396 protein-coding genes, 22 pseudogenes and 2 riboswitches (2 of these 420 cut by a window edge) are annotated in these 461,373 nt (G+C 60.1%); of the genes and pseudogenes, 178 read left to right on the top strand and 240 right to left on the bottom strand.

From position 1 onward, the window contains the following. Both MJ8_RS08555 and MJ8_RS08550 read right to left on the bottom strand, forming a co-directional pair. Positions 1–392: the 5' portion of a diguanylate cyclase gene (locus tag MJ8_RS08555; RefSeq protein ID WP_201413976.1), read on the bottom strand. 211 nt of this gene lie to the left of the window's left edge; only the first 392 of its 603 coding nucleotides appear in the window; its start codon is at positions 390–392; the stop codon falls past the left edge of the window. A 16-nt stretch (positions 393–408) separates the two neighbouring features. Further along, entirely contained in the window at positions 409–603 is a 195-nt protein-coding gene (locus MJ8_RS08550) for a hypothetical protein (protein WP_201413975.1), read from the bottom strand. 60 nt (positions 604–663) lie between these two features. On the opposite strand from MJ8_RS08550, the gene MJ8_RS08545 reads away from it, so the two are divergent. Further along, a complete protein-coding gene (locus MJ8_RS08545; RefSeq protein ID WP_201413974.1) occupies positions 664–867 on the top strand; it encodes a hypothetical protein in 204 nt (67 codons plus the stop codon). Further along, on the top strand, positions 864–1,436 hold the full coding sequence (locus tag MJ8_RS08540) for a response regulator (protein ID WP_225248194.1): 573 nt from the start codon (positions 864–866) through the stop codon (positions 1,434–1,436). Before MJ8_RS08545 ends, MJ8_RS08540 begins: the two co-directional genes overlap by 4 nt. A gap of 53 nt (positions 1,437–1,489) precedes the next feature. On the opposite strand, the gene MJ8_RS08535 is transcribed toward MJ8_RS08540, so the two are convergent. Continuing rightward, entirely contained in the window at positions 1,490–1,921 is a 432-nt protein-coding gene (locus MJ8_RS08535) for a hypothetical protein (RefSeq protein ID WP_201413972.1), read from the bottom strand. Positions 1,922–2,555: 634 nt separating this feature from the next. Between MJ8_RS08535 and MJ8_RS08530 the strand changes: the two genes are divergently transcribed. From MJ8_RS08530 to MJ8_RS08520, 3 genes are read left to right on the top strand one after another with little or no spacing between them, the layout of a single operon-like run. Further along, positions 2,556–3,611 carry a chemotaxis protein CheB gene (locus MJ8_RS08530; protein WP_201413971.1) on the top strand — a complete coding sequence of 352 codons (1,056 nt, stop codon included), beginning with the start codon at positions 2,556–2,558 and terminating at the stop codon, positions 3,609–3,611. Then, a complete protein-coding gene (locus MJ8_RS08525; RefSeq protein WP_201413970.1) occupies positions 3,565–7,137 on the top strand; it encodes a CheR family methyltransferase in 3,573 nt (1,190 codons plus the stop codon). The genes MJ8_RS08530 and MJ8_RS08525 overlap by 47 nt, the downstream gene beginning before the upstream one ends. A gap of 42 nt (positions 7,138–7,179) precedes the next feature. Continuing rightward, a complete protein-coding gene (locus MJ8_RS08520; RefSeq protein ID WP_225248193.1) occupies positions 7,180–7,551 on the top strand; it encodes a response regulator in 372 nt (123 codons plus the stop codon). Positions 7,552–7,580: 29 nt separating this feature from the next. On the opposite strand, the gene MJ8_RS08515 is transcribed toward MJ8_RS08520, so the two are convergent. Further along, positions 7,581–7,943 carry a response regulator gene (locus tag MJ8_RS08515; RefSeq protein WP_201413968.1) on the bottom strand — a complete coding sequence of 121 codons (363 nt, stop codon included), beginning with the start codon at positions 7,941–7,943 and terminating at the stop codon, positions 7,581–7,583. 301 nt (positions 7,944–8,244) lie between these two features. Beyond that, positions 8,245–8,739 (bottom strand): DUF6894 family protein, encoded by a 495-nt coding sequence (locus MJ8_RS08510; protein ID WP_201413967.1) that lies wholly within the window; start codon positions 8,737–8,739, stop codon positions 8,245–8,247. Between the two features lie 137 nt (positions 8,740–8,876). On the opposite strand from MJ8_RS08510, the gene MJ8_RS08505 reads away from it, so the two are divergent. Then, a complete protein-coding gene (locus tag MJ8_RS08505) occupies positions 8,877–9,194 on the top strand; it encodes a hypothetical protein (protein ID WP_201413966.1) in 318 nt (105 codons plus the stop codon). 241 nt (positions 9,195–9,435) lie between these two features. On the opposite strand, the gene MJ8_RS08500 is transcribed toward MJ8_RS08505, so the two are convergent. Further along, positions 9,436–9,642 carry a hypothetical protein gene (locus MJ8_RS08500; RefSeq protein WP_201413965.1) on the bottom strand — a complete coding sequence of 69 codons (207 nt, stop codon included), beginning with the start codon at positions 9,640–9,642 and terminating at the stop codon, positions 9,436–9,438. Between the two features lie 160 nt (positions 9,643–9,802). On the opposite strand from MJ8_RS08500, the gene MJ8_RS08495 reads away from it, so the two are divergent. The 3 genes from MJ8_RS08495 to MJ8_RS08485 all read left to right on the top strand — a co-directional run bounded on the left by MJ8_RS08495 (position 9,803) and on the right by MJ8_RS08485 (position 12,146). Beyond that, on the top strand, positions 9,803–10,588 hold the full coding sequence (locus tag MJ8_RS08495; protein ID WP_201413964.1) for an SDR family NAD(P)-dependent oxidoreductase: 786 nt from the start codon (positions 9,803–9,805) through the stop codon (positions 10,586–10,588). Positions 10,589–10,665: 77 nt separating this feature from the next. Then, positions 10,666–11,844, top strand: a complete 1,179-nt coding sequence (locus MJ8_RS08490; protein WP_201413963.1) for a zinc-dependent alcohol dehydrogenase — start codon at positions 10,666–10,668, stop codon at positions 11,842–11,844. A gap of 62 nt (positions 11,845–11,906) precedes the next feature. Then, positions 11,907–12,146, top strand: coding sequence for a hypothetical protein (locus tag MJ8_RS08485; protein ID WP_201413962.1), 240 nt, complete (start codon positions 11,907–11,909; stop codon positions 12,144–12,146). A 95-nt stretch (positions 12,147–12,241) separates the two neighbouring features. On the opposite strand, the gene MJ8_RS08480 is transcribed toward MJ8_RS08485, so the two are convergent. Continuing rightward, entirely contained in the window at positions 12,242–12,514 is a 273-nt protein-coding gene (locus MJ8_RS08480; protein ID WP_201413961.1) for a hypothetical protein, read from the bottom strand. Positions 12,515–12,702: 188 nt separating this feature from the next. On the opposite strand from MJ8_RS08480, the gene MJ8_RS08475 reads away from it, so the two are divergent. The 9 genes from MJ8_RS08475 to MJ8_RS08435 are packed head-to-tail and all read left to right on the top strand — an operon-like array spanning position 12,703 to position 21,904. After that, on the top strand, positions 12,703–13,809 hold the full coding sequence (locus MJ8_RS08475; protein WP_201413960.1) for an NAD-dependent epimerase/dehydratase family protein: 1,107 nt from the start codon (positions 12,703–12,705) through the stop codon (positions 13,807–13,809). Further along, on the top strand, positions 13,806–14,879 hold the full coding sequence (locus MJ8_RS08470; protein ID WP_201413959.1) for an NAD-dependent epimerase/dehydratase family protein: 1,074 nt from the start codon (positions 13,806–13,808) through the stop codon (positions 14,877–14,879). The genes MJ8_RS08475 and MJ8_RS08470 overlap by 4 nt, the downstream gene beginning before the upstream one ends. Further along, positions 14,876–16,168 (top strand): TIGR04295 family B12-binding domain-containing radical SAM protein, encoded by a 1,293-nt coding sequence (locus MJ8_RS08465; RefSeq protein ID WP_201413958.1) that lies wholly within the window; start codon positions 14,876–14,878, stop codon positions 16,166–16,168. Before MJ8_RS08470 ends, MJ8_RS08465 begins: the two co-directional genes overlap by 4 nt. After that, positions 16,153–17,253, top strand: coding sequence for a glycosyltransferase family 4 protein (locus tag MJ8_RS08460; protein ID WP_201413957.1), 1,101 nt, complete (start codon positions 16,153–16,155; stop codon positions 17,251–17,253). Before MJ8_RS08465 ends, MJ8_RS08460 begins: the two co-directional genes overlap by 16 nt. A gap of 2 nt (positions 17,254–17,255) precedes the next feature. Then, the gene (locus MJ8_RS08455) at positions 17,256–18,383 is read left to right on the top strand and encodes a glycosyltransferase (RefSeq protein ID WP_201413956.1); all 1,128 of its coding nucleotides are present in this window, start codon (positions 17,256–17,258) and stop codon (positions 18,381–18,383) included. Next, positions 18,380–19,474: a glycosyltransferase gene (locus MJ8_RS08450; RefSeq protein WP_201413955.1), complete on the top strand. Its 1,095-nt coding sequence runs from the start codon at positions 18,380–18,382 to the stop codon at positions 19,472–19,474. Before MJ8_RS08455 ends, MJ8_RS08450 begins: the two co-directional genes overlap by 4 nt. After that, positions 19,471–20,580: a glycosyltransferase gene (locus tag MJ8_RS08445; RefSeq protein WP_201413954.1), complete on the top strand. Its 1,110-nt coding sequence runs from the start codon at positions 19,471–19,473 to the stop codon at positions 20,578–20,580. Before MJ8_RS08450 ends, MJ8_RS08445 begins: the two co-directional genes overlap by 4 nt. 23 nt (positions 20,581–20,603) lie before the next feature. Continuing rightward, positions 20,604–21,638 carry a UDP-glucuronic acid decarboxylase family protein gene (locus tag MJ8_RS08440; RefSeq protein ID WP_201415358.1) on the top strand — a complete coding sequence of 345 codons (1,035 nt, stop codon included), beginning with the start codon at positions 20,604–20,606 and terminating at the stop codon, positions 21,636–21,638. Then, positions 21,635–21,904: a hypothetical protein gene (locus tag MJ8_RS08435; protein ID WP_225248192.1), complete on the top strand. Its 270-nt coding sequence runs from the start codon at positions 21,635–21,637 to the stop codon at positions 21,902–21,904. The genes MJ8_RS08440 and MJ8_RS08435 overlap by 4 nt, the downstream gene beginning before the upstream one ends. On the opposite strand, the gene MJ8_RS08430 is transcribed toward MJ8_RS08435, so the two are convergent. Beyond that, positions 21,905–23,653 carry a hypothetical protein gene (locus MJ8_RS08430; protein ID WP_201413953.1) on the bottom strand — a complete coding sequence of 583 codons (1,749 nt, stop codon included), beginning with the start codon at positions 23,651–23,653 and terminating at the stop codon, positions 21,905–21,907. It abuts the gene before it with no gap. 157 nt (positions 23,654–23,810) lie between these two features. Between MJ8_RS08430 and MJ8_RS08425 the strand changes: the two genes are divergently transcribed. From MJ8_RS08425 to MJ8_RS08375, 11 genes are all read left to right on the top strand, one after another. Then, the gene (locus MJ8_RS08425; RefSeq protein WP_201413952.1) at positions 23,811–24,914 is read left to right on the top strand and encodes an inositol-3-phosphate synthase; all 1,104 of its coding nucleotides are present in this window, start codon (positions 23,811–23,813) and stop codon (positions 24,912–24,914) included. Continuing rightward, the gene (locus tag MJ8_RS08420; protein WP_201413951.1) at positions 24,911–25,507 is read left to right on the top strand and encodes a histidine phosphatase family protein; all 597 of its coding nucleotides are present in this window, start codon (positions 24,911–24,913) and stop codon (positions 25,505–25,507) included. The genes MJ8_RS08425 and MJ8_RS08420 overlap by 4 nt, the downstream gene beginning before the upstream one ends. 15 nt (positions 25,508–25,522) lie before the next feature. Then, positions 25,523–26,623, top strand: a complete 1,101-nt coding sequence (locus tag MJ8_RS08415) for a glycosyltransferase (RefSeq protein ID WP_201413950.1) — start codon at positions 25,523–25,525, stop codon at positions 26,621–26,623. Then, positions 26,623–27,426 carry a sugar phosphate nucleotidyltransferase gene (locus tag MJ8_RS08410; protein ID WP_201413949.1) on the top strand — a complete coding sequence of 268 codons (804 nt, stop codon included), beginning with the start codon at positions 26,623–26,625 and terminating at the stop codon, positions 27,424–27,426. Before MJ8_RS08415 ends, MJ8_RS08410 begins: the two co-directional genes overlap by 1 nt. Before the next feature lie 2 nt (positions 27,427–27,428). Continuing rightward, positions 27,429–28,190 carry a TIGR04290 family methyltransferase gene (locus tag MJ8_RS08405; protein ID WP_140833371.1) on the top strand — a complete coding sequence of 254 codons (762 nt, stop codon included), beginning with the start codon at positions 27,429–27,431 and terminating at the stop codon, positions 28,188–28,190. After that, positions 28,183–29,118 (top strand): beta-xylosidase, encoded by a 936-nt coding sequence (locus MJ8_RS08400; protein ID WP_201413948.1) that lies wholly within the window; start codon positions 28,183–28,185, stop codon positions 29,116–29,118. Before MJ8_RS08405 ends, MJ8_RS08400 begins: the two co-directional genes overlap by 8 nt. 18 nt (positions 29,119–29,136) lie before the next feature. Next, the gene (locus MJ8_RS08395; RefSeq protein ID WP_201413947.1) at positions 29,137–30,198 is read left to right on the top strand and encodes a glycosyltransferase; all 1,062 of its coding nucleotides are present in this window, start codon (positions 29,137–29,139) and stop codon (positions 30,196–30,198) included. Between the two features lie 197 nt (positions 30,199–30,395). Beyond that, a complete protein-coding gene (locus tag MJ8_RS08390) occupies positions 30,396–31,190 on the top strand; it encodes a GNAT family N-acetyltransferase (RefSeq protein WP_225248191.1) in 795 nt (264 codons plus the stop codon). 2 nt (positions 31,191–31,192) lie between these two features. Next, a complete protein-coding gene (locus tag MJ8_RS08385; protein WP_201413945.1) occupies positions 31,193–32,098 on the top strand; it encodes a class I SAM-dependent methyltransferase in 906 nt (301 codons plus the stop codon). Positions 32,099–32,158: 60 nt separating this feature from the next. Next, complete coding sequence (locus MJ8_RS08380; protein ID WP_140833379.1) at positions 32,159–32,377, top strand: hypothetical protein; 219 nt, start codon at positions 32,159–32,161, stop codon at positions 32,375–32,377. A gap of 143 nt (positions 32,378–32,520) precedes the next feature. Further along, positions 32,521–32,706: a hypothetical protein gene (locus MJ8_RS08375; protein WP_201413944.1), complete on the top strand. Its 186-nt coding sequence runs from the start codon at positions 32,521–32,523 to the stop codon at positions 32,704–32,706. A gap of 104 nt (positions 32,707–32,810) precedes the next feature. On the opposite strand, the gene MJ8_RS08370 is transcribed toward MJ8_RS08375, so the two are convergent. Both MJ8_RS08370 and MJ8_RS08365 read right to left on the bottom strand, forming a co-directional pair. Then, a complete protein-coding gene (locus MJ8_RS08370; protein ID WP_140833383.1) occupies positions 32,811–33,371 on the bottom strand; it encodes a sigma-70 family RNA polymerase sigma factor in 561 nt (186 codons plus the stop codon). A gap of 156 nt (positions 33,372–33,527) precedes the next feature. Further along, positions 33,528–35,453 carry an APC family permease gene (locus MJ8_RS08365; protein WP_201413943.1) on the bottom strand — a complete coding sequence of 642 codons (1,926 nt, stop codon included), beginning with the start codon at positions 35,451–35,453 and terminating at the stop codon, positions 33,528–33,530. Positions 35,454–35,596: 143 nt separating this feature from the next. Here MJ8_RS08365 and MJ8_RS32255 point away from each other — a divergent pair. Beyond that, positions 35,597–35,957 (top strand): annotated as a pseudogene (locus tag MJ8_RS32255) (tyrosine-type recombinase/integrase); the annotation flags it as partial. 240 nt (positions 35,958–36,197) lie between these two features. On the opposite strand, the gene MJ8_RS08355 reads toward MJ8_RS32255, so the two are convergent. Then, positions 36,198–37,217 carry an NAD-dependent epimerase gene (locus MJ8_RS08355; RefSeq protein WP_201413942.1) on the bottom strand — a complete coding sequence of 340 codons (1,020 nt, stop codon included), beginning with the start codon at positions 37,215–37,217 and terminating at the stop codon, positions 36,198–36,200. Between the two features lie 309 nt (positions 37,218–37,526). Here MJ8_RS08355 and MJ8_RS08350 point away from each other — a divergent pair, with 309 nt between their 5' ends. From MJ8_RS08350 to MJ8_RS08330, 5 genes are all read left to right on the top strand, one after another. Beyond that, positions 37,527–40,100: an AMP-binding protein gene (locus MJ8_RS08350; protein ID WP_318528208.1), complete on the top strand. Its 2,574-nt coding sequence runs from the start codon at positions 37,527–37,529 to the stop codon at positions 40,098–40,100. A 68-nt stretch (positions 40,101–40,168) separates the two neighbouring features. Continuing rightward, positions 40,169–41,080 carry an NAD(+) synthase gene (gene nadE, locus MJ8_RS08345; protein WP_263649700.1) on the top strand — a complete coding sequence of 304 codons (912 nt, stop codon included), beginning with the start codon at positions 40,169–40,171 and terminating at the stop codon, positions 41,078–41,080. A gap of 5 nt (positions 41,081–41,085) precedes the next feature. Then, positions 41,086–43,107 carry an asparagine synthase (glutamine-hydrolyzing) gene (asnB, locus tag MJ8_RS08340; RefSeq protein ID WP_201413940.1) on the top strand — a complete coding sequence of 674 codons (2,022 nt, stop codon included), beginning with the start codon at positions 41,086–41,088 and terminating at the stop codon, positions 43,105–43,107. After that, positions 43,104–44,657, top strand: coding sequence for a class I adenylate-forming enzyme family protein (locus MJ8_RS08335; RefSeq protein ID WP_201413939.1), 1,554 nt, complete (start codon positions 43,104–43,106; stop codon positions 44,655–44,657). Before asnB (MJ8_RS08340) ends, MJ8_RS08335 begins: the two co-directional genes overlap by 4 nt. Before the next feature lie 50 nt (positions 44,658–44,707). Then, positions 44,708–44,983: an acyl carrier protein gene (locus MJ8_RS08330; protein ID WP_201413938.1), complete on the top strand. Its 276-nt coding sequence runs from the start codon at positions 44,708–44,710 to the stop codon at positions 44,981–44,983. An 18-nt stretch (positions 44,984–45,001) separates the two neighbouring features. Here MJ8_RS08330 and MJ8_RS08325 read toward each other — a convergent pair whose 3' ends face one another. The 7 genes from MJ8_RS08325 to MJ8_RS08295 all read right to left on the bottom strand — a co-directional run bounded on the left by MJ8_RS08325 (position 45,002) and on the right by MJ8_RS08295 (position 51,896). Then, the gene (locus MJ8_RS08325; protein WP_201413937.1) at positions 45,002–45,694 is read right to left on the bottom strand and encodes a N5-glutamine methyltransferase family protein; all 693 of its coding nucleotides are present in this window, start codon (positions 45,692–45,694) and stop codon (positions 45,002–45,004) included. A 55-nt stretch (positions 45,695–45,749) separates the two neighbouring features. Continuing rightward, on the bottom strand, positions 45,750–47,009 hold the full coding sequence (locus MJ8_RS08320) for a polysaccharide biosynthesis/export family protein (RefSeq protein ID WP_201413936.1): 1,260 nt from the start codon (positions 47,007–47,009) through the stop codon (positions 45,750–45,752). Next, on the bottom strand, positions 46,996–48,264 hold the full coding sequence (locus MJ8_RS08315; protein WP_201413935.1) for a hypothetical protein: 1,269 nt from the start codon (positions 48,262–48,264) through the stop codon (positions 46,996–46,998). Before MJ8_RS08315 ends, MJ8_RS08320 begins: the two co-directional genes overlap by 14 nt. Then, the gene (locus MJ8_RS08310; RefSeq protein ID WP_201413934.1) at positions 48,261–49,265 is read right to left on the bottom strand and encodes an SDR family NAD(P)-dependent oxidoreductase; all 1,005 of its coding nucleotides are present in this window, start codon (positions 49,263–49,265) and stop codon (positions 48,261–48,263) included. The genes MJ8_RS08315 and MJ8_RS08310 overlap by 4 nt, the downstream gene beginning before the upstream one ends. Before the next feature lie 63 nt (positions 49,266–49,328). Continuing rightward, complete coding sequence (locus MJ8_RS08305) at positions 49,329–50,003, bottom strand: sugar transferase (protein WP_201413933.1); 675 nt, start codon at positions 50,001–50,003, stop codon at positions 49,329–49,331. Further along, complete coding sequence (locus MJ8_RS08300) at positions 50,000–51,136, bottom strand: DegT/DnrJ/EryC1/StrS family aminotransferase (protein WP_201413932.1); 1,137 nt, start codon at positions 51,134–51,136, stop codon at positions 50,000–50,002. The genes MJ8_RS08305 and MJ8_RS08300 overlap by 4 nt, the downstream gene beginning before the upstream one ends. A 37-nt stretch (positions 51,137–51,173) precedes the next feature. Next, positions 51,174–51,896, bottom strand: coding sequence for a nucleotidyltransferase family protein (locus MJ8_RS08295; protein ID WP_201413931.1), 723 nt, complete (start codon positions 51,894–51,896; stop codon positions 51,174–51,176). A gap of 421 nt (positions 51,897–52,317) precedes the next feature. Between MJ8_RS08295 and MJ8_RS08290 the strand changes: the two genes are divergently transcribed. Further along, on the top strand, positions 52,318–52,974 hold the full coding sequence (locus tag MJ8_RS08290) for a LuxR C-terminal-related transcriptional regulator (RefSeq protein ID WP_201413930.1): 657 nt from the start codon (positions 52,318–52,320) through the stop codon (positions 52,972–52,974). A 99-nt stretch (positions 52,975–53,073) separates the two neighbouring features. On the opposite strand, the gene MJ8_RS08285 is transcribed toward MJ8_RS08290, so the two are convergent. Beyond that, the gene (locus MJ8_RS08285) at positions 53,074–54,735 is read right to left on the bottom strand and encodes a sensor histidine kinase (RefSeq protein ID WP_225248189.1); all 1,662 of its coding nucleotides are present in this window, start codon (positions 54,733–54,735) and stop codon (positions 53,074–53,076) included. A 455-nt stretch (positions 54,736–55,190) separates the two neighbouring features. Here MJ8_RS08285 and MJ8_RS08280 point away from each other — a divergent pair, with 455 nt between their 5' ends. Further along, on the top strand, positions 55,191–55,664 hold the full coding sequence (locus MJ8_RS08280; RefSeq protein ID WP_225248188.1) for a helix-turn-helix transcriptional regulator: 474 nt from the start codon (positions 55,191–55,193) through the stop codon (positions 55,662–55,664). Positions 55,665–55,908: 244 nt separating this feature from the next. On the opposite strand, the gene MJ8_RS08275 is transcribed toward MJ8_RS08280, so the two are convergent. From MJ8_RS08275 to MJ8_RS08235, 9 genes are all read right to left on the bottom strand, one after another. Then, complete coding sequence (locus tag MJ8_RS08275; protein WP_201413928.1) at positions 55,909–57,015, bottom strand: glycosyltransferase family 2 protein; 1,107 nt, start codon at positions 57,013–57,015, stop codon at positions 55,909–55,911. Then, entirely contained in the window at positions 56,996–58,354 is a 1,359-nt protein-coding gene (locus MJ8_RS08270; RefSeq protein ID WP_201413927.1) for a lipopolysaccharide biosynthesis protein, read from the bottom strand. The genes MJ8_RS08275 and MJ8_RS08270 overlap by 20 nt, the downstream gene beginning before the upstream one ends. Positions 58,355–58,593: 239 nt before the next feature. Then, the gene (locus MJ8_RS08265) at positions 58,594–59,388 is read right to left on the bottom strand and encodes an AAA family ATPase (RefSeq protein ID WP_201413926.1); all 795 of its coding nucleotides are present in this window, start codon (positions 59,386–59,388) and stop codon (positions 58,594–58,596) included. Positions 59,389–59,418: 30 nt separating this feature from the next. Beyond that, positions 59,419–61,620 (bottom strand): GumC family protein, encoded by a 2,202-nt coding sequence (locus MJ8_RS08260; RefSeq protein ID WP_201413925.1) that lies wholly within the window; start codon positions 61,618–61,620, stop codon positions 59,419–59,421. A 1-nt stretch (position 61,621) separates the two neighbouring features. After that, entirely contained in the window at positions 61,622–63,604 is a 1,983-nt protein-coding gene (asnB, locus tag MJ8_RS08255) for an asparagine synthase (glutamine-hydrolyzing) (RefSeq protein WP_201413924.1), read from the bottom strand. Continuing rightward, a complete protein-coding gene (locus MJ8_RS08250; RefSeq protein WP_225248187.1) occupies positions 63,604–64,869 on the bottom strand; it encodes an O-antigen ligase family protein in 1,266 nt (421 codons plus the stop codon). The genes asnB (MJ8_RS08255) and MJ8_RS08250 overlap by 1 nt, the downstream gene beginning before the upstream one ends. Continuing rightward, on the bottom strand, positions 64,869–66,080 hold the full coding sequence (locus MJ8_RS08245) for a glycosyltransferase family 4 protein (protein WP_201413922.1): 1,212 nt from the start codon (positions 66,078–66,080) through the stop codon (positions 64,869–64,871). The genes MJ8_RS08250 and MJ8_RS08245 overlap by 1 nt, the downstream gene beginning before the upstream one ends. A 341-nt stretch (positions 66,081–66,421) precedes the next feature. Continuing rightward, a complete protein-coding gene (locus MJ8_RS08240) occupies positions 66,422–66,652 on the bottom strand; it encodes a hypothetical protein (RefSeq protein WP_201413921.1) in 231 nt (76 codons plus the stop codon). A 277-nt stretch (positions 66,653–66,929) separates the two neighbouring features. Continuing rightward, entirely contained in the window at positions 66,930–68,381 is a 1,452-nt protein-coding gene (locus MJ8_RS08235; RefSeq protein WP_201413920.1) for a calcium-binding protein, read from the bottom strand. Between the two features lie 421 nt (positions 68,382–68,802). On the opposite strand from MJ8_RS08235, the gene MJ8_RS08230 reads away from it, so the two are divergent. From MJ8_RS08230 to MJ8_RS08220, 3 genes are all read left to right on the top strand, one after another. Continuing rightward, a complete protein-coding gene (locus MJ8_RS08230; RefSeq protein WP_201413919.1) occupies positions 68,803–70,551 on the top strand; it encodes a type I secretion system permease/ATPase in 1,749 nt (582 codons plus the stop codon). Further along, positions 70,544–71,917: an HlyD family type I secretion periplasmic adaptor subunit gene (locus MJ8_RS08225; protein ID WP_201413918.1), complete on the top strand. Its 1,374-nt coding sequence runs from the start codon at positions 70,544–70,546 to the stop codon at positions 71,915–71,917. Before MJ8_RS08230 ends, MJ8_RS08225 begins: the two co-directional genes overlap by 8 nt. A 1,046-nt stretch (positions 71,918–72,963) precedes the next feature. Further along, positions 72,964–73,182: a hypothetical protein gene (locus MJ8_RS08220; protein WP_263649647.1), complete on the top strand. Its 219-nt coding sequence runs from the start codon at positions 72,964–72,966 to the stop codon at positions 73,180–73,182. Between the two features lie 16 nt (positions 73,183–73,198). Here MJ8_RS08220 and MJ8_RS08215 read toward each other — a convergent pair whose 3' ends face one another. Beyond that, on the bottom strand, positions 73,199–74,242 hold the full coding sequence (locus MJ8_RS08215) for a hypothetical protein (RefSeq protein ID WP_201413916.1): 1,044 nt from the start codon (positions 74,240–74,242) through the stop codon (positions 73,199–73,201). Positions 74,243–74,634: 392 nt separating this feature from the next. Here MJ8_RS08215 and MJ8_RS08210 point away from each other — a divergent pair, with 392 nt between their 5' ends. The 10 genes from MJ8_RS08210 to MJ8_RS08165 all read left to right on the top strand — a co-directional run bounded on the left by MJ8_RS08210 (position 74,635) and on the right by MJ8_RS08165 (position 83,805). Beyond that, positions 74,635–75,357 (top strand): heme-binding protein, encoded by a 723-nt coding sequence (locus MJ8_RS08210; protein WP_201413915.1) that lies wholly within the window; start codon positions 74,635–74,637, stop codon positions 75,355–75,357. A 92-nt stretch (positions 75,358–75,449) separates the two neighbouring features. Continuing rightward, the gene (locus MJ8_RS08205; RefSeq protein ID WP_412177111.1) at positions 75,450–77,228 is read left to right on the top strand and encodes a methanol/ethanol family PQQ-dependent dehydrogenase; all 1,779 of its coding nucleotides are present in this window, start codon (positions 75,450–75,452) and stop codon (positions 77,226–77,228) included. Beyond that, positions 77,209–78,078 carry a substrate-binding domain-containing protein gene (locus MJ8_RS08200; RefSeq protein WP_201413913.1) on the top strand — a complete coding sequence of 290 codons (870 nt, stop codon included), beginning with the start codon at positions 77,209–77,211 and terminating at the stop codon, positions 78,076–78,078. The genes MJ8_RS08205 and MJ8_RS08200 overlap by 20 nt, the downstream gene beginning before the upstream one ends. Then, the gene (locus MJ8_RS08195) at positions 78,075–78,605 is read left to right on the top strand and encodes a c-type cytochrome (RefSeq protein WP_201413912.1); all 531 of its coding nucleotides are present in this window, start codon (positions 78,075–78,077) and stop codon (positions 78,603–78,605) included. Before MJ8_RS08200 ends, MJ8_RS08195 begins: the two co-directional genes overlap by 4 nt. After that, entirely contained in the window at positions 78,602–79,615 is a 1,014-nt protein-coding gene (gene coxB, locus MJ8_RS08190; protein WP_201413911.1) for a cytochrome c oxidase subunit II, read from the top strand. The genes MJ8_RS08195 and coxB overlap by 4 nt, the downstream gene beginning before the upstream one ends. Then, complete coding sequence (ctaD, locus tag MJ8_RS08185; RefSeq protein ID WP_201413910.1) at positions 79,612–81,588, top strand: cytochrome c oxidase subunit I; 1,977 nt, start codon at positions 79,612–79,614, stop codon at positions 81,586–81,588. The genes coxB and ctaD overlap by 4 nt, the downstream gene beginning before the upstream one ends. Beyond that, on the top strand, positions 81,585–82,190 hold the full coding sequence (locus MJ8_RS08180) for a heme-copper oxidase subunit III (RefSeq protein ID WP_201413909.1): 606 nt from the start codon (positions 81,585–81,587) through the stop codon (positions 82,188–82,190). The genes ctaD and MJ8_RS08180 overlap by 4 nt, the downstream gene beginning before the upstream one ends. A gap of 1 nt (position 82,191) precedes the next feature. After that, a complete protein-coding gene (locus tag MJ8_RS08175; RefSeq protein WP_201413908.1) occupies positions 82,192–82,533 on the top strand; it encodes a hypothetical protein in 342 nt (113 codons plus the stop codon). Continuing rightward, positions 82,530–83,408, top strand: coding sequence for a cytochrome c oxidase assembly protein (locus MJ8_RS08170; protein WP_201413907.1), 879 nt, complete (start codon positions 82,530–82,532; stop codon positions 83,406–83,408). The genes MJ8_RS08175 and MJ8_RS08170 overlap by 4 nt, the downstream gene beginning before the upstream one ends. Next, positions 83,389–83,805 (top strand): c-type cytochrome, encoded by a 417-nt coding sequence (locus MJ8_RS08165; RefSeq protein WP_201413906.1) that lies wholly within the window; start codon positions 83,389–83,391, stop codon positions 83,803–83,805. Before MJ8_RS08170 ends, MJ8_RS08165 begins: the two co-directional genes overlap by 20 nt. A gap of 224 nt (positions 83,806–84,029) precedes the next feature. Here MJ8_RS08165 and MJ8_RS08160 read toward each other — a convergent pair whose 3' ends face one another. The 8 genes from MJ8_RS08160 to MJ8_RS08125 form a co-directional block, all read right to left on the bottom strand. Further along, positions 84,030–84,539, bottom strand: a complete 510-nt coding sequence (locus tag MJ8_RS08160) for a ferritin-like domain-containing protein (protein ID WP_201413905.1) — start codon at positions 84,537–84,539, stop codon at positions 84,030–84,032. Between the two features lie 73 nt (positions 84,540–84,612). Continuing rightward, positions 84,613–85,479 carry a DUF3618 domain-containing protein gene (locus MJ8_RS08155; RefSeq protein WP_201413904.1) on the bottom strand — a complete coding sequence of 289 codons (867 nt, stop codon included), beginning with the start codon at positions 85,477–85,479 and terminating at the stop codon, positions 84,613–84,615. Beyond that, positions 85,476–85,868, bottom strand: coding sequence for a phage holin family protein (locus MJ8_RS08150; RefSeq protein ID WP_040990438.1), 393 nt, complete (start codon positions 85,866–85,868; stop codon positions 85,476–85,478). Before MJ8_RS08150 ends, MJ8_RS08155 begins: the two co-directional genes overlap by 4 nt. Continuing rightward, a complete protein-coding gene (locus MJ8_RS08145; protein WP_201413903.1) occupies positions 85,865–86,620 on the bottom strand; it encodes a hypothetical protein in 756 nt (251 codons plus the stop codon). The genes MJ8_RS08150 and MJ8_RS08145 overlap by 4 nt, the downstream gene beginning before the upstream one ends. Positions 86,621–86,641: 21 nt before the next feature. Further along, complete coding sequence (locus MJ8_RS08140; protein ID WP_201413902.1) at positions 86,642–86,971, bottom strand: PRC-barrel domain-containing protein; 330 nt, start codon at positions 86,969–86,971, stop codon at positions 86,642–86,644. 2 nt (positions 86,972–86,973) lie between these two features. After that, positions 86,974–87,333, bottom strand: coding sequence for a hypothetical protein (locus tag MJ8_RS08135; protein ID WP_201413901.1), 360 nt, complete (start codon positions 87,331–87,333; stop codon positions 86,974–86,976). After that, the gene (locus MJ8_RS08130) at positions 87,333–88,553 is read right to left on the bottom strand and encodes an NRAMP family divalent metal transporter (RefSeq protein WP_201413900.1); all 1,221 of its coding nucleotides are present in this window, start codon (positions 88,551–88,553) and stop codon (positions 87,333–87,335) included. The genes MJ8_RS08135 and MJ8_RS08130 overlap by 1 nt, the downstream gene beginning before the upstream one ends. Then, entirely contained in the window at positions 88,550–88,984 is a 435-nt protein-coding gene (locus tag MJ8_RS08125) for a hypothetical protein (protein ID WP_201413899.1), read from the bottom strand. The genes MJ8_RS08130 and MJ8_RS08125 overlap by 4 nt, the downstream gene beginning before the upstream one ends. 149 nt (positions 88,985–89,133) lie before the next feature. Here MJ8_RS08125 and MJ8_RS08120 point away from each other — a divergent pair, with 149 nt between their 5' ends. Further along, on the top strand, positions 89,134–90,807 hold the full coding sequence (locus tag MJ8_RS08120) for a M20/M25/M40 family metallo-hydrolase (protein ID WP_201413898.1): 1,674 nt from the start codon (positions 89,134–89,136) through the stop codon (positions 90,805–90,807). On the opposite strand, the gene MJ8_RS08115 is transcribed toward MJ8_RS08120, so the two are convergent. Continuing rightward, entirely contained in the window at positions 90,804–91,796 is a 993-nt protein-coding gene (locus MJ8_RS08115; RefSeq protein WP_201413897.1) for an alpha/beta fold hydrolase, read from the bottom strand. The two genes, MJ8_RS08120 and MJ8_RS08115, sit on opposite strands and share 4 nt — an antisense overlap. A gap of 381 nt (positions 91,797–92,177) precedes the next feature. Beyond that, complete coding sequence (locus MJ8_RS08110; RefSeq protein WP_201413896.1) at positions 92,178–92,501, bottom strand: DUF768 domain-containing protein; 324 nt, start codon at positions 92,499–92,501, stop codon at positions 92,178–92,180. Between the two features lie 331 nt (positions 92,502–92,832). Here MJ8_RS08110 and MJ8_RS08105 point away from each other — a divergent pair, with 331 nt between their 5' ends. The 5 genes from MJ8_RS08105 to MJ8_RS08085 all read left to right on the top strand — a co-directional run bounded on the left by MJ8_RS08105 (position 92,833) and on the right by MJ8_RS08085 (position 98,494). Beyond that, positions 92,833–93,366 (top strand): DUF4142 domain-containing protein, encoded by a 534-nt coding sequence (locus tag MJ8_RS08105; RefSeq protein WP_201413895.1) that lies wholly within the window; start codon positions 92,833–92,835, stop codon positions 93,364–93,366. A gap of 94 nt (positions 93,367–93,460) precedes the next feature. Beyond that, positions 93,461–93,787: a low affinity iron permease family protein gene (locus tag MJ8_RS08100; protein WP_201413894.1), complete on the top strand. Its 327-nt coding sequence runs from the start codon at positions 93,461–93,463 to the stop codon at positions 93,785–93,787. Between the two features lie 1,030 nt (positions 93,788–94,817). Further along, a complete protein-coding gene (locus tag MJ8_RS08095) occupies positions 94,818–95,831 on the top strand; it encodes a hypothetical protein (protein ID WP_201413893.1) in 1,014 nt (337 codons plus the stop codon). 58 nt (positions 95,832–95,889) lie between these two features. Continuing rightward, positions 95,890–97,389, top strand: coding sequence for a hypothetical protein (locus MJ8_RS08090; RefSeq protein ID WP_201413892.1), 1,500 nt, complete (start codon positions 95,890–95,892; stop codon positions 97,387–97,389). Positions 97,390–97,555: 166 nt separating this feature from the next. Next, positions 97,556–98,494, top strand: coding sequence for a hypothetical protein (locus tag MJ8_RS08085; protein WP_201413891.1), 939 nt, complete (start codon positions 97,556–97,558; stop codon positions 98,492–98,494). A gap of 531 nt (positions 98,495–99,025) precedes the next feature. Here the strand turns inward: MJ8_RS08085 and MJ8_RS08080 are convergent. The 12 genes from MJ8_RS08080 to MJ8_RS08025 all read right to left on the bottom strand — a co-directional run bounded on the left by MJ8_RS08080 (position 99,026) and on the right by MJ8_RS08025 (position 110,920). Further along, on the bottom strand, positions 99,026–99,280 hold the full coding sequence (locus tag MJ8_RS08080) for a DUF2274 domain-containing protein (protein ID WP_201413890.1): 255 nt from the start codon (positions 99,278–99,280) through the stop codon (positions 99,026–99,028). A 14-nt stretch (positions 99,281–99,294) separates the two neighbouring features. Next, positions 99,295–100,512, bottom strand: coding sequence for a TrbI/VirB10 family protein (locus tag MJ8_RS08075; RefSeq protein WP_201413889.1), 1,218 nt, complete (start codon positions 100,510–100,512; stop codon positions 99,295–99,297). Positions 100,513–100,522: 10 nt separating this feature from the next. Further along, positions 100,523–101,551, bottom strand: a complete 1,029-nt coding sequence (trbG, locus tag MJ8_RS08070) for a P-type conjugative transfer protein TrbG (RefSeq protein WP_201413888.1) — start codon at positions 101,549–101,551, stop codon at positions 100,523–100,525. After that, positions 101,541–102,272, bottom strand: coding sequence for a conjugal transfer protein TrbF (gene trbF / locus MJ8_RS08065; RefSeq protein ID WP_201413887.1), 732 nt, complete (start codon positions 102,270–102,272; stop codon positions 101,541–101,543). The genes trbG and trbF overlap by 11 nt, the downstream gene beginning before the upstream one ends. After that, positions 102,273–103,595: a P-type conjugative transfer protein TrbL gene (trbL, locus tag MJ8_RS08060; protein ID WP_201413886.1), complete on the bottom strand. Its 1,323-nt coding sequence runs from the start codon at positions 103,593–103,595 to the stop codon at positions 102,273–102,275. It abuts the gene before it with no gap. A 36-nt stretch (positions 103,596–103,631) separates the two neighbouring features. Next, positions 103,632–104,357: a P-type conjugative transfer protein TrbJ gene (gene trbJ / locus MJ8_RS08055; RefSeq protein ID WP_201413885.1), complete on the bottom strand. Its 726-nt coding sequence runs from the start codon at positions 104,355–104,357 to the stop codon at positions 103,632–103,634. Between the two features lie 5 nt (positions 104,358–104,362). Next, positions 104,363–106,804 (bottom strand): conjugal transfer protein TrbE, encoded by a 2,442-nt coding sequence (gene trbE / locus MJ8_RS08050; protein WP_201413884.1) that lies wholly within the window; start codon positions 106,802–106,804, stop codon positions 104,363–104,365. Continuing rightward, positions 106,798–107,070, bottom strand: coding sequence for a VirB3 family type IV secretion system protein (locus MJ8_RS08045; RefSeq protein WP_201413883.1), 273 nt, complete (start codon positions 107,068–107,070; stop codon positions 106,798–106,800). Before MJ8_RS08045 ends, trbE begins: the two co-directional genes overlap by 7 nt. After that, a complete protein-coding gene (locus MJ8_RS08040; RefSeq protein ID WP_201413882.1) occupies positions 107,067–107,378 on the bottom strand; it encodes a TrbC/VirB2 family protein in 312 nt (103 codons plus the stop codon). Before MJ8_RS08040 ends, MJ8_RS08045 begins: the two co-directional genes overlap by 4 nt. Positions 107,379–107,390: 12 nt before the next feature. After that, positions 107,391–108,359: a P-type conjugative transfer ATPase TrbB gene (gene trbB, locus MJ8_RS08035; protein WP_201413881.1), complete on the bottom strand. Its 969-nt coding sequence runs from the start codon at positions 108,357–108,359 to the stop codon at positions 107,391–107,393. Further along, a complete protein-coding gene (locus MJ8_RS08030) occupies positions 108,356–108,769 on the bottom strand; it encodes a CopG family transcriptional regulator (RefSeq protein ID WP_201413880.1) in 414 nt (137 codons plus the stop codon). Before MJ8_RS08030 ends, trbB begins: the two co-directional genes overlap by 4 nt. 120 nt (positions 108,770–108,889) lie before the next feature. Beyond that, a complete protein-coding gene (locus MJ8_RS08025) occupies positions 108,890–110,920 on the bottom strand; it encodes a conjugal transfer protein TraG (RefSeq protein ID WP_201413879.1) in 2,031 nt (676 codons plus the stop codon). Positions 110,921–111,240: 320 nt separating this feature from the next. Here MJ8_RS08025 and MJ8_RS08020 point away from each other — a divergent pair, with 320 nt between their 5' ends. The 5 genes from MJ8_RS08020 (at position 111,241) to MJ8_RS08000 (ending at position 117,237) form a co-directional block, all read left to right on the top strand. After that, on the top strand, positions 111,241–112,581 hold the full coding sequence (locus tag MJ8_RS08020) for an anti-phage deoxyguanosine triphosphatase (RefSeq protein ID WP_201413878.1): 1,341 nt from the start codon (positions 111,241–111,243) through the stop codon (positions 112,579–112,581). A gap of 102 nt (positions 112,582–112,683) precedes the next feature. Then, positions 112,684–113,868 carry a cysteine desulfurase family protein gene (locus MJ8_RS08015; RefSeq protein ID WP_201413877.1) on the top strand — a complete coding sequence of 395 codons (1,185 nt, stop codon included), beginning with the start codon at positions 112,684–112,686 and terminating at the stop codon, positions 113,866–113,868. 11 nt (positions 113,869–113,879) lie between these two features. Further along, positions 113,880–115,004: a DNA phosphorothioation system sulfurtransferase DndC gene (gene dndC / locus MJ8_RS08010; RefSeq protein ID WP_201415355.1), complete on the top strand. Its 1,125-nt coding sequence runs from the start codon at positions 113,880–113,882 to the stop codon at positions 115,002–115,004. Continuing rightward, positions 115,001–115,201, top strand: a complete 201-nt coding sequence (locus MJ8_RS08005; protein WP_201413876.1) for a hypothetical protein — start codon at positions 115,001–115,003, stop codon at positions 115,199–115,201. Before dndC ends, MJ8_RS08005 begins: the two co-directional genes overlap by 4 nt. Then, entirely contained in the window at positions 115,198–117,237 is a 2,040-nt protein-coding gene (locus MJ8_RS08000) for an AAA family ATPase (protein ID WP_201413875.1), read from the top strand. The genes MJ8_RS08005 and MJ8_RS08000 overlap by 4 nt, the downstream gene beginning before the upstream one ends. A 634-nt stretch (positions 117,238–117,871) precedes the next feature. Here MJ8_RS08000 and MJ8_RS07995 read toward each other — a convergent pair. The 8 genes from MJ8_RS07995 to rlxS all read right to left on the bottom strand — a co-directional run bounded on the left by MJ8_RS07995 (position 117,872) and on the right by rlxS (position 127,801). Next, a complete protein-coding gene (locus tag MJ8_RS07995) occupies positions 117,872–118,759 on the bottom strand; it encodes a hypothetical protein (protein ID WP_201413874.1) in 888 nt (295 codons plus the stop codon). Further along, positions 118,759–119,817 carry an AAA family ATPase gene (locus tag MJ8_RS07990; RefSeq protein WP_201413873.1) on the bottom strand — a complete coding sequence of 353 codons (1,059 nt, stop codon included), beginning with the start codon at positions 119,815–119,817 and terminating at the stop codon, positions 118,759–118,761. The genes MJ8_RS07995 and MJ8_RS07990 overlap by 1 nt, the downstream gene beginning before the upstream one ends. A 77-nt stretch (positions 119,818–119,894) precedes the next feature. Next, positions 119,895–121,388 (bottom strand): FtsK/SpoIIIE domain-containing protein, encoded by a 1,494-nt coding sequence (locus tag MJ8_RS07985; RefSeq protein WP_201413872.1) that lies wholly within the window; start codon positions 121,386–121,388, stop codon positions 119,895–119,897. Continuing rightward, positions 121,388–123,397: an AAA family ATPase gene (locus MJ8_RS07980; protein ID WP_201413871.1), complete on the bottom strand. Its 2,010-nt coding sequence runs from the start codon at positions 123,395–123,397 to the stop codon at positions 121,388–121,390. The genes MJ8_RS07985 and MJ8_RS07980 overlap by 1 nt, the downstream gene beginning before the upstream one ends. Positions 123,398–123,423: 26 nt before the next feature. Beyond that, positions 123,424–123,609 (bottom strand): DNA modification system-associated small protein, encoded by a 186-nt coding sequence (locus MJ8_RS07975; protein ID WP_201413870.1) that lies wholly within the window; start codon positions 123,607–123,609, stop codon positions 123,424–123,426. 255 nt (positions 123,610–123,864) lie between these two features. Continuing rightward, positions 123,865–125,181, bottom strand: coding sequence for a hypothetical protein (locus MJ8_RS07970; RefSeq protein ID WP_201413869.1), 1,317 nt, complete (start codon positions 125,179–125,181; stop codon positions 123,865–123,867). Further along, positions 125,172–125,546 (bottom strand): hypothetical protein, encoded by a 375-nt coding sequence (locus MJ8_RS07965; RefSeq protein WP_225248185.1) that lies wholly within the window; start codon positions 125,544–125,546, stop codon positions 125,172–125,174. The genes MJ8_RS07970 and MJ8_RS07965 overlap by 10 nt, the downstream gene beginning before the upstream one ends. Before the next feature lie 284 nt (positions 125,547–125,830). After that, positions 125,831–127,801 carry a relaxase/mobilization nuclease RlxS gene (gene rlxS / locus MJ8_RS07960; protein WP_201413867.1) on the bottom strand — a complete coding sequence of 657 codons (1,971 nt, stop codon included), beginning with the start codon at positions 127,799–127,801 and terminating at the stop codon, positions 125,831–125,833. Positions 127,802–128,059: 258 nt separating this feature from the next. Here rlxS and tnpA point away from each other — a divergent pair, with 258 nt between their 5' ends. From tnpA to tnpC, 3 genes are all read left to right on the top strand, one after another. Then, positions 128,060–128,965: an IS66-like element accessory protein TnpA gene (gene tnpA, locus MJ8_RS32250; protein WP_225248184.1), complete on the top strand. Its 906-nt coding sequence runs from the start codon at positions 128,060–128,062 to the stop codon at positions 128,963–128,965. Then, the gene (tnpB, locus tag MJ8_RS07950; RefSeq protein ID WP_023767057.1) at positions 128,962–129,315 is read left to right on the top strand and encodes an IS66 family insertion sequence element accessory protein TnpB; all 354 of its coding nucleotides are present in this window, start codon (positions 128,962–128,964) and stop codon (positions 129,313–129,315) included. The genes tnpA and tnpB (MJ8_RS07950) overlap by 4 nt, the downstream gene beginning before the upstream one ends. 72 nt (positions 129,316–129,387) lie before the next feature. Continuing rightward, positions 129,388–130,917 (top strand): IS66 family transposase, encoded by a 1,530-nt coding sequence (gene tnpC / locus MJ8_RS07945; protein ID WP_201413866.1) that lies wholly within the window; start codon positions 129,388–129,390, stop codon positions 130,915–130,917. A 47-nt stretch (positions 130,918–130,964) separates the two neighbouring features. Here tnpC and MJ8_RS07940 read toward each other — a convergent pair whose 3' ends face one another. The 10 genes from MJ8_RS07940 to MJ8_RS07895 all read right to left on the bottom strand — a co-directional run bounded on the left by MJ8_RS07940 (position 130,965) and on the right by MJ8_RS07895 (position 138,769). Further along, positions 130,965–131,651 (bottom strand): lytic transglycosylase domain-containing protein, encoded by a 687-nt coding sequence (locus MJ8_RS07940; RefSeq protein WP_201415353.1) that lies wholly within the window; start codon positions 131,649–131,651, stop codon positions 130,965–130,967. Beyond that, on the bottom strand, positions 131,639–132,187 hold the full coding sequence (locus MJ8_RS07935; RefSeq protein ID WP_201413865.1) for a S26 family signal peptidase: 549 nt from the start codon (positions 132,185–132,187) through the stop codon (positions 131,639–131,641). The genes MJ8_RS07940 and MJ8_RS07935 overlap by 13 nt, the downstream gene beginning before the upstream one ends. Next, on the bottom strand, positions 132,184–132,432 hold the full coding sequence (locus tag MJ8_RS07930; RefSeq protein ID WP_201413864.1) for a helix-turn-helix transcriptional regulator: 249 nt from the start codon (positions 132,430–132,432) through the stop codon (positions 132,184–132,186). Before MJ8_RS07930 ends, MJ8_RS07935 begins: the two co-directional genes overlap by 4 nt. Positions 132,433–132,599: 167 nt before the next feature. Continuing rightward, positions 132,600–132,923, bottom strand: a complete 324-nt coding sequence (locus MJ8_RS07925; protein ID WP_201413863.1) for a DUF736 domain-containing protein — start codon at positions 132,921–132,923, stop codon at positions 132,600–132,602. A 536-nt stretch (positions 132,924–133,459) separates the two neighbouring features. Then, the gene (locus MJ8_RS07920; protein WP_201413862.1) at positions 133,460–135,190 is read right to left on the bottom strand and encodes a ParB/RepB/Spo0J family partition protein; all 1,731 of its coding nucleotides are present in this window, start codon (positions 135,188–135,190) and stop codon (positions 133,460–133,462) included. An 89-nt stretch (positions 135,191–135,279) separates the two neighbouring features. Beyond that, positions 135,280–135,687: a DUF2958 domain-containing protein gene (locus tag MJ8_RS07915; RefSeq protein ID WP_201413861.1), complete on the bottom strand. Its 408-nt coding sequence runs from the start codon at positions 135,685–135,687 to the stop codon at positions 135,280–135,282. A 35-nt stretch (positions 135,688–135,722) separates the two neighbouring features. Beyond that, on the bottom strand, positions 135,723–135,926 hold the full coding sequence (locus MJ8_RS07910; protein WP_201413860.1) for a hypothetical protein: 204 nt from the start codon (positions 135,924–135,926) through the stop codon (positions 135,723–135,725). Further along, positions 135,923–136,885: an ArdC family protein gene (locus MJ8_RS07905; protein WP_201413859.1), complete on the bottom strand. Its 963-nt coding sequence runs from the start codon at positions 136,883–136,885 to the stop codon at positions 135,923–135,925. Before MJ8_RS07905 ends, MJ8_RS07910 begins: the two co-directional genes overlap by 4 nt. 778 nt (positions 136,886–137,663) lie before the next feature. Then, on the bottom strand, positions 137,664–138,140 hold the full coding sequence (locus tag MJ8_RS07900; RefSeq protein WP_201413858.1) for a hypothetical protein: 477 nt from the start codon (positions 138,138–138,140) through the stop codon (positions 137,664–137,666). A gap of 452 nt (positions 138,141–138,592) precedes the next feature. After that, on the bottom strand, positions 138,593–138,769 hold the full coding sequence (locus MJ8_RS07895) for a hypothetical protein (RefSeq protein ID WP_201413857.1): 177 nt from the start codon (positions 138,767–138,769) through the stop codon (positions 138,593–138,595). Between the two features lie 772 nt (positions 138,770–139,541). Between MJ8_RS07895 and MJ8_RS32770 the strand changes: the two genes are divergently transcribed. From MJ8_RS32770 to MJ8_RS07865, 6 genes are all read left to right on the top strand, one after another. Further along, positions 139,542–139,805: an Lrp/AsnC ligand binding domain-containing protein gene (locus MJ8_RS32770; RefSeq protein ID WP_201413856.1), complete on the top strand. Its 264-nt coding sequence runs from the start codon at positions 139,542–139,544 to the stop codon at positions 139,803–139,805. A 163-nt stretch (positions 139,806–139,968) separates the two neighbouring features. After that, on the top strand, positions 139,969–140,892 hold the full coding sequence (gcvA, locus tag MJ8_RS07885) for a transcriptional regulator GcvA (protein ID WP_201413855.1): 924 nt from the start codon (positions 139,969–139,971) through the stop codon (positions 140,890–140,892). 213 nt (positions 140,893–141,105) lie between these two features. Further along, positions 141,106–141,375 carry a hypothetical protein gene (locus tag MJ8_RS07880; RefSeq protein WP_225248183.1) on the top strand — a complete coding sequence of 90 codons (270 nt, stop codon included), beginning with the start codon at positions 141,106–141,108 and terminating at the stop codon, positions 141,373–141,375. Between the two features lie 54 nt (positions 141,376–141,429). Beyond that, entirely contained in the window at positions 141,430–142,581 is a 1,152-nt protein-coding gene (locus tag MJ8_RS07875; RefSeq protein ID WP_201413853.1) for a flavin monoamine oxidase family protein, read from the top strand. After that, positions 142,578–143,615 (top strand): alcohol dehydrogenase catalytic domain-containing protein, encoded by a 1,038-nt coding sequence (locus MJ8_RS07870; protein WP_201413852.1) that lies wholly within the window; start codon positions 142,578–142,580, stop codon positions 143,613–143,615. The genes MJ8_RS07875 and MJ8_RS07870 overlap by 4 nt, the downstream gene beginning before the upstream one ends. Further along, positions 143,602–144,282 carry a cupin domain-containing protein gene (locus MJ8_RS07865; RefSeq protein ID WP_201413851.1) on the top strand — a complete coding sequence of 227 codons (681 nt, stop codon included), beginning with the start codon at positions 143,602–143,604 and terminating at the stop codon, positions 144,280–144,282. The genes MJ8_RS07870 and MJ8_RS07865 overlap by 14 nt, the downstream gene beginning before the upstream one ends. 964 nt (positions 144,283–145,246) lie before the next feature. On the opposite strand, the gene MJ8_RS32655 is transcribed toward MJ8_RS07865, so the two are convergent. Continuing rightward, positions 145,247–145,381, bottom strand: a complete 135-nt coding sequence (locus tag MJ8_RS32655; protein ID WP_318528217.1) for a hypothetical protein — start codon at positions 145,379–145,381, stop codon at positions 145,247–145,249. A gap of 213 nt (positions 145,382–145,594) precedes the next feature. Here MJ8_RS32655 and MJ8_RS07855 point away from each other — a divergent pair, with 213 nt between their 5' ends. Together MJ8_RS07855 and MJ8_RS07850 are read left to right on the top strand one after the other, a co-directional pair. Then, positions 145,595–145,876 carry a DNA -binding domain-containing protein gene (locus MJ8_RS07855; RefSeq protein WP_201413849.1) on the top strand — a complete coding sequence of 94 codons (282 nt, stop codon included), beginning with the start codon at positions 145,595–145,597 and terminating at the stop codon, positions 145,874–145,876. A 561-nt stretch (positions 145,877–146,437) separates the two neighbouring features. After that, positions 146,438–146,764 (top strand): hypothetical protein, encoded by a 327-nt coding sequence (locus tag MJ8_RS07850; protein WP_201413848.1) that lies wholly within the window; start codon positions 146,438–146,440, stop codon positions 146,762–146,764. 561 nt (positions 146,765–147,325) lie between these two features. Here the strand turns inward: MJ8_RS07850 and MJ8_RS07845 are convergent. From MJ8_RS07845 to MJ8_RS07790, 12 genes and pseudogenes are all read right to left on the bottom strand, one after another. Beyond that, on the bottom strand, positions 147,326–148,441 hold the full coding sequence (locus tag MJ8_RS07845; RefSeq protein ID WP_225248182.1) for an omptin family outer membrane protease: 1,116 nt from the start codon (positions 148,439–148,441) through the stop codon (positions 147,326–147,328). 703 nt (positions 148,442–149,144) lie between these two features. Beyond that, entirely contained in the window at positions 149,145–150,326 is a 1,182-nt protein-coding gene (gene ubiM, locus MJ8_RS07840; protein WP_201413847.1) for a 5-demethoxyubiquinol-8 5-hydroxylase UbiM, read from the bottom strand. Continuing rightward, the gene (locus MJ8_RS07835; protein WP_201413846.1) at positions 150,326–150,709 is read right to left on the bottom strand and encodes a hypothetical protein; all 384 of its coding nucleotides are present in this window, start codon (positions 150,707–150,709) and stop codon (positions 150,326–150,328) included. Before MJ8_RS07835 ends, ubiM begins: the two co-directional genes overlap by 1 nt. Next, on the bottom strand, positions 150,703–150,858 hold the full coding sequence (gene ccoS, locus MJ8_RS07830; RefSeq protein WP_201413845.1) for a cbb3-type cytochrome oxidase assembly protein CcoS: 156 nt from the start codon (positions 150,856–150,858) through the stop codon (positions 150,703–150,705). Before ccoS ends, MJ8_RS07835 begins: the two co-directional genes overlap by 7 nt. Continuing rightward, positions 150,855–153,128 (bottom strand): cation-translocating P-type ATPase, encoded by a 2,274-nt coding sequence (locus MJ8_RS07825; RefSeq protein ID WP_201413844.1) that lies wholly within the window; start codon positions 153,126–153,128, stop codon positions 150,855–150,857. Before MJ8_RS07825 ends, ccoS begins: the two co-directional genes overlap by 4 nt. Continuing rightward, positions 153,125–153,577, bottom strand: a complete 453-nt coding sequence (locus MJ8_RS07820; protein WP_412177110.1) for a FixH family protein — start codon at positions 153,575–153,577, stop codon at positions 153,125–153,127. Before MJ8_RS07820 ends, MJ8_RS07825 begins: the two co-directional genes overlap by 4 nt. Before the next feature lie 41 nt (positions 153,578–153,618). Next, positions 153,619–155,178: a cytochrome c oxidase accessory protein CcoG gene (gene ccoG, locus MJ8_RS07815; protein ID WP_201413842.1), complete on the bottom strand. Its 1,560-nt coding sequence runs from the start codon at positions 155,176–155,178 to the stop codon at positions 153,619–153,621. Between the two features lie 203 nt (positions 155,179–155,381). Next, positions 155,382–156,245, bottom strand: a complete 864-nt coding sequence (gene ccoP / locus MJ8_RS07810; protein WP_201413841.1) for a cytochrome-c oxidase, cbb3-type subunit III — start codon at positions 156,243–156,245, stop codon at positions 155,382–155,384. Between the two features lie 2 nt (positions 156,246–156,247). Continuing rightward, entirely contained in the window at positions 156,248–156,397 is a 150-nt protein-coding gene (locus MJ8_RS07805; protein ID WP_201413840.1) for a cbb3-type cytochrome oxidase subunit 3, read from the bottom strand. Positions 156,398–156,408: 11 nt separating this feature from the next. Next, entirely contained in the window at positions 156,409–157,140 is a 732-nt protein-coding gene (gene ccoO, locus MJ8_RS07800) for a cytochrome-c oxidase, cbb3-type subunit II (protein WP_201413839.1), read from the bottom strand. After that, positions 157,131–158,762 (bottom strand): cytochrome-c oxidase, cbb3-type subunit I, encoded by a 1,632-nt coding sequence (gene ccoN / locus MJ8_RS07795; protein WP_201413838.1) that lies wholly within the window; start codon positions 158,760–158,762, stop codon positions 157,131–157,133. Before ccoN ends, ccoO begins: the two co-directional genes overlap by 10 nt. A gap of 307 nt (positions 158,763–159,069) precedes the next feature. Continuing rightward, positions 159,070–159,394: pseudogene (locus MJ8_RS07790) on the bottom strand (acetyl-coenzyme A synthetase); the annotation flags it as partial. A gap of 401 nt (positions 159,395–159,795) precedes the next feature. Here MJ8_RS07790 and MJ8_RS07780 point away from each other — a divergent pair. After that, positions 159,796–161,271 (top strand): NAD-dependent succinate-semialdehyde dehydrogenase, encoded by a 1,476-nt coding sequence (locus tag MJ8_RS07780; RefSeq protein WP_201413837.1) that lies wholly within the window; start codon positions 159,796–159,798, stop codon positions 161,269–161,271. Between the two features lie 336 nt (positions 161,272–161,607). On the opposite strand, the gene MJ8_RS07775 is transcribed toward MJ8_RS07780, so the two are convergent. After that, positions 161,608–162,372, bottom strand: a complete 765-nt coding sequence (locus MJ8_RS07775; protein ID WP_201413836.1) for a Crp/Fnr family transcriptional regulator — start codon at positions 162,370–162,372, stop codon at positions 161,608–161,610. A gap of 167 nt (positions 162,373–162,539) precedes the next feature. Between MJ8_RS07775 and hemN (MJ8_RS07770) the strand changes: the two genes are divergently transcribed. Then, positions 162,540–163,889, top strand: a complete 1,350-nt coding sequence (gene hemN, locus MJ8_RS07770; protein ID WP_201413835.1) for an oxygen-independent coproporphyrinogen III oxidase — start codon at positions 162,540–162,542, stop codon at positions 163,887–163,889. 223 nt (positions 163,890–164,112) lie between these two features. On the opposite strand, the gene queE is transcribed toward hemN (MJ8_RS07770), so the two are convergent. The 3 genes from queE to queC are packed head-to-tail and all read right to left on the bottom strand — an operon-like array spanning position 164,113 to position 165,898. Next, positions 164,113–164,847, bottom strand: coding sequence for a 7-carboxy-7-deazaguanine synthase QueE (gene queE, locus MJ8_RS07765; RefSeq protein WP_201413834.1), 735 nt, complete (start codon positions 164,845–164,847; stop codon positions 164,113–164,115). Then, positions 164,844–165,200, bottom strand: coding sequence for a 6-carboxytetrahydropterin synthase QueD (gene queD / locus MJ8_RS07760; RefSeq protein ID WP_201413833.1), 357 nt, complete (start codon positions 165,198–165,200; stop codon positions 164,844–164,846). The genes queE and queD overlap by 4 nt, the downstream gene beginning before the upstream one ends. Further along, on the bottom strand, positions 165,200–165,898 hold the full coding sequence (queC, locus tag MJ8_RS07755) for a 7-cyano-7-deazaguanine synthase QueC (RefSeq protein WP_201413832.1): 699 nt from the start codon (positions 165,896–165,898) through the stop codon (positions 165,200–165,202). Before queC ends, queD begins: the two co-directional genes overlap by 1 nt. A gap of 483 nt (positions 165,899–166,381) precedes the next feature. Between queC and MJ8_RS07750 the strand changes: the two genes are divergently transcribed. Then, positions 166,382–166,771, top strand: coding sequence for a hypothetical protein (locus tag MJ8_RS07750; RefSeq protein ID WP_201415351.1), 390 nt, complete (start codon positions 166,382–166,384; stop codon positions 166,769–166,771). Positions 166,772–167,818: 1,047 nt separating this feature from the next. Here the strand turns inward: MJ8_RS07750 and MJ8_RS07745 are convergent. From MJ8_RS07745 to panB, 7 genes are all read right to left on the bottom strand, one after another. After that, positions 167,819–168,790, bottom strand: a complete 972-nt coding sequence (locus tag MJ8_RS07745) for a hypothetical protein (RefSeq protein ID WP_201413831.1) — start codon at positions 168,788–168,790, stop codon at positions 167,819–167,821. Between the two features lie 197 nt (positions 168,791–168,987). Beyond that, complete coding sequence (locus MJ8_RS07740) at positions 168,988–169,554, bottom strand: DUF2285 domain-containing protein (RefSeq protein WP_225248180.1); 567 nt, start codon at positions 169,552–169,554, stop codon at positions 168,988–168,990. Then, on the bottom strand, positions 169,475–169,828 hold the full coding sequence (locus tag MJ8_RS32765; protein WP_225248179.1) for a transcriptional regulator domain-containing protein: 354 nt from the start codon (positions 169,826–169,828) through the stop codon (positions 169,475–169,477). Before MJ8_RS32765 ends, MJ8_RS07740 begins: the two co-directional genes overlap by 80 nt. Before the next feature lie 22 nt (positions 169,829–169,850). Then, positions 169,851–170,483 (bottom strand): acyl-homoserine-lactone synthase, encoded by a 633-nt coding sequence (locus MJ8_RS07735; protein ID WP_201413830.1) that lies wholly within the window; start codon positions 170,481–170,483, stop codon positions 169,851–169,853. A gap of 95 nt (positions 170,484–170,578) precedes the next feature. Further along, positions 170,579–171,304, bottom strand: coding sequence for a LuxR family transcriptional regulator (locus tag MJ8_RS07730; RefSeq protein ID WP_201413829.1), 726 nt, complete (start codon positions 171,302–171,304; stop codon positions 170,579–170,581). Between the two features lie 175 nt (positions 171,305–171,479). Then, positions 171,480–172,343: a pantoate--beta-alanine ligase gene (panC, locus tag MJ8_RS07725; RefSeq protein WP_201413828.1), complete on the bottom strand. Its 864-nt coding sequence runs from the start codon at positions 172,341–172,343 to the stop codon at positions 171,480–171,482. Beyond that, entirely contained in the window at positions 172,340–173,200 is an 861-nt protein-coding gene (gene panB, locus MJ8_RS07720; protein WP_201413827.1) for a 3-methyl-2-oxobutanoate hydroxymethyltransferase, read from the bottom strand. Before panB ends, panC begins: the two co-directional genes overlap by 4 nt. Positions 173,201–173,372: 172 nt before the next feature. On the opposite strand from panB, the gene MJ8_RS07715 reads away from it, so the two are divergent. The 11 genes and pseudogenes from MJ8_RS07715 to MJ8_RS32235 form a co-directional block, all read left to right on the top strand. Continuing rightward, positions 173,373–174,341 carry an NUDIX hydrolase gene (locus tag MJ8_RS07715; RefSeq protein ID WP_201415349.1) on the top strand — a complete coding sequence of 323 codons (969 nt, stop codon included), beginning with the start codon at positions 173,373–173,375 and terminating at the stop codon, positions 174,339–174,341. 66 nt (positions 174,342–174,407) lie between these two features. Then, entirely contained in the window at positions 174,408–175,382 is a 975-nt protein-coding gene (nadA, locus tag MJ8_RS07710; protein WP_201413826.1) for a quinolinate synthase NadA, read from the top strand. Then, a complete protein-coding gene (locus MJ8_RS07705; RefSeq protein WP_201413825.1) occupies positions 175,379–176,920 on the top strand; it encodes an L-aspartate oxidase in 1,542 nt (513 codons plus the stop codon). The genes nadA and MJ8_RS07705 overlap by 4 nt, the downstream gene beginning before the upstream one ends. Beyond that, complete coding sequence (gene nadC / locus MJ8_RS07700; RefSeq protein WP_201413824.1) at positions 176,920–177,771, top strand: carboxylating nicotinate-nucleotide diphosphorylase; 852 nt, start codon at positions 176,920–176,922, stop codon at positions 177,769–177,771. The genes MJ8_RS07705 and nadC overlap by 1 nt, the downstream gene beginning before the upstream one ends. A 149-nt stretch (positions 177,772–177,920) precedes the next feature. Further along, the gene (gene bioB / locus MJ8_RS07695; RefSeq protein WP_225248178.1) at positions 177,921–178,862 is read left to right on the top strand and encodes a biotin synthase BioB; all 942 of its coding nucleotides are present in this window, start codon (positions 177,921–177,923) and stop codon (positions 178,860–178,862) included. Further along, positions 178,859–180,013 (top strand): 8-amino-7-oxononanoate synthase, encoded by a 1,155-nt coding sequence (locus MJ8_RS07690; RefSeq protein ID WP_201413822.1) that lies wholly within the window; start codon positions 178,859–178,861, stop codon positions 180,011–180,013. Before bioB ends, MJ8_RS07690 begins: the two co-directional genes overlap by 4 nt. A gap of 10 nt (positions 180,014–180,023) precedes the next feature. Next, positions 180,024–180,659 (top strand): dethiobiotin synthase, encoded by a 636-nt coding sequence (gene bioD / locus MJ8_RS07685; RefSeq protein WP_201413821.1) that lies wholly within the window; start codon positions 180,024–180,026, stop codon positions 180,657–180,659. Next, on the top strand, positions 180,659–181,924 hold the full coding sequence (locus MJ8_RS07680) for an adenosylmethionine--8-amino-7-oxononanoate transaminase (RefSeq protein ID WP_201413820.1): 1,266 nt from the start codon (positions 180,659–180,661) through the stop codon (positions 181,922–181,924). Before bioD ends, MJ8_RS07680 begins: the two co-directional genes overlap by 1 nt. Next, positions 181,921–182,904, top strand: a complete 984-nt coding sequence (locus MJ8_RS07675; RefSeq protein WP_201413819.1) for a beta-ketoacyl-ACP synthase III — start codon at positions 181,921–181,923, stop codon at positions 182,902–182,904. The genes MJ8_RS07680 and MJ8_RS07675 overlap by 4 nt, the downstream gene beginning before the upstream one ends. A gap of 60 nt (positions 182,905–182,964) precedes the next feature. Then, a complete protein-coding gene (panD, locus tag MJ8_RS07670; RefSeq protein WP_201413818.1) occupies positions 182,965–183,417 on the top strand; it encodes an aspartate 1-decarboxylase in 453 nt (150 codons plus the stop codon). Between the two features lie 102 nt (positions 183,418–183,519). Beyond that, positions 183,520–183,642 (top strand): annotated as a pseudogene (locus MJ8_RS32235) (rhodanese-like domain-containing protein); the annotation flags it as partial. 35 nt (positions 183,643–183,677) lie between these two features. On the opposite strand, the gene groL reads toward MJ8_RS32235, so the two are convergent. Beyond that, complete coding sequence (gene groL, locus MJ8_RS07665; protein ID WP_201413817.1) at positions 183,678–185,309, bottom strand: chaperonin GroEL; 1,632 nt, start codon at positions 185,307–185,309, stop codon at positions 183,678–183,680. A gap of 57 nt (positions 185,310–185,366) precedes the next feature. Beyond that, positions 185,367–185,681, bottom strand: coding sequence for a co-chaperone GroES (gene groES, locus MJ8_RS07660; RefSeq protein WP_201413816.1), 315 nt, complete (start codon positions 185,679–185,681; stop codon positions 185,367–185,369). Between the two features lie 1,433 nt (positions 185,682–187,114). Between groES and MJ8_RS07655 the strand changes: the two genes are divergently transcribed. After that, the gene (locus tag MJ8_RS07655; RefSeq protein WP_201413815.1) at positions 187,115–188,062 is read left to right on the top strand and encodes an omptin family outer membrane protease; all 948 of its coding nucleotides are present in this window, start codon (positions 187,115–187,117) and stop codon (positions 188,060–188,062) included. Between the two features lie 283 nt (positions 188,063–188,345). Here the strand turns inward: MJ8_RS07655 and hemN (MJ8_RS07650) are convergent, their stop codons facing one another. Beyond that, positions 188,346–189,680, bottom strand: coding sequence for an oxygen-independent coproporphyrinogen III oxidase (gene hemN, locus MJ8_RS07650; RefSeq protein ID WP_201413814.1), 1,335 nt, complete (start codon positions 189,678–189,680; stop codon positions 188,346–188,348). A gap of 1,117 nt (positions 189,681–190,797) precedes the next feature. Here hemN (MJ8_RS07650) and MJ8_RS07645 point away from each other — a divergent pair. The 13 genes from MJ8_RS07645 to metE all read left to right on the top strand — a co-directional run bounded on the left by MJ8_RS07645 (position 190,798) and on the right by metE (position 209,156). Then, complete coding sequence (locus MJ8_RS07645) at positions 190,798–191,961, top strand: porin (protein ID WP_201413813.1); 1,164 nt, start codon at positions 190,798–190,800, stop codon at positions 191,959–191,961. A gap of 621 nt (positions 191,962–192,582) precedes the next feature. Further along, a riboswitch (TPP riboswitch) is annotated at positions 192,583–192,699 on the top strand. 104 nt (positions 192,700–192,803) lie between these two features. Continuing rightward, positions 192,804–194,663, top strand: a complete 1,860-nt coding sequence (gene thiC, locus MJ8_RS07640) for a phosphomethylpyrimidine synthase ThiC (protein WP_201413812.1) — start codon at positions 192,804–192,806, stop codon at positions 194,661–194,663. A 3-nt stretch (positions 194,664–194,666) separates the two neighbouring features. Beyond that, complete coding sequence (thiO, locus tag MJ8_RS07635; RefSeq protein WP_201413811.1) at positions 194,667–195,674, top strand: glycine oxidase ThiO; 1,008 nt, start codon at positions 194,667–194,669, stop codon at positions 195,672–195,674. Continuing rightward, a complete protein-coding gene (thiS, locus tag MJ8_RS07630; RefSeq protein ID WP_201413810.1) occupies positions 195,643–195,840 on the top strand; it encodes a sulfur carrier protein ThiS in 198 nt (65 codons plus the stop codon). The genes thiO and thiS overlap by 32 nt, the downstream gene beginning before the upstream one ends. A gap of 3 nt (positions 195,841–195,843) precedes the next feature. Further along, on the top strand, positions 195,844–196,617 hold the full coding sequence (locus tag MJ8_RS07625) for a thiazole synthase (RefSeq protein WP_201413809.1): 774 nt from the start codon (positions 195,844–195,846) through the stop codon (positions 196,615–196,617). Further along, on the top strand, positions 196,614–197,219 hold the full coding sequence (locus tag MJ8_RS07620) for a thiamine phosphate synthase (RefSeq protein ID WP_201413808.1): 606 nt from the start codon (positions 196,614–196,616) through the stop codon (positions 197,217–197,219). Before MJ8_RS07625 ends, MJ8_RS07620 begins: the two co-directional genes overlap by 4 nt. Then, a complete protein-coding gene (locus MJ8_RS07615; protein ID WP_201413807.1) occupies positions 197,210–197,977 on the top strand; it encodes a hydroxymethylpyrimidine/phosphomethylpyrimidine kinase in 768 nt (255 codons plus the stop codon). Before MJ8_RS07620 ends, MJ8_RS07615 begins: the two co-directional genes overlap by 10 nt. Before the next feature lie 877 nt (positions 197,978–198,854). Continuing rightward, positions 198,855–199,211 carry a hypothetical protein gene (locus MJ8_RS07610; RefSeq protein ID WP_201413806.1) on the top strand — a complete coding sequence of 119 codons (357 nt, stop codon included), beginning with the start codon at positions 198,855–198,857 and terminating at the stop codon, positions 199,209–199,211. A 949-nt stretch (positions 199,212–200,160) separates the two neighbouring features. Next, entirely contained in the window at positions 200,161–201,498 is a 1,338-nt protein-coding gene (gene glyA, locus MJ8_RS07605) for a serine hydroxymethyltransferase (RefSeq protein ID WP_201413805.1), read from the top strand. A 52-nt stretch (positions 201,499–201,550) separates the two neighbouring features. Then, positions 201,551–202,747, top strand: a complete 1,197-nt coding sequence (gene metK, locus MJ8_RS07600; protein ID WP_201413804.1) for a methionine adenosyltransferase — start codon at positions 201,551–201,553, stop codon at positions 202,745–202,747. 607 nt (positions 202,748–203,354) lie between these two features. Continuing rightward, the gene (locus MJ8_RS07595) at positions 203,355–204,209 is read left to right on the top strand and encodes a sterol desaturase family protein (protein ID WP_201413803.1); all 855 of its coding nucleotides are present in this window, start codon (positions 203,355–203,357) and stop codon (positions 204,207–204,209) included. Between the two features lie 779 nt (positions 204,210–204,988). Continuing rightward, the gene (locus tag MJ8_RS07590) at positions 204,989–205,999 is read left to right on the top strand and encodes an adenosine kinase (RefSeq protein WP_201415348.1); all 1,011 of its coding nucleotides are present in this window, start codon (positions 204,989–204,991) and stop codon (positions 205,997–205,999) included. 513 nt (positions 206,000–206,512) lie between these two features. After that, a riboswitch (cobalamin riboswitch) is annotated at positions 206,513–206,712 on the top strand. A 95-nt stretch (positions 206,713–206,807) separates the two neighbouring features. Then, positions 206,808–209,156: a 5-methyltetrahydropteroyltriglutamate--homocysteine S-methyltransferase gene (gene metE / locus MJ8_RS07585; RefSeq protein WP_201413802.1), complete on the top strand. Its 2,349-nt coding sequence runs from the start codon at positions 206,808–206,810 to the stop codon at positions 209,154–209,156. 63 nt (positions 209,157–209,219) lie between these two features. On the opposite strand, the gene MJ8_RS07580 is transcribed toward metE, so the two are convergent. The 3 genes from MJ8_RS07580 to MJ8_RS07570 form a co-directional block, all read right to left on the bottom strand. Next, positions 209,220–209,570, bottom strand: a complete 351-nt coding sequence (locus MJ8_RS07580) for a SemiSWEET family sugar transporter (RefSeq protein WP_201413801.1) — start codon at positions 209,568–209,570, stop codon at positions 209,220–209,222. Positions 209,571–209,810: 240 nt separating this feature from the next. Next, a complete protein-coding gene (locus MJ8_RS07575; RefSeq protein WP_201413800.1) occupies positions 209,811–209,993 on the bottom strand; it encodes a tautomerase family protein in 183 nt (60 codons plus the stop codon). Positions 209,994–210,048: 55 nt separating this feature from the next. Beyond that, entirely contained in the window at positions 210,049–211,152 is a 1,104-nt protein-coding gene (locus tag MJ8_RS07570) for a mandelate racemase/muconate lactonizing enzyme family protein (protein ID WP_201413799.1), read from the bottom strand. An 838-nt stretch (positions 211,153–211,990) separates the two neighbouring features. On the opposite strand from MJ8_RS07570, the gene MJ8_RS07565 reads away from it, so the two are divergent. From MJ8_RS07565 to MJ8_RS07545, 5 genes are all read left to right on the top strand, one after another. After that, positions 211,991–213,115 (top strand): SDR family NAD(P)-dependent oxidoreductase, encoded by a 1,125-nt coding sequence (locus MJ8_RS07565; RefSeq protein WP_225248177.1) that lies wholly within the window; start codon positions 211,991–211,993, stop codon positions 213,113–213,115. A gap of 10 nt (positions 213,116–213,125) precedes the next feature. Next, entirely contained in the window at positions 213,126–213,935 is an 810-nt protein-coding gene (locus MJ8_RS07560) for an SDR family NAD(P)-dependent oxidoreductase (RefSeq protein ID WP_201413798.1), read from the top strand. Between the two features lie 402 nt (positions 213,936–214,337). Next, positions 214,338–214,985, top strand: a complete 648-nt coding sequence (locus MJ8_RS32760) for a transposase (RefSeq protein ID WP_225248176.1) — start codon at positions 214,338–214,340, stop codon at positions 214,983–214,985. A gap of 267 nt (positions 214,986–215,252) precedes the next feature. Further along, the gene (locus tag MJ8_RS07550; RefSeq protein ID WP_201413796.1) at positions 215,253–216,476 is read left to right on the top strand and encodes an ATP-grasp domain-containing protein; all 1,224 of its coding nucleotides are present in this window, start codon (positions 215,253–215,255) and stop codon (positions 216,474–216,476) included. A 303-nt stretch (positions 216,477–216,779) separates the two neighbouring features. Next, a complete protein-coding gene (locus tag MJ8_RS07545; RefSeq protein WP_201413795.1) occupies positions 216,780–217,025 on the top strand; it encodes a hypothetical protein in 246 nt (81 codons plus the stop codon). A gap of 814 nt (positions 217,026–217,839) precedes the next feature. Here the strand turns inward: MJ8_RS07545 and MJ8_RS07540 are convergent. The 11 genes from MJ8_RS07540 to MJ8_RS07490 all read right to left on the bottom strand — a co-directional run bounded on the left by MJ8_RS07540 (position 217,840) and on the right by MJ8_RS07490 (position 233,716). Beyond that, on the bottom strand, positions 217,840–220,002 hold the full coding sequence (locus MJ8_RS07540) for a CocE/NonD family hydrolase (protein WP_201413794.1): 2,163 nt from the start codon (positions 220,000–220,002) through the stop codon (positions 217,840–217,842). Positions 220,003–220,441: 439 nt separating this feature from the next. After that, positions 220,442–221,374 carry an ABC transporter ATP-binding protein gene (locus MJ8_RS07535; protein WP_263649645.1) on the bottom strand — a complete coding sequence of 311 codons (933 nt, stop codon included), beginning with the start codon at positions 221,372–221,374 and terminating at the stop codon, positions 220,442–220,444. A 110-nt stretch (positions 221,375–221,484) separates the two neighbouring features. Beyond that, positions 221,485–222,501, bottom strand: a complete 1,017-nt coding sequence (locus MJ8_RS07530; RefSeq protein WP_201413792.1) for an ABC transporter ATP-binding protein — start codon at positions 222,499–222,501, stop codon at positions 221,485–221,487. Beyond that, the gene (locus MJ8_RS07525; protein ID WP_201413791.1) at positions 222,498–223,391 is read right to left on the bottom strand and encodes an ABC transporter permease; all 894 of its coding nucleotides are present in this window, start codon (positions 223,389–223,391) and stop codon (positions 222,498–222,500) included. Before MJ8_RS07525 ends, MJ8_RS07530 begins: the two co-directional genes overlap by 4 nt. 1 nt (position 223,392) lies before the next feature. After that, positions 223,393–224,331, bottom strand: a complete 939-nt coding sequence (locus MJ8_RS07520) for an ABC transporter permease (RefSeq protein WP_201413790.1) — start codon at positions 224,329–224,331, stop codon at positions 223,393–223,395. A 13-nt stretch (positions 224,332–224,344) separates the two neighbouring features. Then, the gene (locus MJ8_RS07515) at positions 224,345–225,928 is read right to left on the bottom strand and encodes an ABC transporter substrate-binding protein (RefSeq protein WP_201413789.1); all 1,584 of its coding nucleotides are present in this window, start codon (positions 225,926–225,928) and stop codon (positions 224,345–224,347) included. A gap of 1,042 nt (positions 225,929–226,970) precedes the next feature. Continuing rightward, positions 226,971–227,945, bottom strand: coding sequence for a GlxA family transcriptional regulator (locus MJ8_RS07510; RefSeq protein ID WP_201413788.1), 975 nt, complete (start codon positions 227,943–227,945; stop codon positions 226,971–226,973). 250 nt (positions 227,946–228,195) lie between these two features. After that, complete coding sequence (locus MJ8_RS07505) at positions 228,196–229,716, bottom strand: trimethylamine methyltransferase family protein (RefSeq protein WP_201413787.1); 1,521 nt, start codon at positions 229,714–229,716, stop codon at positions 228,196–228,198. 494 nt (positions 229,717–230,210) lie between these two features. After that, positions 230,211–231,263 carry a quaternary amine ABC transporter ATP-binding protein gene (locus MJ8_RS07500; RefSeq protein WP_201413786.1) on the bottom strand — a complete coding sequence of 351 codons (1,053 nt, stop codon included), beginning with the start codon at positions 231,261–231,263 and terminating at the stop codon, positions 230,211–230,213. A gap of 161 nt (positions 231,264–231,424) precedes the next feature. Continuing rightward, positions 231,425–232,423 carry an ABC transporter permease gene (locus MJ8_RS07495; protein WP_201413785.1) on the bottom strand — a complete coding sequence of 333 codons (999 nt, stop codon included), beginning with the start codon at positions 232,421–232,423 and terminating at the stop codon, positions 231,425–231,427. 279 nt (positions 232,424–232,702) lie between these two features. Further along, positions 232,703–233,716, bottom strand: a complete 1,014-nt coding sequence (locus MJ8_RS07490) for a LysR substrate-binding domain-containing protein (RefSeq protein WP_201413784.1) — start codon at positions 233,714–233,716, stop codon at positions 232,703–232,705. Between the two features lie 396 nt (positions 233,717–234,112). Here MJ8_RS07490 and MJ8_RS07485 point away from each other — a divergent pair, with 396 nt between their 5' ends. Continuing rightward, positions 234,113–234,805 (top strand): corrinoid protein, encoded by a 693-nt coding sequence (locus MJ8_RS07485; protein WP_201413783.1) that lies wholly within the window; start codon positions 234,113–234,115, stop codon positions 234,803–234,805. Between the two features lie 68 nt (positions 234,806–234,873). Beyond that, a complete protein-coding gene (locus MJ8_RS07480) occupies positions 234,874–235,908 on the top strand; it encodes a GlxA family transcriptional regulator (RefSeq protein ID WP_201413782.1) in 1,035 nt (344 codons plus the stop codon). A 136-nt stretch (positions 235,909–236,044) separates the two neighbouring features. Here the strand turns inward: MJ8_RS07480 and MJ8_RS07475 are convergent, their stop codons facing one another. Further along, positions 236,045–236,833 (bottom strand): DMT family transporter, encoded by a 789-nt coding sequence (locus MJ8_RS07475; RefSeq protein ID WP_263649644.1) that lies wholly within the window; start codon positions 236,831–236,833, stop codon positions 236,045–236,047. Positions 236,834–237,227: 394 nt separating this feature from the next. On the opposite strand from MJ8_RS07475, the pseudogene MJ8_RS32230 reads away from it, so the two are divergent. Beyond that, positions 237,228–237,437 (top strand): annotated as a pseudogene (locus MJ8_RS32230) (IS66 family transposase); the annotation flags it as partial. Positions 237,438–238,088: 651 nt separating this feature from the next. Here MJ8_RS32230 and MJ8_RS07470 read toward each other — a convergent pair. The 4 genes from MJ8_RS07470 to MJ8_RS07455 all read right to left on the bottom strand — a co-directional run bounded on the left by MJ8_RS07470 (position 238,089) and on the right by MJ8_RS07455 (position 242,073). After that, positions 238,089–238,850 (bottom strand): SDR family NAD(P)-dependent oxidoreductase, encoded by a 762-nt coding sequence (locus MJ8_RS07470; RefSeq protein ID WP_201413780.1) that lies wholly within the window; start codon positions 238,848–238,850, stop codon positions 238,089–238,091. Positions 238,851–238,969: 119 nt separating this feature from the next. Next, on the bottom strand, positions 238,970–239,971 hold the full coding sequence (locus tag MJ8_RS07465; protein ID WP_225248173.1) for an alpha-ketoacid dehydrogenase subunit beta: 1,002 nt from the start codon (positions 239,969–239,971) through the stop codon (positions 238,970–238,972). After that, the gene (locus MJ8_RS07460; RefSeq protein WP_201413779.1) at positions 239,961–240,989 is read right to left on the bottom strand and encodes a thiamine pyrophosphate-dependent dehydrogenase E1 component subunit alpha; all 1,029 of its coding nucleotides are present in this window, start codon (positions 240,987–240,989) and stop codon (positions 239,961–239,963) included. Before MJ8_RS07460 ends, MJ8_RS07465 begins: the two co-directional genes overlap by 11 nt. A 382-nt stretch (positions 240,990–241,371) precedes the next feature. Further along, complete coding sequence (locus tag MJ8_RS07455) at positions 241,372–242,073, bottom strand: class I SAM-dependent DNA methyltransferase (RefSeq protein ID WP_201413778.1); 702 nt, start codon at positions 242,071–242,073, stop codon at positions 241,372–241,374. Positions 242,074–242,712: 639 nt separating this feature from the next. On the opposite strand from MJ8_RS07455, the gene MJ8_RS07450 reads away from it, so the two are divergent. From MJ8_RS07450 to MJ8_RS07420, 7 genes are all read left to right on the top strand, one after another. Then, positions 242,713–243,516 carry an SDR family oxidoreductase gene (locus MJ8_RS07450; RefSeq protein WP_318528216.1) on the top strand — a complete coding sequence of 268 codons (804 nt, stop codon included), beginning with the start codon at positions 242,713–242,715 and terminating at the stop codon, positions 243,514–243,516. 211 nt (positions 243,517–243,727) lie between these two features. Then, a complete protein-coding gene (locus MJ8_RS07445) occupies positions 243,728–244,534 on the top strand; it encodes an SDR family NAD(P)-dependent oxidoreductase (RefSeq protein ID WP_201413776.1) in 807 nt (268 codons plus the stop codon). Positions 244,535–244,573: 39 nt separating this feature from the next. Further along, a complete protein-coding gene (locus MJ8_RS07440) occupies positions 244,574–245,596 on the top strand; it encodes a hypothetical protein (protein ID WP_225248172.1) in 1,023 nt (340 codons plus the stop codon). Positions 245,597–245,943: 347 nt separating this feature from the next. After that, positions 245,944–246,870, top strand: a complete 927-nt coding sequence (locus tag MJ8_RS07435) for a phosphoserine aminotransferase (protein WP_225248171.1) — start codon at positions 245,944–245,946, stop codon at positions 246,868–246,870. Continuing rightward, positions 246,867–247,802: an HAD-IIA family hydrolase gene (locus tag MJ8_RS07430; protein ID WP_201413774.1), complete on the top strand. Its 936-nt coding sequence runs from the start codon at positions 246,867–246,869 to the stop codon at positions 247,800–247,802. Before MJ8_RS07435 ends, MJ8_RS07430 begins: the two co-directional genes overlap by 4 nt. Before the next feature lie 597 nt (positions 247,803–248,399). Beyond that, a complete protein-coding gene (locus MJ8_RS32650) occupies positions 248,400–248,735 on the top strand; it encodes a LysR family transcriptional regulator (protein WP_201413773.1) in 336 nt (111 codons plus the stop codon). Between the two features lie 311 nt (positions 248,736–249,046). Then, entirely contained in the window at positions 249,047–249,847 is an 801-nt protein-coding gene (locus MJ8_RS07420) for an NAD(P)H-binding protein (RefSeq protein ID WP_201413772.1), read from the top strand. A gap of 81 nt (positions 249,848–249,928) precedes the next feature. On the opposite strand, the gene MJ8_RS07415 is transcribed toward MJ8_RS07420, so the two are convergent. The 6 genes from MJ8_RS07415 to proX all read right to left on the bottom strand — a co-directional run bounded on the left by MJ8_RS07415 (position 249,929) and on the right by proX (position 255,309). After that, positions 249,929–250,648 carry an SDR family NAD(P)-dependent oxidoreductase gene (locus MJ8_RS07415; protein ID WP_225248170.1) on the bottom strand — a complete coding sequence of 240 codons (720 nt, stop codon included), beginning with the start codon at positions 250,646–250,648 and terminating at the stop codon, positions 249,929–249,931. A 246-nt stretch (positions 250,649–250,894) separates the two neighbouring features. After that, positions 250,895–251,131 (bottom strand): biotin/lipoyl-containing protein, encoded by a 237-nt coding sequence (locus MJ8_RS07410; protein ID WP_201413770.1) that lies wholly within the window; start codon positions 251,129–251,131, stop codon positions 250,895–250,897. Continuing rightward, complete coding sequence (locus tag MJ8_RS07405) at positions 251,128–252,111, bottom strand: alpha-ketoacid dehydrogenase subunit beta (protein ID WP_201413769.1); 984 nt, start codon at positions 252,109–252,111, stop codon at positions 251,128–251,130. The genes MJ8_RS07410 and MJ8_RS07405 overlap by 4 nt, the downstream gene beginning before the upstream one ends. Further along, the gene (locus MJ8_RS07400; RefSeq protein WP_201413768.1) at positions 252,108–253,118 is read right to left on the bottom strand and encodes a thiamine pyrophosphate-dependent dehydrogenase E1 component subunit alpha; all 1,011 of its coding nucleotides are present in this window, start codon (positions 253,116–253,118) and stop codon (positions 252,108–252,110) included. The genes MJ8_RS07405 and MJ8_RS07400 overlap by 4 nt, the downstream gene beginning before the upstream one ends. 229 nt (positions 253,119–253,347) lie before the next feature. Further along, positions 253,348–254,121: an SDR family NAD(P)-dependent oxidoreductase gene (locus tag MJ8_RS07395; protein ID WP_201413767.1), complete on the bottom strand. Its 774-nt coding sequence runs from the start codon at positions 254,119–254,121 to the stop codon at positions 253,348–253,350. A 210-nt stretch (positions 254,122–254,331) separates the two neighbouring features. After that, the gene (proX, locus tag MJ8_RS07390) at positions 254,332–255,309 is read right to left on the bottom strand and encodes a glycine betaine/L-proline ABC transporter substrate-binding protein ProX (protein ID WP_201413766.1); all 978 of its coding nucleotides are present in this window, start codon (positions 255,307–255,309) and stop codon (positions 254,332–254,334) included. A 923-nt stretch (positions 255,310–256,232) separates the two neighbouring features. Between proX and MJ8_RS07385 the strand changes: the two genes are divergently transcribed. The 3 genes from MJ8_RS07385 to MJ8_RS07375 are packed head-to-tail and all read left to right on the top strand — an operon-like array spanning position 256,233 to position 259,946. Next, the gene (locus MJ8_RS07385; protein WP_201413765.1) at positions 256,233–257,717 is read left to right on the top strand and encodes an aldehyde dehydrogenase; all 1,485 of its coding nucleotides are present in this window, start codon (positions 256,233–256,235) and stop codon (positions 257,715–257,717) included. 1 nt (position 257,718) lies between these two features. Next, positions 257,719–258,606, top strand: a complete 888-nt coding sequence (locus MJ8_RS07380; protein WP_201413764.1) for a dihydrodipicolinate synthase family protein — start codon at positions 257,719–257,721, stop codon at positions 258,604–258,606. A gap of 2 nt (positions 258,607–258,608) precedes the next feature. Continuing rightward, the gene (locus MJ8_RS07375; RefSeq protein ID WP_201413763.1) at positions 258,609–259,946 is read left to right on the top strand and encodes an NAD(P)/FAD-dependent oxidoreductase; all 1,338 of its coding nucleotides are present in this window, start codon (positions 258,609–258,611) and stop codon (positions 259,944–259,946) included. 470 nt (positions 259,947–260,416) lie between these two features. Here MJ8_RS07375 and MJ8_RS07370 read toward each other — a convergent pair whose 3' ends face one another. Together MJ8_RS07370 and MJ8_RS07365 are read right to left on the bottom strand one after the other, a co-directional pair. Next, positions 260,417–260,632: a helix-turn-helix domain-containing protein gene (locus MJ8_RS07370; RefSeq protein ID WP_201413762.1), complete on the bottom strand. Its 216-nt coding sequence runs from the start codon at positions 260,630–260,632 to the stop codon at positions 260,417–260,419. 297 nt (positions 260,633–260,929) lie between these two features. After that, positions 260,930–261,145, bottom strand: a complete 216-nt coding sequence (locus MJ8_RS07365) for a helix-turn-helix domain-containing protein (RefSeq protein WP_201413761.1) — start codon at positions 261,143–261,145, stop codon at positions 260,930–260,932. A 139-nt stretch (positions 261,146–261,284) separates the two neighbouring features. Between MJ8_RS07365 and MJ8_RS07360 the strand changes: the two genes are divergently transcribed. Beyond that, entirely contained in the window at positions 261,285–261,536 is a 252-nt protein-coding gene (locus MJ8_RS07360) for a DNA -binding domain-containing protein (RefSeq protein WP_201413760.1), read from the top strand. 23 nt (positions 261,537–261,559) lie between these two features. Here MJ8_RS07360 and MJ8_RS07355 read toward each other — a convergent pair whose 3' ends face one another. From MJ8_RS07355 to MJ8_RS07265, 20 genes are all read right to left on the bottom strand, one after another. Next, positions 261,560–262,015: a DNA -binding domain-containing protein gene (locus tag MJ8_RS07355; RefSeq protein WP_201415344.1), complete on the bottom strand. Its 456-nt coding sequence runs from the start codon at positions 262,013–262,015 to the stop codon at positions 261,560–261,562. Next, positions 261,975–262,376: a transcriptional regulator domain-containing protein gene (locus MJ8_RS32755; RefSeq protein WP_225248296.1), complete on the bottom strand. Its 402-nt coding sequence runs from the start codon at positions 262,374–262,376 to the stop codon at positions 261,975–261,977. The genes MJ8_RS07355 and MJ8_RS32755 overlap by 41 nt, the downstream gene beginning before the upstream one ends. An 11-nt stretch (positions 262,377–262,387) precedes the next feature. After that, positions 262,388–263,020: an acyl-homoserine-lactone synthase gene (locus MJ8_RS07350; protein ID WP_201415343.1), complete on the bottom strand. Its 633-nt coding sequence runs from the start codon at positions 263,018–263,020 to the stop codon at positions 262,388–262,390. Between the two features lie 397 nt (positions 263,021–263,417). Beyond that, the gene (locus tag MJ8_RS07345; RefSeq protein ID WP_201413759.1) at positions 263,418–264,143 is read right to left on the bottom strand and encodes a helix-turn-helix transcriptional regulator; all 726 of its coding nucleotides are present in this window, start codon (positions 264,141–264,143) and stop codon (positions 263,418–263,420) included. A gap of 289 nt (positions 264,144–264,432) precedes the next feature. Next, positions 264,433–265,839 (bottom strand): aminotransferase, encoded by a 1,407-nt coding sequence (locus MJ8_RS07340; RefSeq protein ID WP_201415342.1) that lies wholly within the window; start codon positions 265,837–265,839, stop codon positions 264,433–264,435. Positions 265,840–266,771: 932 nt separating this feature from the next. Continuing rightward, positions 266,772–267,266: a Mov34/MPN/PAD-1 family protein gene (locus MJ8_RS07335; protein WP_201413758.1), complete on the bottom strand. Its 495-nt coding sequence runs from the start codon at positions 267,264–267,266 to the stop codon at positions 266,772–266,774. After that, positions 267,266–269,068 (bottom strand): ThiF family adenylyltransferase, encoded by a 1,803-nt coding sequence (locus MJ8_RS07330; RefSeq protein ID WP_201413757.1) that lies wholly within the window; start codon positions 269,066–269,068, stop codon positions 267,266–267,268. The genes MJ8_RS07335 and MJ8_RS07330 overlap by 1 nt, the downstream gene beginning before the upstream one ends. 432 nt (positions 269,069–269,500) lie before the next feature. Beyond that, on the bottom strand, positions 269,501–270,001 hold the full coding sequence (locus MJ8_RS07325) for an Lrp/AsnC family transcriptional regulator (RefSeq protein ID WP_201413756.1): 501 nt from the start codon (positions 269,999–270,001) through the stop codon (positions 269,501–269,503). A 471-nt stretch (positions 270,002–270,472) separates the two neighbouring features. Then, positions 270,473–272,017: a fumarate hydratase gene (locus MJ8_RS07320; protein ID WP_201413755.1), complete on the bottom strand. Its 1,545-nt coding sequence runs from the start codon at positions 272,015–272,017 to the stop codon at positions 270,473–270,475. 6 nt (positions 272,018–272,023) lie between these two features. Further along, entirely contained in the window at positions 272,024–273,457 is a 1,434-nt protein-coding gene (locus tag MJ8_RS07315) for an NAD-dependent succinate-semialdehyde dehydrogenase (RefSeq protein ID WP_201413754.1), read from the bottom strand. Positions 273,458–273,651: 194 nt separating this feature from the next. Further along, complete coding sequence (locus MJ8_RS07310; RefSeq protein WP_201413753.1) at positions 273,652–274,578, bottom strand: LysR family transcriptional regulator; 927 nt, start codon at positions 274,576–274,578, stop codon at positions 273,652–273,654. A 128-nt stretch (positions 274,579–274,706) separates the two neighbouring features. Further along, a complete protein-coding gene (locus tag MJ8_RS07305; protein ID WP_225248169.1) occupies positions 274,707–275,609 on the bottom strand; it encodes an HpcH/HpaI aldolase/citrate lyase family protein in 903 nt (300 codons plus the stop codon). Between the two features lie 133 nt (positions 275,610–275,742). Further along, positions 275,743–276,894: a CaiB/BaiF CoA transferase family protein gene (locus MJ8_RS07300; RefSeq protein WP_201415340.1), complete on the bottom strand. Its 1,152-nt coding sequence runs from the start codon at positions 276,892–276,894 to the stop codon at positions 275,743–275,745. A gap of 19 nt (positions 276,895–276,913) precedes the next feature. Beyond that, positions 276,914–278,161 (bottom strand): methylaspartate ammonia-lyase, encoded by a 1,248-nt coding sequence (locus tag MJ8_RS07295; RefSeq protein ID WP_201413752.1) that lies wholly within the window; start codon positions 278,159–278,161, stop codon positions 276,914–276,916. A 593-nt stretch (positions 278,162–278,754) separates the two neighbouring features. Continuing rightward, on the bottom strand, positions 278,755–279,018 hold the full coding sequence (locus tag MJ8_RS07290; RefSeq protein WP_201413751.1) for a transposase: 264 nt from the start codon (positions 279,016–279,018) through the stop codon (positions 278,755–278,757). Positions 279,019–279,196: 178 nt separating this feature from the next. After that, the gene (locus tag MJ8_RS07285; RefSeq protein ID WP_201413750.1) at positions 279,197–281,314 is read right to left on the bottom strand and encodes a prolyl oligopeptidase family serine peptidase; all 2,118 of its coding nucleotides are present in this window, start codon (positions 281,312–281,314) and stop codon (positions 279,197–279,199) included. Positions 281,315–281,797: 483 nt separating this feature from the next. Next, positions 281,798–283,246 carry a M20/M25/M40 family metallo-hydrolase gene (locus tag MJ8_RS07280; RefSeq protein WP_225248167.1) on the bottom strand — a complete coding sequence of 483 codons (1,449 nt, stop codon included), beginning with the start codon at positions 283,244–283,246 and terminating at the stop codon, positions 281,798–281,800. A 35-nt stretch (positions 283,247–283,281) separates the two neighbouring features. Next, on the bottom strand, positions 283,282–284,025 hold the full coding sequence (locus tag MJ8_RS07275) for an amino acid ABC transporter ATP-binding protein (protein ID WP_225248295.1): 744 nt from the start codon (positions 284,023–284,025) through the stop codon (positions 283,282–283,284). Positions 284,026–284,141: 116 nt separating this feature from the next. After that, positions 284,142–285,116, bottom strand: a complete 975-nt coding sequence (locus tag MJ8_RS07270) for an amino acid ABC transporter permease (RefSeq protein ID WP_201413747.1) — start codon at positions 285,114–285,116, stop codon at positions 284,142–284,144. 50 nt (positions 285,117–285,166) lie between these two features. After that, positions 285,167–285,997, bottom strand: a complete 831-nt coding sequence (locus MJ8_RS07265) for a transporter substrate-binding domain-containing protein (RefSeq protein WP_201413746.1) — start codon at positions 285,995–285,997, stop codon at positions 285,167–285,169. A gap of 353 nt (positions 285,998–286,350) precedes the next feature. On the opposite strand from MJ8_RS07265, the gene MJ8_RS07260 reads away from it, so the two are divergent. Beyond that, positions 286,351–286,725: a transposase gene (locus MJ8_RS07260; protein WP_201413745.1), complete on the top strand. Its 375-nt coding sequence runs from the start codon at positions 286,351–286,353 to the stop codon at positions 286,723–286,725. 65 nt (positions 286,726–286,790) lie between these two features. Beyond that, complete coding sequence (locus MJ8_RS07255; protein WP_201415339.1) at positions 286,791–287,882, top strand: IS110 family transposase; 1,092 nt, start codon at positions 286,791–286,793, stop codon at positions 287,880–287,882. A gap of 1,229 nt (positions 287,883–289,111) precedes the next feature. Here MJ8_RS07255 and MJ8_RS32215 read toward each other — a convergent pair. Continuing rightward, positions 289,112–289,635 (bottom strand): annotated as a pseudogene (locus MJ8_RS32215) (transposase); the annotation flags it as partial. A 287-nt stretch (positions 289,636–289,922) separates the two neighbouring features. On the opposite strand from MJ8_RS32215, the pseudogene MJ8_RS07245 reads away from it, so the two are divergent. After that, positions 289,923–291,074, top strand: a pseudogene (locus tag MJ8_RS07245) (IS256 family transposase). A gap of 72 nt (positions 291,075–291,146) precedes the next feature. On the opposite strand, the gene panD (MJ8_RS07240) reads toward MJ8_RS07245, so the two are convergent. Then, on the bottom strand, positions 291,147–291,575 hold the full coding sequence (panD, locus tag MJ8_RS07240) for an aspartate 1-decarboxylase (RefSeq protein WP_201413743.1): 429 nt from the start codon (positions 291,573–291,575) through the stop codon (positions 291,147–291,149). Between the two features lie 657 nt (positions 291,576–292,232). Here panD (MJ8_RS07240) and MJ8_RS32210 point away from each other — a divergent pair. After that, a pseudogene (locus MJ8_RS32210) lies at positions 292,233–292,690 on the top strand (IS110 family transposase); the annotation flags it as partial. Positions 292,691–292,936: 246 nt separating this feature from the next. Here the strand turns inward: MJ8_RS32210 and MJ8_RS07235 are convergent. The 8 genes and pseudogenes from MJ8_RS07235 to MJ8_RS07200 all read right to left on the bottom strand — a co-directional run bounded on the left by MJ8_RS07235 (position 292,937) and on the right by MJ8_RS07200 (position 300,181). Next, positions 292,937–293,739 (bottom strand): annotated as a pseudogene (locus MJ8_RS07235) (LLM class flavin-dependent oxidoreductase). A 313-nt stretch (positions 293,740–294,052) separates the two neighbouring features. After that, positions 294,053–294,863, bottom strand: a pseudogene (locus MJ8_RS07230) (IS5 family transposase). 63 nt (positions 294,864–294,926) lie between these two features. Continuing rightward, complete coding sequence (locus MJ8_RS07225; RefSeq protein WP_201413741.1) at positions 294,927–295,250, bottom strand: hypothetical protein; 324 nt, start codon at positions 295,248–295,250, stop codon at positions 294,927–294,929. A gap of 460 nt (positions 295,251–295,710) precedes the next feature. Next, complete coding sequence (gene tnpB, locus MJ8_RS32205; RefSeq protein ID WP_225248165.1) at positions 295,711–296,094, bottom strand: IS66 family insertion sequence element accessory protein TnpB; 384 nt, start codon at positions 296,092–296,094, stop codon at positions 295,711–295,713. A 58-nt stretch (positions 296,095–296,152) separates the two neighbouring features. Next, positions 296,153–296,290, bottom strand: a pseudogene (locus MJ8_RS32200) (IS66 family insertion sequence element accessory protein TnpB); the annotation flags it as partial. Between the two features lie 756 nt (positions 296,291–297,046). Beyond that, positions 297,047–298,228 carry a M24 family metallopeptidase gene (locus tag MJ8_RS07210; RefSeq protein ID WP_201413739.1) on the bottom strand — a complete coding sequence of 394 codons (1,182 nt, stop codon included), beginning with the start codon at positions 298,226–298,228 and terminating at the stop codon, positions 297,047–297,049. A 91-nt stretch (positions 298,229–298,319) separates the two neighbouring features. After that, positions 298,320–298,784, bottom strand: a pseudogene (locus tag MJ8_RS32195) (amino acid ABC transporter ATP-binding protein); the annotation flags it as partial. A 377-nt stretch (positions 298,785–299,161) separates the two neighbouring features. Continuing rightward, on the bottom strand, positions 299,162–300,181 hold the full coding sequence (locus MJ8_RS07200; protein ID WP_201413738.1) for a phosphotriesterase: 1,020 nt from the start codon (positions 300,179–300,181) through the stop codon (positions 299,162–299,164). 985 nt (positions 300,182–301,166) lie between these two features. On the opposite strand from MJ8_RS07200, the gene MJ8_RS07195 reads away from it, so the two are divergent. Next, positions 301,167–302,195 carry an ATP-grasp domain-containing protein gene (locus tag MJ8_RS07195; RefSeq protein WP_201413737.1) on the top strand — a complete coding sequence of 343 codons (1,029 nt, stop codon included), beginning with the start codon at positions 301,167–301,169 and terminating at the stop codon, positions 302,193–302,195. Between the two features lie 854 nt (positions 302,196–303,049). On the opposite strand, the gene MJ8_RS07190 is transcribed toward MJ8_RS07195, so the two are convergent. Both MJ8_RS07190 and MJ8_RS07185 read right to left on the bottom strand, forming a co-directional pair. Next, entirely contained in the window at positions 303,050–303,382 is a 333-nt protein-coding gene (locus MJ8_RS07190) for a hypothetical protein (RefSeq protein WP_201413736.1), read from the bottom strand. A 174-nt stretch (positions 303,383–303,556) separates the two neighbouring features. Next, positions 303,557–304,891, bottom strand: a complete 1,335-nt coding sequence (locus MJ8_RS07185; protein WP_201413735.1) for an aspartate aminotransferase family protein — start codon at positions 304,889–304,891, stop codon at positions 303,557–303,559. 346 nt (positions 304,892–305,237) lie between these two features. On the opposite strand from MJ8_RS07185, the gene MJ8_RS07180 reads away from it, so the two are divergent. Both MJ8_RS07180 and MJ8_RS07175 read left to right on the top strand, forming a co-directional pair. Next, entirely contained in the window at positions 305,238–306,071 is an 834-nt protein-coding gene (locus MJ8_RS07180; protein WP_201415337.1) for a 3-keto-5-aminohexanoate cleavage protein, read from the top strand. Between the two features lie 111 nt (positions 306,072–306,182). Beyond that, complete coding sequence (locus MJ8_RS07175; RefSeq protein ID WP_201413734.1) at positions 306,183–307,145, top strand: MurR/RpiR family transcriptional regulator; 963 nt, start codon at positions 306,183–306,185, stop codon at positions 307,143–307,145. Between the two features lie 131 nt (positions 307,146–307,276). Here the strand turns inward: MJ8_RS07175 and MJ8_RS07170 are convergent, their stop codons facing one another. Continuing rightward, on the bottom strand, positions 307,277–307,468 hold the full coding sequence (locus MJ8_RS07170; RefSeq protein ID WP_201413733.1) for a hypothetical protein: 192 nt from the start codon (positions 307,466–307,468) through the stop codon (positions 307,277–307,279). A 534-nt stretch (positions 307,469–308,002) separates the two neighbouring features. On the opposite strand from MJ8_RS07170, the gene MJ8_RS07165 reads away from it, so the two are divergent. Next, positions 308,003–309,331, top strand: a complete 1,329-nt coding sequence (locus MJ8_RS07165; protein WP_201413732.1) for an aspartate aminotransferase family protein — start codon at positions 308,003–308,005, stop codon at positions 309,329–309,331. Positions 309,332–309,343: 12 nt separating this feature from the next. Beyond that, entirely contained in the window at positions 309,344–310,423 is a 1,080-nt protein-coding gene (locus MJ8_RS07160; RefSeq protein ID WP_201413731.1) for a phosphotransferase enzyme family protein, read from the top strand. A 2,224-nt stretch (positions 310,424–312,647) separates the two neighbouring features. Here the strand turns inward: MJ8_RS07160 and MJ8_RS07155 are convergent. Beyond that, positions 312,648–313,342, bottom strand: a pseudogene (locus tag MJ8_RS07155) (IS5 family transposase); the annotation flags it as partial. Positions 313,343–313,840: 498 nt separating this feature from the next. Beyond that, the gene (locus MJ8_RS07150; protein WP_201413730.1) at positions 313,841–315,124 is read right to left on the bottom strand and encodes an ATP-grasp domain-containing protein; all 1,284 of its coding nucleotides are present in this window, start codon (positions 315,122–315,124) and stop codon (positions 313,841–313,843) included. A gap of 1,055 nt (positions 315,125–316,179) precedes the next feature. On the opposite strand from MJ8_RS07150, the gene MJ8_RS07145 reads away from it, so the two are divergent. The 4 genes and pseudogenes from MJ8_RS07145 to MJ8_RS32750 all read left to right on the top strand — a co-directional run. After that, positions 316,180–317,232 carry a KamA family radical SAM protein gene (locus MJ8_RS07145; RefSeq protein ID WP_201413729.1) on the top strand — a complete coding sequence of 351 codons (1,053 nt, stop codon included), beginning with the start codon at positions 316,180–316,182 and terminating at the stop codon, positions 317,230–317,232. A gap of 708 nt (positions 317,233–317,940) precedes the next feature. Then, entirely contained in the window at positions 317,941–318,075 is a 135-nt protein-coding gene (locus tag MJ8_RS07140) for a transposase (protein WP_201413728.1), read from the top strand. A 675-nt stretch (positions 318,076–318,750) separates the two neighbouring features. Further along, the gene (locus tag MJ8_RS07135) at positions 318,751–319,239 is read left to right on the top strand and encodes a GNAT family N-acetyltransferase (protein WP_263649642.1); all 489 of its coding nucleotides are present in this window, start codon (positions 318,751–318,753) and stop codon (positions 319,237–319,239) included. Positions 319,240–319,664: 425 nt separating this feature from the next. After that, positions 319,665–319,913: pseudogene (locus tag MJ8_RS32750) on the top strand (IS110 family transposase); the annotation flags it as partial. 67 nt (positions 319,914–319,980) lie between these two features. Here the strand turns inward: MJ8_RS32750 and MJ8_RS07120 are convergent. Next, a pseudogene (locus tag MJ8_RS07120) lies at positions 319,981–321,132 on the bottom strand (IS256 family transposase). A gap of 158 nt (positions 321,133–321,290) precedes the next feature. Here MJ8_RS07120 and MJ8_RS07115 point away from each other — a divergent pair. Beyond that, positions 321,291–322,082: pseudogene (locus tag MJ8_RS07115) on the top strand (IS3 family transposase); the annotation flags it as partial. Between the two features lie 107 nt (positions 322,083–322,189). Here the strand turns inward: MJ8_RS07115 and MJ8_RS32745 are convergent. Together MJ8_RS32745 and MJ8_RS07105 are read right to left on the bottom strand one after the other, a co-directional pair. Next, on the bottom strand, positions 322,190–322,435 hold the full coding sequence (locus MJ8_RS32745; RefSeq protein WP_412177109.1) for a M24 family metallopeptidase: 246 nt from the start codon (positions 322,433–322,435) through the stop codon (positions 322,190–322,192). A gap of 485 nt (positions 322,436–322,920) precedes the next feature. Next, a complete protein-coding gene (locus MJ8_RS07105) occupies positions 322,921–323,847 on the bottom strand; it encodes a TauD/TfdA dioxygenase family protein (RefSeq protein WP_201413725.1) in 927 nt (308 codons plus the stop codon). 1,254 nt (positions 323,848–325,101) lie between these two features. Between MJ8_RS07105 and MJ8_RS32740 the strand changes: the two are divergent. Further along, a pseudogene (locus MJ8_RS32740) lies at positions 325,102–325,320 on the top strand (IS66 family transposase); the annotation flags it as partial. Positions 325,321–325,338: 18 nt separating this feature from the next. Here the strand turns inward: MJ8_RS32740 and MJ8_RS32180 are convergent. The 6 genes and pseudogenes from MJ8_RS32180 to MJ8_RS07055 form a co-directional block, all read right to left on the bottom strand. Then, a pseudogene (locus MJ8_RS32180) lies at positions 325,339–326,654 on the bottom strand (zinc ribbon domain-containing protein); the annotation flags it as partial. Positions 326,655–327,393: 739 nt separating this feature from the next. Next, a complete protein-coding gene (locus MJ8_RS07075) occupies positions 327,394–328,233 on the bottom strand; it encodes a LuxR family transcriptional regulator (RefSeq protein WP_201413721.1) in 840 nt (279 codons plus the stop codon). A 1,253-nt stretch (positions 328,234–329,486) separates the two neighbouring features. Next, positions 329,487–329,768 (bottom strand): hypothetical protein, encoded by a 282-nt coding sequence (locus MJ8_RS07070; RefSeq protein WP_201413720.1) that lies wholly within the window; start codon positions 329,766–329,768, stop codon positions 329,487–329,489. A gap of 285 nt (positions 329,769–330,053) precedes the next feature. After that, the gene (locus MJ8_RS07065) at positions 330,054–330,896 is read right to left on the bottom strand and encodes a hypothetical protein (RefSeq protein WP_201413719.1); all 843 of its coding nucleotides are present in this window, start codon (positions 330,894–330,896) and stop codon (positions 330,054–330,056) included. Continuing rightward, positions 330,886–332,145, bottom strand: a complete 1,260-nt coding sequence (ectB, locus tag MJ8_RS07060) for a diaminobutyrate--2-oxoglutarate transaminase (protein WP_201413718.1) — start codon at positions 332,143–332,145, stop codon at positions 330,886–330,888. Before ectB ends, MJ8_RS07065 begins: the two co-directional genes overlap by 11 nt. Positions 332,146–332,291: 146 nt before the next feature. Further along, positions 332,292–332,981, bottom strand: a complete 690-nt coding sequence (locus tag MJ8_RS07055) for an OmpW/AlkL family protein (protein ID WP_201415336.1) — start codon at positions 332,979–332,981, stop codon at positions 332,292–332,294. A gap of 1,530 nt (positions 332,982–334,511) precedes the next feature. On the opposite strand from MJ8_RS07055, the gene MJ8_RS32735 reads away from it, so the two are divergent. Beyond that, positions 334,512–335,174 carry an SAM-dependent methyltransferase gene (locus MJ8_RS32735; protein ID WP_412177097.1) on the top strand — a complete coding sequence of 221 codons (663 nt, stop codon included), beginning with the start codon at positions 334,512–334,514 and terminating at the stop codon, positions 335,172–335,174. Beyond that, a complete protein-coding gene (locus tag MJ8_RS07045) occupies positions 335,089–335,574 on the top strand; it encodes an exopolysaccharide production repressor protein (protein WP_225248163.1) in 486 nt (161 codons plus the stop codon). The genes MJ8_RS32735 and MJ8_RS07045 overlap by 86 nt, the downstream gene beginning before the upstream one ends. A 1,171-nt stretch (positions 335,575–336,745) precedes the next feature. Here the strand turns inward: MJ8_RS07045 and MJ8_RS07040 are convergent. The 18 genes from MJ8_RS07040 to MJ8_RS06955 form a co-directional block, all read right to left on the bottom strand. After that, positions 336,746–337,759: a 1-aminocyclopropane-1-carboxylate deaminase gene (locus MJ8_RS07040; protein ID WP_201413715.1), complete on the bottom strand. Its 1,014-nt coding sequence runs from the start codon at positions 337,757–337,759 to the stop codon at positions 336,746–336,748. Between the two features lie 341 nt (positions 337,760–338,100). Beyond that, on the bottom strand, positions 338,101–338,367 hold the full coding sequence (locus tag MJ8_RS07035; RefSeq protein ID WP_225248292.1) for an exopolysaccharide production repressor protein: 267 nt from the start codon (positions 338,365–338,367) through the stop codon (positions 338,101–338,103). Positions 338,368–338,448: 81 nt separating this feature from the next. Beyond that, a complete protein-coding gene (fdxB, locus tag MJ8_RS07030) occupies positions 338,449–338,766 on the bottom strand; it encodes a ferredoxin III, nif-specific (protein WP_201413713.1) in 318 nt (105 codons plus the stop codon). Then, on the bottom strand, positions 338,763–338,966 hold the full coding sequence (locus MJ8_RS07025; RefSeq protein WP_201415335.1) for a CCE_0567 family metalloprotein: 204 nt from the start codon (positions 338,964–338,966) through the stop codon (positions 338,763–338,765). Before MJ8_RS07025 ends, fdxB begins: the two co-directional genes overlap by 4 nt. Positions 338,967–338,992: 26 nt before the next feature. Beyond that, positions 338,993–339,382 carry a DUF269 domain-containing protein gene (locus MJ8_RS32730; RefSeq protein ID WP_412177096.1) on the bottom strand — a complete coding sequence of 130 codons (390 nt, stop codon included), beginning with the start codon at positions 339,380–339,382 and terminating at the stop codon, positions 338,993–338,995. Between the two features lie 263 nt (positions 339,383–339,645). Further along, the gene (locus MJ8_RS07015; protein ID WP_225248162.1) at positions 339,646–340,872 is read right to left on the bottom strand and encodes a TlpA disulfide reductase family protein; all 1,227 of its coding nucleotides are present in this window, start codon (positions 340,870–340,872) and stop codon (positions 339,646–339,648) included. A gap of 615 nt (positions 340,873–341,487) precedes the next feature. Then, the gene (locus tag MJ8_RS07010) at positions 341,488–342,354 is read right to left on the bottom strand and encodes a universal stress protein (protein ID WP_201413712.1); all 867 of its coding nucleotides are present in this window, start codon (positions 342,352–342,354) and stop codon (positions 341,488–341,490) included. 101 nt (positions 342,355–342,455) lie between these two features. Further along, on the bottom strand, positions 342,456–343,241 hold the full coding sequence (locus MJ8_RS07005; RefSeq protein ID WP_201413711.1) for a response regulator transcription factor: 786 nt from the start codon (positions 343,239–343,241) through the stop codon (positions 342,456–342,458). Between the two features lie 27 nt (positions 343,242–343,268). Further along, the gene (locus tag MJ8_RS07000; RefSeq protein WP_201413710.1) at positions 343,269–343,748 is read right to left on the bottom strand and encodes a NifX-associated nitrogen fixation protein; all 480 of its coding nucleotides are present in this window, start codon (positions 343,746–343,748) and stop codon (positions 343,269–343,271) included. 18 nt (positions 343,749–343,766) lie between these two features. After that, positions 343,767–344,264 carry a nitrogen fixation protein NifX gene (gene nifX, locus MJ8_RS06995; RefSeq protein WP_201415334.1) on the bottom strand — a complete coding sequence of 166 codons (498 nt, stop codon included), beginning with the start codon at positions 344,262–344,264 and terminating at the stop codon, positions 343,767–343,769. Continuing rightward, complete coding sequence (gene nifN / locus MJ8_RS06990; protein WP_201413709.1) at positions 344,230–345,612, bottom strand: nitrogenase iron-molybdenum cofactor biosynthesis protein NifN; 1,383 nt, start codon at positions 345,610–345,612, stop codon at positions 344,230–344,232. Before nifN ends, nifX begins: the two co-directional genes overlap by 35 nt. 8 nt (positions 345,613–345,620) lie before the next feature. Continuing rightward, positions 345,621–347,111 carry a nitrogenase iron-molybdenum cofactor biosynthesis protein NifE gene (gene nifE / locus MJ8_RS06985; protein WP_201413708.1) on the bottom strand — a complete coding sequence of 497 codons (1,491 nt, stop codon included), beginning with the start codon at positions 347,109–347,111 and terminating at the stop codon, positions 345,621–345,623. A 165-nt stretch (positions 347,112–347,276) separates the two neighbouring features. Next, complete coding sequence (gene nifK, locus MJ8_RS06980; RefSeq protein ID WP_201415333.1) at positions 347,277–348,818, bottom strand: nitrogenase molybdenum-iron protein subunit beta; 1,542 nt, start codon at positions 348,816–348,818, stop codon at positions 347,277–347,279. Between the two features lie 131 nt (positions 348,819–348,949). Beyond that, the gene (gene nifD / locus MJ8_RS06975) at positions 348,950–350,452 is read right to left on the bottom strand and encodes a nitrogenase molybdenum-iron protein alpha chain (RefSeq protein ID WP_201413707.1); all 1,503 of its coding nucleotides are present in this window, start codon (positions 350,450–350,452) and stop codon (positions 348,950–348,952) included. Positions 350,453–350,548: 96 nt separating this feature from the next. Further along, positions 350,549–351,442, bottom strand: a complete 894-nt coding sequence (nifH, locus tag MJ8_RS06970) for a nitrogenase iron protein (RefSeq protein ID WP_201413706.1) — start codon at positions 351,440–351,442, stop codon at positions 350,549–350,551. Positions 351,443–352,263: 821 nt separating this feature from the next. Then, on the bottom strand, positions 352,264–353,325 hold the full coding sequence (locus MJ8_RS06965) for a helix-turn-helix domain-containing protein (protein ID WP_201413705.1): 1,062 nt from the start codon (positions 353,323–353,325) through the stop codon (positions 352,264–352,266). Next, positions 353,301–354,473, bottom strand: a complete 1,173-nt coding sequence (locus tag MJ8_RS06960; RefSeq protein ID WP_201413704.1) for a type II toxin-antitoxin system HipA family toxin — start codon at positions 354,471–354,473, stop codon at positions 353,301–353,303. The genes MJ8_RS06965 and MJ8_RS06960 overlap by 25 nt, the downstream gene beginning before the upstream one ends. A gap of 373 nt (positions 354,474–354,846) precedes the next feature. Next, positions 354,847–355,791, bottom strand: a complete 945-nt coding sequence (locus MJ8_RS06955) for an aldo/keto reductase (RefSeq protein WP_201413703.1) — start codon at positions 355,789–355,791, stop codon at positions 354,847–354,849. A 134-nt stretch (positions 355,792–355,925) separates the two neighbouring features. On the opposite strand from MJ8_RS06955, the gene MJ8_RS06950 reads away from it, so the two are divergent. After that, positions 355,926–356,807 (top strand): AraC family transcriptional regulator, encoded by an 882-nt coding sequence (locus MJ8_RS06950; RefSeq protein ID WP_201413702.1) that lies wholly within the window; start codon positions 355,926–355,928, stop codon positions 356,805–356,807. On the opposite strand, the gene MJ8_RS06945 is transcribed toward MJ8_RS06950, so the two are convergent. Then, complete coding sequence (locus tag MJ8_RS06945) at positions 356,702–357,103, bottom strand: winged helix-turn-helix transcriptional regulator (protein ID WP_225248160.1); 402 nt, start codon at positions 357,101–357,103, stop codon at positions 356,702–356,704. The genes MJ8_RS06950 and MJ8_RS06945 overlap by 106 nt on opposite strands. 6 nt (positions 357,104–357,109) lie before the next feature. On the opposite strand from MJ8_RS06945, the pseudogene MJ8_RS06940 reads away from it, so the two are divergent. After that, positions 357,110–357,455, top strand: a pseudogene (locus MJ8_RS06940) (aldehyde dehydrogenase family protein); the annotation flags it as partial. Positions 357,456–357,672: 217 nt separating this feature from the next. Here the strand turns inward: MJ8_RS06940 and MJ8_RS06935 are convergent. Then, positions 357,673–358,833, bottom strand: coding sequence for a DUF2235 domain-containing protein (locus MJ8_RS06935; RefSeq protein WP_201413700.1), 1,161 nt, complete (start codon positions 358,831–358,833; stop codon positions 357,673–357,675). A gap of 434 nt (positions 358,834–359,267) precedes the next feature. Between MJ8_RS06935 and MJ8_RS06930 the strand changes: the two genes are divergently transcribed. The 4 genes from MJ8_RS06930 to rpoN all read left to right on the top strand — a co-directional run bounded on the left by MJ8_RS06930 (position 359,268) and on the right by rpoN (position 363,697). Next, positions 359,268–359,723: a MucR family transcriptional regulator gene (locus MJ8_RS06930; protein ID WP_201413699.1), complete on the top strand. Its 456-nt coding sequence runs from the start codon at positions 359,268–359,270 to the stop codon at positions 359,721–359,723. 632 nt (positions 359,724–360,355) lie between these two features. After that, entirely contained in the window at positions 360,356–360,823 is a 468-nt protein-coding gene (locus MJ8_RS06925) for a hypothetical protein (RefSeq protein ID WP_201413698.1), read from the top strand. 784 nt (positions 360,824–361,607) lie between these two features. After that, complete coding sequence (locus MJ8_RS06920; RefSeq protein WP_201413697.1) at positions 361,608–362,141, top strand: peroxiredoxin; 534 nt, start codon at positions 361,608–361,610, stop codon at positions 362,139–362,141. Positions 362,142–362,209: 68 nt separating this feature from the next. Next, positions 362,210–363,697 carry an RNA polymerase factor sigma-54 gene (gene rpoN / locus MJ8_RS06915; RefSeq protein WP_201413696.1) on the top strand — a complete coding sequence of 496 codons (1,488 nt, stop codon included), beginning with the start codon at positions 362,210–362,212 and terminating at the stop codon, positions 363,695–363,697. A gap of 515 nt (positions 363,698–364,212) precedes the next feature. Here the strand turns inward: rpoN and MJ8_RS06910 are convergent. The 8 genes from MJ8_RS06910 to MJ8_RS06875 all read right to left on the bottom strand — a co-directional run bounded on the left by MJ8_RS06910 (position 364,213) and on the right by MJ8_RS06875 (position 372,972). Then, positions 364,213–364,764, bottom strand: coding sequence for a hypothetical protein (locus tag MJ8_RS06910; RefSeq protein ID WP_201413695.1), 552 nt, complete (start codon positions 364,762–364,764; stop codon positions 364,213–364,215). Positions 364,765–365,617: 853 nt separating this feature from the next. Then, positions 365,618–366,271, bottom strand: coding sequence for a nitrogen fixation protein NifQ (locus MJ8_RS06905; RefSeq protein ID WP_201413694.1), 654 nt, complete (start codon positions 366,269–366,271; stop codon positions 365,618–365,620). Between the two features lie 25 nt (positions 366,272–366,296). Continuing rightward, the gene (locus tag MJ8_RS06900) at positions 366,297–367,349 is read right to left on the bottom strand and encodes an LLM class flavin-dependent oxidoreductase (RefSeq protein ID WP_201413693.1); all 1,053 of its coding nucleotides are present in this window, start codon (positions 367,347–367,349) and stop codon (positions 366,297–366,299) included. Positions 367,350–367,663: 314 nt separating this feature from the next. Next, positions 367,664–369,265, bottom strand: a complete 1,602-nt coding sequence (locus MJ8_RS06895) for an SDR family oxidoreductase (RefSeq protein ID WP_201413692.1) — start codon at positions 369,263–369,265, stop codon at positions 367,664–367,666. A gap of 211 nt (positions 369,266–369,476) precedes the next feature. Beyond that, on the bottom strand, positions 369,477–370,064 hold the full coding sequence (locus MJ8_RS06890) for a nuclear transport factor 2 family protein (RefSeq protein ID WP_201413691.1): 588 nt from the start codon (positions 370,062–370,064) through the stop codon (positions 369,477–369,479). Between the two features lie 216 nt (positions 370,065–370,280). Further along, positions 370,281–370,490 (bottom strand): ferredoxin, encoded by a 210-nt coding sequence (locus tag MJ8_RS06885; RefSeq protein ID WP_201413690.1) that lies wholly within the window; start codon positions 370,488–370,490, stop codon positions 370,281–370,283. Positions 370,491–370,536: 46 nt separating this feature from the next. Further along, entirely contained in the window at positions 370,537–371,754 is a 1,218-nt protein-coding gene (locus tag MJ8_RS06880) for a cytochrome P450 (RefSeq protein ID WP_201413689.1), read from the bottom strand. Positions 371,755–371,910: 156 nt separating this feature from the next. After that, positions 371,911–372,972, bottom strand: a complete 1,062-nt coding sequence (locus MJ8_RS06875) for a hemin-degrading factor (RefSeq protein ID WP_201413688.1) — start codon at positions 372,970–372,972, stop codon at positions 371,911–371,913. A gap of 596 nt (positions 372,973–373,568) precedes the next feature. On the opposite strand from MJ8_RS06875, the gene MJ8_RS06870 reads away from it, so the two are divergent. The 18 genes and pseudogenes from MJ8_RS06870 to MJ8_RS32725 all read left to right on the top strand — a co-directional run. Then, positions 373,569–373,889 carry a HesB/IscA family protein gene (locus MJ8_RS06870; RefSeq protein ID WP_201413687.1) on the top strand — a complete coding sequence of 107 codons (321 nt, stop codon included), beginning with the start codon at positions 373,569–373,571 and terminating at the stop codon, positions 373,887–373,889. 15 nt (positions 373,890–373,904) lie between these two features. Next, the gene (gene nifS / locus MJ8_RS06865) at positions 373,905–375,122 is read left to right on the top strand and encodes a cysteine desulfurase NifS (RefSeq protein ID WP_201413686.1); all 1,218 of its coding nucleotides are present in this window, start codon (positions 373,905–373,907) and stop codon (positions 375,120–375,122) included. After that, positions 375,119–376,327 carry a homocitrate synthase gene (gene nifV / locus MJ8_RS06860; protein ID WP_201413685.1) on the top strand — a complete coding sequence of 403 codons (1,209 nt, stop codon included), beginning with the start codon at positions 375,119–375,121 and terminating at the stop codon, positions 376,325–376,327. The genes nifS and nifV overlap by 4 nt, the downstream gene beginning before the upstream one ends. Continuing rightward, on the top strand, positions 376,324–376,704 hold the full coding sequence (gene nifW / locus MJ8_RS06855; RefSeq protein ID WP_201413684.1) for a nitrogenase stabilizing/protective protein NifW: 381 nt from the start codon (positions 376,324–376,326) through the stop codon (positions 376,702–376,704). The genes nifV and nifW overlap by 4 nt, the downstream gene beginning before the upstream one ends. 185 nt (positions 376,705–376,889) lie before the next feature. Continuing rightward, a complete protein-coding gene (locus MJ8_RS06850; RefSeq protein WP_201413683.1) occupies positions 376,890–377,741 on the top strand; it encodes an electron transfer flavoprotein subunit beta/FixA family protein in 852 nt (283 codons plus the stop codon). Between the two features lie 15 nt (positions 377,742–377,756). Further along, a complete protein-coding gene (locus MJ8_RS06845) occupies positions 377,757–378,866 on the top strand; it encodes an electron transfer flavoprotein subunit alpha/FixB family protein (protein WP_201413682.1) in 1,110 nt (369 codons plus the stop codon). Positions 378,867–378,876: 10 nt separating this feature from the next. Next, the gene (locus MJ8_RS06840) at positions 378,877–380,184 is read left to right on the top strand and encodes an FAD-binding protein (RefSeq protein ID WP_201413681.1); all 1,308 of its coding nucleotides are present in this window, start codon (positions 378,877–378,879) and stop codon (positions 380,182–380,184) included. A 12-nt stretch (positions 380,185–380,196) separates the two neighbouring features. After that, complete coding sequence (locus tag MJ8_RS06835) at positions 380,197–380,490, top strand: ferredoxin family protein (protein ID WP_201413680.1); 294 nt, start codon at positions 380,197–380,199, stop codon at positions 380,488–380,490. 168 nt (positions 380,491–380,658) lie between these two features. Continuing rightward, positions 380,659–382,416 (top strand): nif-specific transcriptional activator NifA, encoded by a 1,758-nt coding sequence (gene nifA / locus MJ8_RS06830; protein ID WP_201413679.1) that lies wholly within the window; start codon positions 380,659–380,661, stop codon positions 382,414–382,416. Between the two features lie 227 nt (positions 382,417–382,643). Next, the gene (gene nifB / locus MJ8_RS06825) at positions 382,644–384,125 is read left to right on the top strand and encodes a nitrogenase cofactor biosynthesis protein NifB (protein ID WP_201413678.1); all 1,482 of its coding nucleotides are present in this window, start codon (positions 382,644–382,646) and stop codon (positions 384,123–384,125) included. A gap of 33 nt (positions 384,126–384,158) precedes the next feature. Next, entirely contained in the window at positions 384,159–384,353 is a 195-nt protein-coding gene (locus MJ8_RS06820; protein ID WP_201413677.1) for a 4Fe-4S dicluster domain-containing protein, read from the top strand. A gap of 99 nt (positions 384,354–384,452) precedes the next feature. Continuing rightward, the gene (locus MJ8_RS06815) at positions 384,453–384,779 is read left to right on the top strand and encodes a nitrogen fixation protein NifZ (RefSeq protein ID WP_201415332.1); all 327 of its coding nucleotides are present in this window, start codon (positions 384,453–384,455) and stop codon (positions 384,777–384,779) included. Beyond that, on the top strand, positions 384,776–384,988 hold the full coding sequence (nifT, locus tag MJ8_RS06810; protein WP_201413676.1) for a putative nitrogen fixation protein NifT: 213 nt from the start codon (positions 384,776–384,778) through the stop codon (positions 384,986–384,988). Before MJ8_RS06815 ends, nifT begins: the two co-directional genes overlap by 4 nt. A 39-nt stretch (positions 384,989–385,027) precedes the next feature. Further along, a complete protein-coding gene (locus MJ8_RS06805; RefSeq protein WP_201413675.1) occupies positions 385,028–385,912 on the top strand; it encodes an SIR2 family protein in 885 nt (294 codons plus the stop codon). Positions 385,913–386,032: 120 nt separating this feature from the next. Then, positions 386,033–387,874 carry an ABC transporter ATP-binding protein gene (locus MJ8_RS06800; RefSeq protein WP_201413674.1) on the top strand — a complete coding sequence of 614 codons (1,842 nt, stop codon included), beginning with the start codon at positions 386,033–386,035 and terminating at the stop codon, positions 387,872–387,874. Beyond that, the gene (locus MJ8_RS06795) at positions 387,874–389,781 is read left to right on the top strand and encodes an ABC transporter ATP-binding protein (protein WP_201413673.1); all 1,908 of its coding nucleotides are present in this window, start codon (positions 387,874–387,876) and stop codon (positions 389,779–389,781) included. Before MJ8_RS06800 ends, MJ8_RS06795 begins: the two co-directional genes overlap by 1 nt. Positions 389,782–390,099: 318 nt before the next feature. After that, a complete protein-coding gene (locus tag MJ8_RS32645) occupies positions 390,100–390,690 on the top strand; it encodes a cold-shock protein (RefSeq protein ID WP_201413672.1) in 591 nt (196 codons plus the stop codon). Positions 390,691–390,703: 13 nt separating this feature from the next. Further along, a pseudogene (locus MJ8_RS32725) lies at positions 390,704–390,829 on the top strand (IS1 family transposase); the annotation flags it as partial. A gap of 379 nt (positions 390,830–391,208) precedes the next feature. Here MJ8_RS32725 and MJ8_RS06785 read toward each other — a convergent pair. Beyond that, positions 391,209–392,837: an MFS transporter gene (locus MJ8_RS06785; protein ID WP_201413671.1), complete on the bottom strand. Its 1,629-nt coding sequence runs from the start codon at positions 392,835–392,837 to the stop codon at positions 391,209–391,211. 515 nt (positions 392,838–393,352) lie between these two features. On the opposite strand from MJ8_RS06785, the gene MJ8_RS06780 reads away from it, so the two are divergent. The 4 genes from MJ8_RS06780 to MJ8_RS06765 all read left to right on the top strand — a co-directional run bounded on the left by MJ8_RS06780 (position 393,353) and on the right by MJ8_RS06765 (position 396,613). Beyond that, positions 393,353–394,039 (top strand): transposase, encoded by a 687-nt coding sequence (locus MJ8_RS06780; RefSeq protein WP_201413670.1) that lies wholly within the window; start codon positions 393,353–393,355, stop codon positions 394,037–394,039. Positions 394,040–394,363: 324 nt separating this feature from the next. After that, positions 394,364–394,660 carry a DUF982 domain-containing protein gene (locus MJ8_RS06775; RefSeq protein ID WP_201413669.1) on the top strand — a complete coding sequence of 99 codons (297 nt, stop codon included), beginning with the start codon at positions 394,364–394,366 and terminating at the stop codon, positions 394,658–394,660. 250 nt (positions 394,661–394,910) lie between these two features. Further along, positions 394,911–395,159 (top strand): DUF982 domain-containing protein, encoded by a 249-nt coding sequence (locus MJ8_RS06770; RefSeq protein ID WP_201413668.1) that lies wholly within the window; start codon positions 394,911–394,913, stop codon positions 395,157–395,159. A gap of 647 nt (positions 395,160–395,806) precedes the next feature. Then, positions 395,807–396,613, top strand: coding sequence for a GGDEF domain-containing protein (locus MJ8_RS06765; protein WP_201413667.1), 807 nt, complete (start codon positions 395,807–395,809; stop codon positions 396,611–396,613). 245 nt (positions 396,614–396,858) lie between these two features. On the opposite strand, the gene MJ8_RS06760 is transcribed toward MJ8_RS06765, so the two are convergent. From MJ8_RS06760 to MJ8_RS06750, 3 genes are all read right to left on the bottom strand, one after another. After that, entirely contained in the window at positions 396,859–397,887 is a 1,029-nt protein-coding gene (locus MJ8_RS06760; RefSeq protein WP_201413666.1) for an LLM class flavin-dependent oxidoreductase, read from the bottom strand. Between the two features lie 115 nt (positions 397,888–398,002). Then, positions 398,003–399,121: a histidinol-phosphate transaminase gene (gene hisC / locus MJ8_RS06755; protein WP_201413665.1), complete on the bottom strand. Its 1,119-nt coding sequence runs from the start codon at positions 399,119–399,121 to the stop codon at positions 398,003–398,005. A gap of 504 nt (positions 399,122–399,625) precedes the next feature. Beyond that, entirely contained in the window at positions 399,626–401,056 is a 1,431-nt protein-coding gene (locus MJ8_RS06750) for a dicarboxylate/amino acid:cation symporter (RefSeq protein WP_201413664.1), read from the bottom strand. Between the two features lie 290 nt (positions 401,057–401,346). Here MJ8_RS06750 and MJ8_RS06745 point away from each other — a divergent pair, with 290 nt between their 5' ends. The 5 genes from MJ8_RS06745 to MJ8_RS06730 all read left to right on the top strand — a co-directional run bounded on the left by MJ8_RS06745 (position 401,347) and on the right by MJ8_RS06730 (position 407,529). Next, on the top strand, positions 401,347–403,170 hold the full coding sequence (locus tag MJ8_RS06745) for an ATP-binding protein (RefSeq protein ID WP_201415331.1): 1,824 nt from the start codon (positions 401,347–401,349) through the stop codon (positions 403,168–403,170). Next, on the top strand, positions 403,167–404,525 hold the full coding sequence (locus MJ8_RS06740; RefSeq protein WP_201413663.1) for a sigma-54-dependent transcriptional regulator: 1,359 nt from the start codon (positions 403,167–403,169) through the stop codon (positions 404,523–404,525). Before MJ8_RS06745 ends, MJ8_RS06740 begins: the two co-directional genes overlap by 4 nt. Positions 404,526–404,838: 313 nt before the next feature. Continuing rightward, complete coding sequence (locus MJ8_RS06735; RefSeq protein ID WP_201413662.1) at positions 404,839–405,867, top strand: LacI family DNA-binding transcriptional regulator; 1,029 nt, start codon at positions 404,839–404,841, stop codon at positions 405,865–405,867. 553 nt (positions 405,868–406,420) lie between these two features. Next, a complete protein-coding gene (locus MJ8_RS32160; RefSeq protein WP_263649696.1) occupies positions 406,421–406,603 on the top strand; it encodes a hypothetical protein in 183 nt (60 codons plus the stop codon). 176 nt (positions 406,604–406,779) lie between these two features. Continuing rightward, positions 406,780–407,529: a carbonic anhydrase gene (locus MJ8_RS06730; RefSeq protein WP_201413661.1), complete on the top strand. Its 750-nt coding sequence runs from the start codon at positions 406,780–406,782 to the stop codon at positions 407,527–407,529. 865 nt (positions 407,530–408,394) lie between these two features. Here the strand turns inward: MJ8_RS06730 and tdh are convergent. Further along, complete coding sequence (tdh, locus tag MJ8_RS06725; RefSeq protein ID WP_201413660.1) at positions 408,395–409,429, bottom strand: L-threonine 3-dehydrogenase; 1,035 nt, start codon at positions 409,427–409,429, stop codon at positions 408,395–408,397. A gap of 1,291 nt (positions 409,430–410,720) precedes the next feature. Between tdh and MJ8_RS06720 the strand changes: the two genes are divergently transcribed. The 4 genes from MJ8_RS06720 to MJ8_RS06705 are packed head-to-tail and all read left to right on the top strand — an operon-like array spanning position 410,721 to position 416,417. Beyond that, entirely contained in the window at positions 410,721–411,884 is a 1,164-nt protein-coding gene (locus tag MJ8_RS06720) for an MFS transporter (RefSeq protein WP_201413659.1), read from the top strand. A 3-nt stretch (positions 411,885–411,887) separates the two neighbouring features. Next, positions 411,888–413,171, top strand: coding sequence for a saccharopine dehydrogenase C-terminal domain-containing protein (locus MJ8_RS32720; protein ID WP_201413658.1), 1,284 nt, complete (start codon positions 411,888–411,890; stop codon positions 413,169–413,171). Further along, a complete protein-coding gene (locus MJ8_RS06710; RefSeq protein WP_201413657.1) occupies positions 413,062–414,396 on the top strand; it encodes a SidA/IucD/PvdA family monooxygenase in 1,335 nt (444 codons plus the stop codon). Before MJ8_RS32720 ends, MJ8_RS06710 begins: the two co-directional genes overlap by 110 nt. A 20-nt stretch (positions 414,397–414,416) precedes the next feature. Beyond that, a complete protein-coding gene (locus MJ8_RS06705) occupies positions 414,417–416,417 on the top strand; it encodes a class I tRNA ligase family protein (RefSeq protein WP_201413656.1) in 2,001 nt (666 codons plus the stop codon). A gap of 487 nt (positions 416,418–416,904) precedes the next feature. Here MJ8_RS06705 and MJ8_RS06700 read toward each other — a convergent pair whose 3' ends face one another. The 3 genes and pseudogenes from MJ8_RS06700 to MJ8_RS32640 form a co-directional block, all read right to left on the bottom strand. Then, a complete protein-coding gene (locus tag MJ8_RS06700; RefSeq protein WP_201413655.1) occupies positions 416,905–418,224 on the bottom strand; it encodes a tetratricopeptide repeat protein in 1,320 nt (439 codons plus the stop codon). Positions 418,225–418,912: 688 nt separating this feature from the next. Continuing rightward, positions 418,913–421,021 carry a prolyl oligopeptidase family serine peptidase gene (locus MJ8_RS06695; RefSeq protein ID WP_201413654.1) on the bottom strand — a complete coding sequence of 703 codons (2,109 nt, stop codon included), beginning with the start codon at positions 421,019–421,021 and terminating at the stop codon, positions 418,913–418,915. Between the two features lie 32 nt (positions 421,022–421,053). Further along, positions 421,054–421,352, bottom strand: a pseudogene (locus MJ8_RS32640) (hypothetical protein); the annotation flags it as partial. Between the two features lie 484 nt (positions 421,353–421,836). Here MJ8_RS32640 and MJ8_RS06690 point away from each other — a divergent pair. After that, positions 421,837–422,289, top strand: a complete 453-nt coding sequence (locus MJ8_RS06690) for a MarR family winged helix-turn-helix transcriptional regulator (RefSeq protein ID WP_201413653.1) — start codon at positions 421,837–421,839, stop codon at positions 422,287–422,289. A 7-nt stretch (positions 422,290–422,296) separates the two neighbouring features. Here MJ8_RS06690 and MJ8_RS06685 read toward each other — a convergent pair whose 3' ends face one another. The 11 genes and pseudogenes from MJ8_RS06685 to MJ8_RS06635 form a co-directional block, all read right to left on the bottom strand. Next, complete coding sequence (locus MJ8_RS06685; protein WP_225248159.1) at positions 422,297–422,545, bottom strand: dihydrofolate reductase family protein; 249 nt, start codon at positions 422,543–422,545, stop codon at positions 422,297–422,299. 346 nt (positions 422,546–422,891) lie between these two features. Beyond that, positions 422,892–424,715 (bottom strand): glutamine--fructose-6-phosphate transaminase (isomerizing), encoded by a 1,824-nt coding sequence (gene glmS, locus MJ8_RS06680; RefSeq protein ID WP_201413652.1) that lies wholly within the window; start codon positions 424,713–424,715, stop codon positions 422,892–422,894. Positions 424,716–424,813: 98 nt separating this feature from the next. Then, on the bottom strand, positions 424,814–425,629 hold the full coding sequence (locus MJ8_RS06675) for a sulfotransferase (RefSeq protein ID WP_201413651.1): 816 nt from the start codon (positions 425,627–425,629) through the stop codon (positions 424,814–424,816). Further along, entirely contained in the window at positions 425,622–425,801 is a 180-nt protein-coding gene (locus tag MJ8_RS06670; protein WP_263649695.1) for an aldo/keto reductase, read from the bottom strand. The genes MJ8_RS06675 and MJ8_RS06670 overlap by 8 nt, the downstream gene beginning before the upstream one ends. Before the next feature lie 120 nt (positions 425,802–425,921). Further along, entirely contained in the window at positions 425,922–426,710 is a 789-nt protein-coding gene (locus tag MJ8_RS06665) for an ABC transporter permease (protein ID WP_201413649.1), read from the bottom strand. A 3-nt stretch (positions 426,711–426,713) separates the two neighbouring features. After that, positions 426,714–427,622, bottom strand: a complete 909-nt coding sequence (gene nodI / locus MJ8_RS06660) for a nodulation factor ABC transporter ATP-binding protein NodI (RefSeq protein ID WP_201413648.1) — start codon at positions 427,620–427,622, stop codon at positions 426,714–426,716. A gap of 10 nt (positions 427,623–427,632) precedes the next feature. Further along, positions 427,633–429,345, bottom strand: a complete 1,713-nt coding sequence (nodU, locus tag MJ8_RS06655) for a nodulation protein NodU (RefSeq protein ID WP_201413647.1) — start codon at positions 429,343–429,345, stop codon at positions 427,633–427,635. 13 nt (positions 429,346–429,358) lie between these two features. Then, positions 429,359–430,005, bottom strand: a pseudogene (nodS, locus tag MJ8_RS06650) (nodulation methyltransferase NodS). Positions 430,006–430,015: 10 nt separating this feature from the next. Then, complete coding sequence (gene nodC / locus MJ8_RS06645; protein WP_201413645.1) at positions 430,016–431,353, bottom strand: chitooligosaccharide synthase NodC; 1,338 nt, start codon at positions 431,351–431,353, stop codon at positions 430,016–430,018. A gap of 16 nt (positions 431,354–431,369) precedes the next feature. Further along, on the bottom strand, positions 431,370–432,029 hold the full coding sequence (gene nodB / locus MJ8_RS06640; RefSeq protein ID WP_201413644.1) for a chitooligosaccharide deacetylase NodB: 660 nt from the start codon (positions 432,027–432,029) through the stop codon (positions 431,370–431,372). Beyond that, positions 432,026–432,616: a NodA family N-acyltransferase gene (locus MJ8_RS06635; RefSeq protein ID WP_201413643.1), complete on the bottom strand. Its 591-nt coding sequence runs from the start codon at positions 432,614–432,616 to the stop codon at positions 432,026–432,028. The genes nodB (MJ8_RS06640) and MJ8_RS06635 overlap by 4 nt, the downstream gene beginning before the upstream one ends. Before the next feature lie 442 nt (positions 432,617–433,058). On the opposite strand from MJ8_RS06635, the gene MJ8_RS06630 reads away from it, so the two are divergent. Further along, positions 433,059–434,258 (top strand): IS256 family transposase, encoded by a 1,200-nt coding sequence (locus tag MJ8_RS06630; RefSeq protein ID WP_201413642.1) that lies wholly within the window; start codon positions 433,059–433,061, stop codon positions 434,256–434,258. A gap of 992 nt (positions 434,259–435,250) precedes the next feature. On the opposite strand, the gene MJ8_RS06625 is transcribed toward MJ8_RS06630, so the two are convergent. From MJ8_RS06625 to MJ8_RS06615, 3 genes are all read right to left on the bottom strand, one after another. After that, a complete protein-coding gene (locus tag MJ8_RS06625) occupies positions 435,251–436,252 on the bottom strand; it encodes a LysR family transcriptional regulator (RefSeq protein ID WP_201413641.1) in 1,002 nt (333 codons plus the stop codon). A 6-nt stretch (positions 436,253–436,258) separates the two neighbouring features. Next, complete coding sequence (locus MJ8_RS06620; protein WP_201413640.1) at positions 436,259–436,408, bottom strand: hypothetical protein; 150 nt, start codon at positions 436,406–436,408, stop codon at positions 436,259–436,261. Between the two features lie 455 nt (positions 436,409–436,863). Beyond that, positions 436,864–438,084 carry an MFS transporter gene (locus tag MJ8_RS06615; protein WP_201413639.1) on the bottom strand — a complete coding sequence of 407 codons (1,221 nt, stop codon included), beginning with the start codon at positions 438,082–438,084 and terminating at the stop codon, positions 436,864–436,866. 164 nt (positions 438,085–438,248) lie between these two features. Between MJ8_RS06615 and MJ8_RS06610 the strand changes: the two genes are divergently transcribed. Next, entirely contained in the window at positions 438,249–439,079 is an 831-nt protein-coding gene (locus MJ8_RS06610) for an AraC family transcriptional regulator (RefSeq protein WP_201413638.1), read from the top strand. A 693-nt stretch (positions 439,080–439,772) separates the two neighbouring features. On the opposite strand, the gene MJ8_RS06605 is transcribed toward MJ8_RS06610, so the two are convergent. The 3 genes from MJ8_RS06605 to MJ8_RS06595 form a co-directional block, all read right to left on the bottom strand. Continuing rightward, the gene (locus MJ8_RS06605; RefSeq protein ID WP_201413637.1) at positions 439,773–440,363 is read right to left on the bottom strand and encodes a NodA family N-acyltransferase; all 591 of its coding nucleotides are present in this window, start codon (positions 440,361–440,363) and stop codon (positions 439,773–439,775) included. Between the two features lie 170 nt (positions 440,364–440,533). Further along, positions 440,534–441,742 carry a beta-ketoacyl-[acyl-carrier-protein] synthase family protein gene (locus MJ8_RS06600; protein WP_201413636.1) on the bottom strand — a complete coding sequence of 403 codons (1,209 nt, stop codon included), beginning with the start codon at positions 441,740–441,742 and terminating at the stop codon, positions 440,534–440,536. After that, positions 441,743–442,024, bottom strand: coding sequence for an acyl carrier protein (locus MJ8_RS06595; protein WP_201413635.1), 282 nt, complete (start codon positions 442,022–442,024; stop codon positions 441,743–441,745). A 1,153-nt stretch (positions 442,025–443,177) separates the two neighbouring features. Here MJ8_RS06595 and nodB (MJ8_RS06590) point away from each other — a divergent pair. Together nodB (MJ8_RS06590) and MJ8_RS06585 are read left to right on the top strand one after the other, a co-directional pair. After that, positions 443,178–443,837 carry a chitooligosaccharide deacetylase NodB gene (nodB, locus tag MJ8_RS06590; protein WP_201413634.1) on the top strand — a complete coding sequence of 220 codons (660 nt, stop codon included), beginning with the start codon at positions 443,178–443,180 and terminating at the stop codon, positions 443,835–443,837. Between the two features lie 441 nt (positions 443,838–444,278). Beyond that, positions 444,279–445,208, top strand: coding sequence for a LysR family transcriptional regulator (locus tag MJ8_RS06585; protein WP_201413633.1), 930 nt, complete (start codon positions 444,279–444,281; stop codon positions 445,206–445,208). Between the two features lie 323 nt (positions 445,209–445,531). Here MJ8_RS06585 and MJ8_RS06580 read toward each other — a convergent pair whose 3' ends face one another. From MJ8_RS06580 to MJ8_RS06490, 20 genes and pseudogenes are all read right to left on the bottom strand, one after another. Further along, complete coding sequence (locus MJ8_RS06580; RefSeq protein WP_225248157.1) at positions 445,532–446,674, bottom strand: cytochrome-c peroxidase; 1,143 nt, start codon at positions 446,672–446,674, stop codon at positions 445,532–445,534. Between the two features lie 432 nt (positions 446,675–447,106). Then, a complete protein-coding gene (gene hypF / locus MJ8_RS06575; protein WP_225248156.1) occupies positions 447,107–449,446 on the bottom strand; it encodes a carbamoyltransferase HypF in 2,340 nt (779 codons plus the stop codon). 9 nt (positions 449,447–449,455) lie between these two features. Further along, positions 449,456–449,650, bottom strand: a complete 195-nt coding sequence (locus MJ8_RS06570; RefSeq protein ID WP_201413632.1) for a hypothetical protein — start codon at positions 449,648–449,650, stop codon at positions 449,456–449,458. A gap of 78 nt (positions 449,651–449,728) precedes the next feature. After that, positions 449,729–450,778, bottom strand: a complete 1,050-nt coding sequence (gene hypE, locus MJ8_RS06565; RefSeq protein WP_201413631.1) for a hydrogenase expression/formation protein HypE — start codon at positions 450,776–450,778, stop codon at positions 449,729–449,731. Beyond that, the gene (gene hypD, locus MJ8_RS06560) at positions 450,775–451,926 is read right to left on the bottom strand and encodes a hydrogenase formation protein HypD (protein WP_201413630.1); all 1,152 of its coding nucleotides are present in this window, start codon (positions 451,924–451,926) and stop codon (positions 450,775–450,777) included. The genes hypE and hypD overlap by 4 nt, the downstream gene beginning before the upstream one ends. Further along, positions 451,923–452,168 carry a HypC/HybG/HupF family hydrogenase formation chaperone gene (locus MJ8_RS06555; protein ID WP_201413629.1) on the bottom strand — a complete coding sequence of 82 codons (246 nt, stop codon included), beginning with the start codon at positions 452,166–452,168 and terminating at the stop codon, positions 451,923–451,925. Before MJ8_RS06555 ends, hypD begins: the two co-directional genes overlap by 4 nt. After that, positions 452,168–453,085 (bottom strand): hydrogenase nickel incorporation protein HypB, encoded by a 918-nt coding sequence (gene hypB / locus MJ8_RS06550; RefSeq protein ID WP_201413628.1) that lies wholly within the window; start codon positions 453,083–453,085, stop codon positions 452,168–452,170. The genes MJ8_RS06555 and hypB overlap by 1 nt, the downstream gene beginning before the upstream one ends. After that, positions 453,085–453,426 (bottom strand): hydrogenase maturation nickel metallochaperone HypA, encoded by a 342-nt coding sequence (hypA, locus tag MJ8_RS06545; RefSeq protein ID WP_201413627.1) that lies wholly within the window; start codon positions 453,424–453,426, stop codon positions 453,085–453,087. Before hypA ends, hypB begins: the two co-directional genes overlap by 1 nt. After that, a complete protein-coding gene (locus tag MJ8_RS06540) occupies positions 453,426–454,598 on the bottom strand; it encodes a hypothetical protein (protein WP_201413626.1) in 1,173 nt (390 codons plus the stop codon). Before MJ8_RS06540 ends, hypA begins: the two co-directional genes overlap by 1 nt. After that, positions 454,595–455,095 (bottom strand): [NiFe]-hydrogenase assembly chaperone HybE, encoded by a 501-nt coding sequence (gene hybE, locus MJ8_RS06535; protein WP_263649641.1) that lies wholly within the window; start codon positions 455,093–455,095, stop codon positions 454,595–454,597. Before hybE ends, MJ8_RS06540 begins: the two co-directional genes overlap by 4 nt. A gap of 67 nt (positions 455,096–455,162) precedes the next feature. Continuing rightward, positions 455,163–455,387, bottom strand: a complete 225-nt coding sequence (locus tag MJ8_RS06530) for a rubredoxin (RefSeq protein WP_201413624.1) — start codon at positions 455,385–455,387, stop codon at positions 455,163–455,165. Further along, complete coding sequence (locus tag MJ8_RS06525) at positions 455,384–456,229, bottom strand: hydrogenase expression/formation protein (protein WP_201413623.1); 846 nt, start codon at positions 456,227–456,229, stop codon at positions 455,384–455,386. Before MJ8_RS06525 ends, MJ8_RS06530 begins: the two co-directional genes overlap by 4 nt. 24 nt (positions 456,230–456,253) lie before the next feature. Next, entirely contained in the window at positions 456,254–456,697 is a 444-nt protein-coding gene (locus MJ8_RS06520) for a hydrogenase-1 expression HyaE (protein WP_201413622.1), read from the bottom strand. 4 nt (positions 456,698–456,701) lie between these two features. Then, positions 456,702–457,028 (bottom strand): HypC/HybG/HupF family hydrogenase formation chaperone, encoded by a 327-nt coding sequence (locus tag MJ8_RS06515; protein WP_201413621.1) that lies wholly within the window; start codon positions 457,026–457,028, stop codon positions 456,702–456,704. Further along, positions 457,028–457,717 (bottom strand): HyaD/HybD family hydrogenase maturation endopeptidase, encoded by a 690-nt coding sequence (locus tag MJ8_RS06510; protein ID WP_201413620.1) that lies wholly within the window; start codon positions 457,715–457,717, stop codon positions 457,028–457,030. The genes MJ8_RS06515 and MJ8_RS06510 overlap by 1 nt, the downstream gene beginning before the upstream one ends. Positions 457,718–458,016: 299 nt before the next feature. After that, on the bottom strand, positions 458,017–458,721 hold the full coding sequence (gene cybH, locus MJ8_RS06505) for a Ni/Fe-hydrogenase, b-type cytochrome subunit (protein ID WP_201413619.1): 705 nt from the start codon (positions 458,719–458,721) through the stop codon (positions 458,017–458,019). After that, positions 458,718–458,951, bottom strand: coding sequence for a HupE/UreJ family protein (locus MJ8_RS32715; protein WP_412177108.1), 234 nt, complete (start codon positions 458,949–458,951; stop codon positions 458,718–458,720). Before MJ8_RS32715 ends, cybH begins: the two co-directional genes overlap by 4 nt. 70 nt (positions 458,952–459,021) lie before the next feature. Continuing rightward, positions 459,022–459,309: pseudogene (locus MJ8_RS32710) on the bottom strand (HupE/UreJ family protein); the annotation flags it as partial. A 12-nt stretch (positions 459,310–459,321) separates the two neighbouring features. Beyond that, complete coding sequence (locus tag MJ8_RS06495) at positions 459,322–461,118, bottom strand: nickel-dependent hydrogenase large subunit (protein ID WP_201413617.1); 1,797 nt, start codon at positions 461,116–461,118, stop codon at positions 459,322–459,324. After that, on the bottom strand, positions 461,118–461,373 hold the end of the coding sequence (locus MJ8_RS06490) for a hydrogenase small subunit (protein ID WP_201413616.1). It continues 821 nt past the right edge of the window; the window shows 256 of its 1,077 coding nt (coding positions 822–1,077); its start codon lies beyond the right edge, outside the window; its stop codon occupies positions 461,118–461,120. The genes MJ8_RS06495 and MJ8_RS06490 overlap by 1 nt, the downstream gene beginning before the upstream one ends.

The following is a 461,373-nucleotide window of genomic DNA, read 5'->3' as shown; positions in this document are numbered from 1 at the left end:
AACAGCGCCAGAAACTGCCCCCAATGCAAAGACACGACACTGACCAGGCCCATCAGCGGGATCATTTCCAGGAAGCTGTGGATATGCTGCTCGATGGGGCCGACCGTGCGCGCCGTGGTCGCGTAGCGCACATCCCACATCGCCGTCGCTTCATGGACGAAGAAAGCGACGATCATAACAGCGATGACCAGGGCGTTCACCTCGAGGAACATGGCGGCAAGCAATGGAATGCCGACCTCGACGAACATCAGGAGGTGGATCAGCGATTCCTTCGCGCCGGTCGTGGATTCGATATGGGTCGCACGATGACAGAGCCAGTCGGCAAAGCCCGCGATCAGCCAAACCGGCAGGACAAAATACATCAGGATGAGGACCATCGGGTCGGCCAGCACGAGGCAGCTCCTGCTCCTATCTGCCGGCGTTCTCCGCATCGCGCTTCAGCTTTGCCGCCTCGCGATCGAGCACCTCCGGATCGTTGCCGTATTTCAGGATCAGCGCCAGCGCCAATCCGCTTGGAATTCCTGCTCTTTCCGCGAGGTCGCGGACACGTTCGGCATTCTCGTGCTCGTTGTCGTCCCTGGAAGCTTCGCCGTGCGATGTCATGATCATGTTCCTGGTCGAGCTCCCGCCCCGTGCCGAACCGCAGGCCGGCGGAATGGTTCCATGCGTGTCGGATGGATCGAAGCGCATGCGGCGAACGGCCGGAACAGTTCACCTGCCGCCGCGTTCTACATCTGGCTTCCCTGCGACCTCATTGTCATGCGCGCCGCTGTCGGCAGGGCACGATTCTACGACTGCGGTCTCACCACGTCGGAACGCGAACTGAAGGAACTCGTGTGCGAAACCTCAGGGGACTTCACCTCTTGATCGCGGAAGACGAGTGGCTGCTCGCTAGCGATCTCGCGGCCTTCTTCGCCGACTTGGGGGCCATCATCCTCGGGCCGGCGGCGACGGTGGAGCAGGCCGAGCAGCATGCAAAGACAGCTGAGGCCGCGATCCTGGACATCGACCTGCACGGCCGTAAGGTTTTCCCGATTGCGGACGAACTGATGCTGCGCAACGTGCCTTTCGTCTTCTTCAGCGGATATGACGAGATCGCCATCCCCGAGCATTTGCGTTTTGCAAGTAGCCTGAGCAAGTCGTCGAGCCCCGCCGCCGTCGTCGATGCGCTGTTCCAGGAACCCTCCACAGAGCCAGTGACTATTGCGCAGCCGGCATCCCCGATGGAGGACGTCGTCGCGCTGCTGCCCAAGCTCCGGCTCACCGCGCGCCTGTTGCTGGACGATGCCGGCGCTTCCGATCGTCTTGTGGAGCATACTTTGGAACAGGCGCTTGAGGATTTGGACAAGAGGCCGGAGGGCTCGTCCATCGCCGACTGGCTGAACACCATCATGCGCAGGATAGCGCAGCTGCGCGGAGCCTCCTTGCTGCATTGATCATAGGCAACAGAGCCGCCGGCGACCTGCGCTCGCCGGACGACCAGTCTTCCTCAATGCGTAAAGCGGCTTCTGAGCCAGGCGAGAATTCGGCTGCCATCTACGATCCGGCGAACCCGCGCAGCAGCCCAACTGGCCTGCATCGTCGCGCCGGCATGGCAGCTGCAGACCACGTCATGCAATTGCCAATCGGAAAGTTCGAAGAAGCGCTTCGCCTCGCCATAGGTGTCCGATTGCAACCCGGCCGCGCGCAGCAGCGGGTCATCGAACGCAACCGCGAGCGGCGATCCGTCCGCCCGCACCCGTTCACGGACCTCAGGATCGACATATTCGGTGCCCGTCAGCGCAGACAGGCAGCGCAGGGGATTGCGTTCCAGCAGTTCCGCCCACCGCTCGATCCGCTGCCTTCTCGTTGCAAGGGGGATCAATCCAAGCCGGTCGACGACCGCTACCGATTGCAGTTCGTATGACGTCTGATGCTTCATTGCTGTCTCCTGTGTTCTTGCGGTGCATCCCGCACCGTGGCGCGGCAAATCTGCCGTGACCGAAGCCCACGCCTGCGAGGGACAGGCGCGGGCCGACGAGGTGTTGCCCACCCGTCTTCACCAGACGCCTGCAACGGCGTCTGAAGCGAACCCCAACTGCCAGCGATCTCCTATGTTCCAGCCATTCCCCATCAAGGGATTCGAGCGACGAGGTCCAGGCCATCGGGAAGATCGTTCTTCGAGCAGCCGCGCCCAGCGGAGTGTGGGTTCGCATCGCTCGCTATCAAGCCGATAAGATCGCGCGCGTAGCTCGTCACCGTGGGTTTACACGACGCAAAGAAGACCCGTCGCCGTGGGAGGAAAACGGCAACGGGTCTTCGCACCGGACACCAAGAGCGGACATGACCGCGACGCCCTAAGCGCTGATGCCGATGTTTGTTCCAGCGAAAGAAAAACCCGTCGGCACTTTGGAACAGCCGGCGAATGGTCGCCGCAGCAGCGATTCAAGTGGGGCAGCAGCAAATGGAACATCGCGCAGATTGCATTGTTAAACAGCTGACCGGTCGCTGAACCGCGATGGCGCCATAACCGCAACGGAACGGTTCTTACAGCCAATCTGGAGGCTCGTGGCGGAATGGCCCCTATCAAAGGCCCAGCGAAAAATCACAACGTCATCGTCATCGGCGCTTCGGCGGGCGGGATCGAACCGTTGAGGCAGATTGTCAGCGATCTGCCGGCCGATTTGCCGGCCGCCGTGTTCGTCGTGGTGCATGTCGGCCAGGTAAGCTACCTGCCTGAGATTTTGGACAGGGCGGGCACGCTTAAAGCGCAGCCCGTCAAAAACGGCGAAGCGTTCAGGACCGGCTGCATCTATGTGGCCCCGCCCGGCTTCCACCTTCTTCTTCATGACGACCATATGATGCTGCGGCGGGGCCCACGCGAAAACCTTGCCCGGCCGGCCATCGACCCCTTGTTCCGCTCGGCGGCACTGAGCTACGGCGCTCGCGTCGTCGGCGTGCTGCTGTCGGGTGCACTTTCGGACGGCACCGCCGGGTTGAGGGCCATCAAGGCGGTCGGCGGCCTGGCGGTGGTCCAGCATCCCGAAGACGCCCTGGTGCCTTCCATGGTGGAAAGCGCGTTGCGTTATGTCGAGATCGACCACTGCCTACCCGCTGCGGATATCGGTGCTTTGCTGGCAAAGTTGGCCGTCGAGCCGGCCGGCGAAACCTTCTCGGCCCCGCCGGCTGTCAGATTGGAGGCGGCGATTGCCGCGCAGGAGCATTCAACCATGAAAGAAGTGGATCGACTTGGCGAATTGTCGGTGTTTACATGCCCGGAATGCCACGGGCCGCTGTGGGAGATCGAAGACGGTGACATGCTGCGCTATCGGTGCCATACCGGGCACGCCTTCACCGCCGACGCGGTGATGGAAGCGCAGGCGATCGAGGCGGACGAGATCCTGTGGAGCTTGCTGCGCTCGCATCAGCAACGGGCGGAATTTGCCCGGCGAATGGCCGAGCGCGAAAAGACGCGGCGTCGCTCCGAACTTGCCAATAAGTTCGGCGAGCGTGCGAAGGAATATGAAGCGGATGCGGCCGTCATCGAGCGCATCCTGGAGAGCAGGCAGGCGCGGGTGGCGGGCAATGGCGAAGGCGGCAAGAAAGGCAAGCACAAGGAAGGCAAGGAATAGCTCGCCTGAAGGCGCGGGAGAGCCCGCGCCGCTTCCCATCATCGGCATCGGAGCATCGGCGGGCGGCATAGCGGCACTGCAGAAGTTCTTCCCCGAAGTGCCGGCCGACAGCGGCTTTGCCTATGTCGTTATCCAGCATCTCGACGCCGAGCACGAAAGCGTGCTCGCCAGTATCATCCAGCGCTCAACGACGATCGAAACGCAAACCGCCTCCGAGGGCATGGAAGTCGAGTCTGACAAAATCTACGTCGTCCCGCCCGGCGCCTCCGTGACCGTGCTCGGGCAGCGTTTTCGCGTTGCCAAATTGGCCCCCACGCGCGCCAAGCGGATGCCGATCGACGACTTCTTCACGTCGTTGGCCCAAGAACAGTCGGAGCATGCGGCAGGCATCATCCTTTCCGGAACGGGCAGCGACGGCACTATCGGGCTGAGAGCCATCAAGGAGCATGGTGGGCTAACGCTGGCGCAGGAGAGCGCCGAATATGACGGCATGATGCGCAGCGCCGTGCGGACCGGCCTGGTCGACATGGTGCTGCCCGCCGAAGAAATGGCGGCGAAGCTGATCAGCTATTTTCGTCACGCCAACCGCGACGAAAGCGAGCGCGACCGCCGCAAGCGTGACGTGGCCGAACAGCTTTCGCGCATCGCGGCGCTGCTTCGCATGCGCACCGGCCACGATTTCAGCGGCTACAAGGACAACACCATCCTTCGCCGCATCCAGCGCCGCATGCAGGTGCTGCAGATCGACGATCCGACCGTCTTCTACGAGCGGTTGCGCGACGAGCCGCAGCAGGTGGATCTCCTGTTCCAGGATCTGCTCATCGGCGTTACCAGCTTCTTCCGCGACGAGCACGCCTTTGAGGTCCTTGAGAAGATGGTCATTCCCCGGCTGCTTGAGGACCGCCGGCCGGACGAAACGATAAGGGTCTGGGTGCCTGGCTGCGCGACGGGCGAAGAAGCCTATTCGATCGCCATGCTGATGAAGGAGAACGCGCCGCGCGGCGCTGCCTCGCCCAATCTGCAGATCTTCGCAACCGACATCGACGAGCGCGCCCTGGAGGTGGCAAGAGCGGGGCGTTATCCGGCGACGATCGCGACCGATATCACGCCGAAGCGGCTCAAGGAGTTCTTCTCGCGCGAGGACGGCACTTACCGCGTTTCGTCCGATCTTCGCGAAGTCTGTCTGTTCTCGGCGCATAATCTGCTGCGTGATCCGCCTTTCTCCAGGCTCGACCTGATCGCCTGCCGCAACCTTCTGATCTACATGGGTTCGGAGCTGCAGGAAAAGATCGTCCCGATCTTCCACTACGCGCTGCGCAACAACGGCTATCTCTTTCTCGGTTCGTCCGAAAATGTCACGCGCCACGGACGCCTGTTCGCTACGGTCGATAAGGCAAGCCGCATATTCCAGAAGCGCAGCGGGGTTGCCGCGCAACGTCTCCCCGAATTCCCGCTCGCGGCCGCGGCAAGGCAGGCGGTTCCGAGCGCGCGCCCCCGTGCAACGACCGGCACCCTGCAGGAAGTCGCGGAACGTTTGCTGGTCGAGCGCTATTCACCGGCTTATGTGGTCGTCAACGCCGCCGGCGAGTTGATGCACAGTTCCGGCGGCACCGGTAAATATCTCGAGCTGGCCGCCGGCGCCCCCGACCACAACGTCTTCTCCATGGCAAGGCGCGGCCTGCGCATGGATCTCAGGGCAGCGCTGCACAAGGCGGTCAGTACAGGACACGTAGCGGTCCAGAACAAGATCGCCGTCGGCACCAATGGCGGACGCCAGACCATCAGCCTCGCCGTGCAGCCGCTGCCGGTCGAGGGTGGAGCGGAGCCGCTCTACATGCTGGTCTTCCGCGATGTCGGCGGCATCAAGCCGGAAATCGAGGACGAGCCGGTACACACAACCGATGACGTCGAGAGCGCGAATGTCAGCCAGCTCGAAAGGGAGCTGAGGGAGACCAAGGACAGGCTGCAAGTGACGACGGAGGAACTCGAATCCTCCAATGAGGAGCTGAAATCCTCGAATGAGGAGCTGTCCTCGATCAATGAGGAGCTGCAGTCGTCCAACGAGGAACTGGAAACCTCCAAGGAAGAGCTGCAGTCGATCAACGAGGAACTGCAGACGGTCAATGCCGAGCTCAACATCCGCGTCGACGAGCTCACCCGCGCCAACAACGACATGTCGAACCTTTTGGAAAGCACGCAGATCGCGACCGTGTTCCTCGACCGCGATCTCTGCATCAAGAGCTTCACGCCGACGGCGCGCGACCTGTTCCGGCTGGTCGAAAGCGATGTCGGCCGGCCGCTTGCCCATGTGCGCCCCCGCTTCCCTGCCGATGGCTTGCAGGCTGACATGGAGCAGGTGTTACGCCGGCTGGGCACGATCGAGCGGCAGATCGAGGGCGCAGAGAGCGGCAGCAGCTACATCATGCGCGTCCTGCCTTACCGTACGGTCGACAATGTCATAGCCGGCGTTGTCGTCACCTTCGTCGACGTCACCCAGATTGTGCGGGCGGAGGAAAGGATTGGCATCCTCACCCATGACTTGCGCAACCGACTGGAAAGCCTGGAGACGGTGCTGGATCTCGTGCCGGTGGGCATCTTCATCGCCGAGGACGGCGAGGGCGAGGTGATCCGCGCCAATCGTCGCGCGGCGGAACTCGCCGGCCGCGGTATCACGGACGGCAAGCTGACGGCAGTCCCGGCAGAACTGCCGTTGCTGATCGAGGGCGTCCCGGTGAGGACCAATGACCAGCCTTTGCACACGGCAATGCGGACGGGCAAGGCCGTTCCCGGCTATGAAGCTCGCATAGCGCGGACGGACGGCTCGATCACCGACGTGATGATGTCGGCCAATCCGCTGTTCGACGAATCCGGTAGGGTGCGCGGCGCGATCGCGGCCCTTGTCGACATATCGCACCATAAGGAGGCGGAGCGCAGCCAGGACAGGCTGCTGCATGAGTTGCAGCATCGCGTGAAAAACATCCTGGCCACGGTCAACGCGCTGGCGTCGCGCATGGTGCGCACATCGGACTCGATAGGCGATTTTTCCACTTCGTTCCAGGAGCGACTGCAAGCATTGGGCCGAACGCACGAAGTGCTGTCTTCCTACAACTGGACAGATACCGATCTAGAGCAATTGCTGAGAGCGGTCCTGTCGCCCTACAGTAGCAACCTGCGCAAAAATATCGTTATCCATGGAAGATCGTTGCGGCTCGGCTCAAGCGCGGCCGCGACGCTCGGCATGGTGTTCTTCGAGTTGGCCAGCAATGCAGCGAAATACGGCGCGCTCTCGACGGAGGAAGGCCGCGTCGACGTGACATGGAACACCAACAAAACCGGCGTTCTGTCGATCCACTGGAAGGAAATCGGCGGGCCTGTCGTCGAGGAGCCGCCGCGGCGGAATTTCGGAACAAGCTTCATCCAGCAAAGTTTAGAGTATGAGTTGGGGGGAAAGGTGGAGCTAAGGTTTAAGCGCTCTGGAGTTGAATGCGACATAGATATTCCGCTGGCGCCAAGTGGGGGCCAGTAGCATTCTCGCTGTGTTGGCAAGGAAATGAATACAAACAGCCTTTTGTCGGGCCTCAATGTCCTCGTGGTCGAGGATGTGTTTATGCTCGCACAAGACCTCGCCGATCAGTTGACCGGTGCCGGATGTGCCGTGGTCGGACCGGCGCCGACGATTCAGCAGGCGCTGGATAATATCGACGGCATCGCGCTGGATGGCGCGGTGCTGGATGTGAATCTCCGAGGCGAGCGAAGCTTCCCTTTGGCCGACCATTTGGCGCGTGGCGGTGTCCCTTTCGTTTTCCTCACCGGCTATGACAGCGTCACCGTTTTTCCCGACAGGTTTCGCGACACGCCGAAGCTCACCAAGCCAGTCGACTACGAGGCGTTGATCGAGGCGGTGTCGCGATTTCGCGATGGTCGCGCCGCGCAAGGCTGACATCGGCTGAGTTCGCTGAATGGGCTCGTCTATGGTTCGGCGCGCTCGCCTATCAGTTGGCTCGCCAATTCGACCAAATGCGGGATCGGTGCCGGCTTGGGCATATAAGGCGCGCCGTGAAAGATCGGCGACTGGAACTCGGGATCGTAACCCGAATGGACGACGAAAGGCACGCCGGCTTCCTTGAGGCGGGCGGCGGCGACGCCCCGCTGGCCGTCGAGCAGTTGGATATCGATGATAGCCAGATCCGGCTTATGGTCGTCCAGCCAAGCCGTCGCTGCCCGCTCGGACGCCACGCAGGCCACCTCGAAACCGCGCTCCTTCAAGCCATTCGCCACATCCGACGCGATTAGATACTCGTCTTCGACGATCAGTGCCAAGGGCGCACGCATCTCCGCCTCCTTCAGGGTACGATGACCCTTCCCGGATTCGGCTCGCAACCATTCCCGTTATGCCTGCGGGGAAAACGCAAGATATGTTTCTGCGGCTTGGTTGCGGCGCTGCCGATGGGGTTAGGACCTGCCTGCTCCATGTCGAAACGGAGTTCTACAACGTCGGGGCCTAACAAGGCAGCCCGCGCCTCGAACAGGCGAAGAAACTCCGGTCTGAGCCCGTCGCCTCGTGACCGCGCAAGCGCATGCAGCGACATGAGGGAATTCATCATCATTACCTTTCACAGATGCGGCCGCTCCCTCACATTGCGGCCATTGCCTTTTCCTGCCTTGCTTCTTCGAAATCGACTGACACGACGACGGCGCCGTCGCCGCCGCGAACCCGAACCGCCCAGCCGTCTTGATGAGGCTCAGCCGCATCGTCGAGCAGATCGATCGCCGAGCGAAGCGCTTCATGGCGAACAGCTTCGAGGTCCGGCAACTCGACGCCCTCGAGCCGCCTCACACTGCCGCCCTCGCGATATTCGAATGTGTACGGACTCTGGCCTCTATCGCTTGACCCGTCGATCTCAGGCCGGCCTGCGTTCACCGTCCCGCCCGGCCCGTCCCGTTCCGTGGCGCCGCCGAACGCGGCACACTGAAGCATCATCTCTCTGGCGCGATCGATAAGCGCGGCGTCGCCGAGCAATGGGTCGGACACAACCATGGTGACAGCGATGTTTTCCCCGCCCTCGCCAAGAAACTCGACCGTCGCGCCTTTGGGATTTGCATGTACGGTTGTGTCGAGAACTTGCATTCCTGCCTCCGTGTCCTGCTACCGAAGATAAAAAGCTTCCCCGATCCGAAAGTTCCGCCCGAGCGGTGAACGCGCAGAACTTGGCTGGATTGGAACAGCGAGGCCGGATGCCGGTTTTGGGAAAAAGGAAGCGCCGAATGTCACCCAAGCAACGCACATCCGCCGAGGCTCACGGCGAAATCCAGGCCGGCAGGACACAGGACAAGACGCCCGGATTCGATCCGGCAGCAGCGCCGCTGGAAGCGGACGCCGAGGCCGGCGCTGCCCCGGCTTCCTCTGCTCCGGCCGAGCCGCGCAAGCCGAACTTCACCAACCAGGCGAGTTTCGCCAATGCGATGCGGCCGCCGGAGAACGCGCCCGGCCTGGAGCCGCGCAGGAACGGCCCGGTCCTGGTCATCGTAGCGCTGGTTATCCTGGCCGCAATCGCCTTTCTGTTCGCCGCAACCTTGCGCTAGGCATGGAAGGAACCACATTCGCCGCCCGAGGTTTGATAGCGCAAGGAGGTTGTTGCGATGCCAAGCTTGAGAAGTTTGTTTCGCCATCTGTGGCGCTGGAAAGCACAGCCGACAACGCACCCCTCTCCAGTGGACGCCATTGTGCGGGTGCTCCGCGAAGCCGAAAAGCAGCGCGGATCCGGACGTTCGGGGTGACAGAGCCCGGCGGGGTAGTGCCTCCGGGATCATGCGATCGCCGGAGTCACTCCTCGTCGAAGATATGCTCGTGGATGATGCCGAGGATCTGCAGCCTCACCGTTTCCCGCGCTTCGGGCTTCACGAAGGGCATCAGCAGATCGACCGTTTCCTCTACCCGCCGCGGCAGGTCGGCGCTCGGATCGCTCAGATAGCTTCCATGGGCATAGAGGTTTTCGGTCAGCTTCTTATTCAGGTCGGTAAAGAGTCCCATAGCCATTGCTCCTTGCTGATCCAATAGCCGAAGTGTCCTCGCGGTTCCCTCGGCCAACAGCATTGCAATCGACCGCGCAAATCCTCCTTGGCCGAAATCCTCCCGCCCGAGGAACATTCGGTCAAACCGGATGTTCGGCCGAACCACCCAGGAGGATCGAATGGGAAACAAGCAATTGGCGGTCGTCACCGGCGCCTCGAGCGGCATCGGCAAGGAGCTCGCGAAACTCTGCGCCAAGGACGGCTACGATCTCGTCATTGTTGCCGATGAGCCTGCCATCGAGCAGGCCGCCGAGGCGCTCCAGTCACATGGCGTCTCGGTCGACGCAGTGGAGGCCGACCTTGCAAGCGAGGACGGCGCCGACAGATTGATCGCCAAAATCGGCGATCGCGACATCGATCTTCTTTTCCTCAATGCGGGGCGCGGCCTGGGCCGAGGCTTTGTCGACCAAGACTGGAGCAAGGCACGCCGCGTCATCGACACCAACATCACCGGCACCGTCTATCTCGCCCATAAGCTCGGGCGCAAAATGGTGGAGCGCGGCCGAGGCCGGATCCTGTTCACCGGCTCCATTGCCGGCTTCATGCCTGGTACGTTCCAGGCCGTCTACAACGGCACCAAGGCCTTCATCGATTCCTTCGCCATCGCGATGCGCCACGAGCTGAAAGACAGCGGCGTGAGCGTGACCGTCCTGATGCCGGGAGCCACGCAGACACGCTTCTTCGAGCGCGCCGACATGATGGACACCGAGGTCGGGACGCAGGAGAAGGACAACCCCGCGGATGTGGCGAAAGCCGGCTACGATGCCTTGATGGCCGGCGAAGAACAGGTCGTCAGCGGCTGGAAGAACAAGATGCAGGTCGCCGCCGCCCATGTCACGCCGGCCGGCACGCTGGCCGAACAGCACCGCGAGATGGCCGAGCCGGGCTCGGCAAAAGAGGGCTGAAAATGATCTGGGAACATTCCCGCTCAGCGTCAGTTCCGCCGCATCAATAAGACCCACAATTCATAGGGACAATTCCGATGAAAGCCCTGACATGGCATGGCAAAGGCGACATTCGTTGCGATCAGGTCGCCGATCCGGCGATCGAAAACGACCGCGATATCATCATCAAGGTCACCTGCTGCGCCATATGCGGCTCGGACCTGCATCTGATGGACGGGTACATGCCGACGATGAAATCAGGCGACGTGCTGGGCCACGAAACCATGGGCGAAGTGGTGGAGGTCGGCCGCGCCCACACGAGGTTCAAGAAAGGCGATCGTGTCGTCGTGCCCTTCAACATCTCGTGCGGCGAGTGCTGGTTCTGCCAGAACGGCCTGTTCTCGCTCTGCGACCGGTCGAACCCTAACGCCGAGCAGGCTGCCAAGGTCATGGGCCAGTCGCCCGCGGGCCTGTTCGGCTATTCGCATCTGGTCGGCGGCTATTGGGGAGGCCAGGCCGAGTATCTGCGCGTTCCGTTTGCCGATGTCGGCCCCATCAAGGTGCCCGACGGCATCGATGACGAGCAGGTGCTTTTCCTCTCCGATATCTTTCCGACCGGCTACATGGCGGCCGAGAACGCCGGCATCCAGGAAGGCGACACCGTCGCCATCTGGGGGTGCGGACCGGTCGGCCAGTTTGCCATCCAGAGCGCGTGGATGCTCGGCGCGGGCCGCGTCATCGCAATCGACAAGGTGCCGGAACGGCTCGCCATGGCGCGCGACTACGGCAAGGCGGAAACGCTCGATTTCAGCAATTCCGATATTTACGATGCCCTGATGGCCATGACCGACGGTCGCGGCCCCGACAGTTGCATCGACTGCGTCGGCACCGAGGCCGATGCCACCGCAACATCCGATTCCATGCTCGACAAGGCCAAGGCCACCGTCTATCTCGGCACCGACCGGCCGCATGTGCTGCGCGAGGTGATCTATTGCTGCCGCAAGGGCGGCACCATCTCGGTGCCCGGCGTCTATATCGGCCTGGTAGATCACCTTCCCTTCGGTGCGGCGATGAACAAGGGGCTGACCTTCCGCATGGGCCAGACCCACACCCAGCGCTATCTCGAGCCGCTCCTTCACAAGGTCGAGAGCGGGGAGATCGACCCGTCCTTCGTCATCACCCACCGCGCCGGCCTTGAAGACGGACCCAGCCTCTACAAGACATTCCGCGACAAGCAGGACGGCTGCATCAAAGTGGTTATGCGCCCGCACGGATGATGCAGCGTGCATCTCGGGCGCCGCTGTAGTGTCGTCGTCAACCCAAACCAGGGAGGTTCGCAATGACTGAACCGAAAGGCACCTCCAAGCCCGCAGTGAATTCGCCGGATCCCGAAGGGCTTCCGCATCCACGTCGCGATGCGCAGAACAGCGATGCGGGCGCGAGACCAACTGCGCCAAAGACCGCCGGTGCACGGCAGCCCTCGTCCTCGCCGCTCGACAACCGGGTTGCCAACCGCAACGCCGGCCGGCGCCGCGAGGCCAGGCCGACGCCCAGGCCGACGGACAAGCCGCTCGATTGAGCGGGACGAAGAAATGCCGCAGCCTGGCCGGTTGTCGCGGCGCCGTTGCATGGTCTCCTCTCCCTGCAACGAAGCCCTGACGCTATCCCCGGCCGTCAGCTCTTCCGGCTCCGCTCGACGAATTTGTTGAAGCGGCTCGTTCCGCCGCCGCCGGCTTCATCCTGGTGCAGGAAGGCGAGATCATTCTCGTCGAAAATGCGGAAGAATTCGTCCCACTCGATCGCCTCGAACGCGTCTTCCGGCTCGCCGAAATCGATGCGCAGGATGCCGCCCTCGCCTTTCGTGCGGACGACGGCCGGGCGGCCCTTCCGTTCTTCCACCCATTTCCGGATCTCGTCATGATCGGTGGTCGTCTTGGCCTCGGACATGGATTTCCCTTTCTCGCAGCGAGGGTTGGTGAGCGGTCCTAACAGCAACCGGCAGGCAATGTTCCAGCGGGTGCAGAGCCCTTGTCCGAGCTGCCTAAGCTCCCGCGGCGGGAACTTTGTTGAAGCAGGGAACAAACCTTTTAGCGCGCAGTTCGGGGCGCCGAAGCAAAATCCGCAAGGGAGTCATCGTGGAACGCGTATTGGTTACGGGAGGTTGCGGCTTCATCGGCCGCCACGTCGCCCAGGAACTCACCGAACATGGCTATCAGGTGCGCCTGCTGGATGCGCTTGTGGACCAGGTGCACGGCGCCGAAGCCATCAGTCTTCCGACTGGAGCCGAATTGATAAAGGGCGACGTGCGCGACCGCGATGCGGTCGTCGAGGCGGTATCGGGCGTCGACGCGGTCATCCACCTGGCGGCCGAGGTTGGCGTCGGCCAGTCCATGTACGAGATCGCCCGCTATGTCGGCGCGAACGATCTCGGCACCGCGGTGCTGCTTGAGGCATTGATCAAGCATCCGGTCGAACGCATCGTGGTGGCGTCCTCCATGAGCATCTACGGCGAAGGCCTTTACCGGACTCCGGACGGGCAGCGGATTGACAATGCGCGCCGCAAGCCTGCCGAGATCAGGGACGGTCTGTGGAACCTCAAATCCGCGTCGGGCGAGGTGCTGTTGCCGATTCCCACCGACGAGGAGAAACGGCCCGATCTCGCCTCGATCTATGCGCTGACAAAATATGCTCAGGAGCGGGCCGTGCTGATCTTCGGGCAGGCCTATGGCATCGACGCGGTGGCGTTGCGCCTCTTCAACGTCTTCGGCGCCGGACAGGCGCTCTCCAATCCCTATACCGGCGTTCTCGCGAACTTCGCCTCGCGCCTCGCCAACGGCAAGCGGCCGACGATCTTCGAGGATGGCGAGCAGAAGCGTGACTTCGTCCATGTGCGCGATGTCGCCACCGCGTTTCGGCTGGCGCTGGAGCAACGCCAGGCAGCCGGACATGCCATCAACATCGGCAGCGGCCACGCCTATTCGATCAGCGAAGTAGCCCGTCTTCTTGCCAAGGCGATGGGCATCCCCAAGCGCCCGCCCGAAATCCTCGGCAAGGCGCGCTCCGGCGATATCCGCAACTGCTTCGCCGATATTGCCAAGGCGCGCGAACTGCTCGGCTTCGAGCCAAAGCATCGACTGGAAAATTCGCTTGGCGAGTTCGCGGCCTGGGTTCGCAACAGCGTCGTCATCGACCGGGGCGCCGACATGCGGCGCGAATTGGAAGAGCGAGGATTGGTCTCATGACCCGAGTGCATCGCCACCCTCGCAAGGAGCCGATAGCCGTCATCGGCGGCAGCGGCTTCATCGGCTCCAATCTCGCCGACAGCCTGCTTTCCGACGGGGAAACGGTGCTGGTCGTCGACAATCTCAGCCGTGCAGGCGTCAAGCAGAATCTCGACTGGCTGGCGCAACAGCATGGCGAGCGGCTGATCGCCGAAATCGTCGACATACGCGACCTCAGCGCATTGGCCACGGCACTGGCGCCGGCAAAGGCGATTTTCCATCTCGCCGCTCAAACAGCCGTGACGACCAGTCTCGCCGATCCCGCGCAAGACTTCGACATCAATCTCAAGGGCACGTTCAACGTGCTGGAAGTTGCCCGCGATACCGGAATTCCCGTGGTCTTCGCCAGCACCAACAAGGTCTATGGCAGCCTGCCCCAGATCACGGTGCGAGAAGCCGACGATCGCTATGAACCGCTTGACGAGGCGGTGCGTAGGAGCGGTGTCGATGAGAAGGTCGGCCTCGATTTCTGCACCCCCTATGGCTGCTCGAAGGGCGCGGCCGATCAGTATGTGCTCGACTATTCCAAATCCTACGGACTGCCGACAGCGGTTCTGCGCATGAGCTGCATCTACGGGCCGCGCCAGTTCGGCACCGAGGACCAGGGCTGGGTCGCACATTTTCTTTTGAGCGCCTTGTCCGGCCAGCCGATTACCATTTACGGCGATGGCCGGCAGGTGCGCGACATCCTGCACGTATCCGATGCCGTGGCTGCCTATCGCGGCGTGCTTGCCGGGATCGAGGACCTCAAGGGCCAGGCATTCAATCTGGGCGGCGGCCCGCGCAACGCGGTCAGCCTGCGCGTGCTGCTGGCGGAAATCGCCGATATGACCGGCAGCGAAATCGCGATCCGCTATGACCGCGAGCGCATCGGCGATCAGCCCTTCTTCATCGCGGACACCCGCAAGCTGCAAGCCGCCATCGGCTGGCAGGCGCATATTCCATGGCGCGAAGGCGTCCGCGATCTCGCCAGCTGGTTGCTGCGGCATCGGCTCCAATCGCGTCCCGAAGCCACGAGGTACGTCGCATGAAAGTCGCCTTGGTCAACCCACATTGGACATACGAGCACAGCATCTATTTCGGCTGCCGTCAGCCGCATCTGCCGCTGGAGCTCGGCTATTCAAAGGCAATGCTTGAGGCCGAAGGGCACGATGTGCTGATGCTGGACGGTTTGCTGCAGGGGTTCGACAACGAGGCTCTTGCCGAAAGCGTCGCGGCTTTCCGGCCCGACATGACCGTCGTGACCACCGCGCCGACCTACCTGTTCTGGCGCTGCGCGCCGCCGGAATTGCGCGTGCCGGCGGAGTTCCTCAACCATCTCGCCGGACGCGGCGGACGCACGGTGGCGGTCGGACCGCATGGCTCGGCGACCCCGGGCCCTACCTTGCGCAAGCTGGGCGCCGATCTCGTCGTGCGCGGCGAATGCGAGGAGGTGGTGGCGGAGCTCGCGCGGCAAGACGACTGGGGCGGGGTTGCGCACACGGCCCGCCTGGAAGGCGACGTACCCGCCTGCAATGGCGGCGTTCATGCCAGCACGTTCGTCGATCACCCGGCGCTCGCCTGGCCGTCCGACTGGATCGCGGCGCATGGCCATCATCATCACAGATTCGATCCCGTCCAGAGAGGCGCCGGCGCCGAGGTAGAGGCCTCGCGGGGCTGCCCTTACAATTGCAGCTTTTGCGCCAAGATCGATTTTCGCGATGCCTACCGGCGCCGAAATCACGACGCCGTCGTCGCCGAGATCGACGGGCTAATCGCGCAAGGCGTCGGCTACATCTACTTTATCGACGAGATTTTCCTGCCGCAGAAGGCGCTGCTGGAAGCGCTGGTGGATCGCGACGTCCAATTCGGCATCCAGACACGCATCGACCTGTGGAAGCCGGAACTGCTCCGGCTGCTCGGCGAAGCCGGCTGCGTCTCGATTGAGGCCGGCCTTGAAAGCCTGACCGTCGAGGGTCGCGCGATGCTCGCCAAGCGCTGCCGGCTGGACACCGAGGATCTGGCCGCGCTTCTGGTCGACGCCCGTCGCCACGTGCCTTTCGTCCAGGCCAATCTGATCGGCGTGGTCGAGGACGATCCGGCGCTGGTGGATTATTGGCGCAAGCACCTCATCGACCACGGCGTCTGGGCGAACGAGCCCGTGCCGCTCTATCCCTATCCGAGCTCTCCCAGCTACCGCGAACTCTGGGGCGAACCCGACGACCTCGCCTGGGAACGCGCGCATGAGCACTACCTCGCCTCCTTCCGCTCCTTCAGCGACATCCAGGACCAGCGCCCGCATGCGCTGGCTGAGTTGGAATCCTCATGCTGCAGTCACTGATCCATCGTCCACGGCGCATCCTGATGACGACAGACGCCGTCGGCGGCGTCTGGCGCTACTGCCTCGATCTAGCGCGCGAGCTGGCGGCCGGAGGCGACAGCATCGTGCTCGCCGGGCTGGGGCCGGAACCTTCTCCGGAGCAGGCGCGGGAGGCGCGGTCTTTCGCCACGCTGGTTTGGCTCAAATGCCCGCCGGACTGGATGACGCGCGACGAAAAAGATCTCGACAGCTTGCGGGGCGAACTGCAAACCCTCGTCCAGACCTATGCGATCGACCTCATCCATCTCAATGCACCGGCGCAAGCGGCCGGGCTCGATCTGGCCTGTCCCGTCGTCGCGGTCTCGCATTCATGCGTGGCGACATGGTTGCACGCGGTGCGTGGGCAGGCGCCGGCGGACGATTGGTCCTGGCAGCGAGATCGCAACCGGGCTGGACTCGATCGCGCCGACGTGGTTGTCGCTCCGAGCCGAAGCCATGCCGAGATGCTCCAAACCTGCTACGGCGCGATCGAAGGGTTGGGCGTCGTCCATAATGGCGCCCTGCCCGGCCCGAGGCCGGGGCGGCGCGAGCCTTTCGTCTTCGCCGCTGCGCGCTGGTGGGACGAGGGCAAGAATGCGGCATCGCTCGACGCCGCCGCCGCGCTCTGCAACTGGCCCATTCAGGTCGCCGGTCCGCTCGCCGGGCCTGACGGACAGTGCGCCCGTTTCGGTAACTGCATCTCGTTCGGGCCGATGGATCACGGCAAAGTTCGTCGGCTGATGAGGCGAGCCGGCATCTTCGTTTCGAGCTCCATCTACGAGCCTTTCGGTCTGGCCGCCCTTGAGGCTGCGCTGTCGGCCACGCCGCTGGTGCTCGCCGATATCGCGACCTACCGTGAAATCTGGGACGGCGCGGCCATGTTCTTCAATGCGCGCGATCCACATGCGCTGGCCGGCTGCATCGAGAACCTGTCCCACGATGAAAGCTTGCGGCGCAAGCTGGGCAGGCGCGCCGCGCGGCAGGCACGCAAATTCTCGCTGGGCAAACAGGTGAGGGCGATGCGCGACGTCTACGACCGAGCGGCGCTGACCGCAACGGGGCGTTGACCATGCGTTTTCTATTTTACACCCATTCGGCAGTTTCGGACTGGAATCACGGCAACGCGCATTTTCAGCGCGGCATCATGCGCGAGCTTGCCGCGCGCGGCCATGAGGTGGTCGCGCTCGAGCCCATCGACGGCTGGAGCCGATCGAACCTGCTCGCCGAGCAAGGCCCCTTTGCGATCGAGCGCTTCCGCAAGGATTTTCCGGAACTGAGAGTAGTGGCCTATGCCCCTGGCTTCGAGCACGAAGCTTGGCTGGCAGGCGCGGATGTCGTGATCGTCCACGAATGGACGGACAAGGATCTTGTCGCGCGCATCGGACAGGCGCGTGTGCTGAGCAATTTCACGCTACTGTTCCACGACACTCATCATCGCGCCGTATCGGCGACACAGGCGATAGCGGCGCTCGAGCTCGAGCACTATGACGGGGTGCTGGTCTTCGGCGAAGTGCTGCGGGAGAGCTATCTTCGCGCCGGCTGGGGCAAGCGGGTGTTCACCTGGCATGAGGCCGCGGACGACCGGCTGTTCAAGCCTTGCCCGGATATCGAGCCAGTCTCCGATCTCGTCTGGATCGGCAATTGGGGCGACGATGAACGCAGCGCCGAGATCGCCGAGTTCCTGATCGAGCCGGCAAGAGCGCATGGACTATCGGGAACTGTGCACGGCGTGCGCTATCCGTCGGATGCAATCACCGCGCTCGCGGATACTGGCCTGCGCTATGAAGGCTGGATTGCCAATGCCGATGTGCCGAAGGCCTTCGCTCGCCATAGCGTCACCATGCACATCCCCCGCAGGCCTTACCGGGAGACCTTGCCTGGCATTCCCACCATTCGCATGTTCGAAGCACTGGCCTGCGGAATTCCGCTGATCTCGGCGCCGTGGTCGGATGTCGAAGGGCTGTTCCGCGCCGGCACCGATTTCCTGTTCGCCCGCAACGGGGCCGAGATGCGAGGACACCTCCGCGATGTGCTGAACGATCGTCAGCGTGCAGAAGCGTTGGCCGCATCTGGCCTGGAAACCATCCTGGCGCGGCACACCTGCCGGCACCGCGCCGACGAGCTGTTCGACATCCTGGCCGCATGCGGCAATCGCGCGGCGGCCGAAATCAAGCCTGCAAGGGAGGCCGCGGCATGAAGATAGCCTTTTACGGATCGAGCCTTCTGTCATCCTACTGGAATGGCGCAGCCACCTACTACCGCGGCTTGCTCAAGGCACTGTCGCAACGCGGCTACGACATCGTCTTCTATGAGCCCGACGTCTACGATCGGCAAAAGCATCGCGACATCGAGGCGCCTGACTGGTGCAGCGTCGTGGTCTACGAGCCGACCTCGCATGCGCTGATGCAGGTCGCCTCGCGCGCCGCGCAGGCGGACGTCGTGGTCAAGGCTAGCGGCGTCGGCTTCGAAGACGATGCGCTGCTGCGTGCGGTTCTCGACAATGCCCGCCCCGACGCGCTGACAGTCTTCTGGGATGTCGACGCACCGGCGACCCTAAGCGAGTTGCGCAACGACGGCGAACACCCGTTGCACCAGGCGTTGAAGAGGATCGGCATCGTGCTGACCTATGGCGGCGGTGACCCGGTGGTCTGGGACTATCGAGCGCTGGGCGCGGCGGAATGCGTGCCGATCTACAACGCGCTCGATCCTGAGACGCATCATCCGGTCGCCGCAAATCCGCGCTTTGCCTGCGACTTGGCTTTCCTCGGCAATCGGCTGCCCGACCGTGAGGCGCGTGTCGACACATTCTTCCTCGATCCGGCCCGCGGGCTCGGCAGCCAGCGCTTTCTGCTTGGCGGCTCCGGTTGGGGCGACAAGCCCTTGCCCGCAAATGTGTCGTGGCTCGGCCATGTCGGCACGCGCGATCACAACGCCTTCAACGTGACGCCGAAGGCGGTGCTCAACATCAGCCGCGACAGCATGGCGGCCAACGGCTTTTCGCCCGCGACGCGCGTCTTCGAAGCGGCCGGCGCGGGTGCATGCCTAATCACCGACGCGTGGCTCGGCGTCGAGATGTTCCTGACGCCCGGCGAAGAGATCCTGGTCGCGCGGGACGGCACCGATGTCGCAGAGATCATGCGCACGCTGACGCCGAAACGGGCAAAGGCGGTCGGCACGGCAGCACTGCGGCGCGTTCTGGCCGAGCATACCTACACGCTGAGAGCCCAGCTGGTGGACGACATCTTCAAGGCGCATTTCGAGCGCCGCGCAATGGAGGCTGCGGAATGACGAGACCGCTCGACATCGTTTTCCTCGGGCTTTCGTTGTCCTCATCCTGGGGCAACGGCCACGCGACGACTTTCCGAGGACTGCTGCGCGCGCTCAGCGAGCTCGGCCATCGCGTCACGTTCCTCGAACGCGACGTGCCCTGGTACGCGCATCACAGGGACCTGCGCGACCCTGATTTCTGCGACTTGCACTACTACGAGACGACCTCGGAGTTGCTGCGCAATTACCAGCGGCAGCTGCAGCGAGCCGACGCGGTGGTGGTAGGCTCCTTCGTACCGGAAGGCAGGGCGATCATCGACGGCCTTGCTTCGGTGTGCACCGGACAGTTCTGCTTCTACGACATCGACACGCCAGTGACGCTGGCGCGGGTTGCCGAGGATGATTGCGACTATCTGGCCCGCAGGCAAATCTCCTATTTTGACATCTACTTCTCGTTCACGGGCGGACCGACGCTGGAGCGCCTCAAGTCGGAGTTCGGCGCCCGCCGGACGGAGCCGCTCTACTGCGCCGTCGATCCGAAGCGTCACCATCGGACCAGCAACGCGATCGAATGGGACCTTGGGTATCTTGGCACCTACAGCGCGGACCGGCAGCCCGCCCTCGACGCGCTGCTGCTGGAGCCTGCGCGGCGCCTGCCGGACCGCCGCTTCGTCGTTGCCGGCTCGCAATATCCGTCCGACATCGCCTGGCCGGGAAATGTCGAGCGGATCGAGCACCTGCCGCCCTCCGAGCATGCCGCCTTCTACAGCCGCCAGCGTTATACGCTGAATCTTACCCGGGCATCGATGATTGCCGCCGGATGGTCGCCCAGCGTGCGGCTCTTCGAGGCCGCTGCTTGCGGCACGCCGATCATCAGCGACCGCTGGCCCGGGCTCGATGATTTCTTCCCGGAATCGGCGATCGAGACGGCGGCAAGCACCGCAGATGTCGAGGAGATCCTAAGCGCCAAATCCGAGCGGGCAAGGCTCGATTTGGCCAGGGCAGCGCGGGAGGCGGTGCTTTCAAGACATACCGCCATGGCGCGGGCACGTGAATTCATTTCGGCGCTGACGCCGTTTGTTGGAACGCGTCCGGCGATCGATCTGGACGTCGAAAGTGCAGCATGAGTGACAGACAGGAGACCATCGAGATGCGGCGATCAAAAAGGGCTGAAAAAACACGGACGGCGCTTGTTGCCGGCGGTGCCGGTTTCCTCGGTTCGCATTTGTGCGAGGCGCTGCTGCATGACGGCTATCGCGTGATCTGCGTCGACAATTTTCTCACTGGCAGAATGGAAAACATCGGTTCGCTGGTTGGCCTGGCGCGCTTTAGGTTGATCGAACAGGATGTTTGCACACCGCTGGAGCTCGGCGAACCTGTCGATCGCGTTTTCAATCTGGCCTGCGCGGCATCGCCGCCTCGTTATCAGGCCGACCCGATCCACACGACACGCACCTGTGTGATCGGGACCCTAAATCTTCTGGAGCTCGCCGCCAGCAACGGTGCCCGCTTCCTGCAGGCGTCGACCAGCGAAGTCTATGGCGATCCGGAACAGCATCCGCAGCGCGAGGACTATGTCGGCCATGTCAACTGCACGGGACCGCGAGCCTGCTATGACGAGGGCAAGCGCGCCGCCGAAACGCTCTGCTTCGATTATCTGCGAGCCGCTATGGCCGATATTCGCGTGGCCCGCATCTTCAACACATATGGGCCAAGGATGGACCCTGCCGACGGCCGCATCGTCTCGAACCTGGTCATGCAAGCGATCGAGAAGCGGCCGCTGACGATATTCGGGGATGGCCGACAGACCCGCTCCTTCTGCTATGTCACGGATCTGGTCGAGGGACTGCGCCGCCTGATGGATGTCGATCCAAATCCGCGCGAACCGGTTAATCTCGGCAATCCCGGAGAGTTTTCGATCCTCGAGCTGGCAAGATTGGTGCGCGAACTGACCGGCACCAGATCGCCCGTGAAGTACCTGCCTTTGCCGCAGGACGACCCGCGCCGCCGACGCCCCGACATAGGCCGCGCAAAGGCGCTCCTCGGCTGGTCGCCCGAGGTGCCCCTAAAGCAAGGCCTGCTGCAGACGATCGCCTACTTTTCAAATATCGACGATCTGGCGATCGAGCCCGTGGTTGCGATCGACAGAGCGGGTGGAGGAAAGCTGCAGAACCTGCAGCTTTGAAGCAGCGGCATCTTTTCACCGGGGCGGAACAACCAACCGACATCGCGGTTGGGCATGACAACCGCGATGGAGGAAGAACTGTGCAGTCGAAGCGATCAGTCAAGGACATAGAGCAGATGGCGGCGGTGGAGACGGCCGCATTCCTGCGGAGGGCTTCCATTACCTATCTCGAGTGCTGCGTCAGCCTGATGATGACGCATCTGCAACGCGAGGAAGTGGCAACCATCCTGGAACAGGAAGCCGACATGCTGCGCAGGCTGGACTGATCAAGTCTTCAAGCGCTCGGTGAACCGCGAAAGCCTGATCCGGTAACGGTCAGCGGCCTGAATGGCCTTCACCCGATCATGGCCCTCCGCAGACTGTGCGGCTATCGTCCACAGGCCAAGCTGCAACGCGAGATAGCAGGGCTCCATGCGCTCGACCAGGGAACGATCGACGGCACGCGTCATTTCTGCCTCGATGCCTTTGATGAGCCGCGTAAGCTCGGCTTCGCAAAGCTCATATTCAACCCTCGCGCCTGCAATGTCCCACGCTATATCCTGACAGCCGACGATGTCGTGCGAGCGGCAGTGGTCAACGGCATCCGTCTTGAGCACGGTCCCGTCCTGGCGAACCAGAAACTCCCATGGATGAAGGCGCGCGTCGATCTCGATCCTCCCCAGCACGGGCTGTGGCGGGTAGCGGGCGAACCAACCCGCCAATGCTTGGGCCTGACCTTCCCCCAAAGCTTCCCTGCAGTTTTGTACGGCCATGTCGACAAGCTTTTCCGGCGACGCGCCGGCCTCGTCGGTCGGCAGCTTGGCGGCGCGCCAGCCGAGATAGCGGCCGAGCCAGTCGATCAGCATATCTCTGGGCAGCCCTGCCCGGTCCAGCCTGCCGGCATCGATCCAGCGCTCGACCAGGAAACCGTGGCTGATACCGGCAGGCTGAGCGCCAAAGCCCGCTTCGTGGAGTGCCTTGGCCGTACGCAGCTTGCGCTGGCCGGCGTCGCCGAAACCTGCGAACTTGACCAGCCAGCGCTCGCCGCCGGTCAACGCCATGAATTTGCGCCGCTCGAATGCCGGGAATATCGGGGGCCAAGCGGTGGTCGGCACTGAAAGAACTTCGCGCCATGCGCCGCCTGAAATTTCATGAAGCTCGACGTCGGCCTTGCCGAGCAACTGTCCTATCCAGTCCCGCAGCCCGGGGCTGACCGCGCCATCAAAGACGTCTTCGAAATCCGCGACATGACTTTGGCACTGCGACAAGGCAGCGACAGTTTCGGCAGTAGCTTGCGCGCCCGGCCCGCCGCGGTGGCTCGGGAACAGATGAATGCGCTCATAGCCGATGCCGTGCCGGCGAAGCCAGGCAATGACAGCATGAAAGGAACTGCCGGAGAGGCCCGGACCTTCATCGACGATGGCAAATTTGGCCTGCGGTCTGTCGAGCCAAGAGCGCAGGAGTTCGGATGCGGCGCTTATGTGCCGGGAAAACGGATGGCCGATCGGTCGAAGGCTGATAGGCGGCGGCGCATTCAGGGCGGCGGCGACCACCGCCGCTAGGCCGAGACCGATGCTGCGGATGCCGATGACGCATGTGTTCGCGTCGAGTCCCGACCCCAGCGCCGCAAGCAGATAGGTTTCCGGGTAGAGGGCGTAGAGCGCATAGCCCTCAGCCGGTCCGGTGGTTATTGCGCTGCCACAGTCGATGGCGGCAAGCTTTGCAAGCAGCGCCTCATCCAGCGCTCCGCTTCGAGCAAATTTTTGTTGCCAGGACCGCAGCACTTCCTGCGACAACTCGACGAGAATTTCCGACCCCAGCTTCTGCCTCGACGAACTGCTGTCGAGGCCTGTTATGTCGAATTCCGCATCGGCGAGGCCCTGGAGAAGTTCAGAGGCGGTGACGAATAGATCGACCACAGCAGCGTGACGTTCGAGGCCGGCAGGCAGATCGCCAATAGCTCCAGCCGCGGCCAAGACAGCCTTCCGGAGCTGTTCTGCGCTATGCGTTCGCTTGTGGTCGCCGAAGACGATCATACGGCTCCTGCCTAGCTGTCTGGCCGCCAACGCGAAACGGCGCCTGTTTGATCCGCAATCAGGCTCACCAATTTTTCGCGGCGCGAAGGAACATTCGAGGCCGCTCCCGGTTCGGCGGCGAGGAACTTACCTCCAACTTAAAAGAGGCAGTGGTTTCGTGACGTCGAAGAAAGTTCGTATCGGCATTGTCGGCGTAGGCAACTGCGCATCATCCCTTGTGCAAGGTCTCTCCTACTATCGCCACGCCAATGGCAACGAGCCGATCCCCGGACTGATGCATGCCGATCTCGGGGGCTACCATGTCGATGATGTCGAGGTGGTCTGCGCCTTCGATGTTGCGAAAAACAAGGTTGGGCGCGATGTGGCGGAAGCGATCTACACCGCGCCCAACAACACCTTCCGTTTCGCCGATGTCGCTCCGATCGGGGTGCGCGTTGAGCGCGGCCCGACGATGGACGGAATCGGCAAATATCTGCGCGATGAGATCGAAGAGTCGGGTGAACCGGTCGCGGACGTGAGCGCACGGCTCAAGGAAAGCGGGACCGAGGTGCTCATATGCTACCTTCCGGTCGGCTCCGAAGAGGCTGCGCACTTCTATGCCGAATGCGCACTGGACGCCGGCTGCGCCTTCGTCAATTGCATTCCTGTGTTCATTGCTTCACGACCGGAATGGCGTAAGCGCTTCGAGGACCGCGGCCTTCCCTTGGTCGGCGACGACATCAAGAGCCAGGTCGGTGCAACCATCGTGCACCGGCTGCTCGCCAATCTCTTCCGCGAACGCGGCGTGCGCATCGATCGCACCTATCAGCTCAACTTCGGCGGCAACACCGACTTCCTCAACATGCTCGAGCGCGAGCGGCTGGAATCGAAGAAAATCTCGAAGACGCAGTCCGTCACCAGCCAGCTCGATGTCCCGCTTGAGGCCGGCAACATCCATGTCGGACCCAGCGACCACGTCCCCTGGCTGACCGATCGCAAATGGGCCTATATCCGGGTCGAGGGCACCACCTTCGGCGGGGTGCCGCTCAACGCCGAGCTCAAGCTGGAGGTTTGGGATTCGCCCAACTCGGCAGGCGTGGTCATCGACGCTGTCCGCTGCGCGAAGCTCGCCCTCGACCGCGGCATCGCCGGCGCGCTCACCGGCCCTAGCAGCTACTTCATGAAGTCGCCGCCGGAGCAGTTCACCGACGCAGAGGCGCGCCTGCGCACGCTCGCCTTCATCGCCGGCAATGACGAGCCGATGCTGGACGCCGCCGAATGACCACCACGTTCTTTCTCATCCGCCATGCGGCGCACGATCACGTCGGCTCGTACCTGGCCGGGCGGCTCGAAGGCGTTCGCCTCGGCGAAGCCGGCCAGGCGCAGGCGCTCCAGCTCGCGCGGCGGATGGCGCGAGAGCCGCTCGCCGCGATCTTCAGCAGTCCGCGCGAGCGCACGCTCGAAACGGCGAAGCCGATCGCCATCGCTTGCGAGATTGAGAAGATCGCGATCTGCAAGGAACTCGACGAGATCGACTTCGGCGAGTGGTCCGGCAAGACCTTCGAAGAGCTGAACGGCGATGCAAGCTGGCGACTTTGGAACGACCAACGCCAGAGCGCCCGCACGCCGAGCGGCGAGACCATGCTGGATGTCCAGCACAGGATGATCGGCCTGATGGACGCATTGCGCGAGAATGGACAGGGCCAGTGCATCGCGCTTGTCAGCCATGCCGATGTGATCAAGGCGGCTGTCTGCGCGATCCTTGGCCTGCAACTCGGCGATTGCTTTCGCTTCGATATCGCGCCGGCCTCCATCACAACGGTCGTCCACGGCGACTGGGGTTCCAAGCTGATTCGTTTAAACGAAATCGCCTGACGGGAGCGGTAACCGATGCGCATGGTTATTTTCGGTCTCGCCGTCACCTCCTCATGGGGCAACGGACATGCCACGCTCTGGCGCGGACTGATTGGCGCGCTGGCGCCGCTTGGCTGGTCGATCACCTTTTTCGAGCGCGACACACCCTACTATGCCGGCGCCAGGGACATCGACCGATTGAACGGCGGCGATGTCGTTCTCTACCCGGCTTGGGAGGATATCCGCCAAGCGGCCGAGACGGCGATACGGCAGGCCGCCGTCGTCATCGTCACCTCCTATTGCCCAGACGCTATCGAGGCCTCGCGGCTCGCCAACGATATCTGTCGCGGGCTGAAAGTGTTCTATGACCTCGATACACCGGTGACGCTGGCGAGCATCGAGCGAGGTGATCATCCAGCCTATTTCGAGCCGGACAGCTTGTCCGATTTCGACTTGATCCTGAGCTATACCGGGGGGCCGGCCATCGATGCGCTGAGGTCCATCCTGGGCGTGCGCCATGTCCTGCCGCTCTACGGCCATGTCGACCCAGACCGGCACCGGCCGGCGCAGCCAAGGTCCGAATTTGCCGGCGACCTGTCGTATCTCGGTACCTATGCCGAGGACCGGCAGAAAGCCGTGGAAACACTGCTCGTCGCTGCCGCCGCCCGGCTTCCGGACCGCCGTTTCATCATCGGCGGGGCGCAGTACCCGCAGGACTTCCCATGGAGCAGCAATATCTTTTTCGTCAGGCATCTGCCGCCCGCCGATCACCCTGCCTTCTTTTCCTCCTCGCGCCTGACGCTGAACGTCACCCGCGAGTCGATGGCGCGAAAGGGCTGGTGCCCGTCAGGCCGTCTGTTCGAGGCAGCCGCCTGCGGCGCCGCGATCATTTCCGACAACTGGGCAGGCCTCGACAGCTTCTTCACGCCGGGCAGCGATATCCTTCTGGCGCACAGCACCGGCGATGTCGTTGCTGCGCTTGGCCTGTCCGACAATGAGATCGCGACGCTCGGCCGCCGCGCCAGGGAGCGCGTCCTCGACGAGCACACATCCGCGCATCGTGCCGCCGAACTCGACCGAATCCTGAACGACGCTTTCGCGTCCAAGGCGAGAGGGACAATGGAGGAAGTCGTCTGATGTTGGGCATCGTGCCTGCCGCCGGTCGCGGCAGCCGCATTCAGCCGCTGGGCTTTTCCAAGGAGCTGCTGCCGGTCGGCAGCCGGCTCGACGGGCAGACCGAGCGCCCATGCGCAGTGAGCGAATATCTGGTGCGGCGGATGGTGCGCAACGGCGTCGACCGCATCTGCTTCATCATCGGTTCCGGCAAGTCGGACATCCTTGAATATTACGCCGCCGGCTATGGCGATGCCGCGGCAATCTTCGTGGCGCAGCCGTCTCCGGTTGGACTGTGCGACGCTATCTTCCGCGCCGCGCCGCTCGTAACGCCGGAAGAAACGGTCTTGATAGGCCTGCCCGACACGATCTGGTTTCCTGAAGACGGCTTCTGCCATCTGGCCGACGACCGGCTGTCCTTCCTGATGTTTCCGGTCGATCGCCCGGAACTGTTCGACGCCGTCGTGCTCGATGGCAACGGGCGGGTCGAGCAGATCCAGGTCAAGCAAGCAGACGCCGCGACAAACTGGGTCTGGGGCGCCTTCAAGATGCCAGGTCGTATCTTCCATCAGCTTGCTGCGCTTTGGCGCCAGCGCGACGGCGTCGACGAGTATTTCGGCACTCTGGTCAACGCCTATCTCGACGGCGGAGGCGAAGCCTACGGTGTCAAGGCCGGGACTGCCTATGTCGATGTCGGTACTTTCAACGGCTACCGCACGGCGCTCAGGCTGCTCGAAAGCAATGATGCCGTCGATGATCTGACCCTGACGATATTCGCATCGCAGGACCGTTCGGCAGTGCCAACCGTTCCAGGCGAAGGAGCTTAGCCATGCTGCATTCCAGCACGGAAATACGTCGCCGCATCGACGCATTAGGGCCGTGGTTTCACAATATGGAACTGGCGGGCGTGGAGACCGCTCCCGATCATTTCCTTGGCAACTACCCGCTGATCAAATGGCGCAAATTCGCGGATGCCATTCCGACTGACCTCTCGGGCAAGTCGGTGCTCGATATCGGCTGCAACGCAGGCTTCTACTCGATCGAAATGAAGAAACGTGGGGCCGATCGCGTGCTCGGAATCGACTTCGACGAAGCATATCTCGCCCAGGCGCGCTTCGCCGCCGAGATCGCCGACTGCGACATCGAGTTCAGGGAATTGTCGGTCTACGACGTCGCATCGCTCGGCGAGCGCTTCGATATCGTGCTGTTCATGGGCGTGCTTTACCACCTGCGCCACCCGCTGCTGGCGCTCGACCTGATCCGCGCGCATGTCGCGAGCGACCTGATGATCTTCCAGTCGATGCAGCGCGGCAGCGGCAAGGTCCTCCCGCTTGAGCAGAACTACCATTTCTGGACACGCGACCTCTTCGATCAGCACGAATTTCCGAAACTGCACTTCATCGAGCATCGCTATGCGGACGACCCCACCAACTGGTGGATCCCGAATCGCGCCTGCACCGAAGCGATGCTGCGCAGCGCCGGCTTCGAGATCGTGCTTCACCCTGAAGACGAGGTCTATTTCTGCCGCGCGGCCGGCAAGCCGGCGGACGGCGCCGCCGTCTATCCAGCGAAAGGAGAGGCCGATGATTGAAGCTGCCATGCTCTGGAACGAACCGAACAACAAATCGCATTGGGATCCCGAGCTCGATCCGGACTGGAGCCGTTTCGCCGCAATGGCAACCCTGGCGGCCGATGCGATCTATCGGGAGAATCCCGCCCTCACAAAGGTGCTGGGCGGCATTTCGCCGATCGATGCCGGCTTCATGACGCGCATGAAGGATTTCGGCGTGCTCGACCATGTCGACGCTGTCGCGGTGCATGGCTTCCCGCTCGATTGGAACCTTTGGCAGATTCATGAATGGCCGCAGAAGCTTGGCGAGATTGCCGCTGTCACCGATCTGCCGATCTGGGTCAGCGAAGTCGGCGTCTCGACTTTCGGCGCCGAGGAGATCCAGCTCTGGGGCCTGCGCCGCACCGCCGAGCTGCTGCTCGATATCGCGCCGCGGGTGCAGTGGTACAGCCTCTATGATCTTCCGCGTTCGTGGGAGGCGACAACGCGCCATCGGGAAGCGGAAGGTTCGTCTTATTACAGGCATTTCTACATGGGCCTGCTTCGCGAGGACGGCACGCCCAAGCCGGCGCTCGAGGAATTCGTGCGCCATACCCCGCAAATGGGCCTGGTCCAGTGGTTTCATTACGAGGACCATCGGCTGGACGACGCCGTGGCCTGGATGGAACGGCTGGGTGTCACCCATCTGCGCACCGGCCTGTCCTGGGCCGACAGTTTTCGGCCGAATGCGCTGGACTGGTTCGACAGACAGATGGAAGCGCTCGCCGACTTCAACGTCACGGTCACCTTCTGCTTCACGCCGGAACATCGCGGGCTTCAGCCTCATCACACCAGCCCGCCCCAGATCCCCGAGGAATTCGCCGAGTTCTGCGCGGCGATGATCCGACGCTACGCTCCCGCGATTGGCGACGACATGGCAGAAATGCAACGTGTGTCGGCGGCATGGTGAGGCCCGGCTCGACCAGCGATGACACTGACAGTCCTCAACGTCGCCTACCCTCTCGCGCCCGTCGGGCCGGATGCGGTCGGCGGGGCCGAGCAGGTGTTGTCGGCGCTGGATCGGGCGCTCGTTGAGAAAGGCCACCGTTCGATTGTCGTCGCCTGCCAAGGGTCAAGCACGGCCGGCGTCCTGGTGGAAACACCAGCCGAAACAGGCGTGCTCGACGAGGCGGCGAAGAAGCGTGCCCATCAAGCGCATCGTGATGCGATAGCAGCCGCCCGGGCGCGCTGGCCGATCGACGTCGTTCACCTCCACGGGATCGATTTCGATGCCTATCTGCCTGGCGATGGTCCTACCCTGGTGACACTGCACCTGCCACTCGGCTGGTACCCGCCCGAGGTGCTTGCGCCATCGCGCGAGGACTTGTGGGTGCACGCGGTCTCGCAGGCGCAGCACAGGACGGCTCCGGCAGGGTCGAGACTGGCGGAGCCTATTCCAAACGGCGTTGACATCGCTGCACTGAACCAGCCCCGGTCGCGGCGCAATTTCGCGCTGGTGCTCAGCCGCATCTGCCCGGAGAAGGGCGTCCATCTCGCGATCGAGGCAGCCAAGCGCGCGGGCGTCTCCCTGGCAATCGCCGGCCAAGTCTATCCTTATGAGACCCATCTGCGCTATTTCGCCGATGAGGTCCGTCCTCGGCTCGATCGGCAGCGGCGTTTTCTTGGGCCACTCGGGTTTTGCGCCAAGCGGCGCTTGCTCAACGCCGCCCGCTGCCTGGTCATTCCCAGCCTTGCCCCGGAGACAAGCTCGCTTGTCGCGATGGAGGCGCTTGCCTGCGGCACGCCGGTCGTCGCGTTCCCGAACGGCGCCCTTCCCGATGTCGTCCAGCATGGCAGGACCGGATTCCTGGTCAATGACATCGAGGAAATGGCGAAGGCCATCATCGCTTCCGGAGCCTTGGACCACGAGGCATGCCGGGCCGAAGCGCGCCGCCGCTTCTCGCTTGAGCGCATGATCACATCCTACATGGATGCTTACGAAGCACTGGCGAAGCTTGGCACCCGTCGCGCCTTGCTGGGAACCGCTTGATGAGCGGTCTGCGCACCGAGATCATCCGTGATGCGAGAGCGTTCGTGGATCTGGAGCCGCATTGGTGGCAGCTCTGGCGGCTGAGCATCTCGGCTACGCCGTTCCAGTCTCCCGCCTGGCTCATTCCCTGGTGGCAGACATTCGCGCCCGGCGACCTTGCGGCCATTGCAGTGTGGAGCGGAGACGCCCTCGCCGGCTTGGCGCCGCTCTATGTCGAAAGGCATGATCGCGGTCAGCGCCTGCTTCCCATCGGGATTTCGCTGAGCGACTACCTCGATATCCTGTGCGTGCCGGAGCTGGAGGCGAAGGCTGGCGCCGCCATTGCCGACGCGGTGCTCTCGCTTGAATGGTCGCAATGGATCCAGCCTGACCTCTCGGCCGATGCCCTATCGATGTGGCTCGAATTGCCGAATACCGAAGAAAGCCGAGCGATGGCGCACGCCGCCTGTCCCGTGCTCCTGCTCGACGGCGATCGAACTCTGGCCCGTTCGGTTCCGGCGAGACGAAGACGCCAGTTGCGCCGCGCCGAGCGAGCCGCCCGGCGTAGAGGCGCCGTTGTCGTCAGCCGGAACGAGTCCGATCCGCAGATATTTCTCGATGAGCTGGTCCGACTGCATGGCGCACGCTGGGTCGGTCATGGTGGGGGCGTGCTGTCCGACATGGCTGTGGAATTTCACCGTAAGGCCCTGCCACGACTTGCCGATAGCGGCCTGGCCCGATGCCTGACGATCCAGATCGGCGATGCCATCGTCGGCGCCTATTACGGATTTCATCATCGCAATCGAGCCTATGCTTATCTCGGCGGTTTCGATCCGGCCTATGCCGACGAAAGCCCCGGCGCGATTCTGATCGGCCATGCCATAGCGGGAGCCGCCCACGAAGGCGCGCGCGAGTTCGATTTCCTGCGCGGCCGGGAAAGCTACAAATACGGTTGGGGCGCAAAAGACCGCTGGACGGCGCAGAAGGTCTGGACCCGGAGCGCGCCGCAGTGAACATGGCGAGGCAAACCGGCGCGATTGCCAGACGCCTGCTGCAGGATTGCATGGCCGACGGCCTCTCCGTCGACAACGCGCTGGCCAGATTGGCCGTCTATGTGGATAAGTCGACCAGCGCGGCGCAATTGGCGAATATCGCCCTCGACATGCGCCCGAGCCAGGCTCCCGAGCGATGCTGGCTGGAACATTTGGCCACGAGACTTCGGGACAGGCCCTCGGCCTTCGACGACGTGCGCAGGACCGCTGCCTGCGTGTCTCATGACCGTGCCAACGACGAAACGGCCGCCATGACCATCGAGCGGCTGGCCGGCGGCTTCGATCGGGCGGCGGCCATCTCCCCGGCAGCCAGCGTGCAACTGTCGTCGCTTGGCGACGAGGACAGGCTTTCGGCCACGACCGGCGAGATTGCCTCGTGGCTGGAACGGCACGGCATCCTCGGCATCCGCAAGCACATACTGGACATCGGCTGCGGCATCGGACGCCTCGAACATGCGCTTGGCGGCATGGCGGAACGTATCGTCGGCATCGATATCTCACCCAGGATGATCGCCATCGCGCGTCGGCGATGCGCCGGCGTCGCCAACGTGGAATTCCGCCTGACCTCGGGCATGGATCTCGGCGACTTCGCCGATCAAAGCTTCGACGACGTGCTGGCTCTCGACAGTTTTCCTTACCTGGTGCTTGCCGGTGTTGCCGAGCGGCATTTCGGCGAGATCGCGCGTGTGCTGCGGCCAGGAGGAATGGCGGCAGTCCTCAACTATTCCTATCGGACATCGGACATCGATTCCCGCGATATCAAACGTCTTGCCCGTGCATATCGCATGGAAGTCTTGGTTGACGGCGAAATGCCTTTCGGCAGTTGGGACGGCACGGCCTTCCTTATCCGCCGTGACGGCGGAACATAACGCGCGAGCAGCAGTTTGGTCGCCGGACAGTTTCACGCAGGCAGACCAGGGAGAAGAACAATGGCGTCCGGCGGTAAGAAGCATATGGGCCGCGGCAGCCAGGGCAAGAGCTCCGGAACCGGAGCGAAGACAACGCTCGCAAAGGACATGGTCGGCGAGAACGACATCTTGTCGAATCGGGACAAGAAGCAGCATACCGAGCAACGCGGTCTGGACGGCAACCGGGTCAAATCCGATCAGTACCAGGACCACGCAGCGAACCGTCTCCCGAAGGATTGAGCGCATGCTCGCGGATCGCCTCTTGCCACGAAATCCGAAGGCAGCGATCCGGAAACCCACAGCTTGCGGCGAACGCCTTGCAAAGGACGGTCGAGTATGACTCAGTGAGTTCTGAAGGGGCCCTCTATTGTTAAGAGAATGCAATGTCTCGCAGGAGCCAGCGCGATCTGTGCGCCCAGGCAATCCAGAGCTTGGACCAGGAGATCGCATCCCTGTTGATCGCCATCGAGCGGGAGAAGGTCCCTGACCGGCTGACCAGGCTTGCACTCGAACTGCAGAACGCGCTGATCGAAAAGCGCAAAGGCGATATTACGGCTGAGCGCGGCTGAAGACGTCGCCGGCAAGGATGCTGCACTGTTTCATGCCGAAACGCCCTATCTCTTTGTTTTTACGCAATTCCGGACGGAAAACCGCTCATACTCTCGGCGCTGCTCTAGCGTCTTGCGGCTTCGGTATCCCAATGGTCGTCCGAAAATTGACGTCGTCGCTCGATCAGCGCCCGCGGCGAGCTTTCCCCGAGGAACTCAAGAACACCGGCACGAGCACGATTGAGACGGCTTTTGACGGTGCCGACCGCGCAACCGCATATCTCAGCAGTTTCTTCGTAGCTTACGCCCAGCACACCGATCAGCACCAGAACCTCACGCTGATGGGACGGCAGTTTCTGGATGGCTTGATGCACTTCCTTGCTTTGGACGGACCAATCCTGCGACGGTTCCGAAATCGGCCGGCTGGAGGCGCAGTCAAGCAACCCAGGAGCCTCCCTGGCGGCGGCTTTGATGCGCGTGTAATGGGTGTTGCGCATGATCGTGAAGAGCCAGGACTTCAGGCGCGTGCCCGGCTCGAACTTGTCCAGGTTGGCAAGTCCCTTGGCCAATGTCTCCTGCACGAGATCGTCGGCATCGTCGGGCGCCCGACAGAACGTTCGCGCAAAGGCCCGCAAGGCAGGAATAAGATCGACGACGGAGATCTCACCGCCGTCAGGGTTCGACAAATTATGCTCTCTAGATGACAATTTTCCGGACCCAGCAAACAGGAGTGGATGAGATGCAGACTAGGGAAAATGCCTGAGAAAAAGGAACGTTCCTGTTTCCATCGTTCGGCCGAAACTTTTGGCCAAGGGGGCTCCATCGATGGGAGCGGCAACATTTCAATGGGTCGCTTCGATCCTCGGTTCCTCGACATACCAAGGCATGGAAATGATCGCGATGTCCGATCCGCCGAACTCGAGCAGTTTGGCGTGCAGTCGGCGGGCGCGATGGGTATGCAGGATGTACTGCCACCAATTGGGCGGCACAACCTCGGGAAGCAGCACCGCAACCGTGCGGCCACCGAACTCCTCTCGCAGCACCCCGATCTCCTTCAGCAGTGGCTCGTACATCAGCCGGTAGTCGGCATTCAGGAGAACGAGGCGGGGCGGGCGCAGGCCAGCCGCCTTCGCCGGCGCTTCCACATCATTCGACCACCTCCCACGAATTGCGCGCTCTTCGTCGCTCTCTCCACCCGACAGACGCGCCACATGGACGGCAATGACATCTTTCGACACCTGAAAGGCAAAGGAGAGCGCCTTGTCCGCCATCCTGTTCCATCGCTGAGTCACGACGAGAACCACAGGCGGCTGAGTGTTGCCGAGATTGAGCTTTCCGGGCTCGCGCAAAGCGGCCTCAAGATGGTCGTAATAGCGCCGCACCAGCCGCAGGAGCAGGATAACCAGAGGAATAACGATCACCGTTATCCAGGCTCCCTCCCTGAATTTGGCGATGACGATCACGGCGAGCGCCACGGCGGTGATGGCGCCGCCGAGCGCATTGATCGCCAGATGCATGCGATCGCCAGCGCGCTTCGGACCCCTCTCCGTCCGCAACGCCCTCACCCAATGCAGCACCATGCCGGTCTGCGACAGCGTGAAGGTCAGAAAGGCGCCGATGGCGAAGAGCGGGATCAGATGGTCGGTGATGCCGCCAAACACCACCAGCAGCAGCCCCGTGGTCAGTCCGAGGTAGAGTATGCCGACAGAGAAAACCAGCCGGCGACCGACCATTGCGAAGGGCCTGGTAAGATACCCGTCTTCAGCCACCATGCGGCAAAGGCGGGGAAAGTCGACGAAGCTGGTGTTGGCCGAAAGCGCCAGCACGCAGAGCAGGCTGCCGATGGCGATGTAATAGAAAATACCGTCGCCAACCACGGCATGCGCAAGCTGCGAAAGAACGCTTTGATAGCCGTCCTTCTCCTGGTCCATCGCGCCGATGCGATAGCGTGCCGACAGGAAGGCGATACCGCCGAGCAGGAGCCCCAGGATCAGGCAGATCGCCGCCAATGTGCGGCGGCCGTGCCTGACGGGTGGATCCTTAAAGGCGGTCATGCCGTTGCTGACCGCCTCGACACCGGTCATCGCCGTGCAGCCGCTGGCGAAGGCGTGCATCAAGAGCAGCAGGCTCACGCTCCCGGTCTGCTGCGGTAGCGGCGGCGGCGGAATCACCGGCGACGGCTGACCGCCCGATAGGCTCGTCTTCCAGACACCTATCGCAAGGATCGCCAGAAAGCTCGCCACAAAGAGATAGGTGGGCAACGCAAACAGCCTCCCGGCATCCAGCGTGCCGCGCAGGTTGACGATCGTCACTAGAAGCAGGATGCCAAGGCAAAGCCACAGCGTGTAGGAGTGCAGCGAGGGTAGCGCCGAAACCAGCGCGCCGACGCCTGCGGAGATGCCGACGGCAACGTTGAGCACGTAGTCGACCATCAGCGCAGAAGCAGCGAGCAGGCTGGCATTGCGGCCAAGGTTTTCGCGCGAAACGATGTAGGCGCCGCCATTGCTGGGATAGGCCGCAATGGTCTGGCGGTAAGAAAGATAAAGGACGGCGAGCAGGCCGACTATAGCGCCCATGATCGGGCCGATATAGCCGAGGCCGGCCGCGCCGAGCGGGATCAGGATGGTGAGTGCCGCTTCCGGACCATAGGCCGAGGAACCCAGCCCATCGAGGCCCATGGCCGGCACGCCTTCGAAAACGCCGATCTTGCGCTGCGACCATTCCTGATTGGCCAGCCGGCGGCCAAGAATCCATCCAAGTATCGACATGTCACGATCCCGAGAAACGTCTCCCGAAGAGTGCGGAGGGAAGAATGTTCCTCGACGACCGAGCGCGCGACTGGAGGCGCTTGGCACTTCGGCGAAGAAATCGAGCGCCACTTCGACGGGTTTGATATCGTCAGGCCAAGAACAAAGGACGAATAGGCGGCAAACGACTTTTCGTGCCGAGCACACCGATGCTGTCCGAGATCCGAATGCTGTCGAGAGGCGCGGCGAGACCGTTCTGGGCAACGGCTAAGGTGAGCCGTTCTCCGCCAAGTCGCTGACTGGAATGATGGCGCATTGGTGCAAGCTTGCGGGTCTTCCGAAGGGGCCTGACCCTGCATGGATTGCGGAACTCGCTCGGCGTTTATCTGGCGGAGGCCGAGGCCTCAAACAGGCAGCTCATGAATGTATTCGGGCACGACGGTATCGATCATGCGGGAACTCTATTCGCGCAAGGCATCGCAGGTGCGGCTGGCGGTGCACGGGATGGACCGAGTCGTGCGTCTGGTGACGCGCAAGCCGATGCTTGACGAACCTGTTGGCGAACTACCCTACAAAGTATTGATAAATAACGACAATGGCAGACCCGGCGGACATATTGAGGCGATTGATTTCATTGTGTTTTCCGTGGGACAACTCAAGCCTTCCCGTTGTTCCGCATGATCTTGCCACGTTGGACGGTTGCGGAGGCTTATCTCGGTCGGTGTCGCCAACTGCGACTGCATCGGGCTACAGGAGCTGTCCGGATCATGCCCGATAAAATTCCCGATACCATTCCACGAAACGCCGAACCCCGATCTCAATCGGAACCTTCGGCCGGAAGCCGGTCGCTTGCTCAAGTGAGCTGACGTCCGCACAGGTCGCGGGCACGTCACCTGGCTGGAGCGGCATGCCGTTGCGTTTCGCCTTTTTGCCCAGCGCGTCCTCGAGCAGTTCGATCAGGTGGTTCAGCTCGACCGGCGAGCTGCCGCCAATGTTGTGGATCCTGAAGGGCGCATTGCTGGTCGCGGGGTCAGGCGCGGCGCTGTTCCATTCCACATTTGCTGTCGCAGGCAGCTGCATAATACGGACCACGCCCTCGACGATGTCGTCGATATAGGTGAAATCGCGCTGCATGTTGCCATGGTTGAAGACCTCGATCGGCTCGCCCGCGAGTATGGCCCTGGTGAAGATGAACAGGGCCATATCCGGCCGCCCCCATGGTCCGTAAACGGTGAAGAACCGCAGCCCGGTCGTCGGCAGTCGCAGCAGATGGCTGTAGCTATGCGCCATCAGCTCGTTGGCCTTCTTGCTGGCGGCGTAGAGGCTGAGCGGGTGATCGGCGGAATCGTGAACGGAGAACGGCATTCGCGTGCTGCCGCCATAGATCGAGCTCGAGGATGCATAGACCAGGTGGCCGACCGCGGCCTGCCGGCACCCTTCCAGGACATTGAGAAATCCGCTCAGATTGCTTTCGCCATAGGCGTAGGGATTGGTGAGCGAATGACGAACGCCGGCCTGGGCTGCGAGATTGACGACGATTTCCGGATCAACCGAGGCAAAGAGTGCCGAGACGCGGTCCCGGTCGGCGAGATCGGCATGTTCGAACCGGAAATGCGGAAATTCTTCCAGCTGATCGAGTCGAGCCTGCTTCAGGTTGACGTCGTAGTATTCACTCATGGAATCGAGCCCGACAACTTGCCAACCGTCGCAAAGCAGTCTCCGGCACAGATGAAAGCCGATGAAACCCGCTGCGCCGGTGACAAGAACAGGCCTGTTTGATGCCACGGCATATCCCTAACGTTAAGCTGTGACCCGATTCACACCCGTATCTACCCTCGCCTCTCTTTGTCACCGGAAGCATCATCAGAATGATCGATGAAACATCTCTTGCGCAGAGCCATAACCGGACGTCATCTCTAGTTCAGGCAAGCCATGCTCCCGGCATATGTGAATGCACAAGCAGCGGACCAGGACCTTGATGAGGCTTCTCTTCCGCCGGGGCCGCCAAGGTGGGCAGAGGTGCGCGATTATGCCCTGGACCGGGGCGGACCTGTCCTGCGGCCATATCTACCTTTGCCAGCCGGGTTTGCGGACATGGGGATCGGTCCCCGGCTGGAAACCCTCGCCCGGCAACATCCGCGCAAGATCGCCATCAATGACGGCGCGGACGAACTCTCCTATTCGGCGCTCGGCGCCGCGGTCGAAATTCTATCCCGCCGCGTCGCGAATGCCGTTGCCGAAGGCAAGCCGGTCGGAATCTGCCAGCCATGCTCGGTCTGGAGCGTTGTCGCCATGCTCGCCACGATGGCAGCCGGCCGGATTTCGGTTCCGCTCAATGCGAGAGATCCCGGTCCCCGTATCAGAGAGATTGTGGCGGCAGCCCAGCTTTCGGCCATGCTGGGTATCGGCGATAGGCCAAGCGATCTGCCTGCGGACATTCAATGGATCGACATGGGCGCGAGTTCAGCGTCTGAGCGGGAGCTATTGGCAACGCCCCTTCCCCAGCCTTCGGTCGATGCACCGGCCATCATTCTCTATACCTCAGGCAGCACCGGGCGCCCCAAGGGGATTGTCAACAGCCAGCGCAGCTTGCTGTGGCGCGTGCAGCAATATGTCGAAGCGTGCCACATCAATTCGGACGATGTTTTTCTCCCCTTGGCAGGCCTCGCGACGATAGCCGGCTGCAGAGAGATTCTGGCGGCCGTCCTCACCGGGGCCACCTTGCAGCTCGCTGAACTGGAGGCAGTCGGGCTGCGCGGCGTCCGCGCGCGGATGCACGACCAGGGCACGACCGTCACATACGTCGTACCCGCCTTGCTTCGAACGCTGATGGCGGATGCCTGCGCGGAGACGTTCAAATCGCTACGGGTCGTCCGAGTCGGCGGTGAGAAAGTGCTGTGGTCCGACATCGCCCTTCTGCGCAAAGCCGTCCCGCCGCAGTGCCTCGTCCAGATCGGCTATTCGTCCACGGAAACGACGGGATCGCAGTGGTTCGTGCCATCGGCCTCCCAGAACACCGAGCCCGACGTGCCGGTCGGGCGGCTTTTGCCAGGAATCGCGTTCTCGATTGTCGATGACGAGGGACGGGTCGTCCCGCCCGGAGAAACCGGAGAGCTCGTGATCAAGAGCCCCTATGTCCTGCTGGGGCATTGGGAGAATGGCGCCGTCATCCCTGTCGATTCGGACCCCGACAATCCGCGCGAGCGTATTTTTCCGACCGGTGATCTCGTACGATTGGACAATGATGGTTTGCTGAGGATCGTTGGCCGAAAGGGGCGGCAGATAAAGGTCAACGGGCGACGCATCGAGCCGGCCGAACTCGAAAGAGTTCTGCGATCCGCTGCATCGGTTCAGGACGCTGTGGCGATCGTAACGGAGGCATCTGAACTGGTCGCATTCGCCGTTCCGGGCGACGAGGCCGGTCCGGATTTCGTGGAGGACCTGCGCCGGCTGATTGCCGAGACGCTCCCTCCAGCGCTGCGGCCCGTGCGGCTGCACCGCGTGAACGAGATTCCCTGCCTCGACGGCGGCAAGATCGACCTCGTCAAACTTGGTAAAATGGACATCCTCGCCAGGAGGCCGGTCACCGCCGCCGATCCCGCCGGTTCGTATGCCGATTCCGCGGTCGCCAAGGTGGTACAGAAAGCATGGGGCAAGGTTCTCAACACGCCGGTGGTTGTAGGCAGGTGGGACGAGGCAGGAGGAGACTCGCTGAAGCTGCTGCACTACGTGATGGAGATCGAGAATCTCATCGGCCAGGAACTCGGTCTTGAGAGTTTCACCGTCGAGATGAGCGCGAGCGACATGGTGAAGGCCGTCGTCGCGGCGCAGGCAGTTGCATCCGGCAAAGCCGCTCCCGAGCATAACCCGCCGCTGCTTTTCCTGTTTCCCGGATCTGTCGGCTACGGTCCGAGCCTTGCCGCCTTTGCCTCCGCCATGGGAAAAACCGCGAAGGTGATACCAGTCAGATATCCCGGCCTCGCTCTCATCCTTCGCGGACAGAGCGACCTTGCCAGCATGGCGGACGCCGCGGTCCAGCAAATCAACCGCGCCCAGCCATCCGGAGATATCAGGCTCCTCGGCCACTCGCTCGGAGGCGCGGTCGCCTTGGAGGTCGCCGTGCGCCTGCTCCAAGCCGGGCGGTCGGTCAAGTTCATCGGCATCCTCGACACAAGCCTTGAAGGCGAGCGCAGCCGCCTATGGGACACCATCACCCGTACAGTGCGCCGGCTGCGGTCCAACCGCATATCGTTCCAGCGCGTCGCCTGCCGTGCCCTGGCGAAGATTGCGGTCAGATTGGGTTACGAAAGCCATCTCGCGCGCGCCATCGACCGTTACACCGAAGGCCAGTTCAATGGGGCGTGCTTCCGGATCAAGCTGGAATTGCAGGAAGTGTTGCGGGCGCAGGCGTTTTTCCGCTGGTTGGAAAAGCCCAAGACCATGCTTCCGATCCAAGGGACCCTGTTTCGCTGCGCACGTCCGGGCATGTCCCGCGCCATCGGATGGGATCAAGTGTTTCGCGACCTGCAGGTGATCCCGATCGTGGGCACTCACATCGATCTCGTGGTGGAGCCTCACGTCGCGACCAACCGTCCGCTGATCGAAAAGGCGGTCCTGCAAACATATACGCGGGCCGAGTCCCTGCAATTGGAGGGCCAAGCAGCGTGATCTCGGGATTCACCAGGGAAGTGCTGGCGTTGGACGCGGCAGCGGAGGCTGACCGCATCGTGTCTTCGATGCGCGAGCAGGTTCTGGGCACGCTTCGGCGGCGCGGCGTGGTGGTCGGGCTGTCGGGCGGCATCGACAGTTCCGTCGTCGCATCCTTGTGCGTGCGCGCCTTCGGGAAGGACAAGGTTCTGGGGCTCTTCATGCCGGAGCGGGACTCCTCGGAAGATTCGCTAAGGCTCGGACGCGTCGTCGCCGCCCAGCTCGGCATCGATACCGTGGTCGAAGACATCGCCCCGGCGCTCGATGCTATCGGTGCGTATCGCCGGCAGATCGAGGCCATCCGCGCCGTCGTTCCAGAGTATGATGAAGGATGGAAATGCAAGCTGGTGCTGACCTCGGTTCTGGAGAGCCAGGGGCTGAACATCACCCGTCTTACGGTCCAGGATCCGGCGGGCAAGGTCAACACGGTTCGGCTGCCCCTCACGGCCTATCTGCAGATCGTCGCCGCGACCAACTACAAGCAGCGCATCCGCAAGATGACCGAATATTATCATGCGGATCGCCTCGGCTACGCTGTTGCCGGAACGCCGAACCGGCTCGAATACGACCAGGGCTTCTTCGTCAAGCAAGGCGACGGTATCGCCGATGTCATGCCAATCGTGCACCTGTACAAAACACAGGTCTACCAATTGGCTGAATATCTCGGGGTGGACGAGGAAATCCGCCGCAGGCCGCCGACCACCGACACGTTCTCCATGGCGCAAAGCCAGGAGGAATTCTACTTCGCGCTGCCTTACCACCTGACGGATCTATGCCTCTACGGCGTCAACCATGGGTTATGCGCCGACGAGGTAGCGGCCGCCGCGGGCCTCACCGGGGATCAGGTCGAGAAGGTCTTCAAGGACATCGAAGCGAAGCGCCGGGCAGCCCGATATCTGCATGCCCGGCCTTTGCCGTCCGTGCCGATGGATGTGGATTGAGGCCGATGTGCGGGATCGCCGGAATACTGGCGCTGAACGACGCCGCCGAACCGCCTTCGCGCGAAGCGCTGCTGCGCATGGCTGGCGCGCTTGCCCACCGCGGTCCCGACGAACAGGGGCTCTATCGCGACAGACGCGCCGGGCTGGCGCATGCCCGCTTGTCGGTCGTCGATCTTCGGCACGGGCAGCAGCCCCTTGCCGACGTCGATGGCCCTGCGTGGATCGTCTTCAACGGCGAGATTTTCAATTATCTTGAGCTGCGCGACCGGCTGTTCGCCCTCGGGCATCGGTTCCGCACCCGCAGTGATACCGAAGTCGTCCTGCACGCCTATCGGGAGTGGGGCCAGGCAGCCTTCGAGCGTATGAATGGCCAATGGGCGCTGGCGATCTGGGATCCGGTTATAGGCCGGCTGGTGCTGTCGCGCGATCGCTACGGCATTTGCCCGCTGCATTATTGCGAGCATGGCGGCCGCCTGTTCTTTGCCAGCGAAGTCAAAGCCATTTTCGCGGCCGAGATCGCTATCTCGCGTGCGTTCGATCCGGCTGGCATCGATCAGACCTTCACCCTATGGACGGCTGTTGCTCCGCAGAACGTGTTCCAGGGCATCCGGGAACTCCCGCCCGGACACGTGCGCCTCTATGAGAAGGGCGCGGCGCGAGAACACCCATTCTGGCAACCGCGCTTTCCGGAAATCCAGGACCGGGACGAGGAGCGATCTGGCGGCTCTCTGGACGAGGCGGTGGAGGAAGTGCGGCTGATGCTGGAAGGCGCCACGGCCTTGCGGATCGTGCAGGCGGACGTGCCGGTTGGCTGCTATCTGTCAGGCGGGCTCGACAGCTCCCTTGTCGCCACCCTCGGAAGGCGCTTCGCGGGCGAGCGTTTCCAGACCTTCTCGTTGCGTTTTGCGGATGCCGAATATGACGAGACCGAATTCCAGCGACTCGTCGCAGACGCGACGGGCAGCGAGCACCACGAAATGGTCGTTTCCCGCAGCGACATAGCCGCAGTCTTTCCCGAGGTGATCCGCCACACCGAGCGCCCAATCCTCAGAACCGCGCCGGCGCCGCTCTTCCTGCTGTCAAGGCTCGTGCGGGAATGCGGCATCAAAGTCGTCCTGACCGGCGAAGGCGCCGACGAGATGTTTGCGGGTTACGACCTGTTCCGCGAAGGCAAGGTACGCCGCTTCTGGGGACGCCAGCCGGCCTCGACAAGGCGCGCCCGCTTGCTCGAGCGGCTTTATCCTTACCTCTCGCGCTCGCCGGTTCATCAGCAGGCACTGGCTCGCCAGTTCTTCGGCCGCAATATTGAGGCCCACGCCACGGCCGGATTTGCGCATGACACGCGCTGGCGCACGACCGCTGCCATCAAGCGCCTGTTCTGCGCCGATATGCGGGCTGCCTCCGAAAGCCGCGATGCCGTGAGCGAACTGATCTCGACGCTGCCGGCCGAATTTCTGCGCTGGAGTCCCCTCGCCCAGGACCAATATATAGAGATCCGAACCCTGATGTCGGGTTACCTGCTCTCCTCGCAGGGCGACAGGATGCTGATGGCCCATTCCATCGAGGGCCGCTTTCCCTTCCTCGACGACAATGTCGTTACCTTGGCGAATGCGCTTCCGGATTCCTACAAGCTGCGCGGCCTCGACGAGAAGCACGTGCTGAAGCGCGTTGCGGCGCCGATCCTGCCGCCGCAGGTTGTCGCCCGGAAGAAGCAGCCCTACCGGGCGCCCAATGCGATGAGTTTCTTTGCCCACGGTGCGCCGGCCTATATTGGTGAGGCCCTGTCCGAGACGGCAGTGCGGGCGGCCGGCGTCTTTGATCCCCAGTCGGTGAGCCGGCTGGTCGGAAAGTGCCGGGCTCGAACCGGCGAGGGCGACATGTCGAATTCCGACAACATGGCCCTGGTCGGTGTGCTCTCGACGCAGCTTCTGCACCAGCAATTTGTCGCAAGCCGTCCTGCCGGCGCGACAAGGCCGGATCTCAGCATAGATGTCGATTACGAGCATCGCGAAAGGGAGCTGGCATGATCCACGGCGCCGTACCGCTCCTGCATGATTACCTGATCCACTCGGCCGGCCGGCTCGGCGACAAGGTGGCGCTGGTCTGCAACAGGCGGCGCGTCACCTACGCCGAAATCGACGAGCGTTCCAACGGGGTCGCACAATCTCTGGCAGCAGCCGGCGTGCAACGCGGCGATCGGGTGGTGATCTTCGCCGACAACACGGTCGAGACGGTTGTCAGCTTCTGGGCGGTGCTGAAGGCAAACGCAGTCGTGAGCATCGTCAACCCGCTCACAAAAAGCGAGAAGCTCGACTACCTGCTGAATGATTGCCGGCCGGCGGCGCTGATCACCGACCAGCATCTGCGCTCTGTGTTCAACGAGCCGGCGCGAAATTGTCACTCGTTGCGCCAAGTGATCGTGTCCGGGCCGATCGGGGACGACGAACTCAGCCAGCTGCCGCATGCGGTACGCTGGGAAATGGCGGCCGCGAGGAGTCCCGCGGCACCGACGCGCAGATCGATCGACATCGATCTCGCCGCCATCATCTACACGTCCGGATCCACGGGCGAGCCAAAAGGCGTGATGCTGACACACCGCAACATGACGGCCGCATGCACGTCGATTGCTTCTTATCTGGAGCTTCGCGAAGACGAGGTCATTCTCAACGTCTTACCCCTCGCGTTCGATTACGGCCTTTATCAGATGCTGATGGCGTTTCGCACCGGTGCCCGGCTGGTTCTCGAACGCTCCTTCGCCTTTCCGGCGCAGATCCTTCAGGTCATCAAGGACGAGAAGATCACCGGCTTCCCCGGCGTGCCCACGATCTTCGCCTCGCTGGCGGAGCTCAAGTCGCTGAAGGATCACGATTTCTCGAGCATCCGCTATGTCACCAACACCGCCGCCGCCCTGCCGCTCAAGCACATCACCATGCTCAGGGACCTGTTTAAGGGCGCCCGGATCTATTCGATGTACGGGCTCACCGAGTGCAAGCGCTGCACCTATCTGCCGCCGGAAGACCTGGCTAGGAAGCCTCTGAGCGTCGGGATCGCGATCCCGAACACCGAGATGTGGATCGTCGACGACAACGACCAACGGGTCGAGCCTGGGACCGTCGGCCAGCTTGTCATCCGCGGCGCGACGGTGATGAAGGGCTACTGGGACAAACCGGAAGCAACCGCCAGGAAGCTCAGGCCCGGCCCCTTGCCTGGCGAGCAGGTGCTCTACACCGGCGACTACTGCCGGATGGATGAGGAGGGCTACCTCTATTTCATCGGCCGCGGCGACGAGATCATCAAATCGCGGGGCGAGAAGGTTGCGCCGAAGGAAGTCGAAAACGTGCTGGTGAACATCCCGGGCGTCAAGGAGGCTGCCGTAGTTGGCGTGCCTGACGAGCTTCTCGGCCAGGCCGTGAAGGCTTTCGTCGTGATCGAGCAAGGTCACATTGTCGGCGAGCGGCAGCTTCAGATGGAATGCCAGAAGCGGCTTGAAAACTTCATGGTCCCAAAGTCCATCGTCATCGTGCCCAGCCTGCCGAGGACGGATACAGGGAAACTCAAGAAGGTGGCTCTTTCGTAAGCGCCTGTTGAACGGCACGGACAGTATTTAGCTTTATCGGAGGGTGGGTTATGGATAATTTTTTGGCCACGAAGCCTGCGGGCGACATTTACACCAGGCAGATCCGCGATTTCCTGGCTTCGAACTTCTACATCGCCGACGTGAAATCGCTCAGCGCCACGGAATCGCTGCTCGATCAGGGCATCGTCGATTCCACCGGCGTGCTCGAAATCATCGGTTTCATCGAAGAGACTTTTGGCATCGCCGTGGAAGACAGCGAGCTGCTCCCGGAAAACCTCGATTCCATCGAGGGCATAGCGCAGTTCATCGCGCGCAAGAGGGGATGAGCTCCATCTGCGAGGCGCTCAAGGCTGCGGCTTGGCGTATCCAAGCACCACACGCGCCTCGCCGGCGCAGTTGGTGACGGCGCGAATTCTCTCATAGCTCCTGCTGCGCTCCAGCAGGCTGCCGACCTGGCGGTCCTGGCCGAGGCCAACCTCGAACAGGAGGACGCCGCCGGGCCGCAGATACAGCAAAGCGTCCTTCACCACGCGCATGTGGATGGCGATGCCGTAAGGCCCGGCCGCAAACGCCTCGCGCGGCTCGAGAGCGACCAGGTGAGAGCGGTCGCTCTCAAGCCGTTTCTCAGAGATGTAGGGCGGATTGCAAACGACGACGTCGATCGAACCCTGAGGCACCAGCGTGGAGATAGCTTCGAACAGATCGCCCTGGTGAACCGACACCCGATCGGCCAGCCCATGATGGGCGACATTCCGGCGCGCCACCGCGACACATCCATCGGTAAGATCGCTTGCCCAAACCCGCGCCGCGGGAACCTGATGGGCAATCGCACAGGCGAGATTGCCGGCCCCGCAACACATGTCGATCACGCGCGGCGCCGGCAGGTTCATCTGACGCAACAGGTCGACGGCTGTCGAGCCTAACAACTCCGTCTCCGGTCTTGGAACAAGCGCACCGGACGCGACAAGCATCTCCATTCCCATGAAGACCGCGCTGCCTCTGCTATAGGCGTCCGCGACATCGATGTCCTGGCTCAAGACTTGCCTCCACAACCGGATCCAGCGCTCGCCGAATGGTGCAGAAGCGCCGGCGTTATTGTGCCGCCGCGCTCTCCAATTCGTTGCTGAACCTGACCTCGATCGTATCTCCCGGCGCCACCTCGGCATCCTCGTCCGCAGCCTGCTTGCGCCACTGCCCATCGACATTGCGAACGATCGTCATCTGGGCCCGAACCGTTTCGCCGGCAATCGACAGAGGCGCGGCGGTCGCGCCCACGGGCTGCAACTTCTGGCTCGCGGCGCGAAGCCTTGTGCCGATGTCGGCCAGGCGAACCTCGGTGTCCCGCAATTCGTTCAGCAGACCGATGCGCCTTTGGTTCTCGTTGCGCTCGAGCTGCCGGGCAAAGTCTTCCCGCTGACGCTGTGTCCGCATCAGCTCGACTGATGTTTCCAGCGCCCGGCTGGACGACAGCAGGACGGCGCGCCGGACGTCGGCGAGCCTATTGTTCGTCAGGTTGCCGGCCTTGAACGCCTTGGTGACCTGCTCCAGATCCTCTTCATCGGCCTTGACGCCATCCGCTTCATCCTGCGCGCGCTTCATCAGCGTCTCGATCTGCGCTGCGGCATCCTTGGCGCCCTTTTCGACAAAGCTTTGCTCTTGCTGAAAATTATCCAGGGAGAGCTTGAGCGCTTCCGCTTCAGCCTTCGCTATGCCCGCCGCGAGCGATGGCGAAAGCGGCGATCCTTGCGGGGGCTGCGTGTCGAAGCTTTCCTGCTTGTCGAGCTCGGCCCGCAGGCGCGCGCTGTGGAAGTAATCCTTGGTGTATTCTCCCCAGATCATCTCGTAATCGCGCCGCAGATCCGTCGGATCGGGGCCTGGCTGGTTGGTCCGCGCCCGCAGAAGGCTGAAGCCGCCGGCCACGGCGATCGCCTGGCGCACGGTCATCAGTGGACGGTAGGCCTGCTGTCCGGGGGTGAGAACATCGCCGGTCACGTAAATCGGGCGGTACTCTGCGATGATCGCCGTCACGTCGCTCGGCCTTACGACGGCCATCTGTTCGCGGCCGTCGGGCATGCGGATATGGAAGATCTTGGTCGGCAGGATCGTTTGCATACGGCTCTGCAATTCGGGTGGCGTCAGACCGCCGACGGAGACCGTGCCGGCTTCGGGCAGCACGATCGTGCCATCCATCTGAACAACGGCACGCTGCGTCCGGTCGGGAATGGACGTTATTCCGATCTCGACCGTATCGCCGGGCGAAATCCGGTAGGTCGATGTCTCGGCCGCCACGGCCATGGACGTCATGGCACAGACTGCAAGAAGCGCGAAGGAGAACCGGCTAAGGCTGGTCATTGGCAACAACCTCCTTGGGGTTTTGGCGTTCGCTCCAATCGAGCCGCGAGACGAACTCATAGACCGGGCCGCCCGGCACGCCCCAGTTACTCGACCAGATCACCTGGGAGCCGTCCGGAGAGGGCGAGGCATGCGTTTCGCTCCAGTAGTCGGAAGGGGGGTTCCGCGTCTGCACGACACGACGGACGGCGCCGCTGCCGTCGATGCGAAGGGCGATGACCTCGCGCGCATAGGGAGCCCAGCCGGGATTGGCCGATACCTCGTGCGGGTCACCGCCATAGCTCAGGAAAACCCACTCACCCCGGGCGATGGCCCTCGTCGATGCATGCTCCGCCTCGCCGTACGCGGTCAGGGAGGTCACCTTCCCGTCCGACAGCCTGCGCTTGATGACCTGGAACTTGTCCGGGTCGGATTTGCTTATGCCGACATAGACTTCGCTGCCGTCCGCGTCGACCGTCAGATCGCCATGGCCTGGACGATGATTGTCGGTCCATCGCTGATGCAAGGTGCCGTCGACGGTGAAGATGGCGCGCTGTTCTGTCCCATCCGGTAGATTTTCGAAGCACAGGATATATGTTCCGAGCGGCGAGATCGTGCAGGAACTGGCCGTCCCGGGCACCTGAGCAAGGTCGATGTCCGGAAATTTCTGCCGCTGGTTCAGATCATAGGCAAAAACGACATCCGCGCCGTCCTTGCGGACAGCGCGGACCGCGATGCGGCTACCGTCCCGGCTGGGATTGCCCTTCGATGGACCGAATTGCAGATCGTGATAGTCGGGCGATGTGAAAAGGATATCTTCGTGATTGGTCCGGGGCGCCCAGGTGGAGACCGCGCGGTCCTGAACGCAGATCATCAATTCGGCGTTTCGGGGATGCCACTCGCACTCGCCCCCTTTCTTGCGCCAAAACAGGGCCTTATAGGTGTGCCCGTCGAGGAAGCACATTCCGTTGCAGCCATTGTCGAGGAGAAGCAATGTCTGGTCCGCGTTCCAGGCTTGAGCGCTCGAATAGCGGTGGCTGCAATATTTGGGTCCGCAAAAGACTCCATTTCCGAGAGCACCAGGCTTGGTGATGCGAACGATGCTCGTGCCGAATGCGGGATCGGTGGCTGGACGAAGATATCCCGGCAAATCCATCGGCACCGGCGCTATGAAGCCGACAGAGTCGTTGCTTCCATGACCGCCGGCTGTCCGCAGGCCAAGCAGCGCGGCAACGCAAACCAGCAGCAATGCGGCGGAAAGCGCGGGAAACCTCATGTCATGTAGCTCATCTCATGACGTACTCGGCCCTCGGTCAGGCGCGCCCGCCACCACGCGACGGTTCGTCTGAGGCCTTCTCGCAAGTCGGTTTGGGCCCTCCATCCTGTTGCGCTCTCAAGCCGGGATGAATCCGCCAGCAGTGCCCGGACTTCGGAATTTTGCGGGCGCAGCCGGCTCTCGTCACGATGGACCGGCTTGCTGGAGCCGCTCAACTCCAGCACAAGATCCAGCACGTCGGAAATGGTCACGGCACGCTGGCTTCCGGCATTATAGGCATGGCCGAATTCGAGCTCGGCGGAGCCTGCGCTGAGAAACGCTGCGGCCGTGTCTTCGACGAAGGTAAGGTCGCGAACCGGACTCGTATCCCCCACCATGATGGCCTGGCACTTGGGGTCGACGGCCTGCCTGATGAGGGTCGGAACAATCGCCCGTTCGCTTTGCCGTGGCCCGAATGTGTTGAATGGACGAAGCACCACGACCGGAACATCGAACGAGCGGGCATAGGACTCCGCCATCATGTCGGCTCCGATCTTTGAGGCTGAGTAGGGCGACTGGCCCTGCAGAGGGTGGGTTTCGTTGATCGGCATGGTCAAAGCCGTGCCATACACCTCGCTGGTCGAGGTGTGCACAATGCGCTCGGTGTCCCACTGGCGGGCGGCTTCAAGCACATTCACAGTACCCAGGACGTTGGTTTCCACATAGGACTGGGCGGCTGCGTAGGAGTATGGAATGGCGATCAAGGCCGCGAGATGAAACACGATGGCTTGGCCGCGTACGATCCGGTTCAGGAAGGCACAGTCGCGGATGTCGCCACGGACAAGCTTGAGTTGGCTTCGGATCTCGTCAGGCAGATCATCCAGCCACCCGTGGCTGTCGAACGAATTGTAGAGAGCCAATGCCGTCACATCGGCCCCGCCGCGCACCAGAGCTTCAGTCAGATGCGATCCTATGAATCCATCCGCCCCGGTGACCAAAACCCTCTTTCCCTGGTAGGTCATTTCCTGACAGCCCTCGCTCCCTGGCCTTAACCCGGCGAATGCTGCGGCGACCCTTCGAACGGCTCAAGCGCCGGTCGAACGGTCCGCAGTCATGCCGAGAACGATGAAAACACCTCGAATGATGAGCGCCGCATCCGAGAGGATTGTCCGGCGGCCATAATAAGAAAGATCGATCCTCGCCTTTGCCGGAAACAGGACCTCTTTGTAGAAGACGGTTGGCTCGATATCTCGAGGATAGAAATGAGCCTCATGGCGAAACATGATCTGAGCAGGACCGAACAGGCCCGGTTTGTATTGCAACACAGCTTCGTAGCCGTCCCTGAAGCACTCGGCGAAAGACAGGCTTTCCGGGCGCGGGCCGACCAGCGCCATTTCACCCTTCAGGACGTTCCACAACTGCGGCAATTCATCCAATTTGCTGAAAGCGAGGAACCTGCCTACCCTCGTCATCCGGGCGTCGTTCGCAAGCGTCAGCGCGAGTCCCGTGGCGCCGCACTGCGGATGGAATTTTCGAAATTTGTACATGCGGAAGAGTCGACCGCCGGCGCCGATGCGAGGCTGAACAAAAAGCACTGGGCTGCCTCCTTCGACCAACAGCGCCACTGCGATAAGCAGCATTAGCGGTGACAGGACGACGAGGCCAAGCGATGCGGCAATGATGTCGATGGCGCGCCGGCAAAATCCATGGCTCACGCAGCGCATTGCAAGCCGGCCAATGGGCATGTCGAATGCGTTCATGCCGCTGCCCCCGGCCGGACGCAGCTGTTGAGGGCGGATGCCAGGGCATCCACGACTGCTTCCGCCACGGGAGATGTTATCTGCGGATGCAGCGGAATGGTCAGTTCGCGGTCGGCGAAGTCCTCAGTGCGCGGCAGGTGAACGCCGGGGAAGCGCTCGCGGTAGAGCGTCATTTGATGCACAGGCGGATAGTGAATTGTCGTCTGTATCCCCTGGGTGCGCAGCTCGTCGATGACCTCTTGTCTGTTGACATAGCGGGGCAACAGGATCGGCATGATGTGATAGGCAGAGCTGCGCGGTTCGGCGAACGGCATCGATACGGCGGGACAGCGCATGGCGATGAGGCGTCGATACAGTGTGACGAGGACGCGCCTGACCTCATTCCATTCCTGCAGATTGCGAAGCTGAACCAAGCCGATGGCGGCCCGCATCTCGTCCATGCGATAGTTGAAGCCAAGCATGGTCACATCATATTGCGGCGTACGGCTGTTCAGCCTCTGCCGCGTGCCGGTGGTCATCCCGTGGCCACGCGCCTGGCGAATTTTCTCCCGCAGGTCGGGGTCACGCGTGATGACCACGCCGCCTTCGGCGGTGGTCATGTTCTTGTTGCCGTAGAAGCTGAATGCCGCTCCCGCACCGAAGGTCCCAACCTCCTTCAGGCCAGGAGCATGCGCTGCGTCCTCGATAATGTAGAGCCCTCGCACGCTTGCGAATGTCTGCCACTTCTCTTTGTCTGCCAGATAGCCTGCGAAATGGACGAGGATAACCGCCCTGGTGCGGGAAGTGCAGCTTGCCTCCGCATCCTCGATCGACATCAGAGGCACGTCCTCGGACTCTATGTCGACGAAGACCGGCTTGGCGCCCACGTACAAGACTGCGTTCGCGGTCGCCACGAATGTCAACGAAGGGACCAGAACCTCGTCGCCGGGTCCGATCCCAAGTCCATGGAGAATAAGGTGAAGGGCCGCGGTGCAGGAACTGACGGCCACACAATCGTCGGCGCCGTGCACTGCGGCGAAGGCTTCTTCGAATGCCCTGACGCGTTCGCCCATCGTCAGCCAGCCGCTGTCGATTACTTTCGACAAGGCAGCCTTCTCCGGCACACCCAACAAGGGAGCACTAACCAAGAGCATCCCAACCTCCCGGTGACTCTCGCAACTGGAAATCGGCTCAGGCTGCGGCCGCGGCGACCTCTATCGAAGCCGACTGCTCCTCCCAGGAAATCGTCTGCGCCTTCTGGAAGTCTTCGACGCGGCCGATGTCCAGCCAAAGCCCCTCGTGCTTGTAGACGTGCACGACCTGCCCATCCTGGAGCATTTGCAACATGAGATCGTCGAAGCCGAAGGGGATGCCCGATGGAATGAACTGGAGGACCGCCGGGTTCATGCAGTAGATTCCCATGCTCACCAGATGCGTGAGCGCAGGCTTTTCGCGAAACACCTGGACGGTGTCATTGACCTCGTCGATGACGCCAAAGTCCATTTTGGTGACGCGCGCCGCCGTCGCGATCGTAACCAGATCTTTGTGCGCCCGATGCGCCGCCACGAAACGGCTGAGGCTCAGATCGGTAAGCACATCGCCGTTCAGGACCAGAAATGGTTCGTCCAGTTCGTCCCTGATCAGAGAGAGCGGGCCGATGGTCCCGAGCGGTTCCATTTCCTGCGTATAGCGTATCTTGAGGTTCCATTGCGAACCGTCGCCGCACACGCTGCGGATCAGATGACCCAGGTAGCCAGTCGTGACGTAGACGTTCTCGATGCCGTTGCGCCGCAACCATTTGAGCAGCAATTCAAGCACCGGCCGGGCACCGATAGGCATCAGAGGCTTTGGCAGAACCGATGTGAATGGGCGCAGACGCATCCCCATTCCACCGCATTGGATAACCGCTTTCATAGGACACTCACTCCCTGCGCACACGGCCGACACAGGCCAACAACCGAATCCCAGCGTCCGGAAACCTCCATCGTGCGGCTCCTGCCACCCGACCTGCCGGACTTACTCCGAAATTGAGCGAGAGATACCCTTAGCCTGCCGGCCTGTCGTCGTGCGTTCGAATGGCGCATTCAGTTGAGCGACGATGGCACGCAGACTGGCTGGAGCGTGCGCCAGGCGTGAACGCCGCTATCGTCAGGGACCAAGGTCCGACTTTGCATTATGGTAAACGCAGAGTAACTTTTCGATCGGAAGAGGCGCATCTCTGTTGGGTTCCGGTTTGGCGGACAGGTCCCGCATCGTCACAGAATTGGTCCTATAGGCAAAACGTTCTGGACGCGTGCCCTAGTCCCCGGGCCGAAAGTATGTGCGTTGGGGTACAATGTACAAAATTGTCATCGCCGATGATCACGGTCTCTATAGGCGTGGCTTACGGTCGGCGCTGACTGCTGGCATTGAGGACGTCGAGATATTTGAGGCCGCGTGCTTCGATGCCGTGGTCGGCCTCCTTGCCGAACACGAGTGCGTCAGCCTCGCAATGCTCGATCTGAACATGCCGGGGCTTTTCACTCAGGAAGTGCTCGGCGATGTCCTGGTGGCCTACCCGGATACGCGGTTTGCGATTGTTTCCGGGAACGATTCCCGCTCCGAAATCCTGACCGCTCTCAATGTGGGGCTGCACGGCTATATCGTGAAATCCCAAAGCGACGACGAGGTCGTGCTGGCTGTCAAGGAAATCCTGGCAGGCCGCATCTACGTACCGGCGCTCCTGTCCCGACATTTGGGAGCACACGATCAGGTGCTCGAGGTCCGTCACGGCAGCAGCGCCGGCGCCGGCGCTCTCGAAAGGCTCACATCCCGGCAAAAGGATGTCCTAAGGCTGATGGCGGAAGGTTATTCCAACAAAGAGATAGCGCGAGATCTCGATATCGCAGAGGCTACGACGAAGATCCATGCTGCGGCAATCATGCGGGAATTGGGAGTTCGAAACCGAACGGAAGCGGCAGTTCTGATAAAGACCTGGCTGGGGACCGTGTGAGCTAGAGCAATTCAAGGAAAATGTGAGCGGTTTTCCGTCTGGAATTGCGTAAAAACAAAGAGATAGAGCGGTTCGCCGTTTCCGTGAAACGGTGACGCTCTAGGCTTGAATCTCTTTTGGCGACAGCCGAAGCGAATATCGAAATCCATCCTCCCTGACTTCGAACTGCGAGGAATGACCGACAAGGGGCGTTCCGTCGACCCCAAGGACCATCGACCCGAAACCGTGGCGCTTGATCGGAGCCGCACGTCGGCGGCCCGTTTCTATCCAGTCAAATACGATCACCTCGGCTGTCCCGCCTGAAGCGAAAGCCCAACGTGCCTCGACCCTACCCTCAGCGTCGCCTAGCACGCCATGCTTGACTGAATTGGTGGTGAGTTCGTGGATGATCATCGCAAAGCTCTCCGCCGTTCCGCCTGAAATCTTGATGTCGGGCCCCGTGATTGTCGTCTTGCCGTCATTCGAAAAGGGCTGGAGTTCCTGAACGACCAGCTCGCGAATGCTGGATGATCCATCCGCACCGCGCGTGAGCAGCATGTGCGTCGCCTCGAGCGTGCGAATTCGCTCGACCAGGGTTTCTTTGAATTTCACGATGTTGCCTTCCGGCGCATCCTGCATCTTCACGATCGCGGTGATGACAGGGAACAGGTTGCTGAACCTGTGGCGGAGTTCAAGCATCAGGGTTTCCTGCTTTCTTACCGCCGCGCGCAGCAGCGTCGTTTGACGCCGCTCGGTCAAATCCGCGGCGATGCCAATGCGCTGGTCTCGGCCGTCCTCGCGTCCTCGCAGGGCTATCCAACGGACTGGACCGTCGGGGCGCTTAAGGCGAATCTCCACGTCGTAATTGGCTGCCCGCAGGTTCGTTCCTGGCGGCGTTGCGAGCTTATCCCAGTCCGCTGGATGAACGATTGAGGACAGATCGGAAAGAGGGCGGAATGCCATCGGAGGCAACCCAAGAATCTCCCAAAACTGCCGCGAGCCCGAAATGGCATCCTGGCCATAGTCTATTCTCCAGGTGCCTAACCGGCCGGCGGACAATGCGAGATCGAGCCATTCGTTTTGGGCTACGAGTGCTTCGCGGGCGGCTCTCCGCTCGGTGATGTCATCCACCACCACAAAAAGACTGTCCGACGGCACCGTATCCGACGCAGAAAGAGAAAGCGTCAACCAAGCCCAGAGCGTGCTGCCGTCCTTTCGGATCAGGCGCACTTCCGAGCTGAACCACGGCACTTCGGACGTCAATGCGGCGAGCGAACTCTTGAGCAGCGCCTGGTCACCGTGATGGACAAGCTCGTCTATGCGCCGCCCGACAAGATCGTCTTCGGGATAACCAAGCAACACGCTGAGGCGTTTGTTCAGCCACAGCAATTTTCCTCTGTCGTCCGCCGTCGCAAAGCCCAGCGCAGCGCGTTCGAAAGCTCGGCGGTAACGCGACCCTGCAGCTTCGACAGCAGCGAGCTTGACGTCCAGTGCGGCTTGTAGGCTTCGCCTGGACCGATCAAAAAGGAAGGCGATCATCCCCCCGGCAAGCCCAAGCAGGATGGCCCGCACCCACTCATCGGCTGGGGACTGGCCGCCCACAATTACCCTGGCGCCCAACCCGGCGGCCGCCATCAAAAGCGTTGATCCGATCGCAACCAGCCGGTTTTCCAGGAAAGCGACGACAACGATCGCCGGAACAAATTCGAGGAAGGCTGGGTCCGTGCCGCCCGTGAGGAAGATAGCCACCTCAAAGAGCAGCGTAGCGACCAGGACAGCCATCGAGGCCAAGTGTGTTGGGGGCAGGTTAGATCTCCTCCACAACCTCATCCGACCTAACTACTACCTTAGGTCTAGCTCGTTGAGGTTACGCCGTCGAGCGCGCAGCTAGTACGTCTGCTTACTTTTCAGACCGCCAAAAACCAAGGTCTTATGCTGCCTACACCCGATCGTCTGGCTGTCGGCCGTCAAGCGCCGACAGCCGAGATATAGAGAACAAGGATAGATATTCCATGAATCTGGTCAGCGGGCGAAATGAAACGAGGCCGATGGCAAGGCTCGGCATGGGAGCGGCCGGAGCCGGCAGCAGAACAACGACTACCTTCGCGCGAAGCGCCTCTCGTACAGCCACCAGGCCAATCGCAGCTGGTACATGCGTGCGGCCGTGCCTTAATTCCATAACCGGTATGCTCGAGCGCATTGGCTGCGGGTGGCTTGTGCTGGGTGAGGCAAAGAGAGTGCTTGAATGGAATGCGGCCGCCGAAACCATCCTCGGGGCCTGTGCGGATTCCCTGGATTCACCCGGCGATCTATCTGCGGCGCTGAGGAATCTGATAGCTGGCGTGCCGGCCCATTTTGCTGCTGGATCGTTGTCCTGGATCGTTATCCGCAACGCCGGCGACCGGCCGGTTATCATGACGGAAGAAGGCGTTGTCACCCCCGATGGGTCGGTCATCGTCGCGCTTCTTGATCGCCAGCCGAGAACCGGGCCCAATCCGGAGACCCTGCGGAAAATGTTCGGATTGACCGGCGCCGAAACGCAATTGGCGTTGCGTTTGGCGAGTGGCGATGCCCCTTTGGAAATTGCCGAGCGCAGCCGGCTCAGCCGAACCACAATCCGCACCCAGCTCGCCTCGCTGTTTGCCAAGACAGAGACAAGGCGTCAGGCGGAATTGGTCGCTCTTCTCGGGCGCATCTCGGTGCTGCCGTAGAACCAGAACCTTATGGCGCGCCTGGGTTTTCCGAGGGCGCGCACCACTTGCTGCACGGTCTGCCCCGAACGGTTCATGGACCCGCGGACGGCTCCATTCTCTTGCCGCCTTTGTTCCTACGGCATCAGCCAAATGAGGTCTCGACGCCAATGACGCCTAACGGCTCGCGCAGGGTGGCGGTGTCGAGCTGGCCCGCGGGTACGAACGCAATTCCTCGCCCAGGCCTCGGCACCTAACGAGCATATCAGCGTTTACGGGTGCGCAGCGCGCCGAGTTTCGGTCGGATCCTGAACAGGTATTCCAGGGCATACTGGTTCGCGATCTTCATCACGGATGGCCGAAGGATCTGCACGGCGTCTCGCATTGTCGTGCGCCAGGACTGATGTCGGAACCTGGCCGGGATGCGAGCGACCCGCAGCGCACGCAAAAGCGGCTCCGGTTTCGGGAGACCTCTTCTATCCTCGATCAGTTGCCAATTGAGCTGTTTGACGGCAAGAGTGACCTCATCCACGTCTTCGTAGCTCTTCGAGGTCGTTATGCTCGGATGGTGTGTCGCATCATAGAAGATCAGCCCTTCGTTGATTGCCACCATCTCGCCGTAACGGGCCAGATCGACAAAGAACAATTGATCGACGCCGGCCGGGATGGATTTGTGTGCGCGCATCTGGCATCCGGCGTGGATCACGGCGGCGTTGATCAGCAACGTCGAAGGGATGATGCCAAGGCTCCTGGTCACTCGTACCAGATAGAGGTCTCTCAGACACTGCTGGCTCGAATAGAGCGACACCCGGTTTTGCTCCGGCGGATCCGACCGCATTACGATCCGGTTTTCCTCGACCACATGCGCCGCGCAGGTCATGAACGCAGCCGACGGATACTTTAACGAGATCTCGGCAAACCTCTTCAGAGCTCCCGGGGCCAACCAGTCGTCGTCATGCAGCAATTTTATCCACTTGCCTGTGCAGGCAAGCATGGCGTTATTGGTGTTCTCCACCTGCCCCTGGCCCCTCATGTTTTCGACGATGCGGATGCGCGGGTCGCATCGCGCATACTCTTCCAAGATAGGCCAACTCGACCCCTTTGATCCTTCGTCGTCGCTGACGACAAGTTCCCAGCTGGAAAAGTCCTGCCCGACGACACTGTCGATCGTGCGCCTGATGGTGTCCGGCCGGCGAAACGTCGGAACGGCAACCGAAATGAATGGGCGCGCGGGTGATGCGTCGGCAGCATGAGCGACATTGGCCACGGGGCCAATCGCCGACAGATTTGTCTCTTTTTTGCCGCCGGCTATCGGCTCTAGCGGCGGCACAGATCCCTCAGGACGCGCGTCGCTACTCAACTGGAGCTTCATCGTGCTGTTTCCTCGCGATTGGATACGGACTGGACAATGTTGCCTGTGCCGGTTCGATGTCCCGCTTCAGAAGGTACAGTGAGGCCGCGGTTTTGATGGCAAATCCGACCATCCCGCCGATGGCCATGAGGTAGATGACGTCGATAGGTTCCCACCCCGCCTTGGCGCCGGCGAGCAGCGGACCGAAGACAAGCACCATCCGCGTTGCGTCGACGACCAGCCGCACCTCCTGCCGCCGCAACAGGGCAGGAACTTCACTGAGCGGTGTCGACAAGGCCTGCACCGCGCCCATGAATGCCAGAGCAGTCATGATTTGTGCCGTCGGCAGCCAGGCCTCACCCAGGAGCGGGACGACGAGGTACGGGGCAGCCAGGCCAAGCGCCAATATCGGCAGCGCGGTAAGGCCCGTGACAAGGATGAGGAGGCCACGCGCGACGCCGAGCATATGCCTGCGATCGCTGCTCTTGTTCGCCTCGGCGACGAAAACATTGCTCAGCGGAGTGGCTATCAGCACGATGGGTCCTGTCACCAGCCGTGTCGCGACGCCGAGGTAACCGGCGAAAGCCGCTCCAAACAAGGAACCCACCAGTATTGCCGGCAGATTGTTGATGGCATAGCTGCCGAGGGTCGCGGGGATATCGAACAGGGGAAACTTGTATTCCCTGACTGCCTTCTCGAGGGCGCTTCTCCATGGCGCTCGATAAATCCCACACAGGTCGTCCCAACTCAGAATCCGACGGCCCAGAAAGACGAGAAAGATGAATTGGCTGAGGACATGGGCATGCACCATGGATTCGCCTCCGAGATGGGCGAAGCCAAAAGCCAACTGCAGCAGCGCCATGGTGGCCGGCAGGATCAGCCGGCCGAGAGCGAAATCGCGCAATAGTCCCGCCCGCAAGGCCCAGCAATTCATCGTTTCGACGAGCGCGGCGCCGCTCATGCCGATCGGAACGAGCCAGAACAGATGTCTGAGCTGGGCGGGCGCCAGACCCAAAAGCATCTGCCCGACCGCAAAGGCAAGGACACCGGTCGTCAATACCGCCAGCACGATGAGCTTTACGGTGACGTAGGTCTGCTCGGTTTCCTTGACCCCATAGAGCGAGGGCTCGAAGCGCAGCGCTGCGACGGCACCGAGTATGTTCACCGTTGAGAGATAGATCGTGAAGACGCCGAAATCGGCAGGTGAATAGAGGCGGGCCAATATCGGAATGGTGGCGACGAGGGTGAGTTGCCCCGCAATCGCCATTGCTGAAACGCCGCCCGCCGCGCGGACGATCTTGCCGATCGGGCTTGCTGTTATCCGCCCCTCCCTAGATCTCAGAAAGTCGCTGTAGGACATTGCTTCGCGATTCCGAGAAACGGCTGACGACTGGAAGGGAGCCTATGGGGGCCGTCGTACCTCGCCATCATTCACCTGAATGATGGCGCGCATCCAAACGCCGGTTCGATCCATGGCGGGGAAATGAAACGTGGATGGCGGATGTCGCAAAGCCCGGTTGGCGGGCAACGGCCCTGCCAGCGTATCAGCTGCATTTTCCGGAGTTGGATCATCAGGTTGGAAGGCAATACTATGGCGGCCTACGGCCCGTAGAGTCCCAGTGTTTCGGATGGCTGCTCGACCCGCCGGTGCTCACCATCCGTTGTGCCCAGAATGTATCTGGCAATGATCGCCCGCTCGACGACTTGCGTGCTTTTCATTGTGGAACGTTGGCTTGAAGTCTTGGCGCAAACGACGTCTCGCCCTGACATGGCAAGTATATCGCTTATCGTCTTGAAGACGCTCAAGGAACGCATATTAACTTCGAAATCGGCCTCGAAGAGCCGCTCCGCCGGAGGCTCACGCTCCATGCGCTGGCGAAGACGAGCCGCGACAGTCGCTCGCGGCGCCAGAACCCTGATCGTGAGATCCGCCACCGGCACATCGCCCAGCATCGTTTCGAGAACGGTCTTGTCCGCATTCCCGTTGAGCAATGCGAGGGATCCCACCGCCTGAACGTAACCCTCATCGAAGATGAGGATATCATGGGTCAGCTTAGCTCGTTCCCAGGCGTGCGACAGCTTCAGTATTTGTTGCCAAATCCGGGCACGCCAGATCGGCTTTTTCGGCGGCATCGCTCTGAGCATCAGCAGGGACTTCGATAAAATGGATCCGCTGTTCCGTCGGGACAAAATCACCTTAGCCGTGGAGACGGTCGCCGAAACGATCCTCGATACGAACAGGAGGACGCCCAGATCAAGCGTTCCGGATCTGATCGCTGGTCGGTAGCTGCGGACAACCTCGGCACGGTATCCGTCTTCGCGCAACCGGCTGGCAAGAACGTGGGCTAAGGTTGTCTTGCCCGAACCTGGCGGACCGAAGAGCTCGACGATCACGGTTCAACACTCGACATAGCGCGACTGGACTCACGGTATCCGCGCAAGCAACAAGTCCCCGCTGTCACCGAACCGATATTTGGCATGTCGTTTCAGATTGACTCGGGTCAGGACGCTCCCAATCGGAATCGAGCTCGCGCCGTCCCTTTGAAGCAACTCCAAAACGCCGCGGGCGATGTCGCGCGGCGTCCTGTTCCATCGGATGGCAAGAAGGATCGCGTCCGCCCAACTCGTCAGGAACCTTGTTTCCGGGCCGGCAAGGCCGGATGGCCCGTTGATAATGACCAGGCTGTATGCAGCCTGGAGTTCATCCCTGCATTCAAGACTGTCTGCACGTGCCAGAAGCTCGAGCAAATCTTCGGCCGGCGCAACGGTCATCAGGTCGACGCCCGCACCAGGCACACTCACGATCGCATCCTCCAGAGCACAGCGGTTGCGGATAAAATCGCCGAACGACCGGTGAGCCTTCGGCCCGCCGCCCTGGCGGACGAATTCTTGCGTGAGTTGATGGTCCGTAGGTTCCAGATCGATCAAAAGAACCGGGCCACCCAACCGAGTAGCGGCCAACGCCAAACTCCAGGCGAGTTCATTCGCACCGTCATGGCGCAGGCTGGACGTGACCAAGATGGCATGTGGGGAACGCAACCTGGCCTGGTTTGGTGCCGCGCTAACCAGAAGCGACGTGATGGCACGACTGTAAGTGGATCTGGGTTGATCCAGAATCAATTGCCGCAGCTGCCTCATGACGATCTTGCCGGGTTCAGGAATGAGGCCGATGCAAGGAATTCTGAGCGCTGCTTCGGTCTCGGCCTCGCCGCGCAGGGCGCGATTGAACCTGTTGCGGAACAGCACGAAGGCTGCGCCGAATATGGCGAAAGCGATCATCCCCGGAGGCACCAGGAAGATCGGCGGCAAGGTCTGCGGTTTGGCGGGCGGCCATGCCGGGGAAAGGATCGAGACGCCTGCTGAGGGAGCGGCGATGCGCCGCGTCAGATCCTGCTGCCGACTAAGGAGGTCGTTGTATCTTTGGGTTAGCAGGTTGACCTGGGGTTCGAGCGCGCGCAAGCCGGAAAGCCGGCTCGCCGTGTCGGCCACGACGACATCGAGAACATCCTTGCGATCTTCCAGCGCCTTGACCTGGGCGCGGTAGGTGTTCACCTGCGTCTCGACGCTCGCCAGGCCCTGCTGGATCTCGGTGTCGATCCTCGCGCTCAGCTCCTTGTCCGCCGGCGTCTTGGCTTGGCGGGCCGCAAGGTCGACAAGCTCCGGTGCGCCCATGGCTTCGGCCAGGGAGGCGATTGGCGCACCCTGTTTGCGAAGATCCTGGATATGTTTAAGGCGCGCCTCCATCGCCGTGAGATCGGCGTTGGACATCGATATCTGCTGGCTGAGATCAGCCCTTTCCCTGGCTGCATTGTCAGCCGCGCCTTGATCAACGGCGCCATGGCTCAGCCTGTATTTCTCCAGCCGATCGGTCGCCGAAACGAGGTCGCCTTGCACGGCGGGCAGACTGGCGACCACTGTATCGAGTTCCAGCCTGTCTTCGGCCTGCCGCCTTTTCGCGAGTTCGTCGATATAGACTTTGGAAAATGTATTGGCGACCCTGGCGGCTCGTTCCGGATCTTCGTCCGCGAAGGCAACGGAGATCACCCTCGATCGCAGTTCCTGCCCAATTCGTATTCTGTTTCTCAAAAGCTTCAGGTCGGGATCGATCGCGTCCTGCCCACTGTCCGGCCAAAGTCGCTTGATGATCTCTGCAGCACGCGACCCTATCGAGGCAGGAGTTGAATTAGGCTCGGACGTTCCGGTTGACGAACCTTGCGCCCCCGTGGCGCCTTCCATGTCGTGCAATGCCGCCGCGACGCGGCGCAGATGGCCCTGAGACGAAAGCATGGTGATGTGATCATCGATGCTGGAATCGATAAGGTCCTGCGCCGACGACCCGCCTGGAGCAACGGAACTGCGCGCCGGCGGGTCGATTATCAACTGGCTGGTCGCCTCGAACATCACCGGTCGGGCCAAGCCGGCTAGAGCCGCGAGCACCCCACCGACAAGCGCAAAGGCAAGGATCAACCATTTTCTTCTTGCCAGGGCCGCCAGCAGTTCGTGCGTGGGCGTAGGTGGGTCGTATTCGCGCCGCGGCCGGATGCGATCCCTGTGCTCGACAACTGTTGGAGCAGGCTGGGAAACGGTTTGCGGAAGTTTCATTCGGCTGACGGCGGAACCTGCCATTTCATACTCCTGCCATGTCGAGTTCGCGCGACGACGTCGCGATTGGCGCACGCGTTGCCTCATGGCGCCATGCCTGGAACATCAAGGCGGGCCACAATTCGCGCGAGCGATCCTGCCCCCGCATGTGATCGCGCCAGCAATCGTCCACTTTGGCGCCGTCCAGCACGTCGCCATCATGCCGTATCTCTGTGAGAAGATCGGTCGCCCAGCTCCGCAGGGGACCTCTCAGCCATGCGCCGACCGGAACGTCGAACCCTTGCTTCGGCCTGTCGATCAGCCGGTCCGGAAGATACCGACGCAGGAGATTGCGAAGGATCCACTTGCCTTTGCCGTTGCGCACTTTTGCATCCGACGGCAGGCGCCAGGCGAACTCGACAACCCTGTGATCAAGCAACGGACACCGGCCTTCAAGTCCGTTGGCCATGGTCGCGCGATCCAGCTTCACCAGTATGTCGCCGGGCAAATAGCCAGCCATGTCGTGGTAGAGGACGCGCGGTAGCAGTCCGTCGAGTTTCGGCGCGGCGATCGACGAAGGCTGATCATGTCGCGTGAGGCTCGCGGTCGGTGACGTTACCAACCGCTGATACAATTCATCTTCATGCCTTGCGCCGAGCAGGCCGGCGAACCGGTTGAGCCGGTCGCTGCGCAGCGCGTGGCGCACATTTGCCGCGAGCGGGAGCCTGTCCAGAATATCCTGGCGTGCTGCGCGGGCCAGCAAATCCAGGCCCGTGGCTACCGTGCGCCGCACTGCGAGCGGAACACTTTGCTGGCGCTTCAGCCGATCCGCCATGAAGTGGCGACCATAGCCGGCGAAGCATTCATCGCCACCGTCGCCCGACAGAGCGACCGTCACATGCTGGCGGGCGAGCCGCGCCACCAGCAGAGTCGGTATCTGGGACTCGTCGGCGAATGGCTCGTCCCATATCCGGGGCAACTCGGGGATGACCTGGCGTGCCGCCTCAGGCGAAAGGTGAAGCTCCGTATGATCCGTGCCCAGATGTTTTGCCACATCGGCCGCATAGCCGCTTTCGTCAAATCCTCCCTCCGAGAACGCGATGGTGAAAGTGCGCACCGCGCTTCGGGATTGAGCCTGCATCAGAGCCACAACCGTCGAACTGTCGATCCCGCCGGACAGGAAGGCGCCCAGAGGCACATCGGCGATCATCCGCTCACGAACCGCGAGCCGAAGCAGTTCGTCGAGCTGATTGGTGACATCGTCGTCACTGCCCTCAATGGGGTCCTCGCGGCCCTTCGTGGCAATTTCGGCCAGCGACCACCAGTGCTCGACACGTTGGCAAAGCGATGCGGCGCTGCCCACCTGTGCGAGATCCGTGGACGTGATCGAGAGCACGGAACCGGGCGGCAATTTGAACGCATTCCGCCAGATGCATGCATGCTCCGGCACCCAGCCCTTCGAAAGCATTGCTCCGGCGGCGCCTAGATCGAGTTCGGGAGAGAAGGCCGGATAGCATCTGATTGCCTTGAGCTCCGACGCAAAAACCAAGGCATGCCCGGCTAGGGCGACGTAGAGTGGTTTTTTGCCGATCCGGTCCCGGGCAAGGTGAAGGGTCTTGGTCTTCAAATCCCATAGCGCAAAGGCAAACATGCCCGCGCAGCGCCCCAAGGCAGACTCAAGACCCCATGTCTCGATGGCGCACAACAGGACTTCGGTATCGCCGGTTCCACGGAACTGTTGGCCCCGGGCTTCCAGTTCGCGCCGAAGGTCGCGGAAATTATAGATCTCGCCATTGAAGGTGATCACGTAGCGGCCGCTGGCGGAGCGCATCGGCTGTTGCCCTGCGCTCGACAGGTCGACGATGGCAAGCCGCCGGTGGCCGAAGGCAATCCCGGCGTCGCGATCCACCCACAGCCCCTGGCCATCCGGTCCGCGGTGCCGAAGCGAACTTGTCATAGGCCCAATCGCCTCAAGCGACTTCGGGTCCATTTGCCCCGGCGGGACCAGAATTCCAGTAATCCCACACATCACGCTACCCTTACGCTTGCATGCTGAGGCCGCAACCGGACCTCGGGACGCATCCCCGCAACAAGGCAGAACGTCAGCGCGAACCACACGATCGGATGGCGGATGATCAGATGCGGCATGCTGAAGACGACCACAGACGCGAGAAGCACCGAAAGCGCGTCGAACCTGCTGCGCCAAGCGGACATGGCGGCCGATCCGACGATCCAAATCAAGGCGAGGACCGCTACCAGACCGCCCTGGAGGTAGAGATCGAGAATTGTGTTGTGGGCTTCGAACGGTCGCTCCAGGAACTGCCTGTCCGCGACCGGCGGGCGTTCCAGGTGCGGGCCTGGACCAAGGCCGAGCGACCACGACTCCAGCCCCTTCTCGATCGCCTCGCCCCACAGAAAGACCCGCAAGTCAAATGTCTCCGCGGTCGCTTCGCCGCCTCCATCCTTGGTAAGGCTCTTGGCGAACTGCGCCACGCTGCTCTCCTCGGCAACGGCATAGGGCGCAACCGCGACCGCCAACGGAATGGCGCCGACAATCAGCAAAAGCGCAATCTGCCGGGCAAGCGTGGCTCCGTTTGCACCGGATGCGAACCACGCGCGGAGCCGCAATCCAAGAAAGACGAGGCCGCTCAGAACGGTCGTGTAGAGATAGGTGTCGCTCTTGGTCAGCCGTCCGACATAGAAGATCGGGATAAGGCTTGAGAGCGCGAAGAGCCGGGCCCAGCGGTTGTTGGTGGTCACCGCAAGGTGCAGAGCCAGAGGGCCGAAGACCGCGCAATAAAGCGCAAGTTGGTTGGGGTTTTCCGACCAGCCGCGCAAGCGATCCCAATACCAGGGATCTATCCCCGATTGATGGATCCAACCCCAGGCAAGTCCGAGTTGGACCATGAAGGCGCCGAAAGCGATTGCGATCACCCACCAGGCGCTGCGCCGAAGCCGGGACTCGGCATCGGGCTCCAGCACGGCGAGACAGGTGACGCTCGCCAATAGCGCATAGGCCATCGCATCGTGCGACAGCCCTGTGAGGTAGAGCACCGTGGTGGAGTAGCCGACGACGGTGCCGATCGCCAAAGTCAGCGACAGAAGCAACCAGAACTTCGCCAGTTTTAGAAAGGCCGGGGTCGCTTCGATCGGGCCGCCTGCCAGTATCCGGCCGACCGACAGCAGGATCCAGAACACCAGGAAAAGCTCGCCGTAACCGAATGGCAAGCCCGGCACGGATATCTGCGAGGCGAAGGACAAGGCCACGCCCGCAGCGAGCAATACATCTCTCATCATCGGCGCGCCTCGCCCAATCGGCGCTTGGCGATACGGCTCGCCGACGCGGAATGTGCAAGACCGCCTCTGGCCTGAGCCGCCAGGACGCTCCCGTAGAGGTCGCAATACTGCTCGACCACTCCCGGAAGGGCAAAACGCTCTCTGACGAGCGCACTGCTACGAGCACCCATTGTCTTCGCGCGCTCGCGATCCGAGAGCAGGTCGATGATGCGATCCGCCAATGCGTCGGGATCGCGCGGCGCAACCAGATAGCCGTTCCATCCATCCTGGACGACATCGGTGCAGCCTGGCATTCTCGAGGCTACGATGGGCACGCCCGCAAGCCCCGCCTCCAGCAACACGCGCGGAATCCCCTCGCGGTATTCGGTTGGAAAGGCAAAGACGTCGGCCATACCCAGAAGGGCGGGAACGTCCTGACGTTTTCCCAACACGACGACATCTGCGCCAAGCCGCCGAATTTCCGATTCTTCGACGGCGAAGGGTCCTTCGGATTGCCAAGGCCCAATCAACACAAAGCGCGCATTCGGCCTTTTGGCGAGAACTCTCGGTGCGGCCTTGAGAAGGGTCGGGATGCCCTTCTGACGGGTCAATCGGCCGACAAACATCACGACTTCGGCCGATTGAAGCCCTAGTTCCTGGCGCATCGTCGCGGGCGTCGGCCCAAGGTGCCTCGCAGCCGCGAATGCGCCAATGTCGATGCCGGACCCGGCGATGATACGCTTTTCGCCATGCCCGAGCAGCCGATACCTTTCGAAGAACGTCCGATCGTCGTGGTTTTGGAACACCGTCGCGGCCGTCCAGAACGACGCCAGCCACTGCAGGCCGCAGAAAATCGGCCGAAGCATCAACGCGCGCGGCGAAAGCGATGAGAACGTCCAACCCAAACCGTTGATCGTGCGGACAACCGGCACCTGCCCTCGCACCGCGAGCGGGGTCAAGAGATTGGGCTTGGTGTCGAAACTCTGCACGATGTCGGGGCGCAACTCGGCCATCAATTTACGCAACGTGCTGATCGTGCCCACTTTCCCGCTGCCATTGCTGAAGCGGTCGAAGCCATAGCGCTCGTGCGCTATGCCATGTCTTAGGAATGAGGCGCCGTCGCAGGTCGAAACGGCAGTGATCTGGAAGCCCCTCTCACGCACCTCCATGAGAAATGGAATTCGCAGCGCGTGATCTTCGCCGCCGACGCAGACGAGGTGCGGCTTCATTTAGCCACTCCCCAAAAGCTGCGGTCTACCAGCTGCCCAACATGGCTGGAACTTGGATAGTCTTTCATGGCCCGCTGTCTTTGCGAGGAATGCGTCAGTCGACCATCAAAGCTAGGGACGGCCCCTGGACTTGTCCTCGTCCGTTCGAATGAGGGAACCAAGCGGTTCGGTGCCGTTGTCAGTGTAACTGGTATTGAAAACGAATGCGGGTCCGACGAGCATCGTCCAAGCGGTTTACTGCCGACCGAACGAGCGGTGTTTTGCTATCGAATGCAGAAAATGGAGCCACGGCATGGCTCCTCCGAGAAACCTGGCCCTAACGCAATGCCGATGCCGAGTCTTTATGATGGCCCAGCGCGCGATACGAACTGCGGTCGCTCGATGACGGTGTATTCATACGCCCGGTGCCGCCTGTCTTCTTCAAAGACCCGGATCCATCGAACCTCGGAATTTCGCAGGGTAACGTCCCGATTGGTTGCGAGCTTTGCAGCTCGGAAGGGCGTGGGCGCGACGATCTTGTGCGAGACAATCACCTTTCCGGCGAAAATCTCCTCGACCTCGTAGCTTGGCATGCCGTCCTCCCGCGTCCTTGTCCCAGCCAGTGAAAACCTCGATCGCGGGAAAATGTTCCGCAGATTCGAGAAAAGGGTGGGAGCCAGGCAAGCGGCACACGCGAGAGTTGACTGAGTTGGGAAGCAGATCGGTCCTGGGGAGCGGTAATTGAAGACCGCAGAGGAGAGGCCAACGGGCCGGGCCGTGTTGGTTTTGCGAGTTCCAGGAATGGCATGGAGGACCGGTTTCCCGGCCAGGCCGATAGGAGCGCGGGCGCTCCTATCGGTGGGGCCTTTGTCAGGTCACAAGAAAGGAGTTTTCGCCCAGGTACAAATGTGGGGAGAGGCTAGCAAACTGGACTTGCGCATGGCCGCCAAGGCCATCGCTGTCGAAGGAGAGCGCACCTGTCGTGCTGTTGTAGATGATGTGGTCATTCGCATCATGTGCGCTATGACCGGCGTGGAAACTGCCGGCTGCAAGCACTCCCTTCTGAAGCCCTGCGAACACGGTGTGGTCCAGATAGATCTTGTCTCGCGAAACGTTGAAGTCGGCGATCCTGTCGATATTGTTCGGGCCGAGCACCGTGTTGAACACGAAGGCATCGTGACCGCCATAGCCCTTCAACAGGTCCGACCCACCGCCGCCATTTATCTTGTTGTCGCCGTTGTTGCCGGCGATCGTCTGGCCGAACTCGTTGCCTGTCAGATTGATGGCGGTTTTGCCACCTGTCCTGGAGGTGGTGAGTTGCTCGATATGCGAGCCGGCCGACAGAGCATAACTGACCGAGGCCATCACCTTGTCGAAGCCGCCGCCGTTGGCTTCCATGACTTTGTCGTGCGCATTGTTGACGTGATAAGTGTCATTGCCCTTGCCACCTTGGATCACGTGATCGTTGTGGGAGGGATCTGTGCTCGTTGTCGGCGGCGTCGGGTTTGACGTTGGCGGGGTAGACGCGGAGGTCGGCGGCGGGGTCGGCTCAGTGGTCGCCGGCGGCGCCGACGAGGTCGAGCTGGCATTGTGCTGCCGGAACAACGCCTGCAGTTCCGGTGAATTCTCAAGCGCGGTGTCGCCATTCTGCGAACCCCACGCATAGGCGTAGTCGAATGCCGGCGACGGCACGAGCTTGGCCCAGTGGTCCATCATCGTCTGCATTTGCGACGTGGTGGGCATGACGTGCTTTCCGCCCGTGTCGGTTTCCCAGCCGCCCCCACCGAATGTCTGGTAGACGGGAATGATCTTGTCGATCGGGATGCCGGACTTCACGGCCGCGGCCACGGCCCTGTCGATCATGTTGTAGTCGACGGTGGTTGTGCCGGTGCGCACCGGATAGGGATCAAGACCGTAATAGTCGATGCCGGTGTTTGCCGGATTGTAGGTGTTGGTGAAATCCGGATTGGTGGAAGACCCCATGTTCATCATCGTGATGAAGGTCTTCGCGCCCGGAAAATGTGAGTGGATCCAGTCCGATTCCGCCTTCAGATTTGCAGCGCTGGCATAAGTCCCCCATTTTCCGGTTGGATCCGGTTCGTCCATCAGGAAGAATCCAAAAACCTTCGGATTGTTGAGGAAAGGGGTTACCTTGTCGATGAACGATTGGGTGACGCCGTCATGGGCGCTGAGATAGACCAGTCCCTTCATTCCGTCGGGAAGCGCATTCACCTGGGAAAGATACTGAACGTCTGCGAGATTGAATCCAGCGGTCGCAACTTCGGCGGCCGAACCGCCGGACGCATAGTGAAGAGTTGCCATGGTTGTCCCTTCTTGTCGGCAACGCCCCCAACAGCGCCTGCCTAGACGAAAGGTAGATTAGACAGAAATCACATACAGATTTCGCCGGTCAAAATAATTGATCCGCTTGCGTGATCGACGAACATCGCGTGGAAGAAAATTCCACATTTTCAGCAAGATGGTTCGAGAAAAGCCGGACCTCCAACCAGGTCGTTTCCCTAAGGTTATCCCCGGATTTCACCATTTTTGCGCGCTGGCGAGCACGCAAGTCGTCACGATTTTGCTTCATTTTGATTAAAGTTCGAATACCTTAGCAGCGTCTCATGTTCGGGTCTTCGCGGGAATTCAGCCCGGGCGTGACATCATTCCAACAGCAGGGGTTTCCAATATTGGCCCAAGCCAAGAAAGCCACGCGGCACGTCCGCGTGAAGAACGAGAGGCCATGAAGACCAAGCAAGAATTGTCTTCCCTTTTGCGTAGCGCGCTGTCGGACTGCGCGACGGGATTATCCGGAGTCGGGCTCTTCTCCGCAGTGACGAACCTTCTGGCGTTGACGGGGTCTCTCTATATGCTCCAGGTCTACGATCGGGTGCTGCCGTCCCAGAGCGTTCCGACTCTCGTCGGGTTGACGATTGGAATGCTTGGCCTTTACGCGGCTTACGGGCTGCTCGATTTCATACGGCTTCGCCTGTTGGTCCGTATTGCCAGCCGGCTCTACCGAAATCTTCACCAAAGGGCATTCGCGATATCGGTGCTTTTGCCGCTCAAGGCAGGTCGGGAAGCAGACCGGCTCGATCCGTTGCGGGATCTCGACCATCTGCGTGGTTTCCTTTCGGGATCCGGGCCGACAGTCATTTTCGATGCGCCCTGGATCCCGTTCTACCTGCTGATCATCTACATGCTGCACCCGTTGCTCGGCGTGCTGGCCACGATCGGCGCTCTTGCGGTGGTTGCGCTGACCGCGGTCGCGGAGATATTCGGCCGCAGGCCTGCCAGGCTGACATCCGAAGCCATGATCTCGCAGCGCGCCCTTGCCGAGTCCGGCCGCCGCAATGCGGAGGTCGTCCACGCGATGGGCCTCTCCTCCAGACTGGCCGGGCGCTGGGGCGACATCGTTCATGGCTACCTGGCGCACCAGGAGAGGCTCTCCGACATCATAGGAGGGACGAGCTCGTTGTCGAAAGCGCTGCGGATGGCGCTGCAGTCTTCGGTCCTCGGCCTCGGCGCCTACCTGGTCATCGGCGGCGAAGCGTCGCCTGGGGTGATCATTGCGTCATCGATACTGCTGGGCCGCGCGCTGGCGCCGGTCGATGCGGCGATTGCAAACTGGAAGAGCTTCCTGGCGACCCGGCATAGCTATTTCCAGCTCAGGGCAACGTTCGAGACCTTCGAGGACCCGGCCGAACCCATGGAGTTGCCCCGGCCGCAAACGCGGCTGACGGTCGAGAGGTTGACGGTGGCGCCGCCCGGCATGCCAAAGCCGACCGTGCTCGACGTAAGTTTCCAACTGTCCAGCGGCGCGGGCATGGCCATTGTGGGTCCGAGCGGTTCCGGGAAGACGACGCTGGTGCGGGCATTGGTCGGGGCCTGGAAGCCGCTGAACGGCAAAGTAAGGCTGGATGGGGCACCTCTCGATCAGTGGGACCCGCATTCGCTCGGCGCTCATATCGGCTATCTGCCGCAAGATGTTGAGCTTTTCGATGGAACGGTCGCGGACAACATCTCGAGGTTCGGCGGCAAGAGCGACCCCAAGGGCGTGGTCGCAGCCGCGAGGGCCGCGGGCGTCTACTCGATGATCATGCATCTGCCGGAGGGTTTTCAAACCCGCATCGGCGAAGGAGGCAGGGCCTTGTCGGCAGGCCAGAGACAATTGATCGGCCTGGCCAGGGCGCTCTATGGCGAGCCATTCCTCGTTGTTCTGGACGAGCCTAACTCGAACCTCGATGTCGAAGGTGACGCCGCGCTCGCCGGGGCGATTCTGGCCGTGCGTCAACGCGGCGGCATCGTAATCGTTGTCGCACATCGCCCGTCCGCGCTCACCAACATCGATCAGGTCTTGGTGCTGGCCAACGGCATGGTCCGCTCGTTTGGCTCCCGCGAGGAGGTGTTGGCAACCATGGCGCGACCGCCCGCTCCCGCTACCAATCGTCCGATCATTCCGACCCAAAGAGGCGTGAGCGGACATGCGTGACGTCCTGCCTCGCGTTTTTGCCTTCCTGCCATCCTTCGCCTGGTTCGATGCCGGTCCGCGCTCGGCAGGTACGAAGGCAGTGGCATCCCCAGGCAACCTCGGCCCGAGCCTGGCTCTTGGCCTGGCGGTGACTTGCCTGCTGGTGGTAGGCGGAGGGCTGTGGCTCGGCTTGACCCAGATCGCCGGTGCCGTGATTGCCCCCGCGACCGTGGTGGTCGAAAGCAACACCAAGAAGGTGCAGCACCAGGCCGGCGGCACGATCAGCGGCATCTTCGCGCAGGATGGCGATCATGTTCGGGCAGGCGAGGTGTTGGTCAGGCTGGATGACACGCTGGCACGCGCAAACCTTCAGATCATCAGCGAGGATTTCGACCGCGCCACAGCGCGGCTTGCCCGTCTGGAGGCGGAGCGTCAGGGGCTGACGACAATGCAGCTTCCAGCCGCTCTTCAGGCGGAGATGAACAAGCCAAGCGTGGTGGCACTGGTCGACGGCGAGCGCGCCTTGCTCCAGACGCGGGCTTCGGAATTGGCGGGCCAAAAAACGCTTCTTCGCAGCCAGACCGAGCAAATCCAGCGACAGCTCGAAGGCCTGAAGGCACAGCAGGCCGCGATGGACGAATCCGCTGCATTGCTAGGCCGCGATCTCACCGATGTGGATGCGCTCTACTCCAAGAAACTGGTTTCGAAGGAGAGGCTCAGCAACGTCAGATTGGACGCGACACGGGCCAAAGGCGAGTCTGGACGACTGGCGGCGGCTGTTGCGGAAGCTCAGGTCAAGATCACCGAAACCGAGTTGCAGGTTCTGCAGCTTGACGAGCAAAGGCGCAGCGAAGTGACAAAGGAGCTGCGCGAAACGGAGGCTAAACGGACCGAGCTCGACGAACGCAGGATCGTGGCTCAGGACGAGCTCACCAAAACTGAAATCCGCGCCCCGCAATCGGGAACAATACAGCAATCCACCGTCCACACGATCGGCGGTGTAATCGCTCCCGGGGAACTGCTGATGACGATTGTCCCCGATGCGGACGATCTTGTCGTCGACGCGCTCATTCCCCCTGCGCGGGTAGATGACATTCAGCCAGGTCAACCGGTCTCGATCCGTTTCCCGGCCTTTGATGCCGGCACGACGCCCGCCTGCCAGGGCGCGGTGAAGTGGATTTCCGCGGACCTGATCAAGGACCCGCAGCGCCAACTCTCCTATTTCTCGGCGCGCATCAGCGTCGAGAACAAGGCCGGTTGCCTGAGGGATGCGAAGGTCCTCAAGCCCGGCATGCCGGCCGAGGTTCATATAAGCACAGGCCAACGCAGTGTCTGGTCCTATCTGCTGAAGCCGCTCACCGACCAGATGTCACGCGCTTTCCGGTAGGCGGGTCCAGGAGGCAATCGGCGCTTCCGAACGCGCGGCCAACGGTACCGGGTCGGGCGCATAATCCCCGTTGTGAATCCCGAACCCGCTTGCATGAATGGCCCTGCCCGAAATGCGAGAGCGCCCGACGGGCGCCACATTGCCTGGATTGGCGCTGACGGTCAGGAACATTAGCTTGCCCTAAGGGTTCTCTCAGCAAGTATCTTACACACCCAGGTGGAACCATGGCCGAGTTGGCATTTGCGTTCGTGTATTGTTCGGGACTAACCGGCCACGACATGGTGGGCGCCGTCGTGTCTTTGATGGCGGGGCTGCTTCTCTACAACGTTGTGCGCGAAGACCGCCAAAACCGATAACCAGTCCGGATCGATAACCAGCCGATCGGAAAGCGGCCCGGCTCGAAAGCGGGGGGTGCCCACGAGCCGGGCCTGACCGGCGGGGGCACGGACTAGATACAGGGCGCCGGCTGATCTGTTATATCGGCTGGTGCTAAAGTAATCGCCCTCCGAACGAAGGACGTTTTGAAGCGGACGGCAGCGGGATGCCAGGGCATGCCAGCTCGCGCAGTTCTGCTTTCCGAAACGCCGCCTCGGCTAGAAGGACACGAAGCAAGGCGCGCCGTGGCAGATGCAGTGCCACTGATGGCCACGGCCAAATGAAGTCACCGTGTTGGCGTTCGACGGGCCGGGCTTGTGATCGCACCACGGTACGCAGTCACATACAGTGGCAAACCCTCACAAGGAAAAACACGCCCACCCCGTAGGGGATGACGAGAAGTCCGAGGGCAATCCAATAACCCGGCTGCGCCATTGCCGCGAAATCTGAAAGAAGCTGTTTCATCCCCCCGAACGGTAGGTGATCGTCGTTGTTCCAAGGGGCTGCGGCCCGATAAGCATTTTGCTGGGGAACATGTTCTTGAACTTTCAGTTCGAGGCAGGATCCAGAAGCAGCGGAGACGTTTCGTGACTCCTCTAACGCCAGAGCAGGTAAAAGCAGCCAGGGCCCTGTTGAATTGGCCGCGGGTGCGGCTTGGAGCGAAATGTGATTTGAGCGAGGCGAGCATTCGCGAATTCGAGCGCGGGGGCCGGATGCCGCCGGCGGAAAGACTACTTGCCATGCGCCAGGTATTGCAGGGGGCGGGGATCGCATTCTTTGGACAGGACGGCTCCGGCAAGCCTGTCGTTCGATTGCTCGCTTCGAAAGCTTCGCACGTCACCAATCTCGCCGAGGGCGAGGCCGGGATAATTGGCAACAGCGAAATGTGAGTGAACGTCGAGGAAGCTACGCCGGGTCGTCACGTGGCAAACTGCGGTCGTTCGGCAGAAGCGGCGCGGGCGGACTGCCCAGATGACGCGACAAAGATTCCGCAGTTGGGGCATAGCGTTCCCTTAGCGAGGCCAGTCGCTCCAAGCCATCCCGGTTTGGAGTTCCATACCCCGCCCTTGCAGCACGTTCCAGGACCTGCTGCAACACCTCGTTGTCGGTTTCCGGGCGATCGATGTCGAGCCGAAGCAATTTGCTAAGCTCGTCCGCCAGGTGAGTGCCTTCCTCCCGCAGCAGAATAGCCTTGCCGCGCAGTTTGGGCTCATCGATCGCCTCAATAATGGCGGCAAGGTCCAACAACGCGGCGAGAGTGGCAGGCCACCCCGCACCCGTTTCCACGGATCGGAAATAGATCAGGAAGGGGTGCGATGCATGGCTCTGCAGCACCTCGGCGCACCAGTCCCTGCCTTTTACGAGAACCTGTTCCAGCTCATCCTTGCAACCGAGTGAAGCATAGCGTTCCAGCAGCGCTACCGCGGATGGCGGATCGCCTGACGCAGTGGTGATCTTTAGGATGCCGGAGTCACGCCTGCCGATGCTGGTCTGCACCTGAAGCAGGTAAGTGACGGCCATGGTCATGACCGACAGGCCGCAGAATCCCGCCGCGATGTTGACCCATCGGGCAGGACCTGTGGCGTCCGTCTCAATGAGGCCGACAGTGACCAAGCTGCTTCCCGCGACGAACACTGCCTGGGAGAAAGTCGGGACCGCGGGCCGATACCAACCACTCAAGGCATCCACCATCAGCCCGAAACCGAAAATGAGAAGCAGCATCCAGCCGGTGAAGGACGCTACCAGCACGAAAGGCGCGAAGGCTGCCGGAATGGCGGCGCCGGGCCTGCGCGTATGGCGCAGCCCGAACAAACCGGCGAATACCATCCGGCTTGCAAGACGCAGGGACGCCCGGCTCTCGCCGGGCACAACGACGGTGTCAAAGACGTCGCGAAGCGTGAACCAGACCAGAAGGGTTCCGCCGACGAACTGCAGGACATCGACGAGCATCTTCCTGTAACGGCCAGATCGGTCTTGTGTTCAGAATCCTAGCCCCGATGCATCGGAGTCGCAGGGAACGGATAGCGCAAGCTCTCCAAGCCGCCGATCGTTCATCTGGGTCCCGGAACCGGCAAGATCGCAAACCGGCGGCAGTTACAAACGGGCGTGCGTATCAAACAGCCGTGATGGACGAAGCGATCTGCTGCCGGTTCGGCTTCGTCCGATTCCTCCCGCGATCCAGTTGCCTCGGCCAGCCAACCTCGTCGGTGCAAACCTTCCCGATATCGAGGAACAAAGCGACCGATTGTCAGTTCGGTAACATCAACAAACGTTTTCAGGTCATGGCTCATCGTCGGTTTTTGTCACTAGCTCTGGGCCTCCTTGTCCTGGCGTTTGGCTCCATGCAGCAAGGCACTGCCCGCGCGCAAGCGCCCTGTCCGGCCGATCACGACAAGCTGCTCTCGGCTTTGAAAGCCAATGTCAAGGCGAGCGGCGGGCCGGCGAATGGCGGGTTCGAAACCAATGAATGGGCGGCGATCGTCGCTCGTGACGGCACCGTCTGCGCGGTTGCCTTCAGTGGACCGACGGTTGACGCGCAATGGCCCGGCAGCCGGCTGATCGCGGCCGAGAAGGCCAACACGGCCAATGGGCTCAGCCTGGCCAACATGGCGCTTTCGACAGCCAATCTCTATGCTGGGGTCCAGCCGGGCGGGCCGCTGTTCGGCCTGCCAGCCACCAATCCGGTCAATCAGGCAGCGGCTTACGCCGGCGACCCCAAGACGTTTGGCAGCGCCAACGACCCGCTGATTGGCAAGCCGATCGGAGGCGTCGTCGTGTTCGGCGGCGGCCTGGCCCTCTATGACGGCAAGGCGATCGTCGGCGGCCTCGGCGTCAGCGGCGATTCCTCCTGCGCCGATCACAATGTCGCCTGGCGCGTTCGCGCAGCCCTCGGCTTCGACAAGGTCCCGGCGGGCGTCAATCCCAACCGCAAGGACGCCATCATCTACGATCTCGATCCCGGTGGGAAAAGCGCCTCCGGCTGGGGTCACCCGCTCTGTGCCGGCCACGAAGCCGACATTGCGGCGGAGATCGGTTCCGGCGTCGGAGGTTCGACGCCGAAATGAAGCAAGCAGCGCAACCGGCACGATCCAGCGGCGACGCTCCGCTGACCAGGCAATCGTCGGCGTCCCGAAAACATCTCGGCGTCTTTGCAGCCATGCTGCTGGCCTGCGTTCCTTTGCTGACAGCCGCTTCGGAACCGCCGCCGGCACCTGCGATCTCACCGCCTGCCGCGGCCGCGCCGCCCGATGACGGGCAATGGACGATGCCGGCCAAGAACTACGCCTCGACCCGCTACAGCGAGCTCGCGGAGATCAATGAAGGCAACGTCAAGAACCTGCAGGTCGCCTTCACCTTCTCGACCGGGGTGAACAAGGGCCAGGAAGCCGCGCCGCTGGTGGTCGGCGGCACGATGTACATCGTGAGCCCGTTTCCCAACATCGTCTACGCGCTCGACCTTTCCAAGCCCGGCGCGCCGATCAAGTGGAAATACGAGCCCAATCCGGAGCCCGCCGCGCAAGGGGTTGCTTGCTGCGACGTCGTCAACCGCGGCGCGGCCTTCGCGGACGGGCGCATCTTCTTCAACACGCTCGACGGCCACACCATCGCGCTCGATGCGAATACCGGTCAGCCGATCTGGAACGCCCATATCGGCAACATCAACATCGGCGAAACCATCACCATGGCGCCGCTTGCGGTGAAGGGCAAAGTGCTGGTCGGCAATTCTGGCGGCGAGATGGGCGTACGCGGCTGGGTCAAGGCGCTCGACGCCGGCGACGGTCATGTCGTGTGGACGGCTTACAACACCGGACCCGACAAGGACGTGCTGATCGGCCCGGATTTCAAGCCCCATTACGACATGGACAAGGGCAAGGACCTCGGCGTCACGACATGGCCGCCGGAAGCCTGGAAGATCGGCGGCGGCAATATGTGGGGCTGGATTTCCTATGATCCGGATCTCAACCTTATCTTCCACGGCACCGGCAATCCCGGCCCCTGGAATCCGGACCTGCGGCCCGGTGACAACAAATGGACGTCAGGCATCTTTGCCCGCGACCCGGACACCGGGGCCGCGAAGTGGTTCTATCAGTGGAGCCCGCACGACCTGCACGACTATGACGGCATCAACGAGCAGGTCCTGCTCGACATGAACTGGCAGGGCAAGCCGCGCAAGGTGCTGGTCCGGCCGGAACGCAACGGCTACCTCTACGTCCTCGACCGGACCACCGGCGAGGTCCTGTCCGCAAAACCCTATGGTCCCGTCAATTCCAGCAAGGGCGTCGACCTCAAGACCGGCCGCCTGATCGAAAACCCGGACAAGCAGACGGGAACCGGCAAGGTCGTCCGCGACATCTGCCCGACCGCATCGGGCCTCAAGGATTGGCAGCCTTCCGCCTTCTCGCCAAAGACCGGTCTGCTCTACATCCCCCACAACAATCTTTGCATGGACGAAGAAGGCGTCGAGGTGAATTACATCGCCGGCACGCCCTATGTCGGGATGAACGTGCGCATGATCCCCGGGCCGGGCGGCAATCGCGGCGCCTTCACGGCCTGGGATATCGCGGCGGAAAAACCAGCCTGGAGCCTCAAGGAGAACTTTCCGGTTTGGAGTGGCGCGGTGGTGACCGCCGGCGACGTTGTCTTCTATGGAACGATGGAAGGCTGGTTCAAGGCGGTGAGCGCCAAGACCGGCGAGTTGCTTTGGCAGTTCAAGACCTCGTCGGGCATTATCGGCCAGCCCATCACCTATCGCGGCCCTGACGGACACCAATATGTGGCGATCCTGTCCGGCGTCGGCGGTTGGGCCGGCGCCATCGTTTCGGGCGACCTCGACCCGCGCGATGCGACCGCCGCGCTCGGTTTCGTCAACGCGATGAAGGACCTGAAAAACGCGACCACGGCGGGAGGCACGCTTTATGTGTTCCGTCTCCCCTGATGTGCTCTGCTTGATCCACGGCGTAGCACGGAAATTCTTCCCGCGGATCGCGCTCGGCATCGCTGCGCTCGCCTTGCTGCTCTTGCCGGCGACCGCCGGCGCTCGTGAACTCAGGGTCTGCGCCGACCCGAACAATCTGCCCTTTTCCAATGCGGCCGGTCAGGGCTTCGAGAACAGGATCGCGCAAATCATTGCCGACGATCTCGGGGCCAGGCTGACCTACACCTGGTGGGCGCAGCGCCGCGGCTTCGTGCGCAACACGCTGAAGGCGGGACTTTGCGATCTCGTGCCCGGCACGCCTGCCAATCTCGAAATGCTGCGCACCACCCGGCCCTATTACCGGTCGTCCTACGTCTTCGTGACGCGCCAGGAGGGTCCGGACGTGACCTCCTTCAACGACCCGCGGTTGCGCGAGTTGCGTATCGGCGTTCAGCTCATTGGCGACGACGGCGCCAACTCGCCTCCTGTCCAGGCGCTTGGCCGCCGCGGTGTCGTCGGGCATCTCATCGGCTACCCCGTCTATGGCGATTACTCCGCTCCCAATCCTCCAGCGCGCATCGTCGAAGCGGTGGCGAGCGGCGAGATCGATCTAGCGGTGGTCTGGGGTCCGCTCGCCGGCTATTTCGCAAATAAGCAGAAGGTGCCGCTCCGGATAACGCCGGTTACGCCTCGCATCGACGGCCCCCAATTGCCGCTGATGTACGACATCTCCATGGGCGTTCGGCGCGAGGACGATGCGCTGCGCAGCGAAGTGAACAGCGCGCTCGCCCGGCACAAGGCCGAGATCGACGCGGTTCTGACGCAATATGGCGTGCCGCTTCTCGACATGGCCGGGAGCCCGTTGCGATGAAACCCGCGGCCATGCTTCTCCTGGCGATTTTAGCGGTGGCGGCCTGCCAGCGCGAGGAGCGGGACACGCGCCCGCAATCGGCGCTCGGCTCCGGCGAGCAGCCGACACCGGTGACAACTCTGGAACCCGGCGGGCAGCGGCCCTCCCCGACAGACAACAAGGCGGCGAGCTTCGAGGCCAATGCCTTTCATCTGAGCGAAGGCAAGCGCCTGTTTGGCTGGTTCAACTGCTCAGGATGCCATGCCAATGGCGGCGGCGGCATGGGCCCTGCGCTGATGGACGAAAAGTGGATCTATGGCAGCTCGATGGAAAGCATCCATGCCACGATCCGCGACGGCCGTCCGAACGGCATGCCTAGCTTCCGCGACAAGATCCCGGACGACCAGATCTGGGAGCTTGCGGCCTTCGTTCGCTCGCTGAGCGGCAACGCGCCTTCGTCCGCCGCGCCGTCGCGCAATGACGACATGATGGTTCATCCCTCGGAAAACCGCATGCCGGATGCCGCCACGCTGGGGAAGTCGCCGTGAAACGCTTGGCCTCGATTGCGTTCGCCGCGGCAATCGCCCTGTTTCTTCAGGGATGCGCAGGCTGGCAATCGGCGCTCGACCCGAAGGGCCCGGCAGCAAGCGAGCTGGCATGGCTGATCTGGTTCTTCACCGGGCTCTGCGCAGTGGTGTGGGTGCTGGTAATGGCCGCCCTTGCCGTGCCGCTGATGATGCGATCGAGAGAACGCCTGGAGCCGCTGGTGCTTGACGCCGGCGCGGACAATCGGAAGCTGCGCGTGGTGATGACCGCCGTCGGGCTGACCGCCGTGATCCTGGTCGGGCTGACCTTGCTTAGCTTCTTCGCCAATAGAACGCTTGCCGCGATCGGCTCCGACGCAGCGCTGACCATTCGCGTCACCGGCCATCAATGGTGGTGGGAAGTGCGCTACGAGGATGCCACGCCGAGCCGCATCCTGACCACGGCCAACGAGATCCATATTCCCGCCGGCGAGCCGGTGCGGCTTCTTCTCACCTCCACGGATGTGATCCACTCCTTCTGGGTCCCGAGCCTGTCCGGCAAGCTCGACCTGATCCCCGGCCATATGAATGTGCTCGATATCAAGGCCGACAAGCCCGGCGTCTACCGGGGCCAATGCGCCGAGTTCTGCGGCGCCCAGCACGCGAACATGGGCACCTTCATCATCGCCGAGCCGCGCGCAGAATTCGAGGCCTGGTGGAACGACCAGTTGCAGCCGGCCGCCGCGCCCACAAGCGACGAGGCCAAGACCGGTGAGGATCTCTTCCTGAAACGCCCCTGCGTGATGTGTCACAAGATCGGCGGCACGCCCGCGGGCGGAACCGTCGCGCCCGATCTCACCCATGTTGCCAGCAGGCAGACGCTCGCGGCCGGAACATTGACGATGAGCCGCGGCAATCTCGCTGCCTGGATAGCCGACCCGCAGGGCGTGAAGCCCGGCTCGCATATGCCGGTGGTCGATCTCAGCGGCGACGAGCTCAACGCCATCGTCGCCTATCTCGAGGGGCTGAAATGAGCAGCGCGGATCTCACAAGCGAACGCGATCTGCCACCGGAGCGCGAGGCGTCCGCCAAAGGCGATGTCGCGCCAGAGCGCGACGGACCGCGCGACACCGGCATGGATGACGCCAGCCTGCATCGCTGGCTGACGCGGACGTGGCGCACGCCCCCCGGCATCATCGGCGCGCTGTCGAGCGTCGACCATAAGGTCATCGCACGGCGCTACCTGATCACCGCCTTCCTGTTCCTGTGTCTGGGCGGGCTCAACGCCGTCGTCATGCGCATCCAGCTCTCGGGCCCGCAGCGCGGCCTGATCGGCCCGGATCTTTATAACCAGCTGTTCACGATGCACGGCGTCACCATGATGTTCCTGTTCGCCGTCCCCATCGTCCAGGCGACCGGCATCTATCTGGTGCCGTTGATGGTCGGCACCCGCAACATCGCCTTCCCCCGCCTCAATGCCTTCAGCTACTGGGTCTATGTCTCAGGAGGCCTTTTCGCCTGGGTGTCCTTCGCCCTCTCGATGGCGCCGGATGTCGGCTGGTTCGCTTATGTGCCGCTGTCCGGGCCGGAATACGGGCCCGGCAAGCGCGCCGATGTCTGGGCGCAGATGATCACCTATACCGAGGTGTCCTCGCTCGCGGTCGCCGTCGCGACCATCGTCACCATATTCAAGCAGCGTGCGCCCGGCATGTCGCTCGACAAGATCCCGCTCTACGTCTGGTCGCTGCTGGTCACGTCCTTCGTCGTCGTCTTCGCCATGCCGGCCGTGATGATCACCTCGACCTTCCTGATCCTCGACCGGCTCGTCGGCACGCACATCTTCAACCCGGCCGAAGGCGGCGACGCACTGCTGTTCCAGCACCTGTTCTGGTTCTTCGGCCATCCCGAAGTCTACATCATCTTCCTGCCGGCAACGGGCATGGTCTCCGCCATCATCCCGGCCTTCGCCCGGCGCCCGGTGTTCGGCCATCTCGGTCTGGTCCTGTCGCTGATCGCCGTCGGTTTCCTGTCGTTCGGCCTCTGGGTTCACCACATGTTCGCGACCGGGCTGCCCAAGCTCGGCGCCAGCTTCTTCACCGCGTCCAGCATGATGATCGCCATCCCCAACGGCGTTCAAATCTTCTGCTGGCTGGCGACTCTCTGGGACGGCAGGCCGGTGATCCGCACGCCGCTGCTGTTCGTCTTCGGCTTCTTCTTCATCTTCGTCATCGGCGGCCTCACCGGGGTCATGCTGGCCTCGGTGCCGCTCGACCTGCAGGTGCACGACACTTATTTCGTCGTCGCTCACTTCCACTACGTGCTGATCGGCGGCGCGGTCTTTCCGCTGCTTGGCGCGGCTTATTTCTGGTTCCCCAAGATCACGGGCCGCATGATGAGTGAGCGCCTCGGGCGCTGGCATTTCTGGCTCGCCCTGATCGGCTTCAACGCGGCTTTCTTCCCCATGCACATCGTCGGTCTCTGGGGGATGCCGCGCAGGGTCTACACCTATCCGGCCGAGCTTGGCTGGGGGAACATCAATCTCTTCATCAGCGCTGGCGCGGTGCTCTTTTTCCTGAGTTTCGTGCTGTTTGCCTTCAACCTCGTCCACAGCGCGTTGAAGGGCGCGCCGGCCGGCGACAATCCCTGGGACGCCGGCACGCTGGAATGGGCGACGTCCTCGCCGCCGCCCAGCTATAATTTCGCGCGCATTCCGGTCGTGACGAATGTCGAGCCGCTCTGGGCCGAGCGCGAGGCGCTTCCCGTTGCGACCGGCCTTCGCGTCGATGCTCGCGAACTGATCATCTCGACAGTGGCGGAGGCCCATCCCGACATCCGCGAAAAATCGGCGACGCCGTCCATCTGGCCGCTGCTGGCGGCAATCGCCGTGGGCGGCACCTTCCTCTACTCGATCTTCACGCCCTGGGCGATCGTCTGGGGCGCCGCGCCGATCGCCGTTACCCTGATCGGCTGGTTCTGGCCGAAAGGCGATCCGGAGGACGAGGAATGAACCAGCGTCCCGCCGTCGATCTTTCCGGCCTCCCGACCTTCGGACATGGTCCGCGCAGCCCGACCTGGTGGGGCACGCTTGGCTTCATGGCACTGGAAGGCACCGGCTTTGCACTGGCCGCTGGGGCCTATCTCTATCTCGCGACGCTGTGGCCTAACTGGCGTCTGAGCGCTCCGCAGCCCAACCATTGGCCGGGAACGATCGTGACGCTGCTTCTCATCATAAGCCTGGTGCCGAACCATATGCTCAACCGCTACGCCAAGGAATGCGCGATCGGGCCCGTGCGGATCGGCATGGTGGTGATGTCGCTGCTCGGCGTCGCGCCGCTCATCGTGCGCTGGTTCGAGTTTCCGGCGCTGAACGTCTATTGGGACACGAACGCCTACGGCTCGATGCTCTGGGTGCTGCTCGGTCTCCACACCACGCATCTGATCACCGATGTCGGCGACACAATCGTTCTGATGGTGCTGATGTTTACGCACCATGGCTATAGCGGCCGGCGGTTCGGCGATGTCGGCGACAATGTTTTCTACTGGGATTTCGTGGTCCTCACCTGGATCCCGATCTACCTGCTCATTTACTGGCTACCGAGGTTAGGCTGAGATGCGCGCGCTGCGGCTGGGCACGTCCTGGGGTGGTTTGTTGTCGGGGCCACTGGCCTGGGCAATCTCCACGCAGCTGAACTACGCGCTGGTGCACTGGCAGTGCAATCGCCAGGTGCAGGTCGTGCTACCGGTGGCACTGTTGCTTGCGATATTTTCGCTGCTCGGCGGCGCGCTGTCATGGCGGGCGAATCAGCAGGGCGGCGCCGCCTTCAAGCCGGAGCGCACCCGCAGCACCGAGCGTTTCGTCGCCGATCTCGGCATGCTCGCGGCGCTGCTGTTCGCCCTCGTGATCGTCATGCAGGGCAGCGCCGCGCTCATCCTCGACGAGTGCTTGCGATGAGCCTCGAAGCGTTCTTCTCGACCTCGATCTGCTATGGCGCCGGTGCGCCGGAGGCCGGATGGACATTGGCGTTTCCCATCACGCTTCCCTTGGCAGCGCTCGCGCTTATTTATGCGCTCGGCGCAAGCCGGCTATGGCGCCGCAGCGGTCGGGGCCGGCCCGAGCGGATACGCCAGGCTCTGTTGTTCGCGGCCGGCTGGGGCGTCTTGACGGGAGCGCTGGTCAGCCCGATTCATGCGCTCGGCGAACGTGTGTTCTCAGCCCATATGATCGAGCACGAGTTGCTGATGGCCGTGGCGGCGCCACTTCTTGTCGCCGCTTGCCCCGGCGCGGCTTTGATATGGGCATTGCCGGCCACCATTCGCCGACGGATCGGGAAACTGACGCACAGCAAGGTGCTGCAGGCGGTCTGGGCGTTTGCGGCTCGCCCGCTCAGCGCGACGGTGCTTCATGGAGTAGCGATCTGGGTCTGGCATATCCCCGCGCTGTTCGAGGCAGCGCTGCAGCAGGGCGTGCTGCATTATGCGCAACATGCGAGCTTCCTCGGCACTGCCTTGCTGTTCTGGTGGGCGCTTCTGCCGCGCTCTGGCCGACAGGAAACCTATGGCAGCTCCGTCATGCATCTTTTCTTCACATCGCTGCATACCGGCCTGCTCGGCGTGCTGCTGCTGGTATCGCCCAAACTCTGGTATCCGGCGAATGCGTCCGGCGCCGCGCTCTGGGGCCTGAGCCCCATCGAGGACCAGCAGCTCGCCGGGCTGGTGATGTGGGTTCCGGCCGGGCTCATCTATGGCGGAGCAGCCTTGCTGCTCGCCGGCCTCTGGATAAGCAACAGCGGAACCAGGGAGGAAACGCATGCGCTCCGACCTGGCTAGGCTTATCGGCGGCGCCCTTGCCGCGATCCTGCTGCTCGCCGCGGTCGGCACCGCGGCGGCCCTCTGGACCGACCGGCGCGATCGCGTCCGGCACGAGTCGGATGTGGCGACCGGGGGCGTGAGCGCGCGGGCCATTCCGATCATGACCGCCAATGGCTGTTCTGGCTGCCATACCATTCCCGGCGTGCCGGGCGCGCAAGGCCAGGTCGGGCCGCGCCTCGACGGCAGCCTCGCCGGCCGCGTCTATATCGGCGGCGTGCTGGCCAACAATCCGGAAAACCTGATCCGCTGGATCCGCTCGGCAAGGGAAATCAACCCCCACACCGCCATGCCGTCGACGAGGATCACCGAGCAGCAGGCGCGCGATATTGCGGCCTACCTATACGGGCTGAGATGATCGGCAGAGACCGAGGTCGCAAGCCGCGTGCAAGATCACCGCGGTTCCAGGATGAGAATGACGAATAGGCAGAGCAGGCAAGCCGCTCGTCCGCGGTTCCGTCCCGCAACTAAGTCAAAACAAGAAGATGAGGCGGTTTGCCGAACCGCTCTGGAACTCGTTGTTTTAGGCAATTCCGGGCGGAAAACGCTCACACTTCTCCTGGAACCGCTCTAATCGTCGTCTCAGCGCTTGGCGCTGTCGCTGTCTGCCTCCGCACGCGTCAGGAACGTCTGGGTGACCTGCGGAAGGTGGTCCTTCAGCCACTCGGCCATGGCTTCCTCTTCGCGCAGGTTCTGTTCGCACACGCGGGCAATCTCGGCTTCGCCCACCGCATTGGCCGCGGCGATGAGGATCGTGTAGGACGCGATTTCCATATGCTCGAACGTGTAGCTCGCGAGAGAGCCCTTCATGACCTCGTCGCCGGCGAAGACGCCGCTGATCGACTGCGCGGTTGCGGTCAGCTTGCCGCCTGCGTCCTTCAGCATGGAGGACCCTTCGTCAAGACCATCCAGGCAGGTCTTCAGCCGCCTGGCCTGCTCTTTCGTCTCTTCCAGATGGCTGCGAATTCGCTCGCTGAGTTCCGGGTAACTGTCTATCCGACTCAATTGGCCCGACAGCATCGTCTCGGCCTGTTCCTCCATCGCATGAGCGTCCCTCAACCATTGAACAAGCCATTCGCGCGATTCAGCCATTGCGGTATCTCCATCAGTTTGGCGCTCGAACCGAGGGTGGCGCGCATTGTTCCTTGAACGTATTGAAAGACGTCTACGATTTCCGGGACGACGACGGGTCGGAACCGGAGAGTTTCTCCCGCACCGATTCGTCGGTCCTGTCGGCTGCGGCTTTGACGACGCCGCCGACCTTGTCGGCCAGCGTGCCCTCGCTCGAGGCCTGCCGCCCGGCTTCGTCGCTCGCCGTCTGGTAAGCTTCGGCCGCGACTTGCTTTGCAGCGTCGAGGCCTTCTTTCAAAGTCTCTTCGGCACTCTCCCGAAGCCTCTCGCGATAAGCACCCAATCGCTCGTCCTCGAGTTCCGTATGGGGCAGCATGGCGCCGATCGCAGCTCCTATAGCGAGGCCGACGGCGGCCGCAGCGAGAGGCTGATCCTGAAGCAGATTATGCGCCGAACGGCCGGCGCTCGCCGCCAAATCGGCCGTAGCCGCCGCCGAATTGGCGAGTTTGTCTGCCGCACTGGTCGCCATGTCCGACACCGTGCCAGCTGCTTCGCTTGCCATTTCCGAAACGGTTCCGGCCGCTCCGCTGGCGGCTTCGGCAACAGAGCCTGCCGCATCCGATGCGCTCGAAGCCATTCCAGCGCCGAACGCTCCATGGCCGAAGCCAGGACCGCGCCGGGTCACACCATCGGTACCAGCCGAGGTGGCGGAAGTGCCGCTGCCCAACATCAGCCAGGCCAGGCCCGCGCCGATCACCGTCAGCGGCAACGGATTATCCCGCACCTGGGTCTTGAGGTTGTGAAGCATGTCGGAGGCCACGCCGCCTCTGAAAAGCCCGGTGAACTCGTCGAAGAGCTGCCCGGGGGTCATCTTGTCGCGAATGGAGTCGGCGGTCGCCACCACTCTTGCGCGCGTCGCTTCGGCCTCGCGTTCGAGCTCGGCTGCGGATCTCTCTGTCATCTCGCTTGTTCCTTGATCACGTTCACGTCACGCTTGAGCTGTTCCTGTGTACGGTCCGGCGCGAGCTCGGAAGGCGCCATGCTCGCCATGCCGGTCCGCAACAGGATCACGCCAAGCACGGCCACGACCACACCCACGAGCAAGGCGGACCACCCGGCGCCCAGACCAAGGCGGGCCAGGGCGATGACGAGCGCCTGCAGCAAAACCAGCAGCGCCGCGAGCAGGCATATCGCGCCGCCCAACACCTCGACGGCGCCGGCGCCGGCCTTGGTCGCGTTCTCCGAGATTTCCGCCCTTAGGAGCCTCGCCTCCGTTTGCACGAGCGTGCTCACCTGTTGCGCCAGATCGGCGACCAATGTGCCGAGACTTGGATTGTCCTGAGTGCTCATTTCTTCAGCTCCGCTGCCTTGCCCGGTATGCCGCCGTCGGAACCCCAGTTGGCTTGAGATTGATCCCGGCCGGCGCTCGTTCCCATTCCGGTTTGGCTGGGATATTCAGGCCTGGCCGCGCTCTGCGTCGGGTGGCGCGTTCCGGGCGGCGAAGCTTTTATGAATCGGCCGAGTGCCAATCCCGCCAGAACCGAGCCGGCAAGGAGCGTTCCAGGATTCTGGCGGCCGAAGGCCTGAACGTCTTCAAGCACCTGTCCGAACGGCTTCTCCTTCAACGAGGAGGACAGCCGTTCAAGCCCACTCGCGGCATCCTGCATGAATTTCGAGGCCGCGCCTTGGTCGCTGCCAGCCAGGTGATCGCTCGCGGCACGCAGGGCGCCGCCGAAGGCGGACAGGCTCGATCCGATGTCGCGCTGCGTCTGCTCGGCCCTTTCGGCGACGGCCTGCTGGGCTTCGGCGGCATAGGCTCCGGCCCTGCTTGCAACGTCGTCGCGGGCATCGTGGAGCGCTTCGCCGGCGCTTTTGGTTTCTTGCTGGATCCGGTCGGAAACTTCGTCCTTTGCCTTGGCAAAGTCGGCGGGCTCGCGGCCCCGATCATTCTCGCGCTGCATGGTGCCTCCTAGTGAAAGCCGAGGAAGGAAAGCACCGCGAGCACGACGACGATTAGACCGATGAGATAAATGACACTGTTCATGGCGCAGCCTCCTCGATGCCAGTCCGAACTTCGCGCCGGCTGCGATGTTCCCCTGCACGAGCAGCTTTTTAGCAAATTGTCATTTGCCCTCGGGCTGCGCCTTCAAGGCGGCAAGCTCCTCGTCGGGGCAGAGCAGCCTGGGGCGCGTCGGATCGGAAATATCGAGCTTGTCCCAGGGAATGCGATAAAGGCCTTCACGCCGCCGCAACGCGAAAAAGTCGAGCAGTGCAGTGCCGATGGTCGAAGCGGACAAGCGCTCGAACGCGGCGAAGATCCCGACATGGAATTCGGTGACGACGAGATCGCCGCCGTCCTGCTCGGCGATAATCTCCTCGATATAGCCGATGCTCCTGCCCTGCTCGGAAAACACGCGCCTGCCGGCAAGGTGATCGAGATGCACGGCCGCCATCCTCAAGCTCCCGGAATTCGGCCGACGACATGTTGGCGCAGCCAGTCCTGCCAGGCGAAGATCCTGGTGCGGCGCACGTCAATGTCGAATTCGATGTCGACGCCGATGTCGCGCACCTTGTTCCACACGATCCGGTGCGGCCGTGCCTGCCGCCTGCCGCTCAGTCTCGCCGCGAGTTTCGCCATCCATCGTCCCGGCGCCGGACCAAGCCGCCGCGCCAGCGCAATCGAGCCAAGTTCAACGGCGATGACCCTTGGTGGCTTGCCCGGCCTCAGCTCGGCGACGATGCTGTCCACCTTACCGATCTTGACCTGTTCGCGATCGACAACCTGCTTGTCCAGAATATCGCGCAGCAGCTGCATCAGGTGCCTCCGAATATCTGCAGCGGAATGGTCACCACGGCCAGCACGAAGCCGAGCGCGATGACGAAGATCACGGCCGCATTGGAGACCACGCCGTTACGGTGCTCGCCGACATAGCGGTCGTCATTCAGCAGGAAAAGAAATGGCACGACGGTCAGCGGCAGGCTGGCCGCTGTCAGCGCCATCGAGAAGATGGTGAGCTTCAACGGATCGAGACCGAGCGCAATCGGAACGGCTGCGAGGAAGAGCGTCAGCGTGTAGACCAGACTAAAACCGGGATCGTCGCGAGGCCTGAGATCCTCTCCCCAGGTCCAGCCGAACCCTTGTGCGACGAGATAGGCCTGCTGCAAAGCCACTTCCAGCGCGGCGCCAAAGCAGGCGATGGCCAGCGAAGCCACGAAAAGGACGAAGCCCCAGAAGCCGAATATCGGGATCAGCATCAATGGCAGCTGGTTATAGTCGTCCACTTCGGTGACGCCATGGGCGCCAAGCACGAGCGCGGCCACGATCAGAACGCCCACGGAGATCGTGCCACCAAAACTCATGCCGAGCCCGGCAATCGCCCGATTGGTGCCGAGATAGCTCTTGTCCCACTGATCCTCGATCGCGCCCGAGGAATAGAACATGAAGAGGTAAGGCGAGATCGAGGCGCCGAGAATGCTGACGGCCATGAACCAGTATTTTGCCGTGTCATGGTGCGGCAGACTGGGCACGGTGCCAACTGCCACCTCTTTCCATTCGGGCCGGAGCATCACGGCAGCGACGACGAAGCAGAGGGTGACGAGACCAAGCATCGACACCCCCTTCTCGATGAGACCGAACGTGCCTTTCCACAGCAGCAGCCACGCCAGGAATGCGACCGGCAAGGCCCACCATCGGAAGCTGATCCCCGTTGCAAGCTCGGCGGCAACGGCAACACCGCCGATCTCGGCGGAAAGCACCAGGAAGTTGACCAGCAGGGTCGCGAGCAGCGGCCAGATGAACGCGTTGAAGCCGAACCGTTCGCGGATGCCGTCAGCGATGGTGTGATGGCTGACCGCAGCGAAGCGGCCCGCCATTTCGACCAGAAAGATGATGCAGATCGTGCCGAGCACCACCGCCCAGATGAGCTGGAAACCGAACAGCGCGCCGGCCTGTGCCGCCGTCGCCATCGACCCGACCTCAAGGAAGCCGCCCACGCTGGTGACGACACCGAGCGAGATCTCGAGCAGCTTCTTCATCGGCCCGGCGAGAAATATTGTCGATAGGCTGTAGCGAGGTCGGCTTGCGCGACGCGAAGCTCCTGTTGCGCCTGGCCGGCCTGGGCATGCTGTTCGGCCTCGACCGCGCTCTTGGCCCGCTTTGCCGCGTCCGACAATCGGCTGAGAGCCTCCGCCACCGCGTCCCGCCTTGCCTTGTCGGACGGCGACGCCGATTCCACCTGCCGGCCGGCGTCGGCGAGCGTCTCGGCAAAGGATTGCAAGGCGGAGGATGCGTAGCGTGAGGGCGCGGCGCCGGCGAGCCAGGCATCATTCACCAGCACTGCCGCCTGGGCCGTCGAGGCAGCAAGCTTCGATTGCTGCTCCACGGTTTCGGACGAGGAGCAGGAGGCGACCGCCAACGCCAGCAGGGCCAGAAAGGCCCGGCTCGGCCGGACAACGGTGCGCAACATCTTCCCCTCGTTGCAATCGCTTGAAATCACGATGATAAAGCTCGCAGCAACGGGAAAGTTCCTCGGTACTCGGGATCCGGAGCATCGAAGCTGGCCGGTTTCCGTTCCCGGACATGGCTTCGCGAGCTTTCAACTTTGTCGGGACGATCATGAACCGCGAGCTTGCCAAGACATTGCCTGAGCGCGCCAGAAGCTGGGCAATCGCGCTCACCGAACAGAAGAGCGTCACCGGCACGCAGGGCGAAGCTTCGTTCGGTCCATGGCTGGCGGCGCAGCTGCGGGAAGATCCCGCCTTCCGCCGTGCCGATATCTGGACGATCGAGGTCGAGCCTGGAGACGGCCGGCATTGCGTGGCGATGCTGCTGCGCGGGACTGGCCGCTCGACCGTGCTTTTGACCGGTCACTACGACACGGTGGCCACGCGCGACTATGGAGAGCTGGAAGAGCTGGCCACGCGGCCTGAAGCCTTGACGCGCGCCTTGCGCAATTCCTTGGCGGACACCGATACGCCGGCCGCCCGCCTGGCCCGCGCTGATCTGGAAAGCGGCGAGTATCTGGCCGGGCGCGGCTTGCTGGACATGAAGGCCGGTCTCGCCGCCGGGTTGGCGGTATGCGCGGATTTCGCTGAAACCGCCAATGCCGCGGGCAACCTGTTGTTCATCGCGGTGCCGGATGAAGAGAACAATTCAGCCGGCGCCCGCAAGGCGGCCCAGGCGCTGCCCGGCATCTATGAGCAGCACGGCCTCGATCTTGTCGCGGCAGTCAATCTCGACGCGATTGCCGATGACGGCGACGGCTCGAAAGGGCGTATCATCGCGCTCGGGACAGTCGGCAAACTGCTTCCGACCGCTTATGTGGCTGGCGTTCCGACACATAGCGGTTTCCCGCTGAACGGCATCAACGCGGCGGCACTCGCCTCTTCCATCGCCGCGCATGTCGAATGGGCAACCGAGCTGACCGACCATTGCGGCTCCTTGCCCGGTACCCCGCCCAGCCTGCTCGGCATTCGCGACGGAAAGGCCGGCTATGACGTCACGACGCCCGCAACCGCTTTCGCCACGTTCAATGTGCTGAGTTATCACCGCACACCGGATGAAGTACTCGACCGCTTCGACCGGCTCTGTGCGGAAGCCGTATCGAACCTACTGGGCGAACTCAAACGCCGAAGCCAGGCTCAGGGCGGTATCGAAAATCTCGCAAATGCCGTCCCGCTCTACCGGTTCGAGACGCTTGTCAGGCGTCTTGGCGCAGGGGATAAGGACAGGCTCGATGCGTACTCCGCCTCGATCGCTGACGGCGATCTTCCACTGCCGGAGAAATGCCGGCTGATCACTGAGGAAGCCTGGGGGCTGAGCCGCCTCCCCGGTCCGGCGATCGTCACCGGTTTTGGCTCGATACCCTATCTTCCAACGAATCTTTCCGGCACGCCGGCGGCTGCGCGACTAAAAACGGTGGCCATGCAAATTGCGCGCGACTCGGCCGAGCGGTATGGCACCACCATCGCTTGCGCCGATTATTTCGCCGGAATCTCGGACATGAGCTTTTTCGGCGAGGCAGCCGAGTCCTCGCTCGATATCGTTGCCCGCAACACGCCTGCCTGGAACCACAGCGTACGCTGGCCGATGCGACAGGGTCTCGCCAACGTGCCGACGATCAATATCGGTCCATGGGGACGCGATTACCACACGCCGCTTGAAAGATTGCATTTGGGCTACGCGTTCGAGGTCCTGCCACAAGCCATCCGGGACTTATGCGCTGGCCTGCTGCGGCCGTCCGGTTCCCGGCCGGATGGCTCGTTGCAAGGAGACGCCGGCGTGTCTTAGGGACCGGAGAGTCGAATAGAAGTCTCAGAAACCGGGGCGGCAACGCTCGCGAGAGCGTCAATCTTGTCGATCATCGCCATAACCGCCTGCGGTTTGCTTTGATGCACCATATGTCCGGCGTCCCGGACGATATCGACCAGCGAGTGGTCTATCTCGGCGTGCAGCCGTAGCGCCTCGGCCTTGGCATCGAACAACTGATCGCCGGCGCCGGCAACTATCCCGACAGGAATGGCGATGTCGGCATATCGACGATTTGGCAACAGTGCCGAGGCAAGCATCAGGAACGACTCCGCAGAGATGGACCGCAGCTGCGAGGGGCGGCTCGCCAACCCCCTTGTCATTGACGCAAAAGGCGTCGCGACAACTGCCGGGTGGAATATCTTCTCCATCGCCCAGCGCCAGTTCAGCCTGACCAACGAAGGCAGTATGGCGTGACGCAAAACCATCCCGACCAGCGGGATAGCCGGCAGCGCCGCGATGGCAAGCGCCAGCCTTGGCGGCGGATAATGATAGCCAGCGACAACGACGACACCGGCGACGGATCGGGGATACCGACGCGCCATCTCGAGAGCAACGGCGGCTCCCCATGAGTGCCCGACAACCAAATAGGGCTCGATGCCGAGTTTCGCGGCCGCGTCGTGGATGAGGTCGGCCTGAGCACCGGCGGCCCAAGGTCGTATGCGGGCGGGGCGTGGGCTCAGGCCGAAGCCGGGCCTGTCGAAGGAAAGCACGCGATATCTGGCGGCGGCTCTCCCGAAGATGCCGCTTGTCGTAAAGTCTTCCGCCGAAGCGCCGTTGCCGTGCAGGAGCAGCAATGGTTGCCCACGGCCCGCTTCCAGGAAATGGAGCTTCGTCCCGCGGACGTGGACAAAGCGCCCGGGCGGGCGCGCAGCCAACGCCCGCCTCGCAAGAAGATTGTTGTAGAGCGCCAGCACGATTGTTGCGGCCGCTAGCAGCAGAAGCAGGTTTCGACCGGGCTTTGCTGTCATGGTAAGGAGCGGTGATGGAAACAGGCGGCATTTCCAGCGGTGGCAGCGCGGCTCGCTATCAGGCCGATCCTTTCTGAGGCAGTTCCGTCTCTTCCTCGACCTGATCGCGCAACGCCTGTCGCCCGCACTTTCGATCTTCGGCATCAGGCGAGCGCTTTTGCCGATTCAACTCGCGATCCACCGTCTTGCGCGATCCTTCCGCGGGGTCCTGGTCCGGCAATGTCTCTGTTTGCCGCTTCGCCTGACCGCTTGATCCGGACGCGGCAGGATCACTCTTTCCGGGGGACTTTGTCATCGTATCCTCTGTTCGATCGCATGGCTGCCGTGGATGAATCGGGAGCCAAACCTTTGGCGTCAGCCTTTGTTCCGTGCGGCTGACCCTCACCGCAGACGCTCGGCCTCGTCCGGCGTCTCATTCTCTGGCTCGGAATCCTCCAGGGCGTCGATAACCGGTGCCAGCGAATTCTCCTCATCGGAATTCGGGGCCGTCTCCCCATTCTCTTTCCCGGTTCTATCAAGGGCGCGTTGGATGGCGTCTTCGATGTTGCCGACCTCCTGCTCCCGCACTTCGCGGCCGTAGCCGGCGGCGTCGGCGTCCTGCTCGAACTGCTGCGCCAGCATCGGAACGCTGATTTCGGTGTCGGCAGGCAAATTGCCGACATTCTCCTCCAGCCAACTGCGCAGGAATTCCTTCGTCGCATTCATGGGCATCTCCTTGCAGCGAGATAACCGGGCCCTGGCGCCGACGTTCCCGCTAATCCGAGACCGCGAAGAACGAGCGGATCGATGGATGGTTGGAGCCCGAACATCCCGCGAGATTGAGGGAGCCGGTCGATGGCAGATCGCTCAGCGCGGGCGAGCTTTACCGGCGGGCGACGCAAAATCGCTACACCCACGCTCCCGAAGCACTCAACCACGGAGACGGCGTTCTGCGTAGATCAGGAGACGTGGAACATTCCCTGGGGTTATAGGCCTGTTTGGTGCAGGGAACAAACCAGCTTGTCTTCGGTTGGGAAGCCACAACGGAGACAAATCGATGAAAACGTTCGCTCTGACGGCCGCAGCGGTTATGCTTGCATTGCCGGCCATGGCCCAATCGACTTCGACCACGGAAAAGACCGGCGTGAATTCAGTTCTGGGCGTTGCCCCGTCGACGCAGGATTTCGTTACCGAAGCAGCCACCAGCGACATGTTCGAGATCGAGTCCAGCAAGCTGGCGCTCGAACGGTCCGACGATGCGACGAAGGCGTTTGCCAAGCAGATGGTTGCCGACCACGAGAAGACCACGGCCGATCTCAAGGGCCTCGTGACCAGCGGAAAGGTGAAGGCCACGCTTCCGACGGCCATGACCGACAAGCAGCAGTCGACACTCAACGATCTGAAGGCGCTGCAGGGCAATGACTTCACCAAGCAGTACCACTCCGATCAGGTCGATGCGCACAAGGATGCGGTCGATCTCTTCAAGCGCTACAGCGAGGGTGGGGAACAGGCCGATCTGAAGGCATGGGCAGGGACGACATTGCCGCATCTGCAGCACCATCTGGACATGGCCAACGGACTTAACAAGTAAGCCTACCCTGGCTCGGCGGCGCGCAGGGAGGCATCGCACCTCGCGTCGCCAACCGCCTGGCGGGAACCCGCATTGCTCTCAGCCGTTCGCAGGCATGGCGACATTGCAGCTCCGAGAAACACTGACCAAGGTCGGCACGTTGACGTCCCGGCCAGCGGCCTTTTTGATTCTGGGCGGCTACACTGTTTGTTGGCTTGTCCTTGAACGGGAAACGCTTGACTGGCACGGCGCCGCGACGCTGATCACCTGGGCAATGACGCTGCTTATCCAAAGGGCCGAGCATCGCGACACTCAAGCCCTCCAGGCGAAACTCGATGAGCTGATCAAGGCGAACGATAAGGCTCGCAACGAGATCGCCGAAGTGGACGACAAAGAGCCGGAAGAAATCGAGGAAATGCGAGGCTCCGGAGAACGAAGCTGACGGACCGCGCAGGCACCCTGCCGAGCCCGGTCCCTTCCTGGAACAGCGGCCATGTGTCCAGACGATCCCAGGCCTGACGCTCGAAACGGTTTATCAGCGATGAGCCAAAATCATTCCCACTCGATGATCAACTCAATCCATACGACGTTGATTCTGTTGTGATTCCTATACGTACCTACAGCTTCATGCCGTCATAAATACCGTCAGGCTGCCAAGCAGTTGAAATGGGTTGAACAATGTGGCCGCTGTCGCCGTATGCACATTCTTGACAACATCGTTTCAGACGACCACCCTCGGAAGCCCTTCCTTTGGCGCCGAAATTGCCGATAAGCCGGACGGATCCAAACGGCGCCCTTTTAACGAAGCACCGACATCACATCTCGCGTGGCGCGTTGGGCAAAGTAAAGTGCGATCTGGGACTTCACTCATAATGTGCTAGTGGAGTGAGCGAGGCCGATTGCTGTTTTAGTCTAGGACCGAAACAGCACCGTAACGTGCACCATCAGGCGCCCATCGGAAAGCTCGATGCAGACGCGGTTGCTAACTACCAGGGCAGGTGGGACTCACCCGAGGTTGCTCGCTCACGGCAGGGCAGACAACGAGGTGCTTCCACAGCCCGCGTCAAACATAAACATTGGATCCGTCTAAGAGGGCGAGGCTGAGTTTCCTAAAAGCTAATCTGACGTAGTATCAGGACGGAGCTTTGTCGCCTGGTCCAGCCCATTCCGGATACCCAAGGGCCGTGCGCCTCAAGTAGCGCAGTGATACCCGTCACGGACACTGAAGTCTCAGGTTTCCAGCTTCCACAATGACCTTAGGGCCGCGATCAGACAGAGTTCGCCCCGCCTTGGACTCCGGGGCCACCAATGTCCGAATCGTCATTTCATCGCCAATGGCCAAAGCTCCTCGCCCCCCAAGTCTTGGGGTCCAAGCCAGATTCACGCTTGACTCACGAGATAGTATTAATGATATATTTCTCGGAGCTAAAATTTGCGCCCCCTCACGTTCCACTGGTGGAATGGGGATTGCTATGGCAATGCGATTTCCTGGTCTTACCCTTTCCGCCGCCATAACATTAATGTTGTGTGGCGCGGCGCTTGTTTCTTCAAGCTTAATTAGCTCTTCGTCCACCTTCGCAGACGACTTAGCTACCCGTGATACATTCTGGCGTAATAACGCATTCTTGTGTGCGGGCTCCTCTATTCTTTTCCCTTCTAAGGAAGTTAAGGGACATCCACAAGATTGCGACGACGGCGACATGACGTTGTTTAACGGATTGCTGTGCTCGGCGGGCGAAGCTGCAGGGTGCGATGCCGTTGCTCTTTCACAAAGTGCAGATGGGCGTTGGTGGCGTTCACCTCGTCGCATCGGCATGGAGGCTACACGGTACGACGTATCGTTTTCCCCGGATCAATCATTGGGCGTGCTTCTATACGTCCTTCGCACCGGTGACAAAGTGAGATTTTCGCACTGGCTTAGTTGGATCGAATCGCATCGCCCCTGCCTCACCAAAATCGGAGGCAAGTGCTTCCAGTATGGCTGGCTCCGTTTCTGCTCTGACGACGTCGACAAGCGCTGCACACTTCGCCCGGCCGACTGTGTTCGGCTTGAGGCGGTAGCACAGACAATAGGCGTCGATGGCTCTCTTTGCCGACGAACGATGCGAGAATTGGGGCTTCCTACCGATATTTTGCGACCTCTTGGTGATTTTCTATTGGGAGCGGCAGCGGTAAACGACCCGGGGTATCCACAACATCTCGTTGGAGTGGACATTCTTTTAGCGAGAAAACTTGGGGTTGATCCTAGCAAAGTAAACCAGGCTGCGGCCATTCTAACCGCTAGAACCAACGATAATCCCTTTTTCCAGTATTTGAACGTCGGAGCAACAGCCGGCGTGAGAGCGGCCGTACTCTCGACGTGCCCCGCACCGGAACGCCCCTCCGGCAACCGTTTCCAATGGACTTGGGAACGGGTGGCAAGACCCGACGCATGGGTCGACAGCATGTATTGGGAATGCATTTTTCTTGGCGATCTCCTACGGTGACCTCGGTCAATTGGCCACGGAACTGCAACAACTTTAACGCACCAGCGAGGACTTAACGATGAAACTTCCGCGTAGACAGGTATTGGGCCTCGCAGGTGGCGCTGCCGCACTGCCCTTTTTGTCTCATGTAAGTGACGCGCAAACTTCGTCAGCTGATGATCAAACTGTGAAGGCGTTTAAAGACAGCATCGATCTGCAAAACGCTCGCTTGCAAGCGATCTTAAACGCCGATGTTGAACAACAACGCTCCCTATCGATATCTCCATTGCTGGATTTGCCAGGCTCTGGCGAGCTAATCGATCGATCCTGGCAGGTTTACGCCGAAGCCATACGGGCAAAATTCACAGGAAGTGAAAAATGGGCGAACCTTCAACTAGTGACGATCCCGGAGCCCGTCCGGTGGGATGATCCAGATTATTCCGACTACTACTTGTATGCAGCTGGAAACGATATGCCGCTAATTGGCGTCTCCCGCCGACCGTCGGCCGCGAGCTTTGCCGATTCGTATTCGGCCTTTATACGAGATATAGCGGCGCCCGTCGTTGACGAAGGTGCAGCCAAAAAGGCGCGAGATGCGCTAGAAGCGGCAGATTCGGCCCAGCAGGCGCACTTCAAATTGCTGCAAAGGTATTCAAACCGCTGGGACGTCTACGACGCTTGGCAGAAAAGGCACTTTCCAAATAATCCCAGCAAATGGCTCACCATGGATGAGTGGTACGCCAAGTACGCCAATGCGGCGTTGGACGCTGACACAGGAGTAATAAATACCAGTTACGCTCAGGCCTATTATTGGCTTCAGAAGGCTTATGCTGGCCAAGAAACGTTAATTAAAGATATTCTATTGAGGTTTAACGCCTTCGCAAAGAAAAGGATCAAGACGCCGAAAGCGTCGGATGCCTTGCCTGATCAGATGAAAGAAATATACCCATATGAGATAAATGCCAGTTTTCCAGATTGGCTGCGGGATGCGAAGGCCAACAAACTGGCAAATACAACTTTTGAGATTACAGCTAAATCAGATACGTACGACTATAGCAAAACGGAGATTGCTGGCGCTGTTGGAATTGGATTTGGATTCTTTGGCATTATAGCGGGTGGCCAACGCATCACAATACACATTGACACCACTCATGAGGCATATTTCCTTGGGTTCGATGCCCAAGTAGCGATGTTCGAATTCTCGCCTGGAGACTGGTTTAATCCAATAGCCTTGAAAAATTATCGGCAAGGACCATTTGCATCAGGCTCTCAGATGGAAAGGCTTTCCAAAACGACCGGTATTTTTGGACCTGACGGCGTCCTTAACTTCCGGGCCGCTCGATACATAGTGGCCTATAAGCCTAGAGTGACAGTGAGGTTTCAACAGAGTGACTATCATTATTTCTATGAACAGACTCGTGGTGCCGCAGGATTTTTCATAGGTCCGTTTGTAGTAGGAGTTGGTGGTTATTATAAAGAGGAAACCCACATCAAATGGGACAGCAACGACGCTTCCCTCACAATATACGATGGCCCAGACATACCTCAACTTCTCGCGGTTGATTGCGATGTGCTCTGAGGTTGCCGGGTACGAGCCCCGGGCCGTCCGATCGTGATATTCGAGATAAAGGCTCTGTAGTTCACTTTGCGCGCGTCAAAGCCGATCTGCATATCGGCTGCTCAACAGTTAGTTTCGCGGCCGCAAACATGAAGCAAGGGCACCGCGTGGCATTCAGGAGGAGAGCGTGAGATCCATTCGTTCGGCCTGGATTCTCATAATTCTCGGCGTAATGATCACGAGCACTCCTGCAGTTGTTTTTTGCGCCGGGCGCGAAGTGCTGAAGATCACAACAGCGCCGAAAGTGTTAGACGCTCTTCAACTTGACGCTGAGGCTGGGTCAGACCGGCAAGAACATGTGGCTCCCAATGGCCGGACCGTTACAACTATAGTGCGTAGCGATTGGGCGGACGAAGAGGAAAATGGTGCATTTGGTCTTGAAGCGGTTCTGCCTGCTGCATGCACGCCGGTGCCACGCGACAACGACGGCGAAACCTTTCACGGAACGAGTAGGGAGGTTGCCAAGACGCGCATCGCGGAGGCGCCAATTGAAGAGGACAATCTTACAGTTAAGTCATATCAGGCTTCGCATCCAACCGACGCTGAGATGCAGGCCGGATTGATCTCCAAGAAATGCGATCAAGTTCGGGTGGACGCTGAAAACCGGAATGTAACGGTCGCTGCATATCTCGTCGCAGCGAAGAAGGAGGATGACAACGATTACCATTTCATCCTTCAGGATAGCGGGTGCATTAAGCCGGAATGCCGTCTAACCGTCGAAATCAGCGGCGTCCCGCGACTGGGCCAAAGTGAGCAAAAACTTAAGGTCACCCGTGCGTATTTCGAGCAGCAGTGGCCACTTTATTCTGGGCATAATGAAGTACCCGGATCGGGGAGATATCTGTTTTTTGTAACGCCCGTCCTAGTAAGAGTAACGGGGTCAGCATTTTACGACAGCGATCATCCCGTGGATCTTAGTTCCGGCACTGGGCCGGTCGGACCCGAGGAACTGAAACCAGGGTCCGCGTGGGAAATTCATCCCGTGACGAATTTCGAATTTGATCCGCGTACCGAACTTTCACTGTTCGCACTGCTTAATCGTCTCCCTGCAAGCGACAGTAAATAAGGGATCCATTCTGTCTAACGCGCTGGTTCATGGGAGGCCCCAACTCCTGAGAAGGTGAAGCCATGACAAGCAGACGACAAACCTAGGGGATTCGTTAGTTGTTGCCTAACAAGTTGTGAATAGGCGGCCTTATCGGGATGGAGCTATTTGCGCAACGGCGTTGCGCGGGCGCTGAGCAGTTCGGATCGCTGGAGGGCAAGGGACGATCACAGTATCCCTCTCGTCTGCGATCACGCGCCTTGGTTGTTCGGTAAGCTGCCGCTTTGGGGCCGAAGAACAAACCCACTGCGCGGGATGGGCGCCAGTAATATCGAGCAGCGGCTCAATCGGCGCGTATCCCGAAAGGTCAGACACGACGCACCGTCCGCATGTCCACATGATCTTGTCGGGCGGTGGCATCGTACCGGCTGACGCCGGTGGAGTTCGCATCGGGAATGATGCTGACCATTGCCGCCCGCCGGCGACACGGAAATTGGTCTCCTGGCCGGTTAATTTCCGAGGCGCGTTTGATCCACGTTATTCGTCTCATGGTCACGACTTACTTAGACCCGCGGTGGGCGTTTCGCTCTTCCAACCTCCTTTCCTGGCCTTCGCAAACGTCCGGTCGCTCTCCAGGAATTCCATCAGCATGAATGGGATGAGCTCAGCCACTGTTTCCGTCTCGCCATAAGTTTCACGGTAAAGCGCCGCGTAGTCCTGGAGCGCTTGGCTTAGCTCTGCGTTGACAGTGATTGTAATCTTGGAAGGCGTCCGGTCGGGAAGCTTCCCTAATTTCAGGTTTGCCATGACGCTACTCCGATTCAGCCCTGATACGGCCGCAGCATGATATCCTTGTGCACGATCACGCGAAGCGGCCAGCCGGGACGGATGGTGATGGTGGGCTGAATATTCAAGTTCTTCTCTGTCATGCGTTGGCCGGCTCGGCTGACGTTCTGCTGAGTGGATTCCCGGATAGCCTTGACCAGATCGGTTTCGTTTTCCCCGAAGCTCAGCTCGGTGCCGACGCCCAGCAACGTGGCCAGCGCGACGCCCTTGATCAACTGCCAGGTGTGGAAATCCACCTTGTCCTCAAGACCTGCATAACTGGCAGTGTCCGTCGCGGGCAGATTGTCGATTTCGATTGACGAACCGTCGGGCATGACAATGCGTTGCCAGACCAGTAGTGCGCGCCTTTGTCCGAAGGCCACAACGCTGTCATAGGTGCCAATCAGACGAGAGCCCTGTGGGATGAGCAAGATGCTCCCGGTTACCGTGTCATGCACATTCTCTGTGACCTGGGCGACAACCAGACCCGGCAAGTCGGAATTTATGCCGGTGATAAGACTTGCGGCGATCAGGCTGCCGGCCATCAGCTGATAAGGCGAAGCTGGCGTTTGTAGCGCATGTGGATTGTAGATCCCGCTTGTCCTTCGCTGGCTGACAAAGTCGAGTTTGCGCTGTTGGTTGTTCTGATCGCCTTCGGCCGGCGCTACGGACGCCGGCGCGCGTGCGGCATCGGATTGCGGCGGCGTTCCATCGAATGGCGGACGCGCTTCTTGCCCATTGTCGGTAGCAGCTGTTTCCCCGAGCCGGTTTTCGATCCGGAATAGGACTTGCGACTCGCGCGCCTCAATCGCCTGCTGGGCAAGCCGCTGCTCTTCGGCGGATACCTCCTGGCCGGGCGCGATGCCAAGCTGTCGCTGGTGCTCGAGGATCGGACGGCCAAGATCGCCGGGCAGCGGCGGCCCAAGGACAGGGATCTTCGGTTTGATCCCGGAATAGTCTTTGGGCAGCGCCTCGAGCCCCTCGGCCATTGGCTTGCGGTCGGAGTTGTAAAGCTCTTCGGCCTGCTGCTTCAGACGCAGCGCCGGTCCTTGCAGCGCCATCATGGTGACACCGAGAATGATGCCGGAGCCAACAGCCGCGATCGCGACGATTATGCCGCGCCTAAAGCGCACAGCGCGACGGGGCGAGGCCCGCAGTTGCAGCTGCTCAGGATCAAGTTTCGGCGAAGTATTAGGATGAGAGGTGTCGATCATGAGCCTCCCCTCACCTGCTGAACCGCGAAAACAGCGAAACCCGCCGCGGCGGTTGCCGGCCATCGCTCCTGGTGATGCGCACCACTTGCTGCTGCTTGGCGCCGAGGCGGAGCTCGGCGGCGGCGAATAGGCGGTCGACGATGTAGTAGTTGGCGTGCATGCGGTAGTTGACGAGCTGGTTGTCGCCGTCGGCACCGATGATGAAGAGCGGGGGCGCCTCGCCCTGATCGATACGACGCGGGAATTCGATATAGACCTTGCTGCCGTCGTCGAAGGCGCGCGTCGGCCTCCAGGGCGGTGTGTCGCCGCTGATCGAATAGCGGAAGCGAATGTTTTCGAGGGCTACGTTCGATGCCACCGGCGTCACCGCCTCGGCCTGAGCGTTGCGGCGCAGCAGCGCGATGATCTGATCCTCGCTGTAGGTCCAGGAGATCGCCGCCATCGCGGTCTTCTCCGTGCTTTGAAGCTGCAGATGGTAGCTTCGCCGATCCGTCGTGATCACCAGATTGGTGGTAAGCCACGACGCGAAGGGTTTTACCAGCACATGGATGCGCTGATCGTCACCAGAGCCGCTGGTCGTATCGCCAATCACCCAGCGCACGGTGTCGCCGGCCGACACCGAAGTCAGCTTCTCGCCTGGCTGCAGGGCGATATCGCTGACGCGTTCCGGCGCGGCATAAAGCTGGTAGAGCGCGCCATCGGCAAAGGGGTAGACCTGCACCGCGTTGACGTAGCCAAACTTGGTGGGCTGCTGCGTCGCCGCTCTATTGGCATCAGCGACCCGATCTTCAGGGGAGCTCTTATCTTCGACGGCCTTGCCGGGCGCAGGCTGCAACTGGCCGGGCAGCGGCAGGGGCTTTGGCACCTCGACGACCTTGACCGGCTTATCCGGCGCCTTCTCGATCGCCGCCGCTTTGAAGTCAGCCGCGTCATAGAAAATCTGCGGCGGCGGCACCGGCTTCGAAGCGCAGGCGGAAAGAACCGCGGCCGACATAGTCAGGACCAGCACGGCACGGAGCGATTGGGTTCTATTTGTCATTGGCGGGCTCCTTTGGGAAAACGGATGTGGGTGCGGCGCTGTCGAGTTCACGCGACCAGTCGATGGCGTTGATGAAGACGCCGAGCGGATTCTTGAGTAGTTGATCGGTGTTCGTTGGCGGGCGGAGCACGATGGTGAGAATCCCGGTCCATCGCGTCGAGGTGGCGAGGCTGCCGCGCTCGAAGACCTGTTCGGTCCATTTGACCTGGAACGAGTTGTCCGAAGCCCTGACGACGCTGGTCACCTGCACCGACACGCTGCGCGTGCCGATCTGAGCGAACGGGTCGTTCGCCTTGGCGTATTCGTTCAGGAACAGGGCAGCGCGGTCGGTGGCAAAGTCGTAGGCCGACAGCCAATTCTGCCGCACCAGAACTGGATCGGTGGAGATAGAGCGGACATTCTGGATGAAACGCCCGAGATGCCAAGCGATCTGCGCATCGTCGGGTTGGTAGTTTTGGATCGCCGGCGCGACGGCGCGCGTCTCGCCAAAGCGGTCGACCTCGACGACGTAAGGGACAACGCGACCCTGCATCGACTGCCACAAGATGCCGCCGGAGAGCCCGGTCGCCAGAGCCAGACAGCCAAACGCCATCAGGCGCCAGCTCCTCGCCTGGACGCGCGCCGTGCCGATGCGCTCGTCCCAGATCTGGCCGGCCTTTTGGTAAGGTGTTAGGGGCTCGGGCGTTTTTCCATAACGCTGAACGGGTCGCTTGAAGAGCATCTAGTCTTCCTTGTCATTGAGAGAGGGATTGGCGCCGCTTCCGCCGCGATCTCCGTCGCGCACGGCCTGCGTGGCGGCATGGCGGTGGGCACGCGCGGTCTGTTCGGAACGCAGACGCCTTGCCCAGGCCGGCGCGGCGGCGGGGACCCCAGTGGCAGGGCTTCCAGACATCGAGCTGGTCGGCGTGCCGCCGGTTGCGGCCCAAGCAGCATCGCGACCGGCATCGGCGCTGCGCCGGACGCTTTCCGCAGCGGATCGCATTCTCTGCATCGCCGCGCCGCCGGCGGCACCGGCAACGCCTTGCAGGCCGGCAGCTACGCCGGAGGGGCCTGACTCGGACGAAGTTGCACGCCCCAACTGCCAAGCCGTGGAGGCAGCCGATCCCATGGCTGTGCCGGCACGGACGGCGGCGAGACTGCCGCCTGTCGCCATGCGCGCGCCGGCAAACGCAGCACCTCCGGCGACGAGCGCGGAACCGGCGGCCGCCGCGGCAGTCCCGAGCGCCGCACCTGCGCCAAGCTGCGGCGCGCCGGAAACAAGACCCGAAGCGATCCCCGGCCCAAAAATACCGAGTCCAAGCAGCGCCAGCGCGCCCAGCACCTGCGACATGGCAGCGGCCAGGTCCGGCTCCTTGCCCTGCAATGCAGAAGCAAACTCGCCGAAAAGCGTCGAACCAATGCCGATGATGACGGCAAGCACCATAACTTTGATGCCCGACGAGATGACATTGCCGAGCACACGCTCGGCCAGAAACGCCGAACGGTTCCACAGCGCGAAGGGCACCAGGACGAAGCCGGCCAGCGTTGTGAGCTTGAACTCCAGGATCGTAATGAAGAGCTGGATAGAAAGAATGAAGAACGCGATCAGGACCAGGAACCAGGCGAGAAGCAACACGAAAATGGTGAGCGCATTGCCGAAGATTTCGGGGAAACCCAGAAGCTGGCTCGCCTGATCGAGCAGCGGCCAGGCACCCTCGAAACCGGTCGCGGCTATACGGCCGGGGCGCAGGAGAGCGTCGGCGGACAGATTGCCGGCCGAAGCGTTGATGCCGAGACCGGCAAAGGATCGATAGATAATGTCGGCGAGGTTCTTGAAATTGTTCAGGATGAAGGCGAAGGCGCCGACATAGAGCACCTTGCGGAGAAGCCGGCCAAGGATGTTGGGCTCGCCACCGAACGCCCAGACCAGGCCGGCAAGCGTGATGTCGATGCCGATCAGAATGGTGGTGAGAAAGGCGACGTCGCCCGAAAGCAGACCGAACCCGCTGTCGATGTAGCGGGTAAAAGTCTCCATGAAGCGATCGATGACGCCCAGGTCATTCATGTTGCCGCCTTCCTCGTTGTCGTGAAGAACTGCTGATCAGTTGCCGCGATAGGCGGTGCCGCTGCCGAGGAAGCGTTTGGTCATCTCGCGGGCGGCTTCCTCGGACTGCGCCTTGCGCGCCGCATCCTCGGCCTCGGCCCGGAACTGCGTCGCAAGTAGCGTCTGGATCTGCAACTGCTGCTTGGTCGACAGCGCGATCAGCTGGTTGGTGGCCTGGCTTGCCTCAAGCGCACCGGCCGCACCCTGGCTGCGATTAACAAGATCGGTAAGCAGGTCGCCGTCGGCGCGAACGTTCTCAACGATCTGCGACTGAGCGCTCATGGTCTGGCGAAATGCTTGCATGGCACTCTGCCAGCGCTCGCGCGCGGCGCTCGCCACATCGCTGACCTTGATGGTGGCGTCGTAGCTTTCCGGATATTGCTGGCGCCACTGGTCCTGGAGCTTGTCGAGATCAAAGCTCAGGCCGCTCGCTTGCCTCATCAGACCGTCGATCCGTTGGAGCGAGCCGGTAAGCTGGCCGACGGACGAGAAATCCAGACGCTGAAGATTGCGCGCCATGTTCTGCAGCATAGTCGCCTGGTTCTGCAGCGATTGGATCTGGTTGTTGATTTGCTCCAATGCGCGTGCCGCCGACAGCACATTCTGTATGTAGTTAGACGGGTCGAACACGATAAGGGCATGGGCCGGTTGGATGTAGTCGGCCATCGGTTTGGCCATCAGGGAAATGGTGATCAGGCTGGTGAAAAAGCGGCGTCCCATCATGACGATTACTCCGTGTCTGGTTGAGGGAATTGCTGGAGAAGCTCGGCAGCCCAGGCGAGGCCGCGCGCTTTGAGGAAGCGGGTGACAAAACTGCCCTGCCCGTCTTCGGACAGGACGGTGTTGATGAGGGTCTGCGAGGTCGGATCGGACGCGCCGCAAAGAGCGATGGTGATGAGACCCATGCCCAGCTCGAAGAGCCGGTTGCCGCGGCGCGACTGCAGATAGTAGTGCCGCTTCGGGGTGGCGCGGGCGATCAATTCGATCTGCCGCTCGTTCAAACCGAAGCGCTCATAGGCGGGCCGCGCCTGTGGTTCGACCGCACGATCATTGGGAAGAAAAATGCGCTGGGGGCAGCTCTCGATGATCGCGGGCGCAATAGAAGAACCAGCGATGTCGGCAAGCGACTGGGTGGCGAAGATGACCGACACGTTCTTCTTGCGCAGCACCTTCAACCATTCGCGGATGCGGGCTGCAAAGAGCGGGTTGTCGAGATAGACCCAGGCTTCATCTAGCATGAGCAGCGTCGGCCGCCCGTCGAACCTCTCCTCGAGACGATGGAACAAATAGGTGAGCACCGGCAGTACGGCGCCCTGGTTGTGCATCAGCTCCTCGGTCTCGAAGCACTGCACATCCGAGATGGCCAGCCGATCGTCATCGGCATCGAGCAGCCGGCCGAAGGGGCCGTCGAGCGTATAGGGCATCAAGGCGGACTTCAGCGCATTGGACTGAAGCAGGACCGACAGGCCGGTCAGCGTGCGTTCCTGCGCCGGCGCGGTGGCAAGGCTGGTGAGCGCGGACCAGATCGCCTCCTTCACCTCCGGGGTGACGGTGACGTTCTCATGGGCAATGAGGCCGATGATCCATTCAGCCGCCCAGCTGCGGGTTGCCTGATCGTCGATGTTGCGCAGCGGCTGGAAGGCAAGCGCGCCGTCCGCGCCGAGCGCATGGTGTTCGCCGCCCATGGCAAGCGTTGCCGCACGAGCCGAATTGCCCTTGTCGAAGATGTAGACCTGAGCGCCGGCATAACGCCGGAACTGCAAAGCGATCAGAGCAAGCAGAACCGACTTGCCGGCGCCAGTCGGGCCGACGACCAGCATGTGACCGACATCTCCGATATGAGTGGAAAGCCGGAATGGAGTAGAGCCGCTGGTCTCGGCGAAAAGAAGCGGCGGCGCGTGATCACTGGTGACCTCGGCAAGATGCTCGTTGTCCGCTGGACCGGCCCACACGGACGACAGCGGCATCAGGTGGACAAGGTTCAACGTGTGAACGAGCGGCTGACGCACGTTGGCATAGACTTGCCCAGGCAGCGAGCCGAGCCACGCCTCGACCGCATTGATGCTCTCACGGATCGTGGTGAAACCCAGGCCATTAACGATCCGCTCCACGGCGCGAATTTTTTCCGCGGCGGCTTCACGGCTCTGATCCCACACCGTCACCGTCGTGGTGAGATAGCCAAAGCCGACATGATCGCCGCCCAATGCCTGCAGTGCTGCGTCGGCATCGAGCGCCTTGTTATCGGCATCGCTGTCGACGAGAGGCACCGGTTCGTTGCTCACGACCTCGCGCAGGATGGCAACAATCGATTTGCGCTTGGCAAACCATTGCCTGCGCAACCGCGTCAGCGTCTTTGTGGCTTCCGTCTTGTCGAGCGGGATGAAGCGTGTCACCCAGCGATAGGCGAAATCCTGGTGATTAAGCGTGTCGAGGATCGCGGGTCGCGTGACGTTCGGAAAGCCGAGGATAGTGAGGGTTCGCAGATGCTGTTCGCCCAGCATCGGCTCGAAGCCGCCTGTGAGCGGCGTATCGACCAAGACAGCGTCGAGATACATTGGTGTTTCTGGCACGGCGACCGGATGACGACGGGTCGAGATCGTGCCGTGCAGGTAAGTCAGCGTCTCAGCATCATCGAGCGCGCGCACCTCGGGCATGAAGCCCGACAGCAGATCTAGAACGCGATCAGTCTCATCACGAAACCACGCCAGTTCCGCGCGCCAGTCTCTTGTACTTCCCGAATTATGGGAGTCGACGAGCGCGCTTTCCGCCCGCGCCTGTCTATCCGGCGGCGGCAGGAATACCAAGGTCAAGTGATAGAGGCTTTCGAAATGCGCGACCTTGCCCTCGAAAGCCGCGCGCCGTTCCTCGTCAATCAGCCATGACGCGGCATCGGGGAAACGCGAATAAGGGTATCCTAACGCCTCGCTCCGTTCGGCCTCGAAGAACAAAGCCCAACCGGAGCCGAGCCGTCTCAGCGCATTGTTCGCCCGCGCGCAGATGCCAATGAGTTCGGCTTCCGTCGCGCTTTCGAGATCGGGCCCACGGAACCGCAACGTCCGCTGGAAGCTGCCGTCCTTATTGAGCACAATTCCGGGCGCGACCAATGCGGCCCATGGCAAATGATCGGCAAGTCGGTCGGCCTTGCCGCGGTATTCGGAAAGCTTCAGCATGCAAGCCAACCCTTGTGACGAAGATGACGGACAAGCACGCTGGCAAAATCCGGATCGCGCCTCGCGGCTAAGACCGCGAGCGTCTGTCCGGCTATCCAGAGCACCAGTCCGGCAATCCATTGCTGCAAGCCAAGGCCGACGGCCGCGGCCACCGTCCCATTGAGGATCGCTACGGCTCGGGGCGCGCCGCCGAGCAGGATCGGTTCGGCGAGCGCCCGATGGACCAGAACCTCGAAGCCTTCGATATGCTGCTCTCCGCTGCTCATCCGACGAGTGCCCCGCCACCGAAGGAGAAGAAGGAAAGGAAGAAGCTTGATGCCGCGAAGGCGATTGATAGGCCGAAGACGATCTGGATCAATCGGCGGAAACCGCCGGCGGTGTCGCCGAAGGCAAGGGTAAGGCCAGTGGTGATGATGATGATCACGGCAACGATCTTGGCGACCGGCCCCTGCACCGACTCCAGTATCTGCTGCAGCGGCTGTTCCCACGGCATGCCTGAACCGGCCGCGTAGGCCGGGGCCGTAAGCAGAAACGCATACGAGGTGGACGAAAGAAAGCGAAGCTTCTTGCGCATTAAGGAGACCTTTCAAAGCTGCTGGAGTTGCGGAAGCGTGAGTTGGGTGACGGCGTAATCGCCGCTGCCATCGAGGCCGTTGACCTCGGCTATCGTTTCGATCCGGCGCGATGATCCGCGACCGGCGATGAACACGATCAGGTCGACGGAATCGGCGATGAGCCGGCGGGGAACGGTGACGACGGCTTCCTGGGCAAGCTGCTCAATGCGATAAAGAGCCGAGCGCGCCGAATTGGCGTGGACCGTTGCGATGCCGCCGGGATGCCCTGTGTTCCATGCCTTCAGCATGTCGAGGGCTTCCGCGCCCCTCACTTCGCCCACGATGATGCGATCGGGCCGGAGCCTCAGTGTCGAGCGAACGAGATCGGCAAGCGTGACCGAACCCCGCCTCGTCCTCAAGGCAACGCAGTCCTTCGCGGAGCATTGCAGTTCGCGCGTGTCCTCAATCAGAATCACCCGCTCGTCGCATTCGGCGACTTCCGCAAGGAGCGCATTGGCAAGCGTTGTCTTCCCCGACGAAGTGCCGCCTGCAACCAGGATGTTGCGCCGCTCGCGGACCGCCTTTTTCAGCGCATCGGCCTGCGGCGGCAGCATGAAGCGGTCGGCGACATAGTTGGCCAGGGTGTAGAGTTTTGCGGCCGGCTTGCGGATGGCAAGGCATGGCGCCAGCACAACAGGCGGGAGCAGGCCTTCGAAGCGCTCGCCCGACGGCAGCTCAGCACTGACAATCGGATTGTCCGCATGCGCCTCGGCGCGCACATGGGAAGCGACCAGGCGGATGATCCGCTCCGCCTCGGAAGGATGCATATGCACACCGGTTTCGACCCGGCCTTCGCCTAACCGGTCGAGTCGCAGCGCCCCGTCGGGATTGACCATCACCTCGATAACTAATGGATCGGCAAGTGCCTCGGTGATCGCCGGCCCCATGGCCGTGCGCAGCATGGCGCGGCGGCGAAGGTCGGCCTCCGGATGGGAACTCATCCTTCCCCTCCCTTGCGGTCGTCGTTGCGAAACGAGCGTTTGCCGGACGCGATCTGCCGACCGACTTGTTCGACGAACTTGTCGAAGCGCTCCTGCGCAACCGCCTGCGTTGCCTTATCGGGCACAGGCGTGTGCGCATGAAGGGTGATGGAAAAGCGGATGAAGAGCGCCAAGCTCTCCAGGATCATTTCGACATCGCGCCTGACATGATCGAGGTCGCGTGAAAGATGGTCGAGTCGCTTGCCATAGCGCTGGTCGAGCTCGTTCTCGCCACGTAGCTCGATGAAGGCCTCGACCGCTTTCGCCACGATCGCCGATTTGGTGGTCGAGGGATTGCGGCTGAGTCTATCCAGCTTCTCGCTCAACGCAGGCTCAAGCAGAAACTGGTGACGAATTCGGTGAAGCTTCATGCGGCGCGTTCCGTGTTACCCGCGCTGATGCGCCGGCGGCGGGAACGAACATCGTCGAGATTACCGAAATCGTTTATGGGCGTTATCTACGCCTTGATACGCTGGAGCGGCAGAGTTCATTCAGAAGCCGGGCACGATGTGCTTGTCGTCGCCCCTTCCTTCGTTGATGCCATAGGCGCGGGCCGCAGTCGAAATCCGATCCATGACTCGCTTGTCAGCTGGCGCCTCACTGTCATCGTCGGCGGACTTGAAGAGTTCGTCCTGGTCCGCCTCTTTAGCCTCCACCGTGTGTTCTTCGAGCAGGCCTGGATGACGTTGCTGCTGGACGCCGCCCTCGTCTTCGAGTGGGGCGCCAGCAGTCTCGTCCTCGGCGGCAAGCCGACGATCCAACCCCCGCACCTGTCCGCCCCAGTCATCGGCGCGTGGCGCAGGACAGTCCGCGTAGGGACCGTCGCGCAGCACCGGCGCAGACAGCACCCGCTCGGTGAAATTCTGGTCCTCGTAGTAGCGAAGCTTTTGAGCGCGGATCGGCGGCAACCCCGAAACCAACACCAGTTCGGCGGAGCTTGGTAGCTGCATCACCTCGCCCGGCGTCAACAGCGGTCGGGCAGTTTCCTGGCGGCTCACCATGACGTGCGAAAGCCAAGGGGCCAGGCGATGGCCCGCATAGTTGCGCATGGACCTCAGTTCCGTCGCGGTGCCGAGGGCGTCCGAAATGCGTTTGGCTGTACGGTCATCGTTGGAGGAAAAGGCAATGCGCACATGGCAGTTGTCGAGGATGGCGTTGTTTTCTCCATAGGCTTTGGAGATCTGGTTCAAGGACTGCGCGATGAGATATGCCCGGATGCCGTACCCCGCCATGAAGGCTAGCGCTGTTTCAAAGAAGTCGAGCCTTCCAAGTGCGGGGAACTCGTCCAGCATCATGAGCAGTTGATGCTTTCGGCTCTTCTTCGGGTCGCCCTCGAGCCGTTCTGTCAGCCGCCTGCCGATCTGGTTGAGGACCAGGCGCACCAGCGGCTTGGTCCGAGAAATGTCCGATGGCGGCACCACCAGATAGAGCGACACCGGCCGTTCAGCATCCATGAGGTCGGCGATGCGCCAATCGCACTCTGATGTTGCCGCGGCCACGGTTGGATCCCGATACAGTCCGAGAAACGACATCGCCGTCGAGAGAACGCCTGAACGCTCGTTCTCAGATTTGTTGAGGACCTCGCGCGCCGCCGAGGCCACGACCGGATGTACCAGAGGCTTTTCCGCAGAGCCGAGATGGTTGGTGGTCATCATCCGCTGCAGCGTCGCGGCAAATGAGCGTTGCGGGTCCGACAGGAAGGTGGCGACGCGGGCGAGCGTCTTTTCCTCTTCGGCATAGAGCACGTGCAGGATGGCACCAACCAGGAGTGAGTGGCTGGTCTTCTCCCAATGATTGCGCCGCTCCAACGCACCTTCCGGGTCGACGAGGACGTCGGCGATGTTTTGGACATCGCGGACCTCATTCGAGCCTTTGCGTACCTCCAGTAGCGGGTTGTACTGCGCCGACCTCGGATCGGTTGGATTGAACAAAAGGCAATACGAGAACTTCGACCGCCAACCGGCGGTCAGTTGCCAGTTTTCGCCTTTGATGTCGTGAATGACAGCCGAGCCAGTCCAGGAAAGAAGCGTCGGAACGACCAGCCCAACGCCCTTACCCGAACGTGTCGGGGCGAAGGCCATGACGTGTTCCGGCCCGTCATGGCGCAGATAGCGGTCCTTGAGCTTGCCGAGGAAAACGCCGGCAGGCCGAAATAACCCTGCCTTGTCCATCTCCCGGGCCGCTGCCCATCGCGAGGAGCCATAGGTGGTGACCAAACCGCGCTGCCGGGCGCGCCAAAGCGAGCCTGCAATAGCAGCGGCACAGCCCATGAACCCGGTGGCGCCGGCGAGTGCGCCCGCCTTGTCAAAGACCTCAGGCGCATAGGCGTCGAAATGGAACCACCATTCGAATAGTTTCCACGGCTTGTAGATCCGCCAGTCAGCCACCGCAAACCAGGGGCCGCCGAGTGGAGGCTGATGGCCAAGCATATGGGCGCACCATTGTGTTGCCGCCCAGACGCCTAGGATGACGATTGCAAACACCACAGCGATCTGCCCGATCAGCAGCTTGGTGGGCGTCATGGGCTGGCTCCGCTGTTCTGAACAAGCTTGCGAATGTCGCTCTGCGCGGTGGGAAATGGTATCCATCCTACATACCACTGAGTGCGATGGACGGACCGAGTGCTCAAATCGCGAACGGCGCAGATGCGCGGCAGGCGTATCTCTGCATGTCATAGACTTTCACTCGGAACTGCACGGCGGCTCCGTTAAGGTTTGGTGACCACTATCTGATATGGAATCCAGTCGGGGGCTAAAGCCAAAAGTTGCGGCTGAGCAGTTGCGGCAGCTGGCAAGGCTTTTTGTTGGCCTTCGAGGTCTCATGGGGTAAATAGCGAGCGCTTATGGTGTGGAATGAACGTCGCAGCGGATGGAAATTGCATGACGGGGATGCCCGCAGCGAGGCCGACGCAGATTATGCACGCGTCGTGCATTCAGGATCGTTCCGGAGACTTCAGGGCAAAACCCAGATCCTTAACCTTGGTGACAGCGATTTCTATCGGACACGGCTGACGCATTCGCTCGAGGTCGCACAACTCGCCGCGAGCATCACTAGGCAGCTGCGACACGACAATGATGGTCATGCGGCCACGAGATACCTTCCTGACCTGGCCATGATTCAGGCAGTTGGTTTCACTCACGATCTCGGACATCCACCGTTTGGCCACGGCGGCGAAGTCGCACTTAATTATTGCATGCGAATGCAGGGTGGCTTTGAAGGCAATGGACAGACCCTGCGGATACTTACCAAGCTGGAAAAATTCTCAAAAACACACGGAGCGGACCTGACGCGTCGCACTTTGCTCGGTGCGCTGAAGTATCCAGCACCATTCAGCCGAACCGCCAATCCGCAACTTGCCCCGGACGTTCGTCCCGGAACCTCGACGATCACACTAATCGATCGCAAGCGGTCAAAACCCCCAAAGTGCTATATGGACGGTGAGCAGGACGCGGTGGAGTGGATCTTGGAGCCACTCACAGAAACTGACCGTGAGCTATTTACGTCGGTACAACAGGTTGCAGGCAAGCACGGTCAACCCCTTCACAAGTCATTTGACTGCAGCATTATGGATTTGGCCGACGACATCGCGTTTGGGGTTCACGATCTCGAGGATGCTCTGGCTCTCAAACTGGTGAGCGAGAACGAGTTCCGACAATACGTGCCGGAAGAAGCTTGCGCATCTCATCTCGATCGACTGAAGCGAACGTATCCAACCGAATTTGCAAACGACGTCTATGGCGGGTTCGTCGATATGCTTTTCGGAGATGGTAGAAACCGAAAACATGCAATCAGTCGAATCGTCGGATATTTCATAGCAAATTGCCTTATCGACACGGTCGACGGACTCGAGGAGCCGATGGTCCGCTACCGTGCGGCCATGGCAGCGGCGGCAATGAAATTTCTCGAAGCACTGAAAAAGGTCGTATACAACGTGGTAATCCTCAGCCCTGCCGTGCAACACCTGGAATTCAAAGGCCAGCGAATGGTGGTCTCGGTCTTCGAGGTTCTTCAGTCCGAACCGGAAGCTTTCCTGCCTAAAGACACGCTTGATCTTTACCGTGCGAGTGCCGACCCCATAAGGGTGATCTGCGACCACGTGTCTGGAATGACAGACAGCTTCCTTCTAAGGACTTACGACCGCCTTTTCAGCCCCCGCATGGGTTCGGTCTTCGATAAATTATGACCCGAGTCCGGCTAATGCCCCGGATCAACGCTGCCCACAGAAAGATTCTGACGGTGGCCAGAAAGCGCGCGCCAGCGCGGGCCAGCGTGCTAGGATGTAGCGATGCAAAGCGAAGCGCCTATCTACCTTGATTTTCAAGCGACCACACCGGTCGACCCACGTGTTCTCGTGGAGATGCTGCCGTATTTCAGCGAGCGGTGGGGAAACCCCCACGCCACCAATCACGCATTCGGGCGGAGCGCCGCCAATGCGATTGCTGCGGCCAGAAGTGAGGTTGCGGCGCTTATCGGCGCAGACCCGCGCGAAATGATCTTCACCTCTGGCGCAACTGAAGCGAACAACTTGCTGCTGAAGGGAGCTGCCGCGCTCATGGCTGCGGCGGGACGGCCGCGGATTGTGACCTGTGCCACCGAGCACAAGGCGGTTATCGAGGTTGCCCAGCGTCTTCAACGCGATGGCTTTTCCGTTACCGTTCTTGGAGTTCCGTCGTCGGGCATTCTCGACCTCGCGAGCATCGAGCGATCGCTTGGCCCGGATGTTGGGCTAGTATCAATCATGGCAGTCAACAACGAAATCGGTGTCGAACAACCGATTGAAGGCATTGGCCGTCTGTGCCGTCAGCATGGTGCGCTCTTCCACACTGATGCGGCGCAAGCCGGTGGCAAAATACCGCTCAACGTAGCTAGAATGAATATCGACTTGCTCAGCTTATCTGCGCACAAGCTCTACGGGCCGCAGGGTATTGGCGCAGCATTTATCCGCCGGTCGCTCCGGCATCAATTCACGCCGTTAGTCGACGGCGGCGGCCAGGAGGGGGGGCTGCGCGCGGGCACAGTGCCCACCGCATTGTGCGTCGCATTCGGCGCGGCCGCCCGGCTCGCGCGCCAAGAAATGGAAAGCGAACGCAGCCGGCTGCGAAGCCTTCGCGATCGCCTCCTTACTTTGCTTGGTGATGCCAGGCTCGGTTTCGTGGTCAATGGGGAGCTTGAACGACGTTGGCCCGGAAATCTGAACCTTAGCTTTCGCGACGTCGATGCCGAAGCCCTGCTGATGACAGTAGGCGAGAGGCTGGCATTGTCCTCGGGTTCGGCCTGCACGACACGATCAATTGAGCCCTCTCATGTGATCTCAGCGCTGACAAACGACCAGGACCGTATCGAAGGCGCAGTGCGGATCGGATTTGGGCGCTCGACGACGCCCGCGGAGATTGATAAGGCGGCAGAAATATTGATCGCTGCAGTGCAACGACTCTGTTCCGTTCGCCACACAGCAATGGAGGATCTGTAGTGGTTACAATGATGGCCACCATCGAAGACAGCCTCAGCGACAAGCTCGAGGCGGCCCGTCGTGACATTCTCGACGAGTATCGAGCAGAGCATAACTATCCGTGGATCATCGGCTTTTCGGGCGGCAAGGACAGTACCCTTGTCGCGCAGCTGGTGTTTGAGATGCTGCTGGAACTGCCGCCGAGCGAACGGAGCCGCCCTGTTCACATCGTTGCCAATGATACTCTCGTCGAGGCCCCACTGATCGCCAACCATCTCAGCGCCATTCTCGACCGCATGCGTAGCGTCATCCCGGGCCTGCGCCTTCCTCTGACAGTCAGAAAAACAACGCCCAAGCAGGACCAGACGTTCTGGGTGAACCTAATAGGGCGCGGGTATCCGTCCCCGACCAGATCGTTCCGTTGGTGTACCGACCGAATGAAGATCCAACCAACTTCGGAATACATCCGCTCTGTGGTGGACGAAAATGGTCAGGCCATTTTGCTGCTGGGGGTGCGGCGACAAGAATCCGCCACCAGGGCCATGAGCGTCGCTCGCTACTCAAACGGCGAGCGCCTGAACGCTCACAACACGCTATCTGGTTGCCTGGTATTTCGTCCGATAGTCGATTTCACCACCGATGAAGTCTGGCAGCTCTTGTTGCAGCGGCGCCCGCCATGGGGTGGCACTCATCGCCAGCTTGTTACTCTGTATCGCAACGCGCAGGGGGGTGAGTGCCCGCTTGTGCTCGACAAGGATGATGCCCCATCCTGCGGTACTTCTTCGTCTCGTTTCGGCTGCTGGACCTGCACGGTAGTGGTTAAGGATCACAGCATGGAAGGTTTTGTCGAATCTGGAAATGCTCATCTTGAGCCATTGATGGATTTTCGCGATCGCTTGGCGTCGCTCCGCACAGACCCGGATATGCGCATGGCCCGGCGCAGATCGGGTGTCGCATCCCATCTCGCCGACGGATCGCTCATTCCAGGCCCGTTCACCTTTGAAGCCCGACGTCTCATCCTTGCAGAGTTGCTTGAGGTGCAGGCGAAAGTCGGAGAGCCGCTCATCAGTGATCAGGAGATTATCGAAATCAAAAGAATCTGGGCAGAGGACGCGACCCGAGCAGTTTCCAACCAACCATCGGCAGCGGACGCATGATTCGAGACGTAGGGCTGTTCACAGCGCCAGGAGCCGAGGCGATCGTGCGCGAGGCATGCTCCGCCGAAGCTATTGATCCGGCGTTGCTCGACAGACTGATCGTCATTGAACAAGAGTTCGCTGGTATGTTGCGTCGCCGTGGCATCTTCGAAGCGATCGATGCCGCTTTTAGCGATTGGCCGGACGAATCACAGTGAGATTAACGCATATCCAGCTGCGGAACTGGAAGGCATTTCCCTCTCTAGACTTAAACCTCGAGCGGCCGTCGGCTCACCGTAACGTCGTGATAATCGAAGGTAGTAATGGGTACGGCAAGACCAGCCTCCTAGAAGCTATCATCCTTTGCCTGTACGGCCGCGAGGGCGTTGGCTTGGTTGGCCGCGCATCGAGTGGCGGGCGTCCGGATGTCGGATATGACGCATTTCTTGAACGGGCTCTATATCAAGGGGTTCGCGGTAGGGATAGCAATGCCTCTGTCGAGCTGACTTTTGATGATGACGGTGACGTGCGCTTTGCGATCCAGCGGATTTGGTATTTTACCAGCACTGGCCGTCATCGTCGGGCAGATGAAGAAGTTCGCATCTGGGAAGGCCCCAATGAAGATCTGGTGCCGCTGCCCCACGGCGATGAGTTGGCATCCGAGGTCCGCGACCTTGTAGCACGTAGGTTGTTACCGGCTCGTCTGGCGCCATTTTTCCTTTTTGATGGCGAACATCTTGATCGCCTCGCAGGAGTTGACCTCGATCAACAGGTGCGCTTGGCTCTGCAATATGCGCTTGGCATCCCCATTCTTCGGAAACTTAGCGACGACCTCAAATCGTACGCCCGTGACAGCCGCAGACAGTTAAAAGGCGGTACTGGAAACCAACTCGATGAGCTCACCCGCCTGGTAGCCGATCTCAATCAACAATCAAGGGACCATACAACCAAGCTAGATGCAATCGCACAGGCGCTCACCCCGCTTCGCGCCGAGCGGGACGAAACGGTCGCACGGATCGGTTCGCTGCACGGTGATAGCTATGCAAGTTTCAAACGGTTGTTCGAAGAACGCGAACAGCGAGGGCGCGTCCGAGATGCGTTACAAGATCGCCTGCGACAAACATTGTCATTTGATCTGGCGCTTGCCCTGGCGGGGCCAGATCTGCGACAAGCGGCTCGCGAGCAGATCGCCCGAGATGCTTCGGTCGAGCAGCGGGAATTTACCCGTTCTGTGAGTGACAGCCACTATCGCGATATAGTGGCGAGGTTGGGTCAGCGACACGAGCTCGAGCGTGCCGGACTGAAGCCGGCGCAATGGGCCATGTTCGAGCAGCGATTGCGTGCGATTTGGTCTGAAGTTTGGTCAAATGAAGATACCGCTGGTTCTGAGCGTCTCCATACCCACTTAGGCGAAGCTGACCGACACCTGGTCGACGAGCGATTGCGCACAATCGAAACCCTCGGTGCGGAAGCGATTGCCCAGATGGCCCAAGAAGCAGAGCGGGCGGATGCAGCGGTAGCGGCAGTCGATCGTCAGATAGCCGATCAGCGCGGGACAGATGAGGCATCGCAGCGGCTCGCGGATCGGCTTCGCGAGATCCAAGCTGTGATTGGTTCGCTCGAGGAAGAATCCCGCTCCCTCGCACGCTCGCTCGATGCGGTTTGCGCTGAACTCGCCTCGAAAGATCGAGAACTCGCGAAAACCCGGTCAAACTTGGATGCCGATGCGCCGTTGTTGCTGCGCGCCGACCGTGCGGATGCGGTCAGCCGCATAATTGCGACCCTGATTGAGCGGTTGTTCCCCCTCAATCTTGATGTGCTATCTGCTGAAATCACCCGCGGATATCGCGCTATGGCACATAAGGGCGTAGTTTCCGAGATTCGGATCGGCGTGGATGGAAAAGTTTCAATGCTCGACGATGTCGGTCGAGATTTGCGTGAGCTTGACCCAAGTGCCGGTGAAAGTCAGATTTTCGCATTCGCGCTTATGGCGGCGATTGCGACCATTGGTGCGCCTTTTCCAATCATCCTCGACACTCCGCTAGCACGGCTTGATCATGACCACCGCGAGCGCGTTTTGCGCTATTTCGCAAGCCTTGAGCGACAAATCGTTTTCCTTTCTCAGCCCGCTGAACTGTCTTCTCGATATCTGGACCTTTTGCGGCCTAGGCTAGGAGCTGTCATTCAGCTAACTCACGAGGGCGGGCGCTCCGCTCATCACCCGGCTTCGCGTCAGCAAGGAGCCTCGGCATGAGCTTGAGTCTCATCGAGCTAGTCCGCACGGAGTTCCGCACCGGCAAGCCTGCCGACGAACTAAACAGCCGGTTCCAGCGATTACTCGGTCTCCCTCACCGATATGGACCGGCTAGACTAGCAATTGGCCGTTCGCTTGGGATCGCTCCAGTCCCGAAGCTGGAAACCAGCTTTACCGGCTTTGGCAAGCCGATCAGGGGAGAGAACCTATTTGGAACTGGCACTGATCTTGCGTGTTGGATCACACTTATCGTTCAGCACGCAGTACCAGACGCAGTCGATAAGGCCCAACTGCAACATCTCGTTGCAGCACATTGGAATCGGGGTATCTACCTGCTTTGGGACGACTGGAAAGCGAGTCTGAGTGACTTCGATACGTTCGTTGCCCGTCAAGCTGACCGGGCGACATCCCGCAAAGCTGTCGCATCACCGCGCCCGGCTCGGAGGTTTTAATCGCTTACCTGGCGAGGCCGCGTGGAAGTTCGTACGTTCCATGACGGTGCCGTAAGCAGCCGTCCGCGAGAACATGCCAGAATGCCAGCCACCTGTGTTTCGTGAAAACCCAGTGTGAGTTCGTCAACCGCGAGGCGAGAGCACTTTCGTTCTTCTTGCTTGGCTACGATCGTACCGACTTGTCAGATAGCCTCCAGACGCCGGACGAGCAGCTCTAAATGACGCGCGAACTCCGCCGGTTCTTCGGCCTTTTGATGCATGAACGCTGCTAGCACGTTGTGGTTATCTCGACTTGGGTGAAGGCGAAGCGCGGCCCGCAGTCTGTCGAGCAGGCGCTTGGTGTCGATGAATTTGAGATAATAGCGTAACCGTAACGCCGCATTGTCTGGGGCCTCATCCCGGACTGCGTTCACAAGTTGGGCTACTAACCTTGCTTGTTCCTTTGCCGGATCGCTTAACCGTTCGATCCTATTCGCACAAATCTCGCGCACCTGTTCGAGAGGAAGCTCGCCAAACGTCTCCTTGGCGGCCTTCCCATCGAAATGCATGGCGGCCAGATAAGGCGCCGCCTCAAACAGCACCTCACACTCGTCGAGACTGCGGCCCACCGCTTGGGTGGCCAAATGCCCAAATTCGATAGGATCGCGACTGCAGCCTATGACCCAGCCCTGGAGCATCTCCGGTAGAATGAGATGCGCCTCGATCTCCCAGAACTCAGACACGAATAGCTTGTCATCAGCCTCAAACGCGCGAAATCTCGTCTCTTCACGTTCGTAGAGCGCATCCCACTTCTTGCGGCGAAAATAGACATCACGATCCAGGATGCCGAACGCCGGAATGTTCTCGTGCCAACTTTTTTCCACCGCCAATGGTACCGCGGTGCAGCCTTCCGCCTCCATCAACCGATTTGCGGTCATGAACTCGAACTTCGCCAGGTAGTTGGTAAACCAAACGTCTCGAAACAGCCACAGGTCCGTCGGTCCTTCTAAGATGACTCGTGGCAGGCCGCGGCTGTGGGCGTCGATTTGAAGATCATTTTCGAACTCGTCGAAGGAAGCAACGTTACTCATCACTTCGGCGCCTTGAACCGAGGCCTTACCAGACAGCCAAATTTGCGCAAGCCTTCCTCAGGCACCTTTGGCGCTACGATGCGCAGAGAATCCGTCTGATGCGACGTTAGATAGAAGTTAAGCCCAGGATACTCCTTCGCCCAGTTCTTAATCAGAGTGATCAGGCGCCGGCGCATCACCAGATGAAGATGTTGCTCAGTCTCATCGATCAAAACGATTGTCGCTGCCGTCATATGACTGGCAATGCGCACCAACAGCTGCACCAGCTGGCGCTCGCCACTGCTCAGCTGATCGAGCCCATGTTCGATCGTCCCGTCGATCGAAACCGGCGCACGCAGACGCTCACGATCGACCTCTAGAAGGGCCTTGCTGCCGTCGCGAAATACGTACCGATTGACGATCTCCCGACAGAGCTCTTCTCGACCGTCACCCAGCCAAGCAAACCAGACAAAAAGGTTGTCGAGTGAGCTTGCCCAGGTGGTGCCGTCGACGCCGAAAGTGTGGACCGGCGCGTAGCTCAGTTGGTCCGGTCGTGTGATCACCCGTCCGTCATGGTTGCTGCGAGCAATACCGCGATCTGATGGGAAATAGAGCACTGTCGGAAACGCTGCTCCACTTCCGAATAGGCTTCTGGTGGGCTCTCCCACCTCAGCCATTACCGCGTCAGCGAAGGCGATTGCCTGCGGAGTTGAATCCGCCATCCGCTCGACTATGCTGGCACCTGGCCTGATGCCATAGCGCAAGACAAGCTGAGCGGAGGCATTCACCGCTTGGAGATCCGGTTCCTTCCAGTTCTTCAGCAATCCGGGGGCGCCAAGCACGATTGAGACGATAAACGTTTCTCCGGTTCGTCCATCATCAAGGTGGACGAGTGCATCAAGCTGAACCCCACCTTGCCCTTCATCGAGCGCGATCATGCCATAGCGCTGATGGGAGATGCTCCCAAGCATGGACATGGCGGATGCAATGGCCTCCAGCAGTGTGGTCTTACCACCACCATTTGGCCCCATAACTAGGTAGATATTCGCCGGCTCCTGCTCGGCTGTGAGAAAGCTCAAAGAAGTGGTGCCCCTAAGTGGGCCGACGTCTAACAAGGTCAGGCCGGCAAGCGCGAAATGCGTCGGTCGCAATGGTGTCACAGCTTCAACCCTGCTTGTTGTACGGCGCGTAAAATGTCGTCGCGCGCAACGCGAACGCCATGAACGCGGCGAGTATCGCGACCGGCGATTCGGATGAGCATATCGCCGCGCATGAGTAGGTTCTCAGCACCGGCTTCATCGAGAATAATCCGCGAGTCCGATGCCTTTTGTACCGTTAACGCGATCCGACTGGGGATGTTTGAGCGCAAGAGCCCTGGAAAAGTCGCTGCCTCTGGCCGCTGGGTGGCCAGGACAAGGTGGATCCCACTCGCTCGCGCCTTCTGCGCTAGCCGGATAAGCGGATCCTGGGCACCACTCTTGCCGATGAGGAAATCTGCTAGTTCGTCCACGAATATGACGATTCGGTCGAGGGCGGCGCCGGCGGCCTGCGCTTCTGCGATGTTACGGGCCTTGTATTGCCGTAGAATCGCTGATCGACTTTCCATCTCTTCGACCATGGCATTCAGGACCCGCACCCCCTCGTCCATGTTAGTTATGACGCGGGCATCCCAGAGACCTGGGCAGCCATCATAATCAGCGAAATCGAGGCCTTTAGGGTCGATCATCACCAGTGTCGGGGGTCGCTTCGACGCAAGCAGCGACAGGATGAGCGCGTTTAGGCAGACGCTTTTGCCACTGCCGGTCGCTCCGGCGACAAAGAGATGTGGTGCCTCAGCCAAATCGAACAGAAACGGGACTCCCAAGACGTCGACGCCTGGGCAAACTGGCAGGGCCTCCGGTCTGCCCTCGAGGTAGGGAACGACGTCCTCCCAACTGACATCATGCCAAGTTGCACTTGGTCTAGGGATCTCAATGGTGACGCGCCGTTCACCGGTCTCGCGCACCAGGGTAACGCTGGCCGAACCAAGGCCGAGCGTGAAGGAGAGATCTTCCAGACCGCGCCGCAGCCGATCAAAATCTTCGACCCCTCCGAGCGTAAGCGGGAAACGGGTGAGTCGTGGTCCACTCACTGGCGGGCCTGCAGGCGCCGCTTTCACACCGATTGCCGTCAAACCCTGATTCAGCATGTCTTCACTGGGTGCAGCCATGATCTGATCATCTGAGGGCCCCGTGGCGCTATCGGCGTTGAAGTACAATTCATCGAGCAGATAGTCGTGGAAATCACGGCCCGGCTGCCACGCGCGCATCATTGCTTCTAGGCCACGCCTGAAATGGCGCTGCGCCAGCTCGACATATTCGGACTGGCTTTTGAACAAGTCGGTATGATGCTTGATGGACAACATCAAGCGTACCGCGTCGTCATAGTCCTTGTCAGTGCCGCGACCGGTCAGCTGTTGAAGATGAAGCTCGCTTCGACCTGAGCCTTTAGCCCTGCTGTAACGTTCATCAGGCATTCCGTCCATGCGCAGCGACAGTGCAAGTGCGAACCGCAAGACCGACCAATAATAGCCCTGTGGCTGCAAGAGGCCCTTTGCAAGGACCGCATCGAAAAAGTCTCTCTCCTCGGGGCTGAAAAAGATGTCGTCCATCAGAGCACCCGCGTGACGGGTTGCTCGACGATCGTTGCCGTGCGCCCGCCCTGATTCTGAATTTCATAGCGCTTCGAAATGTGTGGGGCGAGCTGATCGAAGCCGTGCTCACCAAATTCGGTGTTGGTTGGCAATAGAACCAAAGGATAGCCTGCCTCTGGAAAATAGTCGCTCATGAGGAGGTTACGATTTTCCCGGTCGATGCGGCCGAGAGGCGTATCGATCATTACCGGCAAAGGACGGTTGGCTTCTTCTTTGAGCGCCCACAACATTGCCATGGCAACCAGCTGCCGCATACCTGCTGAGATCGATTGACGCGCTACGTCTTCGCCCTCTTCGTCTTGATATGTCATGATGAAATTGTCGGTAAGTGAAGCCGATTTGATCAGCTGGCTTGGAGCCAGCAGTATTGCAATCTTTTCGCGGAGTCGGTCCTCAACAGATGAGCGAATGGCCGCACGCCGTCGTTCCCGATAAGCATGAAGAGCCAAGCGCACTGCGCGCGAGGTGACATAGGCTTTGTTCTCACGAAGCACATCCGCGTGCTCTTCATATGCAGCGCGAATCTGATCAGCCAGCGCGGCCACCGCGCGAGATGCCCTGCTCTCATCCTGCTCATGGACAACGATTTCCTGCAAACGGCGACGTATCTCGCCTTCCGCGGCGTCTATCTCGTTCGAGAGTTGCTCAAAGCGACGTTTAGATTCCTCCGAAACGACGTCAGCCTCATCCAGCTCACGTTGCGCTTGACGCTGTTGCGAGTTGAGGGCGCGCATCTGTCGCAGCAGATCTGCGTGGGCGGCTACTGTATCTCGACCTCCTTGCTGCCATGTCAAAAAACGATCTCGCAATTGCTGTCGGAGTGCTGGTGCTACCGATGCAAAAAGCGGATGTTCAAAGGAATCCGCCGGCACACCCATGTCCGTCAAAAGCTGCGTAACGCCTTCCTTCAAGGCCTGAGATTGAGCGGCACTCAAGGTAACTCGTGGCGTTAGGTCGTGAAGAATGGTGATCGTACCGACCGGCAAATTTTGATGCAGCCGATTTGCCAAGCCCGCCGCAGCGCCAGACTTAAGCTGGTCATCTATCGTGCGAAAGGCCTGATCAACTAACGGCAGATTTGTTAGAAAGGGAGCCTCCACAGGGAGCTTGCTCGCGATCTCAGCCGCCAAGCTTTCACGTTGACGACTGAAATTGGCAATCCGCACCTCCATCTTACGGCGCTCGTCTTCGGATAGTCCACTGCGAAGCTTGTTGCGGGCTTCTTCGGCGCGAGCCTTCGCAGCTTCGATATCTGCAATCTCCTCTTCGAGAGCCACCCGCAGGCGGCGCGCGCTCTCTGCACGGGCTTCCTCGCTCTTCTGTTCGCCCTCTAACGCGATGATGCGGGATCGAACCATTTCGGGCAGCCCTGCACGACGCCGTTCGCGAACGTAGACCTCCAATTGACGGTCAATGTCATTGAGAAAGGACAACCCTAGCAATCGCTCAATCTCGACGCTTTCTCGGCCCACATCTGCATCCGCTAATGACTGAATCTGTTCGCCGTCAAAGAAGAAGAATGGAACCACCTCGTTCGGCAACAAGGTCTCAAGGCGAGCTTCGGCATCCTCCTCACCAAAGAAGCGTCCGTTGCGGGCTACCAGCAACCTTTCGCTGAAGTCGTTTCTGCCGCGCGCTAGCGTAAACTGGCGTTCTGCCGAATAGGATGCGCCACCTTCCTCCCAATAGAGCGCGACCCGCGCTAAAGCGCCATCTCGACGCTCGTCATACGGAAACACGCCATACCACCGCCCAGGGACGCCGAGCATGAACTGCTTGGGATTGAGCGGTGCATCGCCTACCCGGATTCGCCGCATGACCTCCGATCGAGTGCCAAGGAACAGAAGCTTAATTGCGTTGAGCAGGCTGGTTTTTCCGGCTCCGTTGCGCCCGGAGACGACGACGATGTTCTTCTCGGGAGTGCATTCGGCAAAATCGATCCGGTTGCAATTGCGGTAGGCGAACATATCCTGGACTTCGAGGCGCAAGAATCTCACGAGTTCTGCGCCTCGACCGCTGCCTCAATGATCTCCGTCACGCGCCTTAGAAGGCGTGCCTTTGCACCCCATGCAGCCATGTCAGGAAATTCAGCTGAAAGCTCAAGTAGCGCGGCGAGGACGTCGGGGCTCACGCTGTGTTGTGCCGCAGCCTGATCGATAAGTGCTCGATCCAACTTCATAACGTTCCCCACCAGTCCCCTCTGAATCATAGGGGTACCCGCTTCTGTAGGCAGAATGCAAGTAATGTCCGTGCATAAAAACGAGTTCGGCCGTTTTGCCAACAAGCTTGCTTAAAATTTGCTTCGAGATCGGGCGACACATGGAGTAGACGATGGGTCCATGCGCAAGATCGAGCCAAGCCGGTCGGGTCTAGATAGGGCGTCCCCAGAGAGGCGCAGACGGAACCAATTGGCCTACTCACACGTCCGCATGATTCATGCGGCGGCCAGATCGAAGTCCTCACTTAAGTCCGCCGATGGAATACGGTTATGCGTGACTAGCAGAGTCCTGATCATGAGAGGCGACACTCCAAAGTGCTCTGCCGCGTCACGCTGCCCCTCCGACGAGTAGTCGCCTTGCAGGATCGTTTCAACTTCGTCAAACGGACTCAAAAATTCGGCGGCGAAGGCGCGCTGCATTTTCTGCCTGTAAGTGTAGGCACGCGTCGCGGGAAATAGACGGTTGGAGCGCGGTGCCAGTAACCTATCGCCTAGCAATCGGGCAAGCTCAAAACGCCTTCCCTCATGCCATTTTGATCGAAGCACCAGATGGCCGGCTTCCTTCTGATCCTCGACGAGGAATGAAAAATCAGCAAGGCGCCCCTGACGAGGCTCCAGGGCATCAATTGACGTTCCTGCGAGTGCCGCGAGTTCTTTGTCCGGGATTGGACGACCGTCCAGTCGCTCCTGCTCGCGAAGAGCGCGTGCCGCCTGCGTGCCAATGAGCCAGGCGGGAGTACTGCCTGAAGGAACAAGACCTGCATGGTCGCGCAGCCGAACCGCGTCCCTAGACCAAGCTTCGTAGCCGTTCCTCTGCGCCAGTGCCTTCAGTTCTCTCACGGTTGGCGCCACGCCTGTGTTTGCATGGCCAGCCGCCAACTCCTGAATAGCTTCGGGACTTACTTCTTCCGAGTCCGCAAGCAATTGCTTAAGCACCACAGGATCGGCTTCGTCAGGCTCGACGCCAAGAAGCGCTTCGAGCTTTCGCCGGGCCGCGAGTTGCGGGGTCGATCTCTCCTCTTGGAGACTTTTGAAGATCGTATGAAAATTCGATCCAGTTACCTGCTCTGCGTCAAGGCGCTCCAATATCTGGGAAAAGAACTCATCAAGGGAAGCCACAAACTGACCTGCTGGAAGGACTGCAAAGTGATTGGAGATATAGCGGAATGGCGTGTCGGAGCGTTCAGGAGATGGCGTCGAAACAAGGGCCGTGCGCTCTCCGTCGGAGAAGATGGTTATGTTCGGCCAAATGTAGCCCTGGCCAATGGATGACATCTGATGCGTCTGCCCCCACTCATGGGAAGCAGCACGAGGCTCCCACCGCAGTCTCCACCAATTCCATGCAAACCATTCAGCAAGATGGTAGCTGGAGAGATAAGGCTTGGTCCGCAGGCGATTGGCAAGATAATCGTGACCTTCGGTAAGCCACACATTGTTAACAGATATTCCGACGGCCCCAAAGCAAGCCTGCTCCTCTGCCGAGGCTCCCTGCAACGACTCCCATTCGACTTCGATGCGCCAATTTACTGGCATCGCCGCTTCCATTCGCTCAATATGTAGTCCCGCACGTCTTTGTCATGGTCGAGCGGATATCCGTGGTAACGGCCAGGCGCGTTGCGATCGCACTTAGCTTCGTAGACGATGCCGGCGTCATCCACCATCCAGATATATTTGGGAAAGCCTTCACCGTAGTTACTGACCATACCGGCGCGAATGCCCCTCTCCATCAGTTGCTCTGCTTCGGCGAGTACGATGGGCCGCAACATGTCGCACAAAGATTTGGTGGGAATTGGGTTCGTGCGTTCAAAGCCGTAGTCCAGGGGATAGCGTTTATGGTGGCCACTTCCAACATACACCGCAGCATCGGCCAGAGCGCAAATTTGCTGCGGCGAGAGCATTCCGTGCTCGACTACGCGTCGCTTCGGATTATTTCCTTGCCGCGCCATTGATCACGACCCCTCGCTTCCTGCCTAATTGGATCCACACCGAAAACGCCCTCCGGAGGGGGTGCGTTCCTTGCTACCTGGCGATTGAATGCCTCCGCATAGCGTACATTTGCAGTCGATGGACGAGCCGGTTGAGGCTCGGCGCCATCTTCAACCCGCGAAATTCCTACCTACGATCTGGCCTGACGTAAAGGGCGGCGTCCTTTCGCACCTCACGGACGGGCCGCAACTGAAAGCTACGATACACTAGGTCCGCTCCTCTGTCTGCCTACCGTCCAGGAAATCCCCTCTCCGCGCACGGTACCGGAGATCTCTTTACCGACATGTCGTTCAAGCACGGGCCGCCATGGCACGAGCGTGAACTCACGCGACTTCTCGATGACAGCGTACTTGCCGCTGGCGAGCTCGACGGATCGGCGCAGCGTCCCTTCTACCCGAGCTCCAGGCTTCGCTTCGGAATACGACAATCCAAGTTCATCCGACAGCTGGCCGGCGACGCGGTTCAGCTCGCGCTGGCGCAGGATCGAAATCGTGTTGGCGCGATAGACGACCCGGTCTTGCTCCTCCTGCGCCAAGCCCTGCGCGATCAGCCACTGCCGCCGGCTGCTTTGCGCCTCCCTTACGTCGCGGCCGAAGCCGGAGTTGCGTAGGGTTTCCGGCGTATCGGAAACCAACTCGCGATCGATCCAGGTGGCGCCGTCGAAACCGGCCTGCCGCTCCAGCGGCATTGACGAGAGCTTGTCGACCACAACCGGCTCGGCCCTGGCCCGCTGACGCTCGTAATCGGCGACGCGTTCGAGATGGTCTGGCGCAATGACCCATGTCCCGTCCGGCTCGCGCTCGACGCCGCCGGTGGTGCGGCGGATTGCCTCCAGCCGCCGCACATGGGTTTCGGCGAAACGTTCGGTAGCGGACGGATCATGCTTGAGGTGAATGTCGACACTATAGCGGCCCTGACGGGCTGCGGCGATCTCGGCGATCGCTCGGTCGACCTGTCGCGGCTCGGTGTTCCTCGGCGAGACCCGGACGATGCAGCCTTCGGGTGTTGGCTCGATGGCTTCGCCCCTGCCGATATCGATGTAGTGGCTTTTGCCGTCGACGCCGTCGACGATCAGGAAATGGCGGTCGTTGATTTCGTCGGCCAGCCCACGCGCGACGACGCGGCCAACAACAGGCTGGGGCGGCATTTCAGATCGGTCATGGACCACATAGTCGGCAGCACTGCGGGCGAGCCCTTTGCCAGTCAGCTCGCGATGCATGGTCTTGATGATATCGCCGCGCTCGCCGATACGGCGCAGCGTCTCTTCTAGCTCCCCGTCGAGACGCCAGCGGCCAGAGCCCAGCTCCTCGGCCAGGCCCATGCGCTCCAGCTTGCGAAGGCGGCCCTGGTGCAGCGTCTGGCGAAAGGCGTCGCGGCCGTCCGGCGAGACATGTCCGTCGTCGTCGCGCATGCGCAGCAGCTGCCGGTCGATGCTGGTGAAGCGTTCCTGCTCCATTTCCTGGCGCAGGCGCTGTTCGATTTCATGATCGGTGCGGGGACCGAGGTCGAGACTGACCAGTTCGGCCGCGCGCTCGCGCAGGCCAGACGAGATGTAGTCGCGCGCGATGACAAGATTCTCGCCGCGATCGTCCTTGCCGCGGACGATGATGTGGGTATGGGGATGACCGGTGTTGAAATGGTCGACGGCAACCCAGTCGAGCTTCGTGCCGAGGTCCTCTTCCATCTGCGTCATGAGGCGCCGGGTCAGGGGCTTGAGGTCGTCATACTCGATGCCGTCTTCGGGCGCGACGATGAAGCGGAACTGATGCCGGTCGCCGTCGGCACGATCAAGGAACGCCTTACCATCGACGCGGTCGCTGTCGGAGCCATAAAGCGCACCGGGCTCACCTTCGCGGGTGACGCCGTCGCGCTGCAGATATCGGAGATGCGCACGCGCTCCGTCAACGCCCTTGCCGGCCAGCTTGACGAAGCGTGCCTTGACCATCACTCGCCGCTGGCGGAAGGCGGCATGACGATCGCGCGCTCTCAGCACCGCGGCAGCCGCCCCGCCACGCCCTGTGCGGCTGCCGGTGAATCGGCCGCCACGGCCAGTCCTGCCCCCGGCGCGGTTGATGGCTGCCCGAACCTGGCCGGCGAAGCGCTTGCCCGCCTTAGAACCGCGCGAGCCGATTTTCCCCAGCCTCGGCTTGAATTCGTCATCTTGCACTGCAGCCTCCCGCTATTCATGAATCACATCAACGGCTTGCGCTGATCAGCTCTCCTAACGCCGGAGGGTGCCTCCCGGAAAAACGATGTGCAGACAAACACTTACCCGCCTCGCGGAGGCGGTGTCTTTATCTTGCCTTCGCCACCCCGCTTCCCGGCCGGCCTCCCGACCGAGAGTAACCGTCCGGTCCCTGCACATATTTGAAGTAGTGCAATCTCGCGTCATGTCGGGTTCCTTCGGTTTGTGGAGGATATTCGGATGGCGCCTCGCCGCTCCTGGGCCAAGGCCAACAGTCCCTACTGGTCGTCGCAGGTCGCGAGCTGGCTCGGCAGCAATCTCAGTGCACAGGAATTCTGCCGCCAGCGCGATCTCTCGATCAGGTCTTTCGATCTGTGGATGCACCATCTGGTGAGCAGCGACGACCTGCGCAAACGTGCGGAAAAGCTGCAGAATTTGCGCCGGAAGAAGACCGGACGCCAGCGCAAGACGCCGCAGGAGAAGCGTCCCCAAAGGCGGCCGCGCTATCGCTACGGCAAGCGCACGGACAGCGGTCCGATCGCGCTTCGGGCGTTCTGGAGCATGCATGTCGAGGCGCTGAACTGGAGTGGCATGGGTCATGCCGAGTACGCCGCCGCGCTCGGGCTGTCGCGACATGCGCTGCGAATCTGGCGCGATCGCCTGGAGGAATCCGGCAACGAAATGGACTGGCGATCGCTTCTTCATCCGAGTGCCCGGGCCCAATTAAGCAGCGCTGCTAATTGCGCGCGACGCGCATATCGCTTGACACCGGAACCGGTGGATGGGCGATCGCACCGGCGGAGCTTCAGCGACGAACAGAAGCAGGCGATCGTGCAGGAGACGGAGAAGCCCGGCGTCGCCGTGGCGCAGGTTTGCCGCCGGCATGGGATTGCCACCAGCATGGTGTTCCGCTGGCGCGAGGAGTTCGGCCTGACCGCCCGCAAGGCGCCGCGACTAGCAACGGTGGTGCTTACCGACGGCGCAGACAATGAGCTGCCGACGCTAGCAGCATTGCGCGATCTCGTGCGACCGCCGGACGGCATGGTGGCGATCGAACTGGACGATGGGCGGCGCGTGTTCGCACCGGCGGGCACCACCTCGGCTGCGGTCAAGCGGCATCTGGCCGGCAAGGAGAAGGCATCATGATCGTCGTTCCGGCGGGCGTGAAAGTGCATCTTGCATTGGGTCACACCGACATGCGCAAAGGGCTCGATGGGCTCGCCACGCTGATCCAGGAGCATCTGAAGAAGGATCCGTTCTCGGGCCATCTGTTCGTCTTCCGCGGCAAGAATGCCTCGCTCCTGAAGATCCTTTTTTGGGATGGAACGGGACTGTGCCTGTTCACCAAGCGGATGGACCACGGACAGTTCATGTGGCCGCGCCTGGCTGAGCCTGGTGGCTCGGTGGCGCTGTCGCCGGCACAACTCGCGATGCTCATCGAGGGTATCGACTGGCGCGCGCCGGAGCGCTTCTGGCGACCGATGCTGGCGGGCTGAAAGCGGCACTTCTATTGTCGTAAAGAAGCCCGGAATCCTTGGGTTCCGGTGCTGTTTGTGATAGAATCGATCATGTTGGTCGATCTCGAAAACCTGCCATCCGATCCAGCTCTTCTTCAACGTCTCGTGCGCGACATGGCGGCTGCCGTCGAGAGCCGCGACGGCGAGATCGAACGGCTTCAGTCGATCATCAAAAAGCTCCAGCGGACGCAGTTCGGCCGCAGCTCCGAGCGCCTCGATCCCGATCAGCTTGCGCTCGCGTTGGAAGAACTCGACGCCGATATCGCCCGCATTCAGGAGAGCCGCCCGTTCGTAGGCAAGCCATCGGCCGAGCGGCCGTCGCATCGCAAGCCACTGCCCGATCATCTGCCGCGCGAGGACGTTCTGGTGGATGTCGACAACATGATCTGCGCGTGCTGCGGCGGCACACTGCATGCCATCGGCGAAAGTGTCAGCGAGATGCTGGACTGGGTACCAGCACAGCTTCGCGTGATCAGGACGACGCGGCCAAAATATGCGTGTCGCGTGTGCGAGACCGTGGTGCAAGCGCCTGCTCCGGAGCGGCCGATCGCCGGCGGATTGGCGACGCCGGCGCTGCTCGCCCAGGTCCTGGTCAGCAAATATTGCGATCACACGCCGCTCTATCGGCAGTCGCAGATCTTCGCCCGCAATGGCGTCGAGCTTCCGCGTTCGACACTCGCCGGCTGGGTCGGCGGCGCCTGCTGGTGGCTGGAAGCCCTGCACGAGCGGCTCGCCAAAAGCGTCTTCGCCTCGAACCATCTTTTTGCCGATGACACACCGGTCCCGGTGCTCGATCCAGGGCGCGGCCGCACCAAGACGGGAAGGCTTTGGGTCTACGCCCGCGAGCAGAGGCCATGGAGCGGACCGGAGCCACCGGCCGCGGTCTACCTGTTTGCGCCGGATCGCAAAGCCGAGCGTCCCGTCTCTCATCTCGAGCACTTCAAGGGCGTTCTGCATGTCGATGGCTATGCCGGGTTCGAGCGCCTTACCGGTAAGGGAGATATCGTTCTGGCCGCCTGCTGGAGTCACACGCGGCGCAAGTTCTACGACGTGGCGCAGGCCACCAGCGCGCCGATCGCCGTGGAAGCCTTGCGACGGATCGGCGAACTCTATGCCGTCGAAGCCGATGTTCGAGGCCAATCGCCGGGGCATCGGCTTGCAGCCAGGCGCAGTCGCTCCAAACCAATCGTCGACGCCATGCGGGTCTGGCTCGAGGCACAGCTGCCGCTGTTGCCAGGTCGCAGCACGCTCGCCGAAGCCACCCGCTACGCGCTCTCGCGCTGGGATGGCCTGACCCGCTTCCTGCACGACGGCCGCATCGAGCTCGACACCAATCCGGTCGAGCGCGCGATCCGCCCGATCAGTCTGGGGCGCAAGAACCATCTCTTCGCGGGCAGCGACGGCGGTGGTCATCGCTGGGCAGTGCTGTGCTCGTTGATCGAAACCTGCAAGCTCAACGACGTCGAGCCGTATGCCTGGTTGCGCGATGTGCTCATCCGCATGGTCGACGGTCACCCGGTAAACCGGCTCGATGAACTCCTGCCCTGGGCTTGGGAAGTCGGAAACTCTGTCAAGAGTTGAGCGACGTGCAACGACCGGACGCTTACGACCGAGAAGCACCCTCACCCTCACCTGCCATCCGGCCGCGCCGATCCCGTCCGCCCCGACCCAAGCGGCACCAAAATCCCGCCGCTCGAACTGCTTGGAGAAACGCCGTCCCGCAGGAAAAACAACCCTCGCCCGGAGCGGATTTTCGGCGCGTTCTGGCGATGGATTTTGCCTCGGAATCCATCCATATCGTCGGCCGAAAGCCCTGCCGCCTCGAGCTGTTTGAGATACAAAACCGTCTCTTTCGGCAGCGGCCGGCGGCGCTTGACATGCGCCTCGTAGCGCTCCGGTCCAGCATTGTAGGCGGCGAAAAGGCCCGGAAAACCGAAGCGGTCATACATGGCGCGCAGATAGGCGGTGCCGGCCAAGATGTTGTCGCGCGGGTCGTGCGGATCAACACCGAGACCAAGCGCGGCGCGCAGCTCGGCATAGGTGCCAGGCATCACCTGCATGAGGCCAATGGCGCCCGCGCGCGACGTGGTCGGCCGGCCGTATAAAGTCGTCCGGCCACGGCTTTCGGTATCCATGACGGCATAAATCCAGCTCTCGGGAATGCCGAAACGCCGGCTTGCCTCGGTCACGTGCGGCTGCCATCTTGCCAGCTGCGGACCTTGGGAGAGAACGGCCGGCTGCGCACCGATTGCGGCGGAACAGGCGCATGGTGCAATCGACACCATGCCCAAAATCAGGAGGGTTACTCGGTCCATAGCGGCACGAGCCTCCCGATGACGTTTTGGGTCGGAACCGGTCCGAAATATCGGCTGTCGAAAGAGCCGGCAGCCTCGCCATTGATCAGGAAGACCTCGTCGCGACGAAGCGGGCGGCATTCGTTCCACCACGGCAAAGTCCGGCTTTGCGGGTCAGTTGGCACGCGGCGCGCGACGATCTCGCCGCCGGTGATGATGACGTCATTGAAGGCGCAGACATGCTGGCCAGGCAGTGCCGCGATGCGCTTCACCAGCGGCACGTTGCGAGGCAGATAGCCGCGTTGGTCGGCAAGTGCGGCGACCATTTTGGGCAAGCGGACAGCCACGAAATCGCCGCTGTGAACCGCGCCGAGGCCGAGGCCATAGAGCCCGATTGGCGCGCTGGCCGATGCGTTCCACACCAGCAAGGGCGTCGGGCTGGCCAAGGCCGAAAAGCCGATCAAGCCAAGGCCGGCAACCATGGCGGCAACCGTCTTGCGGGCGCGGCTGCGCCGCAAACGGCTGCCCATCAGATGAAGAGAAGGCCGCGCCATCATGACCGGCCTCCGTCACGATCCTTTGCGGATTCAGAGGCTTGCGGCAGGCCTTTCGACCAGGTGTCGAGATCGTCGATGTGGTAGCGCACGAAGCGGCCGTGCTTCCTGAATTGAGGGCCGCCGCCCTTGAGCCGCATCTTTTCCAGCGTGCGCTGCGACAGCCCGACATAGAAGGCAGCCTGCGCGGTGTTGAGGAACGGGCTGCCTTTCTTGGCGCGGGCGGCGCGCTCGTTTTCGTCGTCCATGATGATCCTCGCATCGGTTCAGGAGAGGACGCGAGGATCGGTGAGTGGGGACGTTTGCGGGACCGGCGAAGAGTGGGTCGTGAGTTTTCGCCGCCCCTCAAGGCGGGCTGGATGGCCTTGAAGAGGCCCCGCGCCGGTGGCGGCGCGGGGGCTTTGGCGGCGGCCGATCAGTCGGCCGGGTTCCAGATGATGGCGTAGGTGTCGTCGTCATCCTGGCCGGCGGCGCGACCGAGATTGGCGTAGAGTTTTCTCGGGCCGAACTCCGGGGCAGCGATCGACAGGCTCACATAGTCCTTGCCGGAGGCCTCGCCGGTCCTGATCCAGCCGGCACCGACCTCGACGCCCTGCGTCAGCACCCGGAAGTCGGGATGGGTGTCGGCGCTCTTTGCCTGATTGGGCACGATGGCGATGTCGGCGCGGACGCTGAGCGTCTTCAGCTGGCCCTTGTAGCCGCCGTTGTCCTGCTTGGTGACGTATCCGATCGCGGTCATTTCGAAGTCTCCTTTTGCTCTCGCCGGGGACCATTCCCCTGCGATGGCGGACCGTGATGGGCGCGTCCGGCCCGCCCGAACCTTCAGGCCGAAGCGGCAGCGGAGGACCCGAGCAGGCAGTTTTTTTGAAGCGAAGCGGCGCGAGGAGCCGCCGCAGGCGGCGGGGAAAAAAGCTGACGGCCGAGGGTTTCGGGCGGGCCGGATCCGCCCATAGGTCACCAAGCCAGCGGCAGGGGAATGGTCTTGGCGTGAGCAAACGAGACAGGCTGAAGACGCGGTCGCTCACAGCCAAGCAGTCGGGATGGCGAGGACGGGAATGAAGATGTTTGGCGGTGCCGTGCAATCGCAATCGTGCGCAGTCAGCAGGCGCCGACTTACGACCTTGGCCGGGTGCCTTGAGAGGTCCGTCGTGGTGCGCGCAGCCGAGAACCGGGGCGGCAAAGGCTTCGGCGCTGGACTTTGCCGAGCTGTCGATACAGCCCCGGCAGGCGGACCGAGCGGCGGCGTTCCAATCGCCGCCGCCTGCCGTTACAGGATCACTCAGACACGAACAGCGGCTGGACCTTCGCCCACTGATCGGCGGTGCGGAAACCGCCGCGATCCGTGTAGCCGGAGGCCGGGAAAGCCAGCCAGCGCGGCAGCCAGCCGTCGACTTTTTGCCTGCCGTTTTCGCCGGAAAGGAAGTCGCGGATGATCTTCTTTTGCGTCTTCACCTTCTCCGATGAATTGCCTTCGGCGACGTGGCTGCCGCCGACATCGGCGAGCAATCGATTGGCGATTTCCTTGTCGCGCAACAGCTCGAAGAAAGCATCGTCCGGCTGCCAATAGCCGCGCATGTCGAGGCCAAGATGATTGCCGAGCGCCTCGACGATGGCGCTGCCGGCGCAAAGCGTCTCGGCCATGACCAGCGCCAGAACGCGAAGCACATCGTCGTCGGACAGCGCCAGCAGCCGGGCGAAAACACTGGCGAGGGAAAAGTCGTCGCCGTGGCCGCCGGCGACGGTGCCGTCCTCATCAATCGAGCCGAGCAGCGCCAGAACTTCGCGGCGTTTGGCGGCGAAGGCAGCCTCGGCGCTGCTTGCCGCAACGCTTTCGGCAATCGCCGCGTTGGCAGCGCGCTGATCCTCGACCCGCACCGTCCAGAGCGGGGAACCGGCAATGGCATGGGCCACCATCAGGCGCAACGCGACGCTCGCGTGGTCGAGCAAGGCGGTGCGCACGGCGGCATGACGATGCAGGTCGACATAGTTCTGCATCGGGCCGCTGAGTTCCGGGCGCGACGGCTTTGCCGGCGTTTCGGCTGCCTCGCCGGCCTCGCCGCCTGCGCGGGCGCGGCGCGCTTCCTTGCGCGACAGATAGCCTTCGTGGCACTCGACCTCGCCGCGTTGCGAGACGGTGACGACGACCTTGCCGCCCTTCTTCTTTGGCGTCTTTTCGTAGTCCCATGCGTGGAAATACTGGCCGGGTTCGAGGACCACGACTTCCGCCCAGCCCGCCTCAAGATAGGCGTCGCGCTTGGCGGCAATCGCCTCGTTCTGCTTTTGCCAGAAGAGGTCCGCATCGGCGAAATAGCTCTCCTCGCCGAACAGGTCCGACACGATCAGGCCGCCATAATTCTCGATTGGAAACAGCGCCACCTTGGTCGAGATCGACTGGCCGCCGAACAGCCACTGCTTTAACTGCCAGCCGCGCGGTGCGTGCTGGTTCGGATCAGCGAAGAGTGTGAGCCAGTCCTTCTGCTGCACCTTTGAGGCCATGGTGAGATGCCGCACGGTCTCGGTGTCGATCTCCTCGCGGCGATAAGCCTCGCGGATTTTGGGCAGCAGATCGCCGAGCGCCAGGACGCGCTTCACCTGAGGCTCGGTGAGGCCGAAGGTGGCGGCGATATCGGCAACCGCCCGCCCCTCCTTGATGAGGCGGGTGAATGTTTCCCATTGCGAGACCTCGTCGGGATCGAGCCGGGCGATGTTTTCGATCAGCGAAGCCTCCAACGCGTCGGCGTCGTCGCCGTCCTCCATGATGGCGCAGGGCAAGGGGTCGGCCTCGCCGCGCTCGTCGGCGACCGTTTTGGCGGCGAAATAGCGCCGCCGTCCGGCGACGATTTCGAAGGTGTCTGGCGATCCGTTAGGCCGGATCAGCAGCGGCACCAGCACGCCGCGCGCGCGGACCGAAGGCAGGATATCGGAAATGTCGGGGGCGCGCTTTGAGTGGCGCATGTTGATCGCGGAAACGCTCAACTGCTCGATGGAAACGTGGGCAAGCTGCATGGTTCTTCTCCTTTGTCTGGGCTTGAAAAGCCCCACCGCGAGGCCGGAGGCCGAGCGGCGGCGGGGTGGTTTTGCGCACTACGGCGCGGTCATTCCGCCCGGTCGGGCGGAAGCTCGGGAAGGGAAATCGACAGCGCGGCGGCGGCCTGCCGCAAAAGCGGCTCGGCCTCGGTGATGTGGCCGGACAGCCGCGCGGCCTCGGCATAGACCGACAGCGGAAAGTGCGCATGAAAATAGAGATCGCGCTCGATGCCGAGGCCGAGGGGACCCTTGACGCTTTGAAGTTCGGCAAGGCTGACGCTGCCGAGTTCAGGAAAGCCGAAGCCGAGATCGCAAAGGCCGAACAGCGTGTCGCCGTCGGCGTCGAGCTCGGTCAAAAGCCAAGTCGCCGAGCCTGTCGGATTGAACAGTTTGACGACCGGAACATGGTCGGTTTCGACCTCTGCCGCGCCGTTAGCGAGTAGTCGGGCGCGCAATTCGTCGGTGATCAGGATCATGGCAAACTTCCTTGTGAGAAACTGGTCGATCTGTGTCAGAACAGGTCGAGCTGGTTGCGTTTGGCCTCATCGAAGAGGCCGATATCGAGCGGCTTTTGCGGCGCGCGCGGGCGCATTGGCGCAGCAAAAGCGAGCTCAAGCCGGTCGCGCGTGGTGACCGGGCGAACGCCGGGGATGAGCATTTGCTCGCCTTCCGGGGTCGGCTCTGTCGCGGGCTTGCTAGGATCGCGCGCCGTCATGCCGCGATCCCCTCATGCGGCGCGGCGTTCGCCTCGGCCTGAAACGCCAACAGGAAATCGGCGGCTTTCGAGGCAAAGCTGGCGGCGCGGAAAATGGCGCGGTCGTCCTCACGCAAAACCTTGAGCCACGAGGCGATGTAGTCGGCATGGCGCACGGTCGGCTCGATGCCGAGCGACGAGCAGACAAAGGCTGCGCTGATCTCGGCGGTGAGTTCCTCGCGGGCGTAAGGTTTGGTGCCGAACGAGCCGGACAAATCGCGCGCGAGCCGGCTCGGGTGCCCGGTCCAGTGGCCAAGCTCATGCAGAGCAGTGCGATAATAGTTGACCTGTTCGAAAAACGCCGGCTGCGGCGGCAGCTGCACGTAATCCGCGCTCGGCATGTAGAAGGCGCGATCGCCGCCGATGCGGATGTCGGCACCGCTGGCCCGAATAAGCGCCTCGGCTTGGGGAATGATTTCGCGTTCGGGCAGCGGCTCGGGCTGGCTGTAAAGCTCGTCGGGCAGGCCCTCGCACTGCGCGACGTTGAAGACGGTGAAGCGCTTGAGGAAAGGCACCGCCTGGGGCTCGGTGTCCTCGGCCTTGGCGCGTTCCTTCTCGGTCTTCGGGATGAAGCGGTCGGCATGCACGATGGTCGTGCCGTGCTCGCCTTTCTTCACATTGCCGCCAAGGGAAAGGGCCTGCCGGAAGGTGAGCCAGTGCTGGCCGGGATAGCAGTGCTCGATCACCGCGCCCCAAAGGATCAGAATGTTGATGCCGGAATAGGTGCGGCCGGTGGCGGCATTCTTCGGCAGCCCAAGGGCTGCCTTGGCGCTCCCCCAAGGCTTGACCCAAGGCACGCAACCGCGCTCCAGATCGGCGATGATGCGCTCGGTGATCTCGGAATAAAGGCTCGCCCTTTGCGCCTCGCCTTGATTGCCGCCAACTTCTCCGCTAGCGCTGCGTTTGCCGGTCTTGCGCATGATTTTGTCTCCGCTCGCCAATCTTCGCCGCGCCCATCCCCGCAAGCGGGGTGGGCGGCGAAAACGACCGGAAAGGCCGGCCGTCAGAGGTGGCCGGCATCCGCAGGACCGCAACGCCAGTGGAGGACCCTGAGCGGAACGCGAAGGGTTGCGGGCCGCCGCGGCGGGCCTAGAAGGGAGAGCCGCCCACTCCGCGCCGACGGGAAGGCCAACCAAAAAAGACAGCGCCGTCCCGAAGGGCGGCGACCGTCACAGCCCGCAAGGGCTGCCGCGCCAGGGGGCGAAGCCGAATGGCCGAGACCGCCTGAGCCAAGCGAAGAAAAAGCGGGCTCGGTTCACGAGCACCCGGCGCGCGCCTTCGGGCGCGCGGGCGCCGAGCAATTGCTTAGGCGCTTGAGACCCGGTTATCGGAACGAAACAGATCCCATGTGGCTGACGCCAGGCGCCAATGCCAGTGCATAGGTGGTGACGATCATTGCGGCGGACGTTCTCCAGCCCACTGACACAGTGGTGACTGAAGCCGGAAAACCTCGCCAAGCTGCATTTGCGCCAGAAGCGTCTTCTGCCTGGGACTCAGCAAATTCCGTCCGGCCACCCGGTGCAGAAACATACGCGCAAGGTCAGCGCATCCGGCCTCTTGAGCCAGCCGTCCTTAAAGAGCTCAGCGACGGTGGACAGCATGTGCGGTGAGCTCCTCGGCCCCGATGGCCGAAATCCGGCGCGGCATTGCTCCTATGGAGGACGGCCTCCGCCCTCGTGCACTCTCCTGACATTGAAGCTACCGCTTACTTAGCCAACCCTTGAATTCATCCAATAGGAAGATCGAGACCCACCAGGTGTAGCAACACATGAAGAAGCCCATAGCGATGCCTTCCAGCCTCAGGGACTGTAGCAAGTGGTCCTTCGTCGCCACCAGCAAGAGCAGCCACAGCCCGAACACGCCGCTAAACAGCGACAGCGTGAGAAGGGTCATGAAAATGCAGGCAGACCAGACAAGCGACATGGCGCGCTGGAAACGGTTGGGGGGTCCAGGCGGATACCTGGAAACATCTAGCCTCCTTATTTCGTCGAGCAGAATACGCAGGCCTTTCACTATCATCAGAACGAATTGTTGCACCCGCTCGTCCGTGCAAACGCGTGCTATCAGGAACAAAGTACTGGCCATCATCCACAAAAAGAGTGCTGCCGCTGCCATCCACTTGGTCGAGTCCGGCAGATGTTGGAACATCTGACCAAAAATTGCTGCGATATCCATCCCGTTTCTCCGTTCTGAAAACTAGCGTTCGGCGTTGTATAGTGTCCTCGGAGCGCCATTTCAGTACCGAGCTGCGAAGGCCGAGTGCCGCGTGCCTGCGCGGCGTCGGCGTGCCCGAGGTCGGATCGCCGACGCAGAACATACGACGATCCTGGCCCCAAGATCGTGCAGCCGGCAATATTTTCGCCATGGCGTCGCGCGGGCCACAGCATGGCGCCCATCGGGCTGGGCCGGAAGGAGATCGCCAGCCACCGTGGTGCCGATATAGGACAAGAGGCGGCGGATGCCGCCTCTCGTCTCGACTTTAGTCGCGGTCCTGATCCCGAAGCACCCGGATCACCGCTTTGACCTGATAGTCGCCGATCTTGGTACGACGTTGCGCGACAGGATGCCGACAGCCGTCTCGTTCGCCTCGATCGCCCGGATCGCGTTCTCCGTGTCGAAATACGGCCTCAGGTTTTCGATGGGGATGACGTCGCCGTTGTCGTCATAGCCGCCGTGGACATCGGCGCCCGCTCCAGGCGCGAAAGCGCCCACTCCGCCTCGCGGATGAGACGGAAGCCCTGCTTGCGCTGCCGCCAGTATTCTGAGCTGCCGCCATCCATGGTGACGATGTTGCGATGTGTCATGGAAATCTCCTTTCGTTCTCTGACGGAAGGAGCCCGCACCGGCGCATCGAGGGGTCAAGGATCGCTTTAGCGACCGCAACGCGGCGTGCGGGGCCGATTTTGTTGGCGGGCGCTTCAGCGTCCGGCGGCAAAATTGGGGGGACCGCTCGTCCTTAACGCCGCAGAGGCGGTGCCACAATGGGCAGTCAGAGAGAGATAGCCCACGGCCCCGACCGGGGCCGTGTCCGCATCCGGCGAGCAGCCGGTCCTGCCCTCACCAACCTCAAACGGCTGCCATTCCGCACTGGCGGCGCAGTGCCGCGAGAGGATCGTCACGCCGATGCACCCAAACCCCGTAGCGAAAGCGCCCATTGGAGCGAGTTCAACGGGGGGCTATAGCGTAAACCGTGAGTTCTCATCATCACCGGTCATGGCGCGCGCCAGAAAGGCCAGGAGTTACCCAGTTGAACATCGCCCCGGGGCCAAGGTCGTCGATGTGAATTCGCGCGGATTGTGGCTGATCCGCTGGCGGCTGAGCGCGAAGGTCAGCGCGTGGTCGGGTAGGGCGACTTGCAAGCCAGGTGGGCCTGGCTATACGAGAGGGTCTCACAACTTTGACAGGAGGTGGACGGCTGGAAAGCGTGAACGTAATTATTGGGCCGGCAGTTTGGAATCGATAAAGACGCTTGGGTACTCCTTAAGCCGTCACAGCGGTTGTCTGACCGCGGCTCGATCCCACTGAAACGGCGGGGGCTCCGTAAGGTGTTCAAGTTGGAAAAACGGGGAGAAAAATTTGACAACCGGTAGCAAAATCCCGGTCCGGATCGAGTTGGAAGCCGTAAGCTCACTCACGGTCGAGCGCTTCGAAGATTCTCTTCGAAAACATCCTGAAATCGAAGAATGCTACGCGGTGAGCGGCAAGACCGATTACCTTCTATTTGTCTCCGTGAAAGACATTCGGGGCTATGAAGAGATCCACCGGGAAGTCCTTTCCAGGCTACCCGGGGTAAGAAAAATTAGGGCGGACATCCCTCTACGTCGCGTCGTTCCATTTTGAACCGCCACCGCACGCTGACGTGGACATTCGACCCAATCTGCATCGCCTTCTCCTCTTGGCAACACCGGCGCCTGGCCTCTGCTGAGAGAAGTCTGGTCGGTGACGGTGGTCGGCGAAAGCAGCGGTGCTGTCAGCAGAAGCGCAAAGTGGATGAGAAGCTCGCGTGAAGACAAGATCAGCTGTCTACCTTAACGCGCTCCGCGCTTTCGAAGCCAGCGCGCGTCACGGGAGCTTTTCAAGGGCCGGCGAAGAGCTCAATGTGACCGCGGCTGCCGTTGGTCAGATGGTTCGCGGACTCGAGGACTGGCTCGGCATGCCGCTGTTTCATCGCAGCGTCACCGGAAAGGCGAGACTCACCCTGACCGAAGGTGCAGAGCGCGCGCTTCCGGACATCCGTGCCGGACTCGATCGCCTCGGGGTCGGCCTGGAACGGCTTCGCGAGTCTACGACCAGCGGCATCCTCAACGTCACAGTCAGCCCGGCCTTCGCTGCCAAATGGCTGCTTCCGCGCATCGATCGATTTCAGGCCAAATGCCCACAAACCGACATCCGGCTAGAGACGAGCTTGAAGCTTCTCGACTATAGGGCGCTTGGAATCGACATAGGCGTCCGATACGGAGACGGAAATTGGCCAGGGCTGGTTGCCGAGAAACTGATGGATGAAGAGGTCTTTCCGGTCTGCTCACCCGGTTTCCCTGACAGGGAAGCTTTGATCGAACCTTCCGATCTCACGCGAACCACGCTCATCCACGACCTCTCCGTCGATCCGGCAATCGGCTTCGTCACCTGGGACATGTGGTTGCGGGCAGCCGGTGTGCTCGAGGGCCAGCCGCAGAGGGGCATGAGGATCGACAATTCCGCTGCCGTGCTCCAGGCCGCGGTCGAAGGGCGAGGCGTGGCTCTGGCGCGCAGCATCCTGGCACACGACGATCTCGCGGCTGGACGACTGCAGCGCCTTTTTCCTGCCGTCAAAGTCCCTTCGAAGCTGGCTTACTATGTGGTCTATCGTTCGGAATATGCTTCGCTGCCTAAACTGCAAGCGTTCCGTCGCTGGCTGATAGAGGAAGCAAACCCGGTCGATCCCTGATCAGGTTCAGCCACTTCCCTTGCCTTCATACCGATCACTGTGCCGTCCGGCAAAGCTTTTCTTTGTCGCCAGCAAGAAACTCTCATTTGTCAGGGCGGCCGTTCAGCGGCAATCAGACGTAGGAGGCACCGTCCTCGGTCGCTTGAGAATGCTCCTTGGATGCTGGGTATCGACAAACCAGCTGATCGCTGCAGACATCATTAGAGGGTGATCATGGCTTACCTTGAAATCACGTTGCGGATCGCTCCCGACAACCGCCCCGCTGCCGCCGGCGTCCATCAGAAATATGAGCAGCCGTTCCTGTCGCGGATTGCGGGTGCGGTATCCGAGGATCTCCTCGTACGCGACGAGGACGTCCAGGTGCTCCACCAATTCACCAATGTCGAGCACGCCACGGCCTATCTCGAAAGCACAATGTTCAACGACGATGTCGTCATGGGGCTGATGCCGCTGCTCGCGGCTTTGCCGGAAATCCGTATCTAACGCTGTGGCGTGACGCGAAAAAGAAGGACCGGTTCTACACGCTCGGCTGCTGCGATGAATCATTCGACATCACAAACCATTCTGATCGTCGGCGCTGGGCTCGCCGGCTTGACGGCTGCCTATCGCCTTCATCGCGCCGGCTGCGATTTTGCCGTGATCGAGGCGCGGGATCGTCTGGGCGGTCGCATCTTCACGGCCGATCCAGAAGGTGAGGCTTCGGTCGACGGCTTTGATCTTGGCCCCTCTTGGTTCTGGCCCGATATGCATCCCGCTATCAGCCAGCTCGCGCGCGAATTGGAGCTTGAGTTCTTTCCCCAGCATACCGACGGCGCCATGCTGTTTCAGCGTTCTCGCGAAACTGAACCCGAGCGTTATCGGACGATGCGCCAGGAACCGCCATCCATGCGGCTCGTTGGCGGCAGCGGCTCGATCATTTGTGCGCTGGCAGCGCGTTTGCCGCAGGGCCGCATCCGCCTCGGAATGAAAGTGACCCGCGTGGAGCGAACCGGCGGGGGCGTGAAAGTCCGGTTCAACCTTGCCAACGGTACATTCGAGGAGATAGAGGCCGGCCATGTAATCTTCGCGCTGCCGCCGCGACTGCTGGCGGAGACGGTTGAATTCGATCCCGCGCCGGACGGGTCATTCCAGAGGCTGTGGCGCGACACGCCGACCTGGATGGCCCCGCATGCCAAGTTCTTCGCTCTCTATAACACGCCCTTCTGGCGTGCTGCAGGGTTTTCAGGGGCGGCGCAGAGCCTGGCTGGCCCGCTCGTCGAAATCCATGATGCCACCACCGCGTCAGGCAAGGCTGCCCTCTTCGGTTTCATCGGCGTCCCTGCGCCGTACAGAAGGCAGGCTGGCCGCGACGCCGTCATCGGGGCTGCGGTCGCGCAACTTGGGCAGTTGTTCGGCCCGGGCGCACTGAAGCCGACGGCGACGCTCTACAAGGATTGGGCTGCCGATCCACTGACGGCGACATCTTTGGATCAGGCAGCCAGCGGCCATCCAACTGGCGGACGGCGAGAGTGGGTGGATGGCGATTGGAGAGAGTGGATCACGCTGGCGGGCAGCGAAACCGCCGCCCGCGACCCCGGTTATCTGGCTGGCGCCGTCGAGGCGGGGGAACGAGCCGCCGACAGCCTGGTCAACCGACAGAAGGGAAAAGTTTCATTCCCGCTATTGAATGAAGGAGCACAAACGCCATGAGAGCAGCCTATAAGGCGATGCAGATCGCATCGGGAAGCCTCGAACTGGTGGAGCGGCAAACGCCTGCGCCAAAGGCGAATGAAGTGCTGATCGCCGTCGAAGCTTGCGGCGTCTGCGGCGCAGACCCCAGCGACATCGACAGGGCCGATCCGACGCTGAAGCCGCCTCGCGTTCCCGGTCACGAGGTGGTCGGCCGCATCGTGGCTCTCGGCGAAAACACACCTTCGATCTGGAAAATCGGACAGCGTGTCGGCGTCGGCCGGCTCGGCGGCCATTGCAACGAGTGTGGCGAATGCCGCCGCGGCCGTTTCAACCTTTGCCGAAACCAGCCCACAGTCGGCTCCACCTGCGACGGCGGCTATGCCGAAATGATGATCGCGCGCGCTACAGGCCTCATTTCCATCCCCGACGAATTATCGTCGCAAGAAGCAGCACCCATCCTGTGCGCGGGCATTGCCACGTTTAACGCGCTGAAGAAGTCGGGCGCCGAGGCGGGCGATACTGTCGCAATTTTGGGCATTGGCGGCCTCGGCCACATGGCGCTGCAATATGCCCGCAAGATGGGATTGCGGGTGGTGGCGGTGGGACGCGGCGAAGACATTGCAGCGGAAGCGATGACACTGGGCGCCCATCGCTACATCGACGCGAACAAGGAAGACGCAGCCGGTGTTCTGAACACCATGGGCGGCGCGAAAGCCATCCTGACGACGACCGCCGATTCAGCGGCCGTCGCCGCGATCATGCCTGCCCTTGCGCCGGAGGGCCGTCTTGTCGTGCTCGGCGTCGGCAAGGATCCTCTGCCGGTCTCGACAGGATATCTGGTAGGGGCCGAACGTGGCATCATCGGCTCCATTACGGGATCGCCGTTCGAAAACGAGAAGACGCTGGATTTCAGCGTGCTGACAGGAGTGCGGCCGATGATCGAGACCATGCCGCTGGAGCTGGCTGCGGAAGCGGTCCAGAAAATGAGATCTGGCGATGTGAAGTTCCGAATAGTCCTGACAATGGGAGACCAGCCCAATGCGCATCAATGAAGACCTCACGAAACCTGTGATCGTCCACGCGGCCAGGCTCGACTGGGTACCGAGTCCCGCCGCGGGCGTCGATCGCCGCATGCTCTATCGCATTGGGGGCGAGGTCGCCCGCGCGACCTCGATCGTGCGCTACGCGCCGGGCAGCGCCTTTCCCCGCCACGTCCATGCCGGCGGCGAGGAAATTCTCGTGCTTGAGGGGACGTTCCAGGACGAGCATGGGGACTATCCGGCGGGAAGCTATTTCCGTAACCCGCCCGGCACTTCCCACGTGCCGGCATCCCAAGACGGGTGCACGATCTTCGTGCGTCTTTGGCAGTTCCGTAAGGGCGATGATGTGCAAATCGTCCGTCAGCCTGGCGAGGGTGAAGCAGCACCGTTGCGCAAGGGGGTCGGAAAAGCACGTGTCCTGTTCAACGAAGACAAGGAACGTGTTTCGATCGAGGACTGGCAGGCCAACTCCTCCGTAACGGTCAAAAATCGCCGTGGCCTCGAGTTTCTTGTGCTGTCCGGCAACCTCGCTGTCGGAGATGAGAAACTGGAGCCGCAGAGTTGGGGAAGGTTGCCGGCAGGCGAACCGCTTCAAGCAATGACAGGCCCGCAGGGCGCCCGGATCTGGATCAAGGACGCTCCTCTTCAGCATGCCGACGTGTTGCCAATGCCGGATTGAAGCCCGGCGGTAAGAGATTCGTGCGTCCGCCGAGCAGCTACCACTTGCTCGGGCATGATGCCGCCGACATCGGGCATCCCGGGGCACCGTTTGGCAAGGGCGAGTGTCCAGTTCTCGGGCAAGCTTCAGGAAGCCGTCGATAGAGGAGGTCGTCTCCTCGCCGCGCCCTACACCGAGATTGATGCTCTTCTGAAGCCGGTATCACCCAGCCGCAGTGCGCGTATCGGCAGTCCGGAAGCGTCCTCGTTGAGCAGCCAATCGGGAAGAAAGTCACGCCCCTGCCCGCGCAGACCAGTTGCAGCATCAGGTCGATGGTTTCGGCTGTGCGATGCTGACGGGGCCAGCAGTGCGCCGGAACAAGGAATCGCATGTAAACGTCCGGGCGCTCCAAAGGGACAGGCACGGAAATCAGTTCTTCGTCCAGGAGATCTTGCGGCCCCACGCATGAGCGGCCATGCACCATGAGGACAACCTCGTAGTCAAACACCTGCGTGAACAGTAGTTCCGCGGTCTCCGCAGGGTCCGCATTATCAGCAGGCCGATCTCGTAACCCAGGAGTGCCTTGACGCCGTCGAACCGGAAGGCCGTACGCACGATCATCAGGTCGGCGAGCAAGTATTTTGGTTTGAAAGCCGAGGAGGGAGCGAAGGGCTACATCACCATCGAATTCTGACACTCAGACCTCAATCGAAGCCGAGTTTGATGTCTGGACCGATGGTTCCCCCAAGCTTGTTCATGGTCGCCTAAATTGTCTTCGAGCGCGAGATTCGCGAGAGCGAATTCAAGCAACTCCGTGTCACCTTCAATGCCCGTCTGGCGCAAGGCCTGCTCAATAGAGCATGGCTCAAGCGTTCTGTGATCCGCTCGTTCTTAGGCCGATCAGGCCGTTGCGAAGGCAGCATGAAGCGTCTGCCGAACGACAGACTTCTGCCCGCCCGGCATGTCGTCAGGCTTTGCGTGCCGGCTAGGACCGCAGGCTGGACAGAATCTTGCAGGGGTCAGCGTCAAGCGCCGCAGCTACGTCGAGAAACTCAATGACATCCAGACGCCGTTCTCCTCCTTCATACTTGGCCACAAAGGATTGTGGACGACCAAGCATCTCAGCCACCTGCGCCTGGGTTAGACCTTTGGCCGCACGCAGCGAAACCAGTTGAGCCAGGAACCGCTGGTGGCGGGGCGATCGAAGGGATTTGGGCATGTAGGCGAACCGGTCGGGTAAAGACCGGCTGAGCGAGTAATCCCGGTTTCGGATAATCCCATTTTGGGATATGTTATTGGATCCACCGCTCAACAGGCGAGGTTCGCAGCAGGCATGAATCGATCGACGGGAAAAGATGAGACCGCGAGCTCAACCCTGAGCGATGAGGTCCCCTGGTCTGACACCGTCACGGCCTACGACAGACAGCACTTCACGATTTACCTGAGGATTCTGGATGCTTGCGCCGACAATGCCAGCGAAGAGGAGATGGCCGAGCTCATTCTTGGCATCGACCCGGTCCTTGAACCGGTACGCGCCCGCAAGGTCCTTCGCAGTCATCTCGACCGCGCGAACTGGATGGTGACGAGCGGCTACAAGGAACTATTTGCTAGCTGACGCACGGCATCGACCGTGACGCTTTTCAAACGAGGAAATCACGATACCGTCATTCACAGCCGCGGCCGCGAGAGACTGCGCGGCGGGTCACAACTGCCTCATTCGGAGCACAAGGTCCGGGCGGCAGGATTAACTGAAAGATTGTCTCAGGCGCTCGGCATGCAAATTTGCAGGCGGCGTTCGAACTGGGCACTCTTGGTTCTGATGCGTTTGCATGAGGATTAGCGACGCCCCTCACGTTGAAGCAAGGTTCGGATTGGACCAGCGCCGCGACGGGCGGTTCGACCCGAGGGAGAGATGTCGGGGGGCGAACATACCCGAATTCAATTCAGCAATTCGGCTCTCGCAATCGGTCGGAAGCTTCCGCGCCGGAAACATGATAACCGGGCAATTTCTGTTTTCCCCACGCTTCATCCATAGGATGGCATGCTTCGCTATGCGACGAGAACATCGATAGGCTGACGGATAGATGGTGCGACCGAGCGCACCCACAAAATCTTCATATGGTGCAGTTAAGGCAGGGGAGCATATAGCCATGCCGACAGGCAGGCTGGCATCCTGATGACTGATACGAGAGGAAGAAACGTGCTGAGAATGACGCGTGCCGAGCTTCATGAGTTGGTCTGGTCGAAACCGATGACCGAGATCGCAAGGCTGTATGGCGTCAGAGATCAACATGTCGCGCAGGCCTGCGATGCTCACGAGATCGCTCGGCCGCGTCCCGGCCATTGGCAAAAGGTAGAACACGGCAAGTCGGTGGAGACTGCCGCGCTCGACAACAAGAACCATTCTCCAGAGGCGATCATCATTATCGAACCGGCGGTCGGGAGGCCCGGCCGGCTCCAGTGGGGCGACGAGGATGACGCAGCTAAGAGACGTGCAGCATGATCCATTAAAGGCTTGCCAGGGAATTGCCGCCCGAAAATGGCGTCTTGGACGAGGACTCGAGCCCCCATCTCGAGTGTTTCGAAGATCTGGCGGCTTCGCTGTCCTGAGTTCGCCCAGCGAAGCGCGCTGCCGATGAAGATCCGGGCGGGTTATGTCCGCGCCGCATATTACGGCAAATCCGAACTTTGCAGCGCCCCGGAACCGCGGGGCCTCGCAATGAAGTGCGGTTTGTTGCTGTGGGCCACCTTATCGGCCCGCCAGACACCATCCCCGATTGCAGCCGGAGCTATGTGAAGCGTGGCCGCAATTCAACAGCCTCTTGTGAACGATCCTGCTGTCATCGAATGTCGGCAGCGGGCTTTGGCAACGCCGTCGGCGCTGGCGCGATCATGGATAAACACCGCCCGACAATCAACGGCGTAACCGCGCCGGCGCCCAGAGATCGCGCACACGTCGCTCGGCGAGCGTGCCGCTTCGGCTCAGGCATTGGCTGGAAGCAATCGAGTGCCCATGGCAGTCTCGGCTCTTCCGGCGCTTCGGCAAGGGTGCATCTCAGCATACTCAAAAGGTGGCCTTCAAACCAAAGGAGACGGACATGGCTTGGAACGTCGCCCCGACAGCATCTTTGAACCTACCTTCGATCTGCCCCTTGGCAGTGTCGAAGCTTTGTCCGTCGCCGCCGGTGTGAAACACCCGATCGAAGGACCCGCGCAGATAGAGCGAGGCACATGGCGTTACTGCGTAACTGACGGCGATATCGGCTCCCATCGTCGGCGCTGTGTACAGATCGTCGGAAAAGCGATGTTCTCCCCAGTGGTCGTCTATGCCCTCGAAGCCGATGCTCAGGCCAGCTCGAACGCCGCCACTGATGCTAAGGTCGCCGAGGACTTGTTCGCCGCTCAGGCTCACGAAACCAACCGGAATTTTTTGCCGATTGGTGATGACTTTATGGTCCCCCGCCCAGATCGGGTGGAGGTCGCGAAAGAGCGGATCGCCGCTCGATTCGGTGCCGTATCCCCCATAGGCTGTCCACTTGACGTCGGTATAGCGCATGCCGGCACCGAGCGCGAGACTGCCTGTGTCATTGCTGGCGACGATCCGGTCAACCTCGATCGAACCGGCGAAATAGTGATCGAGGTCGGTGTCGGGCAGAACCGCGCGGCCGCTCCAGCTGTCATGGAGCTTGCTGGCCCAATCGCGATCGAGCAGGTGCCCGTCGCCGCCAATACCGACATCAAATCTGCTCTTTAAACTCCATTCCTTATCGATACGTGCGTTCACCCCAAACGTCAGCAGAGTAACCTCTATGCTCTTCCAATCCAGCTGGCTGACCTTGTGATGGTGCCAGTCGTCGTGGTTCCAGTAGACAAATTTCTGGGCTCTGATATCGGCCAGACCGATTTCGCCGAAAGCCGCGATGTTCCCGTTGTCGAAATAAAATGGGCCTCTCCCGTCCGCAGCGAACGATGGCGCCGACAACAAGACACAAGAAGTGGTGAGGGCCTTGAAGGTGACGCGCCTTGCACGATCACGGGCTTTTTCATCCGGCACATCGATACGGGAGCTTGACTTCATCGCCCCTGAACCGCGGGCCGCTGCTGTTGTCCGATTGGGTGCGCCTCGCCGTTGCGAAAAAGCCCGTGTTCCACCACTCACGGGCTCTTGAGAAAGCAGCATGTCGTTGTCCTTCGTTTCACAAAAATATGGGATCGTGAACGCCGTGCATGGGCGCGATGCGAGTATGCCTGGCATCGGCCAACCGGTTTGCGGTCACGGCGAGCGCAGGGAATAGTCCTCTTTTCGGCCAGGTGAGCGACGATCTGGCAGGCACGGCTCAACAGAGATGTCGGAGGACCGCAGACCTTGCCGCGGATGCGGTAGAAATATTGGCCGGATGGACGCGCCGCCGTAGTTTGGATTGACTGGCGAGGCTGTCATGCGCTCCTGCTCGTGCGTGCCCACATAGGTTGCTTTTGTCCAAGCAATTGCCGGACCAAACGGGAAACCAGCCAAGAACCTGTTCAATCACCAGCGGCGTTGCACATGCTTGTCAGAAGGCTGACAAACGGCGTGTCGGAGAGGCAACGGACTCTGTCCGAATTGCGTAGACCGAGGTGAAAATGCAAAGCCGAACCGAGGTTGAAGCGTCGTGTCTCACCGCTGCGGTAGCGGGGAACCGGTGGGGGCAACTCGAGTCGGGGGCTCACGATGGTGACGTCCAGAAACCTGGTGCGGCTCGATAGGGCGGTGGTGTTCGGTAGCGACCTCCGCTGCAGTGGCGCTCGCTTCAGCGCCGTTAAGGGCTCGGCTCGCGGGCGGCTTCGTCACCGCCGAGCGGCGGGAAATGATCCCGAAGGCGTCGTGCTCGTGATGAGCTGTTTCACCGCCTAAGCATGGCCGAGATGCCATAGCGGACAAAGGGGAAATGTTGAGCAAATCGAAGCCCCACATGCCTTGCAAGCCGTGCCGCTGCGTGCTCGCCTGAATAGAGTCCGACGATTAGGTTTGTAGCATGATAGAGCGGTGCCGCTGACAGCCTGAGGCAGCCTTCGTATCTGCGGAGGAGTTCGGGATCGGCAATGTCGCGACAGTCGCGATGCGCGGTCAGGATTCTGCGGGCGAGTCGATTCTGGCCGCTGAGGCCGATGTTGAAGCCATGCGCAGTTACCGGGTGCATGCCAATGGCAGCGTCGCCGATGAGTGCGGCGCTCGGGGCCCAAAACCTGTGCGCCCAGGTCGTCACCAGCGGATAGGCATGGCGGGTGCTTGCCAGGGTCATTTTTCCGAGCCGCTTTCGACACCTATCCGTCAATTCCATCAGGAACAGATCGTCTTCGAAAGCGAGAAGTCTATTGGCCTCGTTTGCGCGCAATGTGAGAAGCAGCGACGACACGCCTTCCATCAACGGCAACATAGCTATCGTCTGATGGTGATCGAACCATTCGATTGCGACCTGGTGATGCGCGCGCTCGTGCCTCACCCGGCAAATCAACATCGAGCTGCCAAGCCGATTGATATCGGCCGCGATACCTAGCAGGTCGCGCGTGCGCGATAGCCGCGAATCCGCTGCAACGAGAAGCCGAGCGCCCAACCGCCTGCCGTCGGAAAGCTCTATGACCACTCCTTTGTGGCTGTTGGTTACACCAACGACCGAGTGGCCGCATAGCAGCTGGGCACGGTCGTTCAAGCGGACGATCTTGAACAGGGCGTCGCGGATCCGACAATTTGGGACCAGATATCCGAGCGGTTCTGCAGATCCTCTTGGAGGATCGAAACACAGAGCGAAAGGGCTCGATCCGTTGAGCACGCGCGCGCCATGTAGGGGTGATTTGTGACAAGCGGAGATGGCGTCCCAGGCGCCGAGCTCGCGAAGGATCCTGATCGAGGCATAGGTCAGCGCGATCTCGCGACCATCAAAAGGCGGATTCGCCAGCGCTTCTAAAGTCTGCTGTTCAACCACCGCGACTTTGAGATCGCTCTTTGCAAGCGTTGCAGCGAAGGAAAGTCCGACCGGACCGGCTCCTGCGACAATGATGTCGAAACTATCGTCGCAGTCGGCCATCAGCGCGCCGCCATCGCGTCGGCCATCTGCGTGAGATGCTGGTTGAATTGAGCCACAAGCCGTGGAGCGATCACCCTTGCCACCAGTACGCGCCGTATCGCCTCAAGCCGCTGGGCATGAAAATCCGCAGAAATCCGCAACGAGGGATGCAGCCGGGAACGCAGCCGATAGGGCGAGCCCTTGTCTGCGCCAATCCGGCCAGCCAGCCAGCAAGCAAGCGGGCTTCTCATCCCGGCGGTTCGCTGACGATGCCGACCAAACTGTGCGTTAGACATGCTTTCTCCCTTGAGACATTGGTGGAGGTAACTTGCCGGTGAGCAGATAGCCTTGATCTGGATCAGCCAGAGCAAAGCCGGCAGGCGCGGGCGGGATCGAGTCAGCATTCCGGATCGTCGTCGCAGTCGATGAGGATCCGCTCAGCTGCCCCTTGAAGATCCTCATATTGACCACTGCTCAAAGCCCACAGAAAGCCGGACAGCCCAAGCGCGCCAAGGAACAGAGCTGCCGGTATCAGGTAGGCGAGCATCGTCATGACGGCTGCACTGGTGCGCGAATGCCTGAGCCCGTTGACGAAACAGTCGTCGTGACCTCGCTACCTGCAAAGCCTTGCAGGCGTAGCGCATTTCCAATGACAAGCAACGACGAGGCGGACATGGCGATGGACGCGATCAGCGGAGTGACCTGTCCAAGGATGGCGATCGGCACGGCTATGGCGTTGTAGACGGTTGCGATAGCGATGTTCTGGCGGACCAATTGCCGGGCCTTCCGCGAGACGTCCAAGGCAAGGGGTACCGCCTGCAGGCTCTCGCGAAGGAATACGAAATCCGCGGCATTGCGGCCAATGTCGGCGGCGGTGGCCGGGGCGATCGAGACATGTGCCGCGCCCAGGGCGGGCGTGTCGTTCAGACCATCGCCGACCATGAGGACCCGGTGACCGTCATTGGTCAGCCGCATGATCCGCTCGACCTTTCCTGACGGAACGAGAGCGGGGCTAAAACGGTCAAGCTGTAGCGCGCCGGCGACCTCGGCGCATGCCACGGCCGTATCGCCGGACAACATTTCCACCGTCAACCCGGCATGTTTCAACTGCGCAATGGCCGTGTCCGCATCCGCCCGCAAGGCGTCCTCGAATTCAAAGGATGCGACGATCCTTTCGTTTCGGGTCAGCACTGTTGCGCCTGCTTTGCCTTCGGCGCCGGTCTGACCCTTGCACCCGGCCCATCCCCGCCGGCCCAGGCGCCAGGTGTTGCCCGCGGCTGTCGCTTCGATGCCGAAACCCGGATGCTCTCTCACGTCATTGAATGTCGGTAGTCCGGCCGGGCTCGCCAGGCCGCTGATTGCCTGCGAAAGCGGATGACGGGAATGCGCGCCTATCGCGGCGGCGATGGCCAGCATAGCCGGATCGATGGATGACCTGTTGACGAGCCGGGGCTTTCCCAGCGTCAGAGTGCCCGTCTTGTCGAACACAGCCGTGTCGACCGCCGCCAAGCGCTCAAGAGCCGACCCATCCTTGACCATGATGCCGTTGTCGAACAGTCTTCGCGCGGCGACGACCTGGACGATCGGCACCGCAAGCCCAAGCGCGCAGGGACAGGTGATGATCAGCACGGCGATGGCGATCGTCATCGTCCTGTGCCAGTCCCCGCTTGCGGCCATCCAACCAAGAAACGTCGCGAACGCCGTCAGGTGTACCACTGGCGCATAAAGCGCGGCGACGCGGTCGGCGATCTGGCGGTAGTGGGCGCGGCCGCCCTCGGCGGCCTCCAGCAGACGGACCATTTCCGCCAGGAAGGAATCCTTGGCGGCTGCAGTCGCCTCGACGGTCAGCGGGCCGGTCAGGTTGAGCATACCGGCCTGGACCATCTCTCCCGCCTCGGCATTTCGTGGTGTGCTCTCGCCCGAGACCAGTGAGCAATCGAGATCCGATGAGCCCCGGACGACCGTGCCGTCGAGGGGTATCCGTTGGCCAGCGGCGACCAACACACGCATGCCCGGTTCGATCTCGTCGACCGGCAGATAGTCGCGTGCACCGTCCTCGCGCAGCACCGTGGCGCCGCGGGCAGCAAGCCGCGACAGGCCCTTGACCGCGGTTCGGGCCCGCTCGCGCATCACGTGGTCCAGCGTCCGGCCGATCAGCAGAAAGAACAGCAACGATACCGACGCGTCGAAATAGGCGTGCTCGCCATGATTGACTGTCTCGTAAAGGCTCATCGCGTAAGCGAGCGAAACTCCGACGGCGATCGGGACGTCCATGTTCATGCGACCATGTCGCAGCGCATTCCAGCCCGGCTGGAAGAAGATGCCGCCGGCGAATGCAAGCGCCGGGATGGCGATCAGCGCAGAGACCCAGTGGAACAGATCGCGGGTTGCCCCTTCAGCGCCCGACCAGACAGAGACCGAGAGCAGCATGATATTGCCCGCCGCGAAGCCTGCGACCGCGACTGCTCGGACCAGTTGCAACAGTGTCCCGTCCTTTTCGTCGCCGTCGGGGTCGAACAGATGCGCCGCATAGCCCAGTCCTTCGAGCGTGGCTACGATCGGCGGCGCCTCGCCTTCGCGCCATCGCACCGACACCCGTTTCGTCGATAGGTTGACGCGGGCCGTCTCGACGCGGTCGAGATCTGCAAGTGCCGTCTCGATCGCCCGGATGCAGGCACCGCAGTGGACCGTCGGGACCGTCAGGTCAGTCTGAATGATGCCGTTGCCAAGACGGCGGCTCGCCAGCCTGATTTCCTGATCTGAGGGCAGGTCTGGCTTCACTCTGCCAGTATCCATCTCGGCGCCGGGTGCACAGCAACTCATTGCAAGGCCCCATTGGAAATGATGACACGGCGAACTTCCCGATAGGGCTTCGCGAGATCTGCGTCCGCGTCCACCTCAATGATCCAGACGCCATTGCGGGGCGTATGTCGGGCCACATATTCCTGGCCGGAGGCAAGAGCCAAGGTAATGGACCGGTCTTCAGCTTCGTAGGCGGGATGACGAAAGAGCACCTTGACGCCATGCAATGCGATGGGCCTGCCAGCCGCATCGGCGAGGCTGTAGCGCACCTCGCCACCGGCAATGGTCAAGCGGCTCTTCCAGCCAAGTGCCGCCTGAGCCCGGCCCTCCTCCGCGTTCTTGTTGAATTCCTGGCTCGCCACATAGGTGTTTTCGGCGACGAGGCCGGTCCAGCTTGTATTGGCAAGCATCGCCATCAGCGCATCGACGCTGACGACCACGCCGAAAAAGGCCAAGACGATGAAAAACATGTGCCGGCCGGTGAATGCGCGAGGTCGTTCTGTTTTTGCGCTCACTTGGTCGTCTCCGGCGTGTTGAAGGTGGCGAGGTATCGGTCCGACTCCGAACCGGCCTTGTCGTTTGCGATGAATGTGAAGGTCTGCGTCTGGTCCTGGATCTGACTGAGGGGCTGGCGGACGAAGATTTTCAACGTTTTCAGGCGGTCGGGCTCGACCGGGACAGCGAAGGAACGACCTGCAGGCAGGTCAGAGCCAACGAGGCTCATTTGCGCGCCTTCCAGGCCCTGCATCGTGACGACGATGGTTCGCGGCTCAGGGGTCATGTTGAGCAGCTTCACGGTGTAGCCGTTGCGGATGGATCCATCGGAGAGCGTCACGAATTGCGGGTTGCGGTCGTGAAGCACGTTCACCTCGAGCCGGTTGCGGGTCATCAGCGAATAGAGCAGTCCGATGCCGACCAGTGACCACAAGCCCATGTAGACGAAGGTGCGCGGCCGAAAGATCTTGCCGGGATGGAAATGCGCCAATTTGTCGGACAGAGCGCCGCCGGCAGTCCGAACGAGTGCGGGATCGATCGGGCGGGTACCGCCTGCCATCGCTGTGGCCATGTTGGCGTTGTAGTCGGAAAGCGTCGCATAGGAGATCAGCCCGCGCTCCTTGCCGAGCTTGTCCATGACGCCGTCGCAGGCGTCCGCGCAGAGCGCGCAGGTGATGCATTCCAGCTGCTGGCCGTCGCGAATGTCGATCCCCATAGGGCAGACGGCGACGCAGGCCTTGCAATCGACGCAGTCGCCGACCGATTGTCCGGCGGCCGAGGCCTTTTTGGGATGGCGTGAACGCGGCTCGCCGCGCCAGTCGTTATAGGTCACGGTCAACGAATTTTCGTCGAGCATGGCGGCCTGGATGCGCGGCCACGGGCACATGTACGTACAGACCTGCTCGCGCATCAGTCCGCCGAACACATAAGTGGTGCCGGTGAGCACGGCGATCGTGGCGTAGGCGACGGGCGCCGCCGTGCCGGTCACGACTTCGCCAAGCAGTGTCGGCGCGTCAGCGAAATAGAAAATCCAGGCGCCGCCGGTTGCCACCGCGATGACCAGCCAGATGGCGTGCTTGGATGCACGCAGGACCAGCTTGCGTGCGGTCCATGGTTCGACGTCGAGTTTCATACGGGCGTTGCGATCGCCTTCGACGGCGCGCTCGACGACAAGGAACAGGTCGACCCAGACCGTCTGCAGGCAGGTATAGCCGCACCAGGCTCGCCCGACCGTCGACGTGACCAGGAAAAGGCCGACGCCGGCCATGACCAGCAGGCCGGCCACATAGTAGAATTCTTGCGGCCATATCTCGATGAAGAAGAAGTAGAAGCGGCGGTTGGCAAGATCGAGCAGCACGGCCTGGTCGGGGGCAAACGACCCGCGATCCCAGCGCAGCCAGGGCGCCAAGTAGTAAATGCCGAGCGTGAGCGCCATCACCAGCCATTTGAACCGACGGAAGCGGCCGAAGGCGCGCTTGGGGAAAATCTTCTTGCGCGCGGCATAGAGCGGCTGTCGTATCCTGGCGGAGTTGACCGCTTCGGCTTCGAGCCGTTCTATCGGCTTTTTATCAAGCACGAGAAGCTCCGGTCACCAGCGACGATTTTCGCGGCCGACGCCCGACCATCGGATCTGGCCGACGGTTGAGCAAGCTTTGCGGCATGGCGAGCGGCGTCGCGTTGATGAAGGTCAATCGCGGGATGCCGTAATATGGTCGAGGCCCGGCTCTCGCCGGGCCTCGTCGCTTGGCGGGGGGGAGGGCCGAGAATAGGCCGCCGTTCCTATTCTCCAGCGCCAAGCGAATGGACATAGACTGCAAGTTCCTTGACCTTGATCTCGCCGAGACGCCCGATCCAGGCCGGCATCACGCCTTGTTTCGGCGCGCGGACCTGGGCGGCGATGGCCGTCTCGCCCGGCCCATAGAGCCAGATCGCATCAGTCAGATCGGGTGCGCCGAATTCTCTGTTGCCCTTTGCGTTCTCACCGTGACAAGCGACGCAGTTTTCCGCGAAGACCTTGGCACCGGGCTCGATCAGGCTGGCGTTTCTGACGGGTCCCGACAAGCTGGCGACGTAGGCGCTGACCTGGGCGATCTGCTCAGGCGTGATGACGTCGCCAAAAGCGGGCATTTCCGACACACGCGTGTCGGGGTCTGAGGTAAAGCGGACGCCGTGGGTGATCGTCTGCTGGATTTCATCGGCGTTGCCGCCCCACAGCCAATCGTCGTCATTGAGGTTCGGAAATCCTCTCGACCCTTGCGCGCCGGAGCCGTGGCACTGCACGCAATTGACCCTGAACGCCGCAAAGCCGGCTGCGACCGCGAACTCGCGCAATGGGTCGTCGGCGACAATCTCCGACACGGTTTTCGATTTCACAGCCGCGACATACTTGGCCTTGGCAGCCTCTGCCGCCGCCAACTCCTTCTTGACTTCGTTGCGGCTCGAATAGCCGAGCGCGCCGTTTGTTGCCGAGCTCAGCATCGGCCATGCCGGATAGGCGATGGTGTAGCCGAGCGCCCAGGCGATGGTGATGTAGAGAATGACCACCCACCAGCGAGGAAGCGGGTTGTCGAGTTCCTTGATACCGTCCCACTCATGACCGGTCGTCGAGACACCCGACAATTCATCGATATACTGTGTGCTCATGATCAGTCGTCTTTGAGGGGAATTCGGGCGGCTTCATCAGCCTGGCCGCGACCGCCCGGTCGGAGCGCGATGGCAACGCATCCAGCAAAGAAGAGCACCATGGCGAGCAGGCCCCAGCTGTCGACAAACTCCCGCATCAAATTGTAGTCCATCGTGGTTCTCCTTAGCGGTAGCCGGCGGCGTCGTCGTAGTTGTTGAAGTCGACGAGTGTGCCGAGCATCTGCAGATAGGCGACCAGGGCATCCATTTCGGTCACCTGTTGCGGGTCGCCGTCAAAGTCGCCGATCCTGGCTTTCGGGTAGCGGGCCTCAAGGCCTGATGTGTCGACGTTGGGATCAGCCTGCGCCATCAGATCGGCGTTCGCGTGCGAGACCATGTCGTCGGTGTAGGGGACACCGACGCGCCGGTTGGCGACGAGCTGCGTGGAGAAATCCTTCACCTCGATCGGCCTCTCTTTCAGGAAGGCGTAGGTCGGCATGATGGATTCCGGCACCACCGAACGCGGATCGGTGAGATGCTGGACGTGCCAACTGTTCGAGTAGCGATCGCCGACGCGCGCCAGGTCAGGTCCTGTGCGCTTGGAGCCCCACTGGAACGGGTGGTCGTACATCGACTCGGCCGCCAGGCTGTAGTGGCCATAGCGCTCGACCTCGTCGCGGAAGGGCCTGATCATCTGGCTGTGGCAGAGATAGCATCCCTCGCGCACATAGATGTTGCGTCCGGCGAGCTCGAGCGGCGAGTAGGGGCGCATGCCCTCGACTTTCTCGATCGTGTTGTCGAGATAGAAGAGCGGGGCGATCTCGACGATGCCACCGACGGTCACCACGAGCAGGGACCCGACGAGCAGCAGCGTGGCGTTCCTCTCAATGGCCGCGTGTCTGTCCATCAAGCCCATTTTCTGGCTCCTGATCGCACGGGCTTCAGGGCGGAGATGGAGCCGGGCATCGAATCCTCCTCACGTTGGTAGCCAAAGATGGTCTTGGTGATGTTCCAGGCCATGATCAGCATGCCGGACAGATACATTGCGCCGCCGACCGCGCGCATGATGTAGTAGGGATGCACAGCGGCAACGGTTTCGGCGAAGGAGTAGACCAGGAAGCCTTGCTCGTCGTATTCGCGCCACATCAGCCCCTGCATGATGCCGGACACCCACATGGCCGCGGCGTAGACGACGATCCCGAGCGTCGCCAGCCAGAAGTGCCAGGTGACGAGGCGCAGCGAATAGAGGCGCTCGCGATTCCAGAGCCTCGGTACCATGTAGTAGATCGCGCCGAACGAGATCATGCCGACCCAGCCGAGCGCGCCGGAGTGGACATGGCCGATGGTCCAGTCGGTGTAATGCGACAGCGAGTTGACCGTCTTGATCGACATGATGGGACCTTCGAAGGTCGACATGCCGTAGAAGGCGATGGCAGTTACCATCATGCGGATGATCGGGTCGGTGCGCAGCTTGTCCCAGGCGCCGGAGAGGGTCATCAGGCCGTTGATCATGCCGCCCCAGGAAGGCATCCACAGCATGATCGAGAACGCCATGCCGAGCGTCTGCGCCCAATCTGGAAGGGCGGTATAATGGAGGTGATGCGGTCCGGCCCAGATATAGAGGAAGATCAGCGCCCAGAAGTGGATGATCGACAGCCGGTATGAATAGACCGGCCGGTTCGCCTGCTTTGGCACGAAATAATACATCATGCCGAGGAAGCCCGCCGTCAGGAAGAACCCGACCGCATTATGGCCGTACCACCACTGCGTCAGCGCGTCCTGAACACCCGAGAAAGCGGAGTAGCTCTTCGAGCCGAGGAACGAGACCGGCATCGACAGATTGTTGACGACATGCAGCATCGCAATGGTGACGATGAAGGACAGGTAGAACCAGTTGGCGACGTAGATATGCGGTTCCTTGCGCTTCAGAATGGTGCCGAGGAAAAGGATCAGATACGCGACCCAGACGATCGTCAGCCAGAGGTCGACATACCATTCCGGCTCGGCATATTCGCGGCCTTCGGTGATGCCCAGCAGATAGCCGGTGGCGGCCATGACGATGAAGAGCTGGTAGCCCCAGAAGACGAACCAGGCGAGCTTGCCGCCGAACAGCCGGGCGCGGCAGCTGCGCTGGACGACGTAGAGCGACGTGGAAATCAGCGCATTGCCGCCGAAAGCGAAGATGACGCCGGAAGTGTGCAGCGGCCGCAAGCGGCCAAAATTGAACCAGGGCCCGACGTTGAGATTCGGGTAGGCAAGCTGAAGCGCGATGACAACGCCCACCAGCATGCCGACAACGCCCCAGAATACCGTGGCGATGGCTCCGTAGCGGATTGGTCCATCCATGTAAGCTGCGGGGTCGATCGGAACCGCCGGCTTGAACTCGGTGTTGCGCATCAGCATCGCATTGAATCCAGCCAAGGCGAAGAACAGGACCCACATGTGCTGGCGAAAAGGCTCATCCACGCCGAAGCCGGCAGCCACCACGGCTGCGAAAGCAAACAGGCTTAGAAGGACGATCTCGGTGCCGAATTTCATTGCCAGTCCCGATCTGGAAATTCCGGCGGACGCCAAATCCGCAGCGCATAAATTGCGCAGTCGCGGCCTGTTTGCCCTGATCCATGTCAGAGCAGCGCGATTTTTGCTTCAGGTGCGATCAGACGGTGGCAGTTGAACGAGGAAACGCAGCAGGTTGATGTGCGTCACGTTTTGCAAAAAGGGCAGCATGGAGCTGGTCATCTAGCGCTTGGCTTCCATCCAGTTCTCGTGGGTTTCGACGGCGAGCGCCCCTGACCAGGCGCGGGCAGCGGCGAAGATGCGCACGACATAGGTGCGACGGCGGATCATCTTGCGCCTTCATCTTTGCCGGTGGGCACTCGGCCTTACCGTGGCGATCTCCTGGTGCTACCAGAGATCCGGGCCCGGCGCCCCGCCGGTCTTGCCGCCGGTGCGTCGCCCCAGTACCTTGCTGATATTGACCTGCTGGCAGGCGGAGATGTGGCAGCGGCACCGGCTTGTCACGGCGCACGCCTCGTCGCATGTGATGACGAAGGTCGACTGGCAGTCGATGATGCGGCCGGCGAGCGCTTCCGGCGAGAAGCCGCCGAAGACGGCCGAAGGGACGGCGCCGATCTGGCGCAGGCCGGCATCGCATATGCCGCTTCCGGGACGCGCAGCAGCCTTAGGATACTGCGGCCGAATTGTCTAAAGCGGTCATCGAAGAATGCTTCAAATCGTGAAATATCATGCGGATCTGTTCTCGTCCTTGCTCGTTTCGAGCACAGATTCGTGAGCTTGGTCAGCGGTTATTTCGTGTGTTTTGCGCCGTCCAGAGGCCGGAAGATGACCAGCACCTTTTCGGCTCCCAGCCCGGCCTGCTACGAGGTCAAGGCCTTGCCGAAGGGGGCCAAGATCGAGATCGGAGCCGTTATCGCGGTCGACTGATCCGCGCAGGTCACCTATCACGCTCCATAACCGGAACGATCCTTGCAAGGATCGCTTCGGTGCTGGCGTTTTCAGGACGACCGGCTAGAGATTGCGGCAAGCTTCAAAGCCATTAGGAGGATCACCCTTGACGCTGACGCAGCGACTGACCGGGCATCTCAAGAACCCCGCGCTCTTCTTCGATCTGGCATCCGTCCCCCACCTCAGCGCCACAAGTGGCGCCGGGCGCTTTGCGGTTCACAACCCCTCCACCGGTGAGCTTCTGGCAGAGCTTCCCGACATGGAGACGGCGGATGTCGCCGTGGCGATCGATCGGGCGGACGCCGCGAGAGCATGTTGGGCGGGTCTCACCGCGCGCGAGCGCTCCGATGCCCTGTGGCAATGGCACCAGCTGATCCTCGAACACAGCGATGATCTCGCGGCGATCCTGACGGCCGAGATGGGCAAGCCGCTTGCCGAGGCGAAATCCGAAATTGCCCATGCCGCGGCCTATCTGCAATGGTATGCCGAGGAAGCAAACCGAATCTATGGCGAGACCATTTCAGCGCCATCCAAGGATCGTCGGATGCTGGTGATCAAGCAGCCGATCGGAGTTGTGGGTGCGATCACACCCTGGAACTTTCCCGCTTCGATGGTGGCGCGCAAGATCTCTCCGGCGCTTGCCGCCGGCTGCACAGTCGTCCTGAAACCCGCCGAGCAAACGCCGCTCGTTGCCGGCGCCATGTTCGCGCTCGCCCGACTGGCCGGCTTCCCGGACGGCGTACTCAACCTGGTCTATGCGTCGGAAGGCGACGGAGTCGGACGCGAACTCTGCGCCAATCCGAAGGTCCGCAAGATCAGTTTCACCGGGTCGACGGAGGTCGGCCGGCTCTTAATGCGGCAATGCTCCGGACAAATCAAGAAAGTCAGCTTCGAGCTTGGCGGCAACGCACCCTTTATCGTCTTCGATGATGCGGATGTCGATGCCGCCGTCGAGGGCGCAATCCAAGCGAAGTTTCGAAATGCCGGCCAGACCTGCGTTTCGGCAAACCGGCTTTACGTCCATTCCAGTGTGCATGATGTGTTTGCCGAAAAGTTCGCCGAGCTGGTGCAGGCCTTGCGTGTTGGTGACGGCTTCGAAGCGGACGTGGCGATCGGTCCGCTGATCGACATCCATGCGCTCCGGAAAATCGAAGCTCATGTCAGCGACGCTGTGTTGAAAGGGGCTACGATCCGTTGCGGCGGCAACCGGATCGGTCAGTCCGGGACATTTTTCGAGCCCACGGTGATCACCGGTGTGATCAGTACGATGCAGATCGCCCAAGAGGAGACTTTCGGACCGCTGGCGCCAATCATCCGCTTTGATGATCCCGACGAGGTGGTACGCGCGGCGAACGACACCATCTACGGGCTTGCCGCCTATTTCTATGCTTCCAATCTCAAGCGGGTCTGGCGCGTGGCCGAAGCCCTCGAATATGGCATGGTCGGTATCAACACCGGACGAATGTCATCTGAGGCGGCGCCGTTTGGCGGTTTGAAGCAATCGGGCATCGGACGTGAGGGGTCACGCCACGGGCTCGAGGATTATCTTGAGATGAAATATCTCTGCATGGGTGGTCTTTAGTCTGCTGTACCCGTGTGAACTGCGGTGTCATGCGCCAAATGGTATGAGTGGGATCGGCGGTGCATCCTGCGTGTGATCAAGGACATCGGAAGTGTATCGGTCAGATCGACGCAAATCGTTCGTCAAACATGGGCGCTTTCGGTTCACCGACGTGATCTACGGGCCGGAGTCGTCCATGGCCGCCGAGACGACAGAAGTTGCGCCGCAGGTTGATGAACAAGACCTGTCGACACATCGTTGAAGGGACAACAACAAGCCGGCGGCCAACGGTAGAGTTGCGGCCCAGGCGAAATCCCGCAAGTCCCGGGCCACGGTAAGCGAGGCAGGATCAGCCGCTCAGATCTTGTTGACGTGGCGGTTGCGCCTCGGCCCGCGCCCACCGCAACGCTGTTCCAGCCGGCTCATGTTGTCTACCGTGACATGGCGGTTGTTCTCGATCCGGATCACCCCGTCCATTCTCAGTCGGGTCAGCTGGCGGCTCACCGTCTCGTTTGTAATTCCAAGGAAATCAGAGATGTCGGCACGCGTCAGCGGCAGATCGAAGCACGTCGATGTGGCCGTCGGGCCAACACTGGAGCCAATATTGCGGGCGATCATAAGAAGAAAGCTCGCTACCTTCTCAGGCGCGGTCTTGCAGCCCAGAGTCACCATCCATTCGCGTGCCTCGTCCAGTTCGTACAGCGTCTGCTTAAGCAGACGATGCTCGAGCTCCGGTGATTGCTTGATCATCTGTTCGATTGCCGCCTTCGGAAACGAACACAGCGAGACAGTCGTTGCCGCTTCTGCATGGGTTGCGCTTTTCACCTTGAAGGGCTGTCCCAGAAAATCCGGCGCGAACTGGAGGCCGACGATTTGCTGGCGGCCATCGGAAAGGCTCTTCGTCAGCTTCACCACGCCCGAGAGCACGTTTGAATAGCTGTTTACGGCCTCGGTATCGCCGATCAGCTGGACGCCCGCTTCGACCCTGTGCCGCGACGAAGTCTTGGCGAGCTTGGCCAAGCGATCTGCATCGAGCGCGCTGCAGAGGCCGCGTTGCCGAGCCTGGCAAGACAAGCAATAAACGGGGATGCCGGAATGGTGAATGTCGTGCCGTACTGTCATTTGATCGCTCTCCCGATCTGCTCGCCCGGCCCAACCGCCGGCACGATAACAATCGACGGTAGAAAAATCCTTGCGGCAGTTTGTCGTGCTGGAGACTGACCGAAATCAGGGTTCTGCCTCGCCTGTGAGTCCACAGTCCACGGCAACGCAAACAGGTGGACCACGACATGCGACCGGAACTTGCTGCCAGACTGGGCGAGAACGTCCCGCGCTATACCAGCTACCCGAGCGCGCCGCATTTCCATGCGGGTATCGATGCTGTCGTTTACCGCGGCTGGCTAGAGGCGCTCGAAGGCGGCGGCGAGATATCGCTTTACCTGCATATTCCCTATTGCGACAGGCTCTGCTGGTTCTGCGCGTGCCACACTAAACACACGCGGCACTATGAGCCGGTGGCCGCATATCTGCGTTCGCTGCATGCGGAGTTCGCGACGGTTGGCCGCCTTGTCAGCGGCAGGGGCCGAGTTCGCGCGGTTCATTTGGGAGGCGGTTCGCCGACGATGCTGAGGCCGCAGCATATGGTGATATTGGGAAAGGCGCTGCGGGACAATTTCGACTTTGTTCACGATGCCAAGATCAGCGTCGAGATCGATCCGAACGATATGGACGGAGCCCGCCTCGACGCGCTTGCCCAAATCGGCATGACGCGGGCGAGCCTCGGCGTGCAGGATTTCGATCCGAAAGTACAAAAGGCGATCAACCGCGAGCAAAGCTTTTTGCAGACCAAGGCAGTCGTCGACGGGCTTCGTTCCCGGGGAGTGGATTCCGTGAATCTTGATCTGCTCTATGGCCTGCCGCATCAAAGCAGCGAGAGCGTGCGTTCCACCGTGGAGCAGGCGCTGACCCTGGAACCGGACAGGATGGCGCTGTTCGGCTATGCTCACGTGCCTTGGTTCAAAAAACATCAGACGATGATCGATGAGGCATGGCTCCCCGGTCCTTCGGAGCGGTTTGCTCAATCGCGACTTGCCGCGCGAACGATCGAGGATAAGGGCTACGAATCAATCGGGCTCGACCACTTCGCAAAGCCGGGCGATGCATTGGCGATAGCGGCCCGTGCGGGGGCGTTGCATCGCAATTTTCAAGGCTACACCGAGGATCGCTGCGAGACGATAATTGGACTTGGCTCTTCATCCATCGGCCGGTTTCGCCAGGGCTACGTGCAGAATATGACCTCGACCGGCGATTATCGGCGCAGGGTGGAAGATGGGGAGTTGGCCGCCGTCCGTGGCATAGCATTTTCGGAAGACGATCGCGTGAGGGGCTGGATCATCGAGCGACTGATGTGCGACTTCGCTTTCTCGGCGATCGACCTGGTGGAGAGCTTCGGTAAAGCCGGCCAAAGGCTCCTTCGTCAGGCAAGCTCCATCGCCCTTGAGGATCCTGCTCGACTGCTTGAACTCCAAGGAGACAGTTTCGTCGTGCCGGCGGAAAACCGTCCCTTCGTGAGGAGCATTGCGGTCAAGTTCGATAAATATTTCGAAAGCGGAACGGCCAGGCACTCAGCTGCAGTCTGAGCATTTTGAGCGTAAACCGAGCCATCGCGTTTGATCCGATTGCCCTGCAGTTCCGTGGCACAGGAGTTGTGGGCTTATGGTGATTCGACGCGGACACCCGCTGGCGGTTCCTCTATGACGGCTTTTCCGCCCTGCCCCAGTCCCTGAGCGGGCTTCACGCGATCTGCTCAGCCGCGACCGCCGTTCGCCACGCGGGGCGAGCCGTCGCCCCAGTCGGCGCTGGTTAGACGCCTCTTTTGTTACCCCAGAGCATAACGTGCAGCTGTGGCAACACGCGGGCTTCGAACCATCTGTCACGGGTCACGCTATCAACCAGCCACTCCATACGTTTTGTTATTCCGTCAAGGTCGACAGGCGCGTCTTCATTTCCGGGACGTGGCGGCGTATGATTGCCCGGTTGCAGATAGATCGGAAGTCGCGGAAATCTCGCGGCGGCCTCTTTCGCGTAGGCGTAGTCACTTTCGTTGAAAACAACGAGCTTGAGCACGATTTCCGGCTTGTCCCGTGCCGCCTGGAGGCACGCCTCGACAGCTTCCCAATCGGTGGTCATTTCGCTTGACGGCGGCTTTGGACTGAGGACCAGCACGTCGAGGTCGGCAAACCATTCCCTGGCCACGGAACCTTGGGTTTCGAGCGCAAATCGGTAGCCTTCATTATGGCCTCGCTTGATGAGCGCACCGAAAGGCTGGATAGCCGGATTGCCGCCTGACAGCGAGACCATCAACGGGCGGCCGCCGGAAAGCGCGACCACGTTTTGCCACACCGCGTCGGAGGACATCATCTCCCATTCATGGCGGAATTGGTTGTCCACCGCATGCAGGCTGTCGCACCAGGAACAGCGATAGTCACACCCGCCGGTTCTTACGAAGACCGTCGGCAGACCGATGAGCACGCCCTCGCCCTGGATCGTCGGCCCGAAAATCTCACTCACGCGGATTGCGGGATGCGTATCGGTCATGGCCGGCATTCCGCCCATGTTTTCGGCGTTTCGCTCACCCGCACGGCCGAGGTTTCGGGCAGGCGTGCCTTGCACCATTCATAAAAATGTCTGGCCAGACATTCCGCCGTGACCTGCTCATGTCCCAGTACGTCGTTGAGATGACGGTGGTCGAAGTTATCGTCGATATAGCGTTTGAGGGGCGCCAAATCGTGATAGTCGCGCACAAAGCCGTGCTCGTTCAGTTCCTTTGCCGAAAGCTCCACTTCGACGATGTAGTTATGCCCGTGCAGGCGGGCGCACTGGTGATCAGGCGGCAAGGACGTGAGCTGATGGGAGGCCGAGAAGTGGAATTCCTTGGTGATGCGAAACATTACACGCCCCTCCTGCGCAACGCGCCGAGCCAGAAGTCGGCGTCGTCGTAATCGGTGGGGTCTGCCTGGCCAGAGAGATCAAACGCCTCGCGCCGCTCGACACATGTCCCGCATCGCCCACAGTGGCGCTCGCCGCCCTTGTAGCAGGACCAGGTCTGCGCAAATGGCGTGCCGTGTCGAGCTCCATCCTCGACTATGTCCGCCTTCGTGAGATTCACATAAGGCGCATAAAGACGAACGTTGCCGTAGCCGTCGAGCGCTCGGTCTTGCATCACCTGGAAAGCGTCGATGAAGGCTGGCCGACAGTCCGGATAGATGAAACGATCACCACCATGCACGGCCATCGCCACCGCGTCAGCGCTGCGCGCGGCGGCGAAGCCGAAGGCGATGGCTAACATGATGGCGTTTCGGTTCGGCACCACCGTGACCTTCATCGTGTCTTCGGCGTAATGGCCCTCGGGCACGTCGATATTGTCGGTCAACGCGGAGCCGGAAAGGCCGCTGCCGATTTCGCGAACGTCGATGATTCGGTGTGGAACCCTCAGTCGCTCCGCGCAAAGGGCAGCGAAGCCCAATTCCTTTCTGTGCCGTTGGCCGTAATCGAACGATAGGAGGCCGGCGAGTTCTTGCTCCGCTGCCACCTTGTGAGCAAGGGAAACGGAGTCCAATCCGCCGGAGCAGACGACGAGAGTCTTCATGGTGGGGTTTCCTGTTTTGACCGGGTAGGCTGCGACCGGAGATTTCTCTGCGCTCCCACTACCCTACGGAGTCTCGTTTGTGAACCGGGACGAAGTTGATGCGCTGACGCACCGCTGTGCTCAGGCCGGCCAGCCTGCAAGAAACACTAAGCTGCGAACCGGCCCAATTCACCGCATTTCGAAGCCGTGCCAAAATAGGCTCTGAGGCAGGCCAGGACCTTCGGAACCAAGATTCTCGACGCTTCGATCAAGCGCCAAGTAGTGCCTAGCTTGGACGATGGAAGCGAACGGAGTTCGTAGCCGCCGAGCCGATGCCAACGCTAACACCCCGCGTCTTCCATCTCAGGATCGGTTCGAATCGGAGCACGCCGTCGATCGATGGCCGATCGTCAACCAAACCAAATGATCGGCCGTGGGCCGACATCTGTGAACAAGCCGTTTGGGTCGGTTGCAATCACTCCTGTGTTGCGGGCAATTACCCCCATGGCTGCGCATGAACTGGATTCGCTGGTTTTCCAGATGGCGGTCGAAAGCGCCCGCTCACTCTCTTTAAGCTTCACTGAAAAAGCTGCGGCGATAGCCGCCAGGAGCCGCGGTATCCTGCTTTTCGACGTGCGGGTCGACGGTGACGCGGCGGTGCAGCGGATCGCGGCCATACGATATCCAAGCGACCGGACCGGCGTGCTGGCTTTGGACAGACAAGGCTCTGTTATCCGCCATTGCATTGTCGGTGGAATTTTCTCGGGTTTCATTGCGCCATTGGAGAATTGGACCAGCATGCCCCTCTCGATGCAGGCCAAGATTAATGTCGACGGCCATGCCACTCTCTTCCTGGACGCGTTGCGAAAGGCCGGACATATGCTGGTCAGCTAGCGTTTTGCTGAAATGCATCTTGTGACTTTTTGTGGCATCCGGTGCCGACATTGTCGGCGTGACTGTTGTGTTCGAAACGGCTGCGGTGATCGCGCCAAAGCGATGGCGGCGAGCAACTAGGCGAATGCGCGCCAATATCGTTGCTGGATCGTTTAGATCAAGTCTCTAGCTGGCTTCGAGCAAGTCTACAGGCGGTTCGCAAGCGCAAGTCTGACTGCGTCCTAGCTCCCCGGGATGGAGCTTACCGCGCTGAGTTGTTTGGCGTGAGTATCGAGCTCAATCGCCTCCTCTTGTCGGAAGTCGAGCGTCCCGACGCGGGGCAAAACTCGAACGAAGCAAAAAAGGAGCCGACAAAAGGGCACCAAGCCGGCCTGCCCTTTTTCGATCAACAGGAGCTTCCACTTTTAACTCGGCGACGTGGACACGAGATCGCAGACGGCAGGTGGACAAACACCAAACTGACGCACTCATGGTGATCGGCTTTCCTCGCTTGAGGAAGCGCAAGGATTAGTTCGCCAGTAGAGCCGCATGCGACGGTTACACCGATTGAGAATCCGATCAAGCATAGTCGGACAAGGTGCCTTGGGCGCGGTCTCCTCGACATTCCTAGAAGCGCGCCGGCGGTCTGGCGGGGGGCTTGGGGGGTTTAGACCGCCGGCGCACGCCACTCACGAAGAGCGCGTCCCTTTTCGCGGTTCCGACACCCATAGTCAACCCAACAGCGTCCCGGTGCCCTTCGTATTGCCGTAATAGCGGTGCGCGAATGCAAGGCCGTGTCGGCAGCCAAACCCGGGTACACAAGAGCCAATTTCTGGACAAGTTTGTCAGCTCACAAAGCGCAGAAACCGGAGCTTTATCAGTCGATTGGGTTTCGTTGCGCCGGCGTCCTAGGGGGGTCTTCGCGAGGTGGACTGCCTAGGCATGAAAAATAGTTGCAACGGCACCATGCGGCGGAAACGGGATTTTTCCGGGATGGGGCCGTTGCTTATTTGCCCGCGAGATACTGGTCTTCGGTCTGGGAAAAGCTGTCTCGGGACTTCTTCGAAATCAGCGAATAACGGGCTCGCCGTGGAAGCGTCGGCGCGAGGGCGGCGAAACGCCGAAGCCCACTTCCATCATCAGCCGCGGCGTGTGCGCCGGGACGGTGCCCATGTGAAAGCCGAAAGGATCCTCAACGAAGCCAAGCCCCGCCTCTCCGGTAAGAGTCACGGGGCTTTGCTCGCCATAGACGTCGAGAACCTCTTCCGCGGGGTGGCCGACGAGAAGCGTCAGCTGGTGCTTGAGCGCGCGGCGCTTGTGGCTGCCGCGGACGTAGACATGCGGACCGGTGCCCTCGTCGACCGGCAGCAGGTAGAAGAAGAACTTCAACATTCGCCAGTCGTCGAGGTCAAAGTGGTATTTTCCTAGCGATGCCAGGTTCTTGTCGGCGTCGGAAGCCTGCCCTGTGGGGAAGCTCCACCAAACACGCGTTGTGATCAGTTTCGCCTGGCCGCCGAGATAGTGTGCAGCGATATCCGTGAGCAGCGGGTCGTTTTGGATGGCAAGTGCCGCCTTGCAGGCGAGAATGCGCTCGAAATAGTGGCCGCTGAGCAACGGAACGCCGAACCGAGCCTCAGCCTGCTCATGCTCCGTCGGCATGAATTCGAGACGGCGATCGAAATTGCCAAAGCAAGGTGTGCACCGGACGAAAGCTGCGATTTCCTCATGGATAAATTTCGGCAAGACGAGACCGGAAAAAAGTCCATCCGACTGCAGCGCGTCCACAACGTCCTGGCGATTGACGCCGGCAAACATCGTGTCCTGGACCTTCTTCGCTCGAACGGGCTTTGCACCACGCCAGTGCAGTCTGCGTGCCGGCATGGTCCGGGCGAGCACGAACATCGGCAGCCACGCTGGGTTCTCGCGAATATCCGACAGATAGGTCGGAATACGTACCGCGATGCGACGTAGAATACTGCCATTTCGCGCGATCGCCTCGAGGCTTGCAGCATCGGCTTTGTCGGGTTTCGTAACTGTCATCAGGATCCTCAGCGTATGAATGCACTATCGACGAAGCATTGGTCCTGACTGCTTCGTCCCGTATTACCCAAGCCCGATTCCCGCAGCGGTAGAACGCTAGCCGCGCGTCAACTTTTGTGCAACGCACAATTACCTCACCGGCAATGCACACGTCACTGCGCGCCTGTCGAACAAGCCTTACGAGGCGATCACAGTGGCTACGTCAGAAAATGCCTGTAACCCCCGCCCATCAGGTATCGGCCACGCTGGATGGCGCGCCGCACTCGATCGCGAAGATGGCCGCCCGGATGAGCCCAGTCTTCTTCGACACGTCCTCGCCCGAACAGCGCAATGGCGATCTCCTGATGGGATGCTGCCGCAAGCGAACCATCCAAAGCCTGGAGCACGATACGCAGGCGTCCGCCGCGGGGTTCCGGCGGAAAGCAAGCGGCTGCCGGGCGGCCGCTACACTTGATGTCGTTGAGGAACTGAAGGGCAGCGACATGGAACTTCAAGTGCCGCGGCGGCACGATTGCGTCTACGTATAGCCGCAACGGGCGCAGAACGGAGGCGCCGGAAACGGCGATCTGCAGAGCCCGGCAGTCCTGTCTCAGCAAAACTTGCTGGACATCGGCCGGCGTCAGCAGGATGTCCTTGCCGCATGCGAGCGAGGCAAGATCAAGCGGTTCAAAATCGTGATCGAGATCAGCCGGCTCGGCGGCCGCTCGCAGGACGCGGGCGCAGTAGCGCGGGTCCCAGAAGACCCTTGCCGACGTGGCGTCCAATTTTGGCTCGTCGGCGAAAAAGGAGGCTCCATTGGCTGAGGAAAAGTGATCCCGTCGTCAGCTCGATTACATTCGTACCGCCGGCCCCGACAGTGGAGGCGGGCGCTGCCATTTTGGCGTGATCGCGCTGGAACTGCGGATTGCGCCGAAGAAATTCCCAGGCCCAGCCCGTACGCGGCAATCGTCTCGTGTAGTGGTAAGTTTCGTGACGACGCCAGTCCGGCCAGAATGCGCGAGCGGCCGTGGCGTCCTGGAGCAGGCGTGCATTCGTCACGGCTCAGGCGCCCGCAATCGCGCTATATCGAAACGCCTAGAACCGGTTTCCACAGGACCGGTCCGCTCAGACGTCCCCTGTCGCGGATGCGCAAAAGGCTCGATTGGGAAATCTCGAGAAATCCGGCCACCGCCTGCGTGTTGCCGACGGGCCTGGGTTGTCCGATGCGTGACAATGGCCACGTTGCGAGGCGAAGGATCCGTTCCATGCGCGTATCGGTCACCGTGACGATCCGGGTGAGATCATTGGCCAAGCCGAACTCGATCATGCCGGCAAAGAGCTCGTAGGTTGCTTGCGCCAACCCGCCGGCTGCCTTGGGCGCGGAGGAAGGAAGATCGAGCGCGAAACGACTGCTCTCCCATATGTCAGGCGTCGAGGGCACAATGTCAGCACCCAGCAGCACAGGGAACGTATCGCGCAACATTGTGGGTCCGGTGCTGGGCAAAAGACGCACACAACCGCAAGTTCGCCAATCGGATCCCTTGAGAAGCAGATAGACAGGCATGTAGCCATCAAACGCGTCCGCTTCCATTTGGTCCTTGGAGTCAACTTCCCAATCTAGTCTTTCCTTGAAGACTCGATATCTGAGCCCGTGCATCTCCTTGAGCTCGCTTGCGAACTCGCCGTAAAAGGCCGGTGTTATCAGCTGCATCATGGTCGCGCCTCCGTGCGGGATGTGTTGCCGTCATCGGAGGGCAAAGGCGACAGCAATGCAGCCTGTAGACGTTTACAGCTATCGTGGCAGAAGAATTAGGATCTCGCCCGCCCTGAGGCAGCTAGCCGCGCAACGGCCTGATTGGTCGTTCGAACGCCAAGCTTTGCTTTGGCGTTTTCCTGGTGGAAGGTCACGGTGCGCTTCGAGAGCCCGAGTAGCTGGCTGATATCCCAAGCCGACTTGCCGCGCGCCGCCCATTTCAGACACTCGAACTCCCGCGGGGTGAGCGTTACACCGTCCACCACGCGATCGTCGGCGAGCCTGTGCCTGACATGGATGTGAAAGTTGATAGCCATCAACTGCAGTGCTTTTTCGTAACGTGCCAATGACTGCAAAAGAGCCGGACGTGACTCGTCGGAAGCAAAGGTCAGGGCAGCAAAACGGCCGCGATGATCGTGCATGGATATCGTCAATCCGCCGCGGATGCCAAGCTCAGCCGCACTCTCCAGAATTTGCTGCTGCGAAGTCGGCAGATACTGTCGACCGAGCTCCACGCCCCAATCAAAGGTATCCCAGCCCTGCAGCCCACGCAGGATGACCGGATCAAGATCGTGGTAGCGCTGTTGCAGGTAAAGTGATGTCCAGGATGAGGGGTAATTTGAGATCAATCGCGGGGCGTCGCCGGATACCGACGGATAACTGAAATAGGCAAAGAGCGGGAAGTCGAAGCCGGCGGCGACGCACGCCATGGCCTCATGCAGATCGACAGTATCTACACTTGCAGACAGTTGCTCGACGAAGTTTTCAAATACGCGATGCATTTGCGCTTTGCGTGACCTCCGCGAATCTCGCTTCGATACCAAGTCATAGCCTTGGACTAAACGACCCCGCGCCGATGCAATGCGCGCGACGTTTTCACAGTCATCACCGCCGTTGTGTCCAGCCTTACCTTGAAGAAGCCTCTTTCAAGACTGCTATGCAACGCGGAGAACCTCGTTAATCCGTTGAACCAACCGGTGATACTGCGACGTTGTCGATAAGCCTAGTGCCGCCAAGCCAGGCCGCGACAAGCAAGCGTGCCGGTCGCTCAAGGAGTGTCGTGGGTCGCAGCTCTGCCTCGTCACAGAGTTCCAGGTATTCGACCTCGCGATAGCCTGCAGCCAGAATTGCTTCGCGCGCTGCGGCAAGCGTTGACAGGACGGGTGAGCCGCGGGCAAGCAGCTCGGCCGTCTCACTCAAGACCGATGGCAGCTTGGGAGCAACAGCGCGCTCGGCTGGCGAAAGCCGGACATTGCGCGATGACAGTGCAAGACCGTCGGCTTCGCGGACAGTCGGACAGGCAACGACGGTAATTGGAATATCCAGATCCCGTACCATGCGCCTGACGAGCTGAAGCTGCTGAAAGTCCTTTTCGCCAAAGAAGCCGAAGTCGGCGCCTGTCTGCAGGAAGAGTTTGGCCACCACAGTCGCCACGCCCTCGAAATGACCCGGCCGAAAAGCACCGCACAGGCCCTCGCTAACGCCGGACACCGAAACCGTCGTGGCAAAGCCTGCCGGATACATCTCCTCGCCATGCGGCGCATAGAGCAGATGCGCTCCCAGCGGCACGAGCTTTGCGGCATCCTCGTTTTCCGTGCGAGGATAGGCGGCAAGGTCGGCGGCACTGTTGAACTGCTTCGGATTGACGAACAGCGTCACGATCACACGATCAGCGGTCTGGAGCGCGGCACGTACGAGGCTCAAATGCCCTTCATGCAAGGCGCCCATGGTCGGCACGACGGCAACGCTGGCGCCGTTTCGGCGCCACCCGGCGAGTATTTGGCGAAGTCCGGCAACGGTCCTGGCAATCGGCACGCTCACGCCGCTCCTCCGATTCCTGCCGGACCTACGTCGGCCCCCTTGGCCGCGTCGGCAAAGACGTGCTCGGCGGCGGGGAAGCGCCTGCTGCGCACTTCGTCCGCATAGGCCGCGATCGCGGCGCTGGCCTGATCGCCGAGCTCTGCGTAGCGCTTGACGAATTTCGGCCTGAACGCGGAGAACAGGCCGAGCATGTCGTCACTCACCAGGATCTGGCCGTCGCAGGCCGGTGAGGCGCCGATGCCGATAGTGGGGATTTCGATCTCGCCAGTGATCCGCCGCGCGAGGTGCTCTGGCATCTTTTCAAGCACGACCGAAAAGGCGCCGGCTTGCGCGACCGACAGCGCATCGCGCCTGATCCGTGCGGCGTCCTCTCCCCTGCCCTGCACGCGGTAACCACCCAAGGCGTTGACTGCCTGCGGCGTCAAGCCGACATGGGCCATGACAGGAATGCCACGAGCGGCGAGGAATTGGATAGTAGCGGCCATCGCCTCGCCGCCCTCCAGCTTGACAGCCGCGCAACCGGTCTCCGCCATCAGTCGAGCCGCGTTGCGGAACGCCTGCTCGGGACTTGCCTCGTAGGAACCGAACGGCAAGTCAATGACGAACAGCGCCTGCTCCAGGCCACGCCGCACCGCCTTGCCGTGCAGAATCATCATGTCGAGCGTGACGCCGAGCGTCGACGGCAGGCCGTGCAGCACCATGCCGACGCTGTCGCCGACAAGAACGATGTCGCAATGTCGATCGACCAGCTTTGCAATCGGCGTCGTATAGGCCGTGAGGCAGACGAGCGGGACGCCGCCCTTACGCGCCCGAATATCGGTCGGTGTAATCGCCTTTGAATCGCCAGTTATGCTCAAGGCATTCTTCCTTCCGCAGCGTTACCCACCGCAGGTGTCGCGTTTGGCATGTTTTTGTGCAAGTGCGAAGAGCTAAAAATTGGCCGTGCAGCTGCGCGCTGTTGACGTGCAGACAGCCGTGCTTAAACTAAATCGATTAAGGCGCCGAGCGCCTGCAAACCACTTCGCGAACATGGACAATCAGGCAAAAGGAACAAGGAAACACAGAACCGCCGTCACGGCGGACGAAGCCAAAGTTGACCTGATCGCCTTTGTCGTCGCCGTATCCGGCAATGAACCCTGTGTCCTCACAATCGGGCAGGCGGACACATTGCCTTCCGGACCATTTGCGCTTGAGCACCGATCGCTGCAATCCGGTTTGAGAGGGTGGGTCGAGCAGCAGACCGGCCATCCGCTGGGCTACATCGAACAACTCTACACCTTCGCAGATCGAGACCGCATCGGCGGCGAGCGCCGGCAGCGCGCCATCTCCATCAGCTATCTGGCACTGACGCGCAAGGAACAGGGTGCGGACTCGTCCAAGTGCGGCTGGCGAAGCTGGTACGAATATTTTCCATGGGAGGATCACCGCTCCGGCGCACCGCCGGTGGTGCTGGACGTATTGCGGCCCCGCTTGATTGAATGGGCAGATAGTGCCGGCGACGCGGCCATGCGACGCGAACGTCGGCAGCGGGCGGCGAAGGCCTTCGGCTTCGACGACCGCCATTGGAACGAGGAACTTACGCTTCAGCGCTATGAGTTGGTCTACGAAGCAGGGCTGGTCCAAGAGGCGGCAAGCGGACGCGATGCGACGCGGCCATCGCTGGTGCCCAGCAAGTCCATGGTTGCCGATCATCGCCGCATCGTGGCGACGGGCATCGCGCGACTGCGCTCCAAGATCAAATATCGGCCGGTCGTCTTTGAGCTGATGCCGCAATCTTTTACGCTGTTACAGCTGCAACGAACCGTCGAGGCGCTCGCCGGCAGGCTGATCAACAAGCCCAATTTTCGTCGCCTCATAGAGCAGCAGGAGCTGGTCGAGGAGACCGGTGAGACTTCCGTCGACACGGGCGGGCGACCGGCAAGGCTCTATCGTTTCCGCCATGCGGTCCTCGACGAAACGGCGATGGTCGGCACAAAATTGCCGGTCGCGCGGGGTTGACAGGCTTGTAGTCAACCTAGATATATACTCCTTATAGTCAAATGGATTATAAATGGGGAGGCGCCGATGAGCGGGGCGTTACCTTCGGCCGCCTCTCTGTATCGACGCGTCTGGCGCGTCATCCCGCCGGGGGAATGGGCGGCTTTCAGCGATGATATCGAGGCCATTCTGGCGCTGAAGCGCGAGCGCAATGCCGTCGTCCTGGCCCACAACTATCAAACCCCCGAGATCTTCCACTGTGTGGCCGACATCGTCGGCGACAGCTTGGCGCTCGCCCGCAAGGCTATGACGGTCGAGGCGCAGGTCATCGTGCTGGCCGGCGTGCACTTCATGGCCGAAACGGCCAAGCTCCTTAATCCGGACAAGACGGTCCTCATACCCGATCTCTGGGCTGGTTGCTCGCTAGCTGACTCGATCACGGCACAAGATGTCCGCTTGATGCGCCAGCGATATCCCGGCGTGCCGATCGTAACCTATGTCAACACGTCGGCCGAAGTGAAAGCCGAGTCGGATATCTGCTGTACGTCGGGCAACGCCAGGAAGGTCGTCGAATCCCTTGGTACCCCCAGGGTCATTATGTTGCCGGATGAATATCTGGCCCACAATATCGCCGCCCAGACCGACGTCGAGATCATCGCCTGGAAAGGCCATTGCGAGGTGCATGAGCGCTTCACGCCGGCCGATATCCGCGAGTTGCGCGAAAGCCATCCCGGCGTGAGCGTGCTGGCCCATCCCGAATGCCCGCCCGAGGTCGTGGCCGAGGCCGATTTTTCCGGTTCGACGGCAGCCATGTGCGACTATGTCGAAAAGCAAAAGCCGCCACGTGTGGTGCTGATGACGGAATGCTCGATGAGCGACAACGTCGCGTTAGCGCATCCAGATGTCGAGTTCATCCGGCCCTGCAATTTGTGCCCGCACATGAAGCGGATCACGCTTGCCAACATCCGCGCGGCGCTTGAGCAAAACCGCCATGTCGTAACCATCGAGCCGGGAATAGCCGGACGCGCGCGGCTTGCGGTCGAACGGATGCTGGCAATTTGAGCGCCAATATCCGCAGCTTCTCCGGGCGGCCCATCATCATCGGCGGCGGAATAGCCGGGCTGATGACCGCGCTTCAATTGGCGCCGGAGCCGGTGCTTCTTTTGTCCAGGACGCTCTTGGGAGCAGACACATCGAGCACCTCGGCACAGGGGGGGCTGGCTGCGAGTTTCGGTCAAGACGACGATCCGCAATTGCACTTGGCCGACACGCTCGCCGCGGGAGACGGTCTGTGTGACACAGACATGGCGAGCCGCATCCTCCAAGCCGCGCCAGGGGCGATCGAAGGGCTTGCGCGCTTTGGGGTTCCCTTCGACCGTACGCCGAAAGGACCACTGTGCCTCGGATTGGAGGCCGCGCACAGCCGGCGTCGCATCGTTCATGCGCATGGCGACGGCAGTGGGCGTGAGATCATGCGTGCACTGATTGGGGCCGTGCGCTCCACACCCTCGATCGTTGTCGTAGAGGGCGTGGAAGCGCGCCGACTGGCGGTCAAGGAGAATGCCATCCGAGGCGTCTGGGCGAGCTGCGCGCTGGGACCTGTCTTCTTCGGCTCACGGCGGGTCGTCCTTGCCACCGGTGGGATCGGCGGGCTCTTTCTCGATACGACCAATCCTTCGGGCAGTTGCGGACAGGGCCTGGCACTTGCGGCCCGCGCGGGAGCTGTCCTTGCCGACCTCGAGTTCATCCAGTTCCACCCGACCGCGCTTGAGTGCCGGCGACGCCCCATGGCTCTGGTCAGCGAGGCTGTTCGAGGCGAAGGTGCTGTCCTAGTCGACGAGACGGGTCGGCGCTTCCTTGATGGCGTGCCGGGCGCCGAACTTGCGCCACGCGACGTCGTTGCCCGCGCAGTCTGGAGCCATCTGGCTGGCGGCCATCAGGTTTTCCTCGACGCGCGCAAACGCCCTGGCCCGGAATTTCAACGACGCTTCCCCACAATCGCGTCTGCCTGTCGTAAATTCGGCATCAATCCCGCGCGCGCTCTCATTCCCATTCGTCCTGCCCAGCACTATCACATGGGTGGTGTTGCTGTGGACGGCTCCGGTAGGACGTCGGTCAAGGGGTTGTGGGCCTGTGGTGAAGTTGCCTCGACTGGACTGCATGGCGCCAACAGGCTCGCCAGCAATTCCTTGACCGAGGCCGTCGTGTGCGCGCGCTGGGTCGCTGAAAGCGTGGCCGGAACGCCTGCTCGCAGAACAAAGCCAATGTTTGCGGGCGCTTATCCATCGCCAGATCCGATACGTGTGCGTCCTTCCCTGTCGCGCGCGCTCGGCATCGTGCGCAATGGCGAAGCTTTAAAAGCAGCCGCTCAGGAGTTGTTGCCGCTCGCCGAATGCGAGGCCGCGGCATCCGATCCGGCGGCTGTCGGTCTGATGATTGCTATTTCCGCCTTGCGGCGCCGAGAGAGCCGCGGCGCTCATTACCGCGAGGACTTTCCCCATCATGCGGCTGTTGCGCGACGGTCCGAAATCACTCTCGAAGCCGCCTTGGCCGCAGCGCGGGAACTGGCACACTCGCCAACGCTGGAAAGCACCACCTGATGAACCTGTCACCGCTTCCCGCAATTATGCTCGAGCCGCTGGTACGGTCAGCCCTTCTCGAAGACCTGGGCAGAGCCGGTGACGTCACCACCGAGGCGACCGTAGCGAAGTATCACCACGCCACGACAGTGCTTGCCGCACGCCAGCCCGGGGTTGTCGCCGGGCTCGATCTGGTGAGCCTCGCATTCAGGTTGATCGACCAAAATATCAAGATGGACGTAAACCGGGCGGACGGCAGCAAAGTCGCGGAAGGGGAGATAATTGCATCGGTAAGTGGTCCGACCCGGGCCATTCTCACCGCTGAACGCACGGCGCTGAATTTCTTATGTCATCTCAGTGGCATTGCCACGGCAACCGCTTCGATTGTCGCAGCGATTTGCGAGCACCGCGCCAAGGTCACCTGCACCCGTAAGACGACCCCCGGGTTGCGGACTGTCGAAAAATACGCCGTACGCGCCGGCGGGGGCGCCAATCACCGCTTCGGCCTCGATGACGCCGTGCTGATCAAGGACAACCACATTGCGGTTGCCGGCGGCATCCGCTCCGCCATCAAGCGCGCGCGAGAGAGCGTCGGCCATCTCGTCAAGATCGAAGTCGAGGTCGACACGCTGACCCAGTTGGAAGAAGCCCTCTCGCTCGCCCCAGATGCCGTCCTGCTCGACAACATGTCGCTCGATAAGCTTCGGCAGGCGGTGATCATTGTTGCCGGCCGGGCGATCACTGAGGCGTCGGGCAGGATCACAGCCACGACGGCGCCAGCCATCGCGGCCACCGGCATCGACCTTATGTCCGTCGGCTGGCTGACCCATAGTGCGCCAATTCTCGATATCGGACTGGACTATTACACATGATCCGCAGCGAAACGGTCGGGGATCGACAATCAAACCGGCATGAATCAGACGAAGAGTCACGGCAAGCAAAGAAGCTGAGAAGCAGGACGGATATGCACGACACCGATCCGACTGAGACGATGCCACGGACGCAATGCGCTGATGGCGGGATGTGGACCCTGGAGAAGGCTCGGGCCCTTCACGACGCACCTTTCAACAATCTGCTCTTCCTGGCACATACCGTTCACCGTCAGAATTTCGATCCCAACAAGGTCCAGCTCAGCCGGCTTCTCAGCATCAAGACCGGCGGCTGCCCGGAGGATTGCGGCTATTGTAGCCAGTCGGCGCATCACGAAACGGGGCTGAAGGCCTCGAAGCTGATGGAAGTCAACCGCGTCATCGCCGAGGCGATCAAGGCGCGGGACGCCGGCGCCACCCGCTATTGCATGGGTGCGGCCTGGCGCAATCCCAAGCCGCGCGACATGGATGCGGTGGTCGCCATGGTCGAAGGCGTCAAGGCGCTCGGCATGGAGACCTGCATGACGCTCGGCATGCTCGACCTCGACCAGGCAGCGCGGCTGAAGCAGGCGGGGCTCGACTACTACAACCACAACATCGACACGTCGGAACGCTACTACAGCGAGATCGTCAGCACGCGCAGCTTTGCCGATCGGCTCGAGACGCTGGAGAACGTTCGCCAATCGGGCATCAAGGTCTGCTGCGGCGGCATTGTCGGCATGGGCGAGGAGAAGGTGGACCGGATCGACATGCTGGTGACGCTGGCCAATCTGCCTGAGCATCCAGAAAGCGTTCCGATCAACATGCTCATCCCGGTCGCCGGCACGCCGCTTGCCGAAGCCACGCCGATCGAGCCGATAGAGTTCGTGCGCGTGATCGCACTGGCGCGCATCATGATGCCGAAATCGCGTGTCCGGCTTTCGGCCGGCCGCACCGCCATGACCGACGAGATGCAGGCGTTGTGCTTTTTTGCCGGCGCCAATTCGATCTTCGTCGGCGACACGCTGCTGACGGCGGAAAATCCCGGCGAGGACAAGGACACGCTTCTGTTCCGGCGTCTTGGCATCGAGCCGATGGAACTCGAGGCGCAATGAACGGGCCTCCCCTCGCCCGGTATGAGGCGACCTTGCAGGGGCTGGCGCGCAAGGACCGGCTACGGCGGCTTGCTCCGCGCTCCGGTCTCGACTTCTCGTCGAACGACTATCTCGGGCTTGCCAGCTGCGGGAGGCTTGGCAACGCGGTTGCGGCGGCCATTGCCCGCGGAACCCCGGTGGGGGCCACAGGGTCGCGGCTGCTGCGCGGCAACGCACCGGAGCATGAGGAACTGGAGGCCGACGCGGCTGCGTTCTTCGGCGCCGAGCGCGCGCTCTTCTTCGGCGGCGGCTACATCGCCAATTTCGCACTGCTGACCGCCCTGCCTCAGAAGGGCGACCTGCTGGTTCTCGACGAGCTTGCCCATGCCAGCATGCATGAAGGTGCGCGCGCCGGGCGCGCGGAGTTCGTGCCGGTCGTGCACAACGACGCCGACGCCCTCGAGGATGCAATCAGGCGCTGGCGCGCCAGTGGCGGCATGGGGCGGATCTGGATCGCTGTCGAAAGCCTCTACAGCATGGATGGCGACCGCGCGCCGTTGGAGAGCCTGATCGCGCTCGCCGATCGGAACGAGGCGTTCATCGTCGTCGACGAGGCTCACGCTACCGGCATCTGGGGGCCGGATGGCCGGGGGTTGGCTGCCGCTTTCAAAGGCCGCGACAATATTGTTGCGCTCCACACATGCGGCAAAGCGCTCGGCGCGTCTGGCGCGCTCGTCACCGGACCGAGGACGCTGTGCGACTATCTCGTCAATCGCTCCCGGCCATTCATCTACGCCACCGCGCCATCGCCGCTGATGGCCGTGGCCGCGCGTGAAGCGCTCGCAGTGCTCGTCGACGAGCCGATGCGCCGCGTTGATCTGCATGAGCGCGTAGCTTTCGCTGGCCGTCAATTTGCGGAGCGCTGCGGGGTAAGGGCCAGCGGGACGCAGATCCAGCCAGTTGTCATCGGCGACGTCAGGCGGACCATGGCGGTGGCGGCGGAACTGCAAGCACACGGCTTCGACATTCGCGGCATTCGGCCGCCGACGGTGCCGGAGGGAACATCGCGCCTGCGCATATCGCTGACGCTCAATGTCGATGAAGCCGCCACCTCGGCAATGATGGATGCGCTTGTCGATGCTTTGGCCGAAACCCGAAGAATGGCGACATGACCAGAGCACCATGACCGCAGGCATTGTCATCACCGGGACGGACACCGGCATCGGCAAGACGGTGTTTTCAGCGGGCCTCGCCGGCGTGCTCGACGGCTTCTACTGGAAGCCGGTACAATCGGGCCTCGACGAGGAGACGGACAGCGAGGTCGTTGCCCGCCTTTCCGGGCTACCGGCCGGGCGCGTGCTGCCGGAAGTTTATCGCTTGAGGGCGCCGCTTTCGCCGCACCGTTCCGCCGAAATCGACGACGTCGCGATCGAGGCGGCAAAGCTCTCGCTTCCACACTTGCCTGGTCCGCTCATCATCGAAGGTGCTGGGGGGCTGATGGTGCCGCTCAATCGGCAGACAAAATTCATCGACGTTTTCCGGGAATGGCAACTGCCCGTCATCTTGTGCGCGCGCACCGCGCTCGGCACCATCAATCACACACTGTTGTCGATCGAGGCGCTGCGAGCGCGCTCCATCCCGCTCCTCGGCATAGTCTTCATTGGCAAGGAGATGGCGGACAACCAAAGGACGATCACGGAATTCAGCGGCGTGCCGCAACTCGGCAGATTGCCCTTCCTCAATCCGCTAACGGATGAAACACTGAAGGACGCGATGATTGCCAACTTCGATCTCGCGCCGGTTGCAGGGGATCAGTGATGTCCCGGTCCCGTGTGTGGCACCCTTTCACCCAGCACGCCCTCGAGCCGGCGATCCCGGAGATCGTCAGGGCGGAGGGTGCCTACCTCCACAAGGCTGATGGCACGAGCATCCTCGACGCCATTTCGTCCTGGTGGGTCGTCACCCATGGCCACCGTCATCCGCGCATCGTCAGGGCCATCGAGACGACTGCTGCGAGCCTCGATCAGATCATCTTCGCCGGCTTCACGCACGAGCCGGCCGAGCGCCTCGCCAGCGCGCTTGTCGACCTTGCGCCGCCGCGGCTCGACTGGGTGTTTTATTCCGACAGCGGCTCGACCTCGGTCGAGGTGGCGCTCAAGATGGCGCTTGGCTATTTCCGCAATATCGGCGCGCCGCGTTCGCGCATCGTCGTCATGGAGCACAGCTACCATGGCGACACCATCGGCACGATGAGCGTTGGCGCGCGCGGCGTGTTCAACGCCGCCTACGAGCCGCTGCTGTTCGAGGTCGACACCATCCCCTTCCCGGCTCCCGGCCGCGAGCAGGAAACGCTCGATCGGTTCGAGGCTGTCGCGCGCGACAAGCGGGCAGCCGCGCTGATCGTCGAGCCGCTGGTGCTCGGCGCCGGCGGCATGCTGATGTATCCGGCCTGGGTTTTGACCGAATTGAAGAGGATCGCCGAAACCTTCGGCACGCTGCTGATCGCCGACGAAGTGATGACCGGCTGGGGACGCACCGGAACCATGTTCGCCTGCGCGCAGGCGAACATCTCGCCCGACATATTGTGCACCTCGAAGGGCTTGACCGGCGGCACCATCCCGCTCGCCGCGACGCTGGCGACCGATGCCATCTTCCAGGCCCACTATTCGCTCGACCGGAAGAAGACCTTTTTCCACTCGAGCTCCTACACGGCCAACCCGATTGCCTGCGCGGCAGCACTCGCCAATGTCGAGATCTGGAACGACGAGCCCGTCGCCGAGCGGATCGCCGCCTTGAGCGCGCTGCAGGCCGCGGCACTTCGCCGCTTTCGCGACAATCCCTGCTTCATCGACTGCCGGCTTACCGGCACGATAGCGGCGCTCGATCTGCGTACCGGGTCATCTGGTTATCTTGCCGAGATCGGTCCGAAGCTGCGCGCCTTCTTCCTCGAGCGGGGACTGCTGGTGCGTCCTCTCGGCAATGTCCTCTATTTGCTGCCGCCCTATTGCATCACCGGCGACGAGCTCGACCGGCTCTATGACGCCATCGCGGAGGCCGGCGAACGGTTCGGCTCGAAGCCATGAGCAGGTCGTCCCGCATCCTCGGGCTTGGCCATCATGCGCCTGGGCGCAAGGTCGCCAATGCCGAGATCGAGAACAATCTCGGCCTCGAGCCGGGCTGGATCGAGCGGCGCACCGGGATCCGCTCACGCTTCTGGGCGACCGATGAAGACACGCTGTCTGGCCTCGCCGCGCAGGCCGGCGACATGGCGCTGGCGAATGCCGGCATCGACCGCGCCGATGTCGGCCTGCTGCTGCTTGCCACCTCGACCCCCGACCACCTGCTACCGCCCAGCGCGCCGCTGGTCGCGCACAGGCTCGGCCTTAGCCGTTCCGGGGCGATCGACCTGACCGGCGCCTGCGCCGGCTTCATCTATGCGCTGATGTTCGCCGACGGGTTCACACGCCTGCATGGCAGGCCGGCGCTTGTCATTGCCGCCAACATCCTCAGCCGCCGCATCAATCCGGCCGAGCGCGCCAGTGCCGTGCTGTTCGCAGATGCCGCTGGCGCGGTGGTGATCGGTCCGTGCGAGGATGACGATCGCGGCATTCTAGGCGCCTCGGTGGACTCGGACGGTTCGCGCTACGGCCTGATCCAGATCCCCGCAGGCGGCAGCAACAGACCGTTCCACGATGGTCTCGATATCGAGCAGACCCGGATGACGATCACCGACGGCCGTGAAGTGTTCAGCAAGGCCGTCGAGATGATGACCGCTTGCTCGCAGGAGGCGCTGGGCGCGGCCCTATTGAAGCCGCAAGAGATCAACCGCTTCGTCCCGCATCAGGCCAATGCCCGCATCTTCGACGCGGTCGGCAGAAACCTCGGCATTGCCGATCATGCGATCGTTAAGTCGATCGCCGAATACGGCAACTCGTCCGCCGCGACGATTCCGCTCTCCCTGTCGCTCGCCAACCAGAACGAGCCATTCCGGGCCGGCGAGAAAATACTCCTGGCGGCGGCAGGTGCTGGATTGAGCGGCGGCGCGCTGGTGGTTGGAATTTAGCCAAGCGGCCGTTGCCGACAAGACATCAAGTCATGCGAGACGGATGAGGACAACAGACCAATGCGAAAAATAGTCGCCGGCAAGCTTCACGGCATCCACGTCACCGAAGCAAACCTCAACTACCATGGTTCGATAACGCTCGATCCTGATCACTGCGAGGCAGCCGGGATCCTGCCGATGGAATTCGTGGAAATTTGGAACAAGAATTCCGGCGCGCGGATTTCGACCTATGTCATTCTCGGCGAGCGTGGATCACGATGCTGCATTCTCAATGGTGCTGCCGCCCGCACCTGCCAGCCTGGCGACCCGATCATCGTCTGCAGCTCCATCTACCTGAACGAAGCGCATATCACGTCGCTGAAGCCGCGGATCATCACGTTCGACCAAGACAACCACATACGCGACCGCCTGAGCTACTCGGTCGATCTTGACGCATATGGCCGTTACAGTTTCTCAATCCATGATGGGGCCAATGAGGCTTTGGAAATACCTGCGCTCGTTTCCCGGGCGTGACTTTCCCTAACGCAAGCGTGACCCAATGCGCTTGTTTCCCGTCGCCATATTGGTCCACGCGGTAGCATCTTGATCCGCCCAATCGGTCATTTGCTTGCGGCAGCCTTCGGCGAGCGTTCGGCCATGGCGGTTCAGGCCGCCCAGGATCAGGGCCTCACGTCAGCCTGCCACATCGAGGGCGGAATCGACGCTTGGAAGAGGGCGAATGGACCATTGGTAAGGTAGCTCCGCCCTCTCCCACAGAAAAAAGGTGAGCCTCGTCAGAAATCCATGCCGCCGCCGCCCGGCATCGGCGGGGCGGGAGTGTCCTTCTTAGGCTTCTCGGCCACCATCGCTTCGGTGGTGACGAGCAGGCCGGCCACGGAAGCGGCGTCCTGCAGCGCGGTGCGTACGACCTTGGCAGGGTCGATCACGCCTTGGCTGAAGAGATCGCCAAATTCGTTGGTCTGGGCGTTCCAGCCATAGCCGAACTCAGGCTTCTCGCGAACCCTACCCACGATAATGGAGCCCTCCGCCCCGCTATTTTCGGCAATCTGGCGGGCGGGAGCCTCGATGGCGCGCCGCACGATCTCGACGCCAGTCCTCTGGTCGGGGTTGTCGACAGCGACATTGTCGAGCGCCCCTGCTGCCCTGAGTAGTGCCACGCCGCCGCCCGGCAAGACACCTTCCTCGACCGCCGCGCGGGTGGCATGCAGCGCGTCGTCGACGCGGTCCTTGCGCTCCTTGACCTCCACTTCGGTCGAGCCTCCGACGCGGATCACTGCGACGCCGCCGGCAAGCTTGGCCAAGCGCTCCTGCAGCTTCTCGCGGTCATAGTCGGAAGTGGTCTCCTCGATCTGCACCCTAATTTGAGCAACGCGGCCGTTGATTTCGTCCTTGTGGCCGGCACCGTCGACAATGGTGGTGTTCTCCTTCTCGATCTCCACCTTGCGCGCGCGGCCGAGCATTTCCAGCGTCACATTCTCGAGCTTGACGCCGAGGTCCTCGCTGATCGCCGTGCCGCCGGTCAGGATGGCAATATCCTCCAGCATCGCCTTGCGGCGGTCGCCGAAGCCCGGCGCCTTGACGGCGGCCACCTTCAGTCCGCCGCGCAGCTTGTTGACCACCAGTGTCGCCAGCGCTTCGCCCTCGACGTCCTCGGCGATGATCAGCAGCGGCTTGCCGGACTGAACCACGGCCTCCAGCAACGGTAGCAAGGCTTGCAGATTGGCGAGCTTCTTCTCGTGGATCAGCACATAGGGCTCTTCGAGCTCGACGCGCATCTTATCCTGGTTGGTGATGAAATAGGGTGACAGGTAGCCGCGATCGAACTGCATGCCTTCGACGATTTCGAGCTCCGTCTCGGCGGTCTTGGCTTCCTCGACGGTGATGACGCCTTCGTTGCCGACCTTTTCCATGGCCTCGGCGAGAAAGCGGCCGATCTCTTCGTCGCCATTGGCCGAAATCGTGCCCACCTGAGCGATCTCGTCGTTCTTCGTCACCTCGCGGGCCTTGGCCTTTAGATCGGCGACGATGGTTTCCACCGCCTTGTCGATGCCGCGCTTCAAATCCATCGGGTTCATGCCGGCCGCGACTGCCTTGGCGCCCTCGGTTACGATCGATTGCGCCAGCACTGTAGCGGTGGTCGTGCCGTCGCCGGCGATGTCGCTGGTCTTGGAGGCGACCTCGCGCACCATCTGTGCGCCCATGTTCTCGAACTTGTCCTCGAGCTCGATCTCCTTCGCGACGGTGACACCGTCCTTGGTGATACGCGGTGCGCCGAAACTCTTGTCGATCACCACATTGCGGCCTTTGGGACCGAGCGTCACTTTCACCGCATTGGCGAGGATGTCTACACCGCGCAGCATGCGCTCGCGGGCATCAGAATGAAATTTCACTTCCTTGGCAGCCATTGGTTCACTCCTGCGAATAGGCAGCTCTTGTTGATTGTTTGTGTCGCGCGATTTCGGTCACGCGGCTTGCCTGGCCGGCGCCGAAACGTCAATCACACCCAGGATGTCGCTTTCCTTCATGATGAGCAGGTCCTCGCCATTGAGCTTGATGTCGGTGCCGGACCACTTGCCGAACAGGATGCGGTCGTCGACCTTCACATCGAGGGGCACGAGCTTCCCGCTTTCGTCGCGGGCGCCTGGGCCGACAGCGATGACTTCGCCCTCCTGCGGCTTTTCCTTGGCGGTGTCGGGGATGATGATGCCTCCGGCCGTCTTCTCCTCGGCCTCAATGCGGCGGACCAGGATACGGTCATGCAATGGACGGAACGTCATTTCGTTCTCCTTTAGAACAGACAGATTGCGAGAGCCTCCCCCGATTCAGGCTGTCGGGACCAGAATGGGGTTCGCGAGACTATTGCGGCATCGCGTGCGCATGCCGAACTGATTTTGTTCCTTTCATGTTTCAAGAGGTGGACTGACTCAGGAGAATTTTCGAAGGTCATGCCTCCTGTGATTGTGCAATGGGACGCTTGAAGCTCGTCGCGGAAGGGCAGACCAAGGTTCGGTCCGGCACCACGCTAAGCACTGCCAAATAGATGTTTGACGCCTATTGGGTCTGGCATTCATAGTTGTTAGACGCACGTCACATCAGGCAGGACGGATTCAACTTACGGCAACGATATGAAACGAAAGAAGCATCCACTGTCTCCTTTGACAGAGGGGACGTGCGCATTTTTGCGGCTGCCACGGATGCGTGCTGATGTGCCCAGCAATGCAGGCTCCGCAAACTGTTGGCTTCTTTTGTTTCCAATGCGAAAGTCAATGTCGAAACCATAAGGAAGATCGTTGCCGCCATAGTACATGTCATTGTCTTGCTCCATTCCGGATTGTTTCGCGCCTTTAAATAAATTAGACCGCGCACGCGTTATAGTCATATAACGCATGTTAAACTGCAGAGAGCAAAAGTCGCGCCAGATGCATTGATACTTGAATTTCAATCAGTTACCAACTCTTGCGCGGCTTGCGGCGCAAGCGTGTCGCTATTTTGTCGAATTCCTTGCAGAATTTTGAAGGAAACCCGTCGAGGGTTCTTTCATATCTGCCCGGGACGCCGAAGACGCGAGATGCCTCGTTGACGTTCGCGAGCGGGAAGTCACGGTTTGGAGACGCGAGCGGCAACAATCATGCTCTAGAATGGTGGCAGACGTGGACTGCTGTAAATCAAAGCCAACAGGCGATCCTGGCGCGCTCGAATAATCGGCACCCAGAACCTGTCCCGGCAGACACAGCACCAGTCAGATACAGCCGGCGCCGCTGGTCGCACCGAGCGGGCGTGTCATGGCGGGGAAGCCCGGATCCAAGCGAGGGGCTTCCGCGGCATGGCTCCTCAACCTTCTCACCGGGAATTTGCGACAGGATCCTTTGGCATTGTCCGAGGTGCGACAAATGTCGGACATGCCGCAATCGAGTTCCCATGCATTTAAAGAGTTCCGGTCTTTGGCACGCATGTTGCTTCGGGTGTCGCTAAACGCCTCACGCGGAGGGTGTCGCAATGTGGACGATGTTGTCTCCCGGGATCAGGGTAGCAGACCTCTGATGGAGCAGCGGCAGCATTGCAAAACCGCAGCCGGGCCAAGCGCCTGCCCGGCACTTTCTGAGCATGATGCTCTTGCCTGGAGACCAACTCTGCAGTCTGACCGACCTGGTCAATTTCTGCATGTCCCGCGACAGGACCGGAAAATCAACACAAAAGGAGAAATTTGCCGATGCGGCGAGTGGTTTTGACATATATCGCGTTCTGCTGTCTGTCCGTCGGTGCCGCCGCTGCCGACGCTCCGGCGGTCACCGAACCGGCGGCAGTCGCCGGCGCTCAGTCCCCGGTCTTTTCATTCGAGGGCGGGCTGCGCTACTGGTACAGCAGCGGCAAAGCATCGAAGGACCTCTACGGCACCCACGGCGCTGTTCTGGTCTCGCGGCTCACATACAACGATCTGGATGCGCGTTCTGGCGAAGTCTTCTTCAACGCGACCCACAATCCGACTAACATCTTCATCAAGGGTTTTCTCGGTGCGGGCGGAATCGCCCAGGGCTCCCTTACCGACGAGGATTTCCAGCTTAAAAATCACATCTATTCGAACACGTTGTCCGATCAACAAAGCGGCCGCATTTCCTATTTCACCGCCGATCTCGGATACAATTTCTGGGACACGCCGCGCTACCGCATCGGTGCTCTTGTCGGCTACAATTTCTGGAACGAGAGCTACCACGCCGCCGGTTGCGAGCAGCAGGCGGCCAACCCGGAGGTTTGCGTGCCAGCCATTGCGACCAATACGGTCGGCATCAGCCAGGATAACGATTGGCATTCGCTGCGACTCGGGCTGACCGGGCAGACGCAACTCACCGAACGGCTCAGTCTTTCTGGTGACGTTGCGGTGCTGTTCACGCGGCTTGACGGCAAAGATCAGCACCATTTGCGCCCCGAGATCAATCCCCAACCCGAAGACGGCACCGGGCATGGCGTCCAGCTCGAGGCAATGTTGAATTACAAGGTCACGGATTTGTTCAATATCGGCATCGGCACCCGCTATTGGCGCGCGACATCGACTGGCGCCGCTCATTTCGAGGAAACGGCGGGTGGTGGCAGACCGCAGCGCCTGCATTGGGAGGCTGAGCGCTACGGCGTGTTCGCGCAGGCGAGCATCAAATTCAACTGAAAAAGCACCGCCAGCGCCAGTCGCATAGTCCTGAAAGAAGCGGCATAATCGAATTCGGCCTCAACTGCCACAAATGGCTGAGTCTCGTGGATGGAGCGGCAACCAAGAGGCTCGCGGGCAACGCATGCTCCCTCAACCCCAGTCAACGAAGTCGGACGAAGGTCACATCGCTGCGCCCAGCAGCATGCCACGCCCTGCCAAGTCAAAGGTGGTCGGCACGTGGGCGGCGCTCGGTCTCGGCCGTTCACAGTTGCGCTGTTTACCCTCGCACTCGCGCCTCTCGTTAAGGAGCAGCCCGGTCGAGAAAAGCATCGAATGCGGCAGCAACCGCGCGAAGTACAAAGCGATGCTGCCGCCTTACGCGAATACGACCATTTTCGACGTCTACTATCCCGTCCTCGGCCAAAATCGCCAAGCGTTCAGTTGAATCGAGAAAACGGATCGGATCAGATCCATGAGCGGCACAAATTGACGGCACATCGGCCTCGAGATCGCACATTAGTCGCTCGATGATTGCAGCTCTCACCCGGTCGTCGTCGGTTAGGCGCCAGCCCTTTGACGTCGCCAGACGACCAACTGCGATACGCTGCATGTAGGCATCCCGTGTAACTTCGTTCTGGATGTATCCTTCGCCGACACGGCCAATAGCCGCCGCGCCAAAACCGACTAGAGTTTTGCAGGTGTCGGCCGAGTAACCGAGGGAGTTGCGCCGCAGGCGCCCGGTTTTCTGACCAAGCGCGAGCTCGTCGTCCGGCAACGCGAAATGGTCGAGCCCGATCTCGCGATAGCCGGCGGCAATCAGGGTCACGGCCACGGCTGCATCCTGTTCGGCGCGAGCTTCGCTATCCGGAAGAGATGCTTCCTCGATGAGGCGCTGGTTCTCTATAAGGGCCGGAATGTGCGAGTAGCAGAACACCGCAAGCCGGTTGGGCCGCATGGCGACTGCCGCCCTCGCGGTCTCGACGCAGGATTGCACCGTTTGATGCGGGAGACTGAACATAAGGTCGAAGTTAATGCGGCTTACTCCGTGCCGGCGCAGCATTTCGACGGCAGCCGCCGTCTGCTCCACGCTCTGGACCCGGTTGATCGCCTTTTGAACGATGGGATCGAAGGTCTGGACGCCGAGGCTCGCGCGAGTCACGCCAGCTTCTCCTAAAGCTTCGGCCATCTCCCCCGTGAATGTGCGTGGATCGATCTCGACGGCGATCGTAGCTGTCTTATCGAGAGCGAAGCGGCGTCGCAGGAATTTCATCAAAGCGAGGAACTCGGCTGACCCAATGAGTGTCGGCGTTCCGCCGCCGAAATGCACGTCTTTCACGGGTAGCGCCTGTGGCGCCTGCTCCGAGACCAAACGGATCTCCTCACGCAGCATCGCCAGATAATTGAGGATCGGCGCATTATGGCGGGCGATGGCGGTAGGGAAGCCACAATACCAGCACCTGGATCGGCAGAACGGAACGTGGAGATAGAGTGACACCGGATCGTCAGCCGGCAGTTTCCTGAGCCATTCCTTATAAGCCTCGGCGCCGACCGCCTCAGAGAAGTCCGGAACTGTCGGATAGATGGTGTACCAAGGCAGGCGGGCCTGGCGATATCTTGTCAGTGTTGAGGTCTGCAACAGTTACCGTCCTATGCTGATAACTGCCATCCTTACCGCTGCGCGTTCCTCCGTCCTTGCGCTATGTCAGTCCGTTCGACGATGTTACGCCAACCGCCGCTTATTCGTCGGCAACTTCGGCGCCTTTGAGGACCACCACGGACGAACGACACGTCGATTGCAGGGTCGACCCCGCTGATAGCTGAGCCATTCGATTTGCCGGAACCGGTTCCTGGATAGTCCATCGAGCAAAACCACCGGTGGTTAAAGGCTCGGATGCAGCTATTGCTCGCTTTCACGTCGTCGGTTGCTTCAAGGCGGGTCCGACATCGAAATGGTTCACGTGATGCGCGAGGGTCGGCGTGGGTTGCTTTCATCCCTAATTCTTCGATCGCCGAGCAGTTCGAAATCCCCGCAGTTGCTTGATCCGACACCGTCGCTGCCGATCTCGTCGTTCCCCATCGAAAGATTGCAACGGAAGCTGACCAGCTTCGCCTCGCCGACGGTGGTCTCCGGCCTAACGATGACGCTCGCCGCCCGGGCCAAGCTGCAAGGATAGCATGCCCGGTCTCGCTCGTGACTATTATGTCGGCGTCGTGCGCACCCGGCCCGATATACCGAGCGGTGCGGCCGCATGGTCTCTCGATGTCGAGGCGCTCAGCAAACAAATGCTGTCGCCATTGAACGAAACCTGTCGCGTATCGAACACACGAACCATATCGAAAACATTTCCTTTTCTTGCTCGGCTCGATCTCCAGGGCAAACAGGAAGGGAGCGCAAACCAAGGTCCGCCAGCACATTGAGCGTCAAATCGCAGCTGCGTCGCCTAGATGGCACGTCATTTGCGCAGTCAGCTCTGGAAGCCGTTGTGAGGTTGCCCACAACTGGCGGAAATGACTGTGGCGATTGGCTCTGAAATGCTGAATTTCTCATGCGGTATTGCAGAAAGTAACATAGGCACAGCGGCTTATTATTTCAGAATATGACTTAGTCACCATCGCCTTTGTTCTTGGACCATCTCGTGCCGGGCTCGTCAGACCGGAAGAGGCGCAGCGCCGTGCTCGTCGTTGTTAGTCCGGGGGGGCCAGGTTCGCTTTTGGCGTCCTGCCATTTTTTTGCCTTTGAACGGAGATCAAGAATGAACACAATGGGCCTTCTTCTCGGCTCAGCTGCGACCCTGCTCGCAGTTTCCGACGCCCGCGCCGTCGACGCGATCATCGTCGCCGAGCCAGACGCGGGAGAATACGTCAAGATCTGCGACGTCTATGGCGCAGGCTATTTTTATATCCCAGGCACCGAAACATGCCTGCGCGTCGGCGGTTACATCCGCTACGACATCGGCTTAGGTGACGTCGGCTCTTTGGAAGGCGCAAAGGCAACCGACCACGACGACGGCAGCACCAACGCTACTTGGCAAAAGAATGCCCGCTTCGCGCTGAAGACCTGGACCAATCAGGAAACCGAGCTCGGCACGTTGAAGACCTATACCGAGACGCATATGGACTTTGGAAACCGCAATGCTTATCCGGGTCCGGACAGTCAAAACTATGCCATCAACAAAGACCTCAGCTTGACATTCGCCTGGATTCAGCTTGGTGACTTCCGAGTTGGCAAGGACTGGTCGGCATTCGATATGTTTATCGGCTATCCTGGCAACGTGCTCAATCAGCTGCTCGTTCCCTATGGTGAGTTCGAAACCAACGTCGTCCAGTACTACTTCGATGCCGCTAACGGATTTTCAGCCGTGGTCTCGCTTGAAGAAGGCAAAGGCGCGGCCGGCACAATCGACAGCTACGTTCCACACGTAGTCGGCGGTGTGAAATACACACAACACTGGGGCGCGATCACCGGGGTTGTTGCTTATGATAGCAATTACAAAGCGGTAGCCAGTAAGGTCCGCGTCGACCTTAATGTCACCGACGATCTGTCCCTATTCGGAATGTTGGGTTTCGGCTCCATTGGCAAGCTCAATGATGATTCCGCTAACGCAATCGACGCTCATGGTCGCGGCTTCTATAAAATTTGGGGCGGCAACTGGGCTTTCTGGGCTGGCGCCACTTACAAGTTCAACGAGACGACTTCGTTCAATCTTCAGGTCTCGGGTGATCAGCTCAAGAACTATGGCGTCGCTATGAATGTCGCCTATACGCTCGTTCCAGATTTCACGGTTACAGCCGAAGTCGACTATGACCGCTGCGGCGACTTCGGCGTCGGCATGGCGGACCCTTCCAAGGTTAACTGGACTAAGGCGGACAAAAAGAACAGCGTCGGCGGCATACTGCGTTTCCAACGCTCGTTCTAGCGGATGAAAAAAGTTGCATCTCAGCGGCCCGATTGTGCGAAACCGAGGCCATGAGCGACTGCCCACACAAAGCACCGCCTTCGTAGCGCCAGATCCTTGAGCCGATAGCCGTTCATCCCGCCGGTCCGGGCTGGTCGCGAAGAGACTGGTGGTCGGGGTGAGGATTTCCGCATCGCGCAGCGCAGGTCGTTCGCGCCGATAAGCGGGGCCATTATATAACATGCGGTGCCCGCCGCATTTGTATCTGAAGTGGTTTTCTTGAATCGATAGCGGAATGCTTTGCGATCGACATTCCAGCGTGCTTGAGTATCCGATTTCGGAAGCGTGTCCGGCCAGAATCAATTTTCAGGCAGCAGGACCATTTTTCATACTTTTTGGTCGGCCGAATGCGGCGCAGCCCACCGATGTGATGTGAAAACCTTTGGTGCCGATTGACGGGGTGATCATCATGCGATCGAGCTTCTTTCCGACGGTCTGGCAATTTCGTTATCCCTGCGGTTTGTGCCGGGAGTGATTTGTCGCCGTCACTTGGGCGCGTTTTTCCACTGACGTTTAAATCGATCGCGCCGGTCGCCGCCGGCATATGCGCTTGACAACAGGAGGACAGCCCGTTCAACTTGAAGCATTCACCAGGGGAGTCCCGGCAAGGGGCTGAGATACTGCTGGCTTTCGCGGCGCAGTGACCCGTTGAACCTGATCCAGTTCATACTGGCGTAGGGACGGTGCAAGCGCTTTGCGGGACTACATGCCCGAAGACCTGTGTCGAGCAGGCAGACCAAAGCGTCCTACATCCTTCCGGCACAGAACTGGGTCTCCAATGCAGCTGAGCAAAGGAGCCTCAAATGAATGCCTTGACCCCCACCGTTTCGACGGGATCGCTGCCCGCCTCGCGGAAGATCCACAAGACCGGCACTATCCATCCGCAGATCAGGGTGCCGATGCGCGAGATCAGCGTGCACCCGACAGCCGGCGAGCCGCCGGTGACGGTCTATGACCCGTCGGGCCCGTACACCGATCCCGCGATCGAAACGAACATTGAAAAGGGACTTGCCCGGCTTCGCCGGGACTGGACCGCCGCGCGCGGCGATATCGAAGCCTATGACGGCCGCCACGTCAGGCCGGAGGACAACGGATTTGCGACAGGCGAACGGCTGACGCCGGAATTTCCTGTCCGCAACCGTCCGCTGCGGGCCAAGGCCGGCAAGGCGGTGACGCAGCTTGCCTATGCGCGCGCCGGGATCATCACGCCCGAGATGGAATTCGTCGCCATCCGCGAAAACCTCGGCCGCGAGATCTTGCGCGGCAGGCTGCAACAGGACGGCGAGGCGTTCGGCGCATCGATCCCGGATTTCGTCACGCCGGAATTCGTGCGCGACGAGGTGGCGCGGGGCCGCGCGATCATCCCCGCCAACATCAATCATCCCGAGAGCGAGCCGATGATCATCGGCCGCAATTTCCTGGTGAAGATCAACGCCAATATCGGCAACTCCGCCGTCACCTCGTCGATGGCCGAAGAGGTCGAAAAGATGGTCTGGGCGATCCGCTGGGGCGCCGATACGGTCATGGACCTGTCGACCGGCCGCAACATCCACAACATCCGCGAATGGATCGTGCGCAATTCCCCGGTGCCGATCGGCACCGTGCCGCTCTACCAGGCGCTGGAGAAGGTCGGAGGCATCGCCGAGGACCTCAGCTGGGAGGTTTACCGCGACACGCTGATCGAGCAGGCCGAGCAGGGCGTGGACTATTTCACCATCCATGCCGGCGTGCGGCTGCACTACATCCCGCTGACCGTTGACCGGGTCACGGGCATCGTCTCGCGCGGCGGGTCGATCATGGCCAAATGGTGCCTGCACCATCACCGGGAGAGCTTCCTTTACGAGCATTTCGAGGAAATCTGCGACATCGCCAGAGCCTATGACGTCTCCTTCTCGCTCGGCGACGGCCTTCGCCCCGGCTCGATCGCGGATGCCAACGACAAAGCGCAATTCGCCGAGCTGGAAACGCTTGGCGAACTGACGAAGATCGCCTGGGCAAAGGACTGCCAGGTGATGATCGAGGGCCCCGGCCATGTGCCCATGCACAAGATCAAACAGAATATGGACAAGCAGCTTGCCGTCTGCGGCGAGGCGCCGTTTTACACCCTCGGCCCGCTGACCACGGACATCGCGCCGGGCTACGATCACATCACGTCCGGCATCGGCGCCGCCATGATCGGCTGGTTCGGCACGGCCATGCTCTGCTACGTGACGCCGAAGGAACATCTCGGCCTGCCAGACCGCAACGACGTCAAGACCGGTGTCATCACCTATAAGATCGCCGCTCATGCCGCAGACCTCGCCAAGGGGCATCCGGCGGCAAAGGCCCGCGACGACGCGCTGTCGCGGGCGCGGTTCGAGTTCCGCTGGGAGGATCAGTTCAACCTGTCGCTCGATCCAGAAACGGCGCGCGAGTTCCACGACGAGACCCTGCCCAAGGAAGCGCACAAGGTGGCGCATTTCTGCTCCATGTGCGGACCGAAATTCTGCTCCATGCGCATCTCCCATGACATCCGGGCCGAGGCGCAGAAAGAGGGGATGGCGGCGATGGCGGAGAAATACCGCGCCGGCGGCGATCTCTACATGCCGGTCGAAACGCCCGGGGCGGAGAAACAGGCCCTATCGCACGAAGACCGGGCGAAGGAAGATCGGGGGGCGCGCTGAGCCATGCGCCGCATTCTTGTTAAAGGTGCCGGTGTGGCAGGTCTCACCGTCGCCCATGAATTGGCCGCGCGGGGTGCGTCCGTCACGGTTGCCGAAATCCGGAGCCAGATCGGCGGCAATGCCTCCTGGCTGGCTGGCGGCATGCTCGCCCCTTGGTGCGAACGCGAAAGCGCGGAGGAGGCGGTTGTCACCCTCGGCAAAACCTCGGCCGACTGGTGGGAAAGGACACTGCCCGGGCTGGTGACAAGGGCAGGCACTCTCGTCGTTGCCCATGCGCGCGACGCCTTCGAGCTTGCCCGCTTTGCGGCTCGAACGCGTGCCTATGAGTCCGTCAACGAGGAAACGATTGCCGCCCTCGAACCCGACCTTGCCGGCCGCTTTCGCCAGGGCCTGTTCTTTGTCGGCGAAGCCCACCTCGATCCCCGCCGGGCGCTCGAGGCCCTCGCCGGCGAACTGCGAGCGATGGGCGTCGTCTTTCTTTTCGAGGCGGGCGAGGCTGCGCTTTCCGGCTTTGATCAGGTGATCGACTGCACGGGCATCGCGCGAACCGACGACGATTTACGCGGGGTGCGCGGTGAAATGCTGCTCCTCCACACGTGCGAGGTCTCGCTGGCCCGGCCAGTGCGTCTCCTCCATCCGCGCCACCCGATCTATATCGTGCCGCGGGCCGATCATCACTTCATGGTCGGCGCGACCATGATCGAAAGCGACCACGACGGACCGATCACCGCCCGTTCGCTGATGGAACTCCTCAATGCGGCCTACGCGGTCCATCCGGCGTTCGGCGAGGCCGAAATCGTCGAGACAGGGGTGGGCGTACGTCCTGCCTATCCCGACAATCTGCCGCGCGTGATGCGTCGGAAGGATGGCACGATCACGGTCAACGGTCTCTACCGGCACGGTTTCCTGCTTTCACCGGCCATGGCCGATCAGGCTGCCAGCCTTCTCTTCAATTCATCTGCCAATCTGGAGTCTGACAATGAAGCTGATCGTCAACGGCGAAGCGCTTGAGGCCAAGGCTACGACGCTCGACGCCCTTTTGAGGGAGCTCGACTATGAGGGCGGCTGGCTCGCCACCGCGCTGAACGGCGACGTGGTGCCTGCGGCCGAACGGGCGGAATTCCGGCTGAATGACGGTGATCGGATCGAAATCCTGTCGCCCATGCAGGGAGGTTAGCCGATGTTCGATCTTCTCGGGACAAAGCTTGCCTCGCGCCTGCTACTGGGCACCGCCCAATACCCTTCGCCGGCGATCCTTGCCGATGCGGTCAAGTCGTCTGGCACTTCGGTGGTCACCGTCTCGCTGCGCCGGGAAATGGCTGGCGGCAGGGCCGGCGAACAATTCTGGTCGCTGATCCGCTCGCTCGGAGTGAGGGTGCTGCCCAACACCGCCGGCTGCCATTCGGTCAAGGAAGCCGTGACGACCGCGAAGATGGCGCGCGAGGTCTTCGGCACGTCCTGGATCAAGCTCGAAGTGATCGGCAACCACGACACGCTGCAGCCCGATGTGTTCGGCCTAGTCGAGGCGGCACGCATCCTGTGCGAAGACGGCTTCAGCGTATTCCCCTATACCACCGACGACCTCGTCGTCGCGGAGCGGCTGCTCGAGGCGGGCTGCAAGGTGCTGATGCCGTGGTGCGCGCCGATCGGTTCGGCGCTCGGACCGGTCAACATCATGGCGCTGCGCTCGTTGCGCGGGCGTTTCCCCGGCGTTCCGCTGATCGTGGATGCGGGGCTCGGGCGGCCGTCGCACGCGGCAACCGTCATGGAGCTCGGTTTTGACGCCGTGCTCCTCAACACGGCGGTCGCCAAGGCTGCCGATCCAGTGGGCATGGCGCGGGCTTTCAGCAAGGCGGTCGATGCCGGTCGGGAAGCGTATGGTTCGGGACTGCTCGAGCCGCGCGACGTCGCCGTGCCATCGACGCCTACAATCGGCAGGGCGGTTTTTTCATGAAGCTCGATCCCTTCTACCTGATCGTCGACAGCGCGGCCTGGATCGAGCGGCTGGTGCCGCTCGGCGTCAGGTTGGTGCAGCTTCGCATCAAGGACAAGGACGAGGACAGGCTGCGCGCGGAAATCCGCAAGGCAAAGGCCTTGTGCGCAAGACACGACTGCCAGCTCATCGTCAACGATCATTGGCGGCTGGCGATCGAGGAGCGCTGCAACTTCGTCCATCTCGGCCAGGAGGATCTGCAGGCCGCCAACCTCCCGGAGATACGGGCGTCCGGCATCAGGCTCGGACTGAGCACCCACGATCATGCCGAACTGGCAACCGCCCTGGCAGCCAGGCCCGACTACGTCGCGCTGGGTCCCGTCTATCCGACCATCCTGAAGAAGATGAAATGGGCGCCGCAGGGGCTCGAAAGGGTTCGCGCGTGGAAGGACGCTGTCGCACCCATTCCGCTGGTCGCCATCGGCGGCCTCAATCCCGAGCGGCTCGACGGCGTCTTCGAGGCCGGCGCCGACAGCGCCGCGGTGGTGACGGACATAACGCTGAACCCGGATCCCGAGGCGCGCACCAGGGACTGGATCGGAAAGACGGCGCGATGGCGCTGAACCGAGACCCGCATGTGCTTGTCGTCGGCGGATCGGATTCCAGCGGAGGCGCCGGGATCGCGCGCGACATCGAGACGATTTCCTCGATCGGCCTGCGGACCTGTCTTGCCGTTACCGCCGTGACGGTGCAGACACACCAATCAGTCACGGCAGTCCACCATATGCAGCCCGGCCTGGTCGCCGATCAGATGCGCGCGGCGCTGCGGGCCAACAGCGTGTCGGCGATAAAGATCGGCATGCTTTCGACGGGACGTGTCATCGCGGCGGTTGCCGCCGTACTGCGCGAAAATCCGCGGATACCGGCAGTCCTCGATCCGGTGCTGGCTTCCTCGTCGGGCAGGCAACTGCTGGAACCGGGGGCGGTCGGAGTCTTGAAGCGCGATCTCATGCCGCTTTGCCGTCTTGTCACGCCAAATCTCGTCGAGCTGGCGATCCTGACCGACTCGGATCTGGCCGTGGACGACGATGATGCGCTGCGGCAGGGAGAACGATTGCTTGCGGCCGGGCCGCAGGCGCTGCTCATCAAGGGCGGCCATACGACGGGACCCAGATCAACGGACGTCCTGTTGAGCTCCGGACAGGAGTCCATCCGCTTCGACGTGCCCAGGCTTGCAGGATCGATGCGCGGGACGGGCTGCATGCTGGCGAGCGCGATAGCCGCGCATCTGGCCGGTGAGAAGTCGCTCGAGGAGAGCGTGAGCGAAGGCAAGCGGCTTATTTTCGAGAAGATTTCGAAAGCTGGATCGGACTCGCGATAGTCGCCCGTGCTTCGCCTTGAGGATCATGTTCGCGGCCGGTGCCTCGTGACGAAAGCATCTGGATCCTGACCGCTTTTGTGGCGCTGGCTGGTATTCGGTGAATGATCCTCGGTTAAGCGGACAATAATCGGCAGGAGCCAAGCACCCTATGGCTGGAGATAAAGGTCGTCGCTCTCGGCTAAAGGCCGCTGCAGGCTGGTCGCGAGCTGTTCACTTACAGCACGCAAGCCTCCAGCGTCGCCTGGTCATCGGGGAAATGGCGGTGAAACCTTGGTTCAAGGAGAGCTTGGCCAAGCGCGCTGCCGAAGGATTCAACCGGAGGCTCCTGCACCGGGTTTGCGGGCAAGGGTCTGGCGCCACCGGGGGCGCCATTTCGCAATCCGGCCAAGTAGTAGTCCCACCTCTCTTTATCTGGAACTCAGGTTTCCTGAACCGCTTCGCTTCGCCGAGAATGAGGGCTGGCGGATAAGGATCAGCGGGGCAGGCGCGCGCACACTGAACCTCGGAAGACCGCGCCTCTGTCAGAGCTCGGGGCAAAGCCCCTCACCTTCCGCCAAGGCATTGTGACCCCGTACTGAGGCACCGAGTCTCAGGCGATAATTCAAAATTCCGCTGCTATCGATGAGTTAGAGAAACCCGCCCTATGGATCTTGCGAGCAGGCTGACCAGCCTTTCACGTAAGACAGGCAAACGCTGCGGCGTCAGCATCGCGCGTCCATGCCGACTTAGTTTTGCTTCTTTCTCGTATCAAGAGATGGGCTCACGGATGAATCCGATGACGCCACTAGCCTGAAGTCGGCAAACTCCAGTCTTCGGAGGATCCATAGATCAGTTCACATGCTGTGTGATGACTGCGCAGACCTGCAGAGAGAGGCGATTGGACGAGCATAATCCCAAGGAAGAACCGATCGAGACCGTCTTCCGAAACGGCACAATCACCGTCGTCGGCATATTGCTGGCGTTTTCACTGGGTTTCGTCACACATTGGGCGGCAAACCCGGTGCCGTGGCAATTTTACGACCTGTTCGCAGTGATCCCGATCCTGGTCGGGATAGCATCGCAGTTGCGGGCGCTATGGATGTTGCTCGACATGAGTTCGCTGCGACGCCGCGCCTACGTGCGCGCCAACCGCACTTTCATGGCAGGCCTCATCGTGACCGCCTGCGGCGTCGGGGTGGCAATTCTGCTCGACCTATTCGAAGTGGCATCGACGGGCACTTTGCCTGGAGCCTAGCCAAGGATACCAAGCGCTCTCATACCCTAAGAGCACATCTCAGCGCTGTCGCGACGGCTGGCCTCGATCCTGTCGAGCAGGTCTTCTAAGCTCACGCCATCAATGGCGCAGGCCGCGTCACCCCAGCCGGTGCACTTCGACCCAAGGATGTCTGGCATCCTTCGAATCCCCACCATGCCGCCCCGTTGGCTTGAAACCATGCGGCTCGACCCATCTTGACCGGCATCTCGGCGAGCAGTTGCAACAGTTTCTTCAAAGAAGTTCATAGACACTTAGCAACCAGAAATCGCTGTGGGTGATAGCATATCTCAACGTCTGAGGTCAGTGAGAGGATTCAATACCGCGGTTCCCCTGATCTCCGACCGCCGAACTGGACCCAATCTATGGCTACAGGCCATGGCAACAAGAGCGCTCGTCCTAATTATACGTCTGCTTGCGTGCACCGAGAGTGTCCAGTTGTGGAACAATTTGGTTTGAAAGCTGCTGCATCTGCGGAGAGCGCCAGATGGCAAATTCAATGCAAAGAGTATCCAGTCTTTCCATATGGCTCGATGATGCTGAACAATGATGACACTGGTCAGTCGCTTACGGACGGCAGCGCATCTTGATCGCCTTCGAATCCTGGGCCTTTGCGCGCATGCAGACCTAACTGTCTGCGAGCTGGCAGACATTTTGGATCTACGTCGCGATCGCGTTGTGCGACATGTCCGGCTACTCGCCAGAGCGGACTTTCTTTGTTGCAACGAACAACGTCCGTGGCGCTCCTATCAACTCAAAGCACGAGGCAAGGACGGCGGTCTGATCCAATTACTAGTCGATCTCCTGCCCCACTGCGATGGCCATCATGAACGAGACCTACAACGACTCGAAGCGATACGAGACGAGCAGCCGAAGGGGGCAGCCTGCCTAATCGCGAAATAGATTGATCCAATTGGAGCGCGAACCCACGATGGACAACTCCGCCGATCTCGCCATCGAGCAGCCCGACACTTGCGAGCGCTCTTCCTTAGCCGCGGTTGATAGCCGTGTTCACGAACTGCTTCTGAGACAAGAGCGACAGGAGCGCACGACGCTCAAACTAATCGCTTCTGAAAACTTTGCCTCATCGGCAGTTCTGGAAGCGACCGGGTCGATTTTCACAAACAAGTATGCCGAGGGGTACCCCGGTGCGCGCTACTACGCGGGAAACGAGATCGTCGATGAGCTTGAGAACCTCGCCATTGAGCGCTTGAAGGAACTATTTGGCAGCGAACACGCCAACGTCCAGCCTTATTCCGGCTCGCCGGCCAATCAGGCTGTGTACCGCGCGCTTTTGAAGCCCTGCGACAAAGTCATGGGCTTGCCCATTCCGGAAGGGGGGCATCTGACCCATGGTTGGGCCATCAACTTTTCCGGAACTGACTATCGACGAGTCCCCTACGGGCTGCACGAAACAACGCAGCAAATTGACTATGACCGCTTGCGCGAGACAGCCAAGCGGGAACGGCCGCGGCTCATTTGGGTGGGCGGAACTGCTTATCCGCGTCTCTTTGACTATGCGGCAATGGCAGAAATCGCTGTGGAGGCGGACTCCTACCTTGTAGCCGACATTGCGCACATCAGCGGCCTGATTGCTGCAGAAGTACACCCGAACCCCGTGCGCCATTGCGACGTCGTCAGCAGCACCTCGCACAAATCGATCCGCGGCCCCCGCGGTGGCTTCATTTTGTCCAAGAAGGAAGATCGCTATCAGGCTCTGTATCATCCGAAGAGCAAACACAATCTAGCCAGGCGGATAGATCGCGCGGTCTTCCCTCACCTGCAAGGCGGGCCGCATATGAATGTTATCGCTGCGCTAGCGGTCGCCTTACAAGAAGCCGCGACCCCGTCCTTCCGTAGCTACGGCCAACAGATCGTCAAGAATGCCAAGACCCTGGCCCAGGCGTTGCTAGAGCGAGGCTATGACCTGGTCACCGGCGGGACCGACAATCACATGCTCATCCTTGATCTGCGCGATCGACCACTGTCCGGCAAGGCCTATGCCGAGCGATTAGCAAGGGCGGGCATCATTGCGAACTTTAACATGGTGCCGGGCGATCCGCGCGACCCGGCGGTTACGAGCGGAATTCGCTTGGGATCGCCGGCAGTGACGTCAATGGGCATGCGCGAGGGGGAAATGGTGCAAATTGCCGGCTTCATTGACTCCGTTCTCCGGCGGCCAGACGACGAAGATCTTCATGCCGGCGTGCGAAGAAACGTTGCCGAGTTGTGCGCGGCGTTCGAGGTGCCAGGCATCACCGACAGGTAAGGCAGCTCGAGCACGCGCCCACGCAACTCTAACATCCGACGCGAGGCATTTCATGGCTAGGCAGTTCGTATTCTCTTCCGAATCGGTAGGCGCGGGACACCCGGATAAGCTGGCCGACAACATCTCGGATGCTATCCTCGATGCGGTGCTCCGCTTCGATCCGAAGGCGCGCGTCGCTTGTGAAACCCTGGTGAAGACATGTGAAGCCTTGGTGAAGACAGGGACAGTCGTTCTGGCCGGCGAGATTACCAGCGACGCAAATGTCGACTACAGCCAGGTTGCCCGCGATACGATCATTGATGTTGGATACGACGATGAGGCCGTTGGCTTTGATGGCCGGCATTGCTCAGTCGTTCATGCCCTCACCGAGCAGTCGCCCGACATTAGCCAAGGCGTTGACGAAGGTCGGGGGCAGGACCTCGAACAGGGAGCGGGAGATCAGGGCCTCATGTTCGGCTATGCATGCCGCGAGACCGACACGCTGATGCCTTTGCCAATCCAGCTCGCCCACCGTTTGACGAAAAGGCAGGCGGATGTCCGCAAGGCAGGAGAGCTTAGCTGGTTGCGTCCTGACGTGAAGTCGCAAGTGTCGGTGCGCTATGAGGGTTTGCGCCCTATCGCCCTGGACACCATCGTCGTGTCGACGCAGCACGATGAGCAGGTTTCGCAGGAGACGGTCCGCGAGGGCGTCATTGAGGAAATCATAAAGCCGGTTCTGCCGCCCGACCTGGACGCGGAAGGCATCAGAATTCTGGTCAACCCAACGGGTCGGTTCGTAGTCGGTGGGCCGCGCGGCGACTGCGGCCTCACTGGACGCAAGATCATCGTCGATTCCTATGGTGGAATGGGGCGCCACGGCGGCGGCGCCTTTTCGGGCAAGGACCCGTCCAAGGTTGACCGCTCGGCAGCCTATGCCGCCCGGTATGTCGCCAAGAATATCGTGGCGAGCGGCCTTGCGGACGTCTGCGAGGTGCAGGTTGCTTACGCGATCGGCGTGGCAAGTCCGGTGTCTGTCATGGTCAACACTTTCGGCACCGCAAGGATTGAGGAAAGAACGATCGAGCGGCTCGTTCTTGAGCTGTTCGATCTCAGACCGAAGGGCATTATCAAGATGCTTGATCTCTTACGCCCGATTTACCGCAAGACCGCGACCTATGGGCATTTCGGCCGTGAAGAGCCTGAGTTCACCTGGGAGAGGACTGACAGAGCCGACGACTTGCGGCGCGAGGCAGGGCTCGCCGCCCCTTGAGAGCCAACGCAAAATGGAAGCGGAACACCATGTCATGACCAGACCTCGCGCAGCCGGCATGGCAGAAGGCCGGGAGGTCTGTTGCGGAGACGTTGATGCGCTTTTCATCGGCAATGCCATCGCCGAAATCATCGCCTCAGTAAGGGCGCGATGAACCTCAACAACGCCCGACCCGCCGAGCTGCTGGTTCACAAAGTTCTTTTGCCATAGCGGGTCGCCGCCGCAACACAATGGCGCATAGCTTGCAACCTCAGGCGGACAATCCACGTCGCTCCTCTGCTTCTCCGACTCATTTGGGAAATGGATACGGCTTATCCAAACAATCAATTTTACCAATCCGGGAGAACCTCGCATAGTCCGCTCCCGCGGTGCCCCGCCGTGCCGGCGGAATAATCACCGTTTGGATGCGCAGCGAAACGCAAGTTGCATGGCCGACCACCGTGCAATTCATACGTTCTGCGCGGGTATAGATTCGGCTGCCGAGCTCGAATTTGTCGGGCGGCGCTGGAGATTCATAACTATTGGATTCGCCCTGATGACGAAGATGACCGCCTCGAAGATCCGACCTGAAGCTGGCGCATTTTGAACGATTCGCCGGAGCAAACAAATGCAAATTCTCGATTTTAATCAGATAACCCAGATTTTCGTGAAATCGCTCGAGTTGGTTGTGGTCTTCGCTACCATTTGCGCCGCGCTGGAACTCACCTTTCCGGCTTATCGATACAGTCTTGCCTCATATGTTCGCGGCGTGCGGAATTGGCTTATTCGGCTCGGACTCGGCGCGTTTGTTTGGCACTTCTTCGCTGTTGGCCTGGCTTGGATAGGAATAAAGCCGCTCGTAACGATCAATTTCGGAATGCTTCACTCCGACAATGCGATCGTCAACAGTGGATTGGCGGTTCTTTCGGGAGTTTTAGTCGCGATTGCAGGCGACTTCTTCTACTATTGGATGCACCGCGCTCAGCATGCTGTTCCATTCCTCTGGCGCCTGCACGCGACTCACCACTCGATCCGCGAATTGACGGCATGGAATTGCAATCATCACATCACCGAGCCACTCGTTTACGCAGCCTTGGTCGCACTACCACTCGCTCTGATCCATTTTGAATCTGGCGTAGTGCCCATTGTGGCCATGACGCTGATCACCTTTCAGGCCCATCTTTCGCACTCCAGTACCCGCATCAATCTTGGGCCGCTTCGATACATCATTGGCGACAACAAATTCCACCGCATTCACCACTCGATGGAAGCGCATCACCGGCATCGAAACTATGGCTTCTTTACAACGATTTGGGACACGATTTTTCTAACTGCATACTGGCCAAAAAAGAATGAGTGGCCGGAGGTTGGCATGCGAAACCAACCCGAGCCGCTCACCGTGCGCGACTACATTATGTTCCCGTTCGATCGACGTCGCTGGCGTAGAGCTAAAGTAGGAGATGCTGTAGAGGCTCGGGATTAAACCAGTGGAGATCTTACGCTTCGAATCTGGAGCCACAAAAAGCTTAGAAAAAAGCGTCTGTCTGGAATAGCCTTTCCCAACGCCCGGACAGGCTTGCATCTAAGAAGAATCAGGTGGGCACTGAGCGCCAGCAGCGGAAGCGATTCCCACAGCCCTGCTGCTTGAAGTGAGATAGACGAACACGGTCGCACTGGTCGGGTGTGTCGGCCTTGCCAGCCGCATTGTGACGTGAGGGCAAACATTCTCGGCCTCGCGCTTTGTCTCTGCCGGGATAAGACGGATACGACCACCTGCCTTAAGCGTGCTTGATCCAATCACGGCTAGCATAGGCGGAGCGCAAACCGGTCAAACAGGCGCTTGATACCGCACGCTCGCGTGGCACTGTCAGCCGACTCCCTCGGATTCTCCGGCCGAACGGTATGTTGGTCCACTGCCTGCTCGCACGTGGCCAATCCCATGCGTTTTCGACAGAGCCTTGCAACAGACCCTTCAAACAAATTTGCAGAGTCTTAGCAGTTCCAAGTCGCTGTGAATGGTAGGCCTATGTTCACGATCTGGTTGAAATCAAAGTCGCTAGGGGGCCGCTTGTTCTCCTACCGCGATCTATCGGAACCTCGGCCGTGACGAGCCTGAATTCACCTGGGAGAGGACCGGCGGAGCCAACGACTTGCGGCGCGACGCAGGAGTCGCAGCCCGGAGGGACTCCACGCCAGATAATCTGCGCTCGAAACGCCCACACCAGCCGGCCGAACCCGCGCCCGTTCGTGCCAGAGATCTTGCTGCCGGAATATGACGTGCTCTGCATCGGCAATGCCATTGTCGATATCATCGCCCAATGCGACGAAGCCTTCCTGGAGGCCAATGGCATCGTTAAGGGCGCGATGAACCTCATCGACACAAGCCGCGCCGAGCTGCTCTACAGCCGCATGGGGCCCGCCATCGAGGCTTCGGGCGGCAGTGCCGGCAACACGGCGGCGGGCGTGGCGAGCTTCGGTGGCCGCGCCGCCTTCTGCGGCAAGGTTTCGAACGATGCGCTCGGCGACATCTATACCCACGACATCCACGCCCAGGGCGTGGCCTTCGACACCAGGCCGCTCCAGGGCGAACCGCCGACGGCGCGCTCGATGATCTTCGTCACGCCGGACGGCGAGCGCTCGATGAACACCTATCTCGGCGCCTGCGTCGAGCTCGGACCGGAGGATGTTGAGGCAGACAAGGCCGCCGGCGCCAAGGTCACCTATTTCGAGGGCTATCTGTGGGATCCGCCACGCGCCAAGAAAGCAATCCGGCAGACCGCGCGGCTGGCACATGCGGCCGGGCGCGAAGTCTCCATGACGCTGTCGGATTCCTTCTGTGTCGACCGCTATCGCGATGAATTCCTGGAGCTGATGCGTTCGGGCAAGGTCGACATCGTTTTCGCCAACAGCCACGAGATCAAGTCGCTCTACCAGACCTCCTCCTTCGAGAACGCGCTGGCGGCGATACGCAAAGATTGTAGAATAGCCGCCGTGACCCGTTCGGAAAAGGGTTCGGTGATCGTGCGCGGCGACGAGACGGTTACCATCCAGGCCATGGAGACCAGGGGACTGGTCGACACAACCGGCGCCGGTGACCTCTATGCCGCGGGCTTCCTCTACGGCTACACGACCGGGCGCAGCCTTAAAGATTGCGGTGATCTCGGCTCGCTGGCGGCCGGCCTGGTGATCCAGCAAATCGGTCCGCGGCCGCGCCAGAATCTGCGCCGCGAAGCCGAGCAGGCTGGACTGCTTCAGGGGCGTGCCAAGAAATAGCTGCCCTGCTCCCGGTAAAAGCTGCCTTACCGAAGACAGGCAAATCGAAATGTCCCATTTCCCATCTCCTTTCGTAGAGTGCGGTTTCCCCCTGGCGCTTTTAATTGCAGGAACTCAGAGATGAGCTGGCGCCATTTGACAGGGCAGTTCAGGCAATCTTGATATCAGTCGGCGTGCCGATGCCCACATTCGCGTCCTGCAGTATGCGATTAGCCACGCAATTGTGCTGGCGGCGCCCTGCCCTCACGCCCGATAGGTCCAACCAAAACCGGCTCGGTCCGGCACACCTCCGAACAGCGCCCATTTGCTGATTTGGCCAGTCACCGGCAGCGGCAAGCAATGGCTTCATCTAGCCAGTCTGCCCTACCGAGTGCCGAAATGAACATGTTGACGATCAAACCCTTCCTTTGTTGCTCCTGCACGACTCTCCGAAAATAGCCCATCATTACAAGCGACATTCGCATAATGACATAAACATTTCTTTATGCGGCGTTGACAGACAGCACCCCTTGTGATTGTCTGGGTCACCGTGGTTCTCCGTACGGCGTTGCCGCAGCGGAGCTAAGAGGGAAGCCGGTGCGATGCCGGCGCTGCCCCCGCAACTGTTAGCGGCGAGCCAATCCCACTCATGTCACTGAGGCGAACGCCTCGGGAAGACGGGTAAAGGCTATGACCCGCGAGCCAGGAGACCTGCCACGGCGAACCATTGTCCACGGGCGGGGTGTCTCGGTGGGCCGCGGCAGCTTGGCGTTTCGGGTCGGGCTATTGGCGCCCTCCTTGTCCCACGCCCCAACTATCGGGGTATGGCATGACTGTCTCTCAGCAAATTCCTGTAGCAACGCTCGGTGTCCCACGAATCGGTCGTCGGCGAGAATTGAAATTCGCGCTTGAAAGTTATTGGTCCGGAAAATCTTGTGGCGCCGAGCTTCTCACGATGGCGAAGGCGCTCCGTGCCGCTAGCTGGGAGGAGCAGCATGATCGCGGCGTTTCGAAAATCCCGTCCAACGACTTCTCGCTCTACGACCATGTACTCGACACCGCAGCCATGGTCGGCGCCGTGCCGTCCCGATATGCTTGGAACGGGGGCGAGGTCCCACTCGATACCTATTTCGCCATGGCCCGCGGCGGCCAAGCTCAGACGGAGCATTGTGGATGCGCTCGTCACCAGCATGCTGATGGACACAGCTTAACCGCGATGGAAATGACCAAATGGTTTGATACCAATTATCACTACATCGTGCCGGAACTCGAGGATAATCAGACGTTTACCCTCTCGTCGACGAAACCCATTGATCACTTCCTCGAGGCTAAGGCGTTGGGCATTCACACACGCCCAGTCATCCTTGGACCGGTCACTTTTCTCAAGCTGGCGAAGTCACGTGCCGAAGGATTCAACACCATCGCGCTCCTGCCACGGCTTTTGCCCGTCTACGAGGAACTCCTGCGGACGTTGAAGCTCGCGGGAGCCGATTGGCTACAGATCGACGAGCCGGCGCTTGTGCTGGATCTAAACCCGAACGAACGAGCTGCGTTTGAATTTGCCTATGGGCAGCTGTCGACGGTGGCGCCCGAGCTGAAGATCATGCTGGCTACCTATTTCGGGCCGTTGGGAGATAATCTCGAGACCGCGATTTCTCTGCCGATAGCCGGGCTGCATCTAGACCTCGTGCGCGCTCCCGAGCAGTTGGAAACGGTTGGTCGCCTCGCACCTAAGGATCTGGTGCTTTCGCTTGGCCTGATCGACGGCCGCAATGTCTGGCGCGCGAACCTCACTGCCATTCTCGACCGAATCAAGCCGGTCGTCGCCGGCTGGCCCCTGGCCCGCGTCGAGATAGCGCCTTCCTGCTCGATGCTGCATGTGCCGATCGATCTGCGCATGGAGACAGCACTCGATGCGGACCTCAGATCGTGGCTCGCCTTCGCGGCCCAAAAGACCGACGAGCTGGTGATCCTGGCTCGGGCCTTGTCCCAAGGGAGGGGCGCGGTGGCCGACGAGTTGAAAGCTTCTGCTGATGCCGCCGCGGCTCGCGCAACATCTTCGAAGATCCACGACCCGCTTGTAGAAGGGCGAACCGCCGGCATCAACGGCGCCATGAAGCAACGAACGAGCGCATTTGCCGAGCGTTCCAGGGTTCAGGCTCGCGCGCTCGGCCTGCCGCGGTTTCCAACGACGACCATTGGATCCTTCCCGCAGACGGCTGAGGTGCGCAAGGCGCGTGCCGCGCATGGGAGGGGCCAGCTCAGCTATGTCGATTACGAAACCTTTCTGAAGAAGGAGACCGAGGCTGCTATTCGCTGGCAGGAGGAGATTGGGCTGGATGTGCTGGTGCATGGTGAGTTCGAACGAAACGACATGGTCCAGTATTTCGCCGAGCAACTTTCCGGCTTCGCCTTCACCGAACATGCCTGGGTGCAGAGCTATGGGTCGCGCTACGTGCGTCCCCCTATCATCTTCGGCGACGTGTCGCGCCCAAATCCGATGACGGTGCGGTGGTGGGAGTTCGCTCAGTCGCTTACGCAAAAGCCGGTGAAGGGAATGCTGACGGGCCCAGTGACCATTCTTAACTGGTCTTTTGTTCGCGACGACCTATCCCGCGCTGAGGTCTGTCGCCAGATCGCGCTCGCCATTCGCGATGAAGTGACGGACCTCGAAAAATCTGGCGCAAAGATGATCCAGATCGACGAGGCGGCGTTTCGCGAAGGCCTGCCGCTGCGCAAATGCGGCCGGCAATTCTATCTCGACTGGGCAGTCGAATGCTTTCGGCTCGCTTCAACCGGTGTACAGGACGCGACTCAAATCCACACTCATATGTGCTACTCGGAATTCAATGAGATCATCGGCGTGATCGCTGAGCTGGACGCGGATGTAATCTCCATTGAGACATCGCGCTCGGCGATGGAACTGCTGGACGCCTTCACGAGTTCCAAATATCCGAATGAAATCGGTCCCGGAGTCTATGACATCCACTCGCCGCGTGTTCCGGAAGTCGCCGAGATTTCGGCCCTCCTTTCGCTTGCCCGCGAACGCTTGTCTGACGCGCAACTGTGGGTAAACCCTGACTGTGGCCTCAAAACACGCAATTGGGAGGAGGTCCGCCCTTCCCTCGTCAACATGGTCACTGCAGCACGTGCGCTTCGCGAGAGAATGCAGGCCTGACGATTTGCCCAATTCGCAGAAGGACCTGTCAACCGACCAGAGCCTCCAAACCAGGTCAGGTTATCACCTGGTTTCGGAATCACCCGAAGGCGTCCCCTCCTCGGACCGATGTGTGCGGGGAATAGCTGGATCAATTACGTCGGCCACAGCATCCTTTTTCGCGCGTGGAAGAAGCGTCATTAGGAGAATGAGGCTTGAAAGTAACAGGATCAGAGCGTTGGTGACGATGAGGGACCATTCATTCTTCAGTATCCCGAAGGTGAGCCACAACGCAAATCCCACGACGTTGATGACGTACATCGGGGCTGAGATGCCATCGGTATCCCGCGTCCTGATAATTTTCCAGACTTGCGGGGTATATGACGTCACGGAGCATAGAGCCGCGAGGTAACCAATAATCGATTCACAATTCATGGCTTGGCTTGCCGGTGACGCGAGCGGCTATCAAGGCTGTGTCGACTGAAACTGCTTGGCAGCCATGCATAATCCGGGTGCGCGGCTCCTGACCGATGGCATACCGTGCCAACCTGCAGAGGTAATCACAAGATGAGCCGCGCTACGCGATGCCAAGGCCAAGACTTGTCCAAATAGGCCCCCTCAACTGCAACGACGGAAGGAGGCTTCAAATTTCTGCACAGTAAATGCTGTAGCGTATCACATCCTCGACCAGAGCTTGCCAGCTGTAGCCCAGTTGCTTGGCTCGTATTCATCAAACACCACGTGGACCTGCTCCGGCCTCAAGTTCATCTTGTCGCAGAACAGCTTTGTGATTTCATAGGCCAGGTTCTCCTTCTTGTCGTCATCCGTCTTGAATGTCTCGACGTGAATTACGGGCATGTTTAACTCCTTGGCCGTTATGCCGCTGGATCGTGCGTTTGAAACGTGGCTACGCTCAAAATTCTGCAATTGGTGTACCAACCATGGACTCGTCGACTTCCAGTCCCAGGCCCGGGCCGGTCGGGAGCAAAACGTGACCGTCCGTAACGGAAATTGGGTGAATTGGGTCGTAGTGACTTTCCTCGGAGATTTTGTTGACCCAGCTGCAGCCCTCGAACAAATTCGGCCTCACCGTGGAGCCAATATGAACGCAAGCCGCCCCTGTGATATCTCCTCCCCAGCTGTCATCACTGGTATGCGGCAGCGAACGAGCTTCGCAGATATCTCGGAACGCAGCCATCGGCTTTAACCCGCCAATCCGAGTCACCTTCATTCCGAAGCCATCGCACAGGCCATTGCCGGCTGCCTGGACGACAGTGCTCAGGTCAAGGCCACTTTCATCGATGTAGATTGGATGCTGCAAAGCCGGTCGTATCGCGGCGATCTCGTCCAGCGTGTTGCAGGGTTGCTCAAGAACGAATGGAATATCCCTGCATTGCTGGCTGAGCAAAATTGCGTCGCGCATGGTCAGGTTTCTGTTGCCATCGACAGCCCAGCGCATGCCCTTTTTCAAGACCTCCGCGACCTTTCGGATCACCTCGATATCCTGATCGACAGGACGGCCGCCGATCTTTGTTTGAATGCGAACGTATCCCGAGGCCTGGGCCTCCTTGACGGACCGGACCACTTCATCAGCATCGCCAACGCCGATAAAGAAGTAGAATGGAACACGCTCAGTCGTGGCGCCTCCCAGCAGGTCCGCTACCCGCATTCCCGTATGCTTGCCAATTAAATCGTGCGCGGCAATATCAAAGGCGGCCTTCGCATAAGAATGCCCGTTAAGCAGTGAGTTCATCTTGCGATGCAGCAGTCCCGGGTTGATGGAGGCTCCTATAAGACCAGGACTCATTTCCATTATTGCGGCGCGGGCCCCAAGGGCATGGCTCTGAGCGTAAGTCGGACCAATCGGACAAGTTTCGCCCCAGCCGACCACGCCTGAATCGGATATGATCTGGATGATGGTGGAATCGAGGGCTGCAAGCGTTGCCTGTCCTACTGTGACCTTCCCTCCGGGAACCGGTAGACTCTTCATGAATACCCGGATGCGCCTTATCTTCATGCTGTCCTATCCCCTGCCTTGCGTGCTTCAGCGCTCCAGAGATCCCTTGACTTTTGCCCTTCCATTCCAACGAACCGGCTGGAGCCTGCCCTAAGTTTCTGGCTTGAGTTAACGCTGACGGGCTGCGCCCTTCAAATGAGTATTAGTCGCCGGCCGATAACCAGGGGTCATGACCGCCCGGAAACTCCTGAAAAGCCCTTCAGGTCTTGGGGCATTCGGCTGGTGTCTTCAGGAAAGTCGGCGGTTCGCCACTTCCGCAATCACGTGGAGTGTTTGCCCTTGGAGGCCTTGAGGTGGTTGGCAACTCTATGCGGCAGCTAGGGCCAGGCATTGCTTTTAGGCCTTTTGAAAACTCCGAGCGCCTTCGACAATGTCAACAGCTCCAATCCGCGCAGGAGGGGTGGATCTAGGCTCAGATTGACGTATTCAATCGCAACTTTGCGGCGGGTGGCGCCCGTGAAGCACCCATGCGCCATCGCAGACAGTCTTCCCTCTCGGCCAGCTCGTTGCTGGCCTCAAAGGAATATCAGCTTGCCTAAAGCAGCTGATGGAAGAGGGGGGGGCTAGTCGTGCCTTGTGAGAGGCGTGAACGGGTCCGTCGAGTAGCCAGAACCCGAAAGTGAAAACAACGTGGGACTGAAACCGCGAAGGTCCGCGGCATCAACGGATCGCTATCGGCCTCACAAGGAACACCATTAGCGACACGGCCCAGCGCAATCCCAATCTCAGCCGACCTGCGATATCCGCCAAGCAGCTTTTGAAGTCAATTGTTCGAGTTGGCCTAGACCTTGCGTGCGTCAATCCGTCTACCGCGCGAAGTGGAAATAGATCAGGACCAATGAAAGGGATTGTCTTCGCTTTGGACTTCTTGCCTCTGCCCGAACGCTTGGTATCCCGTTCCCTCGTGAAGGCGGCCAACCCTATTTCGAGCGCGCGGGTGCACCTCAAGGGTCTGCAGCAAAATGGGAATTCAAGATGGCGAGCGAATTCCGCATATTGCGTTATTGCTGGAGACTATCCGGTGATCGGCAGATCCGATGACCGCTGGTTTGAACCGGCTTGGAACACGGCGATAACTTTAGCTTGTTCGCCGCATGATTTTTTGGACGCTTGCGAGAGGGAAGGCCCAGGCGCTATGCCGACTCAATCGGAAGGTGGGCCGACGAAAACACGCCGGGCCCCATTACTTGGCTGGGCATTCATGACGCTTTCAAATAGGGCAGTTATCGTCACGGGCGCGACATCGGGGATCGGGGCGGCGGTAGCAGAAGCCTTCGCCGCGACAGGTGCAGCGCTAATGCTGGTCGGCCGCGACCGAGTGCGGGGCCAGAAGGTACTTCAATCGGTCCAGAAGCACGATTGCCAAGCTGAATTGATGCTGGGTGATGTGGCCGACTCGGCGTTTGCCGATCAGGTGATTGAGTCCACCGTGAAGAGGTTCGGAAAAGTTAGTGTCCTGGTGAATGGCGCGGGCATTATCCGGCGTGGAAACGCCGTCGAGACATCGGATGGCGAGTGGCGCCAGACTTTCGAGGCTAATGTCAGCGGCGTTTTTTATTTCAGCCGCGCTGCGGTCCGGGCCATGAGGACATCCGGTGGGGGCAGCATAGTCAACATCGCCTCGAACGTCGGATTGGTTGGCTGTCCAGGGCTTGTCGCATATTGCGCGTCGAAGGGCGCAGTCGTTTCACTGACGCAAGCCATGGCCCTGGATCACGCCAAAGAGCACATCAGCATTAATGCCGTTTGCCCGGGCGCCGTTGACACGCCCATGCTTGTGTCAGCCCACAGGACTCCGGTCACTGCAGCTGGGGTCCTGCAACGGAATATTGATTCCAACCCTCAGGGTCGCGTGGCGACCCCGAAGGAAATCGCGAGCCTGACCGTCTTCCTCGCAAGCGACGACGCAAGACACATCACAGGCGTCGCGGTGCCAATCGACGGCGGCTTCACAGCTGGATAGGAGAGAATTCATGGGTAATCGGCTAGCGGGCAAAGTTGCCGTCGTCACCGGTGGCAATCAGGGGATTGGACGTGCAATCGCTGAAAGGCTGGCGGAGGAAGGTTGTGTGGTCGCCGTCGGTGACCTGCTTCAGGGACGCGCTGATACCACAAACGCAGGAAAACTCTCGTTTCTTGTTTTGGACGTTACAGATGAGGCATCCATTCTTGCCTTCGTAGACCGGGTGCTCGACAGGTTCGGCAGGATTGACATCCTGGTCAACAATGCAGGCATGGTCATGCACAAGTCGATTGATGACCAGACCGCCGAAGATTGGGACAGGATTATGGCGGTCAATCTCCGTGGACCATTTCTCATGGCCAAGTATGTTGTCCCTGAGATGCGGCGCGCCGGCTCTGGTGCGATCGTTAATATCGGGTCGGTGGAGGGCTACATGGTCAACCCCTGGCATACTGCCTACGCGGCCACCAAGGCTGGTGTACACGGTTTGACGCTTGGGCTGGCAGTCGATCTCGGACCGGACGGCATCCGCTGCAACACCGTGTGCCCCGGCTGGATCGACACCGACCTCAATCGGGCCTATGTCGAGATGCATCCGGACCGAAAACTGATCGAGCGTGAGCTGGGGTATCTTCATCCGGCCGGTAGAATTGGCGCCCCAATGGAAATCGCTAACGCCGTGCTCTGGCTGGTCAGCCAAGAATCGAGTTTCGTCAGCGGTGAGATGATCTCCGTCGACGGCGCGCGAACCAAGAAGATTCCCTTGCCCGCCATCTTGGATGAGGAATATAGGTCCAAGCTTACCGAGACGGAGGCATAGCTGGGGTGTACCTGCGACGCGATTGCCGGCATCCGCAAAGAATTTCTTGGAGCCGCTGACGGACTTCGCCAGCAGGCTGCGGTTGCAAGACATGGGTTTGGTGTTAGGGTCAGAAAGTCGCGGCGGCTAGGTGATTAACGCCGATTGCGGAGTGTTGGCGTGCCGGTTCGCGATTGGGTAAGCGCGCTGCTTGAGGATCTCCGAAATTGACGCCGCAGGTGGTGCCTGTGTCGATGCATTGATCGGGTTGATCGACCACGCCGACCGAGATGAGCCGGCGAAAGAATTGCTCGGTCTTCGGATGCCAATGGAGCCCAAGAGCGCGGGGGCCGTTCACGGCAGTCGGGGCGCTGCCGTGGGTGGTCAAGCATCAGTCCCTGCTGCATTTCGTGGACAGGCGCTGTGGTCGGATGCCGCCTTGCTGGCGCGGGTTCGCGCCTGAGTACCTCCACGGATCGAGCAGCATGGACTGATCCGCACGTTGACCGTCGACGACGCGAACATTCCCAGGAAGGCGAGCACTCAGTGGCGTCGCATCAATATTGCGGCCAGTTGGGCAATCATAACAACAGTCAGATTGCGCTCAGCCTACCATCGTCAATGACGCACCTTCCCATCGCCCACCCAATTGTACCTCCGCCACCTGGGCGGAGAATCCGGACCAACGCACGAAGGCTACGACCCCGGCAGAAATCACGTTCCAGGCCAAGCCGCAGGGAGCGCTTCGCTGATCAAGAGCCAGAGCCGAGGCGTTGTGCGCCTGGCGTAGTTCTGTCGGACGCTGGATATGGCGCCGACAGCGATCTCCGCGCGGGACTGTCCGAACTCGATTTCACCTATCTGGTTCAACGTCCAGCCCACACTCAGCGCCTGACGCCCAGGCGAGAGCCCCATTCAAGGCCGGCCGTCGTCTCGGGACGGCCGAACCGACGGTCACAAACCAAGACCGTGGCCGAACGATTCGACGTCGGGCCGGGGGTGCCTTGCGGTACTCTTCCACGATCCGGGTCATCCAAACACACGGGCGCTGCTTCTAGGCCGCAATTGTGACCGAGAAGAGGTCATTGACACTCCGCATGGATTAGCTGGGTCCTTTTGCAGGTCGAAATAATTCTCCAAATTCCCTTGGTACGCCGGCGCCCCACCGCCGGTGATCAACGCGGCCACAACGGGCACTTCAATAACTTCACAGAATCTTTGCACCTGCAGGCCGCCAACGATGGTACTCCTTTCATGGCCTGGGGTTGGCCGGGACCAAGAAGACTGTTCCGATCTACGCAAGGGGCGCAGCAAGCACGCGACGCGGAGTGAAAAGCAGTGGGAAAAAGAGTTCTCATACTGATAGAAGGCGCAAGCAACATGCGGTTGTACGTCCAGGCGGCCCGACGACTTGGCCTTCATCCAATTATCCTCTCGGCTAATCCTGGTCAGTACGACCATCTTGCGGCGGAAGCCATCGAGGCAATCCGTGTCGACACAGAAAATCTCGATGCGCTGATCGCCGAATGTTCTCGGCTGCGTACGACCTATGACATTTCTGGCATCACGTCTGCTGTGGAGAGCACCTATACGACAGTTGGCAAGCTATGCCGCCATTTCGGTCTACCGGGACCGAACCCAGGATCTATTGAACGGTGTTGCAATAAATTCGAGCAACGGGAGTTTCTAGCAAAGGCCGGTGTTCCAGTGCCCTCTTATCGCTTGGCAGAGAATGCGGCGGAGGTTGAAAGCTCTGCCGCGGAGATCGGACTACCGGTGGTTGTGAAGCCCGCCGTAGGAAGCGGCAGCGTTGGTGTCCGTTTGTGCTGCACTGCGGATGAGATAGCGCAACACCTGACCTACCTATTGGGCGGAATGCATATGTGGAGAACGTCGCCCAGGATACTCGTCGAAGAATTCGTACAGGGACAGCAATATACTGCTCAAATAATGGGAGACGAGATTATTGGGATCGAAGCTGCTCACCTTCACCCGCCACCACGTTTTGTGTTTCGCCAGTGGGTCTTTCCGGCCCCGGTGACTAGCAACCAGCGTGAGCACATCGCTGAGGTTTCGCAAAAATGTTTGCGTGCTCTTGACCTCGGCTGGGGGCCAACGAATATTGAACTCCGGTGGACTAGGCGTGGCCCGGTTGTCGTCGAAGTCAATCCTCGTATGCCAGGTTGGCCGGATCCGCAACTGGTTCAGCAGGCTTACGGTGTCGATCTCGTCGCCGAACACATTAAGCTCGTCATCGGTGACCAATGGGATTTGCGTAGCAGGCATTCGAAGGTTGCGGCTGCGCGAAACTTAGTTCCCGATAGCGATGGCATCCTCGATTGGATCACTGGCGGCAGTCAAGCGGCTGCTGTGCCAGGTGTCACTGAGGTCAAATTGTATGGTGAGCCCAAGATGCCAATCGTCAGGAAAGGCGACTACCGGGACTGTCTCGGATATGTCATCGCCGCTACGCTCAGCCTTCCTGAGACCGAGGCCGCACTCCAGCGTGCCGTCAAAATGATCGATTGGTCTATAGTACCCCTTCAAATTGAAAGAGAATGAGCACTGCGCCGGGTGGAGAGCGACCACTGCCAAGCGTCGCAATTCGAAGATGCGGCGGAGATGGCAGCGTGATCGTCCTCCGGTCGGGACGGATTCGCGTAAGCCGCCGTCGTGCAGCGCTTTGCTCGAAATCTGACTGACTGGCGAACGCGCAGTACCCCCATCGAGGAGATCGAACTCCTTCTCGAAGGCGCAACTTCCCCGGTGCACAGCAATGCCACCAAACGCGAAGCAAGGCCGCTCCATCGCAGGCGGAGCTGCCGAGATCGTCATCGATGACTTCGATCTCGCGGAAACCCAGCTTTGAGCGACGCGGACGAGCTCATACTGGCGTCGCTGACCTTCAAGGTGCTCAACCTGGGTGTGAGTGGGCAGCCGAACATACACGACCGCCTTGCGCTTCAAACACCGCGGCTGACAGGTGATCAGGCGCTCGTCATCGTCACGCTCCTCGGCCGCGACGCTGGCGGGCGCGGCGACAATCAAGGTGAGATTCGTCTCATCCTGATCGCCGCGCCATACTGGCGGCCTCCAACACCAGACCGGTAAACGCGGGCGACTGCTATCCGGCGATGCGAGGTGCTAATTTCTCTGGAGTTCTCGGGAGTCGAACGGAATCCCGGGTTGGCGTGGCGCGGTAGCGGCAATGATGGCGGGCTTCGCATTTTGCTCACTGGACGCTGTTCAAATCGCCCGGAGCGCTTCGCCTACTTCTCTGATCAATCAGCAGCTGATGCAACTCGGCCAGCGCCGTTATGGATATGCGCGCCCAAGCGCCATTCCGGCGCAGATAGCGGAACGGGCGGCCACGTGGCCACGACGACGACCTCGCCGGGCGCCGCTTCGGCGAGAACGACCTCTCCGCCGACGCGCAGCTCCGTGGCTCGCGGCGACATGGCGCGCCCATAAAGTGCGTGCCAGCTGCAACAAAAATTCAACTTTCTGCCCGACATAGAGGAAGACCGCAGGTTCCTCTGGTAGAAGGTTCTAAATTAGCTGTTCTCCGGTTCGATCGCTGCGGACAAAGCGCTGCCGTTCTCTACAGCCTGATCGCCAGCGCCAAGTTGAATGATTCGCCCCCAGGGCTGACTATCCTCCTGCTGAGCGATCGGTGAGACACTCAACCGCGTCACGCGCGAGTGCTCAAACTGGTTCGCAAACGTAGGATATGACCGGTAGTCTCATCCGGCTCTAGAGCTGCAACTCGTGGGGCAGCGCTCGAGCCGAGCGGGCAGCGCCGATGACATGCACACACTCGGCAGAGTCATAGGCCTTGGCACCTGCCCTTCAAGAGGTACTTCCAGCGCCGCGTCCAAGAGGTTCAGTCACTTCTGCGATCCTCCTGCGTCATCCATGATGGATGTCACACTAGCATACGTGGAATTGTTCGATCCCAGGTCTTGGCGAACACTTCGGTATCGTTTTCGAAGGCTTTAATCTCACCTACGAACATAAAATTGCGCTTGGTCGAGCTAAAAGCTAGGCGGCTCTCGATGCGGCACTCCCAATCGCCGCGTTTATAGGATGTGTTGAATTGTGCGTCGCTCTTGGCACTAGTTGGATCGTGATCAAGTATTTCCTTTATCTCGCTTTCTGTCGACCACAACTCAGTGCCGATCGAATCAATCCTGTATTTCCCGCTGCCGCTCGCGTAACGTATCGTAAGTTTGCCCGTTGCGGCATCCCATTCAGCGTCTCTGGTTCGCTTCGGCGCTTCTTCTAAAATGGTCCGTCCGGACGTCGGTTCTGGTACAAAGGCCGGTCCGAAAGGCTTCAATTCCCGGTCTTCCGCTCTTGGTGGTCGTACCGGTAGGTCGAGCTCGGACCGACCGGCGAACAACGTCAGGGTCACGGGCTCCGGCGAAGGCCAGTAGGCCGGCCAATGAGAAGTCGCCACGCTAACACGAATGCGCTTGCCCGCTTCGAAAACGTGGGCGCAGTCCTGCAGAGCCAAGCGTATGCGATAGCGTTTATGCGGCACTAGCGGTTGGGGGAATTCGTCACTGTCCCGGTGAGTCAAATTCAAGACGTTATAAGCCACTCGCTTTGAACGACCCGTCTGATCGACTTCGTTGAGTTTAACCGCCAGGAACGCAACCGGCTTGTCGACGGTCAGATCAAGTGTGACCACGGGTCCGCCGAGAATTTCAATACTGCGGTCGAGCGGCTCGGAATCGAACGTCAGGGATCGAGCGTCATCAATTTGCTGATCCGCAGGAGCTTCCTCGGCGCTCCTCCACCACCAGCCGGGCGCGGTTATGCCGACCGTCTGCAAAGGGGCGAGAACACGTACCGTTTCAGCATCGGCATTGTTCTCCAACCCATTTCGGGTGAGGTAGAATTTGCGCGTTTCGATGCGTGAGGAAGGCCAGTTCTCCTCGGCCACCCATCGGCCCGGAACCTCCCATTGCTCAGGAGGCTGGTGCGTGCCACGCATTGCCGGTTCCTGCTGCATCCAAACCCGGTACATCGGCTCGTCCATGATGCCGGTGTCGATACCCTTCAGCCAATAATCCCACCAGCGCAACGACTCGGATAGCCAATCTATCGCCGGCCCCGGCCCAGGACCGTCTGCATTCGGATACTGGTGACCCCAGGGACCGACAAGTCCCTTGCGCGGACATTTGAGGTTGGCCAGCATGCGCGGAACCGTACGTCGGTATGCATCGAACCAGCCGGTTACCGCATAGACGGGACACTGAATGGCACCATAGTCCTCACTAATCGACCCCTGCTTCCAGAAATCATCGCGGTGCTGGTGGGTAAGCCAATTCGCTGTATAGAAGTCGAGGTTGTTGAGGCGATCCATCCACATTTCGCGCCAACGGTCGCCAACGATTTCCGGATCCGGAGGCCGTGCACAAGAAGCGGGGTAGAAGAGACCCCATGGAGTTCCGATCGCATCCTCCATTATCATGCCACCGGTATAGGGGGTGTCGTCAGTATAGCGGTCGTCTGTTGAGCAAACCGTTATGATGGCTTTAAGTTCAGGTGGACGGCGAGCAGCCACCTGCAGAGCGCTGAACCCGCCCCAGGAAATCCCAAAGAGCCCGACCTTGCCCGAACTCCAGGGCTGCTTAGCAAGCCAGGCAATGATTTCGACGCCGTCGTCCTGTTCCTGCTTAACCCACTCGTCCATCGGCAGACCTTCGGAATCCCCAGACCCACGAATGTCCGGTCGCACACAAGCATATCCAAACGAGGCCAGGTATGGATGGAAGGTCTCTTCATGAAGTCGCCTGCTGTCGCGCTTGCGATAGGGAATGTACTCCATGAGCACTGGCACCGGATTACGCTCGGCATCGTCCGGCAGCCACACGCGCGCGGCGATCTTGATGCCATCTGACATCGGAATCCAAATGTTCTCGATCTCACGCACCTTGCTTGGACCTGTGGGCGCCTTCGCCGACGAGGCGCTGGCATCAGCCACCGCAGGCATAGTTCCACGCTCAGGAAGCACTGAGCTATCCTCCCCATCGACCGCGAATAGAGTCTTCGAAATATATTTTTTCTCCATATTGCTCATGCAACCTCCCTACTCTCAACTCTCAACGACTGAAGGTATAAGAACGCTGATCCCAAGTATAACCATTACCGTGATCCCACAGTTTCCCGAGAGCGGACATTCGCTCGAGCCATGGTCTTTAAGTGAGGCTAACGACTTGAAAAACAAGAAACAACAGACGAAAAAGTTATGTGCTGACGTACTAAAGATTATCTGGTCGTGGCCGAGTAGAGGGCATGAGAAACGCGGCCGATTTGCCAGAAGCGAGTTTTTGTACAACAAGGCTCGCGTTACCATCGCCAGCGTCGCGAACTTTAGCCCGCGAGGCGACAGCACGTTGCGCGGCACCCCTCCCTACTAGTCTATAATTCACGCGAGGGCCTGGACCAACCTTGCCGCTTCCGCTTCATCAAGCTTGGCCTAAACCTCACGTCGCGGCCAAGCAGGACCGGTCCAAGCTTTACAAGCATTTGGTTTTGGTCGAGATAGGGTGCGAACGAAATAGGCCAGAACTGATTTCACGCTTGAGCGGGAAATGGCATCTGAAGCTGTGCTCCGCGTCATCCGGACTTGTTGAAGATTCGGGGGACACGCGGCAGCAAATATCCTGTGCGTAGCGACAACGGGTGTGAAACTCGCAGCCGGATGGCCGCCGCAGTAGGCTGGGTACCTCCCCCTTGAGCTCGATCCGATTAAGAACCGCGTCCGGATCAGGCTCTGGATTGGCGGCAAGCAATGCTTCGGTGTAGGGATGTCGCGGATGCTCGAAAATACGCTCGGTCGAACCGACTTCTATGAAGCGGCCGAGATACATGATAGCCATTCGATCGGTCATATGGCGGACGACGTTGAGATTGTGCGTTATAATCAGGATCGCGATGCCGAGTTCGTACTGAAGTCGCGCGAGAAGATTGAGCACCTCGCCTTGCACTGAGACGTCGAGGCCTGCGGTTGGCTCATCGGCGATGATCAAGTCGGGACTCAAAGCAAGTGCACGAGCGATGCCTACGCGCCGGGCCTGACCGCCGGAAAGTTGGTGTGGATAGCGACGAGCCAAGTCGAACGGCAAGCCGACCATGCGCAGGAGGCGCTCGACTTCATTTCCGGCTTCTCGACCTTTCAGTCCGTGGATGCGAAAGGGCTCCGTCAGGAGCGATTTAACATTCAGCCTTGGCGAGAGTGAGCCGACCGGATCCTGGAACATCATCGCCATGCGGCGCAGGTATGGCTTCCGTTCAGCCCCGGTGAGTTCCTCAATTTCCCGCCCGTCGAATTTGATGCTGCCGCCTACAGCCCTCTGCAGGCCGATTAGGGTGCGGGCAATGGTGGATTTGCCTGAGCCGCTTTCACCGACAAGGGCGAGAGTCTCGCCCTTGCGGATTTCGAAAGACACTCCACATACTGCGTCTATGAAGGGGGCTGGCGTCTTGGTTGCAAGTGCCTTCAGCGGACCCATGGTGCGGAACCGTACGCGTAGGTCTTCGACTCGAAGAAGAGGCGCGCTCATGCCAATGCCAACCGCTCTTTGTCGAGGAGGTGGCACCGCGAGAGCTGGTCAACGCCAGCGCGGTGCTCGGCCGGGCTTTCTTGCGCACACCGATTGAAGGCATGGGAGCACCGGGTGCGAAAGATGCATCCCACCTTGGCGCCGAGCAGACTAGGCACCTCGCCAGGAATGGTGGGCAAAGTGCGCGTGCTTTTCTTCATTCGCCCGGGATCGCAGTCCAGCAACGCACGCGTGTAGGGGTGAGCAGGATTGTGGAATATATCTCGGACAGCACCCTCCTCCATAACTTCGCCCGCATACATAACTGCAACCCTGTCGCACAACTCAGCCACCGCGCCGAGATGGTGGGAGACGAAGAGAATTGAGCAACCAATCTCAGCTTGCAGATCCTTCAGCAAATGAATGATCTGCACTTCCAGCGTTGCATCAAGCGCAGTGGTTGGCTCGTCGGCGACGAGGAGCGCAGGTTTCACAAGCAGTGCCATGGCGATGCAAACACGCTGACGCATGCCGCCAGAAAAATGATGAGGATACGCGCCTATCCGGCTTTGCGGGTCGGGGATTCCGACCCGGCGGAGCATCTTGAGGGCACGATCGCGCTTTTCGCTTCGGTCCCCTCGATATTTGTGCTGGATGTCGATCATCTGGCTTTCGATGGTCCGAACCGGATTAAGCGCAGTCATCGGATCTTGAAAAATCATCGAGAGACGATCGCCTAGCAGAATCCGGCGCTCGCGGACGGGCATTTGGAGTAGGTCTTTACCTTCGAAGAGGATGCTGCCAGCTTTCACGTCTGCATTTTCAGACAGGAGGCCCATCACTGCGTACGCGAGCGTTGACTTTCCGGACCCGCTCTCGCCGACTAGGCCAACTACCTGTGTGGCCGGGACGCGGAGCGAAACATTGCGAAGGGCATGAACACGCCCGCGCGGCGTGGCGAAATCCAGACTTAAGCCACGGATCTCAAGAAGTGGCGGAGCGGACGTTTGCTGTACCAGATCGTCGCTGCTCATAGCTCTTTCCGCAGTTTGGGATCAAAAATGTCTCGTAGGGCTTCGCCGAGAAATGTGAAGCCGAGCGTTGCGAGGACAATCGGAATGCCGCTAGCGACCACCAGCCATGGGGTTTGGCTTATATAACTGTAACCATCGTTGAGGACCGCTCCCCAGTCAGGTGTCGGTGGCCGGACTCCCATCCCGAGAAAGCTGAGCCCTGCTTCCCAAGCGATGACGGCAGGTACATCCATGCTCACCAGTATAAGAAGCGGTCCGATCGCATTAGGTAAAACATGGAGCCCAAGGATGCGGGTCGTGCCTGCGCCCATGCTGCGCTCTGCAGCTATGTACTCACTGCTCAGAAGCGCCTGGGCCTGCGTGCGCAGGACGCGCGCGTAGATCGGGACCGACGTTATTGCGATGACAAAAATGATGCTGACCAAGCTTGAGCCCAGCAAAGCGATAACCGCGAGCGCGAAGATGATGCCCGGAAACGAACGAATCGTGTCGAAGATAAGCAGGAGCAGATTGTCCAGCCAACGTGGCCCAAAGGCCGCAATGAGACCAAGCACGATGCCAGTCGCCAACGCACTGCCAAGAGAGGCAAAAGCGACAATGAGCGGGATGCGGCCGCCCATGATGACGCGCGAGAACGTGTCGCGGCCCAACTGGTCCGTGCCCAGCAGGAAATCCAATGACGGAGGCGCCAGACGAGGTCCAGCCATAATTCTAATCGGATCATGCGTGATAATCAGGGGAGCGAAGAACGCGCTCGCGAAGACGAGCACAACGAGGGCGGCTCCTAGCACGCCTAGGCGATTCTTGAGGAATTGCCGCAAAAATGTGTCAAAGCTGCCTGTCGCCGCCGCATCGTTGGGTTCGGGCCGGGTAATCTCGAGACCTACCATATCAGAGCTTTTCCCGCGTTCGCGGATCGAGGAATGCGTTGACAAGATCGGAGAGCGTCGTGGCTGCAACGATAAGGAACGTGGTAACGAGCACGACCCCCATAACAATCGGATAGTTGCGGGTGTTGACTGCATCCACGATCAACTTGCCGATGCCCGGCCGAGCGAACACCACCTCGATAAAGACGGCGGACGAAAGTAGCCATGCGATACCGACGCCGAGGATGGTGACCGTCGGCAGAATAGCAAGCGGTAGTGCGTAGCGGGCAACGATGCGCCATTCCGAGATCCCGAAGGAGCGAGCCATCCGCACGTGATTTTCTCCCAGGACCTCAAGCATGGATGCACGTACCAATCGGGAGATATAGCCGACCCAGCCGAGACCTACGGCGAAGGCCGGGAGGATGAGATAGATGAGGCCATCCTTGAATCCACCGCCGGCTCCGATCGCTGGCAACCAGCGCAAGGTCACCGCGAAAAACAGCAGCGCGTAGACCGCCACAACGAAGGAAGGAATTGCGATCGCTGCGACCGTCACGATGCCGGTTACTTGATCGACTATGGAGTTACGCCTTATGGCAGAGTAGCAGCCAAGTGGCACGGCGATCATGACTGCCCACAAGATGGAGACGAAGATCAGTTCGATCGTATAGGGCAATTGCTCGAAAACTATATCCCTAACAGGCCTTTGGCTGAACGCGTCGAAACCGAGATCGCCATGGAACACCCGGCCAAAAAAGAGAGCGAGCTGGACAGCAAGAGGTTTGTCGAGGCCCAATTGGCGATGTATCTGAGCAATCATCTCTGCAGATGCCCTTGGGCCGAGCAAAGTTATTGCTGGATCGCCGGGCACGGCGTGGATCATTAAAAACACAAGCGTCATCGCGGTAGCAACGATTGCGACCGCGAGGACGGTGCGCTTGAGGAGATAGAGCCACATCCTACCGCAGGGCCTAGGCTGGCTGGAAATCGTAAAATAGCGGGGCCCCGTCCGGCCGCGTTGAGGCCAGCATCTCCGTGGTACGATACATAATCGGATTGGCCCCATTGGTCAGGAACCGGTAGCATCCGGAGTCCTCCATCAGGTCCTGCATCTCCTGGTAAAGTTTCCCGCGGGCATCCGGGTCCTCCACCGTATTTGCCTTGGCTGCAAGCTCATCGTAACGGGCGCTACGGAAGCGCTCCCAGTTCCAGATGCCCACTTGATTTTGCAGGAATGGGTTAGTGTTGTAGTTCGGGTCCGGAAGGCCGATGAACCCATTTACGATAAGCTGCAGGTCCTTCCAGCGCTCGCCCTGCGATTCCGATCCAAGCGTCCAGAATGTGCTGTTATCTCGGGCATTGACCTCGATCGTAATCCCGATCTGGGACAATTGTGCCTGTACCGTCTGGGCTATAGTTGTGTTCGTGCTGTCGTTTGTACAATCGATACTCAGGCTCAGATTGTTCACGCCGGCCTTTTCCAGAAACTCCTTTGCCTTTGCCAGATCGCCCTCAGGCGGAACGAGCGCCTTGGGGCGGTGCCCGACCAGTCCCGGAGCAATTGTGCCTGTCGCCACATTGACCTGGCCCGCAAATGCCGCATCCAGAATTTGCGGCACATTGATAGCCCACTGAATCGCCTTGCGGACATTGACATCCTTCAGCTTCGGATGGTCCATGTTCATGCCGATCCAGTAGTACCAAAGGGAGGGCCATTCCTCGACCTTGGTGTTGGGCGGTGGATTGCTCTTAAAGCCGGCAAGCGAATCGAGACTGATAGAGGTGAAATCCACATCGCCTGCTAGATAGGCGCGTTCTCGGGCTTTGAGGTCGTCGACCGGCACAACGCGGATTTCATCAAAGCCCGGCTTCGGCCCCGACCATTCCGGGTTGCGCGTCAAAACTATGTATTGGCTGGGCTTCCAGTCGGCGAGCACGTAAGGGCCGGAAAACGCCGGCGGCTTGAGGCCGAAATCGCCACCGTCTTTGGTTGCCTTCATTACCGCGTCTTCGGAAAGGACGTGACCGGTAGCGTCGGTCAGCGAAAGGAGCCAAACTGGTACAAACGGCGTCTTGAATACCAAGACGCCAGTATAGTCGTCCTCCAACTCAACACGATCTAGCGAGCCCCATTGAGGTGCAAGAAAGGACTTTTGTTTGAATATGCGTTCAAATGAAAACTTCACGTCCTTCGCGGTCATTTCGCCATAACCGCCAGTGAATTTGATACCTTTTTTTATTCGGAAGCGGATATGTGTCGGATCGACCTGCTCGATGTGTTCTGCGGCGTCCAGTTCCCAACCCCACTCGGAACCCGGCTTGTACCGTATGAGCTTCGAATAGATGCAGCTCATAACGTCCACTTCCACCTGGCGGTTGTAGAAGGCGGGATCAAGTTTGGTGATGTCGCCATCTGAACACGCCCTGAGCACCTTGCCCTCGGCTGCCCATATGACCTGCGACAACGGCAGACCGCCCGCGACGATCCCGCCGCCAATCGCGGCGCCAGTCTTGAGAAGGGACCGGCGGCTAACATTGTCCACGGTGTGTTTCATGATCGCTCCCATTGATTTTTATCTAGTCAGCATTCGGTCAGAGACTTACGTCAAATTCAGTTTGTGTATAGAGATCATCCGGTTTGGAGATGAAGCGGCGCTGGCGTAGGCCGTAATCCTAGTCCGGGCCGCTTTGCCTAGGGACACTAGCGACGCGGGCGCGGACCCCGGGCCTATTGCTGCAATATTGGGTGATCCCGGATACCGCGGTTAAGCGAGAGGACCTCCAAGTGTTTCATAGTGGCTGATTACAAGTCGTAGACCAGATCCAATTTCCGCTGTCGGCAACTTCCGGCGCACAACCACCGCCGCCTCCATATCCACTTCGTCCACCTGAAAGATAGCTACGAGTGGCGACCGTCCACGTTGTCAGATCGGCTTCCTGCCAAAGTGATTACCTAACGCAAAGCTATCTGACCGGCAAAAACCAGCAACCGGATAAAAAGTTATGTATCACAGTACTAAATGTTATCTGACTAAGCTCTGTGGTTAATCTCATCGGGGTTCCCAGGTATTCGAATTGCGTCCCATTTCGACCGACAGTCGGCCGGAGCAGAAGGGCTGAGGGAACAAGCTTGAGGATATGTCTATCGACGGATCGAAGTGATCATTGACGACGTCCTCGCACTTTTTGCGTCTTTACCGAGACGCTTTCCCCGCGCAAAACCTGCGCAACGAGCATCACTGAGCGCGCGTTCTGACGGGCTTGGTCGCAAGACCCAGCTTAAGCCGCGGTGAAAGGCCAGGTCCCGCAAAGTGCGCTGACGTTGCATCGAGGCCGTGAGCTTCTGATCCGACGCGGACCATGCTGGTCAACACACACTGCTGGGCCATCTGCCCGGGGCCGGGATTTGACGGGCCAGGGCATAACGCCCGGAATAAATGAATGAGGCAACGCTCGGTCCTCAGGGAGTATCGTTAACGTGAGGCAGAACAGTGTCCGCATCCAGATCGACGCGCTAGAGGCGGCATGCTTCGATCTCGCCGACCTCCCGCTTGCGGAACGCATCTGCTATTCAATTCGAGGTGCACTATTACGAGTCTAGCCGAGGCCACGCCCCACCCAAGCCGGAACCATTGCGCGGCACTTTTGAGGCGTGATGCCATTGAACATTCTGAAGCACTTCGCGAAATGCGACGGTGAAATGAAGCCACATGCGATCGCGACGTCAGTGATGGGCAAGCGTGTGCCCTCGATCAGACGTTTGGCGTGATCGACGCGAATGCGCAGATATTGACGCACCGGCGGCATGCCGACATGCGTGGAGAACAAGCGTTCCAGTTGCCGCCGCGAGACGCCAGCCCGTCGTGCCACCTCAGACATGGCGAGCGGGGACTCGATGTTTTCCTCCATGATCCTCATGGCCATCAGAAGTTTTTCGCTCACGCCTGCAAATGCGACACCGGATGGTCCTGTTTGGCGGTTTGATCCGGATCGCTGGCCATCGACAATGGCGTGGCGGCAAACCTCCTGCGCGATGAAGGCGCCGGCGTGGCTGGCAATGAGATCGATGGCCAGATCAAAGGCTGCCAATTCACCGGCGCAGGTCGAGAACTGACCGTCCCTGATGAAGAGAGTGTCCCGGATTCGCGGCTGGGTGAACACCTCGGAGAAGGCAGCAAGCCGGGACCAATGGATCGTGCATCGCGTGCCCGCCAGAAGACCGGTCTGGGCGAGCAGCCACGTCGCTGTTCCGACGGCGGTCACCGGTACACCGTGTCGTGCAGCCGTGCGCAAGTAGCTGTTGAGTTGTGGCGTGAACTGGTGTTCCACCTGTTCACCGGCAACGACCGCCAGACAATCCGGCTTAGGTTGCGAAGCTTGCTGGTTGCCGATTGCCGTGTCCACGGCGATCGAGATGCCGTTGGCACCCTGGACGGCACGGGTATCGAGCCCTGCCACCCGCCAATGGAACAGCTCCGATCTCGACACCGTATTGGCTATGCGGAATGGTTCGAGGAAGGCGTGCAGCGCAAGATGCGAGAACCCTGGCAAAACCAGAACCAGCAACTCCATCGAGCAGCCGCCAGTCGGACCGTCAAGCCGGACCGGTGAGGTGATAGCGGTTATGTTTGGTGGTGCGTTCATCGGCTTTCGTCATTCGATGGGCGGGCCTGATCCCGCCTGTATCACCGGGGCCCGAGGCCGTCCGGGCCAGTACCTAAGAAAATTTCCATTCCAGACGGGCACCCTGCGGCTTCCTCCTCGCAATCCCCGAATAATCGATCACGTCGCCGCGGCGGGCACCGGGGCATCGCCGACCGCGCTAGAGCACGGCATCGCCGATTTCGTTCTCCCTACGCTTTATGAAGTCCAGAAGCGCCTCGTCGATCGCTTCGTCGATGGGCGGTGCCTCATATTCCTTGAGCGCCCGAACAGCCGCTTCGAGTCCCCGGGTGTTGGCATCCTTGGAACCGTTGAAGGACCATTGCTCAAAGCTGTCATGGTTCATCAATTCGGGGACGAAAAAGGCATGCTCGAAATTCTTCAGCGTGTGCTCCGTTCCCAGATAGTGAGACCCAGGCTCGCTCTGCCGGATCGCATCCATCGCTTCGTCAATCTCGCGCAAGGCGATACCCTGTCCCAGCTTGTAGAACATCACCATCTGCTCGGCGTCGAGCATGAACTTGCTGTAGCTTTGGGTCAAAGCCGCCTCGAGATAACCGGTCGTGGAAAGCACAAAGTTCGCGCCGGCGATAAGCGCGCCGTACATGTTGCGCGCGGCCTCATAACCGGCCTGGGCATCCACGAGCTTCGAGCTCGTGTTGCTGCCGCTGCAGCGCCAGGGCAGCTTGTAGTGCCTGGCCAATTGACCGACCAGCAAGTTCATGTGGCAGATTTCGGGCGTGCCGGCCATCGGCGCGCCGCTCTTCATCGACACCGTCGCCAGCCACTGGCCGTAGATGCAAGGCGCGCCGGGCCGCACCAGCTGCGCAAAGGCGATGCCGGCAAGAGCCTCCGCGTTGAGCTGCGCAACCGCCGCTACGGTGCTCGCCGCGGTGCTGGCGCCGCCCAGAACGAACGGAGCGAATATCATGGCCTGGTTGTTGGCGGAATAGACCTTGACTGCATCGAGCATGGTTGCGTCCCAAACCAGCGGGGAATTGCAATTAGCAAGCGATATGAGGACCGTGTTGTCCTGGAGGAATTCATCGCCGAAGACGATCTTGGCCATGGCGATCGTGTCTTCCGCCCTCTCACGCGAGGTCACCGCACCCATGAACGGCTTGTCGGAATAGCGTATCAGGCTGTAGTTCATATGCAGGTGGCGCTTGGGGACCGCAACGTCCATCGGCTCGCACAGTACACCGCCTGTCATGTGGATTGCTGGCGCCTGATAGGCGAGCTTCGCGAAATTGACGAAATCCGCGATTGTCGAGTTCCGCCTCCTGCCCTCCAGATCGAGCACGTTCGGCGATCCGTAGGCCGGAACGAAGATGCTCCTCCTGCCGCCCAGGCTGATCGTCTTGGCCGGATTTCTGGCAACGACGGTGAATGCTTCGGGAGCTTTAGCAACAAGCTCCAGGAGCTGATTTCGGTCGATCCTCACGCGCTGGCCGTTGACGTCGGCGCCAGCCGCGCGCCAAAGCGCGACCGCCTCGTCATCACGGAATTCGATCCCTATTTCTTCCAGAATCTGCATGGATATATTATGAAGCCGAAGCAAGTCTTCTTGGCTCAGCAAATCCATATAAGGCAATCCGCGGTCAAGCGGCGGCAGGAAAGTAACCGTTCTGTCAGAACGCAATTTTTGCCGAGCGCCTCGGCCGCCTGATCTCGACGACATTTTTTGATCCCTAATTATAAATCGGCAATATACGGCCCGGTGATCACGCGAACCACCAATAAAAAATAATGTAACTTATGAACTGAGGTTATGAGCGTACCCGACCCACATCATCCCTCACGCAAGATCCCGGCCTTAAAAACGCCAAGCCTGTGCCGGCGGCGCATCGGTTGGCGCCCAGCTCTCATGCAAGTTTCAGAACCTTAGCGCCCAAAAAAGGCGGCGTGCAGACCAGGCTGCTGGACGGCCCACCGAGCTCCAGTGTGGTGCGGGCAACGAAACGAAAGGCTTCCGAGCTCAGGAACCAGACTGGTATGTCTTCAAAGCCGTGCGAGAGCTTCGACCTGAAGAGTTCTACGATCGCTGTTGCGGGGGTCGAAGCCGAACGAACGAGGAACTCCTAGTCCCTCCCGCGGGCGGATCCGGCGCCTGCATTGCCCCTTGCCGATCATTGGCAACAGCGACGGCAAACAGTGGAGCCGACAGCGACTCTATTAAAGACGCTCATGCACGCCGCGCAGGATCGACGATGCGGTGATCACACCAACATCGAGCCCGCTACCGTCGACCACGACCATGGGAGTGTTGCCATTTCGATTGGACAGACCAAGCAGTTCCTCGATCGGCGTATCCAGTCTTAGCCGCGGAGCATCGGCTAAGGGCTGGCCCTGCCCGACCGTCTTGAACTCTTCGAGGGGCAACATCACCGTCTCGGCCTTAAGAAGCTTCAACCGACTGCTTCCCTGGACGAATTTTTCGACATAGGGGTCATTCGGGCTGCCGAGTATCTCGTCGGCCGAACCGATCTGAAGCATCTTGCCGTCTTTCATGACGCCAATATGGTGTCCGAGCCGGACCGCCTCATCGAGGTCATGAGTGATGAACAGCGTGGTCTTTCCCAATTTCGTCGACAGCGCCTTGAACTGATCCTGCAATTCCCGCCGAATGAGCGGATCAAGGGCCGAGAAGGGTTCGTCCATCAACAAAATCGCTGGATCGGCCGCCAGCGCTCGCGCAAGACCAACCCTTTGCTTCATTCCGCCGGAAAGCTGATCGGGGTAACGGTCACCCCAGCCGGCAAGCTGGACGAGCTCGAGCTTTTCCTCCGCGATTTCACGGCGCTGCCGCACGCTTGCCTTTCGCAGTTCCAGGCTGAGAGCGACGTTGTCGCGAACGGTGCGATGGGGAAGCAGCGCGACGTTCTGAAAGACCATCCCCATGGTACGCGCGCGCAGCTCGCGCATCTCGTTTTCGGATTTCTGGTTAATGTCTTCGCCGCCGACGATGATCTGGCCGGAGCTGGGTTTGATCAGACGGTTCACGTGACGGACCAGCGTCGACTTGCCGCTTCCAGACAGCCCCATAACGCAGAAGATCTCACTTGCCTCGACCTTGAAGGAGACACCGGCAACAGCTGCGACACAGCCATATTTTTCAAGGAGCGCAGCCTTGGAAAGATCGTTGCGCTGGACGCTCGCGAGATCGAGTTTGGAGCCCGTCCCGAAGACCTTCCAGACGTCTTTGAATTCAACGGAATGCGCTTTCAAAGGTAAGCTCCACTATTGAGAAGTTTCGCCCGGCCGAACAACGGCTGATGGCGGGCGAACCAGCGTGCTTTTGTTTCGCCTTGGCAGCCAGTTTCCCGTTGATAGAAGTGGCCTTTGCGGGGCCAGGCGCAGCGACAGAGGTTCCACGTTAAGCGGGCCGTTCATAGTCGCTCCCCTTTGTTTGTAGAGAGGAGTTCGGCGCCGGTCGCTTTCCAGTCTTGCGTGGCGGGGGATCTATAAGGTCTGAGCATCATCGTAAACACGGATGCTGGTCCCCGCCTGTACCAGGCGACATGGCCGAACTGTCTGCGTCGCGACATCGCGGCTTGCGTCAGGCGATCAAGGATGACGGCAAGGATAACGATGCCGATCCCGCCGGTCGCGGCGAGGCCCACATCCAGCCGACCGATTCCGCGCAGGACCATCTGGCCAAGTCCGCCGACGGCGATCATCGACGCAACGACGACCATTGAAAGCGACATCATCAACGTCTGATTGACGCCCGCAAGGATGCTCGGCAGCGCCAGCGGCAACTGAGCCTTGAACAGAAGCTGGTTGTTGGTGGCTCCAAAGGCGCGCATGGCTTCCACGACTTCTTCAGGGACCTGCCGGATGCCCAGAGCGGTGAGCCTGATGACGGGTGGAAGTGCAAAGATGATCGTCACGATCACGCCTGGCACATTGCCAATCCCGAACAGCATGACGACGGGCACGAGATACACGAACGAGGGGATCGTTTGCATTGTGTCGAGGATCGGCCGATAGATCGCCGCCGCGCGCTCGCTGCGACCGGCAATCACCCCGAGCGGTATCCCGACGATCATGCAGAAGACCACTGCCGTGAAGACGAGAGATAGTGTCGTCATCGTTTCACCCCAAATGCCGAGGAGACCGACAACCACCAACAGGCCCGCCACCTGGAGCGCCAGACGCCAGCCGGCGATCTGCCAGGCAATCAGGCCGACGAACACGATGGTGACAAGCGGCGGTATGCCGTTTAGCCCGACACTAAAAGCCGTGAGCAACTTGTCGAAAGGCCATTTCAAGGTCTGGAACAGCGGGCGATAATTGGTGACCACCCAGGTCAACACGTCCTGAACCCACTGACTGAAGGGCAAGTGCCAGCTCTTGAATGGATCTAAGATATCGGCCAGACTCAACGAAAGCTCCTTTCGACCAGAAACGACTATCGAGCGCTTTCTGGATACCGCCTATTGGATGGCGCCACGCCGCCTTGATTTCTCCAAAAGCAGACGGATTGGCTGCAGGCGCAGCACTGCTGCCCAACAGCTAGAACAGTCGCTGCATGCGTCGCATTGGTCCGCTCACTCCCGCCAGGGGTCCACATCGCGAGTTGTGGCCCTGTCACTTCAAGGAACGCTAGTCACGCGGGCGCGACAAAACAACCGAAGAAATAGTTATACGCGGCCGACTAAATGTTATCCTGCGGGCGCCTTCGAATTTGCGGCTGGCGCTTCGTGATCCAGCGCGCGCGCGGCGCCGACGAACTCCGCACTTGGCGCAGGCGCGGCAGGCTTGAGGTCCTTAACCTCGGCGATCAGCCAGTCTCGAAAGATCTGGACATCTTCGCGTCCGGCCGCTGTGTCCGGAATCACCAGATGATGCTTTCTGCCGGTGAGATAGCTTTCCCCGAGAGGTCTGACCAGCGTGCCTTCATTGACATAGTCACTCACCAGATGACGCCACCCCAGGCCGATGCCGTAGCCTCTGATTACCGACTGCATCATGGTTGGATAGTTGTTGAAGGTGATGGTGCGCTTGAACGAAGGCGAGACCCCGAACTGCTCCAGCCAATGCACCCAATCGAAGGGCGACCACGGATAGGCGGACCAGTGCTGGTCGTCCATCACCAGGAGCACCTCGTTAACCAGATCAGCCGGGGTCAGGATTTGCGGCGAGTGGGGCTCGTAGGCTTTGCTGCAAACAGGAAAGACCTCCTCGCTGAAGAGTTCGGTCGCGGTGAAGCCAGGGCGCGGCAGATGTCCCATGACCACTGAAACGTCAAAACCGTCTGTGGCCGGCGCCGGACTGCGCTCGAGCGAGACCAGGTGGAGATCGACCTTGGGATTTGCGGCGACGAAGTCGCCGATGCGGCGGCTCATGAACAGGGTCGCGAAAGACATTGGCATACCGACGGTAAGGGGCTGCGCCTTCTGTCTCCTTCGCACGCTGTCGAAGGCCGCCGCCATATGCCCGAGGCTCAGCGTCACGGCCTCGAACAGCTCCTCTCCGGGAGCCGACAGCGAGACCTTCTGGTTGCCGCGGTTGAACAGCTGGACTTGCAGATGGTCTTCCAGCGTCAGAATGTGGCGGCTGACTGCGGCCTGGGTAACCGAAAGCTCGTTGGCAGCCTTGGTAAAGCTTAAATGCCGTGCCGCGGCCTCAAATGCCCGAAGGGCGCTCAATGGAAGCCTGCGATAGTCCTTCGACATGACAAATTGTTATACCGGTCCCGACAAAAAGTAAATTGCGCCTCTTCCTTTTCTCTATAGCATGGCAGCGATCGATATCAATGATCTCAATCAGGCAGGCCGATGGGGGTATAGTTCGAGCCATAGGTTGAGCGTGTTGGAGCGTATCTGGTCACACAAATAAAAGTCATTGCCTGGGAGCGCATTCCGGACGGCAGGCATCTTCGCGCCGGTAGGCTGCTCGACACAAGCGGAAGAGACAGCACGACAAAGAGGCAACAAGGTCAAGCACTGTAAAAAGATCTGCTTCGGTGGCGTGAGTCAATCAACTCCCAAGGCTTCGCCGGAAGCCTGGTCGGTACCCCAGCGAATGGGGTACCGACCTTCTTGTTCGACCAACGATGAGGCAAGCCCGACATGGCCGACGACGAGATCATCCTTTCCGAGCTTTCCGACGAGGAGCTTGTGCAGCAGATGCACGACGACCTCTATGACGGACTGAAGGAAGAAATCGAGGAAGGCACCAACATCCTTCTGGAGCGCGGCTGGCAGCCCTACACGGTGCTGACCGAAGCGCTGGTCGAAGGCATGCGCATCGTCGGCGAGGATTTTCGTGATGGCATCCTGTTCGTGCCGGAAGTGCTGCTCTCCGCCAACGCCATGAAGGCCGGCATGGCCATCCTGCGTCCGCTGCTGGCCGCCACTGGCGCGCCGAAGCAGGGCAAGATGGTGATCGGCACCGTCAAGGGCGACATCCACGACATCGGCAAGAACCTCGTCGGCATGATGATGGAGGGCGCCGGCTTCGACGTCATCGACCTCGGCATCAACAATGCGGTCGAGAAATATCTCGACGCCATCGAGCAGCACCAGCCCGACATCATCGGCATGTCGGCGCTGCTCACCACCACCATGCCCTACATGAAGGTCGTCATCGACACGATGAAGGAAAAGGGCATCCGCGACGATTATGTCGTGCTGGTCGGCGGCGCGCCGCTCAACGAGGAATTCGGCAAGGCCGTCGGGGCCGACGCCTATTGCCGCGACGCCGCGGTGGCGGTCGAGACCGCCAAGGATTTCATGAAGCGCCGGCATAACGCACGGGGCTAGCCGACGGTCAAAGCGTCGGCGTTCCGCGAGCCGAGCCACTGATCGCCATCAAGAGGACCTGTGATCTGATGAATGCGCCCTTTTTAGCAGGGGATGTTTCGCGCGTCGTGGGGTGGCACGCTGGTCGACCGCAGATCGACGGTCGTGACGAAGTGTTTCGGGTCAGCATCCTTGCGCTTCCGGGCTTTTCCCAACTCAGCCTATCTTCTTTCATAGAGCCGCTGCGCCTTGCAAATGTGGTCGCCGAACGCCGGTTCTTCGAATGGACGGTTGTAAGTCCTGACGGAGGATCGGTTGAATGCGCCAGCGGGTTAAACCTTGCGGTTGCCGGCGATTTTGCAGGAATTGCCGAAAGCATCCAGGCCTGCAAGGGGCCCAGCATGGTCATCGTTTGTGCCGGCGAGCGCGTCGAGCGTCAGGCCTCGGCATGCTTGAGCAAAGTACTTCGTCTGTGCAAGCGATACGGGACGCCGCTAGTGGCGCTGGGCACGGCGACATGGTTGCTGGCTGAATGCGGGGTGCTCGATGACAGCGCCTGTACAATTCACTGGGACAAGCGGGCGGCCCTTGCCGAGACATTTGCGCGCCTCCTGGTAACTGACCGCCTGTTCGTACGCGAAGCCCAATTGGCCACTTGCGCCGGCGAGTTTGCCTCCTTCGATCTGGTGATGGACATGATCAGCGAGCAGCTCGGCAAGGATGTAGCACTAGCGGTCTGCAGACATACGACGGCCGGGCACTGGCGCTCGGCATCCGACCGGCAATGGACGATAACCGCCAGCCAGACGGTCATCTCAAAGGCACTTGCCGATATAATCCGCATCATGGAGGAGCATGTGGAGGATCCACTTCCCCTGCATGACATTGCCCGATGCGTCGGACGCTCGCGCCGTCAGATCGAGCGGCTGTTCGCGCGCTGCGTTTCATCCTCCCCCATGCGCTATTATATGACCTTGAGGCTTGCCCGCGCAAAGCGTCTGATCCAGCAGACAGACTTGCCGATCGTCGAGATAGCCATTGCCTGTGGTTTTGCCTCGGCCTCGCATTTTTCAAAATGCTTCCGTCAGATCTACGGCTGTAATCCGTCAGCCTGTCGGGGCTGATCAGGTGCTTATTGCGCTCGCGCGTTGGCAAGTCCCGGCGCGTATCGCGGGTGCCAAACAGGCCATAGAGAAGCCTGAGCCCTTCTTCGTTTAACTGCCGGCTCGATTGGTGAGCCGAGCACGCCAGCAAGCGTGGCTAGAAGCTTCTAACTTGGCGCGAAGAGGCGAGTCCCCCGCCGACGATCAAGGTTGCGCCAACGAGAATACTTGCCGTGAGCTGGGCACGACCGAACGCGGCGAGGATCAAAATGCTGACCAGTGGAGTAGCGTAAGCGCAGACCGCAAGAACAACCTTGTCACCCCGGCGCAACCCATAGTCCCAGCAGAGGTTGCCGACCGCCAGCGGGAAGATGCCGGTGAAGATCACGCCGAAAAGGCTCAGGGATGTCGGCAGAGTCGTCGTCTCGATCATGAAATGTATAATGATGGCCGTTATGGACGAGACGGTCAGCCCGGCGATTAGAGCGTCTGGTGCGTCGGGGCCCTGCCATATTCGATAAACGCAGAAGATGGCCCAAGAGAACCCGCTTCCAAAGGCCAAGGCTACCCCTATCCACGATCCAGTCGCGAGATCAGGTCCGATGACCAGCACTGCGCCGGTCAGAGCCAGCAGCACGGACATGATGTGCCTTGGGGAAAACGCCATCAGCCCCAACGCAGTGGCAAGTACGACAAGGATAACCGGCCAGAGGTAGACGATGACGTTCGATTGGGCGGGCGCAATGAACTTCAGCGAGTAAAGGAAAAGGACATTTCCAACCAAGAGCCCCAGGGCCACCATTAAGATGGATACCAGTTGCTGATTGATCATCCGTGCCTTGGATGCCCGACGTCTCGAAAGCACATACAACGTCAAGGCGGCTACCGCATAGTTGATTGCCGAAAATTGAAATGTCGGGAGGCTATCGCTCGCAATTACCGCCATCAGAGGCCACAGAGCCCATAGCGGTACCGCCAGCAAGCCTATGATAGTCCAGAACCCCTTTCGTCGCGGTATCGACACATGCTCACTCCCTGATTGCCTGATACGCAAAACGCTGTGCGACCCCTCGCCTCCACGGGTGAAAGCGGGCTCGCCCCCTGGGAACCCGCAACCCAAGGGTTCATCTACATCGCAGCTTGGATGAGGTGTGCCTCACATTCTTGAGCAAGGCTTTGCTGGCGGCGGAGGTGCCAGATAATCTGCTAAGCTTCAGGTCTTCAAATGAGTATTTCTGGGGCCTCCGATAACCGCTTGTTATCGGGCCCGCCTGAACGCCGCCCCACCAGTTTAAATTGCAGCCGGTCTGGAGCCCACATGGTTGGCTTGAAAACTGCCAGATGGAAACAGGAACTGGATGACGAAGAATGCACCCCAAAGAGCGTTGCGCGGTGTAGCTTGCGGAAGAAGAGCTTGGCTCTTCGCCGGGTTCGATTGTGGCGTGGACTCCGCGGTTGCCACGCTGATCCTCATCAAGGCCGCGCGGCTTAACGACGCCAACCCCAAAGCCTGGCTCGCCGATGTCCTTCCCCTTCTGGGCGGGGCGCCGAACGCTATCTGCGCGATGGCGGCTTCCTGGCGCTCGTCCTGTCCTGTATCGCGCTCAATGCACCGGTGTTCGCGGGCATGCGCAACGGAAGTATGGAGCGGGTGAGGGTGGCGCTTACTGGAGGGCGGGGGCTGGAGCGCGTATGGCCGATGCGCGGCGCAATCGGGCAGCAGCACGACGAGCACTTGGTAACTGTTTGGAGAACGCGACCGTGCCGGTCGCCGCCAACCGTTCGGGCATTGGCCAACAACGCGCCCCAGAGGGGCCCGATACATTCAGCGCTTGGCAAAAATGGTGAAGGGGCGACAAGCGTCGTTGGACGATCATTGAGAGGCTCGGCGCGGTAGCTCGCATACCAATTCGCGAACAGCTTGTCCTTGGCATTCGCTGCCATTTTCGTCCGTAAGCGGCTCCTGCGGCATCGACCGGGCTCCAAGCTCCCCGTCTCCATCGCCCGGCGTTCACTCCAGGTAGCGTGGCCAGTTCAGGTGCATATCTAGCATTTCTCGTTTCAGGATGTGAACCGACGGTCGGAGCCGCGCGCCGCTTCGCCAAGTCGCCGGGCTTCGCCAAACGTGAACTCCCAGACCAGCCGCCTTGGGAGCGCTCATCCTGGCTTTGGCAGACAATGTCTCGACTGCGCCAGCGACGTTACCAACAGGTATAGCCCCCATCCACGACCAGAACTGCTCCCGTAATGTAACTTGAGGCATCGCTAGCCAGAAACTGAACCGCAGATGCCACCTCGTGCGGCTGGCCCAAGCGGCGCAGGGGAGTCCGATCGCACCACGCATCGACCACTTTCTTTGGATAATGATCGAGGACCTCAGACTGTACGAACCCAGGAGCGACAGCGTTCACTCGGACACCTGATCCCGCCCACTCGCATGCGAGTGTCTTGGTAAGCATGTTCACCCCCGCCTTGCTTGCATTGTAGGCTGTGACGACGTGTTCCTGTCGGGTAACGATCGCGCCGCACATTGAACTGATATTGACAATTGTGCCCGACCCACGCTCCGCCATCAGGGATCCGAACGCGCGGCTGCAATAAAAGACCCCATCCAAATTCACAGAGAGCACCGCTTGCCAATCCTCATCAGTGGTCTGATGCGTCGGGGCGGCGCGAGATATCCCGGCATTGTTGACAAGAATATCTGGGCAAGGGGCAATGTTAGCGGCGAGCCTACGTACGGCCCGCGAATCCCTGACGTCGAGCTGATAAATCCGCGGCTTCACGGGAAACCGTTCTGCAGCCTCGACCAGACGCGCCTCATTGGTACCAGTAAGGATTATCGCTGCGCCGGCGTGTTGCAGAGTAAGGGCGATCTGCAGGCCGATACCACGCCCTGCCCCGGTTATAAGCGCCGCTTTGCCGGTCAGTTCGAACTCATGGGAAGAACGCTCGGCTTTCATTGCAACCTCCCCCGTATACGTCAAGGCGTCCAATTCTCGCCTTTCTGCCTACTTCGTTGGGTTTAACACACGTCGACAAACGTCCCGTCGAGGTTAGCTAACCGACCTTTCTACGGCCCTCAGGTCAATCTGCGCACTGCAGCAATGACTTGATCCCTCGTGGGATAAAAATCCTTCTCGAGGCTCGGGCTGAAGGGAACGTGAATGTCCGGAGCGCTCAGGCGTATGATGGGCCGCTTCAAAAACTCGAAAGCTTCCTCCGCTATCACCGCGGCGATCTCACTGCCAACGTTGCAGACGCGGTGCCCATTCTCGACGATCACAACTCGTCCAGTCTTTGCGACTGAGGTTATGATGGTGCGATAATCGAGGGGCTTTAAGGTACGTGGGTCAATCACTTCGACCGAAATGCCTTCCTTGCCGAGCGCGTCGACAGCGTGCATCGTGGGCAGAACGGCACCCGCTATCGCGACAACCGTTACGTCCTCTCCCTCCCGCTTAATGTCCGCTTTTCCAATCGGGATTAGATGGTTCGGGTCAACAGGCACATCGCCGATGACTGACCACAGGCGAGTGTCTTCGAAGACGAGCACCGGATCGCCGTCGCGAATGGCTGATTTCATGAGCCCCTTAATGTCGGCGGCGCAGGTGGGACTGATGATCTTGAGACCGGGCACATTCATGAAGAGCGGATAGGGTCGATCGGCATGCTGCGCAGCCTCGGAACCCAAGCAGTACATGCAGCAACGAAATACGATCGGAATCTCGATCTGACCTCCGGTCATATACCGCAATTTCGACGCCTGGTTGATGATTTGATCCGAGGCGAGATAAACGAAGCTGGCGCCCGAGAGGTCTACTATCGGTCGCAACCCATTGATGGCGGCCCCAATACCCAGTCCGGTGAAGCTGCCTTCTGAAATTGGGGTGCTCCAGACACGATCTTTGCCGAAGCGTTCAATCAGTCTTGTCACACCGTGGGCAGCGACATCTTCTCCCAGTAAGACGACGCGCTGATCACGATCCATCTCCTCCAGCTGAGCTTGTACGAGCGCCTCGAGATACGACATCCGCACATGCACATGGGCGGTCGCGCAATCTCTGTGGACGTCAGCTTCCATTAGAACAATTCCCCTCGAGCGTACCTACAATGCTGTAATCACTTGGCAGCGAGTTGAAGAGGTAATTAGGTAAGGTTTCGGGACGAGGCATAGGGCTTTGCAGACCAAATTCCACCGCCTGCTTGACCGCATCCCGGACTTCCTCCTCAATTGCGCTCAGACACGCTTCACTCACCCCCTCGCCGAGTAGCAAAGCTCGGTATAGCAAGATCGGATCTCGATCGCGGATGAACGCCTCCACCTCGTCGGCCGACCGATAGGGCCGGCCGGGTATCGCCAAGCCAACGTTGTGCTCATCGAACCGATAGGTGTTTGCTACTATGAGAGTTGGCCCGCCTCCCGCGCGGGCTCGCGTGACCGCTTGTGCCGCAGCCTCGAACACCGCGCGCACGTCCTGTCCGTCCACAGTCACCCCCGGCATGCCGTAGCCCGCCGCGCGTATTGCGATGTCGGGTTGGCCGTGGCTTTCGGCCACCGAGGTGATCATTGCATAACCATTGTTCTCGCAAAGGTAGATGACGGGAAGCTTCCATAGGGACGCCATGTTGAGGCTCTCATGGAATGTACCTTGGTTGACCGCCCCGTCGCCAAAGAAGCAGAGGCTGACCTGATCGGAGCCGCGCAACTTGGCACTGAAGGCGCACCCAGTGGCAAGGGGGATACCGCCTCCAACGATACCTGACTCGCTTATTATGCCGACCGACTGGTCCGCCAAGTGCATTGAACCGCCGCGACCCTTGCAGATGCCGCTCACCTTGCCCATCAGCTCGGCCATCAGCGCGTCGAGACTCGCGCCTTTGCCTATCGGGTGCCCGTGCGAACGATGCGTTCCAGTCATGGCGTCGTCATCTCGCAGTGCGAGACATGCCCCCACGATGGTAGCTTCCTGGCCCGCGCTGGAGTGGAACCAACCAGGGACGCTGCCGCTATCGAATTGACGGGTGCCCTCTTCTTCGAACAGCCGGATGCTGAGCATCCTGCGGAAAGTCTCTAGCCGCTGAGCGCCTTTGGCATCCATAATCAAACTTCACCCATTCCAGGAGGGCGCTTAACGCCCGTAGAAGTTCTGCGGTGAGCCCACCCACTCGTTCTTTCCTTATGGCAAACGCTCACGTCACTTTGGCTCTTCTCGACAAGTGCCGAGCGCGCCAGACCATCTCAGCATTCATATCGTTGGCCCCACATTAGTTTTTCCTCGCGCACATCCAGCGATCTGTCCTTCATTGACACCCTATCCGTCATTCGACGCGCGCCCCGTCAAATCTACTCAAAGGTCAAGCTTTGGTTGGCGCGTCGGCCGGAAGGGCCCGGCACACATGCAAACGCGCCCGAGGGACGCCGACAAGAAAATCTTCCCGTAGGCATGTGAGTTTGCCCGGTTGAGCCGTGTATCAACGACTTCACGAACAGACCGTTCTGGATGCGGTCGCAGGCACCTGCAGAACCCAGTAGTGTCCGTCCTCTTGCTCGAGGTAGCGACCATTCTTCAGACATTGGACCAGCCTGAGGACACCTTCATCTTGGAGGAGCCGCACCTCACTTTCAAAGGACGTCGCGTCCGCGTAGCTCTTGCGGGTGCTTGCAACTATGAAGCCTGCTGGGCGGGTGATGCGAGCCAGTTCGCGCAATCCATGAGGTCGAACGTGCCCGAGCGTGAACACGCCGCAGCAGACGGTTAGGTCATAGCTTGCACTGGCGAAGTCGGAGACAAGTCCGTTGAGGTCGACATTGCCGCGGACATTACGGTACATGCCCGTTTGCCGGGCCTTTTCAGCCATGGCTTCGGAAAGATCGAACCCGTCGATCAACCCGAAGCCGAGGCGATTCAGCTCCACCCCGACAAGTCCTGTTCCGCAGCCAGCGTCCAGAATCGGGACGGCATTTCGCGGCCCATCCAAATAGGCGTTCTGCATGGCTCCTGCCAACTCCGCCACAATCGCAGGCCCGCAGTACCCGACGCGGACCTGATCCTGATCGAACGTATTCGCCCACTCGCGATATAGTTGAGCCAAGCGGACGGAATCGCCGTTGAGCGCATGAGAGACCCTGATGCGCTCTCGTGCGGCTTGCTCTGCCGCTGCTTTTGGATCCGTACTGCTCATCTAAGGTCCTTTTCTTGCTGTCTTCGTCATCGGCGCGTCCGACCATTCGCGGCTTGCTGGCGATCACAAACGCAGCATCAAAACTCATGCCAATTGACGGATATGTCGAAGAAACCGTCTTTCCCGCGTTTTCAGCTGTCTGGGCCGGCTTCAAACGAGAGCTTGGCTGACAACCAATGTCGTGGACACGTCAAGGCCTACAGAATGTCAGAGGCGGCGAGCCATATTGCTCCTTCAAAATCGCGTAACTCACAACAGATGAGGAGCGGTTTCACGCGCTCGGCAGTTGGTCTTCACAAGTTGCCGCTTGCCAAGTGGCCGCTGCACGATAGACCGTGTTGACCGGAGTGCTCCTGCAAGCGACGGCAACCGGCGAGACCGGCCTACTGTTGCGCGAGTAGGCTATTCATGCGCGGTCTTTGTTGCCGACATCGCCCCTGCCCGCTTGCCGCGGAACATTGAATGCTGGGAAGGTAGTCTTCGCGGACTGGCAGCACTTCGATTGGACAGGATGCGAGCAGTATCAAAACCGCCAGAGGCTGCATGATAACGACACAAGTGTCCGGAAGCCGACATCATCGGGTTTGATCGGCAGCGCTATTCCGCTTGTTCTACACAGCCTTTGGATTGGCACGACTTATGCTGGGATGTCTGCGATGGCACCAAAGAGGACATGAAATGGATTTAGGGCTTGGCGGCAAGGTGGCAATGGTAGCGGCCGCGTCCAGCGGCTTAGGTTTGGCAACCGCTGAGGAATTGGCCAACGAGGGCTGTCGCCTTTCCATTTGCGGGCGGGATCCGACGCGATTGTCAAGAGCATCCGATCGGCTGCTCGCAGCAGGCGCCGAAGTGCTGGCACGCCCGACCGACGTTACCGACTGCGCGGAGACAACGGCCTGGATTACAGAAACAGCGCAACATTTTGGATGTATCGACATCTTGGTGACGAATTGCGGAGGCGTCCCTGCCGGGCCACCCTCGGCCATGAAGTCTAAGGATTTTGACAATGCCTTCGATCGGGTGCTGTTGCCATCGGTAAACCTGATTAACGCCGCCTTGCCGTATCTGCGTCTCTCACCGGCGGGACGAATATTAATGCTAGCATCCGAAGCTATCGTTCGCACACCAACACATTTCGTGCTGTCGGGTGTCGCACGAGCGGGACTGGTGCCCTACTGCCACGCCCTCGTTCAGGAACTGTCGGGGGAGAGTGTCACCGTAAACGTGCTCGCCCCTGGAGCACACAGCACGGCTATTCATGAAGCCAATCGTTTGGGAGACCACGCGGAGGCCATCCGTGCCCTTGAGGACAGGACGCCCGCCCGACGCCTCGGCCACCCTTCCGACTTCGCGGCAGTTGCTGCATTCCTGGCTAGCGCCCGTGCCTCTTATGTCAATGGAGGCCTAATCGTCATTGACGGGGGTCTAAGCGCAACAGTCTGAACAAACGGGCACGCATCAGGATCTGTTGAATGGGAGGCCAATGCAGACGGGGCGATCACCTATTGCAATCGATTCAATGTCCATCCGAGGGCTCGCGATGGCTCAAACGTGAGAACTACCCGGTTAACGTGGCGTCTGGCGGTGCCCTTCACGCCAAGCTTGGCTTCCGGGACGTTGGTCTGCACCAAAGCGGAGAAGTGAGCGATCCATTATGACCCACACAACCCCTAATTCCGGCGTTGGCCCTGAAGGATATCGAGAGCTCTTCGGCGTTGATGGCAAGGTGGTCTGCATCTCAGGCTCAAGCCGCGGTCTGGGAAAGTCACTCGCTACGTGCTTTGGAAAGTTGGGGGCGACGATAGTTCTTTCGTCACACAACAGCGAGGAATTGACCGAAGCCGAGGCGGAACTCGCGCACCTGGGGATCAACGTCTGCGCTATTCGCGCTGATGTGCAGTCGCACGGTGATTGCGGGGCACTGATCAGTGGTGCGGTCGACCGATTTGGGCGCATCGACGTGATGATCTGCAATGCCGGTATCGACATCATCAAGCCAGCACAATGCTACGAAGAGGCGGAATGGGACGAAATCGTCGATACGAACCTGCGTGGTTATTACTACTGTGCCAAATTCGCCGCCAGAGCGATGCTCGATCAAGGGGGCGGCAGCATCATCATGACTTCCTCCGTCGCCGGTTCGCTCGGAATCCCTGGGCTCGCCGTCTATGCTGCAACCAAGGGCGGGGTGAATCAGTTGACGCGCACCCTGGCGGTGGAATGGGCCAACAAAGGTATTCGCGTAAACGCTGTTGCGCCTGGATTCATAAATAACTTCATGGATGGCGCACACCAAAATATCGATAGCTCTTATCAGCGCCGCGCTTTGGCGCTCACGCCTATGCAACGCCGCGGAGACTTAACTGAATATTTCGGCCCGTACATTTTCCTTGCGAGCTCGGCCGCCTCCTTCGTAACGGGTGAGATTCTCTATGTCGATGGGGGTTATGCGGCGAGCTGACTAGATCTTCTGCATCCATGGATTAGCCGGGATTTGATGATGTCGAACATAGAGCGAAGTGATTTAAGCATCCTAGACTGTACGTTGAGGGACGGCGGCTATTACACCGATTGGAATTTCCCACCGGATCTCGTGTCAGATTATGTCGGCATCATCAACACTCTTCCGATTCAAATGGTAGAACTTGGGCTAGCTGGAAAGCCCGAGAACCACGGATACTTTGCCAATCTGACGAGCAGCAAGACCCGAAAGGTGGCGGCTGCTCTCTTGGTCGAAGCATGTGTGATGATGGACGCCAAGGATGTGCTTGCGAGTGAACTGCCGCTGCCCCTGGCCGTCAGCCGCCTGACAGAAGGACTGGAGCCGGGTGCTATCACGACCATTCGTATAGCGACGCATTACAAGAACTTGGCTGCCTCCGGGAAGATTTGCGACGAGCTGTCTCGCAGGGGGTTCCGCGTGTTCATGAATCTCATGCAAATCGACGCTGCCAACGCAGTCGAGATTGAGACGTGCCTCAAAGAGGCAGAACAAGTCGAAACCGTTGAGGTCTTGTACATCGCCGATTCATTTGGCTCGATGACGCCGATCCGAGTTGAGGCCCTTGTCAGTAGGTTTGCAGCGCGACTTAAACCTGCGATTGGCTTCCACGGCCATGACAATCGCGGGTATGCGCTGGTCAATTCGCTGAAAGCCGCGATGGCAGGAGCGAGCTGGATAGACTGCACCATGGGAGGCATGGGCCGCGGGGCAGGCAACACAGCCAGTGAGCAACTCCTGCCGATGCTTGCCGGTCTAGATCCGTCCATGGAAAGAGGACTCCTTGAACACGTGCTGCGTCACTTCGATCCGCTCCGCAAGCAGCATGGCTGGGGCAGCAGCGCGGCTTATCAGTTCGCCGGCTCAAACTCTATCCATCCGACCTATGTTCAAAAGCTTCGTGCCGGCGGGACGCGAACCGACGCAACGATCATCAGCCGACTTTCAAGCTTGAGCGCTGACGAAAGGGCAACTTTCGTCGATGAAAAGCTGTCGGCGTTGACGGAACAAGACATCACCTGATCGTTGATAGCTTCGTTGAGGGTGCGGGTCTTCGCAGTCCGGAGGAATCCATGAGTTTGGCACATGCAGCAGGGAAACCTTCGGCTCTTCCCAGCGATCCCCGGTTTTCATCTGGCCCTTGCCGTAAACATCCCGGTTGGAGTGTTCACCCGGCCATGTTGCGCTACATGGGGCGAAGCCACAGGAGCTCCGAGGGTGCAAAAAGGCTCGCGGCGGTAATCACGCGCATGGGTTGTTTGCTTGGGCTGCCCGATAGCTGGCTCTGTGGAATCGTGCCCGGTTCGGGCACTGGGGCCTGCAGCATGGCCTTGCAAAATCTACTCGGTCCAGTTCCAGTCGAGACATTCTTGTCAGACAGTTTCTCACACTATTGGGCACATGAGATCGATGCGTTGGCCCTGGCTCCTCAAAGGCGGCACAGCTGTTGCTATGGAGATTTTCCGAACACCAGCGGGATCGATGCGGATCACGACATCGTTGTGGTGCTGAACGGCACCAGCAGTGGCGTTTGCCCACCCGATCTCGATTGGATCCCTCGGGATCGCGAAGGTCTTGTAATCGCGGATGCCGTCTCGGCCGCATTTACGAGGCACATCGACGTCGACCGCGTGGATGCTCTGTGCTGGTCATGGCAGAAGGCGCTGGGTGGCGAGGGTGGCCACGGTATGATCGCACTCTCCCCTAGGGCGCAGGGTCGGTTGAAGGCAGGCGTAGGCAGGCCTGTAGCCAAGCTAATGAGGCTACACAATTCCGACGGATCAGTGAACAGTGCCTTCTTTGGCGGCAGGACGATCTCGACGCCCAGTATGTTCGCGGTTGAAGATATCCATTCAGCGCTCGACTGGGCCGAAGCGTGCGGTGGATTGCCTGCGCTTGTGAACAAGGTTGCCGACAACTATTCCGTGATGGCCGACTGGGTGAAGGCTACTTCTTGGATCGATTGGCTTTGCGCCAATCCGGCAGCACGCTCCAGCTGCTCTATTACTCTTAGGCTTTCACCAGAGCCGCCGGGCGGCAGCGAGGAGAAAGACCGTGCCAAGATCGTCAGCGGCATGATCCGGCTCCTCGAAGCGGAAGGCGCTGCTTTGGACATCTGGAGTTATGGTGATGCCCCACCAGGATTTCGAATATGGGCCGGCCCCACGGTCGAGGCTGATGACTTGGCGGTGCTATGCGAGTGGCTAGACTGGGCTTACAGCCAAATGTGCGAGGCCGGCACAATGTCCAAAAAGATAATCGCGCCCAGTCACAAACTGGCTTACGGCGAATCATGATCAATACTCGAAAGGCCGGAGCGACCGACATCGCCGACCGGCTGCCGGCGCCTCAGTGTCCTTCTTCAGCTTTGGCAAATTGCTACGAGGCTATACTGTTCGATGCGACAGGAACGCTTATCAGCGAAAATACCGCTCTTCCTGGTGCTGCCGATCTCTTGGCGGCACTGAACGTGCTCGGCCCACCATATTACATAGTCACCAATATCAGCAGTGGATCGAATGAGGCAATCTTCACGCGTCTTTGCCGCGCCGGGCTTCCGATCCCGGCGGTCGATCGTATCGTGTCAGCAGGAGGTGTCGCACGGCGTCGCGTGCTCGAGGAGTTGGCATCTGGGCGACAAGTTTCCTACCTCGGAAGCGCGCATGCTGCACATCAGGTTTTTGGCCAACACCCAAATCTTCATTGCGCCGACATAGGCGAGACATTCGACACGCTGGTCGTACTCGATGACGAAGGCTTCGATTTCAAACGAGCTGCCGACCACATTCTCTCCACTTTCCAATGCCGGCTGGTCGAGCTCGGCGAGATGCCCCGTTTGATTATCGCAAACGCGGACAAGATCTATCCCAATGGGCAAGGCTCTCTCGTATTTGGACCAGGCATAATAGGGCCAATGCTTCAAGCTGGGCTGGCACCCTTCGGAGCTCCTCCTATAACAGCGGAGTTCATGGGAAAGCCTGGAAGAGCGATTTTCGAGGAGAGCATCGCTCGGGCCGGCACCGATCGTCTTTTGATGGTGGGCGATCAGATCGATACCGATATAAAGGGCGCGAAGGCCGCCGGGCTCGATGCGGTTCTCGTAAGCACCGGTTTCAATGGTCGCGTGTGCGAAGAGGAGAACAGTGCTCCCGATTATGTGGCAAAGAGCCTTCTGCAAATTTTCGACGGCAGCTTATCATGTCAGCAATTGCCCTCTGCAAGCGACTGAGGATGGCATGAGCCTACAGGATCCCTTCTCAAAATGCAGCGGCGCCAACTCACCCGCTCGTTTCTAAGCTCTGTCTGTCGGGCAGAATGGTCCGCACGCCCTCTTCTCGCCATAGCCGCCTGCCGCGACGAAATCCCCTCAGTCGCGCGGTCTCAATGCCGATCATCTCGCGCCCGTCTCTCCACAATCGCGGCATTCCGACAAAATAAGCCCTCGACATTCTGAAAAAGCCAGTTGGCTTCGACGCAGATCTTACCAGATGGCACCATCACCGGTCGCTCCGGCGCCCCCCACAGGCCCGTTGAGAGCGCGCGCCGGCGGCCTTTCAGGCTGACCCGCTCCCAAGCTCACAAGTTTGTCCCAGGTCGGACAAAGATGTCGGCACCCCTCCAACATAGCCGAGGACTTCGCTCTGTCGGGAATAGAGAGTTTGGTGCGGCAGCCGTGCCAGTCCTAATGGTCGGCACGCAACTTGCAGGAGCGCCATCAAGATGCCGTCACTGGATTGGAATACCTGTGGACTGGCGGCGGTCGCAAACTTGTAGACACAGAGGACGAAATGGCCACCAGCTCGCTGCCCGTCGACTGGCGTGTTCAATGACCCATCGATGTTATGATCTCGCATTTTTCGCTGCTCTCGAGGCGTTCGAGGCATCTGCTCGCCACCTCTCTTTCCACCGAGCAGCTTGCGACCTTGGCGTGACGGTGGAAGTGATCGGTCGACAGGTTAAAATCATTGAGGAAGAGCTTGGTGCCCCGCTGTTTTTGGAGGCAACGTCCGGCATGGCTCTTACCGAGGCTGGGAGGGACCTTTACACTGCTCTTGCAAGCAGTTTTGCAGTAGCATCCGATGCCCTTATCGCCATTAAGCGCGGCGATGATGGTCGAGCGTCTCGACCGGCTCAGCGGATGCGTTCACGTGCCTCTGGTTGACTTTTCCCGCGCCCCTCATTTGCATCGCAAGTCGATCACCTCAAGACGAGCGACCGGGTCGTTTCGCTAGGTCGTCCAGAGCCAGAATGCCACAATGGACAAACCTTGCCGCCGTCTCAACGGGCAAGGGCCGGATTGCCGGTAGGAGATGGCCAACTGCTCAGCGTCGGCATATCATCGTTCATGGCCGGTGCGTTTCCCATGAGATGCCGCTGATTGGCACAACCGACCCATCTCGCGTCAATGGTTTGAACCAAACCCCCAACCCCGAAGATGGGATTGGGTGCCACACATCGACGAAAGGAAGAGCCATGATCCTCATCACCGGAGCCTCGGGCCAGTTGGCGTCGCACATCGTAACACGGGCACGGCAAAAAGGCGTTGCCATTCTAACCGCCAGCAGAGCGGCTAGCGCTGACCGGCAGATCGACTTCGACAGACCCGAAACATTTGACTTGAGTGGAATCGAGACCTTGCTGATGACTTCGGCGGGCTCTGCCGAAGACGATTGCGTGATGCGTAGGCATGGTGCTGTTTTAGCCGCTGCCCGCGCTCAAGGGGTGAGGCAGGTTGTTTATACGAGCCTCACCCATGCTAGTGATCATCTGGGCTTTGCCCTAGCCCATCGCTGGACCGAGCGCGAGCTTCGGACAAGCGGCATGGCATGGACCATCCTTCGCAACGGTCTTTATGCAGAACTGATCGGTGATCTCTTGGCGCCTCGTGGCGGGTTGATCACCACGCCTTTCGGTACCGGTCGGGTTTCGGCTGTCGCAAGAACGGATTTGGCCCAAGCGGCGGTGACTGTGTTGAGTGATCCCGTTGCCCATGCCAACTGCTGTTACGAGCTTTCGGGAACTGCTGCATTTTCGGCTCCGGATCTCGCACGGAAAATTGCTGCTACCTATCAGCCTAGCAGCTTTGAGGAAGAGCGCGCGCGGCTTTCAGCCCAGCCATTGTTCCCCTTCCAGCAGCCGATGCTGATGTCCATTTCGTCTGCAGCGGCGGCCGGTTTCCTGGAAACCAATGCAACAGATCTGACGCGGTTGGTGCCAACGCCTCTGGATGCGTTGGAGATTTCCTGCACTGTGGCCCGGCAATCGGCTAAATGACTCTTGGCCCACCAGCTGTGTCGACGCCGCGTGTGACTGGCATCGTTCAGCCCATTTTCAGAAGTTGAGGCTTACAGACCACTAGCCGCCCATATATGACCCGCCATTGACATGGATCGCCTGACCGAACGTATAACTTGAGGCCCCGCTGCAAAGAAACACAACAGCGTTCGCCACTTCCAGAACTGTCCCAATGCGGCCCGCCGGGGTCCTGGAAATCCACTCAGGACCGTGTTTTTTCATATATTCCTCGACCATTGGCGTGTCTATCGTGCCTGGAGAGACGGTATTCACTCGAATTTTCGGGGCCAGCTCCTTCGCCAATGATTTGGTAAAAGCCAATACGCCCCCTTTCGACGCCGAATAATGCGCGTGCCCAGGCGATCCGGAGTGTGCCGCACCGGATGATATCGTCACAATAGTTCCACCAGGCCTGATGAAAGGGATTGCTCGCCGGCACACATAAAAGACACCATCGAGGTTGACCGACATTGTCCGTCGCCACTGCTCGTCTGTCATTTTCTCTATCGGGTGGTCTTCAAATATCCCGGCAGCCGGAACCAGGTGATCTATTTGCCCGAACCGGCTCATGCACTGCGAAACAAGAGCATCGGCGTCGGATGGCTTGGTTGCATCATACGCCACGGGTATTACCCGCGTTCGCGTTGCATCGAGCTCTGAGGCAAAGCTTGACACGGCCGGTTCATCGTGATCGGCCAATATCAACTTTGTGCCCGCTTGATAAAAGAGCCGCGCAGTTGCCATTCCGATGCCGCCGGCCGCCCCTGTGATGATTGCCACGTGATCGTTGAGGTCAAGTCCCCCAACTAGCGCGGTGTGACCAGGCCTTTGCATACCAACTCCGATCGCAACTGATGCCAAGCTGTTGAGGGCCTTCGATGCGGCACCCACGGCAGTCTAGCGACGCCGCGCCTCACGCACGATCCAGCATGACGTGTGAACCGTGTCCGCTATTCGCTATAGGCTGCCGCCGAGATCGTGGCTTGCAGCAGCCCGATCGTCGCGTCGTGCACCCGCGCCAATGGATCAGGTTGGACGAAGCCGGCAAATGACCACACCCACCTCAGTCGAGGTGCCTTCGGGGACGCAGATTTCCTCTATGACACCTGCATGTTGCACTTCGATCTCGATGGTCGTCTTTTCGGATTCCACTTCCGCTATGATCTGGCCGGGCGAGACGGTCGACCCTTTGGAAACGTGCCATTTGGTGAGATCGACCTCGACTGTGGCCGCGCCCATCTTGGGGATTTTGATACCGATCATGATTTCGAATAACTCCATACAGAGCAGATCGCTTGTTCCAATTGCATTGGAGAAGGCAAGACCGCAGCTTCGAGGTCGGGATTGTAGGGTAGCGGGATGTCAGCACGCGTGATGCGCTTGATGGGCGCAATCAGAGATGAAAAGGCATGTTCGCCCAGAATAGCGCTGATTTCGGAGGCGTAGCCGCAGCTGCGGTTCGTGTCGTCGTAAATGACAACACGTCCGGTCTTGCGCACGCTCTCAAGCAGGCCGTCTCTGTCAAACGGCAGCAGAGTGCGGGGATCCCAGACTTCCACGCTGATGCCGCGCTTCTCTGACAAGGACTCGGCCACTGCGAGCGCCTCAGGCACAAGATGTCCGACAGCCACAACAGTCACGTCTGTTCCAGCGCGCCTGACCTGTCCTTTGCCCAGCGGCACCGTATAGATTTCCTCCGGCACCTCGCCTTTGTGAGGCAGCGACATCGCGGACGCGATAAAGACGACGGGATCCTGTTCTCGGATCGCCTGTATCATGAGCCCCTTGGCATCGTATGCCGTTGAGGGGCACACGACCTTGAAGCCTGCGTGCACCAGATACGGATAAGGGTTGTCGGAATGTTGACCTGCGTTGCCGCCTCTCGTGCCGGAAACCATGATCGTGTACGTAACCGGCAGATCAGCCTGGCCACCCAGCATCAACCTCATCTTCGCTGCCTGGTTGACCAGCTGGTCGAAGGCTACGTAGATTAGGGACGGGACCTGGAACTGGACGATCGGGCGCAGACCAGCCAGCGCGGCACCGGTGGCGAAACCGGTGAAGGCGGCTTCCGAAATTGGTGTGTCCAGGACCCGATCGTCGCCAAAGGCGGCATGCAAGCCTTTGGTCTCGCCGCGAATGCCGCCCCTGATGTCCTCACCCAGGATCATCACGGATTCGTCTTCGGCCATCACCTGCCGGTAGGCCTCATTCATGGCCTGGAGGAAACGAAGCTGTCTCACTGCTCTGCTCCCTGGGCCGGCGTATAGGGATAGTTGACGGCGTACATGTGCTCCAGTGCATCTTGCGGTGAAGGCGCTGGACATTGACTGGCGTACTCCACGCCCTCGGCAATCTGTTCATCGACTTCCCGCTTCATGCGTTCGATGTCTTGCGCGGAACAGATCGAGCCCTGGATCAGGCGCTCGGCCCAAAAATCCAACGGGTCTCGTTTCTTCCACTCATCGATTTCCTGCTGGGTTCTGTAGGTCGTCTTCATGTGACGTTCGCCGGAGTAATGGCCAAAATACCTGTAGGTGTCGCATTGAATGAAGCTCGGGCCCCCACCGGCGCGTGCGCGCTCGACAGCGGAGAAGGTGGTATCGAATACGGCGCCGACATCCATGCCATCGACCTTGGTGCTCGCCATCCCATAGGATTGCGCGCGCTCATAAAGTTCCAGAATTGTCACGTCGCGAAGCGGGGTGGTCATTGCGTAAAGGTTGTTCTCGCAGACGAAGATGACCGGCAGGCGCCAGATCGCCGCAAGGTTCATCGCTTCGTGAACGACGCCTTGATTGATGGCCCCGTCGCCGAAAAAAGACACCGCGACATGCGGCTCGCCGGCTGCCTTGAACTTGTGGGCCGCGCCGCAGGCGATTGGAGCCCCCGCTCCCACGATTCCGTTGGCACCGAAAATGCCCAGGGAAAAGTCGGCAATATGCATGGAACCGCCGCGGCCCTTGTTGTAGCCGGCGGACTTGCCGAAGAGCTCGGCAAACATCTTGCCGACGTCGCCTCCCTTGGCCAGCGTATGGCCATGGCCTCTATGGGTGCTCGTCAGAATGTCCTTTTTCGTCAGTGCGCTGCAGACCCCGACCGCGACGGCTTCCTGCCCGCAATATTCGTGACAGCTGCCGGGAATGAGATCATCGTCGACAAGCTCGACCACCTTGATGTCGAACTGCCGGATCCGAAACATGTCGGCGTACATCTTGCGTGCCATCTGAGGCGGCAGAATGTTCGACATCAATTACCTCCGCTCGAGAACCTGTTGGTGTGCGTGCGCTCTAACATCCGCCCGCTGGAACATTGTCTGCCAGACACGACGGTCTTTGATGGATTTCACCAAAGCGTCTGAAGGCTTCATCTGGCGTCGATCGCCTTGGAGTTTCGGCCTGAGAGGCATCGGCTGCCTTGAGCCCCGCTGCAGGCATCAACGAAACAACCCGCTGGGACATTGTCGCCCTTTCCCTCGGCTACAATGACGTGTAGCCACCGTCGGCCGACAGGATCGTACCTGTGCAGTAGCTCGAAGCCTCGCTTGCGAGATAGAGCACAGCCGAGGCGATCTCCTGCGGGGTACCCATGCGGCCCAGTGGGGTTTGTTCAATCCAGCGGTCGTACCACACCGCATTGTCGGTCTTGAAACGGTCGAGCATGTCCGTGGCTATGTAGCCAGGTGCGACCGCGTTTACGCGCACGTTGAATTTCGCCCAGGCGCAAGCCAGCGACTTCGTCATCATGTGAAGCGCGCCCTTGCTCGCGATATAGCAGGTATTGTTTTGAGGCTGGGTTACGATCAGGCCGCACATTGACCCTATATTGACGATATTCCCGGAGCCTCGGGCAGTCATGTGACGGCCGAAAGCGCGCGAACACCAGAAGGGCGCGTCCGAGTTGACGTTCATCGTTTTCGACCACACCTCGTCGAGAGTGTCGAGCGCCTCAGCCTTGGGGCCGACGCCAGCATTGTTGACCAGGATATCGACGGCGCGCTGCGCATTAAGCTCCTCGGCGAGCGCGGTGACATCGGCGGACTTCGTCACGTCGACGATCCGATAGCAGACCTCCAGGCCTTCGCGCTCCAGGCCTTCGGCGGCCGAACGCGCTGCCTCTTCACCCAGATCGGCCAGAACAATGGCCGCACCCGCTTGTCCGAGAGCCCGACAGATTTCCAGACCGATCCCGCGAGCGCCGCCGGTGACAAAGGCGCGTTTGCCCGCCAGGGAAAATCTATCCAGATAGTTCATTCCAAACGGTCTCCTGTCGGGGTGCAGGCGCCCGGCCTCATCCTGGTCTGGGGCCTGCTTTTCTTGCTATCCGGCGCCCGCCAACTGATGCGGGAAGTCTATCGGCGCTGAGGCATGTGGCGCTGCGTTTGCGCTCGCGTGCCTCGCGCAAATGCGCAAATGAGAGTAGAGAGGAGGGTCGGGCGAGCGCTCGACCCTCCTCTTATCGCGTCACTTCGCGGCCTTGGCGTCGGCAATCCACTTGTCCCACTGGGCCTTGTGGGCAGCTATCCAGTCCGTGGCATGCTTGGCGATCTGATCGGGATTTTTCTCTCCCTCGTAGATCAGCTTGTTCTCGGCGGTGACATCCTTCACCGGGATGGAGAGCTCCTCCAGAAACTTCTTTGCCGAGGGATTGGCTTTCAGCCATTCGGTGTTCGCCATCACCTTCGTGTCGTTGACCGGGAAGCCGAGGTTGCCGAGGCCCTTGATTTCGGTGCTGCCGGTCTGACCATCAGGAAGCGAGGTCGTCTTGACGTTCAGCCATGTGACGTCCTTTCCTGGGAGCAGGACGCCGGATATCCAGCCGGGGATCCAAGTATAATAGAGCGTTGGCTTGCCGTCCTTGATGCGCTGGATCGCATCGGCCATGATCGCGAAATAGCCGCCCTGCTTGTGCTCGACGGTGTCGCGCAAGCCGTATGCATCCAGGTGATGCTCGATCATGCGTTCGCAGCCCCAACCCGGGTCGCAGCCAAACAGATCCGCCTTGCCGTTGCCGTCGATATCGAACAGCTTGGCTTTTTCCGGATCCTTCAGGTCCTCGAGATATTTGATGCCGGTCGCATCGGCCGTCTTCTTGTCGATCAGATATCCCTGGATGTCGCCATGCACGAGCGTGCCGACCGGCATCAGCTTGTCGGCGCCGCCGGCGCCCTTCCAGAAGGCATCGTGCAGCGGCGTCCAAAACGCCGGATAAAACTGCAGGTCGCCGGAGGCTACCGCTGTATAGGCAAGTGTGACCTGGACCTGCTCGGGCTGCTCTTCGACGTCGAATCCCAGCTGTCGCAGACCATCCCTGACGACATATCCCTGGAAGAGTTCCTCGTTGACGCCACCGATCCAACCATACTTCACCTGTTCGGCGGCGGCCGACAAGGTACCACTGGCCATTATCGCGAGCGCTGCAACGGCAATCTTGAATTTCATTTCGTTCTCCCTAGATCCTCGGGCGCCATGCACGGGGCACTCTTTCTTTTTTCCTCCGACTGGTTGCTTTGTCGGAGTCCTGGCCCGCCTCCCAAGCAACGGCACCCCATGGGTATAAGCTTAGGGACAGACTGGCACTTGAAGTGCTTGCGTTCTCATGCTCAGCGATAATGCAATCTTGCGCAAATCAGTTTTTGTGCGCGCCCTCCATAACGACAGGTCATGGTGTCAAGGTACTCGACCTGAATAAACCGGCGCCGGTCAATCGAAGCTCAGGTCGGCCGGACGTGGAGGATACCGGCGGCGACTGGCTTTTTCAGTCGCAACAGTGCATCGAATGGCGCCACACGGCCCGCCTCCCCTGCTCCTATAGGCTATAGGGCAACTGGCGGGCCCGCCGGGCTGATCGCGAGCCCCGGGTCGCGATTTGCACGTCCGGTATTCATTGAGCTCTCCGGCAGCAAATGACGAATAGAATAGAAGACCGGCAGTCATGCCGGTCGCCCCGCTCGTCGATCCGCCTCCCGTGGCACGATGCTTCCGGCAGCGAATAGGTGATGCCTGGACCACGACATTCGCTATCGACGTGGACGCAAGCTCAAAGGCGTTCGAACCTCCATGACTCCTGGTTATCCCGACCCCGATTAATACTCATTTGAAGTAAGGGTGCCTGCTGCCTATAGGATAGGCCTCGTTGCTCTCGCTTGAACCAGCTTTGCCGATCGGCTCGGCATCGGCGTTCGAGGAGGACTGAGCCTGCATCCGCAGCCCCGATGCAGCTTGGGAGGTGGCTATCCGATCGCGGGACGACCGACCCGCAAGGTGGACTGACTGTCGGACTTCAAAGCGGTGCCCTCACCTGGCGTGGAGAGCAAACGCTGGGCAAATTTTGTCTTCACTGAAGACACCAGAGGAGAATGGGAATGCACGGCACGGTCGACTACAAGACACAGGCGCAATCCATCAGGTTGCCCACCAGCATGATCGTCAATGGAAAGCCGGTCGCCGCCATTTCCGGCAAGACATATCCCACCATCAATCCGGCGACAGGCAAGGTTCTGGCTGACCTCCCCTCGGGCTCCGCGGCCGACGTTGACAGAGCGGTTGCCGCTGCGCGGCAGGCCTTCGAGGATGGTCGCTGGTCAAAGCTGACACCGGCCAACCGCAAGCAGGCACTTCTGAGGTTGGCCTCCGTCATCGAGGAAAATGCACTCGAATTGGCGCTGATGGAAAGCATTGACAGCGGCAAGACTATTACCGACTGCATCAACATCGACGTGCCGGAGGCGATCAACAGTCTCAGGTGGCATGCCGAAGCCGTCGACAAGATCTACGACCAGGTCTCACCGGCAAACGATTCTTCTCTTGGTCTCATTGTGCGCGAGCCGATCGGCGTCGTGGGCATCGTTTTGCCGTGGAACTTCCCGCTTCTCATGCTTGCCTGGAAAATCGGCCCAGCGCTTGCGGCGGGCTGCACCGTCGTGGTCAAGCCTGCGGAAGAGACATCGTTGACGACATTGCGGGTCGCTGAGCTTGCACTGGACGCCGGAATCCCGGCTGGTGTCTTCAACGTCGTTACCGGCGATGGTCCCGACGTCGGAGAACCGGTCGGTCGTCACGCGGATATCGACGCAGTCTCTTTCACCGGCTCGACCGAAACGGGCCGGCGCTTCCTCAAATACTCATCAGAGAGCAACCTGAAGGAAGTGGTCCTCGAAATGGGTGGGAAGAACCCCTGTATCGTCATGGACGACGTTCGCAATCTTGATGCCGTGGCGTCTCATGTCTGCAACGGCGCGTTCTGGAACGTTGGCCAGAACTGCTCGGCAATTTCGCGCCTGTTTGTTCATCGGGCCGTGAAGGACCGGCTGCTTCAAAAGCTGGCGGAGGTCGCAAAGACCTGGATCGTCGGCGATCCACTGGCCCCCGAGACCCGCATCGGTCCATTGGTTTCGACCGTTCATTTCGAGAAGGTCAGTGGCTATCTGGAGAATGACGGAAAGATCGTCGCTGGTGGAAACATCGTCGGTGGAACCACGATCGAACCGACGATTATCGAATTCTCCCGCCACTGGGGTAAACATATTCGCGAAGAGATTTTCGGGCCGATCCTCTCTGTAATTCCGGTGGATTCGCTTGCAGAAGCAGTCTCGCTCGCAAATCAGACCGAATATGGCCTTGCGGCCTCAGTTTTCACCGGCGATGGCACGAGGGCGCTTCGAGCCGCGCGCGCGATCAGGGCAGGTACGGTCACGGTCAACTGCTACGGAGAGGGAGACGCCGCCACGCCATTCGGCGGCTACAAGCAATCGGGCTTTGGTGGCCGGGACAAGTCCATCCACGCGCACGATCAGTATTGCCAGACCAAGACCCTCTGGGTCGATCTGAGCTCCGACGAAGGGATTTGAAATGTCGACGTTTGCTTTTCCTGGTCTCAATCTGGCGATCACGACCCCATTCAATGCGAGCGGTCATGTCGATTTTGGACGGTTGGAGGATCTTATCGAGCGCTATCTGGCCGCCGGCGTCGATGGCTTCGTGTTCAGCTCCGGCACAGGCATGCATGTCTATCTGACGCCTGAGGAATCGAAATCCGTCATCGAGCGCGGTGCGCGTGTGGTGGCCGGGCGAGCCAAAGTGATCGCTCAGACTTCGGCATTGCTCACGGCTGACGTCGTGGCAAGAACGCAGTCCGCCAAGGATGTCGGCGCCGATGGTGTGATGATTCTGCCGCCATTTTTCGAAGGTCCCTCGGATGACGGCAGCATCTTTGCATTTTACGCTGATGTCGCAAAGGTAGGACTGCCGATTATCGGATATAACGTGCCGCAGGCCGTTGGCGTGCGGATTACGCCCAGCCTGTTGCGGATGCTTTGCGACTTGCCCGAGTTCCAGGCCGTTAAGGACAGCAGTGGCGACCTGATCTCCCAAGTCAGACTGATCGGCACCGGTCTCGGTGTTATAAACGGAGCCGATCCGCTCGTTCCTTTCTCCCTGCTTGCAGGTTGCTCCGGATTGATTTGGGGTGGCGCCAACATAGCACCCCGGACCTGCGTTGCGATCACCAGGGCTGCCAGAGAAAAAAGATGGGACGATGTCCAATCGATCTGGCGCAAGCTCGAACCGCTCATGTCTCTGCTTTGGGAGGGGGACTACGTCCAGCATGTGTATGCGGCGGCGGAGCTCACCGGCTATGGCTGCGGCGTGGCGCGAAAACCGTTCGGATCGTTGTCCTCGGATCGGATCGCGGCGCTTCGAAACGCTCTGGCCGGTCTGGTTGCGCAAGAAACCTTGTGACGATGACCAAGACTTTTCGCGCCCGCCGGCTGCCGGCGCATGGTGTGGAACCAGGCTGGGCGGCGCTGCTTCCTCCGAGGACGCCGACGCCTGAGCTCGATCGCGCCATCACGGCCGATGTGGTCGTTATCGGCGCCGGCTTCGCCGGATTGGCCGCGGCGACAAGACTGACTGAGCTCGATCCGGGCCTTTCCGTGGCGGTCATCGATGCTGATGTCGTCGGCAATGGTGCCAGTGGCCGTAACTCCGGTTTCCTTATCGACCTACCGCACGACATATCGTCGGGCAATTTCGGGGTAGACGCCGCCACTAAGAGCCGTAACGAGATAATGGTGGCGCGAAGCGCCATCCAGCTCTACGCGCGGCTGGCAAACACGAATGGCTGGGACAAGGATGTCTTCGATCCCAGCGGCAAGTACAGCGTGGCCATAACCGATGCCGGTAAGGAACATCTGACGACATATTCTTCCAAGCTGAAGGCATTGGGCGAACCGCATCAGCTCCTTGACGCGGCCGCGATCGCCGACGTGACGGGCACGCGTTCGTTCAAATCGGGCCTCTTTACTCCAGGTGCTGTCATGATCCAACCGGTTGCGCTGGTGAGGGGCATCGCCGACTTCTTTGAAGGATCGTCCGTCAAGATATTCGAACGGACGCCCGCACTGTCCATCGAAACCTCCCCGACCGGCTGCATTGTGAAGACGCCAAAGGGCGAGATCAGAGCCGACAAGGTGATCCTGGCGACGAACGGCCATGCTGAAAGCTTCGGTTTCGGAAGCGGAGAACTTCTACATGTCTTCACTTACGCATCGTTGACCGAGCCGTTTGATCCAACGGTCCTGGGCGGGCTGAGGAAATGGGGAGCAACGCCGGCAGCGCCGATGGGCACGACGGTGAGACGGATCAACGGGGCTGGAGGGGACAGGATCCTCATCCGATCGCGTTATAGCTACATCCCCAGCATCGAAGTTGGTGCGAGCTCGATGAAAGGCGCGAGCAAACTTCACGATCGCAAGTTCACCGACCGCTTTCCTGAACTTCGACATCTGAAATTCCAGTTCCGCTGGGCGGGCGCCATGGCCCTCACCTGGAACACGGTGCCGCTGTTCGGCGAGTTGGAAGACCGTATTTTCTGCGCCTGCGTGTGCAACGGCATAGGAGGCACCAAGGCCACGGCCGCGGGCATCGCAACTGCGGACCTCGTCGTCGGTCACCGGTCTGCGCTCGGGGAAATTTTCCAAGCATTCGACAAGCCGCAAAAGTTGCCGCCAAGGCCGCTTGTCGAAGTGGGGGCTCGGTTCAACCTGGCACTGCGGGAGTGGCGGGCCGGGCGCGAATAGCATCGGCACTGTCATCTTGGCCAGGCTCCTTATGTCTGCGCCTTCTATGTTTCGCCCGATGAAGGCGGCACGTTGTGGCGCGTGCGGGAGTGGCGGGCACTTTGATATGGTTGCGTGGCCGCGGCTAGCCGTCGCGAACGCCCCACGTCCTGAGCGAGCATGAGATCGAGCCGTTCTTGATCTTTCTGATGTTCTCAATGACCAGCGCAACGAGCTTGCGTGGGCATCTCAGGTGAGCCGCTAACCCTCGACGTTTCCATGTCCCGCTCGCTCAAATGGCGGGAAGACAGTCCAATGTTTAACTCGAACACATTGACCTGGGTGGACGGCTGTCAAGGCAGACCACGACTGGTGCGTCACGCATTTCCACCGTGAGCCTAGAGATCAGCCCACCTGTAGGCGGCCGATCTGGCGGAGAGACGGCCCAAGTTCGCGGATGACGATTCGAGAAAGCGAATAGGAACAATTCTTTATTTTTGCGTCGGTCTGATCAAGTCGCAGGGATCGACGTTTAACGCAGCAGCCAACCGTCCGAGCACGCTAACGCTGGCGGAAACACGGGCGCGTTCGATTGAGCCCACGTAACGCATGCTGAGCTCAGCACGGGCTGCCAGTTCTTCCTGCGTCAGGTCCTGATCATGGCGCACACGACGCAAGTTGATCGCCATGACCTCCTTGAGATCCATGGCGCGATACGCACAGAACGACAAAGAACGCTCTAGGAATGATCGTTCCTATTCGCATATCGGGGTCGAGGGAGCGCCTTCGGCGCGCTTATGACAAAGCCGCTCCCGCTTTGCGCTCGATGACGATGTTCAAAGGTCCGCCGTCAAGCATGAGACCAGTCGACAAAGTTCCCTTGTCGGACAGCGTACCACCAGGCAAATTCCACGATCTACATGACTGGACGCTGCCGCCCATAACGACGCACACGAGTACCGGGCGGCTTTGAATCGATCTGCCGGATGCAAGCAGCATTGCTTCTAGTTCTGCCGTGGTCTGATCAAGTCACAGGGATCGACGTTCAACGCGGTGGCCAGCCGGCCGAGCACACTGACGCTCGCCGAAACCTGGGCGCGTTCGATTGAGCCCACGTAACGCATACTAAGCTCGGCGCGAGCTGCCAGCTCTTCCTGCGTCAGGTCCTGATCATGGCGCAAACGACGCAAGTTGATCGCCATGACCTCCTTAAGATCCATGCCGCGATACGGACAGAACAGGAACTATCGTTCTAGGAATGATCGTTCCTATTCGCTATATGTGCGCTCGAGAGCAGCTTGTGAGGTGCCTCTGACAAGGCGTCCCGCCTCGCTGGATGACAATGTTCGAAGGTGCGCCATGAAGCATGAAACAGTCGACGAAGTTCCCTGGTCGGACAGCCTCACGGCTTACGACGAGGCAAATTTCACGGTCTACATGCGGTTTCTGGACGCGGCCGCCGACAACGACAGCTACGAGGAAATGGCACGGCTGATCCTAGGCATCGATCCCGAGCGCGAACCGGAACGCGCCCGAAACGCGGCTAGAAGCCACCTCGACCGGGCGAACTGGTTCATTACGACCGGCTACAAGGAACTGTTTGCCAGCTGACGTTCATCTAATTCAGCACTTAATTAAACGAGGAAGCTCATGTAGCCGCCGTTCATGAGCGCCCTGCCGCGGCGAACGGCGCGACGGATGCGGTCACGCAGGTGGTCCCGAGGATCAGCCCAGTCGGCGTGGACGCGCGCCTGACCGAGCAGCACCTCGGCAATGTCGCGATAGGAGGCTCCAGCGAGCGAACCGTCGAGGGCGCGAAGAACGAAGCGCAGGCGCCGGCACCGCGCCTCTGGCCGGAACAACCGTTTCGGCAATCGACCATGAGCGTTGAGCACGTTTAGGCATTCGAGCGCCCAGAGGCGATGCCGCAAATCGGCGGCCGGCCAGATCGCGTCGGTGTGGATGAGCACCGGGCGGAGGACACTCGCCCCGGAAACGGCGAGTTGCAGATGCCGGCCGGCGTGTTCGAGCAGGACGTACTGAGCACCTTCAGCCAGGATCAGCAGCGTCGCATGGCATGGTGGTGGCATCAATGGCGGCGTCGCCGACCCCGTGGGTGCCGCATGGGCGATGACCGGCAGGACTTGTGGGCAACGACGCGGCGACCAGAAGACGGCCGCGTCGTGTCCCAATGAACTTGCGAAACAGCGCCCCCCAGCGCGACAGATCGACGCCCGATTCGATTATTGCGAGCGATGGCCGTGTTCCCGTATAGCTGGCATGATTCAGAGCATGAGCGAGATCATGCTGAAATGCCGGATTGCGTCGCAAGAATTCCCATGCCCAACCCCGCCGGGTAAGCTCAACGGTGTGGTCGTATGGCGCTTCATCCCACCAATCCGGCCAAGTGGCGTTGCGCTCTTCGAAACTGACGACCCGCTTCCCACGCATTGAGCTGGCCATCAAGCATCAGCAGCCTGGTGCAGCACCGGGGACCAGAGAACCGGGCCGGTAAGGCCGCCATTGCGCCGCACGGCGTCCAGGCTCGTTGCGGAGACATCGAGATATCCGGCGACGGCGCGCGTGTTGCCGATCGTGCGTGGATCGCCGAGGCGTCGCAGAGGCCAGTCGGCTCGCCGAAGGATGCGCTCGATGCGCAAATCCGTGACGGTGACAATCCGGCTGAGGCGGCGCGACAGTCCGAACTCGATCATGCCGGCGAAGAGCATGTAAGTGCCCACGGCAATCCCGCTCGCCCGCTTTGGTGCGGTCGGCGGCAAGTCGAGCGCGAAGCGGCTGCTCTCCCAAATGCGAGGATCTTCAGGCGCCGCCTCTCCGTCCAGCAGAACTGGAAACGTGTCGCGAAGCATGGTCGGTCCGGTCGTCGGCAACAGGCGAACGCAGCCGTCAATGCCATCGCCGCGTAGCACCAGGTAGTGGGGCTTGAGCGCATCGAAACGGTCGGTCTCATACCCGCCGGTGGTCCGCACGTCCCAGTCAAGCCGCTCCCTGAAGACGCGATGCCGCAGACGGTGCATGGCATGCAGGTCATCGGCGAAATCGTCGTACCGTTCGGGTGCAATCAGCAGCAGGATCATATGGGCCTCGTCGAGAAGAATGACCCTGCGATTGGAGACCAAGACGGAAGTCGAAACAGCCTGTGCAGTCGCACAGGTAGAATGTTGTTTGGTTGGCTCTTCGGAAGCTGCATAACGGCGCGGGCGGCCGGCTTTCTCGAGGGAGAGTCCGCGTAGCCAACGGCCAAGAGCTATGCCCGGTGCACCCGATTGTCGGGCGGATGTTCCGTGCCGACACAGCAGGCATTTTTCACGATGAGACGATGAATCAGTCCCAGCCCGGTCCTCGCCGAGCCGTCACGGGAACGGAAATGAAAGCAGGCCTCTGACCGAAGAATGGCGCCTAGTGAATAGCGCTGGAGGCGTACAGCCTCGCCAAGACAGCCTGTGCGGCGGCACTACTAACAGCGACGCATCAGTGACGCGAAGAATCCGATTCGCCCAGCAGCGCGATGGCTTGCCTGGTTGTTTCCACTCCGAGCTTTTCGCGGACATTGTCGAGGTGAAAGGAGACGGTTCGTCGTGCGATCCCAAGTATGCGGCCTGTCGCCCAGGCAGACTTGCCCTTCGCAGCCCACTGAAGGCACTCGAATTCGCGGGCCGTCAATTGCACCCCATTGACGATCCGATCGTTCGAAAGCTTGCGGCGCGCATAAATGTGAAAGCAGCTCGCCATGCACAGCAATATCTGCCGGTAGCGCTTTGTGACGCGCACAAAGGCTGGTTTGGGCCCGTCCGCGGCGAAAGTCACTGCCGCGAAGCAGCCTCGCTTATCGATGATCGGAACCGTCAAGCCGCAGCTTATGCCGAATTCGGCCGCCTCTGCGAAGAGCTTCCGCTCGGCATTCAGAAATTCGGTTTGGCTGGGCTCAAGACCCCAAAGAAACGGGCATCCGCCGCACTGCGCCTGCAGGATGACCGGATCGATCGTGTGATAGCGGTTTAGCTCATAATGGCCAGTCCAGCGGGGCGGATAGTTCGAGATGAGCCTTGGCTTACCGGAGTTTTTTGGTGGCAACGAAAGGTAGGCAAATTGAAGAAGATCGTATTCCTGCGCTGCACGGGCGAAGGCTTCGCGGAAGTCGGTCTCATCGACACTTTCAGTCAGCCGCTCCAGGAATGTCTCGAAAACCTCCTGCATTCAGATTTCACCCTCCCCCCTTTCGGGGTTGTGTCGATTGAATGAGACAAACACGCCAGCATGGCAACGCTGGCATGAGGCGCCCTGCCGGTCGGGAGGAAACCGGCAGGGCTCGCCGCGGAAAGGGAGCGATCCAGGGAGATCGGCACAGCCGCGGCGGAGCTGCGAAAAAACGTTTGTCGCCGACCTACCCTTACGTGTCGGCCCCAAGTCGACGCCGGCATCTTATTGAGCCGATTGGCCTACTGTCGTGATCGTGGTCTTGCCGGTCCGACAGCCACCGCCAGGATCATATTGCGCCCTCAGCTTTGAGTGCCCGGTAGGTGGTTTCGATCGATTTCGCCGTCGCGTCGACGATTATCTCCACCTCCTCCCTGGTGATGATGAGAGGTGGCGCATATCCTAGGATATCCGCATGTGGCATGGCGCGGCCGATGACACCATTGTCAAGCAGGGCAGCAGCGGCCCGCACGCCGACCTGAAGTTCGGGCTCGAACGGCACGCGCGCTTTGGGATCTCGCATCAACTCCACGGCCGACAGAATTCCGACACCGCGAACTTCGCCGACAATAGGATGTCCCTCCAGTTCCGCCTTCATACGCGAAAGCCAGTACGGGCCGACATCCCGGACATGCTCCAGGATGTTTCTTTCCTTAAGTACTTGGATGTTGGCAAGGGCGGCCGCCGCGCAGAGCGTGTGCCCAGAATATGTCCAGCCATGGCCCAGCGGGCCGTGCTTTTCCGTTCCTTCTTCCAAGACCGACCAGACGCGATCCCCGATGATCGAACCGGAGATGGGCAGGTAGGCTGAACTCACACCCTTCGCTATCGTGACGAAGTCCGGACGCATGCCGTAAAGGTGAGATCCGAATTTCTCGCCTGTCCGCGCGAATCCGCAGACGACCTCATCCGCGATCAGCAAGATGTCATATTTGTCGAGCACCGCCTGAATAGCCGCCCAATATCCCTTGGGAGGCGGAACGATGCCGCCGGTTCCGAGTACCGGCTCCCCTATGAAGGCCGCAACCGTCTCTGGCCCCTCGGCAAGGATCAGGGCTTCAAGTTCGTCGGCGCAGCGCTTGGAGAAGGCTTCTTCGCTCTCGCCGTCCCGCGCTTGGCGATAGTGGTGTGGCGTTGTCGTATGACGCACCAGATTGAGCGGAAGGTCGAAGAATTTGTGAAAGAACGGAAGGCCGGTCAGGCTTCCCGTTACCAGCCCGGAACCGTGATAGCCGCGATTTCGAGAGATAATCTTTTTCTTTTCAGGGCGCCCGAGGATGTTGTTATAGTACCAGACCAGCTTGATATTGGTCTCGTTGGCATCTGATCCCGAAAGGCCGAAATAGACCCTTCGCATATTTTGACCGAAATATTCAACAACGGCCTCCGCCAAACGGGCAACGGGCTCAGTGCCTTGGCTGGCATAGACATGTGCGAACGGCAGTTCATGGGCTTGCTTGGCAATCGCGTCAGCGATCTCCGTGCATCCATATCCCATGTTGACGCAATAGAGACCACCGAAACCGTCAAGGCTCTTTCGCCCGTCAGTATCCCAGATGTACACGCCTTCTGCACCGGCCATGATCCGGTTTGGCGTCTCGCCGCGGCTGTGACTGGCCAAGTGCGTAGACGGATGAAAGACGAAGCTTCGATCTTTCTCCCGCAGTTCCTCAGTCCCCAAATTGCTCAAGCTCATGGTTCCTCTCCTCGCCAGCAGCAGGCAGAAGACACCCACCCAGCCGCCAATTGAAAACAAGATATCCGCAAACACCTTTCGAGTTTCGCGGGAATGCGCCTCTTTAGCCGACGAATTCGCGAAAATCGGCCTCGAACGCAGTGAAAACCAAGGTTCTGGAGCTTACCTTCTCTTTGAGGCGGATAAGGGGATCATTGCGGCCGCCGCCGTCTGTTCTCGGCGGATGGCTGCGAAGGTACGGCTTTCCCCTGGGTCACTATGTTACGAGAGACGCTGTCCGAAGGCCCCAACCAGCAGCCAAACGGAACTTCCGGATGTGTTCGTCGTCTCGCCAGAACATGTTCGGCGGCATGGTGACGCGCACGCTCGTGGCGCACGCCCTGGGCTATTCAGGATTGCCACTACTCTTAAAGCAGATTCGCAGGGTTACGGAGGCTTGGGATCGCAGAGTCGCGCGGCAGGGGAACCATGCTCAAGTAGACCGCCCGCAGTCTCCTCATCGGGCAGCAAAGGTCCCCTCTTCACACACGATCGACTTACGATTTCAGGACGTGCTTTAGATTTTTCGTATAGATTTGGGTGGGCTTGCCAAGGCACGACCCTGGTGTTCACACGGCAGAGACGCTTCCATCTGTCCTGATTGCCCTTCTTGCTCTTCAAGCCCTGGATCTTTATCGATCGGGAGAACGGCTCGAGCCCGCGCTCGTAGTACAGGAGACGATCTGCCAGGCTTGGGCGGAGCTGGTTCCGCATAGGGGGTCAGGAGCAGCCAATGCTACGGCGCCACGCCGGCGGGCGCGGTCGTTTCGACGACTTCAACCTGCTTCAGCACAAGACATCGGGCGGACCGCTCCACGCGTCCCCCGCCAGACGTCGCGTGAACGAAGCGGATGCCAAGCCGCCGCTGAGATCTGCCTGCGTATGCGTAGCTTCTAAAAAGCCCTTATCTGCACCGGATCGAGATGCAGCTTGTCCCAGAGCATCACACGCGGCACCGTTTGCGCTCGCCACGCTGTCAGTTGCCATGTCCCGGAAGAACCCCATAGGATCATCATCAGTGGCAGTGCGCAGCGCGCTTCTGGCGTGGTGATAACGCGGCGGAGGACACCGCGATCGGTCCAACTAAGGGCGCCGCTCGAAGCGCCGGGGTGGCTATGCCAGTCGCCGAGGTAAGTCTCGCGGCGGCCAGAGCACTCATAGTGGGCAGCAATCTGCTCGAGTTGCCATTGCTGATCCGGCTGGAAGCGCAAGCGCTCGTGAAGCGCGCCAGGTCCCGGACCAATCATGGCGGTGATCATGGCCGTATCAAGACTCGACCACCAGCCCATGAAAGTGCCGCCCGTCTCTAACGGGAACTTGTTGTCGGCTTCAATCGCACATTCCTGAGCCACGATGTCAGGCAGCCAGACGTCGACATCCGGAAACATCAATGCCCGCCCCGGCAGTCCGGATGTTTTGGCAGCGGTTCGACACGCCAGCGCGGCGGACAGCGCGCCTGTCCGTCGTCAACAAAGCTGAGTGTCTGCACGACCGAACCCTCGGCCGCCTTAACCGAGAGGGTATCGATGGCCAGCCTCACCGCCTGCAACGAAAGTTCCTGCAGATCATAGTCAGCGCCGGTGAATGTGCGCTCTCCGCACCCTGCCGGCTGGATCAGGGCCTCATCACCGGCATCCTGTCCTAGCGGAGGTTCGATCTCGTGCTTGTGCCATGCGTGCAAAAGGCAGTTCGGGCAGCCGCTTTTGCGGACGTGCCGGACCACGGTGCCGCCGTCCAGCGTCGGCGTAGCGGACAAGCTTATGAGGGGAACGCCTACGCCTCGGCAGCGCTCATCGAGCAGCGTTGTAACGCCATGCGAAGCGCTGCCATCGATAACGAGATCGGCGTCCTTGATGAGCGTGTCGAGGATATCGTCGTCACCCGGATCGCTCATAGCCTGCGCCGCAATACCTATGAAATGCGGATGGCTATGGACTTCAGTTGCCGGATACTGGCGGCCAAGAAAGGCCTGCAACGCGTATGCCTTGCCCTGTCCCCAGACGGCTGCACCCAGCGGCCAACGGATCGTGTTTCCCGGCTCGATAACGTCATGATCGACGAGATCAAGCGTGCGGCATCCGTTGCGGGCCAGTTCGATCGCCACCGGTGCGCCGACGGCGCCAACGCCGACGACAAGGATCCGCTTGTCTCTGAGGGAGGCAACGGCCGGAACACGCCAGCCAATGTCGCCTGGTCCGGCGCGAAAAACGGGCAACGCGGTGATGTGCAGCGGTTTGGGGGCTTTTTTCCTCTTCGGCTCAAAGCCTTGGACATGACCGAAGAGCATGATGAAGCACCAGCCGAGGCCCGTTTCGTTAAAGGCAAGCTCGCTCGGATAGACAAGCGCGCGGAGATCGAACTTAAGACCCGGACCGTAATTTCGCGGCCGGGCACGTTCGAGCCATGAGTATTCTTGCCGGAGCTTTTTCAGCTGTGCGCCGAGCTGAGGTTCGGGCAGGATCGTGTCTTTTGATCTTACCCACGGGACTTCGAGTTGGTACTTTGCGTCGGCCAGATCGGCGGGGAGCGGACCCGCCCATTGGTGAAGGACTTGGCCATCCTCATCGCGAACCTCTTCGACATAGGCCCTGACCGCCGGACTGCGGCTTGTACCGTTTTCGGCCTGCACTTTGAGCGTCTGATCATGGATGTAACGCAGATGCAGGGTGCCATGCGACGCATTGGCGAGATTCCAGTCACTGTCGATCAGACAATAAGATCCGGAATCGCTGCCAAGGTTATTCCACCAGTATTCGGCAGGCTCGCCCTGCGGGTCTTCCTCACCGGTGTCACGCACGGCATCGACGAGCTGTTTTTGCAGCAACGTGCAAAGCGACCAGCCCGGTGTCCACTGCCGCGTGTCGCGGCCGAGCAGGCAGAGATTGCCCTCGCGAGGACTGCGGTGGCGCGCAGGCGGGGGATCAAGGCCGGCGAGCAGAAAAACCTGGGGGCGAAAGTGCGGGTAGGCGTCGGGAAAGACAGCCTGCAGCCGAAGGGTGGTCGCCGTATCGAGCGGCCAGTCGACTGTGAGAGACAATCGCCCGGCAGCGAGGGCCGGCTTGTCAATCTCAGGCGTTATCCCGGCAGCGCGCAGCGCGTCGAGTTCGTATTTGAGCCGCCCCGGATAACGCTTCTCCCAGCGGGGAACTGGCCCCGCCGGAGTCGTCATGGAAGGATCGGGATCAACCATCCTCTCATCCCACCTTGCGCGGCGGGGGTGCAGGCGGATCAGGCGGACCCGGCGGAACACCGTGAGGCGGCCCAGGAGGCACTTCGTGAGGCGGTCCTTTTCCGGGATTATCTGGCGGTCGTTTTCCGGGGTCGTCGGGTCTTCCAGCCATAGTCGGTCTCCATATTCTCGCTGTGTGAGCTTGTCGCAGGGTTGCCGGTCAACGGTTCGTGGCAATGATGTGCTTCTGAGATTTAAATCCTGGGCGAGAACTTTTTCTCCGACTAGACTGCTCAGACGCTTCGTTGCTTTCCGCCCGAAAAACTGTGGCGGAACACTCGGTCGACTGGCTCCTTATATGCGCACCGGCCAATCGAATTTCGCGGAAATGTGCGTATTTGACCGATGAATTCGCGGAATCGAGACTAATTACCGACGAATTCAACCAGAGGCTCATCTCCGCTTGAAGGAGGACAACGGAATTGGTGAATTGGCCTTCACTGGCTTCGTCACGACAAGGCTGTAGTATTGGTTGATACCCAAGCCTGCCTGCAGCAATCCCTCCATGAAATCCTGATACGCAGCCATGGAAGGAGATGAAACGCGCATCAGATAGTCGATCCGCCCCCCGATAGCCCAGCAGTCCAGGATTTCCGGAACTTGTTGGATCGCAGCCTCGAAGTGCCACTGGTCCTCGAGACGGTGGCGGTCCAAAACCACCTCAACCATTATAGAGATAGTGCCCCCCATGAGGGCTGGACTCAGTCGCGCATAGAATCCCTCAATGATGCCCGCGGCTTGGAGTAGGCGGAGGCGCTCCGAACAGGCCGACGCCGAAAGGTGAACACGCTTTGCCAACTCGCTTTTTGAAATTCGACCATCCAACTGGATTTCTGAAAGAATCCGGATATCCCACGCATCTAACAGCTGCGAGGGATCAGGCTTCGACTTCATGATCTGTTGCTCTCAAGTGTTGTCGATTGGTCGCCGAAACTTTATATCAATCGAAGCAAGCGAATTTGGCGGGAATTCTGTCTCCGGGCCGACAACGTCAGTGTGAAGTTGATGTACGTCATCTGACTGATCGCGGATCCAATCAGAAGGGGTGCAGAACGGTTGGGCATTGCCCTCGCTTGCGCGGGCGACAAGGCACAGTGCGAGGATCGGCTGTCGGCACCGATCTGGGCGTAAATGGATGGGGCTTTTGTCGGCACTGGCGGTGCTTGGCTGATTGGCTCCTGACAGCACCAGGCATCAATTCGCATGACCATCTGTCGAACCACTCTTAACATCCGGGCATTTTCGCGACGAGCGGCGACTTGAAGGCCGCTCTTGCCGAGGAGCTGAACTCCAGAATGCAGTTTGCATCACCATCGCGGCCAATTCGGCGCGAGAGTCTCGGCGAACGCGCAGCCCCGGAAGAACTCAAACGCCGATGCTGCGGGCGATGCTGTCGGCCGCCATGCGCTTACGCCACTCAAGCGGCCCAGACTCGTGAATGGAGTTTCCCTCGACATCGACAGCCATGATGACCGGCATGTCTTGGACCTCGAATTCATGGATGGCTTCCATGCCCAGGTCTTCAAAGGCTACGATCCGCGCCGCCTTGATCGATTTTGAAATCAGATAGGCTGCACCACCCACTGCGATGAGATAGGGCGTCCTGTGTTTGACGATCGACTCGATAGCGGCCGGTCCCCTTTCGGCTTTGCCGACCATCGCATATAGCCCAGTCTGGGCGAGTATCTTTTCAGTAAAACCGTCCATACGGCTGGAGGTTGTTGGGCCGGCCGGCCCGACGACCTCACCCCTCGCCGCGCGGACAGGTCCGACGTAGTAGATCACGCGTCCCTGCAGATCGACCGGGATCGGCTTGCCGGCATCGATCAGCTCGACCATTCGCTTGTGGGCGGCGTCACGGCCCGTCAGCATCTTCCCGGAAAAAAGAAGGGTTTCCCCGCAGCGCCACGATGCCGTCTCTTCCTTCGTGAGCGCATCGAGATTGACCCGGCGGACGCCGGTTGTGTGCAAGTCCTCATGACCGATCTGGGGCCAATCGGAAAGGTCAGGCGGCTCAAAACTTACGGGTCCAGTGCCGTCCAAGATAAACTTCAGGTGCCGGTTGGCCGCGCATTGCGGAATGAGCGCGACGGGCTTGGAGGCGGCGTGAGTGGGATAGGTCGCAACCTTAACGTCAACGACCGTGGTCAGGCCGCCTAGGCCCTGAGCCCCAATGCCCAGCGCGTTAATTCTTTCATAAAGCTCGATCCGCAGTGCCTCCTCCGCACATGATGGCCCCCTCGATATCAATTCCGACATGTCGATCGGCTCGTTCATGACCTCCTTGGCAAGCAGCATCGCCTTTTCAGCGCTGCCACCGATTCCGATGGAGATCAGGCCAGGTGGGCACCATCCGCTGCCCAGCGTCGAAACGGTGTCGACCACCCAGTCGGCAACGGACGCACCGGGATTCAGGGTGGCGAAGCGCGCCTTGTTTTCGGATCCGCCGCCTTTTGCCGCGATGGTGATCTCAATGCGGTTGCCAGGCACGAGGTCGACGTGGACGACTGCCGGCGTGTTGTCTTGCGTGTTCACCCGCCCGCCAAGCGGATCCGAGACGATCGACGGCCTAAGCGGGTTGTCCGGGTCAAGATATGCCCGGCGGACGCCTTCATTCACGATGTCAGCGAAACTGGCCGCTGATTTGATGCAGGCGTCCATGCCCACCTTGGCAAAGACAACTACGAGGCCAGTGTCCTGGCAGATCGGGCGCCGCCCGAAGGCCGCCATGCGAGAGTTGAGCAAGATCTGTCCGATGGCGTTCTTTGCCGCCAGGCTTTGCTCGCGCGCATACGCCTGCAAAAGGTGCCGGATGTAGTCCGTGGGATGGTAATACGAAATGTACTGAAGGGCGTCTGCGACGCTCTTTGCGATATCCTCCCCGGCAATGGTCGATCTTGTCCTATTCACGAAATCTCATCCGAATGAACCGAACCCGTTGACCAGCTTCAGGCTTTGGAAGCTCCGCACCCCCTGCTCGCCTCCCTCGTATCCATACCCGCTCTGCTTAACGCCTCCATACGGCGCATCCGCAGACACGCCTTTGAGATAATTTACGCTAAGAGCGCCGGCCGAAAGACCGCCGATCAGCGCCCGTTTGATATCGTCAGCGCCGGTGAAGAAGTAGGCGGCCAAGCCATAGTCCGTGGCGTTGGCTTCTTCGATTGCTTCCTCGATCGTGTCGAACGGCGCCACGGTGAGGATCGGTCCGAACGGCTCATCATGAAGCACTCTGGCATCCTTTGGCACGCCGGTCAGGATGGTTGGAGGCCAGTAAAAACCCGGTTGGCCCAGGCGGGTGCCACCGGTTTCGACGGTGGCGCCGCGCTCGACCGCATCCTGGACCAGGCGCTCCATAGCCTCGATTCGCCGTCCGTTTGCCATTGGACCCATCTCCGTCGCCGGATCGTCCGGTGGGCCGATCTTGACCTTGCGAGCGACTTCGGTCATCCGGGACAGGAATTGCCCATAAAGAGGCCGCGCGACGAGAATCCTGCTGGGCGCATTGCAACTCTGGCCAGCGCACTCGAACTTATAATCCGAAATTGCCGGTATGGCCGTGGCCAGGTCGGCATCCTCGCAGACGACGACCGGGGAGTGCCCGCCGAGCTCGAGGATGCATCGCTGCAAGTTATTGGCGGCGAGCTTGGCAAGCTGTTTTCCAACCTCGGTGGAGCCCGTGAACGTTAGGACCTTCACGATCGGCGAGCTGAGGAGATGGCGGGATATTTGCACCGGCACGCCAAAGACGAGATTGACCACGCCGTCCGGAATACCCGCTTGTTGCAAGGCTTCGACGATGTGAACTGCGGCGCTAGGTGTCTCTTCAGCCCCTTTGAGGATCACCGGGCAGCCTGCTGCCAAAGCAGGGGCGAGCTTGCGGGCGATGAGAACGGCGGGATAGTTCCAAGGCGTAAAGGCAGCAACGACGCCAAGGGCCTCGGGGACGATCATCCGGTTCGGGCCCATCGCAATCGGGGCCGACAGCTCTTCGGTGTGCGTTCCGTTCCACTCCAGCGTTTCGACAGCGCGCGCGTACTCACCTGTCGCTTCGGCAATCGTCTTTCCCTGTTCTGCTGACAGGTCCCTAGCCGCCGCTTCAACCTTCGCTGCCAGAATTTTGGCGGCTGTTACGAGAATCTCGCCACGATTTTTTGCAGGCCGTGAGGACCAGGCCTTGCGGCCGCGCTCTGCCGAAGCGAGGGCCTCATCCAGATCCGGTATCGTCGCCGAAGCGACCGAGGCAAATACCATCTCCGTCGCCGGATTGATGACCGGCAGAGTGGCTCCGCTGCCACCGGCTCGCCATCTGCCATTGATGAAAAGCTGATAGCTATTGGCGTTGGACATCCCATGCTCCGCTTGAGTATTCTGCCAATGCGAGACCAGCCGATATCCGACCATGGGCCCACTTCTTCGCAGTCTCATCGCGATGGTCACGTCGGGTCAAATATGGAATGTCGCCCAAAACCATCTTGAATCGAGATTGATGTCCGGCTCGGGCCTGCCGTGGAAGCGCACTGGGACTCGGTTTGACGGATATGCTAAGCCCGGTCCGGAGCAGTGGCCGGCCACTGCCCGCTCTCGATTAATGTCCGGGTGACATTGGCTATCAGCTTGCGGACAGCAGAGACAGCGGGAGATTGCTCATCTTTGGGGTTGACGGCAAGCACAACGGAGCGGGTAATCACTGGATCAATGATTTTGACTGTCCGGACCTGTCCCTGAGAGGCTTCCCTCTGAATGGCCGACGGGGCAAGGATAGAATACGCTTTTCCTTCCATGACCATGTCAATGATCGTAGAAAGGGAGTCGACTTCGAATCTGACGTCAAGCACACAACCGTGCTGCGCAACCACATCGGCCACCGAACGCCTGACATTGTTGTTGCGCATGGGCACCGCAAGCGGGAAAGCATGCAGGTCGGCGAGCGGTATCTCGTCTTCGAAAGGCGGTTCACCCGGCGGCACGACTAGGTAAAATTCCTCGCGTGCCAACACCGTCATCCGTCCTGTGCTTTCGGCAGTGCGGTAGAGGACAGCCAAATTGAAGCGGCCCGCAGCCATCCATTCTTCCAATGGTCCCGTCATGCCCTCGATCATCTTGAGAGAGATCCTCGGCAGCTCGCCTCTTGCCGATTCAAGCAGCGGACCGCTTAGGACACGCGCAGCCCCGGACGGAATGCCGATGGTCACCTCTCCGGCAGGAGAAGCCACCGTGTTGGTCAGTTCCATCTCGGTGAGTCGAATTTCCCTGAGGATCGTGCGCGCCCGCTCAAGCAGTTTGCTTCCGGAGGCCGTCACACTGATGCCCGTCCTGTCGCGCACCAGTAATTGAGTGCCGAACCCTTCCTCCAGTTGACGCACATGGAGGCTAAGCGCGCTTTGAGCGACATGCAGGAGCGAAGCGGCCTTCGTGAAACTGCCGGCTTCCACCACGCCGACAAAGTATTTTAACTGCCTGATATCCACGGCTTAACCCAACCGAGGGGCAACTTCCCCCAGTCCCTCGCATTTATCTCGAAACGAGATGGGCCGCAAGTAATACTTGCTGCGGAAACCAGGGAACGTCCCCAGCCGGACCGTTGAGAGGAGGTAGTTCAGTTGTCACCGGTCAGGCTCAGGATTTCATATGCGCGCCGCACCACTGGCGGATCAACCATCCGACCATTCAACGAGAATGCCGATAGCCCGCGCGCGGCGGCATCGATCTCCGCTCCAACAACAGCGCGAGCCCACTCGACCTCCTCAGCGCCTGGCGAGAAAGCCTCGTTGAATATGGCCACCTGTGTCGGATGGATCGCCAAGGCTCCGGCAAAGCCAAGCCGCCGTGCACGCGCAGCGGCTTCGCGAAGCTTACTGGTGTCCGAGAGCTCGCTGATGCTTCCTACGAAGCCCATCGGGAGCAACCCGGCCGCACGAGCAGCAAAAAGAACGGAAAGGTTTGGGGCCAGAAGAAGGTCGAATTCCGGGGCGCCGCCAACTGCGGCACTAAAGTCTTCAGGACCAAGGGCCATCGCGACCATCCTGGGATGCGCAGACGCAATGCCCGCGAGCCTTTGCAAAGCGCCCGGCGTCTCGATCTGGGCAAGGAACCGGATGCGCCCCTGAGGAAGATTTCGTTCTCGTTCAAGTTCTGAAACCGCATGCGCGATCTCCAATATCCACTCTCCCGAATCCGTCTTCGGAAGAACAAGTGCGTCAACGCCTGCGATCACGGCGGCATCGAGATCGGCGGCCAAGGCACGCAGACTACGATTTACGCGCACCAAAACAGATGCGCCCTTGCGGGCTACCTTTGCCGCGGATTCAGGAAGCTGCCGCCTTGCCCCGGCCTTCTGATCCTGAGGAACGGAATCCTCCAGGTCGAGAATGACGCCATCTGCACCGCGCTCATGGGCCGTTTCCACAAATCGCGGAATGTGGGCGGGAACGAAGAGCAGGGATCTCCAGCGCGGTACATACGTAGCGCTTTCGACGGCCGGGACGGTGTCCGTGATCATGGAGTTGCCTCTGCGGTCGATTCAGGCGAGGATGGCGCCAGTGCCCTTGCCGGGCGGCCGGCGTACTGAAAGGTTGCGAGGTGCACCGGCTCTTTGGAAATGGCGTGCGCACCGACCTAGCTCAGATGCGCTCTCACGCTGACGCGGCTCTTTTGCGCAAACGCCCCAGAACCTCCTCGCGGACACTCTCAGTATGAGCCCCAAGAGCCGGGACCGGGCGTAGCGAGGGGTGCTCGGCGTTGAAGATAGCCGCCGGCGCTATTGTGTCTACAACTCCTTCAGGAGTGCGAACCTTAACTCTCCGAACGTGTGGATGGCTTGAAACATCCACCACTTCGTTTAGCCGGCCATATGCCAAGCCGGCGGCCTCGAGCTCCCGCATCGCTTCATTGCAGGAGAGTTCACAGAAGCGCCTCTCAATCACCTCATCAAGCTGTGCTCGGTGACCGAGGCGCTCCATGTTATCGGCAAAACCAGGTGCGCGTGTAAGCTCCGGCTGCTTCAGGAATTTCTCGCAGAAGTTTATCCATTCACGGTCACTTTGAACCGAAAAGATGACCTCTTTGCCGTCAGCGCAACGATAAGCGCCATAGGGCACTAGCGAGGGGTGTTTCACGCCGGCGCGTACGGTGCGATAGCCGCTGTAGTCGCTTTGCAGAACCGGAACATTCATCCAGTCGGCGATGGCATCGAACAGTGACACCTGGATTCTGGTGCCTTCCCCGGTGACCTCGCGGTGATAGAGGGCCTGAAGAATGGCGCTATGCGCTGTCATGCCCGCCGAGATGTCACACACCGAGACCCCTACCCGCGCGGGCCCTTGTTGGTTGCCGGTGATTGCGCATAGACCGGTTTCGGCCTGGACGATGAGATCATAAGCCTTCAAATGGGAATAGGGCCCTTTGTCCCCGAAACCCGAGATATCGCAGGCGATCAGCCGCGGAAACCGTCGGCGCAGATCAGCAGACCCGAAGCCCAATTTTTCGATACTGCCCGGCTTCAGATTCTGGATAAAGACGTCGGCATCGGCAATGAGCGTGTCGAGGACCTTGCGTTCCGCCTCCAACCTCAGGTCTAGACACACTGACTCTTTGCCCCGATTGAGCCAGACGAAGTAAGCGCTCTGCCCTCGAACCAACTTGTCATAGCTTCGGGCAAAGTCCCCTTCCGGCCGCTCGATCTTGATAACCCGGGCTCCGGCATCCGCAAGGCGAGAGGACGCATAAGGCGCGGCCACTGCCTGCTCCACTGCAATAACTGTGATCCCCTCAAGGCTATTTTGCATTGGTGACACACCGCGCTTTTCACCTAACATTTTCAGTTGCTCGACGGTTCAGGATCGCGAGCAACCGGTTCTGTTCGTTCCCAACGATGGAAAATCCCTCGTCGACGCCCATTCCGGGCTTCGCGAGCATCATGTCGGCTTGGGTTGCCATCGAGACGTGGACAGAAGCTTGAGCGGAAAGATCTGTCTCGGTACAGCTTCCCCCGACATATGCTCCTACACCATTCGCCTTGCAGACGAGAACTGCGCGTGTTGTGTCTGCTAATGAGCCGACATCCGGGGTCTTGATTTGCACGAGATGCGCACCCTTCGCTTCGGCAAAGAGTCGAATGTCCTCAAGCGTATTGCATCTCTCATCCACCACAATGCGTGCGTCGGAACCCCGGCTGTCCAAAATCGATACGATCTTGGCGTAATTCTCAATTTGAGCCTGCGTCGAACCAAAATCTGCCGGCGACTCGACGTTGAGCGTAAAACCGGGAACACTGTCGGCAACCCTGCAGATGAAGTCGGCGATTTGTTGCGGCTCCAGGCTGATTTCATGGCCGATCCAGCCGTACACATCGAAATGCAGGACCGGATGATATCCCGGGCGGCCGAAATCACGTATGCGCGCTGCAACCCCCCTGACGAACTCCATGAAAGTCTGGCCGTTGACCCCGAATTTCTGCCGCGAGTTGATTAGGCCATGGGGGAGTACATCCACTCCCTTCATGATCATTTTATCTACATTGATTTCGCGAGCGTCACCGCTCTGGCAATAAATTGGGATGCGGAAGGTCGGCAGCGGCAGATCGAACTCTGTGCATATGATCTCCGCCATTGTCTTGCGCTGCAGATGGGCTGCTGCGCGAAGCAGCGCTTGGCTCACACCATATTCGACGGCGCTTGGTAAGCGCTGACGTTCGACAGGCTTAAAAACCTTTGCGCAAGAAGTACGAAACCGAGATACGTCGACATCAAGAAGCCGCGGCACGACGACGCGTGATGTAAATACTGAGATCTGGCTGGCGTCGAACAGAGGATCGCGTCCGCCAGCGCCAGAATACTGAACGCCCATCATGTCGCCCCAAACAACAGTGTCGTCGCCAAGGACGAGCCCGATGCTGAGCGAAAATGCTGGAATGCGAATGGACGTGAACCCGGGTGTTACAGGTTCTCCGATGTATACGAAGCCGTCCTGGATTGCGCCGGCCCTGATGGCAGCCTGGTCATCATAGAAAAATGCGCCAGCGCCAGGCACGAGAAGGACGTCTTTGATCTGCACTTCACTTGCTCGTTATTTTGGAGGCGTTGACGAACGGTTGCATTTCGGTTCGACTATCTCTCTAGTATGCGACGCTTGGCATTGAGTTCACCAATATAAAGTTCTGGAGGGTACCATCGCGTTTTCAGATGGGGAAGACACAGGGTTGATGGAAAAAGGGTTTTGGAGGCGCACTGCCTGAATTAGAGCGGCCCTCGTTGGGCCGCCTAGATGAGGTTCTCTGATTGCGGAGCTGATCGCATCTCCTTTTCGGCCTATCCATGTTTCTCCTGCTCTGGCGGGGTTCTTGACGGTGGCATCCTTGATGGTGCGGTTCATACCCTCGACCTGGCCATTATCCGGTATGCGGTCTTTTGTGCCTTTTGTCCCTGCGGTTCTTGTTTTGGAACAGTGTTATGGTGAGAGCCCATCCGGGACGTGGGGCACCGGGAGTACGAAGGTGCAGGCAAGCCGCCCGATAGACCCTGGGCTGAGTGCTACATGGCCGCCCCTCGCGACTTTCCCGGATGCGCGCGAGCGCGGATCAGTAGATGTCCTATTGCCCGCCAACTTCCGTCTTAGACTAAGCCAAGAAGGAGGAACGGGCATGCCCATCATCGGATCCACCGCGCCTTCGAGGCCTTCGCAATCACGACTTCCACACGCCCGCTACCTGACGCCGGCTTGCTCGTCAGCCTCGTCTCCGGAACAATCACCGCGGAGACAAAACCCTCAGCGCGCCCCGACAGCTCAAATTGCCACGTTCGTGCAAGCCGGCGCCATTCGTAGATTTGCAAGCGCGAAATGCCATGACGCCGCGCCGTGGCCGCACAAAATCCCGGCTCCGAATAGCCCTCGGCAACGATCTGGAGCTTCATCTCTTTGCTAAAACGGCGACAACGACCAGTCGCGATAACCTCAAGGCGATCCAATTCCGCACTGCTCTTTTTTGACGTCAACAAGGACAGTCAGGCCAAAATCCGACACCTCCTAAATTAAGAGGCGGCGCAACTCGGATGCTTACCCTGCAGCAGCTTTCGAGCCGTGAGCAGGGGCTTAGCCGCTCGATCGTTGGAGATGGTCGAGCACCCAAGCCATTCGAAATGCTCTTTCCTCGGCTACGCTAGGCCCATGTGAAGCACCGCTGTGGCCGCCTACCATCCGCATGCGAAATACAAGGTTAGGGTCGCGATTGCCCGCGCAAGACCGACGCTGCGCCACATAGCGAGCGGGCTGGTAAAAGAGCACCTGGCCGTCATCGAAGGCGGCGTCGATATACGTGGGCGGAAGTGGCCGATCCGGGCCGAGGTTGTAGTACGGATCGTAGCTGCGCAGGTACCGATAGTCGTCGGCGATGTGGGGGTCCCCATACTCCGCCGTTTCCTGAAGCGCGTACGGCATCGTGAATCCCATCTCGGTATCCAGGATATCGGCGAGCGGAACCTCAGCGAGCACTGCGCGGAACAAGTCGGGCCGCAAGGCAGCCGTGGCAAGCACAACACCCCCGCCGGCGCTGGCGCCCTCGATTACGATTCCGTCGCGGGTGGCGATCCCCCGCTCAACTAGCCCCTCGGCAGCGGCGATCAGATCTGTGTGTGTAATACGTTTCCGATCGCGGGTAGCCGCCTCGTGCCATAGGCGTCCGAGCTCGCCCCCCCCCCGCACATGCACCCAACCGAATGCAACCCCGCGGTCGAGCAGGCTCAAGCGAGCAGTCATGAATGAGGGCCAAGTCATGAACGACGGCCATCTCGATGATCCGTAACACCCATAGACACGCAGTACAACCGGCCCAGGGCTCGTTCGATCGCGGCGCGCGGCCAACGAAATCGGGACCTGAACCCCGTCTTCTGCCTCCGCCATGACGACCCTTGCCACGTATTGAGTTCGGTCATACCCTGGAACGCGGGCCTGGTATAGGACCGTCGGTCGGTCGTGGACGAGATCATGCTCGACGACGGTGTCCGGCGTCACAAACGAGCTAACCGAGTAGATAATCTTCGAGCTTCGGAACGGATGCCGGGCGACCGAATAGCTACCACCTGCTGATAGGCCCACCTTCAGAGTGCAACTCGGCTCATCGGGAATGATCGTGGCCCCAACCTGCCCGCTTCTGTCACGCGAGACCAGGCGTGGGCGGAGGCCCTCTCGCTCCAAAAGAACCAAGTGCTGGTCGAGCACATGGATTTCCTCGATGGTCACGCCCGATCGATGCGGAACGACCTCCTTCCAGCACGACGGTGACGGGTCACCTATCGGCGCACGAACGAGACGCCAGTACGGTCCAGCGTCGTTCACGCGGAACAGGAACGTGTCGTCCCAGTGCTCGGCAAAGACCTCGTATCCGAGTTCCCGCGTTATGATCCGGCACCACCTGCCTCCGGGCTCGTGGGCAGGAAGACACCATACCTCTGCAGCGCCGCGCTGAACGGGAGTGGACAAGTCCCAGGTCGTAAGTACGTCGATGAATAACCAAGCACCGCTACCAGAACGGCGAATCAACACCTCCAATCGCTCGTTGGCCTCTTCGAACACCACCTCTGGGTTCCCGACTTCGACGTCCAAACGGACAATGTGATCGTGTTGCTTGCGGTCAGTGCGCTCTCGCGTGAAAAAGAGCGTGTGATTGTCGGTAGCCCATACGACCCGCCCGACGCGACATGACTCGCGCCAGACGTCTCGGCCGTTGGCCATGTCCCGGACCGCAAATTCGTAGCTCTCATTGCCGATAAGATCAAAGCTAAATGCCAGGTAACGCCCGTCGTCGCTCGGCTCGAAGACGCCGAGCGAATAGAACACCTCGGCTCCAGGTATCGCGTTCGGGTCGAGGACAAGCTCGGCTGAGCCTCCGGTTGCTGGCCGACGCCACCACGCAGGATGCGACAAGCCCAACTCTTGTCTTTGGAAATACTCGAAAAGCCCCACCTGGAACGCTGGCGGGCCGTCTTCGCAAGGCTGACGACCTTCGATCTCAGCGATGAGTTCCGCCTTAAGCCTTGCCAGATGAGCTGTCGCCTGCTCCGCGTAGCTGTTCTCGGCTTCCAGATAGGCGCGAGCGTCAGGCCTCTCCCGATCGCGAAGCCAGCCATAAGAATCTATTGTGACGTCGCCATGAAGGACCCTGACCCGTGGTTCAGCCCGAGGAAGCGGTGGCTGCAGGCCCTCTTCTCCCATCACACTGACCTCACACGAATACAAAAGCGAGGATTTGCCTCGGCAGCACGGGAATGATTAATTCCTGCATTAATGTCCTTTCTCGGCCGCTGTGGCCGTCGATCGAAAATCATCGGCGCTTTGCTCGTCAACTTGCTCCAGCAGCCTCGGCACGCGGAACGGCCTTCCGCCGACGAGGTCCACCGGAAGAATGCGTTGGGCGCAGGAATATCCTCGTCCTGAAGCGCAAAGCCGGACATTAACCTGCACGCCTAGGTGCTTCGGGATAGCGGTCGCGATGTCGATATCGGAACCCCCGCGATTCAGTGAGTATTCCCAGATGCGCCGTCACGACTAGGTTGCTTAATTTCTGCTTAGATAGTTATTCTGATCACACCTGCACGGAGGATACCGGCCCCTTGTCGATTGACCTTTTTGTCGATGAACCGCGGTGCCCTCAACGACACCTTCCGTGTATTTCCTTCGTTTTGGCGGACGGTTACATTAGCCCTTCTCGGCCGCTGTGGCCATTGACCGAAACTCATCGGCGCTTTGCTCGCCAACTTTCTCCAGCAACCTTGGCCATGCAGAAAGACCTTCCGCCAACGAGGTCAACCGGAAGAATTCGTTGGGCGCATGAATATCCTCGTCCTGAAGGGCAAAACCGAACATTAGCGTCTGAACCCCGAGCAACTCTTGGAATATCACTGTGATCGGGATGGACCCGCCAAGTCGCACAAGTACCGGCTCTTGACCGGTCGCCTCGGACAAGACTTTCTTGGCGGCAAGCACGAGTGGGTGTCCGGTAGGAAGGCTGAAGGCGCCGCTCCCAGTTCCCAGGTCGTCGATCGAGAACTCAACATCCGGGGGGCAAACAGCGCGCAGGTGAGTCTTAAGTGCGTTTGATACTTGATCGGAGTCCTGTCCGGGTACGGTTCTCAACGACAGCTTAGCATGGGCGGTGCTTGGGATCACTGTTTTGCCGCCGAATCCGGTGTAACCTCCCCACATTCCGTTTACGTCCAAGGCCGGTCGAAGCGTTAGCCGCTCACGAACCGAGAAGGCTTGTTCTCCATGTGCGCGCGCTCCAACGTCCGTAACGAAAGCGGCCGCGTCGAAAGGAAATGCTGCGGTCTCAGCCCGAGCGTCGAGGGAAGGTATGGGCGCCATCAGTCCCGGAATCGCGATCCCACCAACATCGTCATGTAACGAAGCGATGATCCTCGCCATCTCATGTGCGGCGTTCCGGATCGCCCCCCCGTAGCGACCAGAATGAACGTCCTTGTTGGCTGTTCGAATTGAAATCTCAAACTCGACAATTCCGCGCGAGCCGACATTAATCGTCGGAATTTCGCAATGCGCTCGCGCGCCGTCAGCGGAGATCATTCCATCAGCCTGTAGCAAGTCCCTGTACTGTTCAACAATTGCGCGCAAACTTGGACTGTTGGTTTCCTCCTCTCCCTCCAAAAAAACTTTGACGTTCACGGGGCAGGCGCCCCGGACTTTCAGAAAGGCTGCGATGGTTTCGAGCGCGATTGCAGTCGAGCCTTTTACGTCAGATGCACCGCGCGCGTAGACCCGTCCATCGCGGAGGGTTGGTTCGAAAGGTGGAGTTATCCAAGCTTCTAGGGGATCGGGCGGCTGGACATCATAATGTCCATAGATGAGCAAAGTAGGCCTTCCCGGGGCCCCATTCCAAGCTCCGTAAACCGCAGAGTGTCCGCCGCCATCGAGTAGCTGGACGTTGTCTAAGCCCATGCGCTTGAGCCAGTCCACCAGAAATGTTTGCGCAGCGAGCATCCCTCCTGCAAACGCAGGATCTGTACTTACACTTGGCAAGCGCAAAAAGGCACAAAGTCTATCCACAATCTCGTCCTGGCGAACAAGTAGGTCCTGAACTATTGCATCTATGTGCACACTATCCTCTTGATAACTGAAAGACTCTAGGTACATTTAACCTTCAATATCCCTTTAGTTGGTACTGACGATCAGTGCGAAAGTATTTGGCTCAGGAATATCTTTGTTCTTTCCTGTTGTGCATTGGTGAAGAAGTCGTGAGGAGTGCCCTCTTCGACGATCCGGCCCGAATCCATAAAGATCACTCGGTCTGCGACCGAGCGCGCGAAGCCCATCTCGTGCGTGACGCAGATCATGGTCATGCCATCGCGCGCCAGACTGGTCATCGTCTCGAGCACCTCGGCAACCATCTCCGGATCGAGCGATGAGGTCGGCTCATCAAAGAGCATGACTGCTGGCTCCATGCAGAGGGAACGTGCAATTGCGACGCGCTGCTGCTGTCCTCCGGAGAGCTGAGCCGGATATTTGTTAGCCTGCTCCGGAATGCGCACGCGCTTGAGGAATTTTAGGGCCAGCTTCCTTGCCTCGGCCTCCGGTACACCCTTGATCCACATCGGGGCGGCCATGCAGTTCATCAGCACCGTCATGTGCGGAAATAGGTTGAAGTTCTGGAAGACCATGCCGACGTTCTGACGAACTTCAGCCACGTTGCGCATCTTGCTGTGCAACCTGATCCCATTAACGGTAATCTCGCCCTCCTGGTGCGCCTCGAGCCGGTTGAAGCAGCGGATCAGCGTCGACTTTCCCGATCCAGAAGGGCCGCAGATGACGACGCGCTCACCTTTGCGGACGGTGAGGCTCACGTCAGTCAGCGCTCTGAAGGCGCCGTACCACTTCGAGACGTTCTTCGCTTCAATTACTTTGTCCGCGATCACCGCCGCTTGCTCCTGCCGAAATAAGCTCCGATTCGATCCCGACTCGATATGCTTGGCATCGGCAGACGTCCTGGCAAGGTTCTGACCGCCCTTCAGTTGACTTATGTTGCCCACGGTCATCGCACCTTACTCCTAACAAAATAGCGCTCGATCCGGGATTGAATCAGCTCGAGGCAAACGGACAGAATCCAATAGATGATCGCGGCAGTGATCAGCATCTCTAAGTGATGAAAGGTTGGCTGGCCGAGCGTACGAGCAAGAAATGTGAGCTCCCACACGCCGAGGACCGAAACGAGCGAACTGTCTTTCAGCATCCCGATAAACATGTTCCCCATCGGCGGAAGGATTACAGGAAACGCCTGCGGCAGGATGATTTTGCGCATCGTGAGGCCAAAGCCGAAGCTCATGGAGCGGGATGCCTCCCACTGACCGCGATCGATGCTGGCGATGCCCGCACGGAAGATTTCTGTCATATACGCCCCGATGCACAGCGACAGCGCCAATATGCCGGATGGCACGGCATTCAGGACGATGCCCAGCTGCGGCAAACCGAGATAGATCAGATAAACCTGCATCAGAAGTGGCAGGCCCCGGAAAAAGGAGGTATAAAAGCTAGCGATACCGTAAGCAAAGCCGTTGCTTGATAGCTTCGCTATGGCAGCAGCAATTCCTATAATCGATGCAAAAACCAATGATATCGCCGAAATATAAAGTGTCGTCATCACCCCTTGCGCTATTAGAAAAGGAAGCTTATCTAAAATAAAATGCAGATTTAGATTGAATACTTTAATGAAAACAATAAATAATACTAGCAGTTCGACCCAAACAACGCCGATCTGCACTTTCAGCGGAACAAAACCGATGAGCACTAAATTGAGGCAGAAGACGACCGCAATCAAAAAGGCGATTGCGAAGCGCCCGTAAAGACCGCTCCCTAGCGGCTCCCCGATGACCGGCCGCACAAGCTCACCCAGAGCGGTACCCGTCAGATCGATCCCAAGAAAGACAGAGAGCACGACCGCAAAGATCACGGCGATGAACCATGGCTTATGGACGAGTACTTCGGATTCAACTGTGTCCTGGTAAAGCATGAGATGTCCTTTAACGATGGCGCGGTTTGACCGCTCCATCCTCACGAGCTTCACTTTGCGATGGTGTAATCGGCCTCGTACCATTTGATCGACATCTTGGAAAGCGTGCCGTCATCCCTCATGCTCTGGATGGCGGCCGCAATTTTATCGCTGAATTCCTTGTCGCCGCGAAGTGTGGCGATCGCGCCGCCCCAGGAAAAGAGCGTTCCGATGATCTTGATAGGATAGCCGGCTTTGATCGCGTTTTTCGTCGAAATCTCGTCGAAGACGATGCCGTCAAGACGAACGCCATCGCCGAGGCGAAGGTCGTCCTTTGCAGTTAAGTCGCCTTGGTAGCTCTTCACCTCGCTCGGCGTGAATTGGTATTGGACCGGCGGAGCGCCGTAAATTTCAAGCGTATGCTTGGCATAGAATTCATCTACCGATCCCGCCGTGGCTCCAACCACCTTGCCATCAAGATCCGAAGGCTTGGTTGCCTTGCTATCCTTGTGAACGACGGCGACCGTGTTGGAGTAGATGTACCGGGCCGGGAAATCGAATTTCTCGGCGCGCTCTTTAGTTGGCAGCATCTGACCCATGGTAAGGTCCCAACGGCCCTCCCATTTGCCGGAAGTGACGATATCCCAATCGGGCGTCACGAATTTAACCTCCACGCCAAGATATTTCGCGACGCCCTTGGCGACGTCCACATCGAATCCGTCGAGCTCGCCCTTGTCGTTTACAAACGAAGCAGGGGGCCAGCCCACGGAAGTCGCCACGGTCAACGTCTTTGTGCCGAGCACTTTATCGAGCACGGCCCCAGCACTGGCCGCGCTGGTCGAAACCACGGATATAACTGCTAGTGATGCTGCAGCTGTAATCACCATCGAAAGCTTGTTCATACGACATCCCCAATTATTTATGGTTCATGGGCTCGGCAATGCTCATTCCCGGACCGAACTTGGTGCCGCTACCTATCGCCAATCTGGCGCACCTGAAGCTGAACCGGCAAGAACATAATCGATATCATTGTCATCTGGAACTTAGATGGGGTCCGGCGACTGTTCCTCACACCGCTCAGCGTTCCTGGCGGTATGAGTTCGGTATTCACGTTAATCCGATAGTGATGTTACCTCCTAGGTCATGTTCAGGGACTGAGATCGGTGGCCCGCCCTTTCGCGCGATGAAAGACGAGGTTGCTCGGAGGGGCCTAGCCGATCCTCAGGCACGGAGGGAGAGTGTAGCGAAGCGTTTGTTGCGTTTGATTAGCCAAGAAGAAGGTTGCGATCGCGTAGGCGGCCGCACCGTCGAAGTCCGATTTGTCGTCGAGGTCGAATATAGTTCTGCGGCGATCGAGCGGACGATTACGAGGCTGGGAAAGTATGATCGACTGCACGTCTGCTTCGAAGCCCGGCCGACGGGTTACGGGTCGTGCCGGCAAGTTCGCGATCTCGGACACGGCTGCATGGTGGTTGCGCCGGCCCTGATCTCGAAGGGGCCGGGCGAGCGCGTCAAGACCAATCGGCGGGACTCTATAACGCTGGCGCGACTGCATCGGGCGAGCGAACTGATCGGGGTATGGGCGCCGGACGTGGTCCACCAAGTTGTCCGCGATCTGGTCCGGGTATAGATGGGGTATTCGGCTTGTGCCCCATTCTTGATGAAGAGGCATAGTAGGTGCTGCGCTTCGAGCTGATGATAGAACGTGGTCTGTCCAAACAGCCACAAGCATCAGGAAAGGAAGCGCAGCATGAAACATTTGCCGGACTGGATGTCTCTGTGAAAGAGACCTCTGTTTGCATTGTCGACGAGACCGGCAAGATTTGCCGCGAGGTGAAAGTCGTCAGCCATCCCGATGACCTCATCGCGGTTCTCAAGGATCCGACCTTGCGGATCGAGCGGATTGGGCTTGAGGCCGGGCCCTTGTCGCAATGGCTGTTCGAAGGTCTGGCCAACGCTGGCTTGCCGGCGATCTGCATCGAGACCCGCCACACCAAAGCGTTCCTCAAGGCGCAGCCGAACAAGAGCGATCGCAACGATGCGCGCGGCATCGCCCAGATGATGCGCGTCAACTTGTACCGGCCGGTGCACGTCAAGACGATGACCAGTCAGAAGCGCCGAGCGCTGCTGACGGCACGCAAGCTGCTGCGAGAAAAGGCTCTCGCCATCGAGAACGACCTGCGCGGCCTACTGCGCAACTTCGGTCTCAAGGTCGGTGTGGTCGGCGCGGTGAAGTTCGAGGCGCGCATTTGCGAACTCGTGAAAGGACATTTCGATCTGTCCGAAATTGTTGAGCCGCTGCTTGATGCGCGCCGGAAGCTGCGAGAGAACTTTGCGACGCTGCACCGCAAACTTCTGACGATCGTCCGGAATGACGAGGTCTGTCGGCGCCTGATGACGATTCCGGGCGTCGGCCCTGTCGTGGCGCTGGCCTATACCGCGACGATCGACATTCCTCAGCGGTTCAGGAACTCCAAAGCGGTGGGGCCGATCCTGGGGCTAACGCCCGCAATGAACCAATCGGGCGAGAGCCGCCGCATCGGTTGCATCTCGCTATGTGGCGACGGCATGATGCGGACTTTGCTCTACGAAGCCGCGCAGGTCCTGCTGGCCAATGTGAAAAAATGGTCTTGGCTGAAAGCCTGGGCAATGAACGTGGCCAAGCGGCGTGGGCGGCAAAAAGCCATTGTCGCGCTTTCACGTCGGCTGGCCGTGATCATGCATCGCATGTGGGTGGACGGCACAGAGTTCCGCTGGACCAGGAAAGAAATTACGCCGGCTGCCTGACCAAGGCGATCAAGGAAGGAGACAACAAGTTCCACTTGCCAGTGGAAAGATGTCCTTCGCGGACGATGGATGAGGTGAGTTCGCTGTCGCGCTAGTACCGATCGCATATCGCTATCGCGATCAGGACGAGCTATAGATTTGTTCCACCTCATTCTTCTACCCCATGGTGGGAAGGCCCCCGTGCCGATCCCGGAGAGAAGCAAGACCCGCGAAAGACATCAAGGCCCCGGCGAAGTGGAAAGCTTGAAAGCGCTTGACTTCAAAACGCCGAATAGAGAAGCGCGACAATCTGGATGAGACGGAATCTCACCTTGTTTGTCGCCGCGCATCCGGGCTCGGGAAGCTGCCGCTGATGACCTGCGCCGCAAACGCCAGTAGCTACTTTCCTTCCTACCGCGCCATGGGCGGATCTAACGAGAATGGCGGTCATTGGACAGTGGCGCACCGGCGATGGGTTGCCCCCCAGGAGCTTCGAGCATGCAGTGGAGGAGAAGATCGACGCGGTCGAGGGTGCGGCTCAGCGACTAGACCGCTTGGCTGAGCAGTTGCGCGCCGTCGTACTACCTAGTCCATGACGCGGGTCGTCGATGCCTATTAGGCCATGTGCGGCCCCTCGTTCTTAGTCGCAGGGATCTTTGCGGCGAGATTGGGGATGTGCCTCGCTTCGATACGCGGCCGGAGTTGATGGGCTTTATCGGCGGCGTCCCTTGGAGCGCTCGACCGGTGACGGTTCGCCGGTCGAGCCTTACGCTCGCCGGCAATCGACGCGCCAGCCGCGCCAGGTCGAAGCGCGATGGACTTATCGCTATCCCGCCAGGGTCAGCGAGGCCCTGAGGGTGCGGCTGGATGGGCTGCCCAAGGCTGTCTGTGATATTGTCAGGAAGGGGCGGCCGGCTCTGCGCCTCAGCGCCGCCGGCAAGAAGCCGCCGGTGGTTTGGCTGCGATCGCACGCGAGATGGCCGCCTTCTTGTGCGCCATCGGCCGGGAGGTCTCGCCGACGAAGCCGGTCTCGACCCTACCCGTTGCACAGTGCTGGTGGGCGGTGCCACACGATAGGAACTCCCGTCGCTAGTTGTGTGGCCGAGCCGATGCGCCCGACGCCCCCTCTCCAGACCGAGGACAGCCCGAGACGAAGACACGGAAGGCCACTACCCGGCCCCCGCCCTGCTCGGCTTCAGCCACTCCGACCGCTTCGAAAGCTGCCAAGCAGGCGAGCTTCTTCCCTTCAACCTTGACAGGGAACATGAGACTAAACGGGCGGCATATGCACTTGTCGGCATCTTGCTGGGAAGCACGTTCATGGCGACCAAGCGGCGGTAGCGGCGTTGTACACATGGATCGGCAGGAAGCAGCGCTCGTCGTAGTGCGCGTTGAAGAGCGACAACTCATGGCCATGAGACACCGAGCGTATCGTCGATGTCGAGTGTCACGCTCTCGGGCGATGCGGCATAGGTCGACAGCCACAGGTCGACCAGCACATCGCCGAACCGAATGACGATCTTGAGGTCGGGCAGGGTCTCCACGCACTGCGAGCACAGGTCGAGCCAGCTGTAGGACAACCGTCCGCAGGCAAGCCTGAGGGCCGGGTCGGTACGCATCCGATCAAGATGGCTGGCACTCCTGATAGCCGAAGCCGACCGCAAATATGCCGGCGCGCAGGATGTCGGTCGTGGCGCGCCTTACCTGTGCGGGTGAGGAGGACGTGGATCGTAGCCGCAAGCTGGTCGGCCAGTCGGAGGCGCCGTTCAGCGGCGGGCCGCCATCCGATTAGGAACCGCCGCCTACCTCAAATTACGCCTTAAGCTACATACGCCACCCTCTCCCAAGGTGCATAAGATGGCTAGGCGGTTCCGTGAATTCAGCGAGCTCAAAATCTTTTTAGGGTCGTGTCCCGCGAGGTGGTGTAGCTCGGCGGTAGCGAAGCCGCTCGCGAGCGCGCCCTCAATGGCGCCGTAGCGAGTGAGCGGCGCAGCGGTGGTCATCGATGTTCTTCCGTTAGGGTCGGGTTGCTGACACCAACCTGATTCGAAGGAACCACCGATGACCGACGACATGATGAACCTGCGCGCGCTCGTGGAGAAGACCCCCGATGCCGATCTCCTGCGCGAGATGATCGGCTTTGCCGCTGAGCGTCTGATGGAACTGGAGGTGGGTGCCGCGACAGGCGCCGGCTATGGCGAGAAGAGCACGGTGCGGACCGCCCAGCGCAATGGCTACCGCGACAGGGATTGGGAGACCCGGGCCGGAACGGTCGAGCTGCGCATCCCCAAGCTGAGGAAAGGCTCCTACTTCCCCAGCTTCCTAGAGCCTCGCCGCATGGCTGAGAAGGCGCTGACTGCCGTCATCCAGGAGGCCTACGTCCAAGGTATCTCGACCCGCTCGGTCGACGACCTGGTTAAGGCGATGGGCATGAGCGGCATCTCCAAGAGCCAGGTGTCGCGGCTGTGCGAAGAGATCGACGGCAAGGTGAAGGCCTTCCTCGAACGGCCGATCGAAGGTGACTGGCCGTATCTTTGGATCAATGCGACTTATCTCAAGGTTGCGCCGCGGCGGCCGCATCGTCTCGGTCGCCGTCATCATCGCGGTGGGCGTGAACACCGACGGCCGGCGCGAGGTGCTCGGCATGGAGATAGGCACCTCGGAGGCCGAGCCGATCTGGACGGAGTTCCTGCGCAAGCTCACCCGGCGCGGCCTGCGCGGGGTCAAGCTTGTCGTCTCCGATGCCCATGAGGGTGCGCTGCCGCGTCCACTTCATGAGGAACGTGCTGGCGCATGCCGGCAAGAGCGGCCGCCGCGTCCTTCATCGCCACCGCCTTCGCGCAGGAGACGCCCGAAGCCGCCAGTGCCCAGTGGCGCGCCGTCGCCGACCAGATCAGGCCGAAGGTGCCGAAGCTGGCCGCCATCCTCGACAACGCCGAACCCGACGTGCTCGCCTACATGACCTTCCCGAAGGAGCATCGGGCCAAGCTTCACAGCACGAATCCGATCGAGCGTCTCAACGGCGAGATCAAGCGCCGAACCGAGGTCGTCGGCATCTTCCCCAACGACAACGCCATCCTCCGCCTCGTCGGCGCGCTGCTGCTCGAGCAGAACGATGAATGGGCCGTGCAGCGGGCCCGCTACATGACACTGGAAACCATCAGCCAGATGAGCGATGATCCCCTCATCAGCCTGCCCGCCGTGGCACGCTGATCAGCCCGGCCATGCCGGAGAGCACGGCGACCAACGCCGTCAGCTACACCACTTCCTGAGACACGATCCTTTTTAGGCGTTACCATCAGGAGACCCGTCACGAATCGCGAACGCCTTTGTTCCATCTTCGTTGATCCAACCATCGTAGAACATGCGGCCGCGAACAGAATTGTCCCGGTGAAACGTCAGTACTCGCGGTTTGATCTCTGCCATCTGATGCTCCTCAATGTATGCGGAGGAGCAAACGATTATCTCATCCCCGACCTGGCAGGTGCGAGCAGCGGCGCCGTTCAGCACACAGCAACGAGAACCTCGCTCCCCGTAAATGACGTACGTACTGATTCGCGCGCCTGAAGCCTTATTCCAGATCTCAACGAATTCCATTGGAAGAATCCCTACCTCTTGGCAATGCTCTGGATCCAAGGTTATTGAGCCGTTATAGTTCAAATCCGCGTCGGTTACAGTGATACAATGAAGCTTGGCGGCAACGAATTTTCTCATCTACACGGTTCCTCTTTCGGCTATGGATCACTGCGCCTGCGCGACTGCAATAATTGGTATGATCACCCCAAGAGTGGCTTTCAGATGGTATCGGCAATGATGACTGAGATCGCGGTCATCACACGCCACACGGAGGAGGCGGTCAGGCGCAGGTTGGCCTATCATGGGTCGCAGGCATTGCCGGTCTAACGATCCCTTCTTCCCATAGAATATTTCCCGACGCAGACCTGACATGTTTCTTCCTTCAACGCGATGTTAGCTACGACTATATGCCAGTCGGCAGCTTCTATCGCCTCGCAACCAACGTCGCAAACTTGGTGCCAATTCGGCTGATCGAGCCGGAGATAGTATTTTGTGATCGCATTTCAGCGATTTGGCCTGTGGTCAACTAACGATTTTTCGATAAGCCTGTGTCATGGACCCGACAAAGCGACATGAGGCGTCGTGGTGGCGCTGGAGCGGGGGGTTCGCTAGAACATCGGACATGTTGCTGATCGAGGAGCTCACCCATTTGGATTCGCCCTCTCTTGCGTAGGTCGCGGTGGGGGCGCGGAGCAAATCCGGGGACTGTCAGGTTCCATGGGCGGGCCGGATAGCGATCTGCTCTCTGGCACAGTGGAGTTGTCCCACCGACTCTCTCTGGAAACGACCGTGGATATTGTAGCCGACCGCCGAACCGAGGAACCGACCGCCATCCGCACCGATTTTGGCGCGATTTGTCTCGCTGGACCTGAGCCGATCGAACTGGCTGATCACGTGGCTGGCCCCGGGGGCATCGGAGCCTGAATGTCGAAGCATGTGGTGGCAGGCTGGCGACATCGCCGAGCTTCTGGAGCGTTTCGCGCAGCTTCGGGAGAACGCGCAAGCGCGAACGGGTCGGCGCTTTCCCATTATTGTGATCCAAGGAGACTGGGCTCGAAGGGTTCTGGATGAGGCAGAAGCGATCGAGAGTTACATCGTCGATCCCGCCTCAATCGCCACCTCGCGCCCGTCGCCGGCGGGCCAAGACCGACAAGCTGACCGCGAGACTGCGGACTTTGCTCGCCCACAAGCGAGGCGAGCCACGGGTTTGTGCCATGGTCCAGGCGCCCAGCTGGGAACAGGAGGATCGCCGCCCCTTTCGTCTGAACTTGTTGAAGATGCCAGCAAAAACAGTACCTATCCCGAAGCCGGCCATGAGCGTGCCGTAAGCGAAGGTCCTCCTCCCAGCTTATCGCGGACGGCAGCAGCGCGAGCATGGCGACGCTCGCAAGGCCAAAGAGGGTTTCCGAGCGTAATCGCCGTCTTGATCCTAGCCACCCGATTGTTACCGCCTATCTGACGTCGTCATGATGGCCTATGACACGTGTTTGTCACGCCATTCAGCAGCAACTTCGATGCTGCGCTCGGGCCATCGGGTCGAGATCGTCGTAATTCTCGACCGGCGGCGGCAATTGCCTAGGCCGGCCGCTGCGCAGATTGACGAAGGCTGCAGCGAGCTGAACAAGAGCTTCGCCTCGGCATCCGTCGGCGCGGCCGAGACGTTGAGGCCGAGCATTACATGGGGCTTGTCGAGCTGTGCCGAGGGCTGGAACCGCGTGCGATAAACCTCTAGCGCATGGTGGAGCTCGGCCGGCGCGAAATGCGAGGCGAAGGTGTAAGGCAGGCCGAGAAGCGCGGCAAGCTGCGCGCCATAGAGGCTGGAGCCGAGAATCCAGACCGGCACGGTCTGGCCCTCGCCCGGCCAACAGCTTCGATTGGGGCGCCAAAACACATCGTGGAGATCTGACCAATGACCGCCCTTTCGGTTCTCGACCTGTCGCCGGTCACCCAGGGCAGCACCGCCTCGCAGTCGCTTGCCAATTCGCTCGACCTCGCCCGCCATGCCGAGCGCCTGGGCTACAAGCGCTACTGGCTGGCCGAGCATCACAACACGCCGGGCAGCGCCAGCGCCGCGACATCCGTCGTGATCGCGCATGCCGCCGGCAGCCGCCCGCGCGGTCAGCAAGTCGGTGCCCGGCGCGCGGCCGAGTCCAAGGTCGATGCGGCCGGGAAAGAGCGCCGCCAGCGTGCCGAACTGCTCGCCGATCACCAGCGGCGCATGGTTGGGCAGCATGATGCCGCCTGCGCCGACGCGGATCGACTTGGTGTGGCAACTCTCCCTACCAGGGGCCTGTTGCGTAATTGGCTGATTGTGATTCTCTGAGACGGAAGCTCGGAGGGAATCGCAATGGCGGTGAAGCAGACGGGTCAGTTGAGCCTGGCGGAGGAGCAAGCTGGCTGGTGGCTCATCGCCGCTCGATCGGCTGTCCGGCTTGGTGAAATGGTACCGCTTCGAGAAGCTGCTCAACCCGCTGCGCGATGGTGGCCTGGACGTGCTGCCTGGCCTCCGCTGCTTCGCCATCATGATGTGGGCGAGCGCGGCATAGCTGAGCTTGCCGCGTGTAATGGACTTGGCGGTGCCGGCGCCTGAATGATCTTAGAGTCCGACTCGAAGCTCATGACGCTCCCGCCAATCGCCGCGTGAGTAGCATGACGGCGGCGGCGTAGAGAAAGGCCTGGACCGAGGCGATGGTCGCCTCGATGTCCTTGGCGAGGCCTCGGTTGCAGTTGATCCAGGCGAAGAGGCGCTCGACCACCCAGCGCCTGGGCAGGACCTGGAAACCGACCTGATTGGCGATCTTCTTGACGATCTCGATGGCGATCGAGGTGGCCTCTCTGACGCGCTCGGCATTGTAGGCGCTGTCGGCAAATGCGAGTTCGACGAAGGGGAACAGCCCTCGCGAGGCCTTCAACAGGGGCACGGCGCCGTCCCGGTCCTGGATGTCGGCTGGGTGGGCCTGGATCACCAGCGCCCGTCCGTCGTGTCGACCATGGCGTGGCGCTTTCTGCCCTTGATCTTCTTGCCGGCGTCATAGCCCCTCGGGCCGCCGGCTTCGACCGTCTTGACCGATTGGCTGTCGATCACCGCTGCCGAGGGGCTGGCCTCTCGGGCCGACCCACTCGCGGTCTTTCATAACCAGGCGATGGTTGATCGTCTCGAACAGGCCTTCGGCGAAAGCGCAAGAACCAGCCGTAGACTGTGCTTCTCGGCGGGAAATCCTTGGGCAGCAGACGCCAGCTGCAGCCGGCCCGTAGCACTTAGAACATCGCGTTCATCACCTCACGCATCGTCCACTGGCGCGGGCGCCCTGTCATCGCTGGCGGTGGCATGAACGGGGCGATGATCTCCCACTCGGCATCGGTCAAGTCGCTTCCGTAACGCAGGTGATCGCGGCTATGCTGCCGACGGGTGGCCGGCGTCCACATGAGAATCTCCAAACTGGCTTCGACAACCGTTTGGAGTCACATCTGAAACCGGCTATCCACCCCCTATTGCGGTCGAGTTTCAAGACGGCCTCTTATCGCAGATCCGCCAGCTGTACTTGGGTCGAATGGGTCTCCATGACCTGCCAGGCCCTGGGCGACGAGATCGAGCATCTCCTCGCGATCCTGGCCCATGGCGCGCAGGGCGCCGCCGCAGCCCGGGCAGCATGCGCACGACGGCCCGCGAACGATCCGCTTGCGCGGTAGGTTCGGATTGAGCTTGCGCACCGGCAACCCCCGGACCTTGTCGGTGTCAGCGACGATGGGCAGCTCGGCATCGGCTTCGTTGACGGCCAAATCGCTTTCGAGATCTTCGAGCTCAAGCCGCATCTGGCCGAGCTTCTCGGACGAGCGACCAAAGGCTCTTGCGGTTGAAGCGATCGATCTGCAGCTGCAGGCGCTGGATGCGAAGTGCGGCCTCGGCGCGCTCTCTTCGCATCTGCTCATCCCGTTCGGCGATGGCGATGTCCCCGGGGCAGAAACGGTCGCTTCCAGAAAGGCGATCCGGGCGGGGAAATCAGCGATTGAGGGAGCTTGTTCCGACACCCAAACTACATACCCGAAAGACCTCCTTTACGGAAGCAAAATCGACACAAAATCAATGACAAACGACCGAATTTAGCCGGCCAGGCGGGGTCGATAAATCTTGTTCGGCCGGCGCCAGTCGATGCCGTCCAAAAGCAGCGAAAGCTGTGCCTTGGTGAGTGACACAGTCACCTGATCCTTGGTGATTCGGCCGGACGAAACAAGCCTCGGAAAGGCGCTTTGTAAAAAGACACAACCCTGGTCATCATGCGCCAAAAATCTTGATGATGTAACCATTGTCCGCGGAGCAGAAGATCGCACCCGCGTGTGGGTCGAGCGCGAGCACCTGCTGCACCATGAGCGCCAGGCTGTTGATTCCGCGGCGCATATCGGTCTCACCGCGGCACAGATAAATCCGGTCCGTCGGCGCCACCGTGATCACCTGGTCAACTCCGCCAGGCCGATACGCAGCGCTGTCGGATCGACAGCCGTCGATCCGCAAACGCGCGCCTCTCGGAAAGGCCACGACGATTCTGCCGGCCGGGTCGGGGCAATCGGCGACGGGGCGTTCGACCTCCGGCAGATCGTTCACCTCGATCCGCGCGAAGGTCGCCGTCGCCTGGTCGGCATCGAGCTCGCCGACGGCCATTTGCCTGCCACGCATAGAGCTGTGACGGAGCGACGCCGAACGCTTGCGCGACCTCGGTCACCGACGATCCCGCCGCGTTCGTCAGGTCGACCAACGCGCGCTTCTCGGTGCAACTCCACAGCCTCCGTTGGCGCGCGCGCTCGGGCACCGTTGCACAATCTTGTGCCGCCGCGGCACCGCCCAACTCGGCGACCATGTCGCCCCTCGAATGTTCCAATGTCATGGCGCGAAAGCTCCACGTTCATCGGGCTATTGCAAGGTGCCTTGGTGCATCGCTTACGCTGTGATGCACCACCTTGCCCTGACTATCCGGTCGCACATCCAGGCCGAAACCTCCAACCCCGACACACGCCCGGAGAGGCTGCCGCCGTAAACTGCCGGTCACCCGTCTCGATCACTTCGTGGATATGGACCTGCCGACCAGCCAGGGATTAAATGGATAAAGAAGCTCGCGCTCAACACCGGTCTCGTGAGTGTTCTGTCGTCGAGTTGTACAATACCGTCCGCCCCACGGCGCCATCGGCAACAAGCCGCCGATATGGCTCACGAAGGCGCATCGACGGCTTCTGCCAACTGAGCCAGACACCCCTAAAGGTCCGGCCTCGGGGCGATCCAAAGAGGGGGAGCACTTCAGAGCGATGCGCTTTTCATTTCACATCAGGGAACGCCGTCTTATCTGACAGTACTAACAGTCTTCCTGCAGATCATTCGATCGATCCGCTTGCCAGGCGCTCCGGGATCGCGAGGGCAGCGGATCCACGAACTGCGCCACTATCTACCGCCCGACTATGCCGAGTAGCTCTGACTTGTCACGGTAAATGTCTGAGGAATAACGAGGTTTCCGCAAAATTCCCGAGCCGAAATCCAGCAGATTGTCGTCGGGCCGGAATCGGGGTAACTTAGCGGAATATGGAGACATCTTTGCCGGCAACGCCGCCTCTCATCGACAGTCTTAATCGATCACGAACAACTTGCGTGGAACTTTCGAGAGGAATTCAACCTGGCCTCCTGTGATCAGAATACTTTCAGTGATTTCGACGCCCCAATCTCCGTACCAAAGGCCGGTCATGAAGTGGAAGGTCATTCCGGGGCGGAGCTCGGTCTTATCGCCGTCTCGGAAGCTGGCGGTATTCTCGCCCCATGCGGGTGGATAGCCGAGGCCTATAGAGTAGCCAGAACGGCCCGTTTTGGCTAAGCCGTGGCGAGCTAGTTGACCAACGTATGCCTTGGCGATGTCTTCGCAGTGGTTGCCAGGCCGGGCCTTTTCGAGACCAGCTTGCATCCCATCGAGTACCGCCTTTTCAGCGTCGAGGATCTGAGGGATCGGCTTGCCGAGGTAATACGTCCTCGCGAGCGGGCAATGATAGCGCTTATGAACACCCGCGAGCTCAAAGAAAATGCTTTCGTCAGGTCGGATTGGACGGTCGCTCCACGTTAAGTGGGGAGCTGCGGCGTCAGCGCCAGCCCCGATATTGGGTACGGCCGCTGGATAGTCTCCCCAGTACTCTCCCACACCGCGGGTACCCGCATGTGTTAGCTCCGCAACCACATCCGACTGCTTTGCGCCAGGGCGGAGCACCTCGGAAATGCGCTGGTACATCGCTTCGACGATTCGGCCAGCACCACGTAGATACTCAATTTCTCGTTCTGATTTTATGATACGTTCCCAGTTGACAAGTCTGTCAGCGTTTTTGAACGTTGCGTTCGGAAGCGCCGCGGAGAGAACCTCAAACGACAAGGCGGAGAAGTAGTAGTTGTCCTTCTCCACACCGATAGTTGATGAGCCCAACCCCTCTTCATCGATTGTTTGCCCAAGAACGCTCATAGGATGAAGCGTGTCGGACTGGACGTAATGGTCCTCGTACGATCTTATTCGATCTTCACTCAAGTAGGTGGTCCGGCGGCATCCGTTGGCGTCCATACCGCGGCCGAACCAGAGCGGGTCCTTTTCCATTGATACAGCTACGCATTGAGGCACATAGAAAGCGTTGCCGTCGTAACCCGTAAGCCACGCCATGTTAGATGGGTCCGTAACGACCAAGAGGTCGATCCCCGCCTTCTCCATTGCAACGCGCGTTTTCTCAAGACGCGCCCGGTATTCTGTCAATTCAAATGGCAGCGACTCTGCGTTCATTATAGGGTCTCCTCGACTACGCGACCTCGATAAATATCGGTATCTAACTTATTTTCGTTACGGTCAACAACCAGCCGTTACTCATACTTATTCAGCGCCTTAAAATTTGGCTGGGGAAGAGCTTCGTTCTTTCGTGCCGCGGATTAATGAAAACCTTGTGCGGCTTACCTTCTTCGATGATGAGGCCCCGAATCCATAAAGATCACTCGGTCCGCAACGGAGCGCGCGAACCCCATCTCGTGCATGACGCAGACCATGGTCATGCCGTCGCGCGCGAGAGCCGGTCATTGCCTCGAGCACCTCCGCAACCATTTCCGGATCGAGCGAGGAGGTCGGCTCATCAAAGATCATCATGGCAGGTTCCGTGCAGAGGGAGCGGGCAATCGCGACACGCTGCTGCTGTCCTGACCTGACTCCGTCAATGGTGATTTCACCCTTTTGGAGAACCTCAAGCCGATTGCAACAGCGTCGACTTGCCCGATCCGGAGGGACCGCAGATAACGACGCGCTCGCCTTTGCAAACGGTGAAATTGATGTCAGTTAAGGCGCTTCGATTGAACCATGCTGCCGACGATCATCGTACCTTGCTCCTACGGTAGTAACTTTCGATCCTGGATTGGATCAACTCGAGGCAGATGAACAGGATCTAGTAAATGACGGGCCGCGGCACTCAGCATCTCCATGCGATGAGAGGTGGTCTGGCCAAGCGTGCGCGCTCACTTGTCCGAATTGGGTATCATCGCAGCTGCCGACCCGGCGAAGGTGGCATGAGCCAGGATCGTGTAGGGCGATGTACGCTCGCCTGCCTGCGGTGGCACGCTTCGCCTTGATGGTTCTTGCCGACCAAATCGACACTCTGACCGAACAGCTTGAACGGCTTGAACGTAAGACTACGCGAGCCGAAGCGTGACGAAGATATGTAGCGCAGTCCCCTCAAATAAAGGTGAGCAATCGGCGCGGATTATCGATCATGATGGCTTTAATCTCATCCCCGGAGTAGCCGCGCTTTTTCATATGGGGAAGAACCTTCTGCTGAATATGGGTGTAGCCATGCCCGCCGAACTCAGCCAACCGTATGGCGTTGCAGATGTCGTGGCTAATCACGATTTGGGAGAGATGTCCGCGATCAATTAGACGCCTGATCGTCTGGATTCGCATGCCATCGTTCGGCATGTCAATATCCGCAAGCGCGTAATATGTGTTCTCCAGGCCAAATAGGTCCCATTCCAGCACGACGCCGGAGTCCGCTAGGCGGAATAAGCGATCATCATCGAAAATTGTTCTGTCGATATGGTCGATAATCGTACGCGAAAGATCGGCCCCATGTTCCCGCAGGAACTCGATGAGCATCCACGGGTGGCCCTCATCGCGGGCTGGGTGGATAGTCAGGGCCGCCCCGGTTTCCTGCTGGGCGATGACTGCGCCCGCCAGCACACGCTTCTCGAGATCGGTCCACGGCCATTGGCAGCCTATCTCACCAAGGATACCGGCCCTCACCTGGGTTCCCCAGGCACCCAGTTGGATCTGATCAATCATCTCGCGGGCGAAGCTCTCGATAGTTCGACCGTGATTAGCAGGATCCTGGTACTCCTCGACGTAGTGACCGCACCCCATCACGACATGGGCGCCACTCTCTTGCGACACCTGCACCAGGCGCTCAGGGTCAGGCCCGATGCCACCAATCGTCAGTTCGACGATTGTCCCGCCGCCTGCCTCGACCATCCGCGCCACCTCGCGAGCAGCCACCCCAAGATCTTTCTGCCTCATGTCGCGCGGATCGCGGGCGCCGCCCATCAATAACTTCCAGTAGTCGCGCGGGTCCGGACCGGCGGTGATGGTTCCATCCTCGCAACTCGGATCTATGAAGTCCCAGAAGAGATGCTCGTGCATCAGCGTCTGGCCTAGCATCGCAGGATCAACCAAACCCAGCACCGTTTGGGCTTTTCCCCTCATCTCATTTCTGCTTAACCGCATATTCCTCTCCCCTACTGATTTATCGGGTGTTCCGAATGTATGGAAGCCAATCATGTTCAGGTGTAGCCAATCTAACGTAGCGGCAGCTCGTGTAAAATGCAGTTTTCAGATTGATCACATCTGGTCACGCGATGGCGGTACTGTCGGAATAACCTGTCAGTCGAGGCGTAGAATGGCAGACTGCGGACTGCTAGGGCAGAGCGGGCTTGGCGAGCCGCGAGAGCGGGCCGGCAAAGTCGTAATATCGTAGATGGGTGGCCCGTTTTACGGCGAAGGCCATCTGCGACGAGGGAACCCTGCGCATTCGAAGAGTGGCATCCCGATCTCTCAATGCGAAGTTGCGCAACACATTGGCGACTCGATTTGTCAACACTGATTCAAAGAATCGACGTGCCAACGCATTGCGTATGTATTCGCCTTGTTCGACGCTCCCGACTACCACGTTATGTCGGGTTCCGATACCAACCAGGCCTTCACCACGGTGTCTTGAACCGGTGGTTATTACCCCGAGTTTCTAATAGGTGCACAGCTAGTTTCCTGATAGTCCGCTCCACCGGCGCCAGGCTTGGAATACAAGTAGCCGTCGCGCTTCAGGATTCATATATGTCGTACTACGCATCATCAAAGCCGTCGTCCGACTGGCGACATTCTGTGTTCAGTACCCGACATCCCTAGGGCACTGGTATCAAGCTGGCCAAGGATTCCCCCTGTTTTTGCGCTCCCTGCTCGCCACACCTTTCGTGGCATGCCAATTGCGAATGCGTAGCCAAGTACAATTCTAACGGGGCCGTCGCGGTGTCTCTGCGGACCGGCGGCATCTTGGGCAGCAATATACCGTCGGCAACGTCAGTGCCCGCGACGCATATGGTCCTGATGACAGGCTTCGTCAGACTTCTAGCAGGTGGTCCTAGTGCTTACGCAGGGCACCGAACACAGATCTGAGGAAACATCAAAGGAGTAGCTCATGCGAGTAGCCGTTGTTACGAACAGATACGTTACGGGGGTGATTAACCGGTTCGGCCGGCAGCCGAAGCCTTTGCCAGAGTGGGACCGCGATGGTGTGGTGGCGGCGCTCCAAGAGAATGTGGTGGCGGCGCTACAAGAGGGCGGCCACGAGGTGCTGCTGTGTGAGGGCGATAAAGGCATGCTGGCTACGCTAGAGCGGTTCATGCCGCCCGATTCGCAGGCCCGCCCTTCAGGATTCGTCTTCAACATAGCTTGTGGAATTCAGGGCGAGTCGCGTTTCTCCCACGTTCCTGCCATGCTCGAGATGGCCGGCCTTCCGTACATAGGAGCGAGCCCGCTGGGACATGAGCTTGCCAACGACAAGGTCGTCACCAAGATACTCATCCGCGACAGCGGTGTGCCGACACCGAACTTTCGGGTGATGCACCGAGGCTATGAGAATATCGGCGACCTGAGATTTCCAGTGGTGGCGAAGCCGGTTCGGGAGGGGGACAGCCTCGGATTGCAGCTCATTCATGAACCTGCTGAGCTAAAGCGGGCGGTGGAAGTGATTGTCGAAGAGTATGCGCAGGCAGCGCTTGTTGAAGAATACATCGAGGGGCGGGAAATAAGCGTTCCGCTGCTTGGAAACGGAGAACCCGATGTATTGCCTCTTGTCGAGCAAAACTTCGGTGACCGCGCAATGCGTCTTATGACCTGGGAGGCGAAATACATGGCGGCTGCGGCAGTAGCGAAGATTTGCCCGGCCGAGATCGAGAGCAGGTTAGCTAGGGTCCTGCGGGATATTTCGATTGCGACATTCCGCGCCTGCCAGTGCCGTGATTATGCTCGTGTCGACCTCCGGATCGACCGCTCCGGCCAGCCTTTTGTTTTAGAGATCAACGCCAATCCGTTCCTCGCAAAGGGGTTCTCGTACTGGGTGGCCGCCAATGCGGCCGGACACAGCTACTCAAGCTTGATCAATCGCATTCTGGATGTCGCCCATAGGCGGTATTTCGGAACCTCTATCCGCCAGAGTCGGAAGTGACTTTGCGCCTTCCGGTAGCGCGGCGACATTCTACCGCATGGCAAGTACAGATGGAGCGGACTCTTGCTGCCCACTCCGAACTTGGACGCGCAGACGACCTGACAGGGTTAATGGACGCAAAGCTCGGTGCCTCAGAAGGTAATCGATAAAAGGGCACCCAGTATTCTACGCCGCGCGCCCCTCCTGGGAAGGAACATGCGAGCAATCGTCTATGAACTTGCCGGCATGCAGACCTTTATACTAAAGGACCACTGTACACGTTTATATCGTAAGCTTTCAAACTTCGAGTATTACATTTAACAACAATCACTCTAACAATCCATTATTGTATGCGTCCAATCCGTTTACTATTATGTGTTTCGCCGCACGCTCTCACTTACTTACGAAGAATACTTAATGTTAACGGCACTGAAACATATTCCCGTCAAAAAAGCTGATCGTGCTCCGTGCGCTCAATTGGCGCGGTTAGTATGCCGAACCTGGCGGAAACGCTGCCGCTCGGCATAGTTCGGCGGTCGGCATTAAGAAGTGACGATCAGGGCGTGGAAGACGACGGCGCGCTCGCCGCCGGAGTCCGAAGTCGAGGAAGTTCCAGTAGCGTCGTTCGAGCGTCAGCGGGCGGATCACCCGTTCGGCGGCATCGTTGGTCATCTCGACAAGCCACCTTGAAACCGCAGACCGCCTCCCAGCGATTGAGGCTGCAGCGGATGGCCTTGGCGAGGTCCACTCGCGGCTGACCCTACATCAATCCGTATGCGGTGAACCGGCGTTGCAGCATCGCCCGGAGAGCCATAGCTTGTCGTTCAATGCGGCAGCGGCAGATGATGTCATGCATCTATTATACCGTTCGAACGTCACGCCGGGGGATCCGTTTCGAGCCAAGTCAAACACGTAATGCACAGGTTTTCCAGCAGTGGCGAAATGACCGCGCCCTGCGGCGTTCCCCTGTCCCTGGCAAGCAAGCTGCCATCTGCCATCGACGCCGGAGCTTTCAACCAACGCACGACATTGAGTGCAATCCGCGGGAATTTGGTGTGCTTTCGCACAGCCCTAAGCAGCAACTCATGATCGATGTTGTCTAAGAATCCTGTGATGTCGCGTCTCGAACGCGACCGGGCTTCCAACGACCCGGCACGCCGCTTACCTGCTGCAAATCCATGGTTGGCGGCTATTTCGCCCGCAACCATGATCCGCCTCGCGGCAATAGGGTCGTCTGCCGCGGCATGACCCGCTTGCACGACATCGCTTCGGTGTCTCCATTGGATCAATCCGACGATGCGGGTAATTGAAAGCTTCACCGGGCATTTAAGAAGTGATATCGCATTGCGTTATTCCAGACATCTGGCGCAAGTTCGCTCTTGTCAGGCAACGCTGCGAGCGACCGCAGCGTCCACCGCATCGCCCAAACGCTCCACGATCGTGTCGATCTGGCTAGCGCTGACGATAAAAGGGGGCGCCAGCAGGATGTGGTCACCTCGCACCCCGTCGATCGTGCCACCCATCGGGTACACCATCAGCCCGCGCGTCATGGCTTCTCTTTTAATGGTGGCATTGACTTTCCGCGCCGGGTCGAACGGCGACTTATCCCCGCGTTCGGCAACAATTTCTATTCCCCGGAAGAGGCCCCGCCCGCGAATGTCACCGACATGATAATGGTTAAAGAAGCGCTCTTGGAGCCGACGATTGAGCAATTTCCCCATCTGGACAACGTTGTTGAGGAGGCCATGCTCTCGGACGACGTCCTGCACCGCGAGAGCGGCAGCCGCGGCCATTGGGTGCCCCATGTACGTATGGCCATGTTGGAAGAAGCCCGACCCTGTAGCGAAGGCGTCGTAAATATGGCGGCCCAAAAGTACCGCGCCGACGGGCTGATAGCCACCCCCCAATCCTTTGGCGACCGCGATCAGGTCCGGCACTATGCCTTCCTGTTCGTATGCGTGCACCGTTCCGGTGCGCCCCATGCCGCACATCACCTCGTCAAGGATCAGGAGAACTCCGTAGCGGTCACAGATTTCGCGGATTCTCTTGAAGTAGCCGTCGACAGCTGGCACCCCGCCTAACGTCGCGCCAACGACCGTTTCCGCAACGAATGCGATCACTTTATCGGATCCGAGCTCGAAGATTTTCGCCTCGAGCTCGTTTGCAACGCGCTCTCCGTATTGATGCTCGCTCTCGGCAGCTAACCGACCGCGGTATACGTAGCATGGCGCTATGTGGTGAGTTTCTACAAGCAGTGGCCTGAACTGAGCCCGGCGCCACTCATTGCCGCCAGTTGCCAGCGCGCCCAGCGTATTGCCGTGGTAGCTTTGACGGCGTGCGATGACGTGCCTGCGCTGACTCTCTCCTTTCTCAACAAAGTACTGACGCGCCATTTTCAGCGCGGCCTCCATCGCTTCGGAGCCTCCGCTGACCAAATAAACATAGTCGATACCATCGGGCGAATCCGATATAAGGCGATCCGCCAACCGTTCTGCGATTTCAGTGGTAAAGAAACCCGTATGGGCGTAGGCAAGTTTATCGAGCTGAGCATGCAATGCCGCCAGCACGTCCGGATGGTTATGACCCAGGCACGAAACGGCGGCACCTCCAGATGCGTCGATATAAGCCCTGCCATTGGCGTCAAACAACTCGATCCCACGACCGCCAACAGCGACCGGCAGGTCGGCGTGAATCGAGCGATGCAAAATTTTGCTCATGGAAGTCTCATGCTTGATAGGCCTGCCAACTGAACGATAAGTCGCGTTGTCCAGCTCCGATACTAATCGAACTCGATTCTTCGCGCAACATATGTTTCATAATTTCCTCTATGCACCGGTCGGATCACTTCCCGAACCGAGGAGGCGAATGCGGCCCAACCGCCCGAGTGCTGACCATGATCCTGCCCCGGAGGCGCGGGTGATCGTCATATATCGTGAACTGAATGTCATTAGCAACGGATGTTTCATTCGCTTGCAATTACGTTCTGCATGGATCATTGATAGTTATACCAAGCTGGGGGGCGTTTGCGCGTTCACTCTTCGTGGAAAAAGGAGCCGGCGTGAAATGAGCGATGCTGAACAGCCGACAGCGATTTGCGTCGCACCCAACGGCGGCAGGCTGAATAAAGCCGACCATCCTGCCCTGCCGCTCGGGCCCTTTGAACTGGCGCGAACGGCACAGGAGTGCCTCGAAGCGGGCGCGTGCCTGATCCACGTCCACGTTCGGGACCGAGACGGCGGACATCTTCTCGATGCCGCGGCATATCGCGAGGTCATACAAGCCATCGGTAAAGTGGTCGGCGACGAAATGATTATCCAAGTAACGAGTGAAGCGCTAGGTCGCTATACTCCGGAGCAACAGATCGCGGTCATCAAGGAAACCAGACCGCAAGCCGTTTCTTTGGCGTTGCGCGAATTGGTCCCGACCGAGACTCACGAATTCGCCTTCGCATCGTTGCTGTCTTGGATCCGCGCGGAGGAAATTCTGGCGCAGGTCATCCTTTACGATCGGGACGAGGCGTTCCGTCTAAAGGAGTACCACCGCCGAGGGATGATCCCGTGGAACGATGTTCCCGTTCTTTTCGTACTCGGCCGTTACACGCCGGGTCAGAAATCGCGTCCGGCCGACCTGTTGCCGTTCATCGATGCGGCTAAGCCGCGTTTTGCACATTGGAGCGTGTGCGCTTTCGGCGAACGCGAAACCGCCTGCGTGACCGCGGCGGCTCTGCTCGGCGGACATATACGCGTCGGATTTGAGAACAACCGCCGGCTTGCCGACGGGAGTCTGGCCGAGTCAAATGCCGAGTTAGTCGCTGGTGTAGCGAAAGCTCTCCAACACGTCGGGCTTCGCAGCGCTGATGCCGCCGCGCTGCGTCAGGCCTGGCATGAGCTATGGTAGCCTAGTTCGGTCTCATCAAAGACCTCCCCGGAAGTGAAACGGGTACGCCAACCTGTCGCAAACGAAGGAACACGTGTTGCATAAGTCATCACATATCGCTACGTCTTTGTGATGGCTGACGGACCCCTCTCGGAGCAATTGGTTACCGGTTTCGATACAATGTCGAGACAGTTCCAATTGGCGGCGCGCTACATTATCGATCATCCACATGACGTTGCGCTGTTGTCAATGCGAGATCAAGCGCGCTTGGCCGGGGTACACCCGGCCACTATGACAAGGCTGGCCAAGCATGTTGGCCTCGAGGGTTACGAAGAACTTCGACAAATGTACGCTGACGCGGTTCGCAGCGGCGATGTGGGTTTCGCACGAAGGGCTGACGCGCAAGTAGTGACCCAGAAACTCAAGGGCGACCAAGGTTTCGCTCGCGAGATTCTTCAAACACACGCGGCGCAAATCGTCCATCTGACCGAACCCACCCAACTTGACGCTATAGTTTCGAGCGCGCGGCGCCTTGCATCTGCCAAACGCGTCTATTGCATCGGCCTTAGATCGAGCCACTCGATTGTCTGGCATCTGCATTATATCTTGTCCATGATCGGGGAAAAATCCGTCCTGCTCGATGCGGTGGCCGGCACGGGAACGGATGCGTTTGCTCGTGCCGCCCGAGAGGATGTGCTGTTTGCGACAAGCGTGTTCCCTTACACTCGCGTAACGGTTGATCTCGCAAAATATGCGCATCATCGTCGCATTCCCATTGTCGCCATTACCGACAGTAAGGTCGCTCCACTCGCCAGAGTCGCCGACGACGTCGTCCTAGTCCAAACCGAAAGCCCCTCATTCATTCACACGATGACCCCCGCGTTTGCAGTGGCGGAAGTGCTGGGGGCATTAATTGCCGGACGTCGTGCACAAGCGGCCCGTGAATCCCTGCTTCAATTCGATGTTCATCTGGCGGATTTCAACACCCATATAAAATCGAGAACCCAGACTCGAGCGCTTCGCTCGTCCAAGCCGGCCTCTTCAGCGGCTAAAAATACTTGCGGCCGGAAATACAAAGGGAATGGTGTGAACTGATCTCGGAGATTTGAAAGCTGCCTCGATCTCGTTTTCGTCTTTGCCCGGCGACACCACCGCCAGACACAGCCGCGTCTCGATGGCAAAGGCCGACACCGTCAGTGGCGGGCTAGCCGCAAGGTCTCATAGCCTCACCGCAGCGCCTTGGCATCAAGCGAGACCACCTCGTGGCATGCCCGCGAGAAGCCTGCGGCAAAGGCGGCGAAAGCACGTCCGAACGTCTCTGGGTCAAGCAGCCTCAACAGCCGCGAAAAGGTGTCGTGGCTGGGCGCCACCTCATAGTCGTTCAGCCGCGACAGCGCTTGTTTGCGCTCCTTGCGCAAACAACGAGAACATCCCTTCTCAGCCCAACTTCAAGTCCCCCAAAAACCATATGCGATCCCCTGATCTCACGATGGGTGTGCTTGAACCCACGACACCCAATCTTCGCGCAGCATTGATCCAGATTTTTGGAAGGGCATTGCAGAGTAAACGGCGGTCGTCGAGTATCGGGCGCAGCGCGCTGGCGAACGGCGCCGGCGGATCGCGGGCCGACCTGCGGCGCGCTTCACCCGCTCGCATGCTCCAGCCACCGCCGCCCCGTACCGTCATCTTGTCGCAAGATGACGACAATCTGGAAACTGAATTGGAATCCCGCGGCTATGGGCTGTCTACTGCCAATCGAGGATGGGACTAAAGCAGGCCTAGGGACACTCTCATGAACTTATGCTTTTTCACAACAGCTAACGCGATTATAACACCCCGCGTTCAGCTAAGGCCCATCAATCTCACGCGAGACGTTGCTCTTTTTCGCCAGACAGTATCTGACCTGACGAAAATCTCGGTGATTTCCTTCGACCGTTTACTGTCACGCTGAGATGAGCCCGAACCACACCGATCTCGCGGCCGCGACCGGTTTCAGCCACCTGCCTGAAAGACTTCGAGACATCATTCGACGCCGGAACGCAGTGCTCGGTCCTGGCTACCAGTTTTCGGAGACGATTCCGGTGGAGTTTGCCTCGAGCTTTGGTGCCCACCTAATAGATGGCGACGGCAATGACTATCTCGACGCGTATAACAACGTTCCGGGTGTTGGCCACGCGCACAAGCATATCGTCGATGCAGTTTGCCGCCAGATGGCTGCAGTCAACGTAGATACCCGGTACCCCCAGGAGCCACTTGTTGCCTATGCTGAGCGTCTACTTGCGACATTCCCAGCTGAGCTGTCGAAGTTAAGCTTGCCCTGCACTGGATCGGAAGCAAACGATCTCGCGATTCGTGTCGCGAGATTTCATACAGGCGGCGAAGGTATCATTGCTACTCGTTGGGCGTTTCACGGTCGCACTCGTGAGGTCGCGAGTTTTTCCCCAATGCTCGGGGAAGGGTCCGCGCTCGGACCGAATGTCCGACTCATTGCCGCTCCTGACCCAAGGCTCTGCGATAAAGAACGCTCTCTCGAGGAGTTTATGCGGGATCAGGTGCGTTCCGCGATTGTTGATCTCGAACGGCATGGATACAGACTAGCAGCCTTGATCGCCGATTCCGCGTTCACATCCGACGGCATTTTTACTCACCCAGTTGGCTTTATGCAGGCAATGGTCGACGAGGTTCATGCCGCAGGTGGTCTCTACATTGCTGACGAGGTTCAATCGGGATTCGCTCAGTTCGGAGATTCGATGTGGGGATTCAGTCGGCACGCCGTGATCCCCGATATCGTTACGATGGGCAAGGCGATGGGGAACGGCTTCCCCATCTCTGGCGTCGTCTTCCGCCCGGAGGTATCTGACGAATTTGGGCAGAAGGTCAGCTACTTCAATACACTGGGTGGCCGGTCGATTTCTGTAGCTGCGGCTTCCGCAGTGCTTGATGTGTTCGAGCAGGAGAATGTGCGTGAACGCGTTGCCAGCAATGGCGCCACGTTAATGGCAGGACTTGAAGCGCTAACACGGGATTCTCCTTATGTTGCGGAAATCAGAGGCAGCGGCTTGTACCTTGGAGTAGAAATCGTCAAGAATAGAAGGACGCTTGAGCCCGATCCCAATCGTTGTGAAAGCATCATCAAGAACCTCCGCGATCGTCGCGTTCTGATCAGCCGGACCGGCCGAGCGAGTAATGTGTTGAAAGTGAGACCTCCAGTCGCTTTCACCGCTGCCGATGTGAGCCGCCTCCTTGAGACTTTTGCCATCGTAGCGAAACAGCAGCTTTAGGAAGCTAGTAACATGAACAAATCACCCGGCGCGGTGCTAAAACGACTCCTAGAAGAGAGCAGCCTTCTTGCATCAAGCCAACCCATCGATCCCGTGCTGTTGAAAAACGTGCTTGAGAGGCACTATGGGCTTGGTGGACACGTTGAACGATTGGGCAGCGAAAAGGGTCATACGTTCAGGCTTAAAGTCAAAGCAAATGAATACCTCGTAAAGGTGTCACCGTCCGACGAACCTGAACCAGTTACGGCGTTGCAGATTGAGGCGATGCGATATCTTGACGATGCCGCCCACGCCTTGCCGGTACAGCGGATCAAACGCACTCTTGACGGAAGAGATAGCGTTCCAATCGACGTGGGGGATGGACTCTGCCGAACACTCAGTGTCTTTTGCTTTGTCGAAGGCCTGCTGTGGGAGCAAATGGAGGCCGACGTTGAGCAGTTAACTAAGGCAGGAGACATGCTCGGGCGACTAAACGTCGCGCTGCGATCATTTGAGCATCCGGCTGCCGCGCGCAGCTTAGTTTACGATATTAGGCACTTTCTCCATTGGACGGGACTTGTCGAGTACGCGCCACACCCCAAGCACCGACTACTGGCTCAAAGGGTCTTCAGGCTCTTCGAAGAAGGCGTGCTGCCGAGGCTGCTTAGTCTGAGAATGCAAGTGATCCACGGTGACTACGCTCCAAACAATGTTGTTGTGGATTCGCACAGCGATGTTTTCGTGAAGGCTATACTTGACTTTGGAGACGCTGTCCATAGCGCGGTGATCTTTGATCCCGCCAATACCGTCGCGCATCTGATCGGCCGCTCTCAGGATCACCCTTGGCAGGATGCGTTTGCCTTTGTCGCCGGGTACAACCAGAGCCAGCCGCTAAACGCGTCAGAACTTCCACTTTTGCCAGTTGCGGCTCTCGCGCGGCTTACCATGCTCGCGTTGATCAGGTACTGGAAGGCTGAACGCGCACCTGACCAAAGCAAGGAGCTACTCGCTAGTGCCGAGTATTATTGGGCGAATCTAGAGCGGGCCATGGACGTATCACTGGATGATGTGATAGCGCGATTCCGCTACGGCGTCGGTGATCCTGGTTGTTGAGCGCAGCGACAGGAAGCAGGTGGCGATCGAGGGAACACCATGCACTACGCATGACGCTATTTCTGGTTGCCTACTTGTTTGATCGCAGCCTCGCATGGCGATGCTGAGGTAAGAGGGGCGTTGGAGCATCGTGTTCCTCCTATTGGCTGCAGAATCCAGAGCGGGCCCGATTGCGTGACATGGCTCGGTCAATCGAGCCCGGTCAAACTCACATACGGGTCGCCGCTTGAGGACGGCTGCACCGATTTCTCGCTTGCGCACAGGACGCACTGGCACGACCTTTGCTGGTTAAGATGCGGCAACACTGGATAGGGCAAGACTGAGTAAAGGTTGGCTAACGCAGTGCAAGACGGGCGATGCTCCCGTTTCCTTGAACCCGTGATGCCCCTCGCTTAGAGGGAAATAACCTCGCGCGCACGCTGCCCCGTGGCAATAGCCTTGGAGAGCAACATGGCATTGCAGATGGAGTCACCGGCTGCTTCGATCAAGGTGAAGACCTGGCTGCGTGGCGAGCCCCTCACCAATCTCCAGCCCGGCAAAGTGTACGTCATCGAGTTTTGCGCAACTTGGTGCGGAGCCAGGGGTGGGCGATCGTTCGCAGGGCTCCCCGGTGAACCATGGCATAGATCGCCGTTATCAGGGCGCGACGATGGCGCAGGACCTGCCCAACTTCCGGTCTGGCCGAGTCCGGCGTGGCGACCGGCGGCAGCCTCGATTTGCGACACGCCACTGCTGAGAGAGCACCAAGGGGCGCCTTGACGCGCACAAATATAGTCCGGCCCTGAGCAGTCCGGGGACGGCCGTGGGCAGATAAGCCACCGCTTCGCCGACGTCGGCCGGCAAGGGAAGGTGTTCGATGCGGCTTCATTTGCCTTCACGAGGATCTCGCCGGATCGCCATCCACGTCATCGAGTTTGAGCTTGGCGACTCCCCTCCGCCCGCAAGCCGAGACGCGAGACCGCGAAGTCGCGGCAACCGAGCGACGTTCCGCGGTCGCAGGATGCTAGAAGGCGCTCAAACTGATCGGGATCCAGTCTCTTTGGCAGCCTGGACAATCGGCAGATGGCGACCGAGGGCACGCAAGCGGCAAGAGGACGCGCGATGAGGCCCTCGACATGCAGGACTGCGAGCAGCGATCGCGGCGCCGTCACTGTCAGGCTTGCCGCGCCGCGACCCAACTGAGGGCAATGCATCACCACGAAGGCGACGATGTCGGTCGCGGCCAACCCGCAAGGTCCAAGGCCAGCCCGTCGAACGACAATCGATGGCGCAGAAAGGAGCGCACAACGTGGGCGTAGCCGATCGCCGTCACCTTCCCCAAAGCCGCGCTCATCCGTCAGGTGGCGTCGGTATCGCTCCAGCAGTTCATCGACCGGATCGTCCGGTGCACGGGGCGATGGCTGCCGCACCACGCCGAGTGCGCGCAAATGGCGTAGTCTTGGCCGCAATGCTTTGATCGAGCGGAACTGCTGGCAAGCTGCGCGACGGGTGCGGACAAACCGATCAAGATGGCTCGCATCCAAGTCCTTCAGGTCCGCCCCCTCCAGGCTAACCCGCGGCTCAATCGCGCCAGCAACCGCATCTGCTCGAGAGCGGAGACCTACGTACAGTCCTGTCGGGCAGGTTCGCCAGCAAACCCAGCCGCAGATAGAGCAAGTGGGCCCTGGACGCGAACGCGAAACGGATCAGTTGACACAAAAGCAACTCCCCTTCTTCGCAAGAAGAGGAATTTGCACCATCCGTCAGGCCCGCCGTGATTATGCCGACCCCATCGCAGCGATCCTCGCCCATAGTCGGATTCTACTCCCAAGTCGACATAATCCAGAGGCAGGCACAATAGATCAGGCACCGCTGGATGGGAAGTATCCACGCTGAAGGTCCTGCAGATCGCCTTTGGTCAGCCCCTATTACGAAGAGGCGACAGACTTCGATCTATCCCGCGATCGATGAGACTGTCGAGCACCGCCTCCGAGTTCTCAGTCGCCCCTTCGATCACACTTGTGGCCCTCAGCATCGAAACCGACTGCCGCCACGATGAGTAGCTCGTCCAAATCCAGCCCATCAATCTGGATCACAAGCAGGTCGAGCTACGACAGATCCGAGGACATCCATTCATCAAGCCGGGCTTCGGGTCGGGGCTTTGAACCGCCTGGAAACCGCGGACTTGGAAATGCCGCGTCCACCTGCGGAAGCAGTGGCGGGGCTTTCATGTCCGACTCGAAGCTCATGACGCTCCCGCCAATCGCCGCGTGAGTAGCATGACGGCGGCGGCGTAGAGAAAGGCCTGGACCGAGGCGATGGTCGCCTCGATGTCCTTGGCGAGGCCTCGGTTGCAGTTGATCCAGGCGAAGAGGCGCTCGACCACCCAGCGCCTGGGCAGGACCTGGAAACCGACCTGATTGGCGATCTTCTTGACGATCTCGATGGCGATCGAGGTGGCCTCTCTGACGCGCTCGGCATTGTAGGCGCTGTCGGCAAATGCGAGTTCGACGAAGGGGAACGGCCCTCGCGAGGCCTTCAACAGGGGCACGGCGCCGTCCCGGTCCTGGATGTCGGCTGGGTGGGCCTGGATCACCAGCGCCCGTCCGTCGTGTCGACCATGGCGTGGCGCTTTCTGCCCTTGATCTTCTTGCCGGCGTCATAGCCCCTCGGGCCGCCGGCTTCGACCGTCTTGACCGATTGGCTGTCGATCACCGCTGCCGAGGTGGCTGGCCTCTCGGGCCGACCCACTCGCGGTCTTTCATAACCAGGCGATAGTTGATCGTCTCGAACAGGCCTTCGGCGAAAGCGCAAGAACCAGCCGTAGACTGTGCTTCTCGGCGGGAAATCCTTGGGCAGCAGACGCCAGGTGCAGCCGGCCCGTAGCACTTAGAACATCGCGTTCATCACCTCACGCATCGTCCACTGGCGTGGGGGCCCTGGGAGCATGATGAGATTCGTCATGGCGTTGTGCGTATTCGACACCCCGCGCTTATGGACTAAGGCGGGCAACGCCTACCTCACCTACAAATCCAACATCCTACGGGACATCCCCGTTGACGGCGCCGCGAGTTGGAACCGGGTTAAACGCATCACAGCGCGCGGGTCCAAGGTGTCGATAACCGTTTCATCGCATCAGCCTTGCAGCTGATTGTCGATACCGGCTCGATACTCCTTCATAAGTTTGAATCGTCGTCTCAGCACCCCGCTGCGGGAGACTGACTGCACGTAATCCGCTGATGCCTCTCCTGATGATCCGGTCGGGGGTTGCAGTGGTCAGGATTGGCGAGATAATGATGAACTGGGTTTCGATCGGCAAGGCCTGTCGGCATCAGCGTTCGCCATGGAGACCGCAGGGCGGTGCGTAAGTGTGCCCCACATGAAGAAGCGCGAACTCTGGTGTCGAGTTGCTGTCGATCCCGCTATCGGCTCGTTGCATCAGGATCCTGCCCTGTTCGCCAGAACGCGAGGGGCCGCAAAGCGCTTCGCTTTCAGAACGGTCGGAAGGGGTGTGATCGACCAACTAATTAAGTCAACGGCACGCTGCAATATCGCTTCCGTCTCAGCATGGGTGGGTGAGGCGGCCATGACGTGTCCCATGGTGTCTCGGAAATCGCCTTTTCTGACGATGACTGTATTAGGTTCAACATACAATTTGACCTCGGTTACACCTGGTAAGCCAACCGCCAGACTGTCGCCCTCAATCCAGTCGAGGACGCCGTCGGCTGCAGGAACGAGGAACCGAGCGGCCGCGGTTTGCGAATGCTTTGTGCGCAAATCCCATTCCTCGCCGATTACTAGCTTGAGGTGCTCGGCAATGGGATCGATACCGTAAGCCAGTTGAATCAGGCGGGGAGTCGTCCAACCCGGAAGACGCGGATTTACTTCAATGACGACTGGTCCACGCTTCGTCCAGCGGAATTCGATGTTCGCTGGTCCCCAGCCAAGGTCGAGAGCGCGCAAACAGCTCAGTGAAACATTGGCAATGCGTTCATGCTCGAAGTCAGTCAGCGGAGCCGGAAAGATGCTGCCGCGAACGACGAACTGGGGTGAGCAGTCGAAGTCCGCAGCACCTACTGCAATAACCTCAGTTCCCATTGTGTCAGCGCTATACTGCGGGCCCTGGGCGAATTCTTCGATCAGTATCCTGGGCGAAGCCCCCCTTGTCGGCTCCTTCGCCAGCAGATAAGCCGTGTGATCGGCCACCTCGCCGATGCTGCGGCACAATCGGACACCGCAGCTGCCGCTACCCACGGCTGGCTTAACAATCACCGGTAGGCCGATCTCCGCGGCAGAGCTTTCCACCTCCGTCGCATCCGCTACCAAGCGATAAGCAGGCATTGGAATGCCGGCTGCCGCGAGGAGTTGACGTTGAACGAATTTGTCGCAGCATCGTTCGATGGATGCCGGGTCCGGTCCTGGCAGATCAAAATGCCGGCAGAGTTTGCCAACTGTCACATAAATCGACTCGTCCAGGCCCGAAAAGCCAGTAATGCCAGCAATGTCATATGTCGAATGTAGTCGGCAGCATTCGCGGACCAACGAACCAAGATCGTCTGTATCTACACGGGCGGCCTCAAGCCCTTTCGCCGCAAGGTAGTCGAACTGAGTTGGATTCGTTGCCAGGGTAATTGGATGAATACCAAGACTCTGAGCTGCTTTTATGTATAGAGGCCCGACAGTCCTGTGGCCTTCAAGCAGAATGAGCGCTCTTTCTTTCATTGTTAACTCCGGCGTTACGTAGGGAAAACGGGTATCGGTCTTTTCGTCTTCGACCAGATGTTGAGGTAAGGTTACCACCGTCCAGATTCCGGTCTCACAAAGTTTCTGTAAAATTAATTGAAGGATTTATTATAGCCACGGCTTTTCGCATTCAGGCCAGCTTCGCCACTGCAAGCGCCCAAGGCTTCAAAGCCGATTCTTGACGGGGCGCGTCAGCATCACGTTGGCCGCTTTCTAGAGCGTCACACGCGCCCCATAGTCGCAGACCTTGGAAATGCGCCCCGTCAAGCCAGGGATGCTTCCTCGGGATCAGCCCGAAATATGTGCCCAGCATCCCGGACGAGCCAAAATCGCGAGGTTCGTCGATGGCCGCTGAAAATGTCAGCGCACCAAAGCCGGACTCACCTACGAGTGTTTCTCGCCTCATATTCCGGCGATGCCATGGGAGCTTACGGTGATCTGGAAGCTGATGAGGCAGCCCTGATTAAGATACTGCGTCGATTACATTGAGGCACCCACGTCCGGAACGGTAACATGCGAATTGCTGTGTTAAGCGTGAAGAGTGCCACAAAGCCGGCAGGAACATGGATACGCCGAAAAGGAGCTTGCAATCAGCCACGCGATCAGCGGACCGGATCGTGCGGTATTCGTTCAACCGCACTCGCTCGGACCGCGTCACAGCACTCTATGCCAGCTATGTTCGGTTGACGACATCCATGTTCGGAACTTGACACACTGATGTACAAGTCTTCCGCGACTACATCGTCAAAAGACTGGCCTTGCTCCTCCTTCCCTCGCAATCTCTTCGGCGGCACGCCGGTTGCAGGCGACATGGCGAAGGTCCCGTTTACGGTCACGGTACTCTCGCAGTCTCCAACTTGGGGGTCTAAATGAAACGTACGCGAACGAACCATACGGAGCGGGATCCGGAGGTAAGGATTGCTGTTTGCACGGACCAGAGCCGGAGCGAACATGAGCTGAACGTGCCGGCGGCCGCCGCAGCGTCTCCCGTCTGCCCGCCCCCAAACTCGGAACTGCGGGCTCGAACAGCGATCATGAAGTTCCTCGAGGGAACGCGGGTCGTTACAGAAGGCGAGCTGGAATGCAATGGCATCACGCGTTATCAAGTCACAAAATTCTACCGCGAACAAGTCATGAATAGTGGCTACTACGACCAACTCAGGTACATTACCGAACCATCGTTCGAGGAGTTCGTGAGCTCTGGCAAACTAGATACGAGCGGCGAGCACGACAATACGGTCATACCGGGAATGCAGCACAAGTACGCCCAAACCGGGTTGTTGCTGGTTACGGATCGTTGCATTTCATACTGTCGTTATTGCTTTCGCAAACGCTTCGTTGGCAAGCAGTCCGATGAAATCGCAACTGACTTCACCCAGATTGCTCGATATATTAGCAATCATCCTGAGATGACAAATGTATTGCTTTCTGGAGGTGACCCATTCGTGCTAAGCACCGCCAGGCTTGACAAGATTCTTGACCATCTGCTGCCAATCCCGCATTTGGACTCGATCCGTTTCGGTACAAAGGCAATCGCCTACCAGCCCAAGCGGTTCGAGGATCCCGCTCTACCGGCTTTGTTCCAACGGATCCACGAATCGGGCAAAGCTTCGGTGGTCGTCACACATTTCGACCACATCAGTGAAATCTCGGTAGACGCGGAGCGCAACATTCGCTCTTTGCGTGCACTGGGTGTGCAGTTTCTCAATCAGTCCGTGCTTCTCGCAAAAGTTAACGACGATCCGGAGATCTTGGCAGCGACCTTCGCCAAGTGCCATCAAATGGGTGTCCGTCCATATTACCTCTTTCAGGCCAGGCCGGTGAAAGGCGCTTCACACTTCCAGGTTTCGCTGCGCCGCGGAACACAAATTGCGAGCGGCATCAACCAGCGACTCAGCGGAATCCAAAAAACGTTTAAATACATCATGTCTCATTACACTGGAAAGATCGAGATCCTTGACCTTGCAGGCGATGATCGAATCTATATGCGATACCATCAAAACAAGGCACCCGAGAAGGTCGGAAAGATCTTTTCGAGGCCATACCTCGATGGCGCTTGCTGGTTGGATGATTTGCCCGAAGCATGAGGCCGAACTGCGTGCGCCCATGGGACTTCGCTCCATCAATGCATCAGAAATTGTGATAGGTGATTGGTGGCCCGATGATCTGGGATGCTCTATATTGTCCCAAGACAGAATTAAGAACGTGATGACGTCAAATAAGCTGTCATAGTATTATGGACCGCAATCGATGGAATAGGTAAGTAAAGAGTTAAGTAGCCAAAGGTAGGTGGGGAGAACGATATTGCTGCGTGCTCCATGTAGGCCAGTTCAGAGTTGACTTTGTCGTCTTTGGCGCTGAAACATCCCGCTGGCATCGATAAGAGTTGATGCGCCTAGACGTTTGATCAAGACCCAAACTTGCGGGCGGGCGCGTCAGACGAACCGGCGAGATGCTGTCAGCCTGACGCTGTTGCGGGCCGGCGAACTGATCGGCGTCTGAGTTCCCGACACCGTGCACGAGGTGGTGCGCCATCTGGCGACGGTGTGTGCAGCAGCGAGCGAGGACCTGCATAAGAAGCGCAGGCGCTGCATTCGTTCCTGCTGCGCCATTGCCAGGTGTTTAGCGGCCATAAGCACTGGAGCCCGGCCCATGCCCGCTCGCTGGCGGCGCAGAAAGCTCGATCATCCGGCCCAGCAGATCGTCTTCCAGGACTAGGTCGACGTCATCAACGATGCGCAGGCTCGCCTGGAGCGGCTCGATGCCCAGTTGGCCGGAGTGGTGCCGGCTGATCGATGGCGCCGGCGGTGACGGGCTATCAGGCACTGCGCGGTGTGTCCGTCATCGTTGCCATCACCTTCGTCAGTGAAGTCGGCGATGTCCGCCGCTTCGACAATCCGCGCCACTTGGTGGCCCTTTCTTTAGCCTAGTGCCCCGGAGCGCTGGGCGGCGAAACGGTCAAAGCGTATCGGCGCGGCGATTGCGTTGCCACCGAGGCCTCGGTTCGCCTCGGACTCATCTTCGGCCACGAGGAACGGTCGTACGAAAGGCGCTCCACCAAGCGCTTCACTACCTTCCTTTACACCGTATGTCGCTCCGCATCGGCTTTGGAAAGACGGCCTTCAACAAACGTAGGGGCCATCTCCTCTCAATTGAAGGCAACATCAACCATATACCTATCCCCCACAGTGAAAGTAAATTCCGCATAGGGGTCACTGCTGCACAAAGGACATAAATCTGCATTTATCACGAAAACTTAACAAGACGTGGTGCGCTCAGGTGATAAAGCTTTCGGTGCTGCCAGCGCAGATGATGCTCGAGCGCAATCCTGCGACCGGTAACTTTATGCACCCGTGCACGAGCGACAACATCAGCGCGAATGGCTGCGGAGCGAGACTATGGAAAACCTGCCGACAACAGCGGTCCTGCAACTTCGAGGGCTGTCAACCAGAGTGCCCGACCAGTTTTACTCGGTCCCGGCGGCGCATTTTCCGAAGTGGGCCAAGGAGGCATTTTGCGCTTCGCCCATATCGGTCTGTTGACAAATGAGGCTGGCAACTGAACGTCTCATATTACGCCCTTTGGAAGACAAAGACCGAAGTCCGATGGCGCGAATTTTCGGTGATGCGCACGTCAGACGTTTCTACCCCAAAGTGCTAACGGTTGAGGAAACTAATGTCAGGATCAACCTTGCCATCGAGCGCGCTCGGACTGAGGGGTTCCATTTTCAGGCAGCGGAACTGAAGGGCAGCGGAGAGCTCATCGGTTTGATTGGGCTCGGCGTCCTCTCAGAGTGGGTGCAGGCGGCAAATCCCAGCCATCGGACCGTCGAAATCGGATGGATGCTCGCAAAGGAGCATTGGGGCAAAGGGCTCGCGCCGGAAGGCGCGCGGGAGTGGCTCGACTACGCCTGGTCAATCGGTCTACCCGAGGTCTTAGCTGTCACCGCCAAGGAGAACGCACCGAGCCAAAGGGTTATGCAGAAGATCGGCATGACTTATGATCCCGCAGGCGATTATGAGGACCTACGGCTCGACGAGGGCCATTGGTTGCGGCCTCGTGTGGTCTACCGGAAGCGGAATCCGACGTCATAAGAGCCGCATCCTGTCACAATTGAACAAATCATTCAGCCGAGATGATACTGCATGTCAGGCGAACGTATCTCACTGTCGCCGGGAGGATTTTGGCACGCCATTGACCTTGCGGTGGTCGAGAATCGAAATTCATAGGCGCGGAAGCCCTGGCCGTTTGTCCCCTCGGAGACGCAAGGCGCCGTAACCCGGTCGCAACGCTCCAGGCCTCCGCATGGCAACTGGTCCGGATCGGGTTGGAGCTGGACCGTTGTCACAGAGGCTATTCAGCGTATTGGCCGAAGCAGGCTTGCCCATAGTGTGCATTGAGACCCGCCAGACTAAGACATTGCTCAAGGCGCAGATGAACAAGTCCGACCGCAACGATGCGCGCGGCAATATCCAGATGATGCGGGTCAAGCTGTTCCGCCCCAGTGCACGCCAAGACAGTGACGAGCCAGCAGCGCCGCGCCGTGCTCACGCCTCGAAAGCTGCTGCAGGAGAAGGCCATCGCGATCGAGAACGACATCCGCGGCTTGCTGCGCAAATGGGTGCGCGATCTGTCGACGAATACTGAGCTGAAGGCGGAGCGCGACATCCTAAAAAAGTTCCCCAGCCTACATCGCGCGGGAAGTGACATGAGATTCGCTTTCATCGCGAGACACCGGAACATCTGGCCGGTGGCATGGCTGTGTGAGATCGTGTCTCAGGAAGTGGTGTAGCTGACGGCGTTGGTCGCCGTGCTCTCCGGCATGGCCGGGCTGATCAGCGTGCCACGGCGGGCAGGCTGATGAGGGGATCATCGCTCATCTGGCTGATGGTTTCCAGTGTCATGTAGCGGGCCCGCTGCACGGCCCATTCATCGTTCTGCTCGAGCAGCAGCGCGCCGACGAGGCGGAGGATGGCGTTGTCGTTGGGGAAGATGCCGACGACCTCGGTTCGGCGCTTGATCTCGCCGTTGAGACGCTCGATCGGATTCGTGCTGTGAAGCTTGGCCCGATGCTCCTTCGGGAAGGTCATGTAGGCGAGCACGTCGGGTTCGGCGTTGTCGAGGATGGCGGCCAGCTTCGGCACCTTCGGCCTGATCTGGTCGGCGACGGCGCGCCACTGGGCACTGGCGGCTTCGGGCGTCTCCTGCGCGAAGGCGGTGGCGATGAAGGACGCGGCGGCCGCTCTTGCCGGCATGCGCCAGCACGTTCCTCATGAAGTGGACGCGGCAGCGCACCCTCATGGGCATCGGAGACGACAAGCTTGACCCCGCGCAGGCCGCGCCGGGTGAGCTTGCGCAGGAACTCCGTCCAGATCGGCTCGGCCTCCGAGGTGCCTATCTCCATGCCGAGCACCTCGCGCCGGCCGTCGGTGTTCACGCCCACCGCGATGATGACGGCGACCGAGACGATGCGGCCGCCGCGGCGCAACCTTGAGATAAGTCGCATTGATCCAAAGATACGGCCAGTCACCTTCGATCGGCCGTTCGAGGAAGGCCTTCACCTTGCCGTCGATCTCTTCGCACAGCCGCGACACCTGGCTCTTGGAGATGCCGCTCATGCCCATCGCCTTAACCAGGTCGTCGACCGAGCGGGTCGAGATACCTTGGACGTAGGCCTCCTGGATGACGGCAGTCAGCGCCTTCTCAGCCATGCGGCGAGGCTCTAGGAAGCTGGGGAAGTAGGAGCCTTTCCTCAGCTTGGGGATGCGCAGCTCGACCGTTCCGGCCCGGGTCTCCCAATCCCTGTCGCGGTAGCCATTGCGCTGGGCGGTCCGCACCGTGCTCTTCTCGCCATAGCCGGCGCCTGTCGCGGCACCCACCTCCAGTTCCATCAGACGCTCAGCGGCAAAGCCGATCATCTCGCGCAGGAGATCGGCATCGGGGGTCTTCTCCACGAGCGCGCGCAGGTTCATCATGTCGTCGGTCATCGGTGGTTCCTTCGAATCAGGTTGGTGTCAGCAACCCGACCCTAACGGAAGAACATCGATGACCACCGCTGCGCCGCTCACTCGCTACGGCGCCATTGAGGGCGCGCTCGCGAGCGGCTTCGCTACCGCCGAGCTACACCACCTCGCGGGACACGACCCTGTGTGACGCGCTGGATGTGTCCCGCTCAGGCGTCCATGCCTGGCTCTCCCAGCCCCAGTTCCTCGGCACGATGAAGTGTTGGTGACGGCGATCGACCGGAGCTTCAAGAGTAGCGACCGAACCTGTGGCACCAGGCGCGTCTGGCATGAACGTGCTGGCCGAGGGTCTCTCCTTTGGCCTGCATCGCATCGAGAGGCTCATGTAGGGGAATGGTCTGCGTGCCCGGCCTCGGCGCCGCGGACTGCCGAAGGACGTGGGAGACCGACAGTGTCGAACAATCTCCTTGACGGCGCCTTCGAGGCATCGGCGTCAACCAGAAGTCGGTCGCCGACTTCACCTACATCTGGACCGCTGAAGGTTGGCTCTACGTTGGCGCCGTGGTCGATCTATTCTCTCGTCGTGTCGTCGGCTGGGCGATGAAGGCGGAGATGACGGCGCAGCTCGTCACCGCCCTCCTGATCATGGCGATCTGGCGCAGAGGCAGGCCGGACAGCCTGCTGCACCACAGCGACCAGGCATCCAATACACCACGAACAGTTCCAGCGTCTGATTGCCGACCACGGCATCAGCCGCTCGATGAGCCGGTCGGGCAATGTCTGGGATGCAGTAATGGAGAGCTTCTTCTCGTCGCTGAAAACCGAGCGGACGGCCCGCAGGTCTACAGAGCGAGGGTGACGCCAGGGGCGGAAATGTTGGATTATATCGAGCGCTTCTACAACCTCGGCGAAGGCACTCGACACTGGGCTATCTGAGCCTCGTCGAGTTCGAGGAGCAAGGTATGCTAGCTTAACCGCGGAAAAACCGCCAGCAGGCCATAGGTGCCAGGCCATAGGTGCCCGGCTTAACCGCGGCAACGAGGGCATCAATGACCTCCTCGGCCAACGCACCGGACCATCCCTACGGTGTATTCGTGTTTTGATGCAGAAAAGCTGGTTCGTTTTTTCTAATTGGATGCTGAGATGGCGGACCATGAGGCAGCCTAGTCCGTTCCCCGAACAATATGGTACCGGAAGAAAGCCCGACTTCCCCGCGAGCGTTGCTGGTTTCTGCCCTGACGGCGGCCGCCATAGTCGCTGTCATCTCCAGTTCGGTAACACCTTCCCGTAGCGAACTTTGAAAGGTTCGCACTGCCAAATCTGTCATGCGCATTGCGTCGCGCATGCACTCAAGTTCTAGCTCGCCCTTCACCGCTCCCACCGAAGAAACCAGCCGAGTCGCGTCAGCGATCTTTAAGTCGGGAAGCTGCGCCTGAAGTGCATCGACATCTGCAAGCGCGAGGTTCCAACAGCCAAGTTCAAAAGGTGCGAAGCATCCACCACTGCCATCGTATCCGCTGAGATAGCGAAGATGGCCGTAGGCAGTCACTACGAGTGCGTCTAGCCCGGGCTCGCCACTGCCTCCAGCACGTTGAGACGCCTGCGCTCGTACTCGGATCTCGGGATCGGAACTCTAGTCAGTGGAATAGCTGAGGACATTGGCCATCTACCTCAAAGATTTGCCCTGTTGTGGTTCGGTTCCGCAACTTCTGCGTATCCAAGCCGGTGAAAATTACGCCGTTCTGTTTCAACTTTCGCCCTCGCTAAGCATATGGCAGGCTCCGGATTTCCCGGAACCAATCCGAATTCAGCCTACCGCGGGGGCGATCGACCTTCACTCTGAAGTACGGTCTGGACGACCTTTGCCGCCGTCGCTGGCTGGATAAACTTAGATCGCGCAACACTGTGCCGGCCGTCGACGCTGACGGGCACCTCGCCCTCGATGGTTACGCGACGAACGATCCGGCGTTGGTCACCGTAATCCTTGGTCGCACAATGCATCGTTGCTCGATTGTCCCAGATCGCGACATCACCCCGCTTCCACTTCCAGCGCACCGTGTTTTCCTGCGCGGTGACATGAGATTCAAATAAGTCGAAGAGCCTCTGGCCGTCATATTTGGAGACACCAACGAAACGCGCAACATACACGCCGAGCACAAGCGTGCGCTCGCCAGTCTCAGGGTGGACGCGTACGACTGGATGCTCTGTCTCGATTATCGGGCCAGTATGCGGCTCGGTAGAAGACCTGAGATAAGACCCGGGGAAGCTGTGAATAGCCCAGAGCTCGTCGGCAAGCCGTCGCAGCGGCAAAGGTAAGTCGAGATATGCAGCCGCCGTGTTTGACCACACGGTGTCGCCGCCGACCAGTGGGATCACAACGCTTCGCAGCACCGCGATCTTGGGATAGGCGTCCATGCAGGACCAATCTATATGCCAAACATCAGCCCCTATATCGCCATGGGCGGAATCAATGTCGAAAATCGGCGTCGTTCCCTCCGGATATGGCGAGGACTTCCCGAATCGCTGAGCAAAGCGCTCCTGCTCAGCGTCCTCGAGATGACCCTGGTCGCGAAAGAAAATGACCTTGTGCTCAAGCATCAAGCCGTTTATCGCAGCGATGGTCCGATCCGGTAAATCGGCCGACAGTCTGACATTCCTGATTTCAGCACCGATGCGCGCTGTGCATTTGATGACATCCGTAGGTGGAATGACATTGTCGATCAATTCCATTTCACTCATGGGGGCATTCTCCGGTGCTGCAGTTTGGTTTGCCATTCGCAGTCGGTAGTGTTTCATATGTTATTGCGAACCGCACCTACCACTCTTGGTAGGCTGATCTTGCCTGAAGCGAGGTCAGCGCGGCGCCCGGATGGAATCGCCTTGCCGCCGAAGTCATGCGGCGCCGACGCCAAGCGGCTACGGAGATTGACTTCCGACGCGTCAAAGGAAAAATGGGCATTCGCGCCTCAGCTCTTCTCCGAACCGGATTCCGACAGCGGATGCAGCCGCCGAGCCGGGTCTCCCGCAACTGAACGACGGCTAAAGCGTACGAACTGTCTATTAGTGGGATCTCGTCGGTTGCGACGGTCTCGGTCACAGCCACGAGCAAACTGTGGGAGGTTGAGGACGAGGTCCGCGGCAGAATAGCCGCGTTGCGCTGCGTCGGGAAACGTCCGCGGCCATCGTCGAGGTTCTTCGAGCACGGGAAAAAGGCCCTATAGACTAGGCAAGGTTTTCGGATAATCCGAAGTGCCGAGGCGATCTGCTACGCGCTCACCCGGCGTGCACCCTGGACTGACACACAAAAAATCGCCGCCAGTTTTCTGCAGCATTTTGCAACCAAGTGGAAAATGCGGCGAAAACAAACGGATAAAGCGGGATGCCAGGTTCAATTCAAATGCAACTCGATCTACCAGTTCGTAGTCGCCTGATTGTCACCGCCTTCCCTGACATCGTCGTGATGGCCTATAAGACGTGTTTAACGACGTCGTTTGTATGTGTCTTGTGCGAGTTTTGCGATGCGTGTCGAGATTCTTGGTGCCGAACGGCGTCGTCGCTGGGGTGATAGGAAGAAGCTCGACATCGCCATGTGGTTGGCGACTGGGACTGAGGTTGCCGAGCGGCATGATGTGACACGGCAGCAGATTTACACCTGGCGGCGAGAGCTGGGGAAGGGCCTTTGTTGCCGTCGGCGGGTCCCATGTTCTTCCGTGGACATGCCCGTGGCTCAGAGTGAACCCGGTATGGCACACCGGGATCGAGTTCCGTGCGCTCGCGAATTGCCTTGTGCGATACGCGGACGCGTCTTGTGGGCGAAGACACAAGCGAAATCCTCGACATGATCGCCGCGCAGATAGAGGCGTAGTTCACCGCCAGGCGGGGCAGCAGGCGTCGCCCAGCCGTCTGATACCAGGCAGCATGGCTGGCGCCGGCCTTCTGGCTTACATCCTGGTCTCGAAGTTCGACGACGACCTGCCATTGGATCGCCTGAATGCCGATGCCATCCTTGCCGCGCGTCAGAAGCATAGTAAACCAAAGATCGGGGAATTCCGTGTCTGGATCGAAACGACCGGCATTCCTGGCAAGAGTGATTTGGCAAAAGCCTTATGGCCTGAGCCGCTGCCCATCATTGTGCCTGTTCCTCGAAGACGGCCGCGTCGCCATGGACACGATGCCGTCAAGCGAGCCCTGCGCCCGATTGGGACGATGCGTTCATTGTGCATCCCTCTCTCAAGTGCCTTGAAACATTGGAAGTTGGTTCTGGAAATCCGTGGGACACGGAGCTTCTTTGCGCCTCAGCGCGGTCTGAACCACCTCGCTCTGCAGGTCTGACAGCCTCTCTGGTATGGCGCACCCCGGACAAGCTGACGGGCGGGGAGAATTTGCTCCTTTATGAGGCGGCGGATGGTGTGGTTCGTGACGTTCAGCTCCCTGGCCGCTTCCGTCATGGTGCGCCATTCGCTGGTCTTGTCGGCCGAAAAGTACGCATCGTTTCCGTTGACACGGCGGATTGAGCTCACCCGTTTGGCTGTCCAGGTTTTGTTTTGCCCGGTGCGCAAACCCATCCGGTTGAGAGACGCGGCAATGTGGTCGTCGGCCCAGCGCCCCGCCATGCTGCGGATGACCTCCAGGGCGTCTTCGGAAGTGGTGCACCCATGCTCGCCCGACTTCGGCTTGCGGACCCGCAATTGCGAGTGCTGGCCGCCGCGCCAATGAATCGTCAGCACGACCTCGCGCGTCGCTTCGTCGACGTCCGCAAGGATGTCGGTGACGAGCGCGCCGAGGAGTCGTTAGCGAGCGCGCATGGTCACGCCCGGTGCGTTCCACGCGGCATCGAGATCCTCAGCTAGCCTGGCGAAGTCGGGCAGAGCGGCCGCCGGGTCGGGCGCCCGCGCCGCCTTCAGTCGTGCCTCGCACGCCTCGACGCGACGAAGCGCTGTCTCCCAGCCCTTCTCGAGCTGCGCGGCAATGAGGCGATTATCAGGGTCGCAGGCAGCGTAGCGCCGTTCCGCGAGCGAGGCCTCATACCGAGCCTGTTGCAGCTCGAGCTCCACGATGCGCTGCTGTTCACTGCGACCTTCCACGTAACTCCGTCCGGGCTCCACTGCCGCCTCGATCGCCATTGGTTCGACCACCCGGAGCAGCTCTTTGGCGACTGCGGCGTCGACACGGAGACCGCCGAACGTGAAGCACCGGGGCAGCCCGAGCATCAGGTTAGGACGATCACAGCGGTAGACGGGCTGACCCGGCGGACCGCCCAAGTAGCTTACCATCAAACGGCGCCCACAACGTCCACAGGAAAGTAGCCCAGCCGGCAGCGCCCGTCCGCCTCGGCCGGACTTCGCCCCTCCGATCTTGGCATAGTTGTTGAAGGCAAGCTGCTTCTGGTTCCGCTCGAACTCGGCCGAGCCGATGTAGCTGTCGCGGTGATCCTTCAGGGGAACCTCCCACTCCTCAAGCGGCTTGCGATAGCCGTAGCTCGTTCGGGCGCGTCCATCGATGATCTCGGTGCGCTTCTCGCCTTTGCCGTAGGCATACGCGTCGGCGCCCGGCGTGGTCATCGTCGTGGCCGTGTGGATGCTTGATCCCGCCATCTGTGCCGGAATGACGCTCGGCGCGCCACGCGTATCCATAGCGGCGCTGGCCGAGTTGCATCAGCTGCTGATCGGGGGCAGGGAATCAGGCGAAGCTCTCTAGGGTCCTGATCGATAGTGCGAAGGCTCTTGTCCACCACTATGACGCGGTGACGCGCTAGGTAAGCTTCAACGCGCGGTAAGCTCGCGCCTCAACGCGTCGAATGGTGCTCGGACCGGATCAACCAAATTGGCGAAAAAGGCATCGGCGCAGGCTTCGGCGCGGGAATAGCCTTGTGGACCATGTCCCTAGCCTCCGGCCAGTCCGCGCCAATGCAATTGCGCCAACGTGACCGCGTTCCGTCGGCTGTTTTTCACGCGCGCGCCCGACCGCCTCCGGATCAGGCGGGGGCGCCATATTGTCCAGCCTTCACAGCCAAAAGTCGGACTAATTTCGACCCCAGACACTCTGGCCTCGCCCGTACGACGCCCACCTCCGCGAATGCCACGTGTACTTCGTCTAAGCTAAGATAAGCTCGACAACCTTCCGCTATACCCTCCCATGGCTGGGCCATGCTTGCGTGAAGAGATCAACTTGGCCCAACGCGCGACCCTCGTTTTTCAATCGCATGAACGAAAGGCTACCGATTCTCGCTCGGGAACCATGATGACCGCTCCTGACTTTCGGCATGACGATGTTCGATGCCTCGTTTTACAATTCGACAACTCCGACGTTTATGGCTCTTATAGCCGCGACCGTTCTACTAGAAGCGTTCAATTTTTCCTTTACGTTTTTAATATGAAAATTAACCGTATTTACAGATATTTCTAAGATCTGTCCTATTTCCCACGATGATTTTCCTCTTGCCGTCCACAGAATACATTCCTTTTCTCTTGGAGTGAGGTTAGGAATTTCCTGGATATCACTCCAATTCGAACACTTCGAAACCCTAAGGTGGAAATGAAACGCGGCAACCTGCAAGTAAGTTATCATTTTATTTTGGAACTTCAGCCCCTCGGATTGAGCAAAGCTGACGACCCAAGCGCTGCCATCGGGGCCGTGCAGTGGAACACTTATGCCTGACCTTAAGCCGAACGCTGCAGCCTCATCGAGAACGCGCCGTTCGTGTTCGGTTGTGCTTGCGTCGCAGTACATGTCACTCCATTGAAAGGCGCCTGCCTGCCTTCGAAGCGCTTTGATTATTGGATCTATCCGGTCATAACCCATTTCGAAACAGCGTTTCTGCCATCCATTAGGATAATTCAGCATGACTGCCAGATCGCGTTGGAATGGCTTTAGAAAGTTTGGGTCGGGTGCAAGGGGGCCATAGGCGGTCCACGGGCAATCAAGATTCAAGGCAAAAGCACATAACAGATCGAACAACTGTTTGGGTTCAGTAGTCCCATCAATTCGGTCGAGAAATTGGCCAAATTCGACCGCAAACGCCTCTCTGGCTGCCTTCTGGAACTGCATCGTTGCCATGAAAGAAAACCAGTCGGACACCCGGCGTGTTAACCCTCGAAGTTGAGAGACCGAGTGATCGGTGGGCATTGCGTAGCTTCTGCTCCGCAACCATTTGCGCTCGACGTAGTCACTTGCATCTGCCCGCTGCTTTGGCTGCGGCTGTTCGCATAGTCATCTGCTGCCAGCACCGCCAAAGCTCTATCACATCGACGCGGTGCTTAACGTTATATTAAGTTAACTGTACGTTACGTTCACTGTTCGCAATTGTAAAATTGTTCGCAATGTTCTAGCGTCACATGTTAATTACTAGGCGCATCCCGATTGAAAAGTCAGTTAGCGCCTTGATGCCCGGCGATCGGCTTTAGGCGGCCTGAACCGGTCTGGTCGAGCTTGGGCCCAACGCCGTCGGACGGATGTCGCGCAGGAAGTCCGTGTAGCCGCTGTCGTAGCCGATTTCCTGTAGTTCCAGGAAAGGACAGCTGCCGGTGATACCGGGATACGCGTGACACGCTCACGAAGATAGGCCCTAAAGGGAGCAATCACTATGTGATGCCGCTTGCGCGGGGCCCATAGATCGGAGCCTTGAGCGGGGGCGGTCGGCGAACTGTGACGGCCGAAGTACTATGAACCAACCGCGCTCGATTAAATTCCAGCGCATTTTGGCCAAATCGACTCCTCATTCTCGCCGAACGCAGCTATTTGCGATTCGTATGGTCTTTGGGCGCCGACTGTTCCAGCTGATCAGTCGACTGCGAGCGCAGCTCTATCACCGTCACCACCAATATCGCCTTTGACCAATTACCAAATGTCTTCGCCGGCCGGCGTCAAGATGATAACCCGCTGCTCGACCGGCCTGACTGATCGCTGCTCGATGATCGAGACTAGCAACGAATCTGGTGTTTCAACAGCCTCACAGATCATTTGAAGATTTGCGTCCTTTTGCTGATCAGACGCTGCACCTCCTTTTCCTGTTCCATTTCACTCGCTGCATTTTTCATCTACACCATATTCCCGCTTGCGATTGCCGCCTTCGTGAACCGCCATTGAGTGCTGATGGCGGCCGGTGGCGCAGCCACCAACCCGATGTGAGCACCGTCCGATCTTGTATTTCTGAAGTAGAGCCGCGCGGCGCACAGCTAACCAGCATGATAATGGCGCGCGCATAGGCCAATTCGACATCATGTATCGACCGATTTTACACTGCGATCGAAGCCAACATAATCTTGGTATTTTCTCGCAACTCACCTGCTAGTGATTTCACTCAACAGACGGGTCCTGTTTGGAATTCTCCTTTGGCGGCGTGTACGCGAGTCTGCCCGATGCGGGCACAGGAATCTCGCTCACCGTCTCTTCGATTGATCGCCAGCGCCTGCTGCTCTGATGCACGATCGCAATGCGTCGCAGAGCAAGCCACCGACCAGCGCGCTGTGTTCCTCATCGACGACGCTCGACCGGCAAAACTTGCGGCTGGGCGACGACTTCTGGGCCGAAATCATCCTGATGAGCGCACCGATCGCATCGACACTGTCGAAATCATGCGGCAAACCGGCAAGCCCAAGACCCGCATGTGACGCTGGCAAGATCGCTTCGCGGCTGAGGGCTTCGAAGCTGTTGCGCGGCAAGACGCGACCCTCACTCAATTCCGCCGCCGACCGCAAGTAGCCGAGCGCGTGGTGGCGCTGACATTGAAAGACCCGCCCCCCGCGAAACGACGCACAGAACCGCCGACCAGACTCCTTTCGATGGAGCGAGGTGTACAACGCGTCGCAGGTCGGAAGCATCAAAACGGGGGATCAGGATAGTGTCGGCCTTTCGAAGCCCGAGGTCTGTCTGAAACCACCTAACCCCTATGACGGATGTGATACGTTCACTATTGTGCAAATCAGTGCGTCCTTGTCGACGAACCCTCAGGTCCACCACAGAACGAGATCCGGCCGCGCGAATCCGAAAAAGCTATTGAGTACCAACCGCCGCTTTCCGTTACCTGATTGACCGGTGACCCCGTGGACGAAACCGCCGTCGATCAGAGCGATGTCCCCGGCCTTGAGCTGGAATTCCCGAGAAGGAATGTCTTGAAGATAGGCAGCCGAATAGGGATATCCCGTGGTCTCTACACCTTGCGACTTTCGGTCAGTGACTGTCGGCTTGTGATACCAGAGCCGCAGATTGCCACCCTGCTCGGCCATGCTAGGATAGAAGTTGAGCGCTGCGACGGTGTTGTGCGCCACCGCAGAAAGGTCGTAATCGTTCCCAGCACATAACACTTGAGCGACGTCATCATGTGGGTCCAAGGAAAATGTGCCGCTGCCAGACCAACTGAGAGCGCGACAAACATTAGCCTGACCGTGCTCCGAACGGGCCAGCCGCAATTCAACGCCCTGTTTTTGAAGCTCGCGTTTCAACGCGTCGAATAGTGCTCGGACCGGATCAACCAAACTGCCGAAAAGGGCATCGACGTACGTGCGCGCCGTTTCTGACTCTGCGAAATACGCAGCTGCATCCTTCCTGTAGTGGGATGCGCCGACATATTGTCCGGGGACGCCGTCATTACGCTCCCCGAGACCGGGGCTGTCAACAAAGTTCGCGGTGATTTCTTCGGCTATTTCCGTACTGAAAGCTTGTTTGACGTGCAGAGCGGTGATCTCACCTTTCAGGACTGAGATGATTTCCGCCGTGCTGATTGAGCCGGTTCGTTCCATAATTGTAGGAGGCGAGATCGCCGGCGCCCGAGATGCTTGGTTAGTGCCCATCGGCTTGCTCCTTTAATGCGTGATCCAGGATGGCGATGCCATGATCGAGTTCGTCGTCGGTGATGGTGATCGGAGGTAGGACTTTGATCACGTCGCGATTTGGTCCTGACGATTCGACTAGCAGGCCATTTTCGAATGCGACATCGTGCACCCGGCCGACAGCGGCCTGTGAACGGCATTTGAGGCCGGCCATCAGACCGCGGCCGCGCTTTTGCTCGATGCACCCGGGATATTTGGCAACGAGGCTATCCAGGTGTTCTTGCAGTCTGGCGGCTGTTCGCTCAACGCCTGCAATAAACTGCGTGTCGGACCACAATTTGCACATAGCCCCTGCAGTCACGAAGGCGAGATTGTTGCCTCTGAAGGTCCCGCTGTGTTCTCCCGGATTCCAAATGTCCAGGTCGGGGCGGATCAGAACGATGGAGAACGGGCTACCTGATGCGCTTAGGGACTTTGAGAGGCATACGATGTCGGGATCAATACCCGCGAACTCGAATGAGAAGAACTCGCCAGTTCGTCCCGCACCCGCCTGGATGTCGTCGACGATCAAGACAACACCGTGCCTGCGGCAAATGCGCTGGATTTCTGAAAGCCAAGCAGCTGACGCCGTGTTCATTCCGCCTTCCGCCTGAATGGTCTCCAGAATGATAGCTGCTGGCTTTTCAATGCCGCTCCCTGGATCGCCCAATACGAAGTCTATGTAGCTGGCGGAGTCGAACTTTTGGTCCGGATATCCGTCGTATGGGACGCGGATCACATCGTGGCGAGCCACACCCCCCAATTCCCTGGTCGATGCCGAACCCGAAACCGCCAGAGACCCAAGCGACATGCCATGGAACGCATTCGTGAATGCCATGACACTGGAGCGGCCGGTATATTTTCGTGCTAGCGCCAGCGCTGCTTCGTTGGCGTTTGTGCCGGTCGGCCCAGGAAACTGTATCTTGTAGGAAAGACCTCTGGGCTTCAGGATCGAATCCACAAACGCTTCGATGAATTCACGCTTTGCCGAGGTATACATATCGAGCGATAGAAGAATGTTCTCGCCGACGAGATACTCAATCGCCGGCGCCATAATTTTTGGGTTGTTGTGACCGTAATTGAGGGCGCCCGACCCTACGAGGAAATCGATATATGGATTACCGGCCTCGTCCCAGATTGTCGCTCCAAGGGCCCTCTTGAAGACCGTGGGAAAGGACCGGCCGTAGCGACGAACGTTAGATTCGTAAGCCGCGAAAACGTCGGTGTTCATCGTAGGGCTCTGCACGTGGTGCCTCATTGAACAAAGTTGCACATAGGCTCGGTTGCTGGCGACATATCACCCAAGTCAGAATGTCGGCGTCGCAGCTACATCGGGGCGTTTCGCCAGTCGGTGCGAAGGTTTCACATGGCCACCCACTAGAAGCGGTATGTCAGGCCCGCACCAATTAGCCAAGGGTCAAGCTTGGCCTTGCCCCTTAGATCGGTGCCAGCCACTTTGACGGCAAAATCTGGTTGAAGGAAAAGCTTCTTGACATCGAAGTTGACGCCCCAGTGCCGGTCCAGCATGTAATCGAAGCCGACCTGCAGCGCGGCCCCAAAGGTGTTCTTCACATGGAGAGCATCGGCACTTCCGACACTCTGATTATAGAAGACGGTGTAGTTCAGGCCTGCTCCGACATAGGGTCGGAAGGCCCCGAACCGGGTAATATGATATTGCAGCGTGAGAGTGGGTGGCAGCACCCATACCTTTCCGACGTTGCCCAATGGTCCAATCGCTCCGGTGCCGTCGACCTTGGCGGAGGTGGTGGCAAGTATGAGTTCGGCAGCGATGTTTTCCGTGAAGAAATAGGAGATGTCGAATTCCGGGGTTATTGTGTCTGAATAGGAGAGATTGGAACCGGCGATCCCGCCGACGTAACCTGAATCGTTGGTTTTCACTCCTAACGCGCGCATGCGGATCTGCCATGGGGACGGCGCCTCCAGCGTCTCTTGGTCCTGTGCGATGTAGGGTTGCACAGGGTCTGCCGCCAAGGCCTCTGGGCTCACTCCCATAAGGACCATAAGCGCTGTGGCGCCCTGTGCCGCAACCAACCGCACGTTTGTCATCATGTTTTCTCCTAGTGTCTAACATACCGTGGGCTCCGTCGTTTGTGCCTGAGATGACTGCTCATCACTGGCTCTCCGGAACGCTCTGCCAACAGCATTGCATTTGTCGTGCCAACGAGAAGAGCATTGGGAAACGGCATCCTTCGCTTCCGAGGCACTCTTGTCTCGGAGCTAAACTGTTTGTTTCGAGCTGATCCTGTCGTGTTTCTCACAAAGGGCCTGACGACTGCATGCACGCGAGCGAGCCCTGCCCTATTTCAGTAGATGGGTGCGATCCGCATCGCCGGGTTGTGCGGCGGCGAAGTTCTCGCCGTCGACAGGTCGGCCGCCGCACCGCAGAGCTTGGAAGATGCTTGGTCACTGCTAAAGGGCGGAGGCTTGCGCGGTATCAAACTGGTCATCTGCAAAGCGTGGTGCCGATTGGTGGCGCCATCGTCGAGGTCCTCCTGGAGATGGCTTGGCGGCGCTCCAACGGCCTTCTCGTCATCGCCCGCATCTGCTGGGGCAGGCGTGTGTGATCGCGTGCGGCAGGTGCGGAGATGGCGTTGACAAAGCGCCGACTTGCCGAACCGGCGAAAGAGAGCGTGCGATTTGACCACCAGGCAAATCAATGGCCGCGGAACTGGAGCCCGATAAGGCCGCGGGCAAGAAGCCGTACAAAACTTCGCTCGGGATATTGTGGTGAGGAACCGAGCCGTACTTAGGTAAATAGACGCGGCCCCGCTATGAACATACTCAAGGCGCGCATGGACTCGACAGGTTTAACCCTGAAGATTGCCCAGAAGGTTCAACCCGGGGCACGTGAGGGCCATGGCGGCATCGTGCTATCGATTCCTCATCCAGGGTATGCAGCGTTGTCGATGGCGGTCCCGGAGCTGCCCATCAGCGGGATCCGCAAGATTTTGCGGGTCAAGCCTCCACGATGCCAGCAACCGTCGGGCTTGGCCGCAGCGACGCGGGCTTATGGCATAGCTCGGCGGAACCGAACGTTGGGCCGTGGGAGCGGAGACCGGAGGGCTCCGAATTGCGATGCTACGTGGCCCTGCGTGAACTCCCGAAGTGCTCGCTCAGACATCCACTGCGTCGATGTTTTATATCCAAACAATCCATTGTTCCGATCGACAGGTATAAACTATAAAAGGCTCCGATATCTGCCGATAAGTCGATGGCAAGCGAAAGAGCCTGTCCCGTGCTTCAGGAAGTGGCCGTAGGAGGTCCGTTGGTGCGCTCTGAGGTACGGTGGATTAGGACGCTCTTTGTGGCGGGGCAAGATCTCGCCCCTCCCCCTGTCGCCATTGGACAATACGCACTCCGCTTCCGGGTCGCACTGCCCGACAAGACCCATGGCCCGCAGACCATCTATTGGCCATCCTGCCTCTTCTTCGCTGCAAAAGACAATGTGGAGAACAAATCTCTGACTCCGAAGCCGTTAGGTTCGGCGTTTACCGGGAATATAAAGCCACTTCGCATGCCGCATGCTGCCCCAGGTTGCCCGCTGGGGACAGATCCCGCTGATGCAGCCTTGGCCTAATGCGCGCAAAGATGATGGAGGGCACATCATTGGCGCATGACGATCATCAAGCCTTATGTTTGGAATTGGCCGAGAGCAATCCTGGGCCAATCGACGCGAGCACCTTTGAGCGCCACTGGAACAGGCAGTTATTGCGGCTCGCACTTTGCGAGGGCCCCGTAACGCACGGGCTTCAGGTCGGGTGCGGGACCAGGGCTTTCACGGAACAGCTAGCGCCGCATTGCGAACGGCTCACTGCCATGAATGTCGAGCCGAAAGCGCCTTGTCTGACGCGCCTGCGCATGCAGAATTTCTCGCACATCGATTGGGTGGTCTGCGAGGACGAACCCAGCGCAGTCAGGGAGTTGTTCGACCTTATTGTTGGGACCGACGTGCTTTGCCATCCCCCGGGCATAGCGGAACTGCGAGCGCCGCTCGAAAATGTGGTTCGCGTGCTTGCTCCGGACGGTCACCTTGTTTTCGGATCGCGGCGCGGTTCAATTCACCGGCGTTGGGGTCATTTCGCGAGTGCCGGGCCCTCGATAGCCTCATTGCACCCGAAGCGGTCTCAGCTGCCGCGCGTGCGATGCCAGGGGAATGGCTCATGCGAAGACTATTTGGTCCTACTCTTCAAAAACACCGCTCAACCAGCCGAGGGTTCGGCAAGCGAAAGACGGGATTGAGCAAATGGCCGCAGCCCGATTCGTCAGCGGCATAATCGGCACTTTGGCTGTTTTCGCGATCGCCACCTATTGCCTGACCGGGTCGTTCACCGCCGTGTTTGTGCAAGCTGGCCTGTGTGTTTTGCTCATGCAGGTCGCATACTCGCTGGCAGTGGTTTATCTCGTTTGGAAACAGGGCCTCGGGGCGCTGGGCGCACAAAATCCAAACACGCTTTTGCGACAGCTGGACACAAGCCTAGATCGGCGTGTCGGTCGTGCCTGCGCTGAGCTTCGCGCCGACGGCCAATATGAAGGCGAGCCAAGCCCTTGCGCCGAGCTTGCGCATGACAACACTGTCGCCGCTGTCGAACCAGAAGACTCACATTCGATCATGATGTCTGCCGCATCCCCCTCGATCTGAGCTAGAGCCCGGGTTGCGCATCCATGCATGCCCTGCCCAGGCAGGCATTTAGACTGAGGCGAACGCCCGGTCATGGTGAATTCGCCGCGGGTCAGCCTCAGGACATCAGACACCTACGTTGCTGGCGCCGGTGTGGAAGCGGCATTGGCAACAGGCATGATGAAGAACGAAAGAGGCTGCGAACTCTCGCGCTCGAAGTACAAGCCCCTGCTGTAACCCAGCACGCCGCTTGATTCGTGAGCTCATTACCGCGACCTGGATGTCCGTTTCCTACGCGACCGTAGAACCGTCCCGAGCGGATCGTTTCGCATATCGTGGCTTGAGCAGAGTGAACAAAGCCAAAGTCCACGGCTCCCAGCCTCGGCCGATTGAGGCGACAGGACGCGACCTCAACCAATATGGGTGCCCAATAGCGATCGCGGTGGCGACGTACTTGCGCCAGCAGTTGGCAGACGTCGACCTCAAGTACCTCAGTCAGGTCCTGAAACTCAATAATGTCAGCCGGCGTTTACAGCCCTCACACTTAGCTGCGATGATTTTGCGCCCGAGGATGTCCGGGACTTCGCCGGGTCAGGCCTTTGTTCCTGTGCGCTGCAACCAGCTCCTCTATAGACAGGCGCTGACGGGGCGATCGACGCGATTTGACGTAGGGGAGCCGGCCGAGGACGAATCCGTTCATGGAAAAATCCCATTTTCAGATGAGGGGCGCGATATCGAGTTGAGACGTTCTCCGCACCAAGTGTCGATAAAGCTATCGCGGACGAGGTCCCATAGTCGGACGCGCTCACCGTGGGTTTGCAGTCGCTCGATCCTCAGCCCCGCACCCGGGCGGTGAAACCCGGAGAAGAGATCACGGACGTCCTGTCAAGGACACCCTAAATGCGCTCGTGATTGTCTTCATGATCTCATCATCAAACCCGCCCCGGCCGACCCGGGCGGAATGCGCTGGCAACCCGGCCCGCCAGGCCGAGTGATGCATCTGGGAACCGCACGTGATGCAGGCCAACGCGATCCCGGAATTTGGGCGGCGCCCCACCGACGTCGTCAGCTGTATAAATCCATGGCAATATCCACGGGCGACTGCGCCGGCCGCTCCAGAAGCATCGGCTCCCCAGCCGGCAGCCGGCGCGGCGGCTCCCAACCGGGTCGCTGCTGAAGCGTCGCGCCCGGGTCAGCCGTTGCGAAACGTATAACCATAGCCGTTGATCGCCGGCGCACCGCCGAGATGCGCGAAAAGAACCCTCGATCCCTCGGCGAAAAAACCTTTCTGAACGAGGTCGATCAACCCTTGCATCGATTTGCCTTCGTAAACGGGATCGGTAATCATACCCTCGAGTCGCGCACATAGGCGGATCGCCTCCTTCGTTCCGTCGGAGGGAATGCCGTAACACGGGCCGGCGTACCCTTCGAGCAACACCACATCATCCTCGACCGGTTCTATTTCGAGATCGACTAGCTCTGCAGTATGTTGGGCAATGCTAAGCACCTGCGCCTTGGTTCGCGAGGGAGTGGCAGAGGCGTCGATGCCGATGACATTGCGTTGTCGACCGTGCTGAGCAAAGCCGACGAGCATGCCGGCATGCGTCGAGCCCGTGACCGTGCAAACGACGATGAAGTCAAACGCAAACCCCAGCTCTTTCTCCTGAGCGCGCACCTCCTCCGCGAACCCCACATAGCCGAGGCCACCGTACGGGTGAACAGAAGCCCCGGCTGGGATCGCATAGGGTATCCCGCCACTCGCCTTGACCTCGTAGAGCGCTTTTTCCCAACTGTGGCGTATGCCGATGTCAAAGCCTTCCTCGACCAGGCGCACCTCTGCTCCCATGATGCGGCTCAATAAAATATTGCCGACCCGATCATAGACGGCGTCCTCATGGGGAACCCAGCTCTCCTGAACCAGGAGGCATTTCATGCCGATCTTGGCGGCGACCGCGGCCACCATTCGCGTGTGGTTTGACTGCACGCCACCGATCGAGACAAGCGTATCGGCATCTGACGCGATGGCATCGGGAATGATGTATTCGAGCTTGCGCAGCTTGTTTCCACCGAACGCGAGACCGGAGTTGCAGTCCTCGCGTTTGGCGTAGATTTCTACCTTTCCCCCTAAATGCTTGCTGAGCCGGTCCAGCTTTTCGATGGGCGTCGGTCCAAAGGTGAGCGGATAACGCTCGAACTTTTCCAGCATGTTCTCTCCGGGTATCCGTGAACGAGCCGAAACTGGCTGTTCACATCGTTTTGAGGGCGCGTGTTTTGGTCTGAGGTCAGCTGCGCTGTCCGCCGTTTCAGAAGGGCTTCATCACTAGGCTGGCTCCAGCGCCGCATTCGTCATTGGGACCAGCACCGGGCATGCCGACGTGCCGATAGGCTACCAATACCTATCGGACCGAGTGACCTGCTCCCGGGAATAACACGACCAAATCGGGTCGCCGTCGACCCCACCAAGCATAGTGTTCCTTGAAGGATCCACCCATTGTTCATGATTGATCCGAAGTGGCGTGAATCAGACTTTGATCACGTCATCGCGTCTCAGTGCAGCAGCCACATGCCGCCCATCGGAAAGAGCGGAGGCTCATCTGAAGACTCATTCCCGACCTCATCATAGTCGGGCAACTTGTGTCCAACTTCCTTGCTACCGGCGAAATGCTCGGCTCTCTGGCAAGCTCTGTCAGCACAGCGATACCGCCAGATCAGAAAGAGCACGGTTGCGAAATAGCCTACCTGGAGGAGCAGCGAACAAGCCAGCGTTGTGACTACTACCGTGCGGATGGAATGAGAGGCAAAGTAGACAATCACAGCGTTGCTGCACAGGATCAGCCATAGGGCGCGACAAAAGAATCTAAAGGGCAACGCCGTTCTCCTGGTTTGTCCGCCACATCACGCAGCGACCTTGTCGGCCGCAACGTGGGTCTGGCAGTTCTTCGGGCAGACGCGGGCGCAGGCTCCGCAGCCGACGCAACGGCCGGCATGGTCGACGACCATGATCATGCGATTGAGCTCGCCATCGAAATCGTCGTCTTCACCGTCGCAGGGGCCGAGGATTTCGCCCGCGTCATCGACGCCGTAAAGGTGCATGACCTCGCGCGAGCAAACCTTGAAGCAGCGTCCGCAGCCAATGCAGGTGGTGCCATCGATAGCGGTGAGATATTGCGGCATCCATCTGGAGCCATCGCGGGTGACGAACGTGCTCGTCATCGCGAATTCTCCAACGAAGCGAGATCTTTCTTGGCAGCGTCCCACTCGGCAAAAACGGCGAACGTTTTTTCTGCAACCGCCTTGATCTCAGTCCAGTTGACCGGGAGGTCCTCGGCAAGGTCGTGCAATTCCATCTTCGCGGTTCCCGCACGCGACTGCAGCTTGCGGACCTTCTTCTGCAACTCCTCAAGGTCAGACATGATCACTTCCTCGAAAACGGCTTCCTTCACGCCAGCGCGACCTCGGGACTGGCTTCGGTGGCTGCGGTCGCATCGTCGACCAGTCTGGTACCGGCCTCCGCGAGTTGCCGGAACGTCTCGAAGCCGAACCGGTGGATCTCCGGACAGAACGACCCAACGCCTGGCGCCGAAAAGCCCGCACCCAAAGCCTCAAGTGTTTGGCCTCCACAATTGGCGACATCACCGGGCGGAAACGCTCCGCAATCGCAAGCCCGACGGCGCTGTAAAACATGTCGAGCCTCCACAGCGCGTGGGGATTGGGATAGCCCATGCCTGGGCTCCTGAGCACGGATCAGCCGCACGAGGCATTTGACAAACGGGGTGGCAAGGGCCGCCTCGTCCTCGCTAACAGCAGCGCAGACCGCGGCGTCAGACATTCTTCTAGTCCTCTTCCTCAAAACACGATTTGCTTTCTCGGCAGCGCCTGCTTCGGGCGCACGTGCGCGGCCGACGCGCGGCTCGGGGCAGGCATGTCCACACAATCGATGTCCCGCTGACCGACCTTGGACGCATTTTCGAGCGCGAGAGCTTCTGGGCGGCTTCGGGTCCAACATCGCTTTCGCCGCGATGGGGCCGACGATCATCGCAAAATCCGCGCCTTGAAAGTGTTGCAAAGGATCCAACCGACGCTGCATGGGGCCTACTTGCTGCGGTCACGCCAGGGAAATGGACGAACTGGCCAGTAAACATTCAGGTTGACGCCCCTTTTTATGAATTTTCCCCGGCCGGTCGCGCGATGGCTTCCCCGGGAAATTACTTTGCTGAGCTGCGCAAAGAGCGCTGTAACAGTCCTCCCGGCCTTGTAGTTAGCCAAGGCCTGCAGCAAATCAGGTAGGAGATGTTGTCTTAGATCGTCGGAGGCAGAGTCTGGACCGCCAAGCGACTTCAGTGCCAGCCTGAGCAACTCGATCGCGCGATCCTTCTTGCCGCTGTCGTAATAATATCTGGCCACCGCCGAATAGGACCGGAACTTGGGGCGGTCGCCTTGCGGCGGATTGAGTGCCAGGATGTGTTCGGACAGCTCTTTGCCCATCGCGAAGCGCTCGGCAGACGGAAAGCGCGAATGGTCTTGCGTCGGACCGAAGAGTTGCCCTAGCGCTGCAAGCATCCAATCTTCGGAGTTTCTTTCGATCGCGTCGCGAACCAATTCGCGCATGAGGGGGACGCCGGTCCACATGTCGTGCATTTTGTGAAGCACCAAATGCACATGGGCCAGGCGGAAATTGATGTCGTCCGGCACCAAGGCGATGCCCTCTTCAATCGCCGAGAGCGCCGTCTTCCAATCTTCTAGCTTCACTGCCGCCCAAAATCTGTCATTGATCGGCTTTCTCAACGCCTGTTCGCGCGCTATTGCGCCGTTTCTGGCGATCCGCTCGATATCGGCGGCTTTCGCTTCATCGCTGGCGCGCCAGCTGCCGTAAAGCACCTTCGGCAAAACCTCATCGAGCTGCCTGGGAGGACCGACAAAGGCGATGCGGCCGTCCCGGTCGACCACGAACGAGGTCGGAAGCCCGACAGAAAAGCTGGGCTCCATCCAAAACTTGTTCATTTTGCCTGTGGGGTCGAACGCGATCCGATAGTTGAGATCCGAGCACTTGTCGGTCAACCACGCGTCCAGCTTGGTTCGGGCCTCATCGGCCGAGGAAGCGTCTTCGTCAGCCGCTATTGCGATGACTTCAAGTCCGCCGTTTTTGTATTTCTCTTGTAGCTCCACCAGATCGAGCAGCAGCGCCACACTCGGTCCGCACCAAGTAGCCCAAAAGGAGACAACGTACACTTTGCCGGGCTGGAAACTCGAAAGCGGCTCGCCACGCAACCAGGTCTCGACTTTGATCGAGGGAGCCAGTGACTCCATCTGCAATGCCACGTTGCTCTCCAAGGCTATTGCCAAAGGTTGCGACTTTACCCGCACGCTTATTTCCCTCGTGGCGAGGGGGCACACGGGTTCAGGAAAGGGAAGCATCGCTCGTCTCGGGCATCTGACGTGCACCTAGCCATTACTCACTCTTGCCGTATCCAGTGTTGCCGCATCTCAACCAGCAAAGGCCGTGCCAGTGCGCTTACGCGCAGCAGGCGTATGGTATCGCTTCGAAAACCGCCCATGTGCCCAAGGTGGCCTGTTGTATTGAACCCGACATGTTCGCCGCCCTTGTCAGGTTTCGGACATGGATCACGCGCTCCGCGCCGCCGGGAAAAAGCCAGGCCACGGACCACTCAATGTGTATGCCGGCCCGAGGAAGGGAGGGACATGATGATCGCACCGGCTATGACCAAGATCGTCATGGTCGTCCGCTTCTTGTCGGCTTGAGCGTGTGCCGTTACGGTCTCTCAGCCGGTGGCAGATCCCGGCATTTGCGATTGCAAAGGCCGCTCCGTGTGCGTGCCGCCCATAACCCCTCGCCTAACCTTCGCCGACTTGGCACCAAGGCAGGTGACGCGGGGAAGCATAGCTTCGAACGGCATCGGTGCACCCTCGGAAGCGTCAGCGCGCCAAAAACAGCGGCAATGACGGCTTTTCTTCTATCCATCTCCTCACGCCACCGAAGAGCCGCTCGCGCAGCCGCCGGCTGCCATAAGCGCCCATGACAATCATGTTGGCGGACGTGTCGATTGCGTGCTGCGCCAGCACCGTTGCCGGCGGTTTGCCGGCGCTCGCCAGCCGGTCGACTGACACCCGAACACCATGCCGCGCAAGATAGGCAGCTATATCGGCTCCCGGCTCCACGCCGTTTGCGGTCGAGGTCACCTCCGGATCGACTAACGTGACGCGAACTTCCTCGGCAGCGGCTAGCAAATCCAGCGCTTCGCCAACCGCACGGGACGCCTCGACGCGCGAATCCCAGCCGACCAGCACACGCCGCGGCGACAGAGTCGCCTCAGCATCCTTCGGCACCACGAGCACCGGCTTTCCGGTATCGAACAGACTGCCGTTGATAACAAGAGACCCGAGATTGATGTCGTTTAGAACTGCTGGGCCAACGACAGTGAGGTCGCTGCAGAGCGCCCGCCGTCGCACCGCGTCACCGACGCTGGCGTGATCGCAGTAGTCGGTATCGACGTCATAGCAAATCCACATGGCTCTCAGCAGTTTTTGAATGTCCCTGGATGTTTTTTCCAGAATGGCCATGTCGTGTGAAAATCTCTCGATTTGCCGATATTGTCTTTCCAGTCTCGCAATGGCCGCTGCGGATTGCCTTGGCCACTCGGCGACGCAATCGCCTAGCGGTGGAGGCGCCATGATCAGTACCGAAAGATACGCACCGACCTCGGCGCACAAGCCGGCAGCTATCCTGACGTCTTCATCGGAGTGGTCAGACCCCGTCACACAAAGTACGCTTTTGAAGGCCATGTGACCGCTTCCGGGTATGTCATCGTACCTGCAGGCCGTGTTTCGGGGCCGTAAGGACTTGGCTTGCGCGGATGGGAACTGGCACCAAACCGGCACGCCATTCAGCCATCCGACTTCTCCAGCGAGTAGCCGGCCGATCTGACGGTACGAATGACGCTTCCGGGCGAGGCCGCCTTCAGTGCCTTTCTGATCCGGCTGATATGGACGTCGACGGTGCGTGCACCGATGTGGATATTGTCCGGCCAGGCCGCCTCGATCAGCTCGTCTCGGCTGAAGACCTTGCCAGGAGCCTCAAGCAAATGCCGCAGCAGGTTGAACTCGAGCGGTCCGAGATGGATGTCGTGACCATTACCGCGAACTCGGTAGGCATCGAGCTTCATCTCAAGGCCGCCGCAGCAGAGCCAGCTGCCGTTTTCGACCCCGTTTGAACCAGGCCTCGGCAGCGCCAGTTTCGTCCGCAGACAGTCAAGCAGCGTGGCCGGCTTGATCGGCCGCACAAAGCTCTCGTCAATGCCTGCCTCCAAGAGATCGAGGTGCTGGTTCTCGGCGCCGGGCGCTATCAGCGCAATAACGGGAAGGCCGCCGGTCCGCGGCTCCCTCTTGAGCCTGGCGCAGAGTGTGGAGCCCGTTGCGGTTTCTGGTCTGCAGTCCAGCACGACTGCCTGAAGTGCTCGCTCATCGGCCGCTGCAAGTGCTTGCTTGACGCCCCCAGCCGGCTCGGTCGTGAAGCCGTCCACCCCCAGAATGTGATTGAGGAACAGATACAACTCCGTGTCTTGCGAACAGATCAGGACCAGTGGCTTCATCGGCGCCATCCCAAGAACCAAATCGGCCTCGACCGCCTCGGTTGGGTGGGCCGGCCCTGATATGTCCTCAAGGACTGGCATGATCCCCATGCTCCGACAGAGGCTCCATCAGGCCCGTGCCACCTCGGGATAGGCTTCAATCGCTGCGGTCGCATCGCCGGCGAGTTTCGTACCGGCCGCGGCGAGTTTCCATAACGTCTCGAAGCCGAACCGGTGGACGTCGCGCAGCGTCTTCGACAGAACGACCAACCGCCCGGCCGTGAATAGGACGCGCCCGAAGCCCTCGTGGCTCAGCTCCATCATGGGCGACGCCATCAGGCCGGAGCGCTCCTCTATCGCGAGCCCGACGGCAGTGTAAAACATGTCGAGCCTCCACAGCACGTCAGGATCGGGATCGCCGATGATCGGGATCGCACGGCGCTTTTCCTTTGTGATGATGAAGTCGCCCAAGAGCTCGACGTCCGATTTGCCTTCCCATGACCCATAGGAATCCTGGGCACGGATCAGTCGCACGAGGCATCTGACGAACGGAGTGGCAAGGGCCGCTTCGTCCTCGTTGGCAACAGGGCTAAGCGCGGCGTCAAACATTTCGCCTACTCCTCATTTTCAGTCCTCGTCATCGAAGGACGGTTTCTTTTCAGCAACCCCTGCCTGGACCAGCACCTTTCGCAGCCAGGGGGGAGGACACGTCCTCAGCATCGTCTGCGTGCGCAAGAGCACCTCTTGGATGGTTTGGGGCTGCGGCACTTTGATCGGATGGATTTTTGCCGAAATAACTTTGGCTGCCGACGGTCCGCCGATAGCCAGGCAAAACAGGAGATGACAGCCCTTCAGCGCTTCCACCTTCGGAGTGATGCGATCATCGCCCTCGCTGCGATGCTTCCCGCTCTCGTCGGAAACGTCGTCGAAGGCCACGGCTTCGGCAAGCTGCCACTCCTCACGTGTGATGTCGTAGACAGCAAAGCGCTTGGCCGACCCGAAATGGGCATTGAGGTTCTTCATGTCTTGCGTGGCGATCGCGACGCGCAAAGCGCCGGCCTGCCTGAGCGGCGTTGATGCGTGAACCTCGTCAGTGACGAGCGTAAGGCGACGAACGGAGCTCATCTGGCATTTCTCGGTGGCGGAATGGATCAAGCGCCTCAGGCGTCGGCGCATGCCGGTCCGCCTGGAAAAGGTTGGCAACCTCGAAGATCAGGTCGCGGGTCCCCTGATAGAGGATTGTGAGCTTGTGCTGGCTGCCGAGCCGGTCGAAAATCGGGAAGCCAACGCGCATGAGCGGGATGCCAAGGCGCTGCGACGCCTGGCGGCCGTGGGAGTGGGTAACGAGAAGATCGGCGCCGGCGCCAAGAGTTTCCAAATCGCCGAGATCGCCAATTTGAACCGACTGCGCCGGTACTTTCGCCAGAACTTTCGACATATGGGTCGTGGTGACCGCCGCCGCGATTTCGGAGCCCATGCCGACGAAGAACGTGGCGAGTTGATAGAGCTGGTCTGGTTCGGCAGCGATCGCAATTTTCTTGCCTCCGAAATGGAAATGTCCGTCGAGCAACGCGTCCTGCAGCTGCGCCCGGCGACGGCGTATCCCGGCCGGCACAGCCGCGCCCGAAATTGCAGACAGCAGCGAGACGAACCGGTCAGTGCTCTTTAATCCGGTCAACGACTGGAACAGCACGTAAGGCACGCCGGTCAGCCGGTAGAGCGTCTCGACCGGACGGCGCATATGCTCACCAATGACGATGCATTGCACTGCTGTGCCAAGCTCGCGGATATCCTCGACGCTGGCACCGCCATAGGTGGTCGTGACCCAACGGTCGGGCACCGTACCGTCGAGCGAGCCGGAGATGTCAGGCACAATCACCGGCTCGAGGCCGAAGCTTTCAACCACCTCACGCAAATGCTCGATATCCGCCACAGTAAGGTTCCAGCCAGGCAGGATCGCGATCTTCTTCGATTGCCGCGCCTGCTCGCCTGGCCTCGTGATCCTTTCGATCATCGCCGTGACAGCCTTGGCCCAGCCCTCTTCGATCGCGCCGTCGAAATCCGGCGTGTTGGCCAGCACGACCTCCGTACCGGCGAGTTCTTCAGCGCGCTTTAGCCTGATAGTGGAGATATCACCGGCGAAATCCTCGCCTCGGGTTTCCGTTAGCGCCGTTGTGCAGACCCCGATCAGCTTTGGCTTTGTGCGGGTCTTGAGATTGAGGATGGCTTCTTCCAGATGGTCTGCCCCGCCAAGGATGGTCGCCACTTCGTCCATCGCGGTGGTCTGCAGAGGGATGGCTTCCTTGAAATGCCGCACGAACAGCACCAATGCGAAGCTGGTGCATCCCTGGCTGCCGTGGAACAGCGGCATCGCACCATCGACCCCAAGAAAGGCCAGGGCGGCACCGAGCGGCTGCGATGACTTCAGCGGATTGACCGCCGCGGCTTTGGTTTGGGGAAGGATGCGGACCATCGGCTTCCTCAACACTCGCCGAAATCGTCGGCCGTCGCGCCGGCGAATTTCTTGAAAGTCTGGACGGTCGCTGCCTCACTCTTCGTGCTCAGCGGTTCGTCCTCTACGGCGGCCTGGCAGTCCCACGGTGGCGGCTCCCGCACCTGGCGCCAGATCGGGTTATGGATGGCCAGATCGATTTGGCGCACTAGTTCCACCATGCCGTCATAGCCGGCATAGGGCTGGTGACGCTCCTGGTTGATATCGAGCCAAGGCGTCTTGGCCTTCAGGGCAATAAATTGCGTGCGCCCGCCCGACAGCATGATGTCGGCCTCATGTTTTGAGAGCATGGCGTAGAGCTCGCGCGCTGCCATGGTCTCGAACATGTGGTTCTCGTCCTTGAGTATCTGCTTGATGCGTTCCTTGTCTTCGAGCGTCGATTTCTTCACCGAGGTGCCGACGATCTCGATCCCGATCTCCATCAGCGCATGGACGACCGACCAGGACTTCACACCGCCAGTGTTGAGAAGCACGCGCTTGCCTTCGAGCCTTGGGCGGTAGGTCGCGAGCTTCTTCCAGGCAATCGCTTCCTCTTCAGCGATCAATGCCTCGGTGCGGCCGAGGAGCTCCGGATCGGCACCCTTCTTGACGAGCAGTCGAGAGATCTGCCGGAGCGCTTCGGAAGTGTCGGTGATGCCGTAGAAGGAGCCCTCGAAAAACGGGATGTCCCAGCGCTGCTCCATCTTGCGGGCGAGATTGATGAGCGCCGTCGAGCAAACCATCACGGCCGCGCGCGCGCGGTGCGCTGAGGCAATATCGAGATAGCGCGCGTCGCCCGGAATTGAGGCGCGCACCCGGATGCCCAGCCGATCAAGGAGCGGCTTCACCAGCCAAAATTCGCCGGAGAGGTTGAATTCCCCCAGGATATTGATGTCGTAAGGGCTGGCATCGTCCGGCTCTACCGTGCCGATGACATGGTCGAGCAACGCTTCGCCGGCAAGCTTGTTGCCAAGATTCTTGGAGCCGACGAAGCCCGGCGCATTGATCGGCACCACCGGCAGTCCGAACTTTTCCGCCGCGCGTTTGCACACGGCCTCGATGTCGTCGCCGATCAGTGCCGTCACACAGGTCGAATAGACGAAGATCGCGGGCGGCGCGTAAATTTGGCTGATCTCGCGGATCGCTTTGAAAAGCTTCCGCTCGCCCTGCCCCATCACCACGTCGAGTTCGCTAAGATCGGTCGTGAAGCTTGTGCGCCATAGCGTCGGCCCGGAGGAAGCCGCGCCACGGTTGTCCCAGGAATTGCCCTCGCAGGCGAGCGGAGCATGGATGAGATGCGCGACGTCGGTGATCGGCTGCAGCACGATTTTTGCCCCGTCGAAGGCACAGCCGCCGGCTGCCGCTCCGGGGGTCAGCGGCTTGGAACAGCCTTTCTGGCGCGCCTTGGCATCCTTGGCGCGGTTCTGCTCGCAGGCAGGTTCGTTGAAGACATCCTGGATTTTGGCGTTGAGCGAAGACATTGCGCCGGCCTCCAAAGCCCCTCAGGTTGCGACCGGCCTCACCGAAAAGCCGGCCGCCGGTCCTAAAGCGCGTGGCGATCTTTCAGATTCGCTCCGCGCGCTTTAGGTTTTTGGTTTCACGCACGTCTTAGCCCCGAAACCGGTTCCAATTTCAGCAGACGTGCCTTAGCGGGTGAGGTCATAAGAAAAGTCCGTCACCCCCGTCTCGCTTGTCTCGCGATCGAGCTTGTCGAAGATCTTGTCGAGGATCGTCGTCAGGACGCGCAACCCGCCTTGGTAGCCCATGAGCGCAAAGCGATGGTGATGGTGCCGGTCGAAAATCGGAAACATCAGCCGAATCAGCGGCGTGCCGGTGTCGCGTTCCAGATACTTGCCATAGGAATTGCCGATCAAAAGGTCCACGGGCTCGGTGAAGAGCAGCGATCGCATCGCCCACAGGTCCTTGCCCGCCCAGACCTGAGCGCCCTTGCCGAAGGGCGAGGATTGAAGCAGCTCCTTCATCTCGGCTTCCCACGCCGAAGTGCCGTTAGTGGCGAGGCAATGCGTCGGCTCGCCGCCTGTTTCCATGACGAAGCGAGCCATGGCGTATACAAAGTCTGGATCGCCGTAGATCGCGTATTTCTTGCCGTGCAGCCAGGATTGGCTATCCGCCATGGCGTCAACAAGTCGGCCACGCTCCAGGCGAATTGCCTCGGGGATTTCCTTGCCGGAAATCGCGGAGATCTCCAGCAGGAATTCGTCGGTGGCCTGGACACCTAGCGGGTAATGGAACGAGGCTGTGGCCTGGCCGACCTCCTCGCAATATTCCAGCGTTTTTCGGGTGTTGTGATGCTGTAGCGAAAGCGTCGCTTCGGCGTTGAGCGCATTCCTTACGTCCTGGATCTTGGTGCCGCCGTCATACATGCGGTATTCGCCGTCTGACGGCGTGTCGAACTGGTCAGAGGCGTCCTGGATGAAGGTATAGGACACCCCCATCAGATCGAGCAGGCGTTTTAGTTCCCGGTTGTTGCCAACGCAAAAGCCGTCGAAGCCCGGAATGAGGTTGATGGTTCCTACAGATTCCGTCCGCTCCTCGCCTTTCCAGAAGTGTTCCAAAATGCCCTTGACCGTAGCGTCATAGCCGTCGACATGGCTGCCGACGAAGGCCGGCGTGTGGGCGAAGGGCACGTCGAAGTCGCGCGGGACCGAGCCTTCTTCCTTGGCGTTCTCGATGAAGCTGTGCAGGTCGTCACCAATGACCTCGGCCATACAAGTGGTCGATACGGCTATCATCTTCGGGTCGTAGAGTTTGTAGGTGTTGGCGAGCCCGTCGATCATATTCTTCAGGCCGCCAAACACCGCCGCGTCCTCAGTCATCGAGGAGGAAACGGCCGAAGCGGGCTCTTTGAAGTGGCGCGACAGGTGCGAGCGGTAATAAGCTACGCAGCCTTGGCTGCCATGGACGAAGGGCATGGTTCGCTCGAAGCCTGCGGCCGCGAACACCGCGCCGAGCGGCTGGCAGGCCTTGGCGGGGTTGATGACAAGCGCTTCGCGGGCGAGGTTCTTGTCGCGGTATTCCCACGTCTTGGTGAATTCACCTTGATCGGTAACGACTTGATCTGGGTGCGGACATTCGAAATTCAGCTTCTTCTCGGCGAGCATCTGTCTGTATTCCGGCTCGCGGAAGAGGGGCGCGTGGTCGAGAACTTTTTCGGCCGACTGCGGCATGGTGGTGACCTCTTTTTGCATCTGACCGCGCCATACGAGCGGGACAGGGACATCAAAAACGTTTCGGGTCGCGGACTACGGGGGCCGCCGGTTTCACGTCTCGTTGGGAAGACAAGGCTAGGGGCAGGTCTCTATTCGGCAGCCATTGCCCGCCCTCGGCTCGGACGTCTTTTCCAAGGCGCCTCGTAGAGGCCCCAGACCGGGTTGTTGATGGCAAGATCCACGTCACGGGCGAAAATGGCAAAGCCGTCATAGCCGTGATAGGGTCCCGAATAATCCCAGGAGTGCATCTGACGAAACGGAATGCCCATCTTCTGCACCGGGTATTTTTCCTTGATGCCGGAGCCAACGAGGTTGGGGCGAACCCCCTCGATGAACTTCTCCAACTCGTAACCGGTCACGTCGTCATAGATGAGCGTGCCGTTCTTCACGTAATGGGCGGTGCGCTGATAATCGTCGTTGTGGCCGAACTCATAGCCAGTACCGACGATCACCATTCCTAGGTCCTCGTAGGCTGTGATGACGTGACGGGGGCGCAGGCCGCCGACATAGAGCATCACCGTATTGCCTTCCAGCCGCGGCCGGTATTTGGCAATGACCTCGTCGACCAAGGGCCGGTACTTGGCGATGACGTTCTCGGTCTTCTCCTCGATTTCCGGCCCAAAATGCTTAGCGATCTTGCGCAGCGAGGCTTCGATCTGGGAGGGGCCGAAGAAATTGTACTCCATCCAGGCAATGCCGTACTTTTCCTCCATATGCCGGCAGATATAGTTCATTGACCTGTAGCAATGGATGAGATTGAGCTTGGCCTTCGGCGCACGCTCTATCTCGGCAAGCGTTGCGTCGCCCGACCAGTTGCCGACCACGCGCAGGCCGATCTCCTCGAGTAGGATGCGCGAAGCCCAGGCGTCGCCGCCGATATTGTAGTCGCCGATCACGTTGATGTCGTACGGGCCGCCCTCAAACTCGACGTCCTTCTTCTCGAAGACCCAGTCGCGGATCGCGTCGTTGGCGATGTGGTGACCGAGCGATTGGGAGACGCCGCGGAAGCCCTCGCAGCGCACCGGCACGATCGTCTTTTCGAGCTCCTTGGCCTTCTTGCGTGAAACCGCTTCGGTGTCGTCGCCGATCAGCCCGATCGGGCACTCGGACTGCACGGTGATGCCGTTGTTCAGCGGAAACAGTTCTTCAATCTCGTCTATGATCTGTTCCAGCTTCTTATCGCCGCCGAAAACAATGTCCTTCTCCTGGAAGTCGGAGGTGAACTGCATTGTCCCGAAGGTGTCGATTCCCGTCGTACCAACGTAGTAGTTCCGACGTTGCGACCAGGAATATTGCCCGCAGCCGACCGGGCCATGAGAGATATGGACCATGTCCTTGACTGGACCCCACACCACGCCTTTTGAGCCGGCATAGGCGCAGCCGCGAATGGTCATCACCCCAGGAATGGACTTGATGTTCGATTTGACGTCGCATTCGGAAAGGACGTCCCTTTCCTCGCCGACCTCTTCGCCGCTCTTTGCGACGCTGAGGTGCCTTTTGCGGCGCTTCGCCGTCTTGTCGGGATATTGCGACAGCACCTCCTCGATAAGCTTCGCATGAAGAGCACCGTCATTTTCGTATTCCAGGCTCATGGGACCCCTTTCAAGTTCGCGTGACGCCTCGCCGGTGAGGCGCGGTTGTTCCAAAGACGCGCCAGTCAAGGCAGCGCCTCATATCGACAACGCTCGTTACAATGCGGCCGCCTTTGCCGTTTCCTTGGCCTGAAGCTCGGCAAGCATCTGCTCGTCGGTCTTCATGATGCCGAAGTCGAGCAGCATGTCTTCGAGCTCCTCCATGGTGATCGGGGTCGGGATGGTGCCCTGGCCCGAATTGGCATGGATCTTCTCGGCCAACGCGCGGTATTCCCCGGCCTGCTTTGAGTCCGGCGCATACTGGATTACCGACATCTTCCTGAGTTCGGCATGCTGGACGATATTGTCGCGCGGCACGAAATGGACGAGCTTGGAATTGAGCTTGGAGGCCAGGGCTTCGGCGAGGTCGAGCTCGCGGTCGGTTTGGCGCTCGTTGCAGATCAGGCCGCCGAGTCGCACGCCGCCCGAATGGGCGTATTTCAGGATGCCCTTGGCGATGTTGTTGGCGGCATAGAGCGCCATCATCTCGCCTGACATGACGATGTAGATTTCCTGCGCCTTGTTCTCGCGGATCGGCATCGCAAAACCGCCGCACACCACGTCCCCGAGCACGTCGTAGGAGACGTAGTCGACATCGTCATAGGCGCCGTTCTCCTCGAGGAAGTTGATCGAGGTGATGACGCCGCGGCCGGCACAGCCGACACCCGGCTCGGGGCCGCCCGACTCCACGCACTTGATGCCTTTGTAGCCGATCTTGAGCACGTCCTCGAGTTCGAGGTCTTCCACCGAACCTTCCTTTGCCGCAAGGTGCAGCACGGTATCTTGCGCCTTGGAGTTCAGGATCAAGCGGGTGGAGTCGGCTTTGGGGTCGCAGCCCACGATGAGGATTCTCTGCCCTAGGTCGACAAGGGCGGCGAGTGTATTTTGGGAGGTGGTGGACTTGCCGATGCCGCCCTTGCCGTAAAAGGCGATCTGACGCAGACCTGACATGTAGCTTTCCTTCCTTCGTTCCATTCATCGCGGCTGCCCGCGACATGAATGCCGATCGGCAGCTCTCGCCGCCTCGCACCGAAGGGTCTCAAGACTCGTGCCAACTTGGCTGATGGGGTCGAATAAAAAATTTCGTATTTTCTTTTCAGCGGTTTAACGTAAGGCAAAACAGCAGATGACCAAAAAGCTTCTGTGTAGAGGACCCGACAAAGGCGACAGGGCGCGTCGGATTGCGTTGCTAGCTACCGCAGTTGATATCGCCCGACCTGGTCCTCCCCGCCACTAAGTGATCACTGCAGCGGGAGCCCCGTCTTTTTTGCAACGCAACCCTTGATGAGGAGCAAGCAAAGTACCTCGGATGTGTCGTTGGAGACGATTGCAAAGATCCGCCGCCGTGCCTTGGCCCAGGGGAAGGTGATAGAGGTAGCATCAGTATGCAGCCGTCGGTCCTTCCGCGCCAACCGGCGCGCGCTTCCAGCCAGACTGGAGGTAATTTCCTTGGCAAGATCCTCAGCGGTACCGCCAACCCGCCGGGGCTTGCCCTACGATCCAATCCAATGATCGGCTTTGACGCCGAGCGTATATCCTTTGCCGGTCCCGGCGGACGACCTGCTCGACGTCCCCAACGCCGTTCAAGGCTTTAGATCGGGTGGCTGCGCGGCGTCGATCGGCTCATGATAAACACTCGTGGGGTTCTATTTGACACGTTCACTACGGGAGCGCATCCGCCATGTCACAAGTCGGCGTCCAGGACGAGGCGTGGGTTGCGCCAGGCGATCACCCGCCCCCCCACCCAGCAGGTGTGACGGATGAAAATTCGATCACCTCTGTTTCCCAAGAGGCTCCGGGCGCGCCTGGGCCAATGCGCGTTGTCTGCCGACAGAGCTGTTGAGCAGCCGGTGCACCTCGGCTTCGACGCGGTTGAGCGAGAGGCCGGCCACGCCAAACCTGTCGTAAAGTGACGCAAGCAATGGCGTGAGGTACTCGGCCAGTCGGTCCTCGATGGCATCGGCGGGGAGCGTTGCCTCCAATACCGCTTCATCGCTTCGAGCGGGGTGGCCCTGGACAAGCAGATCGCTCAGCGGGTTTGCCCACGATCGCAGGACGCGGCCGGCAAGCCCCGAAAACATGGCGCGGAAATGGACCACCACGGAGCTACTCGGACCCTTCCGCAGCAGCGCGGCAAGACTTTGCGCATGCAACAAAACCTCGCCCATGCGCCATAGGGGAAGCGTCGTATCGAGGATGCTTCCGGCAGGGAATGTTTCCTCGCCATCCTCCTGATAGCCGCGGATGAGGAACATGCGTCCCGACGGCGCGGCGCGCCAGAAATCGCAGAATGCCGGCCCGCCAAACCCGCGCTTGATGTCATCGCTTTCGGGGGGAAGCCAGCATTCGATCAGGCCATTGATCTCGTACGGTTTGACGGCTTCTCGCACCGGAATCCAGAAAGGCGGCCAACCCGTCTTCCTGACCAAAGCGTTTTGCAGAATAATTTCGAAGGCGGACAGTTCCAACGTCTTAAGCTCGCCCTCAAGCCAGTAGTCGAACCGATACCAGCCATTGGGGAAGCGCGCCGGCGAATCCTGCGGGAGCGGAGAAACCAGTTCGCGCCAGCGTTCGAACGCATCTCGCACAAATCGAGCTTGCGAATCTTGTTCGGAAGGCTCATCGACCAAGCCTACCACGCGCAGAATATCGAGCGCCTTGGCAAGCGTTAGGGTCGTTTCGCCGCGTTCGAACGCCGCCATCGTGGGATGGCTTACGCCCGCGAGCGCCGAGTGTTCCTTTTGCGTCAGGCCCTCCGCCTTGCGACGGCGTACGGCCTCTTCGACAAATCGTTGCCACGCGAGTGGAGCTATGGTTCCAGTATTCTCAGGCATGAATTGTCCACGATCTCTTTGAACCTGTGTACGAAGCCGTCCGGCGGCTCGGCGTCAGGCGGACGGATGATGGATGCAGCCTTCTCCACCTGGCGCTTCAACAGCTTGAATGTCTGGTCAATTGCCCTGTCCGGGAGGCCGATCTCCCTGCCGAAAGCGCGAAAAACCGCCTGATTGGCTGCGTCCAGGTGAACCTTCTGGCCACTGATCGACAGCGCCAGGGTCTGGTCGAATCCGTCATAGAGCGCAGTATTCACCACATCATAGGCAGGAGATAGCCGCAGTCCCGTCGGCGTCTCCAGCAGCGAGAAGTTTTTCAGATGCGCATCGCAGTTTCCGATCAGGGTGAACACGATCAGTCGGCTGAAAAACCTCAGCAGGTCGATCGGCGCGCGTGAGGAGTGCCGGCGGATGATCGCCGCTATATCCTCATAGGCCGCATCATACTTGCCTGCATAATCCTGCCCCTTCGGTTTACCGAGGATCTGCGCACAGTCTTCCAGACGCAGCTTCCCGCCGTTGGCTTTGCGGTCGAAACGGGTAACAATGAGCGCCGTGTCATCGACGGCCGCGATGAAAGACGTTGTGAACGCCGTGGCTTCCCTTTCCCCGAGAACAGCGGCTGTCCATCTCAGACTCAAAAGCTCGTTGCGAACGAGGCTACCTATCCGGTCGGAATTGAACTTAGCGATGTAGGGCGCCGCTCCCGCAGCAGTTGCGGGAACGAACCTGCCTTCCTCGTCCTTGGTCACGAGCAGCTTCTTTTGGACGCCTGAGACCGTACGTCCCGGAGTGGCCGTCGCCTCGGTGATTTCGGGAAATTTTTCGGCATCCTCCGAGGGCCGAATGCTGACCGCCCCGATGCAGTCGCGGCCGTAACGAAGCAGCAGCCCGAGATCGTCTTCTTCAACGACATGCGCCGACCGGGCCTGCTGTTCACGAAGCCATCCCTCCGGACCAAGGTGCTGGAAGAATGGATGCAGACCAACCTGCCATTCATGCTCGCGTTGCGCGGAAGGCAGGCAGCAGGCGATATCGCCCTTATTCCAGTCCGGATGGTAAGCGAAGCGTGTTCCGCCGTTGGCGGTCTCAACCAACGAACCGGCGGTTTCGTCCCTGAATAAAATATCAGCGCTTCTCAGCACCATGCAGCTTTTCCTTAACTCTCGGCCCTACCCATCATTTCGGCGGCCAAAAAAAAATTCATTCATAGCTGCAATGTGTGTACCTCTTATTAAATAATCAATCTATAATTTCATTTTTTTGGAAAACGAGAAATCCATAAGCTATAATTTCCAAACTTGACATCAAGCCCATGCCCAAAGCCAATCTGTGAAGCTATGGCTCGAAACAAGCTCCGCTAAAGCCATTCCATGAACCCATACAGGTGATCGTATGTCGGTGCCTTCCGGAGCGGAAAGGAGCAGGCTCGGCAGCTCACAGCGCTTCATGTGTTCCAGATACCCAACCCTTCCAGACGCAGATGCGCGGACTTGAAAACACCCTTCCTACGGGGTGATCCTACTCACCCCAAACACGTCCACCGACGCCCCCGGTCGGCGCGATCTCGTCAATGCGCTTGAGATCGGCATCCGTCAGCAGGAGTTCGGCAGCCAAAGTGTTCTCCTGCACACGTTTTGGGTTGCGAGAACCTGGGATGGGAATGATGTAGTTCTTTCGCGCCAGCAGCCAGGCTAACGCAAGCTGAGAGAGGCTGACGCCTTTGGCGGTAGCGAGTGATGTGAGCTCCTGCGCGATCTCTATGTTCTTGCCGAAATTCCCTGGCGCCCACCACCCGAGATTCTGCCGAAAATCGTCGTCGGCGTAGTGATCGCGAGATGTTACGTGGCCAGTCAAGAAACCACGCGCCAGCGGCGAGTATGCCACCAGACCGATATCCAGTTCCTCAAGGACCGGCAGGAGCGGCTCTACATCCCGGGCGAATATTGAGTACTGGTATTGCTGCACCGAAATAGGGGCGACAGCGCTGGCGCGACGGATGGTATCCTCGTCCGAGTTGGACAGGCCGAGATATCTCACCTTGCCCGCTTGGACAAAATCCCGCATTACGCCCACGACGTCCTCGATTGGGACGCTGGGGTCGGGGATGTGTTGGTAGAGCAAATCGATGGTCTCGACGCCCAGATTCCTGAGGCTGGAGTCCACGACCTGGCGTATGATTTCCGGTCGGGAGTCGGGAGCGTAGCTTTCCGTCAAGCCGAATTTCGTTGCGATCGTCACCTGGTCGCGGATCGGGCGCAGGGCAATACCGAGCAGCTTCTCGCCTTCGCCCCAGCCATACATGCGGGCAGTGTCGAAGTGGGTGACGCCGAGTTCATGGGCACGGCGGATGGCCGTGATCGATTCCTTGTCGTCGCTGGGGCCATAGCCGATGGCCGTACCCATGGCACCATAACCAATGGCACCGGCCGTGAGGCCGTGGCGGCCAAGCTTGCGCTGCTGCATCGTGAATGTCCTTTGGCATATGTCGCACCAATGTGGCTTTTAGAGGCCGACTGGGCGATGCTCGATTCTGGTGATTCATTGCCTGATCCTGCCGATTGCTTGACGGTTCCAGGCGAAGGGGAGCAGATCGTCTCATGACCGATCTTGCGCAACTCAAAGCCGTCGTCCTGCGCCATGCCGGCAAGCCGCAACCGAAAATGCCGCGGGTCAGCGTCAGCACCTTCGACCGACCCTCCGAGCCCGGCTGGTTGGTCTACGACCCCGTTGTCTGCTTTGTGCTGCAAGGGTCCAAGCAGGTCTTCATCGGCGACCAGGTGCTGGAGTACGGCGCCGGACACTGCATGGTGGTGGCAGCCGAACTCGCCGCAATGGGTCAGATCAGCAAGGCTTCGGCCGAGCAGCCCTATGTCGCGATCAACCTCTACATCGATCCGGGGGTGATCTCGGCGCTGCTCGTGGAGATGGGCGGCATGCCGGAATTGCCGATGGATAAGGGGTTTGGATTTAGCCCTGCAGGGCCGGCACTGATCGAGGCTTGGCGGCGCTTCGCGGAACTTCTGGACCACCCCAGTGAGATTCCGGTGATGGCACGTCACAGGGAGCACGAACTTATGTTCCGCCTCCTCATGGGACCACAGGGCGCGCTGCTTCGGCAGATCGCCGGCACCGGCAGCCGCCTGTCACATATCCGGCGGGCAATGGCATGGATTCGCGAGCGCTACGCACAGCATCTGAGCATCGAGGCCATGGCCATGGTGGCCGGCATGAGCGAATCGGTGTTCCATCGCCACTTCAAGGCGATTACGGGTTTGAGCCCGCTCCAGTACCAGAAGCAAATCCGCCTGCATGAGGCGCGTCGGCGCCTGATCACGGAGCATACGGAGGCGGCGAGCGTGGCCTACGCGGTCGGTTACGAGAGCGTTTCGCAATTCAGCCGAGAGTACAAACGCCTCTTCGGCGCACCTCCGCGGCGGGACGCCGGAAAAATGCAGAACATCGTTGAGCCAAGTCCATAACCCCGGAAGCACACATGCAGCTCGCACGGCACGGCGGGGAAAGCTGCCGGACTATTTCCGCACGTGCTTTGTCTCTTTGTCGTGGAACGCAAATGGGCTTCGATTGCCCCCCGATGATCCAGGACCCATGCAGCCAGTTGCATGATCGGTACGGCAAGGGAACTGCCTAACTCCGTCAGGCCATACTCGACCTGAGGCGGCACGGTCGGATGGACCTTGCGGCTCACCATCCCGTCCGCTTCCATCCTGATCGATGTCCTGCTGCGCGGCCTTGACCCGCAGATGGGGTGATGCAAGGCTAGTTCGTCAGGCCGACTATTTTTGCCGACGTTGACAACGCGATGCGCATCGCACGCGAGGAAGTGTTCGGCCCGGTCCTTGCCCTTCGACACGGAAGAAGATGCGATCGAAATCGCGAACGATACCTCATACGGTCTTGTCGCTTACATCCAGACACGAGACCCTGCCCGGGCAGAGCGGGTCGCGTCCCGGCTGCGCGCGGGGATGGTGCACATCAATGGCGCGCCGCTGCGATATGGCAGCCCATTCGGCGGATATAAGCAGTCCGGCAATGGGCGCGAAGGCGGCAAGTTCGGCCTCGAGGATTTCCAGGAGGTCAAGACGATACACAGGCCGGACGCGGCCTGATGCCAGTCCAGACCGGGTGTGGTAGCGCGGCACAGAAGGTCGCCGAGCCGCCGGAACAGGGACACGCTCCCCGCAGCTCAAGCATCAAAGAGGAGGCGGGACAAGCAGGAACTTCATCCACGCTGCCGGCCAGGATGTGGCCGCCCGGCCGCCAGTACTGCCCCGACCAGAACTCGGCTGCCGGAAGCCTCGCCTCTAACCATTGTTCTGGCGCAGGCTAGTCCGGCACTTTTACATTCGCATCGGCTGCCAGCACGGAATGAGTGATTTCCGACGGGTCCACTCGGTTTCGGCTGGCCCAGGCCTCCAGGTTTTGAGGCCTGTATGACGGGTTTGTCCGCCAACGGTCAAACACGCTCCGGTCGATCGTTTCGTTGATTGTCGAAGTTGTGGCGGTACTGCCGACGGACGCTTCCGCCCCGATCGGTCGGAAGTAACGGCGGCTGAAGAACCGATACATGCCCTCTAGAAAGCCCGCATACGAGTCCGCTATTGGCGAATTGACATTGGCTTGATCGGTTTCGACCACCCCGCGAAACTTGAGCCCATGAGTTGCGGCTTTCGCCATCAGCCAACCTAGCGGGACCTGCGCCAGCAGATCGCTGGGATAGCCTCCACCAACATTGGCATGGGCGCCCACGAACCAGCGCTGTTCCACATTCTCGATAGGCCTGGCTGGTGCGGGGTTTGCCCCGGCAGCGGTTGTTCTGGTCCAAAGCGTAGGAGTGAAGGAAGCGCGGTGCTCATCGACAGCCAAGGCATGGTAGGCATTGGTATTGCTTAGCCTCAGATGAGTATCGAGGAACCGGTATTTCGCGACGTTGCGCTTCATGCCGACGGGAACGCCCAAGGACCCCACCGTGTCCCAGACGCCGATGAAGTCGATGGTGATAGGGCTTGAATATCGAAGCAGCCACGATTCCTCGAGCACCAGGCTTGCTTGAGGGGTCGCTCCGCTCTCGATGCTCTGGATCAGTTCCCGGATCGTCCTGTCGGTCCTGCGGCGATAACGGCCGTAGAGCTGGTTGATGGACAGCGGCGATCCTGGCTTTAGGAGACCGCATTTCGATATGAAGCCAGATAAGCTTCTTGCCGTGTAGGCGCCGCGACTGAACCCGAAGATGAACAGGCGGTCGCCCTCGTTATAGTTGTCGACAAGCCATTTGTAGGCATCCGTAATCTCGTGATCGAGACCATAGCCGAAAAGACCGCCGCGGATCCTCTCGCCCAGTTGAGTGCCCACCCCAACGCTGTAGTAAACCGCCTGCTCAGGATCAGCCGGATCGCAAAGCGACTTTAGCCGCCATACGTTTGTGTTGTCTCCGACGGTGTTCCAGGTGCCGTCGAGAAACACTGCTATTCGCTTGGGAGCGCCCACCTGCCCCTCCACTATGTTCGTCGTTCAAGTCCAACCTAGCCGATTCTTGTCCACGGTTTGAACCCTTGTTTAGTGCAGCATGATTTTATTGATGCCAAAAGCTACCTCTGACACGTTGTTACATGGATTTCGAAGCAACAACGCTGCATACGAATTCTGATCGCGAAGTGAACGTATCGCTCTAGCCGAATATCAAGACTCGCATGTTTCTATCACTTGCGTCTCAGTTGAAATACGAAAAATCGGCAAGGGCGAAGATGCCGGTAGGTCAGCCTATTCAACCGAATGGGTTTCCGATCACCCGACTGACCGACAAGCATCTGAGATTTTTCGACCGTGATGCCGCAACTCCATTGGCGAGCCGCAGAAACTGCAGTACATAACGGCTCGCGAGCGGGGGGACGCCTTTTAATCGGTACTTAGGAGCGAATACCTTGGACGAACAACACCAGACGCAGAGTGATCATCTGGTTGGACTGACCGCGGATATTGTCTCGGCATATGTGAGCAAAAATCCCCTCCCCGCCTCCGGACTGCCGGATCTCATTGCTTCGATTCATTCGTCGCTGTCAGGAATCGGCCAGCCAGCCGCAACCGACCAACCGAAACAGGAACCGGCGGTGAATCCCAGGAGATCAGTGACAGCGGACCACATCATCTGTCTCGAGGACGGCAAGAAGTTCAAATCGCTGAAGCGGCACCTGGCTGTCCATTACGGGCTCACTCCGGACGAATACCGCGAGAAATGGGGACTGAAGCCGGACTATCCCATGGTTGCGCCAAACTACGCGGCCCAGCGATCCTCGCTCGCCAAGGCCGCCGGGCTGGGGCGCAAGCCGACCGCAGTGTCAGCAACAAAGACTCCAGCGAAACGGAAGGCGAAAGCGTAGTGCTTCGACGCCCAGGCGCCATGGCTCGCTAACTTTGCAGCCTCGTTGCCGAACGGGGCGCATCGCACTGCTAGTCAGCCTTCACGCCTTCCTGCGATCAGCAGGTTGGCGTGTTTGCAACGCTTCGATAGCCTCAGGTGGTGCTAGGGTATCCCGTCCGGTAGCTGCCGAGTCCTTGCTGCCGGGCTAAGGTGCCTTGGGAGGGCGATTCGCATGCTGTCCTGACAAAAGGGCTCTACCGCTCGGTGGGGAAAGCAAGTTAGAGGCGGTGAGCTTCGGGGCGATGTTCAGCGAGATCCCAATGTGGACCTCAGACGTTGAATCAGCCATCTAAAGACAGGACCCGGTGCTGTCGGGTTCCGGGCAGCCGCGGCTGAAAAGTGCTATCACGCGTCGGCGTGAGCGAAAGCGACGGCTTCCCTCAGCCCTCACGGGTGGAACCAGGGAAACGATCTGCCTCGATCTCGATTTCTTATATGATCTTATTGGTGGTGATATCATAGAAGTTGGCCCGGTACGCACTCATGCGGACCCGATTGCTCGTAGCGTGAGGCTTTCGACTTCCTCAAGCCGATCAATGATCACCTTCACTGCACGAAGTTCTCCAAACGGAAGCATGGGGAAGCCGGCACATGGAGGTCGAGGCTGCGCAGCGCCGCAAGTTCGTCTATCTCAAGGGCATAGCCATTGCGAACAAGTTCGAACTGCATCGGGTTGAGCTGTCTCACGGATCAATTCAACGAACCATCATCCGGGGCCTCGGTTTCAGCGATGACGACCATTCTGAATGTGCGCTTCAGGTTGATGGGGTGGTTATAGGTGCTCGGTTTCATCTCGTCGGGCGCATCACTTCTCCGTTCCCGCGGTCCGGCCCTTGCCCTTTGGTTGGGCTTCCGACGTTTTTGTCGCCCTTCGGACACAAAAAGATTGATCGAATCGGGCTGTTCGGGACGGCTTTGACCTCCCCGCGCATTAAACGCTTCTCGTTGATCGAGCCCGCGGGCTGCTGCCGCCGCAGCGACAAAGCAGCGCCAGAAAAGAATCTGGTGACCGATGCGGGAACTGTTGGGTCCGCAATCGCCGCGGCGGACGGGCTTTGAGTTACGCGGTCCGGCGAGTCTAGCAGATCGACTTACCCTGCAGGTTTTGCCCCGTGGCTACTGCGAAGGCGTGATCCTTCTGTTCAAAGCGAAATCGAAGCCAGATGGCATGGCATTTGCGCCAACTCATCAGAACCATCGAACCACAGACAAGGCATGAGCGAACCATGGCTGAAAGGCGACGCTCCAGACAAACGCCTGAAGCGACGGCCTCCCTTGCGAATAACCGTCGGGAGGTCGTTCCCTTCAGACGTCCGTGCTCGCTAGCTCTTCTGCGCACGTCTGGTCGCAGGACAATATCCAAGCGCGTGACCTTGGCCCAACTGCTACTTGCCGGTCCCCATCAGCATGTGAATGTCAAGGTGCTCCCTCAAAGGGTACCTGCAATCAATGTCGGCGCCTCACCGGCAACCGCCCGCAAAGCGCTCAATCAGTTTCGTGAGGCGAGGCTCCTGCACGACGTCACAGTCGCGGCGCCACACGCCCATTTCGACTTTCATACTGTCGACCACCGCTACCTTCTCGTTGAGGAGAAGCAGCGGGTTATCGGTATCCGACCAGTGCCATTTGCCGTAAATGGGTTGTTCGATCCGCCCAAATCACTCATATCGATCCGGCCATTCGGATCACGAAGAGGATGGGCCAAGGCCTTTCCGTACAAACCGGATGGAAGAGCGATTTGGAAGCCGCCAAGGCCTTCATCTCATTTCCGGCATGCCGGCCGAGTCGACGTTGCGTCGGCTCCTGCCCAGAAGCCATGCCCTCTTGTTAAAGGAGCAACTTGATGACCCTCACGAAGAAGGTTCCCTTCGTTACCTTTCGCACCCGTGTTCGCGATGAGTCTATCGAGGGGCCAAATCCATACCGCTGGGAAGACAAGACATCCGATGACTATTTCGGCGGCAAGTGCGTCATCCTGTTTTCGCTGCCTGGCGCCTTTACCCCTACGTGCTCGACCTACCAGCTACCCGATTTCGAAAAACTCTATGACGAGTTCAAGAAGGAGGGAATTGACGCAATCTACTGCATCTCCGTCAACGATGCCTTCGTCATGAATGCGTGGGGCAAATCTTTAGGCCTCCAGAAGGTCGAGCTAATCCCGGACGGCTCCGGCGAGTTCACGCGCAAAATGGGCATGCTGGTTGCGAAGGACAATCTCGGCTTCGGACTGCGCTCCTGGCGCTACGCCGCTCTGATCAACGACGGCGAGGTGGACCAGTGGTTCGAGGAAGAAGGTTTTTCCGACAACTGCGAGACCGATCCCTATGACATCTCATCCCCGCAAAACGTTCTTGAGACGCTGAAGGCCGCCGCATGACCGAGTGAACGTCTGGCAGCCCATTACACACGGCCAAGAGCCTCCTCGATAGGAGTTTCGCGCTCAACATGCTGTCCTCGGCAAGGCTGCTTCAACGCCAGAAGCAATCAATGGTGGCATCGCCTCAGCTCATTGAGTCGATTCGCCTGCTGCAACTGGCTCGCGCCGAGCTGCATCAATTCGTGGAGCAGGAACTCGAGAAGAATCCGCTTTTGGAGCCTGCTTCAAACGACGGCGAGGCTCTTGGCGATGTTTTGCCGAACTCAGGAGAGGATCAGTACACCGGCGCAAGCGAAAACGTCACTGTTAAGCCTACGAGCGCGGAGTCCCCCGAGCGGCTCGGGGAATGGAAGTCGCTGCGCAACACGACGAATGTCCCCGAGGGTGGTCGGCCTGCCCTGGACGAGTTCGCCGCCTGCATAGAAACACTGCATGACCATGTCGCTCGTCAGATCGCGCTGACCGCATTCACACCACAGGAGCGGCTGATTGCCGGCGAGCTTGCCGCTCATCTAGAGGACACCGGCTATCTTCGGGTAGATCTTCTGGAACTCGCCGGCAGAGTAGGTGCGCGGGAAACGGATGTGGAACGGGTTCTCGCAACCTTGCAGCACTTTGATCCGCCGGGAATTTTTGCGCGCACCCTCGGCGAATGTCTCGAGATCCAGTTGCGCCAGCGAGACCGGTTCGACCCGGCGATGGCCGCTTTGGTTGCCAATCTTGAGAAGCTTGCGCGACGCGATTTTCAGGCATTGAAGCAGCGCTGCTGCGTCGACGAAGACGATCTTCTCGAGATGTTGCATGAAATCCGTGCGCTCGATCCCAAGCCTGGAAACCGCTTCCAATCTGGAGCGCCGGAAACCATTGTACCCGACGTGTGGGTCACGCCCTCGCCCGGAGGTGGATGGCAGGTCGAACTTGACCCGGACGCGCTGCCCAAGGTTTTGATCAACCAAACCTACTATGCGGAAGTCTCGCGACACACGGCGCAGAATTCGAAAGACCAAGCGTTTCTGAACGAATGCCTGCAAAATGCGAACTGGTTGATCCGCAGCCTCGATCAGCGTGCCAAGACGATTCTTAAGGTTGCGACTGAAATCGTGCGCCAACAGGATGCCTTCTTGGAACACGGCGTCGCGCATCTGCGGCCTCTCAATCTCAGGACTGTCGCTGAGGCGATCAACGTGCACGAGTCGACGGTGAGCCGGGTGACCTCGAACAAGTATATGCTCACGCCACGCGGTGTATTCGAACTGAAGTATTTTTTCACGGTGGCGATTGCCTCCTGCCAAGGCGGTGACGCGCACTCCGCCGAAGCCGTCCGGCACCAGATCAAGTCGATAGTTGCTCAAGAGTCGCCTCGTGACGTGCTCTCCGATGATGACATCGCCGTCCGGCTGAAGGAAACCGGCATCAATGTTGCGCGCCGCACCGTCACAAAATATCGCGAAGCGATGAATATCCCCTCCTCCGTGCAACGGCGCCGGGAAAAACGCCTACTGCTCAATGGCGATCAAGCCTGGCCGCCTCATACCGCTGACGAACGCGGCTCTTAATCCAAAGCGATCCCGTTCTTGATCCGTGCGAGGCAGCTTTTGCCTTCCTCCGGGCTACTTGCGGTCGAATTGATCGAGCCCGTCACCCCCAATGTTATGACCGGTTCTTCGCGTTCCCAAACGACCGGTTGAAGTCGCGGCAATTTCTCTTCATGTGACGGCAACGGGACTGTGGCGCGATCCCTATGCGACGAACGGCGATCTCAGCACGAAGTACTACGACCGCTGGAGCGAGTGGGCAGAGAATCGTAGTGGCGGCGGCGGGAATTCCTGAGGTTTGACTCGTCCGGAAATTCCAAATGGCGCGGCCCGCGGAATACCCCTCAAACACCCTGCGAGCGGGGACTTCTAGCGCAGCAATTGAATTTCCCTTCGGTTCGCTAACAGGCTGCTCGACCAAACCTCGCCAAGGCAGAGCGCCAGCTTGCTTCCGCACCGCAGGCGGCCTGCCTGTGTCAGTCGCCCGCGACAACGCCCTTCACCGCCGCACGATCGCCGGAACGTGGTATGCGGCACTATCGGAAGCAACCTGATCGAGTGCCGGGGCGGCGAGAAAACGCTACCGTCGCCATGCCTCCCACCATGCCGCGAATTCTGCTGGCCTGACCGCCGGCGGGCTGCTCGGCGATAGTGGGTGTGCCGATCTCGCGCAGGTGCGCGCGCTGCGTCGCCGTCAGGTAGAAGCTCTCATTAGGGCGGTACGAGTCGAGGAACGCGCGGTTGTAGCCGACCGGCTTGCGCGCCTCGGGTGGCCTGCGGACGTAAGCCTGAATCCCGGCGCCGGACTCGGAGAGCGGCAGGACGGCTTCCGCCTGCGCCTCGGCGCGCTCGGCAGCTGTGCCGGCGGCGGCCTGCGCTGGCGGCAGGCGATAGCGTGCCCAGCGGCCTTCGCCTTCCATGACTAGGCGTTGGTGATCGACAAGGTATTTGAGACGGTATTGCAGGGTGCGGCGCGGCGGCGGTTCTTGCAGCGAATCGATAATCTGCTGTGCCGTTGCCCCGCCCTGATGGCGGTGCACGGCTTCCTCAATCGCCTGCAGTTCCGTATCCAGAATACGCCTTGCCACGCAGACTCCTGTTTTGTTGCGCGTAACGCGCCTATGCGCAATTTTAAACGTATTTATGCGCAATATTCAAGGTTATGCGCAACTATCACCCTTATGCGCAACTATATTTGCGAGCAGGCCTTTTCTTGCGCATAGGGAGGCCGGAACAAGAGCAGTTCGAAATCAAACGGCCGATCGAATGCCACGGAACCACTCGCAAAATCCTGGAGCTGTGTCCCTCGATGCCTGCTTCCAGCCCCATGCGATGCTGGGCGGAAGCGAATGGGATGATTACGGGTGCTCACCCATTTTCCGTTACTCCAGAACGCTTTGAGAAGTGGCCATGAAGGGGCCTCGGCCGTATTTGACGAGGGAGGTTGATGTCTTCCGACAACCGGATCGTCGTTCGCAGTTTACCCACCAATTCCCGGGCCCCGCCTGCCCCGAACGATACTGCAACCTCGGAACCCGTTGGCGTTTCGCTGTGTCGTTCACAATCACTGGGAAGCGTCGAGCGAGGAGCGTCAGTGCCGCCAAATGATCTCCACGCCCGCCGTGCGTCGAGCAAGGGCTGCGACGGCAGGAAGCGAGGGAGCGCGCCCTTAACAGCGCCGTAGCGACCGAGCGACCGGTTTACAAGCAATCCTCGCTCGGATCGTTTTCGCCGCCCTCGAACGCTGCAGTGAGAGGCCACGGTCCCTGGCGATCCAGTTGGTCGCTCTCTCAACATTCTTGTCCTGCCCCTGACACAAGAACGGCCTCCGATACAAGAACGTCTCGACCTGAGCCGAACTTAGCCCGCTCACCGCGATCAGGCGTTGAACATCCCCTCCTTTGTGAAGCGCCAAGAAAAGCGGCCCATAGCCAGTGGCGATCAAGATTGGCCGCCTCGTGGCGCCGAGGAAAGCGCCTCTTGATCCAATGCAAGTCCGTTCTTAATCCGTGCGAGGCGACTTTCGCCTGCCTCCGGACCGAAGCAGCTTTCGAAATCATCGCATTCCCGGCAACTCGGCGCGGTGCATAGCGAAAAACCTTCGGCCTCGCAGAGCTTGCGGTAAAAATACTTCTTCCATTTCATGTTTTGGATGTTTCCGGCCGCCAGCGTCGGAAAATGCGTGGCAAGCAGGCGGCTGAGTTCGGTGCGATTGAAAAGCCCAAGGTCCTGCCAGAGATGGTTGTTGCGCATGGCACGCCGGGCGATGATCTTTGCGAAGCGGACACTTGCCAGGTCGCCCGGCCGGGCGTGCGCCAGGAGCAGCTCGCGCAGAAGTTTTTGCTCCGGGTCCGGTTCGGGCTCGCCCACCTCTTCCAGGGCGAACGCGTTGATGGGGACAGCAGCGAAGCTGACGGCCAGGAGGTCGCGCAGCTCGGCGCGCGAAAGACCGGTTGCTTCCGTCGCCGTCGCCTCGCCCGCCTCGACCTCCTTGAGCGCACACGAAAGCACGCAGGAAAGCACATGCTGGTCAAACGCCTGGTCGATTGGCGGCGATTGGCTAATGCTGTGGCGGCCAGCGTGGTGGGCGAACATGGGTGCCATTCTCCTGGTCTGTCCTTCAACCCGCCTGATGAGCGAGCGACTTGTTGACTGCTGGGATGATCTTGTCCCCCCACAGCTCGATCTGGCGCAGCATCGTCTGTTGGTCGAAATCCCCCAACTGGGTCTGAACTGCGATCTGGTCCGGTTTCAAGATATCGATCTCTTCCAATAGGCGATCGATCACGCGGTTCACGCTACCGATCGGGAGGTTCCGGCGCATGGTCTCGAATGAAAGATCCTGCTGCGTCGGCGTCTCCTTTAACAGGTAGCCGTCAAGGCTCTGCTGGCGCCGCTGATGCAGTGCTTCAGACAACCGGCGCTGGAAGCGGGCATTGTCGAGATAGCTGTTTATCTCTGCCTCGTCGTCGCTGGCATAGCAGCAACGCAAAAGAGATATCTTGGTGTCCGTCACATTCTTGCCTTCGGCAGCCGCCGCCTTCTCGATTGCTTCGCGCAGCGTGCTCAAAGCCTCCAAACCGTTGTGGAATGCAGTGACAAAAAGATTGTGTCCCTCACGGTAGGCCCGAGCCATGCGCGCGGGCCCGCCGACGATCCAGATCGGCGGGGTCGGCTTCTGGACGGCGCGCACCGAAATCGCCGTTGAGGGAATGTTCTCATACGGGCCGGCGTGCTCGAAAATGCTTTGGTTGAGGCCCTTCAGAAGGATGTCCAAGTATTCCGAAAAGACCGCCGGCGCCTCGTCGATGTTGACGCCGAAGCGCTCGAACTCGAATTGCTGGTATCCCGCGCCGACGCCGAGTTCGAGACGGCCGTTCGCAACAATGTCGGCGAAGCCGATCTCGGAAAGCAGGCGCTGCGGTTGATAAAGCGGCAGCACGCACACAGCTGTGCCGAGACGAATGGTGCTCGTCATGCCGGCGCAATGTGCCACCATCATCAAGGGCGAGGGGATGAGGCTGTAGTTGTTGAAGTGGTGCTCTGCGAACCACGCGGTATCGAAGCCGGCCTGCTCCGAAACGATGGCCTGTTCGACTGAGTTGCGGATAACGCTCTCGCAAGGCTGATGATAGCCGCGTTGGGCGGCCAGGATAAAGGTCGCGAATTCCATGGTGTTTCCTTGTTTGACAGAAGGAGTTTGCCGATCAGGGAATGTGCTGAGCGCGCACCAGGCCAGGCCTGGTTGTCGATCCAGCTCCCACGGCGGCGGGTGGCCCGGAGGGAAACCGCGCCGCATTCGCCGGTTGCAGGTGCATGGAGCGGGTGGAACTGGTTCGACGGCGATGAGGGCGGGCGTTTTCGCCACCGCCGAAGATACATCTTCGGACGCGGCAGTGCGGGCGCGGCGCGGCAGCCGGACCCTCAAGCCTTGGACGCCCTCGGCTTCGAAGAGCCGCAGTCTCTCGCCTGGCGAAAAATCTACGGTCAGCACGCGGTCCGCGCAAAATAATCGTTATTGAGTTCGTTGGCATTTCCCACGTCGCCGAAAGAGGTCCAGCCGCCGTCGACGTAGAGAATGGAGCCGTTGACGTATGAGGCGGCAGACGAAGCCAGGAAGAATGCGGCGTCAGCAACGTCCTCCGGCTGCCCCATCCCGCCCATGGGGATGCGCTGTCCGATCTTTGTCGTGTCGATGCGTCCGACCTTGGCCAACTGGGCAATGCCAGGCGTGCATATGTAGCCAGACGCGATGGTGGCTGTCCGAATTCCGACCGGCCCGAGTTCGGCCGCCAGACATCGCGTCAGAATGTCCAATCCCGCCTGGGAAGCACCGTGGGCATGGCGCGGCGCGAACGGCAGGAAGCTGTCGATCGATGTCATGTTGAGGATCACGCCGCCAGGGTGCATCGCCTTGATCGCCTCGCGCGCGCAGCTGAAGGTGCCGGCAAGATTGACGTCGAGGACGTGTTCGATGTGTTCCGGTATTTGTTCTATCCCCAACAACATAGTTTCGGCGATGGAAGCACCGTTGACGAGCACATCGACGCGCCCGAAGCGCGCCTGCAAATCCTCGAATAGCGCCACCACCTCGCTCTCGACGGCCACGTCCAGGCATTTGGCCGGGTGCATGCCGCGCAGCCATGTGGCGAGCTCTGCCGCTGCAGCGCCATCTTTATCAGCAACCACAACGGTATCGCCATTTGCGGCAAAACGGCGAACGATGGCCGCGCCTATGCCGCTCGCGCCTCCCGTGACGAGCACGATCCGCGCATCGGTGCATTCGGTCGGACAGCAGAGTTCGGCTTGGGGCGTCTCATCGACCGGCGGGTGCGCATCCCCCGGGTTGTTGAACGACATCCAGCCTCCGTCGACAGCCAGCACCGAACCGGTGATGTAGCGCGCCTGCGTGCTTGCCAGAAAACGCACGGCGAGGGCGATCTCGTCGGGGCGCGCCAAGCGCCCCAGCGGCACGCGGCGGCGCACCGCCGCGAGGTCCACTTTGCCCGCGCGTTCCAGTTCCGCCATCATCGGCGTGCGCACAGGGCCCGGCGCTACCGCCGTCACGCGAATGCCTCGACAAGCCCACTCGCATGCAAGCGACTTCGTCAACGAGATCAGGCCCGCTTTCGAGGCAGCATAGGCGTTGCGCTTGGGATTGCTGACGATCCCCGATATCGAGGCGACATTAACGATGACACCGCCCGGCCTCATGCGCCTCGCCGCTTCACGCGCCATGACGAACGGTCCAATCAAATTTACTGCCAGAGCGAGGCGGAAGGCATCGACACCGGTATCGATGGTCGCAGACATGGTGGGTCCTATCGCGGCGTTGTTGATGAGGACGTTGATCTGGGTGAACTGTGCTTCGAGGCGACCGTGAAGCGCGAGGACATCCTCCTCCCGCGAGACGTCGCATTCGAGCCCGACGTGCGGGTGGCCGAGACGGCGGGCCAGTTCAATGACGCCGCTGCCAGGAAGGTCCACCGCAATGACGGTGTCACCATCCCTGGCAAGAATTTCGGCCAGGGCACGGCCGATCCCGCCGGCGGCGCCCGTAATGATGACGATGCGTCCTGTCTGCATCATGAACACTTCCCCTGCTGTTCCTTCAGCGATCTCAGCCCATCAATTTTGAGCGGCAAAATGATGCGTCGCGCTAAAGCAGCGAGTCCTGGCGACGGTCAGTGCAGGCCTGGATAGACGGCGCGATTGCTCACGCCGTGGCGGGTAGATCAGACCATCCTATTGCCGCACCCTTTCGCCAGGATCGCTGTGGCGTTGCAAAGTTGTCGTAGCCTTACTCCTCACCGCCAAACGCGGCTCTCTCGTTCGAACTCTCTAAAGAGGCATGGCGAGGTGGAATGCGACGATTGCCGAGCGTGTAAATCGGATCATCCGGATGCGGTGCTCCAATCGGCTGTCTCGGGCCGAACCGTTCGGCCTCAACGACTGCTGGTGGGATCTGCTCCGCGAGCCAATCGTAGACCACAGTCCGTTCGGCAATTCGCCACTCTCCTTCCCTCTTCTGAAACAGATCGCAGTAACGGCCGCACAACAGCGTCTGGCGCACTTCTCCGTCTTGGTCCGGTCCCCGCTGCAGCGCGGTGAAATAGCTCTCGACCGCAGCCTCTGCCGAGCTGACGAAATCGATCAGGATGTTGGTGATATGGTGGATGTTACGGGGTCCGGTCTTGAAGACACCAAGCGCAAACTGGATGAAGCCCTCTGCCGGGCCGCGATAGGCCCCGTGATTGTCGTGCGCATCGGGCCAGTATGCGCTGCGCAGCGCCGCCTCATCGGCGCGGTCTATCCCGCGGCAGTACCGATAGAGGCAGTCGCGGATCGCCTCACGGTCGACTAGTTCGGTAAGTTTCGTCTGGTCCATCGGCTCTGCTGCAAAGTTACGTGATTGGAAGACGTGTTTCGCGAAGTGCCGCGCCGGCGTTTGCCATCCTGGGAAGCACCTTGGTGCCGCAGGCACCTCGCTGCGCAGTTGGATGAGGACGGTGGTGGGGCGAAAACCGCGTGCCGTTCCTTCCAGTATGCGGCCACATGGTCGATCCCTTTCATGTCCGCCGAACTCGGTGGAGCGACGTCCCATTCAACCCGTGCTGCTGGGTTCACCGTCAATTTCAAGTGCACGTTCGGGGCAGGATCGCACGCCTCGCGATGCGGTTAGTTCCTCCCCTTCCACCACTTGAATGTTGCCAGGCAGGATGTAGCCCGCGTCATCGAGCTTGAAGATGTGTGGAGCGTGCGCCGCGCATCTGGCGTGACCCTGGCATTTGGCGTTTTGGACAATGATGCGCATGGCGCTGGCTCCGTTGTCTTTGCCTCGGTTTGTGGCGGAGGCTTGGTCAGGACCAATCCAGGATCAGATTTTCGATCCCGAACACATGGCCGCCAGAGGTGATAGGTGCCGTGCCGTTCTTGATGCGGAAGGCCGGAATGCGCGACAGCCACTCCTCCAGACCAATGACGATCTCGCGCCGGGCAAGGTGCGAGCCAAGGCAACGGTGTGGACCATAGCCAAAGGTGGCATGGCGGTTGTCCTCTCGCGCCAGATCGACGGTGTTGGGACATTCGAATTCCGTCGGATCGCGATTGGCGATCATCGTGGCGCAGGAGACATAGTCTCCCTTGCGGATCGGCGCTCCTTCGAAGTCGATGTCCTTCGTTGCCACGCGGATCAACTGAACGGTCGGATAGGCGCGCAGCAATTCTTCGGCCGCGAGGACGATCCGGTTCGGCTCGCTGCGAAGCAGTTCCTGATCCTTAAGGTTGCGTGCGAGATAGGCCAGGTCAAAGCCAATGGCTGCTGCAACAGTATCGAGCCCGGCGACGAAAACAAGCACGCCGACGCCCCGTACTTCCTGTTTGGTCAGGCGGCGACCCTCGACCTGCGCCTGCACGATGAAGGTCATGAAATCATCAACCAGGTCCTCGCGGCGGGCGGCCGCAAGTTCGTCAATGAACGAGACGATCGTGCGGGCCGCGGGCGGCCGTTTCGTATCGTCGCCGTGGAGTAGATCTCTTGCCCATCCGACAAATGTGTCGATCCGGTCATCCGGCAGACCCAGGAGATGAAGGAAGATGTGGACGGTGAACGGAAAGGCGAAATCCTTCATGACGTCGCAGCTTGTGCCGGATGCCGCGATCCCGTCGATGAGCCTGATTGCCCGCTCGCGAACCGCCGGCTCCAATACCGACACCCGCTTTGGCGAAAGCAGGGGATTGAGCAGTGAGCGAAAGGCGCCATGGGAAGGAGGATCGAGTTCAAGCGGGATCATCGGCCAGCTTTCGCCCAGTGCGGAGGCAAAGATATTGCGATGGCTGGAAAAGGTTTCGGTGTCCTGCAGCACCCGGCGCTGGTCGCTGGCTCGGGTGATCACCCAGGTACCTCTGCCATCGCGCGTGTTGAGGGGCGAATAAAAGATCGGCGGCCCGGCATGGACGCAAGCGACTGCTGCGTGAGGATCCCCATTGGGAGTGGGTGACATGCCGGGCGAAGTAAACAGGCTGAAGTCCCTCACCATTTCGGGCGGGACATGGTCTGGGACTGGATTTTTCGCCATTTGGCTTCTCCTGAATGTCAGGCAGCGCTCGATTGAGATTGTGCGACCGGTCATAAGGTCGATTGCCAGCGCCCGGTAAGTCCCGGCTCACGCGCGTTGTGATTGCACTGCGCGATGCAGCGGACATGTGAGCAGCGCGCAAGAGATCGGTCGCACTCATGCGGCGGTCGGAGCCGAAATGCGTGGCAAGGTTTCGGCCAGAAAGCGCCAGTCCTCGCGCTCGCCCTTGCCTTCATGGCGCTTGCCAAAGAACTGGATGATCATCTTGCCATCGGCGCCGTAGGCTTCGAGCGAAGTGACATGACCGTCCTTGGTCGGCTTGCGAACGGCCCAGACCTCGCGGATGTGATGGGTGCCGAGATGCAGGTGGAAGGTCTCGTCGAGCACATTGATCCATGGGCCGATTGTTTTGGCCGGCTTGATTGGACCGGAATGGATCTGGATGCAGCCACGATTGCCGACGAAGCACATAATCGGCATCTCGTCTTCGGCCGCCTGCTCAAACATGTCGCCAATGGCATCCTTATCGAGGGCCCAGGCGTAATCCTCGCCGACCATACGAATCGCCTGGCAGCGGCTGAGTTTCAGCGCCTTCAACATGCCGAAGAACTGATGCACGTCAGTCAGCTGGCTCCAGCACTCGCGTAGATCCTCCACCGTGGCGGCTTGGTCCGGAAGCTCTACGTCATCGTCGGCCGCGCTCGCCTCGAGCGCCACGATCGGCTCCTGGTTCGAGGATTCCAGCTCAGCCACTAGCTTCTGATAAGCATGGAGGTTTGAGGCGGGCCCGAGTTGCACCTTGTGTATCGCCTTGCCGTCGGCATCAAAGAATTGCAGGCTGCGGCTGATATCTTTGCCCTGGCGCTTCTCGACGGCAAATCCACACGCCCAAACTTTAGGGAAGATACGCAAGTCGATGTCGTTGCCGAGTACCAGGGCATGCTTCTTGCCGGTGACCACTTTGTCGTAGACGCCGATCTTCTTGTGCGCTGCACTTTCATTGCGGGTCAGCGCCACCACCTCGCCGACCGTTCCCAGGCCGGCCAGTAGATCGTTTACGCGCGGCTCGACACGAACCGCGCCGAAACCGCAATGCGCGGCGACCAGTTCCGCTTCCGAAACGCCCAGTCGGGCGGCGAGCTCGTGTTCACGGATCTTCGGATTGTCTTCCTGCGCCCGCCGGATTTCGTGCGGCGACGGTTTCTCGCGCTGGTTCATGAACTGTCCCTGCATCCACCTACTTGTCGAGGAGCAGCCGCCCTGCCGCCCAGAGAGTTGACAGACCGCGCATACTCGATGCCGACCTCGTGCTCTGCCAGGAACCGCATGTTGCTGGAGAGCCGTGCGCGGTCCCCGTCGAAAACCGGGCGGGCCATCTGAGCAGCAAGGTCCGATTCCACCGGCGAAGAGCGGTTCTGGCGCACACCTGACATGTTGCTTTCCTTGCTTCGCTTTCCTTGGTTTGTCTCATCGATCGCGAGGGCAGCATGATTGTCGTCTCGGCATTTCTCGCCGCATCGCCAATAGGCGTTTCAAAAGTCGTGCCAATTCGCCTGAACAAGCGCGGAAAAAATGTTCTCCACACTCGTCATTGATTTACGTGAGATTTCAGTGAGAGCCGGGCCGGACACTTTATGTGACGTACTCGACAAACCCGACAGTACGTGTCGGTTGCCCGACGTGCTTTCTGCAATGGCCCGCAAGATTGATAGCGGTTCTAGAGGGATCGCGCCGTGTTGAAGCGGTTCTTTCCTTTGGCACGGTTCGTGCGACGTGACCCGCAAAGATCGTCACGGACTGAGGAGAATCTCGCCATGATCACGCTCACCGACAACGCTGTAGCCGCCGTCAAGACCGCTCTTTCCCGCGCCAGCGAGCCGGCGGAGGGCTTTCGCATTATGGTCCAGACCGGCGGCTGCGCCGGCTTTAAATACATAATGGGCCTGGAGAGTGTCTCGCGCGAGGGCGATGTGATCACCGAGACAGACGGGGTCAAGCTGTTTGTGGACGCAGACTCCCAACCGCATGTCGCCGGCATGACCGTCGATTTCGTCACCGGGCTCGATTCGTCCGGCTTTGTCTTCGACAACCCCAACGCGCGCGAGAAGTGCGGCTGCGGCAAGTCCTTCAGCTGACTGAGGACCTTAGGCATGAGGCCTGTCTACCTCGACAACAACGCAACGACACGGGTCGATCCAGACGTTGTGAAATCGATGTTGCCGTTCCTTACGGATCAATTCGGCAACCCTTCGTCTGCGCACGCTTTTGGCGACTCAGTTTGTGCGGCGATGAAAAAGGCGAGGCGGCAGTTGCAAGCGCTGATCGGCGCGCAGTTCGACGATGAGATCATCTTCACCTCGGGTGGGACAGAAAGCGACAACGCGGCAATTCTTTCGGCGCTTGAGGCCACGCCCAACCGAACCGAGATCGTGACCTCCGCGGTCGAGCATCCCGCCGTGCTGACGCTGTGCGCGCATCTTGAGCAGACTCGCCGCCTCAAGGTCCACAGGATCCCGGTGGATCGTAGCGGCCGGCTTGACCTCGACGCCTACAAGGCAGCGCTGACTCCCCACGTGGCGATCGTCTCGATAATGTGGGCGAACAACGAGACCGGTACGATCTTTCCCGTGGCCAGGCTTGCCGAGTTGGCCAAGGAAAGCGGCGCACTTTTCCACACCGATGCGGTGCAGGCGGTTGGCAAACTTCCCATGGACCTGAAATCGACCGCTATCGACATGCTGTCGCTCTCGGCTCACAAGCTTCATGGCCCCAAAGGGATCGGCGCACTTTGGATAAAGCGTGGCGTGCATTTCAGCTCGATGATCAAGGGCGGACACCAACAGCGCGACCGGCGTGCCGGCACCGAGAACACACCCGGCATAGTCGGGCTCGGCATGGCAGCCGAACTCGCCTTAAAATTCATGGAAGACACGGCCACACGGGTAAAATCGCTGCGCGATCGCCTGGAGGACGGCATCCTCCAGAGTATCCCAAACACCTATGTCACGGGCGATCCCGTGGAGCGGTTGCCAAACACCGCAAACATCTCCTTTGAACATACCGAAAGCGATGGCATCCCACATCTGCTGAGCCGCCTGGGCATAGCCTGTTCCTCCGGCTCGGCCTGCACCTCCGGCTCAATGGAACCAAGCCATGTTCTCAGCGCGATGAAATCGCCACACGGGGCGGTCCGCTTCTCGTTTGCGCGCGACAACAGCGAAGCGGACGTCGACCGGGTGCTTCAGGTCATGCCCGCAATCGTGGAGAAGCTACGTGGCTCTCCCCCTTGTGGGTCGCGTGGGCGAAGTCCTGAAGAGGCTCGATCCGGTCTATGCCTAAGCGGCAGCAGAACAGGCTGCCATTCATGAGCCGTGATGTCTTTCTCAACGACACGACCTTGCGCGACGGCGAGCAGGCGCCCGGTGTCGCCTTTACGACGGCGGAAAAGCTGGAGCTCGCCGAGTCCCTCGCGGCCGCCGGCGTTCCAGAGATCGAGATCGGCACGCCGATCATGGGCACCGAGGAGATCGAAACAATTCGCGCCGCGGTCGCAAGGCGTCTCCCAGTTCGGCTCATGGCCTGGTGCCGGATGAAGGCGCGGGATCTCGACGCAGCGATCGAGAGCGGCGTCGAGGCCGTCAATCTGTCGCTGCCTGCATCCGACATCCAACTTGCCGCCAAACTCGGCCTCGATCAGGCGGGAGCGCTCCAGCTCATCGAGGATATGGTGAAGCGGGCAGTCGCTGCCGGCTTCTTCGTCGCTGTGGGCTGCGAGGATGCCTCGCGGGCGGATGGGGATCATCTTGCCCGCGTGATCGAAACGGCGGCGCGCGCTGGCGCGAGCCGCGTCAGGCTGGCCGATACGGTCGGCATTCTCGACCCGTTTTCGACTTTCGAACTCGTCGCCCAGCTCGTGGCGAAGTCCGAAATCGACCTCGAATTTCATGCGCACAACGATCTCGGCCTTGCTGGCGCCAACACGTTGGCTGCAATCCGCGCAGGCGCGCGCCATGCCTCCGTCACCGTGCTTGGGCTCGGCGAGCGTGCGGGCAATGCCGCTCTGGAAGAAGTGGCGGCCGCGATGGCCGTCATCGACGGCGCGGATACCGGCATCGAGCTGACCGCATTGCCCGATCTCGCCGCCCAGGTGGCCTGGGCCGCGCGCCGGCAGACTGCCGCGAGTAAGCCCGTCGTCGGCGCAGATGTTTTCACCCACGAATCCGGCACTCACGTCGCAGGGCTGCTGAAGGACTCGCACGCCTACCAGGGGCTCGACCCGACACTCGTAGGCCGCTGCCAGCGTATCGTCATCGGTAAGCATTCCGGCGCCACCGCGATTGCCCGTGTGCTGAGCGAAAGCGGTCGCGATCTCGACCCGGACCTGGCAGCCGCGATGGTTGCTCGCGTCCGCCGCAAGGCGGCTGAGACCAAATCGGTCGTGACAGCAAGCCAACTGGTCGAGCTCCACGATGGAATGTGCAGCGAGGCACGGCTCGCAAATCTCGCCGGTCCAGGTCAGCTGGTCGACGAACGCGCCGACACGACGGTTGTCCGATCAGGGAGAATGCGATGAATTGTTCCGCTGACAGCCGCCCCATCGACGTTACCGACATTCTCGCGCGACTTAAGGGCTTGTCGGCCGCGGAGGAGTTCTTCGCGCTCCTTGGGGTTTCCTACGATCCGAAGGTACTAAATGTCTCCCGGCTTCACATCATGAAGCGCGTGGGCCAATACCTTGCCGAAGAAGATTTATCCGATCTGCCCGACCAGGTGGTCGCCGCGCGGGTGCGCGCCACGCTTGAACGCGCCTATGAGGACTTCGCGACTTCCTCGCCGCTCACGCACCGGATCTTCAAGGTGCTCAAGGACCACGATCCGAAAAAGCCCGCCACGCCGGGCCGCACCTTCGTCCCGTTGGAGTCCGTACTAAAGCGGTTCCCAACAGAATGAATGCGACATGGTTGAGACGTGACAATGTCGAGAAGCCGACAAATCCGGTCACCATGAACGCGCGGTTAGAAGGAACCGAACAAATCTTCAGGAATAGGAGGACGCAAAACAGTTGGCACGAAAGATGCTGCCAACGAAGTCGATTGCCAGGTCCGTATCCCGACAGAAGCCCGGAGAGATCGCCAATGCACATCGTAGTCTGCATCAAGCAGGTGCCAGACTCGGCACAGATACGGGTCCATCCCGTGACGAACACGATCATGCGCCAGGGTGTGCCGACCATCATCAACCCTTACGACCTATTCGCCCTCGAACAAGCACTCAGCCTGCGCGACGCTTACGGCGGCGAGGTCACCGTGCTCACGATGGGGCCGCCCATGGCAGAGGACGCGCTGCGCAAGGCGCTCGGTTACGGCGCCGACCGCGCGGTTCTGCTGACCGACCGCTATTTTGCCGGCTCCGACACACTGGCGACCTCCTTCGCTCTTTCCCAGGCGATCGCGAAGGTCGGCGAGACGTTCGGAGCGCCAGACATCGTCTTCACCGGCAAGCAGACCATCGATGGCGACACCGCCCAGGTCGGGCCCGGCATCGCCAAGCGCCTCGATCTGTTGCAACTCACCTATGTCGCGAAGATTCCTTCCGTTGATCTCGATGCGCGCGAGATCAAGGTCGAGCGCCGCTGTGAGGGCGGCACGCAGATGCTGAAGAGCAGGCTGCCTTGTCTCATCACCATGCTGGAAGGAACCAACGAGATCCGTCGCGGCTCGCTCGAGGACGCGCTGTGCGCCGCGCGCAGTCAGGTCTTGAAATGGAGTGCGGCCGACGCCGGCATTGATGATCTCACCAGATGCGGCCTGCGCGGTTCGCCGACGGTCGTCAAGCGCGTCTTCGCCCCGACTGCGCGAGCGGAAAAAGCAGCGCTCATCGAGACCGCCGAGATGACCTTGCGCGATCTCGCTGACGAACTCATCGGCGCAATTCTAACCCGCCAGCCAGCGCTAGAACAGGAGCTCGCCTTCAACGGCGGCGCGTGACGGCAAGGAGAGACGATGTCGAACGCGAATCGAGAAGCCCCTCGCCCTAACGCCGGCCGTGCCGGCACAAAGAAGGAACTGCCCGAGCATTTCAAAGACTACCGCCACGTCTGGGTATTTATCGAGCTCGAGCGCGGCCAGGTCCATCCCGTATCATTCGAACTGCTCGGCGAAGGCCGCAAGCTCGCCGACAAGCTTGGCGTCGCGCTTGCGGGGATTGTGCTCGGCCCCCCGGGAGAGACCACGCAGTCTGCGGTGGCCGAAGCCTTCGCTTACGGCGCCGATCTTGTCTACATCGTCGAGGCGCCGATCCTTGTCGATTATCGGAACGAGCCTTTTACCAAGGCGATGACCGAGCTGGTCGATACCTACAAACCCGAAATTCTGCTTCTCGGGGCGACCACACTCGGCAGGGATCTTGCCGGTTCGGTGGCGACGACCTTGAAGACAGGGCTCACGGCAGATTGCACCGAACTCGATGTCGATGCCGATGGTTCGCTCGCCGCGACCCGTCCGACTTTCGGTGGTTCCTTGTTGTGCACGATCTATACACTCAATTACCGGCCGCAGATGGCGACGGTGCGACCGCGGGTCATGGCCATGCCACAGCGGGCTGATACGCCGATCGGGCGTGTTATCAAGCACAAGCTGTCGATGGCCGAGGAGGAGATCGTTACCAAAGTCCTCGGCTTCCTGCCCGACAGCCAGTCGGCAAAGGCAAATCTTGCCTATGCCGACGTTGTGGTTGCGGGGGGACTCGGCCTAGGCGGGGCGGAAAACCTGCAGCTTGTGAAGGATCTCGCGCGAGCAATTGGCGCCGAGCATGGCTGTTCGCGCCCATTGGTCCAGAAGGGCTGGCTTTCGGCTGATCGGCAGATCGGCCAAACCGGCAAGACCATCCGGCCGAAGCTTTACATAGCGGCCGGAATTTCCGGCGCCATCCAGCACCGGGTTGGCGTCGAAGGAGCGGATCTGATCGTTGCCATCAACACCGACCCAAAGGCGCCGATTTTCGATTTTGCCCATCTCGGGATCGTCACCGACGCGATCCGCTTCCTGCCTGCACTGACGGAAGCCTTCACGCGGCGCCTGTCGCCCCACAGTCGCGATAAGCTTGCGAGCTAGGGATCTGGTCATGATCGAAGAAAAATTCGACGCTATTGTTGTTGGGGCTGGTATGTCCGGCAACGCTGCTGCTTACACCATGGCAAGCCACGGCCTGAAGGTGCTGCAGTTGGAGCGGGGTGAATATGCGGGCTCCAAGAATGTTCAGGGTGCAATCATGTACGCGAACATGCTGGAGAAGATCATCCCGGACTTCCGGGACGATGCGCCTCTCGAGCGGCATTTGGTTGAACAGCGGCTTTGGGTGATGGACGACACATCCCACACCGGGATTCATTACCGGTCGGACGACTTCAATGAGGCCAAGCCGAACCGCTATACGATCATCCGCGCCCAGTTCGACAAATGGTTTTCGCGTAAGGTGCGCGAAGCCGGCGCGACGGTTCTGTGCGAGACGACTGTGACGGAACTCATCCGCGATGCCAAGGACAAGGTGGTCGGCGTCCGCACCGACCGGACCGGCGGAGAGATTTTCGCGGACGTTGTCGTTCTCGCAGAAGGTGTGTCCGGGCTGCTTGGCACACGGGCCGGGCTTCGCGAAATGCCGAAGCCGAAATCCGTGGCGCTCGCCGTCAAGGAAATGCATTTCCTGCCTGAAGAGGTCATCGAGCAGCGGTTCGGCCTCAAGGCCGGTGAAGGCTGCGTGATCGAGGCCGTTGGTACAATCTCCCGCGGCATGGCCGGGCTCGGCTTCGTTTACACCAACAAGGAATCGATTTCGCTTGGCATCGGCTGCCTCGTTTCGGATTTCGCTGCGACGATGGAGAGCCCATACGTCCTTCTCGATGCGTTAAAGAGCCATCCTTCGATCCGGCCGCTGATCGCCGGCTCGGAAGTGAAAGAGTATGCCGCGCATCTCATTCCCGAAGGCGGCTACAAGGCGATTCCGCAGCTGTTTGGCGACGGTTGGGTGGTGGTCGGCGATGCCGCGCAATTGAATAACGCCGTTCACCGCGAGGGTTCCAACCTCGCGATGACCTCCGGGCGCATCGCCGCCGAAGCGATCATGCAGCTCAAGAGCCGCATGCGTCCAATGACCAGGCAGAACCTTGTCCTATATAAGATCATGCTGGACAACTCCTTTGTGATCAAAGACCTGAAGAAATACAAGGACCTGCCGGCTCTGCTCCACACCAATTCCCGAAATTTCTTCACGACCTACCCGCAGTTGATGTCACAGGCGGCTCAGAACTTCATGCGGGTCGACGGCACCCCTAAGATCGATAAGGAAAAGGCGAGCACTGCTGCCTTCATCAAGGCGCGTTCGCGCTGGGGGCTGCTGAGCGACGCGGTCCGTCTGGTGTTCGCCTGGCGCTAAAGGAGAGACGAGATGACGATCGCAGCGTCGCGTATTGAGGAGAAGCTCTTCCAGAACCGCTATCTGGTCGATTCGGGACGCGCGCATATCAAAGTGCGACCGCACGAGAAGCCGAGCGCCAACCTGCGCGCGTTGACCCGCGTCTGCCCGGCCCAATGTTATGAATTGAACGACAAGGGCCAAGTGGAGATCACCGCCGACGGCTGCATGGAGTGCGGCACCTGCCGGGTACTGTGCGAAGCAAGTGGTGAGATCGAGTGGAATTATCCGCGCGGCGGCTTCGGCGTCCTCTTCAAGTTCGGATGACCTGCGCCCGCTCGCGACGTTGCCACAGCGTGCCGTCACCTGCAGTTGCCGCAATTGCAGCCTGACAATTTGCAATTGAACGGGGGCTCGTTAATACTGGGGTCTCGCGACTCGAAAAATAGGAAGGCGCTTTGGGAGGAGCACCCCTGCAGCCCCTGAGGTGTTTTCATGGCTCAAGTAATGCGGGATCGGGTGGATGAGACAGGGTTTCGCAACACCTGGCCACCGATCAAAACCATGAACGGGGCGAACATCCCGCTCAGGGGAATCTACGAGATATCTGAGATCCTCACCGCCCCCACGCGGCTGGAGATCACACTTGCCAATGTGGTGAACATTCTCTCCTCGTTTGTGCAAATGCGTCGGGCAGCAATGGTCGTCCTGGACGCGGACGGAAAGCCGGAGATTGCCGCAAATGCCGGCAGCAACCACGCGCCTCAATCAGCTCAGAGCCGCGTCATACCGCAGGCCGTGGTAGACCGGATCGTCGCCACGGGGGCGCCGCTCGTCATACACGATGTCAGCAAGTCGGAACTATTTCAGGCAGACTTTCAAAAAGCTTCAAGCGCCGCCACCGTGCCGGTTACCTTTATCGGCGTGCCAGTAGAGGGTGAGGATGAAATCCTCGGTACGTTGTCGATCGATCGTGTCGGGGACGGCGCCAGCACGCGTTGCGAGGAAGACGTACGCTTCCTGACGATGGTCGCCAACCTTGTCGGCCGGACCATCCGCCTGCACCGCCTTCTGGGCACAGATCGTCAGCGGCTTGTCGAGGAGCAACGCAGACCGGAGAAATCGCTCGACGAGCAGGGAACCCGCCCTGCCCGGAATTCGCATATCAAAATCGACGGCATCATCGGGGAAAGTCCCGCGCTCAAGCAGGTGCTTGAAACCGTCAAGGTCGTCGCAAAGACCAACTCCACCGTGCTGTTGCGGGGTGAAAGCGGCACCGGCAAGGAATTCTTTGCACAGGCCATCCATAAGCTCTCGCCGCGCAGTAAGAAGGCTTTCGTCAAACTGAACTGCGCCGCGCTGCCTGAAAGCGTTCTGGAGTCGGAGCTGTTTGGGCATGAGAAGGGCGCCTTCACCGGGGCTGTCTCGCAGCGCGCCGGCCGTTTCGAATTGGCAAATGGCGGAACCCTGCTCCTTGATGAGATCGGCGAGATTTCGCCTGCCTTTCAAGCTAAGCTGTTGCGCGTCTTGCAGGAAGGCGAGTTGGAGCGCGTCGGCGGCACCAGGACGCTAACGGTTGACGTCCGGCTGATATGCGCCACCAACAAGGACCTCGAGACGGCTGTCGTGAACGGAGAATTCAGGGCGGACCTTTACTATCGCATCAATGTGGTGCCAATCATGCTGCCCCCGCTCAGAGAGCGACCCGGCGATATTCCACGCCTTGCGAAGGCCTTCCTCGAGCGATTCAATTTGGAGAACCACCGCGAGCTCGCTTTCGCGCCGTCGGCGCTTGACCTGATCTCGCAATGCTACTTCCCCGGTAATGTTCGTGAGCTTGAAAACTGCGTGCGAAGGACGGCCACGCTTGCGCGTTCAAGCACCGTCTCCACTTCAGATTTCGCCTGCCAAAATAGCCAGTGCCTATCCTCCCTCCTTTGGAAAGGCGCCGACCGTTCGAGAGGCAGCAGTGCCAGCGATGAGTTCGGCCACAACAGGATGCCGGTTGCATCGCCACTGCAGGCAAAGCCCATCGGCGCCTCCGAGGGTGAGGTGGTGCCCGTCAATGGCCACGGTCCGAACGATGCGTCTTGGCGCCCAACAGGCATGCGTGTGACCGATCGCGACCGGCTGATCGACGCGATGCAGAAGGCCGGCTGGGTTCAAGCCAAGGCTGGTCGTATCCTCGGCCTCACGCCGCGGCAAGTGGGCTATGCCTTGCGTCGGCATGGCATCGAGGTGAAGAAGTTCTGAACCCAACTGCGTCGTCGAACGTCAGGGTCTTCTCGCTCTGTATGAATGAGACATGGTGCCTTTGAGACGCCACTCGCCTGTTCAAGTCGGAAGCCCGACAAATTGTGACGTAACGAACAGACGGAATCGCACATGAAAGCCGACATTTTGAACTGAAACCGCCTTTTTGAGCTGGCCCGACTTTTGCGCTTTGAACTGCGACGTCCACCCACGAACGGAGCCGTTCAATGTCCCTACCGACGATTTCGCTTGATAGTTTGGTCAGCACCAAGTCCTACGAACAATTGCTGGCAACCGCGAAATCCGGCGGATGCGCGTCTTCATCCTGCGGCTCGTCCGCAAAGCCGGACGAGATGGACTCCGCTGTCTGGGAGAAGATCAAGGACCACCCATGCTATTCGGAAGAGGCGCACCATTATTTCGCGCGCATGCATGTGGCGGTCGCGCCAGCCTGCAACATCCAGTGCAACTACTGCAATCGTAAATATGACTGCGCCAATGAAAGCCGGCCCGGGGTCGTCTCGGAAAAGCTGACCCCAGATCAGGCGCTACGCAAGGTGATCGCGGTCGCCAACGAAGTTCCCCAGCTTTCCGTGCTCGGCATCGCCGGACCTGGCGACGCCTGTTTTGACTGGAAGAAGACGAAGGCAACGTTCGAACGCGTAGCGAGGGAAATTCCAGACATCAGGCTGTGCCTCTCCACCAACGGGCTCGCGCTGCCGGATCATGTTGACGAGCTTGCCGACATGAATGTCGATCACGTGACAATCACCATAAACATGGTCGACCCCGCAATTGGTGCAAAGATCCATCCCTGGATCTTCTACAACCATCGCCGCCACACCGGCATTGACGCTGCCAGGATCCTGCACAAGCGGCAGATGTTGGGCCTCGAGATGCTGACCGCGCGCGGCATCCTCACCAAGATCAATTCGGTGATGATCCCCAGCGTCAACGACGAACATCTGGTCGAGGTCAATAGATGGATCAAGGAGCGCGGCGCGTTCCTGCACAACGTCATGCCGCTGATTTCCGACCCGGCGCACGGTACGCATTTCGGCCTGACCGGGCAGCGCGGCCCGACGGCGTTGGAACTGAAGACGCTTCAGGACCGCCTCGAAGGTGGCGCCAAGCTGATGCGCCATTGCCGGCAGTGCCGGGCAGATGCTGTCGGCCTGCTTGGCGAGGACCGTGGCCAGGAGTTCACCACCGACCGGATTTCGGACGACATCGCCTACGACGCCAGCAAGCGCGAGGCTTATCGAGAGGTGGTTACGCGCGAGCGCGGCGACCACGTGGCAGCCAAGAGCGATGCGGTCGGGACGCTCAAGGCAACGGGTTCGGGCAAATCACTCGTGATCGCTGTGGCGACCAGGGGCGGCGGCCGGATCAACGAACATTTCGGCCATTCGAAGGAATTCCAGGTTTATGAGGCGTCTCAGAGGGGAATCAGCTTCATCGGCCATCGCAACGTCGAGCAGTATTGCCTCGGCGGCCGGGGCGCGGATGCCGCCCTCGACAGCGTCATAACTGCGCTCGACGGCATCGACATCGTGCTGTGCGCCAAGATCGGAGATTGCCCCAAGGATCGGCTCGCGGAAGCTGGAATCCGGGCAACGGACGCTTATGGCTACGACTACATCGAGACCGCTATCAGCGCGCTTTATGCCGCCGAGTTTGGAAGCGAACCACTGGCGGCGACGGCTTGAGCGTCTCGTCCCAACCGAATCAGGAGTTGAGAAATGGCCTTCAAGATCATCGCCTCCCAGTGCACTCAATGCGGTGCCTGCGAATTCGAATGTCCCTCCAGCGCAATCAAATTCAAGGGCGAGGCCTACGTGATCGATCCGGAGCAGTGCACCGAATGCAAGGATGCCTTCGATACCCAGCAATGCGCCTCGGTATGCCCGGTGCCGAAGACCTGCGTTCCCGCCTGACCTGCAGTCGTGCAAGCGGCACTTTGGGGGTCGCTTCCGGAGGACGCAATGATGACCTCCTTGTCGACAAACTGCAGCCGCGAGAAAGGAAGGACCGGGATGGGCCTCGGACGCGAACAGGATGTCGAGATCCGCGAGCCTCCACGATTTGTGCCAGGCGAGCGGGTGCGTGCCACACGCCACATAAAGAATGATGGCACCTATCCAGGTCGCGAGATTGGCGCAAACCTCGTGCGGAAGGGCGATGAAGGCTATGTGCGCGACATAGGCACGTTTCTCCAGCAGTTCTACATCTATGCGGTCGAATGGTTTGATCGCGGCACGGTCGTTGGCATGCGCGCCCACGAACTGATCAGCCTCGACAAATCCGTGACGACGGCAGCGCCGAAATCACTTGTGGACACCAATAAGGAAACAGCCCGATGAAGGTAATGATCCGCAGGACCGACGCCGGCCTATCGGCGTACGTTCCCAAAAAGGATCTCGAGGAGCCCATCATCAGCGTCGAGAGTGAAGACCTATGGGGCGGGTCCATAACCCTCAGGAACGGGTGGCGGCTGGTCTTGCCGGACCTTCCGCGTGAAACGCCTCTGCCGATCACCGTCGAGGCGAGGAAGATTTCCGACGAAGACTGACGCTGCAGGTCGGAACATGACCATCAACGGGGCAAGAGCATGAACACAATGCCGAGCTTGGACCATCTCTTGATCAACCGCGACAGTCATGCCGCAAAACAGCTGAACATGCTGAAGAAAGCGCTCTGCGCCGACGAGATCGTGCCCTATCTCGGACCGGGTCTCCTGTGCCTAGGGCCTGCCGAACCACTTGTACCGCACACGCCAGAAGGCGTCGCCGCAGCACTCAACGCGCGAGCGCCAGCTCCTTCCAAGATCCGCGCCAATATGTGGTCGGTCGCCCAATTCATAGAGCAGCGCCGGCATCGCCGGACGCTTCAGGCTTGGATGGCTGAGATATTCGCAGGGCCGGTGGCGCCGACCGTCTTCCATGCCTGGCTCGCAACGCTGCCGCTCTCCCTCATCGTCGACAGCTGGTACGACGGCGCCATGCGCGCGGCCCTCGCAAAGACTGGTCGAACGGATGTCGTCGAGATTCAAGGCGTTACGCGGGCGCATGCAATCAGCGACGCTTGGTCGAAAACTTACGATTTGTTCGGTACCGAACTCCAACTTGGATCGGTGGCGACGACGGTTCTTTATTCGCCGCATGGCAGTATCGAGCCGGCCGCAAACTTCCTCGTCGCAGACTCCGATTATGTCGAGGCGCTAACTGAAATCGATATCCAGACGCCGATCCCGCCAGTCGTGAGGGAACGGCGTACCAAGCGCGGATTTTTCTTCTTTGGCTGCCGCTTCGACGATCAGATGCTGCGTACCTACGCCCGACAAGTCATGAAGCGCTCAAGCGGCCCACACTTTGCGGTCATGGATTCGGCAACGCTCACCAAGAATGAACGCCGTTTCCTTGGAGCAAGCGCAATCACGGTCATTGACATGCCGGCAGCCGAAGCCGCGGCTAGGCTTGTCGGAGCAGGCGTTTAGCGGATGGGGGCCAGCTTTGCATTCAGGGGCATTTGAGGGGGAGATCATCCGGCTCAAGCCGCTCCGAACGGCCCTGGATCAGTCTGGAATGTACCCTCGAAAAGTAAGGCTGTTGGCGGCGTGACGAAGCTCGGGAATTCGCTCGCGCATAGAGAAGCGTCCGGCTCGGACCGGGGCTTGAGCACGATAGCGCGCATTACCCGGATGAACTTTAAGCACCCGTGGCAGGTCGCCATCGCTATCGGCTCGGCACTGATCGCGGCAACGCTTCAATTGCTTATCCCCGAACTCCTCGGCCAGGCAATCGACCAGACCCAGACAGCCGCCGGCGGGGATATCACCGCGGCGGGAGCCCAAGAGGCGCTGCGGACCTCGGCCTTCCTGCTGCTTGCCGTCAGCGTGCTGCGCGGCCTTTTCACGCTGGCTCAGAACTATTTTGCCGAAGCGGTCGGACATCACGTCGCGTATGAACTGCGGGTCGCTTGTTATGAGAAGATCCAGCGACTCAGCTTTTCTTTTCACGACCAGGCGCATTCAGGCGATCTGATCACTATCGGCATGCTCGATCTGGAAGGCGTGCGGATGTATTTTTCTGCCGCTCTGGTTCGGGCCGTTCTGCTTATGATGTTGATCGGGATCGGCGCCTACCTGCTGATTTCCACCGACGTGGTTCTTGGCCTCCTCGCGCTGAGCTTCGTGCCCTTCGTCGGGTGGCGCTCATCGATCACCCAGCTCAAGCTGCGCGCCACTTGGCTTGACCTGCAGGAGCGGCTTTCGGTTCTTAGCCGTGTAATGGAAGAAAATCTCGGCGGCGTCCGGGTTGTCCGTGCCTTTGCAGCGCAGGCCTACGAGATGCTGAAGTTCGACCGCGCATCGAAGAATGCGCTTGGGCTCATGTACGAACGAGTCGAGATTTATGTGCGCAACATTTCTGCGATGAATTTCTCATTCTTTTTCGCGATGGGACTGGTTGTGTGGACCGGCAGCAACAAAGTCATCGCGGGCGAAATCAGCGTCGGCAAACTTGCGACTTTCCTGACCTTTATGACGATCCTACAGATGCCGGTTCGCCAGATTGGCTTGATGGTCAACGGCTTCGCCCGCGCCTCGACGTGCGGTTCGCGCCTGTTCGGATTGCTCGACCTGGATATCGCGATCAAGGACGCTAGTGATGCCAAACCGCTCGAAATTAGCGAAGGCACGTTGCGCTTCGACAATGTTTCATTCGCCTATCCCGATTCAGAGAACCGCCCAATTCTGAAGAATATCAGTTTCGAGGCCCGCAAGGGCGAAACGATCGCCATTGTCGGCCCGCCGGGCTCCGGCAAGTCGACGATTGCTCATCTGATCCCTCGTTTTTACGACGTCGCCGGCGGCGTCATCTCGCTTGACGGCCAGGATATCCGAGGGGTCACCCTTGCCACGCTTCGCAGGGCGGTCGCGGTCGTGCAGCAGGATGCATTCCTTTTCACCACGACGATCGAAAACAATATCGCCTACGGGGATCCCTGGGCCAAGGAACAGCGGATCGCGCGCGCGAGCGAGAAAGCTCAGCTTCACGACTATGTTCTCGGTCTGCCGACCGGCTACAAAACGGTAGTGCGCGAGCGCGGCGTGTCCCTTTCGGGTGGCCAACGTCAGCGCCTGGCTATCGCCCGCACGATGATGCTGCGCCCGTCAGTCATCATCTTCGATGACTCGACTGCCGCGATCGATGCGGCCACAGAGCAGCGCATTCGCTGTGCCGTGCGACTCTTTGCCGAGGATCGCGTGACCATCATCATCGGACACCGGCTGAGTTCGCTTATGCATGCCTCCCACATCCTGTTTCTCGAGAATGGCGAAATTGTCGAGCGTGGTACTCATGGCGAGCTTGTGGCGAACGGCGGACGGTACAAGGCCCTTTACGATCTCCAGGTGCGCCCAGATGACTTGCTGCCCGAACAAGAGGGAGCGAACTGATGGACCAGGCCGGCGAAGTCGATGCGGAACACAACGATGCCTGCGAGGACGACCGGCGTCCGCCGCATGCAGTCGTCGGCTCGCACCGTATCGAAGAGGAGATATTCGGGCGGGCTTTTGACAAGAATATTGTCAGGCGCATTTGGGCGTTCGTCTGGCCGTACCGCACCGACCTGATCATCTCGATTGCCGCAATGTTGATCCTCACCGGCACGCAGCTTCTGGTCCCGCTCATCATCCGCTTTACGATCGACAACGGCATGCATCCGCAAAGTGGCGATCGCTCGGTCCTGCTTGCAGCCGCCGGCGCCTTCCTTCTCACTATTTGCGTCAATTTTATCGCCAGCTACACCCAAGAGATCGTGGTCTACAAAATGGCGGAAAATGTTCTGTTCGACATGCGCCGTGCCACGTTCGGCCATCTGCAGGAGGTGGCGCTTTCCTTCATGGACAACACAGAGGCAGGACGGCTGATGTCGCGTCTGCAGGGCGACGTCAATTCCATGCAGGAATTCCTCGAGACCTCGGTCTTTTCGCTCGGCGACATCACGCTTCTGTTTGGGATCGTGTTCGTCATGCTGTGGCTCGACGTTCGCTTGGGGCTCCTTACGCTCTCAGTGTTGCCGGTCCTCTTCATCGTCCGCGTCATCTGGCTGCCGCGCGCCCGCGACGCCTTCATGGCCGCCAATGAGGCCAATTCGGTTTCCAATGGCGCGCTGGCTGAAGCCATTCACGGTGTACGGGCCGTGCAGTCCATGGACCGCCAGGAGGTCAACTTAATTCTTTACGATGATAAGGCGCACGCCAATCTCAAGACACATCTGACCGCCGCCAAATACGCGCAGATCATGGTGCCGATCGTCGATGGCCTGACCGGCTTTGCCATGGCGGTTGTCATCGTCGTCGGCGGCTCGATGGTCATGAACGACCGCATCGACGTGGGTGTGATGGTCGCTTTCCTCTTCTACATCCAACGCTTCTTCGACCCGATCCGCTCACTCACCTTACAATATTCAATCATGCAGCGCGCGATGGCGTCGGGTAAGCGCCTGACCGACGTGCTTGACGTCAAGATTGAGGTCCAGGACAAACCGAATGCCAGGGTGCTTTCGCCCGAGATGGACGGCTCGATCGAGTTCAGGAACGTTACTTTCGGGTATGATCCCAAGCATCCGGTACTGAAGAACGTGTCGTTTAAGGTCAAGCCCGGGGAAACCGTCGCCCTGGTCGGTCCGACCGGTTCAGGTAAATCGAGCGCAATGGCGCTTGTCCACCGTTTCTATGATGTCCAGCAGGGCCAAGTGCTAGTCGGTGGATACGATGTGCGCGATCTCACCCAGGAATCGCTTGGCCGTCAGGTCGCGATGGTGCTCCAGGAGCCGTTCCTTTTTACCGGCACGGTTTTCGAGAACATCCGATACCACAAGACCGACGCTACACGGGAAGAGGTAATCGAGGCCGCCATGGCGGTCGGCGCTCATGGCTTCATCGTGCGCCTTCCTGGTGGATACGATGCTGCTTTAGGTGAACGTGGCGGCAATCTCTCGCTAGGCCAGCGGCAGCTTGTCAGCTTTGCGCGCGCGCTTGTGGCAAATGCCAAGATTCTCGTCCTCGACGAAGCAACCGCCAATATCGACAGCTACACGGAAATGCTGATCCAGAAGGCACTGGTCAGGCTCCTCGAAGGCCGCACTGGCCTCGTCATCGCTCATCGCCTTGCCACGGTGCGAGACGCCGACCGTCTTATCGTTCTTCAGGATGGCAAAGTCGTCGAAACCGGCAAGCACCACCAGTTGATCGCCAGGGGAGGTCTTTATTCCAAACTCTACAACCTCAATTATGCCTCGTTCGACGACACCCCCGATGAGCAAATGAATATCTCTGCAGCAGCCGGCTTACAAACCTGAGGCGCGAACGTCCGATGAAGCCAGTGCGCATCTCGATCGCGCTTTGCCGAGCCGCGATCGCCAACGCGTCGGCGGCTTGCGGAAGCAAATCGAGCGGCTCGTGCTGACGAGCAAGCGAGTATCAGATTGCGACTTCGCCACTCCTGTTGGAGACGGTTTTGGCTTATCTGGCATCGACCCGGGACACGGCTATAGTTTGGGCTATGCACGGCGCGTTCCTCGGTGACGTTGACTGACATGCGATGGCTGACATTGATTAGCAATCTGCAGCGCCTTATTGTCGTAGCATCCTGCCCTTTCTAATCCAGCCGACGTGATATGAGCAGATACAAAGACTATCGCAAGCCACGTCGGCATCGAGATGACGACGAGCCACTTCCTCTCGCCGACGGGCCTTTCACGCCGAGCTTCTTCCAGCGGCCGTCACCTGCAGTCGCAGAGACAGTCGGCGCACAGGTCAAGTGGTTCAACGCAGGCAAAGGATTCGGCTTCGTCAAGCTGTCAGATGGCAGGGAGGCCTGTCTGCCACTGCGCGTGTTGGAGACGATCGGAAGCCGGGACGTCGCGGCGGGTACACTCCTCAAGGTCACGTTGGAGGAAACGCGAAAGGGATATCAGGTTGCGCAGGTGTTGGAGGTCGGAGAACTTATTCCGACCGCTTCGGCGCTTGCGACTGCCGACGAAGAATCCGCCGTTCGACGGTTGGAAGCCTCGGGGACCGTGAAGTGGTACAACTCTGAAAAAGGTTTCGGCTTCATTGCTCCCGAATCCGGCGGCAAGGATGTCTTCGTTCACGCCACCGAGCTGACCGGGGCGGGGCTCACACTGCTGATAAAGGGGCAGAAGGTCCTTTTCGTACTGGGCCAGGGCAAAAAGGGTCCCGAGGCCCAGCGCATTCGCCTTGGCTAGAGCAAGGCGTCACGCGATCGCCTCGCACTTCATGTACTGCAATTTTGTGCACATCCATAAGACTTTGAGGGTCACGCCAGCTATGGCCGCTGGCGCCACCGACAAGCTTTGGGAGATCGCGGACGTCGTTGGGCTGGTCGCAGCGAAGCAAGCCAAGAAGCCGATGGTGCGCGGTGCCTACAAAATGCGCGAGAAAGCTGCTATCGCTTAAGCTATGAAGGAAACCGTTCTGGCGATGCTGGAGCAGCATGTGCTCCTAGGCGCGCGACACATTGCGCGCCAGAGGGAGATCGTCGCGGACTTCCACCACAAAGGTTTCAGGACAGACTTAGCCGAAGAGCTATTGAGCCTGTTCGAGCAGATGCAGCTTCTACACATCGCTCATCGAGATCGGCTCTTAAATTCAAACTGACCCACTACCCGCTCGTTCGTGACAGGATGTCGGCAGTCTGCCTGCCCGTATCTCCGCGCCTAGATGATCGTCCTATCTCGAGCCAAGTATTGGCTCGCCGTTTCGCTCAAGTCCTGCCAAAATGGGGCCTGAGCGGCATATCATCGTGTACACGCACGGTTTGGCGTTCAATCTTATGATGGATCTTGGGCGGGCAATCTCCACGGTGCAGGGCCTCAAGGCGCGCAACGATTTCGGCGTCATCCTGGGTCTGCCTCTTGTTGTGGCGGACATACTCGACCCAGGTCGGCACGTGGTAACATTCGGTCCATAGTTCGGGCTTCTCCAGGTCGCGCAGCAACGCCCATTGTCTGGCGCCATCTCGCAGCCTGGCTTTTCGCCATGATGTCATCACTGTGAGAAATTCTGGGACGTCGCTCTGATCGATTCGATAGTCGACCATTACCATGATCGGGCCGCTTCGTGGGCGCAGATCAAGTTGCAGGGTCGGTTCGCAGAACTTGTTGGTCGGATCGAGGTTGAGCGTTTCAAAATCCGGATGACGCAGAACGATGCCGATCAGCCCCCCAAACACAAGAACCAAGCTAGCCAGAAGCAATGCTCCCGAAACGCCTTGCACATCCGCCAACTCGCCCCAGAGCCAGCTTCCCGCCGCCATGCCGCCATATGCGGCCGTCTGATAGAGGGCTAAGGCTCGTCCAACCACCCACCGCGGGGCCGAAAGCTGAACTGTGACATTAAACAGCGAGAAAGACTGGATCCAGGCCGCGCCAGCCGGCATGAGCAGCAGGCAGGTTAACCAAACGTGCTCGCTCCATGCCAGAAAGAAGCAGCTGATCGCCAGTGTAAGGAACGCGCCGCGAATGACCCATTCGTTGGAGAGAACTTCGCGAGTCCGCCCGATCAGAAGCGCGCCGCAAATCGCACCAAGGCCAAAGAAGCCGAGCATTACACCATAGGTAACTGCGGTGCCCTTGACCTGTTCGCGCGCGACCAAGGGCAAGAGCGCCAAAATAACGACCGCGGTGAGGCCGAAAATGAAACTCCGGCACATCACCTTCAGAAGATTTGGTGACAGGAGCACGTAGCGGAAGCCCGCCGCCATCGCACTGCCGAAAGCCTCGCGCGGCAACGTCTGGCGCGCCCATACGGTTTTCCAGCGCAACAGCGCGGCGATGAGGGCGACATAGCAGAAGACATTGAGGAGAAACGCAAAGGCCGCCCCGGCTGTCGCCACGATTATGCCGCCAATCGCCGGTCCGACGCTGCGCATGAGGTTGTAGCTCATGCCATTGAGGGCAACTGCGCTTGGCAGATGCTCGCGAGGAAGGATATCTCCCATCGAGGCTTGCCATGAAGGATCGTGCAATGCCCAACCGCAGCCGATCAGGAAAGTGAGACCCAAAAGGCTCCAGGGGGTGATTTCCCCAGCGTAGGTCAAGAACGCCAGCGAGGCGGACACGCAAACCATCAGCAGTTGCGCCGTCAACATGATCCGGCGACGATCAAAGTTGTCCGCCATCGCTCCCGCCGCGAGCGAGAAGATCATGTACGGCAAGGTGGTTGATGACTGGACGAGCGCCACCATTCCGTGGGAAGTGGCAATGCTCGTCATCAGCCACGCAGCCGCCACGCCTTCGACAAGCGTGCCAAGATTCGAAATAAGGGCGGCCGACCACAGCGAACGGAAGGTCTTGTGCTGAAAGGGTACGAGAGGAGATGTTCTCTTCGCCATTATGACCGCACGGCTGGATTTTTCAGCTCACTCAACCACAGCCCCGCCATTCAAGCCAAGCTGCCACAGTGGCCGCGCCTGCTAACCCAGGAGATAGGTAGAGCTATTTGCTGGCCAGATTCGGCGTTGTCCCCTGCAAGCGAGTTTTCAGGGGACACTGAAGAAAATCGAGATGCAGCAGTTTCCAATTCCTGAGTACGTCCGACGGCAGGATGCGACATTCGATCCGAGACATCGCCGCCCCTGCAGCGTCGCGATGCCCGGAGCACATCCGAACGGACCTGCTCCCGTCGCATCCTTGCAGCCATTCTCCTGGCCTGAGGCCCGCGCTCAGCCCGCCTGCAGCTTTCCAATACGCTTTTCAAAGATCTCCGCGGCGATTCAGCACTCGGATCCGGCGTCACTTGTGCCTCGAGGGCCTTATACGATAAAGCTCCACACGAAGCAGGAAGCGCCAGGATTTCGAACGGCGACTTCTCCTTATTCTTCTATTCGTTTCTCACCAGGAAGGAACTATGAGGCGCCAGACGCGACCATTCACCGTGGAAGTCAAACAGAAGCGGACTTTTAAAAAAACCGCCCGTTCCATCTGGGGCGATTTCGATATCGCCGCTGCAATGGCCGAAACAACAGAGGAACTCCAGAAGATCCAACCGCAAAATCGTCAGCTTGTTGACTCAACCGTCGTGGCCCTTAATGCTGAACCTTTGCACAAACAGCAAGTGGAGCCTTTCATGGCAAATCGTCTGGAAACCGAAACAGCAGTAATTACTCCCGAACCGGCAACCAAAGCGGAGACGCCAAAACCGAAGGCAAGAACGTCGCGGTCGAGGAAGCCAAGCACTGAGCTGAGCGCGCCTGGCCGCAAGAATGGCGCCAAGCCGGCATCGACGACCACTGACGCACCGCCATCGGCACGCACAGGCCGCAAGGTCTACTCCGCAAAGGAGCGCGGCCAGAAGCTCGCCCAGATCGAGACGTTGATCGGCGGCGGCGCCACTCTCAAGAGCGCGGCGAAGCAGGCCGGCATCTCTGAACAGACATATTATCTTTGGAAGAAAGCGGCGACGCCTGCAGCGGACAGGGACGAGCTAAAGGATCTCGTCGCGCTCGAGGAAGAAAACAAGCGGCTGAAGAGCCTGCTTGCGGATCGTCTGCGCAAGGAGAATGCGGAGCTGAAGAAAAGGCTTGGGCTGGGTTAATCCAGCCTGGGTCGGCGGCTGCCTAAATCGACGCGCTAGAAAGGCGATGCCGCGACGTCTTTTGCTGCTCAGCATTGTACGACTGGGTTAGGCAACTGGATTCAACGTTCATCGGCGCAGGCCAGAGCGATGGACATCGTCGCCCAATATGGTCAAGTTTGCAGCACGAGGCTTGCCATCGATCTGATCCCTTCCGCGCGGGCGACTCGCCGCTTTTTCCTCTTGAAGCGTCATCGCGCTGACAACACATTCTGCAACGGTCGGCGGGCGTCGACGAGGCCCGCCTCGTAAGTCGGCTGTTCAGCAGGTTGGGAGGAGAACGAAATGCAGGCGCAGGCCTTCGGTACCCCTATTTTCGTGAAGCGTGCCGCCTATGTCGTGCAAGAGATTGCCAACCTCGAGGACGCCATCGATTTTCTCGACGAGTGGCCCGAAGATCGCAGAGACCTGATCCACGAGACCGCCCTTAAGGCCTGCTATGATGCCTATGATGGACACAAGCCTTTAAGCGCTGCCCGCGCTGCCTTTTACGGCTTTGCGAAACGGGCCGCCATATTGGAAGATCCAACCTCGGCGATGCAGTGGATTGCTGCCTGCAAAACGGGCAGCGGAAACGGCTAGTGTGAACTTCGGCGATTAGATGAGGACGGGCCGGGACACATTTTTTGGGAGACAATTTTGTGTGCATATCGGCGCCCGGAAGGGGGACCAGTTGTAGTCATCATCTGGAAGGGCGCCCGACCCGGGCAGGCTTGGCGACCGGAACCCCACGTCGAGGTTGCGCGCGTCAGCGGCGGAGAGACAGCGGGATCGTTCGGCTGGGCAACAGGGCGACGCTTAGTCTGCGCATGCCGGCTGCAGGGAGGGAAAGATGACCGGCTTGAGCAGATTCGAGCGGCCAGTCGTCGTGCAGCTTAGACACCATGGCTCAGAGCGTATTGTGTTAGATGTCAATGACGCGGCCGCTATCTTGCTGCGAGATCTTCCTCGTGAAACCGAGAAACGCAAGATAGCGATGGACGCATGTCTCCAGGTGCTACGTGGCCAAGCTCACCCCCCAGCCGCTCGACGCGCGTTTGTTGCGGCCGCGCTTGAAGCAAAAATACTGCGGGGCGACTGAGAAAGGTCCCGCTTGCTCTTTGACAGATTTAATCCGTCGGAGCGGGTACCGCTTGCATTCAAATGCAACGCGCCCTCCACCTAGACGTGATATGTTCTTCAAGAGGGCGGCCCAGCGCTCTCGGCGAGCGATGGTGGGCAAGCGGGTTAGCTGGGTTTCGGCGTGCGGTCGGACGCAGTAGTATCAGGGTCGTTTTGACATCCAGGCGACGCATTGTTCGAGGCGTTCCAACCTGGCCTTGTGCGAACGCAGCTGGTGACCTAGGTTCTGCAAATTGGATTTGCCCCTGGAAGCCGCAGCGTTGATCAGTTCGGCTTCGAGCAAGGCGATCCTATCTCGTATCTGCTGAGCTTCAGTCGATCGTCTATCTCTGATCCAGCCTAGGCCACGCATATTCAACGACCACCGTCCATGCAGCATGGAATAGCGCCTGAATACGCCGTCGGTGTCGAAAAACTCCAATTTTAACCGTCGCTAAAATCATCGCGCTGCCCCGGCATTGCTCGCTGTCATGGACCTTGGCATACGGACACGTCTCGTATGCTTCTTCCCCTGCGCTTTCATTTCAAGATAATCTTAATCGACCTGGTAACGGCTCTTTCAGCGCCATTGTCTAAAAAAGCGATGCCAATCTTTAAAGAAACAGCATGACGCCGCGCACCAAGCGTATTTTGGGCAAATCGATAGTCGTCACGATAATCGCAATCGTCGCGACCTTTGCTCTGTCGTTTACGGCACGAATCGCCTTGCACATGCCGATCGACTGGCTGAGCTGGGTGGAATGCACCGTGATCCCCATTCTGATCGGAATGCCCGTCGGCGCCTACATCTTCGCCCAGGCGGAAACCATCCAGGACACATGTGACAAGCTGGAGAAGTCGTACGCGGCGCTCAGAGATACACACGATCGGCTCACCTTTGTAACCAGTCACGACCCGATGACGGGGCTTCTCAGCCGTGGCGAGTTCATGGCCAGGATGGACCGGCAGCGTGATGACGGAGAATGTGACACGCTTCTTGTGATCGATCCGGATCACTTCTCCTTGTTCAATGACAAGCACGGCCATGCCAGGGGTGACGAGACCTTGGTGCAGATTGCAAAGGCGCTTGTCTATCTGACTCGCGCAGGCGACTCGATTGGTCGCCTTGGCGGCGAAGAGTTCGGGGTACTGCTGCGAGGCCTGCGGAAAGAGCAGGCAATGACCGTTGCAGAAAATATCCGTCGGCATGTTGGAGGACTACCCTGGATCAAAGGGCTAGCCGATGATGTGAAGGTGACCATCAGCATCGGCGGTGCGGAAATCCCTCGCAATGCAGACCCTCAAGATGTCCTTCGCACAGCGGGACGGTGCCTTCTTGATGCCAAGCAACGTGGGCGCAACCGCGTTTCGTTCGATCATGAAGCGGCCAAACTGCGATTGATGGCGCCGTGTCGAGCCCTTGAGACAGACTGATGTAAGAAGCCTCCTTCTGCCGGTCGGATGAGCGGCCGGCAAAGGTTCGTTTTTGCTGCGCAGCGGCGTCAACGCGTTTTCTCAATTGTGTTTGAAAGCAGCGGTTGTGCCAACATGCTGGCGCCGGCCCGGACCTGAGGACGACAGGCGGACCGAGCCGCACTGGCCAGTTGAACTGGCCCCTCGCAGGGAGAGGCAAGCCGTACTGGCGCAACGATTTCCAAAGTCGGATACCACGTTAATGCTCAGCCAAATCGAGACATGATTTCGGATTGCATCGTCACTGCGGTGTATAGGGACGCTTCCAGTGGCAAATCTCCAAACGCGAGCTGGCAAAGAAGATAGTTGGCACCAGCTATTTCCAGCTGATTGAGAAGAACTTCCCGCACAAACGTCGCCGTTCCTGCCACGCACAATTCACTCTCTACCGCCGCTTCGAAGGTCAATGGCAGGTTTGGTGGAGTCGGGATGTCATTGAGATCATAGAGGAACTTGAAGCTCGTGAGCCATCGTTCATAAGCAGGTGCCGCGAGCGAATAGGCATGTGTGTCAGAGCGACCAATCACGACCATGCGCAGCAATCCAACGAATGGCGCTTTGCTGTGCCCATTAGCGTTGTGCTCCCGATGGGCGTGGAAGGCGTCCGTAACTTTTCGGACGGAGGAGGAAGGGCCTACGCAAGCGAGATTTGCGCCATTCGCGGCGGCCCATTCTGCCGATTCGGGTCGAGCGGCGGCGACCCATGTAGGCGGATGCGGATGCTGGTGCGGTGTAAGCGTCAAAGGAACGCCATTTAGCTCAAAGTGGCGGCCTTGATACGACGATGTCGCGCCTTTCATGGCGTCGAGGAGGATTTCACTGGCTTCCGCATAGCGGTCTGGCACCGCGTCCGCACCTATGCCGAAATAACCCAACTCGACCGGGAGAGAGCCTCGCCCTATACCGAGCTCGAGCCTGCCGCCGCTCAACTGGTCAAGCATACAGATCTCTTCGAACGCACGAATCGGATGATAGAGGGCAAGCAGCATCACCAAGGGACCGACACGCAGTTGGCGGGTACGCTGTGCGACGCTCGATAAGAAAAGGTTCGGCGACGGACCTCTCCCATGTGGGGTGCAATGGTGTTCTGCGAGGTGATAAGCATAAAATCCGAGGTGATCGCATGCCTCCGCCAACTTCAGGCGATCTGCGTATTGTGGCCCGATGTCGCGGCCGTCCTCGTCCAAGTGATCGAAGATTCCGAAGGTCAGCTTCGACGGGAAGGTATTTGTCACCCTACTATCTCCAGTTTTGATGCAGTGTGCCCCTCGCTTCGGACAACTGTCGAAGCAATCAAGGACGTTGGACATGTTTTCAGTTCAGGCCGTCGCCCGTGGAACAGAGAAGAATCTAGTTTTTTTCTAGTTGCTGGTTCTGGATACTTGATCTGTCAAGGATACCCGAGACGGCGTTTAGGAATGCATCCATTTGCCTTTTTGTACCGACGCTAACACGAATGTAATTTTCCAAACCTTTTTCGGGAAAGAAGGCGACAAGGATTTTGCGCCGTTCCAAGGCTTCTTGCCACCATCTGCCGTCTTGTCCCGCCGGCACGCGGGCTAGCAAGAAATTTGCATGTGAAGGTTTGACAGAAAATCCAAGTTGCGCCAGCGCGAATGCCACTCGCTCTCTTTCATGCTTGATGTGTTTGTGGTTCTCTTGGTAGGCGGCGCGATGAGCAAGAATGCTGATGCCAACCGCATGGCCGATTACGTTCATGTTGAAGACGTTCTGGATATTGCGTAGCCTTCCGATGACTTCGGGGTGGCCGAAACCGAAACCAACACGAATACCAGCGGCGGCGTAGCTTTTTGAAAACGTTCGCAAGAGCAGAACATTCGGATAATTGTCGATGAGGCGTAGGCCATTATCCGGCGCAAAGTCGACATAGGCCTCGTCCAGGACGATCAAGTGACCCGATTGCGCCGCGAGGCGTTCGATCTCGGCCACCGGAACGAACGTTCCGGTTGGATTGTTCGGGTTGGCCAACAGAATGAACTTCGCCTTTTCTGCAGGCCCAAAAAGCAATTCGTCTATTGGCAGGAAATTAGCCTTGTTGCACTCGATTTCGACAAACCGAGCACCATGCAACATTGCAAGTTTGCGGTTGAACGAAAAACCTGGCGATAGCATTGCCACGCTGTCGCCAGGATTAAGAAACGCTTTGTAGATCAACCCCAGAAGTTCGGAAGAGCCGTTTCCGGCGATCACCTGATCCTTCGCGAGACCATAGGCGTCTGCGGCCGCTTCCCTCAAGCTGACGTTGTCGTGTTCAGGATAAAGATACTGCCGCTCCATGGCTGCAAGCGCTCTTTGCATTACAACCTTCGGCAACGGAAACGGGTTTTCATTGGCGTTTAGCCTGACATAATTGTCATCCGGCGCAGGTTTGTCGGACGGTAAAGGCTCTAGCCTCTTTGCCATATGCGAAAAAGACGAAAGCACACTTTTTATTTTTACATCCGACATTTCTTTCTCCAGTCAACCGACATCAGTCGCAATTGTCGCCTCCCCGTTGGCGATATTTCGTGTAGCCTCTGCCACTTTTTGCTTAGCTCAGTTCATTGATTCCAATCTCATTGTTCCTCGATTTTCATTTCTCGGTTACGACAATACTTCCCAGTGTCCCATCTTGAGCTTTAGCTATCCGTTGCTTACCGCGGCGCTGTAGCGTGGGCAGCTCACCCAGTGGACTCTCCATTTCTCCGGCTTTGCATCCGTTGCGCACGCCTCGTTCTCTATCACCGACATGAACAGGCGCTGGTCTTCGCCTGGGGCGCTCTTCGTACTTGCATCTCTCGCGTGATGGCGGGCCAGCACCTCCCGATGCTCGGGCCGGAGCTGGCAAGGCCAAGTCGCTGAGTGTCTATGATCGACGCCGTGCCGGTGAACAGCGCCCCAGGCGAAAGTTGGCGCTTATTGATGCGCGCCGTTTGTTCAGGTGCGTTTGCGCATTTAACGCCTCTGACTTCATCAGTCCGCGCGTCCCTGCTTGGGGTCTGCGGCTTGATTGTGCTGTGCTTGTGCGCGCCCAGGCGATTTAACAAGTTGCAACGATGTGACCTCGCTTGGCGCGTGCGCGACAGGTGATTGACCGGCCAATGTGGCGGCGAGCTGATGTCCCGCAAAGGCGGCTTCCAACTGCGCTTGGTCCAACTCGCCTTCCCAACGGGCGACCACGAGCGTCGCCACGGCGTTCCCGATGACATTGGTAAGGGCCCGGCACTCGGACATGAAGCGGTCGATGCCGAGGATCAGTGCCATACCAGCCACTGGAACCGACGGTATTACGGAGAGAGTGGCGGCCAGTGTGACGAAGCCGGCACCGGTGACCCCCGCTGCCCCCTTCGAGGAAAGCATCGCGACGAGGAGCAACAGGATCTGATCGCTGAGTGAAAGATCGGTGTTCGTGGCCTGGGCGATGAAGAGGGCCGCCAGCGTCATATAGATATTGGTGCCATCCAGATTGAAGGAATATCCGGTCGGGATGACGAGGCCCACGACCGAACGCTTGGCGCCGGCCTTCTCCATTTTCTCCATGAGAAAGGGCAGCGCGGCCTCCGAGGAGGACGTTCCAAGAACCAGCAGCAGCTCTTCCTTGATGTAGCGGATGAGGGAAAGGATCGAGAAGCCGTTGTAACGACAGACCGCGCCGAGAACCACGAACACGAACAGGAAGGCTGTTATGTAGAACGTCCCGACCAGCATCGCGAGATTGACCACCGAGCCGATACCGTATTTGCCGATCGTGAATGCCATGGCCCCGAACGCGCCGAGCGGGGCAGCTTTCATCAGAATACCGACCAACTCAAAGATGGGTGCGGAGAGCGCCTGGAGGAAGGATCTGACGGGCTTGCCCGTCTCTCCGACCATGGCCAGCGCAATGCCGAACAGAACCGAGAAGAACAGGACCTGCAGGATGTCGCCATCCGCGAAGGCACCGACAATCGTGACCGGGATAATGTTCATCAGGAAGCCTGTCACGGACTGCTCGTGGGCCTTTGCGGCATAGGCACCCACGGCCTGGACGTCGAGCGAGGCCGCATCGATGTTAAGGCCGGCGCCAGGTTGAATGACATTGGAGACGACGAGGCCAACGATCAGCGCGAGCGTCGAGAAGGTGAGGAAATAGACCATCGCCTTGCCGGCAACCCGGCCGACCTTCTGGAGATCGTTCATGCCGGCGATGCCGGTCGAAACGGTCAAAAAGATCACCGGTGCGATGACCATCTTGACGAGCTTGATGAAAGCATCACCAAGCGGCTTCAGGCTCTCGCCTACCCCCGGATAGAAATGTCCGAGTGCGATGCCGAGGGCGATGGCAGCAAGCACCTGCACGTAAAGCCGGGCATAGAAGGGTTTGCGTGGCGCGGAACTTGCGCTTTGGACTTGTGGGGTCAACATCAATCTCTCTCCCATGATCGGACCGGAGCGGCTCTTCCTCCCTCCCCGGCCTCTTCCGGCGCCGCGTTCGGGTCGAACGTTGCTGCGAAGTTCGTGGCAAGAGCCATGCCAAACCGGAAAGGTGAGCGAATCGCGCGATCTCGGATTTTCTGAGCGCCCCGCGCAGCGCCATTGTGTGCGGATTTCCGCAATTTCGGCTTTCGGTTGGCGGAATCCGGCACTAAGGTTTGAGTCTGGAGAATGCGGTGGCAGAAGACGGCATCGACGAGGGCAGCTCACACCACGCCCCAATGAACTTCCGTGGCAGATCGGCCGTCGGTCGATTTCTCTGGCTCGCGGTTTTGCTCGTGCTTCTTGGGTCGGCCATCGGTTTTTTCGTTTTTGCAACGGGCCGTATCGCCGGCACCAGAGCTGAGTCTGTACTGCGTGACCGTGCTCTTGCCGCGCGCCCACTTGCTGCCGACACTTTGAAGGGGGACATCGAGAAGCAACGGCTGATTCCGCGGGTCCTGGCGCGCGATGATGCGGTTCAGGAGATGCTTCGCAGTCCGCGTACCGGCGGGCAAGCTGCGCTCGACGACAAGCTTCGCGCCATCGCGCGCGACGCCGCCTCTTCTGTTATTTACGTCATCAACAGCGAGGGAACGACGGTTGCTGCGAGCAACGCCGGTGAGCCGACCAGTTTCGTCGGCCGCGATTACCGCTTCCGTCACTATTTCGCCGAGGCGATGGCCACGGGCATGGCTACGCAATACGCGCTTGGCAACGTCAGCGCGCGCCCCGGCCTCTTCCTGTCAAGCCGGATCGATGGACCGGACGGACCGCTCGGTGTCGTTGTGGTGAAGGTCGAACTCGACCGCGTGGAGTCGAGCTGGCGCGAGAGCGGTTTCATAGTGTTCACGACCGATGAGCGCGGCGTCGTTCTTTCTACCAGCGTGCCTCAATGGCGGTTTGGCGCTCCCTCGCCGCTTTCTGAAGAGGAAGTGGAAATATCCCGCGATCGTTTGCAAATGCCTGGCGGAGCCTTCGAGCGCGTCCCGCTGTCCTATCATGGCGGCAATCTCGTCACCGCAAGTCCTACGGGCAAGACGGCCGGTTTCGTCGCGGTTTCGCAGGATCTCGGTAAAGTGGTTCCAGGCTGGCAGCTGTCACTGCTCATTCCTGCCGATGCAGAGATTTCCGCAGCGATGATGAGGGCCCGTGCGACAACGCTGCTTGCCCTCGTGCTCGTGGGAGTTGTCGTTTTCGTTCTGGTTCGACGGCGCCGAGCAATCCGACAACGGCAGGAATCGCTTGCGCGTATGAACGCCGAACTGGAACATCGCGTCCACCTGCGTACATCAGAACTTCGCCGCTCGAACGAAGCGCTCGCAGCTGAGATCGCCGAGCGCGAGAACGCCGAGGCAAGAGTGCGCCGCCTACGTGATGAACTCGCCCAAGCGAACCGTCTCTCGATTCTCGGGCAGATTGCAGCTGGAGTTGCCCACGAGATCAATCAGCCGGTGACAGCAATTCGCACCTATGCCGAAAATGCTACACGACTTCTCCAAGGCGATAGGCCGCAGGAAACCGCAGGAAATCTGAAATCGATCATTGCGATAACGGGGAGGATCGGAACGATCACGGAAACGCTGAGGTCGTTTTCCCGCCGCGCCACCGGTTTTGTGGGGCCGGTACCGGCGGAAGAAGCGATTGACGGGGCGCTTTCGCTCCTTGCGGGCCGAGTCCGCGAATCCGGGGCGACAATCGAACGGACGCGGACCGATTTGTCTCTGATGGTGATGGCAAGCTGCATTCGACTGGAGCAGATCCTCGTCAATCTTCTCCAGAATTCGCTCGATGCGGTGAAGGGCCTGCCGGAGGCGAGGATCGAGATCGCGCTGGCTGTGAAGAGCGAAACTGTTGCGATTTCGGTTCGGGACAACGGTCCTGGCCTCGCCCCTGAAATTCGCAAGAGCCTTTTCATGCCATTCACCACAAGCAAGCAAAAGGGACTTGGTCTTGGCCTGGCCATTTCGGCTGAAATCGCCCAGGAACTCGGCGGCTCGCTGCGGCTCGATGCCGACCACGAGAACGGGGCTTCCTTCACCATCGAACTGAGGCGTGCCGAATGAGTTCCGAAAAAGGTCCGGTCATTTTTGTTGATGACGACGAGGATGTGCTCCCAGCTGCAAGGCAGATGCTGGAACTTGCCCGCTTCTGCCCCACCGTCGTCAATTCGGCCGAGGCCGCACTCGCCAGAATCGATGAGAGCTTCAACGGTCCCGTTGTGAGCGACATCCGCATGCCTGGCATGAACGGTCTTCAGCTCTTTGAGCGGGTGAAGGCGATCGACCCGGACATTCCGGTTGTCCTGATCACGGGGCACGGCGACGTCGAGCTCGCCGTCGCCGCCATAAAAGACGGCGCCTACGACTTCATCTCAAAGCCATATGAGACCGACCGGCTTTTGGCGACGCTGAACCGCGCTTCGGAAAAACGGCACCTGGTCTTGGAAAACAGGCGTCTCAGGGACGCAGTCGTCCAATCCGCGGGCGATATGCCCCTGCTGGGGAACGCGCCCAGTATGACAGCGCTGCGCCAAACGCTCCGCCAGATCGCCGATACCGATGTGGATGTCCTTGTGGAGGGTGAAACCGGCACAGGCAAGGAGGTGGTCGCGGATCTGCTTCACCGATGGAGCAGGCGAAGCGCGAAGCCGTTTGTAGCTTTGAATTGCGGAGCGTTGCCTGAAAGCGTCATCGAAAGCGAACTTTTCGGGCACGAAGCAGGCGCGTTTACCGGGGCGCACAAGCGCAGAATCGGCCGCGTCGAATATTCGAACGGCGGCACGCTCTTCCTCGACGAAATCGAGTCCATGCCGCCTGCACTCCAGGTGAAACTTCTGAGGGTACTCGAAACCCGGCAGATCACGCCGCTCGGTACCAACGAGACCCGCAGCATCGACGTTCGTGTCGTGGCGGCGACAAAGGTCGACCTCGGCAATCCGGCCACACGTGGTGATTTCAGGGAAGACCTCTATTTCCGGCTAAACGTCGTGACGGTTCATATCCCGCCGCTTCGCGAGCGGCGCGAGGACATCCCGGTCCTCTTTGCACATTTCCTGGAACGCGCGTCCAAACGCTTCCGCAAGCCTGTATGGGAAATAACCGCGCCCGTGCGACGCCATCTCATGGGTCACGATTGGCCTGGCAATGTTCGCGAACTTGCGCATTTCGCCGATCGCGTTGCGCTGGGACTTGAAGGGACGCCGAGGCCGCTCCATCGAAAGGAAGAGCCGGAATCAAACCTCCCCCTTTCCGAGAAGGTCAACGTTTATGAGGCGACCGTCATCCGCGAGGCGTTGCACCAATGCGAAGGCGACGTGAAGACGACGGCCGAGTTTCTGCAATTGCCTCGCAAGACCTTTTACGACAAGCTGAAACGGCACCGGATAATTCCGGCTGAGTATCGAAACAGCCGCGGTTGATCGAAACCGTCTTGAACTCGCCCCATCGCGGAAAGGCTGCGATGAGGTTGTTAGCGCCACCGAATCAAAGCCGCTTTTGCCTAATGGTATTGCTTGCGCCTTCAACAGATAAGGTCGCGCTCCGGCTATATGTGGAATGTATCCATAAAAATGCGCCTGGTCACCAGTCACTTGCATTGGAAATGCCAACGAGCACTCGTAGCGCCGAATCGCGAATCCTCGAGCGCGGCTGGCAGCAATTCAGGTTGATAGATTTGTTAAATTTTTGTGACCCTCTTGTATGTTCCTGATGACGTCCTGTTATGGTCGAACCATGGCTAAGCGTCCCACAATTGCTGATCTCGCCCGCGAAGCCAGGGTGAGCGTGGCCACGGTCGATCGGGTTTTGAACGCTCGTTCTCCGGTGCGGAAAGAGACCGCGAGGCGGGTCTGCGAGGCGGCCCGCGCCATCGGCTTTAACGGGGCTGGTTTGCTGCACCAACGCCCGCGGCGGAATTTGCCGGAGTACCGTTTGGGCTTCATCCTTAGGGAACCGGCCGAGCATTTCTTTCAGGATTTCGCACGCCAGGTCGAAGCTACAGTCGCTTCGGCGCCTTTCCGAGGCACTCCAATCATCGAATTCGCCCCGTCGCATGCACCTGGCGACCTAGTCGCGCTGCTCGAGGACGTGGGTGCACGCTGCCACGCGATCGCTATGGTAGCGCCGGATCATCCAACCATTACGGCAGCCGTCGCAGAACTCAAATCGAATGGCATCCCTGTCTTTTCGCTGTTTTCCGATTTCGCCGCAGGCGTACGCGAGGGCTATCTCGGTCTCAACAACCGGAAGGTTGGGCGCACGGCTGCCTGGATGTTTTCCAAAATTGCAAAACGGCCGGGCAAGGTGGCGGTCCTGGCCGTCAGCCACCGTTTCCAGGGACCCGAACTGCGAGAAAGCGGCTTTCGCTCATATTTGCGTGAGAAAGCGCCGACATTCGAGGTGCTCGATACGCGCGTGAATCCGGTTACGTGGCAGACTACCTACGAAGCTACACTCGATCTCATGCAACGTGAATCCGACCTTGTCGGCTTCTATGTCGCCGACTCAGGCATGGAAGGCGTCATCGCTGCGCTCCGGGAGGAGGGCGAAGGGAGTGATCTCGTCGCGATTGTCAACGAGATCACGCCGGAGTCACGGGCGGCGCTCGCCGACGACGTCATAGCGATGGCGGTCGCCACGCCCCTGCGCCGGCTTTGCCATGAGTTGATAACGCTGATGGCCAGGGTAATCGATACCGGCGCTGCGGCGACGCCATGGCAGACATTCCTGCCTTTCGAAATTTATTTGCCGGAAAATATTTGATGGCCAGAATTCCCTCTCTTTAAGAGGTTTGTGGATTGGAGCACCATGCCCGCCGGCGCGATCTGGGGTGCGGCGCATCCACGCTTCGTGAAAAATCTGGAGCCGAAGAAATGATCACTACCTCGTCGAGTTCTGGTCTGGCGATCGTCCATTGGTCCGGAGACCCGCGAGGCTGGTTTCGTTCCGCGCCAACGCAATCGTCGATGAAGTGCCGACGTCGGCCCTCCGGCAGAGTGTCCGGGCGCCAGAGCGATCGCTTCCGCACGCGGCGTCGATTAGGTCGCCGCGCTTATCGTCGGCAGCCGGGCTCGCTGTATATCCATGCCGCGGATGAGTTTCATCCAAACAATCTATTTTCGTAATTTCGTGAGATAGGGCAGATGTCAATCTGATTGACCGTCAAGTGACGTCGAGCACAAGGTTTACGAGCGACGTCGGAAACATCGAACTATAAGTAAGCTCATCAGACCGGGAGCCGAATCGCTCAGAGTGCTCACACAGCCAAACGTAATACCGCCGGAGTCATTCCGGAACTCTTGAGCTCTTGAACCAAATGGCCCGGAATGCTGACGTTGAGGTGATTTCTTGGCACGACTTTCTCTGCGATGGCATGACATGCAAGACGGGGATCGACGGAAAATCTCTTTACCGAGACAGCGGCCAGATTTCCTATGAAGGGTCGCAGATCATCGTTCGCCAGACAAGACTTGCCGAGGCCAATCAGGCTGCTCGTTAGAGCTGATGAGATGGCTTGAGGCCGCCAGATGCGGCAGGTGGTTCAAAAGTTGCAGGCGAAGCTTCTGCAGTAAGGCTCGTGTCCGAGCTGGGACACTGCGCCAGATCGCATGCGTCGTCTTCCAGACATTTCCTGCAATTGGAAGAGCATCAGCTCGCGTAAAAAGGGAAAGCAATATGCATCGCCGTCACCTGATCAAAGGGTTCGTTGCGCAGGGCGCTTGCCTCATCTGTGCCGCGGCCGCGCGAGCGGATGACGCCCATTGGGGGTACACTGGCCAGGTGGCGCCCAAGCACTGGGCGGATCTGGACAGGAAGAATTTCGTCTGTTCGGCGGGCACGCAGCAATCACCCATTGATATCACCAACCCGATCAAGGCGGACATACCGCCCATCGCCGTAGATTGGCACAAGGGCCGCGGCAAGCTGGTGAATAACGGCCACACCATTCAAATCAATATGCCGCAAGGCAGCAAGCTGACTCGTGGGAATCGCACCTTCGAATTGATCCAATTCCATTTTCATGCACCAAGCGAGCATCGCATCGCTGGCAAGATTTTTCCGATGGAGGCCCATTTCGTCCATAAAGACACAAAGAGCGACAGCTTGGGTGTCCTGGGGGTCTTTCTGACGCCCGGCGCGACAAATGCCAGCTTTGCCGGCCTGGCCGCGGCATTTCCCCCGTGGCCAGGCACGGCAATGGCCGTCGAGGTCGATCCCAACGGGCTTTTGCCGGCTTCGCTCGGCTACTGGACCTATGAGGGATCATTGACGACGCCCCCCTGCAGCGAGAACGTCGAATGGATGTTGGCAAAGGAACCGGTCGAGGTCGATCCTGCGGACATCGAGCACTTTCTGTCGCTCTACCCCTTTAATGCACGGCCGATCCTTTCACCTAATCGGCGCTTCATCCTAGGCATCGACTGAGCCGTGGAGCGCGGCCGTGATGGACGTCAGGGTGCGGCTATAGCCGGGCGGGCTCGCCTATGGACAGTCGGCGCGAAGTTCGATCGTGTGATTCGCCGCCCTGCGCGGCAGGAGCATCGGCCAGGATCAGGAGAGACCAACTGACCGTTCTGCTTTTGAGATCTATTGCGCTCGAGACCTTCGACGTCTTCTCCGCGGCGAGAACGGCACTTGTCGTTATGATGCCCCTGATGTCGGCGGAAAAGCCAAGTCGCTCTCGGGCTCTCTCTGTCGGCGCGGCGCTGCGGAGAACGATGTCCAAGTCGTGGAGACGCACCTTGCGGCCGACCGCACCTCCTGCACAAGAGTGACGGCCAATTAGTTCTGGCTGTTTTGAATGCCGGCGGCTACTGGATGATGTGGAACTGCGCGCCTCGTGGCGAAACGCTCCAGCTTTGCAGTCACCCAATTCGACACGTTGCAATTGCGCCTCATCACGATCGCTGCGCGCGTGCTCGACGCAAATGCGCCTGCACTTGCCGACATCCTGCCCGGACCAGCGGACTCTCCGCATCGTCCTCAGTCGCATCCTGCAACTCGCGACATAAATGATGGAGCGCAGACGTCCCGAAACGAACCCCGCTGACCGCAACCCGCAAACCCGGCTGCCACCACCGAGGGATCACCGGGCGCCCGACGAGGATATCAAAACGCACCCGCAACCGTGACCAGAGGTCGCCTGAGGCCATCGAAAGCTCACCGCCGGTGCATCAATCGAGCTGGCTGAGAAGGCGCTCTCGTCACGGTTGCAGCCCTTTCGGCTTGGGCTTGCCCCACCGCACACGTGTTCCTGTCGGAAAGGGGCAGCAACAACCCATCCTCTCCCTCACCAATCCATCACCACCTTGCCAGAACTACCGCTCCGCATCGCATCGAACCCAACCTGGAAATCATCGATGCCGATGCGGTGCGTGATTAGCCCCGAAACATCGAGCGGGCCTTGCACCAGGGCGATCATCTTGTACCAGGTCTCGAACATCTCGCGGCCGTAGATGCCCTTGAGATGCAGCATCTTGAAGATGACCTTGTTCCAGTCGATCTCGAAGCCGGTCGGCGCGATGCCGAGAATGGCGATCTTGCCGCCATTGTTCATGGTGTCGATCATGTCGCGGAAGGCGGGCGCTGCGCCCGACATCTCAAGCCCGACGTCAAAACCCTCGGTCATGCCGATAGAAGGCATGACGTCGCGCAGCTTCTCCTTCGAGGCGTCGACGACGTGCTGGACGCCGAGCTTGCGCGCCAGATCCAGCCTGACCGGGTTGATGTCGGTGATGACGACTTTGCGCGCGCCGACGCATTGCGCGACCAGCGCGCCCATGATGCCGATCGGGCCGGCTCCGGTGACCAGCACGTCCTCGCCGACCAAATCGAACGACAATGCCGTGTGGACCGCGTTGCCTAGCGGATCGAAGATGGCCGCGATCTCGTCCGGCACGTCGTCGGGGATCGGTACGACATTGTGCTGCGGGATCGCCATGTATTCGCCGAAGGCGCCCGGACGGTTGACGCCGACGCCGAGCGTGTTGCGGCACAGATGCCCCCTGCCCGCGCGACAGTTGCGGCAATGGCCGCAGACGATATGACCCTCGCCCGAGACGCGCTGGCCGACCTTGTATTCGGTGACCGCCGCGCCGCAATCGGCAACCGTGCCGACGAATTCATGGCCGGTCACCATCGGCACCGGCACGGTCTTCTGCGCCCACTGGTCCCAGTTGTAGATGTGGACGTCGGTGCCGCAGATCGCGGTCTTCTTGACCTTGATCAGCACGTCGTTGGGGCCAATTTCTGGCACCGGCACCTCTTCCATCCAGATGCCCGGCTCGGCCTTGGCCTTCACCAGCGCCTTCATCATGTTGGACATTCTTTGTTCCTTGCATCTCTCGATCCGGAATCGCTTCTGGTGGTGGCCGTTAAGGAAATCACGTCCATTCTTTGCCAGAATGAAAGTGGCGCGGCGCGGTGGAGGCCTGGAACGCCAACGGCAGCCAACGAGGCGCCGAGCGCCGACGCTGCCGAAGGCAACAAAGTCGACGCGCGCATCAACTCAGCCCGCTTATCCGTCAGACAACGAACGTCGTCTGCCAAGGCCGCCGCAGCAAATCGCGTGCCGGACCACGCACTTCCGTCGTTACGCTGCCGCGGAACGGCCGCAAACAAGCTTTGGTCCGATCCCGACATTACTGTCGAACTGCGTACAAATGGCGGAGCGGCTCCGGAATTGAGCGCGCCCGCCAAGGTTGGTGGTAAAGGCTCATCCAGACTTCGTTCAATACCAACCTCTGGGACACTATCGAACCGAAGAAGGATCTTCTCCTAGCAAGTCTCGCGGCGTCACATCCGTGCCGCGGCAACTGGCTCGGGTGGCATTCCATGCCGATAGGGTCGATGCCTGCTACGCGTCCTGCTCTACCCCAAACACCGAGCTCGCCAGATTATGGACCTCCTACAGTGCCGAAGCGGTGTCATCGGCGACCAACGAACGGGAGCTGCCGAAGCAGCACTTGCTGGAGCAGATGTTTTCCGGATCCGGGCTAAAACAAGGGCAAAAGACCGGCTTCGGCTTGCAAGCCCTGGTCATCGATTTGCGCTGCGGTTGTCGAAATTTGCACGCCAAGGAGCCTTGCCTGAGCACACAGAAGGTCCGTGCCTGCCTCTCAAACTCGGGCTCCATTGAGTGGCCCACGAGAGTTGTGGCTCCGGGCCAAGTTCAGAGCATAGCAGTCTCACGACATCTTCTGCTGCCTTTGTCGAGTTCACGACATGGCCCTCTTTGCCACGCTCTTGCTTTGCCTCCAGCTAGTCGTCTGAAAAGAAACCGAAAAACTGTTTTTTCGGGTCACCCAATCACCTGGCATGGATCTTGAGAGACTTCGCCGTGAAGCGGGCAGAAGCTGCCTGCCATTACTCATGCACGGTGGCCGATATGAATGGGCGAATGACAATAACAATCTATGTCATTACTGAGATGGCGCATCCCATAGCTGCGAACCTTATAACCATGACGTAGAATTGTATCGGCCACCTAATACTTATTTCATCTCCTCGCCGCAGAAGCTTACAGATTCATGGAATGATCAATGAAAGCCTGCAGCATCTCTAGCTCCACTACGCGCCCTTTTTGGCCAAGGCGGCTGTTCGTTGTTGAAAGATGCTTGATTTCCTTTGCAATGGGCACCTTCGCGTTGCTTCCAGTGTACCTGTTGTCAATCGGGCGAAACGAAATCTTTTTTGGTTCGATTTCATCAGCCGGAATGGCGGCCGCCATATTCATAGTCCTGCTCAGTCCTACGCTGACGCGCCAATTTAGCGTGCGGCGGCTCGCACCGGTCGGCGGGCTTCTCTATGCGGCAGGCTGCGCGACCATGCTCCTGAACGAATTGTCGGGAATGCGCGCGACATTCCCTTACTTCCTGAGCTACATGTTTCAATCGGGTGGATGGGCGCTGCACTTCACTATGGGCTCGATATGCATTTCCGCCCTCTCAAGCGATGCGGACCGGCCGTCGAGCTTCATGGCCTACTCTGCATTCTCCACCTTAGGGTTGACCTGCGGACCACTGCTTGGCAGCCTCCTTACCCATTTCACCGGCTTGGGCACGGTGGATATGTTCGTTCTGGCAATGCTTGCCGCGACGACAGGTTCGGCTTTGTCATTTTGGGCAGTGAAACGCGCACCGAATATCCGCAAAGCCGATATTCCTAATAACGCGGCGCTCACGCGCGATCTTTCCAATATCCTATTCAGCAATTCCAGTCCTTTTTTTCTTCTCGTACTCTTATCCGCAAGCATTTACACTACACTGGTCAATTTCCAGGCTCCATTTGCGAGCCAGTCCGGCCTTCCGTACGAAATATTCTTTGGCTCTTGGGCGATAGCAGTAGTCGGCTCCAGATTTGCAATTGGTCCACGGGTAACTCGAAGCGCAGCCGGGCGCACGTTGCCGCTACTCCTGGGCGGGATGGGCGTTTCGCTTCTCGGCTTTCACTACTCTCCCGGCCACCCGACTATTTACGCAGTGACATCACTCATGACCGGGATAACTTACGGGTTGTCCTATCCCCTGATGCAGTCAGAAGCTGTCCGTGTAACTGCGCCGCAATCCCGGACCTTCGTGCAGATCATCTTCAGTCTTTCCTATTTTCTCGGCCTGTATTTATTCCCTTTCGTCGCCGGACTCGTCTCAGTTCACCTGGGGTACGACGTGCTGACGTTGTTAATTGCCGGCTTGGCCCTACTGCAAACGGTTATTGCTATCCTGGGCTATCGTGCCATCCGGCGGAAACCGGCGCCGACCGTGGCCGGTAACAAAGGCTGAAGCATGGGCACTATCCGCGGCAGGTGCCACGTCGTCATCGGAGCCGGTCCAGTCGGCCGGGCGGTGGCGCTTCAACTTGCGGATCAGCTGGACTCGTTCGTCGTCGTCGTGGTTGACAGGAGCCAATCTGCGCTTGCCGCGGCGCGACGGCTTCTGGGCGATCTCGAGAACGTGCGCTTCGACGCCTCGTTAGACCCATCCGGTCTTTCAGTTCAAACGCGATCGCTGATCATGGCTACGTCTTGGAAAGACTGCCGAAATCTGGTCGCCGAGCTTTTGCAGCGAACGCACGAGGCAAGTCTGCACACCCCTATTGTGTGCGTCGGCAGGCCGGACCCTGACGACCCTCTCCGAATACCGTCTGACGGTCCGCCCGTAGTCTTGGGAGCAGGTCTCGAACCAGGATTGGTCGAAGCTTTGGTCTCGCTGGTTGCGGCCGAACTAAAGGACATAAGGAGCATAGTAACTCATTGCGGAGGGATTCCCAGAATTCCGGAACCTCCGCTGAACTATTCTCTCGCCTTTGGGCGTCGGCTGCCAATAGAGCCAAGGCTCGCGTTGGCTCGAATCAATGGCCAAGCCATTACGCGAAATCGTTTCGAAAACGTGTCTTCGCTATTCGTGGATGGTGTCGGCCTTCTCGAGGCATACGATGACGCAATGGTTTCATCGACGGCCGCGGACGCTCATCCTAGCATTCCGACACTTCGTCAGTTGACTGTGCGGTGGCCGGGCTTTGCGGATGGTGTTCGGATGTTGAATCGCCTTGGGCTACTGTCCGGCGACGAGGTCGAGATCGGGTGCGCGCGCCTGCAGGTCAGGGATGTCACCGAGGCCCTTTTAAGTCGCCGGAGTCCAAACGACGGTGGCGACCAGGTCATCCTTGACCTCGCAATTGAGGACCGTCACGGGCGGGTTGCCCGCTGGACGTCTATCCTTCGCTCCGCGCTTCAGGAGCGAGGTTTCTCAAGCATGGCTATCGCCACCGCGGTTCCGGTGGTCGCGGCCGTGGAATGCGTAACGCGCAAACAGTTGCGGGGCCCCATACACCCCGGCGAAGCCAATCTCGCCGACGTCGCCGCGATTGCCCTCGGCCAAATGCGGAGAAGCCGGATCGCTATCTTAGCCGAGCGCGCGACCGGGCTGTTGGCAACAAGCACGATTTTGGGAGCCGCTCATGCAAAGGCGAAAGACACTGCTCGTGGGGAGCGGACCAGCAAACCTTGCACTGCTGACGTGCCTGAAGGAACGGGAATCCCCGGTTTTGCATTCGCTCGAAGTCCTTGAGCGCCGCGACAGTGCAGAATGGCACCCGGGCATCGTTTTTCAGGATTCGGCGCTCCAAGTGTCGCTATTCAAGGATCTGGCGTTCCTGAGGAATCCGGCAAGCCCCTTCACTTTCTTCTCATTCCTGCGTGACAAGGAGCTTCTCTATCACTTCATCCATACGAACAACCTGTATCCTTCGAGGAAGCTGTTCTCCGACTATCTGGTCTGGGTAAGCCGGTTCTTTGCAAATAAGATTTCTTTCGGCAAGGAGGCGGTGGCGGTTAGGTTCCGCGGGGAGCCGCCGGGACCCCAAAGCCTCGCCGTCACGGTCCGGGATGTTTCGAGCGGAACTGTTTCGGAAATCGAGGCTCACGACTTGGTCGTCAGCCTTGGGCACGAGCCATACATCCCCGAAAATCTGGCCGTTGATCCCGGCCGCGTGGTGCATTCAAATTTCTTCCTATCCCATGCGAACGAGGGAATGATCAATGCGAATGCCCGCGTTGCGGTCGTCGGGTCCGGGCAAAGCGCCGGCGAGATAGTCAGATTCCTGCTGCAACACCGGGAAGTATCGGAAGTTATTGTTGTTGGTCGGCGTCGCCTCTTCGAACAGACGGATGACAATCCATTCGTAAATGATTTCTACACTTATCCACACTCTCTAAAGTTCGCAGAGCTGCCACTCGAAGATCGCAAAAGGTTTCTTTCCGACACGAGGAACACGAACTTCTCCACCGTCACCAAGGACATCCTCAAAGACATCTATGATCTTCGCTTTGAGGACCAGGTGTGCGGACGCGACAGACTTAAGCTGTTCGCGTATTCGGAAATCACGGCGGCGAGGCCTCTCGAGAATGGTCTTCGTCTTGACCTATGCGGAATCGGAGGCGGGCCGGCACCGACGACGGTTGAAATTGATCTCCTGGTATGTGCGACGGGTTTTTCGAACCGCCGCCATCTATCGTTCCTCCAACCGCTGCAACCGCGCATGGAAGATGCCGACGTCTCTGTCGACGAATCCTTCGAAGTGGGCCTCGATCGGATGGCAGAATTGCATCGCTTGGGTCCGAGCCCTCGTGTCTTCCTGATGAACCACTCTTTTGGCCTGCGAGGCCTAACGGAGCACACACTCGGCGGTCTGGCCGAACGCGCGGCGGTGGTGGCTGAAGCGCTGCAAGACGGGCACGTGCTTCATCCTGCTCAGGATCACCCCGAGACCGTGCCAGCCGTATGGCCAACTTGAAATTCGAGAGTCGAAACGAAATGACCCGTCCGCAAATAATAGATCTCAAAAATGAAACACGCGCCGTCCGCATCTCGATCGACCGTGGCATCGTAATGCATGATCCCTTCCCGGAAGGGGGCGACGTTTCTGTCCGACTGCTGAAGCTCAGTCCAGGCGCTACCACTTGCCGTCATAACCATACTGAAGTCGAATTTTGGACAGTGATCTCTGGCGGCGTTCGAATTCACCTGGATGAAGACACGTTCCTGCTGCTTGGCGGGGAGAGCATCAGGATGGACCCGCTGAGCAGGCACAGGATTGAGGCTTTGGACAGCGGTGCGGTCATGCAAACGGTGTGGTGGCACAGCCGCGAAGCTTTCGAAAAGGCGACTTCCGCGAATGAATTGAGAGGAAAGAACAGACCGCTTCTGCTGGTGCCCGCCATGCTTACCCCGAATGGGAGCATGCATATAGGTCATGCCTCAGGACCGTTCCTATACGCGGATGTGTTGCGCCGAATTGCTGAGGCTGGCGGCCGAAAGGTTTTCGTGCTGCAGGGGACACACGGTCACCTTGAGCACATTGCAATTGCGGCCAGTGCCGCTGGACTGGAATATTACCAGTTGGCTGAGAAAAACACGGCTTCTTTCCAGGAAGCTCTACATCGGTTCAACGCAGTTCCGGATATTTTCCTTGGGACGGAGCCTGACTGCCGCGGGAAGGCGGTCGTTCTCGAGGTCTTTGAGCGACTTTGCAGCAAAGGCCTGATCGCTGAAAGAGAGCATTTGGTCCCGTATGACGTTCAAAGCGGGCGCTTCAAGGTGGACGCCTTCGTCCACGGCCAGTGCCCCTATTGCGGCGGGTATTCCTCCGGTCACGAATGCGAGGATTGCGGCGCTCTAGTCCTCGATGCCGAACTGCGGAATCCGGTCGGTCTCGATGGCCGATCACTGGAACGTCGTCTCCTGAAGCGCCTTTTCCTGAACCTCGCTCCATTGCATGGCGCACTCGAATCCTTCGCCTCACGGGACTTACTGCCCGTTTACGCCAAACTCTACATTGAGTCTTGGCTGTCTCGGGGGCTTCCGGAGGTCTGCATCTCAAATCCAAACCGGGAGGGAATTCGGGTCCCAATCCCAGGTTACGAACGCCAGCGTTTCACCATCACCATGGAACACGTGCCTCGGCACTTGCTCGCCTTAGAAACGATAAGGGAAAAGAGCGGATGCCCCGCCTTCTGGTACCAAATCCCGCAGGACGAAATGCCGGAGGTGAACATCCTCTTCGGCGCGGATAACGCCTTTGGGCGTCTGTTGGTTATTCCCGCGGTACTTTCGGCCCTTGATCTGCACGAGATGCTCCCGCGACGGATTTTCGTCAACCAGATGCTCACTCTCGAGGGGAAGAAGTTCTCAACGTCACGAAATCACGCAATCTGGGTGAACGACATGGCTGCGGAAGAGACCGCCGGGCCGCTTCGCTTCTACTTGTGTCGCTGCCGTCCGGACGGCGATGTCGAGGACTTCTCTATCAGTGCCTACGAGAACTGGAAACGGGACTTCTGGGACAGACGGCTGTCGAGATCGATCGCGAAGGCCAACGAGGTCGTCGGCCGGGTCGCGACAGACGAGCTACCATGTCCTGGCCAGTGGTCAGCCACCGAGATTGCATTCCTCGCGGACTGCAAACGCTTCAACGCAGAAGTGCGGGCGCGCTTCGAAGCGGATTATCCGGACGTACGTCAGTTGACTCGCGCAATCGAGGCGTTCGTCGATGCCATCGACCGCTATTCATGTTCAGTGCTGCAAGGTTCGGCTGCTACGAAGGTCAACGATGCGCTTGACCGGACCGCGGCTCGCGTGGTGACTTTCGCGCTCGTCGGCCTCTGTGTCGCGACATATCCCGTCGTACCGAGTTTCGCCGCGCCCATTGCCGAAAGGTTTGGGCTAGACGTTCCCAAGCTCAGTTGGTTGGACCGCGACTGGATAGCCGAGCCCGTCCGGCTGTCTGCAGGCCGTGGTGCCAGAGGCCGTGAATAGCCGATCAAAGATTGCGGCGTACATCGCAGCCGCTTTTCGAGAAACAAGGCCGGGGATGCGAGTAAGCCGGGGGGTGCGTTCGGACGCCATCTGGGGTGAGATTCTACCCGCATTGCATCTTCAGTGCCGCGCGGCATGGCCGGCTCCGCCCTTTCGGAACGAGCTCAAAATTGTACATTGAGATGATTGCGCCGACACGCGTCTTGAAGGACCCGACAGGAAGGACCGCTGTTGGGCAAGCCATCCATCTGCTCGAACGGAGCGCTCCACGATTCCATTGTTGCGCATGGCGAGCCCTTCGTTACGATGCGTCAGAGCTGTCCGAGTTCCGCTAGCGTCTGACAGAGGGCAAGTGCATTCCCACAGTGGCACCGGTTGTGTGCATCACCGTCGGTTTGCACCTTCCAGCGCCTGCCCGACCGCGAACTGAGAACTCGGGCGCCCCGACCAGTCCGTGGGCACTCTGTCGCCATGTTGCGTGAAATCTTCAGGCTGCGAGCAGATTGTACCAGCGCGTGTCGCGCGGCGACGGACGGCAGTGCAGGCGGCGATCGAGAAGCGCACGCGCCTTGACGGCCTCGCCGCTACGCATGAGAGCGAGAAGAAGCATGTCTTCAATTACCTCACGCTGCGCGCCGCTGCCCCCGATCCGCACGACCTCAGTTGCGACCGGCTCCAAGATACGGACGCAACCTACATAGTCCTCCTCCGCGAAGGACAAGGCGGCGCGGCAGATCGCCGGCACGACTGGCCCTGCGGCCAGGGTCCCGGCCTCGATCATACCCGTCAATGCCTGCACCCGCCGCTCGACCGCGGCCCTGTCACCGACCGCTGCCGCGATAAGGGCCATGTGGACATCGGCGAAGGGGAAGCCGGCCTTTTGGAAGTATTGCTTGGAGTAGGTTGCCGCGGCCGCCCACAGCCCGGTCGGCACCCTATGACCGTAGGCCTGGAGCCGCCACAGGAAAGACGCCGTGTCGCTGACCACGTTGACTGGCATCCCGGCCGTCACGGACGGCTGGATGTAATCCGCGTATATCGCAAGCGCGCGCTCCGGATCACCCCGCTCCAAGGCGCCCAACGCCGCGTGCCAGGCAATGTGGCCGTGGAGGATGCCAGTGCGGTCGTAGCGAGGCAACCAGTTCGCAACCAGCTTCTCGGCGTCTTCACCCGCGCCGCCCTCGTACATGGCGTGCGAGAGCGCGTGGGCCGCGTTCGCGTTGTTGGTCCGCAGGTCGTAACCACGCTGCGTCAGGGCTCGGCCGAGCGTCACGTTGCCATTCTCGACATGGGACCAACCCCGATAAGTGACGAACCACCAATCGTCGGCATCGAAGTGCCTGGCGTGGCGCTCACACAAATCTACACGCGCCTGGTTGTGATCAGCCATCCCCGAGAAGGCGAAGAGCCCGAAGGCGCCGAGAGGCAGCGAGAGGATCAGGATGTCCCGCGGCCAGGTATCGGCGTGCGCGAGCGCCCGCTGAAGCGCCTTTGACGAATGGCCGCGGATGGCAAGCGATAGGATCTCCACATGGCTCCGCTCCCGCTCGTTTCCGCGCCGCGCGACAATCTCTTCGGCCGTTGCGATCCGCGCTTTGGCATCGGCCAGTTCAGCACGGATGGCATGCAGGCGCGCGCGCGCCGCATGGGCGAGAGCGAAATCTGCGTCGGCCGCGATCGCCTCCCCGAGCGCCTCCGCAGCACCAGGCCAGTTCGACAGCAGCAGATCGATCCCTTCCCGATAGAGTTCGGCCGCGCGGTCGGACGTTGTGGAGAGTGGTAATCCGCGGCTGTCGAGTTGCGTCATGGCAGGCACTTCATTTCGGAAGCTGGCACGTGCAAATGCTCATGCGGATTATATGCCATTGCCTTATTGGCTGCATTTTGACTGTCTGCCAGATCGTGTCATTCAAGCGGAGAGACTTACCGAGAAAAGGCCTGATCGTCGGCCTCACCTAGGCTTCGGGGCTATCCCTGATTACAAGATAGCAGCAATGGTGACAAAAGGCATGTCGGCCCATCATCGACCTTCAGCATACGCACGGCTTCGATGCCGGCCACGATGTCGGGGTTAGTGAAGCCCTCAGTGGCGCACCAATCCCAAAGACCTCCTGGCCGACTTTTGTGCTTGGCGACATCGGCGTGCATCTCGCTCCATGCCGCTGAGGGTGGTGCCGGCGATAGTCGAGCCGTGATAGCCGATCTCACGCAGTTCCTTGTGCTCGACGAAGGGATGAAGGTGATGCGCGGCATCGATCTGCCGAAGCTGCTTCAGCGACTAGTTCTGGTAGGTCATGGGTTTTTCTTTCCTCTTGAATCAATCCGGCAGAAGCCGGGCGGATTTATCAGAGGAAGGCGGGCGCATAGCCGCAAAAGCTAGGCACGCAGTGTGCGCGGCGATGTCACTGCGACCCTGAAGGCGCCTGATGTGCTGATGCGAGCCATGGCGGCACATTAAGCCGCAGGTGGCCACGAACACAAGCCGCGCCATGTTCTCAGTCGAGCAGCGTATTTTCCGAAATCCGGGTTCTACTTTTCGGTCCGGTGCTCAGTGCCCGCTGCAGAAAGACGTAGCGCATCGCTGTCTGCGCCGCTTGCGGCCGGCGGTCGCCCCGCCCGCCATGGCCGCCTTCGGTCTCCTCGAAGAAAAGCGTCCGGTCGTGACCTGCCTCGTGGAGCCGCGCGGCCATCTTGCGAGCGTGTCCCGGATGGACGCGGTCGTCGGCGGTCGAGGTCATCAGCAGCACCGGCGGATAGGCCGCATCCACCGCGACATGCTGGTAGGGCGAATAGGCGCCGAGCCATGCGGCCTCTTCGGGCTTCGACGGATCGCCATATTCGGCGATCCAGGAGGCGCCGGGCGGCAGTTCGGTGTAGCGCAGCATGTCGAGCAGCGGCACGTTGATGATGACGGCGCCGAACAGATCCGGCCGCTGCGTCAGCGACGTGCCGGTCAGCAGACCGCCATTCGAGCCGCCCTGGATGCCAAGCTGCGCCGCCGTGGTGATGCCGCGGCTGACCACATCCTCGGCCACCGCCGCGAAATCGTCGAAGGCGTTCTGGCGTTTGCCCTTCAGCGCCGCCTGGTGCCAGGCCGGACCGAACTCGCCGCCGCCGCGGATGTTGGCCTGGACATAGGCGTTGCCCTTGTCCAGCCAGAGCTTGCCGCGAATGCCGGCATAGCCGGGCAGCAGCGGCACCTCGAAACCGCCATAGCCGTAGAGCAGCGCCGGCACCGGCCCCTCCTGGTCGCGCCGCCGCACCACGAAATATGGGATCATCGTGCCGTCCTTCGAGCGCGCCTCGAACTGCTCCGAAACATAGGGCGAGGCGTCGAAGCGGGCCGGCTGCGACTTCACGGTTTCCAGCGTCTCGCCATTGTCGTCCGACCAGATGATCGAACTCGGCGTCAGGAAATCGGTGAAGAAGAAGGAGACGCTCGAGCCGAAATGCTCGACATGGCAGATGCCGACATTGCCGTTGTCGGGTAGAGCCACCGGCTTGAGCGACCAGCCATTTGCGGTGCGGTCGCAGGCGATGACCTTGCCGCGCACATTGTCCATCAGGTTGATGAACAGCCGGTCCTGCGTCCTGGCGAGCCCGGCGATCGAAACGCGATGCGCCGGCGTGAGCACGGTCTCGAACGGACCGAACTTGCCTGTGTCGATCCACCGGTCGAAATCGACCGAGTAAAGCCCGTCGGGCAGGCATTGCGTGCCGTCGGGCGCCGTCCACGGGCTGCGCACGCTGAAGACGAGCTGTCCCTTGAAGATCGCCGTGTCGGTGACGTCGTCGGGCAGCGGAATGCGCCTGTTTTCGCCTGAATCCAGTCGCAGGAATCTGTGCGAGGTGAAGAAGTCGATGCCCTTGCCGAGCAGCACATGCCGCTTGTCACCGTCATATTCAACGCCGCCGCTGACCGCCAGATGCCGCTTTTCCCCCTCGAAGATCGGTTCAGCATCTTCGATCTTCGTGCCCCGCCGCCAGAGCTTGATGACGCGCGGATAGCCGGATTGGGTCTTGTCGTCTTCCTCGAATGCAGCCGAGACGATTACCGTATCCTTGTCCAGCCAGGAAAATCGCGACTTCGATGCGGGCGCGCGAAAGCCGTCCTCGACGAAGGATCTCGTCGCGATGTCGAACTCGCGCATCTCACTGGCGTCGCCGCCGTCGGGCGACATGGAGAGCAGGCCGCGGTTGAAATCGGGATAGAGCCGGCTCGCCCCGCCGAACACCCATTTCACGCCTTCCTTCGCCGAGAGTTCATCGAAATCGATGATCGTCTCCCAATCCGGCTTCTCGGTCTTGTAGGAAGCGACAGGCGTGCGCCGCCACAGGCCCAGCGCATTGGCCTTGTCCTGCCAGAAATTATAGACGTACCCGGCAAGCGCGGCCCCGACCGGCATATTGTCCTCGGCCGTCATCAGGTCGAGCGCTGTCTCGAAGGTCGCCTGATAGGAAGGATCACCCTGCAGTTCGGCGACCGTCAGCGCATTCTGACGATGAACCCAGTCAAGCGCCTCCTTGCCGTTGCGATCCTCCAGCCACAGGAAAGGATCAAAGTCCGCCAATTCGGGCTTGGTCTTGGTTGTGGTTCTGGTCATGATGTCTCCAGGATGTCGTCTGGCGGCTCTGCCTAAATCGCGGCGGTCGCGCCAACTTTCAAGGATCGGCTCGAAGGCTTCTCGGTCTTACACAATCCGCCTGCGAAAGACGGGCGTTGCAGGCGGCGCTGCGCCTCCGAGGGGACTGGCAGGCCGGCGGCGCCGATCGCGTCCATCACGCTGCCGGTGGGCGGCGGCACGACGATGCCGCCAACGCCTCACATCAGCGAGAAAGCGGCATTGCCTGGCAACCAGCATCGAGCCGCTGAAGCGCTCGCCGAGTTCGATGATGCATCGTATAGATCCCGTAGGAGACCGCGCCCCAGATGAAGCTGCGAACCTGTGGCACGCCATCAGCGGACGTTTCCATTGGGTGGACTTGCCGATGCTCTCTTGTTCTGAAATGCGATCCGCTGACTCGATATGTTGGGTTCCTTCCTTCGTGATACCGGCGACAAGAATGCCTGTGGGCAATTCCCGCAACCCACAGCTAAGAGTCGCAAATCTCATGCCGTTTTGTTGGTTAAGATCGAAATAGAATTTAGTGATTTATTTCCAGCCGTTTAGCCTGAGGGAAAATCCCTGATTGACTAAACAGCCCGTGTCGCGAACCTGACAATGCACTTCATGACGTTTGGCCCAAGATTCTGCTATATCAGACCCCAAATCCTGGCATGATGGATCAACCGATTGATGTCGAAATTCGTGCCGATCTGACTCATAGCGACTATTTGCTCTGACTCATAGCGACTATTTGCTATGAAGCATAGTATTTTGACTTGACAGGCGGCAGCGTTGCGGCGATTGCTTGGGACATGGATGAACCCCTTGTTGGCGACGGCGGTGAGGACGCGCTCGACGCCCAGATCGGCTACAATCTGCGACGCGCTTCGGCGCTGGCGCTCAACGACTTCAGCATCGAGATGGCGGATGCGGGGCTGCGCCCGGTCACCTACGCCATGCTGGCGCTGATCGAGGAAAAGCCCGGCATCAGCGCCGCCGAGCTCTGCCGCCGGCTCGGCGTGAAGAGCGCCAACATGGCGCCGCTGCTGGCCGAACTCGAAGAACGCGGCCTCATCGAGCGCGACGACCATGCCGGCGACAAGCGTGTGCGGGCGCTGGCTCTGACCTCGGCGGCGCAGGCGGCGATGCCGGCATGGCACCTCAAGGTGTCCCGCCACGAGGACCGTTTCCTCGCACGGCTGAGCAGGAAGAATCGCGCAACGCTGCTCAGGCTCCTGCGCCTGATCTGGACGGAAGAAGGCTGAGACTCCTTCATCCGGCCGATGCGTACCGGCTTACCACCATGCCGCAAGCATAGGTTTTCGAGCCAAGCAAATTCAGCCTGGCAAAGCCGCCCCGGTCGAAGATGCGGCGGCCGCCCCCAGCACCCGCCGGGTTGAAGAAGAGGTGGAACTCGTCGACCAGGCCGGCGGCGATCAGCGCCGAGGCACAGCCAGCGCCGCCGAAGACGGCGATGTTGCCGACCTCGCCCGCCCTCGGCGCGCCGACCTCGCGCGGCAAGTCACAGTTTGCAACACTCGTGCGCTCCCATCGCGAGGGTCTTCAGCCTTTCGCTCAGCACCACCTTAAGCGCGTCAACGATGCGCGCTTGGCGAAACAAAAGACATAGCCCTCGTCATCCCCGCCCTGCCCGATCTCCACTACGTCACCCCTACGATCCGAAGTGATCGCCGCCGGTGTCTCAACCACGAGCGGCCTAATGGTCAAAACGATTTCGGGAAAGGTGCCTTGGAGCACCGCTTACCATGATGGCAAATGCCGGGCCGATCCAAGCCTAGCGCGGGGTCAGTTATTGGCAGGACTCACCAACCCTACCGTACCATGACGAAACTGCGACGGCTAACGCTCACTCGACGGTCACCGACTTCGCGAGATTGCGCGGCTGATCGACATCGGTACCCATGAAGACCGCCGTCAAGTAAGCGAGCATTTGAAGCGGCAGCGCATAGACTATCGGTGCGATGAGGTCGGGCGCGTCAGGTAGCACGATCGTTTCGAAAGCCTTCACCGAAGCATGCGCGGCACCCTTTCCGTCAGTGATCAGGATGATCTTGCCGCCACGCGCCGCGACTTCCTGCATGTTCGACACGGTCTTCTCGAACACCCGGTTATGCGGGGCGATCACGATTACCGGCATCGTCTCGTCGATCAGCGCGATCGGCCCGTGCTTCAATTCACCCGCCGCATAACCCTCGGCATGGATATAGGAGATTTCCTTGAGCTTCAGCGCACCTTCCATTGCGAGCGGATAGTTGGTGTCGCGCCCGAGGTAAAGGACGTGTCGGGCGTGGGCAATTTCCCGCGCCACCTTTTCGATGCCGTGCTGAAGCTTCAACGCCTCGCTTACGAGACGCGGCGCATCGCAGAGCTGCCGTATCAGTGCTTTTTCTTCCTCGCGGGTGATGGTGCCGCGAGCGGCAGCAGCGCGGGCGGCGAGGGAAGCGATTACCGCGAGCTGGCAGGTAAAAGCTTTGGTCGACGCAACGCCGATCTCCGGGCCGGCAAGCGTCGGAAAGACGCCATCCGACTCCCGGGCCATCGTCGATCCCCCTACATTGACGATGGAGGCGATCGGAATGCCCGCGTTGCGGCAGTAGCGGAGGGAAGCGAGCGTGTCGGCCGTTTCACCGGACTGGGAGACAAAGAGTGCGGCGGCGCCCTTCGCGAGTGGGATCTCGCGGTAGCGGAATTCCGACGCGATATCGATGTCGACCGGCAGCCGCGCAAGCCGCTCGAACCAGTATTTGCCGATCAAACCTGCAAGATAGGCAGTGCCACATGCGGAAATAGTCAAGCGGTCGAGCTTGGCAAAGTCGAACGGCATGTCGAGCGGCCGCCAGGTCCCGCCGGCGAAGTCAAGGTAATGCGCGAGTGTATGGGAGATCACCTCCGGCTGTTCATGGATCTCCTTCTCCATGAAGTGCCGATGGTTACCCTTATCAACGACAAGAGTGGTGCCGATCGACTGCTGCCGTTGCCGCTCGACCGGGTTGCCGCCGAGATCGAAGATCTGCGCCTGATTGCGGCGCACGATGGTCCAATCGCCATCCTCGAGATAGGTGATCGAATCGGTGAATGGCGCCAGCGCGATCGCATCCGACCCCAGGAACATTTCCCCTTGACCGTGGCCGACGGCGAGCGGCGGACCGTTGCGCGCGCCGACGATGAGGTCCTCGTCGCTGCGGAACATGATGGCGAGTGCGAAGGCGCCTTCCAGTCGCTTGATCGCCCTGTGGGCCGCCTCGGCCGGGGCAACACCGCGCTTTATCTCACGCGACACCAAATGCGCGACCACCTCGGTATCGGTCTGCGAGGAAAATTCGTAACCGTCGCCAACGAGTTCGTCGCGCAGTTCGGCGAAATTCTCGATGATGCCGTTGTGGACGATGGCGACGTCGTCTGAAAAATGCGGATGGGCGTTGGTTTCGTTCGGCGCTCCATGCGTTGCCCAGCGTGTGTGGCCGATTCCTATCTTGCCGTCCAGCGGTTCCGCTTGGAGGCGCCTTTCCAGATTGACGAGCTTGCCTTCCGCTCGGCGCCGCGCCAGCACGCCAGATTCGATCGTGGCAACGCCGGCCGAGTCATAGCCGCGATATTCCAGCCTCTTCAAAGCATCGGCGATAAGCGGCGCAACTGGGGCTTGCCCAATGATTCCGACGATCCCACACATTGGTTGAGGTCCCTCGCTTCACTGAAAAGGAACGACTAAAAGAGAGGCGCAGTACTGAGGAGAAAGCCTCGATGGCTCGGACTTTCGCCGGCCGGTCATCAACGGAGACATGGCGCAGATGCCGCCGGGGCCGGTGATTCAGTTGCCAGCCGATCGTCCACTGCCCTTTTCCCCTCGCCGACCTCAAAGAACCTCGCGTAAGGCCCATGTGCGAAGTGGCGCCTCAACTCATGGAAATTCTCGATCGTATGTTCTAGCGGTCGCGTTTCCTGGCGCTGAAGGACGGCCGCACCACGAACCCGAAACGCTGGAACCCCTAGGAAATCCCAGATTGTTGCCAAGCATGTGGCGGGTTCGCGAAGAAGGCTCTCGTACTCGATCTCAAGCACGTTGGCCTTCGCGAAGGAGTGCGCGACCTGAGCGTGGAAATCGTCGGCAGTCTTGAAGTAAGCCTCGCAGTCCGCGATCGACAATCTAACTTGCGGCGGCGGAGCATCATTGTCCGAACTGAACTTTAGCCATTGGCGCGTTTGCCTCGCCTGTATGAGCGACCGTAACGATTCCAAGGTGTTCTCGCGAACCACGAGGATGACTTTGAGTCTTGGCCAGCGTGTCAGCTCGGCAAAAAAACCCGGACGATCATGAAACTGAGGTTCATTGACCTTGCAGCCGACGTGCGTCACCTTCTTGTCGCTGCGCGTGGGGTGGCGCAAGTAGGCAAGCTCAAGAAGCTCGCGATCGCTGCAAAGCAGACGATGTTTATCGGGCCAATTCGTGTCGTACGCGTTAAGCAGCTCACCGTTGCTCAACACATTCGGATGCTCGTTCAGCAATTCTTCCAGGTAGTGTGTGCCAGTCCTTGGCATGGCCAGGATCACAAACGGCGCAGGCGGCGGCATGTGGCGATCAGTCATTGCATGTGGTCCCAACCTTAGTCGCAAGCGCAACATCTTGTCTGCAGCGGGTGTTGCGTAGCCAAGTGCCGACATAGCGCTCCGAAAACCCATGTGTCTCCGCGCGGGGTGGCACAGGGTACATCTCGGTTGTGTCGACCAAGTTTATGCCGGCATCTAAGGCTGCCTCCATTTGCGCGTGCGCCTCGCCTTCCGTGTTCAGCTCTCCCCAACTCATGGTGGCCAAGCCGAGCACGCTCACCTTCAGGCCGTCGCGGCCTAGTTCACGATATTGCATCGAGCATCTCCTTCGTCAGCGCATCAGGCGCCGACGCAACAGCGCCGCCGATAAAAAGAACGGCAAAACCGCGTACGTGCAAAGTGTCGTAATATGAAGTCCGACGCCTTCGGCTGGGTGGCCAAGCATGACCGGGCGAATGAGGTCGACCGAGTGAGCCAGAGGCAAGAAGGACGCTACCTGCTGAAACGCGCCTGGCATTTGGCTGACCGGAAAGACGGCGCCGGACAGGAATAACATGGGCGTGAGGACAAGCGTTTGGTAAAACACGAGACAGTCGTAATTGGGCGCAAGTGCCGCGACCACCATCGCCAGGCTCGCGAAGGCGAGGCCAGTGAGGGCGATGATTGGCAGCGTGTAGAGAATGGATTGCCACTCTGTATAGCCGAGCGTGGCAGCAACCAGCGTGATTGCCGTACCGGCCAGAAGGGACTTTGTCCCGGCCCAGGCCAACTCACCGAGTACGATATCGCCGAGCGTGAGTTGGGTGCACAGCATCGCTTCCCAGGTGCGCTCGCCTCCCATGCGAGCGAAAGTCGAGTAGATCGTTTCGTAGGTCGCCGAGGTCATCGCGCTTACCGCAGCCATGCCAGCCGCCAGAAAAGCTACGTACGAAGTGCCGTCGACGCGGCCTATCATTATCCCGAGGCCAAGCCCGAGAGCGAACAAAGAGATCATCGGTTCGGCGAGGTTCCCGAGAACCGCCGCAAACGCGATTTTCTTCCAAGCCAAATAATTGCGCCGCCATACTGCGACCCAATTCCATGCGTTGGCGGGCATGGCCGCCACATAACCTTGGTTCATTGTTCAGTCCCTCATCTCGCGCCCGGTCAGGCGCAAGAAAACATCCTCAAGATTCGGCGGGCGTTGCAAAAGGCGCAGACCAGCAGCCCCACGCAGTTGCACGAGCACATGCTCGGGATCGGGCGCATAGCAAAAGAGAGTTTCGCCGCTCACCTCGATGCGTTGCGCGTATGGTTTGATAAGCGCTCGCAGCTCGTTGGGATTGCCGCCATAGACCTCGACCACTTGGCAGCCTATCTGCTCCTCGATCAACGCGTCTGGTCGCCCTTCGGCGATCTTGCGCCCTTGCTCGAGTACGCACAGCCGGTCGCATAACCGCTCGGCTTCCTCCATGAAGTGAGTGGTCAAGAGTATCGTTTTTCCGCGCGCCAACAGTGAACGCAGGCGTTCCCAGATCAGGTGGCGCGCCTGTGGATCGAGGCCAGTGGTCGGCTCGTCCATGACCAGCAGCTGCGGGTCGTTGATCAGCGCGCGGGCTAGCGTCAGGCGTCGCTTCATGCCGCCAGACAGTTCGCTCACGCGTGCATCCGCCTTGTTCTCGAGGCGGGCGAACTCGAGCAGCGACGGGATGACCGCTTCGACCTCACGTCTGCTCATGCTGAAATACCGCCCGAAGACCAGCAGGTTCTCACGGACCGTGAACCTATGATCAAGGTTGTCGAACTGCGGAACCACGCCGATCCGTCGACGTGCCAAACGGGCGCGTGCCGGCACTGGCACGCCGAACACCGTGATCTGACCTGCGTCAGGCGTTGCCATGCCGAGGACTAGCCGCGTGATCGTGCTTTTACCCGCGCCGTTCGGTCCCAGGAGGCCCAAGCACTCTCCGGGCGCAACGGCAAACGACATTCCGTCGACAACGACCCTGTTGCCGTATGATTTCGTCACGCCGGTAAAGTCGATTGCTACCATCGTCGCGCACTCAACTCAGCGTAAGGACGCCATCGAGCGGCGATAGCTCAGTTGCGGGGGTCTTGGTCAACAGCACGCCGTCGCACCATATGTGTTCAATACGTCCCCACTGGCAGGCTGCGGCGGCATCCGGAAAGAACCCACGCCCATGGTGGTTGGCACTCGTATTGCAAAGCAGCGGAATGCCCGTGAGTTTTTCATATTCGACGAGTAGCTCGGCCACCTTGTGCTGAGAGGTTCTGCAAATCGTCTGCAATCGCGCAGAACCGTCGAGATGCACAACAGCGGGAACTTTGTCCTGCCATTCCGTCCGCGTCTGGTGATCGAACAACATGTAAGGATCGGGCGTTCCAGGACTGAATATCTCCGGTGCACGGTCCTCAAGGCAGATCGGTGCCACTGGCCGGAAGTGTTCGCGAAGTTTGACCTCGTTGAGATAGTCCTTCATTTCCGGCGAAGTCGCGGCCGCAAGAATGCTTCTGCCACCCAATGCCCGTGGTCCGAGCTCGGCGCGCCCGCTGAGGAAAATTACGGGCTTGTTGCTGGCGAGGATGGAGGCTAGTTCCGTCATACTGCACGGTGCGGCATCCCATCCAGAAGGTAGTTGGCCACCCACGAGGGCCGGACCACTGTAAACCGACCACTCCAGAGGCACGAAGCCATCTTGCGCAACCATTGCGCTGCAAGCGGCACCGATTGCCGATCCGCTGTCATTCGGAAACGGCGGTACCCACACAGCATCGAAGAGGCCCGTCTCGCGTAACGCGCTGTTCCATTTGATGTTGAGACCGCAGCCGCCAGCGATGCACAAATTTCGCGACCCCGAAAGATGCGAATGCCGCTGCATAGCGTTCGCCATTTCGCGGGCAAGGAGACGCTCGAGAAAAAGATGGAACGACGCCAGCACATCTTCGGGTGACTGATCGCTCAGTCGAAGCGCACTGGCTTCGAAGAAGTCGTGCACGGCCTCAAGCAAGGGCTCGGCACTGGTGATATTGGCGCGATAACGGCTGGCAAGATCTGTATCGCCCGCAAAGCGCTCTTCGTACAGTTCCTGAAACACCGCCACGATGTCTTCGTCGACCGATCCGAGCGCGATGTAGGCCATCAGCTTGCCAGCAACACCTAGGTCCCAGTCACCGCGACCCGCCCGCTTGTAAGGCCCGAAGTGATGGCCCGCTGCAGCGTAAACATGGCCTATTACCGGGAACAGGCATTCCAGGAGCCGAGCTCCCCGGCGTTCTACATAATAGAGGCGTGGAAAGATGCAGCCGTCCCACACCAAGCAGAACGCGGGTTGCCCGGTTTTGGCAAACGGGCTGGTGCAATATGCCGAGGTCACATGGCCAGTAACATGCGGGTAGCTTTTGTAAGAGAAGAATCTTCCATCGAGCTTTAGGCCGGAGCCATCGAGCGAAGTGAGAACACCATCGGGATGGCGTTCGACATAAGGTGCCCCTTTGAGAGTGATTGGAGTCGCTCCGCTGAGGACCTGGAACTGCGACTCCACATCCCCGTCCCAGCCGTCGATGACGAACTGATCAATGTCCTGGGCATCCAGACCGTGTTGCGCCAAAGCGGCGACAACTGCCTCCAGATCGTCGATGGCTTGATACCGTCGGTTGTTGTCCCGCTTCTCCTGCTCAATGCAAAAGACGAGCCGTCCGTCCTCGACAACGGCGACCGCACCGTCATGCGTCAGCTTGATACCACAAATACGCATAAAGTCTCCTCGTCTAACGCAGACAACTCGATTCACCCGGATGCCGAACCGGACTCCGAAAAAGGGCGAGCACGCAATCTTGATTTGGGGTCTCACCCTGGCACTGCAGGTGATCGATAGCGATCAAAGTTTCGTTCAGCATGGCCATGACTGTCTCGGCGCCAGCGGCGTGACCCCAGCGCCGGCAAGTGGCGTCGCGCGCAGACCCGAAGACCAGGTGCCCACCTGGCGCAAGCATCCGCGCAAGGTTGCGGATGGCAGCGCGCATCTCGGCTACGCCGTTGAGGTAGTAGAGAACCTCCGCTACGACGATCAGATCGAACGGTTCCTCAGGCGAGAACTGTTGAACGTCGGCGACTGCCCATGTGATATGTGGTGGCTCCTTCATCCGTTGGCGCGTTCGAGCAATCGCCCGCGGCGCCACATCGATCACTGTGAGCCGTTGACAATGGGGCGCTAGTCGTTCCGTGAACGCGCCTGCGGCACACCCGACTTCGAGTGCATTAGTGATGGAACCCTGGGAAAGCGACAGCCGGAGCATTTGGGTGTGCCGCTCCCGCTCGAACGGATTGGCGTCGAGCAGCCACGGATCGTCTGCGGCTAGTTCCCGATCCAACAATTGATGATTGTTGTCCTGCTTCAAAATTTGTCTACCTCGATAACGCAACTATCACTCGTCGGAAGTCACCAACGCTGAACAATCCCGTGCAAGGTGGCGCATACGATGCTGTGCCGAATCTCCCGCTAGTTTCGTAGTGTTTGATCCAGTGAGCGGGGTTGGGACGGGGGTCTCTTTTTCATGTTTATCTGGCGCGCTCGCCGCGAAGCTGCGCGACAGCCAATCGCTATTACTCAACGTACATAACGCATAAGCTTTCAGGGGAAGTAAGAGAAAGACGTTGATGAACGTGTGGAGAGAAAAGCCTAGAAATCGAATTTGACGAGCACGAAGCGCCACCACACTGCACCGCACCAAGGTCATGGATATGATCATCAGCACTGTCCACCATGGCACCGTGCCAGTTAGTGCGAACTGCGCGATACCTGTTAATACTGATACAGCGAGAAGCAGCGGTCCGAGATTCTGTCCAACCACGTCCAATGTTAGAAAGCGGTCGAGGCCAGGCAGAAGGTTCAGGGCAAGCCAGGTGTCTCGGAAAGTGCTGCGTGCCCAGCGGAGTTGTTGGCGCAGATACGGCCCCAGCCTGTCCGGAACGACTGTTGCCGCGATGGCGCCGGGAACGTACTCGGTTCGAAGGCCCGCTTTCAGCATGAGGATCGTAAGGTGGCGATCCTCACCGAAGTCGCTTGGTTTCCCCCGAAATGTTTGCGTCTCATACTGATCCAGCAGCAAAAGAAGTGCGGATCGACGGTACATCGCACATGGGCCGCAGCAGCACATTACGGCGCCGAAGCGAGCCTGCGCCGCGCGTTCTTCATTGCAAGCCAGCCAGTACTCCATATCGATCAACCGGGTCAGCCAGGTGTCGCTCCGGTTGCTGGCTGTCAACTGGCCCATGGCGGCGCCGACCGCTGGATCTCGCATCTTCAGCGCAAGTTTCGCGACAACGTCGGACGCCAGCATCGTGTCCGAGTCGACATTGAGCACCAAGTCTCCAGATGAGCGGCGTATCGCGGCGATCTGCGCCTTGCGCTTTCCGGCATTTTTGGGGAGCAGTATGAAGTTGAATCTTGGGTCGCTCGCGAAGGTCTGGTGCACAGGTGTGACGGCGTCGCGATTTCCAGAACCGTCATCAACAACATAGACCCGCAGTCTTCCAGTGTATTCCTGGTTTGCAATAGAAGTGAGGCACGCGAAGAGTGTGCGCGGGTCCTCGTTGTAGCAGGGAACGATGACGTCCACGCTCGGCCAAAGGTCGACCACGTCGTCCGATACCGATGAAACGCTCGATGGCCGGGCATAGGCCGCCTGCATGCTCTTATATGCGCTCGAGAGCAGCGCATAACAGGAGATGGCGACAGTGCTGGTTGTATCTAGAAGGTCCATGAGATCTTTGGTCTGTTCAGTGCTGTTGGGGAAGCGAGCGCATTTCAAATCCGCGGTCGCGCAATGCTGGAATTATGTGGGATAGCGCCATGATGGTTTGGCTGCGCAAGCTGGCGTCACTGCACGGTTTCATCTCGCTGGGAGGGCACCCGTCGTGCAAGAGCACGATTGCGCCCGGCCTGACGGAGGCCAGCACCGCGTCGACGATCGCGTCGACGCCGGGAAGAAACCAGTCTCGCGGGTCTACCGACCAGTGAACCGCCGCAAGGCCAGCGCTCGCCGAGGAAACGATGACCTCTTCGGTCCAGACGCCATACGGAGCGCGCATGTACCGCACCGAAGCCCGGGGGCAAGCCACCTTGATGGCTTTATTCGCCTCCAATATCTCGCGTTGCACTTGCCCGGGTTCGCATTCGGACAGATCAGGATGAGTCATTGTGTGGTTGGCCACCTCATGCCCTTCCGCGATCATTCGTTGGATCAATTCCGGCTGGTCTGCGGCGTACGCGCCGATAACGAAGAAGGTCGCCGCCACCCGGTGTGCCGCCAGCACATCGAGCACCTGCGGCGTGCAAAACGGATGAGGCCCGTCGTCAAACGTCAAATACACGCTGAGTTGGCCGGCATCGTTCGCGCACTCGTTGCGCACTTTAGATAAGCAGTCGAAGTGGCTCAAAGCTCTGGTCCGTTCCGATCAATCATCTCGCCGGCAGGCCATTCCGAGATCGGACGTCCAACTGGCACGACTAGGACAAGTGCGTCGTCTATGCGCGTGGGCGGTTTGTCGAGAAGCGCGTCTCGAAGGGTGGAGCGCACGCGAATGCCCGACTTGACGACCACCAGACCGCCTCGCCCAAATCTTGCAACGAGGTTATGCAACGCTGGCCGAACCGTGCCGAAGCCGAATGGAACCCCGAGTTCCTGCAGCACTGGAAGCACGATGCGGAATGAGCTACTGATACCGAGCCCCTCGAGATCCGGGCGTATCCCGTACAATCCGAGTTCCGCCACTAGCAGATCGGTCTGATCGATTTTGATGAAACGGCGCAGCAATCCCATGTGTGCCGCAACCCCGCTCGAGTCATACGCGATCGCGCGGAACTCAGGTCTAGCCCCGGCCCAGCTTCGGCTGCCTTGGAATGGCTTGGCATTAAAGGTCCCGGTCGGTCCGTATGTCCTTCGAAAGAACTCCGCGAGTTCGACATGGTCGGACAGCTGCAACTCGTTTTCCCAGCACAGCTTCCACCGCACCTGAGAGCGCATACAAAGAACTCCTTTTCGATGCTTACCTAGGAACACGTTACGCGGTCGAGCCCCGTCATTGCTGAAGGTCAGACACTGTCGTCAGCGATCGTGATGCTTAGGCAATTGGACTGGTAGACCCGGTACTACGGTGCTCCAGCGCTGATGGGCTCTCTCAAAACTTGCCGTCCTTCCTGAGCCCACCTTGATTTCGCTGTTTCTAATGCAACATCCCGTCCGATTGGTAAAATTGATTGTTTGGATGATGAGCATTCGTTTTGTGGATATGGCAGCCCCTGATGCCCTGCTGAGGTCGTGCCCCGCTGAGTGGTGTAGCTCGACGGTGGAGAAGCCGCTCGCGAGCGCGCCCTCAATTGCGCCGAAGCGAGCGAGCGGCGGTGGTCATCGATGTTCTTCGGTAGGGTTGGGTTGCTGAGACCAACCTGATTCGAAGGAACGACCGATGACCGACGACATGATGAACCTGCGCGCGCTCGTGGAGAAGACCCCCGACGCCGATATCCTGCGCGAGATGATCGGCTTTGCTGCCGAGCGGCTGATGGAGCTGGAGGTGGGCACGGCGACCGGCGCCGGCTATGGCGAGAAGAACCCGCTTCGGCAGGCCCAGCGCAACGGCTATCGCGAGCGCGACTGGGAGACGCGGGCCGGAACGGTCGAGCTGCGCATTCCCAAGCTCAGGAAGGGCTCTTACTTCCCCTCGTTCCTGGAGCCGCGGCGCATGGCCGAGAAGGCGCTCACCGCGGTCATCCAGGAAGCCTATATCCAAGGCATCTCAACCCGCTCGGTCGATGATCTGGTCAAGGCGATGGGGATGAGCGGCATTTCCAAGAGCCAGGTCAGCCGACTGTGCGAGGAGATCGATGGCAAGGTGAAGGCCTTCCTCGAACGCCCGATCGAAGGCGACTGGCCATATTTGTGGATCGATGCGACTTATCTGAAGGTGCGCCGCGGCGGCCGCATCGTCTCGGTCGCCGTCATCATCGCGGTGGGCGTGAACAGCGACGGCCGGCGCGAGGTGCTGGGCATGGAGATCGGCACCTCGGAAGCCGAACCGATCTGGACAGAGTTCCTGCGCAAGTTGACCCGGCGCGGCCTCAGAGGTGTCAAGCTGGTTGTCTCCGATGCTCACGAAGGCATCAAGGCAGCAGTCTCCAAGGTGCTGTGCGCCACCTGGCAACGCTGCCGGGTTCATTTCGCCCGCAATGTGCTGGCCCATGCCGGCAAGAGCGGCCGCCGCGTCGTCTCGGCCTTCATCGCCACCGCCTTCGCCCAGGAGACGGCGGAAGCCGCCAGCCTGCAATGGCGCGCCGTCGCCGACCAGATCCGGCCGAAGGTGCCGAAACTCGCCGCCATCATGGATGAGGCCGAGCATGATGTGCTCGCCTACATGAGCTTCCCCAAGGAGCATCGTGTCAAGCTGCACAGCATAAACCCGATCGAGCGGCTCAACGGTGAGATCAAGCGGCGCACAGAGGTCGTCGGCATCTTTCCCAACGACGACGCCATTGTCCGCCTCGTCGGAGCATTGCTGCTGGAGCAGAATGATGAATGGGCCGTCCAGCGAGCCCGCTACATGTCTCTTGAGACCATCAGCCAGATGAGTGATGATCCGCTCGTCAGCCTGCCGGCAGTGGCACGCTGATCAATCCGGCCCTTGCCGGAGAGCACGGCGACCAATGCCGTCACCTACACCACGTCAGTGGGCACGATCCCTGCTGACCGCCCCAACCTCACCACGCCAGTACGCAGCATCAACTTCAGCCACCTGCCCAGAGCGCGACCCAGCCAAGTGGCGTGTTCGTTTCGGCGATGAGTTATTGGATAAGGGGCCGCGAACTGAATCTGACACCACATGCCGAACGGCTCGCTCGCGACGCGTGTCCGAGGGGTTTTGCTGCAAATCCAGCACTGCATGTTCATTGGGACGATTTCGACCCTGTGCCTGATCCCCGTTTCAGGACGCTTTTCAAAAGGCCGTCGAGCGTGCCGCGTAGGAAGCTCCCTCCGTCGAGCCTTCGAACTGCTCGCAATCGCAGAGGCGCCCCTGAGTGCTCCGGCGTGGTGACATCGATTTTCCGCTTATGCCGGAATGTGCATGTCGAGGGCGCACAGGCCGCACGGCGTTGCACGAACAAAGAGCTATCCGGGCAACTCACATTCGAAAGAGCTCACGGCGTGATTGGCTTGGGCTCGATCATCGAAGCAGGCAAAAGCCCGCTGCAGATTGTGGCCTGGTCATTCCAAGTGATTTCGCGCATTGCTGCTTGGGCAGCGCTACCCGGTTGAGCTCGAGTCGAGATATGCGGCCAGTGCGGCAACGATAATGCTTTGCAAACGCGGTGTGAACGGGGCGAGCTATTTTCAACAAATATGACAGTGGCTGCGCGCATTCGTTTCCCTGGCGGCGATGCCTGTTCCATAATAGGCGATGAGCTGTGCCGTATGTAATACTCGGCCATATCGCCCCCGAACAGCAGACGGGTTCAGCATCTGGAGAAGGGACGTGAACCCATGCGGACCATAGCTGTGGGCCGGATAGGTAATTCTTCACGATCGAGGCGGCCGCTAAGGCTGCGTGGGACCGACAGGGTCATGGGCAGCATTGACGCGGTTCAGGGGTGCCATGCTGCCCGTTTACAATCCTGGCCATGATGAAATTTGCACATTGGAACTGACAATATCCGCACCTGTCCTGTCGACCAGGGACTCGGCTGTTGCTAGCGGCGAAACCATACCAGACGCCTCCTGGAATAAAATTTCGCGCATCCAGAGGCTTGCCGGATCATTATCATGAGGCGCAGGCCATTGAGCGACCTCGGTGAACGGAAGGAGGAGGCGCAGCGGAAGCTCGACGATTTGGAGGGGTATCGTTTTCGCGAAATGACGCGCCAGCCTTAAGGGCATGGTTCCTATGCGCTGGGTACCCACGACCATGTGCGGGATCATGCTGAAGCCCTGTACGACGACGTCGATACGTTTCTTGTGGCCGTGCTCCTGCAAATACCATTCGTCCATGCCTGGCCTCTGCGTATTGCCGAACTTGACCGCAACGTGCCCCATCGACATGTATCTTTCGAAGGTGAGTGGCTCCGAGAGCCGTTTGTTGGAGCGACAGCCCACACACACATGTACATCGTCGAACAGTCTTGCTCGAGGATGAGCATTAGACGTGAACATTTCCGGGAGAACTAAAAGATCGACTTCGCCGCGCCGGATGAGGTCCTCGTTGTCGTCGGTGTGAGGCCGAAATTCGAAGCTGACGGCGGGAGCTTCTCGCGCCACACGCTCCATGACCCCTTCAAAAAACACGAGCGTCACGTAATCGGAGAGAATGATTCTGAAGCAACGATCTGATTGGGCCGGGTCAAACGGATCCCAGGAAATAATGGAGTGCTGAATGTGCAGCAGAGCCTCACGCACGGCGGGCGCGAGCCGTTCCGCACGCGGAGTAGGGGTAAATTCGCGGCCAACCATCGTAAACAGGTCATCTCGGAAATAGTCGCGTAACCGCGCGACGGCCGCACTCATTGCCGGCTGACTGAGCTTGACGCTGCGTGCCGCCGCCGTGAGGCTACGCTCGGTCAATAAGGCGTCGAGCGCGACCAGGAGATTTAAATCAAGACCCTTGAACCGCATATGTCGTTATCCGCGATCTGAATCAACTTTGCCGAACCATTGATCGGCGGCTTCATCACAAGGATAGATTTGCCAGGCAGACGCCGCCAGATCCGCCGACCGGATGGTGCGCTGTCGGTCCGCCCGACCGCCGGCCTGCTGGTCAATGTAACTCATGCCTCTCGTCCACTCCGGTCGACTATCGCTCCAGCGGGCCAATCGCCGATCAGCCGTGCAATAGACTCAGCTGCTGCTCAGCTTCGTGTGGCCTTGAACCGCTTTGCATTAAAGCCTCTAATCGGGCCATAGCTCTTTCGGACGAACTCCCTGAGTTAGCTATGGTCGGAAAGTTGCAAATCGCTTTCCCACAATTCCCTCGCACGTAGAAGGCATAGAAAGATCTCCTTCTTGCTATCGGCTGCATTTCGAAGATCTGGACGACCTCAGGCGGGACATCATAGCTCAGGCCACAGCCCGCTGATGCCTTCATAAGTTTGGACGCGCGCAAGGGTGGACGCCAGATCGCGACGCCGTCTTGAGCTGAGAGACCGATTTTGAGGTGTCGGCTTTGGCTCATCTACGAAAAAATTCCTGCGTCAGGGTTTCCCCGGGCAGTGAGAGGCATAGGCGTATCATGCATGTGCGAAACGTGCGTGGGCCGTTGTCGCCAATGCAATGACGGCCATCACGAGAGGAACGGAGGAAAGCCCCAGCACGGTGTTCCACCCGTATGCCGTCAGCAGACCGCCGGACAGGAAAGAGCCAAAGGTCATGGTTCCGAATACGGCGAAGTCGTTGAGCGACTGGACGCTCTCTCTTTCCTCGGGGCGGTGGCATTCAAGCACAAGTGCGGAAGCCCCAACGAAACCGAAGTTCCAGCCAACGCCCAATAGAATGAGGGCGATCCAGAAATGCGCCACATCAACGCCCATTAACCCGACCGCTGCCGATAAGCCGGTCAGAACAAGACCACTCAAAACCACGCTGGGCGCACCGAGACGGTTAATCAGGCGTCCGGTGAAGAAGCTTGGGGCATACATTGCGATCACATGCCATTGAATGGCGAGATTGGAGGACTTCTGCGACAGGCCGCAGAGCTGCATTGCCAGAGGAGCGGCGGTCATCAGAAAGTTCATGAGCAGGTAAGAGACCACGCCACAGATGACTGCCGTAATGAAGCGGGGTTGACGGGCAACGATACTCAAGGGGCGACCATGGGCAGCCTCGGCAGCAGTGGGTTTCGGTAGGCGGACACTCACCAGAAGCAGCGCGGATATCGCAGCCAGTGCCGCCTGTGCAAGGTAGCTCGCCGCAAACATGTGCGGCATCCAAAGATACATCGTGTTGTTGACAAGCTGCGGCCCAATCACGCCGGCGAAGACGCCGCCCGCCATTACGAAGGACAAAGCGCGCGGGCGCCGTTCAGGCGATACGCATTCCGCCGCAGCGAAGCGGAAGGAAACCACGACGGAGGCATAGGAGCCGCTAAAGAGGGTTGCGACACAGTACAACCAAAAGGAGCCAATCACCACAGCAATCGCCGCCAACAGGCCTCCGAGCACACCGCACCCCGTCCCGATCAGAAATGCCGCGCGACGACCGTAGCCTCGGGCGATGGCCCCCGCGGGCAGGGTCGAGGCCGCCATTCCCACCACGAACATCGATATCGGAAGCGTGGCCAGTGCGGCGTTTGGCGCGAGTATGTTTCCGACGACCGCACCGGTAGAATACACAACCGCCGAATTTGCCCCGCCCAGCGCCTGCGCGATGGTTAACCGCGCGACGTTGCCTCTGGCGGAGTCATAATATGATGAGGCCGTCGCGGGCACGCTGTTTGCAGTGATTTCTGACATCCGAACTCACAAGGCACGAGCGGTCGATCCGACACGAGGGATCATCGCGTCGAGAGGCGAAGGCGTTTGGCAGTTGATTTGGCGGCCTATTAGCGCTTTTTCATGTGGCTGTATTTCAATGGAGAGACAAATGATGTAGAATACCTGCCAAAATGGAGGGTGGGATGACTTGGCATGCGATCACCGCGCCCGCCGGGGTTCGTCCTCCCCAGCCGATCACCGTGCGGGCGCAAACCATTCCTGCGCGTCACTACTTTCCAGACCACTCACACACCTGGCATCAGTTGGTCTATGCGATCTCGGGGGTGCTGACTGTCTATACAGAAGGGGAATCCTTCGTGATCACACCGGATCAGGCGGTGTGGTTGCCAACCGGCGTCGTGCATCGGGTCGGCTCGCTTCTCGGCGCCGTGTTCCGAAGCCTCTGGATTGCTGATGAAGCCGGCGCAAACTTACCGAAAGTGCCGACTATCTTCATGATGTCACCTTTGCTCCAGGCCTTGATTGTCGAGGCCACGGAACTTGAGAGCAAGCCGGAAGGGGATGGCTACTCTAACCGGGTGACCGCTCTTATCCTTGACCAGCTTGTGCGAGTACAGCTGCTGCCGTCGGCTTTGCCATGGCCTCGCAATGCGCCGCTGACCGCTCTGTGCGAGGCACTGTATATGGATCCCACCGACAACCGAAGCCCGCAACAATGGGGGCTGGCGTTGAACATATCTCCTCGCACATTGGCACGCCGCTTCAACACCGAGTTGGGCATGAGCTTACGCTCGTGGCGACGACGCCTTAGGCTCTTCCGTTCAATAGAGCTTCTAGGCGGTGGTCTAGGCGTGACACAGGTCGCCATGGAACTCGGCTACGGTTCGGCATCCGCCTTCGTCTATGCATTCCGCACCGAGATGGGTAGTAGTCCCCAAGCCTACATGCGCCGCCATCTCATGAACAGTGCAGGCCCAAAAACGGGCGCCGACTTTCAGAGGCTGAACGATTGAGCCGTACCGTCACGTCGCGCTCGGCAGGATGCTATCAGGCCGTGTTCCAAGGCTCGAACCTTCGGCACGTTGCCTTCGAAGTGCTCCGCCTGAATCGTGGTCAGTTGCCTTGTGCAGGCTGCGACAGCGTTGAGGGCGCTTACTATGCGAAATAACGATCCCGATGCCGGGATGCTGTGCGTGTTCTGCTGCGCATAAACGCGAGGTCGCCGCGCGCGGCGGCAAGATCGTCCCGATCACCGATGAAGGGGGCCGCGCACTCTTCGATGAGGCTTTCAAAACGGGCGTGCTACCGCATGTGCTCGTCTCATCGCGACAATGGCCCACGCGCTGCCGCTTAATGCTCGCTGCTTCACGGCAGTCATTTTGGCATGTCGACCAGCCACGCCATTTCGGGAACTCGGTGACGGTGGAGTATGAGCCGCTTACGCATCCCCGTTTACTTGACGTCGTTTGCTGGGCGGCGCGTCGTACCCCGGCCAAGGGGTGCGTACAAGCAGATTCTCTTCGCACCAATTGGCAGCGCGATCCAGGATGGCCTGGGGCTCAAAGTTGGGCCTTCTGCAATCCCCGTTGGATCAGTTACAACACTGGCATTAGGCTCAACCAGCACATCCACGATTTCTGGTGGGCGGAATGAATGAAGATCCAGACCGGCCTTCAAATAGTTGAGGCGCCGCTCTCGAAACAGCCTTAGAGCTCGGGTCCGTTCCGATCGATCATCGTGCCGGGGGGCCAATCACTGATCGGGCGTCCAACTGGCAGAACCGTGACAAGTGCATCATCGACGCGGGTTGGTGGAAGGTCGAGGCGCGGCTGCGGTAAGGTTGATCGAACGCGAATTCCCGAAAGAATTGTCAGCGGGCTATGTTGACTGAACCTTTCAATATGTCTGTGCAAGGCTTGCCGAACGGTGCCGAAAGCGAATGGAACATTAAGTTCCTGAAGTATTGGGTGGACGGCGCGGATCGAATGGCCAATTCCGAGCCGTTCAAGATCCGGACGTACCCCGTACAGTCCTAATTCAGCGACCAACAGATCAACTGTGCCAATTTTGATGAAGCGGCGCAACAAACCCATATGCGCCGCTACACCGGCGGAATCGTAAGCGATTGCACGAAGCTCAGGTCTCGCCCCGGCCCAACTTTTACTACCTTCGAATGGTTTTGCGTTGAACGCTCCGGTCGGGCCATACGATTCGCGAAAGAATTTGGCGAGTTCGACATGGTCTTCGAGTTGCAACTCGCTTTCCCAACTCAATTTCCACCGCACCGCAGAGTGCATATAGAGATCTCCCTCTTCTCGCTGTCTCTTCAATTGATCACGCTATGGAATTCCCCGCGGGGTGAGAGTACCAATGTAAAGGAGAGTGTATCCATCTGACACAATTCTCCTCCCTGCCGCGCTCCAGAACTCACCAGGGTCCGCTCTACCATCGATAGGACAGAATCCCTCTATATCTGACTGAACGCCAGAACCGCGTTGGTGCCGCCCATGGCGAAGGCGTTGCTCATTGCGACGCGCACTTTGCGCTCGCGCGGCACATTGGGAGTAATGTCAAGATCGCAAGCGGGGTCTGACTCCCGGTAGTTGGCCGTTGGTGGCACGACCCCGTCCTGAATCGCCATCACACAGGCGATCATTTCCAGCGCGCTCGCTGCGCCGAGACAATGTGCATGCACAGACTTCGTAGAGGATATAGACATTGAATAGGCATGGTCACCAAAGACGCGCTTGATCGCCGCCGTTTCAGTCTGATCGTTGGCCTTGGTGCCGGTTCCGTGCGCGTTGAGATAGTCTACCTCGTCGCCATTCAACCCGGCATCAGAAAGGCAGGCACGCATCGCAGCCTCGGGTCCCTCGACTGCAGGCGCTGCGATGTCGAACGCGTCGGCGGAAAGGCCGACGCCGGCGATTTCGGCAAGTACTGTGGCGCCGCGCGCTTTAGCATGCTCGTAGCTTTCCAGCACAGCCATGCCCGCACCCTCACCCAGCACGACGCCCTTTCTGTCGGCCGAGAAGGGCCGGCAGGTATCCGGCGCAAGCACGCGCAATGCCTCCCACGACTTCAGCACGCCCCATATGAGTGGCGCATCGCTGCCGCCGGCAACCATGACATCGGCGCGGCCAAGCCTAATCTGATCCACGGCCGAAGCGATCGCATGGTTGGCTGAGGCACAAGCGGACGTGACCCCGAAGACCGGCCCCCTCAAGCCAAGGCTCATGCTGACATGGCCGGCGGCCGCACTCGGCATAACCTTAGGTGCGGTGAGGAGCGCAGCACGGCTCGCGCCATTCAAAAGGATAGCGCGGTAGTTTTCTTCAATCGAGTCCCAGCCGCAGATGCCGACGCCCACCGTTGCGCCGAAGCGGTAGGGGTTGCCTGCGTCCGCTGAAAGTCCAGCCTGTCGCATGGCTTCGCGCGCTGCAATGACGGCAAGCAGGCTGAAACGGTCCATCGAGACGAGTTGTTTCCGGGCGACATCGTGTTGCGGAAGCGCCTTGATCTCGGCACCGATTATCCCCTTCAACTCGTGGAGTTCAGAATTGACAAGGGGCCCAATGGCCGAGCGACCTTCGCGCATTGCTTTCCATATGGAAGCGGCGTCAGTGCCTAGCCCGCACAGTCCACCTATTCCAGTAATGACGACGCGCTTCCCCACTCAATCCTCCTTATTGAGGAAGCTGCGGACGGCCTCCACTACGTCGCCGATAGTGTCGAGGTTTGACCAGGCGTCAGCCGTGTTGAAATCGATTTTGATGCCGTGAGCCTGCTCAAGGTCCCAGAGAATATCAGCCATGCCTAACGAATCGACACCCAGAGAAGTCAGTTTTGTGGTAGTCGTTATCTCGGCGCCGTCCAAGGCGATGTCGATATCGGCACCGTTAGACACGGCGCGATTCTTGATTAGAGCGATGATGTTGGTTGCGAATTGATCTGGCATCTTGCTCCTATCTGCTTGCGGTTCGGCCAAACGGCACCACGAGTCGCGAAATTGCCGGCAGCCGGGCGGCTCCGGACGCGAAGGCGTAGGGATCATAATCATCGACGCTGCGACTAGGGTACGCATTGCATGCAGTCGCCAATCGCGACTCTGACCAGAGCTTCGCTGGAGGCATTCGTAGTTACATTTTAGAGATCGACAAAATTGATTTTTTGGATCATTTCCATTTGCAATATGGATGCATTACCCTGGAGACGATCTATTCCCCCGGCCGTTGAGGGCGCAGTCACGGTCGGCGCCATTGGCGATGGCGCGACGGCTACGGCGAGGGTTAACGCCCCAGGACGTATCGGGAGTCGACTAGGGCGATCCGTCTAGCCCATGAGCTCGGCATCACTCACTTCGACACCTCGGGCGAAGGCGAGAAACTGCTCCGCATCGCACTGCGCCGATCCGCGACCAATGACGACCGCAACGACGTTCGGCTTAATGGAAAGCTACGCCCCGACTCCCGCCTGGATACCCTCCGAAAAGTCGCTGACTCCAGCCTCAGAATCTGAACGTGGAGGCCATCGGTCTGCTTTAGCAGCACATCCTCCGACCCCAATGACCCGATCCCCGAAATCGGAGCACAGCGCTGGCGAGAAGGATGGTGTCCGCGTCCGAGTTGGAGAGGCCCTAATACTTCACCTTGCCCGCCTGCACAAACTCCTGCATCACCCCCACGATGTCCTTTGCGTTAGGCGCAACGACCGCAAAGGCTCTCCTGGCCAGCACCGAATCTAGACGGGAACTCAGTGGGACAAAGGCCGATTGGCCAGCAGGCCCGGCGTGACGGACCTTCATTGCGGTATCTACCAACCCACTGCGCAACGTTGGGGCGAACCACGGACGAACCACGGTGGGGAACCCGCTAGTTATCCTGCGGGAGTTGCCGACGCCGGATCACGCGCGAGCTGTTTGTAGTCCCGACTGATACAAAAAACCATCCACAATGTGGATGAGCTTGATCCAATCAATCGATTTTACTGAAGTTGGCGAATCCTGCATTCGGGCACCCGATATGGGCGACACGGCGGGCGCGGCACTACCGCTCCAAGAGAGTTCTAATTGGACGGCCGGAGCGACGGTCGATCGGAACGGACCAGAGCCAATGATGCATTCCGACTGGGGCGAAGTGCACAGTACGTGCGACGACTGCACTGGCCTTCGCAGTGTCTATTTGACGTTTGACGACGGCCCTAATCCGCTTTGTACACCGCAGATCTTGAATCTCCTCGCGGAACATCGGGTGCCGGCGACGTTCTTCGTCATCGGCGCCTATGCCTTAGGCCAACCGGAGCTGATTCAACGAATGATCACTGAAGGGCACCAAGTAGGCAACCACACGATGACTCATCCGGACTTGTCTGGATGCGGGCTCGATGAAGTGCAGCGCGAAATATTTGACGCAAACGCGGCTATTATGATGGCGTGCCCTCAAGCTTCAGTCCGGCACATCCGCGCGCCCTACGGGAACTGGACCGAAGAGATATTTGCCGCGTGCGCGATCGCTGACCTGGCGGCTATCCACTGGTCTGTAGGCCCGCGGGAGTGGGGTCGCCACGACGTGGGCACGATCGTTGATGCAATCCTGGAATCTGTGAAGCCCGGCGCAATCGTGCGCTTGCACGACGGGTGTCCTCCTCTCGACGAGTTGGGAGCCGGAACTGAAGCCGGTCCGCGATATCAGACCATCGCGACGCTATCTCGTCTAATCCCTGCTTTACTTGGGCGCGGATTCCAGATCAGCCCGCTTCCTCAATTTGACTGAAAGTACCTGTTGCTGATTGCACGTTTTGAATGCAAGGGTCTTCAGCGATAACTTTCGGCATTGTGTACGTCGGACGAGCCGGACTCTGACTGTGAAGCAACGGTTCAAAGAGCAGGGCGCTTGCTGATCGTTGCAGATGTCAGAACTAGGCTGCCCAGCGCCATGAGGATCTAATTCGCAAACTGGCCTTGATTCTCTGGCAGGTCGAGGCAATGGCGCTCAGATTTGCTGTCCCGATCAGGTGCTGGCCGTATCGGCCGCAGGGACCACCTTCGAGCATCGTGGTCCGAGCTGATGAGCCCCAGTTGCTTGCCTGCTCCTTCGCCGCCTCGATTTGAATCAAATCAACCTATTCGGGACTTTCCCAAAGCAGCGTCTCGTGACATTTGTGAAATTGATTGCTTGGATGGTAGGCCTCCATGCTTTGGATTAGGAATGGGCATGCGTTTTAAGGGCCTTGATCTAAATCTCCTCGTCGCGCTCGATGCTCTGATGACTGAGCGTAACCTCACAGCGGCGGCTCGCAGTATCAACCTTAGCCAACCAGCCATGAGCGCGGCTGTCGCCCGGCTTCGCAGCTATTTTGGCGATGAGCTTTTTACGATGAGGGGCCGAGAGCTCGTCCCGACACCGCGGGCGGAGGGTCTTGCCTCGCCGGTTCGCGAGGCACTGCTGCACATCCAGTTCTCAGTTATCTCCTGGGAAGAATTCAAGCCAAGGGAATCCGACCGCTGTTTTAGGGTCATGCTTTCCGATTACATGACGATCGTTTTCTTCCAAAAGGTCGTGGAGCGAGTTGCGCGAGAAGCGCCTCTCGTCAGCTTCGAACTCCTGCCTTTGGCCGACGACCCGGACGAATTTTTCCGGCGCGGTGACGCCGATTTGCTGATCCTTCCGGAATTGTTCATGTCGAATGCGCACCCCAAAACGAAGCTTTTCGACGATAAATTCGCTTGTGTAGGTTGTCGGACGAACAAGGAATTGTCTGGAAAGCTCACATTCGAGAAATACATGTCAATGGGCCATGTAACAGCCAAGTTCGGACGTTCGCTGAGGCCATCCATTGATGAGTGGTTTCTGATTGAGCACGGTTTCAAGAGACGTAGCGAGGTGGTTGTGCAGGGGTTCAGCATGATCCCTCTGATGCTACCGAGCACCAGTCGCATCGGGACTATGCCATTGAGGCTGGTTGAGCACTTCGCAAAGACATTACCGCTGCGCGTCATCGAGCTTCCGCTCTCGCTGCCAGCGTTCACCCTGGCGATGCAGTGGCCGGCCCCTCACAATGGCGATCCGGCTAGCATATGGATGCGCAAGATCGTGTTGGAGGAGGCATCTCGCCTGATGCCATCTTCCGAGATTGCCGTATGACTTGCGCATCTGTGGTTCTGATCCGCATCTCAGCGTCGGCGTATTTGGCGTGGACAGCAGGTACTCAGCGCGTATGGTGTGTATGCTCGTCCGATATCTGCGGTCCGTTTGGACCTCGATAACAGCGGAGAGGCGCGCTCGAGAGGTGCCTCACGGACTTCCAATTCCCCGGCGTGAATTCCCCCGCGTTGACTCCGGCATATCTGTCGTTGCCGAATTTTGATGACAGCCAAATGGCGGGCGCCGTTCACCATCCACCGTGGCCCTTGAAAGGCCGTTGCAATGCTGAGTTGGTGTCCCTCTGCGCCTCGCAGGCTATGCGGTCACGGCGCTGGCCGGGGAGTCGTAACGACGCTCGGCGGAAGGATTGGGTAGACTACCTGCGGCTGGTCCCCTGTGAGGGCCAGCAGAAAGGCAACGATGTTGTCGACTTCCTCGGGTTTCAGCTGCGTGCCGAGCTGAGTGGTGCCCATCACGGCCACGGCCTGATCTAGGTCCCACGAGTGGCCGCTGTGAAAATAGGGGGCAGTGAGTGCGACGTTCCTCAACGTCGGAACTTTAAAGACGTACTCGTCGTCCACTTTGCGTGTCACCTCAATGCGTCCTTTGTCGTCAGGCGGCAGGAACTCCCAGCCGGGCTTTTCGACCACGCCAAAAGGAGCATACATGCCCCCGCCCACATTAATTCCGTTGTGGCAGGAGGAGCATCCCCTGTTGACGAAAAGCCTGAGCCCTTCCTTCTGTTCATTGGTGAGCGCGTTTTCATCGCCCTCAAGGTAGCGGTCGAAGGGTGCGTTGGGTGTGATCAGCGTGGCCTCGAACGCGGCGATCGCCTCCGCGATGTTGTCATAATTGAGGGGATTGATTTCATCTGGGAACGCTTTGCCGAACGCTTCTACGTAGCCGGGAATGCCCTTCAGCTCTGCGACGGCCCGTTCAGGACTGGTCCCCATCTCGATAGGGTTCACGATTGGGCCGCTAGCCTGCTCCTTCAGGTCGGCGGCTCTGCCGTCCCAAAACTGGGCGATATTGAACACCGCATTGAGCACCGTTGGCGCATTTCGGTCGCCGCGCTGCCAATTGTGGCCTATTGAAGTAGAGCGGCCATCAGCGCCGCCGCGGCCGATTTGATGGCAGGTGTTGCAGCTGATGTTGTGAGCCTTCGAGATCCGCGGCTCGAAAAAAATCATCTTTCCCAACTCGAGCTTGTCGGACGTCGCCGGATTGGGGTCCAGACCGGCACCGCGCTTGGGAATGGGGCGGAACAGTGACCTCGCCACATCCAGCAGGTTGTCCTGCCCCATGGCCTCGGAAGCGAGCAGAAAGCACATCAGTGCAGCACATGGAAAAGTCATGCAGCCCGCCGCCAAGCGGAAGAAGAGGGTAAGGAATGTGTTCACGGTAAAACGCTCTGCCGTGAAGGCGGATCTGAGGCTGGCCAGATATGCAGCTATGGTCGGTACCATCCCTTACCCCCGTCACATTTGGCACGGGCCGCAGGCGTGGTCGGCTGCGGCCACGTCTGGCGAATGGGGACTAACAAGGATCATGCCATTCCAGGCCAACCGAGATTTTTCTGAAGTTTTCAGCGGTTCGGCTTGAACGGGACAGTGTCACGCAACATCGCCAGTGTCGCCAACCGAACAAAGCCGACGGCGAAATGTCGGAGTTATTTCGAGCCTGGCCTCCTCGATTCAAATTGACGACTGCGGCTTTACGTTAATGCACTGATCGCGGCAGGCTAGTGCACGATAAGGATGTCTTGCTCCGGACAGCGTGAACTTCGGTCGCGAGCTTGCCCAGATCCGCTGTGCCTCGACTCTCCGCATCGGAGATGCAGCTGGCGTTGGCATCCTTATGCAAGCAAAGGCTCTGAACGGTAGGCAACTGCACCATTTTTAGCCGAGGGCGGCTACGCCTATCATCGCCTGGCCGAGCGCCAGCCCCCCGTCATTAGCCGGGACGTTCGAATGGGCCAGCACCTCGAACCCAGCGGCGGAGAGTCCCGAGAACATGCCTTCGAGCAGCAGTCGGTTCTGGAAGACGCCGCCGGAAAGAGCAATCGTATCGACCCGGTGCTCGCCGGCCAGACGAGCGGCGGTGCTCGATATGATTGCGATGAGGGTCTTATGGAAACGCGCTGAGATCAGGCCCGTCTCGACGCCAGCGATTATGTCCGACAGCAAGGCCTGCCAAAGCCCTCTCCAACGGATGGTCGAACCGCTCTGCGGCGGCAGCGGCCAGGCCTCCGCTTCCTCCATGAACGGGTTGGCCAGCGCCTCCAGTTCGATCCCCGTCTGCCCTTCATAGGACCGGCGCTCGAAGCATGTGCCCAAGATGGCAGCGCAAGCATCGAACAGGCGACCGGCGGAGGATGCGAGCGGGGCGTTGATTCCTCTTTCGATCATTTGCGCCACGGCGCCGTGCTGCTTTTCGGCCAAAGCCCTTGCAACTGGCAGATTGCCCACCGGACCGGCGAGGAAATCGGGACCGAAGGCAGCGCGAAGATGCGCATAGGCATTGCGCCAAGGCTCGCCGCTCGCCCTGTCGCCGCCCGGGATCGCAACCGCGTCGAAATGGGCAAGACGCTCGTAGCGGCGGTAATCGCCCAGCAGGAACTCGCCACCCCAGATCGTATCGTCGTCGCCGAAGCCCGTACCGTCGAGGATCACGCCAAGTACCGGGGGCGCGTCGAGAGCGCGCCCGTGCTGAGCAATGCAAGCGGCGAGATGGGCGTGATGATGCTGGACCCGGAACAGTCGTACCCCCGCCTCGCGCGCGAGTTCGAGACCGATGCGCGTCGAGCGATAAGCTGGATGAAAGTCGGCGACGACCATATCCGGCTTTGCCTCGAAGATATTCCAGTGGAGCGCAGCGGCGTCTCGCCAGGCCTGCTCGCTCTTCGGTTCTTTGAGGTCGCCGAGGTGTTGGGAAAGCAGCGCCTTGCCGTTGCCGACCAGGCACACGGCAGCCTTGAGATCACCACCGACGGCAAATACCCGCCGCGAGCCGTCGAACCCGGCCGGCACGGCAACCTCTTGCGGCGCAAGGCCCCGGGCACGGCGCAGCACCGACACGCCATGTCGATCGCAGCGCACAACGCTATCATCCAGCCGGTTGACGATCGCTCGATCGTGCATCAGCCAATGATCGGCAATGCCACCGAGCTCGCATCTTGCCTCGTCGTTTTCCGTGCACTGCGGCTGAGCGGAACGATTGGCCGAAGTCAGGACTATCGGCCGGTCGAGCGCCCGCATCAGGAGGTGGTGGAGCGGTGTGTAGGGCAGCATCAAGCCGAGCCGGTCATTGCCGGGAGCAACCCCCGCCGCAACGCGAAAGTCCCTGCGGCCGTGCAGCAGCACGATCGGAGCCGCGCGCGAGGCGAGGAGTTGGCGTTCCTCGGTGGAAATGCAAGCCAATTCCTCGATCTGCCGAAGGTCGCGTGCCATCAGCGCGAAAGGCTTCGCCTCGCGCCGCTTGCGACTGCGCAGCCGCGCGACGGCATCGTCATCGGTCGCATCACAGGCGAGATGGAAGCCGCCGACACCTTTGAGAGCCAGGATGTGCCCCGATGCGATCAAGGCGGCCGCCCTGTCGATAACGGCCTTCGACGCTCCTTCGACTGCAATGCCAGCCCTGTTTTCAAGCCAGATCCGCGGGCCGCAGGCGGGGCAGGCGATCGGCTGCGCATGGAAACGCCGGTCCGCCGGGTTCTCGTACTCGGCCCGGCATTCCTCGCACATGACGAAGCCTTTCATCGAGGTCGAGGCGCGGTCGTATGGAATTGCTTCGATGATCGAAAAGCGCGGACCGCAATGCGTGCAGTTCGCGAACGGGTAGAAGTAGCGACGGTCGCATGGGTCGAGGATTTCAGCGAGGCATTCCGGACAGCATGCGGCATCCGGGACGGCGCTTGTCCTCACCCGTCCGCCGGCGCTCGCAACGATGGCAAAGCCGCCCGCCGGAGGCGCACCTTCCAGATCAATGATTTGAATCGCGTCGACGCGCGCCAATGGCGGACACTCTGCGGTGAGCCTTTGCCTGAAGGCGCCCAGTTCGGCATCGCTGCACCACAACGTAATCTCGACGCCCGCCGCATCGTTGCGCACGTAGCCGGCGAGTCCGAGGGCGGTGGCGATGCGCCAGACCGTTGGGCGGAAGCCGACGCCCTGCACGGCGCCGGAGACCCGCATCAGGTGACCCCGGGCGGTGGGCGAAGCGGCCAGGAGCATCCCCATCGCTGGCCCTCAATGGACCGTGTAGCGCAGCGCCATGATCGCAAAAGGCTTCGCCGGGCCTGAGATCACGGATCGTGCAGGATTGCTCTCGTAGATTTGGGCCGCTGGGATCGCACGTCTCAGGCAAGGTGCAACGACCAGCTCAAGTTCGAAGAGCTCGACCGCCTCGATCGTGCGGTGGTCATTGACGTCGATCTCGATCAAGACCTCGTGCCCTTCGTCCCGACGAAGAGTCTCTGGCTGAGCGCATTGAAGGCGGTGGCGGGAAGCAAGGCTCGCATCTCAGCAGATCCTGGGAAGTTGTTCGCCGGCGATCCAGTCGACCACACGCATGCCGCCGAGCCGGGTGTGCGTGGTAACCAGCGCGTGCTCGTCCGCGACGACTTCGCCAATGATCGCCGCATCGTGTCCCTTGGGATGGGTGCGCATGGAGGCGAGCAGGGTTGCAGCGTCGTGCGCCGCGCAAATGGCAATCACCTTGCCTTCGTTGGCGACGTTGAGCGGATCAAGGCCGAGCAGTTCGCAGGCCGCGGCGACTTCCGGCTTTACCGGCACAGCCCTTTCCTTAATCACCATGCCGACCTTCGACTGGTGCGCAATCTCATTGAGCGTGGCCGAGAGCCCGCCCCGGGTCGGATCGCGCAGCACGCGGATACCAGGGACTGCCGCGAGCATTGCGGCAACCAGATCGTTGAGCGGCTGCGTGTCGGACAAGATCTCGGTCTCGAAGTCGAGATTCTCGCGTTTGGAAAGTATCGCGATGCCGTGATCGCCCATCGTGCCGGAGGCGATGATCGCGTCGCCGGGCCGCGCGTTGCTTCCAGCGATATCAGTGGCCTCGGAGAGGACGCCGATTCCCGTCGTGGAGATGAACACGCCGTCGCCCTTGCCCTTTTCCACGACTTTGGTGTCGCCGGTGACCACCGGAACGCCGGCCTGGCGCGCTGCCAGCGCCATCGAGACGACGATCTTCTCGAGCTCGGCGAGGGAAAATCCCTCTTCGAGGATGAAGGAGGCGGAGAGCCAGAGGGGGCGGGCACCCATCATCGCGACGTCGTTGACGGTGCCGTGAACGGAAAGCGCACCGATGTCGCCACCCGGGAAGAACAGCGGCGAAATGACGTGGCTGTCGGCCGCCATCACCAGTCGGCCAGAGACGTTGCCCAGAAGCGCCCCGTCATTGCCTTGCGCCAGATACTGGTTGGCGAGGTGCTTATGGAAAATGTCGCGGATGAGCTCGGCCATGGCGCGCCCGCCCGCGCCGTGGGTCATGTCGACCGAACCGCGGACGCGCGCGGTGTCCGCGGCGAGCCTGGGATTGGCCACGGTCATTCGGCTGGCTCCAGCTTGGAAGGCTGCTGTTCGCGGAAGCGACCGTAGGTCCAGTAGGCCGCGCAGGCGCCTTCCGGTGATACCATGCAGGAGCCGATCGGGTTCTGCGGCGTGCAGACCGTGGCGAACAGCTTGCAGTCAGTCGGTTTCTTGACGCCGCGCAGGATCGACGGGCACTCGCATGACTTCGCCTCGCGCGAAGCCTTGACCGACAGCTCGAACCGCTTCTCGGCGTCGAAATCGGCATAGGCGTCGCGCACGCGGAGGGCGCTCTTAGGTATTATGCCCAGCCCGCGCCAGGCGAAGCTCTTGCGCAGCTCGAAGACCTCGCTCACCAGCGCCTGCGCCTTGAAATTGCCTTCCTCGGTCACTACGCGGATGTATTCGTTCTCGACCTCGTGCCGCCCCTCATTGACCTGACGGATCAGCATCAGCACCGACTGCATCACGTCGAGCGGCTCGAAGCCCGCGATGACGATCGGTTTCTGGAACTCTTCAGCGAAGAACTCGTAGGGCCGCGAACCGATCACGGAGGAGACGTGCGAGGGTCCGAGAAAGCCATCGATCTTCACGATGCCGAGGTCTCGCACCTCCGGCGACTGCAGGATGTGGCTGATAGCCGGCGGGGTCAGCACGTGGTTGCAGAAGACGCTGAAATTCTTGAGCCCTTCGGCCTCGGCCGCCTTGAGCGCGGCTGCGGTAGGCGGCGTGGTGGTCTCGAAGCCGATGGCGAAGAAGACGACCTGCCGGTCCGGATTCTCGCGTGCGATCCTGAGCGCGTCGAGCGTCGAATAAACCATGCGCACGTCGGCGCCGTCAGCCTTTGCCCGGATAAGATTCCGCTGCTTGGTATCCGGCACGCGCATCATGTCACCATAGGTGCAGAGGATCACGCCATGCCGTTCGGCAAGTTCCACGGCATCGTCGAGCCGCGAGACCGGTAGCACGCACACCGGGCAGCCTGGACCGTGGACGAAATGCACGTTCTCAGGCATCAGGTCCTGCACGCCGTAGCGGAAGATCGCATGCGTATGGCCGCCGCAGAATTCCATGAAATGGTAGCTCCTGCCATGATCGACCTCGGCCGCGATCGCAGCGGCAACGGTGCGCGCGAGTTCCTGGTCGCGATATTCGTCGACATATTTCATGCCGAGATCGCCTCCAGTTCCTTCTGAAGCACACCCGCTTGCGCCATCATCTTCAACGTGCGCTCTGCCTCCTCGACGCTCACCTTGTGAAGCGCATAGCCGACATGGACGAGAACGAAATCGCCGATCGCCACATCCTCGACAAACGCGAGCGAGATGCGCTTCCTCAGGGTGTCGAAGGCGATGACCGCCATGTCGTTGTCCAGGAGTTCCACCACGCGGGCGGGCACGGCGAGGCACATCAGGCCGATCCCTTCAGTTCAGTCCGAAATTCGGCCTCGAGTGGATGGCCGGCAAGCGCCATCGCACGGGCGGCGAAGATCCATCCGGTCCAGTCGGTCATCCCTTCGCCGGTCCGCGCCGAAAGCTGCAGGACCTTGATCTTTGGATTGACCTTGCGCGCATTGGCGATGCAGGCTTCGAGACCGAAGTCGAGATGCGGCACAAGGTCCGTCTTGTTGAGGATCATCAGGTCCGCAGCGTGGAACATGTCGGGATATTTGAGCGGCTTGTCCTCGCCCTCGGTGACCGAGAGGATCACCACCTTATGCGCCTCGCCGAGATCGAAGCCGGCCGGGCAGACGAGATTGCCGACATTTTCGATGAAGAGCAGCGAACCCGCGGCGACATCGAGATGTTCGACGCCATGGCCTACCATGTGCGCATCGAGATGGCAGCCTTTGCCGGTGTTGATCTGGATCGCCGCGACCCCTGCGGCGCGGATGCGTTCGGCGTCGTTCGAGGTCTGCTGATCGCCTTCGATGACGGCGGCCGTAACCTTGCCTTTCAGCGCCTCAATCGTGCGGCACAGCAGCGTCGTCTTGCCTGAGCCGGGGCTCGACACGAGGTTGAGCGCGAGCACGCCGCGCGCGGCGAAAAGCTCCCGGTTCTCGGCGGCATAACGGTTGTTTTTGGAAAGAATGTCCTTTTCGAGCTGGACCAGCCGCGCCTGGTCCATGCCGGGCGCATGGGCTCCGGCGGGGTCCGAACCGTAGCCGTGTAAATGGTGGTCGTGATGGTGGTGGTCGTGTCCGTGACCATGGACGGCATGACTGTGGTGATGGTCATTGCCGTGATGGCCGTCTTCGCGGCGATGACGATGGCCGGCCTTGGCTTCGATCCGCACCTCGCCTTCGCCGCATCCGCAAACGCTGCACATCAGCTCACCTCCAATTCCTTGATCCTCATCTCGTCGCCGCCGGTCACCTGCAGCTGATGGCTTCCGCAACCTGGACACGGTTCGTAGCGCTGGCCTATTGCGACGCTGCGGCCGCAGGGCATGCACCATGCGCGGCCCTCGATCTCCAGAACATCGAGCCGCGCGCCCTCGGCGAGCGACCCGCGCATCACCACGTCGAAGCCGAATGTCAACGCCTCGACCTCGACACCGGCGAGCCGTCCGATCTCAAGGCAGACGCGGTCGACCCTGACGAAAGCCTGCTTTTCGGCTTCTTCCTCGAAGATGCCGCGGATGCTCTCGCAAATCGCGATCTCGTGCATCAGTGGAACCTCACTTCATAGCCGACGCAGGGGTCGATAGCGCGAACGAGAAGGTCGGCCTGCAGCGCGAGCTCCGCACGGGTCGGCGCAGCGAGCGCCGCAAGAGAGCGTTCCCCGATTCCGTTTTCGCCGAAATGACTGCTTGTCGGAGCGTCGATCGCATAGTCGACCACACGCTCTTCGCGAAGAACGATGCGGTGCTCGAGCCTGCCGCGCGCGGCCTCGGCGCAGCCGATGCCGGAGAAAGCGCTTTCCTCGTCCTTTGCGGGCAGGAGCCGGCAGTCGGATAAGGGGCTACGCCGGCCTTCCGCGTTTTCGCTCTCACCCGTCCGGCCATTCGGGCTACCATCCTCCCGCAGCACCCCGAGGCCGGCGGTGATCTCGCCGGGAAGCTTTGTCGCCTCGACGAAACGCGCCACCAGACGTGCGCCGAGCCCTCCTTCGCCCTCCGCCGAGAGGAAGCGACCCACGAGCGGCTCGCCAGCCTGCCGGGCGAGGCAAGTCGTGTCCGCAGGCGGCTGCGACTTTTCGCTTTCAGCTTTTGTTTTAGGGCAGCCTATCGTGGCCCAATCTCTTGCCAGGATCGGGTGGACAAGGCGCGCGGCGGCGGTGCTGCCCGCCGAAGCCCAGGCGGCGAAACCGGCCCGGTCGATTTCGCAAAGGCGTTCTGCTTCCGGATGAACCAGGGCGCGCGTGAGTTCAGCGGCTTCCGCGGCGATGCGATTAGCGTTGGAGCTTGGCGATCTGGCTTGCGCACCGGGCACAAAAGCGTCGTCGTCGGGAAACAGCGCCTCTTTCAGACGCAGAGGCAGCGCCATGGCGCGGCGAAGGAGCACGACCTCCGGCGCGACGTTGACGAGACGCAGAACGTCGAGGCCGATCCTGACGAGGTGCTCGCGCAGCGTTTCGGCAAGCACGAGGAGCCGTCGCGCCGTTTGCGTTCGCAGGTGGGTCTCTATGCCCATTGCCGCTTCCGCGGCTTCCACGCCGGCCGCCGCTTGCGCCATGCCGCAGACGCTGAACAGCGACGCGATCGCAGCGATGGCTTCCGTAGCCGATCTTCCCTTCACGATCGGGCCTAGGGCAACCGCATGTGCCGGCTGGACACTCGCCTGAAGGACCGCGCCGCCGTCGCAGAACAGGTCAATCACGACGCGGCTGTCAAGGCTCATTGCTGGGCCTCCTCGTGGCGAAGCCCGAACAAGGCGCGGCGGGTCAACGGCAGAGGCTTTGCAGCGGCCCGGAGGCTACCCTCTTCATCCGGCCCGGCGGCGGGGTCCGGCAAGCGGCCCTCCCAGACGCGGACCATGTCGACGTCTTCGTCGTCATCCGTTTTGCCCTTGAAAAGCTCCGCAAGCGCCTGCCGCGCGGTCTCTTCCGCGCTCTCCTGATCGGCAAATTCGAAGACCGGCGAGAAGAGCGAGCAGGTGAGGTAGGCGCCAAGCTCCTCCTCGTAGACGTGTGTGAATTCGAAGCTGCCCGCAGGAAATGCAACGTGCTCCTTGGCGCCGAGCTGCATGCGGGAACGCGCCTCGGCGCCTGCGGCAGGCAACAGAACGAGATTCATGAACCAGGGCGTGATCAGAACCGCAAGCCACTCGCCCTGCCACATCCGCACGCCCAGCGCCCGGACGGACAGCGTGGGATTGAGGATCGGGATGCCCTCCATGGCTGTCCGCTCTATCCTTTGAAAGGCGGACTCTAGGCAGCGCGCGACGGCAAGCGATTGATTCAAGTTAATCGTCCTTTATCACCATGAAATCCTTCCGGGAGCCGTCGCAATTGGGACAGCTCCAATGCAGCGGCAGCTCGGCGAAAGACGTTTCGCGGGGTATCTGCCAGTAGTCGTCGCCCTCAGCCGGGTCATAGACGTGCCAGCAGATCTTGCACTCGAGCCGCGTCGCCGGGCCGATCTTGGCGTTGTCCCCGCCATAGGAGCCGTCGAAGAAGGACGCAGTCATCGATAGACCTCGAGGATTTCGAGCAGCCGGCCGTGGCTGTCGGCGATGTCTTCCGGCGCGGCGCTGACGACCTCTGGCAGGGCCGTCACCTCGATCGTGTTGAGGATCAGCGCCTCGGTCGAATTGTAGAAGCGCACCCACCATACATCCCGCGTCCCGGTCGTCGTAACGCGGCAGTTGCCGTAGCCGCGCGAGAGGACCACGACGGGGCCCTGTCCCAGTAGTTTATCGAGAAAGGCAAGATCCTTTTCCGTGTGCGGCAGGAGCGACAGGTTGATCACGTGCGGCTCGACGCCCGGCCCCGTGCGGCCTATGTGATCGTTGATCTCGGCAATCAGCGGCGGCGCGTTGAAGACGCCCGCCGGGTAGACCGGCGGGGCGGCGAGCGAGTCGCGGCTCCCGGCGAAGGCCTCCGCCATCACGGCGGACGGGAAGGCCCCCACCTCGATCGTGTCGCTCGCGAGTCGGCCGTCCGGACCTGACCGGCGGATGCGCCAGACTCCGGCAAGCACCGACTCCTGCGCCTGGACATCGTCGCCGCAGATGACCGACATCTCGCCTTCGCCAAGCACCTGGTCGACCAGTGCCAGGTTGGCGTTGTCGAGGCCGGCGAGGTCATGGACCGCGTTGGAGCGCCCGGACGAAAAGGCGGCGAGGCTGTCGGCCACCGCCGAGAGGACGTCGAGTGCCGCCCGCAGCCCGGCAACCTCTTCCTTTTCGGGCAGGATCGGCCGGGCGAAGGCGCGCATGCCGTTAGGCATCTCCATATATTGCAGCTCGCCGCCGTCCTCTTCGACCGGCTGCGAGCCCGGCCCCAGGCCGCCGAAAGACGTGATCGCCATGTTTCTAACCCTCCCCGGCTTCGCTCAGTGGAAATGGTCGTGATCGTGATGATTGCCGGTTGCGCAGCCCTCCGGTAGTTCGAAGGGCGGCGGCGCGGAAGGCTCGCGCGCCAGGATGGAGGAAATCTCGCCGAGGTAGTCCTCCCAGTCGAGCACACGCTTGATCACGCCGAGATATCGGCCGTTTCTCAGGAAAACGAGCGCGGGGAACGCGTTGACCCGAAAGTGGCTCTGCAGCTTGCGCTGGCTCTCCTTGGCCACGACCGCCGCCTTGAACACGCCCTGGAAGGCTGCGGCCAGCTCCGGCAGGATCACCGCCACGTCATTGCTCTCGACGAGCCGCTGCCAGTCGCCGGGGAAGAAGAGCACCGTGAAGTCGTGGTTTTCGGCGAACGCATGCACCGTCATTTCGTCAACGACAGCCATGCCGTGGCGCTCGATCATCGTGCTGAGTAGCGGCGAAAACATGGACTCAGGCATGCTCCGTGGTTTGTGCTGAAAGAGCGGCGCGCAGGTGCTCCGGCAATTGCGGTTCGCGGCCGGCGAGATCGGCGAAGAGATGGTCGAGGTCGGTCTCGCCGGCGAGCGCTCGCTCGGCGGCTTCTAGAGCGTCGGCGATCCGGCGCGCAGCCTCAGGCGTGATCACCTCGCGCGCCGCGTCGAGGAAGGCGATGAGCCACGTGCCGGCCGGCTGGTCACCGGTGAGCGTCATGTCGATCCGGTGCAGTCCGGCACGCCCCCGGCAGAGCGCAACGCCGTCGTGCGATTCGATCACCTCGAGGGGCACGCCGACGCACATCAGCCCTGCCCTGCCCGCGAACCGAGAAGCAGATCGATCTCGCTCTCGTAATTCTCCGGTGCGCGGAAGCCGCCGCCTTGCAGGATGCGCGCATCGCCGATGCGGCAGGCCTCGTCGGGCCGCGGCCGCCCGCTCTCATAGAGGCCGATCCGCATCTCGCACGAAGCGAGCGTCTCGTCTTCGGCAAGCGGCTCGGCGCGTCGTTCCACTATTACTCCCCGGCGGACAAGCCAGTCGACGGCGATGCCGATAGCCGGGGCGATGCGGTCCCTGACAGCCGGGCGTAGACTGCCGCCATAATCCTCCAACTCCTCGGGCTGCACGCCGACCAGGAGCAGATGCCGAGGGTAGTCGCCCATCATCGCCGCCATTGCCAGCACATCCTGGAAGCCGGTCTGATGCAGGGAAACCTTCTTCACGCCGAGGAAGGCGGGGACCTCGTCGCCCTCGACGACCTTGATCGTGGCGGGAGGCAGGCCATAGTCGACCGCGTCGAAGACGACCAGAATATCGGCCTGACGGATGTGCTGGACGAGATAGATGCCCTGCGTGCCGCCATCCATCACGCGCATGTTTTCGGGAGACTCGTAGAGACGGTCGAATTCTTCCACGACGCGGACACCGAAGCCTTCGTCGGCCCACAACAGATTGCCGATGCCGAGTACCAGCACCGAGGGTGCGTCCTCCAAAGGCTTTTTCTCCTACCTCCAGCTTTCCGACAGAAGGCGCAAGAAGCGGGCCAAATTTACGAGGCTCGGGCGAACCCAGCAAAAGCAAGGATACGAGGGCCGGTCGCGGCTCAATACTGAAACGTGGGCTGCCAGTTTCGTCAGCCAGTCAGAAAGAGACCTTCCACACCCAACGACAAAGTTGGCGGGAAGCAGACATTTCACACGCAGAAAAGTCGCCTGTCAGCCGGCAAAAAGAAGGCCGGCGCGGCTGCACGCCGCACCGGCCAAGTGCTCGCGGTCACAAGCATCGGTGGGAGTCAGTCCTTGGGCGCCTCGTTGGCTCGCAAGGTCCGCCAGCCCGAGAACATTGAGGAGATGATCGACTGCCTCGACATGATGTCCTCACGCAACGCGACGTAGATATGGACGATGATGAAGCAGATGATCACCCACATTCCGAGATGATGCCAGGTATGGACGTCCTGGCTCTGGCCAAAGAGCGGAATCACCCAGCTCGTGAACAGGCCGTACTGCCACGACCCCATCCCCTCGCCTTCGCCGTAGAGCGCAAACCCCGTCACGATCATGAAGATCGTGAACCAGACGAACAGGATATGCATGGCGAGCGTGGCGAGCGGATTGTGCCCGGAATATCTCATCGGCTCCTTGACGAGCATCGCGTACCAGAGCACCTCTTGCCAGAGCTCGCGCCAGAACCGGCCGCTCAGGACAGGCGGCAGGAAGATCTGGCGGGCATGCTCGCTGCCCACGAACGCCCAGTAGATGCGGAAGGCGAAGCCGACGGCAAGCACGTAGCCGGCGCTGAAATGCAGATAGCGGATCCAGCCGAACAGGAAGCTGGCGCTTGCCTCGCCCCCGACCGCCGGCGGCGGTGAGCCGATCAGGTAGCCAGTTCCGGCCAGGGTGAAGATCGCGAAGGCGTTGACCCAGTGGCAGAGGCGCAGCGGCGCCTCGTAGACATAGACGACATCCTCGCTGCGCGGTGTGTGGCTGACGCTCATAGCTGCCTCCTAGCCACCGAAGACCAGTGCCGCACCGAAGCCGGCGACGAGAATGCCGATGCCCGCGCGGGTCTGGGCCATTTGCCGAGCTTCAGCCCCACGCCGACGCCGAGCCCGTGCAGCGCTGCGGTCGAGAGCGTGAAGCCCGCGACATAGGCCAGGGCCGCGCGGGTCGCCTCGCTGGCATGGGCGTGGCCGTGGAAGACGGCGAAGAGGCTGGCGAGGCCGATCCCGACGGGCGGTCGGCAGCCCCGCGCCGGCTACGATCATCAGCCCGAGCACGAGCACAGAGAGGGCGATCATGCCTTCGACCGCCGGCAAGCATATGCCGACGAATGAGAGCGCCGCGCCGGCGACCATCATGCCAACGAAGGCCGCCGGCGCCGCCCACGGCCTAGACGGCGCAGCCGTCGCCGACCAGATGCCGACCCCGGCCATAGCCATCAGATAGTCGAGACCCAGCAAAGGATGCACCATGCCGGCGGCAAAGCCATCGGTATGGCCGACGCCGAGATGGGCGAACGCGGGGTCGGCGAGAGCCGCGAGCGCGTCCTCGGCGGAAGCAAGTTTCAGAACCGTGCGTCTCATCTCAATTCCTCTCTAGCGCACCTTCACATTGGCCAATTCCCGGCCGTCCGGATCTATCACATGGGTCGAGCAGGCAAGGCAGGGGTCGAAACTGTGGATGGTTCTGAGGATCTCGACCGGCTCCTCCGGCCGTTCCACCTTCGTGTCCATGAGCGACGCCTCGAACGCGCCGATATTGCCTTGATGATCGCGCGGCGAGCCGTTCCAGGTGGTCGGCACGACGCACTGGTAGTTCTCGATGCGGCCCTCCTTGATGCGCACCCAGTGGCCGAGCGCCCCGCGCGGCGCCTCGGTGAAGCCGACGCCCTTGACCTCCGAGGGCCAGGTCTTCGGGTCCCATTTGTCGGCGCTCGCCGTCGCGCTATCGCCCGCCTTGATGTTGGCGACCAGCTTGTCAAGGAAATAGGCCTGCTTGCGCGCGGCCCATTGCGCTTCAAGCGCGCGCGCCGCGGTGCGGCCAAGCGTCGAGAACAGCGCCTCGAAGGGAACGTCGAGCGCCCTCAGCGTCCAAGCGACCTGCTCCTTGATGTCCTCGCGGCCCTGGGCATAGCCGACGACGTAGCGGGCGAGCGGCCCGACCTCCATGGCATTGCCTCGCCAGCGCGGCGCCTTGATCCAGGAATATTTCGCGTTCTCGTCGATCTCGACGATGTTGGTGCGCGTGCCCTTGGCGTTCGGCCCGAGTTCGTAATGCGCCTCGGTGACGCCGTCCCAGGGGTGAAGGCCCTTTGCCTCGTCCGGATATTTGTACCAGGAATGCGGCACGAATTCCTGGACCTGCTCGGGATCGCGCACGTCGACCGGCAGCACCTCCTTGAGATTGCCGTTGATGATCGCGCCCTGCGGCATCAGGAGATTGGCGCCCGAATAGTCGTTCGCCTTGTCGGGAATGTCGCCATAGGCAAGCACGCTCTTGCCCGACAGCCCTCCGCCATAGAGACAGCCCTTGTAGAAGCCGCCGATGGCGATGACGTCGGGAATGTAGACGTTTTCGACGAACTCGATCGAGCGGTCGATGACGCTGCGAACATAGTTCAGCCGCTCCATGTTGATCGGCGCGCCGGCGGCGAGTTCCCCGTCGATGTTGATCGCGCATGGCACGCCCCCGACCAGCCAGTTCGGATGGATATCCTTGCCGCCGAAGATCGTTCGCGTCGTCATGATCTCCTTCTGGAAATCGAGCGCTTCGAGATAGTGCGTGACCCCCATTAGGTCGGCCTCGGGTGGCAACAGGTAGGCCGGGTTGGTCCAGTAGCCGTTCTTGAACGGGCCGAGCTGGCCGCTCTCGACGAATTTCTTCAGCCGGTTCTGGACGTCGCGGAAATAGCCGGGCGACGACATCGGATGGCTTGGCGAAACCGTCTGCTGCAGTTCCGATGTCGCCTTGGGATCGGCCTTGAGCGCGTTGACGGGGTTTACCCAGTCGAGCGCGTGCAGGTGATAGAAATGCACGAGGTGATCGTGCACCTGCAGCGAGAGCTGCATGATGTTGCGGATCGAGTTCGCGTTCTCGGGGATCATGATGCCGAGCGCATCCTCGACCGCGCGCACCGAGGTGAGCGCATGCGTTCCGGTGCACACGCCGCAGATTCGCTGGGTGAAGGCCCAGGCATCGCGCGGATCCCGCCCCTTGAGAATGACTTCGAGCCCGCGCCACATGGTTCCGGTCGAGACCGCGTTGCGGATGACGTTGTTCTGGTCGATGTTGACCTCGCAGCGCATATGGCCTTCGATGCGGGTCACCGGATCGACCACGACGCGCTGTCCGGAGGTGTCGAGATTGAACCCGTTCGGTGTCTGGATACGCATCAGCTTTGTCCTCCCTTTTCGCGCATCCGCTTGACGACGCTCGCCGCCGCATGCGCTGCCGCCGCGGCGCCTACCACGGTCGCGGCCGTCGCCCCGATCCTGTCGGCGTTGGCCTCAACGCCGAAGCCGTTGACGTTGCTGAGGCGGTTGTAGAAATCGCCCTTGTCCCAGAAGCCGTCTTCGGAGCAGCCGATGCAGGGGTGGCCGGCCTGGATCGGGAAGGAGAGGCCACCGTTCCAGCTCACGGTGGAGCAG

The sequence above is a fragment of the Mesorhizobium sp. J8 genome (assembly GCF_016591715.1).
Lineage (GTDB): Bacteria > Pseudomonadota > Alphaproteobacteria > Rhizobiales > Rhizobiaceae > Mesorhizobium.
The sequence above is the reverse complement of the archived record's forward strand: the minus strand, read 5'-3'. Positions and strand labels throughout refer to the sequence as shown.

What these genes read in the sequence shown, in the direction of transcription:
- bioB (WP_225248178.1), top strand. Translation starts at nt 177,921, where the DNA reads ATGTGGACCCTGGAGAAGGCTCGGGCCCTTCACGACGCACCTTTCAAC.
- MJ8_RS07975 (WP_201413870.1), bottom strand. Translation starts at nt 123,609, where the DNA reads ATGAAGTTGGATCGAGCACTTATCGATCAGGCTGCGGCACAACACAGC.
- MJ8_RS07365 (WP_201413761.1), bottom strand. Translation starts at nt 261,145, where the DNA reads ATGGATCTTAAGGAGGTCATGGCGATCAACTTGCGTCGTTTGCGCCAT.
- nodB (WP_201413634.1), top strand. Translation starts at nt 443,178, where the DNA reads ATGATGCATTCCGACTGGGGCGAAGTGCACAGTACGTGCGACGACTGC.
- MJ8_RS08420 (WP_201413951.1), top strand. Translation starts at nt 24,911, where the DNA reads ATGACCACCACGTTCTTTCTCATCCGCCATGCGGCGCACGATCACGTC.
- MJ8_RS08405 (WP_140833371.1), top strand. Translation starts at nt 27,429, where the DNA reads ATGCTGCATTCCAGCACGGAAATACGTCGCCGCATCGACGCATTAGGG.
- MJ8_RS06705 (WP_201413656.1), top strand. Translation starts at nt 414,417, where the DNA reads ATGACCCGTCCGCAAATAATAGATCTCAAAAATGAAACACGCGCCGTC.
- MJ8_RS08350 (WP_318528208.1), top strand. Translation starts at nt 37,527, where the DNA reads ATGGGGATCGGTCCCCGGCTGGAAACCCTCGCCCGGCAACATCCGCGC.
- MJ8_RS07655 (WP_201413815.1), top strand. Translation starts at nt 187,115, where the DNA reads ATGCGGCGAGTGGTTTTGACATATATCGCGTTCTGCTGTCTGTCCGTC.
- MJ8_RS07835 (WP_201413846.1), bottom strand. Translation starts at nt 150,709, where the DNA reads ATGCTGACTCGATCCCGCCCGCGCCTGCCGGCTTTGCTCTGGCTGATC.
- MJ8_RS08160 (WP_201413905.1), bottom strand. Translation starts at nt 84,539, where the DNA reads ATGGCTGAATCGCGCGAATGGCTTGTTCAATGGTTGAGGGACGCTCAT.
- MJ8_RS08380 (WP_140833379.1), top strand. Translation starts at nt 32,159, where the DNA reads ATGGCGTCCGGCGGTAAGAAGCATATGGGCCGCGGCAGCCAGGGCAAG.
- MJ8_RS07210 (WP_201413739.1), bottom strand. Translation starts at nt 298,228, where the DNA reads ATGAACGCAGAGTCGCTGCCATTTGAATTGACAGAATACCGGGCGCGT.
- MJ8_RS08365 (WP_201413943.1), bottom strand. Translation starts at nt 35,453, where the DNA reads ATGTCGATACTTGGATGGATTCTTGGCCGCCGGCTGGCCAATCAGGAA.
- MJ8_RS07575 (WP_201413800.1), bottom strand. Translation starts at nt 209,993, where the DNA reads ATGCCCGTAATTCACGTCGAGACATTCAAGACGGATGACGACAAGAAG.
- MJ8_RS07455 (WP_201413778.1), bottom strand. Translation starts at nt 242,073, where the DNA reads ATGAGCAGTACGGATCCAAAAGCAGCGGCAGAGCAAGCCGCACGAGAG.
- MJ8_RS08290 (WP_201413930.1), top strand. Translation starts at nt 52,318, where the DNA reads ATGTACAAAATTGTCATCGCCGATGATCACGGTCTCTATAGGCGTGGC.
- nadA (WP_201413826.1), top strand. Translation starts at nt 174,408, where the DNA reads ATGAGCGGGGCGTTACCTTCGGCCGCCTCTCTGTATCGACGCGTCTGG.
- nifK (WP_201415333.1), bottom strand. Translation starts at nt 348,818, where the DNA reads ATGCCGCAGTCGGCCGAAAAAGTTCTCGACCACGCGCCCCTCTTCCGC.
- MJ8_RS08170 (WP_201413907.1), top strand. Translation starts at nt 82,530, where the DNA reads ATGAGCCTCGAAGCGTTCTTCTCGACCTCGATCTGCTATGGCGCCGGT.
- trbL (WP_201413886.1), bottom strand. Translation starts at nt 103,595, where the DNA reads ATGAATGACCTGGGCGTCATCGATCGCTTCATGGAGACTTTTACCCGC.
- MJ8_RS06965 (WP_201413705.1), bottom strand. Translation starts at nt 353,325, where the DNA reads ATGCCTGAGAATACTGGAACCATAGCTCCACTCGCGTGGCAACGATTT.
- MJ8_RS07845 (WP_225248182.1), bottom strand. Translation starts at nt 148,441, where the DNA reads ATGCTGCTTTCTCAAGAGCCCGTGAGTGGTGGAACACGGGCTTTTTCG.
- MJ8_RS06675 (WP_201413651.1), bottom strand. Translation starts at nt 425,629, where the DNA reads ATGACTGATCGCCACATGCCGCCGCCTGCGCCGTTTGTGATCCTGGCC.
- MJ8_RS07270 (WP_201413747.1), bottom strand. Translation starts at nt 285,116, where the DNA reads ATGCTTTACCAGGACACAGTTGAATCCGAAGTACTCGTCCATAAGCCA.
- MJ8_RS06710 (WP_201413657.1), top strand. Translation starts at nt 413,062, where the DNA reads ATGCAAAGGCGAAAGACACTGCTCGTGGGGAGCGGACCAGCAAACCTT.
- MJ8_RS07305 (WP_225248169.1), bottom strand. Translation starts at nt 275,609, where the DNA reads ATGATCACGGACACCGTCCCGGCCGTCGAAAGCGCTACGTATGTACCG.
- queD (WP_201413833.1), bottom strand. Translation starts at nt 165,200, where the DNA reads ATGTTTCGCATCACCAAGGAATTCCACTTCTCGGCCTCCCATCAGCTC.
- thiC (WP_201413812.1), top strand. Translation starts at nt 192,804, where the DNA reads ATGAATGCCTTGACCCCCACCGTTTCGACGGGATCGCTGCCCGCCTCG.
- MJ8_RS07025 (WP_201415335.1), bottom strand. Translation starts at nt 338,966, where the DNA reads ATGTCTGACCTTGAGGAGTTGCAGAAGAAGGTCCGCAAGCTGCAGTCG.
- MJ8_RS32650 (WP_201413773.1), top strand. Translation starts at nt 248,400, where the DNA reads ATGACCCATCGATGTTATGATCTCGCATTTTTCGCTGCTCTCGAGGCG.
- MJ8_RS07730 (WP_201413829.1), bottom strand. Translation starts at nt 171,304, where the DNA reads ATGCATCGCGTATTTGAAAACTTCGTCGAGCAACTGTCTGCAAGTGTA.
- MJ8_RS07180 (WP_201415337.1), top strand. Translation starts at nt 305,238, where the DNA reads ATGAGCGATGCTGAACAGCCGACAGCGATTTGCGTCGCACCCAACGGC.
- MJ8_RS08535 (WP_201413972.1), bottom strand. Translation starts at nt 1,921, where the DNA reads ATGAAGCATCAGACGTCATACGAACTGCAATCGGTAGCGGTCGTCGAC.
- MJ8_RS07525 (WP_201413791.1), bottom strand. Translation starts at nt 223,391, where the DNA reads ATGGTAGGTCTCGAGATTACCCGGCCCGAACCCAACGATGCGGCGGCG.
- nodI (WP_201413648.1), bottom strand. Translation starts at nt 427,622, where the DNA reads ATGGTAGCAATCGACTTTACCGGCGTGACGAAATCATACGGCAACAGG.
- MJ8_RS07065 (WP_201413719.1), bottom strand. Translation starts at nt 330,896, where the DNA reads ATGGGCACTAACCAAGCATCTCGGGCGCCGGCGATCTCGCCTCCTACA.
- MJ8_RS07420 (WP_201413772.1), top strand. Translation starts at nt 249,047, where the DNA reads ATGATCCTCATCACCGGAGCCTCGGGCCAGTTGGCGTCGCACATCGTA.
- MJ8_RS07805 (WP_201413840.1), bottom strand. Translation starts at nt 156,397, where the DNA reads ATGGACTACAATTTGATGCGGGAGTTTGTCGACAGCTGGGGCCTGCTC.
- nifW (WP_201413684.1), top strand. Translation starts at nt 376,324, where the DNA reads ATGAATTGTTCCGCTGACAGCCGCCCCATCGACGTTACCGACATTCTC.
- MJ8_RS08245 (WP_201413922.1), bottom strand. Translation starts at nt 66,080, where the DNA reads ATGAAGCCGCACCTCGTCTGCGTCGGCGGCGAAGATCACGCGCTGCGA.
- groES (WP_201413816.1), bottom strand. Translation starts at nt 185,681, where the DNA reads ATGACGTTCCGTCCATTGCATGACCGTATCCTGGTCCGCCGCATTGAG.
- MJ8_RS07980 (WP_201413871.1), bottom strand. Translation starts at nt 123,397, where the DNA reads ATGTTCGCCTACCGCAATTGCAACCGGATCGATTTTGCCGAATGCACT.
- MJ8_RS06885 (WP_201413690.1), bottom strand. Translation starts at nt 370,490, where the DNA reads ATGCGCATCATTGTCCAAAACGCCAAATGCCAGGGTCACGCCAGATGC.
- MJ8_RS07745 (WP_201413831.1), bottom strand. Translation starts at nt 168,790, where the DNA reads ATGACAGTTACGAAACCCGACAAAGCCGATGCTGCAAGCCTCGAGGCG.
- nifS (WP_201413686.1), top strand. Translation starts at nt 373,905, where the DNA reads ATGAGGCCTGTCTACCTCGACAACAACGCAACGACACGGGTCGATCCA.
- tnpC (WP_201413866.1), top strand. Translation starts at nt 129,388, where the DNA reads ATGTTGGTCGATCTCGAAAACCTGCCATCCGATCCAGCTCTTCTTCAA.
- trbB (WP_201413881.1), bottom strand. Translation starts at nt 108,359, where the DNA reads ATGAGTTCCCATCCGGAGGCCGACCTTCGCCGCCGCGCCATGCTGCGC.
- MJ8_RS06735 (WP_201413662.1), top strand. Translation starts at nt 404,839, where the DNA reads ATGGCTAAGCGTCCCACAATTGCTGATCTCGCCCGCGAAGCCAGGGTG.
- MJ8_RS06925 (WP_201413698.1), top strand. Translation starts at nt 360,356, where the DNA reads ATGGAGGTCGAGGCTGCGCAGCGCCGCAAGTTCGTCTATCTCAAGGGC.
- MJ8_RS08315 (WP_201413935.1), bottom strand. Translation starts at nt 48,264, where the DNA reads ATGAGGTTTCCCGCGCTTTCCGCCGCATTGCTGCTGGTTTGCGTTGCC.
- ccoP (WP_201413841.1), bottom strand. Translation starts at nt 156,245, where the DNA reads ATGAGCACACAGTATATCGATGAATTGTCGGGTGTCTCGACGACCGGT.
- MJ8_RS07225 (WP_201413741.1), bottom strand. Translation starts at nt 295,250, where the DNA reads ATGCGGCTTGAGCTCGAAGATCTCGAAAGCGATTTGGCCGTCAACGAA.
- fdxB (WP_201413713.1), bottom strand. Translation starts at nt 338,766, where the DNA reads ATGACGAGCACGTTCGTCACCCGCGATGGCTCCAGATGGATGCCGCAA.
- MJ8_RS06795 (WP_201413673.1), top strand. Translation starts at nt 387,874, where the DNA reads ATGGACCAGGCCGGCGAAGTCGATGCGGAACACAACGATGCCTGCGAG.
- MJ8_RS08470 (WP_201413959.1), top strand. Translation starts at nt 13,806, where the DNA reads ATGACCCGAGTGCATCGCCACCCTCGCAAGGAGCCGATAGCCGTCATC.
- MJ8_RS08090 (WP_201413892.1), top strand. Translation starts at nt 95,890, where the DNA reads ATGAAACTTCCGCGTAGACAGGTATTGGGCCTCGCAGGTGGCGCTGCC.
- MJ8_RS07715 (WP_201415349.1), top strand. Translation starts at nt 173,373, where the DNA reads ATGGACAATCAGGCAAAAGGAACAAGGAAACACAGAACCGCCGTCACG.
- trbG (WP_201413888.1), bottom strand. Translation starts at nt 101,551, where the DNA reads ATGACAAATAGAACCCAATCGCTCCGTGCCGTGCTGGTCCTGACTATG.
- ectB (WP_201413718.1), bottom strand. Translation starts at nt 332,145, where the DNA reads ATGAACACCGACGTTTTCGCGGCTTACGAATCTAACGTTCGTCGCTAC.
- MJ8_RS06620 (WP_201413640.1), bottom strand. Translation starts at nt 436,408, where the DNA reads ATGAGTTACATTGACCAGCAGGCCGGCGGTCGGGCGGACCGACAGCGC.
- hybE (WP_263649641.1), bottom strand. Translation starts at nt 455,095, where the DNA reads ATGGAGGGCATCCCGATCCTCAATCCCACGCTGTCCGTCCGGGCGCTG.
- nifN (WP_201413709.1), bottom strand. Translation starts at nt 345,612, where the DNA reads ATGGTCCGCATCCTTCCCCAAACCAAAGCCGCGGCGGTCAATCCGCTG.
- MJ8_RS06730 (WP_201413661.1), top strand. Translation starts at nt 406,780, where the DNA reads ATGCATCGCCGTCACCTGATCAAAGGGTTCGTTGCGCAGGGCGCTTGC.
- hypD (WP_201413630.1), bottom strand. Translation starts at nt 451,926, where the DNA reads ATGAAATATGTCGACGAATATCGCGACCAGGAACTCGCGCGCACCGTT.
- MJ8_RS07920 (WP_201413862.1), bottom strand. Translation starts at nt 135,190, where the DNA reads ATGCAGCTTGCCCACGTTTCCATCGAGCAGTTGAGCGTTTCCGCGATC.
- MJ8_RS07190 (WP_201413736.1), bottom strand. Translation starts at nt 303,382, where the DNA reads ATGGTTGCGGGCGAAATAGCCGCCAACCATGGATTTGCAGCAGGTAAG.
- MJ8_RS08260 (WP_201413925.1), bottom strand. Translation starts at nt 61,620, where the DNA reads ATGGCAGGTTCCGCCGTCAGCCGAATGAAACTTCCGCAAACCGTTTCC.
- MJ8_RS08505 (WP_201413966.1), top strand. Translation starts at nt 8,877, where the DNA reads ATGTCACCCAAGCAACGCACATCCGCCGAGGCTCACGGCGAAATCCAG.
- MJ8_RS08195 (WP_201413912.1), top strand. Translation starts at nt 78,075, where the DNA reads ATGAAACCCGCGGCCATGCTTCTCCTGGCGATTTTAGCGGTGGCGGCC.
- MJ8_RS06595 (WP_201413635.1), bottom strand. Translation starts at nt 442,024, where the DNA reads ATGCCAGATCAATTCGCAACCAACATCATCGCTCTAATCAAGAATCGC.
- MJ8_RS32655 (WP_318528217.1), bottom strand. Translation starts at nt 145,381, where the DNA reads ATGCTTGGTCGTCCACAATCCTTTGTGGCCAAGTATGAAGGAGGAGAA.
- MJ8_RS07820 (WP_412177110.1), bottom strand. Translation starts at nt 153,577, where the DNA reads ATGTTTTTCATCGTCTTGGCCTTTTTCGGCGTGGTCGTCAGCGTCGAT.
- MJ8_RS06805 (WP_201413675.1), top strand. Translation starts at nt 385,028, where the DNA reads ATGAACACAATGCCGAGCTTGGACCATCTCTTGATCAACCGCGACAGT.
- MJ8_RS07870 (WP_201413852.1), top strand. Translation starts at nt 142,578, where the DNA reads ATGAGAGCAGCCTATAAGGCGATGCAGATCGCATCGGGAAGCCTCGAA.
- metE (WP_201413802.1), top strand. Translation starts at nt 206,808, where the DNA reads ATGACTGTCTCTCAGCAAATTCCTGTAGCAACGCTCGGTGTCCCACGA.
- MJ8_RS08335 (WP_201413939.1), top strand. Translation starts at nt 43,104, where the DNA reads ATGATCCACGGCGCCGTACCGCTCCTGCATGATTACCTGATCCACTCG.
- MJ8_RS07335 (WP_201413758.1), bottom strand. Translation starts at nt 267,266, where the DNA reads ATGTTTCCGGATGTCGACGTCTGGCTGCCTGACATCGTGGCTCAGGAA.
- MJ8_RS06665 (WP_201413649.1), bottom strand. Translation starts at nt 426,710, where the DNA reads ATGAACCAAGGTTATGTGGCGGCCATGCCCGCCAACGCATGGAATTGG.
- ccoO (WP_201413839.1), bottom strand. Translation starts at nt 157,140, where the DNA reads ATGGGCTTGATGGACAGACACGCGGCCATTGAGAGGAACGCCACGCTG.
- MJ8_RS08115 (WP_201413897.1), bottom strand. Translation starts at nt 91,796, where the DNA reads ATGACAGCAAAGCCCGGTCGAAACCTGCTTCTGCTGCTAGCGGCCGCA.
- glyA (WP_201413805.1), top strand. Translation starts at nt 200,161, where the DNA reads ATGGACAACTCCGCCGATCTCGCCATCGAGCAGCCCGACACTTGCGAG.
- MJ8_RS07475 (WP_263649644.1), bottom strand. Translation starts at nt 236,833, where the DNA reads ATGGCGGTAATTGCGAGCGATAGCCTCCCGACATTTCAATTTTCGGCA.
- MJ8_RS07570 (WP_201413799.1), bottom strand. Translation starts at nt 211,152, where the DNA reads ATGAAGATAAGGCGCATCCGGGTATTCATGAAGAGTCTACCGGTTCCC.
- MJ8_RS08415 (WP_201413950.1), top strand. Translation starts at nt 25,523, where the DNA reads ATGCGCATGGTTATTTTCGGTCTCGCCGTCACCTCCTCATGGGGCAAC.
- nadE (WP_263649700.1), top strand. Translation starts at nt 40,169, where the DNA reads ATGCGCGAGCAGGTTCTGGGCACGCTTCGGCGGCGCGGCGTGGTGGTC.
- MJ8_RS08025 (WP_201413879.1), bottom strand. Translation starts at nt 110,920, where the DNA reads ATGACGCCCACCAAGCTGCTGATCGGGCAGATCGCTGTGGTGTTTGCA.
- MJ8_RS07400 (WP_201413768.1), bottom strand. Translation starts at nt 253,118, where the DNA reads ATGTCGAACATTCTGCCGCCTCAGATGGCACGCAAGATGTACGCCGAC.
- MJ8_RS08120 (WP_201413898.1), top strand. Translation starts at nt 89,134, where the DNA reads ATGAACCGCGAGCTTGCCAAGACATTGCCTGAGCGCGCCAGAAGCTGG.
- MJ8_RS06515 (WP_201413621.1), bottom strand. Translation starts at nt 457,028, where the DNA reads ATGTGCGTCGGCGTGCCCCTCGAGGTGATCGAATCGCACGACGGCGTT.
- MJ8_RS32755 (WP_225248296.1), bottom strand. Translation starts at nt 262,376, where the DNA reads ATGCGTGGGAAGCGGGTCGTCAGTTTCGAAGAGCGCAACGCCACTTGG.
- MJ8_RS08320 (WP_201413936.1), bottom strand. Translation starts at nt 47,009, where the DNA reads ATGACCAGCCTTAGCCGGTTCTCCTTCGCGCTTCTTGCAGTCTGTGCC.
- MJ8_RS06695 (WP_201413654.1), bottom strand. Translation starts at nt 421,021, where the DNA reads ATGACCAGAACCACAACCAAGACCAAGCCCGAATTGGCGGACTTTGAT.
- MJ8_RS07360 (WP_201413760.1), top strand. Translation starts at nt 261,285, where the DNA reads ATGAAGCATGAAACAGTCGACGAAGTTCCCTGGTCGGACAGCCTCACG.
- MJ8_RS07430 (WP_201413774.1), top strand. Translation starts at nt 246,867, where the DNA reads ATGATCAATACTCGAAAGGCCGGAGCGACCGACATCGCCGACCGGCTG.
- MJ8_RS06850 (WP_201413683.1), top strand. Translation starts at nt 376,890, where the DNA reads ATGCACATCGTAGTCTGCATCAAGCAGGTGCCAGACTCGGCACAGATA.
- MJ8_RS07385 (WP_201413765.1), top strand. Translation starts at nt 256,233, where the DNA reads ATGCACGGCACGGTCGACTACAAGACACAGGCGCAATCCATCAGGTTG.
- MJ8_RS07645 (WP_201413813.1), top strand. Translation starts at nt 190,798, where the DNA reads ATGAACACAATGGGCCTTCTTCTCGGCTCAGCTGCGACCCTGCTCGCA.
- MJ8_RS08130 (WP_201413900.1), bottom strand. Translation starts at nt 88,553, where the DNA reads ATGAAGAAGCTGCTCGAGATCTCGCTCGGTGTCGTCACCAGCGTGGGC.
- trbE (WP_201413884.1), bottom strand. Translation starts at nt 106,804, where the DNA reads ATGCTGAAGCTTTCCGAATACCGCGGCAAGGCCGACCGACTTGCCGAT.
- MJ8_RS06775 (WP_201413669.1), top strand. Translation starts at nt 394,364, where the DNA reads ATGCAGGCGCAGGCCTTCGGTACCCCTATTTTCGTGAAGCGTGCCGCC.
- MJ8_RS07900 (WP_201413858.1), bottom strand. Translation starts at nt 138,140, where the DNA reads ATGGATATCGCAGCAATTTTTGGTCAGATGTTCCAACATCTGCCGGAC.
- MJ8_RS06700 (WP_201413655.1), bottom strand. Translation starts at nt 418,224, where the DNA reads ATGACGCAACTCGACAGCCGCGGATTACCACTCTCCACAACGTCCGAC.
- MJ8_RS07040 (WP_201413715.1), bottom strand. Translation starts at nt 337,759, where the DNA reads ATGCTGGAAAAGTTCGAGCGTTATCCGCTCACCTTTGGACCGACGCCC.
- MJ8_RS07965 (WP_225248185.1), bottom strand. Translation starts at nt 125,546, where the DNA reads ATGCTCTCGCCGCAGCAAATTTGCGCTCTGGCCGATGCTGCGGTGTAT.
- MJ8_RS06785 (WP_201413671.1), bottom strand. Translation starts at nt 392,837, where the DNA reads ATGGCGAAGAGAACATCTCCTCTCGTACCCTTTCAGCACAAGACCTTC.
- MJ8_RS07970 (WP_201413869.1), bottom strand. Translation starts at nt 125,181, where the DNA reads ATGCCAGTAAATTGGCGCATCGAAGTCGAATGGGAGTCGTTGCAGGGA.
- MJ8_RS07850 (WP_201413848.1), top strand. Translation starts at nt 146,438, where the DNA reads ATGACTGATACGAGAGGAAGAAACGTGCTGAGAATGACGCGTGCCGAG.
- MJ8_RS07380 (WP_201413764.1), top strand. Translation starts at nt 257,719, where the DNA reads ATGTCGACGTTTGCTTTTCCTGGTCTCAATCTGGCGATCACGACCCCA.
- hypA (WP_201413627.1), bottom strand. Translation starts at nt 453,426, where the DNA reads ATGCACGAGATCGCGATTTGCGAGAGCATCCGCGGCATCTTCGAGGAA.
- MJ8_RS08275 (WP_201413928.1), bottom strand. Translation starts at nt 57,015, where the DNA reads ATGAAGCTCCAGTTGAGTAGCGACGCGCGTCCTGAGGGATCTGTGCCG.
- tdh (WP_201413660.1), bottom strand. Translation starts at nt 409,429, where the DNA reads ATGTCCAACATGATGAAGGCGCTGGTGAAGGCCAAGGCCGAGCCGGGC.
- MJ8_RS07450 (WP_318528216.1), top strand. Translation starts at nt 242,713, where the DNA reads ATGCTGGGATGTCTGCGATGGCACCAAAGAGGACATGAAATGGATTTA.
- MJ8_RS08375 (WP_201413944.1), top strand. Translation starts at nt 32,521, where the DNA reads ATGTCTCGCAGGAGCCAGCGCGATCTGTGCGCCCAGGCAATCCAGAGC.
- MJ8_RS07325 (WP_201413756.1), bottom strand. Translation starts at nt 270,001, where the DNA reads ATGAAGTCGAAGCCTGATCCCTCGCAGCTGTTAGATGCGTGGGATATC.
- MJ8_RS07465 (WP_225248173.1), bottom strand. Translation starts at nt 239,971, where the DNA reads ATGGAAGCTGACGTCCACAGAGATTGCGCGACCGCCCATGTGCATGTG.
- MJ8_RS08235 (WP_201413920.1), bottom strand. Translation starts at nt 68,381, where the DNA reads ATGGCAACTCTTCACTATGCGTCCGGCGGTTCGGCCGCCGAAGTTGCG.
- MJ8_RS07410 (WP_201413770.1), bottom strand. Translation starts at nt 251,131, where the DNA reads ATGATCGGTATCAAAATCCCCAAGATGGGCGCGGCCACAGTCGAGGTC.
- MJ8_RS06540 (WP_201413626.1), bottom strand. Translation starts at nt 454,598, where the DNA reads ATGAGCCTTGACAGCCGCGTCGTGATTGACCTGTTCTGCGACGGCGGC.
- MJ8_RS06740 (WP_201413663.1), top strand. Translation starts at nt 403,167, where the DNA reads ATGAGTTCCGAAAAAGGTCCGGTCATTTTTGTTGATGACGACGAGGAT.
- MJ8_RS08455 (WP_201413956.1), top strand. Translation starts at nt 17,256, where the DNA reads ATGCGTTTTCTATTTTACACCCATTCGGCAGTTTCGGACTGGAATCAC.
- hisC (WP_201413665.1), bottom strand. Translation starts at nt 399,121, where the DNA reads ATGTCGGATGTAAAAATAAAAAGTGTGCTTTCGTCTTTTTCGCATATG.
- asnB (WP_201413940.1), top strand. Translation starts at nt 41,086, where the DNA reads ATGTGCGGGATCGCCGGAATACTGGCGCTGAACGACGCCGCCGAACCG.
- MJ8_RS07935 (WP_201413865.1), bottom strand. Translation starts at nt 132,187, where the DNA reads ATGATGGCGCGGCCTTCTCTTCATCTGATGGGCAGCCGTTTGCGGCGC.
- MJ8_RS08005 (WP_201413876.1), top strand. Translation starts at nt 115,001, where the DNA reads ATGATTCGAGACGTAGGGCTGTTCACAGCGCCAGGAGCCGAGGCGATC.
- nifE (WP_201413708.1), bottom strand. Translation starts at nt 347,111, where the DNA reads ATGTCTTCGCTCAACGCCAAAATCCAGGATGTCTTCAACGAACCTGCC.
- MJ8_RS08395 (WP_201413947.1), top strand. Translation starts at nt 29,137, where the DNA reads ATGACACTGACAGTCCTCAACGTCGCCTACCCTCTCGCGCCCGTCGGG.
- dndC (WP_201415355.1), top strand. Translation starts at nt 113,880, where the DNA reads ATGGCCACCATCGAAGACAGCCTCAGCGACAAGCTCGAGGCGGCCCGT.
- MJ8_RS07185 (WP_201413735.1), bottom strand. Translation starts at nt 304,891, where the DNA reads ATGAGCAAAATTTTGCATCGCTCGATTCACGCCGACCTGCCGGTCGCT.
- MJ8_RS07910 (WP_201413860.1), bottom strand. Translation starts at nt 135,926, where the DNA reads ATGACGGCGCGCGATCCTAGCAAGCCCGCGACAGAGCCGACCCCGGAA.
- panD (WP_201413818.1), top strand. Translation starts at nt 182,965, where the DNA reads ATGCGAAAAATAGTCGCCGGCAAGCTTCACGGCATCCACGTCACCGAA.
- MJ8_RS07470 (WP_201413780.1), bottom strand. Translation starts at nt 238,850, where the DNA reads ATGAAAGCCGAGCGTTCTTCCCATGAGTTCGAACTGACCGGCAAAGCG.
- MJ8_RS32160 (WP_263649696.1), top strand. Translation starts at nt 406,421, where the DNA reads ATGGCCCGGAATGCTGACGTTGAGGTGATTTCTTGGCACGACTTTCTC.
- MJ8_RS08495 (WP_201413964.1), top strand. Translation starts at nt 9,803, where the DNA reads ATGGGAAACAAGCAATTGGCGGTCGTCACCGGCGCCTCGAGCGGCATC.
- MJ8_RS08450 (WP_201413955.1), top strand. Translation starts at nt 18,380, where the DNA reads ATGAAGATAGCCTTTTACGGATCGAGCCTTCTGTCATCCTACTGGAAT.
- MJ8_RS06615 (WP_201413639.1), bottom strand. Translation starts at nt 438,084, where the DNA reads ATGTCAGAAATCACTGCAAACAGCGTGCCCGCGACGGCCTCATCATAT.
- MJ8_RS07150 (WP_201413730.1), bottom strand. Translation starts at nt 315,124, where the DNA reads ATGAAAGAAAGAGCGCTCATTCTGCTTGAAGGCCACAGGACTGTCGGG.
- MJ8_RS07285 (WP_201413750.1), bottom strand. Translation starts at nt 281,314, where the DNA reads ATGGGAGAAGAGGGCCTGCAGCCACCGCTTCCTCGGGCTGAACCACGG.
- panD (WP_201413743.1), bottom strand. Translation starts at nt 291,575, where the DNA reads ATGAGAAAATTCGTTGCCGCCAAGCTTCATTGTATCACTGTAACCGAC.
- MJ8_RS06840 (WP_201413681.1), top strand. Translation starts at nt 378,877, where the DNA reads ATGATCGAAGAAAAATTCGACGCTATTGTTGTTGGGGCTGGTATGTCC.
- MJ8_RS06905 (WP_201413694.1), bottom strand. Translation starts at nt 366,271, where the DNA reads ATGTTCGCCCACCACGCTGGCCGCCACAGCATTAGCCAATCGCCGCCA.
- ccoN (WP_201413838.1), bottom strand. Translation starts at nt 158,762, where the DNA reads ATGAAATTCGGCACCGAGATCGTCCTTCTAAGCCTGTTTGCTTTCGCA.
- MJ8_RS06820 (WP_201413677.1), top strand. Translation starts at nt 384,159, where the DNA reads ATGGCCTTCAAGATCATCGCCTCCCAGTGCACTCAATGCGGTGCCTGC.
- MJ8_RS06960 (WP_201413704.1), bottom strand. Translation starts at nt 354,473, where the DNA reads ATGGTGCTGAGAAGCGCTGATATTTTATTCAGGGACGAAACCGCCGGT.
- queC (WP_201413832.1), bottom strand. Translation starts at nt 165,898, where the DNA reads ATGAAGACTCTCGTCGTCTGCTCCGGCGGATTGGACTCCGTTTCCCTT.
- MJ8_RS07010 (WP_201413712.1), bottom strand. Translation starts at nt 342,354, where the DNA reads ATGGCCTTCAAAAGCGTACTTTGTGTGACGGGGTCTGACCACTCCGAT.
- MJ8_RS07565 (WP_225248177.1), top strand. Translation starts at nt 211,991, where the DNA reads ATGAAAGGGATTGTCTTCGCTTTGGACTTCTTGCCTCTGCCCGAACGC.
- MJ8_RS07140 (WP_201413728.1), top strand. Translation starts at nt 317,941, where the DNA reads ATGGCGCCGGCGGTGACGGGCTATCAGGCACTGCGCGGTGTGTCCGTC.
- MJ8_RS07280 (WP_225248167.1), bottom strand. Translation starts at nt 283,246, where the DNA reads ATGTACCTAGAGTCTTTCAGTTATCAAGAGGATAGTGTGCACATAGAT.
- MJ8_RS06495 (WP_201413617.1), bottom strand. Translation starts at nt 461,118, where the DNA reads ATGCGTATCCAGACACCGAACGGGTTCAATCTCGACACCTCCGGACAG.
- hypB (WP_201413628.1), bottom strand. Translation starts at nt 453,085, where the DNA reads ATGTGCAGCGTTTGCGGATGCGGCGAAGGCGAGGTGCGGATCGAAGCC.
- MJ8_RS07375 (WP_201413763.1), top strand. Translation starts at nt 258,609, where the DNA reads ATGACCAAGACTTTTCGCGCCCGCCGGCTGCCGGCGCATGGTGTGGAA.
- MJ8_RS07340 (WP_201415342.1), bottom strand. Translation starts at nt 265,839, where the DNA reads ATGAGCTTGAGCAATTTGGGGACTGAGGAACTGCGGGAGAAAGATCGA.
- nodU (WP_201413647.1), bottom strand. Translation starts at nt 429,345, where the DNA reads ATGCGTATTTGTGGTATCAAGCTGACGCATGACGGTGCGGTCGCCGTT.
- thiS (WP_201413810.1), top strand. Translation starts at nt 195,643, where the DNA reads ATGAAGCTGATCGTCAACGGCGAAGCGCTTGAGGCCAAGGCTACGACG.
- MJ8_RS08295 (WP_201413931.1), bottom strand. Translation starts at nt 51,896, where the DNA reads ATGAAAGCGGTTATCCAATGCGGTGGAATGGGGATGCGTCTGCGCCCA.
- MJ8_RS07995 (WP_201413874.1), bottom strand. Translation starts at nt 118,759, where the DNA reads ATGAGTAACGTTGCTTCCTTCGACGAGTTCGAAAATGATCTTCAAATC.
- MJ8_RS08215 (WP_201413916.1), bottom strand. Translation starts at nt 74,242, where the DNA reads ATGCTCGTCGATGTCCTGCAGTTCGTCGGCGGAACCCTTCTGGTCTGG.
- MJ8_RS06605 (WP_201413637.1), bottom strand. Translation starts at nt 440,363, where the DNA reads ATGCACTCTGCGGTGCGGTGGAAATTGAGTTGGGAAAGCGAGTTGCAA.
- MJ8_RS32745 (WP_412177109.1), bottom strand. Translation starts at nt 322,435, where the DNA reads ATGACAGATTTGGCAGTGCGAACCTTTCAAAGTTCGCTACGGGAAGGT.
- MJ8_RS08300 (WP_201413932.1), bottom strand. Translation starts at nt 51,136, where the DNA reads ATGCTCTTGGTTAGTGCTCCCTTGTTGGGTGTGCCGGAGAAGGCTGCC.
- bioD (WP_201413821.1), top strand. Translation starts at nt 180,024, where the DNA reads ATGACCGCAGGCATTGTCATCACCGGGACGGACACCGGCATCGGCAAG.
- MJ8_RS07145 (WP_201413729.1), top strand. Translation starts at nt 316,180, where the DNA reads ATGAAGTTCCTCGAGGGAACGCGGGTCGTTACAGAAGGCGAGCTGGAA.
- MJ8_RS08100 (WP_201413894.1), top strand. Translation starts at nt 93,461, where the DNA reads ATGGCGACATTGCAGCTCCGAGAAACACTGACCAAGGTCGGCACGTTG.
- MJ8_RS08225 (WP_201413918.1), top strand. Translation starts at nt 70,544, where the DNA reads ATGCGTGACGTCCTGCCTCGCGTTTTTGCCTTCCTGCCATCCTTCGCC.
- MJ8_RS08440 (WP_201415358.1), top strand. Translation starts at nt 20,604, where the DNA reads ATGCGGCGATCAAAAAGGGCTGAAAAAACACGGACGGCGCTTGTTGCC.
- MJ8_RS32735 (WP_412177097.1), top strand. Translation starts at nt 334,512, where the DNA reads ATGCGCGCAAAGATGATGGAGGGCACATCATTGGCGCATGACGATCAT.
- MJ8_RS07300 (WP_201415340.1), bottom strand. Translation starts at nt 276,894, where the DNA reads ATGCAAAATAGCCTTGAGGGGATCACAGTTATTGCAGTGGAGCAGGCA.
- MJ8_RS32645 (WP_201413672.1), top strand. Translation starts at nt 390,100, where the DNA reads ATGAGCAGATACAAAGACTATCGCAAGCCACGTCGGCATCGAGATGAC.
- MJ8_RS08550 (WP_201413975.1), bottom strand. Translation starts at nt 603, where the DNA reads ATGACATCGCACGGCGAAGCTTCCAGGGACGACAACGAGCACGAGAAT.
- MJ8_RS07005 (WP_201413711.1), bottom strand. Translation starts at nt 343,241, where the DNA reads ATGCCAGTCCTTGAGGACATATCAGGGCCGGCCCACCCAACCGAGGCG.
- MJ8_RS07440 (WP_225248172.1), top strand. Translation starts at nt 244,574, where the DNA reads ATGTCGAACATAGAGCGAAGTGATTTAAGCATCCTAGACTGTACGTTG.
- MJ8_RS08530 (WP_201413971.1), top strand. Translation starts at nt 2,556, where the DNA reads ATGGCCCCTATCAAAGGCCCAGCGAAAAATCACAACGTCATCGTCATC.
- MJ8_RS06920 (WP_201413697.1), top strand. Translation starts at nt 361,608, where the DNA reads ATGACCCTCACGAAGAAGGTTCCCTTCGTTACCTTTCGCACCCGTGTT.
- MJ8_RS08400 (WP_201413948.1), top strand. Translation starts at nt 28,183, where the DNA reads ATGATTGAAGCTGCCATGCTCTGGAACGAACCGAACAACAAATCGCAT.
- MJ8_RS07775 (WP_201413836.1), bottom strand. Translation starts at nt 162,372, where the DNA reads ATGACAGTACGGCACGACATTCACCATTCCGGCATCCCCGTTTATTGC.
- proX (WP_201413766.1), bottom strand. Translation starts at nt 255,309, where the DNA reads ATGAAATTCAAGATTGCCGTTGCAGCGCTCGCGATAATGGCCAGTGGT.
- MJ8_RS08500 (WP_201413965.1), bottom strand. Translation starts at nt 9,642, where the DNA reads ATGGGACTCTTTACCGACCTGAATAAGAAGCTGACCGAAAACCTCTAT.
- nifX (WP_201415334.1), bottom strand. Translation starts at nt 344,264, where the DNA reads ATGAGCTCCGTTCGTCGCCTTACGCTCGTCACTGACGAGGTTCACGCA.
- MJ8_RS07880 (WP_225248183.1), top strand. Translation starts at nt 141,106, where the DNA reads ATGGCTTACCTTGAAATCACGTTGCGGATCGCTCCCGACAACCGCCCC.
- MJ8_RS06815 (WP_201415332.1), top strand. Translation starts at nt 384,453, where the DNA reads ATGGGCCTCGGACGCGAACAGGATGTCGAGATCCGCGAGCCTCCACGA.
- nifT (WP_201413676.1), top strand. Translation starts at nt 384,776, where the DNA reads ATGAAGGTAATGATCCGCAGGACCGACGCCGGCCTATCGGCGTACGTT.
- MJ8_RS08020 (WP_201413878.1), top strand. Translation starts at nt 111,241, where the DNA reads ATGGTGTGGAATGAACGTCGCAGCGGATGGAAATTGCATGACGGGGAT.
- MJ8_RS08330 (WP_201413938.1), top strand. Translation starts at nt 44,708, where the DNA reads ATGGATAATTTTTTGGCCACGAAGCCTGCGGGCGACATTTACACCAGG.
- MJ8_RS07510 (WP_201413788.1), bottom strand. Translation starts at nt 227,945, where the DNA reads ATGGAGTTGCTGGTTCTGGTTTTGCCAGGGTTCTCGCATCTTGCGCTG.
- MJ8_RS08175 (WP_201413908.1), top strand. Translation starts at nt 82,192, where the DNA reads ATGCGCGCGCTGCGGCTGGGCACGTCCTGGGGTGGTTTGTTGTCGGGG.
- rpoN (WP_201413696.1), top strand. Translation starts at nt 362,210, where the DNA reads ATGCTGTCCTCGGCAAGGCTGCTTCAACGCCAGAAGCAATCAATGGTG.
- MJ8_RS08545 (WP_201413974.1), top strand. Translation starts at nt 664, where the DNA reads ATGCGTGTCGGATGGATCGAAGCGCATGCGGCGAACGGCCGGAACAGT.
- MJ8_RS32730 (WP_412177096.1), bottom strand. Translation starts at nt 339,382, where the DNA reads ATGTCTGACGCCGCGGTCTGCGCTGCTGTTAGCGAGGACGAGGCGGCC.
- MJ8_RS07520 (WP_201413790.1), bottom strand. Translation starts at nt 224,331, where the DNA reads ATGTGGCTCTATCTCCTCAAGCGCACCGTCCTCGCGGTCGCAATCGTT.
- MJ8_RS06890 (WP_201413691.1), bottom strand. Translation starts at nt 370,064, where the DNA reads ATGGACCAGACGAAACTTACCGAACTAGTCGACCGTGAGGCGATCCGC.
- MJ8_RS07530 (WP_201413792.1), bottom strand. Translation starts at nt 222,501, where the DNA reads ATGAGCAGCGACGATCTGGTACAGCAAACGTCCGCTCCGCCACTTCTT.
- asnB (WP_201413924.1), bottom strand. Translation starts at nt 63,604, where the DNA reads ATGTGTGGGATTACTGGAATTCTGGTCCCGCCGGGGCAAATGGACCCG.
- MJ8_RS07680 (WP_201413820.1), top strand. Translation starts at nt 180,659, where the DNA reads ATGTCCCGGTCCCGTGTGTGGCACCCTTTCACCCAGCACGCCCTCGAG.
- MJ8_RS06955 (WP_201413703.1), bottom strand. Translation starts at nt 355,791, where the DNA reads ATGCAGCAGCGCAAGCTTGGCCGCCACGGCCTCACGGCCGGTGCCATT.
- MJ8_RS08230 (WP_201413919.1), top strand. Translation starts at nt 68,803, where the DNA reads ATGAAGACCAAGCAAGAATTGTCTTCCCTTTTGCGTAGCGCGCTGTCG.
- MJ8_RS08140 (WP_201413902.1), bottom strand. Translation starts at nt 86,971, where the DNA reads ATGGCGGCCGTGCATCTCGATCACCTTGCCGGCAGGCGCGTGTTTTCC.
- MJ8_RS08445 (WP_201413954.1), top strand. Translation starts at nt 19,471, where the DNA reads ATGACGAGACCGCTCGACATCGTTTTCCTCGGGCTTTCGTTGTCCTCA.
- MJ8_RS06750 (WP_201413664.1), bottom strand. Translation starts at nt 401,056, where the DNA reads ATGTTGACCCCACAAGTCCAAAGCGCAAGTTCCGCGCCACGCAAACCC.
- MJ8_RS07560 (WP_201413798.1), top strand. Translation starts at nt 213,126, where the DNA reads ATGGGTAATCGGCTAGCGGGCAAAGTTGCCGTCGTCACCGGTGGCAAT.
- MJ8_RS07200 (WP_201413738.1), bottom strand. Translation starts at nt 300,181, where the DNA reads ATGAGGGGAAAAGCCCAAACGGTGCTGGGTTTGGTTGATCCTGCGATG.
- MJ8_RS07855 (WP_201413849.1), top strand. Translation starts at nt 145,595, where the DNA reads ATGAATCGATCGACGGGAAAAGATGAGACCGCGAGCTCAACCCTGAGC.
- MJ8_RS07595 (WP_201413803.1), top strand. Translation starts at nt 203,355, where the DNA reads ATGCAAATTCTCGATTTTAATCAGATAACCCAGATTTTCGTGAAATCG.
- MJ8_RS06690 (WP_201413653.1), top strand. Translation starts at nt 421,837, where the DNA reads ATGGATGAACCCCTTGTTGGCGACGGCGGTGAGGACGCGCTCGACGCC.
- MJ8_RS08150 (WP_040990438.1), bottom strand. Translation starts at nt 85,868, where the DNA reads ATGAGCACTCAGGACAATCCAAGTCTCGGCACATTGGTCGCCGATCTG.
- MJ8_RS07055 (WP_201415336.1), bottom strand. Translation starts at nt 332,981, where the DNA reads ATGACAAACGTGCGGTTGGTTGCGGCACAGGGCGCCACAGCGCTTATG.
- MJ8_RS06900 (WP_201413693.1), bottom strand. Translation starts at nt 367,349, where the DNA reads ATGGAATTCGCGACCTTTATCCTGGCCGCCCAACGCGGCTATCATCAG.
- tnpA (WP_225248184.1), top strand. Translation starts at nt 128,060, where the DNA reads ATGGCGCCTCGCCGCTCCTGGGCCAAGGCCAACAGTCCCTACTGGTCG.
- MJ8_RS08430 (WP_201413953.1), bottom strand. Translation starts at nt 23,653, where the DNA reads ATGATCGTCTTCGGCGACCACAAGCGAACGCATAGCGCAGAACAGCTC.
- MJ8_RS08095 (WP_201413893.1), top strand. Translation starts at nt 94,818, where the DNA reads ATGGCAATGCGATTTCCTGGTCTTACCCTTTCCGCCGCCATAACATTA.
- MJ8_RS08460 (WP_201413957.1), top strand. Translation starts at nt 16,153, where the DNA reads ATGCTGCAGTCACTGATCCATCGTCCACGGCGCATCCTGATGACGACA.
- nifB (WP_201413678.1), top strand. Translation starts at nt 382,644, where the DNA reads ATGTCCCTACCGACGATTTCGCTTGATAGTTTGGTCAGCACCAAGTCC.
- MJ8_RS08165 (WP_201413906.1), top strand. Translation starts at nt 83,389, where the DNA reads ATGCGCTCCGACCTGGCTAGGCTTATCGGCGGCGCCCTTGCCGCGATC.
- MJ8_RS07865 (WP_201413851.1), top strand. Translation starts at nt 143,602, where the DNA reads ATGCGCATCAATGAAGACCTCACGAAACCTGTGATCGTCCACGCGGCC.
- MJ8_RS07675 (WP_201413819.1), top strand. Translation starts at nt 181,921, where the DNA reads ATGAGCAGGTCGTCCCGCATCCTCGGGCTTGGCCATCATGCGCCTGGG.
- MJ8_RS07620 (WP_201413808.1), top strand. Translation starts at nt 196,614, where the DNA reads ATGAAGCTCGATCCCTTCTACCTGATCGTCGACAGCGCGGCCTGGATC.
- MJ8_RS07330 (WP_201413757.1), bottom strand. Translation starts at nt 269,068, where the DNA reads ATGGTTGATCCCGATCCTTCCATGACGACTCCGGCGGGGCCAGTTCCC.
- MJ8_RS07345 (WP_201413759.1), bottom strand. Translation starts at nt 264,143, where the DNA reads ATGCAGGAGGTTTTCGAGACATTCCTGGAGCGGCTGACTGAAAGTGTC.
- MJ8_RS07690 (WP_201413822.1), top strand. Translation starts at nt 178,859, where the DNA reads ATGAACGGGCCTCCCCTCGCCCGGTATGAGGCGACCTTGCAGGGGCTG.
- MJ8_RS07905 (WP_201413859.1), bottom strand. Translation starts at nt 136,885, where the DNA reads ATGCGCAAGACCGGCAAACGCAGCGCTAGCGGAGAAGTTGGCGGCAAT.
- nodC (WP_201413645.1), bottom strand. Translation starts at nt 431,353, where the DNA reads ATGGACCTTCTAGATACAACCAGCACTGTCGCCATCTCCTGTTATGCG.
- MJ8_RS08510 (WP_201413967.1), bottom strand. Translation starts at nt 8,739, where the DNA reads ATGCAAGTTCTCGACACAACCGTACATGCAAATCCCAAAGGCGCGACG.
- MJ8_RS08485 (WP_201413962.1), top strand. Translation starts at nt 11,907, where the DNA reads ATGACTGAACCGAAAGGCACCTCCAAGCCCGCAGTGAATTCGCCGGAT.
- MJ8_RS08125 (WP_201413899.1), bottom strand. Translation starts at nt 88,984, where the DNA reads ATGTTGCGCACCGTTGTCCGGCCGAGCCGGGCCTTTCTGGCCCTGCTG.
- MJ8_RS08515 (WP_201413968.1), bottom strand. Translation starts at nt 7,943, where the DNA reads ATGCGTGCGCCCTTGGCACTGATCGTCGAAGACGAGTATCTAATCGCG.
- MJ8_RS07445 (WP_201413776.1), top strand. Translation starts at nt 243,728, where the DNA reads ATGACCCACACAACCCCTAATTCCGGCGTTGGCCCTGAAGGATATCGA.
- MJ8_RS06745 (WP_201415331.1), top strand. Translation starts at nt 401,347, where the DNA reads ATGAACTTCCGTGGCAGATCGGCCGTCGGTCGATTTCTCTGGCTCGCG.
- MJ8_RS08310 (WP_201413934.1), bottom strand. Translation starts at nt 49,265, where the DNA reads ATGACCTACCAGGGAAAGAGGGTTTTGGTCACCGGGGCGGATGGATTC.
- MJ8_RS07315 (WP_201413754.1), bottom strand. Translation starts at nt 273,457, where the DNA reads ATGTCCAACGCCAATAGCTATCAGCTTTTCATCAATGGCAGATGGCGA.
- MJ8_RS08285 (WP_225248189.1), bottom strand. Translation starts at nt 54,735, where the DNA reads ATGGCTGTCCTGGTCGCTACGCTGCTCTTTGAGGTGGCTATCTTCCTC.
- MJ8_RS07395 (WP_201413767.1), bottom strand. Translation starts at nt 254,121, where the DNA reads ATGAACTATCTGGATAGATTTTCCCTGGCGGGCAAACGCGCCTTTGTC.
- trbJ (WP_201413885.1), bottom strand. Translation starts at nt 104,357, where the DNA reads ATGATGGGACGCCGCTTTTTCACCAGCCTGATCACCATTTCCCTGATG.
- MJ8_RS06880 (WP_201413689.1), bottom strand. Translation starts at nt 371,754, where the DNA reads ATGGCGAAAAATCCAGTCCCAGACCATGTCCCGCCCGAAATGGTGAGG.
- MJ8_RS07505 (WP_201413787.1), bottom strand. Translation starts at nt 229,716, where the DNA reads ATGTCGTCGAGATCAGGCGGCCGAGGCGCTCGGCAAAAATTGCGTTCT.
- ccoS (WP_201413845.1), bottom strand. Translation starts at nt 150,858, where the DNA reads ATGACGATGCTCGCCTACCTGATACCGGCAGCTCTGTTCCTTGGCGCG.
- MJ8_RS08015 (WP_201413877.1), top strand. Translation starts at nt 112,684, where the DNA reads ATGCAAAGCGAAGCGCCTATCTACCTTGATTTTCAAGCGACCACACCG.
- MJ8_RS06780 (WP_201413670.1), top strand. Translation starts at nt 393,353, where the DNA reads ATGAGGCGCCAGACGCGACCATTCACCGTGGAAGTCAAACAGAAGCGG.
- MJ8_RS08305 (WP_201413933.1), bottom strand. Translation starts at nt 50,003, where the DNA reads ATGAACGCATTCGACATGCCCATTGGCCGGCTTGCAATGCGCTGCGTG.
- MJ8_RS06870 (WP_201413687.1), top strand. Translation starts at nt 373,569, where the DNA reads ATGATCACGCTCACCGACAACGCTGTAGCCGCCGTCAAGACCGCTCTT.
- MJ8_RS06555 (WP_201413629.1), bottom strand. Translation starts at nt 452,168, where the DNA reads ATGTGCCTCGCCGTGCCCGCCCGCGTGGTGGAACTCCTGGACAACGAC.
- MJ8_RS07290 (WP_201413751.1), bottom strand. Translation starts at nt 279,018, where the DNA reads ATGAAGCTCCAGATCGTTGCCGAGGGCTATTCGGAGCCGGGATTTTGT.
- MJ8_RS06585 (WP_201413633.1), top strand. Translation starts at nt 444,279, where the DNA reads ATGCGTTTTAAGGGCCTTGATCTAAATCTCCTCGTCGCGCTCGATGCT.
- MJ8_RS06525 (WP_201413623.1), bottom strand. Translation starts at nt 456,229, where the DNA reads ATGGCGATCACGTCTTTCGGCGGCCTGGGGCCGGGCTCGCAGCCGGTC.
- MJ8_RS07875 (WP_201413853.1), top strand. Translation starts at nt 141,430, where the DNA reads ATGAATCATTCGACATCACAAACCATTCTGATCGTCGGCGCTGGGCTC.
- MJ8_RS07045 (WP_225248163.1), top strand. Translation starts at nt 335,089, where the DNA reads ATGGCTCATGCGAAGACTATTTGGTCCTACTCTTCAAAAACACCGCTC.
- MJ8_RS08465 (WP_201413958.1), top strand. Translation starts at nt 14,876, where the DNA reads ATGAAAGTCGCCTTGGTCAACCCACATTGGACATACGAGCACAGCATC.
- MJ8_RS07750 (WP_201415351.1), top strand. Translation starts at nt 166,382, where the DNA reads ATGGCTGCGCATGAACTGGATTCGCTGGTTTTCCAGATGGCGGTCGAA.
- MJ8_RS07460 (WP_201413779.1), bottom strand. Translation starts at nt 240,989, where the DNA reads ATGGATGCCAAAGGCGCTCAGCGGCTAGAGACTTTCCGCAGGATGCTC.
- nifH (WP_201413706.1), bottom strand. Translation starts at nt 351,442, where the DNA reads ATGTCAGGTCTGCGTCAGATCGCCTTTTACGGCAAGGGCGGCATCGGC.
- MJ8_RS08525 (WP_201413970.1), top strand. Translation starts at nt 3,565, where the DNA reads ATGGCGAAGGCGGCAAGAAAGGCAAGCACAAGGAAGGCAAGGAATAGC.
- MJ8_RS08080 (WP_201413890.1), bottom strand. Translation starts at nt 99,280, where the DNA reads ATGGCAAACCTGAAATTAGGGAAGCTTCCCGACCGGACGCCTTCCAAG.
- MJ8_RS06630 (WP_201413642.1), top strand. Translation starts at nt 433,059, where the DNA reads ATGACCGACGACATGATGAACCTGCGCGCGCTCGTGGAGAAGACCCCC.
- MJ8_RS06580 (WP_225248157.1), bottom strand. Translation starts at nt 446,674, where the DNA reads ATGGTACCGACCATAGCTGCATATCTGGCCAGCCTCAGATCCGCCTTC.
- glmS (WP_201413652.1), bottom strand. Translation starts at nt 424,715, where the DNA reads ATGTGTGGGATCGTCGGAATCATTGGGCAAGCCCCAGTTGCGCCGCTT.
- MJ8_RS06950 (WP_201413702.1), top strand. Translation starts at nt 355,926, where the DNA reads ATGACCGATCTTGCGCAACTCAAAGCCGTCGTCCTGCGCCATGCCGGC.
- MJ8_RS07580 (WP_201413801.1), bottom strand. Translation starts at nt 209,570, where the DNA reads ATGAATTGTGAATCGATTATTGGTTACCTCGCGGCTCTATGCTCCGTG.
- MJ8_RS07370 (WP_201413762.1), bottom strand. Translation starts at nt 260,632, where the DNA reads ATGGATCTCAAGGAGGTCATGGCGATCAACTTGCGTCGTGTGCGCCAT.
- MJ8_RS08250 (WP_225248187.1), bottom strand. Translation starts at nt 64,869, where the DNA reads ATGAGAGATGTATTGCTCGCTGCGGGCGTGGCCTTGTCCTTCGCCTCG.
- MJ8_RS08030 (WP_201413880.1), bottom strand. Translation starts at nt 108,769, where the DNA reads ATGAAGCTTCACCGAATTCGTCACCAGTTTCTGCTTGAGCCTGCGTTG.
- ubiM (WP_201413847.1), bottom strand. Translation starts at nt 150,326, where the DNA reads ATGGCCGACTGCGACGATAGTTTCGACATCATTGTCGCAGGAGCCGGT.
- MJ8_RS08270 (WP_201413927.1), bottom strand. Translation starts at nt 58,354, where the DNA reads ATGTCCTACAGCGACTTTCTGAGATCTAGGGAGGGGCGGATAACAGCA.
- MJ8_RS07930 (WP_201413864.1), bottom strand. Translation starts at nt 132,432, where the DNA reads ATGGACGACGAAAACGAGCGCGCCGCCCGCGCCAAGAAAGGCAGCCCG.
- MJ8_RS08105 (WP_201413895.1), top strand. Translation starts at nt 92,833, where the DNA reads ATGAAAACGTTCGCTCTGACGGCCGCAGCGGTTATGCTTGCATTGCCG.
- MJ8_RS07925 (WP_201413863.1), bottom strand. Translation starts at nt 132,923, where the DNA reads ATGACCGCGATCGGATACGTCACCAAGCAGGACAACGGCGGCTACAAG.
- MJ8_RS06530 (WP_201413624.1), bottom strand. Translation starts at nt 455,387, where the DNA reads ATGACTGCGTCCTTCTTCGACGGCTCCTATGGCGGGGACAACGCCAAG.
- MJ8_RS06875 (WP_201413688.1), bottom strand. Translation starts at nt 372,972, where the DNA reads ATGAACCAGCGCGAGAAACCGTCGCCGCACGAAATCCGGCGGGCGCAG.
- MJ8_RS06520 (WP_201413622.1), bottom strand. Translation starts at nt 456,697, where the DNA reads ATGTTTTCGCCGCTACTCAGCACGATGATCGAGCGCCACGGCATGGCT.
- MJ8_RS07895 (WP_201413857.1), bottom strand. Translation starts at nt 138,769, where the DNA reads ATGACACATCGCAACATCGTCACCATGGATGGCGGCAGCTCAGAATAC.
- MJ8_RS07135 (WP_263649642.1), top strand. Translation starts at nt 318,751, where the DNA reads ATGGCGCGAATTTTCGGTGATGCGCACGTCAGACGTTTCTACCCCAAA.
- MJ8_RS08075 (WP_201413889.1), bottom strand. Translation starts at nt 100,512, where the DNA reads ATGATCGACACCTCTCATCCTAATACTTCGCCGAAACTTGATCCTGAG.
- trbF (WP_201413887.1), bottom strand. Translation starts at nt 102,272, where the DNA reads ATGCTCTTCAAGCGACCCGTTCAGCGTTATGGAAAAACGCCCGAGCCC.
- MJ8_RS07735 (WP_201413830.1), bottom strand. Translation starts at nt 170,483, where the DNA reads ATGATGCAGCTGATAACACCGGCCTTTTACGGCGAGTTCGCAAGCGAG.
- MJ8_RS06670 (WP_263649695.1), bottom strand. Translation starts at nt 425,801, where the DNA reads ATGGAGGCAGCCTTAGATGCCGGCATAAACTTGGTCGACACAACCGAG.
- MJ8_RS07490 (WP_201413784.1), bottom strand. Translation starts at nt 233,716, where the DNA reads ATGTCGAAGGACTATCGCAGGCTTCCATTGAGCGCCCTTCGGGCATTT.
- MJ8_RS08040 (WP_201413882.1), bottom strand. Translation starts at nt 107,378, where the DNA reads ATGCGCAAGAAGCTTCGCTTTCTTTCGTCCACCTCGTATGCGTTTCTG.
- nifA (WP_201413679.1), top strand. Translation starts at nt 380,659, where the DNA reads ATGGCTCAAGTAATGCGGGATCGGGTGGATGAGACAGGGTTTCGCAAC.
- tnpB (WP_023767057.1), top strand. Translation starts at nt 128,962, where the DNA reads ATGATCGTCGTTCCGGCGGGCGTGAAAGTGCATCTTGCATTGGGTCAC.
- MJ8_RS08200 (WP_201413913.1), top strand. Translation starts at nt 77,209, where the DNA reads ATGTGTTCCGTCTCCCCTGATGTGCTCTGCTTGATCCACGGCGTAGCA.
- MJ8_RS08155 (WP_201413904.1), bottom strand. Translation starts at nt 85,479, where the DNA reads ATGACAGAGAGATCCGCAGCCGAGCTCGAACGCGAGGCCGAAGCGACG.
- MJ8_RS07160 (WP_201413731.1), top strand. Translation starts at nt 309,344, where the DNA reads ATGAACAAATCACCCGGCGCGGTGCTAAAACGACTCCTAGAAGAGAGC.
- MJ8_RS08180 (WP_201413909.1), top strand. Translation starts at nt 81,585, where the DNA reads ATGAACCAGCGTCCCGCCGTCGATCTTTCCGGCCTCCCGACCTTCGGA.
- ctaD (WP_201413910.1), top strand. Translation starts at nt 79,612, where the DNA reads ATGAGCAGCGCGGATCTCACAAGCGAACGCGATCTGCCACCGGAGCGC.
- hypF (WP_225248156.1), bottom strand. Translation starts at nt 449,446, where the DNA reads ATGGGGATGCTCCTGGCCGCTTCGCCCACCGCCCGGGGTCACCTGATG.
- MJ8_RS06610 (WP_201413638.1), top strand. Translation starts at nt 438,249, where the DNA reads ATGACTTGGCATGCGATCACCGCGCCCGCCGGGGTTCGTCCTCCCCAG.
- MJ8_RS07265 (WP_201413746.1), bottom strand. Translation starts at nt 285,997, where the DNA reads ATGAACAAGCTTTCGATGGTGATTACAGCTGCAGCATCACTAGCAGTT.
- MJ8_RS07075 (WP_201413721.1), bottom strand. Translation starts at nt 328,233, where the DNA reads ATGCCCACCGATCACTCGGTCTCTCAACTTCGAGGGTTAACACGCCGG.
- MJ8_RS07540 (WP_201413794.1), bottom strand. Translation starts at nt 220,002, where the DNA reads ATGAGCAATATGGAGAAAAAATATATTTCGAAGACTCTATTCGCGGTC.
- thiO (WP_201413811.1), top strand. Translation starts at nt 194,667, where the DNA reads ATGCGCCGCATTCTTGTTAAAGGTGCCGGTGTGGCAGGTCTCACCGTC.
- MJ8_RS08490 (WP_201413963.1), top strand. Translation starts at nt 10,666, where the DNA reads ATGAAAGCCCTGACATGGCATGGCAAAGGCGACATTCGTTGCGATCAG.
- MJ8_RS07105 (WP_201413725.1), bottom strand. Translation starts at nt 323,847, where the DNA reads ATGAGTGAAATGGAATTGATCGACAATGTCATTCCACCTACGGATGTC.
- MJ8_RS06635 (WP_201413643.1), bottom strand. Translation starts at nt 432,616, where the DNA reads ATGCGCTCTCAGGTGCGGTGGAAGCTGTGCTGGGAAAACGAGTTGCAG.
- MJ8_RS07000 (WP_201413710.1), bottom strand. Translation starts at nt 343,748, where the DNA reads ATGTTTGACGCCGCGCTTAGCCCTGTTGCCAACGAGGACGAAGCGGCC.
- tnpB (WP_225248165.1), bottom strand. Translation starts at nt 296,094, where the DNA reads ATGGCCGTCGGCGAGCTCGATGCCGACCAGGCGACGGCGACCTTCGCG.
- MJ8_RS06835 (WP_201413680.1), top strand. Translation starts at nt 380,197, where the DNA reads ATGACGATCGCAGCGTCGCGTATTGAGGAGAAGCTCTTCCAGAACCGC.
- MJ8_RS07165 (WP_201413732.1), top strand. Translation starts at nt 308,003, where the DNA reads ATGAGCCCGAACCACACCGATCTCGCGGCCGCGACCGGTTTCAGCCAC.
- MJ8_RS07480 (WP_201413782.1), top strand. Translation starts at nt 234,874, where the DNA reads ATGAATGCGCCCTTTTTAGCAGGGGATGTTTCGCGCGTCGTGGGGTGG.
- MJ8_RS08135 (WP_201413901.1), bottom strand. Translation starts at nt 87,333, where the DNA reads ATGCAGCTGCTGCGCGATATTCTGGACAAGCAGGTTGTCGATCGCGAA.
- nadC (WP_201413824.1), top strand. Translation starts at nt 176,920, where the DNA reads ATGAACCTGTCACCGCTTCCCGCAATTATGCTCGAGCCGCTGGTACGG.
- groL (WP_201413817.1), bottom strand. Translation starts at nt 185,309, where the DNA reads ATGGCTGCCAAGGAAGTGAAATTTCATTCTGATGCCCGCGAGCGCATG.
- MJ8_RS06845 (WP_201413682.1), top strand. Translation starts at nt 377,757, where the DNA reads ATGTCGAACGCGAATCGAGAAGCCCCTCGCCCTAACGCCGGCCGTGCC.
- MJ8_RS07515 (WP_201413789.1), bottom strand. Translation starts at nt 225,928, where the DNA reads ATGAAACACACCGTGGACAATGTTAGCCGCCGGTCCCTTCTCAAGACT.
- MJ8_RS07940 (WP_201415353.1), bottom strand. Translation starts at nt 131,651, where the DNA reads ATGGACCGAGTAACCCTCCTGATTTTGGGCATGGTGTCGATTGCACCA.
- MJ8_RS07985 (WP_201413872.1), bottom strand. Translation starts at nt 121,388, where the DNA reads ATGGACGACATCTTTTTCAGCCCCGAGGAGAGAGACTTTTTCGATGCG.
- metK (WP_201413804.1), top strand. Translation starts at nt 201,551, where the DNA reads ATGGCTAGGCAGTTCGTATTCTCTTCCGAATCGGTAGGCGCGGGACAC.
- queE (WP_201413834.1), bottom strand. Translation starts at nt 164,847, where the DNA reads ATGACCGATACGCATCCCGCAATCCGCGTGAGTGAGATTTTCGGGCCG.
- MJ8_RS08410 (WP_201413949.1), top strand. Translation starts at nt 26,623, where the DNA reads ATGTTGGGCATCGTGCCTGCCGCCGGTCGCGGCAGCCGCATTCAGCCG.
- MJ8_RS07255 (WP_201415339.1), top strand. Translation starts at nt 286,791, where the DNA reads ATGATAGAACGTGGTCTGTCCAAACAGCCACAAGCATCAGGAAAGGAA.
- nifD (WP_201413707.1), bottom strand. Translation starts at nt 350,452, where the DNA reads ATGAGCCTGGAATACGAAAATGACGGTGCTCTTCATGCGAAGCTTATC.
- cybH (WP_201413619.1), bottom strand. Translation starts at nt 458,721, where the DNA reads ATGAGCGTCAGCCACACACCGCGCAGCGAGGATGTCGTCTATGTCTAC.
- MJ8_RS32720 (WP_201413658.1), top strand. Translation starts at nt 411,888, where the DNA reads ATGGGCACTATCCGCGGCAGGTGCCACGTCGTCATCGGAGCCGGTCCA.
- MJ8_RS07915 (WP_201413861.1), bottom strand. Translation starts at nt 135,687, where the DNA reads ATGATCCTGATCACCGACGAATTGCGCGCCCGACTACTCGCTAACGGC.
- MJ8_RS07355 (WP_201415344.1), bottom strand. Translation starts at nt 262,015, where the DNA reads ATGCCACCACCATGCCATGCGACGCTGCTGATCCTGGCTGAAGGTGCT.
- MJ8_RS08240 (WP_201413921.1), bottom strand. Translation starts at nt 66,652, where the DNA reads ATGCCAAGCTACGAGGTCGAGGAGATTTTCGCCGGAAAGGTGATTGTC.
- MJ8_RS07825 (WP_201413844.1), bottom strand. Translation starts at nt 153,128, where the DNA reads ATGAGTTGCTGTGCACCCGGCGCCGAGATGGATACTGGCAGAGTGAAG.
- MJ8_RS06770 (WP_201413668.1), top strand. Translation starts at nt 394,911, where the DNA reads ATGACCGGCTTGAGCAGATTCGAGCGGCCAGTCGTCGTGCAGCTTAGA.
- MJ8_RS07625 (WP_201413809.1), top strand. Translation starts at nt 195,844, where the DNA reads ATGTTCGATCTTCTCGGGACAAAGCTTGCCTCGCGCCTGCTACTGGGC.
- MJ8_RS08210 (WP_201413915.1), top strand. Translation starts at nt 74,635, where the DNA reads ATGCAGCAAGGCACTGCCCGCGCGCAAGCGCCCTGTCCGGCCGATCAC.
- MJ8_RS07615 (WP_201413807.1), top strand. Translation starts at nt 197,210, where the DNA reads ATGGCGCTGAACCGAGACCCGCATGTGCTTGTCGTCGGCGGATCGGAT.
- nifV (WP_201413685.1), top strand. Translation starts at nt 375,119, where the DNA reads ATGAGCCGTGATGTCTTTCTCAACGACACGACCTTGCGCGACGGCGAG.
- MJ8_RS08045 (WP_201413883.1), bottom strand. Translation starts at nt 107,070, where the DNA reads ATGAGCAGCGGAGAGCAGCATATCGAAGGCTTCGAGGTTCTGGTCCAT.
- MJ8_RS08385 (WP_201413945.1), top strand. Translation starts at nt 31,193, where the DNA reads ATGGCGAGGCAAACCGGCGCGATTGCCAGACGCCTGCTGCAGGATTGC.
- MJ8_RS08205 (WP_412177111.1), top strand. Translation starts at nt 75,450, where the DNA reads ATGCTGCTGGCCTGCGTTCCTTTGCTGACAGCCGCTTCGGAACCGCCG.
- hemN (WP_201413835.1), top strand. Translation starts at nt 162,540, where the DNA reads ATGCGACCGGAACTTGCTGCCAGACTGGGCGAGAACGTCCCGCGCTAT.
- MJ8_RS06765 (WP_201413667.1), top strand. Translation starts at nt 395,807, where the DNA reads ATGACGCCGCGCACCAAGCGTATTTTGGGCAAATCGATAGTCGTCACG.
- MJ8_RS07175 (WP_201413734.1), top strand. Translation starts at nt 306,183, where the DNA reads ATGGCTGACGGACCCCTCTCGGAGCAATTGGTTACCGGTTTCGATACA.
- hypE (WP_201413631.1), bottom strand. Translation starts at nt 450,778, where the DNA reads ATGACCGTGGCCAATCCCAGGCTCGCCGCGGACACCGCGCGCGTCCGC.
- MJ8_RS06895 (WP_201413692.1), bottom strand. Translation starts at nt 369,265, where the DNA reads ATGATGCAGACAGGACGCATCGTCATCATTACGGGCGCCGCCGGCGGG.
- MJ8_RS07195 (WP_201413737.1), top strand. Translation starts at nt 301,167, where the DNA reads ATGCGAGTAGCCGTTGTTACGAACAGATACGTTACGGGGGTGATTAAC.
- MJ8_RS07485 (WP_201413783.1), top strand. Translation starts at nt 234,113, where the DNA reads ATGGCCGACGACGAGATCATCCTTTCCGAGCTTTCCGACGAGGAGCTT.
- MJ8_RS08110 (WP_201413896.1), bottom strand. Translation starts at nt 92,501, where the DNA reads ATGAATGCGACGAAGGAATTCCTGCGCAGTTGGCTGGAGGAGAATGTC.
- MJ8_RS06625 (WP_201413641.1), bottom strand. Translation starts at nt 436,252, where the DNA reads ATGCGGTTCAAGGGTCTTGATTTAAATCTCCTGGTCGCGCTCGACGCC.
- MJ8_RS08480 (WP_201413961.1), bottom strand. Translation starts at nt 12,514, where the DNA reads ATGTCCGAGGCCAAGACGACCACCGATCATGACGAGATCCGGAAATGG.